Consider the following 461,373-nt stretch of genomic DNA (forward strand, 5'->3'; position numbering starts at 1 on the left):
CGTCACCCGATGCTGCCGGTCATCATCATGACCGCCCACTCCGATCTGGATGCCGCAGTAAGCGCCTATCAGCAAGGGGCGTTTGACTATTTACCGAAACCGTTCGATATCGACGAAGCGGTAGCGCTGGTGGAACGCGCCGTCAGCCACTACCTGGAACAGCAGCCGCCCCGCAGTCAGCCCGCCAGCGGCCCCACCGCCGACATCATCGGCGAGGCGCCGGCGATGCAGGATGTGTTCCGCATCATTGGCCGGCTATCGCGCTCGTCCATCAGCGTCCTTATCAACGGCGAGTCCGGCACCGGCAAAGAATTGGTGGCCCACGCCCTGCATCGCCATAGTCCACTCGCCAAGGCGCCGTTTATCGCGCTCAATATGGCGGCGATCCCGAAGGATTTGATTGAGTCGGAATTATTCGGCCATGAAAAAGGGGCGTTTACCGGCGCCAATCAAATCCGTCAGGGCCGTTTCGAGCAGGCCGACGGCGGCACGCTGTTTCTGGACGAAATCGGCGATATGCCGCTGGATGTGCAAACCCGCCTGCTGCGTGTATTGGCGGACGGTCAGTTCTACCGCGTCGGCGGCTATGCGCCGGTCAAAGTGGATGTGCGGATCATCGCCGCCACCCACCAGAACCTGGAGCTGCGCGTGCAGGAAGGCCGCTTTCGCGAGGATTTGTTCCATCGCCTGAACGTGATCCGGGTCCATCTGCCGCCGCTGCGCGAGCGACGGGAAGATATTCCCCGGCTGGCGCGGTATTTCCTGCAGGTGGCGGCCAGGGAGCTGGGCGTAGAGCCGAAAAATCTGCACCCGGAAACCGAAACCGCGCTGACCCGCCTCCCCTGGCCTGGGAACGTGCGTCAGTTGGAAAATACCTGCCGCTGGTTGACGGTAATGGCCGCCGGACAAGAAGTACTGATTCAGGATTTGCCGCCGGAGCTGTTTGAAACCACCGCGCCGAATAACGTGGTGCAATCGCTGCCGGATAGCTGGGCCACGCTGCTGGCGCAGTGGGCGGATCGCGCGTTGCGCTCCGGCCACCATAACCTGCTGTCGGAAGCGCAGCCGGAGATGGAGTGCACCTTGTTGACCACCGCGCTGCGCCATACCCAGGGCCACAAGCAGGAAGCTGCCCGTTTGCTCGGCTGGGGTCGCAACACGCTAATGCGCAAGTTAAAAGAGTTTGGGATGGAGTAATCCCCTAACGCGCCACAGAGAGTGCGCCGCGATGCAAATTTTCGTTTAAACGGTTTACATCGCGGTCCGGCTCAGTATTATTTCTGAGCACAAGGGGGAGACAAGCCATGTTGCAGACCATTATCGCTTTCGTGACGCAGGGATTGGACGCGGTTATCAATGCGGGGCACGCCCCACAGACGGCGCTGGCGGCGGTCATGTGCGCCACGCTCATCAATTCACTGAATTGATCGGTCGTCCGACACCCTCATGACGCCCCTTTTCGCCTGATGGCGGAAAGGGGTGATTTAGATCACCCGGGAAAACTGGCGCTGGCTGGCGCGTAAATAAGCATCGAAACACATGCAAATATTGCGCACCAGCAGACGGCCGCGGGCGGTTATTTCCAGCGCGCCGGCGCTCATCGTTACCAGCCCGTCCTCCACCAGCGGCGCCATTTGCGCCAGATCCCCGGCAAAGTAGTCGGTAAATTGGATACCGTAAGCCGTTTCAATCACGTTGAAATCAAGGCGAAACTGGCAAATCAGCGCTTTGATGACATCCCGACGCAGGCAATCGTCGCGGCTGAGCGCCACGCCACGCCACAAACCGTTGCCCTGCCGCTCAACGGAATCGCGATAGCTGCGCATGACTTTCTGATTTTGCGCATAATGGTCGCCGATCATACTTATCGCTGATAAACCCAATCCCAGCAGATCGCACTCGCCCTGGGTGGTATACCCCTGAAAATTGCGGTGCAGCCGCCCCGCCCGCTGCGCCAGCGCCAGTTCATCGTCCGGCCGGGCGAAATGGTCCATGCCGATAAACTGATAGCCCGCGTCGGTGAGGGTCATGATACTGTGCTGCAACAGGGCCAGTTTTTGCCCGGCGTCGGGCAAATCCGCGTCTTTAAACTTGCGCTGCGCGGCAAATAGCGACAGCATATGGGCATAATTGAACACGCTTAAACGCTGCGGCTCAAGCGCGATGACCCGCTGCAACGTGTAAGCGAAGCGATCGCGCATTTGGCGCGGCAGACCGTAAATCAAATCGATGTTGGTCGAGCGGAATCCCAGACGGGTGGCGCGCTCAATTAGACCAAAAATCAGCGCTTCGTCCTGCTCGCGATTGATTAAGACGCTGCACCTCGCCATTAAAATCCTGCACGCCGACGCTGATACGATTGAACCCTTGGCGCTGCAAATCATCAATGAGATCCAGCGGGATATCCCGCGGATCGATTTCAATGGACAGCTCGGCGTCGGCAGCAAAAGAGAAGTGCTCCCGCAGCAGCGCCATTAACTGCGCTGTCTGCGCCACCGACAAAAAGGTCGGCGTCCCGCCGCCCCAATGCATTTGGCTGACGTGCCTGCCGGCGAACAATGGCGCCCGCGCGCGAATTTCCCGCGCCAGCGTATCGAGATAATCATCGACCTTCGCGCCATGGCGCGTGACTATCTTATTGCAGCCGCAGAAGTAGCACAGCTTGTGACAGAACGGGATATGGACATACAGCGACAGCGGCCGCTCGGGATAACGACTCGCCGCCGTGGCAAACGCCGCGTCATCATACTCTTGGCTGAATTCAAGCGCGGTGGGATAGGACGTATAGCGCGGCCCGGAGTAATTGTATTTCTGAATGAGGGCCGAATCCCATTCGATTGCTGGCAGTGATTTCACGGCTTACTCCTTACCCGGGGGACGTCGTCGACGGCGCCGTCTGACGTGCGGGGCGGGCCGCTTGCAGCCGCGCCTTGCGTCGCGAGAGGCGCCATAGTTTACCTGATAACCACACAAGATAACAGGTTAACAATAGCGCAAGGAGCAGCGTTAAGGCCGGCAAGGATTAGAAGCTGTCTTTGTCGTAGCCGCGTTTTAGCAGCTGCAGTATATCTTCCTGATTCGTCTACGCGTCCTCATCGTCATCGTCAATAAGCTCAATGCACAACTCGGTCATCAGCTCATCAATTCGATCCAGCGCCTGGTCGACATAGCGTCGCTCCTCCGTGGAAAGGGTTTCATCCTGCTCAAGACGCTGCAATAACGCATCCAGACGATCGTCATTCTCCAAGCGTGCCAACTCCTGTTCGGCCGTTTCCCGCGGCTTTGGCGACTGCGGCGCGGGCGCGAGGGATTTGGGTTGGACCGTTGTCCCCTCAACCGTCAGCGGCACGGGTTTTTTGCTGCCGATACGGCCATCCTGCGGCGTACGGGTTTTTTGGCGTACGGCCTCGCCGCCGCCGCCCTGACTGCGTGAACCGGCGGCCAGCCCGCGGCGTTTTTTCTGCCGCTTACGTTCACGCCCTTCGAGATTCAACTCTTCGCGGCTTTTACGCTGCTTTTTTTTTCGCGCGTCCCCGGGCTTGCCGCGGCCGCCCCGTGCTGATGAATTCATAATATTGGCTCTTGGGTAAGGGTAATGACGTCTACCGTTGCAGCGGTATCTATCAGAAAGCCGCGCAAGAAAAAAGATGACTGCGCCCGTGGGCGAAGATAAAAAACGCATTCCGGGACATAACCGGTATAATTGCCGTTAATATGCCATCTCCAAAGAGAGGATACCGTTGACCAAATCTTATAACTATCAGATAACTCATTTCGTGACCAGCGCGCCGGATATTCGCCATTTGCCGATCGACAGCGGGATTGAAATCGCCTTCGCGGGGCGTTCCAACGCCGGCAAATCCAGCGCACTTAACACCCTGACCAACCAGAAAAACTTGGCCAGGACCAGTAAAACCCCCGGACGCACCCAGCTTATCAACCTGTTTGAGGTGGAGCCGGGCATCCGGTTGGTGGATCTTCCCGGCTATGGCTACGCCGAAGTGCCGGAAGAATTAAAACGCAAGTGGCAGCGCGCCCTGGGCGAATATCTGCAAAAGCGCGACAACCTTAAAGGGCTGGTGGTATTGATGGATATCCGCCACCCGATGAAAGATCTCGACCAGCAAATGGTGCAATGGGCGGTGGATGTCAATATTCCGGTTCTCGTCCTGCTTACCAAAGCCGATAAGCTGGCTTCCGGCGCGCGCAAAGCGCAGTTAAATCAAGTGCGCGAAGCGGCGCTGGCATTCATGGACGATGTCGAGATTGAAACATTCTCGTCGCTGAAAAAACAGGGCGTGGATAAACTGCGGCAGAAACTCGACGCGTGGTTTACCGCCATCCCGCCGGCGATAGCACCAGAAGCGCCGGCGAGTGAAAAATAACGTCCGGTTTCACGCCCTGGCCGGGGCCATGGCGGCGCTACGTACCTTGCCTGTGACGTCACGCCCTGACCGGGATGGCGGCAGCGCCGCTGTTCACGTTATCATGTTCACGCCGCCGGACAGCACACGGCGAGGTTTCCGCACCCAATAAAAAACGTCCCAGTCATAAAATGACTGAGGCGGCTAATACTTAGCCAAATCCAATTACGTGAAGTAAAAGGTCTGAAAGATAGAACATCTTACCTCTGTACCCTACGCTGATAACTTTACCCTATTTTTTGATGGGGAAAAAGAATTTTTTGTAGTTTACTTTCACCTTTTACGTATAAGGAATGCTTATTGTGGGAATACATCACACTTTAATGTAGCTTAATTACTAAAAGTGCTTAGTCATTCGCCACTTAGTGAGCTTGATCCCAGTTTTCACCGACCCCTACGTCCACCTGCAACGGCACATCCAGCGTAAAACATCCCTCCATCAGCGCCTTAATCCGCGCTTTGGCGCTCTCTACCGCATCCCTTTGCACCTCAAACACCAACTCATCATGAACCTGCATAATCATGCGAACCGGCGGCGCCTCCTGCTGCAACCAGCCATCGATCGCAATCATCGCTCGTTTGATAATATCGGCGGCGGTGCCCTGCATAGGCGCATTAATGGCCGCGCGCTCCGCGCCTTTTTTGCGCATGCCGTTGCGCGAGTGAATATCCGGCAAATAAAGCCGGCGCCCGTCCAGGGTGGCGACATAACCTTGATCGGTCGCCTGCCTGCGGGTGCGTTCCATATAGTCCAAAACGCCGGGGTACCGCTCGAAATAAAGATTCATATATTTCTGCGCCTCCGAACGCGGCACCGACAGCTGACGCGCCAGACCAAAGGCGCTCATGCCGTAAATCAAGCCAAAGTTGATAGCCTTGGCGCTGCGGCGCTGATCCTGTGTCACCTTCTCCAGCGGCATCCCGAAGACCTCGGCGGCGGTGGCGCGGTGAATATCCTTGCCGGCGGCAAAGGCGTTCAGCAATCCGGGATCGTGCGCGAGATGCGCCATGATGCGCAGCTCAATCTGCGAATAGTCCGCCGCCACGATAAGCGCATCCGGCGGCGCGATAAATGCCTGGCGTATACGCCGTCCCTCATCATTACGCACCGGAATATTTTGCAGGTTCGGATCGCTCGAAGATAGTCGTCCGGTAGCGGTAACGGCCTGATGATAGGAGGTATGCACCCGTTTCGACACCGGGTTAATCATCTGCGGTAGTTTATCGGTGTAGGTAGATTTAAGCTTGGCCAGGCCGCGGTATTCCAAAATCAGCTTCGGCAGCGGGTAATCCAGCGCCAGCTCCGCCAGCACCTCTTCATTGGTGGAAGGGGCACCGCCGGGCGTTTTTTTCAGCACCGGCAGCTTCTGTTTATCGTATAAAATCGCCTGCAGCTGTTTGGTAGAGGAAAGATTGAACGGTTCTTCAGCCAGCTGATGCGCTTCCAGTTCCAGCGCTTTCAGACGTTTGGTCAGCTCCACCGAATGCGCGGCGAGAATGTTTTCGTCAATGAGCACACCGGTGCGCTCAATGCGCGACAGGACCGGCACCAGCGGCATTTCAATTTCCTGAAAGACCTTTTTCAGCTCCGGCGCTTGCTCAATGCGCGGCCACAGCGTCTGATGCAAACGCAGCGTCACATCGGCGTCTTCGGCGGCGTAGGGGGCGGCCTGTTCCAAAGCGATCTGGTTGAACGTCAACTGGTTGCGCCCTTTACCCGCGATCTCCTCAAAGCTCACGGTGGTGTGTTGTAAAAAACGGTCCGCCAGGCTGTCCATACCGTGGCGGCCGGCGACGCTGTCCAGCACGTAGGATTCCAGCATGGTATCGAATGCGATGCCGGCCAACTCAATGTCGTATCGTTTTAATACCCCGCGGTCGAATTTGAGGTTCTGGCCGATTTTGCCGATGGCGGCATCTTCCAGCACCGGTTTCAACAATGCCAGTACCGCCGCGCGGTCAAGCTGGTCCGGCGCATCCAGATAGTCATGCCCCACCGGCAGGTAGGCAGCTTCACCCGGCTTCACGGCAAAGCACAGCCCCACCAAATTGGCGGTCAGCGTATCCAGCCCATCGGTTTCGGTATCGAAGGCGAACACGCCGGCGCTGCGAATAGCGGTAATCCACTGCTCAAGCGTCGCCATGTCGTAAATGATCTGATAGCCGTCTTTTGACAGTGCCTCAGCCGGCGCCTCCGCTGCGGCCAGGCGAGGCGCGGTAAAGGGCGAAGACGGCGCGACGGCGCTTTTGCGGCCCTGTAGCCATTTACCCGCTTCTAGGTCGCTCAACCAGCGTTTAAATTCATAACGCTGAAATAACAGCATCAGCGCTTCGGCCTCGGGCTCTTCAACCGTTAGCTGGTCATAGGGTAAATCCAGCGCCACATCGGTTTTAATCGTCGCCAACTGGTAGGAGAGGAAAGCCACCTCGCGGTGCTGCTCGAGTTTGGCGGCCATGGTTTTGGCGCCGCGGAAGCTCAAGATGCTGACGCTATCAAGCTGTTGATACAGGATTTCCAGCCCCCCTAACCCCTGCAATAGCGCCTGCGCGGTTTTCTCCCCTACTCCCGGCACGCCCGGAATATTATCCGAGCTATCGCCCATCAGCGCCAGATAGTCGATGATAAGCTCGGGCGGCACGCCGAATTTCAATTGCACCTCTTCCGGACCGAGGATGGTGTTCGACATGGTATTGATCAGGGTAATTTTGGGCGACACCAGCTGCGCCATGTCTTTATCACCGGTGCTTATCAGCACGTCGTGGCCGTCGCGCGCCGCCGCCAGCGCCAGCGTACCGATAACATCATCGGCCTCGACGCCGCTGATAGCCAGCAACGGCAGCCCCATCGCCTTGACCATCTCATGCAGCGGCGCTATCTGGCTGCGCAGATCGTCCGGCATGGGCGGCCGGTGGGATTTGTAGTGCTCAAACAATTCATCGCGAAAGGTCTTGCCCTTGGCATCAAACACCACTGCCACATGGCTTGGTCGGTATTGCACCAGCAGGCTTTTAAGCATATTCAATACGCCGTACATCGCCCCCGTGGGTTCCCCCCCGCTATTGGTCAGCGGCGGAAAGGCATGATAGGCGCGGTAAAGATAAGAAGAACCATCCACCAGGATTAACGGGTTTTCTGCGATTTGAACCATAGCGTATTTCGTTCTTTTTAGTCAGCAAACATAAGGGGTAGCATGCCACAGCCGGCAGCCGGAGACGATGGTTAGCGTAGCATAAGGGCGATAAAAATACCGGGAATGCGGCGAGATCCGCAGGATCATGCTGTGGATAACTTTGTGAGTAAAAATTATAGTTTTTATTGACAGCCGCGATATTTGCGAGGTCTCTAGACAAAAAACCTTTAATATCAAGTGATTAATATATTAACCTGTCAATAGCAAATTTCATCACAAGGGTATTGCCATTGTGGATATAAACCTGCTATGGCCCGTTGCGGGCAAAGGAATTATCCTCTGGCAGATTAAGGAGATACCGCTATTTCTATTGACGTCAGGAACGACAACGCCGGCGGTCGCCGGCGTTGTGCTTCATTCGCCCGTAGGCGATATTACTTTTGGCTAAGAAGAAATTTCACGACATCGGCGAATTGTTTGGTGTAAGCGTCCATCGATGACATATCCAATCCGTCATTCTTCACCATATATTTACCATTGACGAACATTGCCGGTACGCCGCGCAGTTGTAGATCGGCGGCCGCTTTCTCCTGCTGTACGACCAAGGATTTCACGACAAAGCTGTTCCAGGCGGAATCATATTCTTCCGCGCTGACGCCCGCTTTAACAAAGACCGCGCGGATGTCATCCGGCGTTTGAATCGTCTGCGTTTTCTGTAGGCCATCAAACAGCAGCGGACTGACTTTATCTTCTACCCCCAGCGCCATGGCTACCGCCCAGGCCTGGGTGAGCTGTTTACCCATCGACCCCAGGAAGTCCACGTGATATTTGGTCATTTTGGTTCCTGCCAGCAGCGCTTTTTTCACCGTACTGGAAATGTGATAGACCTGCTCGAATTGATAACAGTGCGGGCAATAAAACGAGAAAAACTCTAGCACCTGGGGTTCACTGGTTACCGGCTTGTCGAGCTGGACATATTGTTGACCTTCAGTAAACTGCGCGGCCGAGGCACTGAATGCCAACGCGATACCCATCAACGCAAACCATATTTTTTTCATAGATAGTCTCTCTCCGAAATGAATCATTTAGGCGTAAACATAATCAATAGACCGGCATCAGCTGCAGCGGAGGTTGTTGCAGCAGCGTTGCCTGTTCGATGAATAGCGCGGTTTGTTGCGACCAAAATTCCGCCTCAACCATCCACGGGAAACTACGTGGAAAGCCGGATCGCCCCAGCGACGGCTAACCCAGGCGAGATAATGGATCATTCGCATTGCCCGCAACGGCTCAATAAGCGCCAGTTCCCGAGGATCGAAATCAATAAATTCAGCATAAGCGTCCAACAGCAGCGACAGTTGATACAGCCTGTCGCGGCGATCCCCGTTAAGCAGCATCCAGAGATCTTGGACAGCCTGGCCATTACGGGCATCGTCGAGATCGACAAACGTCGGGCTGTCGCGCCACAAGATGTTACCGGCGTGCAAATCGCCATGCAGACGCAGCGGGCGCCAGTCGGTAGTCCACACCTCATGCACCTGCGCTATGAGCTGGTCGCACGCCTGTAAAAACATCGCTTTCTGCCGGCCAGAGATAAGGGTACTGTTTTCCAGCTCGCGTCGTGGCAACGTCAGATATTCTTCCAGTCCCATGGTCGGGCGCGCGCTAAAACAGCGGCTGCCGTTGTGTCGGTAAATACGGCCAAGAAAACGCCCTACTCACTCCAGCTGGTCTTCGTTATCCTGCTCAAAAGCCCGCCCGCCAACACTGGGAAACAGGGCGAAATAGTAGCCAAGATGGTTGTGCAGCGTCGCATTATTAATGACCAGCGGCGCTACGACCGGTATTTCGGCCTGCGCAAGCTCTTGCGCCAGCTGGTGCTCTTCTAAAATTTGCTCGGCACGCCAGCGTTCGGGGCGGTAAAATTTCACCACATAGCGCTTTTTCTCTTCGTCCAGAAACTGATAGACGCGATTTTCATAACTGTTGAGGGCGGTTAAGCCGGAATCGACGACGATCCCCGTCTGTTGCAGGGCGTCCATAATCAAATCGGGCATTAATGCCTGAAAATTGAATTCTGTGCTCATCAGCCCCCGCTTACTCTTTGATAATACCGCGGGCGCGCAAAATGGCCGTTTTAAAATCTTCTTCATAATCTTTTGCTAGCCCAGGAATTGCGGCTGTTTTATCGCTGCCGCGCATTTTCAAATGATAGATGGCTTTGTTGAATAAATCGAACTTTTAGGTGACTGGCGGCTCTGATCACTACATTCGTTTCAACATCAGGTCCCCATGGCAAAGCAAAAGTTTAAAATTACCAACTGGCCCGCATATAACAATGCGCTCAGGCAGCGGGGGGACCTGACAGTATGGCTTGATGAGTCAGCCATTGCTGCATGGACTGAGAGTACACCACCTGAACATCGTGGCCGGCCGCTTCACTACACCGATATGGCCATTACCACGGTTATGATGATAAAGCGCGTGTTTAACCTTTCGCTCCGGGCGTTACAGGGTTTCGTTGACTCGATTTTTAAACTGATGGGGCTGTCGCTGCGCTGCCCAGATTACTCTCTGGTCAGCCGGCGAGCAAAAACCGTCGACATCAGCATAAAAACGCCAACCCGCGGCGAAATCTCACACCTGGTCATCGATGGCACCGGCCTGAAAGTCTTCGGCGAAGGCGAATGGAAAGTCAGGCAGCATGGGGCTGAGAGGCGCAGAGTATGGCGCAAGCTTCATCTGGCAGTAGATAGCGTGACACATGAAATTATCTGTGCCGATTTATCGCTAAGCGGTACGACAGATGCGCAGGCGCTGCCCGGGCTGATTAACCAAACCCACCGGAAAATCAGGGAAGCGCTGACAGTGCTTACGATACGCGTTACTGTCATGATGCTCTGCTGAGGAAAAAAATAAAGCCGCTTATCCCACCGCGAAGTGGTGCGCAATATTGGCCAGCTCGATACCATGAGCGTAACCATGCGGTGGCAAATCAGCATCTGAGCGACAATAACGATACCTGGAAAAAGAAAGTAGGTTATCACCGGCGTTCACTGGCTGAAACGGCCATGTTCCGGTTTAAAACACTTCTGGGTGGTCATCTGAGTCTGCATGACTATGACGCACAGGTAGGTGAGGCAATGGCAATGGTTAAAGCACTTAACCGGATCACACTGTTAGGAATGCCAAACAGCGTCCGCATCATGTAACAATCGCCCTGATAGGAAGGAAGTCGTCACAAATTTCGGATTTATTCAACAAAGCGATGATAGATTAGAATATCATCGGTCAGGCCGCTTAAATCGCCCTGATAACCTGCTTCCTGCGCCAGCTTTAGCAGAAATTGTACCAGGTTGAGATCGGGCTCCTGTTGCCAGGCGGGATGCAACAGCGCCACTAATTCATTAACGCGATGGCATTTCATAATACATTCCTTAGTGAAGGTCTGACAGTACTGTAGCAAGATTCGCGAACGGGGATAAACAGCATTATCCTGCATTCGCTAAAACATTGTATCCTAATATGAAGGGTAATCCCCGTACCCTAGAATTTCATCCTGGAGAGGGCGATGGCAACCAACGGCATTACCGGCGTGATCCTGGCGGGCTGGCTTTCGACGCGCATGGGCGGTGAAGATAAAGGCCTGCTGCAAATCAATCATAAGCCATTATACCGTTACGTAGCCGATCGTCTGGCGCCGCAGGTCGCTGTGCTGATGATTAACGCCAATCGTAACGAAGATGCCTATCAGCACGGCGGTTTTCCGGTTGTGGCGGATACTTTTCCCGGTTTTGCTGGGCCGCTGGCCGGGATGCTGACGGGCCTACGCCTTGCCGATAGCGAATGGGTCGCGTTTGTCCCTTGTGATGTTCCGGTGTTTCCGAACGATTTGGTGGCGCGGTTGTGGGAGAATCGACAGCAGGCGTCCGCGGCCTTTGCCAGCGATGATAAAGGTCACGATCATCCCACGTTTACGCTGCTACACCGAGCTTTGGCGCCGGCGCTGGAGGCGTTTCTGCACCGCGGAGGAAGGCGGGTCAGAGCCCGTACCGGATTCTGTGTAAATGCCTTTTCTCAGAAGTGACCGTCCAGGCGGTCACCGAACTCGATAATAAAGCGGCTCATTGCCATGCGCCAGTCCCTCAAAGGCATTGTCCATTTCTGTGAGGCCGCCTGTATCGCCAGCCACACCACCTTTTTCACTACGTCGTCGGTCGGGAACACCTTGCGGATGTCCGTTGAGTAGGCAAAGAACGTGGCCAGATTGGCCCAGTTTGCCTGCCAGCTTCGACTTATTTGCGGGTAGCGGATGTCCCAAGCACTGGAGAACGCTTCCAGCGCCTGCAAGCCGGCTTCTTCCGTAGGGGCCTGATAGATAGCTTTCAAGTCGCGGGTGACGGCCTTGTAGTCCTTCCAGGAGAACGAACCGCAGGCTGTTGCGCACCATATGCACGATACACAGCTGGAGCCGCGCCTCCGGATACACCGCGTTAATAGCGTCAGGGAAACCTTTCAGCCCGTCTACGCAGGCGATAAGGATATCGTTCAGGCTGCGGTTTTTCAGCTCTGTCAGCACGTTCAGCCAGAACTTTGCGCCTTCATTTCCGGCCAGCCACATACCTAGCAACTCTTTCTGGCCTTCGATGTTGATGCCCAGCGCCAGGAACACAGATTTGTTGATGATGCGGCTGTCCTGCCGGACTTTTAGAACGATACAGTCAAGATAAACAATGGGATAGACTGCATCCAGAGGCCGGTTTTGCCATTCGACAACCTGCTCCATGACCGCATCGGTGACCTTTGAGACCAGCGCCGGCGAGACATCGGCGTCATACAGCTCTTTGAACGCGGCGGCGATCTCGCGGGTGGTCATCCCTTTGGCGTACAACGATAAAATCTGGTTATTCATCCCGGTAATCCGGGTCTGGTTCTTCTTCACCAGTTGCGGTTCAAAGGAACCGTCACGATCGCGCGGAGTACGCAGCGCCAGCGGGCCATCGCCAGTGGTAACGGTTTTTGTGGAATAGCCGTTGCGGGCGTTGGTCCCCGGTTTAGGCTGATTTTTATCGTAGCCGAGGTGATGGGTCATTTCGGCATTGAGAGCTGCTTCGACGCTGATTTTTTTCAGCAGCCGAGCGAAGTGACTGAGATCTTCAGGAGTTTTGAGATTTTTGGCCAGTTCGTTAGCCAGAGCCTGCAACTGTTTTTCGTCTATAAATTAACTTGTTTTTGATGTTGGATTGAACATATCAAAATCAGGCAAATACACAAATTTCTAAACAGGCTCTTATCAGGGGTGCGCTCTAACCACCTGAGCTACAAGCCTATAGAAGGTTTTTCTTGCTCGTGACAGTTATCAGACAATCTGTGTGGACACGTCACTTAACGTATCGTCTAGATAAGGAGGTGATACAACCGCAGGTTCCCCTACGGTTACCTTGTTACGACTTCACCCCAATCATGAATCACAAAGTGGTAAACGCCCTCCCGAAGGTTAAGCTACCTACTTCTTTTTCAACCCACTCCCATGGTGTGACGGGCGGTGTGTACAAGGCCCGGGAACGTATTCACCGTGGCATTCTGATCCACAATTACTAGCGATTCCGACTTCATGGAGTCGAGTTGCAGACTCCAATCCGGACTACGACGCACTTTATGAGGTCCGCTGACTCTCGCGAGATCGCTTCTCTTTGTATGCGCCATTGTAGCACGTGTGTAGCCCTACTCGTAAGGGTCATGATGACTTGACGTCATCCCCACCTTCCTCCAGTTTATCACCGGCAGTCTCCTTTGAGTTCCCGACCGAATCGCTGGCAACAAAGGATAAGGGTTGCGCTCGTTGCGGGACTTAACCCAACATTTCACAACACGAGCTGACGACAGCCATGCAGCACCTGCCTCAGAGCTCCCGAAGGCACCAAGGCATTTCTGCCAAGTTCTCTGGATGTCAAGAGTAGGTAAGGTTCTTCGCGTTGCATCGAATTAAACCACATGCTCCACCGCTTGTGCGGGCCCCCGTCAATTCATTTGAGTTTTAACCTTGCGGCCGTACTCCCCAGGTGGTCGATTTAACGCGTTAGCTCCGAAAGCCACGGCTCAAGGCCACAACCTTCAAATCGACATCGTTTACAGCGTGGACTACCAGGGTATCTAATCCTGTTTGCTCCCCACGCTTTCGTACCTGAGCGTCAGTCTTTGTCCAGGGGGCCGCCTTCGCCACCAGTATTCCTCCAGATCTCTACGCATTTCACCGCTACACCTGGAATTCTACCCCCCTCTACGAGACTCTAGCCTGCCAGTTTCAAATGCAGTTCCCAGGTTAAGCCCGGGGATTTCACATCTGACTTAACAGACCGCCTGCGTACGCTTTACGCCCAGTAATTCCGATTAACGCTCGCACCCTCCGTATTACCGCGGCTGCTGGCACGGAGTTAGCCAGTGCTTCTTGCGGGTAACGTCAATCGATGGCGCTATTAACGCCACCGCCTTCCTCACCGCTGAAAGTGCTTTACAACCCGAAGGCCTTCTTTACACACGCGGCATGGCTGCATCAGGGTTTCCCCCATTGTGCAATATTCCCCACTGCTGCCTCCCGTAGGAGTCTGGACCGTGTCTCAGTTCCAGTGTGGCTGGTCATCCTCATCAGACCAGCTAGGGATCGTCGCCTAGGTGAGCCATTACCCCACCTACTAGCTAATCCCATCTGGGTTCATCCGATGGTGTGAGGCCCGAAGGTCCTCCACTTTGGTCTTGCGACGTTATGCGGTAGTTAGCTACCGTTTCCAGTAGTTATCCCCCTCCATCGGGCAGATCCCCAGACATTACTCACCCGTCCGCCGCTCGCCGGCAAAGAAGACAAGCTTCTTCCCGCTGCCGCTCGACTTGCATGTGTTAGGCCTGCCGCCAGCGTTCAATCTGAGCCATGATCAAACTCTTCAATTAAAAGCTTGATGCTCAAAGAATTAAAACTGGTATTCTTATGAATATTCGCTGTTCACTCTTCAAGACTTGATATTTCGTGTATCGATATCGTCTTGTGAGTGCCCACATAGATTGTCTGATAAATTGTTAAAGAGCGCTGCGCAGCTGGAATCCGGCCAGCGTATATTACGCCTTCCTCATTCAGTGTCAAGCCGTTTCGCCTGTTTCTGAACCCTCCCGTTCACTGTGATGATATTCACATGACCGGTCGATGGAGGCGCATTGTAGGGAGCCGGTTTGAAATGGCAAGGGAATATCCTTACTTTTTTTCCAACCGGTCACAAATCATTCGTTACGCGCCGGATTGACGCCGCTTAATCGCGGCCGGCAGCGCGGCCAGGCTATCGATGACCCAATCTGCCGCCGCGCTGGACTGCTCCGTTACCACTTTGCCGCTGCGCACCAGTACCCGAGTGCCAACCCCCGCCGCCTTGCCCGCCAGCATATCGTCCAGTTTGTCCCCCACCATGTAAGAAGAAGCCATATCGATATGCAGGTGGCGCTGCGCGTCCAGCAGCATCCCGGGTTTCGGCTTGCGGCAATCACACTCTTGGCGTAGCGCCTCCACCGCCGCCTGGGGATGGTGAGGGCAAAAATAGATACCGTCCAGATCAACGTCACGATCCGCCAGTGACCAGTCCATCCATTCCGTCAGGCGCATAAACTGCTCTTCGCTGAAAAAACCTCGAGCCAGCCCGGATTGATTCGTGACCACCACCAGGGCGAAGCCCATTTTTTTCAATTCCTGCATGGCTTCGATCACACCATCGATAAATTGAAAATCGTCAATCTCATGGACGTAACCGTTATCGGCGTTAATCGTACCGTCACGGTCTAAAAAAATTGCGGAAACAGACTGTGCCACTGCAAGGCTCCTGATTACGGATAAGCCTCAAGTATCGCATGTTTTGACATGGGAAGAGAAACCCATAAAATGGAACGTAACGCAGTTAACTTAGACGTCTAGACGCCTTAACATCCACGCACTTCAATGCCGGTCGGCTTTGATTTGTTACCTTTACGTTCGCTATGCGGCCTATATATAAAAATAAGCATGATCACACTTTCTCACATCACCAAGCACTTCACGCTGGGCACGCGGACGATTACCGCGCTATCAGATGTTAGCCTTCACGTGCCCGCTGGGCAAATTTACGGCGTCATCGGGGCGTCTGGCGCGGGGAAAAGCACCTTGATACGCTGCGTCAATCTGCTGGAACGGCCTACATCCGGTTCGGTGGTGGTCAACGGTACCGATCTGACGAATCTGCCCGAGCGGAAGTTGATCGATGCCCGTCGTCAGATAGGCATGATCTTCCAGCATTTTAATTTACTTTCCTCACGCACGGTGGCCGGCAATGTCGCGCTGCCGCTGGAATTGGATAAGCGGCCTAAAAGCGCTATCACCCAGCGGGTCGCCGAGTTGCTGGCGCTGGTAGGGCTGGAGGATAAAGCGGATAACTATCCGGCGAATCTTTCGGGCGGGCAGAAACAGCGTGTCGCCATCGCCCGCGCGCTGGCCAGCAATCCTAAAGTGCTGCTGTGCGATGAAGCCACCAGCGCGCTGGATCCCGCCACGACCCAGTCAATCTTAGCGTTGTTGAAAGATATCAATCAGCGCCTAGGACTGACCATACTGTTGATTACCCATGAAATGGATGTTGTGAAACGCATTTGCGATCAGGTTGCGGTCATCAGCCAAGGGGAACTCATTGAGCAGGATTCAGTAAGCGAAATGTTTTCCCATCCGAAAACGCCGCTGGCCCAGGCTTTCATCCGTTCCACGCTGCATTTGGATATTCCGCAGGATTATCAGCAGCGCATGCATACCGAACGTGCGCCCGGCCGCATTCCCATATTACAGTTGGAATTTACCGGTCAGTCGGTGGATGCGCCGCTGTTGTCAGAAACCGCGCGCCGTTTCAACGTCAACAATAACATTATCAGCGCCCAGATGGATTACGCCGGCGGCGTTAAATTCGGCATCATGTTGACGGAAATGGACGGGGATGAAGCGGACGCTGCCGCCGCCATCGCTTATTTGCAGCAGCATCAGGTCAATGTAGAGGTACTGGGTTATGTCTGATGGAATGATCGCCCTATTGGCCCGTGGAGTTTGGGAAACCCTGACGATGACATTCGTCTCGGGATTTTTCGGTTTTGTCATCGGTCTACCCATCGGTGTATTGCTTTACGTTAGCCGTCCCGGTCAGATTGTCGACAATGCCAAACTGTACCGAATGGCATCGGCGTTAGTAAACATATTCCGTTCCGTTCCTTTTATTATTCTGCTGGTTTGGATGATTCCGTTTACCCGTATCATCGTCGGGACTTCCATCGGCCTTAAGGCCGCCATTGTGCCGCTAACGATAGGCGCCGCCCCCTTTATTGCCCGAATGGTCGAAAACGCCCTGTTGGAAATTCCCTCTGGCCTGGTAGAAGCCTCTCGCGCCATGGGCGCCACACCGCTGCAGATTATCCGCAAGGTGCTGCTGCCGGAAGCGCTGCCGGGTCTCATTAACGCCGCGACCATTACGCTCATTACCCTGGTGGGGTATTCCGCCATGGGCGGTACCGTGGGCGCCGGCGGCCTGGGACAAATCGGCATTCAATACGGCTATATCGGTTACAACGCCACCGTGATGAATACCGTATTAGTATTGTTGGTGGTTCTGGTCTATTTAATACAATTTTGCGGTGATCGGCTCGTCAGAGCGGTTACCCATAAATAACGCGACCGTCCCTGCGTCGACATTATGGCGTAAGGACACTACATCTCACTGTGAGGAAAGGGATATGTCTTTCAATATTAAAACTCTGGCAAAGGTGGCGGCACTGGTTAGCGCGGTGGCGCTGGCCGGCTGCGGACAGGATGAAAAAGATCCGAATCACATCAAAGTAGGCGTGATCAATGGCGCGGAACAGCAGGTAGCGGAAACGGCGCAAAAAGTGGCCAAAGAGAAATACGGCCTGGACGTGGAGCTGGTGACCTTTAATGATTACGTATTGCCGAACGAAGCGCTCAGCAAGGGCGATATCGATGTTAACGCGTTCCAGCACAAACCGTATCTGGATCAGCAAATAAAAGATCGCGGCTATAAGCTCGCGGCCGTAGGGAATACCTTTGTGTATCCCATCGCCGGCTATTCCAAGCAAATCAAATCGCTGGACGAGCTGAAGCCCGGCGCACAAATCGCGCTACCCAACGATCCGACCAACCTGGGCCGTTCGCTGCTGCTGTTGCAAAAAATTGGGCTGATCGGTTTGAAACCGGGCGTGGGGCTGATGCCGACCGTTCTGGATGTGACCGATAATCCGAAGAACCTGAAGCTGGCGGAACTTGAAGCCCCGCAGTTGCCACGATCGCTTGACGATCAGCAGATCGCCCTGGCGGTTATCAATACCACTTACGCCAGCCAGATTGGCCTGACGCCGACCAAAGACGGTCTGTTTGTCGAGGATAAGGACTCGCCTTATGTCAACCTGATCGTGGCGCGCGAAGACAATAAAAACACCGAAAACGTGAAGAAATTCGTTCAGGCCTATCAGTCCGATGAAGTGAACGATGCCGCCAACAAAATCTTTAACGGTGGCGCAGTCAAAGGCTGGTAATTGTTAATAACAGTTTTTCGCGGTGTTTTAATCAGACGGGTCACGGCCCGTCTTGTTATTTCTGCCGTAGATTGCTTCAATAGCAGCCGTTATAACAATAACCAGAGGAAAAATGATACGCGCATTACTTGTTTCGCTGCTCCTTCTCTCGCTAACGGGATGCTCCGGGCTATACCACGCACCTTCCGCCGTACAAAGCGGCCCCTAAAATCCGTTTAAAGACACGACCTCCGCCGTACATAAAGCCGCGCCACGCAGCGCGCCCCTGCCGGCGAAATTGTATAAAAATCCTGAAGAGCTGGTAGGCAAGCCGTTCCGCGATCTGGGCGAGGTGTATGGCTCCACCTGCAAAGTCAGCCTGCAAGATCCGCCGCCGAGCATCAGCGCCGTACGCCGCAATATGCAGATCCGCGCCGCCGCGATGAAAGGCAACGGCGTGTTACTGCATCAGTGCCAGATCGTGAGCGCCGTCGCTGGCTGCTATCAGCAGGCCATTTGCCAGGGGACCGCGCTCAGCGTTTCGCAATGACCTCGACTTTCGGCTTCAGGCAAATAGGCGTTGTCCGCTCGCCCTATAAAGAAAAGTTCGCCGTGCCGCGCCAGCCGGGGCTGGTAGCGGATGGCGTCGGCGAGTTGCATTTGCTGCCGCCCTATAATCAAGCGGAAGCGGTACGCGGCCTGACGGAGTTCAGCCATATTTGGCTGCTGTTTGTTTTTCATCAAACGCCGGAGGGCGGCTGGCGGCTGGCGGCTGGCGGCTGGCGGCTGGCGGCTGGCGGCTGGCGGCTGGCGGCTGGCGGCCCACGGTCAGACCCCCGCGGCTTGGCGGCAATAGCCGGATGGGGGTGTTCGCCACCCGCTCGCCTTTTCGCCCCAATCCCATCGGCATGTCGCTGGTGGCACTGGAGGGCATTACGCGGCACGGCGCCGACGTCATTTTACGTCTTGGCAGTCTGGATTTAGTGGATGGGACGCCGGTGGTGGATATTAAACCCTATCTTCCCTATGCCGAAAGCCTGCCCGACGCCCGCGCGGGCTTTGCGCAAGCCGCCCCCGCCGATACCCTACAGGTCATTTTCTCCCCCCCGGCGGAGCGGCAGCTGCGCGCGCAGGCTCACGTCTGGCCCCGATTGCGGGAATTTATCGGCGATGTTCTGGCGCAGGATTCCCGTCCCGTCTATCACCGTCGGGGAATGCCGGCGCGGGAGTATGCCGCGGCGCTGCTGGATTTTAATGTCCGCTGGCGCGTGAGCGAGACGACTGCCGAGGTTATCGCCATCGATACGTTACCGGGCGGCGACACTGACGCCGCCGGCCCGATCACCGAGCCCGAATCCAGCAGCGCAGGCGGGATAACGAGTTAAATTTCCCGCCGGTCCTTTTGGCCGTCGGCGGGCGCTGGTAGACTATATCACTTTCATTTTTTTGCTGCCTGCCGGCAGCCTACGGCACTCAGCCGCTTTTGTGGAACCTAACTAACATGCGTACTAGCCAATATCTGCTCTCCACCCTCAAGGAAGTCCCCGCCGATGCGGAAATGGTCAGCCATCAGCTGATGCGGCGCGCCGGGATGATTCGTAAGCTGGCGTCCGGCCTGTATAGCTGGCTGCCCACCGGTTTGCGCGTGCTGCGTAAAGTGGAAAATATCGTGCGCGAAGAGATGAACAACGCCGGCGCGATTGAAGTGGCCATGCCGGTAGTGCAGCCGGCAGATCTGTGGCAGGAAAGCGGACGTTGGGTCCAGTACGGCCCGGAACTGCTGCGGTTTACCGATCGCGGCGCGCGGCCGTTTGTCCTGGGCCCCACGCATGAAGAGGTGATAACCGACCTTATTCGCAATGAGGTCAGCTCCTATAAGCAGTTGCCGTTGAATTTTTATCAGATCCAGACCAAATTCCGCGACGAAGTGCGCCCGCGTTTCGGCGTCATGCGTTCGCGGGAGTTTGTGATGAAAGACGCCTACTCCTTCCACACCAGCCAGGCGTCGCTGCAGGCGACTTATGACACTATGTATCAGGCCTATAGCGCTATTTTCACTCGTATGGGGCTGGAATTCCGCGCGGTGCAGGCGGATACCGGCTCCATCGGCGGCAGCGCGTCCCACGAGTTTCAGGTGCTGGCCGACAGCGGTGAGGACGATATCGTCTTCTCGACCGCGTCAGACTACGCCGCCAATATCGAACTGGCAGAGGCGGTCGCCCCGGCCGCCACCCGCGTCGCGCCCAGCGAAGAGATGCGGCTGGTGGACACCCCCGACGCTCGCACCATCGCCGAATTGATGGCGCAATTTTCGCTGCCGGTGGAAAAAACCGTCAAGACGCTGCTGGTCCGCGCCCGCGAAGACGCCGGTCATCCGCTGGTGGCGCTGATGGTCCGCGGCGATCATCAGCTCAACGACGTCAAAGCCGAAAAATTGCCGCAGGTCGCCGCCCCGTTGACGTTCGCCAGCGAAGAGGAAATCCGTCTGGCGGTCGGCGCGGGTCCTGGCTCGCTTGGGCCGGTGAACCTGCCGCTGCCGCTGGTCATCGACCGTAGCGTGGCGGTGATGAGCGACTTCGCCGTCGGCGCCAACGCCGAGGGGAAACACTTCTTCGGCATCAACTGGGAACGGGATTTGCCGCTGCCTCAGGTAGCCGACCTGCGCAAGGTTGTTGACGGCGATATCAGCCCGGACGGTAACGGTACACTGCAAATCAAGCGCGGGATCGAAGTGGGCCATATTTTCCAGTTGGGCACCAAATATTCAGAAGCGATGAAAGCCACCGTGCAGGGTGAAGACGGCCGTAACCAAACGCTGATCATGGGCTGCTACGGCATCGGCATCACCCGCGTGGTGGCGGCTGCTATCGAGCAAAACCACGACGAGCGTGGCATTTTGTGGCCGGAAGCCCTGGCGCCGTTCAATGTCGCCATTTTGCCCATGAATATGCATAAATCCTTCCGGGTGAAAGAGGTGGCGGAAGATCTTTACCGGCAGTTGCAGGCGCGCGGTATCGACGTTCTGCTCGGCGATCGCAAAGAGCGTCCGGGCGTGATGTTTGCCGATATGGAGCTTATCGGTGTACCGCACCAGTTGGTCATAGGCGATCGCAATCTGGATGCGGATGAAATCGAGTATAAAAACCGCCGCAGTGGTGAGAAGCAGATGATCAAACTCAGCGCGATTGTTGATTTTCTCGTCGGTGAAATCACCGCCGCGAAATAAAACGAGACACTACTCGCCTCACTCATGCGCCGTCCACGGTCGTGGACGGCGCGTGCTGGTTCCGATCACATCCGATCACTAATTCTGATTTCATCCGATCACTGATTCCGGTCACCCGATCAGCGATTCCGATTCTGTCCGATCGCTCATCTTCTGTTCCGCCATACTCTGGAGACTTTTAGCTTCCGGGGGCATGGCATGGCACGTAAAAAGAAGAAAGCGAGAACGGAAATGTGCACCTATATTAATGTTTTACGTATGAAATTCGAGCAGCGTCGCTCGAATCGCACTATCGTAGCAGCGCTCGGCATAGGCTGTACTACCGTGCACGATATCTTCGGCCGATTCACGGTAGCTAACCTGGTCTGGCCATTGCCGGCGGAACTGTCCCCCGTCGACCTCGACCGCCTGCTCTATCCCGGCAAATCCGGAAAAGTTATCAATACCTTACCCAGCTGGCTTGATATCGAGTTAAGCCGCAAGGGCATGACCAAGCAGCTGCTCTGGATGGAATATCAGTCCGCCGTGGGCGGTGATGCCCTCGGTTACTCACAGTTTTGTGCACTGTTCCGTGACTGGAAAAAGAAGCAGCGGCGTTCCATGCGCATGGAGCACAAGGCTGGCGAAAAGCTCTTCATCGACTTCTGTGGCCCCACCGTACCTATCGTCAACCCTGCGACCGGTAGCGTACGCCAGGTCGCTATCTTCGTCGCTGCCATGGGCGTGTCAGGCTATGCGTATATCGAAGCCTGCGAAGGCCAGGACATGGCATCGTGGCTCAACGCCAATAGCCGCTGCCTGCACTTCATGGGTGGGGTTCCGGAGCTGATGATACCTGATAATCTGCGCAGCGCTGTCAGCACCCCTGACCGCTATGAGCCGGTCATAAACCAGAGCTACCAGGCGCTGGCAAATCACTATGAGACAGTGGTGCTACCGGCGCGCCCGAGAAAACCGCAAGACAAGGCGAAGGCAGAATCAACTGTGCAGCTGGTAGAACGCTGGGTTTTGGCCCGGTTGCGTAAACGTAGGTTCTACTCGCTGGCCGAACTCAACCAGGTGATACGAGAACTCAATCATGAGTTGAATCTGCGCCCGATGCGTCATTACGACGGACAAAGTCGCCTTGAACGCTTCGAGCAGCTGGACAAACCGGCTCTTGGGCCTCTACCGCCCACACAATGGGAATACAGTGAGTATCTCGTTGCCCGAGTGGGACCTGATTACCACATAGACTACGGCAAAAACTGGTATTCGGTGCCGCATCCGCTGGTTGGCGAGCGCGTTGACGTCATCGCCACCCAACGGCTGGTGCAAATCCACCATAAGGGCGTCTGCGTGGCTACGCACCCTCGCAGCGATAACGCCTATAGGCACACGACTCAGGCGGCGCACATGCCGGCTAACCATAAGGGGCAGAGTCAGTGGACGCCGGAAAGGCTGTGCAGTTGGGCGCTGTCGGTAGGTGTGTGCACACTGAAAGTGGTCGAGTCCATCCAAAAGAGCAAAGCCCATCCGGAGCAGGCTTACCGCTCCGTGCTGGGGCTACTCAATCTGCAACGGCGCTATGAGACGACGCGACTGGAGAAGGCCTGCGCGCTGGCGTTGGAGAAAGGGTGCATTAACCGCTCTTTCATAGCCAACGTATTGAAACACGGTCGTGAAAGTGAGGTCACCCAGGACGGAGCCGGCGTATCAATGCTGGTTCACGAAAACCTCCGAGGTCCGGACAGTTATCACTAAGGAGAATAAATATGGATACACTGTTAATGGCTCTGCGAGAGCTGAAGTTGTCGGCAATGGTCCAGGCGTTGGAGACGCAACGCGAACTCCCGGGGAGTTATGGGGAGCTGGGGTTCGAGGAGCGGTTGTCGCTGATGGTAGAAGCTGGAAATTTGCATATAAAAAACAACCACATATGCCATATTCGACGGCAATCGCAAATGCGCTTGCAGGCAAAACCGGAAGATATCCGCTATATCCCTAGCCGAGGAGTAACACCGGAACAAATGCGAGATCTGCTAGGGGGACAATATCTGAAATATCAGAAAAGCATACTCATCACGGGGCCGACAGGTACGGGCAAAACCTGGCTCAGTTGTGCGCTTGGTGAGCAGGCATGCCGGCAGCAATATAGCGTGCGTTACTGGCGAGTGGGTCGGTTGCTGGCCCATCTTCACCAGTGTCAGGTAGACGGGACCTATCTAAAACAGCTTAAGCAGTTAGAAAAAATAGAGTTACTGATCTTGGACGACGTGGGCCTAGAATCAATAAGTCCGATGCAGGCAACGATGCTGTTGGAGGTGATGGAAGATCGCTACGACAAAAGCAGCAGCATCCTGATCAGTCAACTGCCGGTGAAAAAATGGTATGGACTGATAGAAAACCCCACGACAGCTGACGCGTTACTCGATCGGTTAGTACACCCCAGCTATAGACTGGAACTTAAAGGCGAATCACTACGCAAAAAGCAAGGAGTAGCCAGCACAGGAAAAATAGACTAAACCCGAGTCAGAAGATGAGCGAACACGTGATCGAATATCACTGGAATGGGTGATCGGAAAATATGACCCTGTACACGATTCTGTGTAAATGCCTTTTCTCAGAAGTGACCGTCCAGGCGGTCACCGAACTCGATAATAAAGCGGCTCATTGCCATGCGCCAGTCCCTCAAAGGCATTGTCCATTTCTGTGAGGCCGCCTGTATCGCCAGCCACACCACCTTTTTCACTGCGTCGTCGGTCGGGAACACCTTGCGCTTTTTGATGGCATGCCGGATCACGCTGTTTAACGACTCGATGGCGTTGGTCGTGTAGATCACCTTGCGGATGTCCGTTGGGTAGGCAAAGAACGTGGCCAGATTGGCCCAGTTTGCCTGCCAGCTTCGACTTATTTGCGGGTAGCGGATGTCCCAGGCACTGGAGAACGCTTCCAGCGCCTGCAAGCCGGCTTCTTCCGTAGGGGCCTGATAGATAGCTTTCAGGTCGCGGGTGACGGCCTTGTAGTCCTTCCAGGAGACGAACCGCAGGCTGTTGCGCACCATATGCACGATACACAGCTGGAGCCGCGCCTCCGGATACACCGCGTTAATAGCGTCAGGGAAACCTTTCAGCTCGTCTACGCAGGCGATAAGGATATCGTTCAGGCCGCGGTTTTTCAGCTCTGTCAGCACGTTCAGCCAGAACTTTGCGCCTTCATTTTCGGCCAGCCACATACCTAGCAACTCTTTCTGGCCTTCGATGTTGATGCCCAGCGCCAGGAACACAGATTTGTTGATGATGCGGCTGTCCTGCCGGACTTTTAGAACGATACAGTCAAGATAAACAATGGGATAGACTGCATCCAGAGGCCGGTTTTGCCATTCAACAACCTGCTCCATGACCGCATCGGTGACCTTTGAGACCAGCGCCGGCGAGACATCGGCGTCATACAGCTCCTTGAACGCGGCGGCGATCTCGCGGGTGGTCATCCCTTTGGCGTACAACGATAAAATCTGGTTATCCATCCCGGTAATCCGGGTCTGGTTCTTCTTCATCAGTTGCGGTTCAAAGGAACCGTCACGATCGCGCGGAGTACGCAGCGCCAGCGGGCCATCGCCAGTGGTAACGGTTTTTGTGGAATAGCCGTTGCGGGCGTTGGTCCCCGGTTTAGGCTGATTTTTATCGTAGCCGAGGTGATGGGTCATTTCGGCATTGAGAGCTGCTTCGACGCTGATTTTTTTCAGCAGCCGATCGAAGTGACTGAGATCTTCAGGGGTTTTGAGATTTTTGGCCAGTTCGTTAGCCAGAGCCTGCAACTGTTTTTCGTCCATAAATTAACCTGTTTTTGATGTTGGATTGAACATATCAAAATCAGGCAAATACACAAATTTCTAAACAGGCTCCCTTTTCTCAGAAGTGACCGTTCAGGCGGTCACCGAACTCGATAATAAAGCGGCTCATTGCCATGCGCCAGTCCCTCAAAGGCATTGTCCATTTCTGTGAGGCCGCCTGTATCGCCAGCCACACCACCTTTTTCACTGCGTCGTCGGTCGGGAACACCTTGCGCTTTTTGATGGCATGCTGGATCACGCTGTTTAACGACTCGATGGCGTTGGTCGTGTAGATCACCTTGCGGATGTCCGTTGGGTAGGCAAAGAACGTGGCCAGATTGGCCCAGTTTGCCTGCCAGCTTCGACTTATTTGCGGGTAGCGGATGTCCCAGGCACTGGAGAACTCTTCCAGCGCCTGCAAGCCGGCTTCTTCCGTAGGGGCCTGATAGATAGAGCTTTCAGGTCGCGGGTGACGGCCTTGTAGTCCTTCCAGGAGACGAACCGCAGGCTGTTGCGCACCATATGCACGATACACAGCTGGAGCCGCGCCTCCGGATACACCGCGTTAATAGCGTCAGGGAAACCTTTCAGCCCGTCTACGCAGGCGATAGGGATATCGTTCAGGCCGCGGTTTTTCAGCTCTGTCAGCACGTTCAGCCAGAACTTTGCGCCTTCATTTTCGGCCAGCCACATACCTAGCAACTCTTTCTGGCCTTCGATGTTGATGCCCAGCGCCAGGAACACTGATTTGTTGATGATGCGGCTGTCCTGCCGGATTTTTAGAACGATACAGTCAAGATAAACAATGGGATAGACTGCATCCAGAGGCCGGTTTTGCCATTCGACAACCTGCTCCATGACCGCATCGGTGACCTTTGAGACCAGCGCCGGCGAGACATCGGCGTCATACAGCTCTTTGAACGCAGCGGCGATCTCGCGGGTGGTCATCCCTTTGGCGTACAACGATAAAATCTGGTTATCTATCCCGGTAATTCGGGTCTGGTTCTGCTTCACCAGTTGCGGTTCAAAGGAACCGTCACGATCGCGCGGAGTACGCAGCGCCAGCGGGCCATCGCCAGTGGTAACGGTTTTTGTGGAATAGCCGTTGCGGGCGTTGGTCCCCGGTTTAGGCTGATTTTTATCGTAGCCGAGGTGATGGGTCATTTCGGCATTGAGAGCTGCTTCGACGCTGATTTTTTTCAGCAGCCGATCGAAGTGACTGAGATCTTCAGGGGTTTTGAGATTTTTGGCCAGTTCGTTAGCCAGAGCCTGCAACTGTTTTTCGTCCATAAATTAACCTGTTTTTGATGTTGGATTGAACATATCAAAATTAGGCAAATACACAAATTTCTAAACAGGCTCTCGGAATCTGCAGCGCGCGCGTCTCATCATCCATCAGTACTACACTCGCCGTTAATCGGCTGCGTTGCAGGCAGTCCGGGTCAACATAGATCAGATTTTCATCAACCGAGTCGACCGGCTATATCGCGCCCCCTGCTTTTTACCGACTTTGAGGCACGCGGTATAGTCGTTTATTTCCTGGGCAATATAGCGGGCCAATTTCCCGTTACTGTGGTAGCACTCCTGCGGCAGGCTCCGCTGCATGATGATCATCCGCGTGCCATTTTCCAGTATCTGGATAATCACTCGCGGCACCGTCAAAAGGGCGCTTCCCAATTGGGGCAGTAATATGGCCGGCGCATCCCTTTGCAACCGCAAAGACCGAAAATCAAGGAACGTCTGATAGATTTTACCCCCCTGTTTGGCGACGGTGGGAAACGGGAGCCACGCGTCGAGACGAGCGGTCTGTGACGGCGCATCATCATTCATCAAGGCCCACTGCAAAGTAAAATCATAGGTCGCATTGGCATCAATATAGATAAGATTCTCTTTTTCTCCATCGCCGGGGATGATACGCGTACCGTCTCGCTTGCCGGCCTGAACGGGCACCCCAGGCAAAGCGTTAAGCGCTTGCGCTACTTTGCTCGGCCACCGCCGTTTGTCCGCATCCTGCGCGGCAATATTAACGATGCGTTTCAGTAACGGCTTCTCGTCGCCCGCGCTAAAACTGAGATAAATTTGGCTCATTAGGGGTAGGTCGCAACACGCCTCCAAAGGAGCTAGCGCAATGTCATTGCTCTCATCGAGCGTTGCATGACCTATTTCGTGTGGCACGGGCGGTTGAGGGGGCGGTGTGGGATCAGCGTGGCGCAACCGAACGTGGTCGTTCTCCACCAGAAATTGTTGCAGCGCGCACTGCATTTTCCGCTCGCCGTACAACAAAATAAGTATCGCGCCGAGCAGCCCGTCGCTCTCCGCGTCGGCGCCGAGCTGCGTTAAAGCCTCTTTAATAAGCTTGGGCGTCGTAAAACCGGGATAACGTTCAAAAAAAGATTCACTGTCGATCATGCCTTTCAGCAGCCTGAGAATATTCATCGCGATCAAAATGAACGACATATCGAGAAGATCGGAACGGGGCCGGCGGACGCTGACTAGGCGATGCCACCGCAGGTATAGGCGCTCTAATAAATTATGCAACCGCAAATGCCAAACGACGCTTTCATGTAGACGTCTGGCGCCGAACGTCTTCTGCGGCGAAAATTCCAATGCGCTACCCTGCCGCTGGAATTTGTGATCCACCACCACCCGGCGATAACTTTTTACCGGTATTTGTAATCGATTGGCCAGAACTTGGGCGCAGGAGTGCGCCCCGCCATACCCCCCGTAGCAGGAGATAAGTTCTAATTCTTTTAGCGGTCTGCCGTGATTATGTAATTCATTTATCCCCAACACCACCTCGGCGCATTCCAAAGCATCGTAATGGTTAATGCTGGTAGGTGCGCCGTGGGCTTTCAACTGCATTTGCACGCTGCCGCCCGGCACGCTGGTATTATGGGTGAAGGCAATACGGCTGTCAGGACCAAGCAGCGCGGCCACGCGCGTCTTTTCGACGTTAACCGCCCCGCTCAAAACCCGATAGGACAGATCCTGTTGCTGCAAAAAACCTTTGTTGAACAACCCTAATTGCCGGGCGCTAATGATAGTATCCTTCTCACCCAACTTATTATTAAATAGATGATTGTTCCAGCCGGCAAAATGATTGTCGCCCAAGCTTAATAACATATGGTAATGTTTTTCGGGCGTATAGCAGACCACCAATTTACCCGGTTCCAGATCCCTCAGCGCCATGCTGTGGGTCACGGGGGCTTTGTTGAATAAATCGAACTTTTAGGTGACTGGCGGCTCTGATCACTACATTCGTTTCAACATCAGGTCCCCATGGCAAAGCAAAAGTTTAAAATCACCAACTGGCCCGCATATAACAATGCGCTCAGGCAGCGGGGGGACCTGACAGTATGGCTTGATGAGTCAGCCATTGCTGCATGGACTGAGAGTACACCACCTGAACATCGTGGCCGGCCGCTTCACTACACCGATATGGCCATTACCACGGTTCTGATGATAAAGCGCGTGTTTAACCTTTCGCTCCGGGCGTTACAGGGTTTCATTGACTCGATTTTTAAACTGATGGGGCTGTCGCTGCGCTGCCCAGATTACTCTCTGGTCAGCCGGCGAGCAAAAACCGTCGACATCAGCATAAAAACGCCAACCCGCGGCGAAATCTCACACCTGGTCATCGATGGCACCGGCCTGAAAGTCTTCGGCGAAGGCGAATGGAAAGTCAGGCAGCATGGGGCTGAGAGGCGCAGAGTATGGCGCAAGCTTCATCTGGCAGTAGATAGCGTGACACATGAAATTATCTGTGCCGATTTATCGCTAAGCGGTACGACAGATGCGCAGGCGCTGCCCGGGCTGATTAACCAAACCCACCGGAAAATCAGGGAAGCGTCGGCTGACAGTGCTTACGATACGCGTTACTGTCATGATGCTCTGCTGAGGAAAAAAATAAAGCCGCTTATCCCACCGCGAAGTGGTGCGCAATATTGGCCAGCTCGATACTATGAGCGTAACCATGCGGTGGCAAATCAGCATCTGAGCGGCAATAACGATACCTGGAAAAAGAAAGTAGGTTATCACCGGCGTTCACTGGCTGAAACGGCCATGTTCCGGTTTAAAACACTTCTGGGTGGTCATCTGAGTCTGCATGACTATGACGCGCAGGTAGGTGAGGCAATGGCAATGGCAATGGCAATGGCAATGGTTAAAGCACTTAACCGGATCACACTGTTAGGAATGCCAAACAGCGTCCGCATCATGTAACAATCGCCCTGATAGGGAGGAAGTCGTCACAAATTTCGGATTTATTCAACAAAGCGGGTGAATGGCGGTGTATCCTTCCTCAGGGAACAGGCGGCATTTACCGCCCAATAAATGTAGGTGAGCGCTTATGACTATGAATAGAAGAGTATCAGCCCATTAACTGTGATGATTACGATAATTTTGAGCTCGCCTGTACGCGCTATTGGGTATTGAACCTTACGCTTCGTAATGGGGAAACAGTGACCGGCGCGGCACGCGAAATGCTGTCGAGAAAGCGCGTTGAATATCTGGTTATCGAACAGGCGGGCGTCAGCCAGGACATCCGGTTGGATCACATTGCCAGCTTCACCCATCCCGAGTTGGGCACCGTGGTGGTCAGCGCAGAGTAATTCCCTCTCACTTGCGCGGGCCGCTACGGCTGCCCGCTTACCGTTAATCGCTTTCGCTATCCTCGTTTGCCACTATGCCGTCCTGGCCACCGTCTTCTGACGCGACAGCTTTTGCGTCAGTGCTGTCCGCCCGCCAAAAAAGATGCCATTGCGCCTCCGATTCCCGCGCCGCGCCCGCCCAGGTGACAAATACCCCCAGCGCCGCGATGAGCTGATCATTATAAAACAGCAGCGGCGTGCTACCGCGTCGCCACGGAGGAATAGCCAGTTCTTGCCAGATTTTTTTCAATGTACGCCCGCGGCGGCGCCCGGTGATATACAGCAGACCGCGCACGGGGCCAAAGCGCACCGACACCCGTTCGTCGGGCCGCGGTGCGCGCACCACAGCCTCGGGCAGCGCCGCACTGGCGGCACCGTCGGTGTTGACGACGATCCCTCCCGCGGCGACGTTGTCGTGCGCGGCGATATTAGCATCACTAGCGACAGGAGTATCAGCGGCGGCACCGGCATCAGAGGCAACACCGGCGGCGTCAGAAATAACACCGGCAGCAGCAGCGGCGCTAAGATCAGAGGCGGCGGCATTAGCCTCAGCGGCGACGATCGCGGCACCGACGTCCAGGCGCCCCCCGGGGACGTTGTCGGGCATCGGCGGCGCGTTAGCTATGCCCTGCGCCACGCTGTTGAAGCCCACCGGGCGTCGATGGAGGATTCCTAGCCCTGAGGGCAACCTAAGCCTTTCGCTTTGCGGCGGCCAGGGCACTATCGCCGCGCCATCGGAAAGCGTCGGCAATTGCGGCAGCACATACAGACGGTCGCGAAAGCGTCGCACCTGCCGGTCGTCGAGCTGCATTTGTGCAACCGCATCGCGCCGGCTGAGCGCCACCTCTTGCCACAGGCGGGCCAATTGCTGGCGTGAGGGCATTCTCACGCCGCGGCTGGCCAACCAGCGCCGTAAAACGGCCGCGCGCCGGATATCGCTCATCGCCGTTAGCGCCGTCAAGCGCAGCGACCCGTTCGGCAGGGTAAGCGTCTCCAGCGTCTCCGCCAGCAGTTCATCCAAAAGCCGCTCCTGCTCGGCGCAAAGCTGCGCGCTGCGCGCCGCGGCGGCGGCAAATTGCGGCCAGCGCTGCCGCAGGGGCGGCAGGATCCGCAGGCGCAGAAAATTGCGATCGAACCGCAGGTCGCTATTGCTGTCATCCTCAATCCAGCGGAGCCCGCGTGCACGGGCGTACGCCTCCAGCTCCGCACGGCCGCACTCCAGCAGGGGCCGCACCAGGCGGCGACCGCGAAATGGCGCATCCGCCGCCATCGCCGCCAGGCCGGCCGGACCGCTACCGCGTTTAAGCGCCAGCAACAGCGTTTCCGCCTGATCGTCTTGATGTTGGGCGGTAAGCAACACCTCATCGTCCCCCAGCGTCGCCGCCAGCGCCTGGTAACGGGCGCTACGCGCCGCCGCCTCAATGCCCTCGGGCGTCCCGTCGAGCACCACATGCGCCGTGCTAAACGCAACGTCGCGCCGGCGGCATTCGTGCGCGCAATGGGCGGCCCAACGATCGGCGTGGCGGCTTAATCCATGATGGACATGAACCGCCCGCAGCGCCGGCGCGTCTGCGCCATCCAGGTCGTCATCACCGTCGCGCAGCGCGGTGAGGGCATCCAGTAATACCGTGGAATCGAGCCCGCCGCTGAATGCCAGCAGCAGCGCGCGATAAGGCGCGACACGGGCTGCGACACGACGGCGCAGCGCCTGCACCTGCCCAACGGCATCAGGCTTCATACAGCTACAGCGGTAACCGATCGGGATCGGTAAAAAAAGTGAATTTCTTGCCGGTGAGCACATCAACCCGCACCGGCTCGCAGGCCACGCCGTCGGCCTCTAGGCTGGCAATCGCCCCATCGATGTCGGCGACGCTGAAGGCTAAATGGCGCAACCCCTGGGCTTCCGGCCGGCTGAGCCGCCCCAGCGCGCCGGGAAAGGAGAACAGCTCAATCAGATACTCCCCTTGCAGCGCCAGATCCCCTTTCCAAGAGTCCCGTTCGGCGCGGTAATGTTCGCCGATAAGCGTAAAGCCCAGCACCTGGCAGTAAAAATGTTTACTGCGCGCATAATCGCTGGCGATAATGGCGATATGGTGCATTCGTTGTAGGCTAATCATGTTTCAAGATCCCCGTCTCCATTCTGTGTCCCGCCGGCGGCAACTCGGTCGCCGCCGTTCCGCCCGCGACCAGCGTCCCCGCCTTTGTACCAATTTTCCCACGGCTCGTACAGGGCGGTTGCGCCCATGCCGTCCGCCGGGTGGCGCTTTATTTCAGGACCCGTACCCAATAGCGGCCATCGTCGGTCAGTTCAGCGCCGTGAATATCGGTTTCAAAGCCCGGATAATGTTGGCCGATTGAACACAGCATCAAAAGGAAATCCAGCACCGCGCGGCTGCCTTCGGTGATCATCTCGCCGGGCATCACCACCGGTACCCCCGGCGAGTACGGCAACAGCATGTTGGCGGAAATGCGGCCAACCATTTGCGACAGCTCAACGGTTTCTACGTTACCGCGCACCTGCTGCTGGAACGCGGCGTAAGGCGTCATTTTCATCTCGGGAAGCACCGCGAAAGTATTGAGCATCAGTTGCGGCAGATGCTGCTGGCGGATTAACCCGTGGATACCCTGCGCCAAGTCCTGAATACGCATGTGGCGGTAGAAATCAGGATCTTCCGCGTACAGGTCCGGCAACATATTGCGCACGCGCAGATTAAGATCGTAGGCGCGCTTAAACTCGGTCAACCCGCGCAATAGGCTCATCGCCTTGGTTTTATCAATACCAATACTAAACAAAAACAGCAGATTATAAGGACCGGTTTTTTCCACCACCACGCCGCGCTCATTGAGGAACTTGGCCACCAGCGAAGCCGGGATCCCCTCCGACGCCATCTCGCCGGTCTCGTCCATTCCCGGCGTCAGGATGGTGACCTTGATGGGATCGAGGTACATATGGTCGGCGTCGGCATCGCGAAACCCGTGCCACGGCGCGCCCGGCTCCACCGGCCAGCAGACGGCGTCTTCAATGATCTCAGGCTGCCAGATATCGAAAAACCAGCCCTCCGACTCCTGAAGTAAACGGTAAACCTCTTTACGAAAATGCAGCGCCCGCTCAATGGAGCGTTGAATCAGGCGGCGCCCCGGTTTGCCGCGCACCATCGCCGCCGCCATCTCAATGGACGCCACGATGCCGTAATGGGGCGAGGTGGTGGTGTGCATCATGTACGCTTCGTTAAAGGTGAGTTCATCATAATCACCCTTAATATGGATAATTGACGCCTGTGAAAAGGCCGCCAGCAATTTGTGCGTCGATTGCGTCTCGAAGATGACTTTGTCGGGGGTTCGCTCTCCGCTCATGTCGCTTTTGCCGCGATAGATAGGATGGAAATTGGTGTACGGCACCCAAGCGGAGTCAAAATGGATCGACGGCACCGCCAGCGTCTGTTTAATGTACTGCGTGTTATACAGCAGACCATCATAAGTGGAGTTGGTAATTACCGCATGCACAGGCCAACTGGCCTGCGGGGTCGCTGCCACCTTCTGCGCGATGCACGCGCGGCTGAACTGCCGCTGCGGAATTCCCCCCAAAATGCCGTAGGCGTTGCGGCTCGGCGTCAGGTAAATCGGCACCACATCGCTCATCAGCAGCAGGTGAGCCAGCGACTTATGGCAGTTGCGGTCAATGAGCACCGTACTGCCGGCGGGGCTGGCGTACATACCGACGATTTTGTTGGAGGTGGAGGTCCCGTTGGTGACCATATAACTCTGCTCGGCGCCGAAAGTGCGGGCGATATACTCCTCCGCCTCCAGGTGGGAGCTGGTATGGTCCAACAGCGATCCCAGTTCGGTCACCGAAATCGACACGTCCGCCTTCAGCGTATTGCCGCCGAAGAAGTCATAAAACAGGCTGCCCACCGGGCTCTTCTGATAGGCGGTACCGGCCATATGGCCCGGCGTGCAAAAAGTATATTTACCCTCTTCCACATAATGGAACAGCGCCTTGGTCAAAGGCGGCATGATGGCATCAATATATTCGGCGGTATATTGCCGGATACGCTGGCTAATATCGGCGGCGGCGTTTAAGCCATATTCAAAAAAATAGAGCGCCATGCGCATATCATTGGCGCTGACATCAAGCACCGAATGGGTGCTGATAAACGCATACAGCGGCAGATACTCGTTGATCTCGTTAATGGCCAGGCAGAGATCCATGCCGTACTGTTCCCAGTCGAAAATAATGCCTGCAATGCGCGGATTTTGCTCAAGTAAGGTTAATAAATCCTGGCTGCCGCTGGGATAGACAATGTGATAGCCCTGATCGGTCAGCGCCTGTGCCAGCTCCCGCACCGGTTCGGCTTTGTAAAATACATGTTCCGGCAAAAGTATTGCAATGATATTCATTCAACGCATCCTTCGTAAGACCTTCGCTCAGTTATCTCGGCCGAAAGTTAAGCATAGCCGGCATTGCGACTGGCCGGGCGCGGCCAAAGCACATCGCCGGCCGAAAAAAAACACCCCGCTGGCGCGAACATGCGGGGTGTGAGACATCGCCGGTCTGGCCCGGGCACCTCGAGCGTCGGCGTCCGGCGTCGGTCACTCAGCAATAGCCATAGTTCATCAGGCGGTGATAACGGCGGTTGAGCAACTCTTCCTCGTTGAGACCGTCAAGCTCGGCCAAATCGTCCAGCAGTTGCGTTTTCAGAGCGGCGGCAATGGTCGGCACATCGCGGTGCGCGCCGCCCAGCGGCTCCGGCACGATGCTGTCGATTAGCTCCAGCTCTTTCAGGCGCGAGGCAATAATGCCCATCGCTTCGGCAGCGATGGGCGCTTTGTCCGCGCTTTTCCACAAAATAGAGGCACAGCCTTCCGGGGAGATCACCGAATAGGTGCTGTACTGCAACATGTTGACCTTATCGCCCACGCCAATCGCCAGCGCGCCGCCGGAGCCGCCCTCGCCTATTACGGTGCAGATCACCGGCACCCGCAGGCCCGACATTTCGCGCAGGTTTTTTGCGATAGCCACGGACTGGCCGCGCTCTTCGGCGCCGACACCCGGGTAGGCGCCCGGCGTATCGATGAAGGTAAGCAGCGGCAGATTGAACCGATCCGCCATCTCCATCAGCCGCAGCGCCTTGCGGTAACCTTCCGGCGCCGGCATCCCGAAGTTGCGGCGGATCTTCTCTTTCGTTTCCCGCCCTTTCTGGTGGCCGATGATCATCACCGGCCGCGAATCCAAACGCGCGATGCCGCCGACGATGGCTTTATCATCGGCATAGGCGCGATCGCCCGCCAATTCGTCAAAATCGGTGAAGATATGCCGCACATAATCCAGCGTATAGGGACGCATCGGATGTCGCGCCAGCTGGGCGATTTGCCAAGCGCCCAGATCGGAGAAAATTTTCCGCGTCAGCTCCACGCTTTTTTCACGCAGGCGCTGCACCTCTTCATCCAGATTAATATCTAATTTTTCGTCTTGACGGCTGACTGCGGTCAGCGAGTCAATTTTCGCTTCCAGCTCTGCAATCGGCTGTTCAAAATCAAGAAAATTCAGACTCATAGTATTCCTATATTAGTCAAATTCCAGTTCCACCTGTTCATTTCCCACAAGTGTTCGCAAGTCATTCAGTAAACGGTCGGTCGGCGTCACCCGCCAGGTTGCCCCAAAGCGCAGCCGCGCGCGCGCATCTTGCCGTTGATAATAAAGATGCACTGGAATCGTCCCCGATCGATGCGGTTCCAACGATAAACGGAGACGGTTTAATAGCTGGTCATCAATTTGCCTGTCGATCAGCGAGATAGCAAGCCCGCGCGCATATTTTTCACGTGCTTCGCTAATATCCATCAATTCACGGGCGGTCATCTTAAACCTACCGTTGAAATCATCAAAGCTGACCTGTCCCTGAGCGATAAGGATACGGTCTTTTACCAGTAAATACTGGTATTTTTCCAGTGCATCCGTGAACAGCATCACGTCCAGCCGGCCGGAACGATCGTCTAGCGTACAAACGCCGATCCGGTTGCCCCGCTTGGTGACCATCACCCGCGCGGAGAGCACCAGCCCCACCGCGGTCACCATTTTGCCGCGATCGATGGGGTGCATATCCTTCAGGCGCACCCCGCCGGCATAGCGTTCAATCTCGCGCAGATATTGGGTGATGGGATGCCCGGTCAGGTACAGGCCAAGCGTTTCCCGCTCGCCGTCCAGCACCACCTGCTCCGGCCATGGCGCCACGGTACTGTAGGAGGCTTCCACCGCTTCCGGCTCCTCCGCCAGCACGCCGAACATATCGCCCTGACCAATGGTCTCGGCTTTAGCATGCTGATCGGCGGCCTTGAGCGCGTCGCCGAGAGAGTTCATCAGCGCGGCGCGGTGCGGCCCCAGGCGGTCGAAAGCGCCGGACATTATCAGCTTTTCCAGCACGCGACGATTGAGCTTTTTGATATCGGTGCGCGCGCACAAATCAAACAGCTCACGGAAATGGCCGTCCTGATTGCGCGCCTCGATAATGGCTTCAATAGGGCCTTCCCCCACGCCTTTAATGGCGCCGATGCCGTAGACTATCTCGCCCTCTTCGTTGACGTGAAAATGGTACTGGCCGCTATTGATATCCGGCGGCAGGACCTTCAGGCCCATACGCAGACATTCGTCCACCAGCCCCACGACCTTTTCGGTGTTATCCATATCGGCGGTCATTACCGCCGCCATGAACTCGGCGGGATAATGGGCTTTCAACCACAGCGTCTGATACGACACCAGCGCATAGGCGGCGGAGTGGGATTTGTTAAAGCCGTAGCCGGCGAATTTTTCCACCAGATCGAAGATCTTCATCGACAGTTCGCCGTCGACGCCGATACTTTCCGCTCCGGCTTTGAATACCGAGCGCTGTTTGGCCATCTCCTCCGGCTTCTTTTTCCCCATCGCGCGGCGCAGCATATCCGCGCCGCCCAGGGTATAGCCCGCCAGCACCTGGGCTATCTGCATCACCTGTTCCTGGTAAAGGATGATGCCATAAGTCGGCTCCAGCACCGGTTGCAGTGAGGGATGTTGCCACTCGATATCGGGATAGGAGATGGCTTCGCGGCCGTGCTTGCGGTCGATAAAGTTGTCCACCATGCCCGATTGCAGCGGACCGGGCCGGAACAGCGCCACCAGCGCGATCATATCCTCGAAACAGTCGGGCTGCAGGCGCTTTATCAGATCCTTCATGCCGCGCGATTCCAGCTGGAATACCGCCGTGGTTTCAGAGCGCTGCAGCATATCGAAGCTTTTCTTATCCTCCAGCGGGATAGCCGCGATATCGATGGGCTCCAAACCCTGCCGGGCGCGGCGGGCGTTGATCATTTCCAGCGCCCAGTTGATGATGGTCAAGGTGCGCAGGCCGAGGAAGTCAAACTTCACCAGGCCGGCATATTCCACATCGTTTTTATCGAACTGGGTAACGGGATGGTTGCCTTCGGCATCGCAATAAAGCGGCGCGAAATCGGTGATTTTGGTGGGCGCGATCACCACGCCCCCGGCGTGTTTGCCGGCGTTGCGCGTGACACCTTCGAGCTTGCGCGCCATATCAATCAGCGCTTTGACCTCTTCGTCGGCGTCATAGATGGCCTGCAATTGCGGCTCCGCGACGAAGGCTTTTTCCAGCGTCATGCCGGGATCGGGGGGGACCAATTTGGAAATGCGATCCACAAAACCGTAAGGGTGGCCCAGCACCCGGCCGACGTCGCGGATGACCGCTTTGGCCGCCATGGTACCGAAGGTGATAATTTGCGAAACCGCGTCGCGACCGTAGGTCTCGGCCACGTGATCTATCACCAGATCGCGCTTCTCCATACAGAAGTCGACGTCGAAGTCCGGCATCGATACGCGTTCCGGGTTCAGGAAACGTTCAAACAGCAAATCGAACGCCAGCGGGTCAAGATCGGTGATTTTCAGCGCATAGGCCACCAGCGAGCCCGCGCCAGATCCGCGCCCCGGTCCGACCGGTACGCCGTTATCCTTCGACCACTGGATAAACTCCATCACTATCAGGAAGTATCCCGGGAACCCCATCTGGTTTATCACCTGCAGTTCGATGTCCAGACGTTCGTCGTAGGCCGGGCGATGCTCGCGCCGCCTATCGGCATCGGGAAACAGGAATGCCAACCGCTCCTCCAGGCCTTCGCGCGCGCATTTGACCAGATAATCCTCGGTGGACATTTCGCCGGTCGGAAACTGCGGCAGGAAATACTCGCCGAGGCGGATAGTGACGTTGCAGCGCCGGGCGATTTCCACGCTGTTGGCCAGCGCTTCCGGCAGATCGGCGAATAGCTCGCACATCTCCTCCTCGCTGCGCATATACTGCTGCGGGCTATAATTGCGCGGCCGCTTGGCGTCATCGAGGGTAAAGCCGTCGTGTATCGCCACCCGGATCTCGTGGGCGTCGAAATCATCCGCGCTGGTAAAGCGCACATCGTTGGTGGCCACTACCGGTAGGCCTCGACGCGCCGCCAGCTCCACCGCGGCGTGCAGGTAACTCTCTTCGTCCGCCCGGCCGGTGCGGATGAGTTCCAGATAATAGCGGTCGGGGAAATAGCGCTCGTAAAACGCCAGGCACTGTTCCACCTGGGGCATATTACCGCGCATCAAGTATTTACCGACATCCCCTTTGCGCGCCCCGGAGAGCAGAATCAATCCCTCGTTATGCTCAATCAGCCAGTCGCGATCGATGACCGGCCCGGCGGCGCCGTAGCCGCGTTTGTAGGCGTCCGATATCAGCAGGGTCAGGTGCTGATAGCCCACATTATTGGCCGCCAGAATGGTCAATTCCGCCAGTTCATCGCCCAGCATCTCGCTTTGTACGAAAAAATCCGCGCCGATAATCGGTTTGATGCCGGCGCCGTGGGCGCTGCCGTAAAATTTAACCAGGCCGCATAAATTGGTGAAATCCGTGATGGCCAGCGCCGGCATATGCAGAGCCGCGGCTTTTTTTACCAACGGTCCGACTTTGACCAACCCATCGATCATGGAATAGTCGCTGTGTACGCGCAGGTGAATAAAACGTGGTTCGGCCATAGATGCTACCCGATGTGAAGTGTTGGCGCGACGATCGCGCCGCGCGACAATGCCAGGTTCATGCCGGCTCCAGCAACCTCCGGACCGGAGCAAAGCTTCGTCGATGATGCACGGTCGCCCCATGCAGCACCAGCTTTTCCAAATGGAAAGCGGTGGGATACCCCTTATGCTGGGCGAAACCATATTCGGGGAACTGCTGGTGCAGCGCGGCCATCTCCCGATCGCGGGTCACTTTGGCAATGATGGAGGCGGCGCTGATTTCGGCCACCCTGCTATCGCCTTTCACTACCGCCTGTGAAGGCATAGGCAGCAGGGGGCAGCGGTTGCCGTCCACCAGTACAAAATCCGGCGCGACGGCCAGACCCGCGACCGCCCGCTGCATCGCCAGCAGCGTGGCCTGAAAAATATTGATCTGGTCAATTTCATAGGCTTCGGCGCGGCCCACGCTCCAGGCCAGCGCGTGGCGGGTGATGTCCTCATACAACGCCTCGCGCTGCTTTTCACTTAGCTTTTTCGAGTCCGCCAGCCCCGCCACCGGCCGGGCGGGATCCAGGATCACGGCGGCGGTCACCACCGCCCCCACCAAAGGCCCGCGCCCGACTTCGTCGACGCCGGCGATAAGCGTCGCCACAGGATAGATAAAAGGTTCCGTCATGCGTATCACTACCTGCAAGAGTATTATCGGTTAATCAGCGCCAGCACCGCGCGCGCCGCCTGTTCATCGGCGTTGCAGCGAATCTGCTGATGCAATTGGCGAAACGTGGCCAGCAGCGCCGCGCGCTCGGCATCATCGTCGAGCAGCTCGATGACGGCCGCCGCCAGCGCGTCCGGCCGGCACGCCTCCTGCAATAATTCCTTGACCAGCTCACGCCCGGCCAGCAAATTGGGCAGCGACACCCACTGGGTTTTCACCAGCCGCCACGCCAGCGCGAACGTCATCGGCTTCATGCGGTAGCCCACCACCATGGGGCACTTGGCCAGCATACACTCAAGCGACGCGGTGCCGGAGGCCAACAGGGCGGCATCAGCGGCAATCATCGCCTGACGGGCCTGATTGTCCAGAAGCCTGACCGACAACGCCGGCGCCATCTCCGCCTTGACATGCTCAAACTGCGCCCGCCGGGCCGGATTCACCAACGGCACGACAATCTCTAGCCCTGGGAAACGCTGGCTCACCTTCTCGGCGGCGCGCAGAAAATCCGCGCTCAGCATCGCCACCTCGCTGTGGCGACTGCCCGGCAGCAGCGCCAGACAGCGCGCGGTGGCGGGAATGCCCAGCTTCTGCCGCGCGGCGGCTTTATCCGGATCGAGCAGCATGACGTCCGCCAGCGTATGGCCGATAAACTGGCAGGGGACATGGTGGCGGTCGTAAAACGCCTTTTCAAACGGCAGGAAAGCCAACACATTATCCGTGGCGCGGCCGATTTTGAACACCCGCTTTTGCCGCCAGGCCCAGACGGAAGGGCTAACGTAATGAATAGTGCGGATGCCACGCCGCTTGAGGCGGCCTTCCAAGGTAATCGTAAAATCCGGCGCGTCGATACCGACAAAAACGTCGGGCCGCAGCGCAGCGAAGCGGCGAGTCAGATCGCGGCGGATGCGCAACAGCCGCGGCAGGCGCTCGAGCACCTCGACGATACCCATTACCGCCAATTCTTCCATGTCGTACCAGGCTTCCATTCCTTCCGCCTGCATGCGCGGGCCGGCGACACCGACAAAGCGGGCCTCCGGTAGATGGCCGCGCAGGGCGCGTATCAGACCGGCGCCGAGAATATCGCCGGAGGTCTCTCCGGCTACCAGACCGATGGTAATGGGACGTGCCGACATAATCAGCGGATGATACCGCGCTGCGAGCGTGACAGGAAGTCCAGGAAGGTATTTACCACCTGATGCTCCTGCGCCAGCGCTTCCAGCTCCGGTTTGGCTTCGTCGAGGGTTTTGCCGCTGCGGTAAATAATTTTATAAGCGGCGCGGATCGCGTGAAGCGCGGCGCGATCGAAACCGCGGCGCTTCAGCCCTTCAATGTTCAGGCCGAACGGTGTGGCGTGGTTGCCCTGGGCGATAACGAAAGGCGGTACATCCTGGGCAACGCCGGAACAGCCGCCGACCATGACGTGGGCGCCAATGACACAGAACTGATGCACCGCGGTCATGCCGCCGATAATGGCGTAATCGTCCACCGCCACATGGCCGCCGAGCGTGGCATTATTGGCCATGATGCAGCGGTCGCCCACCGCGCAGTCGTGGGCGACATGGGCATTCACCATCAGCAAATTGTCGCTGCCGACGCGAGTCACTTCTCCGCCTTGTATCGTGCCACGATGAATGGTCACGCTTTCCCGAATCCGGTTGCGGTGCCCGATTTCGACCCGCGTTGGCTCCCCGGCATACTTCAGATCCTGATTGACGTCGCCAAGGGAGGCGAACGGATAAATCTGGTTATCTTCACCGATGCGGGTAATACCGGTCACCACCACGTGGGACTTCAGCACCGTGCGCGCGCCGATTTCGACCTGCGGCCCGATAACGCAGAACGGGCCGACATGCGCGCCGACATGGATAATAGCGCCCTCTTCCACGATGGTGCTGGGATGTATAAAGGCGGATTGATCAATCACGTATTTAGGCCTCCCGGCGACGGGCGCACATCATTGACGCTTCGCAAGCCACTTCGCCATCAACTTTGGCAACACCTTTGAAGCGCGCGACGCCGCGACGCTCTTTAATGAATTCAACTTCGAGGATCATCTGATCGCCCGGCTGCACCGGACGCTTAAAACGCGCTTCATCGATGGCGGCGAAATAATAGAGTTCACCCGGCGCCAGCTTACCCGCGCTCTTGAACGCCAGAATGCCCGTCGCCTGAGCCATGGCCTCCAGGATTAACACCCCAGGAAAAATCGGTTTGCCCGGGAAATGACCCTGGAAAAACGGTTCATTGAAGGAAACATTCTTCACCGCCCGCAGAAACTTCCCTTTCTCGAAATCCAGCACGCGGTCCACCAGCAGAAACGGAAACCGGTGGGGCAGCAGTTTTAATATCTCTTCAATATGCAGAGTATGAGTGTCAGTAGTCAAAATACTCTTCCTGTCTTTAAAAAACGTGGCATTAACAACACGGCCTGCTTTAATTCCGGCAGGATAAAACAAGCAGGCCGCGAATATAATAATGGCTCGCCGGGCTTAGAAGCCTCGACGCGCATTATCCTTTATAAGGGGCGGGAGCGATTAGTTTTTTGCTAATTTTCGCTCGATGGCTTTCATCCGCTTGCTCATATCGCTGATATTCATGACTAACGCGGCGGTTTTACGCCACTCTTTATTCGGCTGTAACGGGATCCCGGAGGAGTATACGCCGGGTTCGGTTATCGGGCGCATAACCATGCCCATGCCGGTCACCGTGACTTTATCGCAAATGGCCATATGGCCATTAATGACGCTCGCGCCGCCAATCATGCAATAGCGACCGATGGTCAGACTGCCCGCCATAATAACGCCGCCGGCGACCGCGGTATTGTCACCAATAACCACGTTATGTGCAATCTGGCACTGATTATCGATAATCACGCCGTTGCCGATGGTGGTATCGTCCAGCGCGCCGCGATCGATGGTGGTGCAGGCGCCGATTTCAACCCGATCGCCGATAATGACGCGGCCCAGCTGCGGAATTTTGATCCAGTTGCCGCGATCGTTGGCATAGCCGAAACCATCGGCGCCAATAACGGTGCCGGATTGGATCAGACAACGCTCGCCGATGACGATGTCGTGATAAACGGTGACGTTAGCCCATAAGCGCGTGCCGGCGCCAATGCGGGTGTTCTTGCCGACAAAACAGCCAGGGCCGATTATCACGTCATCCCCTAGCACCACGCCGGATTCTACCACGGCGTTAGCGCCCACCGCCACCCGCTGTCCCAGGGTCGCGTCAGGCGCAATAACCGCGCTCGCGCCGATATCCTCGGCAGGCTTCGGCGTGGTGTCCATCAGCTGCGCCATGCGGGCGTAAGTCAGGTAAGGATTACTAACCACCAGCGCGGCGCCGGTGCAGAAAGGCAGACTGTCTTCGGTGAGCACCACCGCCGACGCCTGACAGGAAGAGAGTTTTTCACGAAAGCGGCTGTCCGAGAGAAACGTAATCTGGCCCGCTTGCGCGCTGCCCATGGAGGCAATGCCGGTGATGACGATCTCGCCATCACCGTGCAATTGTGCATCCAACTGCTGTGCTAGATCAGCCAGTCGAATTAAAGACATGACTTATTTGACCTGTTTCAGAACGTCAGCGGTAATGTCTTTGGCGTTGCTGGCATAAGCGACGGCGTTAGCATCGATAACGACATCATAGCCTTCCTTGGTGGCAACGCTCTTCACCGAGTCCTGAATACGGCTCAGAATTTTATTACGTTCTTCCGTCTGGCGGCGACGGTTGTCCTGCTCGAACGCTTGCGCTTTGGTGGAGAAGATCTCGCGCTGCGCCATCACCGATTTCTCCAGTGAGCTACGCTCGCTGGCTTTCATGGTGGAACCGTCACGCTGCAGACGCTGCATCTTGGTTTGCAGATCGCGTTCCATAGACTGAAGTTCGGTGGCGCGACCCTTGAATTCATTTTCGAGCTGTTTAGCGACCACGGCACGCTGCGGCGACTGCTGGAAAATACTGGAGACGTTAACCACAGCAATTTTATCGGCAGCTTGCGCGACGGTGGAGGTAGCGAGTGCTAAACCCAGGCCCGCGACATATAACCACTTTTTCACTATAAACTCCTTAACCTCTCATTGTGTTTTGCTTCATTGTAAAGCCAGGCGACAGTGTAAACCTGCTTTGCACGCAACATCTTGATCCTACGTCAATGCCTCTGTCGCCCTGCTCCTTACCTGCCTATCATCCCGTGTCATATTACCACGTTTTACCAATATTAAACTGGAACTGCTCTGACTTGTCGCCGTCGTATTTCTTGACCGGCTGCGCATAAGAGAACACCAACGGCCCCAGCGGCGACATCCACTGCAGGGCGATACCGCTGGAAATACGGATATTGCCCGGATCGCTGTAGTCGGGAATACCGGCGGCGCGGGTCGCGCTGGTATTTTGCCAGCCGGTGTCCCAAACGGTGCCGCCATCAACGAACAGCGAGGTGCGCACCGAGTTGGCATACTTCTCACTCAGGAACGGCGTCGGTACGATAAGTTCGGCGCTGGCGATGGCCATCGCGTTACCGCCCACGGCATCGCTGGATTTGTTCACCGGACAATCACTATAGCGGGTATTGCCGCTATTGCACTTATAATACGCCGCTTTCGGACCAATGGTATTGGAACGGAAACCGCGCACGGTGTTGGAGCCGCCGGCATAGAAGTTGTCGTAAAACGGCACATCCTTGCCGCCCAGACCGTCGGCGTAGCCGGCGCGCGCCCGGCCCATCAGCACCCAGTTGCCGCTTTCGCTAAGCGGGATGTAGTGGCTGGCGTCGAAGGTAATTTTGTAATATTCGTTATCGGAACCGGGCACCGTCACCTTACCGGTCAAGCTGGCGCGCGAACCGGCGGTGGGGAAATAGCCGCGGTCCAGATTGTTGTAGCGCCAGCCCATAGATAAGAAGAAATCATCGGCGCTGAAATCGGCGTCGCTGTCCGCCTTATTGGTGGTAACCACCTTAGGATTGATGCCGACGCTGTTCAGATAGCGCCACATTGTCACCTGCGGCTGCATATTGGTCAGATCGTCATGCACGTAATCCAGCCCGAAATTCAGCGAATGGTTTTCGCTAATGGGGAAGCCCAGCCTGGTGCCCACGCCGTAGCTGCGCAGATCATAATCAGACAGATCCGCGTCGTCGGCGCTGAAGTCGTTGTAGAAGATCTTACCGCCCAAGCTGACGCCATCCACCGAAAAATACGGATCGGTCATCGACAGCTCGGCATAGGTCTGGTAGTCGTTCTTGGTGCCGCTAAAGCCGACGGAGTTACCGGTCCCCAGCCAGTTATCCTGCTGGATACCGAACTGGAAGCTGACGCCGCCCTCGGTCCCGAAGCCGACGCCGACGTTGATGCTGCCGGTGTTGCGCTCTTTCACCTTGTAGACCACGTCTACCTGGTCCGGCGAACCGGGCACGCGCTGGGTTTCGGTATCCACGGTTTCAAAGTAGCCCAGACGATTGAGGCGCTCTTTACCCTGACCGACCAGATTGCTGCCGAGCCAGGCGCCTTCCATCTGGCGCATTTCGCGGCGCAGCACCGAGTCCTTGGTGATATCGTTGCCTTCAAAGCGTATGTGGCGCACGTAGAACCGGTTGCCCGCATCGACGCTGACGTGCAGCTTGACCGTTTTGTCCGCGTCGTTGATTTCCGGCTGCGTTGCCACGCGCGGATAGGCATAGCCGTAACGACCCAGCAATTGCTTGATGTCGTTCTCCATCTTGGTGACCTTGGCGCCGTTGTACAGTTCGCCCGGCTGCACCTTGGCCAACTGCTCGATTTCGGCGGAGTGGCCGGCCATGTTGCCGTTGACCACCGTGCCGGACAGCTTGTATTGCGCACCTTCGGTGATGTTCAGGGTGATGTAGCTGCCCTTTTTGTCCGGCGTCAGGCTAACCTGCGTAGAATCGATATTGAAGCGGGCATAACCGCGATCGAGATAAAAGCTGCGCAGAGTTTCGAGATCGCCGGCCAGCTTTTGTTTTTGGTATTTACGATCGCCCACCACGTTCCACCACGGCACTTCATCGCGCAGTTGGAAGCGTGAAATCAGCTCATCGGTGGTGAAAGCATGGTTGCCGACAATGTTGATTTGCTGAATCTTGGCCGAGACGCCTTCGGTAAACACCAGCTTCAGATCGACGCGGTTGCGCGGCAGCGGCGTGACCACCGCCTTCACCGTGGCGCTGTATTTACCGGCGCTGTAGCAGAAGTCCTCAAGGCCTTTTTCGATATTGGAAATGGTGGTGCGGTCAAGGGCCTCGCCGACCCGAACGCCCTGGGCATCCAGGTTTTGCTTGAGCATCTCCTCCTTCACCGCTTTGTTGCCGGAGAAGGTAATGCTGGCAATGGTCGGGCGCTCCTTGACCTGTACAACCAGTGAATCTCCGTCACGCAGCACCCGGACATCCTCAAAGTTTCCGGTAGCGAAGAGCGCGCGGATAGTATTGCCGATATCTTCATCGGTCGCCGTGTCGCCGACACGGATCGGCATACTGAGTAACGCCGCACCGACGGCGACCCGTTGCAGCCCTTCGAAATGAATGTCCTTCACTACGAACCCGTCTGCACCGTATACGGTGGCGCTGCTAAGAAGCAGCGACGCTATGAGCAATTTTTTCATCGCCATCGTGGTTATGCGTTCTTCCTAACATAATCTCAGGCTATCATAGCCTGGAGAAATCATTGAAAAGGGTCAGACCCATTAGCAGCACCAGCAAAATCGAGCCGATACGATAACTAAAGTCCTGCACTCGTTCGGACACCGGCCCTCCCTTGAGCTTTTCTATCGCCAGGAAGAGCAAATGGCCACCATCTAACACCGGTAACGGGAACAGATTGATAATCCCTAAATTGACGCTTATCAGCGCCAGAAACATCAGGTAATAAATCAAACCGTATTCCGCTGACATCCCTGCGCCCTGGGCGATGGAAATCGGCCCGCTCAGATTGTTCAGCTTAATATCCCCGGTTACCAATTTGCCTAACATACTGACCGTAAGCCGCATCAGCTGCCAGATTTTTTCGCCGGCCTGGGCCAGGGCCGGGAGCGGACCGTACTGCCGCACGGTTTTGTATTCCGCCGGCAGCGGGATTATCTTCGGCACGACGCCCGCGAAACCTTCCACTTCCCCTTTGCCCACCGGCTTGCTGTCGGGCCGCAGGGTGATATCCAGTGCGCTGCCCTGCCGTTCAATGCCGACTTGCAGCGGCCGGCCGGGATTATCACGTACCTGGGTCACAAACAGCTGCCATGCGGCGACCGGCTGACCATCGACTTTAACGATCCTGTCGCCGGCTTGCAAACCGGCTTTCATCGCGGCCGACCCCTGTTGGACTTCGGCAAGCACCGGCTCAATGCGCGGACCGAGGGGAATAATGCCCAGGGCAACGATGGCGTCTTGCTTGTTCGGCTCGAATTGCCAGCCGCGCAAATCCAGCGTTTTCCGCTCGCTCTGCGCGGCGCCGAACGGCGCGACGCCAAGGGTGGTTTCGCCGTCGCCAATCTTATCGATAAGCTGCAGGCGAACTGAATCCCAATCAGGCGTTTCGATACCGTCAACTGACTTAAGTTCCATACCGGGAGAAATTTCGGCCTGCGCCGCGATGGAATGGGGGGCAACATCGCCAATAACCGGCCGGTAGCTCGGCACACCTATCAGAAACACCAGCCAATAGGCGAAAATGGCGAACAGGAAGTTGAACACCGGCCCGGCGGCGATAATCGCGGCGCGCTGCCAGACGGTCTTATGGTTGAATGCTTCATGACGACGCTCGGGCGCGACGGTGTCTACCCGCTCGTCCAGCATTTTGACATAGCCGCCCAGGGGAATGGCGGCGATAACATACTCCGTGCCGCGTTTGTCACGCCGGCGCCACAGCGCACGCCCGAAGCCGATGGAAAAACGTTCCACCGTCACGCCGCAGCGGCGGGCCACCCAAAAATGGCCGAACTCATGCACCGTGATCAATACGCCCAGCGCGACGATGAACGCGGCAAGACTCCAGAAAAAGTGCAGCATAAGCGCTCCCAGTCTCGACTCAGATAGCGTTAAAGACCAGCAGCATCAGACAGGCGAACACCGGCACCGCGGCGGTCAAACTGTCTATGCGATCTAAAATGCCGCCATGGCCGGGGATTAAATGGCCGCTGTCCTTGATACCGGCCTCCCGTTTGAACATACTTTCGGTTAAATCACCCAGCACCGACGCCAGCGCCGCGACAACCGAGCAAATCAGCAGCGTAAGCGGTGCCGCGTCAAGGGGCGAATATTTGCCGAACAGCCAGGCTATCACCGCAGAAGTGACCAGACCGCCCACCAGCCCCTCCCAGGTTTTGCCGGGCGAGACCTTCGGCGCCAGCTTGTGACGACCGAGCGCGCGCCCGAACATGTAGGCGCCGGAATCTGAGCCCCAGACCAGCACCATGACATACAATAGCCACCAGGCACCGGTATGGTTAATATCATAATGGTGCTGACGCAGCGCAAGCATGCCCCAGAAAAAGGGCAAAATGGTCAGGATACCGAACGCCAGCCGCAGTAGCCGGGAGTCGCGCCAAAGCGTGGCGGAACGGGGATAGCACAATACCAGCAACAGCGCCGCTAGCCACCAGACCAGGGCGGCCCATAGGGCATATTGCGCCTGCCAGACGGTCACGAACGGCCGGTAGGCCGGTACGGTGAGCATCATCAGCGCCAGCAGCAGGCCACAGAGTATGGCAAGCCAGATGCGCTGGCGGCGGGAGGCCAGTCCCGCAAGCAGCCCCCATTCCCAGGCGCTCAGCATACACACCGCGAGGGTAACCAGGGCGAATCCAATCGGCGGCAACAAAAACAGTGCGGCGATAACAATGGGTATCAGGACAAAAGCAGTAATCAGGCGATACTTCAGCAAAAATCCCCCCTAGGATGCGTTGGCATCATTAGGTGTAGTTCCACCGAAACGCCGCTCGCGTTGAGCAAAAGCATTCAGCGCACCTTCAAAAACAGCGTCGTCAAAATCCGGCCATAACACGTCGGTAAAAAACAGCTCTGCATAGGCTATCTGCCACAGCAAGAAATTACTGATGCGATGTTCCCCTCCGGTGCGGATCACCAGATCCACCGGGGCCAGCTCGTTCATGCAGACTACCTGGCATAAGGCGTCCTCATCTATCTGATCGGGACGCAGGATGCCCTCTTGCACCCGGTCGGCAAGTTGCCGCACCCCCTGAATGATATCCCAACGTCCACCATAATTCGCGGCAATATTCAGGGTCAACCCGTCATTATTGCAGGTCAGCGCCTCGGAGCGGCGGATACGTTCCTGCAACCGCATACCGAAGCGCGAGGTGTCGCCGATAATGCACAGCCGGACGTTATGCTTGTGCAGGCTTTTCACTTCGCTGTCCAGCGCCCGCACGAACAGCTCCATTAGCGCGGAAACTTCCTGGCTGGGGCGATTCCAGTTTTCGCTGCTGAACGCATACAGCGTCAACGCGTCGAAATGATGGCTGACGGCAAAGCTTACCGCGCGGCGGACCGACTTGACGCCGGCTTGGTGACCGAAGATACGTAATTTCCCCCGGCTTTTCGCCCAGCGGCCGTTGCCATCCATAATAATAGCCACATGGCGTGGTGAGGAGGGAGGCAACGCTTTTGGCTTTTGCTGATTTTCGGACGACATCACGCTTACGTATTTCCTCACTAAGAATACCACCGTCTTACCGGAACGAAGGTCCCCGAACGCGCAAAAAAGCCGTGTGCGTACACGGCCTGTCACTGTTTTTACCCGGCTGGCCTTCATCGACGGGATGAGTGGCGCAGACTATATCATTTTACCGGTCAACGAACAAATCAGCCGTCGCGGCGCTAAGTCGCGTCACCGCCCCGTAAAACCTGACGCTTTGGCGCGCCATTTCCCGCGCCTGGCCGTCGATGAACAGCACCGCTTCCACGCTGTCCGGTTCGGGCTGGTTGGCCTGCTCCAGCACCCGCCGATTGACGGCGGCAATATCGGTAAAGCGGATATCGCCACGCAAAAACGCCGCTACCGCGATTTCATTAGCGGCATTAAGCGTAGTGGTCGCCGCTTGGCCGCACTGACTGGCGTCGACCGCCAGCTGCAGACAGGGATAACGGGCGGCGTCCGGCTGCTCGAAGCTCAGCGTGCCGAGGCGTAAAAAATCCAGCGGCGCGACCCCTGAGGGCACACGCTCGGGATAGGCCATGGCGTGCGCGATCGGCGTACGCATGTCCGGCGACCCCAATTGCGCCAGCACGCTGCCGTCGGTATAGCGTACCATGGAGTGGATGATGGACTGGGGATGCAGCAGCACTTCCATCTGCTCGGCCGCGGCATTGAACAACCAGCGCGCTTCGATATATTCCAATCCCTTGTTCATCATGGTGGCGGAATCCACCGATATTTTACGTCCCATCGACCAATTGGGGTGGGCGCAGGCCTGCTCCGGCGTCATCATGGCCAGCTCGGCTAGCGATGTCTGGCGAAAGGGGCCGCCGGAGCCGGTCAAGATAATGCGCGACACGCCATGTTCCATCAGGGAAGCGTAACCCAACCCGCGCTGAAGTGGTTCAGGTAAACTCTGAAAAATCGCGCTATGTTCGCTGTCTACCGGCAGCAACAGGGCGTGATGGCGGCGCGCCTCGTTCATGAACAGCCGGCCGCAGGTGACCAGCGACTCCTTATTGGCCAGCAATACCCGCTTGCCGGCGCGTAGCGCCGCCAGCATCGCTGACAGCCCGGCGGCGCCGACAATCGCGGCCATGACCGTATCCACCTCATCGAGCGCCGCCAGCTCACAGGCGGCCTGCGCGCCCGACAGCACCGCGGTGGCGGCACCCGCCGCGTCGAGGTTGGCCTTGAGCGCCCGCGCCGCGGCGGCATCCGCCATACAGGCGTAGTCGGGACGAAAGGCCAGACACTGCACGGTCATCAGGGCAACGTTGTTACCGGCCACCAGCGCGCGCACGGTGAATTGGTCGGGATTGTGCTTTACCACCGCCAGCGTACTGACGCCAATGGAGCCGGTACTGCCAAGAATCGTCAAATGCCGCATGAAGTTACTTTTTATACCGCGTTGGAATTATGAAGGAAACATCTAGTCTGAGACGATGGTGCCATTTTGTCTATGGCGGCTCAAACAAAAAAAACACCGCAGCGACAGCACCCCGCCAGGGAGGCGCCGCTGCGGCGTTTTACTTCGCCAGCGGATTAAATTTCCATTAATTCCGCTTCTTTTTCCGCTAAAGCGCTATCGAGCTTTTTGATCCAGGCATCGGTCAGCTTTTGGATCTCGTCTTGCGAACGGCGGTCTTCGTCTTCACCGATGGTTTTGTCTTTCAGCAGCGCCTTCACTTTATCGTTGGCATCGCGACGGACATTGCGCACCGACACCCTGCCCTGCTCCGCTTCGGCGCGCACCACTTTTATCAGATCGCGGCGGCGCTCTTCGGTCAGCGGCGGCAGCGGCACGCGAATAACCGTACCCGCGGAAGAGGGATTGAGCCCCAGATCGGAGGCCATAATGGCTTTTTCCACCGCCGGCGCCAGCGCGCGGTCAAAGACGGTGATAGCCAGAGTGCGGGAATCCTCGGCGACAATATTGGCCAGCTGGCGCAGCGGCGTCAGCGTGCCATAATATTCGATCTGAATACCGTCAAGCAGGCTCGGGGAAGCGCGGCCCGTGCGGACTTTGCTGATGTGGTTTTTGAACGCGTCGACGCATTTTTCCATGCGATTCTCGGCATCTTTACGGATTTCATTAATCACGTTGCGAACCCTTGAGACTTGGTTATCCGGGCGGACCGTGGCGGTGGGTAGCCAGGCCCCGTTATGCATTACTTGGTAATCAAGGTGCCTTCTTTATCACCCATTACCACCCGCCGCAGCGCGCCAGGCTTGTTCATATTGAACACGCAAATCGGCAGATTTTGATCCCGCGCCAGGGTAAAGGCGGCCAGATCCATGACTTTCAATTTTTGCTCTAGCACATCCTGATAGCTCAATTGATCGTAAAGTGTAGCATCCGGATGTTTTACCGGATCGGCGGAAAAGACGCCATCCACTTTCGTCGCTTTCAGCACGGCCTCGGCTTCAATTTCAATACCGCGCAGACAGGCAGCGGAATCGGTGGTAAAGAAGGGATTGCCGGTACCGGCGGCAAAAATGACCACGCGATTATTGCGCAGCAGGCTGATGGCTTCAGCCCAGCTGTAGTTGTCGCAGACGCCGTTCAGCGGAATCGCCGACATCAGACGGGCATTGACATAGGCGCGATGCAGGGCGTCGCGCATCGCCAGACCGTTCATGACGGTCGCCAGCATACCCATATGATCGCCCACCACGCGGTTCATGCCAGCCTTCGCCAGCCCCGCACCGCGGAACAAGTTGCCGCCGCCGATGACCACGCCCACCTGGATACCCAGCTCCACCAGTTCTTTTACTTCCTGGGCCATGCGATCCAGCACGCTGGCATCAATACCGAAACCTTCGGCGCCCCGCAGGGCTTCACCGCTCAATTTGAGCAGGATACGCTGGTAAATGGGTTTTGCGTTGGTTGCCATTTGATCTGTTCCTTGAGAGCGATTTCATAGGATGGAATTGACCTGGTGCCCCGCCCGGCTGATGAGTGCGGCACACGTCGTCTGACATTATTCCGGCTCATTAAAGCGGAACCGCCTGCAGGCGGTTCCGAACAACTTAATTAAAACTGCTTACCCATCGCGGCCACTTCGGCGGCGAAATCGACTTCGGCTTTCTCAATGCCTTCGCCCACTTCAAAACGGATGAAGTTGTTAACTTTGGCACCGTGTTCTCCCAACAGCTGGCCGACGGCCTTGCTCGGATCCATCACGAAGTGCTGGCCGGTCAGAGAAATCTCGCTGGTGAACTTGCGCATACGGCCTTCAACCATTTTCTCGGCGATTTCACGCGGTTTGCCGGACTGCATGGCGATGTCCAGCTGGATTTGATGCTCACGGGCCACGACGTCGGCCGGCACATCATCCGCGTTGACATATTCCGGTTTGCTGGCGGCGATATGCATCGCGACGTGCTTCACCAGTTCCTCGTCCACGCCGGCGGCGGAAACCATGACGCCGATGCGCGCGCCGTGCAGATAAGAGCTGAGCACGTCGCCTTCCAGAACGCCCAGGCGGCGGATATTGATGTTTTCACCAATTTTAGCCACCAGCGCGGTGCGCTTTTCTTCAAATTTGGCCTTCAGGGCCTCAACATCCGCGATGCGTTCGTTCAGCGCCGCGGTGATGACCTCGTCGCCAAAGGCTTTGAAGCCGCCGTCTTTGGCAACGAAATCGGTTTCACAGTTCAGCTCGATGATGACGCCGTATTTGCCGTCCTGCGCGATTTTGGTCAGGATGACGCCTTCAGCCGCGACGCGGCCCGCTTTCTTGGCGGCTTTCGCCTGGCCGGACTTACGCATGTTGTCGATAGCCAGTTCGATATCGCCTTGCGCTTCAACCAGGACTTTCTTGCATTCCATCATGCCTGCGCCGGTACGTTCACGCAGTTCTTTAACCAGGGCGGCGGTAATATCAGCCATTATCTGTTCCTCGTTATTCCGTGTTGGAGATAGGTAAAAAAGAGGGCCTGAAGACAGGCCCTCTAACCAACATATTTAAAACTTGGTTAATAAGGGCTCCTGAGAGCATGCCTTATTATTCAGCTTCCACAAAGCTTTCTTCAACCTGTTCCGCCAGATCCTGAGAACGGCCTTCGCGCACGGTAGTCGCAACGGCGATCAGGTACAGGTTGATTGCGCGGATGGCGTCGTCATTACCCGGGATAATGAAGTCTACGCCGTCCGGATCGGAGTTGGTGTCAACGATAGCGAAAACCGGAATGCCCAGATTGTTGGCTTCTTTGATAGCGATGTGCTCGTGCTCCGCATCGATAACAAACAGCGCGTCCGGCAGACCGCCCATATCTTTGATACCGCCCAGGCTGTTTTCCAGCTTGTCCAGTTCACGAGTGCGCATCAGCGCCTCTTTCTTGGTCAGCTTCTCGAAAGTGCCGTCCTGAGACTGGGTTTCCAGGTCTTTTAAACGCTTGATGGACTGACGAACCGTTTTCCAGTTGGTCAACATCCCACCTAACCAGCGATGGTTGACGAAGAATTGATCGCAGCTGTTGGCCGCTTCTTTTACCGCTTCGCTTGCGGCGCGCTTGGTGCCGACAAACAGGATTTTACCTTTGCGCGAGGCGATTTTGTTCAGCTCGGCCAAAGCCTCGTTGAACATCGGTACGGTTTGTTCCAGGTTGATGATGTGAACTTTGTTACGGGCGCCGAAGATGAAAGGCTTCATTTTCGGGTTCCAGTAACGGGTTTGGTGACCGAAATGGACACCGGCCTGGAGCATGTCACGCATGGAAACAGTTGCCATGTTAAACCTCTAAGTAAGTTTGGGGTTATGCCTCCACGTATCCCATACGGCCGACCCCGGCCTTGCGGTCAGAGCACCCCGGCGCATGTGCCGATACGTGTGTGTAATAACACAATTGAGTTTCGTTGCGACGAACGGCGCGCGGCTAAAAAACCTGGCGCCTATCGTCGGCGCGCTTTATACCATAAACCACGCCCGGACTCCACCAAATGTTTTCCTCGCGCGGCGGGAAAAATGATAATTTGGCAGTGCCGAGCCGTACTGATACCATTAATGCCACTCGCTAATTTATCATATATTATTTATTGTCGACCCTGGCGCCGACTGTGGATCTCTACATGGCCATTCCTATTAAAACATCAGACGATATCGCTAAAATGCGCGTTGCCGGCCGGCTGGCCGCCGAGGTGCTGGAAATGATTGAACCTTATATTAAACCCGGCGTAAGCACCGGCGAACTGGATCGTTTGTGCCACCAGCACATTACCGAAAAACAGCATGCCGTTTCCGCGTCGCTCGGCTACCACGGTTTTCCGAAATCGGTCTGCATTTCGGTGAATGAAGTGGTGTGCCACGGTATTCCGAGCGATGAGAAAAAGCTCAAAGATGGCGACATTCTGAATATTGACGTCACGGTCATTAAAGACGGGTTTCACGGCGATACCTCGAAGATGTTTATCGTCGGCAAACCGACCATTCTCGGCGAACGGCTGTGCCGGATAACGAAAGAGAGCCTTTATCTGGCTATCCGCATGGTCCGGCCGGGCATCCGCCTCCGCACCCTCGGCAAAGCGATTCAACAATTCGTCGAGGCAGAAAGCTTCTCGATGGTACGCGAGTATTGCGGCCACGGCATCGGCGAAGGCTTTCATGAAGAGCCGCAGGTACTACATTATGACGCCGACGACGGCGGCGTGGTGTTGCAGCCGGGCATGGCGTTCACCATTGAGCCCATGGTCAACGCCGGCGACTACCGCATCCGCACCATGAAAGACGGTTGGACGGTGAAAACTAAGGATCGCAGTCTGTCGGCGCAGTACGAGCATACGATCGTGGTGACCGATGACGGCTGCGAAATCATGACGCTGCGTACCGATGACTCGCTGCCGACAGTGATCCACCACCCGGCCTGATACCGCTTACAGCCCCCGGCCCCATGCCGGACGGCGGCAAGCGTTAATTCCGCGCCAGCCCCGGTAAGACCGCTTTCGCGCCGGGCTGCCGCACTATGCAGGGCAACCCGATGCCGGACCAGATCCTTCAATATACCAGCCCGCCGGCGCCGCGCCGGTCGCCGGTTAAACCGTCCTCTCCCCTCACCTGGCCGGATGACGCCCTCAACCGCCCTTTTTTAAAAGAGCGGCTGGACGAGTTCCACCGCTGGCTGGCCGACGCCTTCGATGCGGGCGAGACGGCGGAAACGCTGGTGGATGCCCGCACGCTGTATATCGATCAGTTATTACTGCAGTTGTGGTATTACCACGGGTTTGCCCATGCGCCTCGCACCGCGCTGGTGGCGGTGGGGGGATACGGCCGCGGCGAACTGCATCCGCTGTCCGATATCGATGTGCTGGTTTTGAGCCAGGCGCCGCTGACGCCGCCGTTGCAACAGCATATTAGCGAACTGCTGACGCTGTTGTGGGATTTGAAGCTGGAGGTTGGCCACAGCGTACGCAGTATTGCCGAGTGCCTGGAAGAGGGCCACGCCGATCTCACCGTTGCGACCAACCTGATTGAATCGCGCTTGATCTGCGGCGATTTGGCGCTGTTTCTTACCCTGCAAAAGCAGTTATTCAGCGATGACTTTTGGCCTTCTCGGGCGTTTTTCCCCGCTAAATTGGCGGAACAGCAGGAACGTCATTTGCGCTATCACGGCACCAGCTACAATCTGGAGCCGGACATTAAAAGCAGTCCCGGCGGTCTGCGGGATATCCATACGCTGCTCTGGGTCGCGCACCGCCATTTCGGCGCCACCTCGATGGATGAAATGGTGGGCTTCGGCTTCATTACCCGCGCCGAGCGGGATGAACTCAACGAGTGCCAAAGCTTCCTCTGGCGCATCCGTTTCGCCCTGCACCTGGTGCTGAACCGCTACGATAACCGCCTGCTGTTCGACCGCCAGCAGAGCGTAGCGCAACTGTTGCGCTACCAGGGAGAAGGCAACCTGCCGGTTGAGCGGATGATGAAAGATTTCTTTCGCGTCACCCGCCGCGTCAGCGAGCTGAATCAAATGCTGCTGCAGCTGTTTGATGAAGCTATCCTGGCGCTGGCGCCCGATGAAAAGCCGCAGCCGCTGGACGACGAGTTTCAGCTGTGCGGCAATCTCATTGATTTACGCGACGAGACGTTGTTCAGCCGACAGCCGCAGGCCATTTTGCGCCTGTTCTGGCAGATGGTGCGTAATCAACATATCGAAGGGATCTATTCGGCCACCCTGCGCCAGCTGCGCTATGCCCGACGTCATCTGAAGGCGCAGCTATGCACGATCCCGGAGGCGCGCGCGCCGTTCATGCAGATTTTGCATCAACCGGGTGCGGTGAAACACGCTCTGCTGCCGATGCATCGACACAGCGTGCTGTGGGCCTATATGCCGCAATGGAGCAATATCGTCGGTCAGATGCAATTTGACCTGTTCCATGCCTACACCGTCGATGAACATACCATTCGGGTATTGCTGAAGCTGGAAGGTTTCGCCGACGACAGCCAGCGGCCGTACCATCCGCTGTGCGTGGAGCTGTTTCCGCGCCTGGGCCAGCGGCACTTATTGTTGGTGGCGGCGCTATTTCACGACATCGCCAAAGGGCGCGGCGGCGATCATTCCCAGCTCGGCGCCCGCGACGTGCTGGAATTCGCGGCGCTGCACGATTTGCCCGCCGAGGATGCTCAACTGGTGGCCTGGCTGGTGGAAAGCCATCTCGTCATGTCGGTCACCGCCCAGCGGCGGGATATTCAGGACCCGGACGTGCTGGTGCAGTTCGCCGGCGAAATGCAAAGCGAGAGCCGCCTGCACTATTTGCTGTGCCTGACGGTGGCGGATATTTGCGCCACCAACGAAACGCTGTGGAACAGTTGGAAACAAAGCCTGCTGCGCGAGCTGTTTTTCGCCACCGAAAAGCAGTTGCGTCGCGGTATGCATGTCACGCCGGATGTTCGGGCGCGGGTGCGTCACAACCGTCGCCAGGCGCTGGCGCTACTGCGCATGGAAGGGATCGACGAACACCGCCTGCAAGAAATTTGGAGCCGGTGCCGCGCCGACTATTTCCTGCGCCATACCCCCAATCAGCTGGCCTGGCATGCGCGCCATATGGTGCTGCACGGCCGCGACGAACCGCTGGTGCTGATTAGCCCACAGGCCACCCGCGGCGGCACCGAGATTTTCATTCGTAATCAGGACCGTCCCTATTTGTTCGCCGCGGTGACGGGCGAGCTGGATCGCCGTAATCTGAGCGTGCACGACGCGCAGATTTTCACCAACCGGGACGGCATGGCGATGGATACCTTCGTGGTGCTCGACCAGCCGGGACTACTGGCTCGCGTCAGCGAGGTCTTTGTCGATTTGGGCATTTCGCTGCACGGCGCACGTATCTCAACCATCGGCGAGCGGGTGGAGGATTTATTCATTCTGGCGGGCGGCGACCGCCGCGCCCTCAGCCCGGCAATGCAGGCGGAATTGCGGCAGCGCTTGACAGAGGCGCTCAATCCAAACGATAAAATGTGATACAAGTAACGTTATGAATTCCCATTAAGCCGACAGACAGGACACGACAGGATGCAGTCATTACAGCAGATTATTGAAACCGCCTTTGAACAACGCGCCGCCATCACGCCGGCTAACGTCGATGGCGCCACCCGCGACGCGATTAATCAAGTTATCGCTTCCCTCGACAGCGGCGCGCTGCGCGTAGCGGAAAAAATCAATGGCGAATGGGTGACCCATCAATGGCTGAAAAAAGCGGTACTGCTCTCGTTTCGCATCGCCGACAATCAGCTGATCGAGGGCGGCGAAACGCGCTTTTTCGATAAAGTGCCGATGAAGTTCGCCGGCTGGGACAGCGAGCGCTTCCAGCGCGAAGGGTTCCGCGTGGTGCCGCCGGCCAGCGTGCGCCAGGGCGCCTATATCGCCCGCAATACGGTGCTGATGCCCTCTTATGTCAATATCGGCGCCTATGTGGATGAAGGCACCATGGTAGACACATGGGCCACCGTCGGCTCCTGCGCGCAGATCGGCAAGAACGTCCATCTGTCCGGCGGCGTCGGTATCGGCGGCGTGCTGGAGCCGCTGCAGGCCAATCCGACCATTATCGAGGACAACTGTTTTATCGGCGCTCGTTCCGAAGTCGTCGAAGGGGTGATCGTCGAGGAGGGCTCGGTCATTTCCATGGGCGTGTTTATCGGCCAGAGCACCAAAATCTTCGATCGTGAAACCGGCGAAGTGCATTACGGCCGCGTACCGGCAGGGTCGGTGGTGGTGTCCGGCAATTTACCCTCCAAAGACGGACGCTATAGCCTCTATTGCGCGGTGATTGTGAAAAAAGTCGACGCCAAAACCCGCGGCAAGGTGGGTATCAATGAGTTATTACGCACCATAGACTAATATTATCCACGGCGGCAGCGTTCGCGCCCGGTCAGTACGGCGACAAATCCGGCCGTAAGTCACAGCTTATGACGCCGCCAGGCGTCATAATTTTACCTATACCGAACATCACCAGGGGACGACCATGTACGATAATCTGAAAAGCCTTGGCGTTAATCATCCGGACGATATCGATCGCTACAGCCTGCGCCAGGAGGCCAATAACGATATTCTCAAGATTTATTTTCGCCGTGATAAAGGCGAGTTTTTCGCCAAAAGCGTTAAATTCAAATACCCCCGTCAACGTAAGACCGTGGTGTCGGATAATGCGGCGGAAGGTTATCGGGAAATCAACGAAATCAGCCCCAATCTGCGCTATGTGATCGATGAGCTGGATCAAATCTGCCTGCGCGATCAGACCGAGGTGGATTTAAAGCACAAAATTTTGGATGACTTACGCCACCTGGAAAGCGTGGTGGCCAATAAAATCGCCGAGATCGAAGCGGATCTGGAAAAATTGACCCGGCAGAAATAACCCCGCGACCGCGCAAAGACCGAAGACGGCCACGAGCACGGCGGCAATCGACCCGCCCGGCGAAGACGCGGCGACGGCTAACCCACCCGGCTAACGCCTGCGGCAGGACGGACACCCCGCCGGTTAGCGCGCGGCGGCAAGCCTAGTAGGCCGCGCGCTGCGCCTAGACTATAATAGAGCGCCCCACTGCGCCGCCCAGGGGCAGGCCAGCGTTTCCGGCTCGGGATGCTCCACGGCATCGATTTCCAGCAGATCACCGACCCGCGTAGCCCCCTGCTCCTGCAATAGCGCGTCGAAAGCGTGCCCCGCGCCGCAAAAGGTATCATAACTGCTGTCGCCCAGCGTGATAACGCCATAGCGTAGCGCCGGCTGATGCCCTAGTTTATCTTTCACCTGCTGGAACAGCGGCACGATATTATCCGGTAGCCCCCCTTGTCCGGTGGTGGAGGTGATGATGAGGATTACCCGTTCAGCATACGCCTGCCATTGCTCTAAGCCACCGTCCTCGAACAGGGTTACCTGATGCCCCTGCTCTGTTAGCACCGACTCCACCTCTTCAGCGGTTAACAGGGCATTACCGTATACCGTACCGACAAAAATACCTATTTGCGCCATGGCGCTCGACTCCCCTAGCCTACTACGCTTGATGAAAGGCCTTATCCTGACCCGAAGGCCCGGCAAACTCAACCCTTTCATATGCAGGGAGAAGGCCGTGCCAGCCGAATTGGCGCGTCAATTGTTGCCAACTGTTGTCCCAACGGGCGTCAATGACCAGCGGTACGCCGGTGACCGGATGCGACAGCGCCAATCGGCAAGCGTGCAGCATCAGACGGCGACAGTCGAAGGCGGCGGCAAAGCCGCGGTTGTGGCGCAGATCGCCATGGGTGGTATCGCCGATAATCGGATGGCGCAAATGCGCCATATGGCGGCGCAGCTGATGTTTGCGGCCGGTAAGGGGAGAGAGGGCCATCAGGCTGTAGCAGCTACTGGGATAACGGCCAACGGCAACCGGCATCTCCACCCGCGCCAATGCGTGATAATGGCTCTGCGCCGGCTGCGGCGCTTTCTCGGGATGGGCGAATTTGTCAGCGATTTTATTCAGTTCCGGCATCAACGCATAGTCGATAAGCCCTTCGCCTTCCAGATAGCCGCGCGTGACCGCCCGATTGTGCTTTTTCACTTGATGGCGCTCGAATTGCTGTGCCAGCCTGTGGGCCACGTCGCTTGACAACGCCAGCAACAGGACGCCGGAGGTCGGGCGATCCAATCGGTGCACCGTGAACACGTGTTGCCCCAGCATGTCGCGCACCGTTAGCATGACCACCACTTTTTCCTTGCGATCCAGCCAACTGCGGTGCACCAGCCAGCCTGCCGGTTTATTGACCACCACCAGGTATTGATCCTGGTAACATAGTTCAATCATGCGCTTCACCGCCAAGCAGGCTATCCAACTGGCGTAATTGCTGCAATAACGCCTGCGCTTCGGGCAGCGCCTCTTCAAAATAGGGCGTCAAGGCGAAGCGTTGCGGTAATGGCGCGTCACGATCCAGGAGCGCATGCATACGCGGCAGCAAGATCCACTGCAACCACTGCTGCGCTTCCATAGTGTCAATGCAAAACGGCTCTACGCTGTCGAAGGCCGCGCGCGCCGGCGGCTGCGGCTGCCAAATCTCGGCGTCGCGCATGGCCTGCTCGATATCGAACAGCCGCTGACGAACCTGTTGATGTAACGTCATCTGATCCTCCCGCGCCGCGCGACCCGTCAGCGCCGTCCATGCAAAACCGCAAAGAATATCATCAGAGCGGGGCCAGTGCTAATTATGGGCATAAAACGGACAATTGAGGCACTAACGGCTGCGTTGCACAAACGATTTTATTCTCAAGAGTGATAATTTCTGTGCGATAGAAAACGGGCACCCTCGTCCCGCAACGGCAAACCTCCTTCGCGCCGGGATAACGGTACGGCAACGGTTAATATCGGTCCTTTTTTCACGCCAGAGCGGGTCTGCGTCAAAGAAAAGGGGGTACTGTTTACACAGTACCCCCGGTTCGTTTTATAGCAATCCCGCTACATCTATGCTCCCTGCCTACCTCCATGACGCTTGTTATACAAGATAACATTGCAACAAACCGTGTCGGCAGTACCCGTCCTTGCGCAACGCCTACGTTATCAAACGTATGTCCTTAAGCACTCCATGCCTCGCCGGTGTTCCATTACCGGCTCACATTCTCCATCCTGGAGGTGTCCTGAGTATCATCCTAAAACTTGCGGGCTTCTTCCTGAAGCCGGTCCCACGCTCACCCTCCTCGCACTATCCTTACGGCGCAACCCTGGTCAGTGGGCGGTCCCTGCTTTACTGAGTTTGATTGTTAAGATCGCTTAATCTTTCGTTCTAAACAAGAGTAGTGATATGTATTTATAAAGCGACAGATTAAACGAAATGTTAACGAGTCGTTATATTGAGTTGATCTTGCTAGAATAATTAAATTGTTAGCTAAATTTAATCTTTTAAAACACGGTTATTTCCTGCAGTTTTTGCAAGATATCTCTTACAAGAATTTGCATAAAAAGGTGTGGAATTTACCCCGGCAGCCGCGGCGCCAGGCGGGTGAGGAAGTCGGCCAGATCGGCCGCTAGCACCTAGCGTCGTTTGCCGCCCACCTGCTCATGCAGTACTTGCTCGCTCAGGTTGCATAATGAAATTATAGTCAGTTCGGACGCGGTCGTGCCAATAAATAGCGTCGACGTCTGGCGCAGCCGCTGCTGCATCAGCAGGTGCCCTATCAGGTTTTCCTGCACGCGCACGAAATCGGACTCGCTCCAAACCTGCACCAGTTCGAGAGGTTCTCCCTCAAAGGCGGCCGGCATATCACCGGCGTACTGGCTGCAATAATAGGCCTGCGCCGCCGGCTGTAGCCGCAGGGCAAGCGCCCGCTCGACGCCCGCCAGCGTCTGATCCGGCGCCGCCGGGCGGGGCTGCCAGTAAACCGCGTCGCCATCGCCCCCGGCGACGCAGGGCGACGGTATATCGGATACCCCGTGGCTGACGGGTAAACCGCCGGTCGTTTGTCGCCAGTACTCTACATAGCGCGCGGTAAAATCCGCCAGCGCAGCGGCCGGGTCCCTATTCTCTCTCATTTTACGGCTCCGTGCGGTACACTACGCCTAGTGTATCAGTAAGGCCCCAAGGTAAACACCATGACGCATTATGACCAACATCGCGCTTTGCAATCGCTGACGCTGGGGAAACCCACCCCGTACCGCGAGCGTTACGATCCCTCACTGCTCCAGGCGGTACCGCGTGCCCTCAACCGCGATCCGCTGGAGCTGCAGGCGGCGGCGCTCCCCTTTCATGGCGCCGATATCTGGACCCTGTACGAGCTCTCCTGGCTCAACGATGCGGGCTTGCCGCAGGTGGCGATTGGCGAAGTCGCCCTTAGCGCCAACAGCGTCAATCTTATCGAATCCAAAAGTTTTAAACTGTATCTGAACAGTTTCAACCAGACCCGCTTTCCCTCACGCGAAGCGGTGCGCGACCGTCTCGCCGAGGATCTCTCCCGCGGCGCCGACGGCGAGGTGGCGGTCACGCTGCGCGCGCTCGACGAGTTTACCGGCAGCTCGGTGCTGGGTTTTGACGGCGAATGCATCGACGATCAACCTATCCGCATCGACGACTATACCTTTAGCAACCGTTGGCTTGAGGGCGCCGCCGGCGAACCCTTGGTGAGCGAAACGCTGGTTAGCCATCTGCTGAAGTCCAATTGTCTTATCACCCATCAGCCGGACTGGGGATCGGTGCAAATCCGCTACCGGGGGGCGCGAATCGACCGCGAGGCGCTGCTGCGCTATCTCGTGTCTTTCCGTCAGCATAACGAGTTCCATGAGCAGTGCGTGGAGCGCATCTTCTGCGATCTGATGCAATTTTGCCGCCCGGATACCCTATCGGTGTATGCGCGCTATACCCGCCGAGGTGGATTGGATATCAATCCCTGACGTAGTAATACGCACTTTTCGCCGGCAACCGGGCGGCTTGCACGGCAATAATGCATTGCGGCGCGCAAAATTGCCCCGCTCCCGGCGGCGAGGGTGGTAAAACTGCCCTACCGGCCTTACTTTTAGCGAGAACGGGTCTGACGGGCCTTTGGGTCATTGTGCCAGCGGTTACGCGCCGCCGTTCCCCAGCGCCAGGCCAGAATAGGATTCTCATTTTGTTGTATGTACCGGCATGACAAGGAGCTATTTTGATTACGCATATCAGCCCGCTGGGCTCCATGGATTTATTGTCACAACTCGAAGTGGACATGCTCAAACGTACCGCCAGCAGCGATCTCTACCGGCTGTTTCGCAACTGTTCGCTGGCGGTGCTCAATTCCGGGATCCAGACCGACAGCAGTAAAGAGCTGCTTGAGCGCTTTCAGGATTTTGATATTAACGTGCTGCGCCGCGAGCGCGGCGTGAAGTTGGAACTGGTGAACCCGCCGGAAGAAGCATTTGTCGATGGCCGCATCATTCGCTCGCTGCAGGCCAACCTGTTTGCCGTATTGCGGGATATCCTGTTCGTTAACGGCCAAATCGCCAGCGCCGGGCGGCATCAACATCTCAATCTGGCCAACGCCTCCCATATCACCAATCTGGTATTTTCCATCCTGCGCAACGCCCGCGCGCTGCACGTGGGCGAGGCGCCAAATATGATTGTCTGCTGGGGCGGGCATTCCATCAACGAAAACGAATATCGCTATGCCCGCGCCGTCGGCAATCAGCTTGGCCTGCGCGAGCTCAACATTTGCACCGGCTGCGGGCCGGGCGCGATGGAAGCCCCCATGAAGGGCGCCGCGGTGGGCCATGCCCAGCAGCACTATAAAGAGGGGCGGTTTATCGGGATGACCGAACCCTCCATTATCGCCGCCGAACCGCCCAACGGCCTGGTGAATGAGCTGGTGATCATGCCGGATATTGAAAAACGCCTCGAAGCTTTCGTGCGCCTTGGCCACGGTATCATCATTTTCCCCGGCGGCGTCGGCACCGCGAAAGAGTTCCTGCATCTGCTGGGCATCATGATGGATCCGGAAAACGCCGATCAGATGCTGCCGCTGGTGCTTACCGGACCGGAGGAGAGCGCCGACTATTTCCGCGTGCTGGATGAATTTATCGTTAGCACGCTCGGCCCCCAGGCCCGCCGCTATTATTCCATAATCATCGATGATACCGCTGAAGTGGCCCGCCGGATGAAAAAGGCGATGCCGGAGGTCCAAGAAAATCGCCGCCGCAGCGGCGATGCTTACGGCTTCAACTGGTCGTTGCGCATCGCCCATGATTTGCAGCATCCCTTCGAGCCCAGCCATGAAAATATGGCCAACCTCAATCTGCACCGCGAACAGCCGGCCGAACGCCTGGCGGCCGCGCTGCGCCGTGCCTTCTCCGGCATCGTCGCCGGCAACGTAAAGGAGTATGGCATTCACGCTATCGAGCAGTACGGGCCTTACCAACTGCATGGCGATGCGGAAATCATGCGGCATATGGATACGCTACTGCAGGGTTTCGTTGCCCAGCACCGGATGAAGCTGCCCGGCAGCGCCTACCTCCCCTGCTATGAAATCCGTATTTAACGCTTACCGGCGCCGTCGGGAAGCCGGCGCCAGCGCTTTCACCGCGTGCGGGGCCGCTTGTCCCGCCTAATGGATAATCAGGATGGCACTCCATGTCGGTACATTTGTTGATAGTTGACGCGCTGAATCTTATCCGCCGCATTCATGCGGTGCAGGGGGCTTCCTGCCTTGCCGCCTGCGGACACGCCCTGCGCCAGCTTATTCTGCACTGCCACCCCAGCCACGCGGTGGCGGTGTTTGACGACGACGAGCGCCACGAAAGCTGGCGCCATCAGCAATTGCCGCAATATAAAAGTGGGCGCGCGCCGATGCCGGAAGATCTGCAGGCGCTGATGCCGGCCATTCGCGCCGAATTCAGCCGCGAGTCCGTCGCCTGCTGGCACGCCAGCGGCTATGAGGCGGACGATATTGCCGCGACGCTGGCGTTCAAGGTGGCGGCGGGCGGCCATCAGGTGACACTGGTCTCCACCGATAAAGGCTATTGCCAGCTGCTTTCGCCGTCGATACAAATTCGGGACTACTTTCAAAAGCGCTGGCTGGATATGCCCTTCGTGGCGCGTCATTTCGGCGTACAGCCGCAGCAGTTGACCGATTTTTGGGGGTTAGCGGGAATCAGCAGCAGCAAAATCTCGGGCGTTACCGGTATCGGCCCCAAAAGCGCCGCGCAGCTGATCACCGAGGCAGGTACGCTGGACACCCTCTACCAGCGGCTTGAGCGATTGCCGGAAAAATGGCGGCACAAGCTGGAACGTGACCGTGATCTTGCGTTTCTCTGCCGTCGGGTGGCTACGCTGGACACCGCCGTGACGCTACAGGGAAATTTACAGCAGCTGCGGTTACGTTAGCCGCCGTCTGAAAATAGCCGGTGGGGCTTCCTTACCTGCCGTTCCAGAATAGCAGCAGCGCCCCCGCCAGCGCAAGCCAGGGACCAAACGCCAGCGGCGCCGTCAGTAGTTTGAAATCCCCAGCCCCAAGCCCGTGTCGGCGGCACACCAGCCGGTAACAACCGTTGACGCACCATAGCATCAGATAACCGATCACAGCGCCACACACCGCATCCGGTAGGGGCACAAAAGTGGCGCCGAGGTTAAACAGCAGCCCTAACCACAGCAGCGGTTGGGTGACAACGTCCGGCAACCGCAGGGTAGCGGCGTCCACCACCGCCAGCAGCAGCGCGCTAGACAACAGTATCGCCCCCGCCAGCGCGGCGCCGGGTGCGAAACGTAGGGCGGCCAGCAGAAACAGCACTCCGGCGCTCAGCACCAGCGGCCAGCGGCACAAACGGCATTTTCCCAGGCGCCCGACGCGCCGACGGGGAAGGTTGCCCAATAACTGCAATAGCGCGAAATGCCGCGCCAGCCCCGCCGTCAAACCGAGCAACAGCAATAGCAGTTGCCAAAGCGGTGGCGAACAAACGAAAGATAAGGCTCTTTCTACCGGCGTCCCCGCCGCAGGTCCGGCGACCCCTAACGTTTCCCAGCCCGGCCATGCGTCGCGCCGTTCCGCCCCTAAGGGGGACCAAAACGCCATCATGGCGACATTTAACGATGCCATCGTCAATTCCCTCTTGTACGCGCGGCGTGAGCGGCAGCGCGCCCGCGTAAATCAGCAGTTGCCGTATTAAAGCTTGCCAGCGGCGGCTCTGTGACAGGTGACGTTCGACCTGCGACCTGCGACTTGTAACTTGTGACTTGTGATTTGTGACGTGCGACCCACAACCCGCGACGGGTGACGCGCAACCTACAACCTGCGACAGGTAACGTGCGACCAGTGAGGTGCGCCTTCCAGGCTTGTAAAACGGCACCGTCCCGCTTGCTTGGCCAAACTTTGCCACAGCCATTGGGCCGGCCAGCCTGCGTCGGCGAAATTGGATACTGCGCCGCAACAAGCGACGGCCGAACGCCAATGTCCTGTGGTCAATGGGCGGCTATCCGCCTAATGCCCGCTCCGCCGCCACGTGGCAATTTACTGTTTTGTCCGCCGCTGGCATGATAGTGTCGCAGTGCTGGCGTGCGCTACGTACCGGAACGGTAAGGATATTCCTCTAACACGTTGGGATCCCGCTGCGTTGCCGGCGACGGGCAATGATGACCGCCCCCTGTTTACCCCGAGCGAGAGAGCACATGATGAACACCATCCCTCCATCACGCGTGACCGGCGTCGCCGCCGTAACGGCGCAGACGCCTCGCGCCAACGCGCTTGGCCAGGCGTTGACGCGCGCCGACAACAGCCAATCCGTTCTGGCCGGTATGACGCTTAGAGAAAAAATCGGTCAGAAAATCATGCTCAATTTCCGCTACTGGGGCCGGGATAGCGCTAGCGGCGCGGGACACCGTGGCGCTTAACGCTTGCATTGAAAACATCCTGCGCAATTACCACATCGGTGGCGTCATTCTGTTTGCCAACAACCTGAAAGATGCCGACCAGATCCGCCGCCTGAGCGGGCAACTCGCCGCCATTCCCCAGACCCACGGCATCGGTTTGCTGATCGGTACCGACAACGAGGGCGGCAATGTTTTTCGCTTGCCGCGCGGCGACTACACCGCGTTTGCGAGCAATATGGCGCTCGGGGCGCTGTACGAAGGCCACGGCGAAAGCGCGCTTCCCTACTTGCAGGGCAAAATCATGGCGCAGGAACTGTGCAGCCTGGGTCTTAACCTCAATTTTGCGCCGGTGGTGGACGTGAACAGCAATCAGGCCAACCCGGTGATTAATGTACGCGCGTTCGGCGATTGCCCAGCACAGGTCGACAGGCTGGCCCGCCAGATGGTTAAAGGCAGTGCGCAGATAGTCACCTGCTACAAACACTTTCCAGGCCATGGCGATACCCGTACCGATTCCCACCTGAATTTGCCGCGGGTGGACCGCAACCGGGAGCAGGCGTACGCCGTTGATCTGGCGCCTTATATCGCCGCTATCGCCGATAACGACGCGCCGGACATGATTATGACCGCCCACATCCAATACCCCGCCCTTGACGACAGCCTGATAACCCGACTCGACGGCGAGGACATTATTGTTCCCGCCACGCTGTCGCGCAGGATCCAGCACCACCTGTTGCGCCAGGAGATGGGCTATCGCGGCGTGACCATAACCGATGCGCTGGATATGAAGGCCATCAGCGACAATTTCGACCCGCGTGATGTGGTTAAGCGAGTATTTAACGCCGGTGTTGATATTGCCCTGATGCCGGTCAGCGTACAGGAGGCGGATGAGGAAGATAAACTGCGCGAGCTTATCGACTACATCGTCGCGCAGGTGGAGCGTGGTGAGATAGACAGCGAGGAAATCGATGTCTCGGTAGCGCGGATCCTAACGCTCAAACGGGCAAAAAACATCCTGGCGGGCCAGGCGGCTCCCGCCGCGATCGGCGAGACCGAGCGGCGCTTGGCGAAAGAGGTGGAAAGCGCTATTGCCGATCAATCGATTACGCTATTGCAAAATCATCAGTTGCTGCCGCTGCGGGACGTCAGCCGCCGGATCTCCATTTTCACGCCCTGGGGCGAGCAGGGCCATGCCGTGCGGCAGGTGTTGCAACAAAAGGGCTTTCATACGTCAGCAGCCATAAAATCGCCGAGATCGCCTGGCAGGCACAGCGTCAGGAAATCGATCGCTGCGATATCGTGATTGTCGGCAGTCAGGCGGTCGGCGTCAGCCCGGTGGAAAACAACGGCCAAGCCAGCGGAGCAAACGGCACGGGCGATACGGCGCACATTGTGCAGATTCCGACGACCCTGTACACGATTCTGTGTAAATGCCTTTTCTCAGAAGTGACCGTCCAGGCGGTCACCGAACTCGATAATAAAGCGGCTCATTGCCATGCGCCAGTCCCTCAAAGGCATTGTCCATTTCTGTGAGGCCGCCTGTATCGCCAGCCACACCACCTTTTTCACTGCGTCGTCGGTCGGGAACACCTTGCGCTTTTTGATGGCATGCCGGATCACGCTGTTTAACGACTCGATGGCGTTGGTCGTGTAGATCACCTTGCGGATGTCCCAGGCACTGGAGAACGCTTCCAGCGCCTGCAAGCCGGCTTCTTCCGTAGGGGCCTGATAGATGCTTTCAGGTCGCGGGTGACGGCCTTGTAGTCCTTCCAGGAGACGAACCGCAGGCTGTTGCGCACCATATGTACGATACACAGCTGGAGCCGCGCCTCCGGATACACCGCGTTAATAGCGTCAGGGAAACCTTTCAGCCCGTCTACGCAGGCGATAAGGATATCGTTCAGGCCGCGGTTTTTCAGCTCTGTAAGCACGTTCAGCCAGAACTTTGCGCCTTCATTTTCGGCCAGCCACATACCTAGCAACTCTTTCTGGCCTTCGATGTTGATGCCCAGCGCCAGGAACACAGATTTGTTGATGATGCAGCTGTCCTGCCGGACTTTTAGAACGATACAGTCAAGATAAACAATGGGATAGACTGCATCCAGAGGCCGGTTTTGCCATTCGACAACCTGCTCCATGACCGCATCGGTGACCTTTGAGACCAGCGCCGGCGAGACATCGGCGTCATACAGCTCTTTGAACGCGGCGGCGATCTCGCGGGTGGTCATCCCTTTGGCGTACAACGATAAAATCTGGTTATCCATCCCGGTAATCCGGGTCTGGTTCTTCTTCACCAGTTGCGGTTCAAAGGAACCGTCACGATCGCGCGGAGTACGCAGCGCCAGCGGGCCATCGCCAGTGGTAACGGTTTTTGTGGAATAGCCGTTGCGGGCGTTGGTCCCCGGTTTAGGCTGATTTTTATCGTAGCCGAGGTGATGGGTCATTTCGGCATTGAGAGCTGCTTCGACGCTAATTTTTTTCAGCAGCCGATCGAAGTGACTGAGATCTTCAGGGGTTTTGAGATTTTTGGCCAGTTCGTTAGCCAGAGCCTGCAACTGTTTTTCGTCCATAAATTAACCTGTTTTTGATGTTGGATTGAACATATCAAAATCAGGCAAATACACAAATTTCTAAACAGGCTCATTCCGACGTATCCGATCAGCTGTTCCGGCGACATCCGATCAGTTATTCCGATATTTTCCGATCACCCATTCCAGTGATATTCGATCACATGTTCGCTCATCTTCTGACTCGAGTTTAGTCTATTTTTCCTGTGCTGGCTACTCCTTGCTCTTTGCATAGTGATTCGCCTTTAAGTTCCAGTCTATAGCTGGGGTGTACTAACCGATCGAGTAACGCGTCAGCTGTCGTGGGGTTTTCTATCAGTCCATACCATTTTTTCACCGGCAGTTGACTGATCAGGATGCTGCTGCTTTTGTCGTAGCGATCTTCCATCACCTCCAACAGCATCGTTGCCTGCATCGGACTTATTGATTCTAGGCCCACGTCGTCCAAGATCAGTAACTCTATTTTTTCTAACTGCTTAAGCTGTTTTAGATAGGTCCCGTCTACCTGACACTGGTGAAGATGGGCCAGCAACCGACCCACTCGCCAGTAACGCACGTTATATTGCTGCCGGCATGCCTGCTCACCAAGCGCACAATTGAGCCAGGTTTTGCCCGTACCTGTCGGCCCCGTGATGAGTATGCTTTTCTGATATTTCAGATATTGTCCCCCTAGCAGATCTCGCATTTGTTCCGGTGTCACTCCTCGGCTAGGGATATAACGGTTATCTTCCGGTTTTGCCTGCAAGCGCATTTGCGATTGCCGTCGCATACGGCATATGTAGTTGTTTTTTCGATGCAAATTTTCCGCTTCTACCATCAGCGACAACCGCTCCTCGAACCCCAGCTCCCCATAACTCCCCGGGAGTTCGCGTTGCGTCTCCAACGCCTGGACCATTGCCGACAACTTCAGCTCTCGCAGAGCCATTAACAGTGTATCCATATTTATTCTCCTTAGTGATAACTGTCCGGACCTCGGAGGTTTTCGTGAACCAGCATTGATACGCCGGCTCCGTCCTGGGTGACCTCACTTTCACGACCGTGTTTCAATACGTTGGCTATGAAAGAGCGGTTAATGCACCCTTTCTCCAACGCCAGCGCGCAGGCCTTCTCCAGTCGCGTCGTCTCATAGCGCCGTTGCAGATTGAGTAGCCCCAGCACGGAGCTGTAAGCCTGCTCCGGATGGGCTTTGCTCTTTTGGATGGACTCGACCACTTTCAGTGTGCACACACCCACCGACAGCGCCCAACTGCACAGCCTTTCCGGCGTCCACTGACTCTGCCCCTTATGGTTAGCCGGCATGTGCGCCGCCTGAGTCGTGTGCCTATAGGCATTATCGCTGCGAGGGTGCGTAGCCACGCAGACGCCCTTATGGTGGATTTGCACCAGCCGTTGGGTGGCGATGACGTCAACGCGCTCGCCAACCAGCGGATGCGGCACCGAGTACCAGTTTTTGCCGTAGTCTATGTGGTAATCAGGTCCCACTCGGGCAACGAGATACTCACTGTATTCCCATTGTGTGGGCGGTAGAGGCCCAAGAGCCGGTTTGTCCAGCTGCTCGAAGCGTTCAAGGCGACTTTGTCCGTCGTAATGACGCATCGGGCGCAGATTCAACTCATGATTGAGTTCTCGTATCACCTGGTTGAGTTCGGCCAGCGAGTAGAACCTACGTTTACGCAACCGGGCCAAAACCCAGCGTTCTACCAGCTGCACAGTTGATTCTGCCTTCGCCTTGTCTTTCGGTTTTCTCGGGCGCGCCGGTAGCACCACTGTCTCATAGTGATTTGCCAGCGCCTGGTAGCTCTGGTTTATGACCGGCTCATAGCGGTCAGGGGTGCTGACAGCACTGCGCAGATTATCAGGTATCATCAGCTCCGGAACCCCACCCATGAAGTGCAGGCAGCGGCTATTGGCGTTGAGCCACGATGCCATGTCCTGGCCTTCGCAGGCTTCGATATACGCATAGCCTGACACGCCCATGGCAGCGACGAAGATAGCGACCTGGCGTACGCTACCGGTCGCAGGGTTGACGATAGGTACGGTGGGGCTACAGAAGTCGATGAAGAGCTTTTCGCCAGCCTTGTGCTCCATGCGCATGGAACGCCGCTGCTTCTTTTTCCAGTCACGGAACAGTGCACAAAACTGTGAGTAACCGAGGGCATCACCGCCCACGGCGGACTGATATTCCATCCAGAGCAGCTGCTTGGTCATGCCCTTGCGGCTTAACTCGGTATCGATATCAAGCCAGCTAGGTAAGGTATTGATAACTTTTCCGGATTTGCCGGGATAGAGCAGGCGGTCGAGGTCGACGGGGGACAGTTCCGCCGACAATGGCCAGACCAGGTTAGCTACCGTGAATCGGCCGAGGATATCGTGCACGGTAGTACAACCTATGCCGAGCGCTGCTGCGATAGTGCGATTCGAGCGACGCTGCTCGAATTTCATACGTAACACATTAATATAGATGCACATTTCCGTTTTCGCTTTCTTCTTTTTACGTGCCATGCCATGCCCCCGGAAGCTAAAAGTCTCCAGAGTATGGCGGAACAGAAGATGAGCGATCGGACAGAATCGGAATCGCTGATCGGGCGACCGGAATCAGCACATTGCCGCCATTATCGATTATGCCCACCGCCAGCAGAAGAAAATCGTGCTATTGCTGATGCGTTCGCCCTACGACATTATCCACTTTGATGGTAAGACCGACGCCATAGTAGCCACCTATGCCTATTACGGTCTGGACAACGGCGTACGTCGCGACGAATCGCTGTTTGCCGCCGCGCGGGCGCTGGTAGGGGAGCTAAAGCCAAGCGGTAAACTGCCGGTGAATATCTATAATGTCGGCCCGCAGGGGGCGATAACCGATATCCGCTATCCACGCGGCTTCGGTCTCAACGGCTGACACTGCGCGAGGCCCTGCCCGGCGGCGGCCGACCGCTCTCACTGCGCCGGCCCTTCCCCGTTCACAGGCAACGGCACGCGGCTTTAACGCCGCGGCGCCCCCTCAACGCTCATCGCGCCGTCCCGGCACCGCGCTCCAGAACCGGCGGGCGTGCACCGTGACTTCCTCCCGATCGTGGTACAGCTGCTTGGCGTGTACTTCCGCATGCACCCCGTTCGCCGCCAACTGGTCGCAGAGCAGGCGTAAATTCTGGTTGACCTCTTCATAGCGCTTTTTCATCGGCAGCTTCAGGTTGAAAATCGCCTCGCGACACCACCCCTTCACCAACCAATCCGCGGCTAATTGCGCCACGCGCGACGGCTTCTCCACCATATCGCACACCAGCCAGTACACATTATTGCGCGGCGGCTCGAAGCGAAAGCCGTCGGCGCGATGATGGATCACCTGTCCGGTGGCCATCAGCGCCTCGTCCATCGTGCCATTATTCACCGCATGCACCATCATGCTGCGGCTTAACCAACTGGTAGGTCCAACCGCCGGGACAAGCGCCCAAATCCACCGCGTACATGCCGCTGCCGAGGCGCTCGCCCCACTCATCCGCCGGAACAAAGACATGGAAAGCCTCTTCCAGTTTTAGCGTGGAGCGGCTGGGCGCATCCGGCGGAAATCGCAGCCGGGGAATGCCCATATACAAGGGGGAATGATTATGCCGATAGGCGTAGCCCACGTAGCAGTATCCCGGCGCGATAAACAGCACATGGATGACCTGCTGCGAGGTGCGTTCATCCCCCCGGAGGATGCGTTGCGCGCGCAGGGCGGCGCGTAACGGCACGGTGAATTTGCGGCAGAACTTCATCAGCTCTTTGCTTTCATTGGTATCGGGGACTTCGACCCGCAGCTCCCCCGTCTCGGCGACGGCGCCCGTCAGCATACCCACTATCGGCGTAATGCGATCGTCGGTAGGCAAATCGCGCAGCAGGTCGCCCGCCAGAATCATCTGACGCGCAAAAATCAGACTGCGCAGCGGTAAAGTGCGGATCAATCGATCCGCCTCTTCATGCTGGTAACAGACAAAGACCACGTAGCCGCTATTTTCCTTTACGCGCGCAAAGCCATAGAGCTCCCGTTCGGCGGCCTTCTCGGTAATTTCAGCGGCGCACTCTTTCTCAAAGCCGGGGCGGCAATACAAAATAACGTTATTCACGGCGTTCCGCCTTTTTTTTCAGGCGCAGCGCGGCTTTGTTGAATAAATCGAACTTTTAGGTGACTGGCGGCTCTGATCACTACATTCGTTTCAACATCAGGTCCCCATGGCAAAGCAAAAGTTTAAAATCACCAACTGGCCCGCATATAACAATGCGCTCAGGCAGCGGGGGGACCTGACAGTATGGCTTGATGAGTCAGCCATTGCTGCATGGACTGAGAGTACACCACCTGAACATCGTGGCCGGCCGCTTCACTACACCGATATGGCCATTATCACGGTTCTGATGATAAAGCGCGTGTTTAACCTTTCGCTCCGGGCGTTACAGGGTTTCGTTGACTCGATTTTTAAACTGATGGGGCTGTCGCTGCGCTGCCCAGATTACTCTCTGGTCAGCCGGCGAGCAAAAACCGTCGACATCAGCATAAAAACGCCAACCCGCGGCGAAATCTCACACCTGGTCATCGATGGCACCGGCCTGAAAGTCTTCGGCGAAGGCGAATGGAAAGTCAGGCAGCATGGGGCTGAGAGGCGCAGAGTATGGCGCAAGCTTCATCTGGCAGTAGATAGCGTGACACATGAAATTATCTGTGCCGATTTATCGCTAAGCGGTACGACAGATGCGCAGGCGCTGCCCGGGCTGATTAACCAAACCCACCGGAAAATCAGGGAAGCGTCGGCTGACAGTGCTTACGATACGCGTTACTGTCATGATGCTCTGCTGAGGAAAAAAATAAAGCCGCTTATCCCACCGCGAAGTGGTGCGCAATATTGGCCAGCTCGATACCATGAGCGTAACCATGCGGTGGCAAATCAGCATATGAGCAGCAATAACGATACCTGGAAAAAGAAAGTAGGTTATCACCGGCGTTCACTGGCTGAAACGGCCATGTTCCGGTTTAAAACACTTCTGGGTGGTCATCTGAGTCTGCATGACTATGACGCGCAGGTAGGTGAGGCAATGGCAATGGCAATGGCAATGGCAATGGTTAAAGCACTTAACCGGATCACACTGTTAGGAATGCCAAACAGCGTCCGCATCATGTAACAATCGCCCTGATAGGGAGGAAGTCGTCACAAATTTCGGATTTATTCAACAAAGCGGCGCAGCGCGCCAATCAGCAGCATCATCCAGCCCGCCAGGAAACAAACGCCGCCGATGGGGGTGATATACACCCACAGGCGCTGGTGCGACAGCGCAAGGCAGTATAAACTGCCGGAAAACAGCACGATACCGATAGCCAGCAGCACGCCGCTCCAGTAAAACTACAGGTTGGGATTGCGCATCATCACCGTGCTTAGAGCCATAATCGCCAGCGTATGAAAGGCCTGATACTCCAAACCGGTTTTTAACCAGGCCATTTCCAGCTCCCCAAGCGACAGACGCAGGCTATGGGCGGCGAAAGCGCCGATAGCCACGAATAAGAATCCACTCAGGGCGGCGAAAATCAGCATTCCACGACTACGCATGTTTCTCGATTCCGATAATTATTGATGGAGTGTGCCGTGCAGCGGCGCCATAGGCTGCGTCGCGCCGTAACGAAAGCGGAACGTCTCCTGTTCGCTGGCCGCGCGCGCCAGGATCCATTGACGAAAGGCGTCGATTTTACCCACTTCCGCCTGACTGTCATGGCACACCAGGTAAAATGCGTTTTTGCTTTCCAGCACCTCATTGAACGGGCACGCCAGCCGCCCGGCCTCGATTTCCGTTTGCGCCATGACGTTATTGGCCAGCGCCACCCCCTGACCATGGATCGCCGCCTGCAGCACCATGGCGCTGTGGCTGAAAATCGGTCCCTGCTGCACATTGAGCTGGTTCAAACCCAATTGCCGGCTGTAAGCCAGCCACTCCCGCCGCGAGACGTCATGCAAGAGGGTATGATAAATCAAATCCGCCGGCGTTTTCAGCGGATGGACGCCGGTCAATAGCGCGGGCGCGCAAACCGGCAACAGGTATTCGGCATATAACTTTTCCACCCGCAACCCGGGCCAATTACCGCGGCCATAGAAAATGGCCACGTCCACGTCATCGGCCAGCTTGTCCTCTTCGCGGTCCACCGCCTGGATCAGAACATCAATGCCCGGCCAGGCGGCGTTAAAGCTCGACAGCCGCGGTACCAGCCACTGAATGGCGAAACTCGGCAGCAGGCTGACCGTAAGCGCGCCCTTGGCGCTGCGCGATTGCAGTTTGCGCGTTGCTTCCGCCAGCGCGGAGAAAATCTCTTTGATGTCGAGGTAATAGCTTTGACCTTCTTCAGTCAGCAACAGCGAACGATTACGGCGGCGGAACAGTTTTAGGCCGAGAAAGTCCTCCAGCGATTTGATCTGGTGGCTGACGGCGGCCTGCGTGACGAACAACTCGTCCGCCGCTTTGGTAAAGCTCAGGTGGCGCGCCGCCGCGTCGAACACCCGCAGGGCATTAAGCGGAGGAAGTCGTTTGGACATAGGCAAGCGCTTTTTCTGGACTGAGAATTATGAGTAGGGCCAACATAGGCATTTCATCTATTAGTTTTTTTATCCGAGGCATTATAATTTGTCCGTTGATGATGCGCCAGCAAATACCTATAGTCGTAACCATTCGCAAGCCGGAACGAAAAGCACTTGGAAAGCTAATGTTTTCAAAGCGCTTTTGGCGAGTGATGTGATGTGATGTGATGTGATGTGATGTTGTGTTGTGTTTGCAGATTGGGCCGCGAATGCGGGCCGCTTAACGTTTAAATCCATTTTAGGATACATTTTTCTGTCTGTCCATAGACAAAAGTAGCACCGCGCCTGCGGTGCTTTTTTTGCCCGTCGCTTACAGACGGAGGCGCCAGAGCGCGCCGCCCAGCCCTCAGCGCGTTGCTACAGGAAGCGCGTGGCCCATTCAGGCACGCAAGTCGGGCGCGAAAGCTGACCAACCGGAAGGGGCCGTTCGCGCCCGTTACCGGCGGTGAGCGATGGCGGGCGCGACCGCTACCGGCCGTAAGTAACAGGCCCTATCACAGGCTTTATTGCTCTTCCATCATCTCTTTCACGTCGGAGCGGTTGATTTGTTGCTGGGTGTCCGACGCATCCTGATAGCTTATCATGCCGGTATCTTCATCCACTTTCGGCTTGCCAGAGGTTACAATAGTCCGGCCATCGTTGGTATACATGACGTAATTGCTTGAGCAGGCGCTCAGCGTAAAGGCTAAGGCACAGGCGGTAATGACTGCGGCTGTTTTCTTCATTGATCATTCCTCGCAGAGTAAATTACTGTATTAATCCGCTATTCGCTTTGGGTATTGGCATTACCCGATAGTAATAAGCATAACCGGCTTTCACGATTTTGTCAGAAAATGACAGGTAATTCGGCGACTTAGCCACCGCGCGCGCCGGCCGTTGTCCCCAGAGGAGTTCCGTGACACAGTTTGACAGCAAGGCTTTCCGCCAGCATTTTCCGGCCCTCTCGGCCGGGGAGACCTATTTGGATAGCGCGGCCCCCGCCCTGAAGCCGCAGCCGGTACTGGCGGCAACCGAAGATTTCTATCGCCTGGCACAGGGCAATGTTCACCGCAGCAGCTACCGGCAGGCGCAATCGTTAACCTGCCGTTACGAGCTGGCGCGTCAGCATATGACCCGCTGGCTGGGCGCACCGCGTGCGGAAGATATTGTCTGGACGCGCGGCACCACCGAGTCGCTCAATCTGGTCGCCCAAAGCTATGCGCAGCCGCGCCTGCGGCCCGGCGACGACATCGTGGTAGCGGAAAGCGAGCATCACGCCAATTTGGTTCCCTGGCTTATGGTGGCGCAGCAGACCGGGGCTCGCGTGGTGAAATGGCCCATCGGCGCCGATTTGCTGCCCGACAAACGACAGCTTTCCGCCCTGCTGAGTGAACGCACGCGGATCGTGGCGTTGAGCCAAATGTCCAACGTCACCGGCGGTTGCCCGGATTTGCAGGATATTATCGCCCAGGTGCGGCGGACGCCGGCGGTGGTGGTGGTGGACGGCGCGCAGGGGGCGGTACACGGCAGACCGGATGTTGCGGCGCTGGATATCGACTTTTACGCTTTCTCCGGCCATAAACTGTACGGCCCCACCGGTATTGGCGTGCTGTACGGTAAAACCGAGCTGCTGGCGGCGATGCCTCCTTGGCAGGGCGGCGGGAAAATGCTCAGCACAGTGTCGTTCGACGAGGTGGTCCCCGCGCCGCCGCCGCACCGTTTTGAAGCGGGTACGCCGAATATCGCCGGGGTTGTCGGTTTGGACGCCGCGCTCGGCTGGCTGGCACAGCAGGATATGACGGCGGCCGAGGCCTGGTGCGTCTCGCTGGCGGACGACGCCCACCAGCGGCTGGCGGGGTTTCGCGCTTTCCGCTGTCCGGGATCGCCCCTGCTGTCTTTCGCCTTCGACGGTATTCATCATCAGGATATCGCCCAGGTTCTGGCGCAATCCGGCGTGGCGGTCAGCATTGCGCCCAGCCGCTGATGGCCGCCCTGGGCGTCCCCGGTACCGTGCGTGCCTCTTTCGCCCCTTATAACGCCTGCACGGACGTGGATCGGCTGGTAGAAGCGACCGCCGCCGCTCTGGCCCTTTTCAGCGAATAACGGAGCCCGTTATGACAAAAGAGGCGTTACCCCTTAACGGCCCGCACCCCTTCGGCACAGACATTACCGCCGCTGAACTGGCCCGGCGCTTTGCCGACTGCCGACAGTGGGAGGATAGACTGCGGCAAGTGATTACGCTTGTCAGGGCGCTGCCGGACAGCCTGAAGACTCCCGCGACAATCCTCGCGGGCTGCGAAAGCCGGGTCTGGTTGGGGCACCAACCGCTGCCGGACGGCACGCTGCTTTTTATGCTGACAGCGACGGCCGCATCGTTAAGGGCCTGCTCGCCATCGTGCTGACGGCCGTGGAGGGCAAGAACGCGCTTGAGCTGCGCCAAACGGATCCGCTGGCGCTGTTTCGTCAGCTTGGGCTGGAAGCGGAACTGGACGCCAGCCGCGCCGACGGTCTGGCGGCAATCGGCAACCGCATCGCCCATATCGCCGCCGCCGGCTGACGACCGCCCCGGGCCTGCCGGCGCGGTCCGCGGTCGCACGATCCCAACCCTGGCCGCGCGCCACTCCTTGCCGTCACAACCGGTCCGCTCGGGGTCACGGTGCAATCTCGCCGGCCTCCGCCGCGAGCTGCCCCGCGGACCAGCACAACGCCCGCGGACACATTTTCCAGGCGGCGGGCGGCGTGACGTACTGCCGCCATGCTTTAGCAAGCATTTTTTTCAGCGCGTGCGCAACGGCGACGAAGCCAAAGGTCGCGGTCACCATGGTCGCGGCGCCAAAACCCGACGCGCAGTCCATGCGCTTAGGCCCTTCCGCCGTAGCGGGGGACGCGCAGACCGAGCCGTCGGGCTGGGGATAAACCAGTTGTTCGCTGGAAAAAACGCAATCAATGCCCAACTTGCCTTTGCTGTTCTTCACCACCTGAAACCCCTGCTTCAAGCGATCGCGGACTTTGGCCGCCAACGGATCTTGGATGGTTTTCGCCAGATCCGCCACCTGAATGCGGGTGGGATCGGTCTGGCCGCCGGCGCCGCCGGCGCAGACCACCGGTATTTTATAGCGCCGGCAGTACGCCAGCAGCGCCGCTTTGGCCCGCACGCTGTCGCGATAGCATCAATGACATAGTCAAAGTCGCCATTCAGCCTCTGCGCCACGTTATCGGCGGTGACAAAATCATCGATAGCGGTTACCCGGCATTCGGGATTAATGGCCGCGATGCGCTCGGCCATCACCGCAATTTTCGGCTGCCCCACGCGATCACGCAGGGCGTGAATTTGCCGGTTGGTATTGGTGACGCAGACGTCGTCCATATCAATCAGGGTTATCGCGCCGATACCGGTACGGGACAGCGCTTCCGCCGCCCAGGACCCGACCCCGCCAATACCGATCACGCAGACGTGGGCGGCAGCGAATACCGCCAGCGCATCCCGACCATACAGCCGAGCGGTGCCGCCAAAACGCTGCAACCAGGCGTCTGATAGGTGATCATTCATACTGTTTATGCCTCAGTTAACAAAAACGGCCCGCAGGCCGCTTGATGAACGGGTGAAACCTCCGCCGACGGTCAGTTGTCGTAAATCACCTGCAGGGTATTGGGCGCCGGCCGCGCGGCAGGCTGGGCACCCGTTAAACCGCCGGAGCTGCCGCCCATCACACCGCTGGAGCTGCTACCCACGCCACCGGCTTGGCTGCCGCCGCTATTATAGGCGGTAAACAGCGGACCGGTGTTTACCGCGTTTTTCAGCACCCAGACCCGGCCGTAATGGTTGTAATAGCCGGCGGAGTGTCCCGCCTCCGAGCCAATCCCTTGATACATATCGAAATGCTGGCCTTTAATCGCACCGCCGACATCCAGGGCCACCCATCAAACGGAGCTCATATTTTCCCGTGAATTTACCTCTATTGTCCAGCAGCGGGACTTCCGCCAAGATCGTGGTACCGGCGGGGATAAGCGAACGGTCGGAGGCCACGGCCGCTTTCGCCACCAGCGGCACGGCGTTGGCCCCCTTCACCGGCGCAAAAGGAACCGGTTTAAAGAACACAAACGATGGATTTTGCTCAAGCAGCTCGCGCACTTCAGCTTCGCTGTGGGTGTCAGCCCAGTGGCGTATCGCCTACATCGACATATCCTCCCGCGCCACTTCGCCGCGGTCGATTAACACTTTGCCGATGCTGCGATAGGCGTGGCCATTTTTACCGGCGTAGGCAAAAAACATCAGCGGCCGGCCGTCGCCGTAATCCACGTAACCGCTGCCCTGGACTTCCATCATGAAATTATCCATCAGCGAATTGGTCCAGGCGATAGCCAGACCACTGCTCAGTGCGCCGCTGTAGATAGCTGCGCGGTCCGGCAGGCGGCGATTCTTACCGCGCGGCGGCATGCAGTACAGCGGATAACGGAACTCGCCCTGAGGCGTGTAGCGCGCCTGCACTACCGGCGTGTAATAACCGGTAAACTGCACATTGCCGTAATTATCCGCACCTTCCATTTGATAGGCTTTGATGCCGAACTGGCTTAATTGACGGGTATCGCCGCCGGCCTGCGCCCAGCGCTGGATAGCGGCAAAATCGGTCTGATTGCGTTGAAATAAGGCGGCGACGTATTGGGTTTCAAGCACCTGATCGGCATAGTCCCCGGCGTTAACCGGCTTGCCGCGGGCGTTGGGCGCGTTGACCAGCGCCAGCGGCTGGGTAAGTTGACCATCTTTATACTGCTGCCCGTGATCGGTGGGTCGGGATTGGCATCCGGCAAGAATGGCGATAATAACGCCGCCGATCACATAGTTTGCCCACTGTTTACTCATAACGTTCCCGCGCCGTTTAATTCTAATGGCGAACGATAGCAGAGGCGATATCATAATTAAATTAATTATTATATACAATCAATGAGTTGTTGATAAAAGCAGCACAACGGGGTGAAATTGAACAAATATCAGGAGAATAGAGGCTAGTTAGCAAAAAGGGGTTGCATCAAAACCGCTACAGAGTATAGTGCGCATCCACGGACGCGGGGTGGAGCAGCCTGGTAGCTCGTCGGGCTCATAACCCGAAGGTCGTCGGTTCAAATCCGGCCCCCGCAACCAATTCGCCCATGGTCAATAACGCTTTATCGCTTTGTTCATTTCTCTCATGACGCAAAGCAATAAAGCGTTTTTTTTCGTCTCTCGACCGCGGGGGTGGTGAAGCGGGCGTCTCCCGGCGCCGCGCCCCGCGTTGGCAAATGTGCTGCCTCGGCCAGTTGGCAGGCTTGCCGGCGTGAGTCACTCTCCTGCCATTAACGCGCCCGCTTACGAATTTGCGCTTGTTGGCGGGCTGATGGCCATTAGCGATCCTGCTGGCGGATATGCCGCGTCATTACCGTCCGCAGTCGCTCTCCGTCGGCCTGGCGCACCGCGTCGATCATCTCATCGTGCTCGCGGGCGGATTGTTCAATCCGCGCCCGGGTGGTCCACTGATGCACCGGCGTGGCGCTGGTGCGCTGGCGTATTTCCGCCACCAGCGCCACCAGTTCCTGAGTACCGCACAGCGATAAAAGATGATGATGAAACGCCAGATTGGCCTCGTATAGCTCCAGGGTGGTGCCGTCGGCCATCAACCGGACGAATTCCGCCGCCAGCCGCTCAAGCAGCGCGATATCCGTCGCCGTGGCGGCGGTGACGATACGGCCGGCAACGCCGGTTTCCAGCAAAATACGGATCTCCGCCACCTCCCCTTCCTGCCGGCCATCGGGTCGATAGACATGGTAACCGCGGTTGGGAACATGGGCCACCAGCCGCTTTTGCGCCAGCCGGTCCAGGGCGCGACGCACTTCCGGTCGGCCGCAGCGATAACGCTGTTCCAGATCGATTTGTTTCAACCAGGCGCCGGGCGCCAGTAAGCCGATCTGGATATCGTGCAGGATCAATTCGGTGACCTTATCGATCATTATCGCCGACGACGCCGGTCGTTTCTGCTTAGGCATAAAGGATTTCTCACGGTTTATCGGCGCATTCTGCCACCGCGTCATGTCTACTTCCGTCAACGACCTGCTGGACGCGCATATCGCCGCGAAACAGGCCGCCTTCTGCGCGTTAAGCGATCTTGTTTGGGACACCCCCGAAACCAATTATCTGGAATACCAATCGGCGGCCGCCCATAAAGCCCTGTTGGAAAAAGAGGGCTTCCGGGTGCAGACCGGCCTGGCCGGCCTGCCGACGGCGGTGATGGGAGAGGCAGGTGAAGGCGGACCGGTTATCGCTATTCTCGGCGAATTCGACGCGCTGCCCGGTCTCAGTCAACAGGCCGGCGTCGCCGAACCGCGTCCGCAGGTCAACGGCGGCAACGGCCACGGCTGCGGCCATAATTTACTGGGCGCCGGCTCGCTGCTGGCGGCGACGGCGGTGAAGGATACGCTGGCCGCGCTCGGTATTAAAGGCCGAGTGCGCTATTACGGCTGCCCGGCGGAGGAAGGCGGCTCGTCAAAAGGGTTTATGGTGCGCGCCGGGGTATTCGATGATGTGGATATCGCCATATCCTGGCACCCGGCGGCGTTCACCGGCGTGAACAACCCCATTTCGTTGGCCTGCAATGAACTGAATTTTCATTTCAGCGGCCGCGCCGCCCATGCCGCCGCCTCCCCCCATCTGGGCCGCTCGGCGCTGGATGCGGTCGAACTGATGAACGTCGGCGTCAACTATCTGCGCGAGCATATGCCGTCAACGGCCCGTATCCATTACGCGGTCACCGATACCGGCGGCCATTCGCCGAACGTAGTCCAGGCGAAAGCGACGGTGCGCTATTTGATCCGCTCGCGCACGCTGCCGGACCTGCTGGCGCTGGTGGAGCGCGTGAAGAACGTGGCGCGCGGCGCCGCCCTGATGACTGAAACCACGTTAAGCCACGAAGTGCTTAGCGGTGACGCCAACCTGGTGGGCAACACCCCGCTCGAACAGCTCATGCATCAGCATATCGAGCGGCTGGGTCCGCCGCCGTTCGACGAGGCGGATCGCCGCCGAGTTTCAGCAAACCTTCAGTGCGGACGATATCGCCGCTTCCTTTGGCCGATTTGGCCTGCCGGTGCGTAACGATGTCCCCCTGTGCGATGTGGTGTTTGCGCCGGAAAGCGGCGACGGCACCCTGGTCGGCTCCACCGATGTCGGTACCGTAAGCTGGGTGGTGCCGACGGTCCAGCTGCGCGGCGCCACTTATGCCATCGGTACGCCGGGGCACTCCTGGCAGTTGGTTGCGCAGGGGAAATTGCCCGCCGCTCATAAAGGGATGACCCATGCCGCCAAGGCGATGGCCGCCACCGCGCTGGATCTCTTACAGGACCCGGCGCTTATCGCCCGCGCGCAAGAAGACTTCGCCCGGCGCCTGGCCGATCGTCCGTTTATCAATCCCATCCCTGACGATGTGGATCCGCCATTATCGGAGAACGCCCATGTCTAAGCTCACCGCTTCGCCGGATCGGCCTCGCCTGATGGCGCATTTGGCCGAATTCGCCAAACGCGTCAAGTTATCCGGTACGGCGCCCGAGCTTGAGAGCTTCCACTATTTACAGCAACAGATGCAATCCTACGGCTATCGCACCGAGCTGTTGTCGCACGATGCCTGGATTAGTCTGCCAGGCGAGGAGCGGGTGACGGTGGACGGTCAGTCCATTCCCTGCATTACCCACTCCATGTCGCTCTCCACGGCCGAGGCGGGGATCACCGCGCCGCTTACCTATATCGGCGCCGGGCATGAGGCGGATTTCGCCGCGGCCGACGTTGTCGACAAAATCGTGCTGATAGACGGCATCACCACCGAGGAAGAGGCGGCGCTGGCCAAGCGCTATGGCGCCGTGGGCCAGTTGCATATCAGCCCGACGGAGCATCTCTACGAGATGTGCGTCTCACCGGTCTGGGGTAGCCCCTCGCAGCACACCCGCCAGCAATTGCCCACTACGGTTATTTGTACCATCAGCCGCGACGACGGCGCGCCGCTGCGCGACCGCTGCCGCGACGGCGAATCACCGCTGGTCACGCTGTACGCTCAGGTCAACACCCGCTGGCGCAAAACCCCGATTTTAGTAGCCGAGCTCTCCCCCGGCGGCGATGATGCGCCCTTTGTCCTGTTCACCGGCCATCACGATACTTGGCATTACGGCGTCATGGATAACGGTAGCGCCAATGCCACGATGTTGGAAGCGGCGCGGTTGCTGGCCGAAGCGCGCGAAGGCTGGCAGCGCGACCTGCGTCTGTGTTTCTGGTCCGGCCATTCCCACGGCCGCTACTCCGGCTCCGCCTGGTATGCGGATGAATACTGGGATGAGCTTGATAGGCGCTGCGTCGCCCACGTTAACGTGGATTCCACCGGCGGTGAAAACGCCAGCGTCCTGACGAATTCGTCGGTGATTGACGAACTAAAAGGCGTCGCCGCCGAAGCGGTGGCGGCCGTCAGCGGCCAGCAGCACCTCGGCCGCCGGCACGGCCGGGCCGCCGATCAGTCTTTTTGGGGCGTGGGCATCCCGTCAATGTTCGGCAGCCTAAGCCACCAACCGCCGGGCCCGGTCAAAATGCTGACCGCCCTCGGCTGGTGATGGCATACGCCGCACGATACCCTTGAGCATATCGATCCCGCCAATCTGGAACGCGACACCGCCATCGTGCTGCGGGTGCTGTGGCACTTGCTCAGTTCGCCCGTGGTGCCGCTGGATTACACCACCTTCTGCGCCTCGCTGGACGCCGAGCTGGTCAACCTGCAAGCTGCGCTGGGGGATCGTCTGGATCTCGGCCTATTGCGCCAGCGGGTCCAGGATCTGCGGCAAGCGGCGGCGGCGGTTAATCAACTGGCATTAAGCGCCCGTGGCGAGCAGGCCCAGCGTCTGAACCATGCGCTGATGCGCGCTTCACGTCTGCTGGTTCCGCTCAATTACACCGCCGGTAATCGTTTTTGCCACGATAGCGCTTTGCCGCATCCGGCTTGGCCGTCGCTGGGCGGCTTGCGGGAACTGGCCGCGCTGCCGGCCGACAGCGAAGAACAGCCGTTTTACGCCGCTCCCGCGCGCCAGAACCGCAATCTGGCCGCGCATGCGCTGCGCGAAGCCCACGCCGCGCTGGCAGCGGCTATTGCGCACCCCTCCTGATTCAGGGCGGGTGCATTGCCACGGCCGGCGCGCCGGCCGTTATCCTCTGTAACCGGAACTCGTCTATGAAACAGCCTAGCGTTATCGCCGCCGCGTTGACAGTCGCCCTCGCCTTCACGACATTCACCGCCGATGCCCAGGACGGGCATCGGGTGCGCGTCGCTATCGAAGGTGCGTTTCCTCCCTGGAACGCCCTCGACTCCCACGGTCAGTTGCAAGGATTTGACGTGGATCTTATCCACGATCTGTGCAGGCGGGCCAAAGTGGAATGTCAATTGGAAAGTGGCGCCTGGGCCACGCTGGTACCGGGCCTTAACGTGGGTAAATATGACTTGGTGATGACGCTGGGAATCAATGAAAAACGTAAGAAAGTGGTGGATTTCACCGTGCCTTACGCCAGCGGCGTCGCCAGTTTCCTGGTGCTGAAAAACGGGCCGTTGGCGTCGATGCCGATGCGCGGCGAACGGCTGAACCTTAACGATAAAACCCGCGCGGATCCGGTGATGGCGACGCTTGGCGCTATGCTGAAAGGCAAAACTGTCGGGGTGGTGCAATCCACCAGCCACGAGCAACTGATGAAAACTTACTTCGGCGATGACGTCACGGTACGCACCTATCGCAGTTCGGCGGAGCGGGATCTGGATCTCAAGGCAGGCCGTATCGACGCCGGTTTCGATAGCGGGGTGTATGCCCGGTCGGTGATGGCGAAACCCAGCAACGATACGCTTATCAATGCCGGACCGGATCTCAAAGGCGCGATGCTCGCCACCGATGTCGCAATGGGCATGCGCAAAGGGGAAACCCGTCTGAAAGCCACCTTTGACGCGGCTATCACCGCCGCCGTGCACGATGGCGTGATCCGCCAGCTGTCGCAGAAATGGAGCAAAATGGACCTGACGCCGGATTTGCCTTGATAGGGCGCCCGCGCGGCTCCGTTATCGTCCGAGTTCGGAACACATGGGCCAAACCCAGGTCCGGCGCTCGCGCAGGCCGGCCTGAAGCGCGGAAGTGAGAAGCAGCCACATCAGGCACCCATTTCCAAGCGCGGCGTTTTAGCGCCGCGCCAGTACGCCTCCGGCGGCAAAATAGGCTTTGATACCCGCCAAAATCGCTTCCGCCATCTGCTGCTGATAACGGGCGGTACGCAGCCGCCGTTCTTCTTGAATATTGCTGATGAATACCGTCTCCACCAGAATCGGAGGAATATCCGGTGCTTTCAAAACCGCAAAACCCGCCTGATCGACGCTCTTTTTATGCAATTGGGTGATCTTGCCCACATGACTCAACACATGCTTACCGAATTTCAGGCTGTCGTTGATGGTAGCGGTCTGCATCAAATCGAAAATCGTATGATCCAGATAGCGATCGCCGCTTTTACTCACACCGCCTATCTCATCGGCGGCGTTTTGCGTTTGGGCCAGATAGCGGGCCGCCGCGCTGGTGGCCCCTTTAGTGGATAACGCGAATACCGAGGCACCGTGGGCGGTGCGGCGGGTAAATGCATCGGCATGTATTGAAACGAACAAATCCGCCCGCTGCTTACGCGCCTTGGCCACCCGCACCTTCAGCGGGATAAACACATCCTCATTACGGGTCATGTAGACCTGCATATTCGGCTCGCGTTTAATCAGCGCGCTCAGGCGGCGGGCTATCTGTAGAACAATATCCTTTTCACGGGTTTTATATTTGCCGATAGCGCCGGGATCTTCGCCGCCGTGGCCCGGATCGAGCATCACCACCACCGATCGATCGCGCCCGGCCTTCCCGGCCTGCGGCGCCTGGGATTCCGGCGGCAGGGTGCGCGCCAGATCGCCCTTGTTATAATCTTCCAGCAGCGCCAGTAGCGGGTCGTCCTGCACCGCGGAACGGCTGCCCTGGTGCGGGTAAAGATCCAGCACCAGCCTGTGGCGGAAGCCGTGGGCCGGCGCCAGCGTCAGAAAACGCGGCGCCACTTTCTGTTTCAGCTCCAGCACCAGCCGCACGGTTTGGCCATCGAACTGGCCGACCCGCATCTGGCTAATATAGGGGTCTTCCGGCCGCACCTTCCCGCTGAGCTGGCTGAGCATCGAATTGAGCCGCAGACCTTCGATATCCAGCACCAGCCTCTCCGGGCCGCTCAAGGTAAAGGTGCGGTATTTCAAGGTGACATTCGATTCCAGCGTCACGCGGGTATAGCTAGAGGCGGGCCAAATGCGCACCGCCACAATGGTTGGGGTGGCGGCGAAGCCAACCCGGCTGACGCTTAGCAACCAGGTGGCGGCCACGCCCTGCAACAAATGTCGGCGCACGCGGTTGTGTTCTGAATCAGGCATAACGCCCCGGTAATAACATGTGCATTATCTGAAAAACCAATCGTTTATCGTTAACGGCGGAAACTTTAACCAAACCGCCGGCCGCTGTCATCCCGAAAAGGCCAGACATGGGCGGTGCGGAGCGAACTTTGCGCATCTTTACAAAGTGGACTACTGTAAATCGGGACTTGCCAAACGGGGGTTAAAAGAATAAAAATACACAAAATCAGAATAATCATTCACAGAGGGTAGGCCGTGAAGGAACGCAGTACAGAATTGGTTCAGGGTTTTCGCCATACGGTTCCTTATATCAATGCACACCGTGGCAAAACCTTTGTCGTTATGCTGGGCGGCGAAGCCATCGAGCATGAAAATTTCGCCAGTATTGTTAATGACATCGGCCTGTTGCACAGCTTGGGTATCCGCCTGGTGCTGGTGTACGGCGCCCGGCCGCAAATCGACGCCAATCTGGCGGTACACCATCTTGAGCCGATTTACCACAAACATACCCGCGTCACCGACGCCCCCACCCTCGAACGAGTGAAGCAGGCCGCCGGCCAGCTACAGCTGGATATCACCGCCCGACTGTCGATGAGTTTGAATAATACGCCGCTGCAGGGCGCGCACATCAATGTGGTGAGCGGCAATTTTATTATTGCCCAGCCCTTGGGCGTGGATGATGGCGTGGACTATTGCCACAGCGGCCGCATCCGCCGTATCGATGATGAGGCGATTCATCGCCAGTTGGACGGCGGCGCCATCGTCCTTCTCGGCCCGGTGGCGGTTTCGGTCACCGGCGAAAGTTTTAATCTCACCTCCGAAGAGGTGGCGACGCAGCTGGCTATCAAGCTGAAAGCGGAAAAGATTATCGGCTTTTGCTCGTCGCAGGGCGTGATTGGCGAAGACGACGATATTATTTCCGAACTGTTCCCCAACGACGCCCAGCGGCGCATCGAACAGTTGGAAGCGCGCGGCGATTACCATTCCGGCACCGTGCGCTTTCTGCGGGGTGCGGTAAAAGCCTGCCGCAGCGGCGTGCGGCGCTGCCATCTTATTAGCTATCAAGAAGATGGCGCGCTGGTGCAAGAGCTCTTTTCCCGCGACGGCATTGGCACGCAGCTTGTGATGGAAAGCGCCGAGCAGGTGCTGCGGGCCACCATCAACGATATCGGTGGCATTCTGGCGCTCATTCGCCCTCTGGAGCAGCAGGGGATTTTGGTGCGCCGCTCCCGCGAGCAATTGGAGATGGAGATCGACAAATTTACCATTATCGAACGGGACAACATGACCATCGCCTGCGCGGCGCTTTATCCCTTTCCCGATGAGCAGATAGGGGAAATGGCCTGCGTGGCGGTGCATCCCGATTATCGCAGTTCGTCACACGGCGAGATGCTGTTGACGCGCATCGCGCAACAGGCGCGTCGAATGGGGCTGAAGAAACTGTTTGTACTCACTACCCGCAGCATTCACTGGTTTCAAGAGCGCGGCTTCACCCCGGCGGAAGTGGACATACTGCCGAACCAGAAAAAGGCGCTGTATAACTACCAGCGCCGGTCTAAAATTCTGGTGGCCGACCTTGAGACGCAGGACGGCTGTTAAACGATAAAGCGATCGAAACGGCGAAGTTACAGGACGGCCACGGTGCGGTGAGGCAATCCTAACGGCCAGCACGCGGGACGGCCGTTGAGCCTAATACCGTGGGACCGGCGGGCCAGGCGGAAAACATCGCCGCGCGCGTCAGCGGTCGTCGGCTGGCTGCGGCGGTACGGCCTGGCCCGCAGCCAGCCGCTCGATTAGGCCGCTGCGCCGCTGGGTTTTGGTCGCCATGGCGTGTTGCAATACCACGTCGGTCGCGTACAGGGACAACCGCGCGCGCGCGCGCGTGACCGCGGTATACAGCAATTCTCGCGTTAACACCGGCAAGATCTGATTGGGTAACGCCAGCGCGGTATGGTGGAATTCCGACCCCTGGGATTTATGCACCGTCATCGCGAATGCCGTCTCATGCTCCGGCAGTCGGCTTAGCGGCACCGCTTTGACACCGCCGTCCGGCAGGGAGAAATGCACGCGCAGCGTCTGTTCGCCATCCCAGAGCAAGATCCCAATATCGCCATTATACAGCCCCAACGACGGCGCATTGCGTACGATCATCACCGGCCGCCCCGCGTAGCTGCGCCCGGCATTGCCGAGGGTGAGCAGCCCCACCCGGCTCAAGGCCAGCTCAATACGGTCGTTCAGACCGGCGACTCCAAAAGGCCCTTCCCGCAGCGCGCACAGCAGGCGGAAGCGGTTAAAGGCGTCCAGAATCGCGGCCGGCGCATCATGGTTGCGCACCCGCGACAAATAGTCCCGATAGCCCTCGACGCAGTCGTCCAGCATACGCTGATAATCCGCCGTCTCACGCAGCGGCGTGTAGACGACATCCGCCGCGGTGCCGGCGTTAAGCAGCGCCAGCGCGTCCTTGGCGTCGCCGGCGTTGATAGCATTTGCCAGCCGGCCAATACCGGATCCTTCATCGAAACGGTAGCTTTTACGCAGCAGACATAAACTATCGGCAACGCCATAACCGCCGCCGCCCGTACCCGCCGGCAGCGTAAAGCCCGTTAGCCGCGTCAGTTCCGCACGGCGCGCGGGGCGGTAACCGGCCTCGGCGAACTGGCAGATATCGCCCAGCACCGCTCCCGCCTCCACCGAGGATAGCTGGCATCGATCCCCCAGGAAGATCACCCGCGCTTGCGGCGGCAGCGCCGCAATCACATTGGCCATCATCGGCAAATCAACCATTGATGCTTCATCAATGATGAGAATATCCACATGCAGCGGGTTTCCACGGTGATAGCGCATCCGCTGGCTGTTGTGCTGCGCCCCGAGCAAGCGGTGCAGCGTTATCGCCTCGCGCGGCAATCGCTGTTTCTGCTCTTCATCCAGCCCCAGACGCTGTAGGGCCAGGCCGAGGGATTCGCTCAGGCGCGCTGCCGCTTTTCCGGTGGGGGCCGCCATTAACATGCGCGCACGACCGCCGTCGCTCAACTGCAACAGGGCCGCCAGGAGCTTCGCCACCGTGGAGGTCTTGCCGGTGCCCGGCCCGCCCGATATTAGCGCCACCGGGTGCGTTATCGCGACCGCCGCGGCAATTTTTTGCCAGTCGATTCCCGCGCCGTCGCCGGGAAAGTAGCGCGCCAGCACCGCAGCGAGGGTGGTTTCGTCGCCGGCCACCGGCGGTCGAGGCCGGTTGAAGAACTGTGCCACCGCGCATTCATACCGCCACATGCGCTGTAAATACAGGCGCTGGTTATCCAGCACCAGCGGTGTTGGACGTGAACCGTCGCTCACCGCGTTGGACGCCAGCAGGTGCTGCTGCCATTCGTCAAGAGAGGGGCTACCGGCCCGCAGCCAGGCCTGCTGCGCCTGCGTCGGCATCCGGCCGTCAAACAGCCGCGCCGGCGTTAATAGCGCCAGCGGCAGGCAAACATGGCCGGCGCCGGCATCGGCGCTGAGGCAGGCGCTGGCCAACATCAGCGCGGGCTCGGCGGGCGTGGCCAGCATACGGGCGAATTGGACGTCCAGCGGCCGGAACAAACGCAACCGTTGCGCTTCGGCAAGAATCTCTTCCATCTATAAGTCTCCTGCGTTAGCCGCTTTGCGCCGCCGGCCGCATTTCGCCGGTGAATAAGCGGTCAAGTCCGTCGATTAAGGCCATGTCCGGCCGGCAATGAAACACGCCATTTCCCGGTTGCGCTGCGTCGATGCCGCGCAGAAACAGATAATATACCCCGCCGAAATCGCGCTGGTAATCATAATCCACCAGGCGGTGGCGCAAAAAGCGATGCAGCGCCAGCGTATAAAGCTGGTACTGCAACTCATAACGATGGGCGATCATCGCCTGTTCCATCGCCGGCAAGGTGTAGGCGGTACTCTCCTCTCCCAGCCAGTTGGATTTATAGTCCAGCAGGTAATAACGGCCTTGCCAGCGGAAAACCAGGTCGATAAACCCTTTCAGCATCCCTTTGACCTGCGGAAAATCCAGCGGTGGGCAGCGTGCCGAAAGCGGATCGTAGCGCTTGCAGAGCAGATCCAGATCGCGCGCCTGCACCACCGCGTCGATAGGCAGATAAAACGGCAATTCAGCAAGGCGGCTGTCGGGCGCCAGATGCGCGAGAGAAAGCGACCCGCCATCCAGCGGCATGGCGATAATGCTTTCCATCCAGTGCGTTAGCACCGGCAGCCAAACGGCGTCGATGCCCTGCTGCGCCAGCTGTTCACTCAGGCACTTCGGGTCCAACGACCGGTTGAAATCCAACGTTTCAAATAGACCGTGCAAAAACGTCCCCGGCGACGCGCCGCGCGGAAAGGTATGCGGCGTCAACTGTAGCCTTTCCTGCTGCCCGCCCTCTCCCGCGGCATCCACGTCCAACCGCGGTTGCAACTCCATCACCACCGAGCTGCCGTGCCGTTGCAGACCGGAATAGCTGGTGACCCGCCAGGGATCGCGCGGCGGCGCGGGCCAGCTGCGGGCGCTTACCGCGGGAGCGGGCTCGGGGGCGGGTCTCAGCGGTTGCGCCGGCTCGGCCTGCGCCTCGCACAGGGCAATATCTCCGTCGGCGCGCGCCACCAACGCTACCAGCCGATCGTGCAGGTCATCCGCATCGCCATCCTGCCCCTGCTGAATCAGGTAGCCGGGTGCGCTCAAATGCAGATCGCTGGCGCCGGTTTTTTTGCGGCTGCCGCGATACAACGGCGCGATGCCCAGACTGCAATGGTAGATAGAACGCGTTAGCGCCACGTAAAACAGACGCAAATCTTCCGCCAGCCGCTCCTCCTCCGCCAGCCGTAAACTCTCTTGCGCCGCGCTGAGATCCAGCCAGGCTCCGTACGCCTGGCGATCGTGAAACAGCGGCCGCCTTTGCACGCGAAAATCGGCCGCGAACGGCAGGAACACCAGCGGGAACTCTAGACCTTTGGATTTATGCACCGTAATGATTTGCACCAGATGACGATCGCTTTCCAGCCGCAATTGCTGATTCGTCGCCTGTGGATTAGGGGATTCCACTTGCAGCGCCAGCCAGCGGACCAGCGCAAATTCGTTCTCCAGTTGCGTCGAGGCTTCCTGTAGCAGTTCTCCCAAATGCAGTACGTCGGTCAGCCGGCGTTCGCCCCCCTGACTTGCCAACAGGCTTTCCGCGATGCGATGGTTTATCATCATTTGACGCAGCATCGGTAGTACGCCGGTTTTTTGCCAGCGCTGGCGATAGTCGGCAAACTCTTCAACCCGCTGCTCCCAGCGGCGTTCATCGTTATTCAGCGCATCAATAGTCGCGGCATCAAAACCCAGCAGCCCGGTGGCCAGCGCGCAGCGCAGCGCGGTATCCTTCTCCGGCGTCAACACCGCCTGAAGGATCCATTGCAGTTCGCGCGCCTCGGGCGTCTCGAAGACGCTGTCCCGGTTGGAGAGATACACCGCCGGGATCATCAGCGCCGCCAGCGCGTCGCGTATCAGCGCCGCCTCGTTGCGGTTGCGCACCAGTACCGTAATATCCGACGCCTGCAGCGGCTGACAGCCCCGACGCCCTTCAAGCCAGGCTTCGCCTTCGCGCGCGGCGTAAAGCCAGTCGCGAATGGTGGCGGCACACTGGCGCGCCATGCATTGTTGGTACTCGCTTACGCCTACACCGGCGCCCGGCTGTAGCCAGACGCGCAGCGCCGGCTGAGGCTGATGCCGCACCACCAGCCGCAGGTCGGCATTGCCCGCGGCAGACGCCACCGGCATAAAGGGAATATCATTGAAAATAAACGGCGACGGCAAGCTTTGGAACAGTTGATTGACCGCATTGATCATCCCCGGCGCGGAACGCCAGTTGGTATCAAGGGTATAGTGAGCATCCACTTCACTGCGGGCGCGCATATAGGTGAAAATATCCGCGCCGCGAAATGCATAGATAGCCTGTTTCGGGTCGCCTATCAACAGCAGGCCGCAGCCGGGCTGATCGCCGTAAATTCGGCGGAAAATACGGTACTGCTGCGGGTCGGTATCCTGAAACTCATCGATCATCGCCACCGGATAGCGTGTGCGCACCGACGCGGCCAGGGCTTCACCGCCACCGCCGGCCAGCGCCCGGTCCAGGCGACTCAGCAAATCGTCGAACCCCATCTCCGCGCGCCGCCTTTTTTCCTGCTCCAGCGCCTGACGCATTTCCGCCAGCGCCATGACGAAAATCAGCTCGCGCAGCGAGAGCCTATGCTGATAAAAGGCCTCCACCGCGGCAAACAGTTCATGCCGAGGCGGCTCCCCGGCGGTAGTTTTTTCCGCCAGCACCGAGCTTTTAAACCGCACCAGCTCATCCGGCACCTGATAATCCACGGTGGGCTCACTCGCCCAGCGGTCGACTTTCGCAAGCCAGGTCGGCAGATTTTTGCTGCTATACACCCGACGGTCGAGTTTATGACCGTCGAGCATCGTCCTAAGCGTCGCTGACGCCGCGCGCCATTGTCGCTTGAGGTCTTCAATGCCGGCAATGATGCGCCCATGACGCGCCAAGATAGACTCGCTGATATCGGGCGGATCACGCACCACCGGCGGCTCGCCCTGAAGATAAGGCAGCAGTTCCGCCAGCAGATTTTCCGGCCCCTCCCAGTGCTGCTGCACCATGCGCGCAACGTCCAGCGGCAACGGATAGCAGTGGCGGCGCCAGAAGTCAGCGCTCACCTGCTGGCGCAAAAACGATTCATCCTCCAGCAAGGTTTGCTGAAATAACATGCCGGATTCGACAGCATTGTGATTCAGCATGCGCTGGCAGAAGCCATGGATGGTATAAATTGCCGCCTCGTCCATCTGCCGCTCCGCCGCCAGCAAATGCAATGCGGCCAGCCGCAGACAGCCGAGCTGCGCCAGCAGCGCCGCCAGCAGCGGATCCTCACTCTTACCCCGCACACAGACCAGCCGCAACCGATGAATACTGTCGCGGATACGGCCGCGCAGCTCCTCGGTGACGGTCTCGGTAAAGGTCACCACCAATATTTCTTCCACGCTCAAGGGCCGCGGGTACGCCGCCTCGCCGCCCAGCCCAAGCAGCAGCCGCAGATAAAGCGCTGCCAGGGTATAGGTTTTTCCCGTTCCCGCCGACGCTTCGATGAGACGAGCGCCCTGTAGCGGTAACGTGAGAGGGTTAAGGCTCTCGGCGGTCATCAGCGCCATCGGCTTCCTTTGGTTGCACCGGCAGCGCCTGTTGCAGCGCTGACGCATCGGAAAACAGAGCCCAGCCGGTGGGGTGAGCGTAATCGGCGGTATCGTTACCCGCGCCGACGCCGGAAATTTGCGACAGCAGGGCCAGCCCCTGCTGCTTGATAACCGCCCGCTGGTAATAATCGCTCAGCTGCGGCTGGGTCAGCGTCCGCATACGGGCAATCAGACGAGCGCGCGTATCAAAGCGCATATTATCGCGATGCAGATCGCCGGTATAGAGATCCACCTCTTCGCCCAGCGTCTGGGGCTTCTGCTGCAGCTGGGCTATCACGCCTTGCTTGTATTGCTCGAAATCCGTCGGGTCCAGCGTATTCAGCCGCTGGCCGGCCTGAGTGAAAAACACCAGATAGCGCTGGTAAAGATAGGCCGGCTGATAGCGGCCGCTTTGCAGTACAAACCCGACGCCTGCCTGATCGCCGACGAAAATAGGCAGCATAAACACGGCATAGCCCAGCTGCTCCTGGGTACGCAATTGCTTGTAAAACCAGGATTCGACAATCTGCGACAGCAGATAACTGCAGGCCATCCCTTCGATACGGTCATAACCGAGGGGAACATAGACCGCCGCCAGGGCGGAATCGGTGCTGTCGAGCCGCTTCTGGATAAGCGCCCGCAGCGGCGCGTCAACGGTGGCCTTATCGGCACGCCGCCAGTCGGTGCCGGTCAGCCCCAGGCGTTCTTTCAGCCCACGCGCCAGCGTTTCCGCCCGCTCGGGGGTCAGATTCCCCACCACCAGCACGTCCAGCGCGGTGGGTTTGATAAGCGTTGTGCGATAATCCATCACCTCTTGTAGCGTAATGCCGTCGATAAGCGCCCGTCGCGCGTCGTGCTCGACATAGGGAATGTCGGAGAGGACCTTGGCCGGAATGATCGCTTGGGAGTAGGCTTTGCTCTTATCCGTACCGTCCAGTTGCTGGCGATACCAGGTCTTGGCCTGCTGTAGCTGCTGCGCCGTCGGGGCTATCGCCAGATAGCGGTCCAGCAGCGCATTCACCAGCGGCACCAAGCGCTGGGTGTAACCGCTGGCCTTGATGGTCAGACCGTTGTTGACGTAGGAGGAAAAGCTGATGCCGCCCACATAGGCCTGATTGCTCAGCTCCGCCAGTTCAAGATTGGAAAGATAGTCGTTTAACGAATACAACACCTGATTACGTGCACTGCCCATGGCCGCGGCATTGCGAAAATTCAACGTAATATCCGCGCGCGGCTCGTCGGCGAACGCCCGGCTCAGCATATAGTGCAACCGTAGCCCCGGCTCGTCGATTAGGGTTTCAGGATGTTCGGGATGATTCGCGCTGCGGATCAGGCTGAAGTCGTTGGCGATATAAGGATTAAGCGCCGGCAGCGAAAGCGTGATGGCCCGCTCCAGGTGTCGCCAGCGGGCGATTTGCACCGGCGTCACTTTACTCACTTGATAAGGTGCATCGACAAAGTAGGCGGTCTTGTCGTGCGGCGCGTCCGGGCTGATGAACCAGACGCGGGCATGCTGCGGCTTCATGGCGTCGAGGCGCGCGCCGATGGCGGCCGGATCGTAGCGGTCGGCCAGATAGGAGGCATCCAGCACATGTTGCACCGGCACCCGCAGCATGGAATCCACCAGCCATTCGATATAGTCCATATTGCGGGTCATCACCGGGAAACGGAAATCCTGGTCCAGCACATGGGCTATCTCGTCAAAATAGTGGCGTTGAATCCCCTGATGCCGCAGCAATGAAAGATAGGCAAAAATGGCCGCCACCACCCGATCGCGCTGCGCATACCCTTTGTCGGAAAGGGAGGCGGCAATGGCGAAAACCCCGCCGTTGCGATTAACCATGGGATCGGCGCCGGCGTCGATAGCGTCCGCCAGCCCCTCTTTTTGCAGCCAGTCCGCCAGGGTTCCCGGGCTGCGGTTGCCGATGAGATAGCTGATGTAAGTATCGGTTTTGCTGCGAAACGCGGCGCTGTTGTTGGCAATGGGAAACTCGATGCGCAACATCTTTCGTGGCTGGACCGGCTGGTAATGGATAACGATACCGGTTTGCGCGGCGGTCACCGCCGGTACGGTGATGGGCGGCACCGACGCCCGGTGGTTGGCGATGTGGCCAAAGGTAGCGGCCGCCAGCTTCGCCATATCGGGCAGCGGTTGATTGCTGTAAATGACCGCTACCATCAAGTTGGCCGAATAATAACGTTTGTAGAAATGCTGGAGCGCATCGTGCAATTTGCTGTCGGGCTTATCGCTCAAGGTGTCAAGATTGCCGCCTGAAAAGCGCGAACCCGGGTGAGCCGGATTCATGGTTTCAGACCGGATCTGCGCCATGCGCAAGCCGTCGCTAGCGCGCGCCATTCTGAGCTCGGCATCCACCGCATGGCGCTCCTTATCGGCGTAAACCGGATCCACCCGCGGTGCGGCGATAGCGTCCGCCAGCCGATCGATGGCCGGCTGCAGCGCATCGTTTTCCACCTCCAAATAAAAGGCCGTTCTGTAGGACGCGGTGCTGGCATTATGATCGCCGCCGTGCTTTTTCAAGAATTCCGAAAGATTTTCCGGCTCTGGATAATGGCGCGACCCCATCAGGATCATATGCTCCAGATAGTGGGCCAGGCCAAGCTGATTGTGCGGATTCTCCAGCGACCCTACCGGCACGGCCACCGCCGCAAGCGACTTGACCGCTTCTTTATCGCTCACCAACAGCACCGTCATGCCGTTATCCAGCCGGATGGCCTGATAGTGGCGGGGATCTTGACTGCTCTTGTGGATGGCTTCTTGCACCGGTTGCCATCCGCTTTGCGCCCATCCTGGCGCCGCCGTGCTCAAGAAAATCAGTGCGAAACCCAATAACCCGTTAACCAGTTTCAACATTCCACTCTCCGATAGCTGCCTTGCGGGCCGTTCCTGACCACAGTCTTTTTCTAGGTGACACATACGTGCAAGATAACCACATCACGGCACTTGCCGCCGTCGCCGAGGCGGCGCACCGGACGCTTGCCTCAGGCTTTGTTTTCGCGTTTCGCCGGCTCGCTCTGCGCCAGATTGAACATAAAGGGTGGCAGCAAATACCGTTCAGCGGCCGATATAATCGCCTCAATATGTTGTTCCTCCAGCTGACGCATCAACCGCTGCAGATAAGGATCCTCGCCTTCGCCGGGAACATGGCCATTCCCCTGCCAAGCCTGGATAAGTTTATCACGGGCCTGCCGCTGCCGGCTCTCGTCGCGGTCTATGCTCTGCGTTACCGGGTCGTAACACTGGCTTAGCCATGCGCCACCCGCGCGGGGTAACAGCAGCAGCGGCGACGCCATACCCTGACAGTAGCCGGAAACCAGCGAAAGTAAAAACGCTTTCGCCCGACAAGCGGGCAGCGGCGCGAAATGCCACTCGCCGCGCGTACCGAACATCCGGCTTTCGCCTTCGCCGCCCATGGCGCAGTAGGCCAGGTGCTCTACCCACAGCAGCAGGCCGTCCCGGGCCGACAGCGTGCCGGGACGCCAGCGCAGCAAGCCATTCGCCTGGACCCGCGGCAGCCAGCCGGAAAGCGTCACCTCGTCCAGCGTCAAAAAGACCTCAACACCGTGCGTTTCCGGCAATCGCCACGTCCGCACCTGCTCAGAGAGCGCGGTCATCTCCTGGCACTGCTTGGCCCAATACAGCTCGCCGAACGCGCCATAAGGCAACAGGCCGGCGGCGCGCACCTGGCGGAACAGCCGATCGGTGCTTTCCCCGTCGATAAGGGCATTCACCAGCCGGTCATTGAGCTGATAGCGGGTCAGGCCGTCGATGACAAAGGGTTCATCAGCCGCCAGCTCAAGGGAGGTTTGGTGAAAGGAGACCGCCAGGCGCTGCACAAACCAGGCGCGCACCGAGTGGCGATAAAAGCCCAGCAGCTCATCCAGCGCCAGCGCTTCGCAGGGCGGCGCCGTCAACGGCGCGACAAAATCCGGCTGCGGCTCGCCCTCGGCACCGGCAGCCGGCAGCCACTCGGCGGCGAAGCTTTGGGACTCGCTACCGGGCAGAAAATTCTCCGGCGCGAAAGGCATGCGGCTATGCCACTGCCAAAGATGCGCGCGCACCCGGTCAGCGCTACTCTCGGCATCGGCATGCTCGTCGCCGGGTAAATGGAAGCTTTGCGCAATATAATCGCTCAGTTCGCTTACCAGCACCGACGGATAACGCGGCGTATTATCCTGAATGGCCCGGCCGATAAAACTGATATACAACCGCTGCTGCGCGGATAACAGCGCCTCCATGAACAGATAGCGGTCATCGTCGCGCCGGCTGCGATCGCCGCGCTGTAGCTGCTGCGCCATCAGGTCGAACCCCGCCGGCGGCAGCGTGCGCGGATAAACGCCGTCGTTCATGCCCAGCAGGCAGACCACCCGAAACGGAATTGAGCGCATTGGCATCAGCGTACAAAAGTTGATGGTGCCGGCCAGAAAGCGCTGGCTGACCCGCTCCTGATCCAGCCGCGCGGCCAGCTCGTCTTGCAGCAGCGTCACCGGCACAGGCTGGTCATATCCCACCTGCAAACCGCATTGCAGCACCTGCTGCCATTGATTTTCCAGCAGCGCCAGCGCCGCTTCCGCCTCGGCGTCGGGGGCAAAGAAATCCTCGATCATTTCGCGGGCGCAGCCAAGCCAGGCGTCCAAGGCGCGGGGCTGGGCAAGTCGGTCGCGCCAATGGCGCAGCCGCATCAACAGCTCAGCCAGTTGGCCGACCAGACCGGCTATCAAGCCGCTGGATTCGTCATAGGGCAAAATGCCTTGCCAATCGCCGCTCTCGCTGTCCATCGCATAGCCCAGCAGCATGCGGGTCAAACCAAATTGCCAAGTATGCTGGCCGGTGGCGGGCAGCATCAGTTCGCGCAGCGTATCATCGTCCAGCCCCCAGCGAATGCCGGACTCCGCCACCCATAGACGCAGCAGTTGAAGCCCCTGCTCATCAATGGCGAAGCGGGCCGCCAGCGCCGGCACTTCCAGCAACGCCAGCACCTGCTCGGCGGCAAAGCGGCTGCGCGGTAATTCCAGCAGGCTGAGAAACGCCGGCAAAACAGGCTGGAGATGCCGCGCGCGTCTGTCGGAAATGGCATACGGCAGGTAGCGCTCGCCGCCGGCATTGCCGAACACCGCCTGGATTGCCGGCGTATAACGGTCGATATCGGCCACCATGACAATCACGTCACGCGGGCGCAGCGTCGGGTCTTCCGCTATCATCGCCAGCAGGCTGTCGTGCAGCACTTCCACTTCCCGCTGCAGACTATGGCAGACATGCAGGCTCAGCGAGCGGTCATCCAGCCGCAGCGGCCGCTTACCGCCGCCCTGGGTGAGCGTTTCACCGTCCATGCCAATCACCGCGTGATCCTCAAGGGCCAGGATGTCGCGCTGCACCAGGCTTAGCAGGTTATCACCCGCCGGCTCAACAAATGCATCTACCTCGGCAATGCCGTCCATCTGCGCCAGCAGATAAAGATTATCGCGCCCCTGTTTGCCCCAGGAGGCCAGCAGCGGGTTGCCTGTTTGCTGCTCCCCCAGCGCGTCGAATAGCGCGGCGGCCTGTTCGGGGCGCCGAAACAGCGCCTGCTCCGTCTGCTGCTGATAGTGTCGGCGACGGCGGTGCAGCAGCCGCGCCAGAAAAGCGCGATCGCGGATATCCCCCCAGTAATAGCGGCAGGGATTGGTGAACAGCAGATGGATGTCGATATGGCGCCCCAACGCCTGAAGCGCCTGCAGGTAAGTGGGGGGCAACGCTGAGATGCCGCAGATGAACACTCTATCGGGCAAGCCAGGCGGCCGCGTCTGGCTTTGCGTCAAGGTCTGGATAAAACGCTGATAGAGATTGGCGCAGTGCCACAGCGGCTGCCCCGCCCGTTCCGTCTCCGCCATCAGCGCCCGCCACAAGGGGGCCTGCCAGCGCTGGGCCTCGCCTAAATCGTCGATCGCTTCACCACGCTGCCAGCTTTCCAGCCAGTCGGGACGATATACCAAATATTGGTCGAAGAGATCCGCCACCCGGGCGGCAAACTGGAACACTTTACGCTTATCATCGTCATCGCGCAGATACTCGCTTATCGCCGCAAAATCCGCCTGCTGGCACAGACGCGGCAGCAGCGTCATCAGCCGCCAGGTCATCGCCGATTTGGCAAATGCGCTTTCGTCAGGAATATCGGGCAGGACGCGGGTGAACATCTGCCAGATAAAGCTGGCCGGCAGAGGAAATTCAATGTTGGCCGCAATGCCGAAGTGTGCCGCCAACTCCATCTGCATCCACTGCGCCATACCGTTGCTTTGCACCAGAATCACTTCCGGCTGGAATGGATCGCGCAGCGGCCTGCCCGCGATCAGCGCGGCGGTAAGGGTCTTAAGCAGATCCAGCTGGTTGGAATGATAAACGGTAAACATAAACTCCTCGCCATGCGCGCCTTCTGCCCAAGGCTTGTTACGATGCCTGCGCCCACTCTAACGCGATTTGCCCGAAACACAAGCAATCACGTACCTGTTATGTCGGCCGGATTCTGGCAAACCCATTCGTTAAGGCTGATGCGCTCGCCGGTCGGCAGGGTGACCATGGCGGTAACGCGCCGGCAAGCCGCGTCGCAGGATATTTCAATCACGCTAATCCGCCAGCCGGGCGGCTGAGATAGCGCGCCTGGGGCCGTCGGCTACCGCAGCAGCTCCAGGCGCTGATGGCATAAACTCAGCGCCAGCGAGACATCCTGTAACCGCCGCAGGAAGACCGCCAGCCGCTGACGATAATCCAGCAACCCCAGCGCGGTGAGGGCAAGCAGCGCCGTCGCCAGCAGCGCCTCCGCGCGCCCTTACCTACACTATTGCGCCATTACACCACGCCTGCCGCAGCCTTTAGCCCGGGTCAAAATCAAGCCAGCCGTCGTGCCGCGCCCGCAGAAAATACCTCCGCGCCCGGTCCGGCGATGCGCCCTCCGCGAGGGAAGCCGCCGGCGGGGGCTCCACACCCGCAGGATCCCTCGGTGCCGTCGGGCAAGTTGCTGCAACAGGATCCTCCGCGGCTGGCGCCACGGCCAAATGCAGCGTGACGCGCTGATAATGCCGCAGCAGCGGCGCCAGCATCGTGCCGCCTCCTTCCCCACGCAGCAGCCAGCCATATCCCCGACCGCTGACCTGTAGGCAAACCCGCAATGGCGCGGTGGGATGCTGTCGGCATTCGCCGTGCCGGGCAGGCCAATGCTGGCTTAGCCCCCAAGCGAGGGACGATTCAGCCTGGTGAAAAGCCTGCAAATATTGACGCTGCGCCCGCGCCAGCTCCAGCGAAATCTGGAGCGCTTGCTGCCAACTTAACATCGCCAGCAGGCAAAAGCCGCTGAGGAGCGCCAGCGCTAGAACACTGCCGCTACCCCGTTCCCGACTCATAAATTACGCCGCGCCACGACCTGCGTCACGGCGTAGCCTATATCCGGCCGGCGACGGGCGGTCGCGGCAAGATGAATGCGCAGCGCACCACCCGCGAGAACGGTGAATTGCAGCCGGGTCACCGTCAGCTCATCGCTGTTGAACACCTTTTCCCAGCCACCCCCCTGGCAATCACTTACATCACGCTGGGTCTCCAGCGCCCCCCGACGCAGGCGATAGCCGAAGGTGGCGGTGACGAGATGCCCGGATGCATCGCTGCGCGCGTAATAGGCATAACCGACCACGAAACAGGAGCCGGCTGGCTCCCTCAGGTACCTGCCGATCCACAGCGCTCGCCCCGCCTTGCCCTGCGGCGAAAAGCCGGCGCGACGCAGATCCTTGACCATGTTGAGCGCATAGAGATAAGCTGGCGCATCAACTGCAACTGCCGTATCGCCCCTTCGGCACCACGGTGCAGTGCGGGAAAAAGGTGCAGCGCCACCGTCAACAGCACGCTGCATAGCCGGACCCGGCCGCGGCCGGAAACCACCACCCGCAGACGCCCCGCCCGATTGCTGAGGACGAAGTGCGCCGCGCTAGCGGTGTGGCGCAGCCCGTCCAGACTCAGCTCGCCCGCCGTCGACAACGACAGGCGAACACCCGTGTAGGGAGCAGCGCAGCGCGCGGGTTCGCGCCTGGCTCCCGGTGAAGCGCGGCCTAAGCCGCATAGCGGATCGCCCCACAGCTGCCAGCATTCGCCGACGACCGCAGTGATCCGGCAGCGGCGGTTACCCCAGGCGGCATGCCACTGCTGGCGCACGATAAAATCCATCAGCTGGTGTGCGCTGCTCGCCAGTTGCCGGGCGAACTGATGCTGACGCCAACCATAACTTCCCGCCAGGATCAACAGCGCGGTCAACGCCAGCGTCAGGAGCAGCTCAGGCAAGGTATAGCCGCTATCGCGGTCGGTATTTTGTTAAGGGAATCATTCATTGCCGCAGTGTGACGCGGCGCGCGGCGGTGGACCAGCGGCGAGATTGGGTTATGCAGCGTGTGATGCAATCATTGAGCGGCGAGAAGCAAGTGATACAGCGGCGGCGTGAGCGCCATCACGAACAGACGTAGGCACATCTCCGCCCGTGCATGAACCTTTTATACGCGAACGGACCGCCGCATGCGCCATCGCATTTGTGCACGAGAAGACCGCTGCATGCATCATCGCACTTGAGCACGAGAGGATCGCGGCAGGCACATTCACATTTATGCACAAAACGGCCCGCCGCCCGCATTTCATGTTTATGCGCAGACGACCACCGCCCTCGCGCGGACGAATTATACCGCGACCGGCGCTTTGATTGCCGGATGGGGGTCATAGCCCGTCAGCTCAAAATCCTCGAAGCGGTAATCGAACAAGGTTGCCGGACGGCGCTTAATCAGCAGCTGCGGCCGCGGCCGCGGATCGCGTGTCAGCTGCAGGTCCGCCTGCTGCAAATGGTTACTGTAGAGATGGGTATCGCCGCCGGTCCAGACGAAATCTCCGACCTGCAAATCGCACTGCTGCGCCAGCATATGTACCAGCAGGGCATAGCTGGCGATATTGAACGGCAGGCCGAGGAAAATATCGCACGAACGCTGGTAGAGCTGACACGATAAGGTGCCGTTGGCGACGTAGAACTGAAATAGCGCATGGCACGGCGCCAGGGCCATTTTGTCCAGCTCGCCGACGTTCCAGGCGGAAACGATAATGCGGCGGGAATCCGGATCTTGCCTGAGCTGGCGCACCACTTCGGCCAACTGATCTATCTGACGTCCGTCGCCGGTCCCCCAGGCGCGCCACTGGCGGCCGTACACCGGCCCCAAATCGCTGTTTTCATCCGCCCACTCATCCCAGATGGAAACGTTATTCTGCTGCAAATAGGCAATATTGGTATCGCCGTTAAGGAACCACAGTAGCTCATGGATAATCGACCGCAAATGGCAGCGTTTGGTGGTCACCAGCGGGAACCCCTGGCGCAAATCAAAGCGCATTTGATGGCCGAACACCGACAGGGTGCCGGTGCCGGTACGATCCGCTTTTGGCGTACCCTGCGCGCGCACCCTACGCATCAAATCCAAATACTGTTTCATAATACCTCAGGACATAGGTTGCAGGGGACGGTGGCGGTACGCCCAGACCATCATAATCACGCCGGCCAGTATCATCGGCAGCGATAAAATCTGCCCCATGCTGATGACGCCGCTAAACAGGCCCAGTTGAGCATCCGGCTGGCGGAAAAATTCCACCAGAATCCGAAAGGCGCCGTAGCAAATCAGGAACAAACCGGAGACGCTGCCGATAGGCCGCGGCTTACGGATAAACAGATTGAGAATAATAAACAGCACCACGCCTTCAAGCAGCATCTCGTAGATCTGCGACGGATGGCGAGGCAGCACGCCGTAACGCTCAAACAGCGCTTGCCACTGCGGATTGGCCGGCAGCAGCACCAAATCTTCCTCTCGGGAACCGGGAAACAGCATTGCCCAGGGCGTATCGGTGGTGACCTGCCCCCACAGCTCGCCGTTGATAAAATTCCCCAAACGGCCGGCGCCCAGGCCGAAGGGCACCATCGGCGCGACAAAATCGGCCACTTGGAAAAAATGGCGGCGGGTGCGATGTGCGAACCACAGCATCACTACGATGACGCCTATTAAGCCGCCGTGGAACGACATGCCGCCGTCCCAGACCTTAAATAGGTAAAGGGGATTATCGAGAAACAGCGGCAGATTATAAAACAGCACATAACCGATACGGCCGCCGAGAAACACCCCGAGAAAACCGGCATAGAGAAGATTCTCGACTTCTTCTTTGCGCCAGCCGCTGCCGGGGCGATTCGCGCGCCGAACCGCCAGCCACATGGCAAAGACGAAGCCCACCAGATACATCAGACCGTACCAGTGCAGGGAAACCGGGCCCAGGGAAAAGATCACCGGGTCAAACTGAAGAAAGGCCAGATAATGAGTCGTCATTCATCACCACAACGTCGTCGTTTTTGTTATCCGGCCGCCGGATGCCGCGGCGGTCGCTGTACATGCCGCGCAGGCGCTTTCCCTGCGCGGCGTGAAGTGGCGTATCATAGCATAGCGGCGCGGCGGCGAGAGTCAGGGGATGTAAATAACCGCCGGCAGGTGTAACGATTCCTGCTCAGCGGCCGCCCCGAATCAGGCCGCCCAGGCAGCGCCGCTCCATGAACGCCGCCACCTGATGGCGGACTTCGATGCTGTTTTGCGCGCCAATGACCCGCTCCGCCAGTCCCTGCGCCTCGTTCAGCGCCACATTGCGCAGTAAATACTTGATGCGCTCCACGCTACGGCTGTTCATGCTCAGCGTACGATAGCCCATGCCCGCCAGCAGCAACGCGCCCATCGGATCGCCGGCCATTTCGCCGCACAGGCTACATGCCAGCCCCAGCCGCGCCGACTCGCTAATGATTTTTTGCAGCACCTGCAACATCGCCGGATGCAGACTATCGTACATCGCCGCCACCCGGGTATTATTGCGATCCACCGCCAACAAATACTGCGTCAGGTCGTTGGTGCCGACCGACAGAAAATCCACCCGGTTCACCAGCGCCGGCAGCATAAACACCATGGCCGGCACTTCCACCATAATACCGATGCGCGGCTTGGGCAGCGCATAGCCCAGCACGTCTTCAACTTCGCGTCCGGCGCGGTCGATGAGCCGGCGCGCTTCGTCAATCTCATCGACGCTGGTTATCATCGGCAGCAGAATACTTAAATTGCCGGTAGCGGCGTTGGCGCGCAGCATCGCGCGCACCTGGATAAGAAAAATCTCGGGCTGGTCAAGGATAATACGAATACCGCGCCAGCCCAGGCAGGGATTTTCCTCGCTTATCGGCATATAGGGCAGCTGTTTATCGGCGCCGACGTCGAGAGTCCGCAGCGTCACCGATTTACCGGGGAACAATTGCAACATCCCTTGATATTGCGCCACCTGCTCCTCCTCCGAGGGGAAGCCGTTTTGCAACATGAAGGGAATTTCCGTACGGTACAGGCCGATGCCGTCCACCCGATTATCGAGGCGCTGCTCATGTTCCGCGCTCAAACCGGCGTTGAGCATCACCTGGATGAGTTCGCCGCTTTTCAGCGCCGCCGGCTGCTCCACATCATCTTCCGCCAGCCGGGTGAGTTCACGCTCTTCGCTCACCAGCCGCTGATACTCCTGCACCAGCACCGGCTCTGGATCCACCAGCAGTTCACCGCGGTAGCCGTCGACGATCAACAAGCGCTGATTAAGCAGCAGCGGCTGAATATCGGCGCCCATCACCGTCGGGATCCCCATCGCCCGCACCAGGATCGCGGCGTGGGTATTGGCGGCACCGTCGCGCACCACCACCCCCACCAGCTTATCCTGCGGCACTTCGGCCAGAAGCGCAGCGCTCAACTCGTCGGCCACCAGCACGAAACGTGACGGCCACTGAACAACATTGCGGGCGCTGTCATCAAGATGGAACAGCAGTCGCTGGCCGAGCGCGCGCAAATCGCCGGCGCGCTCGCGCAAATAGCTGTCGCTTAGCAGCGCGAATTGCTCGGCGAAACGTTCAATCACCAGCTTTACCGCCCACTCAGCCACCGCGCCGCCGTCGATTTCCGCAAACAGATCGCGTTTCAGGCGCGCGTCATTGAGCAAATGACTGTACAGGTCGAACACCGCCGCGCTGTCTTTCTGTGCGCTGGCGGTAAACCGCTTGCTCAGACGGCGAAATTCGGCGACGGATTCGTTCAGCGCCAGCGTCAGCCGTTCGCGCTCGTGGCCGCTGTCCAGCGACGATGCCTGATAAACCTGGTCGAGGGAGGGCTGACTGCTATCCACCCAGCCCTGAGCGATGGCCACCCCCGGCGCGGCCGCCAGGGCGCGAATCCGGGTCTGCCGGTACTGGCTGAACAGCGCGTTGAGCTGCGACTGGGATAGAATGCCGGCCATCTGCGTGGCCAGCGTGACCATAAACGATTCTTCGCTCTCGTCGAACTGCCGGTGCTCGCGCTGCTGCACTACCAGTACGCCGAGCAACTGACGGCGCTGAATAATCGGCACGCCGAGAAATGAACGAAAACGCTCCTCTTTCACCGCCGGAATGTATTTAAAACTGGGATGGGTATGGGCGTCCGCCAGGTTAATCGGCTCAGCCAGCCGTCCGACCAGGCCAATAACCCCTTGGTCAAATGCCAGCGTGATCGTGCGCCCGCGCGGTTTATTCAAACCGCGCGTCGCCATCAGGTAATAGCAGCGACGATCGTTATCGGCCAAATAAACCGAACAGACTTCGGTATTCATCGCTTGACAGGTTTCATTAACCAGAATGTCAAGTGAATCCGACAGACGTGGCGCGGCTGCGACCTTTTCAACGATTTCCCGCAAACGCGTGAGCATAATCTGCGTGACTTAGCCTCTTTTCCGTCTGTGTGCCGGCGCGGAACGCTGCGCCGCAGTTTCCTGCAGCGGCATCACGACGCCGGAAAATTCCTTCATTACCCGGCGGTACACGTCCCGTTTAAAGGAAACGACCTGACGTACCGGGTACCAGAAGCTGACCCAGCGCCAGCCGTCAAATTCAGGGATCCCCCCGCGCTGCATATTGATATCCGCATCCGGACACATGAGCTGTAGCAGAAACCATTTTTGCTTCTGACCAATACACACCGGCTTGGTGTCCCAGCGGACCAGCCGCTTGGGAAGTTTATAACGCAGCCAGTTACGCGTCGAAGCCAGGATACGCACATCTTTGCGGCTCAGACCGACCTCCTCGAACAGCTCGCGGTACATCGCCTGCTCCGCGGTCTCGCCAGCGTTGATGCCGCCCTGGGGGAACTGCCAGGAATGCTGTCCGTATCGCCTGGCCCACAGCACCTGCCCGTCGAGATTACAGATTACAATACCAACATTCGGGCGGTAGCCATCATCATCGATCACCGGACTACCTCGATTACATAAAATGTAAGATGTTCCGATTGTTTCATACTCGCTCTAAACGGTAAACCACTGCTTTTCACTAATCGTCGGTGAATAACACTCTTCGGGGCGCTTAATGGCGCCGAGTTATAAACAGTTATCGGCGAGCGGGCGCCACTTTATGCACTTTTTCTGTGGATAGGTTTGTGTGCAACGCTGGATTAGATGGGTAAAACTTTTCGCCAAACGCCCGTGCTGGGGATAAAAAACAAAAAAATAGAGAAGAAGATCAACAGACTAAAACGTTTACTCTCGTCACGAAAGGCGCGCCGCCGCGGTGAAAAATCTCTTCACCGGGCATGGATAAAAAACAACCATCGATGATTTTATCCACAGAAAAACGGATCGACGTCGCAAATAAATGGACAAATAGGCGCTTTGTTGAATAAATCCGAAATTTGTGACGACTTCCTTCCTATCAGGGCGATTGTTACATGATGCGGACGCTGTTTGGCATTCCTAACAGTGTGATCCGGTTAAGTGCTTTAACCATTGCCATTGCCTCACCTACCTGCGCGTCATAGTCATGCAGACTCAGATGACCACCCAGAAGTGTTTTAAACCGGAACATGGCCGTTTCAGCCAGTGAACGCCGGTGATAACCTACTTTCTTTTTCCAGGTATCGTTATTGCCGCTCAGATGCTGATTTGCCACCGCATGGTTACGCTCATGGTATCGAGCTGGCCAATATTGCGCACCACTTCGCGGTGGGATAAGAGGCTTTATTTTTTTCCTCAGCAGAGCATCATGACAGTAACGCGTATCGTAAGCACTGTCAGCCGACGCTTCCCTGATTTTCCGGTGGGTTTGGTTAATCAGCCCGGGCAGCGCCTGCGCATCTGTCGTACCGCTTAGCGATAAATCGGCACAGATAATTTCATGTGTCACGCTATCTACTGCCAGATGAAGCTTGCGCCATACTCTGCGCCTCTCAGCCCCATGCTGCCTGACTTTCCATTCGCCTTCGCCGAAGACTTTCAGGCCGGTGCCATCGATGACCAGGTGTGAGATTTCGCCGCGGGTTGGCGTTTTTATGCTGATGTCGACGGTTTTTGCTCGCCGGCTGACCAGAGAGTAATCTGGGCAGCGCAGCGACAGCCCCATCAGTTTAAAAATCGAGTCAACGAAACCCTGTAACGCCCGGAGCGAAAGGTTAAACACGCGCTTTATCATCAGAACCGTGGTAATGGCCATATCGGTGTAGTGAAGCGGCCGGCCACGATGTTCAGGTGGTGTACTCTCAGTCCATGCAGCAATGGCTGACTCATCAAGCCATACTGTCAGGTCCCCCCGCTGCCTGAGCGCATTGTTATATGCGGGCCAGTTGGTAATTTTAAACTTTTGCTTTGCCATGGGGACCTGATGTTGAAACGAATGTAGTGATCAGAGCCGCCAGTCACCTAAAAGTTCGATTTATTCAACAAAGCCACAAATAGGCTAAAAATGGCGCCGTCAAGGCTGTAAATAGAAGGGTCTTCCCCTGTTGTGGTGGCTAAGGGCATTATGATGGCAGTCTTGATTTTTGAGGAGTCTGCCATGGACGAAAAGTCCCTCTATGCCCATATCCTTAACCTGTCCGCACCGTGGCAGGTACAATCCCTTTCTCTTGATGAAAAATCTGGATCAGTGACGGTAATTGTCGGCATTGCCGAGCACACACAACTGGTCTGCCCAACCTGCGGTAAATCCTGCTCCATACATGATCACCGGCGTCGCAAATGGCGTCACCTCGATACCTGTCAGTTCACCACGCTGGTTGAGGCTGATGTCCCCCGCGTTGACTGCCCCGAGCACGGTTGCCAGACACTGCCTGTTCCCTGGGCAGGGTCAGGCAGCCGCTACACCTTGTTGTTCGAAGCCTTTGTTCTTTCATGGCTGAAAGTCAGCACCGTGGATGCTGTCAGAAAGCAGCTCAAACTCAGTTGGAATGCCGCTGACAGCATCATGATGCGCGCAGTCAAACGAGGCTTGGCCCGGATAAAACAACCCTTATCCGCCCGTCACTTCTGCGTGGATGAAGTCGGGTTCAAAAAAGGACACCAGTACGTCACCGTTATCTCTGACAGGCAGGGACGCGCTTTGCAACTGACCGACGACCGCGGTGTAGAAAGCCTTGCCAGTTATCTGCGCAGCCTGAGAGATCACCAGCTTGATGAGATAAAAACGCTGTCTATGGACATGAACGTGGCCTATATCAGTGCAGCCCGCATCCATCTCCCCAATGCCGTCGATAAAATCGCTTTCGATCACTTCCATGTGGCAAAAATGTTGTGCGCCGTCGTTGATAGAACCCGTCAGGCTGAGATGAAACAGATCCCGTCGTCAGACAGGAAAGACGCCCACTGCTCACGCTATCTATGGTTTTACAGCAAACAAAATCGCCTCGGGTGCCGGACAGAGAGGTTAGAAGTTGCCCGGCTGGTGTTACCCCAAACGAGCCTGTGCTGGGTAATGAAAGAGCTTGCTCACGATCTGTGGCACCGCCGCTATGACAATCATAGCCGTAAGCTGTGGCAGGAATGGATGGCGATAGCTAAAGACACCGACATACCGCTCATGGCCAGCATTGCCCGCATGGTGGCAAAACGCCTTTACGGCATTCTGAATGCAATGAAAAACCGGGTATCAAATGGGAATGCGGAGTCCCTGAACAGCAAAATACGGCTGCTCAGGATCAAGTCACGGGGCTTCAGGAACAAAGAACGTTTCAAGCTGGGCGTAATGTTCCACTATGGGAAACTAAATATGAATTTTGAGCAACCATTTAAGGGAGTTATAAAATTTTTTTGCTGGTGATGTTGTATTCGCTCGTCATTCTCCTTTTCTTTTTCCTTTTGCCACATATTGCTGCATCCCGGATCGCTAGGGGTAAGACAATATTGAGTTTTATCAACTTGAGACTCACTTTTCTCCCAAGATAATTTTGGCGTTACCTCTGGTGACAGTGAATAGTCTTTCTTATCAGTGTAATATATCATATTTGGTGAGGCCGATGCTGCAACACCATGAAGCAGTAAGATAAATGGGGCATATGCATATTTTTTTAAGCATGACATGAACATTATTCCTTTAAACGTAAATACGTTTGACATCCATATAGAAGTCCAAGTTCCGGCCAAAAGAATAAGTAAAGTAAAAATGCAGAACTGTCGATTGAGCCACCACAACAGGGGAAGACCCAAATAGAAACAGTACTCGTCGATTGACCGGGTTATCCCGCAAATCTGTGGATAACCTGGTGTAAGATCCTGTTCATTGTTGCCCGTAGCGGGTGTACAACTGCAATCGGGCTTGCGTCCTGCCCGTCAAGGTCATTAAAAAAGAGCTTAAAATCATGCTATTATTATTTTTTCTCCCGCCGCCACACGCGTTAGCGGCACGGATGTGCCGCAGGTGCTTAGTTTTTATTCAGTTCAGGACCGCGAAATGAACAGCCCGATTCCGCTTTCCCTTGCGTCCCACCCCCCCGCCGATGAAAGGGAACTGCTGCGTCGCGCCGATGCGCTGGCGGGTTATACCTTGTGGGAGTTATCTGCCCAGGCCGGTCTGCCGATCCCCGCCAATCTTAAGCGCGACAAAGGGTGGATTGGCGTCCTATTGGAACGCTATCTGGGCGCCAGAGCCGGCAGTAAGCCCGAGCAGGATTTTGCCGCCATCGGCGTAGAGTTGAAAACCATTCCGGTAGACAGCGGCGGACGGCCGTTGGAGACCACCTTTGTCTGCGTGGCGCCGCTGACCGGCAATAGCGGCGTGACCTGGGAAACCAGCCACGTGCGTTATAAGCTGGCGCGGGTGCTCTGGATCCCGGTCGAGGGCCTACGGACGATCCCGCTGGCGCGACGCCGCATCGGCGCGCCGCTCCTGTGGAGTCCGAACGCGGAGGAAGAGCTACAGCTGCGACGCGACTGGGAAGAGCTGATGGATCTTATCGTGCTGGGCAAGGTGGAACGCATCACCGCCCGCCACGGCGAAGTGTTACAGCTGCGGCCAAAAGCCGCCAACGGACGGGCGCTGACCGCCGCCGTCGGTGAGTTTGGCCAGCAGATCTTAACGCTGCCGCGCGGTTTCTACTTGAAAAAAAATTTCACCGCCCAGCTGCTGGCGCGCCATTTTCTATTATAACCGCGTTTTCTCTTGCCAGCCCACCGACAACACCGCGTATAATTATCGTTTATGTTTCGTTTAGGTGAATGTGTGTAATGCTTGATCGGATTGCCGATCCGGACGCATGGCTGGCGTTGGGAACCCTGACCATTCTGGAAATCGTCCTGGGTATTGATAATATTGTTTTCCTGTCCGTGGTCGTCGCCAAACTTCCTCCCTCACAGCAAAGCAGCGCCCGCCGCCTGGGTTTGTTTGGCGCCATGGTGATGCGACTTGGCCTGCTGGCCGCTATCGCCTGGGTCAGCCATCTGGTCAAACCGCTGTTTTATCTACTGGAACACCCTATTTCCGCCCGGGATCTGATTTTGTTTTTCGGCGGCATTTTTCTTATCTGGAAATCGTGCCAGGAGATAATGGAATCGTTCCACGGCAGCGCTGGCGGCGAGGACAGCACGGTCCAATCCTATCTCGGCGCCATAACTCAGATCATGATGCTCGATATTATTCTCAGCCTGGACTCGGTCATCACCACGGTAGGCCTGTCCTCCCATCTGTTTATCATGATGGCGGTGGTCATCATCGCGGTGGCGATAATGCTCTTTGCCGCCCGCCCTATAGGCGAATTTGTCGATAGACACCCGTCGGTCAAAATGCTGGCGCTGGCGTTTTTGATTTTGGTTGGCGGCGCGCTGATTCTGGAAAGTCCGGCTATCGACGTGCCGAAAGGGTATATCTATTTCGCCATGTTTTTCTCGCTGGCGGTGGAAACGCTGAATCTCTTACGCAATAAAAAAGCCGGCCAGCGGCCTTCCTGCCCGGATGCCTGAACGCGCCTCGACACTCAATGGAAAATGGCGCGGGAATTTTCGCCCGCATCGCTAGTCCAGCCGGTGTTTTTTGCCTATGATGTTAACGATGTAGGTCTCTTAATGGATGGAAAACGATAATGAAAACACGCTTTCTGCTGATGCCCGGCGTTATTCGGCGTCGCGCTGCTTGCCGGCTGCACCAGTGATGACGTCATGGCGACCTAAAGATGGCCAGATGATATTGACCGACGGCAAGCCTGAAATCGATAAAACTACCGGTCTAATCCGTTATACCGACGAACGTGGCAACGAAAGGCAAATCAACGGCAACGATGTTTCGCAGATCATCGAAAGATGATCCCTGCGCCCGGCAGCGCGCCGCAGGTTTAATTTTCCCCTTCTCCCCCCGCCTCGGCTTGGCTATAGTCAGTCAAGGCGGTGCGATCACGCCTGTACGTTTACGTCACTGAGGAACCTGCCCTGATGTTTTATCACCGTATTCCCCATAGTTCTTTGGAAGTCAGCGTGCTCGGCCTGGGTACCATGACTTTCGGCGAACAAAACAGCGAAGCGCAAGCCCATGACCAACTCGATCTCGCTCTCGCCAACGGCGTTAACTTAATTGACACCGCGGAAATGTACCCCGTACCACCCCGTCCTGAAACCCAGGGGCTGACGGAGCGCTATATCGGTAGCTGGTTAAAGCGCCGCGGTCAGCGCGAAAAGATCGTTTTGGCCAGTAAAGTGCTCGGCCCGGCGCGCGGCAACGATTTGGAGGTCCGGCCGCAGCAAATGCTGGATCGCAAAAACATCCGTCAGGCGCTGGAAGACAGCCTGCGGCGCCTGAACACCGATTATCTGGATTTATATCAGGTGCATTGGCCGCAGCGCAGCACCAACTGCTTCGGCAAATTAAACTATCGTTACACCGATGAGAAACTGCCGGTCACGCTGCTGGAAACGCTGGAGGCCCTGAATGAGCAGGTCCGTGCCGGGAAAATTCGCTATATCGGCATTTCCAATGAAACCCCTTGGGGGGCGATGCGCTATCTGCAGTTGGCGGAAAAGCACGGGCTACCGCGCATTGTCACGGTGCAAAATCCCTATAGTTTGCTCAACCGCAGTTTTGAGGTGAGAATGGCGGAAATAAGCCAGTTTGAGGGGCTGGAGCTTTTGGCCTACTCCAGCCTGGCGTTCGGCACCCTGAGCGGCAAATATCTGCACGGCGCCCGGCCGGCCGGCGCGCAGAATACGCTCTTTAGCCGCTTTATTCGCTATAGCGCCCCGCATACCCAGGCGGCGATCGCCGAGTATGTCGCGCTGGCGAACCGCCACGGGCTGGATCCGGCGCAAATGGCGCTGGCGTTCGTTCGTCGTCAGCCGTTCGTCGCCTCGACGCTGCTTGGCGCAACCACCCTCGAACAGTTGCAAAGCAACCTTGACAGCCTGACGCTGGATCTCGACGAGACGCTGCTGGCTTCACTCGAAGAGATTCACGGCCGCTACACCTTCCCCGCGCCCTAAAATCGGCGCGCCGGGCGGGGAGCGCGGCGCCGGCGCTAACGCGAGCGAGTGAGTGAGTGAGTGAGTGAGGCAAACAAAACGCCGTGCAAACGCCAACGCTCACGCTGGCCAACATGCATAAGCACAACGCAGCGCAGATGCTAGCCGGCCCACGCCCGTATGCAGAACACAGCGCGGACGCTAACACCGGCAAGGGAGGCGCAAGGCTTGCCCTGGCGCTACCGTTGGCCGTCGCGCGCCTCCCCGCGGCTAAGCCACCAGAGCACGGCGATCGCCAGCGCGAACAGCAGACCGAAACCTACCCCTATCGCCGCCGCTACCTGTAATGACACCACCAGCGTATACAGCCCCAGCATCAGCAGCATGGCAATATTTTCGGCGAAATTTTGCACGGCGATAGCGTTGCCGGCACCGACGCTCTGCTGTCCACGGTGCTGCAACAGGGCGTTGAGCGGTACGATGAAGAAACCGCCCAGCATACCGATAACGGCCAGCAGTCCATAAGCGGGCAGCAGGTGATGTTGCACGCTGAAAATCACCACCGCGCCGCCCAACACTATTCCCGCCGGCATGCAGCGGCGTACCGTTTCCAGCCGGATAAACCGGGCGGCGGCGGCGGCACCAAAAACAATGCCCACCGCCACCATAGCGTTCAGGGTGGTCGGCGTCGTGTTATCCGTAATGCCCAGCGCCACCGGGACCCAGAGCACCTGCAGGAAACGCAGCGTCACGCCCGCACCCCAGAACAAACTGGTTCCGATAATGGCGAAGCGAGTCTGACCGTCCCGTCCCAGGAGACGGCAGTGATCGTAAAAAGCGCGCATCATCTCCAGCGGCCGGTGGTGAGGACGGGTGCGCGCCGCCGTCAGCCGAGGAATAAACAGGTTGGCCAGCATCGCTAATCCATAAGTCAGCGCGCAAATCGCCAGCGCGCCGGCGACATGCCAATCCGCCAGCACGCCGCCGGCCACCGATCCGATGAGGATGGCGGCAATGGTAGAACCTTCCATCAACCCGTTGGCCCGCACCAATTGGTCACCGGTGGTCAACTCGCCGAGAATGCCGTATTTGGCCGGGGAGTAAGCCGCGGCGCCGACGCCCACCAGACAATAGCCCACAAACGGATCGCCGCCGAAACAGACGAGTAGCGTGCCAACCAGTTTCACGCCATTGGCCACCATCATGACCCGACCTTTGGGGAAACCATCGGCGAAATGACCGACGAACAGCGCCAGGACGATATAGGCGCCGACAAACAGCATTTGCAGTATCGGCTGGCTCCAGTCGGGATAGTGCAGCGTTTTCATTAGCGCCAGAGTGGCGAACAGGAGCGCGTTGTCACCGAACGCCGAGAAAAACTGCGCCACCATCACCGCCATCATCGATCGTGACCACTGTCCGCCCGCCGGGGCCCCGTCATGGGAAGACATCATGCATCAGACTCCGGCTTAGCCGCCATTTCGCCGAGGGTGACATAATCGGGTTTACCGCTGCCCAGCAGCGGCAGCGACGCGATATGCCGGATGTCGCGCGGTACAGTAATTTCCGCCGCGCCCTGCTTACGCGCCTGCTGTAACAACTTATCCCGCGTCAGGCCGGCGTCGGTGGTAAAAAGCACCAGTCCCTCCCCGCGCGCATTATCGCTGCGGGTGGTGGCGCCGTGCCGGGCGTCCGGCGATACGCTGAGCGCCAATTGCTCGACGCTCTCCAGCGACACCATTTCTCCCGCCAGTTTTGCGAAGCGTTTTACACGCCCTTGAATCGTACAAAAACCCTGCTCGTCCAGCGTGACGATATCTCCGGTGTCATACCAGCCCGGCTCGCTCTGCCCGTCGGCGTTCTCGGCGGCGGGCGGCTCCAGCGCGCCGCCGCTACCGACGCGCAGGTAGCCTTTCATGATATTCGGCCCGCGCAGTTGCAACCTCCCCCCATGCTCGATACCCTCCACCGCAATCAGCCGGGCATCCATGGCGGGCAGGATCTGGCCGACGCTATGCGGCTTGGCCGCCATCGGGACGTTGATCGCCACCACCGGCGCGCATTCGGTGACGCCGTAGCCCTCCAAAATACGCAGCCCGAAACGTTCCTGCCACAATTGGCGGGTGGCATCGGACAATTTTTCCGCCCCCGCCACCACATAGCGCAGACGGGCAAAGTCGTACGGGTGGGCGAAACGCCCATAATGGCCAAGGAACGTAGAGGTGCCGAACAACACGGTGCAGTTCTGATCATACACCAGTTCCGGGATAATCCGGTAATGCAGCGGACTGGGATAAAGCAGTACCTGGGCGCCAGTCATCAGCGGCGTAAACAGCCCCACCGTCAGACCGAAGGCGTGGAACAGCGGGAGCGCCGATATAAATTTGTCCCGCGGGGTAAAGTCGGCCACGGTACGTATCTGCTCTATATTGGCCATGATGCTGCGGTGGGAATGCACGACCGCTTTCGGCGTGCCTTCGGATCCGGACGTAAACAGAATTAGCGCGCTATCGTCAGGACGCTGCGCCAGCGCGGCCCGCGCCGGCGCCAACAGATGACAAAGGGTCCACAGCTTGTCGTACAGCGTCAGGCTGTGGCGCAGATCCTCCAGGAATACCCAGCGCGCGCCGGTCACCTGCGTAGGCAAATCCGTCAAACGCGCTTTATCGAGAAACTGACCGGGAGCTGACAATGATTTTCAGCCCGGCGGCGTCCACCGCGTGGTTCAGGGCGCCGACGCCGACGGTATAGTTCAGCATGGCGGGCACCCTGCCGCGTATCAGCGCACCGATAACCGCGGCGGCGGTGATGGTGGCGTTCGGCAGCAACAGACCCACATGTTCACCCGGCGCGGCCAGGCGCTGCAAAATCCGGCTGACCCCCAGGCTTTTTTTCAGCAAAACATGATAGTTGTCGATTTTCAGCGTCATGTCGGTCATGCAGGGCTTGCTGTCGCCATAGCGCCGCATCGCCGGCAGTAAACCGTCATACAGCGTCAGCGCAGGACGCGAAGCCATACGCGCCGTCATACACCTTCATCAGCGCGCCGGTAACGGTCAGCCGCCCCTCTGGAAATACCACCACCGGCCGGCCTTGACCGACGGCCTTGATCAGTTGTTTGATGCTGTGCGGCCGGGTGGGGTTGAGCGAAATAATATCGGCATAGCGCCGAATCAGGGGCATAAACCAGGCGTTGTCCAAGGTGGTATAAATCGCGAACACCGGCTTTACCGGTAAAAACACCGCCAGTAGAATGCCATCGAGAAACGAGACATGATTAGGGGTCAACATGACCCGGGGTTGCGTCAACAGGCGGGTATCGCCAATGATTTCGACCCGGTACATCAGCCTGAACAGCAGACGCAAAACCTTAAAAAGCATGCCATCTCCTTATGTATCTCTTCTGGCGGGGTCCGACATGGCAACGCCGGCGCGCCGGTCATCCGCCCGCGGGGAGCGGCTCGCTCGCCGGGCCGATGAACGGACCCTACCTCATCATTATATCGATTAATCTTATCAGGTTAAATGCATACTGCACCGGCAACGCCGCGCGGACGACTCTAGACCGGCATGAATTCGCCAAGGGCGCGCCGCTGTCCGCCATTGGCGTCGACGTTGTCATTCGCCAGCCAGGCGATATAGGCGGCCCAGATGGCCGGCCAGTCCGCGTCAACGATGGCAAACCAGCTGGTGTCGCGATTGCGGCCCTTGGTGACGATCGCTTGGCGGAAAGTGCCTTCGTAGCAAAATCCCAGCCTACGCGCGGCCTGGCGCGACGGTTCGTTCAGGCTATCGCATTTCCATTCGCAGCGCCGGTAGCCGAGGGTATCGAACAGATACGCCAGCAGCAGCGCGATGGCTTCGGTGCCCATGCGCGAACGTCGCATTCCCCGCGACCAGTTCACCCAGCCGATTTCCGCCACGCCGTGCGCCGGTTCAATACGCATCAACGCCACCGTTCCCACCGCCCGATCGCCATCGAGGTCCACCACGGTGAAGAAAAGCGGATCTTCGCTGGCGGCCAGACGCGGCACGCGGGGCGCTCCACCGGCAGGTAAGTCCAGTCACGGCCGTCTTCCGCCTGTGCCCAGGCGTCGTATAACATATCAAAGTGCGCCGCCGTCAGCGGCTCCAGCCGGCAGCTGCGGCCGGTCAGCACCACGCGCTGCGGTTGGGGACGCGTTTGCCAGGCGCACAGGGCGTCACCAATCGGTTGGTCATACTCATTATAAGCAGGCATAGGCGGTTATCTCCGGCGAGGGGCCACGCAGGACGGGCCGTAAAGGTTTTCATCGGCGGCAGGAATACTAGCAGACCCGCGCGGGGAAAGCGCGCGTCCGGCGCAAAGCGGGGAAAAGAGAGGGATCGCGGGCAAAAAAAACCTACGCGTCCGAGTAGGTTGGTGCAACTGAAATGGTTTCAACATACAGAGTATGTTGATTTCTCACCAATCAATACCTCTGGGAGTACACACTCTAATGCCCCTGACGCCTCATCACTACCAAACAATCGCAAGATTACCGCTCGAAGTGAAACCAACTGTAAAAATTGTCCCAGGACAATAAACATCTCGCCCGGCAGGGTCGCTTTCGCCACCGCCGCGGAAAAGACGGCGACCGCTGGCAGGCCAGCCGGCGACGACGGGCATCGTCAAATCATAGGAATGACAGGCAAATAGCGGCGGAACCCTAGGAGACAGCTCATGGCGTTCGCCCCTTGCACGCGCGGTGAGGTGCCGCCCCCCGCCTCATGCCCTCCTGCTACGTCGCCCCGGGCGGACAGCGGCTGACCTCCACCAGACAGCTCATGGCGTTCGGTCCCTGCGTCAGCGGCGAGGTGCCGATATCCAGCGTCAGCACGTTGGGATTGCCGGACTGTTCCGTGGCGGGCAAGTCGTCCTCCCGCCAGGTTGGGGTAAACCAGGCGCCGGTCGCCATCAGCGTGACCCCTGGCGCCACGCTATCGCTCAGTCTGGCACCCGCCAGAAAACGGCCGCGATCGTTGTACACGCTGACCTGCTCGCCGTCGGCGATGCCGCGCCGGGCGGCGTCCGCGGGATGCAGGTAGAGCGTCTCGCGCCCGGCGGTTTTGTTGGCCTGCGCCAGTGGCGCCGGGTCTAATTGACTGTGCAACCGATCGTGGGGCTGGACGGTGATAAGATGCAGCGGATAGCGCGCTGCACGATCATCCCCCAGCCATTCCGCCGGCGGACGCCATTCCGGCAGCGGCCCAAAATCTTCGTAGGCAAAACCGGCAATGGTTTCGCTGAAAAGTTCGATACGGCCGCTCGGGGTATGCAACGGATGCCGCTGCGGATCCTGGCGAAATTCCGCCATAAACACATAGTCTTCCGCGGGAGCAGACACCTCCAGATAACCTTGCCGCCAAAAAGCGTCGAAAGACGGCCAGCGGTGGCCAGCGGCGGCATGGGATAGCGCGCTTTGCTGATATAACGTCTCGATCCAGCCACGTTCGTCGCGCCCGCCGGTAAAGGCTTCCCGATAACCGAGACGTTCCGCGAGTTCAGCGAAAATGATGAAGTCATTGCGCACCTGATGCAGCGGCGCCACCGCTTGTTGCATCGCCAGGACATAGCGATCGCGCGATGAGCCGCCGATATCGTTGCGCTCCAGCGAGGTCGTGACCGGCAGCACAATATCGGCTAGCTTGGCGGCCGGCGTCCACCAGATATCCTGCACGACGACTGTGGCCGGCTTGCACCAGCCCGCCAACAGCCGGTTCAGTTGCTGATGATGATGGAAGGGGTTGCCACCCGCCCAGTAAATCATGTCAATAGCGGGATAACGCCGCTGCTGCCCCTGAAAGCTGTACTCACCGCCGGGATGAAGCAGCATATCAGCAATGCGCGCGACCGGTATGGCCAGGTCGGCGGCCGGGTTGACGCCTAACGTCAAACTGGGGGCCAAGGCGTCCAGCCGTGGATTACCCACGCCGTTCATTGAGCCGTGACCGAAGGCGAAACCGCCTTCCGGCAGGCCTATCTGCCCGAGCATCGCCGCCAGCGCAATCACCATCCAATAGGGTTGCTCGCCGCGGTGGGTGCGCTGAAGCGCATAGGCACAGGTCATCATGCTGCGGGGCGCCGCCATCAGTTGCCGCGCCAACCGCCGAATACGCTCGGCGGGAATGCCGGTAATCACGCTGGCCTACTGCGGGATTTTGGCTAAACCGTCCCCTGTGCCGCGCAAATAGGCGGCCAACTGCGGCCAGCCGACGCAATAACGCTCAAGAAACGTCTCATCCTGCACGCCGTGATGCTGGATTTCCCAAGCCAGCGCCAGCATCAGTGCCGTATCGATATTCGGCCGGATAGGGATCCATTCCGCGTTAAGAAAGGCGGGACAGTCGTCCCGCGTTGGGCTGATATTGATAACCGGCGTCCCTTTGGCGGCCAGCTTTTCTAACCAGGTCTGGAGCGAATGTTCGCCGGCGCCGCCGGACGAAACCTGGGTGTTTTTTAACGCCAGCCCGCCGAAGGCGATAAACAACCCACAATGTGCAATGACGCTCGGCCAACTGGTCACCCTACCGGTTAACGGGCTATAGCTGCCGATAATATGCGGTAAAAAGAACTGGGCCGCCCCCCAACTGTAATTACCCGCCTGATCCACCGCACCGCCGCCGGCGAAATGAAAACGCCGCACCAGCGAGCGGGCGTGATGGACCCGGCCGGTGGAGGACCAGCCATAAGAGCCGGTAAAAATACCTTCGGTGCCAAAACGATCCCGCACCCGGCGATTCTCTTGTGCGATGAGATCCAGCGCGCGATCCCAGCCGACTTCGACGAAATCGTCACGGCCGCGCAAGCCGCGATCGCTGTTTTCCCGCGCCGCCAACCAGGAGCGACGTACCGCCGGTTTACGGATGCGCTGGTCGGAATAGAGCATGGGCGCGATAGACGCCAGCATCGGCGAGGGGTGCGGGTCGTGCTTAAAAGGGTCGCAGCGCAGCAACGTGCCATCCTCTACGACTGTGGTAAAGGCTCCCCAGTGCGCCAATTGCGGAAAACGTGAAATCGCCATACCCTGCTCTCTTTAAGCCGGTTAATCTGGCGGGAAAATACCATTTCTTCTTTGGCGCGCCAAAATACTTCGCCCGGCCAATGACCGGAAATAGTCGCCGCGGTGGTTAATTTTTACCGCATCATGCTAACTTCTTGCGGTTAAGGTTATTTTCCGCGAAACTAGCGAATGTAAACGATGACTTCCCGACGTCGGAAATGTGCTCATGGCCACCATAAAGGATGTCGCCAGACTGGCGGGCGTTTCAGTCGCCACCGTCTCGCGTGTGATTAACCATTCGCCGAAAACCAGCGATGGATCGCGTCAGGCGGTCATGCAGGCGATGGAGCAGTTGCAATACCACGCCAACGCCCGCGCGCTGGCGCAGCAGTCCACGGAAACCTTGAGGCTTATCGTCGCCGATGTGTCGGATCCGTTTTTCGGCACCATGGTCAAGGCGGTGGAACAGGTCGCTTACCAGACCGGCAATTTTCTGCTTATCGGCAACGGTTATCATATTCTGGATAAAGAGCGCCAGGCGATTGAGCAGTTGATCCGCCACTGCTGCGCCGCACTGGCGGGGCATGCGCAAATGATCCCGGCTGACGAGCTCAATACGCTGATGGCGCATATGCCGGGCATGGTGCTTATCAACCGTATCTTGCCCGATTACGCCGATCGCTGCGTGGCGCTGGACGATCGCTACGGCGCTTGGTTGGCCACGCGCCATCTCATCCAGATGAGGCATCAACGCATCGCCTTTATCTGCTCTAGCCATAGCATTCCCGACAGCGTCGACCGCCTGCGGGGGTACCGGGACGCGCTGGAGGAATTTCACATTGAACTGGATGAAAAGCTGATTGCCTATGGCGAGCCGGATGAGGTGGGCGGGGAACAGGCGATGACCGAGCTTCTGGGCCGCGGCCGCAATTTTACCGCCATTGCCTGCTATAACGACTCGACAGCCGCCGGCGCGATGGCGGTACTGAGCGATAATGGCATTGAGGTGCCGCAGGATATGTCGCTGGTCGGCTTCGATGATGTGCTGATATCGCGCTACCTGCGGCCCCGTTTGACCACCATTCGCTACCCGGTGGTGGCCATATGGCCACTCAGGCGCCGCCGCTCGCGCTCGCGCTGACCAACGGTGAGCCGCTGCCGGAGATAACCAATATGTTCAGTCCGACGCTGGTGCGTCGCCATTCCGTGGCGCCGCCGGCGGCGTAGCGCCTCTCCGACATTGTTGGGTATTTATTGCGGCCAACCGCGCGGCAGCGGTGAATACCAGCAACATTAACCCCGCGGCGCCATCACCTCCCTCCCCGCAATGCTGTGCCGGTCACTGGCCGCGGAATTGAAGCCACTGTACCGGAAAACGGCCGGTTTGCCCGGCAGCGGCGTTGACGGCGCAGCCGCAACGGGGCAGAGGCAGAGCGGGGACGTTAACACTTTTTTACCCTGACTCGTCTGATTTAGTGTTGGCTTCGCCGGAGTGAGAAGCTACTATGCGTGGCACCTTATCATTCTATTAACATGCGAATCACATGTCGTTTTATTCACCCAAAGAAGTCGCCGCAATTGCCATGCATACCGGCGTCGCGAAAAGTCAAGCCTCCCTACCGGTACTGCTGGTCCTGGGCGTCATGGCGGGCGCGTTTATCGCCCTGTGCAGATTCCGACGTATCCGATCAGCTGTTCCGGCGACATCCGATCAGTTATTCCGATATTTTCCGATCACCCATTCCAGTGATATTCGTTCACGTGTTCGCTCATCTTCTGACTCGGGTTTAGTCTATTTTTCCTGTGCTGGCTACTCCTTGCTCTTTGCGTAGTGATTCGCCTTTAAGTTCCAGTCTATAGCTGGGGTGTACTAACCGATCGAGTAACGCGTCAGCTATCGTGGGGTTTTCTATCAGTCCATACCATTTTTTCACCGGCAGTTGACTGATCAGGATGCTGCTGCTTTTGTCGTAGCGATCTTCCATCACCTCCAACAGCATCGTTGCCTGCATCGGACTTATTGATTCTAGGCCCACGTCGTCCAAGATCAGTAACTCTATTTTTTCTAACTGCTTAAGCTGTTTTAGATAGGTCCCGTCTACCTGACACTGGTGAAGATGGGCCAGCAACCGACCCACTCGCCAGTAACGCACGCTATATTGCTGCCGGCATGCCTGCTCACCAAGCGCACAACTGAGCCAGGTTTTGCCCGTACCTGTTGGCCCCGTGATGAGTATGCTTTTCTGATATTTCAGATATTGTCCCCCTAGCAGATCTCGCATCTGTTCCGGTGTCACTCCTCGGCTAGGGATATAGCGGATATCTTCCGGTTTTGCCTGCAAGCGCATTTGCGATTGCCGTCGCAGACGGCATATGTGGTTATTTTTTCTATGCAAATTTTCCGCTTCTACCATCAGCGACAACCGCTCCTCGAACCCCAGCTCCCCATAACTCCCCGGGAGTTCGCGTTGCGTCTCCAACGCCTGGACCATTGCCGACAACTTCAGCTCTCGCAGAGCCATTAACAGTGTATCCATATTTATTCTCCTTAGTGATAACTGTCCGGACCTCGGAGGTTTTCGTGAACCAGCATTGATACGCCGGCTCCGTCCTGGGTGACCTCACTTTCACGACCGTGTTTCAATACGTTGGCTATGAAAGAGCGGTTAATGCACCCTTTCTCCAACGCCAGCGCGCAGGCCTTCTCCAGTCGCGTCGTCTCATAGCGCCGTTGCAGATTGAGTAGCCCCAGCACGGAGCGGTAAGCCTGCTCCGGATGGGCTTTGCTCTTTTGGATGGACTCGACCACTTTCAGTGTGCACACACCCACCGACAGCGCCCAACTGCACAGCCTTTCCGGCGTCCACTGACTCTGCCCCTTATGGTTAGCCGGCATGTGCGCCGCCTGAGTCGTGTGCCTATAGGCGTTATCGCTGCGAGGGTGCGTAGCCACGCAGACGCCCTTATGGTGGATTTGCACCAGCCGTTGGGTGGCGATGACGTCAACGCGCTCGCCAACCAGCGGATGCGGCACCGAGTACCAGTTTTTGCCGTAGTCTATGTGGTAATCAGGTCCCACTCGGGCAACGAGATACTCACTGTATTCCCATTGTGTGGGCGGTAGAGGCCCAAGAGCCGGTTTGTCCAGCTGCTCGAAGCGTTCAAGGCGACTTTGTCCGCCGTAATGACGCATCGGGCGCAAATTCAACTCATGATTGAGTTCTCGTATCACCTGGTTGAGTTCGGCCAGCGAGTAGAACCTACGTTTACGCAACCGGGCCAAAACCCAGCGTTCTACCAGCTGCACAGTTGATTCTGCTTTCGCCTTGTCTTTCGGTTTTCTCGGGCGCGCCGGTAGCACCACTGTCTCATAGTGATTTGCCAGCGCCTGGTAGCTCTGGTTTATGACCGGCTCATAGCGGTCAGGGGTGCTGACAGCGCTGCGCAGATTATCAGGTATCATCAGCTCCGGAACCCCACCCATGAAGTGCAGGCAGCGGCTATTGGCGTTGAGCCACGATGCCATGTCCTGGCCTTCGCAGGCTTCGATATACGCATAGCCTGACACGCCCATGGCAGCGACGAAGATAGCGACCTAGCGTACGCTACCGGTCGCAGGGTTGACGATAGGTACGGTGGGGCCACAGAAGTCGATGAAGAGCTTTTCGCCAGCCTTGTGCTCCATGCGCATGGAACGCCGCTGCTTCTTTTTCCAGTCACGGAACAGTGCACAAAACTGTGAGTAACCGAGGGCATCACCGCCCACGGCGGACTGATATTCCATCCAGAGCAGCTGCTTGGTCATGCCCTTGCGGCTTAACTCGGTATCGATATCAAGCCAGCTGGGTAAGGTATTGATAACTTTTCCGGATTTGCCGGGATAGAGCAGGCGGTCGAGGTCGACGGGGGACAGTTCCGCCGGCAATGGCCAGACCAGGTTAGCTACCGTGAATCGGCCGAGGATATCGTGCACGGTAGTACAGCCTATGCCGAGCGCTGCTGCAATAGTGCGATTCGAGCGACGCTGCTCGAATTTCATACGTAAGACATTAATATAGATGCACATTTCCGTTCTCGCTTTCTTCTTTTTACGTGCCATGCCATGCCCCCGGAAGCTAAAAGTCTCCAGAGTATGGCGGAACAGAAGATGAGCGATCGGACAGAATCGGAATCAGTGATCGGATGAAATCAGAATTAGTGATCGGGTAAAATCGGAATCAGTGATCGGATGTGACCGGAACCAGCACCCTGGGCTTTCTGCTGGATATCCACGTCATTTCCAGCCTACCGCCGGCGTGGGGATCGTTCGGCGTGTTCCTCGGCGTGTCGGTGTTTACGGTCGGCCTGGTTCTCACGGTATTAGCGGGCGGCGAGCTGCTGACCGGCAATATGATGACGTTGCCCATGGCGCTGTTCAGCCGGCAAATCGGCGTGCTGGCGCTTATCCGTAACTGGTTTTGGGTTACGCTCGCCAACTTTATCGGCAGCCTGATGATAGCCTGGTTCTTCGGCCATATTCTCGGTATGACCGAAGGGGCGTTTTTGGCGAAGACCGTCGCCACCGCGCACGCCAAAATTTCCGCCGACTGCACCCACGCGTTTATCTCGGCTATCGGCTGTAACTGACTGGTCAGTTTGGCGGTCTGGTTGGCGTATGCCGCCAAAGACATGGCGGGCAAAATCCTGGGCATTTGGTTTCCCATCATGGCGTTTGTCGATTTGGGCTTCCAGCACGTCGTCGCGAATATGTTCGTCATCCCGGCGGCGATTTTCGCCGGCCAGGCTACCTGGCACGACTACGTGATCAATTTTCCGCCAGTCTTCCTCGGTAACGCGGTAGGGGGCGGCATCTTTGTCGCGCTGATTTACTTTATCGCCTATCGGCCGCTGGGCGGTCAGTCCCACGCCATCCTTTGCGCATGGCCGAACGCGGCCTTTGGCCTGCCGCCCTAACGTGCCGATCGCGCATGCGTCTTCGCCGCAACCGCTCGCCAATTTCGCACCGAGCGCCCGCTTAGCGCCGCCTTGCTTCCCTCCCGCCGCAGGCCGGCGCCAGCATTGCGGTAACCTGGCTGATAAAACTGTCACGCACCGGATCGGCAATCTTTTCGTTCCACACCAGGCCGATATCCCAGCGGGCGAATTCACCGTGCAGCGGCTGGCAGATTATGTCCTGGTGCGGCACCGTCACCGCGCTTTGCGGTAAAATTGCCACTCCCATGCGGGATTCCACCATGGTCATCAAGGTACGGGTGTCGCTGATACATTGCATCTTCCGGGCGTCGATGCCGTGCGCGGCGATGAAATTATTGATTTGCAGCGCCGAACCAGGACAGGTTTCCGCATTCACGGTAAAGAGCGTGCAGCGACGCCAAAGCTGATGTAGCGGTTCCTGCTGGTGCCGGCAGCTCTTATGAAAGATAAGCGTTAAGCAGTCCGAGCCGGTTTTACGGAACGCCAGCGGCGGCGACACCGGGATACGCATAAAACCCGCCTGCAGTTGACCACTCAGGATGCGCTCTTGCTGCACCGGCGAAGAGATATCCTGTAGCCCAAGATGGATGTCGGGAAAGGCATTCTGAAAGGCGGTGATAATGGCCGGCATCACCGGCATCGCCGAAGAAATAAACCCCAACGACAACGCTCCGCGCTTGCCATTGGTCAACTGCTGGCACAGCGTCTTGAAAGCGTTGAACTGACCGATTAATTTTTTCGCGTCCTGATAAAGCTGCTGACCATGACGGCTGAGCTGGGTACCGTGATTATCGCGCAAAAACAGGACCAAATTGATTTCCGCCTCCAGCATTTTGATCTGTTTGGTCAACGTGGGCTGTGTCAGCCACAATCTTTCCGCCGCTTCCCGATAGCTCAGGCACTCAGCCAGAGTGACAAACGCCCGGAGTTGCCGAATGTCCATTCCAAACTCCTATCGCCAATTAACTTTTTTCAATTATACAAATAACCCCTTTCATGTTGAACTATCATGAATAATTAATCTGCAGGGGCCTTTCATTATGTATAAATCCTCGCGTATTATCGGCAAATAAAAAAGAGCAGCGACTTGAAATAAGCAAAAATAAACATATGCGACAAAATAATATAAAAATATCTATTATTCATCGCATAAATACATGACACCAAACTGTTGCATTCCCCCTTGCGGCCCAACGTCCACACCACCGGGGCGAGAGTGTTGCCGGCGGTGTTAATAAGCGCGATTTACCCAAGAGTGCACACAATTTTCGCCTCCTATTCATATAACAACCTGTACCGATTCAGACCATACCGGTCTTCCGCCGGGAAAAAACCAGCGGAAGTCATAGTTTGGCTATCACCCTTTCCAACCAGCGATGAGATAATTAAGGAATGATAATGAAATTAATTAAATCTAAAGCTTTGCTGTTTGATATGGACGGAACATTAGTCCACTCCACGCATCAGGTTGAATTTATCTGGCGTCACTGGTGTCGTATCAATCATATTGCGCCCCAGCAGGTACTCAGCATTTGTCATGGGGTTCGTTCGCGCGACGTCATTCATCGGGTCGCCCCTCATTTACCGCTGGAAGAACAGGCCGCGGTGCTTGACGGGCTGGAGATTGAATTTAGCGGCAAAGCGCGGGAAATCCCGGGCGCCGGCCACTTCCTCAGTTCCCTCGGCGACGTCCCCTGGGCCGTGGTGACTTCCGCCACCCAGCGGGTAACTCGGCACAGGATGACCTGCTGCCGACTGCCGTTGCCCGCGCTGATGGTGGGCGCCAATGAGGTGACCCGCGGTAAACCCGATGCCGAGCCCTATCGGCTGGGCGCGAAATTACTCGGCATCGCGGCCAGCGACTGCCTGGTGTTTGAAGACGCCCCCGCCGGCATCCACAGCGCGCTGGCGGCAAATTCGCTTCGTCGGGCTTGAGGGCGATGACATTGCGCTGGAGCTAAATCTTTCACCATGAACATCCCCTGGCGACCTCTAGCGTTTGGCAGCGGCGGCGCACCGGTGAGGTATCGACTCACCTGCCCTTCCCCGCAGCGTTTAGACGGCACTGTCGGCGCCATCGCGCCGGCGATACCCGCCGCACGCCGCGGGGAGCAAGCTCAACCCAACGCCTGTTTCAAGACGACGATATCTCCAGGTCAAACAGCGCCTGCAGCGGCTGCCGGCGGCGAATTTGCCGCGCCTGACCCCGTTCAAACAAGACCTCCGGCAGAAGCGGGCGGCTATTGTAATTCGAGGACATGGACGCGCCATAAGCGCCGGTATCGTGAAAGACCAGATAATCCCCCACCTGGGCCGGCGGCAAACGGCGCGACACAACGCCGCCGCCGGCGGTTTGGGTAAAGACATCGCCGGACTCGCACAGCGGTCCCCCCACCACGGTATCGCGCAGCGATTGCGCGCCGCGATCGCGACCGTCCGCCGGCAGCAGCGAGATAGCGTGATAGCTGCCGTACATCGCCGGGCGCATTAAATCGTTAAACCCGGCATCCACCAGCACGAAGTGGCGGCTGCCCATCTCTTTGACCGCCCTGACCTGCGCCACCAGTACACCCGCTTCCGCCACCAAAAACCGGCCCGGTTCTATTTCAAGCGCCACCGGATGCCCAAGATGCGCGCTAATCCGCCGGCGGGCAGCATCCCACAGGCCAAAGTAGTGATCGGTATCAATCGCCTCCTCACCCGAACGATAAGGTACCGATAACCCGCCGCCCGCGGAAATGGCCGCGAGATCCAGTCCGCTGGCGATGACCTGCTGCACCATGGCGTCGCAGACCTGCGCGAGATGGGCGTAATCCACACCCGAACCAATGTGCATATGTATGCCGATAAGCCGCAGGCCGTAGCGACGGATAAGCGCCGCGACCTGCGGCAAATCATCATGCCAAATCCCGTGTTTGCTATTTTCGCCGCCGGTATTGGTTTTTTGGCTGTGGCCATGGCCAAAACCGGGATTGACCCGCAGCCAGACCTCGTGCCCCGGCGAGCGGGCGCCAAGCTGCGCCAACATATCCGCCGAGCCGACATTGACCGGGATGCCGAGCTCAACGACCCGCGCCAGCGTCGGTTCATCCAGTAAATCGGCGGTAAAAACGATGTCATGGCTGGCGGTCCCCGGCTGAAAACCGGCCAGTAACGCACGTTCAATCTCCCCGAGCGACACCGAGTCCACCTTGGCGCCTTGGCTGCGCATCAGGCGCAGCAGATGGATATTGGAGCAGGCTTTCTGGGCGAAACGGACGGTATCGAAACGGCGTAATTGCGCAATGCGCGCGCTGATGGTTTCCGCTTCATATACCCATACCGGGCCGCCATACTGCTGGTGCAACGGCAATAAGTTAGCGGCGTTCAGAGCGCGTTCCGTGGTGAAAAGATCGTGCGGCATGGTGGTCCTCGTAGGCGATGGGGCGATCCCGGCAGCGCCGGCATGGGCTGGGGGCTCTTCTTTGTAATGCATCGGCGCCTATTAATAAAATATCTTTTTTGTCCCTATCTATTCATTTATGATATCGCTTTTAAGACGAGGCGGCAGATGGCGGCGGTAAGTTCACGGTAGATCGATATTTTTCACGCGGTCATGACCACGGGGAATCTGACCGAGGCGGCGGGGCTGCTGCACACGTCTCAGCCTACCGTGAGCCGTGAACTGGCGCGGCTGGAACAGCTGTTGCAGCTGACGCTGTTTGAGAGAATCAAAGGCCGCCTGAAGCCGACCCATGAAGGGTTGCGGCTATTCGAGGAAGTCCAGCGCTCGTACTACGGCATGGACCGGATCCGCGGCGCGGCGCGCGCTATTCGGGAATATCGCCAGGCGCAACTGTCTGTCGCCTGCCTGCCGGTATTTTCCCAGTCGCTGCTGCCGGAAGTGTGTCGCGCTTTCTTCGCCGCGCACCCGGAAATCAGCCTGAATATTATCCCGCAGGAGTCGCCGCTGCTGGAGGAGTGGCTTTCCGCCCAGCGATTTGATTTGGGTTTGACGGAAAACCCGACGGCGCCAGCGGGCACTCGCCGCGAAACCCTGATGACCCTCAATGAAGTTTACGTGCTGCCGCCCGGCCATCCCCTCAGCGCCAAATCCCTGCTAACGCCGGAAGATTTCCGTGCCCTGCCGTACATTAGCCTTTCCGCGACCGACAGCTACCGACACTGGCTGGATAGGCATTTTCAGCAAGCGGGAGTGGAACGACAGGGGGGGGTGGAGACCCATAGCGCCGCTTCGGTTTGCGCCATGGTGCGCGCCGGGGTCGGGCTTTCGATCGTCAATCCGCTAACGGCGCTGGATTATGCGGCCAGCGGCGTCCTCATCCGACCGTTTAGTATCGTGGTCCCCTTCACCGTGAGCCTGATCCGTCCGCTGCACCGGCCGGCGTACGCTCCTACCGCCGACGAGCCGCTTAGGCACTTCCGCCCGTCGACACGTCGCGGACGTAGCCGCACCCTCTGTCGGCCTTAAGCGGTCAACGGCCGGCGCGGCGGACGGGAAAAGGTCACCAGGCAGATAAGCAACCCACCCAACGCTAACCCGCCGGTGGCCAGCGGCACCATGGTCAGCCCCAGGCCGGCATCAATGACCTGGCCACCCACCCATGCCCCGAGAGCGTTACCGATGTTGAACGCCGAAATATTTAGCGTCGACACCAGATTCGGCGCATCATTGCCGTGCGCCACGACATTGAATTGCAGCGCCGACACGGTACAGAATGTCGCCATTGCCCAGAAAAACAGCGTGATTTCCGCCGGCCACAGAGTACCGCTGGTCCAGCGGAACAGCACCGAAAACAGCGCTATCAGCGCGAAACTCAGGATAAGCGCCACCGACACCCGCCAATCGGCGAGCCGTCCCTCCAGCAAATTGCCCACCGTTAAACCGGCGCCAATCAAAAACAGCGTCCAGCTCACGCCCCGATCGCTGATATGCGTCACCTGCAACAGCAGCGGCGCGATATAACTGAATAAGGTAAACATGGCCGCGGCGAAAAATACCGTCATCAATAGCGATAGCAGCCGCCGCCCGTTACGCAAGGCGGACATTTCCCGCGCCAGAATGGCCGGCGCGGCGTTGCGCTGTGCCGGCAGACTGACCAGCAGCGCCAACAGCGCCGCCGCCCCCAGTAAGGAGACGCACCAGAACGTCGCGCGCCAGCCGAACAGCTGCCCCAACCAGGTTCCGGCGGGGACGCCGAGCACGTTGGCGAGCGTCAGACCGGTAAACATCAGCGCCACCGCCGAGGCGCCGCGGTTGGGGGGCACCAATCCGGCGACCACCACCGCCCTGGTACCGAAAAACGCGCCGAGACAAAGAGCCGTCACCACCCGCGCTATCATCAGCAGCCCATAGCTATAGGTCAGCGCGCAAAGCACATTACCGATGATAAAGATCACCATCAGCAGCGCCAGACAGGTTTTGCGCGGCAAACGCGCGGTTACTATCGCCATAATCGGCGCGCCGATAGCCACGCCCAGCGCATAGCCGCTAATGAGCCAGCCGGCGTCCGGCAAACTGACCACGAGGTCCCCTGCGACCTCCGGCAATAATCCCATAATGACAAATTCGGTGGTGCCGATAGCAAAAGCGCTCAGCGCCAACGCCAGTAATGCGATGGGCATAGCAAACTCCAATAGCGTTTCGTCCCCGCGGTGCGGGCACGGTTTATTATTAACAAGGGTGTGTGGGCAGAGTCAGAAGCAGGGCCTTAAATTATCGTTGTTATGCCGAGGGCGCCGCGCGGTCCGCAAACGCCTCAGTAAAGCGATACCCGGGTGAAATTGCCGCTTGCGCGCACGTTCATTCCGAATCCGCAATCCCTCGCTACCGTGGCCAAATCGGCGCTGTCGGGATGAAACGTCATCGTTACCCGGCAGCCGGGGTCGTTACCGTCCGGCGGCGACTGCCAGATCGCGTGTTGTTGCTCAATATCGGTGAGGGTTGAAAACTGACCCATATTCGGTCCGTAATACAATCCCATCAATGGTATATAATAGCCGGAAAAACGAATGCGCCAGCGGCCCGCTTCCGGCATCACCGACAGCGTGCTCCAGACGCCTTTGCCGGCATAGCGCCAATACCTTCCCATCGGGCTGGCGGCCAGGGCCGGCTGGAGCTGATCAAGCACCGGCTGGATCGCCAACAGCGCTTGGCGGCGCTCATCGCCGTCCGGCATCCGCTGCAACCAGGCGCGCGCCTTAAAGGGCTCACCCTCCTTCATAAGCGCCAGCGCGATATGATGATAAGCGTCGGCCAGCGCCGCCGGCGGTACATGGCAAAATTCACCCCATGCGGCCTGGGCGGTGTAGTGCTCCACCGCCTGATGCAGATCGCCCTGGGAAAACGCTGCCTCTCCTGAACGAGCAAAATCGTTTAGCTTGCCACAATCCGCCGCGATCTGTTCATCGCTGGCCGCCGTATGCAGTACCAGGGCCATAACGCCCGCATGCCATTTCCGTTTCATTCACCGCTCAACGTTCATTCAAACCGACCGCAGCAGCGATAATGAAACGGACGCCGACAGAAGTAAAGATGCCGCTTACGCATGGCTTCAGGGATAAGGCACGATGGACAGTACAGTCACCGCCGCCTGCGGCTGATTAGCGGAGTGTGCCGCCGCATTTTTGACGGCCTCCGTCACCTCGGCGCTGGCGGTGGTAAGCTCGTTATCGCTTTCGACGATGACTTCCTGCGAGCGGTGGTGGCCCCCTTCTTGCCATTCATAGGCGATTTTATATTGTCTGCTCATACTCGGGTCCTCCGTTGCCGTTCTTGAAATGTCTCGATCAAGTATAGCCAAGTCCCGCGGCGCTGCCCGCCGCTTAAGGGCCAATGCGTTAACCGGCAGTGAAGAATGCAGCGCTGCCCGCCAGTAAAGGGGAACAGCGTTAACCGGGAGTGAAGACCGCAGCGCCGCCCGCCGCTAACGGGCCGCGACGTTAACCAGCGAACGCCGGCATGACTAATACGATTTTGTCGATATGGCCGCTGCTTTCCATCAAGCGGAGCGCCTCGGCGGCGTCGCCCAACGTAAAGACCTTATCAATCAGCGGCCGCACGTTGCCATCGGCGAGCAGCGGCCAGACCTGCTGCTGCAATTCGGCGGCGATGACCGCTTTTTCTTCCACGCTGCGCGGGCGCAGGGTAGACCCGGTATGCGTCAACCGTTTGGCCAGCATAGGCATCAAATTCAGCGCTTTGGCCGCGCCCTGCTGCACGCCGAGTTGCACAATCCTGCCGTCCAGCGTCGCTGCCTCATAGTTGCGCGCCACATAATCACCGGCAATCAAATCGACGATCACATCGGCGCCCCGGCCGTCGGTCAGCCGTTTTACCTCCGCCACGAAATCCTGTTCACGGTAATTAATGGCGGCGTCGGCGCCCAGCGTCATCACCGCTTGGCATTTTGCCGCCGACCCGGCGGTGGCGAACACCCTGGCGCCAAACGCTTTACCGAGCATCACCGCGACGATACCGATACCGGAGGTGCCGCCATGAACCAGCAGCGTCTCGCCGGCGGTCAGTCTGCCGCGCTGAAACACATTGGTCCAGACGGTGAAAAACGTTTCCGGTATCGCGGCGGCTTCGTTCCAGGACAACGCGCCCGGCACCGGTAATGCATTCGTTTCATGCACCACGCAATATTCGGCGTAGCCGCCGCCGGCAATGAGGGCGCAAACCCTGTCGCCGTTGACGAAGCGGCTGACGTCTGCGCCGACGGCCACGACTTCACCGGCGATTTCCAGGCCGGGGATATCAGAAGCGCCCGGCGGCGGCGGATAATGCCCCTGTCGCTGCATCACATCGGGACGGTTGACGCCCGCGGCCGCCACCCGTACCAGCAAATATCCCGGCGCCGGGCGCGGAACCGGCCGTTGCGACAACACCAACCGCTCCGGTCCGCCCGGCTGGTTAATCTCAATAATCTGCATACGGTCAGGGAGAGAAGACGTATTCATGATCGGATCCTTAGTAACAAAAGGGAAAATGCCGCCCGTTCCGGCAGCCGATAAACGCGCCGCGGCGAGGAACAGGGTTATAGCATAGCCCAGCGGCATTTCCCTTTCTGTCCATTGTGTGGTGTGTGCGGGGATCGACGTGCTAATCACCGTGCAGGGCCGCGCCGCCGGCTCTGCACGCCGTTTTATCCGTTAAGGGCGGCCAATCGCCGCTCCAGACGGGCAATTAACGCGTCAAGCTCCTGCAAATCCTCCCGATCCAGCCGGGGGCCAGGCTGGCGCAGCGGATCGCCCCGCGGCGGCGGAGCGTCTCTTTGCGCAGCGTCAAACCGATCCCGTATTGAAATTCATGGCGCAAGAGCGGTAAATAACAATCAAACACATCCTCCGCCTCGTCGTCTCGCCCCTCATCAAACAGCCGACACATCTTAACCAGCATTTCGGGATAAGCAAAGCCGGTCATCGCTCCATCGGCGCCCCGGCGCATCTCCTGGGGCAAAAACAGACCGTCGTTGCCGGCCAGGATACTGATCCTTCGCAGGCCACGCGCTTCGCTCTGGCGGCGCACCTGGCTCAGTTTACGCAGCCCGGGCAAATCTTCATGTTTGAGCATCACCAGTTGCGGCAGCGTCTCCACCAAGCGCAAAATCGTCTCGACCGAACAATGTACGCCGATCGACTGTGGGAAATCCTGTAGGCACAGCGGGATATCGTCGCCTAGCAGCGCCGCCACCGACAGATAGTAGTTCACGACCTGCTCTTCGGTTTTTAAGTTGGCTACCGGCGCCAGCATCACTCCGGCGGCGCCGAGCGACATCGCGCTTTTTGCCAGCATTGCCACCTGACGATGGGCGGGATGGCTTATACCCACCACCACCGGCACCCGGCCATTGACTCGGGTCATCACCCGGCGCATGAATAACAGGGATTCGTCGCTGGTCAGCTTGGGCGCTTTCCCCATCATGCCCAGGATGGTAATACCGCTGACGCCTTTCTCAAGATAGAAATCGATTAGCGTGTCGGTACTGTTCAAATCCAGTTCGCCGTCCTCATCAAACGGCGTGGTGGCGATAATATAAACGCCGCGGCTTTGCTCGCTCATTTTGCGCTCATGATACCCCCTTCGTTGTGCGCATTGTTGGACTCGGGTCCGTTTCATCCCGTGCAAAAACCATGGCGTCCTGCGGCGCAAAACCCCACTCGATGGCCTGTCCCGGCGTCCGCTCACGTGCGCCGATGCCGGCGGCTAGCGACCCGGTGCTGGTTCCGGTCACATCCGATCACTGATTCCGATTTCACCCGATCACTAATTCTGATTTCATCCGATCATTGATTCCGGTCGCCCGATCAGCGATTCCGATTCTGTCCGATCGCTCATCTTCTGTTCCGCCATACTCTGGAGACTTTTAGCTTCTGGGGGCATGGCACGTAAAAAGAAGAAAGCGAGAACGGAAATGTGCATCTATATTAATGTCTTACGTATGAAATTCGAGCAGCGTCGCTCGAATCGCACTATCGCAACAGCGCTCGGCATAGGCTGTACTACCGTGCACGATATCCTCGGCCGATTCACGGTAGCTAACCTGGTCTGACCATTGCCGGCGGAACTGTCCCCCGTCGACCTCGACCGCCTGCTCTATCCCGGCAAATCCGGAAAAGTTATCAATACTTTACCCAGCTGGCTTGATATCGATACCGAGTTAAGCCGCAAGGGCATGACCAAGCAGCTGCTCTGGATGGAATATCAGTCCGCCGTGGGCGGTGATGCCCTCGGTTACTCACAGTTTTGTGCACTGTTCCGTGACTGGAAAAAGAAGCAGCGGCGTTCCATGCGCATGGAGCACAAGGCTGGCGAAAAGCTCTTCATCGACTTATGTGGCCCCACCGTACCTATCGTCAACCCTGCGACCGGTAGCGTACGCCAGGTCGCTATCTTCGTCGCTGCCATGGGCGTGTCAGGCTATGCGTATATCGAAGCCTACGAAGGCCAGGACATGGCATCGTGGCTCAACGCCAATAGCCGCTGCCTGCACTTCATGGGTGGGGTTCCGGAGCTGATGATACCTGATAATCTGCGCAGCGCTGTCAGCACCCCTGACCGCTATGAGCCGGTCATAAACCAGAGCTACCAGGCGCTGGCAAATCACTATGAGACAGTGGTGCTACCGGCGCGCCCGAGAAAACCGAAAGACAAGGCGAAGGCAGAATCAACTGTGCAGCTGGTAGAACGCTGGGTTTTGGCCCGGTTGCGTAAACGTAGGTTCTACTCGCTGGCCGAACTCAACCAGGTGATACGAGAACTCAATCATGAGTTGAATCTGCGCCCGATGCGTCATTACGGCGGACAAAGTCGCCTTGAACGCTTCGAGCAGCTGGACAAACCAGCTCTTGGGCCTCTACCGCCCACACAATGGGAATACAGTGAGTATCTCGTTGCCCGAGTGAGACCTGATTACCACATAGACTACGGCAAAAACTGGTACTCGGTGCCGCATCCGCTGGTTGGCGAGCGCGTTGACGTCATCGCCACCCAACGGCTGGTGCAAATCCACCATAAGGGCGTCTGCGTGGCTACGCACCCTCGCAGCGATAATGCCTATAGGCACACGACTCAGGCGGCGCACATGCCGGCTAACCATAAGGGGCAGAGTCAGTGGACGCCGGAAAGGCTGTGCAGTTGGGCGCTGTCGGTGGGTGTGTGCACACTGAAAGTGGTCGAGTCCATCCAAAAGAGCAAAGCCCATCCGGAGCAGGCTTACCGCTCCGTGCTGGGGCTACTCAATCTGCAACGGCGCTATGAGACGACGCGACTGGAGAAGGCCTGCGCGCTGGCGTTGGAGAAAGGGTGCATTAACCGCTCTTTCATAGCCAACGTATTGAAACACGGTCGTGAAAGTGAGGTCACCCAGGACGGAGCCGGCGTATCAATGCTGGTTCACGAAAACCTCCGAGGTCCGGACAGTTATCACTAAGGAGAATAAATATGGATACACTGTTAATGGCTCTGCGAGAGCTGAAGTTGTCGGCAATGGTCCAGGCGTTGGAGACGCAACGCGAACTCCCGGGGAGTTATGGGGAGCTGGGGTTCGAGGAGCGGTTGTCGTTGATGGTAGAAGCGGAAAATTTGCATAGAAAAAACAACCACATATGCCGTATGCGACGGCAATCGCAAATGCGCTTGCAGGCAAAACCGGAAGATATCCGTTATATCCCTAGCCGAGGAGTGACACCGGAACAGATGCGAGATCTGCTAGGGGGACAATATCTGAAATATCAGAAAAGCATACTCATCACGGGGCCGACAGGTACGGGCAAAACCTGGCTCAGTTGTGCGCTTGGTGAGCAGGCATGCCGGCAGCAATATAGCGTGCGTTACTGGCGAGTGGGTCGGTTGCTGGCCCATCTTCACCAGTGTCAGGTAGACGGGACCTATCTAAAACAGCTTAAGCAGTTAGAAAAAATAGAGTTACTGATCTTGGACGACGTGGGCCTAGAATCAATAAGTCCGATGCAGGCAACAATGCTGTTGGAGGTGATGGAAGATCGCTACGACAAAAGCAGCAGCATCCTGATCAGTCAACTGCCGGTGAAAAAATGGTATGGACTGATAGAAAACCCCACGACAGCTGACGCGTTACTCGATCGGTTAGTACACCCCAGCTATAGACTGGAACTTAAAGGCGAATCACTACGCAAAGAGCAAGGAGTAGCCAGCACAGGAAAAATAGACTAAACCCGAGTCAGAAGATGAGCAAACACGTGATCGAATATCACTGGAATGGGTGATCGGAAAATATCGGAATAACTGATCGGATGTCGCCGGAACAGCTGATCGGATACGTCGCTTTGTTGAATAAATCCGAAATTTGGACCCTGTACACGATTCTGTGTAAATGCCTTTTCTCAGAAGTGACCGTCCAGGCGGTCACCGAACTCGATAATAAAGCGGCTCATTGCCATGCGCCAGTCCCTCAAAGGCATTGTCCATTTCTGTGAGGCCGCCTGTATCGCCAGCCACACCACCTTTTTCACTGCGTCGTCGGTCGGGAACACCTTGCGCTTTTTGATGGCATGCCGGATCACGCTGTTTAACGACTCGATGGCGTTGGTCGTGTAGATCACCTTGCGGATGTCCGTTGGGTAGGCAAAGAACGTGGCCAGATTGGCCCAGTTTGCCTGCCAGCTTCGACTTATTTGCGGGTAGCGGATGTCCCAGGCACTGGAGAACGCTTCCAGCGCCTGCAAGCCGGCTTCTTCCGTAGGGGCCTGATAGATAGCTTTCAGGTCGCGGGTGACGGCCTTGTAGTCCTTCCAGGAGACGAACCGCAGGCTGTTGCGCACCATATGCACGATACACAGCTGGAGCCGCGCCTCCGGATACACCGCGTTAATAGCGTCAGGGAAACCTTTCAGCTCGTCTACGCAGGCGATAAGGATATCGTTCAGGCCGCGGTTTTTCAGCTCTGTCAGCACGTTCAGCCAGAACTTTGCGCCTTCATTTTCGGCCAGCCACATACCTAGCAACTCTTTCTGGCCTTCGATGTTGATGCCCAGCGCCAGGAACACAGATTTGTTGATAATGCGGCTATCCTGCCGGACTTTTAGAACGATACAGTCAAGATAAACAATGGGATAGACTGCATCCAGAGGCCGGTTTTGCCATTCGACAACCTGCTCCATGACCGCATCGGTGACCTTTGAGACCAGCGCCGGCGAGACATCGGCGTCATACAGCTCTTTGAACGCGGCGGCGATCTCGCGGGTGGTCATCCCTTTGGCGTACAACGATAAAATCTGGTTATCCATCCCGGTAATCCGGGTCTGGTTCTTCTTCACCAGTTGCGGTTCAAAGGAACCGTCACGATCGCGCGGAGTACGCAGCGCCAGCGGGCCATCGCCAGTGGTAACGGTTTTTGTGGAATAGCCGTTGCGGGCGTTGGTCCCCGGTTTAGGCTGATTTTTATCGTAGCCGAGGTGATGGGTCATTTCGGCATTGAGAGCTGCTTCGACGCTAATTTTTTTCAGCAGCCGATCGAAGTAACTGAGATCTTCAGGGGTTTTGAGATTTTTGGCCAGTTCGTTAGCCAGAGCCTGCAACTGTTTTTCGTCCATAAATTAACCTGTTTTTGATGTTGGATTGAACATATCAAAATCAGGCAAATACACAAATTTCTAAACAGGCTCGAAATTTGTGACGACTTCCTCCCTATCAGGGCGATTGTTACATGATGCGGACGCTGTTTGGCATTCCTAACAGTGTGATCCGGTTAAGTGCTTTAACCATTGCCATTGCCTCACCTACCTGCGCGTCATAGTCATGCAGACTCAGATGACCACCCAGAAGTGTTTTAAACCGGAACATGGCCGTTTCAGCCAGTGAACGCCGGTGATAACCTACTTTCTTTTTCCAGGTATCGTTATTGCCCCTCAGATGCTGATTTGCCACCGCATGGTTACGCTCATGGTATCGAGCTGGCCAATATTGCGCACCACTTCGCGGTGGGATAAGCGGCTTTATTTTTTTCCTCAGCAGAGCATCATGACAGTAACGCGTATCGTAAGCACTGTCAGCCGACGCTTCCCTTATTTTCCGGTGGGTTTGGTTAATCAGCCCGGGCAGCGCCTGCGCATCTGTCGTACCGCTTAGCGATAAATCGGCACAGATAATTTCATGTGTCGCGCTATCTACTGCCAGATGAAGCTTGCGCCATACTCTGCGCCTCTCAGCCCCATGCTGCCTGACTTTCCATTCGCCTTCGCCGAAGACTTTCAGGCCGGTGCCATCGATGACCAGGTGTGAGATTTCGCCGCGGGTTGGCGTTTTTATGCTGATGTCGACGGTTTTTGCTCGCCGGCTGACCAGAGAGTAATCTGGGCAGCGCAGCGACAGCCCCATCAGTTTAAAAATCGCGTCAACGAAACCCTGTAACGCCCGGAGCGAAAGGTTAAACACGCGCTTTATCATCAGAACCGTGGTAATGGCCATATCGGTGTAGTGAAGCGGCCGGCCACGATGTTCAGGTGGTGTACTCTCAGTCCATGCAGCAATGGCTGACTCATCAAGCCATACTGTCAGGTCCCCCCGCTGCCTGAGCGCATTGTTGTATGCGGGCCAGTTGGTGATTTTAAACTTTTGCTTTGCCATGGGGACCTGATGTTGAAACGAATGTAGTGATCAGAGCCGCCAGTCACCTAAAAGTTCGATTTATTCAACAAAGCCCGGATACGTCGGAATCTGCACCCCGGCTCGCCGATGCGGATATGTTCGGGACGTACGCCAATGACCGGTCCAGACGGCGGCTGAATAAAATTGCACTCGCCGAGAAAACCGGCGACAAATCGCCCCCCCGGCCGCCGATAAAAGGTGCTCCGACCGCCCCGCGTCAATAATGTTGCCCTGATCCATAATGACAATGGTGTCGGACAGGTTCATAGCCTCTTCCTGATCGTGGGTAACGAAGACCACCGTCAGACCGAGCTCCTGATGTAACTGTTTGATCTGCAATTGCAGGCTCTGGCGTAAATTCTTATCCAGCGCGCCAAGCGGCTCATCCATCAACAAAATATCGGGATTAAACACCAGCGCTCGCGCCAGCGCCGTCCGCTGCTGCTGCCCGCCCGACAGCTCCGTCGGCAGTCGCTGCCGATAGGGCGCCAGACTGACCAGTGCCAGCGCTTCGTTAACCTTGCGCTCGATATCCTCCCGCGCCAGTTTGCGCATCCGCAACGGAAAGGCGACGTTTTCATAGATCGACATATGGGGAAACAGCGCGTAGTTCTGAAACACCATACCGATGTTGCGATCGGCAATAGACACCCGGCCCATATCCTTGCCGGCGATGTGTACCGTTCCCGCATCGGGGGACTCAAAGCCGGCGATGATTTTCAACAAAGTGGTTTTACCGGATCCGGAGACGCCCAGCAGCGTACAAAATTTCCCGCGCCATACCGCTAAATCGATACCGGGTAGCGCAACGGTTGCGCCGTAGCTTTTGCGGATGCCGGCCAGCGTGACATCTTTACCTTGTAACGGTTGCATGTTTGGCTCCTTTACGGCTCAACACAAAGTGGGCAATGAGGATCGCGGCGGTGAGGGCAATGAGCAGGCAAGAGGCGGCGATCACCGTCGGATCGAAATCCATCGCCAGCCCCTCATACATCAGTTTCGGTAGTGTGCGGTTGCGCAACGTGGTCAAGAACAGCGCCATCACCACATCATCAAAGGAGGTGATGAAGGCAAATACCGCGCCGCCCACCAGGCCAGGCAACAGCGCCGGCAGCATGATGCGGACCCACAGCTGCCGCCAGCCGGCTCCGAGGCTCCGCGCGGCCAGCTCCAGGTTGGCGTCAAACCCCTGCAATGCCGCGCGCAGCGTCAGATAGCAATACGGCACCGCCAATACCGTATGGCCGATGACCAGCGCCGCCGAATTCGCCATCAGCCCCAGCGGGTTGCACAGATAATAGAGCGCCACGGCGGTAATGATCGCCGGTACCGACATGGGAATGATAAACAGGGCGTCCAGCCAACCTTGATGCGCGCTACGTAATTTATGCATACCCAGCGCCGCCGTGGCGCCAAGCACCATCGCCAACAGCGTCACCATCGACGCTACCTGGACGCTCTGCCACAGCGCCGCCATCCATTTGCGCTGCGCAAAGAAATTGAGATACCAGCGCAGGCCATATTCCGGCGGCGGGAACGTCGGAAAGCTGCCAGTGCCGAAACTCATGGGGATCACCACCAGAATCGGTAGGATTAGAAACAGAGCGCAAACGCCGCCGGCCACCACGCAGAGCCCTCCCCCGACGCCACGGCGCTGCACCGCCGACGCGCTGCCTTTACCGGCCGGCGGCGCCATCAGACGGCCGAGGCCGAACAACCGGTTAAACACCCAGAGCGCGCACAGCGTGATGAACAGCAACACCCCCGCCAGTGCCGCGGCAATGCCCCAGTTCAGCTCATCGGTAATGTTGTGGGAGATCAGTTCGGCTATCATGCGCTGGCCGGAGCCCCCCATGAGCGACGGCGTGATGTAATACCCCACCGCGTTCATAAACACCATGATGGCCCCTGCGACCATACCGGGGTGGGTCACCGGCAATACCACTTTGAACAGCACGCCGAACGCGTCCGCACCAAGGCTTTTCGCCGCCAGAATCAGCGCCCCGTCCATTGAGCGGAAGGAAGCATAGAGCGGCAGCACCACAAACGGCATCAGCACATGGGTCATCCCGATCAGCACGCCGTTGAAGTTATATAAAAATGCGATGGGATGGTCGATGAGGCTTAAGTTGACCAACAGCCTGTTCAACGGGCCATTTTGCTGCAACAGCGCTATCCAGGCCGAGGTCCGCACCAGCGCGCTGGACCAGAACGGCAGCAGGACGGCGAAAAACAGCAGTTTCGCCAACGCCGGCCGTACCGTCGCCATCAAGTAAGCCAGGGGATAACTCATCACCACGCAGCAGCCGGTTACCGCCAACGCGATGATGAAGGTATTTTGCAGCACGATACGGTAAATCGGCGTCGTCAGCAGATGCCGGTAGTTATCGGCAGATAACACCCCGTGCACATAAAATCCCTGTTTAAGCAGCCCCAGGATCGGCCAGACGAAAAACAGCCCCCAAAAGAGTACCAGCGGCAGAATCAACAGTATGAGCGGGGAATAACGCCGCCGACCTGCCGGCCGTGATAATGTCGTACTTATGATGGCGGACATAGCGTCTCCAAACTCTTGCGCCGTAGAATTCGGTTGGCGTTAACTGACGAACAGCTGGCGTGGAAACTGAGTTAGCCGTTCATAGCCGCTTTCGGTAATCAATAGGGTTTCCGACATACCGAAACCGCGCGCCAGGGCGGCATCTTGAATCGCTATCAACCGTTCCACCGTGCGTCGGTCGTCGTCGCTGGCCTCGCCCACGCGAATCGGCCGCATAAAACGCATGGTAGTGACGCACATTCGGCGTGGTCTCTATCTGTACAATGTCCCCGTGGGCCAGCACCCGATCGCTGTAGCCGCCGTGCAAATGAAACGCCCGCTCCCCCGAAGACATCACCCCCGGCCCCGGCAGGTCGCTGCCGGCCCGGATCATGGCCGCGCAGATCTGTGCCGCCATCTCCCATTCACTCACGCCGGCCTGGGCTGAGTCGATAGCGGCCATTTCCACCGCCACGCTCGGCGCCTCGCCGAGCCGGGTGCGGATGGCGTTGACGGCTACCGCGTCTTTATCGTCGCTATCACGCCACATGACGCGGTCAGGATAGCAGCAGGTACTGTCGAGGTAGTACGCCTCCACATCGCGACAGACAACCGTCGGCGCGCCGCTGGCCGGAATAATCGCGAACTGGAAAGAGGAGTAGGCGCGGGTAAAAAACCCCGTCAGCCAGGTAACGCTTTCCGGCATGAAAGCCAACAGCGCGTCGTGGCCCTACGCCACCAGTTGGGCCTGTACCCGCGCCAACCGCCGGTCGTATTCTTCTTTCTCGAACCAATAGTTTTTTTCAACCATTTCCCACACCTTCATTGAGCAACGATCGTACGGCAAGCGCCGGGCGCCGCCGCGTTTCGGACTATTCCTGCATCATCGCGTTGTAGGCTTCCCCGGCGGCCAGAGAATGATCAGCCCACCAGCCAATATCGAGAAAAAGTGCATTCGCCAACCGTTCTGGCGTGGACGGCAGTCGTTCGGTGCGGGCGGGATCGATAAGCGCAATCGAGGCGGGCGTCACCGGCCCATAGGCAACATAGTGGCTGAAGCGAGCCTGCACCTCGGGCTTAATGATGTAACTGAGAAATTTCACCGCCGCAGCCTTATTGGGCGCCCCTTTTACAATCATAAAATAGCCGACCTGCGCCACCGATTGGCCCCAGCTCATGGCGATGGGCTGACCTTCATCAATGCCGGATTGAAAGCGGCCATTCCAGCCAAGGGCCATCACCACTTCGCCGCTGGCCAACGCCTGTACCGGCTGAGCGCCGAAAGACCACCACATGGCGACATAAGGTTTGATTTGGCGGATCTTATTGAGCACACGCGCCATACCCGCTTCGGTGCTCAACGTTTTATACACATCCTTGGCCGCGACACCGTCGGCCATCAACGCCGCCTCCAATACCGTGTCTGGTTTTGCCGGTAGCGAACGCTTACCAGGGAATTTTTTCACATCAAAAAAGTCGGCAAAGGTTTTCGGACCGCCCTGAGGAAAGGCCTGCGTGGAATAGCCGATTACCGTAGAGAAAATCTCCGACGGCACACCATAATCATTGCGCGCCTGGAGCAGCACCTTGCTTTCATCCACCATGGCGGGAGTTATCTTCTCAAACAGACCGCTTTGCGCCCCCTGCATCAGGCTGGCGCCGCCGGCGGTCACGACGTCCCACTCGACGCGATGGGTATCCACCATGGCTTTGATGCGGGCGATAACGGGATTGGTGTCTTCTTGCACGTCAATGCCGGTCTGCTCGCTGAATGGTTTGATCCAGGCCGCGCGGATACCGTCTTGATAAGCGCCGCCCCAGCTGGCGAACATCATCTCATCGGCCGCACGGGCCGTAGAGGCGAGGCACACCGCCGCCAGCACCCCGGCGATTATCCACTTACTGCGTAAGGTTGTCATCCCGTTGATCTCCCATTGATAACTGCATTAAAGATTGACGCTTTCAGGGGGTACCGACGGCGAGGATTGTACCAGCGCCGCAAAACGGGTCAGCATGGTTTTCGCCGCCAGCGCCTCATCGGCGGTGGCAATCAAATGGTCGATATTTCCCCCGTCCAGCTCCATGCGCTGCCGGTTTTGTTCAAACCAGACCGACGCCTGCGCCAGCGTGATTTCCGGGTGGCCCTGGATGCCCCAGACCGGTTGATCCCGGTAACGCCATATTTGGTTCGGGCATTGATCGCTGCCGGCCAACACCGTCATCGCGGGATGGTCGGCGCGCACTTCGTCGTTGTGCCAAACGAACATATACGCCCGCGGTACAATACCGGCGGCAATAGGATCGCTGGCCGCGGCGGGAGTGGCGCTCAGCCATTTATTCCCTATTTCGCAATAGGGACGCCGAAAGACCTGATCGTGGCCGCACAGCGCGGAGGCCAATATCTGACTACTGAAACAAACGCCAAGCATTGGAATGCGCCGCCGCGACGCTTCCTGGATCAGCCGATGTTCCTGCAGGATAAACGGCACATCTTCGTAGGCGCCGTGGGGGCTGCCCGAGAGGAAAATGCCGTCATAACCCGCCAAATTCTCTGGAAATTCATTGTTGAACGCCCAAAATCGATCCACCTCCAGCCCCCAGTGTTCAAATCGGTCGTCAAGCCGGGCGACGGTGGTGGTGGAACGACCGTTATGCAGATACAGCAATCGTTTGCGTTGCATGAAAAACCCCGTTTGGGTAATGAACGAAAGGGAAAATGGCGAATGCGGTAGCTGGCCGTCAACTCGGGGGCAAGCCGGTCACCGACTGCACAATAGCCTGACGCGTGCCTTCGATATGCCGCACCATTGCCGCGGCGGCGGCCTCGTCGTCGCCGGCTTCGATCGCGGCCAGAATGGCCAAATGCTCTTCCCGCCCGGGAGCAAAACGGCCCGGCACGGTTTCTTTACTAAATAAACGGGTGCGCACACGCAGCTCATCAATGAGGCGCTGCAATAATCGATTGCCGCCGGTGTCGGCGATACTGAGATGCAGTAAATCATCGACTTCCCAGTGATAGTCAGCCGTAACCGTGGCGGGTGAAGTCATTTGCAGTAAACGTGCGCGAATGTCGGCGATCTTGCCGGGAGACATACGACCCGCCGCCTGGCGAGCCGCATCGGCTTCGAGCAATTTACGTACCGCCATAATTTCAAGGATTTCGGCCAATTCAACGCCGTTGACCAACAGGGTGCGTCCAGAACGGCGCAGGAAATGCTTACTCTCCAAACGACCCAGGGCCTCACGTATCGGCGTACGCGACAACCCCAGCAGCTCCGCCAGCCGACGCTCGCTGATGACCTCACCGTTCACCAGCGCGCCCGATTTAATCATGTTCAATACCGCTTCAAAGGCTTGCTCGGTTAAAGACCGCTCGGTCGCTTGCTGGGGTGCTATCGCGCTCAACGCCCTTCTCCTTTGTTTGTTTTTCCACGATTATGCCGCCGGTATGCCATTTATATACTACTTACACACCACCGATGTCATCACGCCAAGCCCGATAAAAGCCGACATCTGCGGCGAAAATGCCTTAATTTCTGGTAAAATAAGAAAACAGTATGACGCTGGCAGGAATCGCCCGGAAAGAAGCGTCGGTAAACGGGGGAAATGCCGATAGATGGGGCTCGAAAGAGAACGGTGAAGCGTGAACAGCGGGGTATGGGTACCCCTTTGCCCGCTGCGAACCCCATACGCCATCGCGATGGGCCGCAGGTCCCCGCGCAGGTGCAGCGTTCAGCGCTGGGCGAACCGTTACGCCTCAGCGCAGTTGAAGGCCGACCGTGGCGCTATCAAGCGCCGCCGACCGGCCCACAATATAACGCCAGCCCCGACGTCAGCTTGCGCACGCGCTTTTTATCGCCGGCGATGGCGATGCTAATTAATTGAAACGACTCGCTGTTCTGACCAGCGAGCGCGGCGCGAAATTGCGTATAGTCGGTGGTGGCTTGACCTTCGACCGGGAAGAGCACCACATCCAGCGCCTGACTCGCCCCCTCCTGCCACAGGCGTTGCAGGTGCCGCGTATCGGCGGCGAGCACCGAAATGCCGATGGGGATAAGCCCCGGCCACGCGCGTTGTCGGGCGTCGATCAACGCCTCCCTCACCAGACCGAGGTGGCGCTGGCCAAGGGTTAATGCCATCACCGCCGCCGCATTTGCCGCGCGGCCGGCGTCCAGCGCCTGACTGACTATCACCACACAGCGTTCCGGCACCACGCTTGCCTATTGCTCCATTTCGTTCATCTCTACGCTCCTGTTATTGACCAAGGCGGTTAGAGTAGAAGGGGATTCAATCGTCGTCTGGAACGTTTGTGCACCAATAACGATAGCTGGCGGGCGTCATATGATAGGCACGACGGAACCAACGCCCCCGATGGCTCTGATCGGCGAATCCGACCTGTGCGGCGGCCAGGGCGGGGGAAACGCCCTGCATCAGCAGGCGGCGGGCCTGTACCAAACGCAACTGCACCAGCCAGGCATGGGGCGGCAACCCGAACGCCGCACGAAATTCGCGATTAAGCCGGAAACGGTCCATGCCGGCAACATGGGCCAACGCATCCAGACCGATCTCCTCATGATAACGCATCCAGACCGATCTCCTCATGATAATGCGCCTGCAAATAATCGCGGGCGCGAATCAGGGCGAGGCGACTGACATTGGCCGGCGCGCTTTTCTTTCGCCAGGGATAGCCGTGGGTCAGACGGACGAGCAGATGCTGTAGGGCATGGTCTCGCACCATGCGCGGCGCCTGATGATGCAAGGCGTTAAACGCCTCCCAGGTAGCGCCGGCAAGAAGCGGATCGTTTACCAGCGTTTGCGGAAAGACCAGCTCAAACCGGTCCGGCGCCTCGGCAAAGAGGGCCGGCAAGGTTTGACGCATCAGCGGTACCGGTAGATAAAGCATGCGGTAGGTGAAGCCGGCGCCATCCACCGCATCGCCGTCATGGATTTCGCCCGGCGCCAGCATAAACACTTTGCCCGGCGTGCCTTGATGTTTGATGCGCCCCGAATGGAATTGCTGCACGCCGGCTTCGGTAACGCCGATGAGATAACTGTCGTGCCAGTGTGCATCAAAGGCATGGCCGGTGAAATGGGCGCGAAGAGTTTCAGTCTGGCTATCATCATCCCTGGTGATATCCACCCAATTGGCGTTTAGCATAGGCATAAGTCCGGGAACAGGTGCAGGATAGGGTAACAAATCTACGCCCTATTGGGATGCAGGAGGGAAACGCGGTGTAAAACAGATGGAAAACCAGGGTTAAGGTGGCCCCAAGCGCGAAGGTCAGAACGCCGTCCAGCATAACTCCTCACGCAGCGGGGGAAATAAGCGATAGCGCGGCTTAATCGTTTTCTCGGACGGTCTGGACCTTGAGTTTTTTGCCGTTCATTACACCCTTCACCTTATAAATTAGTCCGTTATCGCAGCAGGAAATCAGTAAATCCCCATCCCAGTCCATACGCAGCTGGCTGGGCGACGGACAATGATAGCCGGCACGCCGCAGGGTTTGCTGCGCGAACTGGTTCTGCTTCATTTGCCGCGGGCTGCCCGCATCTTGCCAGACGGGCAAATGCCAGCTCGCCGCATCGGCAAACAGTCGGGACAGAACGAACAGCAATAGTGTGATCGCAAATAGCGCGTTTAAAGGGCGCGTATCATTCATCATGTCATGCCCAACGAGAGAAAGCGCAACTGTAGCCGAGAAATTAATGCGGAACAATGATCTCGCGTTAGCTTTTCGGCCTTATGTCATTTCACCGCGAGCGCCGACCTCTTCGATCCTGGCCGCCTGGCCCCATTGCCTACGCTCGCCGAAACGCCGGGGCCGCCATAGCCCGCAACACCGAGCCTCTCCATCGCACGCTCATCAAAACCCCGTCAGCGTACCCGCCGCCGCGCGCAATGACAGCCCTTTTCCCGTGCCGTCATCCGGCCATGATGCCACCGTCCACCGGCAGGCTGACGCCGGTAACGAAGCTGGCCGCCGGGCTGACCAGCCAAAGCGCAGCGGCAGCGACCTCGTCGGCCTCGTCGGCCTCGTCGGCCTCGCAGAGGCGTCCTAGGGGGTGCAGGTCGCCGTGCTCGTCAAGTTTATCGCCAAACACCGCCTCGGACATGGCGGTCCTGACCAGACCGGGACAGACGGCATTGATACGGATACCGTGTCGGGCATATTCCAGCTCGGCGGATTTAGTCAACCCCAACAGGCCGTGTTTGCTGGCGGTGTAGGCACAGCCGCCGGTGTAACTTGCACGTAGCCCGGCGATAGAGGCAACATTCACAATAGCGCCGCCGGACGGCATCATCAAAGGGATTTCCCGCTTCATACAGAGATAAACGCCGGTAAGATTCAGCGCCATTACCTGATGCCAGGCCTCGTCGGGATAGTCGGTCAATGGGGTAAACGAGACGCCATCGGTACCGGCATTATTGATGGCAATATCCAACCTGCCCCACCGAGTGTCGATCTCATCAAACAGGCGCCGCAGATCGTCGGCCTGCGCCAGATCGGCGGCATCTTGCCCGCGAACCGCTGCGTCAACGCTTCCACCTCCCCCTCGCTGATTTTGCGAATCAGGTGAGGTAATAGCCAGCACAGGCTGCAGCGCCGCTTTCGCGCTTGACCAACGCGCGCCGTCGACGGGCAAAATCGCGCGGATACGCCCGGCAATACCGGGCGCGACCGGCGCCAGCACGCAGCTGTATACCCACAGCAGCCCCAGACAATTTTTCAAGACCTGCGCCGATGCCAGCGGATCGGTTTTCACCTTGCGCCATGGCTGCTGGTGGGTGATATATTCATTGCCGCGCGTCCACATGCGCCGCATCGCCACGCCCGCCTTACGGTATTCTAACTGACGCATGTGATGCTCGTATTCGCTTACGTCCTGCGACAACGCCTGGTTCAGCGCCGGATCGGGGCAGTAGCCGGCCGGCAGCGCGCCGTTAAAGTTGCTCACGATAAGCGTCACCAACCGGTTGATAAAATTGCCCAAATTGTCCACCAGATCTTTATTGATTACCTGCGCCATAGCGCTAAAGGAAAAATCGGTGTCGCTGGTTTCTGGCATCATGCAAAACAGGGTATAACGCCAATAATCGGTGGGAAAAAGCGTCAGCGCTTCGCCGGTGAACACGCCACGCTGGCGGCTGGTGGAGAATTTTGTCGACCCTGTACACGGCTTATCAACGGGAAAAATCTTTATATTTCTAATGTAATCCGCAGCAATCAAAATAGAATTTGCCTACCCACGGCGTCTGATAATTATTTTCTGCAAGCGGTAAGAGATGTAATTTATTTACTTCTTTACTTTTCTTGGGGTGACATCTTACTTTAAAAAAAACGAATCAACCTCACCTAGGAATGCATTATGAAAGTAGGTTTCATAGGCTTGGAAAAAATGGGCGCCGCCATGGCTACACGACTTAAAAATGCTGGACATGAAGTGATCGCCGTTGATGAAAATAGTCATGCACGGGACAAGGCGACGCAGCAAGGCATCAATGTCGCCGCGGATTGTCGATCGGCGGCAGCTATGCTGCCGGCGCCGCGGACTTTCTGGCTGATGACGCCACCGGGTGAGGCAACGGAAAACGCTATTGCTGAATTAGCGGCGCTGCTTACCAGCGGTGATATCGTCGTTGACGGTGGTAACTCGGATTTTCGCGATACGCTTCGTCGCTCGGCCAGGCTGCGGGAGAAAGGGATAACGCTGGTAGACGCGGGCGTTAGCGGTGGAACACAAGGCGCACGGGAAGGATGCGGGCTTCTTATCGGCGCAGCGACCCCGATCGTCGAATGTCTTGCCCCGCTGTTTGACGCCCTGGCGGCCAAAGGGGCGTGGGCGACGGCGGCGCGGGACATCTTGCCAAAGCGGTGCATAACGGCGTCGAATACGCGCTGATGCAGGCTTATGGCGAGGGATATGAGCTACTTCTGGCGTCTGACATAGATGTCGACCTGCTGGCCACGCTGAACGCCTGGCAAAACGGCTGTTCCATACGTTCGCATTTACTGGAAAAACTGATTGAAGCCCTGGCGCCCAATGTGTCGCTGGCCGGTGTAAAAGGCTACGCAGCGGATTCCGGCATGGGCCGCTGGACGGTGGAGGAAGCCATCCGCCTACGCGTGCCCACGCCGGCCATCAGCGCGGCTCTCCAGGCGCGTTTCCGCTCACAGCAGGACGATTCTCCCACCATGAAAAGCATTGCCGCCCTGCGGGGGACGATCGGCGGCCATGCGGTAAAACACCGCGAGGATAACGCATGAGCACAGTTTCACTAACGCAGCGCCTGCAACAGGTCGCCCGCGAGCTTAGTCATATGGCGCAAGCTATTAACGATGAGCAGTTATCACAGCTTGCCGAGGCCATCAACCGCACGCCGCGGGTGTTTTTAAGCGGCCAGGGCCGCTCGGGTTTGATGGTGAAAGCAATCGCCATCCGTCTCATGCATATCGGTCTTGCGGTGTATGTGTAGCGATGCAAAATATTTTGGACTAATTTGCAAGCAATTCTGGACTCCTTTAAACCACTAAAAAGTGGCCATTTTGGACAGTCCAGAATTGTTTGCAAAAAGGAAATCAGGCGAAATTGCGAATGATCAACTCGCGTCTGCTATGAGGGTTGTTGCCTAATGAGTATTTTAGGTCAACAACGTCGATATGAAGGTTTTTGAAGATGCTCCTCATTTCTGGGATATCATTAACTGAAATAACCATTCTTCCTGTTATCGAATGAGCCAGGCTATCAATGATGCTGTATTGCTCCAGGCCAAACGCCACGCCATAGCCTTGAGTCTTCCAGTAAGGTGGATCAAGGTAGAACAATGTATGTGGCCTATCATATTTTTCAATACAAGCCTGCCAACCAAGATGCTCTATGGTTGCCTGAGATAAACGCAGATGAGCCTGTTATAGCTGCTCTTCGATTCTTAGAAGGTTCAATAACTGTGATCGCACAGGGCTTTGTTGAATAAATCGAACTTTTAGGTGACTGGCGGCTCTGATCACTACATTCGTTTCAACATCAGGTCCCCATGGCAAAGCAAAAGTTTAAAATCACCAACTGGCCCGCATATAACAATGCGCTCAGGCAGCGGGGGGACCTGACAGTATGGCTTGATGAGTCAGCCATTGCTGCATGGACTGAGAGTACACCACCTGAACATCGTGGCCGGCCGCTTCACTACACCGATATGGCCATTACCACGGTTCTGATGATAAAGCGCGTGTTTAACCTTTCGCTCCGGGCGTTACAGGGTTTCGTTGACTCGATTTTTAAACTGATGGGGCTGTCGCTGCGCTGCCCAGATTACTCTCTGGTCAGCCGGCGAGCAAAAACCGTCGACATCAGCATAAAAACGCCAACCCGCGGCGAAATCTCACACCTGGTCATCGATGGCACCGGCCTGAAAATCTTCGGCGAAGGCGAATGGAAAGTCAGGCAGCATGAGGCTGAGAGGCGCAGAGTATGGCGCAAGCTTGATCTGGCAGTAGATAGCGCGACACATGAAATTATCTGTGCCGATTTATCGCTAAGCGGTACGACAGATGCGCAGGCGCTGCCCGGGCTGATTAACCAAACCCACCGGAAAATCAGGGAAGCGTCGGCTGACAGTGCTTACGATACGCGTTACTGTCATGATGCTCTGCTGAGGAAAAAAATAAAGCCGCTTATCCCACCGCGAAGTGGTGCGCAATATTGGCCAGCTCGATACCATGAGCGTAACCATGCGGTGGCAAATCAGCATCTGAGCGGCAATAACGATACCTGGAAAAAGAAAGTAGGTTATCACCGGCGTTCACTGGCTGAAACGGCCATGTTCCGGTTTAAAATACTTCTGGGTGGTCATCTGAGTCTGCATGACTATGACGCGCAGGTAGGTGAGGCTATGGCAATGGTCAAAGCGCTTAACCGGATCACGTTGTTAGGAATGCCAAACAGCGTCCGCATCATGTAACAATCGCCCTGATAGGGAGGAAGTCGTCAAAAATTTCGGATTTATTCAACAAAGCGATCGCACAGCGGAAGTACCAAAGTTCTGCCCGCTCACTTTGCCACCAAATGTGAGTTGTTGAAGATAGTAAAACTGGGCGGCTCGCTGTATATCGGTCAGCGTTTGTGGTGGTGTTTCTTTTAGCCAATCAAACAGCTGCCTACTGCTTAAAGCCCACTTAAACTGACGTATAAATTTCTCCAAATGGTACTTAACTGTCATTACCAATTGAAAAGTGATCCACCCTGCTAAGTAAAATAGGCTTTTTTGTTAAAATCAGTGGTTATTAATACGCCATTATGCCGAAGGCAGGCGAGGCGCGAAAAGTACTTATAAACGCGCTCTGAAGCTTCTGCGCACCGATACGTGAGCGAAGCGAACTTGTGACTGGCATAGCCCCGGAAACCGCGTCAGCGCCCTGCTTGGCGTTTTTTTCGATGTAGAGATCGCGCATATGGATGCGATTATGACCACTTGTCGAACTGTCTTATAGTTTTCAAATATCCAAGATTATTTTTGTTAGCTTCCTCTTAAAAGAATAGTGATTTAATTAGCAGAGTGGATCAGATTTAAACCGGTGGTGACACTTAACCACCCGATAGAGGTTTATCAAATCGCCATTGATATCGTTCAGCACTTCGACTGTGGATGGTTCCTTGCTGAAAAACAGCGCCGCTCCCCCACAGAATGGTTCAACGTAGCATTTGTGCTCAGGAAAGTACGATAGAAGACGTTTAGCCAGCCGCCGCTTTCCTCCCACCCAAGGTACGATTGGCGTACTCATTAATGCAATCCTCATGCGTTACTATAATTTTTACCGATCAATAATCAGTAATTAATCGTCAAGATAATTATTAGTTGTAACTTGTAGATACTGACTGAGGGGTAGTGGCTATAAGTAATAACACGGGAAGAGAAATATTTTAATTTAAAATCAAAATGTTAACTTGTAATGGCTAAAGAGGTAATCCAGCATTGATTAATCTGTCGGCATAAATATTAAGCTGGGAGTTCCCATAAACGAGTGTATTTAACAATGATGCAAAATACGTTAGGGTAAGGCTGCAGATGAGCTGCAATGAACTGTTTTTTATTATAATTAATTAAAAAATATAGGTTTTTATGAAATACCTCTATGATATCGATGGTCTAAGGGCAATAGCCATCATTTTTGTGCTGGCTTTTTATGGCGGATTGACGGTTTTTCCATCAGGTTTTATCGGTGTGGATATGTTTTTTGTGATTTCAGGTTTTTTGATAACCTCAATCATCATTAACTCAATGAAAAATAATTATTTTTCATTTTTTGGTTTTTACCGGCGTAGATTATGGCGATTACAACCAGCCTTAATTGCTATTGTTTTAGGCTTTGTTGAATAAATCGAACTTTTAGGTGACTGGCGGCTCTGATCACTACATTCGTTTCAACATCAGGTCCCCATGGCAAAGCAAAAGTTTAAAATCACCAACTGGCCCGCATACAACAATGCGCTCAGGCGGCGGGGGGACATGACAGTATGGCTTGATGAGTCAGCCATTGCTGCATGGACTGAGAGTACACCACCGCTTTGTTGAATAAATCCGAAATTTGTGACGACTTCCTCCCTATCAGGGCGATTGTTACATGATGCGGACGCTGTTTGGCATTCCTAACAGCGTGATCCGGTTAAGCGCTTTGACCATTGCCATAGCCTCACCTACCTGCGCGTCATAGTCATGCAGACTCAGATGACCACCCAGAAGTGTTTTAAACCGGAACATGGCCGTTTCAGCCAGTGAACGCCGGTGATAACCTACTTTCTTTTTCCAGGTATCGTTATTGCCGCTCAGATGCTGATTTGCCACCGCATGGTTACGCTCATGGTATCGAGCTGGCCAATATTGCGCACCACTTCGCGGTGGGATAAGCGGCTTTATTTTTTTCCTCAGCAGAGCATCATGACAGTAACGCGTATCGTAAGCACTGTCAGCCGACGCTTCCCTGATTTTCCGGTGGGTTTGGTTAATCAGCCCGGGCAGCGCCTGCGCATCTGTCGTACCGCTTAGCGATAAATCGGCACAGATAATTTCATGTGTCGCGCTATCTACTGCCAGATGAAGCTTGCGCCATACTCTGCGCCTCTCAGCCCCATGCTGCTTGACTTTCCATTCGCCTTCGCCGAAGATTTTCAGGCCGGTGCCATCGATGACCAGGTGTGAGATTTCGCCGCGGGACAGCCCCATCAGTTTAAAAATCGCGTCAACGAAACCCTGTAACGCCCGGAGCGAAAGGTTAAACACGCGCTTTATCATCAGAACCGTGGTAATGGCCATATCGGTGTAGTGAAGCGGCCGGCCACGATGTTCAGGTGGTGTACTCTCAGTCCATGCAGCAATGGCTGACTCATCATGCCATACTGTCATGTCCCCCCGCTGCCTGAGCGCATTGTTGTATGCGGGCCAGTTGGTGATTTTAAACTTTTGCTTTGCCATGGGGACCTGATGTTGAAACGAATGTAGTGATCAGAGCCGCCAGTCACCTAAAAGTTCGATTTATTCAACAAAGCCTCGCGTCTACTGTCTCTACCACCATTAGTCATCCTAGGAAGGCTTTCTTACTCATTATACCTTTGGCACTGGCCTATTTTTGTCGTGGGACGTTACCTGGGGTTCAAAGAAAACCTTGTTTTTACTATTACATGTTATACACTAACTTTACTGCTCTCCTGTATTTCTTATTTTTTTACGCTTTGTTGAATAAATCCGAAATTTGTGACGACTTCCTCCCTATCAGGGCGATTGGTACATGATGCGGACGCTGTTTGGCATTCCTAACAACGTGATCCGATTAAGCGCTTTGACCATTGCCATAGCCTCACCTACCTGCGCGTCATAGTCATGCAGACTCAGATGACCACCCAGAAGTGTTTTAAACCGGAACATGGCCGTTTCAGCCAGTGAACGCCGGTGATAACCTACTTTCTTTTTCCAGGTATCGTTATTGCCGCTCAGATGCTGATTTGCCACCGCATGGTTACGCTCATGGTATCGAGCTGGCCAATATTGCGCACCACTTCGCGGTGGGATAAGCGGCTTTATTTTTTTCCTCAGCAGAGCATCATGACAGTAACGCGTATCGTAAGCACTGTCAGCCGACGCTTCCCTGATTTTCCGGTGGGTTTGGTTAATCAGCCCGGGCAGCGCCTGCGCATCTGTCGTACCGCTTAGCGATAAATCGGCACAGATAATTTCATGTGTCGCGCTATCTACTGCCAGATGAAGCTTGCGCCATACTCTGCGCCTCTCAGCCCCATGCTGCCTGACTTTCCATTCGCCTTCGCCGAAGATTTTCAGGCCGGTGCCATCGATGACCAGGTGTGAGATTTCGCCGCGGGTTGGCGTTTTTATGCTGATGTCGACGGTTTTTGCTCGCCGGCTGACCAGAGAGTAATCTGGGCAGCGCAGCGACAGCCCCATCAGTTTAAAAATCGCGTCAACGAAACCCTGTAACGCCCGGAGCGAAAGGTTAAACACGCGCTTTATCATCAGAACCGTGGTAATGGCCATATCGGTGTAGTGAAGCGGCCGGCCACGATGTTCAGGGGGTGTACTCTCAGTCCATGCAGCAATGGCTGACTCATCAAGCCATACTGTCATGTCCCCCCGCTGCCTGAGCGAATTGTTGTATGCGGGCCAGTTGGTGATTTTAAACTTTTGCTTTGCCATGGGGACCTGATGTTGAAACGAATGTAGTGATCAGAGCCGCCAGTCACCTAAAAGTTCGATTTATTCAACAAAGCCATTTTTTTATTGAAAAACCATGTAGAAAAAAAAGCAACTCTTTGCCAACATCTTTTTCAATCCTCGTGTTAATACCAATAATTATTTTTGTAGCACTATACTCATTGACCGAACGATACAATGGGTTCAGTGGGCGCTTTGGTGCAGATTATTTGCGTATAACATCTACGCTGGACAAATATGAGTCGCCCTATAGAGAGTCATGTTTGAACGATAATGAGGACGGAAAAAATAACGATTGTATCATTGGTGATACAGACGCCCTCAAAAAGGCACTACTGATCGGAGACTCACATTCTAATCATTTTTGGAATTTTATAGATTTATTGGCTAAGGATGCGCATGTCTCTGTGATGGTACAGGGCACATCGACGTGTTTAGTGTTACCCGGTATTTCTCAGTTTGATTGGGGGCGCTACAAAAACAGTGTTTATAAAGATTGCCATGACAATGTGGCCCGCTATTATGACAAGATACAAAAAGAGAAATTTGATTATGTCATCATTGGTGAAGTCTGGAACCATTATACAAGTGACAATATCATAAATAAACTCGGGGATGCGCGTTCAGAGGCGTTGCCCAGACAACGCATTGAAGTCGCGATGAGAAAGGCGATGGGTATCATAATTAAATCAGGCGCAAAGCCCGTTATTATAAAAACAATCTATATTGCACCCAAAGAATACGTACCATGCTTTTATCAAAACGTCAAATTAAGAGCACACAATAAAGACGCATCTTGTGAACGTGGTGTATGGAATGGTGATGGTAGTGACTGGTTCAATCAGCTTTTTAAGCAATTAAAAACTGAATATCCTTCCCTTATTATTATTGACCCGAAGCGCGTACAATGCTCGGGGAAAAACTGTGTAACAGAAATTGATGGGATCCCTATTTACCGTGATTACTGGCATCTTACAGATCACGCTTCTTTTATTTTTGGGCTTTGTTAAATAAATCGAACTTTTAGGTGACTGGCGGCTCTGATCACTACATTCGTTTCAACATCAGGTCCCCATGGCAAAGCAAAAGTTTAAAATCACCAACTGGCCCGCATACAACAATGCGCTCAGGCAGCGGGGGGACATGACAGTATGGCTTGATGAGTCAGCCATTGCTGCATGAACTGAGAGTACACCACCTGAACATCGTGGCCGGCCGCTTCACTACACCGATATGGCCATTACCACGGTTCTGATGATAAAGCGCGTGTTTAACCTTTCGCTCCGGGCGTTACAGGGTTTCGTTGACGCGATTTTTAAACTGATGGGGCTGTCGCTGCGCTGCCCAGATTACTCTCTGGTCAGCCGGCGAGCAAAAACCGTCGACATCAGCATAAAAACGCCAACCCGCGGCGAAATCTCACACCTGGTCATCGATGGCACCGGCCTGAAAATCTTCGGCGAAGGCGAATGGAAAGTCAGGCAGCATGGGGCTGAAAGGCGCAGAGTATGGCGCAAGCTTCATCTGGCAGTAGATAGCGCGACACATGAAATTATCTGTGCCGATTTATCGCTAAGCGGTACGACAGATGCGCAGGCGCTGCCCGGGCTGATTAACCAAACCCACCGGAAAATCAGGGAAGCGTCGGCTGACAGTGCTTACGATACGCGTTACTGTCATGATGCTCTGCTGAGGAAAAAAATAAAGCCGCTTATCCCACCGCGAAGTGGTGCGCAATATTGGCCAGCTCGATACCATGAGCGTAACCATGCGGTGGCAAATCAGCATCTGAGCGGCAATAACGATACCTGGAAAAAGAAAGTAGGTTATCACCGGCGTTCACTGGCTGAAACGGCCATGTTCCAGTTTAAAACACTTCTGGGTGGTCATCTGAGTCTGCATGACTATGACGCGCAGGTAGGTGAGGCTCTATGGCAATGGTCAAAGCGCTTAACCGGATCACGCTGTTAGGAATGCCAAACAGCGTCCGCATCATGTAACAATCGCCCTGATAGGGAGGAAGTCGTCACAAATTTCGGATTTATTCAACAAAGCGCCCACCACATCGACACCGTAAAATTCGGTGCTCATAGGTTGCCCAGGATAAGGGTAATACCGGCATTCACCTGAACGTTTCTCGTTGCCATTTTGCCCACGGCCATAAAAATGCAGAATATCCGTGAGATGGCCACCACCGAATAGGGAGACGGCTTTACCAAACGTTGCCCCACCGCTCGCCGTGAGATTACCGCCGACTTCAAGGTTTTTTACCCAATGCAGGCGCTCTGTATTCCACTCGCCGGTTTTGACATTGTTGGCGTACAACGCGACGCTGCCTTTGCCATTAGCAATCAGCCCTGAATCGCTGTCGCCGACATTAACCGAATGAGTGATCTGCAGACGGCCGTTAACCGTGCCACCGGTACGTTTATCCAGCGCGTTCTGTGCCTGTTCAACGGTATTTTTTAGCCCCAGATGGGCCACGAACGCCGCTTTATCCGGGATATCCGAGCCGTTATTTTTCTTGAGCAGGCTGCGTTTTTCATTCTCCTGCCGGGCTTGCGCAATCAGCCCCTGGATGGCCTCGGCCAGCTGGTTGTTCTGCGCCGGATTGGGTTGCATCCCGGCGGCCGCCAGAATGTGCTTATGCTCGGTCTGGGTATCGATGACCGCACCCTGCATGGCGTTTAGCCACTGGGCGTAAAGCACGGTGCCCCTGACGTCGCCGGCCGGGTCGCCGTCATGAAACAGCCCGTCATCGCTGTTAATCGGCGCGATAATGTCCTTCATGGGCGCGTTTTCTCCCGGTAGTTAAACACCACCTGGGTGTGCGCGGGTTTCAGGTCCTTAAACAGCCCTTCAATCAGGTTCTGCCCGAAGGTCAGCAGCTTTTCCCCGGCCAGCGAGCTGCCGGCGCGGAACGGCTCCGGCTCGTCGATGGTGATGCGGTAGCCCAGCGATTTGGCGAGAGTGATAAAATATTTGCGGCTCAGACCGCCGGTGGCGTTGATTCGCGCCAGCACCTGCTGACGACGCTGCTGTAGCGTCATGCCGCTGTCGGGGGAAAGACTTAACATTCGCAGTCGGCCAGTAGCCCCATGGCGAGGAAGGGGGTGATACCGTAGGCCACTTCGCCTGCGCGGATTTCCAGCTGTGCCAGGCTCTTCCCCTCAGCCTGCAGTTCAGCCGTCAGGCGCTCACCGGTCAGTGCATAGCTTTTCGGTGGCAGCAGCGCACTGAGCAGCTGTGCGGAGCCTGTTTAGAAATTTGTGTATTTGCCTGATTTTGATATGTTCAATCCAACATCAAAAACAGGTTAATTTATGGACGAAAAACAGTTGCAGGCTCTGGCTAACGAACTGGCCAAAAATCTCAAAACCCCTGAAGATCTCAGTCACTTCGATCGGCTGCTGAAAAAAATTAGCGCCGAAGCAGCTCTCAATGCCGAAATGACCCATCACCTCGGCTACGATAAAAATCAGCCTAAACCGGGGACCAACGCCCGCAACGGCTATTCCACAAAAACCGTTACCACTGGCGATGGCCCGCTGGCGCTGCGTACTCCGCGCGATCGTGACGGTTCCTTTGAACCGCAACTGGTGAAGAAGAACCAGACCCGGATTACCGGGATAGATAACCAGATTTTATCGTTGTACGCCAAAGGGATGACCACCCGCGAGATCGCCGCCGCGTTCAAAGAGCTGTATGACGCCGATGTCTCGCCGGCGCTGGTCTCAAAGGTCACCGATGCGGTCATGGAGCAGGTTGTCGAATGGCAAAACCGGCCTCTGGATGCAATCTATCCCATTGTTTATCTTGACTGTATCGTTCTAAAAGTCCGGCAGGACAGCCGCATCATCAACAAATCTGTGTTCCTGGCGCTGGGCATCAACATCGAAGGCCAGAAAGAGTTGCTAGGTATGTGGCTGGCCGAAAATGAAGGCGCAAAGTTCTGGCTGAACGTGCTGACAGAGCTGAAAAACCGCGGCCTGAACGATATCCTTATCGCCTGCGTAGACGGGCTGAAAGGTTTCCCTGACGCTATTAACGCGGTGTATCCGGAGGCGCGGCTCCAGCTGTGTATCGTACATATGGTGCGCAACAGCCTGCGGTTCGTCTCCTGGAAGGACTACAAGGCCGTCATCCGCGACCTGAAAGCTATCTATCAGGCCCCTACGGAAGAAGCCGGCTTGCAGGAGCTGGAAGCGTTCTCCAGTGCCTGGGACATCCGCTACTACCCGCAAATAAGTCGAAGCTGGCAGGCAAACTGGGCCAATCTGGCCACGTTCTTTGCCTACCCAACGGACATCCGCAAGATGATCTACACGACCAACGCCATCGAGTCGTTAAACAGCGTGATCCGGCATGCCATCAAAAAGCGCAAGGTGTTCCCGACCGACGACGCAGTGAAAAAGGTGGTGTGGCTGGCGATACAGGCGGCCTCACAGAAATGGACAATGTCTTTGAGGGACTGGCGCATGGCAATGAGCCGCTTTATTATCGAGTTCGGTGACCGCCTGGACGGTCACTTCTGAGAAAAGGCATTTACACAGAATCGTGTACAGGGTCGCTGTGCGTAATCGCGGCCGTTCATGGCATTGTCTCCACGGTGATAGTGCCTGCGCGTATCCACTGCACGGTCTGTTTGTTCACCACCGGCACCACATTGGTGCTGGGGGGTGCAGATTCCGATGTATCCGATCAGCTGTTCCGGCGACATCCGATCAGTTATTCCGATATTTTCCGATCACCCATTCCAGTGATATTCGATCACGTGTTCGCTCATCTTCTGACTCGAGTTTAGTCTATTTTTCCTGTGCTGGCTACTCCTTGCTCTTTGCGTAGTGATTCGCCTTTAAGTTCCAATCTATAGCTGGGGTGTACTAACCGATCGAGTAACGCGTCAGCTGTCGTGGGGTTTTCTATCAGTCCATACCATTTTTTCACCGGCAGTTGACTGATCAGGATGCTGCTGCTTTTGTCGTAGCGATCCTCCATCATCTCCAACAGCATCGTTGCCTGCATCGGACTTATTGATTCTAGGCCCACGTCGTCCAAGATCAGTAACTCTATTTTTTCTAACTGCTTAAGCTGTTTTAGATAGGTCCCGTCTACCTGACACTGGTGAAGATGGGCCAGCAACCGACCCACTCGCCAGTAACGCACGCTATATTGCTGCCGGCATGCCTGCTCACCAAGCGCACAACTGAGCCAGGTTTTGCCCGTACCTGTCGGCCCCGTGATGAGTATGCTTTTCTGATATTTCAGATATTGTCCCCCTAGCAGATTTCGTATCTGTTACGGTGTCACTCCTCGGCTAGGGATATAACGGATATCTTCCGGTTTTGCCTGCAAGCGTATTTGCGATTGCCGTCGCATACGGCATATGTGGTTGTTTTTTCTATGCAAATTTTCCGCTTCTACCATCAGCGACAACCGCTCCTCGAACCCTAGCTCCCCATAACTCCCCGGGAGTTCGCGTTGCGTCTCCAACTCCTGGACCATTGCCAACAACTTCAGCTCTCGCAGAGCCATTAACAGTGTATCCATATTTATTCTCCTTAGTGATAACTGTCCGGACCTCGGAGGTTTTCGTGAACCAGCATTGATACGCCGGCTCCGTCCTGGGTGACCTCACTTTCACGACCGTGTTTCAATACGTTGGCTATGAAAGAGCGGTTAATGCACCCTTTCTCCAACGCCAGCGCGCAGGCCTTCTCCAGTCGCGTCGTCTCATAGCGCCGTTGCAGATTGAGTAGCCCCAGCACGGAGCGGTAAGCCTGCTCCGGATGGGCTTTGCTCTTTTGGATGGACTCGACCACTTTCAGTGTGCACCCACCCACCGACAGCGCCCAACTGCACAGCCTTTCCGGCGTCCACTGACTCTGCCCCTTATGGTTAGCCGGCATGTGCGCCGCCTGAGTCGTGTGCCTATAGGCATTATCGCTGCGAGGGTGCGTAGCCACGCAGACGCCCTTATGGTGGATTTGCACCAGCCGTTGGGTGGCGATGACGTCAACGCGCTCACCAACCAGCGGATGCGGCATCGAGTACCAGTTTTTGCCGTAGTCTATGTGGTAATCAGGTCCCACTCGGGCAACGAGATACTCACTGTATTCCCATTGTGTGGGCGGTAGAGGCCCAAGAGCCGGTTTGTCCAGCTGCTCGAAGCGTTCAAGGCGACTTTGTCCGCCGTAATGACGCATCGGGCGCAGATTCAACTCATGATTGAGTTCTCGTATCACCTGGTTGAGTTCGGCCAGCGAGTAGAACCTACGTTTACGCAACCGGGCCAAAACCCAGCGTTCTACCAGCTGCACAGTTGATTCTGCCTTCGCCTTGTCTTTCGGTTTTCTCGGGCGCGCCGGTAGCACCACTGTCTCATAGTGATTTGCCAGCGCCTGGTAGCTCTGGTTTATGACCGGCTCATAGCGGTCAGGGGTGCTGACAGCGCGGCGCAGATTATCAGGTATCATCAGCTCCGGAACCCCACCCCCACCCATGAAGTGCAGGCAGCGGCTATTGGCGTTGAGCCACGATGCCATGTCCTGGCCTTCGCAGGCTTCGATATACGCATAGCCTGACACGCCCATGGCAGCGACGAAGATAGCGACCTGGCGTACGCTACCGGTCGCAGGGTTGACGATAGGTACGGTGGGGCCACAGAAGTCGATGAAGAGCTTTTCGCCAGCCTTGTGCTCCATGCGCATGGAACGCCGCTGCTTCTTTTTCCAGTCACGGGACAGTGCACAAAACTGTGAGTAACCGAGGGCATCACCGCCCACGGCGGACTGATATTCCATCCAGAGCAGCTGCTTGGTCATGCCCTTGCGGCTTAACTCGGTATCGATATCAAGCCAGCTGGGTAAGGTATTGATAACTTTTCCGGATTTGCCGGGATAGAGCAGGCGGTCGAGGTCGACGGGGGACAGTTCCGCCGGCAATGGCCAGACCAGGTTAGATATCGTGAATCGGCCGAGGATATCGTGCACGGTAGTACAGCCTATGCCGAGCGCTGCTGCGATAGTGCGATTCGAGCGACGCTGCTCGAATTTCATACGTAAGACATTAATATAGATGCACATTTCCGTTATCGCTTTCTTCTTTTTACGTGCCATGCCATGCCCCCGGAAGCTAAAAGTCTCCAGAGTATGGCGGAACAGAAGATGAGCGATCGGACAGAATCGGAATCGCTGATCGGGCGACCGGAATCAGTGATCGGATGAAATCAGAATTAGTGATCGGGTGAAATCGGAATCAGTGATCGGATGTGACCGGAACCAGCACTTGCCGTTCTGCCGATCGTCGTCACGGCGGCGGTGATGTTTTTTTCACCGCCTTGGCCGGCAGATAGTTGCGCTGCATATAGCGATGAGTTGAAACAAACGCCGCCACCAGCGTCATAACAAAGTGTCTTTTTTCATGTTTATCCATACCTCCCCCTTGCCTTAAAAGACCCGAGAATCGTCCCTCGGGATTAATCGCCGCTGCCCGTCCTGCCGGGTGACATCACGACCCAGCTTCGCGTGCCGGGCAACGGCGGGTTATATAAAAGTTCATAAGGCAACTGACGCAGGTCGGTTTTTTTGCCCAGCAACGTGGCGAAAAAAGCCTGATGCTGCTCGACATAACTCAGCGCCTGCAAAAAAATGGATTGCGTACAGCCCGACATGGACGCCATCAACGTCAATTCACGCTCGAACATCTCACGCGCACTCACCGGTAACGTTTCCCCGGCCTGCGATACGCCATAAATCATCACCACGCCGGCGTCGCGTACCGCCGCCAGCGCCGTCAGCATCCCGTCCCGGCTACCGGAGCACTCAATCACCATGTGGTAATGCCGGTCCTGAGGGGTTTGCTGGCAGACGATGGGATAACTTTGCGCCCAGGCCATCGCGTCGTCATGGATATCGCATAGCGCCAGATGCGCTTGCGTCCAGCGGTGCAGCAACAGATGGCCGAACATTTTGGCCGCCACCCCTGACCCGACGATCAACACGAGTGGCGCGCTGGTGTGTTGTAATGCCGCAGCATGGGTTAATCGGCTGAGGCCGTGCATGACGCACGCCAGCGGTTCCACCAGCACCCCCAGACGGGGATCGCTCAGCGACAAAGTATGCAAACTGCTGTCCGGCGCGCAGATATGGGTGGCGAAGCCGCCGTGGTGGGTAATGCCCAGCTCTTGTTTATGGAGACAATGGCTTACCCAATCTTCCTGGCAGTACTCACACTCACCGCAGGGGATCTCGTTATTCAGCACCCGATACCGCCCGTCGGTTCCGCGGCAAACGACTTCATGGCCGAGCACTCGGCCCTCGCTCTGATCGGACCAGGCCAGGGCGCGATCGGTCTTACAGATGCCGCAGTAGCAAACTTCCCATTGTTGCCACTCGTGGTGTTGCGGGATCAATTTCTCCAGATAACACAACTTACCCGGGCCAAGCTTGACGACCGCGGCCATATCAAACCTCCTCCGCGTCGGCCAGGGCGGCGAAGACCTGATCGAGAATGGTCAGCATGCGCTCCATTTCTTCGTAACCCATATCCAGCCAGGGGGCCAATTTGATTTTTTCGCAATGGCAGCCGCCGCTATTAAGGATCAGACGCAGCGTTTCTCCCTGGTAGACGTAATCATTATCCTGCGCCAGCGTGACCGCCTGCTTACCCGCATTACGCCAGGGCAAACCGTCCGGCGTGGTGAAGGTAACGCTAAACAGCATCCCTAGCCCCTCGATTAGCCCAATGAAGGGATAACGCTGTTTTAAACGCCGCAGTCCGCCCATGAAATAGGCCGATTTTTGCGACAGTAGCGGCTCATAATCCTGAGCGATCATATAGCGCCAGGTTTGCAGCGCGGCGGCGGTGCCTAAGGAGTGATTGGCAAAATTACTGTGGGCGTGGCCCGGAGTAAAGATATCGCGACTCACTAATTCTTCCCGAGCCCAGACCGCACTGAGCGGGCTGAGGCCGTTAGTCAGCGATTTACCCAGCGTGATGATATCCGGCTCTTTGTTGAATAAATCCGAAATTTGTGACGACTTCCTCCCTATCAGGGCGATTGTTACATGATGCGGACGCTGTTTGGCATTCCTAACAGCGTGATCCGGTTAAGCGCTTTGACCATTGCCATAGCCTCACCTACCTGCGCGTCATAGTCATGCAGACTCAGATGACCACCCAGAAGTGTTTTAAACCGGAACATGGCCGTTTCAGCCAGTGAACGCCGGTGATAACCTACTTTCTTTTTCCAGGTATCGTTATTGCCGCTCAGATGCTGATTTGCCACCGCATGGTTACGCTCATGGTATCGAGCTGGCCAATATTGCGCACCACTTCGCGGTGGGATAAGCGGCTTTATTTTTTTCCTCAGCAGAGCATCATGACAGTAACGCGTATCGTAAGCACTGTCAGCCGACGCTTCCCTGATTTTCCGGTGGGTTTGGTTAATCAGCCCGGGCAGTGCCTGCGCATCTGTCGTACCGCTTAGCGATAAATCGGCACAGATAATTTCATGTGTCGCGCTATCTACTGCCAGATGAAGCTTGCGCCATACTCTGCGCCTCTCAGCCCCATGCTGCCTGACTTTCCATTCGCCTTCGCCGAAGATTTTCAGGCCGGAGCCATCGATGACCAAGTGTGAGATTTCGCCGCGGGTTGGCGTTTTTATGCTGATGTCGACGGTTTTTGCTCGCCGGCTGACCAGAGAGTAATCTGGGCAGCGCAGCGACAGCCCCATCAGTTTAAAAATCGCGTCAACGAAACCCTGTAACGCCCGGAGCGAAAGGTTAAACACGCGCTTTATCATCAGAACCGTGGTAATGGCCATATCGGTGTAGTGAAGCGGCCGGCCACGATGTTCAGGTGGTGTACTCTCAGTCCATGCAGCAATGGCTGACTCATCAAGCCATACTGTCATGTCCCCCCGCTGCCTGAGCGCATTGTTGTATGCGGGCCAGTTGGTGATTTTAAACTTTTGCTTTGCCATGGGGACCTGATGTTGAAACGAATGTAGTGATCAGAGCCGCCAGTCACCTAAAAGTTCGATTTATTCAACAAAGCCGATATCCGGCACAATATCGTAATGCTCAAAGGCAAATAATTTTCCTGTTCGGAACATACCCACCTGTATTTCATCATCAACGATTAATATCCCGCGTTTTTGCATTTCCGGCACAAACTGGCGAAAAAAGTCTTTTGGCGGCACCGTATAACCCCGCCCCTGGCAAAGCTCAAGAAAGAAAGCGCCTATTTCATTACTATTTTCGCTGGCAATACCATAAAAATCATTTTCCATCGCTCGCGAAATCATTTTGCCGCAATAACTGCCGCATTCGCCGGGCTGTTTGTCATAATAGCATTGCCCACAATTGGCGTAAGGAAACATTATCGCCCGATCGGCGAATTCGCCACAGTACTGACGATAACGGTGACTGCTGGACATACCGGACACCGTTAAAGAGCGGCCGTGATGGCCACCCATCAGGGTCGCCACCCGGTTGCGCCCGGTATTCTTACGTACGATTTTCGACGCATCTTCTACCACCAGCGTGCCGCCGACGTTAAACCCCACCCGGCCGCGTAGCCCGGTGCGTTGATAAATCGCTTCGCAGATTTCCTCCGCCAGCAGTATCTTTTCCTCATGCAGATAATCCCCGCTAACTTGCGGCAGCTTGTGCAGTTGGCGATCCACGGCTTGTTCAATTTCACGGTTGCGGTAGCCGAAATTGCAGCTGGAATGCCACATTTGGCTATCCAAATAAATGTTACCGTGAATATCAACCACACGATCGCCCAGACAACTGTCGGCGATAATGGGTCGCGATTGATAATGCACCGTGTCGCCCCAGGACATATATTTATCATCCAGTCGATACAATGCGCTATTTTTTAGCTCCTGCTCACTCAGTTGGGGAACGCTACAGTTCGTCATGACTCATCCTCATCATGAATTTAAATCCGAAAACTGCCATTTGTGTGATTTACGCTTAAAAAAGCAGATTGCATGGCTAATTTTGCGTGAATTAATGGATTTAGCTCCTTGACCAAGATCAACTTTATGCGGCAGGAAATTAAAGACAACAGCAATATATTATTTTCAAAAATTACTTAGCTGAATATTAGTTTTTAATATAAATAACGATGAATATTATTATGGGATAGCTGATGACAAAGGCGAAGAGAATATTGGTTTTTGTCGCGACATGAGATATTGCCTCTGTTAACGGATAGCGTTCACGACAGGATTGCCTGACTTCCCGTCCTTGGGGGCCGGCAATCGCCGGGGGCAGCAAAGGCAGCGGCGGCAGCACCGATGGGTTGGGCGCCATTGAAGGGCCCATGACAGAGCCCGCCGAGGCGGACGCCCAGACTTGCGGCGGCGGGCGTGAAACGGGCGGTTATTCGACGTCGTAGCCCAGATTCTGCCCCAGCCAGCGTTCTATTTCTTCCAGCGCCAGCCCTTTGCGTATCGCATAATCCTCTACCTGGTCGCGCTGGATCTGCGCCACGGCAAAGTATTTGCTGTCAGGATGGCTAAAATACCACCCCGCTACCGACGCCCCCGGCCACATGGCGAACGATTCCGTCAGTTGCATGCCGGTGTGGCGCGTTACCTCCAATAATGACCACAGAGTTTGCTTTTCGGTATGGTCAGGGCAGGCGGGATAGCCTGGCGCCGGCCGGATACCTTGGTAACTTTCGCGTATCAACGCCTCATTGCCCAAATTTTCATTAGCGGCATAGCCCCAGTACACCTTACGCACCCGCTCATGAAGATATTCGGCAAACGCCTCCGCCAGCCGGTCGGCCAGCGCTTTGACCATAATCTTGTTGTAATCATCATGCCGGGCATCAAACTCCGCCGCCAGGCTATCCTCTTCCAGACCGCCGGTGACGGCGAACGCGCCCAAATAGTCTGCTTTGCCGCTGGCTTTCGGCGCCACGAAATCCGCCAGACAATAGTTGGCGAAATCGCTTTTTTCGGTCTGCTGGCGTAGATGATGGGCGACGGCCAGCCGCTCGCGCCGGCTTTCATCGCGATAAATGACGATATCATCGCCCTCCCGGTTGGCGGGAAACAGCCCCACCACGCCGCGCGGCCGCAATAATCCGCCTTCATCCAGCTTGTCCAGCATGGCATTGGCGTCCGCAAACAGCCGCCGGGCCTCTTCGCCCACCACCTCATCTTGCAGGATACGCGGATATTTACTCGCCAGCGACCAGGTCATAAAAGAACGGCGTCCAGTCAATATAATTGCGCAGCGTGCCGACGGTCGCGCTGACCGCCTGCACGATGCACCACCGGCGGCGTGTAGCTCTGCCAGTCCAGCGCCAGCGCATTATCCCGCGCCGCTTCGAGGCTGACCGGCGGGGTGCGCGATTTTTTACGTCCGTGCTGAAGACGTACCGTTTCATATTCGCGGCGGGTGCGCTCCACCAACCCTTCCCGCAAGATCTCAGACAGCAGCGCCGCGACCACACCGACGCTGCGTGAGGCGTTCTGCACGTAAATCGTCGGCCCGCCGTATGGGCTTTGGAGGTGGTCGCGCCGCCGATCAACAGCGGCAGCGTAAACCCCTGACGTTCCATTTCTTTGGCAACGTTGACCATTTCATTCAGCGACGGGGTAATCAATCCCGATAACCCTATGATATCTACTTGCTTTTCGCGCGCGGTCTTGAGAATTTTATCCATCGGAACCATGACGCCGAGATCGATAATGTCATAGTTGTTGCAGGCTAACACCACGCCGACGATATTCTTGCCGATATCGTGTACATCGCCCTTCACGGTCGCCAGCAGAATTTTGCCGGCGGCTTTCAATTCGGTCTTCCCGGCTTGGATATAAGGCTCCAAATAGGCCACCGCCTGTTTCATCACCCGGGCCGATTTCACCACCTGCGGCAAAAACATTTTGCCGGCGCCAAACAGGTCTCCCACCACGTTCATGCCGGCCATTAACGGCCCTTCGATCACTTCGATAGGGCGTGCCGCCTGCTGCCGCGCCTCTTCGGTATCCTGCTCAATGAAGTCGGTAATGCCTTTAACCAGGGCATATTCCAGGCGTTTAGTCACCGCCCATCCGCGCCACTCCGCCTGCTGCGCCGGCGCCTCGCCGTCACCCTTGCTGTCGCGATACGTCTCGGCCAGCGCCAGCAACCGTTCGGTTCCGTCTACGCGCCGATTCAGCACCACCTCTTCCACCCGCTCGCGCAGCTCTTGCGGCAAATCGTCATAGATCGCTAATTGGCCGGCGTTGACAATGCCCATATCGAGGCCGTTGCGAATAGCATGATAAAGAAACACTGCATGAATCGCTTCACGTACCGGCTCGTTGCCGCGAAACGAGAATGAAACATTGGAAACACCGCCGGAAATGAGCGCATGGGGTAGTTCCACTTTAATATCCGCGCAGGCGCCAATAAAATCCTGAGCGTAGTTATTATGTTCTTCGATACCGGTGGCGACGGCGAAAATATTCGGATCAAAAATGATATCTTCCGGCGGAAAATCCAGCGTCTCGGTCAAAAGCCGGTAGGCGCGGCGGCAGATCTCGATTTTACGTGCCCGAGTATCGGCCTGGCCCTGTTCGTCAAACGCCATTACCACCAAAGCGGCGCCATAGCGCCGTACCAGGCGCGCGTGCTGGAGGAACGCCGCCTCTCCCTCCTTCATCGAAATGGAGTTAACGATGCCCTTACCCTGAATACATTTCAGCCCCTGCTCGATCACCTGCCATTTGGAGGAGTCGATCATGATCGGCACGCGGGCGATATCCGGCTCGCCGGCAATCAGATGGAAAAAGCGCACCATGGCCGCCTCGGCGTCCAGCATGCCCTCATCCATATTGATGTCGATGATCTGCGCACCACTCTCCACCTGCTGGCGCGCCACCGCCAGCGCCTCGTTGTATTTCTCTTCTTTGATCAAGCGCTTGAAACGCGCCGAGCCGGTGACATTGGTACGCTCGCCGACGTTAACGAACAGTGACGCCGCCGTAATATTCAGCGGCTCCAGCCCCGCCAGCCGGCAGGCGACTGGCAGCGGGCGCGGCGCCACCCCCTCCACGGCGTGGACCAAGGCGGGGATATGCGCCGGCGTCGTGCCGCAGCAGCCGACGACGATATTCAGTAAGCCGGCGTGGGCCCATTCACCAATATGGCGCGCCATCACCTGCGCGCCCAGGTCATATTCGCCGAACGCATTGGGCAGGCCAGCATTGGGGTGGGCGCTGACGTAGCAATCGGCGATGCGCGACAGTTCCGCCACATATTGGCGCAATTCATCAGGGCCCAACGCGCAGTTTAGACCGAACGACAGCGGCCGCGCGTGACGCAGCGAGTTGTAAAACGCTTCGGTGGTCTGCCCGGAAAGCGTACGCCCGGAGGCATCGGTAATGGTGCCCGAAATCATCACCGGCAGGGTGATCCCCAGCGCCTCAAATTCCATTTCCAGCGCAAATACGGCCGCCTTGGCGTTAAGGGTGTCGAAGATGGTTTCCACCATAATCAGATCGACGCCGCCTTCGATCAGCGCTCGGCCACTCTGACTGTAAGCATTTACTAACTGATCAAAGTCGATATTACGGTAGGCGGGATCGTTCACATCCGGCGATATCGAAGCCGTGCGGTTGGTTGGGCCTAATACGCCCGCGACATATCGCGGCTTTTCCGGGGTACGCGCGCTCCAGGCGTCTGCGCGCTCTCGCGCCAGACGGGCGGCGGCGAAGTTAATTTCGCTGGCCAGCGACGCCATCTGATAATCAGCCATCGCGATAGTGGTGGCGTTAAAGGTATTGGTTTCAAGAATATCGGCGCCGGCGGCGAGATATACATCATGGATGGCGCTGACGACATCAGGCTTACCCAGCACCATCAGATCATTGATTGCCTTTCACATCGCACGGCCAGTCCGCGAAACGTTGCCCGCGATAAGCCGCTTCTTGCAGTTGATAACTCGCTTTGTTGAATAAATCCGAAATTTGTGACGACTTCCTCCCTATCAGGGCGATTGTTACATGATGCGGACGCTGTTTGGCATTCCTAACAGTGTGATCCGGTTAAGTGCTTTAACCATTGCCATTGCCTCACCTACCTGCGCGTCATAGTCATGCAGACTCAGATGACCACCCAGAAGTGTTTTAAACCGGAACATGGCCGTTTCAGCCAGTGAACGCCGGTGATAACCTACTTTCTTTTTCCAGGTATCGTTATTGCCCCTCAGATGCTGATTTGCCACCGCATGGTTACGCTCATGGTATCGAGCTGGCCAATATTGTGCACCACTTCGCGGTGGGATAAGCGGCTTTATTTTTTTCCTCAGCAGAGCATCATGACAGTAACGCGTATCGTAAGCACTGTCAGCCGACGCTTCCCTGATTTTCCGGTGGGTTTGGTTAATCAGCCCGGGCAGCGCCTGCGCATCTGTCGTACCGCTTAGCGATAAATCGGCACAGATAATTTCATGTGTCACGCTATCTACTGCCAGATGAAGCTTGCGCCATACTCTGCGTCTCTCAGCCCCATGCTGCCTGACTTTCCATTCGCCTTCGCCGAAGACTTTCAGGCCGGTGCCATCGATGACCAGGTGTGAGATTTCGCCGCGGGTTGGCGTTTTTATGCTGATGTCGACGGTTTTTGCTCGCCGGCTGACCAGAGAGTAATCTGGGCAGCGCAGCGACAGCCCCATCAGTTTAAAAATCGAGTCAACGAAACCCTGTAACGCCCGGAGCGAAAGGTTAAACACGCGCTTTATCATCAGAACCGTGGTAATGGCCATATCGGTGTAGTGAAGCGGCCGGCCACGATGTTCAGGTGGTGTACTCTCAGTCCATGCAGCAATGGCTGACTCATCAAGCCATACTGTCAGGTCCCCCCGCTGCCTGAGCGCATTGTTATATGCGGGCCAGTTGGTGATTTTAAACTTTTGCTTTGCCATGGGGACCTGATGTTGAAACGAATGTAGTGATCAGAGCCGCCAGTCACCTAAAAGTTCGATTTATTCAACAAAGCCTTGATAACTCTGAATCATGGTGCCCATGCCGCCATCCAGCACCATTATCCGTCGCGCCCAGTTCGTTTGTCCGATTCGTCACGATGATCTCATTTGCCGCCATGTAAGCGTCATTCCGCCTGAAACAGAGCAACATCCTAGCACAGGTTGGTATTGAACCCAGTTGTCGCCTAACAAGACTTTTTTCCTTCCGCGGCGGCGTTGTTTAACGTTTTGTTAAGGGGGCGGGACATAATGTTTTAATGAGGCTTAAATATTTGATGTTGATCACAGTTAAACATTTATTACGCCATAAAGGTTGTAACCTCATGAAAAGCGCGCACAATGTTCCCGGTAACATCATTGTGTTACATATTATTGTTCACGGAGCTACGTCCATGACTACCCAAACTCAAAATCATATTTTCGTCCTGATGGGCGTGTCGGGCAGCGGCAAATCCGTTGTGGCTACCGCCCTGTCCCGTGAGCTGTCCGCTGCTTTTCTTGACGGAGATTTCCTCCATCCGCGCGCCAACATTGAAAAAATGTCCGCTGGCCATGCGCTGAATGACGATGACCGCGCCCCGTGGCTGAGCGCCATCAATGACGCTGCTTTCGCGATGCAGCGGACCAACGCTATTTCCATTATTGTCTGTTCATCGCTGAAAAAGCACTATCGTGACCGATTACGTAAGGGGAATCCCAATCTGTCGTTCATTTATATGCAGGGCAGCTTTGACGTGATTGAAGCGCGCATGAAGGCCCGGAAAGGACACTTCTTTAAACAGCAGATGCTGATAACACAATTTGAGACATTGGAAGAGCCGGGGAGCGACGAACCGGACGTGCACACTATCAATGTCGATCAGCCGCTGGAAGGCGTCGTTGCCGATACCGTGGCCTGGATCCGCACCGCTACCGCTGGTTAAGCCGCCGTCGGGGTTGTGTTAAGGCGCGTGGCCAACCGCGGCGGCGCGCATATAAGGAACGCCAGCCCTCATGTTGGTTGTTGCAAAGTCCATCACGGAGGTGGGCTCTATTCCATTCGGGTGCCAAACCGAATGCAGATTACCGTTAAAGATAAACGCGGTGATCGCCGCGCAGCAGCGTCCCGCACGCGGGTAAAGCGACCCTGCTTCAACTGAATCGTTTAAAGGAATATCACCCGCGTCCCGACATGAGGCCTTCGCCATGGGAGGCGCGGTTAATAATAACAAACGGTACTACCATATTGTCATTTGACCTTCTCAGCCAGTTTCAGGGACAAAGGGGATGACGCGGTATTAAATGAGGAATGTATGAACGGAGCCTGTTTAGAAATTTGTGTATTTGCCTGATTTTGATATGTTCAATCCAACATCAAAAACAGGTTAATTTATGGACGAAAAACAGTTGCAGGCTCTGGCTAACGAACTGGCCAAAAATCTCAAAACCCCTGAAGATCTCAGTCACTTCGATCGGCTGCTGAAAAAAATTAGCGTCGAAGCAGCTCTCAATGCCGAAATGACCCATCACCTCGGCTACGATAAAAATCAGCCTAAACCGGGGACCAACGCCCGCAACGGCTATTCCACAAAAACCGTTACCACTGGCGATGGCCCGCTGGCGCTGCGTACTCCGCGCGATCGTGACGGTTCCTTTGAACCGCAACTGGTGAAGAAGAACCAGACCCGGATTACCGGGATGGATAACCAGATTTTATCGTTGTACGCCAAAGGGATGACCACCCGCGAGATCGCCGCCGTGTTCAAAGAGCTGTATGATGCCGATGTCTCGCCGGCGCTGGTCTCAAAGGTCACCGATGCGGTCATGGAGCAGGTTGTCGAATGGCAAAACCGGCCTCTGGATGCAGTCTATTCCATTGTTTATCTTGACTGTATCGTTCTAAAAGTCCGGCAGGACAGCCGCATCATCAACAAATCTGTGTTCCTGGCGCTGGGCATCAACATCGAAGGCCAGAAAGAGTTGCTAGGTATGTGGCTGGCCGAAAATGAAGGCGCAAAGTTCTGGCTGAACGTGCTGACAGAGCTGAAAAACCGCGGCCTGAACGATATCCTTATCGCCTGCGTAGACGGGCTGAAAGGTTTCCCTGACGCTATTAACGCGGTGTATCCGGAGGCGCGGCTCCAGCTGTGTATCGTACATATGGTGCGCAACAGCCTGCGGTTCGTCTCCTGGAAGGACTACAAGGCCGTCACCCGCGACCTGAAAGCTATCTATCAGGCCCCTACGGAAGAAGCCGGCTTGCAGGCGCTGGAAGCGTTCTCCAGTGCCTGGGACATCCGCTACCCGCAAATAAGTCGAAGCTGGCAGGCAAACTGGGCCAATCTGGCCACGTTCTTTGCCTACCCAACGGACATCCGCAAGGTGATCTACACGACCAACGCCATCGAGTCGTTAAACAGCGTGATCCGGCATGCCATCAAAAAGCGCAAGGTGTTCCCGACCGACGACGCAGTGAAAAAGGTGGTGTGGCTGACGATACAGGCGGCCTCACAGAAATGGACAATGCCTTTGAGGGACTGGCGCATGGCAACGAGCCGCTTTATTATCGAGTTCGGTGACCGCCTGGACGGTCACTTCTGAGAAAAGGCATTTACACAGAATCGTGTACAGGGTCTATGAACGCCACTCTGCACGCGTAACCCAACGCATTATCGACCGCTCATGCGTCAGCCGCGATGCCTACTTGACCCGCATTGAGGCCGCGCGCAGCCAGACCGTCCATCGCGCGCAGCTGGCCTGCGGTAATCTAGCGCACGGCTTCGCCGCCTGCCAGCCTGGCGATAAGGCCGCGCTGAAAAGCCTGACCCACAGCGATATCGCCATCATCAACGCCTACAACGATATGCTTTCCGCCCATCAGCCATACGAGCATTACCCGCAGCGAATCAAACAAGCGTTGCAGAGCGTTGGCGCGGTAGGCCAGGTGGCCGCAGGCGTGCCGGCTATGTGCGATGGCGTTACTCAGGGCCAGGATGGTATGGAGCTATCGTTGATGAGCCGCGAAATCATCGCCATGTCGGCGGCCATTGGCCTGTTGCAGATTCCGACGTATCCGATCAGCTGTTCCGGCGACATCCGATCAGTTATTCCGATATTTTCCGATCATCCATTCCAGTGATATTCGATCACGTGTTCGCTCATCTTCTGACTCGAGTTTAGTCTATTTTTCCTGTGCTGGCTACTCCTTGCTCTTTGCGTAGTGATTCGCCTTTAAGTTCCAGTCTATAGCTGGGGTGTACTAACCGATCGAGTAACGCGTCAGCTGTCGTGGGGTTTTCTATCAGTCCATACCATTTTTTCACCGGCAGTTGACTGATCAGGATGCTGCTGCTTTTGTCGTAGCGATCTTCCATCACCTCCAACAGCATCGTTGCCTGCATCGGACTTATTGATTCTAGGCCCACGTCGTCCAAGATCAGTAACTCTATTTTTTCTAACTGCTTAAGCTGTTTTAGATAGGTCCTGTCTACCTGACACTGGTGAAGATGGGCCAGCAACCGACCCACTCGCCAGTAACGCACGCTATATTGCTGCCGGCATGCCTGCTCACCAAGCGCACAACTGAGCCAGGTTTTGCCCGTACCTGTCGGCCCCGTGATGAGTATGCTTTTCTGATATTTCAGATATTGTCCCCCTAGCAGATCTCGCATCTGTTCCGGTGTCACTCCTCGGCTAGGGATATAACGGATATCTTCCGGTTTTGCCTGCAAGCGCATTTGCGATTGCCGTCGCATACGGCATATATGGTTGTTTTTTCTATGTAAATTTTTCGCTTCTACCATCAGCGACAACCGCTCCTCGAACCCCAGCTCCCCATAACTCCCCGGGAGTTCACGTTGCGTCTCCAACGCCTGGACCATTGCCGACAACTTCAGCTCTCGCAGAGCCATTAACAGTGTATCCATATTTATTCTCCTTAGTGATAACTGTCCGGACCTCGGAGGTTTTCGTGAACCAGCATTGATACGCCGGCTCCGTTCTGGGTGACCTCACTTTCACGACCGTGTTTCAATACGTTGGCTATGAAAGAGCGGTTAATGCACCCTTTTTCCAACGCCAGCGCGCAGGCCTTCTCCAGTCGCGTCGTCTTATAGCGCCGTTGCAGATTGTTGCAGATTGAGTAGCCCCAGCACGGAGCGGTAAGCCTGCTCCGGATGGGCTTTGCTCTTTTGGATGGACTCGACCACTTTCAGTGTGCACACACCCACCGATAGCGCCCAACTGCACAGCCTTTCCGGCGTCCACTGACTCTGCCCCTTATGGTTAGCCGGCATGTGCGCCGCCTGAGTCGTGTGCCTATAGGCGTTATCGCTGCGAGGGTGCGTAGCCACGCAGACGCCCTTATGGTGGATTTGCACCAGCCGTTGGGTGGCGATGACGTCAACGCGCTCGCCAACCAGCGGATGCGGCACCGAGTACCAGTTTTTGCCGTAGTCTATGTGATAATCAGGTCCCACTCGGGCAACGAGATACTAACTGTATTCCCATTGTGTGGGCGGTAGAGGCCCAAGAGCCGGTTTGTCCAGCTGCTCGAAGCGTTCAAGGCGACTTTGTCCGCCGTAATGACGCATCGGGCGCAGATTCAACTTATGATTGAGTTCTCGTATCACCTGGTTGAGTTCGGCCAGCGAGTAGAACCTACGTTTACGCAACCGGGCCAAAACCCAGCGTTCTACCAGCTGCACAGTTGATTCTGCCTTCGCCTTGTCTTTCGGTTTTCTCGGGCGCGCCGGTAGCACCACTGTCTCATAGTGATTTGCCAGCGCCTGGTAGCTCTGGTTTATGACCGGCTCATAGCGGTCAGGGGTGCTGACAGCGCTGCGCAGATTATCAGGTATCATCAGCTCCGGAACCCCACCCATGAAGTGCAGGCAGCGGCTATTGGCGTTGAGCCACGATGCCATGTCCTGGCCTTCGTAGGCTTCGATATACGCATAGCCTGACACGCCCATGGCAGCGACGAAGATAGCGACCTGGCGTACGCTACCGGTCGCAGGGTTGACGATAGGTACGGTGGGGCCACAGAAGTCGATGAAGAGCTTTTCGCCAGCCTTGTGCTCCATGCGCATGGAACGCCGCTGCTTCTTTTTCCAGTCACGGAACAGTGCACAAAACTGTGAGTAACCGAGGGCATCACCGCCCACGGCGGACTGATATTCCATCCAGAGCAGCTGCTTGGTCATGCCCTTGCGGCTTAACTCGGTATCGATATCAAGCCAGCTGGGTAAAGTATTGATAACTTTTCCGGATTTGCCGGGATAGAGCAGGCGGTCGAGGTCGACGGGGGACAGTTCCGCCGGCAATGGCCAGACCAGGTTAGCTACCGTGAATCGGCCGAGGATATCGTGCACGGTAGTACAGCCTATGCCGAGCGCTGCTGCGATAGTGCGATTCGAGCGACGCTGCTCGAATTTCATACGTAACACATTAATATAGATGCACATTTCCGTTCTCGCTTTCTTCTTTTTACGTGCCATGCCCCCGGAAGCTAAAAGTCTCCAGAGTATGGCGGAACAGAAGATGAGCGATCGGACAGAATCGGAATCAGTGATCGGATGTAACCGGAACCAGCAGCCGGCGCAGAGAATGGGTGCAATAGCATGATAATCAACATTATCCGGGAGAATGCCGACATAATCGGCGTCAGCCAGGCAATATTCAGCAAAACAGCCGTTAACAGAATAACCCTAATTCTACTGTCGGGGGCAAAGGGTTTCCCACCCGTCCAGGCAGTAGTCGCAATGTCCGCACGCCGAATAAAGCCAGGGAACGCCGACGCGATCGCCTTCCTTTAGATGGGTGACACCCGCTCCAATTTTGACGATCTGTCCGACATCCTCATGGCCTGGAATGAATGGAGGAACAGGCTTGACGGGCCAATCTCCTTCTACGGCATGCAGGTCGGTGTGACAAACGCCCGTTGCGGCGATTTTCACCAGCACCTGACCGGGGCCAACGTCAGGAACTGGCACCTGTTCTATCTCCAGGGGTTTGCCAAAGGTTTTCGCGACCGCGGCTTTCATCATCATGAGTAACTCCTTTTGGCATAAACACATGTGAAAAGAAAGGGTTGCGTAGGCAATGCTGGGTTATCTCGCCCGAGCGACTGGTGTGCCGGGAAGATCATCTGCCCTCTTTGGGCTGAAAAGGTATCGCCGGGCGAACCGGCTCGGGGTGATGCCGCAGAAGCGGGAGGAACCGAAGACAGCATGCCTAGCATGATTGTCCCTCGTTAACGCCAGGAAAGAAAAAACCCATCTAATTCAATAATTAATTATTAATTTGATAACAAATTACTTATGTATTCAACAAGGCTGAAGTCCGGGCGCGTCACCGTTTCTGGTCGGCTTAGCGCATTATCGCCGCCGGGGCGAGTCAGTCCTTTACCCCATCGACCCCGACGGCGGGCGGTGGCAAGGTAAGGCTACGTAGCGAAACGCCTAAGGCGCTGCCTGTCTGGGCTATTTCGCCCGCTGCAGACGGGGGGAGGCGAGGCCGTTACGGCGGAGGGTGTTTCACCCTGTGCGGCAAAAGAGGGGCGCCCTTGGCTACCGGTGGCGTTGATAAGCCAAATTTGCAACCTAGGCGGCTTTCGCTCGGCTTCAAAGCGAACGCTTTCGTCCGTTGCTTTTTTAACAATAGTGCAGCAAACGGTCATCGGAAAAACGTCTCCCGTGGTGATTGCCGAAAAAGGGCCGCGCGCCGCTGCGGGGAAAGTATATGAAGATGCTCACTTTTTTTGAGCTAAACCTGTGACCGCCGCACGCGCGGGATGTGATCAATGACTAAAAATGCAATATTAATCGCTATTTCAGCGTATATGCGCTGGTCGTGAACAAGAAGAAAATGATATGTCATAGAGGTTAACCGAGAGTTAACGTCATGCTGCCAAATTCCTCATGAAGAGGCAGTTGTTGACGTAAGGGAGACATTAACCTTTCGCAGAAATGACGAAGGTAAAGGCTTATCTCGGGCACGATCGGCGCTTCGTCGAGAAAAACCTTTTCAAATGCTAATTTAGCGGGATGACGTATGAAAAACCTAAAAGCATCGGAAGCTTCACCCTCGCTAGGGGGCGGGCTTTCCAACCGTCAGGTCACCATGATTTCAATTGCCGGTATTATCGGCGCCGGGTTATTTATCGGCTCCGCTAACGCTATTGCCGTTACCGGCCCTGCAATCCTTATCTCCTATGCTATTGCGGGTCTATTGGTGTTATTGGTGATGCGTATGCTTGGCGAGATGGCCGTCGCTCAACCGGACTCCGGTTCATTTTCCACTTATGCGGCCCGCACGATTGGCCCCTGGGCGGGTTTTACCATCGGCTGGCTTTACTGGTGGTTTTGGGTATTGGTGATCCCCGTTGAAGCCATTGCCGGAGCGGATATATTGCATGCCTGGTTTCCCTCGGTGCCGCCTTGGGCCTACGCGGTAGGCATTATGATGTTATTGACCTTGACCAACCTTTGCCACGTTAGGCATTTTGGCGAATTCGAGTTCTGGCTTTCGCTGGTCAAAGTGCTGGCTATCATCGCGTTTATCGTCATCGGCACGCTGGCGGTGATAGGGTTTTGGCCGTTGGCCGACATCAGTGGCGCGGCGAGGCTGTTCAGTCACGGGGGTTTTCTTCCCAACGGCCCAGAGGCGGTGTTGGGCGGGGTTTTGGTGACGATATTCTCTTTCTTTGGCGCGGAGATTTTGAGTATTGCCGCGGCGGAATCACAGGAGCCGGCAAAGCAAATCCGCAGGTCTACCAACCTGATTATTTACCGGATCGCGCTGTTTTATCTTCTGTCGATTTTTCTCGTGGTCTGCCTGGTTAATTGGGACGATCCGCAGCTTCCCCGTCAGGGAACCTTTCAATATGTTCTCTCGGTGCTCAACATTCCTGGCGCCAAACGGATTATGGATTTTGTGGTGCTGATAGCGGTAAGTAGCTGTATGAACTCCGCTCTCTATACCGCTTCGCGCATGTTTTATGCGCTGGCCTGTCGGGGAGATGCACCTGCGGCGGGTAAGCGGGTTTCTCGCCATGGCACGCCGCGCATTGCGGTGCTGGCCTCTACCTTGGCCGGGTTTTTGGGTTGCCTGGCCAATTATCTGTTTCCCGGTAAAGTGTTCGGCTTTCTGCTCTCCAGCACTGGCGCGGTAGCGCTGCTGGTGTATTTGGTGATCGCAATATCGCAACTGCGGATGCGCGGCATCTTGGAGCGGCAAGGGCAGCCGCCCCAGTTCAAAATGTGGTTGTTCCCCTGGCTTAACTGGCTGTGCATCGGCATTATCGCCACCGTGCTGGGTTACATGGCTTGCGCGCCCCTCTACCGTTATGAAGCGTTGATGACGGGTGCCGTGGCGCTGATTGTCTTTTTGCTCAGCCTGATGGTTACCCGCCATCGCAACGTCGCAAGCGTTACCAGGCTGACGCCGGCGCGGGAGATGGATATTGAGGCCACCCGGCTATAAGGAAGGGCGCGCACGCTGCCGATAAAGCAACACCCCGTCGCCGCGTTAATGCGGTCGAAGAGGAGGGCGAAGCATAATGCGCGTGCAGTGGCGAGAGGGAAGATGCGACATCGCTACGCTACGGGTCATGTTGCGGCGCCGGCACATTAAAGTTATGACGATGTGGCGGTAACAACAAGATGGAATTGCTAGCGTCGGCAAGGTTCGCGGGGTTTTGCGCGGGTAAAATAGTGCCGCAGCAGTGTAAAACAAAAATGGATGTGCAATTTCCCCGCCGGTAATCGCGTAAGCGCCAATGTCCGTGTCGATTCGCCGTTACCGTCCCATCGCTTAGCTTGAAAGAGGTTGTGTTATGAGTTCCCTTTCCTATGTTTCTACAGATAACAATTCTGCGTGGTCCACTTTTCTGGCGCAGGTGGAGCGCGTGCTCCCCTATTTGGGCGACCTGGCCCTCTGGGCAGACACGTTGCGCCATCCTAAACGCGCGCTGATAGTGGATATTCCCCTGGAAATGGATGACGGCACCATCCGTCATTTTGAAGGTTTTCGAGTGCAGCACAATTTATCGCGCGGGCCGGGTAAAGGCGGCGTGCGGTTCCATCCCGATGTCACTTTGGAAGAGGTGATGGCGTTGTCGGCGTGGATGACGGTGAAAAGCGCCGCGCTGAATTTGCCTTTCGGCGGGGCGAAGGGGGGGATTCGCGTCGATCCGCGCGAGCTCTCGGAAAAGGAGCTGGAGCGTCTGACCCGACGCTACACTAGCGAAATCGGTACCATTATCGGACCGCAGCAGGATATCCCGGCGCCGGACGTCGGCACCAATGCGCAGGTCATGGCGTGGATGATGGATACCTACTCCATGAATATTGGCGCCACCACCACCGGCGTTGTCACCGGTAAACCAATCCATTTAGGCGGCTCCCTTGGGCGGGTGAACGCGACCGGCCGTGGCGTGTTTGTTACCGGCAGCAGCGCGGCGGATCGCATCGGCTTAACGGTACCGGACTGCCGCGTGGCAATCCAAGGATTCGGCAATGTCGGCAGCGTCGCGGCCGGGCTGTTTCATCGCGCAGGGGCCAAAGTGGTGGCGGTGCAGGATCATAGCGCCACATTGTTTGAGGCCCGCGGGCTGGATATTCCAGCATTGGCGGACTATCAACGGCAGCATGGCGCTATTGCCGGTTTTGCCGGGGGGACGCCATTGAAGGAGGACGAATTCTGGCACCAGGAGTACGACATTTTTGTGCCCGCCGCGCTGGAAGGCGTGATCACGCCCGAACGCGCCCGCGCGCTGCAATGCCGTCTGGTACTGGAGGGCGCCAATGGCCCTACGCTGCCGGGTGCGGATGATATTCTACGCCAGCGTGCCATAACGGTAGTGCCGGATGTGATTTGCAATGCGGGCGGCGTGACGGTGAGTTATTTTGAATGGGTACAGGATTTCTCCAGTTTCTTTTGGAGCGAGCAGGAAATCAATGACCGTCTGGATCGCATCATGCGCGAGGCGCTGGAGGCGGTGTGGCAGAAAGCGGATGCGCTGGATGTAACGCTGCGCACCGCCGCTTACGCCATCGCCTGCGAGCGGATATTGATGGCGCGCCGCGAGCGCGGGCTGTATCCCTAACCCAGTGCCGTCCGCCGCCGCCACCTAGGCCATCGCCTTCAACCACATATTTTTCCACCAGCTTATGCTCTTCCTGATAAAGCTTCTCGACGTTGGCCAGGAAGCGGGTGCCAATCGCCCGCGCCAGCGCATCCTGCCCGTAATAGCCAAGGCCTTGTACGGCAACCCATTGCAGTGGCGCCCAACCGTTTGGGGCGTCCCATTGCTGCCCATTATTAACCGTGGTGGTGACCAGTCCGCCGGGTTTAAGTAACAGATTGCGCACGGTCGCGGCAACTCGACCGGCGCGATCTTGCGGCGCTATTTTTACCCATAGGGGAAATACCGTGGCGGCGGTGACCGGGCGGGTGATCTGCCGCCGTTGCCAATCATAATCGGTGTAGTAGCCGTCCTGCTCATTCCATAAATAGTGATTGATCGCCTGCCGGCGCTGTTGCGCCAACTGCGTATAGCGGGCGGCATCCTGATGGGCGTAGAGCGCCTTGCTGCCCTCGGCCAGCGGGGTTTCCAGGTGATAAAGCAGTGCGTTTAGATCCACCGGCACCAGCGCGGTGGTACGGATAGTGGACAGGTCGTTAGGATCGCGTAGCCAGCGAAAGCTGAAATCCCATCTCGAAGCGGCGCCGGCGCGCAAATCGCGATAGACGCTGGCCGCGCTTCGGCCCTGTGCTTTGGCGGCGGTTGCGATATCTTCGCTATAGGATTCGGTACGCGGCACGTCACGGTCGTCCCAATAAGCGATTGAGCAGGCTGCCGTCATCCAAACGCACAACGCGCTCGCTTGCCTCTCCCGGCGGCAGTTGTGCGCTGCCCTGCATCCAGTAGGCATACTCTTGCTTCAACTCGGGTAGGTAACGGGCATAAACGCCGGAGCCCTGGTGCTGCGCCAGTAACGTTACCATGAACGAGAAAAACGGCGGCTGCGAACGGCTCAGATAGTAACTGCGGTTGCTGTTAGGGATATGTCCATAGGCGTCTATTTCATGGGCGAAGCTATCGGTCATATTTTTCACCAGCGTCCACTGCCCGCTTTCCTCCAGCCCCAGCATGGTGAAATAACTGTCCCAATAATAGACTTCGCGAAACCGTCCTCCGGGCACGACGTAGCTTTCCGGCAGCGGTAATAAGGAATCATAAGGACGCACCGTATCCGTTTTACGGGTCAATATCGGCCAAAGTCCGTCGATATACTGGCGTAGGCTTTGGCCGGCAGGCGGTTGCCAGCCTTTACTTGCTGCCGGCAGGTCGAAGCGTGCCTCGACGAAGCGTTTAAGATCGAATCCCGCCTGCTGGTATTGCTGGCGGTAAGCGGCAAGGATGGCGGCCGGCGCCTGACGCGGCACCGCGTCGGCGAACGTTTTTTGATCGGGGTAGAGTTTGGCTCGTTGCACTACGTCAAAGAGCGGGCCGAAAAGCGTGTCCGGCGGCTGCGGCGCAGAGCCTAGGCACAGCGCCAGGACAAATGATAACAGGGCGGGTTTGCAACCGTGGATGTAGTCGGCCAGCATGTTCAACTCCGTTGTCAACATCGGCAGCGTGAGTTGCCGGTAAGGAAACATAACGAATGCGGACAGGCAGGGAATGTCGCGCGATTCAACCTATTGTTTAGTTAATGACTAGTTAACCATAGACGGATATGTCGCCTGACTGGAAACTTAGTGGAAAGTAATGCGACAAACGTCATCATCGAAAGGGAGATTTTGCTGGCGGGTTAACGCTTACCCCGCCATGACGCAGCAAGCCCGGCGCCAAGACAAGGCGATTTAACTTGCCAAGGCGGCTAACATACGGCCGCCTGGGCCGTCGCCCCGTCGGGCGGCGCCGAAGGCTCTTGTAGGGTTAAATCAAGGAAGGGTGAATAGCGAACGGCTAATACCTGGCCCATACGCGGCCCGGGGTGGCCTGCACACGGGCCTATTGCCGTTAACAGGATTTGGGAGCCTGTTTCAGAATGTACCAGCGCGGCCTGCTCCCGGTCTGCGGGTACCGTGCAGTTGCGCCATTGCCAGACGCATAATGTCCAAAAAACGCAACAGGCGCGCCGGATAGAAACTGGCCTGCGGGTAGACCAGATAGACCGGCAGCGGCAGGCTCTGCCAAATCGGGCGCCAGGTGCAGCAGACGATCCTGGCGAATGTCCTCAAGGACAATCCAGGTAGAGACCAGCGCGGCGCCAAAGCCGGCCAATGCGCCATTACGAATCGCGTAAAGGCTGTCGGTAATCAGGCGCGGCTGAATGGCGAATCGATGCATCTTGCCGTCGGCTTGACGGCTTAACGCGACCTCATTGAGGTAAAAGGTACTTAGCGCCAGCCAGGGCAACGCGTGCAGCTCCGCGGCCGTGGCGGGAGGCGCGCGCCCTGCCAGCAGCGACGGCGCCGCCACGACGATGCGCGGCACCTCCGCCAACTGAATGGCGACGACCGAAGGATCGATGACGCTGCCCACCTGAATCGCGCAATCTATACTCTCTGCGATGAAGTCCGGGCGGCGATCGTTGAGCATCCACTGGACCGTCATGGCGGGAAAGCGGCGGAGATACGCCAGCAATGGCGTGATAAGTTGTTCCTGGCCGAAGGCGTGCGGCGCCAGGACGCGCAATACGCCGCGCGGCTCCTCGGTGGCGCCGCGCAAATCTTGTTCAATCCCTTGCCAATTATCCAGCAGCGCTTTGGCATGGGTGTAACAACGCTGGCCGTCGTCGGTCAGCGTCATCACGTGAGTCGTTCGTTGCAGTAACTTCAACCCCAGGGCGCGTTCCAGCGCCTGTAGCCGACGGCTGACGGTAGGTTGACTGGTGCCCAGCTGTGCGGTGGCAGCCGACAGGCTGCCCGCGTCGACGATGCGGACGAAGGTTTCCATCAGCGCGATGCGGTCGATGCCGGATAATGAGAACTGGTTCATACATATAACGTATAACAGTTTTACTCTGTCGGTTACTACCCGGCGTCGCTTTCCCAGGCAATAATCCCGCCTGGTTACCCGTTTAGGAAAAAAGATTATGTCCATAGTACCCAAGGGAACGCCCATTGCTTTCCATACGCCACATGTACTAACGCCGGCCATTGTCATGATAATGGCCGGCGGGGCGGGTTTGAGCGTGGCGTCGATTTACTATAGTCAGCCGATGCTGGGCATTTTAGGCGCCGATATGCAGGCTGCAGATTCCGACGTATCCGATCAGCTGTTCCGGCGACATCCGATCAGTTATTCCGATATTTTCCGATCACCCATTCCAGTGATATTCGATCACGTGTTCGCTCATCTTCTGACACGGGTTTAGTCTATTTTTCCTGTGCTGACTACTCCTTGCTCTTTGCGTAGTGATTCGCCTTTAAGTTCCAGTCTATAGCTGGGGTGTACTAACCGATCGAGTAACGCGTCAGCTGTCGTGGGGTTTTCTATCAGTCCATACCATTTTTTCACCGGCAGTTGACTGATCAGGATGCTGCTGCTTTTGTCGTAGCGATCTTCCATCACCTCCAACAGCATCGTTGCCTGCATCGGACTTATTGATTCTAGGCCCACGTCGTCCAAGATCAGTAACTCTATTTTTTCTAACTGCTTAAGCTGTTTTAGATAGGTCCCGTCTACCTGACACTGGTGAAGATGGGCCAGCAACCTACCCACTCGCCAGTAACGCACGCTATATTGCTGCCGGCATGCCTGCTCACCAAGCGCACAACTGAGCCAGGTTTTGCCCGTACCTGTCGGCCCCGTGATGAGTATGCTTTTCTGATATTTCAGATATTGTCCCCCTAGCAGATCTCGCATCTGTTCCGGTGTCACTCCTCGGCTAGGGATATAACGGATATCTTCCGGTTTTGCCTGCAAGCGCATTTGCGATTGCCGTCGCATACGGCATATATGGTTGTTTTTTCTATGCAAATTTTCCGCTTCTACCATCAGCGACAACCGCTCCTCGAACCCCAGCTCCCCATAACTCCCCGGGAGTTCGCGTTGCGTCTCCAACGCCTGGACCATTGCCGACAACTTCAGCTCTCGCAGAGCCATTAACAGTGTATCCATATTTATTCTCCTTGTAGCGATGCAAAATATTTTGGACTAATTTGCAAGCAATTCTGGACTCCTTTAAACCACTAAAAAGTGGCCATTTTGGACAGTCCAGAATTGTTTGCAAAAAGGAAATCAGGCGAAATTGCGAATGATCAACTCGCGTCTGCTATGAGGGTTGTTGCCTAATGAGTATTTTAGGTCAACAACGTCGATATGAAGGTTTTTGAAGATGCTCCTCATTTCTGGGATATCATTAACTGAAATAACCATTCTTCCTGTTATCGAATGAGCCAGGCTATCAATGATGCTGTATTGCTCTAGGCCAAACGCCACGCCATAGCCTTGAGTCTTCCAGTAAGGTGGATCAAGGTAGAACAATGTATGTGGCCTATCATATTTTTCAATACAAGCCTGCCAACCAAGATGCTCTATGGTTGCCTGAGATAAACGCAGATGAGCCTGTTATAGCTGCTCTTCGATTCTTAGAAGGTTCAATGACTGTGATCGCACAGCGGAAGTACCAAAGTTCTGCCCGCTCACTTTGCCACCAAATGTGAGTTGTTGAAGATAGTAAAACTGGGCGGCTCGCTGTATATCGGTCAGCGTTTGTGGTGGTGTTTCTTTTAGCCAATCAAACAGCTGCCTACTGCTTAAAGCCCACTTAAACTGACGTATAAATTTCTCCAAATGGTACTTAACTGTCATTACCAATTGAAAAGTGATCCACCCTGCTAAGTAAAATAGGCTTTTTTGTTAAAATCAGTGGTTATTAATACGCCATTATGCCGAAGGCATGCGAGGCGCGAAAAGTACTTATAAACGCGCTCTGAAGCTTCTGCGCACCGATACGTGAGCGAAGCGAACTTGTGACTGGCATAGCCCCGGAAACCGCGTCAGCGCCCTGCTTGGCGTTTTTTTCGATGTAGAGATCGCGCATATGGATGCGATTATGACCACTTGTCGAACTGTCTTATAGTTTTCAAATATCCAAGATTATTTTTGTTAGCTTCCTCTTAAAAGAATAGTGATTTAATTAGCAGAGTGGATCAGATTTAAACCGGTGGTGACACTTAACCACCCGATAGAGGTTTATCAAATCGCCATTGATATCGTTCAGCACTTCGACTGTGGATGGTTCCTTGCTGAAAAACAGCGCCGCTCCCCCACAGAATGGTTCAACGTAGCATTTGTGCTCAGGAAAGTACGATAGAAGACGTTTAGCCAGCCGCCGCTTTCCTTCCACCCAAGGTACGATTGGCGTACTCATTAATGCAATCCTCATGCGTTACTATAATTTTTACCGATCAATAATCAGTAATTAATCGTCAAGATAATTATTAGTTGTAACTTGTAGATACTGACTGAGGGGTAGTGGCTATAAGTAATAACACGGGAAGAGAAATATTTTAATTTAAAATCAAAATGTTAACCTGTAATGGCTAAAGAGGTAATCCAGCATTGATTAATCTGTCGGCATAAATATTAAGCTGGGAGTTCCCATAAACGAGTGTATTTAACAATGATGCAAAATACGTTAGGGTAAGGCTGCAGATGAGCTGCAATGAACTGTTTTTTATTATAATTAATTGAAAAATATAGGTTTTTATGAAATACCTCTATGATATCGATGGTCTAAGGGCAATAGCCATCATTTTTGTGCTGACTTTTTATGGCGGATTGACGGTTTTTCCATCAGGTTTTATCGGTGTGGATCGCTTTGTTGAATAAATCCGAAATTTGTGACGACTTCCTCCCTATCAGGGCGATTGTTACATGATGCGGACGCTGTTTGGCATTCCTAACAACGTGATCCGGTTAAGCGCTTTGACCATTGCCATAGCCTCACCTACCTGCGCGTCATAGTCATGCAGACTCAGATGACCACCCAGAAGTATTTTAAACCGGAACATGGCCGTTTCAGCCAGTGAACGCCGGTGATAACCTACTTTCTTTTTCCAGGTATCGTTATTGCCGCTCAGATGCTGATTTGCCACCGCATGGTTACGCTCATGGTATCGAGCTGGCCAATATTGCGCACCACTTCGCGGTGGGATAAGCGGCTTTATTTTTTTCCTCAGCAGAGCATCATGACAGTAACGCGTATCGTAAGCACTGTCAGCCGACGCTTCCCTGATTTTCCGGTGGGTTTGGTTAATCAGCCCGGGCAGCGCCTGCGCATCTGTCGTACCGCTTAGCGATAAATCGGCACAGATAATTTCATGTGTCGCGCTATCTACTGCCAGATGAAGCTTGCGCCATACTCTGCGCCTCTCAGCCCCATGCTGCCTGACTTTCCATTCGCCTTCGCCGAAGATTTTCAGGCCGGTGCCATCGATGACCAGGTGTGAGATTTCGCCGCGGGTTGGCGTTTTTATGCTGATGTCGACGGTTTTTGCTCGCCGGCTGACCAGAGAGTAATCTGGGCAGCGCAGCGACAGCCCCATCAGTTTAAAAATCGAGTCAACGAAACCCTGTAACGCCCGGAGCGAAAGGTTAAACACGCGCTTTATCATCAGAACCGTGGTAATGGCCATATCGGTGTAGTGAAGCGGCCGGCCACGATGTTCAGGTGGTGTACCTCTCAGTCCATGCAGCAATGGCTGACTCATCAAGCCATACTGTCAGGTCCCCCAGCTGCCTGAGCGCATTGTTATATGCGGGCCAGTTGGTGATTTTAAACTTTTGCTTTGCCATGGGGACCTGATGTTGAAACGAATGTAGTGATCAGAGCCGCCAGTCACCTAAAAGTTCGATTTATTCAACAAAGCCTGTCAAATTTTATTTCTTTTACCTTTGCTTTTATTTCTTCAATATTTTTTTGAAGATCACTCAGCATAACGGAGCCTGTTTAGAAATTTGTGTATTTGCCTGATTTTGATATGTTCAAGCCAACATCAAAAACAGGTTAATTTATGGACGAAAAACAGTTGCAGGCTCTGGCTAACGAACTGGCCAAAAATCTCAAAACCCCTGAAGATCTCAGTCACTTCGATCGGCTGCTGAAAAAAATCAGCGTCGAAGCAGCTCTCAATGCCGAATGACCCATCACCTCGGCTACGATAAAAATCAGCCTAAACCGGGGACCAACGCCCGCAACGGCTATTCCACAAAAACCGTTACCACTGGCGATGGCCCGCTGGCGCTGCGTACTCCGCGCGATCATGACGGTTCCTTTGAACCGCAACTGGTGAAGAAGAACCAGACCCGGATTACCGGGATGGATAACCAGATTTTATCGTTGTACGCCAAAGGGATGACCACCCGCGAGATCGCCGCCGCGTTCAAAGAGCTGTATGACGCCGATGTCTCGCCGGCGCTGGTCTCAAAGGTCACCGATGCGGTCATGGAGCAGGTTGTTGAATGGCAAAACCGGCCTCTGGATGCAGTCTATTCCATTGTTTATCTTGACTGTATCGTTTTAAAAGTCCGGCAGGACAGCCGCATCATCAACAAATCTGTGTTCCTGGCGCTGGGCATCAACATCGAAGGCCAGAAAGAGTTGCTAGGTATGTGGCTGGCCGAAAATGAAGGCGCAAAGTTCTGGCTGAACGTGCTGACAGAGCTGAAAAACCGCGGCCTGAGAACGATATCCTTATCGCCTGCGTAGACGGGCTGAAAGGTTTCCCTGACGCTATTAACGCGGTGTATCCGGAGGCGCGGCTCCAGCTGTGTATCGTGCATATGGTGCGCAACAGCCTGCGGTTCGTCTCCTGGAAGGACTACAAGGCCGTCACCCGCGACCTGAAAGCTATCTATCAGGCCCCTACGGAAGAAGCCGGCTTGCAGGCGCTGGAAGCGTTCTCCAGTGCCTGGGACATCCGCTACCCGCAAATAAGTCGAAGCTGGCAGGCAAACTGGGCCAATCTGGCCACGTTCTTTGCCTACCCAACGGACATCCGCAAGGTGATCTACACGACCAACGCCATCGAGTCGTTAAACAGCGTGATCCGGTATGCCATCAAAAAGCGCAAGGTGTTCCCGACCGACGACACAGTGAAAAAGGTGGTGTGGCTGGCGATACAGGCGGCCTCACAGAAATGGACAATGCCTTTGAGGGACTGGCGCATGGCAATGAGCCGCTTTATTATCGAGTTCGGTGACCGCCTGGACGGTCACTTCTGAGAAAAGGCATTTACACAGAATCGTGTACAGGGTCCTAACCGAGCGACAGCCTTGTCGCCATGATTCACTTGCCGTCCAGCCTCAGCTGCCCTTTCCCAGAGCGCGGCAGCTTGCCGCCATTCTCCGCGCGCTTCACGTTCCTCAGCCAGCACCGCCAATCGTGAATATTCTTTCATGCACTCCACACGTTGTAACAGTATTGACATAGATTTGCTTCTCAAAATCACTTTGTTGAATAAATCCGAAATTTGTGACGACTTCTTCCCTATCAGGGCGATTGTTACATGATGCGGACGCTGTTTGGCATTCCTAACAGCGTGATCCGGTTAAGCGCTTTGACCATTGCCATAGCCTCACCTACCTACGCGTCATAGTCATGCAGACTCAGATGACCACCCAGAAGTGTTTTAAACCGGAACATGGCCGTTTCAGCCAGTGAACGCCGGTGATAACCTACTTTCTTTTTCCAGGTATCGTTATTGCCGCTCAGATGCTGATTTGCCGCCGCATGGTTACGCTCATGGTATCGAGCTGGCCAATATTGCGCACCACTTCGCGGTGGGATAAGCGGCTTTATTTTTTTCCTCAGCAGAGCATCATGACAGTAACGCGTATCGTAAGCACTGTCAGCCGACGCTTCCCTGATTTTCCGGTGGGTTTGGTTAATCAGCCCGGGCAGCGCCTGCGCATCTGTCGTACCGCTTAGCGATAAATCGGCACAGATAATTTCATGTGTCGCGCTATCTACTGCCAGATGAAGCTTGCGCCATACTCTGCGCCTCTCAGCCCCATGCTGCCTGACTTTCCATTCGCCTTCGCCGAAGATTTTCAGGCCGGTGCCATCGATGACCAGGTGTGAGATTTCGCCGCGGGTTGGCGTTTTTATGCTGATGTCGACGGTTTTTGCTCGCCGGCTGACCAGAGAGTAATCTGGGCAGCGCAGCGACAGCCCCATCAGTTTAAAAATCGCGTCAACGAAACCCTGTAACGCCCGGAGCGAAAGGTTAAACACGCGCTTTATCATCAGAACCGTGGTAATGGCCATATCGGTGTAGTGAAGCGGCCGGCCACGATGTTCAGGTGGTGTACTCTCAGTCCATGCAGCAATGGCTGACTCATCAAGCCATACTGTCATGTCCCCCCGCTGCCTGAGCGCATTGTTGTATGCGGGCCAGTTGGTGATTTTAAACTTTTGCTTTGCCATGGGGACCTGATGTTGAAACGAATGTAGTGATCAGAGCCGCCAGTCACCTAAAAGTTCGATTTATTCAACAAAGCCACGCAGAGGGTGAGTGGATGCAGAAGAATGCAGAGATACTTTACCAGTATGAAAAGGCGCTGAAAGAGTACGATCCTGCGTTACGTCTGGATATGCCAGATTTACGACGAGCAGTCGAGTATTCGCGTTTATTCAAAACAAACTGGCATCGTGAGAAGAAACAAGAACTAGAACAAAGAGCGGCTAAATAACACTATTGGTTAGGTGGGAAATGTTGCCCCCGTTTCTCACGCGGGCAGCTTTAGCCGCCAGACTCAGCCGGGCTTCACAGACGTGCGCACGGTGCGACGTCCAGTCTAGATTTGCTTTCAGAACCGCCAGCTCATTGGCTTGGCGCCAGAGATTTGCAGCCTGAGTCAGGCTACCGGCGTTCTCATGTATGGCCGCAGAACGGGCAATATGCGAGTACAGGGAACGTGTCATGCCGCACCTCCAAATTTCAGGAGATACGCCCGCTGGCGAACGGTCAGATAGCGCGATTTACGAGCAAATAGCGCAAGAATCGATTGCGGCGCTTCAAAGGCGCGCACGCGGAAGGTAGACTTTTTCATAGCCTTACTCCTGGTTAACTCAGGTTTAGGGTTAGCTCTGCGTCGGGACCCTGTACACGATTCTGTGTAAATGCCTTTTCTCAGAAGTGACCGTCCAGGCGGTCACCGAACTCGATAATAAAGCGGCTCATTGCCATGCGCCAGTCCCTCAAAGGCATTGTCCATTTCTGTGAGGCCGCCTGTATCGCCAGCCACACCACCTTTTTCACTGTGTCGTCGGTCGGGAACACCTTGCGCTTTTTGATGGCATACCGGATCACGCTGTTTAACGACTCGATGGCGTTGGTCGTGTAGATCACCTTGCGGATGTCCGTTGGGTAGGCAAAGAACGTGGCCAGATTGGCCCAGTTTGCCTGCCAGCTTCGACTTATTTGCGGGTAGCGGATGTCCCAGGCACTGGAGAACGCTTCCAGCGCCTGCAAGCCGGCTTCTTCCGTAGGGGCCTGATAGATAGCTTTCAGGTCGCGGGTGACGGCCTTGTAGTCCTTCCAGGAGACGAACCGCAGGCTGTTGCGCACCATATGTACGATACACAGCTGGAGCCGCGCCTCCGGATACACCGCGTTAATAGCGTCAGGGAAACCTTTCAGCCCGTCTACGCAGGCGATAAGGATATCGTTCAGGCCGCGGTTTTTCAGCTCTGTCAGCACGTTCAGCCAGAACTTTGCGCCTTCATTTTCGGCCAGCCACATACCTAGCAACTCTTTCTGGCCTTCGATGTTGATGCCCAGCGCCAGGAACACAGATTTGTTGATGATGCGGCTGTCCTGCCGGACTTTTAGAACGATACAGTCAAGATAAACAATGGGATAGACTGCATCCAGAGGCCGGTTTTGCCATTCGACAACCTGCTCCATGACCGCATCGGTGACCTTTGAGACCAGCGCCGGCGAGACATCGGCGTCATACAGCTCTTTGAACGCGGCGGCGATCTCGCGGGTGGTCATCCCTTTGGCGTACAACGATAAAATCTGGTTATCCATCCCGGTAATCCGGGTCTGGTTCTTCTTCACCAGTTGCGGTTCAAAGGAACCGTCACGATCGCGCGGAGTACGCAGCGCCAGCGGGCCATCGCCAGTGGTAACGGTTTTTGTGGAATAGCCGTTGCGGGCGTTGGTCCCCGGTTTAGGCTGATTTTTATCGTAGCCGAGGTGATGGATCATTTCGGCATTGAGAGCTGCTTCGACGCTGATTTTTTTCAGCAGCCGATCGAAGTGACTGAGATCTTCAGGGGTGAGATTTTTGGCCAGTTCGTTAGCCAGAGCCTGCAACTGTTTTTCGTCCATAAATTAACCTGTTTTTGATGTTGGCTTGAACATATCAAAATCAGGCAAATACACAAATTTCTAAACAGGCTCTGTGCAGGGCATGGTAGCGCTGGTCAACCAGACGCCGCAGCCCCTGGTGACCCATCGCTTCCAGCTCATCCTTGCTGTGCAGCTTCACCAGGTCGTTCATGATGGAGTGCCGGGCCTGTGCAGGCTCCATCTCATCAATCTTGCGCGCATGACGACGCTGCTTGTTGAAGGCCCGCTTCTTAAGGCGATAATCAAACGCTTTCTTGATGTGCTTTTCTTTCGCGCGACGACGGGCTTCGCTCAGAGTGATGGGGCCTTCGCCTTTGTCACGCAGCTTCTGGTTTTCCCAGGCCAGCTGCTGATTCTGTGCCGCCAGAAATTTACCCACCTCGTAATCGATAAGCACAAAGAACAGCTCGGTGACCCAGATAATCTTGGGGATATAGGAATGCGTGCTGTCGTCCCACACCCGTTCGCATTTGATGGCGCCCAGCTCTTCCAGCGTCGTCAGCGCCCGGCTGGCGCGTGAGATGCTCTTCTTAGGCGCCGCTGCCCGTTGACAGACCACACCAGTCCGACAGTTGCTCGACGCCGGCCTCCACCTTGCCGGAGACGATATTCAGCCGGTCTGCCATCGCCACCATCAGCGCGTTAGACGGCCTCAAACAGCAGGATCCCCCGTTGGCTCGGGCTGTAACCGATATCACTGCGGTTATCCAGATCCAGTGCAACCTGGACCAGCGTTGCCAGAACCGGATCCATCAGCGGGGGAAGGGTATGCACCGCGCTACCGGCAATGATGTCATCGGTACGCTGCAGCACAGTATTGATGTCCATTTCCGCTGGCGGTAACAATCTTGCCAGTTTCGGCTGCTGGGCCAGTAACTCCGCTTCGCCCGGTGTGCCAACATCAATAAAGTGGTTTATCTTCATCGCCAGGGTGGACGACTGTTTTTCACTGTCTGGAATGTAGATCGCATTGCTGGGCACCAGGGCGCTTTTAAACGAGATAAAGCCTTCCCCCGGATTCAGGTCCTTGAGTTCATCCAGCGAAATACGGTGCTTTTCGCGGATATAGGTGGTGTTGGCATCTTCATAATGGCTGCTCACCGTGCCGGATGTCCGTTTCACTTCGCCCAGCTCGGCGTAATAATCTTTACCTGCGGTCGCTTTGGCCAGTTCAAAGGTATCCTTTTCATCCTGCAATGCCATAAACCATTTGATCAGCATATTGGCATTGACGGTCTGATACTCGCCCCTGAACTGATCAATAAAACGCTGGATATCCTGCGCAGAAATCACCAGCATCATCCCCAGGCTGCGCATCTGCGCCGCGAGGTCATCCATCCCCGGGGCAAAGTAGCTGCCCAGCTCATCATGGATATCGGGATACGGAAACGGCTGACGAAACCGCGTCGACGTCAAGACATCGAGATGCTTGCCTTCCAGCTGGTAGCCGAGGTCGCGGGCGATAACCATCCTTTTGGCCGAGATATACAGTTTCCCCAGGTTGGCCGACTCACTTTTCGACAGTCCCAGCGCCGGGATAAGCACCACCAGGGTGCGGTCATTGTGCAGAACGTCGTTAATATCGATATCGCCGGCATCGGTTGAAAAAATATGCCCGTAGATGTCATTAAACATGGTCAGCATGCGGGAAAACTGCTGGATAAGGAACCCGGGCTGGTCGTAGACGCTCTGCTCCCACTCGGATGGCCGGGTAATCAGATCCATGCGGAACCCGGGGCCAGGTTATTGAGATAACTTTCCAGCGCATTCACCGCCTCATCATGCCAGCCGTGCTGTTTGGCTTCGATGTACAACTCGGCCATTTTTTTCAGTGGTAAATGCGTCTGGATCAGGGACTGCGAAATGCGGATGTTCTCTTTTTTGCATTTCATTTGTAGTACAGCGCATAAACCAGCCCGTAGAGCATCGGCTTGGCTTTATCCTGCCAGCCCGCGTCATTAGCCCCCACTTGCGGCAGCAACGACTCCATCAACTGAATGATAAACGTCGTATTCGCCTCGCCGAACAGGTTGATGGAGTTGGATTGCGGGCGAGTGCGATCATTACCCAGCAACGCATCGAACTGGTCGCGCACCCCATTCAGGAAGTTTAAAACATAATAATTATCTTCCTGACCAAAGCGGCGCATCAGGGACCAGATAGAATACGCCAGAGTGGTTTCCTCCTTGCCGTCGGAGAACGTCATTCCCCGTCCCCAGCACAGGCTGTTGAGCTGCAACGACAGCAGCGCCTCCGTTTTGCCGGAGCCGGTCGGCCCGACAACCAGCCCCATGCCGTCAACCGGCAGATGAGCCAGCATCTGATACAGGTCGTCAGGCAAGCCGAGGTCAGTCAGCGGCGGAATCGCGTTATTAATCACCCGCAGCGTCACGGCAATGGCGGTATTGACGCCACGAGAATAGTGGCCTGGGTGAAATTGGCCCGAAAGCGCATCCGCTCCCCGCGCGCCAGCCCGTAACGTTGATGGCTGTCGCCTTCCAGCTGCAGGGACGCATCGTCGCCTTTGCCGCTCTGGACCCGGGCTTTGATCGCTGGGCTGAAAATGCCGTCAATCAACGCCAGCAGCGTCGAATGATCCAGCGTAAACGCCGAACAGGGGATAAGACGCCCGTGCTGCCCCACAATAATCCGGCCATTGCTTTGCAGATGAATATCGGACACCGCGTGGCGATAGCAATGCACGAAAAAGCACCGCAGGGTGTCGGCGGTGAATCCGACGGAAAAATCAAACTGCGCCAGTGCGCTCATTATTCCCTCCCTGTCTGAATAACCGGCTGCCAACCTTTCCTGTCCAGAGCGAACCCGGCGCGCTGCTTCAGGTCGCGTACCTTGTCGCCCAGCATCAGCTGTTGACGGTCACCGCTGACCGATTTCAGCTGTTCACTGACCACCGGCGGCGTCATCATGTTCTGTTTCAGCAGCAGCGAGTAACGCAGCATGCCGGTGTAATCCCGGGTCAGGCGGTTAAAATTGGCCGCCAGCGTGTCGTCAGCGCTCTGACGGCCGGCTTGCCAGCCTTTCCTGATGGCGGTCTACCCGGTTGCGCAGCATCACGTCCGTGCCCGGCGTCGCGTTGACCGCCAGGCCGGCGAACAGATACTGACGCCAGCTGGGCGGGTTACTGACAAAGCGTTCCGGCACCAGGATGTTGTAGACGTGATGCACCGTGCGCATCTGCCGGTCGGTGATGGTGGCCATCGAGGTCGCCTCGGCAATCACCGGCGGCAGCCAGCCTTCACGCTGAATCAGCGGCGCTAACAGATACAGACGGTCGAGCTGTGCCGCCTGCTGTAACAGCGACTGACGCAGCTCCCAGGCCCGTTGTGCCTTGCCGCCGCGAAAACCTTCCGTGCTCCCCGCCTCGCTCAGCATCTGATAGACGGTGTCGTTAACGCCATCGTGAGGGGCTGGCGCGGGCGTCAGCCAGGCGAAGAGGGACGGCGGCGGGACCTCGGCCGGCGGTGCCGCATCAACGCCCACGCTCCCCCACAGCAGCGCCAGCCCCAGATAAACGGGTTTTCTCATGACAGTCGTCCTTGCAGCGGCGGCATAAAACCGACTTCCAGCGCATCCGCATGCTGGGTCAGCGTGGCACGCCAGTGGTAACGGTTTTTGTGGAATAGCCGTTGCGGGCGTTGGTCCCCGGTTTAGGCTGATTTTTATCGTAGCCGAGGTGATGGGTCATTTCGGCATTGAGAGCTGCTTCGACGCTAATTTTTTTCAGCAGCCGATCGAAGTAACTGAGATCTTCAGGGGTTTTGAGATTTTTGGCCAGTTCGTTAGCCAGAGCCTGCAACTGTTTTTCGTCCATAAATTAACCTGTTTTTGATGTTGGATTGAACATATCAAAATCAGGCAAATACACAAATTTCTAAACAGGCTCGACTCGCGTTGTTTCCAGTGCTAACAAGGTCAATCTGAAGTTTGATGAAGCGAAGCCGGTACTGGAAGATCAGCTAGCTAAGTCAATCGCAGGTATTCTCTAAATAACATCTATTGATGTGTAATATTACATATCAATAAAGCAAGAAATCCTTGCTTGCGCATTATTTGTGTGTAATGATACACATCATTTTTTGGGGGTGTGTATGATTCTTATGTTTGGTAGTCATAAGGGCGGTGTTGGTAAATCGACAATGTTAATTATGATTCTTATCTACTTAATGAATAAGAGAGGTAAGAAATGTGCTATTCTTGAATGTGATGATCAACGAAGCATAAAGGACTGGGCCACAGAAAGAATTAACTTGGGATTATCAACAATAGATTATTTTGAATCCTATACAAGCATTGCAGACAAAGCGAGAAAATTAAATAATACCTATGATTATGTTTTCCTAGATTCACCAGGAAAGAAATCGCCAGAATTTAGAAAGGGGCTAAGTTGTGCAGATGTTTTATTATCGTTTATTGATCCTACTGCACAGATAGAAATAAATACTTTGGCGCAATTAGTTGCTGATGTAAAAGAGGCTCAGACACTTAATACCAAGCTTAGCGCATGGTTGATACTTAATCGTTGTCCAACAGATCCACGAGATACGGAAGCTAGTTCTCTAAGATCAATGCTCAATGATGATCCTGACTGGTTACCTGTACCACGCCAACGTATTTTTTATCGTAAAGCTTATAAAACAGCGTATAACACAGGCATGGGAGTTCATGAGTACAATGATAAGTCTAGGAACAAAGCTCGTGCAGAGATTGAATTGCTAGTAAAAGAACTAAAAATAATATGATGTGTAATATTATACATCATTGAGGTGAGAATGGCTAAGCTACCTGAAAAACTAGTTAATATTCCATCTGCTTCTCTACGACAATTTGTTAGTAATGCGAGTAGAAAACCAGTCTCGGCAACAATGGTTCATCGAGTTAATATTACACTTACAGATGAAGACTTGGAAAAATGCGAGATTTTTCAGGCAGAGAGTGGTGCATCAAGAGCAGATATAGTCCGTGCTGCACTTAAAGCTTTAGAAGATATGCCTTCTTCTAGTCGGTTGGAATTGGTTTCTGATGTTAGAAAGTTCAGTCCAAAGGCTGGGAGACCCCCTGTAAAAAAATAGTAAGTATTAATACACATCATTTTATGTTGTTTTATAAACTATTGAATAATAATTGTATGCGTAAGGGGGTAAATTTGGGTAGACAGCTATCTTATCATGATGCTTTTTTTAAGAAATTTCTTGGTGATTCTAAAATTGCTCAGGACTTTTTGCAGATACATTTACCAGAAAAAATAAAAAAGAATCTTAATTTTAATACATTATTAATGGAATCTGGATCCCTTATTGAAGGGGATTTACGTAGCCAGTGCTCTGATATGCTTTACTCCCTAGAGTCAACGATAGGAGATGCATATATCTATTGCTTACTAGAGCACCAAAGTCGCCCTGAAAAATTAATGACGTTTCGGCTTTTTCGACGCTTTGTTGAATAAATCCGAAATTTGTGACGACTTCCTCCCTATCAGGGCGATTGTTACATGATGCGGACGCTGTTTGGCATTCCTAACAGCGTGATCCGGTTAAGCGCTTTGACCATTGCCATAGCCTCACCTACCTGCGCGTCATAGTCATGCAGACTCAGATGACCACCCAGAAGTATTTTAAACCGGAACATGGCCGTTTCAGCCAGTGAACGCCGGTGATAACCTACTTTCTTTTTCCAGGTATCGTTATTGCCGCTCAGATGCTGATTTGCCACCGCATGGTTACGCTCATGGTATCGAGCTGGCCAATATTGCGCACCACTTCGCGGTGGGATAAGCGGCTTTATTTTTTTCCTCAGCAGAGCATCATGACAGTAACGCGTATCGTAAGCACTGTCAGCCGACGCTTCCCTGATTTTCCGGTGGGTTTGGTTAATCAGCCCGGGCAGCGCCTGCGCATCTGTCGTACCGCTTAGCGATAAATCGGCACAGATAATTTCATGTGTCGCGCTATCTACTGCCAGATGAAGCTTGCGCCATACTCTGCGCCTCTCAGCCCCATGCTGCCTGACTTTCCATTCGCCTTCGCCGAAGATTTTCAGGCCGGTGCCATCGATGACCAGGTGTGAGATTTCGCCGCGGGTTGGCGTTTTTATGCTGATGTCGACGGTTTTTGCTCGCCGGCTGACCAGAGAGTAATCTGGGCAGCGCAGCGACAGCCCCATCAGTTTAAAAATCGAGTCAACGAAACCCTGTAACGCCCGGAGCGAAAGGTTAAACACGCGCTTTATCATCAGAACCGTGGTAATGGCCATATCGGTGTAGTGAAGCGGCCGGCCACGATGTTCAGGTGGTGTACTCTCAGTCCATGCAGCAATGGCTGACTCATCAAGCCATACTGTCAGGTCCCCCCGCTGCCTGAGCGCATTGTTATATGCGGGCCAGTTGGTGATTTTAAACTTTTGCTTTGCCATGGGGACCTGATGTTGAAACGAATGTAGTGATCAGAGCCGCCAGTCACCTAAAAGTTCGATTTATTCAACAAAGCCCAAAAATAAAAGAAGCGTGATCTGTAAGATGCCAGTAATCACGGTAAATAGGGATCCCATCAATTTCTGTTACACAGTTTTTCCCCGAACATTGTACGCGCTTCGGGTCAATAATAATAAGGGAAGGATATTCAGTTTTTAATTGCTTAAAAAGCTGATTGAACCAGTCACTACCATCACCATTCCATACACCACGTTCACAAGATGCGTCTTTATTGTGTGCTCTTAATTTGACGTTTTGATAAAAGCATGGTACGTATTCTTTGGGTGCAATATAGATTGTTTTTATAATAACGGGCTTTGCGCCTGATTTAATTATGATACCCATCGCCTTTCTCATCGCGACTTCAATGCGTTGTCTGGGCAACGCCTCTGAACGCGCATCCCCGAGTTTATTTATGATATTGTCACTTGTACAATGGTTCCAGACTTCACCAATGATGACATAATCAAATTTCTCTTTTTGTATCTTGTCATAATAGCGGGCCACATTGTCATGGCAATCTTTATATACACTGTTTTTGTAGCGCCCCCAATCAAACTGAGAAATACCGGGTAACACTAAACACGTCGATGTGCCCTGTACCATCACAGAGACATGCGCATCCTTAGCCAATAAATCTATAAAATTCCAAAAATGATTAGAATGTGAGTCTCCGATCAGTAGTGCCTTTTTGAGGGCGTCTGTATCACCAATGATACAATCGTTATTTTTTCCGTCCTCATTATCGTTCAAACATGACTCTCTATAGGGCGACTCATATTTGTCCAGCGTAGATGTTATACGCAAATAATCTGCACCAAAGCGCCCACTGAACCCATTGTATCGTTCGGTCAATGAGTATAGTGCTACAAAAATAATTATTGGTATTAACACGAGGATTGAAAAAGATGTTGGCAAAGAGTTACTTTTTTTTCTACATGGTTTTTCAATAAAAAAATGGCTTTGTTGAATAAATCGAACTTTTAGGTGACTGGCGGCTCTGATCACTACATTCGTTTCAACATCAGGTCCCCATGGCAAAGCAAAAGTTTAAAATCACCAACTGGCCCGCATACAACAATGCGCTCAGGCAGCGGGGGGACATGACAGTATGGCATGATGAGTCAGCCATTGCTGCATGGACTGAGAGTACACCACCTGAACATCGTGGCCGGCCGCTTCACTACACCGATATGGCCATTACCACGGTTCTGATGATAAAGCGCGTGTTTAACCTTTCTCTCCGGGCGTTACAGGGTTTCGTTGACGCGATTTTTAAACTGATGGGGCTGTCGCTGCGCTGCCCAGATTACTCTCTGGTCAGCCGGCGAGCAAAAACCGTCGACATCAGCATAAAAACGCCAACCCGCGGCGAAATCTCACACCTGGTCATCGATGGCACCGGCCTGAAAATCTTCGGCGAAGGCGAATGGAAAGTCAGGCAGCATGGGGCTGAGAGGCGCAGAGTATGACGCAAGCTTCATCTGGCAGTAGATAGCGCGACACATGAAATTATCTGTGCCGATTTATCGCTAAGCGGTACGACAGATGCGCAGGCTCTGCCCGGGCTGATTAACCAAACCCACCGGAAAATCAGGGAAGCGTCGGCTGACAGTGCTTACGATACGCGTTACTGTCATGATGCTCTGCTGAGGAAAAAAATAAAGCCGCTTATCCCACCGCGAAGTGGTGCGCAATATTGGCCAGCTCGATACCATGAGCGTAACCATGCGGTGGCAAATCAGCATCTGAGCGGCAATAACGATACCTGGAAAAAGAAAGTAGGTTATCACCGGCGTTCACTGGCTGAAACGGCCATGTTCCAGTTTAAAACACTTCTGGGTGGTCATCTGAGTCTGCATGACTATGACGCGCAGGTAGGTGAGGCTATGGCAATGGTCAAAGCGCTTAACCGGATCACGCTGTTAGGAATGCCAAACAGCGTCCGCATCATGTAACAATCGCCCTGATAGGGAGGAAGTCGTCACAAATTTCGGATTTATTCAACAAAGCGCGTCACGTGTTGTCTTTTTCCTCCTCGGCGTGCTGTATGAACACCACTGTTAGCCAAATGGCGCGCGGGCGTGGACGATGCGTAAGAGGCCCACGCGCGAACCGCTGAAGCCAGCAGAGCAGGCGCTTAATGGCAAGCGTGGCCGTAGGCGGGCGGTACGGTCAGTGTGGCACCTATCTCTGCAAGGGACGGCGGGCGCGAAGGGATTCAAGGCTGCGGATATCGGTACAGCAAATTTTCGCGGGGGGATGAAGATACGCCGGGCGACAAGCGTGGCGGAGGCGGTGGGCCAGGAGATACAAAGCAAAAAAGGTGTGATGCCGCTAAGCAAAACACCTTTTAAATGAGCCCGTACCGGATTCTGTGTAAATGCCTTTTCTCAGAAGTGACCGTCCAGGCGGTCACCGAACTCGATAATAAAGCGGCTCATTGCCATGCGCCAGTCCCTCAAAGGCATTGTCCATTTCTGTGAGGCCGCCTGTATCGCCAGTCACACCACCTTTTTCACTGCGTCGTCGGTCGGGAACACCTTACGCTTTTTGATGGCATGCCGGATCACGCTGTTTAACGACTCGATGGCGTTGGTCGTGTAGATCACCTTGCGGATGTCCGTTGGGTAGGCAAAGAACGTGGCCAGATTGGCCCAGTTTGCCTGCCAGCTTCGACTTATTTGCGGGTAGCGGATGTCCCAGGCACTGGAGAACGCTTCCAGCGCCTGCAAGCCGGCTTCTTCCGTAGGGGCCTGATAGATAGCTTTCAGGTCGCGGGTGACGGCCTTGTAGTCCTTCCAGGAGACGAACCGCAGGCTGTTGCGCACCATATGCACGATACACAGCTGGAGCCGCGCCTCCGGATACACCGCGTTAATAGCGTCAGGGAAACCTTTCAGCCCGTCTACGCAGGCGATAAGGATATCGTTCAGGCCGCGGTTTTTCAGCTCTGTCAGCACGTTCAGCCAGAACTTTGCGCCTTCATTTTCGGCCAGCCACATACCTAGCAACTCTTTCTGGCCTTCGATGTTGATGCCCAGCGCCAGGAACACAGATTTGTTGATGATGCGGCTGTCCTGCCGAACTTTTAGAACGATACAGTCAAGATAAACAATGGGATAGACTGCATCCAGAGGCCGGTTTTGCCATTCGACAACCTGCTCCATGACCGCATCGGTGACCTTTGAGACCAGCGCCGGCGAGACATCGGCGTTATACAGCTCTTTGAACGCGGCGGCGATCTCGCGGGTGGTCATCCCTTTGGCGTACAACGATAAAATCTGGTTATCCATCCCGGTAATCCGGGTCTGGTTCTTCTTCACCAGTTGCAGTTCAAAGGAACCGTCACGATCGCGCGGAGTACGCAGCGTCAGCGGGCCATCGCCAGTGGTAACAGTTTTTGTGGAATAGCCGTTGCGGGCGTTGGTCCCCGGTTTAGGCTGATTTTTATCGTAGCCGAGGTGATGGGTCATTTCGGCATTGAGAGCTGCTTCGACGTTGATTTTTTTCAGCAGCCGATCGAAGTGACTGAAATCTTCAGAGGTTTTGAGATTTTTGGCCAGTTCGTTAGCCAGAGCCTGCAACTGTTTTTCGTCCATAAATTAACCTGTTTTTGATGTTGGATTGAACATATCAAAATCAGGCAAATACACAAATTTCTAAACAGGCTCTACTGAATGCCGCCGTGATTCCATAAAGCGTTCAAACCGCGTTTGATTTTCAGATCGCTGTCCTGACCGACGTTGCGTTCAAACGATTCGCTGTAATTGTCGACTTGTTTAATGATATTGTGCGCCCAGTCGTTGGACAGTTTCAGCTCTTCGCCGTAATGACCTTCTTTGCCGAGTAGATGGGCCATATCCGGGTTTTTCGGGTTGGCGGCCAGTTCGTCAACGTTTTTCGAGGTGATTTCCATTTCCTCAGCGTTAAGCATGGCGTACAGCGACCATTTCACAATAGTGAACCAATCGTCGTCGCCGCGGCGTACCACCGGCCCCAGCGGCTCTTTCGAGATCACTTCAGGTAATACCACCCAGTCATCAGGTTTGCTTAGCTTGATTCGCAACGCGTATAGCCCTGACTGATCGGTTGCCAACGTATCGCAGCGGCCGGACTCTAGCGCTTTGGCGCTTTCGTCGGCGCGATCGAAGGTCACCGGCGTGTACTGCATTTTATTGGCGCGGAAGAAGTCGGCCACGTTCAACTCGGTATCGGTGCCGGATTGCAAACAGACGGTAGCGCCATCCAGGTCTTTGGCGCTCTTTAAACCGGCTTTGTTACGCGTCAAGAAACCAATGCCGTCGTAATAGTTTACGCCGGCGAAAACAAAGCCCATGTTGCCGTCACGGGAAGAGGTCCAGGTGGTGTTGCGCGACAGAATATCGACTTCACCTGATTGCAGCGCGGTAAAACGCTCTTTGGCGGTCAGCGGAGTGTATTTTACTTTCGTCGCATCGCCAAATACGGCCGCGGCAACTGCCCGGCAAACATCCACATCCAGACCGGTAAATTTCCCGCTGGCATCAGCATAAGAGAAACCCGATAAGCCATCGCTGATACCGCATTGGATAAAGCCCTTTTTCTTGACCGCGTCCAAAGTGGCCCCAGCGTGAGCCTGATTCGCTACCGCAAACAGGGCAGCGGCGGCAACCAGTGTGAAAATCATCATTTTTTTCATAATTCGTCCTGTGAGGCAGAATAAAGCAGTCGATTTTTGATGTGCTCGGACACATCTTTCCTTAAGACGGCATAACGCCTGTAACCTCATAGCAAAGGTAATGCCAAAACGGCAGATAGCGGATTGCAGGGTTAAGTTACAACCCATTAACAGCACATATAATGAGAATGGAGCATGTTTTGCCCTATTTCGGGGCTCAAAGAGGACCTTAGAGCAGCATTTGCACCATAGAGATGCAGTCAGTTCCGCTATGTGGAATTGCTAAGGGGCCCGCTCGCCAGCAGAACAGAAACGAGCCTGGGCGTGGCGGGCCGCGAAACGGGCGAAACGACAGCACGCCGCACCCAAACAGGCGGCGGCGAGAAAAGCGTGCAGGGTCGAAGTATTATTCCCACTGGTTATATCATTTTTCTTCATAATAACGCTTGCGCCCCTGGCGGGAGTATGCGTTAATAGCGTCATCGGTTTGTGGTACAGACCTATTTATGTAAGCCATTTTAGTAAAGTTGTTCAGCAAAAAGCGATAGTCCACCATCACTTCTTCGACGAATTTCCTTCTTAATACGTGCCCATAAGTACATACTGGCAAGCAGACCCTCTATCGCCGCAGGCGGTTTTTATCTTAATGAAGGAAGTACAAATGTCTAATAAAGTAACTGGTTTAGTAAAATGGTTTGACGCAGGTAAAGGTTTTGGTTTCATCACTCCGGCTGACGACAGCAAAGATGTTTTTGTTCACTTTTCCGCCATCCAGAGCAACGATTTCAAAACCCTGGACGAAGGCCAGCGCGTAGAATTCACCATTGAGCAGGGTCAGAAAGGCCCGTCCGCTGCTAACGTGGTTGCCCTGTAAGATACGCGTCAAAGGGATGTCGACGGTGGCCAAGTCTACCGCCCCGGCAACGGCCGGATGATATGCCTTTGCAACGCAGAGAAAACCCCGGCCAAGGCCGGGGTTTTTTTATTGCCGGTAGCGGCGCGCCACGGACGACCGAAGGTCGCTAGGCGCTTTTTCGCCGTGCTTGGTATCTCGGCCGCCACCCGGTCCAGGGTTCAGCCGTAACGTCACCCGCTATCTTAGCCAAAAGCGTTGCTCCAGGATTCAGCGGTTACGTTACTCGCTGTTTTAGCCGAAGCAGTCCGTGTCGTTCCTTAGTCCAGCCGTTACCTTACTCGCTATCTTAGCCAAAGCCCTACGGGCAATGCTACTTTGGTGCCGATGTCTGCCCCAAGTCCGTTTCCTATGCCAACATGAGTCTAACCAGAACCTTATCTGCCGCTCCCGTCGTTTCCGTTTGTTTTAACGTGTTAGGTCAAAAGTGTTTTCCCTAACTCAACGAACACGTTAATTAGTTTAATATTTGACGTTTAAAACAATAACGGGAGAACAGCGGGATGAGGTTATTACCTTTTAGTTATGGCAGGAAAACGTTGCTGGCGCTCATGTTGGACGCGTTCAGGGCATCCCCATTAATGCTGCAGGCGGCAGTGGTGCCGGCCGGGGCGCTGTTGGCGGCGGATCAGGACATCGTCCGCAATAACAGCAGTGAGCCCGCGTCTCTTGATCCGCAAAAAGTGGAAAGCGAGGTTGAATTTAATATTATAAGCGATTTTTTTGAAGGGCTGGTCAGCGTGGATAATGACGGGAAAATCCGTCCGCGTCTGGCCGAACGCTGGGACAATGATCACAATACCCGCTGGGTATTTCATTTGCGACCGAGGCTAACCTGGTCGAATGGCGATCCCATTACCGCGGAGGATGTGGTCTTCAGCTGGCGCCGGCTGGTTAACCCGGTCACGGCCTCGCCCTATGCAAGTTATTTGAGCAACATGCAGGTGCTCAACGCGCAGGATATTGTAGACGGTAAGAAAAACCCGGATGAATTGGGCATCAAAGCCCTCAATGCCGGGACGGTGGAAGTGACGCTGGTGAAACCGATCTCCTATTTCCTGCAAATGCTGGCGCATCCCGCTCTGGTCCCCGTTGATAAGAAAGTTATCGATCAATTTGGCGATAAATGGACCCAGCCGGGCAATATTGTCAGCAGCGGCGCCTATAAACTCGACCAGTGGGTAGTGAATGAAAAAGTGGTCGGCATCAGAAACAACCGCTACTGGGATAACGCACATACGGTTATCAACAAAGTGACTTATCTGCCGGTGACCTCCGGCACCGCCGATGTTAACCGCTACCGCGCCGGCGAAATCCATATAACCTATACCATCCCCGAAACGCTGTTTAAATCATTGAAAAAGGAGATTGGCCCCGAGGTCCACATTTCCCCGAAGCTGGCGGTGTACTATTACGAATTCAATACTCAAAAAGCGCCATTCAACGACCCAAGGGTGCGGCTGGCGCTCAATTTGAGCTTGGATAAAAGTATCATCGCTGAAAAAGTACTGGGCCAAGGACAGACGCCCGTTTGGACCCTCAGCCACTATGCCGCCGGCGGTTATAATTTGAAAATGCCGGACTACGCGGGCTGGAGCCAGGATAAACGTAATGAAAAAGCGAAAGCGCTGCTCAAAGAGGCGGGTTTCGATGCGCAGCATCCGCTGACGTTTTCCTTACTGTATAACACCTCGGAATCCCATCAACGTATTGCCATTGCCGCCAGTTCAATGTGGAAGAAAAATTTGAGCGTCGTGGCAACGCTGCAAAATCAAGAATGGAAAACTATGCTCGATACCATGCATACCGGCAATTTTGACCTGGTGCGTTATGCCTGGATAGCCGACTACGATGAGCCCTCGACTTTTCTGAATAATTTCTTGAGCAATAGCAGTGAAAATATCGCCAAATTCGTTAATGCCGATTATGACCAAGCGATTCATGCGGCATCAGCGGCCACGCCGGCGAACGCCGGCCGGTTTTATCAGCAGGCGGAAGCCATTTTGGCGCACAGGTACCGGCGATCCCCGTCTATTACTATGTTTCAAGTAAGCTGGTAAAACCGTGGATGGGTGGTTTTAACGAATCGTGTAGCGATGCAAAATATTCTGGACTCCCCTAAACCCTAAAAAATAGCTATTTTAGACAGTCCAGAATTGGTTACAAAATCTATAGCTAAGGTAGGCGTCACTGTAGTTATCGTATCTGTTAAGTTATGCAGCTAGAGATTTCTGCTCCCGATTTAGCCAAACTTCGTCCTGACAGATCCGGTTCCGTGTTTGACCTGACCACAGGTTAGATTACGGATTTTGACGGCCACATAGATCTATTTTCGCTTCTCCGGCGACTCCTCATTTTCTGCGGAGATACAGCTGATTCGGGAGTCACATAATAAGAGTGCTGTGACTGTGTTTTTTCGTTGTTCCTAGAGGGTAAAGTTCCCTATCCACGCTCTCATCTTCCCCAATGTGGCAACGTCTTGCCCTCGTCTCGGAGGTAGATATTTCATCATCCTGAACAAAAATGTGCCATGTGCGTTATCGTTGATCACTCGCGACCTGTTCTGTGATGGTGGAACAAGTTTCACCTACTTACTCCAAGGCATCATCTTGTCTTAACTCAATAAGTCCTATAGGATACCCAGCAAAATAGGGCCTATTCAGAATTAATGCTTCAGCCAAGGTTGTACATGATAGTAAAAATTAAAGCCTTCTTATCAAGCTGGGAAATTGGTGGAAAAGATGAGTATGCTGATGCTTACCACATGTATGGAGGGGCTTTGTTGAATAAATCGAACTTTTAGGTGACTGGCGGCTCTGATCACTACATTCGTTTCAACATCAGGTCCCCATGGCAAAGCAAAAGTTTAAAATCACCAACTGGCCCGCATACAACAATGCGCTCAGGCAGCGGGGGGACATGACAGTATGGCTTGATGAGTCAGCCATTGCTGCATGGACTGAGAGTACACCACCTGAACATCGTGGCCGGCCGCTTCACTACACCGATATGGCCATTACCACGGTTCTGATGATAAAGCGCGTGTTTAACCTTTCGCTCCGGGCGTTACAGGGTTTCGTTGACGCGATTTTTAAACTGATGGGGCTGTCGCTGCGCTGCCCAGATTACTCTCTGGTCAGCCGGCGAGCAAAAACCGTCGACATCAGCATAAAAACGCCAACCCGCGGCGAAATCTCACACTTGGTCATCGATGGCTCCGGCCTGAAAATCTTCGGCGAAGGCGAATGGAAAGTCAGGCAGCATGGGGCTGAGAGGCGCAGAGTATGGCGCAAGCTTCATCTGGCAGTAGATAGCGCGACACATGAAATTATCTGTGCCGATTTATCGCTAAGCGGTACGACAGATGCGCAGGCACTGTCCGGGCTGATTAACCAAACCCACCGGAAAATCAGGGAAGCGTCGGCTGACAGTGCTTACGATACGCGTTACTGTCATGATGCTCTGCTGAGGAAAAAAATAAAGCCGCTTATCCCACAGTGAAGTGGTGCGCAATATTGGCCAGCTCGATACCATGAGCGTAACCATGCGGTGGCAAATCAGCATCTGAGCGGCAATAACGATACCTGGAAAAAGAAAGTAGGTTATCACCGGCGTTCACTGGCTGAAACGGCCATGTTCCGGTTTAAAACACTTCTGGGTGGTCATCTGAGTCTGCATGACTATGACGCGCAGGTAGGTGAGGCTATGGCAATGGTCAAAGCGCTTAACCGGATCACGCTGTTAGGAATGCCAAACAACGTCCGCATCATGTAACAATCGCCCTGATAGGGAGGAAGTCGTCACAAATTTCGGATTTATTCAACAAAGCGTATAAAGACCGGTGGTGTCATTTATCCCCAGCTGGGCGCGTACTTGCACTATAATAATGTGTGATATCAATTCATTATTATCAGCTCGCTAACTTTATTTTTACTATTTCCCAAAGAATAAGAAAGCTGGACGCTTTCCTGCGACAATGCCGAAAATACTTCACGCATTTCTGGTATATTATTGACGGAAATAATCATTTTTCCGTTAATGCTTTTAGCTAAACGTGCCATGTTTTCGTATTCATCGAACGAAAAGGGGACGCCATAGCCTTGCGTCTTCCAATAGGGCGGATCGAGATAAAAGAGAGTATGTGGGTGGTCATATTTCTCAACGCAAGTTCGCCAGCTCAGATGCTCAATTGTTACTCCTGATAGACGTAGATGAGCCAGAGAAAGCTGCTCTTCAAGCCTGAGAAGATTCACAGCCTGTGAACGTACGGCAGAAGCACCGAATGTCTGTCCGGAAACTTTTCCTCCAAATGCCAGATGTTGCAGATAATAAAATCGCGCAGCACGTTGAATATCAGTGAAAATTTCTGGTGGCGTCTTTTGTTGCCACTCAAATAGAGCCTGTTTAGAAATTTGTGTATTTGCCTGATTTTGATATGTTCAATCCAACATCAAAAACAGGTTAATTTATGGACGAAAAACAGTTGCAGGCTCTGGCTAACGAACTGGCCAAAAATCTCAAAACCCCTGAAGATCTCAGTCACTTCGATCGGCTGCTGAAAAAAATCAGCGTCGAAGCAGCTCTCAATGCCGAAATGACCCATCACCTCGGCTACGATAAAAATCAGCCTAAACCGGGGACCAACGCCCGCAACGGCTATTCCACAAAAACCGTTACCACTGGCGATGGCCCGCTGGCACTGCGTACTCCGCGCGATCGTGACGGTTCCTTTGAACCGCAACTGGTGAAGAAGAACCAGACCCGGATTACCGGGATGGATAACCAGATTTTATCGTTGTACGCCAAAGGGATGACCACCCGCGAGATCGCCGCCGCGTTCAAAGAGCTGTATGACGCCGATGTCTCGCCGGCGCTGGTCTCAAAGATCACCGATGCGGTCATGGAGCAGGTTGTCGAATGGCAAAACCGGCCTCTGTATGCAGTCTATCCCATTGTTTATCTTGACTGTATCGTTCTAAAAGTCCGGCAGGACAGCCGCATCATCAACAAATCTGTGTTCCTGGCGCTGGGCATCAACATCGAAGGCCAGAAATAGTTGTTAGGTATGTGGCTGGCCGAAAATGAAGGCGCAAAGTTCTGGCTGAACGTGCTGACAGAGCTGAAAAACCGCGGCCTGAACGATATCCTTATCGCCTGCGTAGACGGGCTGAAAGGTTTCCCTGACGCTATTAACGCGGTGTATCCGGAGGGCGCGGCTCCAGCTGTGTATCGTGCATATGGTGCGCAACAGCCTGCGGTTCGTCTCCTGGAAGGACTACAAGGCCGTCACCCGCGACCTGAAAGCTATCTATCAGGCCCCTACGGAAGAAGCCGGCTTGCAGGCGCTGGAAGCGTTCTCCAGTGCCTGGGACATCCGCGACCCGCAAATAAGTCGAAGCTGGCAGGCAAACTGGGCCAATCTGGCCACGTTCTTTGCCTACCCAACGGACATCCGCAAGGTGTTCCCGACCGACGACGCAGTGAAAAAGGTGGTGTGGCTGGCGATACAGGCGGCCTCACAGAAATGGACAATGCCTTTGAGGGACTGGCGCATGGCAATGAGCCGCTTTATTATCGAATTCGATGACCGCCTGGACGGTCACTTCTGAGAAAAGGCATTTACACAGAATCCGGTACGGGCTCATTCAGTACGCCCCGCCGGTACGTTAATAGCTGCCACAGTTCAGGAGCACCGGCGCCGCCGGTGCTTTTTCTTCGATTTTTCCTGCTGAGGCTTACCTATGCAACACCGCCCAACCGTAACGGGAAACTTTTCCCTGACCAACCCTGCGGTTCGCGCCTGGCTTTACCAGATTCTGGCTGTTGTGATCCTGGTGGCGTTTGTCGGCCATCTGGTGCATAACACTCTGACCAACCTGAACCACCGCGGTATCACCTCCGGATTCGACTTCCTTAATAACGCCGCCGGTTTTGGCATCGTGCAGCATCTCACCGATTTTGAACAAGGCGACACCTACGGGCGAGTCTTTGTCGTCGGTCTGTTCAATACGCTGCTGGTATCGGCGCTATGTATTGTTTTTGCCTCGATACTGGGTTTTATCATCGGCCTGTCGAGACTGTCCGAGAACTGGCTGCTGCGTAAACTCTCCACCCTGTATATCGAGATTTTCCGCAACATTCCGCCGCTGCTGCAAATCTTCTTCTGGTATTTCGCCGTGTTGCGCAACCTGCCTGGACCGCGTCAGGCGGTAAACGCTTTCGATCTTGCCTTTCTCAGTAACCGCGGACTGTATTTACCCGCTCCCGACGCCGGCTCGGGCGCTTGGGCGACCTTTCTCGCGCTGCTGATAGCCGTGGCGCTGTTTCGCCTCCAGCGCCGCCATCAGCTTAAAACCGGCCAATTGCGCCGCAGCTGGCCGTGGATAATCGTGCTGCTGGTAGCGCTGCCGGCACTGGCGCAGTTTATCGCCGGCCCCGCGATCGCCTGGGATGTGCCGCAGCTGCGCGGCTTTAATTTCCGCGGCGGTATGGCGCTTATTCCCGAGCTCGCGACGCTGGCGCTGTCGGTGTACACGTCTGCGTTTATTGCTGAGGTGATCCGCTCCGGTATTCAGTCGGTGCCGTTCGGCCAGCACGAAGCGGCGCGCTCGCTCGGATTGCCAAATCCGGTGACGCTGAACAAAGTGATCCTGCCGCAGGCGATGCGAGTGATCGTTCCTCCCCTTACCAGTCAATATCTCAATATCGTCAAGAACTCATCGTTGGCGGCCGCTATCGGCTATCCCGATATGGTGTCGTTGTTCGCCGGCTCGGTGCTCAATCAGACCGGCCAGGCCATCGAAACCATCGCCATTACCATGGGGGTTTATCTGGTCATCAGCCTGGCTATTTCGTTGCTGATGAATATTTATAACAAGCACAAAGCGCTGGTGGAACGTTGAGAGGTCCCGATGACTATGACTTTATCTCCGCAGGAACCCATCGCGTCGGTCTCACGTAATCGGCTGGTCCTGGCAACGCAATGGATCAAACGCAATTTGTTTTCCAACTTCACGAATAGCCTTCTGACCCTGTTCTGTCTCTGGCTATTGTGGATAGCCTTACCGCCGCTGGTGGAGTGGGTGTTCATCAAAGCCAATTGGTTGGGGAAAAGCCAATTGGTTGGGGACCTCGCGCCTTGATTGCACTCGCGAAGGCGCCTGCTGGGTATTTATCCACGCGCGTTTCGGCCAATTCATGTATGGACTTTATCCGCTGGATCAGCGTTGGCGCATCAATGTCACCCTTATTGTGTGCCTGCTTTCGCTGCTGCCGATGTTTTGGCGCGGTATGCCGCGCCGCGGCCGCTATATCACCTGCTGGGTGATAGCGATTCCCATCTTTACCTGGATCATGCTTTACGGCGGCTTTTTCGGCCTGAGTCGCGTGGAAACCCGCTTATGGGGCGGCCTCACTCTGACTTTGATTATCTCCGCGGTGGGCATCGCCGGCGCGATGCCGTTGGGGATTATTCTAGCGCTGGCCCGGCGTTCATCTATGCCGGTGGTAAAATGGCTGGCGATCATCTTTATCGAGTTTTGGCGCGGCGTACCGCTTATCACCGTGCTGTTTATGTCCTCGGTGATGCTGCCGCTTTTTCTCTCCGAAGGCACCCAAATCGATAAACTGCTGCGCGCGCTGGTGGGCGTTATCATGTTCCAATCCGCCTATGTGGCGGAAGTCGTACGCGGCGGGCTACAGGCGCTGCCAAAGGGCCAAACCGAGGCGGCGGAATCCCTGGCGCTCGGCTATTGGAAAACCCAGGGGCTCATTATTTTGCCGCAGGCGCTAAAGATGGTCATCCCCGGACTGGTCAATACCATCATCGCGTTATTTAAAGACACCAGCCTGGTGGTCATTATCGGGTTATTCGATCTGTTTAGCAGCGTGCAGCAGGCAACGATGGACCCCGCCTGGCTGGGCATGTCCACCGAAGGTTATGTCTTCGCCGCGCTCGTTTATTGAATTTTCTGTTTCAGCATGTCCCGCTATAGCCAGCATCTGGAAAAGCGTTTTCATACCGGACACCAGCATTGAGGTTTTTATGAGCATGAATAATAACGCCGCCCCTACGGACAACCTAATAATTACAATGGAAAACGTCAATAAATGGTATGGACAGTTCCATGTTTTGAAAGATATCAATCTGCAGGTCAAAGCCGGCGAGCGTATCGTGTTATGCGGCCCCTCCGGATCGGGTAAGTCCACGACGATCCGCTGTATCAACCATCTTGAGGAGCATCAACAGGGCAACATTGTGATTGACGGTACTCTGCTTAATGACGATCTCCGCAATATCGAGCGCGTACGCACCGAAGTCGGCATGGTATTTCAGCACTTCAATCTATTTCCGCACCTGACTGTCCTGCAAAATTGCATTCTGGCGCCTACCTGGGTACGCAAGATGCCCAAGAAAGAGGCCGAGGCGCTGGCGATGCACTATTTGGAGCGGGTGCGCATTGCCGAACATGCGCAAAAATTCCCCGGACAGTTGTCGGGCGGACAGCAGCAACGGGTCGCTATCGCCCGTTCGCTGTGCATGAAGCCGAAAATCATGTTATTTGATGAACCGACCTCGGCGCTGGATCCTGAAATGGTGAAAGAGGTGCTGGATACCATGATAGGACTGGCTGAAGATGGAATGACCATGTTGTGTGTGACCCATGAAATGGGCTTTGCCCGCACCGTGGCCGATCGGGTGATCTTCATGGATCGCGGCGAAATTGTTGAACAGGCACCGCCGGAGGCGTTTTTCGCCCAGCCGAAATCGGCGCGGACCCGCGCTTTTCTCTCACAGGTCATTCACTAATGTTCCCGGCGGGTGAGCCCGTACCGGATTCTGTGTAAATGCCTTTTCTCAGAAGTGACCGTCCAGGCGGTCACCGAACTCGATAATAAAGCGGCTCATTGCCATGCGCCAGTCCCTCAAAGACATTGTCCATTTCTGTGAGGCCGCCTGTATCGCCAGCCACACCACCTTTTTCACTGCGTCGTCGGTCGGGAACACCTTGCGCTTTTTGATGGCATGCCGGATCACGCTGTTTAACGACTCGATGGCGTTGGTCGTGTAGATCACCTTGCGGATGTCCGTTGGGTAGGCAAAGAACGTGGCCAGATTGGCCCAGTTTGCCTGCCAGCTTCGACTTATTTGCGGGTCGCGGATGTCCCAGGCACTGGAGAACGCTTCCAGCGCCTGCAAGCCGGCTTCTTCCGTAGGGGCCTGATAGATAGCTTTCAGGTCGCGGGTGACGGCCTTGTAGTCCTTCCAAGAGACGAACCGCAGGCTGTTGCGCACCATATGCACGATACACAGCTGGAGCCGCGCCTCCGAATACACCGCGTTAATAGCGTCAGGGAAACCTTTCAGCCCGTCTACGCAGGCGATAAGGATATCGTTCAGGCCGCGGTTTTTCAGCTCTGTCAGCACGTTCAGCCAGAACTTTGCGCCTTCATTTTCGGCCAGCCACATACCTAGCAACTCTTTCTGGCCTTCGATGTTGATGCCCAGCGCCAGGAACACAGATTTGTTGATGATGCGGCTGTCCTGCCGGACTTTTAGAACGATACAGTCAAGATAAACAATGGGATAAACTGCATCCAGAGGCCGGTTTTGCCATTCGACAACCTGCTCCATGACCGTATCGGTGACCTTTGAGACCAGCGCCGGCGAGACATCGGCGTCATACAGCTCTTTGAACGCGGCGGGCGATCTCGCGGGTGGTCATCCCTTTGGCGTACAACGATAAAATCTGGTTATCCATCCCGGTAATCCGGGTCTGGTTCTTCTTCACCAGTTGCGGTTCAAAGGAACCGTCACGATCGCGCGGAGTACGCAGCGCCAGCGGGCCATCGCCAGTGGTAACGGTTTTTGTGGAATAGCCGTTGCGGGCGTTGGTCCCCGGTTTAGGCTGATTTTTATCGTAGCCGAGGTGATGGGTCATTTCGGCATTGAGAGCTGCTTCGACGCTGATTTTTTTCAGCAGCCGATCGAAGTGACTGAGATCTTCAGGGGTTTTGAGATTTTTGGTCAGTTCGTTAGCCAGAGCCTGCAACTGTTTTTCGTCCATAAATTAACCTGTTTTTGATGTTGGATTGAACATATCAAAATCAGGCAAATACACAAATTTCTAAACAGGCTCGTTTCTGAGACAAGAAAAAAGCCCTCTGCGTTAGCAGAGGGCTTCTTGATTATGCCTGGCAGTTCCCTACTCTCGCATGGGGAGACCCCACACTACCATCGGCGCTACGGCGTTTCACTTCTGAGTTCGGCATGGGGTCAGGTGGGACCACCGCGCTAGTGCCGCCAGGCAAATTCGTTTTCCGCACCGCTTTCACCGTGCAGATGGCTCTTGCTGCCCAACCCTCACTCGCGTGACCGTCAGGCGTTATCCGGAACATTGCTGATATTGTCTTGTCTCTTGCGCCCGCTTCACGCCCTGCCGCCGCACTAGGGTGGATGCCCCTGGCACATCACTTTCGCGGTCATGTCCGCTTGCGTTTGGCGCTGATATCCGCCTGCGCTTTGGCGTCAACGTTCGCTTTCGCTCTCGTCTCGCGCACGCTCTCAAACAGCTCAGGTGTTGTAAGGTTAAGTCTCACGGGTCATTAGTATCGGTTAGCTCAACGCCTCGCAGCGCTTACACATCCGACCTATCAACGTCATCGTCTTTAACGTCCCTACAGGAGGCTCTAGGCCTCAGGGAAGACTCATCTCGAGGCAAGTTTCCCGCTTAGATGCTTTCAGCGGTTATCTCTTCCGCACGTAGCTACCGGGCAATGCCATTGGCATGACAACCCGAACACCAGTGGTGCGTCCACTCCGGTCCTCTCGTACTAGGAGCAGCCCCTCTCAATCTTCCAGCGCCCACGGCAGATAGGGACCGAACTGTCTCACGACGTTCTAAACCCAGCTCACGTACCACTTTAAATGGCGAACAGCCATACCCTTGGGACCTACTTCAGCCCCAGGATGTGATGAGCCGACATCGAGGTGCCAAACACCGCCGTCGATATGAACTCTTGGGCGGTATCAGCCTGTTATCCCCGGAGTACCTTTTATCCGTTGAGCGATGGCCCTTCCATTCAGAACCACCGGATCACTAAGACCTGCTTTCGCACCTGCTCGAGCCGTCACTCTCGCAGCCAAGCTAGCTTATGCCTTTGCACTAACCTCACGATGTCCGACCGTGATTAGCTAACCTTCGTGCTCCTCCGTTACTCTTTGGGAGGAGACCGCCCCAGTCAAACTACCCACCAGACACTGTCCTCGGCCCGGATAACGGGCCTGAGTGAGAACATCAAACATTAAAGGGTGGTATTTCAAGGTTGGCTCCATGCAGACTGGCGTCCACACTTCAAAGCCTCCCACCTATCCTACACATCAAGGTTCAATGTTCAGTGTCAAGCTATAGTAAAGGTTCACGGGGTCTTTCCGTCTTGCCGCGGGTACACCGCATCTTCACGGCGAGTTCAATTTCACTGAGTCTCGGGTGGAGACAGCCTGGCCATCATTACGCCATTCGTGCAGGTCGGAACTTACCCGACAAGGAATTTCGCTACCTTAGGACCGTTATAGTTACGGCCGCCGTTTACCGGGGCTTCGATCAAGGGCTTCTCGCAAGCGATAACCCCATCAATTAACCTTCCGGCACCGGGCAGGCGTCACACCGTATACGTCCACTTTCGTGTTTGCACAGTGCTGTGTTTTTAATAAACAGTTGCAGCCAGCTGGTATCTGCGACTGGCTTCAGCTCGGGGCGCAAGACCCTCCACCTACGTGCCAGCGTGCCTTCTCCCGAAGTTACGGCACCATTTTGCCTAGTTCCTTCACCCGAGTTCTCTCAAGCGCCTGGGTATTCTCTACCTGACCACCTGTGTCGGTTTGGGGTACGATTCGATGTGACCTGGAGCTTAGAGGCTTTTCCTGGAAGCGTAGCATCAATTCCTTCACCACCCTGGTGGCTCGTCATCACGCCTCAGTGTTAAGAATGAGCGGATTTGCCTGCTCGTTCCACCTTCACGCTTGAACCGGGACAACCGTCGCCCGGCGAACCTAGCTTTCTCCGTCCCCCCTTCGCAGTCACACCCAGTACAGGAATATTAACCTGTTTCCCATCGACTACGCCTTTCGGCCTCGCCTTAGGGGTCGACTCACCCTGCTCCGATTAACGTTGAACAGGAACCCTTGGTCTTCCGGCGAGCGGGCTTTTCACCCGCTTTATCGTTACTTATGCCAGCATTCGCACTTCTGATACCTCCAGCAGCCCTCACAGGCCACCTTCGCAGGCTTACAGAACGCTCCCCTACCCAACAACACTTACGTGTCGCTGCCGCAGCTTCGGTGCATGGTTTAGCCCCGTTACATCTTCCGCGCAGGCCGACTCGACCAGTGAGCTATTACGCTTTCTTTAAATGATGGCTGCTTCTAAGCCAACATCCTGGCTGTCTGGGCCTTCCCACATCGTTTCCCACTTAACCATGACTTTGGGACCTTAGCTGGCGGTCTGGGTTGTTTCCCTCTTCACGACGGACGTTAGCACCCGCCGTGTGTCTCCCGTGATAACATTCTACGGTATTCGCAGTTTGCATCGGGTTGGTAATCCGGGATGGACCCCTAGCCGAAACAGTGCTCTACCCCCGTAGATAACTTCACGAGGCGCTACCTAAATAGCTTTCGGGGAGAACCAGCTATCTCCCGGTTTGATTGGCCTTTCACCCCCAGCCACAAGTCATCCGCTAATTTTTCAACATTAGTCGGTTCGGTCCTCCAGTTAGTGTTACCCAACCTTCAACCTGCCCATGGCTAGATCACCGGGTTTCGGGTCTATACCCTGCAACTAGACGCCCAGTTAAGACTCGGTTTCCCTACGGCTCCCCTATACGGTTAACCTTGCTACAGAATATAAGTCGCTGACCCATTATACAAAAGGTACGCAGTCACACCCCGAAGGATGCTCCCACTGCTTGTACGTACACGGTTTCAGGTTCTATTTCACTCCCCTCGCCGGGGTTCTTTTCGCCTTTCCCTCTCGGTACTGGTTCACTATCGGTCAGTCAGGAGTATTTAGCCTTGGAGGATGGTCCCCCCATCTTCAGACAGGATATCACGTGTCCCGCCCTACTCATCGAGCTCACAACAAGCGCACCTTCGGATACGGGGCTATCACCCTCTGTCGCCGGACTTCCCAGACCGTTCTCCTGATGCGCAAGCTGATGATGGCTATGGGCTGTTCCCCGTTCGCTCGCCGCTACTGGGGGAATCTCGGTTGATTTCTTTTCCTCAGGGTACTGAGATGTTTCAGTTCCCCTGGTTCACTTCGTCAGGCTATGGATTCACCTGACGATGATGCAACGAGTTGCACCGGGTTTCCCCATTCGGACATCGCCGGCTGATAACGCCTCATATCAGCTCACCGGCGCTTTTCGCAGATTAGCACGTCCTTCATCGCCTCTGACTGCCTAGGCATCCACCGTGTACGCTTAGTCACTTAACCTCACAACCCTGAGCTGTTTGCACCTTGTCCGACGGGCTGCACGACCGAAATCCGGCATTGCGCGGTACTCGGCATCCTCATGGACATCACGTCCACTTCGGTGCCTGCGTGTCGTGCGCCTTGCCCTGTCACCGCTCGCTCACCCTCGCCCCGGCGTAGTCTGTAAAGACCGCGCGGAAACGACAGTGCCTGTCGCAGTACAGTGCTAACGCTTGCGCGTTATCTCAGGTTTGCTTACTTCGTTTGAGAGACTCGCATACTGAGTTTGCACTTCAGCATGTGTTTCAAATTTTCAGCTTGTTCCGGATTGTTAAAGAGCGGTATTTCGCAGCGCGCTTGATAAACGCGCTCTGAAATAAATCAACGGCAGAAAAACCTCTCATCCCACAGGATGACAAAAACATCCCATGACGGAATGGTGGAGTTAAGCGGGATCGAACCGCTGACCTCCTGCGTGCAAAGCAGGCGCTCTCCCAGCTGAGCTATAGCCCCAAGTCGTTCACCTTGCATATGCCGTCGGTCACCCGCGCTGAGCCCGCTACCTGCGTGCACAGGTAATGCCTCGTTCATCACAGTTAGTAAACAGGACGACAGCCAGTCTCTCTTTTCGCCGCATGCCGGACACCGCCTGACACGCTTGCCTGGCGGCAACACGCTGCGGTCTCATTCATCGGGATAAGCGGAACTGGTAGGCCTGAGTGGACTTGAACCACCGACCTCACCCTTATCAGGGGTGCGCTCTAACCACCTGAGCTACAAGCCTATAGAAGGTTTTTCTTGCTCGTGACAGTTATCAGACAATCTGTGTGGACACGTCACTTAACGTATCGTCTAGATAAGGAGGTGATCCAACCGCAGGTTCCCCTACGGTTACCTTGTTACGACTTCACCCCAGTCATGAATCACAAAGTGGTAAGCGCCCTCCCGAAGGTTAAGCTACCTACTTCTTTTGCAACCCACTCCCATGGTGTGACGGGCGGTGTGTACAAGGCCCGGGAACGTATTCACCGTGGCATTCTGATCCACGATTACTAGCGATTCCGACTTCATGGAATCGAGTTGCAGACTCCAATCCGGACTACGACGCACTTTATGAGGTCCGCTGACTCTCGCGAGCTCGCTTCTCTTTGTATGCGCCATTGTATCACGTGTGTAGCCCTACTCGTAAGGACCATGATGACTTGACGTCATCCCCACCACCTTCCTCCGGTTTATCACCGGCAGTCTCCTTTGAGTTCCCGACCGAATCGCTGGCAACAAAGGATAAGGGTTGCGCTCGTTGCGGGACTTAACCCAACATTTCACAACACGAGCTGACGACAGCCATGCAACACCTGCCTCAGAGCTCCCGAAGGCACCAAGGCATCTCTGCCAAGTTCTCTGGATGTCAAGAGTAGGTAAGGTTCTTCGCGTTGCATCGAATTAAACCACATGCTCCACCGCTTGTGCAGGCCCCCGTCAATTCATTTGAGTTCTAACCTTGCGGCCGTACTCCCCAGGCGGTCGATTTAACGCGTTAGCTCCGAAAGCCACGGCTCAAGGCCACAACCTTCAAATCGACATCGTTTACAGCGTGGACTACCAGGGTATCTAATACTGTTTGCTCCCCACGCTTTCGTACCTGAGCGTCAGTCTTAGTCCAGGGGGCCGCCTTCGCCATCGGTATTCCTCCAGATCTCTACGCAATTCACCGCTACACCTGGAATTTTACCCCCCTCTACGAGACTCTAGCCTGCCAGTTTCAAATGCAGTTCCCAGGTTGAGCCCGGGGATTTCACATCTGACTTAACAGACTGCCTGCGTACACTTTACGCCCAGTAATTCCGATTAACGCTCGCACCCTCCGTATTACCGCGGCTGCTAGCACGGAGTTAGCCGGTGCTTCTTCTGCGGGTAACGTCAATCGATGGCGCTATTAACACCACCGCCTTCCTCCCCGCTGAAAGTGCTTTACAACCCGAAGGCCTTCTTCACACACGCGGCATGGCTGCATCAGGGTTTCCCCCATTGTGCAATATTCCCCACTGCTGCCTCCCGTAGGAGTCTGGACCGTGTCTCAGTTCCAGTGTGGCTGGTCATCCTCTCAGACCAGCTAGGGATCGTCGCCTAGGTGAGCCATTACCCCACCTACTAGCTAATCCCATCTGGGTTCATCCGATAGTGTGAGGCCCGAAGGTCCCCCACTTTGGTCTTGCGACGTTATGCGGTATTAGCTACCATTTCCAGTAGTTATCCCCCTCCATCGGGCAGATCCCCAGACATTACTCGCCCGTCCGCCGCTCGCCGGCAAAGAAGCAAGCTTCTTCCCGCTGCCGCTCGACTTGCATGTGTTAGGCCTGCCGCCAGCGTTCAATCTGAGCCATGATCAAACTCTTCAATTTAAAAGCTTGATGCTCAAAGAATTAAAACTGGTATTCTTATGAATATTCGTTGTTCACTCTTCAAGACTTGATATTTCGTGTATCGATATAGTCTTGTGAGTGCCCACACAGATTGTCTGATAAATTGTTAAAGAGCGCTGCGCTGCCGGAATCCGGCTGGCACGAGGTGGCATATATTACGCTTTCCTCTTACAGAGTCAAGCCCGCCGGGCCAACTTCTGCGGCGTTCAGCCTGCTGCGCCGTAGCGGTAACAGGCCGGACAATGGAGGCGCATTATAGGGGGTTCCGGCCCCATGGCAACCGGTATTTTCGTCAAACGGCACCGTTTGCTGCTTTCCACAGCAAATACCGGCTTATACCTGCTTTATACACAAACTTATCCACAACGACAGGCGCGAGAACAAAATTTGGCGAGCATCGCGCAATCGTTTTCGCTACAATTCAGGCAAATTTTTCTTGTCCGGGTCGAGTGGTCACGGACATCAATGCCGCTTCGGCATTGCCTAACAACGCCAGTTAACGTCATTGCTATTCATATCAAGGGTCATTTGCCATGCAACCACCACGTCCTGTCCGCCGCGCGCTGCTCAGCGTCTCCGACAAAGCCGGTATTCTGGAGTTCGCCCAATCTCTGTCCCAGCGCAGCGTTGAGCTGCTTTCCACCGGCGGCACCGCCCGCCTGCTGGCCAAGGCGGGCCTGCCGGTCACCGAAGTGTCAGACTATACGGGCTTTCCCGAAATGATGGACGGGCGTGTCAAAACGCTGCATCCCAAAGTGCATGGCGGCATTCTGGGACGTCGTGATATTGATGACGCCGTTATGCACGAGCATGACATTGCGCCGATTGATATGGTGGTGGTCAACCTTTATCCCTTCGCCGCCACGGTGGCGCACGCGGACTGTACCCGCGAAGAGGCGGTGGAGAACATTGATATCGGCGGCCCCACCATGGTGCGCTCTGCGGCCAAAAACCATAGAGATGTGGCAATTATAGTCAACAGCGCCGACTATCCCGCGGTACTTGCGGAAATGGACAGCCACGGCGGCTCGCTCACCCTGGAAACCCGATTCAACCTAGCGATTAAAGCATTTGAACATACCGCCGCCTATGACAGTATGATTGCCAACTACTTCGGCAGCCAGGTGCCGGCCTATCATGGCGACACCAAGCAGCCTTCCGGTCGCTTTCCGCGCACCCTCAATCTCAACTTTATTAAGAAACAGGACATGCGCTACGGCGAGAACAACCACCAATTGGCGGCGTTTTATACCGATCCCGAGACGCATGAAGCGTCGGTGGCCACCGCACGGCAGCTACAGGGGAAAACCCTTTCTTACAATAACATCGCCGACACCGATGCGGCGCTTGAATGCGTGAAGACCTTCACCGAGACGGCTTGCGTCATTGTTAAGCACGCCAACCCCTGCGGCGTGGCCACCGGCGATACCCTGCTGGCAGCCTATGATCGCGCCTACCAGACTGACCCCACTTCCGCGTTTGGCGGGATTATCGCCTTCAACCGGCCGCTGGACGCCGATACCGCCAAAGCGATCGTTGAGCCGCCAATTTGTGGAGGTCATTATCGCCCCAGCCGTCGACGATGACGCCCTAACGGTGCTGGCCGGTAAGCAAAACGTGCGGGTACTGGCCTGCGGGCGCTGGCAGCAGCAGACGCCGGGATTGGATTTCAAACGGGTTAACGGCGGCCTGTTAGTACAGGAGCGCGATGTGGGTATGGTGGATCTGCAGGATCTGCAAGTGGTTACCGAACGCCAGCCGACAGAGGCGGAAATGCGCGATGCGCTGTTTTGCTGGAAGGTGGCGAAATTCGTCAAATCCAACGCAATCGTTTATGCCCGCGAGCAGCGCACCATCGGTATCGGCGCCGGGCAAATGAGCCGCGTTTACTCGGCAAGAATCGCCGGCATCAAGGCGGCGGCCGAAGGTCTGGACGTCAAGGGATCGGCGATGGCCTCTGACGCCTTCTTTCCGTTCCGCGACGGTATCGACGCCGCGGCGGCGGTAGGCGTACGCTGTGTCATTCAACCGGGCGGATCGATTCGCGATAACGAAGTCATCGCCGCCGCCAATGAGCATGGCATCGCCATGATCTTTACCCATATGCGGCATTTCCGCCATTAAGCCCAGGAGTTAGCTCGCCATGAATATTTTGATTATCGGCAACGGCGGACGTGAACACGCCCTGTCCTGGAAAGCCGCGCGATCGACGCTTGCCGACAACGTATATGTTGCGCCCGGCAACGCCGGCACCGCGCTGGAACCAACGTTGCAAAATGTAGGCATCGCCGCGACCGATATTCCTGCGCTGATCGCCTTTGCCCAAGAACGTCACATCGGGCTGACCATCGTGGGGCCGGAAGCGCCGCTGGTGAAGGGGGGGGTGGATGCTTTCCGCGCCGCGGGCCTGCGGATTTTTGGCCCAACGCAAGCCGCCGCGCAGTTGGAGGGTTCCAAGGCCTTTAGCAAAGACTTCCTTGCCCGCCACGGAATTCCCACCGCGCGCTATGAGAACTTTACCGAGGTCGCGCCGGCGCTGGACTATGTGCGTCAGCGGGGCGCGCCGATCGTTATCAAAGCGGACGGTTTGGCTGCGGGCAAAGGCGTGATTGTCGCCATGACGCTGACGGAAGCGGAATCCGCCGTGAACGATATGCTGGCCGGCAACGCTTTTGGCGATGCGGGGCACCGTATTGTCATTGAAGAGTTTCTCGACGGTGAAGAGGCCAGCTTTATTGTCATGGTAGACGGTGAGCATGTGCTGCCGATGGCCACCAGCCAGGATCATAAACGCGTGGGCGATGGGGATATCGGCCCGAATACCGGCGGTATGGGCGCTTATTCACCGGCGCCGGTCGTGACCGATGAGGTCCATCGCAGGGTGATGAAGCAGGTGATTTGGCCAACGGTGAAAGGGATGGCGGCAGAGGGGAATGCCTATACCGGTTTCCTGTATGCCGGCCTGATGATAAGCCCTGATGGCCAGCCGAAAGTTATTGAGTTTAACTGCCGCTTCGGCGATCCGGAAACCCAACCTATTATGTTGCGCATGCGATCCGACCTGGTCGCCCACTGCCTGGCGGCCACCGAAGGCCGTTTGGACGAGGAAACCTCCGAGTGGGATGAACGGCCGGCGCTGGGCGTGGTATTGGCGGCGGGAGGTTATCCCGGCGACTACCGCACCGGGGATGAAATTAGCGGTCTACCGACAGCCGAGGCGGAAGGGGAAAAAATCTTTCACGCCGGCACCCGCCTGCATCAGGGTAAGGTGTTGACCCAGGGAGGCCGCGTGCTGTGCGTCACCGCGCTGGGGGCGACCGTTGCCGACGCGCAGGCCCGGGCCTACCGCGCGGCCAAGCCTGTCCATTGGCGTGAGGGTTTTTGCCGCCGCGATATCGGCTATCGCGCTATCGCTCGCGAAACCTAAACCCTCTCACGGAGCGGGGCCAGCGCGGTCCCGCCCCGCCACGGCGGCCTAGAGATCGTTCTCATTCGGCTGCCAGCGGCAGAAATTCTCATTGGCGACCAGCAGCAGCTGCGTACCTTCCGGCGCTTCCAACCAGGCAATCCCTAAGTCTCCCGACGCGTTGCGGGTGCGGCCGGCAAGCCAACCCGCGGCGCGCGCGTCGAAATCTGGCGTCGCCGTCCCACCTTGGCAAAGCGTAATCACACCGTTATGCCAAATCCCCTGCTTTAACCGGACCTGGCCGGCGCGCAGCGCCTGGCTGACTTCCAGCACGCGGCGGGCCTCGAACGCATACAGCTCCGTCTCGTCATCGCTAAGGGATTCTCGCCGCTGCCTGCGCTCGCGCTGCATGAAACTCAGCTTACCCTGCTGGTCGAAGCGTAGCTGTACCGTTTCAGGTTGTTCTCCGCTTTGCTGTCGGCGGATCTGACGCACCTCGCCCTGCGGGTATTCATAACGGGTCACGACCGTATCAGCGCCGCGATCGGCGATATAACCGGTGGCGGTAAACGCGGGGGGGGGTGATGGAAGCTACATGCCGTCAGCATCAAAGCCATAAGCCCTATCCGACCACAAAGCCGTAAAGACAAAAGGGGCATGGTTGCCCCTCTGCTTATTGTTTTCACCTGCACACTGCGTTTATTTGACTGCGTCTTTCAGTGCTTTACCAGAAACAAAGGCAGGTACGTTGGCAGCTGCAATTTTGATTTCTTTGCCAGTCTGCGGATTGCGGCCAGTGCGTTCGCTACGATGATTAATTTTGAAAGTGCCGAAACCAACCAATTGTACTGCATCACCCTCTTTAAGAGACTCGGTAATTGCTGCCAAAGTGGATTCCAGCGCAGACTTCGCTTGTGCCTTAGAAAGATCAGCTTTATCAGCAATTACATCAATCAGTTGAGTCTTGTTCATATGTTATCCTTACAGTGTGTTTATCGCTTGCTAAGCATCGAGTGCGACGGATATGCCGATTGACAGCACTCTCCTGCATACACGCACCGATAGCCACTTTTTTCACGCCCCCCCAAATGTAGACCAGACAGGGTGCTAATGTGAAGCCTTATGGACCAGCAAAACAGGTGTTAAATCACGTTTTTCTGCCTTATTGCTGCAAATTTATCCCAATATTGCTAATTCCGACCTCGCGCAGATCGGCGCGCAGTCCTTTAATCAATTCAATGTCGCGTTCTTCGCTGGCCGCCAATAAACGGTAAATTTCCCATTGCACATCCCATTCCTGCTCAATGGCCGGCAATGCATTTAGCTCTTCTTCAGTCATTTCCCGTTCCGCTTGGGTCATTTCCACCATCGCCACGCTACGAATAGACGTCTCGCTTACGGTGACGGCATGCGCCAACGTTTCTCCGCTCAAGCGAGAGTGAAGAAGTTCACTTAAAGCGACACAGGCGTCTATTGCGGGATAAACGCCATAAAAATTATAATCATCGGCGGCCGGAATCGCTTCCTCAAGTTTTTCCAGCTGCAAATCGAAATTGACCTTAGCATCTTTTACTACCAGCGTCTCCCAGACGAGATCCAGAATGCGCCGAAAAATCGCCGCGTCGCCAAAGGCGGTTTGTAGACAAAACAGCTGATAGGTAGGATACATGCGCTCACAGAGGGAAGCCATAAACGTGATATGTTGCCAGCTTTCCAGCTTTTCCAGGCGCAAATGTATCGGATTACGTAACATTGGGTGTCCCATTACTCTTTATCTTGCGCGCAATTTACCTGAAATTCGCGCCAGACTCTATTGCGGCGGGAAAAAGTCCGCTTCATCCCGCCCCTGCTGCCAGCGCTGAAAAGTCGTGCGGTTCGATGCCACCGCATCCGCCCAGCGCGTCGGCTCCGGCAAGCGGTAGCCGCGCATGCAAAGTTGCACCCAATGCAGGGCCGACTTCAGCCCCACCCGATGGCCGGTGGAAATAAACAGCGGATTGCAGCGCGGTTTGCTGCGCCACACCCAGGCCAGTTGCTCGCCTTTGTCCATCAGCGGCGCCAGCGCCCCCTGTTCTTCCGCCAGCGGCGCGAATTGACCGCATAAGCGTCGCTTGGCCACGCCGATGATCGGGATATCCACCAACAGGCCGAAATGGCTCGCTACGCCCAAACGCCGCGGATGCGAAATGCCATGGCCGTCCACCAGCAACAAATCGGGACGGCGGCCAAGCTTGTCCCATGCCGCCAGCAGCGCCGGATATTCGCGAAACGACAAAAAGCCGGGAATATAGGGCATTGTCGTGGCGACACGCGCCACCTGATATTCCAAGAGCTTCAGCGACGGAAAGCGCAGCAGGGCAATGGCGGCGCGCGTGACCTCGCCCCCTTGCTCAAAGCCGACATCGGCGCCGGCGATAAGCGCAGGCTGGGTAAAGGCGAAATCGTCGTGGCGTATAATTTTTCCCGCCGTGGCTATCTGTTCGGCGCGCAGCGCTGCGATATCCATACGTCTATGTCCTAACGGTGATAAGGCTGCGACAGCCGGTGTACCGCCTCAACGAAATGGCCCGCGTGCGCCGGCGGCACATCCTGATGAATGCCATGCCCAAGATTGAAGATATGCCCCTCGCCTGGGCCGAAACCCTCCAGTATAGCGGCCACTTCGCGCTCGATTCGCGCCGGCGAGCCGTAGAGCACCGACGGGTCCATATTCCCCTGCAATGCCACCTTGTCGCCAACCCGGCGGCGAGCGTCCGCAATATCGGTGCTCCAGTCAAGGCCGAGCGCATCGCAACCGGTGGCGGCCATCGCTTCCAGCCATTGGCCGCCGCCCTTGGTAAATAGCGTTACCGGCATCCGGCGGCCCTCATGTTCACCCTGGAGGCCGTCAACGATTTTGTGCATATAGTGCAGGGAAAATTCGCGATAATCCCGCGCCGGTCAGCGCGCCGCCCCAGGTGTCGAACAGCATGACCGCCTGGGCGCCCGCGCGGATTTGGCCGTTCAGATACAACACCACGCTGTCCGCCAGTTTATCCAGCAGCAAATGTAGCGTTTCCGGCTCGGCGTACAGCATCTGTTTGATTTTGGTGAAGGCCTTGGAGCTGCCGCCTTCCACCATATAGGTGGCCAGCGTCCAGGGACTGCCCGAGAAACCGATTAACGGTACCGCCCCCTCCAGACGCCCGCGAATGGCGCGCACCGCGTTCATCACATAGCCAAGCTCCTGCTCGGGATCGGGGATCGGCAGGTGTTCCACGTCGCGTCGGCTTTGTATGGGACGCGTAAAGCGCGGCCCTTCGTCCTGTTCAAACCACAGGCCCAGTCCCATGGCGTCCGGGACGGTGAGAATATCGGAAAACAGAATGGCGGCGTCCAGCGGGTAGCGGCGCAGCGGTTGCAGCGTCACCTCACAGGCCAGATCGGCATTGCGGCACAGCGACATGAAATCGCCAGCCTCGGCGCGCGTGACTTTGTATTCCGGCAAATAACGGCCGGCCTGGCGCATCATCCAGACCGGCGTTACGTCGACCGGCTGGCGCAGCAGGGCGCGCAAATAGCAGTCGTTTTTCAATTCACTCATTCGGGTATCCTTGCTGTTATGGGTGAATTGTAGCATGGGCACCGAGTTTTACCGATGCGTGCGACAAAGGGCAACGGTATCTTCGATCAACCGGCGCGCCACGGTCCCGGGCGGCGGCGGCGGTAGCGCGTCGTAACGATACCAGCCGGCGTCGAGAAGCTCGCTCGGATCATGCTGGATGTCGCCCCGGTCATAATCGGCCATAAACGCCATCATCAGCGAATGGGGAAACGGCCAGGGCTGGGAGGTCACGTAACGCACATTTTTCACCTGCACCTGCGTTTCCTCCATCACTTCACGCGCGACGCATTGCTCCAGCGTTTCGCCCACTTCAACAAAGCCGGCCAGCACGGTATAGATGTCTCCGCGATGGCGGCGGTGGCGCGCCAGCAAAATCTGGTCATCGCGGCGGATGGCCACGATAATGCAAGGGGCGATTTGCGGGTAATAACGTTCGTGGCAATGGTCGCACAGGCAGGCCCATTCCGTTTTACTCAAGCGCATCCGGTGGCCGCAATAACCGCAATGACGATGCGAACGGTAGAACTCCGCAAGCTGCACGCCCCGCTCGGCCAGTTGGAACAGGCCCGGCTCGGCATCAAGCATTTGCCGCCCCGATCCCATGTCCCGCGGCATTGTTTGGCGCACCAGCCAGACCGGATCCCCCGCCCATTCGCTGATGGGCAGCGCCAGCATGCCGGTCAGTCCCGCATCCGCCGAGCTGCCGAAAGGCAGTTCCCCCTGCGGCAGCCAGAGTTTGGCCTCCTGGCTGACCATCCACCAGCCCCGTTCATACCCACTAAGTTCGTGTTCCATTTTAGTTGCATTACCTCTTATTCACTGGCAAGCTAGAAAACCTTAACGTTTTACTCGCTTTTATTTATCCGTCACGCAGCGTTATTTTTATCACTACGGAGTCAATCATGCTAAACCAGTTGGAAAATCTGGCGAAATGCGTTGCTGGCAATAATGAATTTATTGATCAGTGGTTACAGGCCCGCAAGGGACTTTTGGTGGCGTACTACCATTTGATCGGCCTAAAGCCCAACAAAGAAAAGCATACTCCCCTGGACGAAGAAGCGCTGGACGCCTTTTGCCATCAGTTGGTGGATTATCTCTCCGCCGGTCATTTCCACGTTTACGATCGTATCGTGCCGGAAGGGGAAACGACGTCCGCGCTGATTTACAGCGCTCTACAAGAAAACACGCAGCAGATCATGGCGCTTTACGACAGTCACCTTGAAAGCGCTATCGACCACGACAACTATCTGGCGTTCCAGGAAGCGTTGTCTGGCGTTCCAGGAAGCGTTGTCTGGCGTGGGTGAAGCGTTGGCGAACCGTTTCATCCTTGAGGATAAACTGATTCAGCAGGCGCTGGAGTACAGTGTGCAGGCCGCATCGGCCCTCCCTGCCGCCAATAGCGCCGATATTGCCCGCCCGGCCTGAATCACCCAGGTAACGGTCAGCGCCGACGTTGCCATTTAGTGCCAAGAAAATGTAGCCTGTAACGGTCCGCCTGGCGGACCATCATCTTGTCGGAGTGCCCAGCGCGTATGTTACGCCGGGCTGAGATCGTTCATTCGGGATCCGCGGAACCTGATCAAGTTAAAACCTGCGAAGGGAACAAGAGTAATTCATTCTGTCTGGCGTCATTGCCCCTCATCACGGCCGCGGCGCCATTCATTACTTCCCGCAACGCTCCTGACAAGCAACTCCCGGTAATCTTATTAAGGAACTTGCTATGTCATCATCTGCTCCTCCCGTTTCACGCCGCACCAGCCGCGCGCAGGCGCAGGCGTTTATTGATACCCTCACCGGCACCGATTTCCCCCGCTCCCGCCGCATCTATTTGCAAGGACAGCACCCGTCAGTTCGCGTGCCGATGCGCGAAATCCAGCTCAGCCCCACCCTCATCGGCGGCCACGGCGCTGAGGCGCAGTATGAGGATAACGAGCCGGTGCCGGTCTACGATACCGCCGGTCCCTATGGCGATCCGACGGTGCCCATTGACGTTCGCGCCGGGCTGGCCCACTTGCGCTTCGCCGCACCGCCCACGCCGCGGCGCGCCCTAACAGGCCGCTGCGTTACCCAAATGCACTACGCTCGCGCCGGCATCATTACGCCGGAAATGGAGTTTATCGCGCTGCGGGAAAATATGGGTCGGGAACGCATCCGCGGCGGTACCCTGCGTCAGCAGCACCCCGGGCAGGCATTCGGCGCGGCGCTGCCGGAAAATATCAGCCCGGAGTTCGTGCGCCATGAGGTGGCCGCCGGCCGCGCCATCATTCCCGCCAACATCAATCACCCCGAAGCGGAGCCGATGATCATCAGCCGCCACTTTTTGGTCAAGGTCAACGCCAACATCGGCAACTCGGCGGTCACCTCCTCAATTGAGGAAGAGGTGGAAAAGCTGGTGTGGGCCACCCGCTGGGGCGCGGATACGGTGATGGATCTCTCCACCGGTCGCTATATTCATGAAACCCGTGAATGGATTTTGCGCAATAGCCCGGTGCCTATCGGCACCGTCCCGCTGTATCAAGCGCTGGAGAAAGTCCACGGCATGGCGGAAAACCTCACTTGGGCTATCTTCCGCGATACGCTGCTGGAGCAAGCGGAACAGGGCGTAGATTATTTCACCCTGCACGCGGGCGTGCTGCTGTGCTACGTGCCGATGCCCGCGCGACGTCTGACCGGCATCGTCTCGCGCTGCGGCTCCATCATGGCCAAATGGTATCTGTCGCACCATCAGGAAAATTTTCTCTATGCGCATTTCCGCGAAATATGCCAAATTTGCGCCGCCTATGACGTGGCGTTGTCGCTGGGCGACGGGCTACGTCCGGGGTCGATCCAAGACGCCAACGATGAGGCGCAGTTCGCCGAGCTTTATACGCTGGGCGAGCTGACCAACATCGCGTGGGAATACGATGTGCAGGTCATGATCGAAGGGCCGGGACATGTGCCGATGCAGATGATCCGGCGCAATATGACCGAACAGCTGACGCATTGTCATGAAGCGCCTTTCTATACCTTGGGGCCGCTCACCACCGATATCGCGCCCGGCTACGACCATATCACATCCGGTATCGGCGCCGCGCTTATCGGCTGGTACGGTTGCGCGATACTCTGCTACGTCACGCCGAAAGAGCATCTTGGGCTACCCAATAAAGAAGACGTCAAACAGGGTTTGATTACCTATAAAATCGCCGCCCACGCCGCCGATCTCGCCAAAGGGCACCCCGGCGCGCAAATCCGCGATAACGCGATGTCGAAAGCGCGTTTCGAGTTTCGCTGGAAAGACCAGTTCAACCTGGCGCTGGATCCCGACATCGCCCGCGCCTATCACGACGAAACGCTGCCGCAGGCGTCGGGTAAAGTGGCACATTTCTGCTCCATGTGCGGCCCGAAATTCTGTTCGATGAAAATATCCCGCGAGGTGCGCGACTTCGCGGACGCTCAAGCGGCGCTGGCCAAAGCGGCAGGGATGGCCGGCATGGCTTCGGCGTTTCGCGAACCCGGCGGCGATATCTATCTGCCGTCTGCCGATAGCGAGGTGAGCGATGAAGACTAAAGCGCCCTTTGCGCCGGTACCGCATCGTCTCGGCCTCTATCCGGTAGTGGATTCGCTGGCCTGGCTGGTGCGCATGCTGGATGCCGGCGTGACCACGGTACAATTGCGCATCAAAGACCGCAGCGAAACGCAGGTGGCGGCGGATATCGAAGCGGCGGTCCTGCTGGGTCGCCGTTATGACGCCCGGGTGTTCATCAACGATTACTGGCGGCTGGCTATCCAATATGGCGCCTACGGTGTGCATCTGGGCCAAGAGGATATGGTTAGCGCCGACGCCGACGCCCTACGCGCCGCCGGCCTGCGGCTGGGCCTTTCCACCCACGACGAAACGGAGCTGGCGCGTGCGCTGGCCTGGCAGCCCTCCTATATCGCCCTTGGTCACATCTTTCCCACCGCCACGAAAGTGATGCCGTCCCGCCCTCAAGGGCTGGAGACGCTGCGACGCCTGGTCGCCGAGCTGCCGCCTATCCCCACCGTGGCCATTGGGGGAATCGGTCGTGAACAGGTGGAGGCGGTATTGGCGTGCGGCGTGGGCAGCGTCGCGGTGGTCAGCGCCATCACCCGCGCGCCGGATTGGCGCCAGGCAACCTCCGCCTTACAGTCGATAATAGCGGCATGGGAGCGTCACCATGATCAATGAACCACGACGCACCACGGCCGACGCCGATCGCTTGCCCGAGGCTAAGAGCGGCCGTTCGTCAGAGGCGTTAGACGATCAGGCTTTTTTGCGCTACAGCCGCCAGCTGTTGTTGCAAGATATCGGCGTAGAGGGCCAGCAACGGCTACAGGCGGCAACGGTGCTGCTGGCGGGGCTGGGCGGACTGGGTTCGCCGGCCGCGCTGTATTTGGCGGCGGCCGGTGTCGGCACGCTGCTGCTGGCGGATGACGATGCGCTGCACATCACCAATTTACAGCGGCAAATCCTCTATCGCACCGCCGATCTCGGCCGGTCGAAAGCGGAACTGGCGCAGCGCGAACTGACGGCGCTCAATCCTGGCGGTCGCTACCTGCCCCTTACAAGACGGCTGGCGGGCGACTGGCTTGACGAGCAGGTTGCGCGCGCCGTGGCGTGAAGGCTGCTATGCCTGCCTGTTTCCCGAGAAAGAGGGGGTACAGCGCAACTGCCGCACCGCCGGCGTGCTGGGTCCGGTGGACGGCATGATGGGAACGCTGCAGGCGCTAGAGGCAATTAAGCTTCTTTGCGGCATCCACGGCGATAGCCCCGGTCAATTGCGGCTGTTCGACGGCAAAACCCTGCAATGGCGCACCCTGCGCCTGAACCGCGATCCCCACTGCCCCGTTTGCGCCGCCGCGTTAGCGCGCCTTGCGCCGACCGCGGGAACCGCACGGAGAACCCTTTGATGAAAATCACGCTCAATGACCGCCCGCTGACGCTGACGCAACCGGTGACGCTGGATGCCTTACTCACGGAGCATCACCACCCGGGGCCGGGCATCGCTCTGGCCGTGAATAAAACCATCATCCCGCGCCGCCAATGCACACAATACCGGGTGCAGGACGGTGACGATATTCTCTTATTCCAGGCAATCGCCGGAGGCTGACCCATGCTTACCCTTGCAGATACCCCATTCCGGTCACGGTTATTCACCGGTACCGGCAAATTCGCCTCGGCGCAGCTGATGCTGGACGCCATCCTCGCCTCCGGCAGCGAACTAGTTACTCTGGCGATGCGTCGGGTAGACTTACGCGGCGACGGCGACGACGCGCTGCTGCCGGCATTACGGTAGGCCGGCGTCCGGCTGCTGCCCAACACGTCCGGCGCCAAAACCGCCGATGAGGCGCTGTTCGCCGCCCGTCTGGCGCGCGAGGCGTTAGGCACCCATTGGATCAAACTCGAGATCCATCCGGACATGCAATATCTGCTGCCCGATCCGATAGAAACGTTAAAAGCGGCGGAGCAACTGGTCAAAGAGGGGTTTGTAGTATTGCCCTATTGCGGCGCCGATCCGGTGCGCCTATCGGCTCTAATCAAGGGCTGCAAACGCGTGATTTCCTGCGCATTATCATCGACCAGGCGCAGGTGCCGGTCGTCGTCGATGCGGGTATCGGCGTCCCCAGTCAGGCGTTGGAAGCGCTGGAAATGGGCGCGGATGCGGTGTTGGTGAACACCGCTATCGCCGTGGCGCAAGATCCCGTCGCCATGGCCCGCGCTTTCCGGGTCGCCCTGGAGGCCGGCGAACTCGCCCGCCAGGCGGGTCTGGCGCCGCGCCGTCGTCAGGCCAGCGCCACCAGCTCGTTAACCGGCTTCTTAACACCGACCGCGGAGGCGCAATCATGACCACCTTCACGCAGCACTGGCAACAGCTCCAGTGGGACGACGTCGGCATGCGGATCCACAGCCAGACGGCCGCCGATGTCGAGCGCGCGCTGGCGGCGGACAATCCCGGACCGGAGGAGATGATGGCGCTGCTGTCGCCGGCGGCGCTGGCGTATCTCGAGCCGTTGGCCCAGCGGGCGCAGCGGTTGACCCGCCGGCGCTTTGGCAACACCATCAATTTCTACCTTCCGCTCTATTTGTCTAATCTTTGCGCCAATGACTGTACTTATTGCGGCTTCTCCATGAGCAACCGCATCCGCCGCAAGACGCTGGATGAACGGGAGATCCTGAGCGAATGCCGCGCCAGGCGTTCAGTTCGCTGATGATGGAAGTGCAGCCGCTATCCCAGGTGGAGTATGCCGAGCTGAAAGGGCTGGGCTTGGACGGCGTGCTGGTATATCAAGAAACCTATCACCCGCCCACCTATCGGCGCCATCATTTGCGCGGGCAGAAGCAGGATTTTGTCTGGCGGCTCGAAACGCTGGATCGCCTGGCCCGGGCCGGGATCGACAAGATCGGCCTCGGCACGCTTATCGGCCTTTCCGATAACTGGTGCGCCGACTGCTATATGGTGGCACAACACCTGCTTTATATGTAGCGATGCAATCAATTCTGGACTAATTTGCAAACAATTCTGGACTCCCATAACCCCTAAAAAATAGCTATTTTGGACAGTCCAGAATTGTTTGCAAACAGGAAATCAGGCGAAATTACGAATGACCAACTCGCGTTTACTATGACGGTTCTTGCCTAATGAGTATTTTAGGTCAACAACGTCGATATGAAGGTTTTTGAAGATGAGCCTCATTTCTGGGATATCATTAACTGAAATCACCATTCTTCCTGCTATTGAATGAGCAAGGCTATCAATGATGCTGTATTGCTCCAGACCAAACGCTGCGCCATAGCCTTGAGTCTTCCAGTAAGGTGGATCAAGATAGAACAATGAGTGTGGCCTATCATATTTTTCAATACAAGCCTGCCACCCAAGATGCTCTATGGTTGCATGGGATAAACGCAGGTGAGCCTGTGATAGCTGTTCTTCGATTCTTAAGAGGTTCAATGACTGTGATCGCACAGCCGAAGTACCAAAGTTCTGCCCGCTCACTTTGCCACCAAATGTGAGCTGCTGAAGACAGTAAAAGCGGGCGGCACGCTGTATATCGGTCAGCGTTTGCGGAGGTATTTCTTTCAGCCAATCAAACAGCTGCCTGCTGCTCAAGGCCCACTTGAACTGGTGGACGAATTCCTCCAAATGGTACTTGACTACCCGATAGAGGTTTATCAAATCCCCGTTGATATCGTTCAACACTTCGACTGTGGATGGATCCTTGCTGAAAAACAGCGCAGCTCCTCCACAGAATGGTTCAACGTAGAATTTGTGCGCAGGAAAGCACGGTAAAATATGTTTAGCCAGCCTCCGCTTTCCTCCCACCCATGGTATGATTGGTGTATTCATCAATATAGTTCCTACATATAAATATAAGTTTTACCGATCAATTATTGGTTATTGATCGTCAAAATAATTATCACTCATGCAGAAATATGCAGATACAAACAGAGCCGTAGAGTATAAATATCGCTATTCATTTTTCTGTGTCACTGCTACTCCAAAACTGACCCACTGTGCCAATTTAAGCGCTACCACCTCCTGCGGAAAAATCTCAAGAAAAATGCCCATAGGAGACAATGAAAACTCAAGACAACAGATGCTGGTCAGCACATGCATATTTAGCCTCTCTGCTATGCCAAAAGGCGGCTCAGCTGGACACCTGTCGCGGTTTACGGGAATGACACGCTTTGTTGAATAAATCCGAAATTTGTGACGACTTCCTCCCTATCAGGGCGATTGTTACATGATGCGGACGCTGTTTGGCATTCCTAACAACGTGATCCGGTTAAGCGCTTTGACCATTGCCATAGCCTCACCTACCTGCGCGTCATAGTCATGCAGACTCAGATGACCACCCAGAAGTATTTTAAACCGGAACATGGCCGTTTCAGCCAGTGAACGCCGGTGATAACCTACTTTCTTTTTCCAGGTATCGTTATTGCCGCTCAGATGCTGATTTGCCACCGCATGGTTACGCTCATGGTATCGAGCTGGCCAATATTGCGCACCACTTCGCGGTGGGATAAGCGGCTTTATTTTTTTCCTCAGCAGAGCATCATGACAGTAACGCGTATCGTAAGCACTGTCAGCCGACGCTTCCCTGATTTTCCGGTGGGTTTGGTTAATCAGCCCGGGCAGCGCCTGCGCATCTGTCGTACCGCTTAGCGGCTTTGTTGAATAAATCGAACTTTTAGGTGACTGGCGGCTATGATCACTACATTCGTTTCAACATCAGGTCCCCATGGCAAAGCAAAAGTTTAAAATTACCAACTGGCCCGCATATAACAATGCGCTCAGGCAGCGGGGGGACCTGACAGTATGGCTTGATGAGTCAGCCATTGCTGCATGGACTGAGAGTACACCACCTGAACATCGTGGCCGGCCGCTTCACTACACCGATATGGCCATTACCACGGTTCTGATGATAAAGCGCGTGTTTAACCTTTCGCTCCGGGCGTTACAGGGTTTCGTTGACTCGATTTTTAAACTGATGGGGCTATCGCTGCGCTGCCCAGATTACTCTCTGGTCAGCCGGCGAGCAAAAACCGTCGACATCAGCATAAAAACGCCAACCCGCGGCGAAATCTCACACCTGGTCATCGATGGCACCGGCCTGAAAGTCTTCGGCGAAGGCGAATGGAAAGTCAGGCAGCATAGGGCTGAGAGGCGCAGAGTATGGCGCAAGCTTCATCTGGCAGTAGATAGCGTGACACATGAAATTATCTGTGCCGATTTATCGCTAAGCGGTACGACAGATGCGCAGGCGCTGCCCGGGCTGATTAACCAAACCCACCGGAAAATCAGGGAAGCGTCGGCTGACAGTGCTTACGATACGCGTTACTGTCATGATGCTCTGCTGAGGAAAAACATAAAGCCGCTTATCCCACCGCGAAGTGGTGCGCAATATTGGCCAGCTCGATACCATGAGCGTAACCATGCGGTGGCAAATCAGCATCTGAGCGGCAATAACGATACCTGGAAAAAGAAAGTAGGTTATCACCGGCGTTCACTGGCTGAAACGGCCATGTTCCGGTTTAAAACACTTCTGGGTGGTCATCTGAGTCTGCATGACTATGACGCGCAGGTAGGTGAGGCAATGGCAATGGTTAAAGCACTTAACCGGATCACACTGTTAGGAATGCCAAACAGCGTCCGCATCATGTAACAATCGCCCTGATAGGAAGGAAGTCGTCACAAATTTCGGATTTATTCAACAAAGCGCCGCTTAGCGATAAATCGGCACAGATAATTTCATGTGTCGCGCTATCTACTGCCAGATGAAGCTTGCGCCATACTCTGCGCCTCTCAGCCCCATGCTGCCTGACTTTCCATTCGCCTTCGCCGAAGATTTTCAGGCCGGTGCCATCGATGACCAGGTGTGAGATTTCGCCGCGGGTTGGCGTTTTTATGCTGATGTCGACGGTTTTTGCTCGCCGGCTGACCAGAGAGTAATCTGGGCAGCGCAGCGACAGCCCCATCAGTTTAAAAATCGAGTCAACGAAACCCTGTAACGCCCGGAGCGAAAGGTTAAACACGCGCTTTATCATCAGAACCGTGGTAATGGCCATATCGGTGTAGTGAAGCGGCCGGCCACGATGTTCAGGTGGTGTACTCTCAGTCCATGCAGCAATGGCTGACTCATCAAGCCATACTGTCAGGTCCCCCCGCTGCCTGAGCGCATTGTTATATGCGGGCCAGTTGGTGATTTTAAACTTTTGCTTTGCCATGGGGACCTGATGTTGAAACGAATGTAGTGATCAGAGCCGCCAGTCACCTAAAAGTTCGATTTATTCAACAAAGCCGGAATGACAGTGAAAGTTCGCTTTGCCCTCACGTATCGGCGCGTTGAAGCTCCTGAGGGAATTTTAAGTGCTTTTCGCGCCTCTCTCGTCTGCGGCATAGGCCACATCAAACAGAAGTAGGTCGGTTGGTTTTACTTTGGTAGGATGGTGCAGATTTCAATTGACACTGACAAATTGGCACTGATATGCGTCGCCTTCTGCATTGAAGATTATGCATATAGCCGCATTAAACGATCGTTTTTAACGATCGATGTCACTGTATCGATCGCCCGTAGCAATTTGAAACGAACGTGTAACAGTCGTTAAATAGGCGGCGTCTTTGTAAAAATATAAATACACCCACAATGTTTTCATGTAGAGAAAAAACGAATAACAAACATATTGAAGAATGCTTTAATGCTGAAGTACTTATGTCTGGCAAAAAATTTTCATGGCTGAAACTGCTACGCCGTGCTATTAAATGCCCTGTAAAGAAGATTTTATTTTTGGCTCAGGGTGTGCCAATTGGCGTCTTGTCGTAAAAATTACCTCATCAATAAATTAACACGTAAAATACACCGAAATTTAAATCGAAAATACGCCACAGACATCGCTCTGGAAGCCACTATTGGCCCAGGATTGAAAATTGGACACTTTACAGGTGTGGTCATTCGAGCCGATTGCATCATCGGTAAAAATTTCACCATACTCCAAAATACCACAATTGGTGCAAAACACCAAAATGATATGACCAATGATGGAAAAATTATTATTGGCGATAACGTATTTATTGGAGCAAATAGCTGCATTATAGGAAATATTAAAATTGGTGACAATGTGACCATCGGCGCAATGTCGTTTGTCAATAAAGATATTGCACCGAATCTAACGAGCCTGTTTAGAAATTTGTGTATTTGCCTGATTTTGATATGTTCAATTCAACATCAAAAACAGGTTAATTTATGGACGAAAAACAGTTGCAGGCTCTGGCTAACGAACTGGCCAAAATCTCAAAACCCCTGAAGATCTCAGTCACTTCGATCGGCTGCTGAAAAAAATCAGCGTCGAAGCAGCTCTCAATGCCGAAATGACCCATCACCTCGGCTACGATAAAAATCAGCCTAAACCGGGGACCAACGCCCGCAACGGCTATTCCACAAAAACCGTTACCACTGGCGATGGCCCGCTGGCGCTGCGTACTCCGCGCGATCGTGACGGTTCCTTTGAACCGCAACTGGTGAAGAAGAACCAGACCCGGATTACCGGGATGGATAACCAGATTTTATCGTTGTACGCCAAAGGGATGACCACCCGCGAGATCGCCGCCTCGTTCAAAGAGCTGTATGACGCCGATGTCTCGCCGGCGCTGGTCTCAAAGGTTACCGATGCGGTCATGGAGCAGGTTGTCGAATGGCAAAACCGGCCTCTGTATGCAGTCTATCCCATTGTTTATCTTGACTGTATCGTTCTAAAAGTCCGGCAGGACAGCCGCATCATCAACAAATCTGTGTTCCTGGCGCTGGGCATCAACATCGAAGGCCAGAAAGAGTTGCTAGGTATGTGGCTGGCCGAAAATGAAGGCGCAAAGTTCTGGCTGAACGTGCTGACAGAGCTGAAAAACCGCGGCCTGAACGATATCCTTATCGCCTACGCAGACGAGCTGAAAGGTTTCCCTGACGCTATTAACGCGGTGTATCCGGAGGCGCGGCTCCAGCTGTGTATCGTGCATATGGTGCGCAACAGCCTGCGGTTCGTCTCCTGGAAGGACTACAAGGCCGTCACCCGCGACCTGAAAGCTATTTATCAGGCCCCTACGGAAGAAGCCGGCTTGCAGGCGCTGGAAGCGTTCTCCAGTGCCTGGGACATCCGCTACCCGCAAATAAGTCGAAGCTGGCAGGCAAACTGGGCCAATCTGGCCACGTTCTTTGCCTACCCAACGGACATCCGCAAGGTGATCTACACGACCAACGCCATCGAGTCGTTAAACAGCGTGATCCGGCATACCATCAAAAAGCGCAAGGTGTTCCCGACCGACGACGCAGTGAAAAAGGTGGTGTGGCTGGCGATACAGGCGGCCTCACAGAAATGGACAATGCCTTTGAGGGACTGGCGCATGGCAATGAGCCGCTTTATTATCGAGTTCGGTGACCGCCTGGACGGTCACTTCTGAGAAAAGGCATTTACACAGAATCGTGTACAGGGCATAGTCGCCGATATCTAATGCCGCGGTGATGTCGCCCACGTCCAGCAGCCAGACCAGTATCCGCATCAGTACAGCGTTCTGCGCCCCGGTGCCGCTTGCCAGCACGCCGGCGACCCACGGCTGATAGATGGGCAACATCTCGCGCTTGAGCTGCGCCTTGCGGCGGCGGGATTCGACGTGATGCAGCCAGTCCAAATCCTGCTTCAGCTTGAACAGCAGCAGCTCGTAATGGCCCAGATGGCTCATTTGCGCGCTTTCATCCTGTGAGGCCGCCAACTGGGCGGCCACAAAGGCGCGGTGATAACGGGCAGGATTACTCATCAGCCCTTATTCCCCTGGCTTTTTGGCCGGCGCGGCTTCCGGCTCGAGGATCTGGATATTTTCAATCAGCGCAGTGCACTGATAATCCTCGACCACATACGCCTCGTTGACGGACTCAAAGTTTTCGATGCGATCCCGCTTCGGGTTATCCATCAGGTGGCGGCGACGGGTGCCGTCCTGCCAGTAGAATGGACAGGTTATCCAGGCGGGTGATCAAAATGGTGTTATCGGGGAAGAACGGTACCCGTATCGCCTGCAGGCCGCCCAGGCGTTTCTGGCTGATAATCAGATCCGCTGCCAGCATTTCACTGTTGGGCTGCACCTGGTTAACCAGCGGGAAGTATTTATCCGCCAGCAGCGAGCGACCGCAAATCGCGACCAGTTCGGTATCGTCCTGGAACCAGGGCGCGATATGCTCGTCCGTGGCGTTCATTACCAGCGCATCCAGGTTTTTGTAATCCCCTTTGACACCGACGCGGATTTTCTCGGACACCACGCTACCGGAGGAGGAAACAATTTTATTCATCACCTAGGTCGCAGCACCTTTGCGAATTTTTTCCAGAAAGCCAATATTCACGTCCTGCAGCAGTTTATTGACCTGGAAGTTTGAGGTTTTGGCACGCGAGGTGCCGTTCCAGCCGATCATGATGCGGTCCAGTGCCTGGCGTTTCACAATCTGGTTGCGGATACGGGTCTGGAAATCCGGGAACTTGGCCCATGCATCCAGCTTGGCGTATTTCAGTGCGGTATCAAAGTTGGTCTGGGTGCAGACATAGCCCACCTCATCCAGGCTGCTGGGGTCGAGGGGTTCACGCTCTTTGGTATCGGTGTCAGTGGTGCTGGCAATCGGGCGATCGACCCCCAGGCCAATCTTCTGGCCGCTCTGCTCATCGACCGACACGATATTAATTTTTTTCAGGAAATCACTGCTGTCCTGGATTTTGGACTCCAGCATCTGACTGACTGACTGGTCAACGGTAAAACGGGTGACCACATCCTCGGCGTCAAGATGATTCAGGTGCGCGACCTGCTGTAAAAATGCCTTGTATTGGCTGCGGGTATTCGGATTCATTCGGGTTTTCCTGTCATCTGTCAGCAGTCGGTTAAGGCCACACCATTGCCGCCGGTGGCCGGTTCGCGCCGCGTTGGGGAGCGGTCAGTGTTGCCAAGACGGGCGGTTAAGGCGTCCAGCGCGGTTTCTGTCGCACCCTGACGGGCTTACAGTGCCGCCATGGCCTCCGGTAGCGCCGAGAATTCACCCAGCCGCGCGTCCAGTCCCTGCTGATGCTTCGCCACCAATGTCACGGCCTGATGCACGTCATCGAAGCGCTGATCATCAGAAGACTGCTTTTTGCCAAACAGGGTGGCGATGTGGCTAAACAGGCCCGGCTTGTCAGCCTCCGGCACCCCAAAGGCCAGGCAGGTTTCCTCGCAGGCGCCGAAGAAGAGGCCTCTGTCCGCCAGATGTTGCGCACTGAACATCATTATTTCACTGCCGAGCGAAGCCGGATTATCGGTAAAGGCGATGCCGGTCAGGTAAGCCTTGCCGGTGTCAGCAAATTTTTTGTAGTTCTCAATACTAGTGTAAATCTTTTGCCGGCGTTTATTCAGCACCACCAGGTCGTCGATGGCGTCAATCTGGGCCAGCAGCGCCAGCTTGCCCTTGAGCGGCCCGTAGGCAATGTCCTCGGCTTTAAGGGCCAGCACATCCCCTTGCGATTTAAACAGGCTGTCGGGGAACAGATTGGTGACATGCTCCAGATTGGCACGTGTCGGTCGGAAAGCCGGATCGAACGCGTCCGTCATTTCCTGAATATGCTGGCGCTCAATGGTGCGTCCGTCGCTGGTCGCCCCTTCAACAGCGACGCGGAAAAACTATGATTTCATGGATGACGTCCCAAGGATCTCGATAAGGTGGGCCATTCGCGGCCGGGTATTTTCCCCAAGTTGGCGTGGCGCGCGCACAGGAACAATGTGCCGGTCTTGTGTGGTGGTGGATACAGGGGGCGACGGGCGTGTTGCCCGGCCAGGCAAGATAGCCTTGCAGTCAGGTAATTCCAATTCTGGACAGACTATGACAGACGATATCAGCCACAGTGAGCAAGATCCCCGCCATCAGGCGATGCACCTCTACTGGCAGGGAATGAAGATGGCCAGCATTGCTGAACGGGTGGGGGAAAATCCCGCGACGGTGCGAAGCTGGAAATTGTGCGATAAATGGGACGACTACACCCCGCTTGAGCAAATGCAGGCGATCACCGCCACACGGTATAACCAGCTCATCATGAAGCTGGATAAAGCGGGGCGAGATTTCAAGGAAATCGACCTGCTGGCCCGGCAGGCCGAGCGTCATGCACGGATTGGCAAATATAACGCCGGCGGCAATGAAGCCGATCTCAATCCTAACGTGGAAAATCGCAACCGCGGCCCGCGCAAAAAACCGCTGCGCAATGCGCTCACCCCTGAGCAGCATACGCAGCTAAAGGCGCTTTTTCTGGACTCGCTTTACGATTACCAACGTACCTGGTATCAGGCGGGTCTGTCTACGGCATTCCGCATCCGTAATCTGCTGAAATCGGCCAGATAGGGGCGACGTTCTATTTTGCCCGCGAAGCGCTGATTGACGCACTGGATACCGGGCGCAACTAGATGTTTGTCTCGGCGTCCAAAGCGCAGGCGCACCAATTCAAGAACTATATTGTGGCGTTTGCCCAGGAAGTGGACGTCGCGCTGAAAGGCGAGGTGATTATCCTGCCCAACGGTGCCGAGCTGCACTTTTTGGGCACCAATGCCAATACCGCCCAGGGGCGTTCCGGTAACCTCTATCTGGACGAATATTTCTGGATCCCCGGCTTTCGCAAGCTGCGTAAGGTGGCGTCCGGCATGGCCTCGCAAAATCGCTACCGGTTAACCTATTTTTCTACCCCGTCGAGTGTGACCCATGAAGCCTATGCCTTCTGGAACGGCACGCTGTTTAACAAGGGGAAAACGGCCGCCCGACAGAAAGACATCGATGTCAGCCATCAGCGACTGGCCGGTGGCGTGCTGTGTGAGGATAAACAGTTTCGGCAGATTGTCACCGTAGAGAACGCGGTACACGGGGGCTGCAACCTGCTGACTATCGATGATCTGCGTGCCGAAAACAGCGATGAGGATTTTGCCAACCTCTATCTGTGCCACTTTATTGATGATGCTACCACCACCTTCTCCCTGGCGGAAATGGAGCGCTGCATGGTGGACAGCTGGGTACGCTGGACGGATGTGAAACCCTTTGCCCGGCGGCCGGCCGCCGATCGCGAAGTCTGGATAGGCTACGATCCGGCCAGCTCCGAGCACGGCGACAGCGCCGGCTGTGCGGTGGTAATGCCCCCACGCGTACCGGGCGGCCCGTTTCGGGTACTGGAGCGCCATCAGTGGAAGGGCATGGATTTTACCGCCCAGGCCGCCAACATCAAGGGGCTGACCGAGCGCTACAACGTGACCTATATCGGCATTGACAACACCGGCCTGGGCCGTGCGGTATCCCAGCTGGTTCTCCAGTTTTTTCCCGCCGTCAACACCATCAACTACAGCCTGGAAATGAAAACCGATCTGGTGCTGAAAGCTAAGGATGTCATCCGCGCCGGCCGCCTGGAGTTTGATGCCGGCTGCCTGGATATCGCCAAGGCGTTTATGGCTATCCGTCGGCAGTTGACCACCTCCGGGCGGCGGGCCACCTATGTCACCAGCCGCACCGAAGGCGTCAACCACGGTGACGTCGCTTGGGCGGTGATGCATGCCTTGTTAAATGAACCCCTCGAAGGGACAACCGGCACCAACGCTGGCTTTATGGAGATATTTTAAGATGCGTAAATCCCGCAAGGGGCCAAAAACAGGCCCACAACCGCGCACGGGCGCGCCACGTGCCGAGGTGTTTACCTTTGATGATCCGCTCCCCATGATGGATCGGCGTGAAATGCTCGATTATCTGAAGTGTGCCATCGTCGATCGCTGGTATGCGCCGCCGGTGTCCTTTAACGGACTGGCAAAGACCTTCCGCGCAACGGTGCATCACAGCTCACCTATCTATATGAAACGCAATGTGTTGGTGAGCCTGTTTCAGCCCCACAGTCTGCTGTCCAAGCAGAATTTTAGCCGCTTTACGCTCGATTTTATGGTGTTTGGCAACGCCTTTCTTGAAAGCCGCGTGAACCGGCTGGGTGAGGTGATGACTCTCACCCCCAGCCCGGCCAAGTATACCCGCGTGGGGGTTGAGCCAGGCGCCTATTGGTATGTCGCCCAGCCTCAGACACCCCACCCGTTTGCGCCAGGCGCGGTATTTCATCTGCTGGATCCGGATATTAACCAGGAGATTTACGGCGTGCCGGAGTACCTTTCCGCCCTGAATTCAGTGTGGCTAAATGAAGCGGCGACACTGTTTCGCCGCAAATACTACCTCAACGACAGCCACGCCGGCTTTATCCTGTACATGAACGATGCTGCGCATAGTCAGGACGATATCGACGACCTTCGTAAGGCGCTGAAGAGCTCGAAAGGGCCAGGAAACTTCCGCAACCTGTTTATGTATGCGCCGAACGGCAAAAAAGACGGGCTGCAGCTTATCCCACTGGCCGAGGTGGCGGCAAAGGATGAGTTTATGTACATCAAAAACACCAGCCGGGATGATCAGCTGGCCGCGCAGCGCATCCCGCCCCAGATGATGGGGATTTTACCCAACAATACCGGCGGCTTTGGTGATGTGGAAAAAGCGGCGCGGGTGTTTGCCATTAATGAGCTTGCCCCTCTTCAGCAACGTCTGAGCGAAATTAACGATTGGGTGGGCGAAGAGGTGGTGCGATTTAAGCCCTATGAGCTGCTGGATAATGAGGCCGGATAAACCACCAAAACGGCGCTCACGACAACACCGAAGAGTGCAACACAGGGGCGCAACAAAACGCAACACTTTTTTTGAGAAAAAATCGACCTGAAAGCCGCGTCGGACAAGGGTTTATGGGGTATGAATGGGTGCATAAAAAGTGAATAATTAAGTGAACAGCGCGCAGGCGGGGGGACCGCGCGCAAAAGGGGTCTGGAAGGCAAAACCAACCCTGCGCTTTGGCGCAGGAGAGCCATTCTGTGAAGCGCGCGTTTTCAGGACGAGAAAAAAAAGCCGCTTTCTCAGCACGACGCCTCGCTATGGCCCATACAGGCGCTCTGAGAGGATTCCGGGCGTGTTGAGATGACAGTGAATAGCAGGTATGTTATTTATTTTTATGAATAAACAGGCATTTCGCTTACGCTGGCGGCGGTCAGGGTAAGGCGTGATGCAGGGGTTTTAGGAAAACCAGCATATGGGATGGATAGGCGTAGACCTGGACGGCACGCTGGCCGAGTCACGCACAGGCCAGGGCGCGCGCATCGGCAAGCCGGTGGGGCCGATGATGCAACGCATCAGGCGCTGGCTGAGTGAAGGACGCGAGGTCAGGATTTTACCGCACGGGCGGCGACAGCGGACGGTGTCCGCGCGGTGCAAAGCTAGCTGCGTACACAGGGGCTGCCGGCGTTAACCGTCACGAATATGAAAGACAGCGAGATGTTACAGCTATGGGATGATCGGGCGATCCGGGTGGTGAAAAACACCGGCAAGGTCTGCGCGGGATGCGAAAAACTCCACGCCCTGACCGATGAAGGTCAGGGGATTTTGACGGATTGTTGATATACCCGTAATTGTTACAGCTAGATCCGGGAGGATACATTATCCAATAACGAACCATATAACTCAGCTCGGCCCCTTTGATTAAACAACATTTGTTCGGTACTATTTAGTTCTGAAAACGATTTCACAAATTTAGTCAAAGATTCATATGGTGTTTTGTTTGGGTTTCTTTCTATATATTTCATAGTGTTAGAAACAAACAAACCACAGGCATTAGGTGCATTTTCTTGGAACGATTCTTGTACTACTGAAACTTCATTGGCTCCAAGAAATTCGGAAAATCTTTGTATGAAATTCATTTCTTTGTTATTTAGATAATTTGTACTATCAAACAATATTGCTGATTTATCTCCCGAGTTGGTCGTAGACAACCCAAACAAAACCCAATGACCTCGAAACAGTAAGGGGATAAAATCTCCTAATGAAGGTATTTGTTTTCCCTTATTGTCAATGTTTAGCAATGTAGACAATAATTTTTGTGGTATATGTTCATTATCAATAGCAGTAGCGGGTATTTCTACCGCATCATGGAATTTTAAACCACCTTCTTTACTATTTAGTGATTTAGAAACGGAGTCCAACTCCGCTGATGTGATTAATCGGTTTGTGTGGAAAAATGATGAGCTGACTGGCTCCCCATCATCAACACAGGCACAAAAGCTTACTATTTTTATTTATTTCTTCTAAAATTTCTTCTCTCTGTTGTGATCTTTCTTGAGTTTCAAAACCCGCCATGATTAAAACTTTATCAGGTATAGACCATGCCTCTTCTGGTGTTTTGTTTTTATTTCTTCCTTGCACGATCTCGCATAACTTTAAACTGTCTTTTCCTAGTTGTTCCTTTAGGTCAGGATGCCCTGCCTCCTTTCCTGTATACAAATCAAAAAGAAAAGATTCGGCCTCTAATCCAACAGGGCTGTTCTCACACGCTAATGTAAATAAAGCGTCAATACTAAAATCATCATTATTCCGAGCAGCGCTTTTTAAAGTTTCAAGTGAAGAAAAGTTATATCCATATTCCATTTTGCTATTTTCTTTTGCATGAACGGAATGCGCATTTAATGCAGGTGAGCGAGAAATAGAAAGTGCAGTCATTTTTAATCCTTACTATTTTAATAAAAATAAAGTTACAAGTTGTCGAGTTTCGCATCGTTTAGCCCAGTGGAAAGCTTAACGACTTCTCTGTCAACACCATTAGCCAGAAGCTGGCGGGCGATCTGAATGCGGGTTTCCTGTCGGCCTTTCAGTCTTAGCTGCTCTGCAATAGTCATAACATCCTCCCGATAATCCGCTATCTGCGCGGCAATATCATGCAGAAACTGCTCTGCATCCGACGTGTTTCCTCGCTCAACAATATAATACATCAATCCCTGAAACTGCTCAAGTGGCACAGGCCACTTGAGCAGTAGCCGGGCAATATCGCTGGCTAACTCCAGCATATCACGGGTACGGATATGCTTCTGACCCAGCTCCAGCAAGGCAACGCGCCGGTGAGTCAATATCTCATCATCCGGCATCGCGGTGATATCAACCAACGGAAAGCTTGCATATAGACTGATTCTGCCAGCTCAGGATCGGCAAAGCAATCCAGCCAGCGTGTGCTATACGGATAGGGAGAAGTGTGTCCATGGTAGAAAAGCAGCGGGATCACCACGGGAAGCTTTTCATGCCCCTGGTCAATATGCCGCTGCATGGCTGCCAGGCTGTAGCGATGCAGGCGCAGGGGCATCAGTTTTTCTGGTCGGCTCTGGTGCTCGATAAGACCGTAGATGTAACTTGCGCCGGCTGTCGTCTGTACCGAATACAGCATATCAGAGAGCCGGCTGCGCAGGTCGTCTTCGACGAAAGAGCCGGACTCCATCGCCAGCGTGTTTAAATCGCAACATGTTCTGATAGAGGGTGGCAGGTGGATATCAAGAAAATCCCGGGCAACTTCAATATCGCCGAGGAATTTTTTGAATAGCGCATCGTGATGTGATGGTGTCTTTGGCATAGGGTAAAGTTTAGCGAAAAAATTTAAACAAAAATGAGACCGGATGCCTGGTCATCATCATTTTTATTACCTCACGGGCCGCTGACGCCTGGCATACTGGTGTTTTTCCCAATCTTCCCGGCATTCCGGGCAGCAAAAATTGCCGAGGGTTTCCTCTTCACAATTGTAACAGTGACCAGTGATGGCCATCGGGCGATAACGCCGTCTTGCTTCAGCGATAGCACGTTCGCGGAACAGTTCCTCGCGTTCGCTGGTAATGTCGATAATATCAGGCATCTGGCCGCCCATCCACGGCTGCTGTCTGAGCTGTCTCAAAGCGGAAGGCCAGCCCCAGCTTTTTAGCCAATGCCACTTCAGCACAGGCGCCCACGCTGTCCTGCCAGCCGTCCAGCAAGTAAATCCCTTCAGCGCATTGCAACATGGCCAGGCCGATACGCATGTAGTCGGCCTCGGAAAGGCCACCCGGCAGCATGGCGGGATTGAGTGGGATCGCGCCCTGAGCGGATAGCCGGACAGCGGCCAGGGAAAAGGTTGTCCGGCTGAAATCGGGTTTCCCGGTCATGGGGCCGGCGATGTAGATCACCTTTGCTTGCATATCGGTACTTTGAATTGTCATCACTTATCCATCTGTTTTATTTGCATATATTTTCATCAGGTCACACCTTCCCCTTATGTTGCGCGGTGGTCATGCTGGCCGATGGGGTCATGTAAAACCGAGGTCACCTTTCGCTTGCATAGCCGCCCAACGCGCTGCATCAATACGTCTGCTTTTTCTGCTGTGCTGGGCGCACGGGCAAGCAATACGCCGGTCGCCAGGGCGCAATAGTGCTGGCCGTCAATTTTCATCACTTTGCCTTCAGCCAACGACCTGGCGTCCGCAGGACTCAGAACCAGGCCTTTTTCTGCTGCATAGCGATAAATTTTCTCAATTCGGGTATTTAAGGTTGCCTCAGGGGGCGGTAATGGCGGTGTTGTGCGCCAATCTGGGGTTGGCGGTCCCGGATCCCCCGTACAGTTAGTGACAGAACTCCTAGGCAACGCGTCCGCGTTGCTCACGTCAACGGCCAGCTTCGGCACAATCTTCCACTGCTTCAACAGGGTCAGGAACGGCGAGTCCCCGCCAACGACCGTATCGAACAGGCCGCGAATACTGAGCATTTCCTCGCCGTACTGATTGAGTACTTCGGCCGGTTGGTACCAGTTGCGCACCGCCAGATCATCACGCTTGAACAGTGGCCCGCCCTGGGCATTGACATACCCGGCCCAGCCGGGGGCATTGGCCGCATCGTGGCAGGCGGCAAATTCCACGCTCAGGCCGTGCGCGGCTTCGCTGTCATTCAGGCGGCGCAGCTCCCGCCAGACGGTGACGGGAATGCAGCCAATAAACTGAAACTGACGAACGCCCCAGCGTGAAGCCCAGGCGGTGGCGCGCTGCGCGCTTTCCTTTAACGGTCTGCCGCTTTCGTCGTCGGTTTCACCGTCCAGGGCGTAGCCGTCGATGTTTTTTGAGATGTATTTGGCAACGTACCCGGTGGCGCTGCCTTTTTCCGGGTCAATGGCTTTGGCGTCAAACCGGGCGCTTGCCGCGACGACGCTGCGTAATTCCTCACAGTCTGCCGCCATGGCATAGTCGCGCAGGATTTCCAGGATGCGGGGCATGTCTTACGGGCGGGCAAATATCAGTAAATGGGTGTGCGGCGTGCCGTCATGATGCGGCTCGGCAACACGCATACCGAAAAAGCGCAGCTTCTGGCGATGGCATTTGGCGCGGGCGCAGGCCCAGACGTCATTGAGATAGCGCTGGGTGTCTGCCGGGCTGGCCCCGTTCCATTTACGGTTAACGCGTCCGTTTTCCAGCGTGGCGTGATGGCCGAGGGCGCGGTAATAGTTACAAATTCGCCAATGTAGCCCTGTTCATTGGCGATATCTTCATAACCCCTTATACGCACCATCAGTTCAGTCCGTCGGATGGCGGGATTGGCCTGGCTGGCGTCATAGCGCTCAATCAGACTGACGCGGTTACCCTCTTCGTCTTCCAGCTCCATACTTTTCAGAAAATCACGGGTGCGGCGGCGTTGCTCGCGCCAGTCACGCAAGGCGCTGGCGCTGACGTTCGGGGAGGCGTGCTTATGCACATAACCCCATGGCGATAGCCAGATGTTCACGCCAGCGGTTGGCGGTACGGCGCAGGCTGTTCAGCCGCCATCTCGCGTCACACATACGCCTGATGGCCGGTTGGGCATCAAAGGGAACAAAACATTTTTCCAGCTTGCTCCAGAGCGGCGGCTGTAGGCCCAGCAGGCGGGTGATCCGGGCCAGGTGTTTATAGTGGTCATAGACGATGCGCCATTCGCTTTTATCGCCCTGCGCCTGGGTCCAGGCGGGCCACTTCCGTGGCGGCAGCATGGGCAGCGGCGTTCGCCAGGGACTTGAGCGCCTGACTGTCCAGGTCGGGCAGGCGCTGACGCTGGGTGCGCAGGCGCAAAAAGGCCACCACGCCATTATGTTGGGGGGATTGTGTTGCACGGTCGCCAAACAGCGCCCGGAAATCGTCGTCGGCTATCTCATCCAGGCGGTAGCCGGCGTTCACACGCGCAATGCGCGGCAACATCACCTTAACCACGGACTCGGTCAACCAGCGGAGGGCGCTGTCAAAGCCCTTTTGCTTTTCGCGCTGGTCAAAGCGCCAGTAAATACTTGAACTGACCGTTTCCAGTTGGTCGTCAACCTGTTTTTTCGCCTGGAGAGTGTCCTTGAGGCGAAGTTCGGCAAGGCGCATTTCATCATGGGTCGGAATACCCCGCTCAATCGACAGCAAGGGCTTGTTGTTCCAGGGGTAGACGACGCTGGACTGCGGCATATCAGGCAACCTCCAGCCCCTCAGCCGCAACGAAGGCATGGGGTTTGGAGGCCAACGGATGAGACTGCCGCACGGGTAGCGTGGCAATCACTTCCCCGGCCTTACCCCGGCTGGCCCCCCTGGCGGCAATGCTGTAACGGGCATGAGTATAGTGAAACGTAAAACCCCGATAGGCGGCATGGGTCTTGGGGGTATTGCTGCCCGAGAGCACGACAGGGACGTCCCAGCGCAGGTGGGTCTCCGTCAGGGCATAGGCCAACGCCTGATGTTCTTCGTCCTGAAACGGCGCGATGTAATACCCCGTGAAGCAGTCGAAATAAGGCGGATCGACATAAACTGCGCAGTGTTCATCTACATGAAACGCCAGTGTTTCCTCAAAGGGCAGGCAGACAAATCGGGTATGAGTATCGCGGACCTTTTCGGCGAACAGGCGGATTTCTGCGGCAGGGAAATAGGGCTTTTTGTAACGGCCATAGGGTACATTGAGCCCGCCACGCAGATTGTAGCGGCACAGGCCGTTGTAGCCATGGCGATTCAGGTAAAGAAAAAGTGCGGCTCGTTCAATACAAGCGGACGTATGCCGGTGATTAAAATCGGCACGGTGCCGGTTATAGTCACATTGGCTGCTGCCGTGGCTGAACAAAGGTAGTGCCGCCCGGATCACGCTGTCTGGCGCATTGACCACTGCCTGGTAAAAATTAATGAGATCAGGGTTGATATCGGCTAACACATAGCGGCTGTAGTCGGTATTGAGAAAAACTGACGCGCCGCCAACAAACAGTTCAACCAGGTATTCAGCCGCCGGCAGGAAGGGGCGCAAGCGGGGCATCAGGCGAGACTTGCCGCCCGCCCATTTCAGGATAGGTTTCATCTGCGTGTCCTCAGCAATGTTCGATAAAAGCGTCGGAATGACGCTGCCAAATTTCCGCCACCACCTGCGCCTGATAGTAGGCATCCTCGCCGGTGTGATGCTTCAGGATCTGGCGCGCGGGCGAGCAATAGCCGGTTGCCTGCGCCAGACATTGCAGGGTGCGCATATCCCGCACACGCCAGTAATGCCAGGGAATGGGCAGGCCATGGCGCTCAAAGGCAGCGTCCAAAATCCCCACGTCAAAATTGCCGCCCTTACACCAGATATTCAGGTGCTTGCGGCCAGCGGGTATCTGGCTGGCGTTGATGTAATTCAGAAACGCATTCAGTGCATCTCGCGCAGAAGAGCGCGGTTCAATAATCAGTTCGGCGCGCGCTTCCGTGTCCTGACGTAACCACCACAACGCCGTATCGACTTCCGCACGGGCGCCAGCAGCCTCATCACTGCGCGGGTCAACGCGGGCATAAAACGCTTTGCCCAGCTGGCCGGTAGAGGGCTCAAAAAAGACGGCACCTATCGCTGCCAGTGGCGCACTGGCGCGAACGCCGAGGGTTTCAATATCTATCATGAGATGATTCATCATGGTGACTCCTTGGTCATATCAAGCGTTGACAAACACAGCGCTATCCAGTCATTCAGCGCGCCCAGTATTTTGTTTGCGGGTACAGCGCTAGCGCGTTGCGATTCCAGAAAGGCACCGAGCATGCCAAGCAGGTGTCCGCGTTCGCTTTTTCTGGCCGCCAGACCAATGGTCATGAAATCAGGGTCGGTTAAACCGGGTGTCAGGCGAATGCGAGTTGGCGCGCCGCCCTGATGGGAATGGGGTATTTCAGTCATGGTAAGTTCTCCTTTATTCAAGCCGTACGAAGCCCTGGCGTCATGCGCCGTTTTTATTTCACTTTAATGGCGGGTAATAAATTACTGTGGCACTAAGCCATCAGTGTGATTATCCATTAACCACTTTATGCGCCGCTTCAAATCCTTTTCTATTCCGGCAATAAATTCCTGTGCGTAAGGCTTTTGTGGGTCAACATAAAAATAGGCGTAATTACCCTGCACCCGAATAGAAAAACCGTTTTGCATGGCGGGCAATACATGATAGAGAATATGGGTCAGATCGTCGGTATTCATAATAAAAATCCTTGATGGTGACAGGTATTTTTAACAGCCGCCTGAGCAGGACGGCATAACATGACGCTGTACCTCCTTCGGCAATATCGGCTTGGGGACATTGCCTAATGTCAGGGATTTGAGTGCGGGCTTTAATGCCTCTACACTTCTCCTATCCCCGATGAAAAAGGCGAGCTGATGAAGTTCACGTATCTCATGCGCCAGAACACGAAAATAGACCGGCCTCTTTTCCGGTTTATTCGCGCAGTCAGCATAATAATGTCGTAATGCTTCATTCATATAGTCGGCACAAAAATGATTCATGACAGACTCCTTTTTATCCCCGATAAACTTTTTTTGAAATGCCTTGCGCATGTTTCCGGCGTGCTTTGGCGCGTATCTGGTCATCTTTGCGCTGCCTGCTTTCCCTGATATCGATAATGACCGCATAGAGCGAGAGCGCAATAAGTAGCAGGAGTCCCGGTACTAAATAATCCATCCACCATAAATCTTGTAGTATCATAATTCTTTGCCTCATTGGTTAATTGGTGCCAGGTTTTAACCATGCCCGGCGCATGGTTCTGTGGTACTCTCATCATGCCCGCCATGTTCTGGGCGGAACACGGGCATGATGCTCACCCACAAAAAAGGAGCAGCGATGAGCTATAAAGCGCATCACACAAAAGAGCTACTTACCCCTTCAGATCGTATTTTTCCAGGTAATGATGGCTTGTAGTGCTATAGACAAGCGTTAGAACATCAGCCAGTACAGAGAGATCCATCTCAGGAAGACGTTTCTCGACCCTGTACACGATTCTGTGTAAATGCCTTTTCTCAGAAGTGACCGTCCAGGCGGTCACCGAACTCGATAATAAAGCGGCTCATTGCCATGCGCCTGTCCCTCAAAGGCATTGTCCATTTCTGTGAGGCCGCCTGTATCGCCAGCCACACCACCTTTTTCACTGCGTCGTCGGTCGGGAACACCTTGCGCTTTTTGATGGCATGCCGGATCACGCTGTTTAACGACTCGATGGCGTTGGTCGTGTAGATCACCTTGCGGATGTCCGTTGGGTAGGCAAAGAACGTGGCCAGATTGGCCCAGTTTGCCTGCCAGCTTCGACTTATTTGCGGGTAGCGGATGTCCCAGGCACTGGAGAACGCTTCCAGCGCCTGCAAGCCGGCTTCTTCCGTAGGGGCCTGATAGATAGCTTTCAGGTCGTGGGTGACGGCCTTGTAGTCCTTCCAGGAGACGAACTGCAGGCTGTTGCGCACCATATGCACGATACACAGCTGGAGCCGCGCCTCCGGATACACCGCGTTAATAGCGTCAGGGAAACCTTTCAGCCCGTCTACGCAGGCGATAAGGATATCGTTCAGGCCGCGGTTTTTCAGCTCTGTCAGCACGTTCAGCCAGAACTTTGCGCCTTCATTTTCGGCCAGCCACATACCTAGCAACTCTTTCTGGCCTTCGATGTTGATGCCCAGCGCCAGGAACACAGATTTGTTGATGATGCGGCTGTCCTGCCGGACTTTTAGAACGATACAATCAAGATAAACAATGGGATAGACTGCATCCAGAGGCCGGTTTTGCCATTCGACAACCTGCTCCATGACCGCATCGGTGACCTTTGAGACCAGCGCCGGCGAAACATCGGCGTCATACAGCTCTTTGAACACGGCGGCGATCTCGCGGGTGGTCATCCCTTTGGCGTACAACGATAAAATCTGGTTATCCATCCCGGTAATCCGGGTCTGGTTCTTCTTCACCAGTTGCGGTTCAAAGGAACCGTCACGATCGCGCGGAGTACGCAGCGCCAGCGGGCCATCGCCAGTGGTAACGGTTTTTGTGGAATAGCCGTTGCGGGCGTTGGTCCCCGGTTTAGGCTGATTTTTATCGTAGCCGAGGTGATGGGTCATTTCGGCATTGAGAGCTGCTTCGACGCTGATTTTTTTCAGCAGCCGATCGAAGTGACTGAGATCTTCAGGGATTTTGAGATTTTTGGCCAGTTCGTTAGCCAGAGCCTGCAACTGTTTTTCGTCCATAAATTAACCTGTTTTTGATGTTGGATTGAACATATCAAAATCAGGCAAATACACAAATTTCTAAACAGGCTCGTTTTCTCCAGTATTCTCTGGCCCGCATTGAATCCCAGGTGCCGTGTGCAGATTCCGACGTATCCGATCAGCTGTTCCGGCGACATCCGATCAGTTATTCCGATATTTTCCGATCACCCATTCCAGTGATATTCGATCACGTGTTCGCTCATCTTCTGACTCGGGTTTAGTCTATTTTTCCTGTGTTGGCTACTCCTTGCTCTTTGCGTAGTGATTCGCCTTTAAGTTCCAGTCTATAGCTGGGGTGTACTAACCGATCGAGTAACGCGTCAGCTGTCGTGGGGTTTTCTATCAGTCCATACCATTTTTTCACCGGCAGTTGACTGATCAGGATGCTGCTGCTTTTGTCGTAGCGATCTTCCATCACCTCCAACAGCATCGTTGCCTGCATCGGACTTATTGATTCTAGGCCCACGTCGTCCAAGATCAGTAACTCTATTTTTTCTAACTGCTTAAGCTGTTTTAGATAGGTCCTGTCTACCTGACACTGGTGAAGATGGGCCAGCAACCGACCCACTCGCCAGTAACGCACGCTATATTGCTGCCGGCATGCCTGCTCACCAAGCGCACAACTGAGCCAGATTTTGCCCGTACCTGTCGGCCCCGTGATGAGTATGCTTTTCTGATATTTCAGATATTGTCCCCCTAGCAGATCTCGCATCTGTTCCGGTGTCACTCCTCGGCTAGGGATATAACGGATATCTTCCGGTTTTGCCTGCAAGCGCATTTGCGATTGCCGTCGCAGACGGCATATGTGGTTGTTTTTTCTATGCAAATTTTCCGCTTCTACCATCAGCGACAACCGCTCCTCGAACCCCAGCTCCCCATAACTCCCCGGGAGTTCGCGTTGCGTCTCCAACGCCTGGACCATTGCCGACAACTTCAGCTCTCGCAGAGCCATTAACAGTGTATCCATATTTATTCTCCTTAATGATAACTGTCCGGACCTCGGAGGTTTTCGTGAACCAGCATTGATACGCCGGCTCCGTCCTGGGTGACCTCACTTTCACGACCGTGTTTCAATACGTTGGCTATGAAAGAGCGGTTAATGCACCCTTTCTCCAACGCCAGCGCGCAGGCCTTCTCCAGTCGCGTCGTCTCATAGCGCCGTTGCAGATTGAGTAGCCCCAGCACGGAGCGGTAAGCCTGCTCCGGATGGGCTTTGCTCTTTTGGATGGACTCGACCACTTTCAGTGTGCACACACCCACCGACAGCGCCCAACTGCACAGCCTTTCCGGCGTCCACTGACTCTGCCCCTTATGGTTAGCCGGCATGTGCGCCGCCTGAGTCGTGTGCCTATAGGCGTTATTGCTGCGAGGGTGCGTAGCCACGCAGACGCCCTTATGGTGGATTTGCACCAGCCGTTGGGTGACGATGACGTCAACGCGCTCGCCAACCAGCGGATGCGGCACCGAGTACCAGTTTTTGCCGTAGTCTATGTGGTAATCAGGTCCCACTCGGGCAACGAGATACTCACTGTATTCCCATTGTGTGGGCGGTAGAGGCCCAAGAGCCGGTTTGTCCAGCTGCTCGAAGCGTTCAAGGCGACTTTGTCCGCCGTAATGACGCATCGGGCGCAGATTCAACTCATGATTGAGTTCTCGTATCACCTGGTTGAGTTCGGCCAGCGAGTAGAACCTACGTTTACGCAACCGGGCCAAAACCCAGCGTTCTACCAGCTGCACAGTTGATTCTGCCTTCGCCTTGTCTTTCGGTTTTCTCGGGCGCGCCGGTAGCACCACTGTCTCATAGTGATTTGCCAGCGCCTGGTAGCTCTGGTTTATGACCGGCTCATAGCGGTCAGGGGTGCTGACAGCGCTGCGCAGATTATCAGGTATCATCAGCTCCGGAACCCCACCCATGAAGTGCAGGCTGCGGCTATTGGCGTTGAGCCACGATGCCATGTCCTGGCCTTCGCAGGCTTCGATATACGCATAGCCTGACACGCCCATGGCAGCGACGAAGATAGCGACCTGGCGTACGCTACCGGTCGCAGGGTTGACGATAGGTACGGTGGGGCCACAGAAGTCGATGAAGAGCTTTTCGCCAGCCTTGTGCTCCATGCGCATGGAACGCCGCTGCTTCTTTTTCCAGTCACGGAACAGTGCACAAAACTGTGAGTAACCGAGGGCATCACCGCCCACGGCGGACTGATATTCCATCCAGAGCAGCTGCTTGGTCATGCCCTTGCGGCTTAACTCGGTATCGATATCAAGCCAGCTGGGTAAGGTATTGATAACTTTTCCGGATTTGCCGGGATAGAGCAGGCGGTCGAGGTCGACGGGGGACAGTTCCGCCGGCAATGGCCAGACCAGGTTAGCTACCGTGAATCGGCCGAGGATATCGTGCACGGTAGTACAGCCTATGCCGAGCGCTGCTGCGATAGTGCGATTCGAGCGACGCTGCTCGAATTTCATACGTAAGACATTAATATAGATGCACATTTCCGTTCTCGCTTTCTTCTTTTTACGTGCCATGCCATGCCCCCGGAAGCTAAAAGTCTCCAGAGTATGGCGGAACAGAAGATGAGCGATCGGACAGAATCGGAATCTCTGATCGGGCGACCGGAATCAGTGATCGGATGAAATCAGAATTAGTGATCGGGTGAAATCGGAATCAGTGATCGGATGTGACCGGAACCAGCACCAGTAACGCACGCTATATTGCTGCCGGCATGCCTGCTCACCAAGCGCACACCTGAGCCGGCGCGGAGCCTGTTTAGAAATTTGTGTATTTGCCTAATTTTGATATGTTCAATCCAACATCAAAAACAGGTTAATTTATGGACGAAAAACAGTTGCAGGCTCTGGCTAACGAACTGGCCAAAAATCTCAAAACCCCTGAAGATCTCAGTCACTTCGATCGGCTGCTGAAAAAAATCAGCGTCGAAGCAGCTCTCAATGCCGAAATGACCCATCACCTCGGCTACGATAAAAATCAGCCTAAACCGGGGACCAACGCCCGCAACGGCTATTCCACAAAAACCGTTACCACTGGCGATGGCCCGCTGGCGCGGCGTACTCCGCGCGATCGTGACGGTTCCTTTGAACCGCAACTGGTGAAGAAGAACCAGACCCGGATTACCGGGATGGATAACCAGATTTTATCGTTGTACGCCAAAGGGATGACCACACGCGAGATCGCCGCCGCGTTCAAAGAGCTGTATGACGCCGATGTCTCGCCGGCGCTGGTCTCAAAGGTCACCGATGCGGTCATGGAGCAGGTTGTCAAATGGCAAAACCGGCCTCTGGATGCAATCTATCCCATTGTTTATCTTGATTGTATCGTTCTAAAAGTCCGGCAGGACAACCGCATCATCAACAAATCTGTGTTCCTGGCGCTGGGCATCAACATCGAAGGCCAGAAAGAGTTGCTAGGTATGTGGCTGGCCGAAAATGAAGGCGCAAAGTTCTGGCTGAACGTGCTGACAGAGCTGAAAAACCGCGGCCTGAACGATATCCTTATTGCCTGCGTAGACGGGCTGAAAGGTTTCCCTTACGCTATTAACGCGGTGTATTCGGAGGCGCGGCTCCAGCTGTGTATCGTGCATATGGTGCGCAACAGCCTGCGGTTCGTCTTCTGGAAGGACTACAAGGCCGTCACCCGCGACCTGAAAGCTATCTATCAGGCCCCTACGGAAGAAGCCGGCTTGCAGGCGCTGGAAGCGTTCTCCAGTGCCTGGGACATCCGCTACCCGCAAATAAGTCGAAGCTGGCAGGCAAACTGGGCCAATCTGGCCACGTTCTTTGCCTACCCAACGGACATCCGCAAGGTGATCTACACGACCAACGCCATCGAGTCGTTAAACAGCGTGATCCGGCATGCCATCAAAAAGCGCAAGATGTTCCCGACCGACGACGCAGTGAAAAAGGTGGTGTGGCTGGCGATACAGGCGGCCTCACAGAAATGGACAATGCCTTTGAGGGACTGGCGCATGGCAATGAGCCACTTTATTATCGAGTTCGGTGACCGCCTGGACGGTCACTTCTGAGAAAAGGCATTTACACAGAATCGTGTACAGGGTCTTTTTGCCCGACATCAACAGGCGGCGAAGATACTCACCGTGACCGCTGCCGGCTTTGGCCTGCTGCTGACCGCCGGCGGCGCATTAACCCTGGCACTGGCCTCACTACTGTGGCCTGTCGCCCTGCTGCGTTATGGCTTTGGCCTGCTGGGCATCAAGGGCAGTGGTGCCTTTTCTCTGCTGTCCAAGGCGATACGGCGTACTGCCACGGCGGGACGTGTGCTTCTGATGGGTGCTCTCCGGCATATTGGCACTGCCATTGTCTGGCTGGGGCACCTGATGTTCGCCAACCCGATCCTGGCGATAATTGGCGTCATCACCGGCGCGGCAGTGCTGATATGGCAAAACTGGGATACTCTGGGGCCCAAATTCAAGGCGCTATGGGAGTCCGTCAGCCAGACGACGCGGGAAAAATGGCAGGCTATCCAGGATTATCTACAAGCGCTGCCCGGACGGTTTAAGGATTTTGGTACTCGTATCATCGATAGCCTGATGGACGGCATCAATGAAAAATGGCAGGCGCTGAAAAGTAAACTGACCTCGCTCACCGACTACCTGCCGGACTGGATGAAGGACAACACCGCCGTGCAGGCGACTGCCGCGCTGCATCCGCTGGCAAACTACGTCGGCGAGCATGACAGGGGTGGGCGCATCCCGGCAGGACACTTTGGTCTGGTGGGCGAAGTCGGCACGGAAATTATCAGTGGCCCGGTCAATGTCACCAGTCGCCGCGCTACCGTCAGCCTGGCCGCCGCCGCTCTGATGATGGGTGGCATGTCGTCCGCCCTTGCTCAGGCGCCGCTGCATCCCTACAGCCTCCCGGCCAGCCATTATCGCGCCCAGCAGGGTACGGCGGCCCCTGCCGGCGGCATGACCCATATCAGCCTTGAGGCGCCCATTCAGATTGTGGCGCAGCCGCACCATAGCCCGCAGGATATCGCGCGGAAGGTGGCCCGCGAGCGCCAGGCACGCGCCCGCGCCCACAGCCGTTTTGAAGACCGCAAGTAAACAACGATGATGATGGCATTAGGCATGTTCGCTTTTATGCTGCACACCGTGCCCTATCAGGAATTTCAGCACCAGATGGCCTGGCGTCACCCGTCCAACAGCCGGATAGGCCGCCGCCCGCAAAGCCAGTTCCTCGGCCCGGATGAAGAAACCGTCACCCTGAGCGGCGTGCTGTTGCCGGAAATCACCGGCGGGCGCATCTCGTTAATGGCGCTACAAAAAATGGCGGAAACCGGTAAAGCCTGGTCGCTGATTGCAGGTAACTGGGCTATCCATGGGATGTTTGTGATTGAAAGCCTGAGCCGCACCAAAAGCGTGTTTTTCTCCGACGGCGCCGCGCGGCGCATAGAATTTACCCTGACGCTCAAGCGCACCGATGAAAACCTCAAAGAGATGTTCGGTGACCTGTCGCAGCAGCTTAACGACCTGAGTGGCACACTTTCCGACACCTTGGACGGGCTGCTATCATGAGCCTGTCGGCCTTGCTTGATAGCACCACCGGCGGCCATACCCCGGACTGGCGGCTGAGCGTCGACGGCATCGATATCACCGGCAACATAGTACACCGCCTGATGTCATTAACCCTGACGGATAACCGGGGCTTTGAGGCGGACCAGCTGGATATTGAACTGGATGACAGCGACCGCCGTCTGCTCCTGCCTCGCCGGGGGGGGGCTAACGTTGCCCTGTCTCTCGGCTGGAAGGAAACCGGGCTGATAAATAAAGGCTCCTTTACCGTCGATGAAATCGAGCACAGCGGTATCCCCGACCGGCTGACGATACGCGCCCGCAGCGCTGATTTTCGCGCCTCGCTCAACGTCCAGCGCGAAGCATCCTACCATAACACCACCCTCGGCGATGTGGTGAAAACGCTAGCCGCCCGGCATAAGCTGACGCCGGTGATGAGTCAGGCGATGGCACACACCAAACTGGCCCACAGCGACCAGAGCCAAGAATCAGACGGCAGCTTCTTAACGCGACTGGCAAGGGAGCATGGCGCGGTGATGGCGGTCAAGCAAGGGAAAATGCTGTTTTTTAAACAGGGGCAGAACCAGACCCTGAGCGGTAAACCCCTTCCGGCACTGACCCTCACCCGCCAGCAGGGCGACAGTCATCAGTTTACACTCACCGACCGTGACGCCTATACCGGCGTGGTGGCGCACTGGCTCAATACCCGCCAGGCCAAACCCGAGACGATCAGAGTCAGACACAAGCGGAAAAAGGCGTCCGCCAACACAGAAAAGCAGGGCGATTATCTGATAGGTAGCGAGGAGAACGTACTGGTTCTGCGCCACACCTACGCCTCAAAGCACAATGCCGAACGGGCGGCCAGAGCGAACTGGGAACGCTTGCAACGCGGCGTCGCCACCTTCTCCATCACTCTGGCACGCGGCCGCGCGGAACTCTCTCCCGAAATGCCGGTCAAGGTCAGCGGCTTTAAACGCGAAATTGACCAGACCGCCTGGACGCTGGTTACCGTGACTCATACGCTGAATAACAGTGGATTTACCACAGCCCTGGAGCTGGAGGTGAAAATCGATGCGCTTGAAATGGAATGAGAAAAACGGAAATGTTATACTGACCGCTACCACCGACCTTAGTCGGGTGCGTGTTGGAGAGCACTCACGCCATGATGCATTGCCCCCTTTGCGGCCAGGCCGCCCATACCCGTACCAACCATTACATTACGACCACCACTAAAGAGCGCTACAATCAATGTACCAACATTAATTGTAGTCACACCTTCATCACGCATGAAACCTTTACCCGCTCCATCTATGTTCCCCGGCAGATAGAACCCGCGCCACCACACCCAGGCCAGAACGGCCAGGGAATGCTACAGTTTGGGTAGCCCACCCTAAAAATCATAAGCGTCTGCGACATTTTCAAAAAAAAGCCCCGGAAACCGGGATCTTTTGGTCAAAGATGGACGTTATCTGGACACTGCGAAATTAAATCCTTTTATTTTCAATGTATTGCCCGTTAATTTAACGCACCGGAAAGAGCGGTTTTGGTTTCGCCAGAGGCGAGGGACAATGCCGACAATCAGTCGTCGTTGCCGCCCAGACCCGCGTTCAGCAGCTCAGCCAGATTGGCAGAAGCTTCATCGGCGGTAATCTGCGGTGCGGCAGGCGCTTCACCCTGCTGACGATGGCGGGCGCGTTCCTGATGATAAGCATAACCGGTACCGGCCGGGATTAACCGTCCGACGATGACGTTTTCCTTCAGGCCGCGCAGTTCATCGCGTTTCCCGGCAACGGCGGCTTCGGTCAGCACGCGCGTGGTTTCCTGGAACGACGCCGCGGAGATAAACGACTCCGTGGCCAGCGAGGCTTTGGTGATACCCAGCAGATCGCGCATGTAGGTCATTTCCACCTTGCCGTCGTTTTCCAACTGACGGTTGGCGATCTTGATGCGCGAGTATTCCGCCTGCTCCCCTTCCAGGAACTCAGAGCTGCCGCTGCTGGCGATCGTCGCTTTACGCAACATCTGACGAACGATAACTTCGATGTGTTTATCGTTGATCTTCACGCCCTGCAGACGGTAGACGTCCTGGACTTCGTTGACGATATAGCGGGTCACCGCATGCACGCCACGCAGACGCAGAATGTCGTGCGGCGATTCCGGACCGTCGGAAATCACATCGCCGCGCTCCACGCGTTCACCTTCAAAGACGTTGAGCTGACGCCATTTCGGGATCATCTCTTCGTAAACGTCGCTGCCGTCCACCGGCGAGATAACCAGGCGGCGTTTGCCTTTGGTTTCTTTACCGAAGGAAACGATACCGCTGATCTCGGCCAGGATCGCCGGTTCTTTCGGACGACGGGCTTCAAACAGATCGGCAACGCGCGGCAGACCACCGGTAATATCCTTGGTCCCGCTGGTTTCCTGCGGCAGACGCGCCAGCGTATCACCGCCGGTGATTTTGGCGCCGTCTTCCAACTGCACGATCGTTTTGCCCGGCAGGAAGTACTGCGCCGGCATGTCGGTACCCGGCAGCAGTACATCATTACCGTTGGCACCCACAATGCTCAGCGCCGGACGCAGATCTTTACCGCCGCCGGTACGCTCGGCGGTATCCAATACCACGATAGAGGACAAACCGGTCAGTTCGTCGGTCTGGCGGGTAATGGTCTGGCCGTCGATCATATCGGTGAAGCGGACGAAACCGTCGACTTCGGTGATAACCGGCATGGTATGCGGATCCCAGTTGGCAACGGTTTCGCCGCCCATGATTTCCGCGCCGTCGCCTTTGGCCATCACGGCGCCATAAGGCACTTTGTAGCTTTCTTTGGTACGGCCGAATTCGTCAATCAGCTTCAGCTCGGTATTACGCGAAGTAATTACCAGCTTGCCGCTGCCGTTAACCACGAACTTGGCGTTGCTGAGACGGATGGTCCCTTTGTTTTTCACCTGAATGCTGGATTCCGCAGCGGCACGGGACGCGGCCCCGCCGATATGGAACGTACGCATGGTCAGCTGGGTACCGGGTTCGCCGATGGACTGTGCGGCGATAACGCCGATGGCTTCGCCCTTGTTCACCAGATGCCCACGCGCCAAATCGCGGCCGTAGCAGTTGGCGCACACGCCGAAATCGGTGTCGCAGGTCACGACCGAACGCACCTTGACGCTGTCCACGGAGTTTTCTTCCAGCACGTCACACCACTGCTCGTTCAACAGGGTATGACGCTCAACCAGAATATCCGTGGTGCCCGGCTTCAGGACATCTTCCGCCGTGACGCGGCCCAGTACGCGCTCGCGCAGGGGCTCTTTCACGTCGCCGCCTTCGATTACCGGCGTCATCACGATACCGGCGAAGGTGTCGCAGTCGTCCTCGGTCACCACCAGATCCTGCGCCACGTCGACCAAGCGACGAGTCAGGTAACCGGAGTTCGCGGTTTTCAGTGCGGTATCCGCCAAACCTTTACGCGCACCGTGGGTGGAGATGAAGTACTGGAGTACGTTCAAACCTTCACGGAAGTTCGCGGTAATCGGCGTCTCGATGATCGAGCCGTCGGGCTTGGCCATCAGACCACGCATACCGGCCAGCTGACGAATCTGCGCCGCCGAACCACGGGCGCCGGAGTCGGCCATCATAAAGATGCTGTTAAACGACACCTGACGTTCTTCCTCGCCGTCGCGGTTAATCACCGCTTCGGTGGACAGATTGTCCATCATCGCCTTGGCGACACGCTCGTTGGCCGCGGCCCAGATATCGATAACCTTGTTATAGCGTTCGCCGGCGGTCACCAGACCCGACTGGAACTGCTCTTGGATCTCGGCGACTTCGGCTTCGGCTTCATCGATGATTTCGGCTTTCTTCGCCGGGATCACCATGTCGTCGATACCGACCGACGAGCCGGAACGGGCAGCGTAGGCGAAACCGGTGTACATGATCTGGTCGGCAAAAATGACGGTCGGCTTCAGACCCAGCACGCGATAGCAGGTATTAAGCATCTTGGAGATGGCTTTTTTACCCAGCACCTGGTTCACCAGCGAGAACGGCAGCCCTTTCGGCACGATCATCCACAGGATAGCGCGGCCGACGGTGGTGTCCACCAGACGGGTGTTCTCCACCCACTCGCCGTTGTCGCGTTTCTCATGCTCGGTGATACGCACTTTAACGCGCGCATGCAGCTCGGCCACGCCGGCGCGGTAGATGCGTTCCGCTTCTTTCGGCCCGGTCAGCACCATGCCTTCGCCTTTGCCGTTGACGCGATCGCGGGTCATGTAGTACAGACCCAGCACCACGTCCTGCGACGGTACGATAATCGGCTCGCCGTTAGCGGGCGACAGGATGTTGTTGGTAGACATCATCAGCGCGCGCGCTTCCAACTGGGCTTCCAGCGTCAGCGGCACGTGTACCGCCATCTGGTCGCCGTCGAAGTCGGCGTTGTACGCCGCACACACCAGCGGGTGCAGCTGAATGGCTTTACCTTCAATCAGTACCGGCTCAAACGCCTGGATGCCCAGACGGTGCAGCGTCGGCGCACGGTTCAGCATGACCGGGTGTTCGCGGATAACCTCGTCCAGGATATCCCAGACCACGGCTTCTTCGCGCTCCACCATTTTCTTGGCGGCTTTGATCGTCGTGGCGAGGCCGCGCAGTTCCAGCTTGCCGTAAATGAACGGCTTAAACAGCTCCAGCGCCATTTTTTTCGGCAGACCGCACTGATGCAGACGCAGGTACGGGCCGACGGTAATAACCGAACGGCCGGAGTAGTCGACGCGTTTACCCAGCAGGTTCTGGCGGAAGCGACCTTGCTTGCCTTTGATCATGTCGGCCAGCGATTTCAGCGGACGCTTGTTGGAGCCGGTAATGGCGCGGCCGCGACGGCCGTTATCCAGCAGCGCATCGACCGCTTCTTGCAGCATACGCTTTTCGTTGCGCACGATGATATCCGGTGCAGCCAGATCCAGCAGGCGCTTCAAGCGGTTATTACGGTTGATCACCCGGCGATACAGATCGTTCAGATCCGACGTTGCAAAGCGGCCGCCGTCCAGCGGAACCAGCGGACGCAGATCCGGCGGCAGCACCGGCAGCACGATCAGGATCATCCATTCCGGTTTGTTGCCGGACTGCACGAAGGCTTCCAGCAGCTTGATGCGCTTGGTCAGCTTTTTGCGCTTGGTTTCAGAGTTGGTTTCTTCCAGCTCTTCGCGCAGCTGCTCGCATTCCTGCTCCAGATCCATATTTTTCAGCAGGGCCTGGATCGCTTCGGCGCCCATTTTGGCGTCAAATTCGTCACCGAACTCTTCCAGCGCGTCCAGATACTGCTCTTCGGTCAGGATCTGACGGCGCTCAAGGTTGGTCATGCCACCTTCAACCACGACATAGGATTCAAAATACAGCACGCGCTCGATATCGCGCAGCGGCATGTCCAGCAGCAGGCCGATACGGGACGGCAGCGATTTCAAAAACCAGATGTGGGCAGTAGGCGAAGCCAGCTCAATATGGCCCATGCGCTCACGACGCACCTTGGTCTGGGTCACTTCAACGCCACACTTCTCACAGATGACGCCGCGGTGTTTCAAACGCTTGTACTTACCGCACAGGCATTCATAGTCTTTTACCGGCCCGAAAATACGCGCGCAGAACAAACCGTCGCGCTCCGGTTTGAAGGTACGGTAGTTAATGGTTTCCGGCTTCTTCACTTCACCGAAAGACCAGGAACGGATCATGTCTGGCGAGGCCAGCGCAATTTTGATCGCATCAAACTCTTCGGTCTTAGTTTGCGCTTTCAGAAACTTAAGTAAATCTTTCACGGATTGGCTCCTGTCGGAGTTGGATCTGTTAGGCGCCTGAAACGCTCAGGCGCCCTTATTACCAGTGCGAATCGCACCCGGGCGGAAAAATCAGTCTTCTTCCAGCTCGATATTGATGCCCAGCGAGCAGATTTCTTTCAACAGAACGTTGAAGGATTCCGGCATACCGGGTTCCATCATGTGATTGCCATCCACGATGTTTTTGTACATCTTGGTGCGACCGTTAACATCGTCCGACTTGACGGTAAGCATTTCCTGCAGGGTGTACGCCGCGCCGTAAGCTTCCAGCGCCCACACTTCCATCTCCCCGAAGCGCTGGCCGCCGAACTGCGCCTTGCCCCCCAGCGGCTGCTGGGTAACCAGGCTGTACGAGCCGGTGGAACGCGCATGCATCTTGTCATCAACCAAATGGTTGAGTTTCATCATGTACATATAACCCACGGTAACCTGGCGCTCGAACTGCTCGCCGGTACGGCCATCGAACAAGGTAATCTGACCGGAGGTCGGCAGGCCGCCGAGCTGCAGCAGCTCCTTGATCTCTTTCTCTTTGGCGCCGTCGAATACCGGCGTGGCGATCGGCATTCCTTTCTTCAGATTCTCCGCCAGACGCAGCACTTCCTCATCCGAGAAGGTGTTGAGATCCACCCTCTGGCGCACATCATCACCCAAATTGTAGGCTTTCTGGATGAACTCGCGCAGTTTGGCCACTTCTTCGTGCTGCTTGAGCATGGCGTTGATCTTGTCGCCGATGCCTTTTGCCGCCATACCCAGATGGGTTTCCAGAATCTGGCCGATGTTCATACGCGACGGTACGCCCAGCGGGTTCAGAACGATATCCACCGGCACGCCGTTTTCATCGTAAGGCATATCTTCGATCGGGTTGATCTTGGAGATAACGCCCTTATTACCGTGACGGCCCGCCATCTTGTCGCCCGGCTGAATCTGACGTTTCACCGCCAGATAGACCTTGACGATTTTCAGCACGCCCGGCGCCAGGTCATCGCCCTGGGTAATTTTACGGCGCTTGGCTTCCAGCTTCTTCTCGAACTCGTGCTTAAGCTCGTCGTACTGCTCGGCCAGCTGCTCAAGCTGATTCTGCTTCTCTTCGTCGGCCAGGCCCAGTTCCAGCCAGCGCTCGCGGGTCAGCTTATCCAGCTTCTCCGCCTCGATGCCGCCAGAGATGAGCACGTCGCGAATACGGGCAAACAGACCGGCTTCAAAGATCTGCAATTCTTCGGTCAGGTCCTTTTTGGCCTGCTTAAGCTGCATTTCCTCGATTTCCAGCGCGCGCTTGTCTTTCTCCACGCCGTCGCGGGTAAATACCTGAACATCGATAATGGTACCGGAAACGCCGTTCGGCACGCGCAGCGACGAGTCTTTCACGTCGGAGGCTTTTTCACCGAAGATGGCGCGCAGCAGTTTCTCTTCCGGCGTCAGCTGGGTTTCGCCTTTCGGCGTCACCTTGCCTACCAGAATATCGCCGCCGGTCACTTCCGCGCCGATATAGACGATGCCGGACTCATCCAGTTTGGAGAGCGCGGCTTCACCCACGTTCGGGATGTCGGCGGTAATTTCCTCAGGCCCCAGCTTGGTGTCGCGGGACACGCACGCCAGTTCCTGGATATGGATAGTGGTGAAACGATCTTCCTGCACCACGCGTTCGGAGATCAACATGGAGTCTTCAAAGTTGTAGCCGTTCCACGGCATGAACGCGATACGCATATTCTGACCCAGCGCCAGCTCACCCAGATCGGTGGACGGACCATCGGCCAGCACGTCGCCGCGCTCAACCGGCTCACCCAGCGAAACGCAAGGCGTCTGGCTGATACAGGTGTTCTGGTTGGAACGGATGTATTTGGTCAGGTTGTAGATATCAATGCCCGCTTCGCCCGGATACATTTCATCCGGATTAACGTTAATCACGATACGGGAGGCGTCCACGTACTGCACCGTTCCGCCGCGTTTCGCCACGGCGGTTACGCCCGAGTCAACGGCAACCGCACGCTCCATACCGGTGCCGACCAGCGGCTTATCGGTACGCAATGTGGGCACCGCCTGACGCTGCATGTTCGCACCCATCAAGGCGCGGTTGGCGTCGTCGTGCTCCAGGAACGGAATCAGTGAGGCGCCGACCGAGACCACCTGCTGGGTGGAAACGTCCATATAGTCAACCTGATCGCGGCTGAACAGGCTCGATTCGCCCTTGCTGCGGCAGGTTACCAGATCATCAACGAAACGACCGTCTTCGCCGAGGTTGGTGTTGACCTGCGCGATAACGAAGTTGCCTTCCTCAATCGCCGACAGATAATGGATCTCGTCGGTAACCACCCCGTCCTGCACGCGGCGATACGGCGTTTCCAGGAAACCATACTCGTTGGTCTGCGCATACACGGACAGCGAGTTGATAAGACCGATGTTCGGCCCTTCCGGGGTTTCAATGGGGCACACGCGCCCGTAATGGGTCGGATGCACGTCGCGCACTTCAAAGCCCGCGCGCTCGCGGGTCAGACCGCCCGGGCCCAGCGCGGAGATACGGCGCTTATGGGTAATCTCCGACAGCGGGTTGTTCTGATCCATGAACTGCGACAGCTGGCTGGAGCCGAAGAACTCTTTCACCGCCGCCGAAATCGGTTTGGCGTTGATCATGTCCTGCGGCATCAGGGTATCCAAATCGCCCAAAGACAGACGCTCTTTCACCGCGCGTTCCACGCGCACCAGGCCAACGCGGAACTGATTTTCCGCCATTTCGCCCACCGAACGGATGCGGCGGTTGCCCAAGTGGTCGATATCGTCGACTTCGCCCTTACCGTTACGGATATCGATGAGCTTCTTCATCACGTCAATGATGTCGTCTTTGCTCAGGATACCGGAACCTTCAATCTCTTCCCGCAGCAGCGAACGGTTGAACTTCATCCGGCCTACCGCGGACAGATCGTAACGATCTTCCGAGAAGAACAGATTTTCAAACAGGTTCTCGGCGGCTTCGCGGGTCGGCGGCTCGCCGGGGCGCATCATGCGGTAGATTTCCACCAGCGCGCTCAGGCGATCGCTGGTCGGATCGACGCGCAGCGTCTCAGAAATATAGGCGCCGTGGTCCAAGTCGTTGGTGAACAGCGTCTCAATACGCTTGTGCCCCGCCTGGCTCAGCTTGGCCAGCAGGTCCAGCGTCAGTTCCATGTTGGCGGGAACAATGATTTCACCGGTGTTTTCATCGATGTAATCTTTTACCACCACCTTGCCGATAATGTATTCGACAGGGATTTCGATCTGCGCGACGCCGTCTTTTTCCAACTGACGAATATGGCGCGCGGTGATGCGGCGGCCTTTTTCGACATAAACGGTGCCGTTGGCCTCGATATCAAACGAGGCGGTTTCACCACGCAAGCGCTCAGGAATAAGTTCCATCTGCAGCTTTTTGTCGTGAATTTCGTAAACCACTTTGTCGAAGAACGTATCCAGGATCTGGCCGGTGCTGTAGTTCAGCGCGCGCAGAATGATGCTCGCCGGCAATTTGCGGCGGCGGTCGATACGGACGAACAAATTGTCTTTCGGGTCGAACTCGAAATCCAACCAGGAGCCGCGGTAAGGAATAATGCGTGCATTATACAGCACCTTACCGGAGGAGTGCGTCTTACCCTTGTCACTGTCGAAAAATACGCCGGGACTGCGGTGCAGCTGGGAAACGATAACACGTTCGGTGCCGTTGATGACAAAGGTACCGTTGTCGGTCATGAGCGGGATTTCGCCCATGTAGACTTCCTGCTCCTTGATGTCTTTTACCGTGCCTTCCGGCGCTTCACGCTCATAAATGATAAGGCGCAGCTTCACGCGCAGCGGTGCGGAAAACGTCACCCCACGGATCTGGCACTCTTTGACATCAAAAACAGGTTCACCCAGACGGTAACTGACATATTGCAGTTCAGAGTTGCCGCTGTAGCTTTGTATGGGGAATACGGAACGGAAAGCCGCTTCCAGACCGTACTGACCTTCCGGATCTCGCTCGATGAACTTCTGAAACGAGTCAAGCTGGATGGATAGGAGATAGGGAACGTCCAAAACCTGCGGACGTTTTCCGAAGTCCTTACGAATGCGTTTTTTTTCGGTATAGGAGTAAACCATAGGGTTCCTCAGCTCGCTGACAAGTCGACCCACCCTGTCCGCCCTACTAGGACAGTACATGCAACACCATTTTCGTGTTCGGAGATTTGCTATCCTCTCCGCAATACCGTTTCTATCACTCTTAAATCATTTCGCTGCACTTTGCTAAACCAGGGAGGCTCGGCAGGCGATGCAGTATATTAAGTCGTCGATAGAAAAAAATATTGTGGTTAATCAGCAGATAAATGATGTGAAACGCTACTGATCCCCTACAGCGCAAAAAGGCTGGTGACCCAAAAGCCACCAGCCATCAGCCTAAATCAGGCTGCAACCTGGAAGGCTAATTTATTTAACCTCAACAGAAGCACCCGCTTCTTCCAGGGCTTTCTTCAGTGCGTCAGCGTCATCTTTGCTTACGCCTTCTTTCAAGGTGGCAGGTGCGGATTCAACCAGGTCTTTGGCTTCTTTCAGGCCCAGACCGGTAGCGCCACGCACAGCTTTGATGACGGCAACTTTGTTCGCGCCGATTGCGCTCAGCACAACGTCAAACTCGGTTTTTTCTTCAACGGCTTCAGCCGGGCCACCCGCAGCAACGGCAACGGCGGCAGCGGCGGAAACGCCGAATTTTTCTTCCATCATGGAGATCAGTTCAACCACGTCCATTACGGACATTTCGGCAACCACGTCCAGAATTTGTTCTTTAGTGATAGACATAACAAGTGTTCCTAAAATTCAGAAAGTGTGTATACGTTTGCAATTGCTTCAGAATAGAGCCGGCGATTATGCCGCTTCTTTCTGATCGCGCAGTGCGGCCGCCAGCGTGCGAACCAATTTGCCTGCAGAGGCTTCTTTCATGGCCGACATCAGGCGGGCGATTGCTTCTTCGTAAGTAGGCAGAGTTGCCAGGCGGTCGATCTGCGACGCCGGGATAACTTCGCCTTCAAAGGCTGCGGCTTTGACTTCAAAATTGGCATTGTCTTTGGCAAAAGCCTTGAACAAACGAGCGGCTGCGCCCGGGTGTTCGTTAGAAAATGCAATCAGGGTCGGACCGACAAACGTGTCTTTCAGGCACTCAAAAGGAGTGCCTTCAACGACGCGGCGCATCAGCGTGTTGCGAACAACGCGCATGTAAACACCGGCTTCACGACCTGCTTTACGCAGTTCAGTCATTTTATCTACCGTCACGCCGCGAGAATCCGCGACAACGGCAGACAGCGCGCCTTTGGCTACTTCGCTGACTTCAGCAACAATCGCTTGTTTGTCTTGAAGATTTAATGCCATTAGCTTGTGCTCCTGGATTTAGCCGGGGAAAATCCCCGGAACTCACTTCACATACCGTCACAGTGACGGTAAGCGTCGACATACGGTGAGCAGAATCCAGCAAACGAATATATTATTCAGGCTCTGTCACCGTCTACGCAGGAAAATTAAGTGCTGTGACACACACCTGCGGTCTTGGACGGAGGCTTGGATAGGCCAAGCTCCAACCGAAAAAATCTTGGCGTTGCGCCCGCGGTCAAAAGGAAACCACTCCGGCGAAACTTCGGGCGTTGGATTCTAGACAAATCCAACGCCCGCGTAAAGCAATAATTAAGCGGTCGCCGTGGACAGGCCGCTTTGATCGATTGCTACACCTGCGCCCATGGTGGTAGACAGGCTGACTTTCTTGATATAAACGCCCTTGGCCTGCGTCGGTTTGGCTTTTTTCAGCGCAACCAGCAAAGCTTCCAGGTTTTCTTTCAATTTGTCAGACTCAAAGTCCACTTTACCGATGGTGGTGTGGATGATGCCGTTTTTGTCGTTGCGATAGCGCACCTGACCGGCTTTGGCGTTTTTAACCGCTTCAGCGACGTTCGGGGTAACGGTGCCGACTTTCGGGTTCGGCATCAGGCCGCGCGGACCGAGGATCTGGCCCAGCTGGCCGACAACGCGCATCGCGTCCGGAGAAGCGATAACCACGTCGAAGTTGAACTCGCCTTTTTTGATCTGGTCAGCCAGATCGTCCATGCCCACCAGATCCGCGCCGGCGGCTTTTGCCGCTTCGGCGTTGGCACCCTGGGTGAACACGGCAACGCGAACGCTGCGGCCGGTGCCGTGCGGCAGCACGGTGGCGCCGCGGACGTTCTGATCGGATTTACGTGCATCAATGCCCAGATTAACGGCAACGTCGATGCTTTCAACGAACTTGGCAGTGGCCAGCTCTTTCAGCAGCGCTACGGCTTCGCTGATGTCGTACTGTTTGGTGGAATCAATTTTGTCGCGGATGACGCGCATGCGCTTGGTCAGTTTAGCCATTTCTTAATCCTCCACTACCAGGCCCATGGAACACGCGGTACCCGCAATGGAGCGGGACATCGCTTCCACATCGGCACCGGTCATATCAGCCGCTTTGGTTTCCGCGATTTCACGGACCTGAGCGCTGGTCACTTTACCGACTTTTTCTTTATTCGGCTTACCGGAACCGGATTTGATGCCCGCGGCTTTTTTCAGCAGCACGGCGGCCGGCGGCGTCTTGGTAACGAAAGTGAAAGAACGGTCGGAATACACGGTAATAACAACCGGAATCGGCAACCCTTTTTCAATGCTTTCGGTTTTGGCATTGAAGGCTTTGCAGAATTCCATGATGTTAACGCCCTGCTGACCCAGGGCCGGACCTACCGGCGGACTCGGGTTTGCCATGCCTGCAGCAACCTGCAGTTTGACATAGGCTTGTACTTTCTTGGCCATGTTGATTTCCTCTAATGGGTGATAGCGCCGATTAAGGCTCCCCGTGAATAAGCGTTTACGCGTTCAATGACGCATAAACATAAAAAAGAAAGGCGCGAAATCTTAGATTAATTTCGCGCCCCGAGCAAGCAAAAATGTGTTAGGCGACTCAGCCTTTCTCGACCTGACCGAAGTCCAGCTCCACCGGCGTGGCGCGACCAAAGATCGACACCGACACCTTCAGGCGGCTTTTCTCGTAGTCCACCTCTTCCACCACGCCGTTGAAGTCGGCGAAGGGACCATCGTTGACGCGAACCAGCTCGCCCGGCTCGAAAAGAGTTTTCGGCCGCGGCTTGTCGCCGACCTGCTGCAGGCGGTTCATGATGGCATCGACTTCTTTGTCGCTGATAGGCGCAGGACGATCCGAGGTGCCGCCGATGAAGCCCATGACGCGCGGTACGCTGCGCACCAGATGCCAGCTGGCGTCGTTCATCACCATCTGCACCAGGACGTAGCCCGGGAAGAATTTACGTTCGCTTTTGCGACGCTGGCCGCCGCGAATTTCAACCACCTCTTCCGTTGGCACCATCACTTCGCCAAACAGCTCTTCCATATCATGAAGTTTGATATGTTCGCGGAGGGACTGCGCTACGCGTCCCTCAAAACCGGAAAACGCCTGAACGACGTACCAGCGTTTTTTTGGAGCTTCGGACATCTTAGAACCTCAGGCCAGTAATAAACGATACCACACGGACCAGAATGCCATCCAGTCCCCACAGAATCAGTGACATCACGGCGGTCACCGCGGCGACGATCAACGTGGTATGTAACGTTTCCTGGCGGGTCGGCCAAATCACTTTACGTACTTCGGTACGCGCTTCACGCGCAAACGCAACCGTGGACTTGCCTTTGGCAGTCATCATGGCCACACCGCCTGCGATAGCGATAATAAGCACGACAGCCAGCGCTCGCAGGGGTAAGTTGTAATCGCGGTAAAAATAGTTACCGACGATAGCCACAACCAACAGAATCGCGACGACTAACCACTTAACCACTTCCAGGCCGCGCCCGCTTCCTTGAGCTTCGGTATTCGCACTCATAAAAAACCTGTCACATAGGATTCAGACAAACAACTTATCAGCCCCGTAAAGATTGAGGCTACCAACCGAAGCATGCTCTGAATTAGCAACAAAACCTCGACGTTTTACGCCGCAGAACAAGAGCCCATCTCACCAATGATTATGACTTAAAATCGCTGATGAGATAGGTTCTCTGTCCCAGCGTAGAAAAAGGGCGTCAAATGATGCCCTTTAACCGCATGTCGCGTCAAATGGTTATTCGACAAATGTCGGCATTTGCCGACTTAAGCGATAACTTTGGCAACAACGCCGGCGCCAACGGTACGGCCGCCTTCGCGAATAGCGAAACGCAGACCGTCGTCCATGGCGATCGGGGCAATCAGGTTAACAACCATCTTGATGTTGTCGCCAGGCATCACCATTTCAACGCCTTCCGGCAGTTCGATAGTACCGGTCACGTCAGTGGTACGGAAATAGAACTGCGGACGGTAGCCTTTGAAGAACGGCGTGTGGCGGCCGCCTTCGTCTTTGCTCAGAATATACACTTCCGATTCAAACTGGGTGTGCGGCTTGATCGAGCCCGGTTTGGCCAGAACCTGACCACGCTCGACGTCGTCACGCTTGGTGCCGCGCAGCAGCACGCCAACGTTCTCACCGGCACGGCCTTCGTCCAGCAGTTTACGGAACATTTCAACGCCGGTGCAGATGGTTTTGGTGGTGTCTTTGATGCCGACGATTTCCACTTCTTCACCCACTTTGACGATGCCGCGCTCTACACGACCGGTTACCACGGTGCCGCGGCCGGAGATGGAGAATACGTCTTCGATCGGCAGCAGGAACGGCTTGTCGATGGCGCGTTCCGGTTCCGGAATGTAGCTGTCCAGCGCTTCCGCCAGTTCAATGATTTTCTGCGTCCAGGCTTCGTCGCCTTCCAGCGCTTTCAGCGCGGAACCGCGGATAACCGGCGTGTCATCGCCCGGGAAGTCGTACTGCGACAGCAGTTCACGCACTTCCATTTCCACCAGTTCCAGCAGCTCTTCGTCATCAACCATGTCGCATTTGTTCATGAACACGATGATGTAAGGTACGCCAACCTGGCGACCCAGCAAGATGTGCTCGCGGGTCTGCGGCATCGGACCGTCGATAGCGGCAACAACCAGGATCGCGCCGTCCATCTGGGCCGCGCCGGTGATCATGTTTTTCACATAGTCGGCGTGCCCCGGGCAGTCTACGTGCGCGTAGTGGCGGGTCGGGGTATCGTATTCAACGTGCGAAGTGTTGATGGTGATACCACGAGCCTTTTCTTCTGGCGCGTTGTCGATCTGATCGAACGCGCGCGCGCTGCCGCCGTAGGCCTTGGCCAGAACGGTGGTGATGGCGGCGGTCAGGGTCGTTTTACCATGGTCAACGTGGCCGATAGTACCGACGTTAACGTGTGGTTTTGTGCGTTGAAACTTTTCTTTAGACATCGATTGTCCCTCTAAGACACGAATATATCGGTGGTATCACCACATCAACCAGGCGAAATGCCTGCTGAATTTTTTCTTACAGAAAGTGAATCAGGAGGGAGACTAGACGTGGTGCTGATAGGCAGATTCGAACTGCCGACCTCACCCTTACCAAGGGTGCGCTCTACCAACTGAGCTATATCAGCACATTGGAGCGGGCAGTGGGAATCGAACCCACATCATCAGCTTGGAAGGCTGAGGTAATAGCCATTATACGATGCCCGCATCTTGGAACTCGGCTACCTGATATTTCTGTAGATTATAGTATGATGCATGGGTTCAGGACCGATGCTGCGCATCGTTGTCTCGCTGTGCTCGGCCCGAACCTTGGTCGAAGGTTCTCACCTTCCCCCTACTGCGCCATGTTGCTCCGCAGCCGGGTGTGTATCGTGCTCGATACGAATTTGGTGGTGGGGGAAGGATTCGAACCTTCGAAGTCTGTGACGGCAGATTTACAGTCTGCTCCCTTTGGCCGCTCGGGAACCCCACCAGATTTTTTTGGTGCCGGCAGAAGGAGTCGAACCCTCGACCTACTGATTACAAGTCAGTTGCTCTACCAACTGAGCTATGCCGGCATCAAGTGCTGCGCATTCTAGGTAGAGCGGACGACCTATGCAACAAAAAAATCGCGTAAATCGCACTTTCGCTCAGAAATTACCCAATTTCACAACACGGCGCGCAAAATTGGTTATTATTCATGCTCGAAGCAGTGAAATATCACGCTTTGGCCGGCATAGTAGCACTGTCGGCGTAACGGGTACAGCCCCGGCATAGCCCCGTTTATCCCTCCCTGACCGCACATCGGCGATGGGAAGGTGGCGGCACCGGTCGAGGATCCCCCGTCAGGTTCACAATTCCTCCCCAGCGGCAGAAAAAACACTCTACGATAGGGGCGAAGCTGTCTATACTATGCAGCTTGTTTTCTTTCCGGGTTAGCGTCCTGCGTCCTGAATAGACTGTGCAACGGGCTGGCTCACGTTATGATTAAAGCTGTGCAATATCCCCCCACGCCATATCTGCAATTCAGCCGCAAACAGTGGGCCGCGTTGCGTAATTCCGTGCCGCTGACGCTCACCGAGGCGGAAATCGTCAAGCTGAAGGGGATTAATGAAGATCTCTCCCTTGATGAAGTGGTGGAGATTTACCTGCCGCTGTCTCGTCTGCTCAACTTTTATATTAGTTCCAATCTGCGTCGCCAGGCGGTGCTGGAGCAGTTTCTCGGTACCGACGGCCAGCGGATACCCTATATCATCGGTATCGCCGGTAGCGTGGCGGTCGGCAAAAGCACCACGGCGCGCGTCCTGCAGGCACTGCTGAGCCGCTGGCCCGAACACCGTACGGTTGAGCTGGTGACGACCGACGGGTTTTTGCATCCCAACCAGGTGCTCAAGCAGCGGGATCTCATGAAAAATAAGGGATTCCCGGAGTCTTATGATATCCGCAGCCTGGTCAATTTCGTCTCGAAAGTGAAATCGGGAACGCCGCGGGTGACCGCGCCGGTCTATTCCCATTTGATCTACGACGTCGTCCCCGACGAACAAAAAGTCATTTCTCAGCCGGACATTTTGATCTTAGAGGGGCTGAATGTTTTACAAAGCGGCAACGATTATAACCACGATCCGCACCACGTGTTTGTCTCCGACTTTGTCGACTTTTCCATCTATGTCGATGCGTCTGAAGCGCTACTGCAAAGCTGGTATATCAATCGTTTCCTGAAATTCCGTCAGGGCGCGTTTTCCGATCCCGACTCCTATTTTCACCATTATTCTCAACTTTCCGAACAAGAGGCGGTGGCTATCGCCAGCCAGCTGTGGACTGAAATCAACGGGCGCAATCTGCAACAAAACATTCTTCCCACGCGCGAGCGCGCCAGTTTGATCCTGGGTAAAAGCGCCAATCATGCAGTGGAGAGGGTCCGGCTGCGCAAATAGCGTCGCGCGACCGTCGGGTCATCTCAGTTGGCGCCGAAACCGCGCTCGCTAGCGCCCCGCACCTCAGCGCCTGGCACCCTGTTCGGCGCGTTGCAGCGTCCGCGTCTCGGCTTTGGCTCCTTAAGCCGCCCTGTTTATTGGCGCAAGATGTTCCCCCAGGTAGTATCATGCTCACACGGTAATGTCTCCGGCGCGCCTCTGCCGCGTCGTCGCCCCGCTCCTATGAGCACAGCATGACGCGCAGCGGCTCGTACGAGAGCCCATTATGCGGTCCTCGCTACCCGACCAGCCGCGACGGCGCGCCCTGAAGCGTAACCGGCCGTCTTCCTGGCTAGCTCGGGCCGGCAGGCGTGATAATGACCACCGACGCAGATAACGTCTTATTTGCCCGACATTGGGCGGAGTCGATTTTTTAAGGGGGGAGTGAATGCAATTATTACTACTCAGCAACTCTACATGTCCCGGTAAAAGCTATCTGGAGCCCGCCATCGCGCCGATCGGCAAACTGCTGCGGGGCAGACGGCAGGCGCTGTTTGTGCCCTTTGCCGGCGTTATCGTCGATTGGGACGCCTATACCGATAAAGTCAGGCAAGCGCTGGCACCGCTGACGGTAGACGTCACGGGGATACATAGGACGGCGGACGCGGGTGCGGCTATCGCCACTGCCGAGATCATCATTGTCGACGGCGGCAACACCTTCCATTTAGTGAAACATTGTCGCGACCGGGGCTTGCTGCGCGCGATTCACCGGCGAGTACAGGAAGGGGCGGCCTATATCGGCTGGAGCGCTGGCGCCAATCTGGCTTGCCCCACCCTTTGCACCACTAACGATATGCCGATTGTCGATCCAGGCGGTTTTGACGCGCTGGGGCTGATAAATTTTCAAATTAATCCCCATTATACCAATCAACTGCCCGCGGGCCATCAGGGCGAAACCCGCCAACAGCGGCTGGATGAACTCTTGCGCGCACGACCGGAGATGACGGTGGTAGGGCTGCCGGAGGGGGATTGGTTAACGGTGGCCGACGGTGCGGCAATGCTTGCCGGCCCTTACAATGCGGCGCTTTACTGCGCCGAGTTGGCCGAGCCGGGCGTGCTGACGCCGGGAAGTACGATCACATTGAAGTAAATACCCCGCGCTCGGCTTGGCGCCGAAATAGGCCGCGGCACAACCGGCGGCGGCAGGGCCCAAGCATCGCACGGGTTCGCCGCCATCGTCGCCGCCAGGACGCTACGGCTAAAGACCGCGTAGCGATATCTCTCCGCCCAAATATGCGTGGCGTTCTCCGTCCTGCTCCAACAATAGGGCCCCTTGCGCGTCGATGCCGCGCGCAATGCCCCTTATCTCCCGATCGCCAATGAGTAATTTCACCGGCCGGTCAAAGAAGTTATCCAACGCCTGCCAACGGGCGACAAAGGGCGCGAACTCCTCGCCCTCGAACTGCCGCAGCGCCTGACGCAGCGTAGCGGTCAATTCGGCGACCAGCGCATTGCGATCGATGACAATGCCCGCTTCCTGCAAATTGATCCAACCCTGGTCGATCATCCCCGCCGCAGGCTCGCGCATCGCCAGGTTAATACCGGCGCCGATCACGACATGGGCGGCATCGCCGGCCTTACCGTTAATCTCAACCAAGATCCCGGCCAGTTTGCGATCGTTGAGATAAAGGTCGTTCGGCCATTTGACGCGCACCCCTTCAGCGCCCAGGCGCTGCAGCACCTCCGCCATGACGATACCGACCATCAGACTGAGGCCGCCGCCGGCCGCCGGCCCCTGCTCAAGACGCCAATAAAGGGACAGATAAAGATTATTGCCGAACGGCGATATCCACTGTCGACCGCGTCGACCACGTCCCTGCGCCTGATATTCCGCCACGCAGGCGTCACCCGGCGCTAAGGTGCCGATACGCTCGATCAAATACTGATTGGTTGAGTCAATAATCGGCAGAACCGCCAGGCGACCCGACGGTAGGCGCGCGCGGATCGCGGCTTCATCCAATAACTGCAGCGACGCATGCAAACGGTAGCCTTTATCGGGCACCGTAAAGACATCCACTCCCCAGTCGCGCACCGTTTGAACGTGCTTGTTGATGGCAGCGCGGCTCATTCCCAACGCCGCACCAAATTGCTCGCCGGAATGAAACTCGCCATCGGCCAGTAAACTTATCAGCTTAAGCGGGATGGTCACGTCTTTCATGTTAATCCTCCCACCGCATCCACCTCGCCATTGGCGCCAATGAAGTGCACTTCCGGCTCCAGCCAGACAGCAAAGCGTTCCGCAACCTGTTGACGCACATAGCGCGCCAGCGCGGCGATATCCTTACCCGTCGCATTATCGGCATTGACCAAAACCAGCGCCTGCTTGTCATGAACCGCCGCGCCGCCGAGGCGATAGCCTTTGAGTCCACAGCGATCGATAAGCCAACCTGCCGCCAGCTTCACTCCGCCTTCCGGCTGAGGGTAATGGGGCGCATCAGGGTGGCGGTTTAGCAGTCGTTCCGCTCTTACAGCATCAATAACCGGATTTTTGAAAAAACTACCGGCATTGCCCTGCGCCGCAGGGTCGGGCAATTTCCCACGACGCATCGCGCAAACCGCATCATAAATCTGCCACGGAGTGGCCTGTTGCGGATCCAGACGGGCCAAATCGCCATAGATCAATACCGGTTGCCAGGCTTTGGCGAGCCGAAGGCCAACCGCGACAATGGCGTGGCCTTCGCGCAACGCGTGTTTGAAGATGCTGTCGCGGTAACCGAATTGGCATTCAGCCGCGCTCAGACGCCGTAAGGTGCCGGTTGCCAACTGCAGCACGTCAACATAGTCACAGAACTGACGCAACTCGACGCCATAGGCGCCAATGTTCTGGATCGGTGCAGAACCCACGCAGCCGGGGATGAGCGCCAGATTCTCCAGACCCGGCATGTGTTGTTCGAGACAGGTACGCACCAGGTCATGCCACACCTCTCCGGCGCCGACGTGCAAATGCCAAGCGTCGGGACGCTCTTCGATTGCTACGCCCGCTATCCGGTTTAGCAACACGGTGCCGACATAGTTTTCCAGAAACAACACATTACTACCGCCGCCCAACATCAGCACCGGCGTAGCGTCCTCCGCCGCCTGCCGCCAAATCGTGAACAGCTCGGCCTCCGTATGCGCGACGATTACGCGCCGCGCCAACGCATCAATCGCAAAGCTGTTCAAGGACTTTAGCGCCCCACTGTCCGTCATCATCACATAACCTGTCTTCACTTTTGTTGCCGTTAGTCTACTCAATCGCACAGGAAGGCAGCGAGTGACATTTTATGACACGGGCGTGCCTGTACATCGTTAACACAGTAAAGAGAAGAGTTATTGGTCCTGCTCATTCACCGATTTCGATGTTTCCAACTTATTCTCCTTAGCCCATTTACCGTACGCATTGTCCAGTTCGCTTTTAAAACGGGTTAGCCCATGGTCGGCGGGGTCGCATAGCGTATAAATTTCTTGGCGAACCCGTTCTTTATGTTCCTCGCCTAATTTCGCTCCGGGGGCAGTGAACAACATGTCGTCTTGAAAAACACTATATAACGCGTGCATGCCGGCACCTTTGAGATTTAATCTGCCGTCCTTTCCTACACTGCCCGTTAATTCTCGGCGGATCGCAACAGCGTTTAACGCCTTTAGCCCGGTATCCGTATCGATAGAAAGCTCAGGATGTTTTCCGCGCTGCGCTAGCATGGTATCACTTGCTTTGCTCAACGCTAATGCATACCCCGTCTCGCGGCAATCCTCGACAAATCCTGGAATCTGGCTCTTTTCGGCAAAATAAGCCTTCATTTTTTCAATAGAAGCCTCCACCGCCTTGTTCAATTGCTTATCACTCTTCCCCTTGGGGGCAGCCTGAAACAGAAGATTTGAAACCTTGATATCATCGGCTGGCCGACTGACGACGGGCATCGAATTGGACACAGTCACAATACGAGTACGAATGGACTTAGACGTTTTATCGCCGCTGCTTTGTCTCTTAGTGGTAAATTTCAGGATACCGTTACGGAATATCTCTTTTATCTTGCTCCATAGCCCGGAGTTAGGATTACTGCAAGCGGAGGCGTCCTTATCTATTTTATCATCAGCTGCGGCTCTCAAATTATAACTGCCGGTTCTGAAGCCAAAATTCACGCTGCTCATTATATTCATCTCCATTCATTATACGTAATCATTCCCTCTAACGTGGCAAACAACCCACACTTTCTGTCGCTGCTTAGTCGTTACGAGGCTGAATTATCGGCCAATAAATACACTGCATTGAGTGCCTGACCTTATGGCAATTAGATAATGAAAGTGAATGGCCAACTATCAAATACCGATATTCACGGTTAATCTTTTTTGAACGACATGGGCCATCGATCTGAGTAGCGTTTTAGCAAACAATATCAATGCATTATAACATTAAGCTGGCATGCGCCTTTTATCACCACGGCGGACTGCATCGGCCGTCATTGGTCGCCGTACAGGGAGGGAGGTTTCTGACCGATGGAGCCTGTTTAGAAATTTGTGTATTTGCCTGATTTTGATATGTTCAATCCAACATCAAAAACAGGTTAATTTATGGACGAAAAATAGTTGCAGGCTCTGGCTAACGAACTGGCCAAAAATCTCAAAACCCCTGAAGATCTCAGTCACTTCGATCGGCGGCTGAAAAAAATTAGCGTCGAAGCAGCTCTCAATGCCGAAATGACCCATCACCTCGGCTACGATAAAAATCAGCCTAAACCGGGGACCAACGCCCGCAACGGCTATTCCACAAAAACCGTTACCACTGGCGATGGCCCCCGCTGGCGCTGCGTACTCCGCGCGATCGTGACGGTTCCTTTGAACCGCAACTGGTGAAGAAGAACCAGACCCGGATTACCGGGATGGATAACCAGATTTTATCGTTGTACGCTAAAGGGATGACCACCCGCGAGATCGCCGCCGCGTTCAAAGAGCTGTATGACGCCGATGTCTCGCCGGCGCTGGTCTCAAAGGTCACCGATGCGGTCATGGAGCAGGTTGTCGAATGGCAAAACCGGCCTCTGGATGCAGTCTATCCCATTGTTTATCTTGACTGTATCGTTCTAAAAGTCCGGCAGGACAGCCGCATCATCAACAAATCTGTGTTCCTGGCGCTGGGCATCAACATCGAAGGCCAGAAAGAGTTGCTAGGTATGTGGCTGGCCGAAAATGAAGGCGCAAAGTTCTGGCTGAACGTGCTGACAGAGCTGAAAAACCGCGGCCTGAACGATATCCTTATCGCCTGCGTAGACGGGCTGAAAGGTTTCCCTGACGCTATTAACGCGGTGTATCCGGAGGCGCGGCTCCAGCTGTGTATCGTACATATGGTGCGCAACAGCCTGCGGTTCGTCTCCTGGAAGGACTACAAGGCCGTCACCCGCGACCTGAAAGCTATCTATCAGGCCCCTACGGAAGAAGCCGGCTTGCAGGCGCTGGAAGCGTTCTCCAGTGCCTGGGACATCCGCTACCCGCAAATAAGTTGAAGCTGGCAGGCAAACTGGGCCAATCTGGCCACGTTCTTTGCCTACCCAACGGACATCCGCAAGGTGATCTACACGACCAACGCCATCGAGTCGTTAAACAGCGTGATCCGGCATGCCATCAAAAAGCGCAAGGTGTTCCCGACCGACGACGCAGTGAAAAAGGTGGTGTGGCTGGCGATACAGGCGGCCTCACAGAAATGGACAATGCCTTTGAGGGACTGGCGCATGGCAATGAGCCGCTTTATTATCGAGTTCGGTGACCGCCTGGACGGTCACTTCTGAGAAAAGGCATTTACACAGAATCGTGCACAGGGTCATCAACGGCAGAAAAACCTCTCATCCCACAGGATGACAAAAACATCCCATGACGGAATGGTGGAGCTAAGCGGGATCGAACCGCTGACCTCCTGCGTGCAAAGCAGGCGCTCTCCCAGCTGAGCTATAGCCCCAAGTCGTTCACCTTGCATATGCCGTCGGTCACCCGCGCTGAGTCCGCCTACCTGCGTGCACAGGTAATGCCTCGATCATCACAGTCAGTAAACAGGACGATAGCCAGTCTCCCTTTTCGCTGCATGCCGGACACCGCCTGACACGCTTGCCTGGCGGCAACACGCTGCGGTCTCATTCATCGGGATAAGCGGAACTGGTAGGCCTGAGTAGACTTGAACCACCGACCTCACCCTTATCAGGGGTGCGCTCTAATCACCTAAGCTACAAGCCTATAGAAGGTTTTTCTTGCTCGTGACAGTTATCAGGCAATCTGTGTGGACACGTCACTTAACGTATCGTCTAGATAAGGAGGTGATCCAACCGCAGGTTCCCCTACGGTTACCTTGTTACGACTTCACCCCAGTCATGAATTACAAAGTGGTAAGCGCCCTCCCGAAGGTTAAGCTACCTACTTCTTTTGCAACCCACTCCCATGGTGTGACGGGCGGTGTGTACAAGGCCCGGGAACGTATTCACCGTGGCATTCTGATCCACGATTACTAGCGATTCCGACTTCATGGAGTCGAGTTGCAGACTCCAATCCGGACTACGACGCACTTTATGAGGTCCGCTGACTCTCGCGAGATCGCTTCTCTTTGTATGCGCCATCGTAGCACGTGTGTAGCCCTACTCGTAAGGGCCATGATGACTTGACGTCATCCCCACCTTCCTCCGGTTTATCACCGGCAGTCTCCTTTGAGTTCCCGACCGAATCGCTGGCAACAAAGGATAAGGGTTGCGCTCGTTGCGGGACTTAACCCAACATTTCACAACACGAGCTGACGACAGCCATGCAGCACCTGCCTCAGAGCTCCCTAAGGCACCAAGGCATCTCTGCCAAGTTCTCTGGATGTCAAGAGTAGGTAAGGTTCTTCGCCTTGCATCGAATTAAACCACATGCTCCACCGCTTGTGCGTGCCCCCGTCAATTCATTTGAGTTTTAACCTTGCGGCCGTACTCCCCAGGCGGTCGATTTAACGCGTTAGCTCCGAAAGCCACGGCTCAAGGCCACAACCTTCAAATCGACATCGTTTACAGCGTGGACTACCAGGGTATCTAATCCTGTTTGCTCCCCACGCTTTCGTACCTGAGCGTCAGTCTTCGTCCAGGGGGCCGCCTTCGCCACCGGTATTCCTCCAGATCTCTACGCATTTCACCGCTACACCTGGAATTCTACCCCCCTCTACGAGACTCTAGCCTGCCAGTTTCAAATGCAGTTCCCAGGTTGAGCCCGGGGATTTCACATCTGACTTAACAGACCGCCTGCGTACGCTTTACGCCCAGTAATTCCGATTAACGCTCGCACCCTCCGTATTACCGCGGCTGCTGGCACGGAGTTAGCCGGTGCTTCTTCTGCGGGTAACGTCAATCGATGGCGCTATTAACACCACCGCCTTCCTCCCCGCTGAAAGTGCTTTACAACCCGAAGGTCTTCTTCACACACGCGGCATGGCTGCATCAGGGTTTCCCCCATTGTGCAATATTCCCCACTGCTGCCTCCCGTAGGAGTCTGGACCGTGTCTCAGTTCCAGTGTGGCTGGTTATCCTCTCAGACCAGCTAGGGATCGTCGCCTAGGTGAGCCATTACCCCACCTACTAGCTAATCCCATCTGGGTTCATCCGATGGTGTGAGGCCCGAAGGTCCCCCACTTTGGTCTTGCGACGTTATGCGGTATTAGCTACCGTTTCCAGTAGTTATCCCCCTCCATCGGGCAGATCCCCAGACATTACTCACCCGTCCGCCGCTCGCCGGCAAAGAAGCAAGCTTCTTCCCGCTGCCGCTCGACTTGCATGTGTTAGACCTGCCGCCAGCGTTCAATCTGAGCCATGATCAAACTCTTCAATTAAAAGCTTGATGCTCAAAGAATTAAAACTGGTATTCTCATGAATATTCGTTATTCACTCTTCAAGACTTGATATTTCGTGTATCGATATCGTCTTGTGAGTGCCCACACAGATTATCTGATAAATTGTTAAAGAGCGTGGCCAGGAGGGTAATTTCTCTACCGGCGCAGGTGGCGTATACTTACGCTTTTCCGCTGTAGAGTCAAGCTTTTATTTGCCCGTCGCGGGCCGCTTGCCTCTGGCTGAGCCGGTGGGTCGCAATGACTGTTCCCGGTCAGTGGAGGCGTATTTATTATAGGGCCTTCACGGCCGTTGACAAGGATAAATAACTAAAATAATTTTAATTGGTTTTTTAGGGGCGCTACGTCGCCTGTTTGGCGGTTAATTGCGCCAAATCACCGGCAAAGGCAGACACTTGCTGCCAATCCGTATATTCCACTTCCTTGGTGCGATCGGTTTCACCGCCGGTCACACGCATTATCAGCTGGATCATGACCCGATCAAACCAGCGGTAGCGCGGGTAGCACAATGCACCCGCGAACACGGCACAAAGATCCGGCCGCCAGGGCGTTTTCGCCAGGAATTTCCAGGTGTAGGCGTTCGTGTTCGGGGTACGTTTATCGGGCTTGCGCGCCGTCAAATTGACGGAATAAAACGCGCTGGGGATACTGTGCAGCCATTCAAGCTGCTGCGCGATAAAGTGGTCAAGATCCGCGGCAAACCGCCCGTAGCGGATTGCCGCACCAATCACCACCCGCTGATAACGCTGCAAATCAAGATCGCGGGCGAGGCGCAAATCCACCACATCACATTCGCAGCAATCGGTAAGATGAGCCGCGATAGTGCGCGCGATTTTGTGCGTTTGGCCGTCATGGCTCGAGTAGAGAATCAACGTTTTCATGGTAAACCTTGTATCACTCACGCCAAAAAGTCGGCGTAAACAGGACCAATAAAGTAAATACCTCCAGTCGGCCAAACAGCATGGTCAAAATGAGGATCCACTTGGCCACCGCGTTCATGGAGGTAAAGTTATCGGCCACGACCCCCAGGCCGGGTCCAAGGTTGTTAAGCATTGCCACCACCGCCGCGAAGGCGGAAAAATTATCGACGCCGGTGGCGACCACCGCCAGCATACTGAGGATAAACACTAGCGCATAAGCGGAAAAAAAACCCCAAACCGCTTCGAGAATCCGCTCCGGCAGCGCCCGGCTGCCCAATTTAATGGTGTAAACGGCGTTGGGATGCACCAAACGTTTCAGTTCTCGCGAACCCTGCAAGTAGAGCAGCAGGATGCGGATCACCTTCAATCCGCCGCCGGTAGAATCGGCGCAGCCGCCGATAAACGCCGAGCAGAGCAGCAATATCGGTAGAAACAGCGGCCACTGGGCGATACTGTCGGTAGTAAACCCGGCGGTGGTCGCCATGGATACCACCTGAAAGAAAGCCTGGTTAAGCGTTTGCAGGCTGGAATCGTATACATCGTAGCGCCAGAGAATCAAAATACAGACCGCCACCAGCGTCAACTGTACCGAAATAAACATGCGAAATTCGGGATCCCGCCAGTAGACTTTCAGATTGTGGCCGCTGAGGGCGGCGAAATGTAAACTGTAGTTGCACCCGGATATCAGTAAAAACACGGCGACGATCGTATTGATAAGCGGGCTATGGTAATAGCCGATACTAGCATCGTGGGTGGAAAAACCGCCGATGGCAATCGTAGAAAAGCTGTGGCCTATCGCGTCGAACGCCGGCATGCCCACGCCCCACAGCGCCAGCGCGCAGGCAATCGTCAGCGCAACATAGATGAGCCATAAGGTCTTGGCAGTTTCCGCGATACGGGGGCGCATTTTATTATCTTTCAGCGGGCCGGGCATTTCCGCGCGGTAGAGCTGCATGCCGCCGACGCCGAGAATCGGCAGAATCGCTACCGCCAGGACAATGATCCCCATACCGCCAAACCACTGCAGCATTTGCCGGTAAAATAAAATGGCGTGGGGTAAGGTATCGAGCCCCACCAACGCGGTGGCACCTGTTGTTGTGAGCCCTGAAAAGGATTCAAAAAACGCATCGGTGACCGACAAATTGGGATGTTCGGCAAACAAAAACGGCAAAGCACCCACGCTGCCCAAGACGGTCCAAAACAGTACCACAATGAGAAAGCCCTCGCGGGATTTCAATTCGCTTTTCTGGCGACGATTAGGTAGCCAGAGTAAGAGTCCAATGGCCTGCGCGCAAAAAAACGTTTGCGCGAACGCGCTGCCGGCACCATCCCGGCAGATCAAGGCCACCAGACCGGGAATAATCATGGTCACGGAGAACAAGATGACGAGCAGACCCACGATGCGGGTTATGGTGCGAAAATGCATGTCTGCACTATCCTTAACGATTACACGCTTCAGGTGGAAGGCATTATTGTGGAACAAGTGTTAATTGCAATGCGCCGCGGCTGAGATCGCGCAGTTTATCATTGGCCATCGCGATATGATGCACAGGGATCTCGAGTGTGAGTATAATCGATTCCCGATAGTCACCTTCGACAATCAGGCCTTCGGCCTGCTGCACCGCGGCCTCTACCCAGGCTAATTGTGGATAATCGCAGCGCCGCACGAAACGCCGGCGCGGAACTCGCGCCACCGGCGAAACCTGTTTCTGCGCTTGCTGAACGCTGCCGCCGTAGGCTTTAACCAGGCCGCCGGTGCCCAAGTGAATACCGCCATAATATCGCACCACTACCGCAGTGATTTCCCCAAGACCGCTTCCATCCAGCTGAGCAAGCATAGGCTTACCGGCGGTGCCCGAGGGTTCGCCATCATCGGAAAACCCCCGCTGAAGGGAGTCGGAAGGCGGACCGGCGATATACGCCCAGCAGTGATGCGCGGCCGTCGGATGTTGCTTGCGACATTGCAGGATGTAGGCTTTAGCGGCATCGGTCCCCCGCGTGGGGGACAGCAATGTGATAAAACGGCTTTTTTTTATTTCCGCCGTCAGCGTGACCACCGCCGCCGGTGCGAACCAAGACGCCGTCATGCCAATTTTAGCGCGCGCGTCATGTTTTCGATGTGGTTGTCGCGAATGACGATATTATCCTCAATGCGGATACCGCCATAAAGCTTGAAGCTTTCGATGCACGACCAGTTGAAATGCCGGCTGAAGGGGCTGGATCGCCAAGGCTCCAGCAGCGTTTCGATAAAATAAAGACCGGGTTCGATCGTCAACACCATGCGCGGTTGCAGCACGCGCGTACAGCGCAGGTGGGGATAGCGTGACGGCGGCGCCAGGGACGTACCGCGATCATCTTGCATGAAGCCGGCAACATCGTGTACCTGTAATCCCAGCGGATGCCCCAGTCCATGCGGCAGGAACGGCACGGTAACGCCCTCCGCCACCATGGCCTCCTCGCTAAGGTCGCTGATAATCTCGAACTGCCGCAGCAATTTGGCGATTCTGCCGTGCATTTGCACATGGTAGTCGATGTAGTTAATACCGGTTTCAATGGTGGCGATAAGCGCCTGCTGCTCATTATTCATCGCCGTGATTAGCGCGGCGAAATCGCTGTCTTTTTGCGCCGCATAGGTGCGGGTCAGGTCGGCGGCGTAACCGTTATATTCCGTGCCGGCATCGATCAAGGAGCTGTGAAGGTGGTCCGGCGTGCACTGATCCAGGCGGGTATAATGCAATACCGCGGCATGTTCATTCAGGGCGATAATATTATCATAAGGCACATCGGTATCGCGGTGACCGCAGGCGCTAAGGTAGGCGATATTAATATCAAATTCGCACATGCCGGACAAAAAGGCTTCTTTCGCCACTCGATGGCCGTTTACCGCTGATTTTTGCGCCTCGCGCATGCAGGCGAGTTCATAGTCGGTTTTTTATAGGCGCGGTGAAAATGCAAATAATCCAGCACCGGCTGCGGGTTGATGTATTCACTCTCAATCCCCAGGCGGGAGTCGCGCTGCGGCGCCGATCCCAGGTAGGCGACCCTCGCGCGCGGCGGCAACAGCGTAGTCATCTCGTCCGGATCGGCGAACGGCACGATATCCACATACGGCGTCCAAAAGCTATCCGGCAACGGCTCCACGAGATACCAGTAGTCTACCGGCAGGTAATACCAGAGTTTCGGCTTGTTTACCCCGTCCCAGTGCGGTACGCGAGTGACCGGCAGCCAGGCTTTGAAATGGGGATTGACTTTAAACGGGTAGTCATGGTCATCAAGAAAGCGGCCTATCGGCTCGCCAGCATGGATCAGCAATCCATCCAGCTGCTGGCGCTTCAATATCTCCCGGGTGCGCTGTTGGAGTGTGGCGAGATGATCCTGATATAACGAAGAAAGCGATTCCATGTTCAGACCCTATGCGGAACGTAATTGGCCCATATTACCATAGCGCTCCGCCTGGCACAGCGGCCGACCCGTCGAGTGCCGCCTCCCCGCAGGGCCGTAGCCGGCGAATGAAACGGCGCTGATGCGGATGAACCGGCTTAAATAAAGGCGAAAGCGTCACCAAAAATGCGATCGACCACGGCGCTGCGCTCGGCGCAAAAACGTTCACGAGCGATTTTTGCCATTTCAAAGCGCCCCGCGATATAGATATCGTAGGGTTCCAGGGAGCCATAGTCCTGCATCACCGCCATCAGGACGGTACCGGAACGGCCCTGCCATTGTTCATCCGGCTGTTCGACCACGGGTACTACGGACAATTGCGGATGCTGCAGGATAAGCGCCTCCAGCTCGCCTAAATCATAGAGATGGTCCCGTTCACGACCGCCCCAGTATATCGCCACTTTACGCTCGGGCTGGCGCGCCAGCACCGTCAATAAAATCGAGCGCGCGTAGGAGAAACCGGTACCACCGGCGATCAGCACGATGGGCCTGTCGGTATCATCACGCAACCAGGCTTCGCCCTGCGGGACTTCGACGGTAATTTCCCTCTCTTTCAGAATACGATCCATTACGGCCATCGCATACAAATTGAGTTCGGAAGCGCCGATATGCAGCTCGATAAACGACGTTTCCATGGGCGTTGACGCCAGGGAAAAGGGGCGTTTATCGCGTTCATCCATCACCACTATCAGGTACTGCCCGGCGCGGAAGTGGAAAGCCGCTTCCGGTGCCAGCCGTACGCGGTAAACGGTATCAGTGATGGTATCCACGGAAGAGACCTTACAGGTCAATGTTGTCATGCAGTCCCTCTGTCGGGTCATTAAGCAATTCGCCACGGGCGCCGCGTAAATTACGACGCGTGACCATTTTTTAGGATAGCCAGCTGGTCCCAGATAGCGTCAACGCGCGCGCGCACCGTCCGATCCATTTCAATTGGGGTACCCCATTCGCGCTGTGTTTCTCCCGGCCATTTGTTTGTCGCGTCCATGCCCATTTTCGAGCCCAGCCCGGAAACCGGCGAAGCGAAATCGAGATAATCTATCGGTGTATTTTCCATCAAGACCGTATCGCGCGCCGGATCCATACGGGTCGTCATCGCCCATATCACGTCTTTCCAATTACGTGCATTGATATCATCATCGCATACGATAACAAATTTCGTATACATGAATTGACGCAGGAATGACCAGACCCCCATCATTACCCGTTTGGCGTGGCCGGCATATTGCTTTTTGATGGTCACTACCGCCAGGCGGTAGGAGCACCCTTCCGGCGGCAGATAGAAATCCACGATTTCTGGAAACTGCTTTTGCAATATGGGAACGAAGACTTCATTAAGCGCTTCCCCCAATACCGCCGGTTCATCGGGCGGGCGGCTGGTATAGGTTGAGTGGTATAGCGCGTCGCGCCGCTGGGTAATATGGGTTATCGTGAAGACCGGGAAACTGTCTGTTTCATTATAATAGCCGGTGTGGTCGCCATACGGCCCTTCGGTCGCCGTTTCTCCCGCTTCAAGGTAACCTTCCAAAACGATCTCCGCGCTGGCCGGTACCTCCAAATCGCAGGAAACACACTTGACCACTTCGGTTTTGTAACCCCTCAGCAGGCCGGCGAATGCGTATTCGGAGAGCGCATCAGGCACCGGCGTCACCGCGGCCAAAATTGTCGCCGGATCGGCGCCGAGAGCGACCGCGACGGGAAAACGTTTACCGGGGTTTTGCTGCGTCCATTCCTGGAAGTCGAGCGCGCCGCCGCGGTGAGAGAGCCAGCGCATAATGACCTTATTCCTGCCCAGCACCTGCTGACGATAAATACCGAGGTTTTGCCGTTCTTTGTGCGGTCCGCGCGTAACCGTAAGCCCCCAGGTGATAAGCGGCGCGGCGTCGCCAGGCCAGCAGTGCATCACCGGAATACGGCCGAGATCCACATCCTCACCCTGCCAGATCTGCTCTTGGCAAGGCGCGGCGCTGAGCCGTTTGGTCGGCATGTGCAGTACTTGGCGGAATTGGGGAACTTTGTCCAGCAGGTTGCGAAAGCCCTTGGGCGGCTCTGGCTCTTTCAAAAATGCCAGAAATTTACCCACATCGCGCAGTGCGCTAACGCTCTCCTGTCCCATACCGAGCGCCACCCGTTCCGGGGTGCCGAACAGATTGCACAGTACCGGCATGGTATACCCTTTAGGGTTTTCAAACAGCAGCGCCGGACCGCCGGCACGCAGCGTACGGTCGGCGATTTCCGTCATTTCCAGATAGGGATCGATGGGCAAGCTGATTCGTTTTAATTCCCCCCGCTGCTCCAGCAGAGCGAGGAAGTCGCGCAAGTCACGGTATTTCATAGCATCATCAGGAACGGTATTTAGCCTGCATTATAAGATCTGTTTATCAGCCTTGCTGGTCTTTTGTCAAAGATCGGTAAAAATAAGCCCCCCCGTGCCCCACGGCGGCGGCGTCCGGTGCTATATATCTGTTATGGCTTTTGTTATGCTAAGTCTTCGATGAGATAGGTAAATTGTTACTATGGAAGCTTGGTATTTATTATATTGTAAGCGTGGACAATTGCTGTGTGCTAAAGAACATCTTGAACGGCAGGCGGTCGCCTGTTTGACGCCGATGGTAACGCTGGAGAAAATTATCCGGGGCAAGCGCACAGAAACCTACGAGCCGCTGTTTCCAAACTATTTGTTTATCGAATTCGATCCGAAAACCATTCATACCACCACCATCAGCGCTACTCGCGGCGTCAGCCACTTTGTCCGCTTTGGCAGTCTGCCGGTAATCATCCCCGCCGAAGTCATTAAAGAACTGCGCGACCATAGTTTTGACAACGTGACCGATCCTGAAACGCCTTCAACCGGCGGCAAAGTGTTGATCACCGCCGGGGTATTTGAAGGATTACAGGCCATTTATACCGAACCTGACGGCGAAGCGCGCTCCATGCTGCTGCTGAATTTGTTAAATAAACAGGTGTATCAAAGCCTGGATAATCGCCAGTTTCATAAGATCCAATAGCCGGTCCCGGCGAGGATGATGACCCCACATCGCTGAAGGCGTGAGCCGACAAACCTGGAAATCGCCATACCCTAACAGCAACCCTCCTTGCCCTGACGGTATTGCCCATGTCACGGCGTTATTCAGGCTTATCCTCTTCGGGATCGTCTTCTTCCTCAGCGCCTTTGCGCCCTTTACCGACGTAGAACCGGGCGAAGAACACGCCGATTTCAAACAGCAGGTACATGGGTATCGCCAATAACGTTTGGGAAAAGACATCCGGCGGCGTCAGCAGCATACCAATCACAAAGGCGCCGACGAGCACATAGGGCCGCTTCTTGCGCAGGTCCTCCGGCGTCACCACGCCACTCCAGCATAATAGTACGATAGCTACCGGCACTTCAAACGACACCCCGAACGCCATAAACAGCGCCATAACGAAGTCGAGATAGTTGTTAATATCGGTTGCGATAAGCACGCCGCGCGGGGCGGTATGGGCAAAAAAGCTGAAGGCCAGCGGGAATACGACGAAGTAGGCGAAAGCCATACCGGCATAAAATAGCAGAGTGCTGGAGAATAGCAGCGGCATCATCAGCCGGCGTTCATGTTTATACAGCGCGGGGGCCACGAAGGCCCATACCTGGTAAAGCAACAGCGGCGCGGAGACAAATACCGAGACGATGATGGTCAGTTTGATTGGCGTAAAGAACGGCGACGCGACATCGGTCGCTATCATGCTGGCGCCCGCCGGCAACTGCTTGATAAGCGGAGCGGATATCAGCTGATATATATCGTTGGCGAAATAAATCAGCGCCAGAAAGACCACCAGTACGCTGAGGATGCAATAAAGTAGCCGCTTGCGTAGTTCGATTAAGTGACTGATCAGGGGTTGGGTATCATCAACGGCCATGGATTAGCGATCATTATTCAGTGGAAAAGTGGACGATGCCGGCCGCGGGGCGGAGGCCGCGCTGCCGGGCTCCCCTTGGGCTGGCGCTTTCGCGGCGGGCGTCGCGGCCTGGGCGGCCGGATCCGCTACGGAATCGGCCGGCGTCATCGGTGGCGCGTCGGCCTGGCGATCGCCCTCTGCCGGGGTCACACCGTCATGCAACGCCTCGGGATCGGTCACCAGCGGATTGTGAATCATATGCGGCTCAGCCGGATCCAGTGCGGCACTATTGATGCCCTTAAATTCCTTCTTCATGGACTCCGCCGCTTCACGCAGCTCTTCCATCGAGGCTTTCAGCTCCGGCGACAGGTTGTTTTTACTGGCCTCTTCAACTTTTTTCAGGCTGTCCTGCAACTCTTGCAGCTTAAGCTCCTGCGTTAATTCGTTCTGCACCGTCGACGCCATGGATCGTATTGCCCTGATCCAACCTGCCACCGTCCTGACCGCAACCGGCAAACGTTCTGGACCCAGCACCACCAGTCCGATAACGAATACCAGCATCAGCTCACCAAATCCAATATCGAACACGGCTTATACCTGCTCTTTATCTTTATTTTTGGCTTCATCCGGCCGTGCCAGGTCGGCTTTCGGCGCGATGGGCGGCGGGGTAAAGTCGGCATCCTGGGAAGGCTTATCCGACGATTTCGTCGCCGCGTTGTCCTCTTCGCTCATGGATTTTTTAAATCCTTTAATCGAAGCGCCTAAATCCGATCCCAGGCCGCGCAGCTTTTTAGTACCGAATAACAGCACCACGATAGCCGCAATGATCAATAATTGTGTAATGCTGATTCCGCCCATAAATTTACCTCTGTAAAGGGGGTAAAACCCGGTTATAGTTCCACCGACGGCTACGCGGTCCGTCTCCAGCCGATAATCCAACTGACGATACCGGCGGCCATAAGCCAAGCCGGCAGAGAGCTCTCGTCAGCGCTTTGCGTCATTAAAAACGTGCCGCTGAGCAGCAACGTCGCGCCAATGCCGAACAAAAAACGGGATTGGCTTTGTCGCACATGATGAACCCGCATTTCCACCGACAGGCGATCGACACTTTTCTGCAACAGGCGATGTTGCTTGAAACCGTCATAGACGAGTTCGGGCAATTCGGGCAATTTCTCCGCCCAATAGGGCGCCTTCTCCTTCAGCGCGCGCAGAATAGCCGGCAGACCAACCTGATCCTTGATCCACTCTTCCAGAAAGGGCTTGGCCGTTTTCCACAAATCCAACTGGGGATAAAGCTGTCGCCCAACGCCTTCAATATACAGTAGCGTTTTTTGCAGCAAAACCAGCTGCGGTTGCACTTCCATATTAAAGCGACGCGCGGTGTTAAACAGATTCAGCAGCACGTAACCAAATGAAATCTCCGCCAGCGGCTTTTCAAAAATAGGCTCGCAGACGGTACGAATAGCAAACTCGAAATCTTCGACATTGGTATCCGGCGGCACCCAGCCGGAATCCACGTGCAGCTCCGCCACCTTGCGATAATCGCGGTTGAAAAAGGCGATAAAATTTTCCGCCAAATAGCGCTTATCTTCTTTGTTCAGCGACCCGACGATGCCACAGTCGATACCGATATATTGGGGATTCTCAGGGTGTTCAAAACTGACGAAAATGTTGCCCGGATGCATATCGCCATGGAAAAAACTATCACGAAAAACCTGGGTAAAAAAGACCTGTACCCCGCGCTCCGCCAGCAGCTTCATGTTGGTGCCCTGCTTCTCCAGCGCGGCCACATCGTTGACCGGCACGCCATAGATGCGCTCCATCACCATCATGGTTTCGCTGCAATAATCCGGATAGACCTCCGGAATATAGAGCATCGGGCTACCCTCGAAATTTCGTCGCAGCTGGATGGCATTGGCCGCCTCGCGCAGCAGATTGAGCTCATTGAGCAAGGTTTTTTCATACTCCAGCACGACCTCCACCGGCCGCAACCGCCGACCGTTCGGTAGCAAATGCGGCACCCAGCTGGCCAGACGGTACATCAGCCGCATATCGGCCTTAATCATCGGTAAAATATCCGGGCGGATCACCTTGATAACCACCTCTTTGCCGTTTTTCAGCCGGGCGGTATGCACTTGCGCGATGGAGGCGGAAGCCAGCGGCTCCTGCTGAAAATCGTCGAACCAGTTTTCCAGCGACTGCCCCATCGAGCGTTCGATATGCGTGCGCGCGAGGGCTCCGTCAAAAGGCTGCACCCTATCTTGCAGCATCGCCAATTGATCGGCGATGGCCGGCGGGAACAGATCGCGGCGGGTCGAGAGCATTTGGCCGAACTTAATCCATACCGGTCCCAGCTCTTGCAACGCCAGGCGCAAACGTTCGCCCAGCATGCGCTGCCCATGGTTGTTCGGCATCCAAAACAGCAAATTGCGTCCCAGCCGCAGCGGCAGCGTCAACCGCGTTCTCGGGATAAGCTCATCCAGTCCGTAGCTGAGCATAACGCGAATAATCAGATAGAGGCGGCGGATCTCCCCGAATATCATCTGCTGGCCTCCAGTTTATCCAAGCGGGCCGTCAGATTTTCACCGGCCCGGGTGACATCATCCACTTCGTCGCAAAACCACGCCAGTTCCAGAGCCGAAGGCACCAGGCGCCATTCGTCGGTCATCGCCTGCGTCACCCGCCCCTGGCCGGTGCGCAAAAGCCGCCGCGCCTCGGTCAGCCGGCGCGCGACCGCTTGGGTGACGCCTTCAGCGGCAATATCGCCGACCCAGGGCGCCAGCAGCTCCGCCGCGTCGAATTCAGCCATATCCAGCAGCGCGGCGAACTGCTGTATGCACTGCGGATCGTCTTCCACATCGAGAAAGCCCTGCTTGATGAGCTGCGTCAGCCGCTGGCGTTCCAGCAGCGCCGGCAGCGTGGCGAGACGGGTGCGCACCGTGCAATCCGCGACGTCATCCCACGCGTTCAGCACATCCACCTGGCGCTCGCCGAATACCAGAATAACCGGCGTCTCCCATTCGGCCAATTCAAACCGCAAAACTTTACCTTTCAGACGCTCACGGGCGGCGGACATGGCGCGATCTTGATAAAGCAAGCGTTTAAGCACGGCTTCCAGCGTTGCGCTTATCAGCGGCATCAGCAACATGTCATATCCCGATCAGAATTTATAACCGCGGTGCAGGGCCACGATGCCATCGGTCATATTGAAATATTCGGCGCTGTCGAACCCGGCGTCCAGCATCATCGACTTCAGCGTTTCTTGATCCGGATGCATGCGGATGGATTCCGCCAGATAGCGATAGCTGCCGGCATCGCGGGCCACCATTTCACCAATGCGCGGCAGAACGTGGAAAGAATAGAGATCATACGCTTTGTTCAGCGGCTTGAAGCGCGGGGTGGAAAACTCGAGGATCAGCAGTCGCCCGCCGGGTTTCAGCACCCGGTACATCGACTTCAGCGCCTGCTCTTTTTCGGTCACGTTGCGCAGGCCGAACGAAATGGTGATGCAGTCGAAGGTATCGTCCGGGAATGGCAGGGCTTCTGCGTTGGCCTGGACATAGCTGACGTTGCCCAGAATCCCGCGGTTGCGCAGCTTCTCACGCCCCACCTTAAGCATGGAGTCGTTGATATCCGCCAGCATCACTTCCCCTTCTTCACCCACCAGCCGCGAAAACTTGGCGGTCAGATCGCCGGTGCCGCCCGCCAGATCCAGCACCTTTTGCCCGCGGCGCACGCCGCTGCACTGGATAGCGAAACGTTTCCAAATGCGGTGAATGCCGAAGGACATCAGATCATTCATGAGATCGTATTTTGCCGCGACGGAGTGAAAGACATCCGCCACCATCAACGCTTTCTGATCCTTCGCCACGGTGCGGAAACCAAAATGGGTTGTTTCACGCTTGTCTTCATCTGCCATGTTCGTCGTCCTGCTCAATCAGTTTTCAGAGAAGTGTAACAGATGCGTGGTGAAAGCCCCACCGCGGCGCGTCACTCCCGCAGCGGACACTCCTCGCGCGCCTGCCGTGACGGGGCAGCCCCGTCTTGTGCCCCGTCCTCCGGCGGCTCGCGGTTTTCGTCCCGCGCTGGCGCGTCGGCGGCCGGCGAACCGGTTACCGATGCTGGTGCCGGTCCCGCCGCATCCTCGCCGGGGCGAACGGCAAAAGGAACATGGGCGCCTGGCGCGGAGGCGATGGGCCGCTTGATTTCCACGCCCAGGGCGCGGAACCCTTCCGCCTGGCCGATAATATTACCACGCCCGTCGGACAATTTATTCTTCGCCAGCCGATAGCTGGCTTGCGCTTTATCAAGGCTTTGGCCGATAGCGTTGATATCGTCGACAAACAGCCGCAATTTATCGTAGAGGCGCGCCGCGCGATCGGCAATATGCTGGGCGTTGCGGCTTTGATGCTCGTAGCGCCAAAGATTATTTATCGTGCGTAGCGCAACCAGCAGCGTGGTGGGGCTGACCAGCATAATATTGTGCGCCAACGCTTCGCTAATCAGCTCCGGCTGTCGGCCGACCGCCACCATAAAGGCCGGCTCGATCGGGACAAACATCAAGACGTAATCCAGCGAGCGCAACCCTTTAAGTTGCTGATAATCTTTACGGCCCAGCAATTTCATATGGGCGCGCAGTGAATTGACATGCTCGGTTAGCGCCAGTTGGCGTTCAGCCTCATTCTCGCTGTTGAAATAACGTTCATAAGCCACCAGCGACATTTTCGCGTCGATGACCACATCTTTCCCCTGCGGCAGACGCACCACCACATCAGGCTGCAGCCGCCGGCCATCTCCTTGCTGAATGCTGATCTGGGTTTCAAATTCATGGCCTTCGCGCAGACCTGATGCTTCAAGTACCCTGCTGAGCACTACTTCGCCCCAATTGCCCTGCGCCTTGTTATCGCCCTTGAGCGCGCGGGTCAGGTTGACGGCCTCTTGCGCCATCTGCACATTGAGCTGCTGCAAATTCCGGATTTCATGAGCCAGCGTGTGACGTTCGCGCGCCTCTTGGCCGAAGCTGTCTTGCACCTGGCGACGAAAGCCGTCCAGTTGCTCGCGTAGCGGCATCAGCAACCGATCAAGACTTTGGCGGTTTTGCTCATCCACCTTACGTCCGCTGTGTTCAAAGATGCGGTTGGCCAGATTTTCAAACTGCGCCGACAACCGCTGCTCGCTATTGATTAACAGACGCTGCTTTTCTTCCGCCGCCAGCCGGGTTTCCTCCAAACGAATGGCCACCTCACGCAGCTCCGCTTCCTGGCTGCTGTTGATTTCCCGCTGCGCCCGCAGCTCTTGATTAAGCTGCTCGCACTCCTGGCGGAAATGCGCGAGGGAAGTCAAACGCTCCTCGGCGGCGGCCAGCCGGCCGTACTGTTCGCGCTGCTCCCGTTCGCCGTCGCGCAGCGCGAGCTCGGCCTGGCGTCGGGCATGTTGTTCGTCGGCCAGCGCCTGGCGCGCTGCCTGCACCCCCTGTTCGAGGCTTATCCGTTCCGCTTCCTGCGCCAAATGCCGTTGATGCTTCCGGACGCCGGCGATGAGCCAGCCTAGCAATGCGCCAATCAGTGCACCGCCTATACCGTAAAACAGGCCGTAATCCATATTGCCTCCGCCTAACCCCTGCTGACAGTCACGTTAAGGGGGAACTGTATAGATGTCCAGATCCTTTTATTGACCGACGAAATGCGCCAGCCAGCGCAAGCCGAATGCGCCGGACGCCAGCAGGCCGAACGCCCATAGCGCCGCGGACAGCAGATTGGCGAGCTGAAACCCTAGCCGCGGCATACCGCACAGCCCTGCAACGAGCGGCACGACCGCCCGCAGCGGGCCGAAAAAGCGGCCGAGAAAGACGCCGGCTATTCCCCAGCGCATGAAAAATGCGTGGCCGCGCTCTAGCATGGCGGGATGGCGGGTGAACGGCCACAGGTGATAGACCCGCAGCTGGTAGTGGTCGCCTAGCCAATAAGAGAGCCATTCGCCGAAGAAACCGCCGGCGGCGGCAATAAAGACCGACCAAAAAGGGATGCCGACCTCGCCTATTAACGCGCCCAGCCCGAGCAAGATTATCGTCGCCGGCAGCAATAATGACAAAAACGCCAACGATTCGCCGAAGGCCAGCAAAAAAACTATCGGTATGGCCCACACCTGATGCTGGCGTACAAAATCGACAATATGGGAAATCCAGTCTTCCACTAATGCATAATTCCTGACGCATGCCGCGAGCGGAACACCGGAGCGTGGCGCTTCACCTGCGGTCAAGGGGACGAAAACGGTACGAAAGCGCTACCGCCTGGACGCGGTGACCGCCGCCCGCTGGCAAACAACGCCAAGCGTTACGGCTGGGCCGCCACCCTGGCGCAGCGAGCGCCACCCGCGGCTCTATTCGCGTCGTCAGGCGGTCAACAGCAGACGGGCGGCCTCCACGACGATAGTCACGGCATCGCTTTCCGTTTGTTGCAACACCGCCACATCGGGGGTTTCTTGCTGCAGCCGGTTGACGATAACCCCCGCCACCATACCCGCGCGCAGTCCCTGCGTCGCGCACATCGTTAATAAGGTAGCGGATTCCATCTCGTAATTCATCACCCCCATGCCCTGCCACTCCTGCATCGACCCTTTGAACTGCCTCACTACCCGACCAGAGTAAGTGTCGTAGCGCTCTTGCCCGGGATAAAAGGTATCAGAGGAAGCCGTCACGCCCACATGCAGCCGGGCGTCGCTCTTTTTCGCCGCCTGCACCAGCGCGGTGGTGCAGGCAAAATCCGCCACCGCTGGAAATGCCAGCGGCGCGAAGTGCTGGCTGGCGCCGTCCAGACGCACGGCGGCGGTGGTCACCAGCACATCGCCGACATTGATGGCGTTCTGAATAGCGCCGGTGGTGCCCACCCGCAAAAAGGTACGGATGCCGAGTTGGGACAGCTCCTCCACCGCGATAGAGGTAGAGGGACCGCCGATACCGGTGGAGCACACGACCACTGCCTCGCCCGCCAGCTCCGCGCGCCAGGTGGTAAATTCGCGATGGGTCGCCAGATGTACCGGGTTCGCCATCAGCCGGGCGATTTTTTCCACCCGCTGGGGGTCGCCCGGAACGATGGCAAGGGTTGCGCCTGCAAGATCAGAAAATGTCAGGCCAAGATGGAAAACGTCGGACTGCTCCACGGCATATACCTCTACAAAGAATGGATTATCTCGCCGATAATATCATTAATGGCCCGGATTTACCGTGATAAAACCCCATTTTTAACGTCTTCACAACGCCTAGGGCCAGGTCCGCGTGCCGCAAATGGCAACGGCGCGGCGAGCACGGTCCAGAATCACATCGCGGCGACATTGACGGAACCGGCTTCGGCGGCCTAAGTTGACAGGTGTAGCTGTCCCACTGGTGATAATGACAAAAGGTTAATGCCAATGAGCCCTAACGAAACCCTTACCCCTTCCGCGCCGGCTAGCGGTTTTGCCCGCGCCGCGGGCGCGCCGTCCGTCACCGCGATCGTGACCGACGGTGAAAACGTGCTTTCCGGCCCTACCACCGTTCCCAGCCAGGGTGATGCCATGCCCGCGTGGATGGCCCGGCCCGCCGGCCAGCATGACGCTTTGCCGGTGGTCATCGTGGTGCAGGAAATTTTTGGCGTCCATGAGCACATCCAGGATCTTTGCCGCCGTCTGGCCAAAGTCGGCTATCTGGCTATCGCCCCCGAGCTTTATTTCCGCCAGGGGGATCCGGCGCACTATGATGACGTGGGTACGCTGTTGACGGAATTGGTTAGCAAGGTCCCCGACAGCCAGGTGCTATCGGATTTGGACCATACCGCGTACTTTGCGGCAACCCAGGGCGGCGATCTGCGCCGTCTGGCAATAACCGGTTTTTGCTGGGGCGGCCGTATCAGCTGGCTGTATGCAGCGCATAACCCGCAGTTGAGAGCCGCCGCCTGGTATGGCAAATTGACTGGCGATAAAACGTTGACCATGCCCAAGCACCCGGTGGATGTGGCCACCCAGCTCACTGCGCCGGTGCTCGGTTTATATGGCGCACAGGACAAGAGTATTCCGCTGGAAACCATTGAAACGATGCGCCAGGCGCTGCGCGCCGCTAATGCGGACGCGGAGATTGTAGTGTATCCCGAGGCCGGCCATGCGTTTAACGCCGACTATCGTCCAAGCTATCATGCGCCATCGGCGCAGGATGGCTGGCAACGCATGCTCGCCTGGTTTGCCCGCTTCGGGGTAAAGTGAAGTCAAGCGCGGGGCGGGAAGAGTCGCGACGTCCACGACGAACAGCAGCGCAAGGCATGGTACCGCGCGCAGCGCATGCGCGCTCTGGCCAACAAAAAAGGGGCGCAAGCGCCCCGGGAGAATGCGGCGCCACCTTAACCGGATTGCTGATGGCTGCCGCGCTGGTACAAACGCCGGTACGTTCTGCCCCGACGGGGATTTCCCTGGTGTGGAGCAACCTTTCCCGACTGTGGCTTATTATTCCATTAAACTGCTGATGGAGCCGTGCAATCGCCCTCCCTGCCTGGCCATATCCTTGGCGTCGTCACACCGCGCCCCGCTTTCCTACCAACAAAAGAGCGCCGGCGAACCGGCGCTCTCGTTTACCGCTGCTCCTCGCGCAATTTTTTGGCGCCGGTCACCATATTGGCCAGCGATTGACGCGTTTCCGGCCAGGCGCGGGTTTTTAATCCACAGTCGGGGTTCACCCACAGGCGTTCCGCCGGAATACGCTGGGCCGCTTTACGCAGCAGCGCGACGATCCACTCCTCGCTCGGTACGTTCGGCGAGTGAATGTCATACACGCCAGGCCCGATTTCGTTGGGATAATCGAACTCCTTAAAGGTTTCCAGCAGCTCCATATCCGACCGGGACGTTTCGATGGTGATGACATCAGCATCCAGCACCGCAATGGAATCCATAATGTCGTTGAACTCGCAATAACACATATGGGTATGGATCTGGGTGTCGTCCTGCGCCACCGCCGCGTTCAGCCGGAAAGCTTCCACCGCCCAGGTCAAATAGTCGTGCCAGGCCGAATGTTTCAGCGGCAAACCCTCGCGCAGCGCCGGCTCGTCGATTTGAATGATGCCGATACCGGCCTGTTCCAAATCCGCCACTTCATCACGCAACGCCAGGGCAATCTGCCGGGCAATGGTTTTACGGCTCACGTCCTCACGGGGGAAAGACCAGCACAAAATGGTGACCGGACCGGTCAGCATGCCTTTCACGGGCTTGTCGGTCAGCGATTGGGCATAACGCGCCCATTCGACGGTAATCGCCTCAGGACGGCTGATATCACCGATGATAATGGGCGGCTTCACGCAGCGCGAACCGTAGCTTTGCACCCAACCGTTCTGGGTAAAGACAAACCCGTCCAGATGCTCGCCGAAATACTCCACCATGTCGTTGCGTTCGGCTTCGCCGTGTACCAACACATCCAGCCCCAGGCGCTCCTACTCGACAATGGCTTGCTTGATATGCTCGCTGATGCCGGTGCGATAGCGGCCGCCATCCAGACGCCCGCGTTTGAAATCGAGGCGCAGACCGCGGATTTCCGTGGTTTGCGGGAAAGATCCAATGGTGGTGGTTGGCCAGGCGGGCAGATTAAAGCGTGCGCGCTGCACGACGGCGCGGGCGCTGGCTGTCGGCGGCGGTAATCTTCTCCAGACGCGCTTTGACCTCTGGATTATGCACCCGGCTGGAGTGGCGGCGGGCGCGGATTGGCGCGCTGTACTCGGCCAGCTTGCCCTGATGCGTCTCATCCGGCGCATTCAGCGCGGCACGCAGCAGACCCAGCTCGGCGCATTTTTGCAGCGCAAAAGCAAACCAGCTCTTCACTTCTTCGTCCAGCCGCGTTTCGGCGCTCAAATCAATGGGGCTGTGCAACAGCGAACAAGAGGATCCCAGCCACAGCTCGCGGTTACCCACCAGAGGACGCAGTTGTTCAAACCAGCTCTGCAAATCGGTGCACCAAACGTTACGCCCGTTGATGACGCCGGCGGATAACACCCACTCCGCCGGCAGTTGCCGGTACAGATCGGTCAGGTCGTCGTCGCCCGCCACCAGATCCACATGCAGCCCCTGTACCGGCAGCGCGGTGATAATATCCATTTGATGCCGGATGCTATCGAAATAGGTGGTCAGCAGCAGTTTCGCCTGTCCCGCCAGCGCTTGATAGGCATCGCGGTAGGCTTCACGCCACGCCTGCGGCAACTCCAGCACCAGGGCCGGTTCGTCGATCTGCACCCAGTTCACGCCGCGTTTCGCCAGTTCGCCCAGCACCTGCCGGTACACCGGCAGTAGCGCCGGCAGCAAGGATAGGCGATCAAACGCCTCCCCTTTCACCTTGCCCAGCCACAGATAGCTGACAGGCCAAAGCAGCACCGGCTTGACGCGGTGGCCTAGCGCCAGCGCTTCGTCCACTTCGTCGAGCAGTTGAGTCCAGCCCAGGCTGAACTGCTGTCCTAATGTAAATTCGGGGACCATGTAGTGGTAATTGGTGTTAAACCATTTGGTCATTTCGGCGGCGGCGGGCTCACCGGTCGGGGCGCGGCCGCTGCCGATGCGAAACAGCGTGTCGATATCGCTGGCGTTCGCGCCGCTGCGGTGTCGGGCCGGGACGTTATCCAGCATCAGACTGGTGGTGAGAACATGATCGTACCAGGCAAAATTACCCACCGGCAGAAGGTCGACCCCGGCGTCTTTCTGCTGTTGCCAATGACGCGCCCGCAGTTCGCGGCCGGTTTCCAGCAGCTGCTGCTGGCTGATATTCCCGGCCCAATAACTTTCTTGCGCTTTCTTTAATTCCCGGTGCAGACCGACGCGGGGAAAACCCAGTGTGTGACTCAGAATTGCCATTACCCTCTCCCATTTAGACGTCCAGATGTTTACACATCCATAATCACCATGTAGTGTACAGTTCACAAGCGCAAATTATTCACTTCCAGGTGAAACACTCTCATGATCGAACTCAAACATCTGCGAACGCTGCAGGCGTTGCGGAATAGCGACTCGCTGGCGGCGGCCGCGTCGCAGCTACACCAGACCCAATCGGCGCTGTCCCATCAGTTCAGCGATTTGGAACAGCGGCTGGGCTTTCGCCTGTTCGTGCGCAAAAGCCAGCCGCTGCGTTTCACGCCGCAGGGGGGAGATTCTGCTGCAACTGGTGGAACAAATCCTGCCGCAGGTGGCAGGCGCTGCAAACCTGCCAGCAACCGCATCAAGCTACGCTACGTTTAGCTATCGAATGCCATAGCTGCATCCAGTGGCTGACGCGGGCGCTGGCGGAATTTCACCAACAGTGGCCGCAGGTACTGATGGATTTTCGTTCCGGCGTTACCTTCGATCCGCAACCGGCGCTGCAACAGGGCGAACTGGATCTGGTGCTCACCTCGGATATCTTGCCGCGTAGCGGGCTTTATTATGCGCCCATGTTCGACTTCGAGGTCCGGCTAGTGGTGTCGCCGGACCATCCGCTGGCGGCCAAGGAGATCATTGCGTCGCAGGATTTGGACCAGTAAACGCTGTTAATCTATCCGGTACAGCGCAACCGCATGGATATCTGGCGCCATTTCCTGCAGCCGGCGGGCATTAGCCCGATGCTTAAAACCGTTGATAACACTTTGCTGTTGATTCAAATGGTGTCGACGCGCATGGGTATTGCCGCGCTACCGCATTGGGTTGTGGAAAGCTTTGAACGTCAGGGGCTTATCGCCACCCGGACGCTTGGCGAAGGGCTGTGGAGCCGTCTCTATGCCGTAGTACGCGACGGCGAACAGCGCCAGCCGACAACCGAGGCGTTCATCCGCTCGGCGCAGCAACACGCCTGCGCCCATTTGCCCTATGTCCGCTGCACCGAAGCAAACCTGTAGTCTGCTGGCGCGACGTGGCAACCGGCGACCGAAGCCTCATTTAACGCTAGGAATCAGCGTATTAGGTGAGGCTCAGCCCGGAAAATACGCATCGCCCTGTGTTTACCCGTTGCCGATTCACGTCATCAACCTTACGGCCCGCAGCCCCTTGGCGGTCTGAGGCAGCAGATTTTTCCCTCTCGCTGAGGCGACGAGGGAGCGGTGCCGATCCGAAAGCGCGGCTCATAACTCGGTGACGGGAACCTCGGCTGCAAAAGGCCGCGATTTTGGGCCTCACTCAGATTGGCGCCGTCGAAATGCCAGCCGTCAACAAAGGCCCCATTGAGATTCGCGTGCGCCAAGCGGGTACCGCACTGCGTGGTTTACCTCAGGCTGGCCTTGCTGAGATCCACATGGCTCAAGTCGGCATCGTTAAGATCGGCGCGAGAAAGATCGGCATACGACAGATCGGCGTGTCTGAGATCGGCACCGGCCAGGCAAGCTTGCCGCAATTTGGTTTTGTAACAATCCGCGCCCGTCAGCGTCGCCTGATGCAAACGGGCTTCAGACAGCCATGCGAACCTCAGATTCGCATCCGTCAGGCAGGCCCCCTCGAGAAGGGCACGGCGCATATCCGCCTCCTCCAGGTTCGCGCCGCGCAGATCCGCCCTCGACAAGTTAGCATACGTAAAACTGGCACCCTCCAGGTCCGCCTCGTGCAAATTGATATTACGCAAAACGTAACCGTTTAAATCGGCGCAGCGCAAATTCAGTTTCCCCTCCTCGGTCAGTGAATATTGGTTGGAGGAATAGGGGGTCCGTTTTTGTAACAGTAGCAGCGTTAAGGTACGGGTAAAGAGATCTTGGTCCACGGTTTCAATGAGGGTGTGATTATCCGGCTCAGTAATTTTTACCTCTACCCTCACTTCACCGTTATACCAACTGGAAGGCGTAGGGGAGTATGAGACTTTATTAGCGTCGACAGTGAATTCCAACGTTTGCGGAATAGCGTAATCGTCAGGATCGGCAATTTTTTTCTCCACTGCATCGATGAGCGCTTGGGTGAACTTATCGTATTGCAGTGAATACGCCTTTCGCACGCTACCGGGAATGAATAAATTGATGAGATATTCCAGCCATCCTTTGGGTGATATAGCAGATTGCCTATTGCTCTCGCTGTAATCTTGTACCGCATGTTTGGCAAATAAAGCGCCGCGCGTTGCGCTAAGATCATAACCGGCCATTCTGACTCCTATTATTATAAAACGACCCTACTGTCGTAAATGCATTATTTAATGGCTCATTTAAACGCAATGAGGCCTATGGCTTATTTTGCCTTCGTTGCGCCATGAGAGCAGGCGAGCCGGAACCAAACCTTTCTCGCAATAGCAATAGCAATAGCAATAGCAATAGCAATAGCAATAGCAATAGCAATAGCAATAGCAATAGCAATAGCAATAGCAATAGCAATAGCAATAGCAATAGCAATAGCATCATGTTAGAACAACGAACCGCTGGCTATCTATTCCAGTTTATGGCGGCGCATTTTTTCATGTCGATTGGCGGCACCCCGCCACTGGGTAAAGACACCCATCGATAGAGTGATACAGACCGCCCAGCCACTGCGCCATATCCTATCATTACACCGTTCGCAGAACAAAAATTGATAGCTTCAGACTGGCTAACAGAGTGTTGCGCTATCACCTGCCATAGACGTTAAAAAATAAGTACCCTCCCCCCTCTTTTAACAAAAGGGCATAGCATAAAGCCTCGCCGCATTAAGTTATCCTGCAGATATCCCATTCACGACACCTGCGCCAGCGCCCTTAATGACATTGGCACCCCCCTATTTCATTCCATCGCGCGCAGGGTGACATCGCCACCTAGGATGGCTGGACTTAACATTACTTCATCAGCACCGTTAACGCTGCGTGTTTACTCCATCAAAGTAAAACCCAAGCTTATTTCAAATAAAGCTCGAATAACTTGCTTACCACAGGGTTAATTCATCAACGATGGTCGTCATTTTATTCAGCAGCCTGAACAAAGCATCTTCAGAATATCAAAGGGGACTCGTACTGGTTATTCAATGAGAAATGCTTACTTTTCACGAAAATAGTCAATGCAGGCGCCATTATCCCACCCTGGTAAGAATCAGTATAAGCATTTTATTTTAACGGTATATATTATCCCTTCTATCCGTTAAATACCTGACTTCTAACCTAAGGCGCAGGCCTTAGGTATGAGCCTGAGGGTGGAAGCGCATCCAGGATCGCGGTGCCGGTACCGGCGGCTGCATCGCCATCGGGCGTTAGCCAACGGGGCCGCGCGTTAACACCGCGATAGGTTCACGCACCGCGCGTTTCCCCCTGACGTGTTGCCGTTGACACCACCCAGCGCCGATGGACCCACAGCGAGGCCATAATGACCGCTCCGCCAACGATAAAACTCGGCCAGCGCGGTTGCTCCTGCCAGATAGCCAAATTGACCAGCAGGCCCGCCGGAACGTGGACATTATTCATGATACCAAGCGTACCGGCGTCCACCTGAGTGGCGCCATAGTTCCACATGAAATAGCCCAGGGCGGACGCGCCAACGCCCAGCCAAATAAGGATCCCCCATTGCAGCGTAGTGGTGGGCAATTTAGTCGCGTTACCGAACAGGCACCATGCGATAGCGGCCACCAAAAACGCGCCGAGATAAAACCAGGAGAACGCCGTATGCTGCGGCATCGGCCAAACCTCCATCAGTCGTTTATAACCCACCATGCCGACGGCGAAACAAATGTTGGCCGCCTGCACCAGCATTAATCCCCACCAGAAATGCTGGCTCAAGTGGTCGTAACGGATTATTGCCGCGCCGGCGACCGCCAGCAGTGCACTGCCCAAATAACCCCAGCGCAAACGCTGGCCGCGCAACAGATCGTAGATGATCGTGACATACAGCGGCGTCAGTACCGTAAACAGCAAGAATTCCTGCACGGTCAAATAAAGATAGGCCTGGTAGCTGAACAAATACATGATGCCGAGCTGGCAGGCGCCCGCCGCCATATACGCCAGCAGTTGCCGCGCGCGGTAACCTCGCCAACGGACAAACGGCAGAAAGACCAGCACCGCCAGCGCCAACCGCACCAATACCGAGAAGATACTGTCCACTTGGCCGGCGAGGTATTCGCCAATCAAACTAAAGGAAAAAGCCCACAGAGTGGTGGTGATGATCAACAGCAGCACGTTGCGCAATCTCGCCAATGGAAAACGCCAGTGTATCTGAAAGCGGTGGCGGAGAATATGGCCAGCGGGTTGACGTCTGTTCATAAATTGAACACCTTTGGTGCCTGCCGGTTCCGCGGCAACGCGCTGGTATTCCGTTGCGCGCGTAACCGCTTTCACCTATCGACTGCACTGTTCAGATTTAGTAGCCGGCCGTCAGATCATCCTGGGTACGCGGATCCGAGGCGCCGGCCAGCGTACCGTCCGGCAGGCGCATAATACTTTGGACACTGCCCATCACCGGTTTTATCGCTAGCGTCTGACCTTTTTCTTGCAGCAGGCGCAGCGTGTCGGGGCTAAACCCCTTTTCCAGGCGTAGCTCATCGGGCGTCCACTGTTGATGAAATCGCGGCGCCGCCGTGGCTTCGGCGATATTCATCCCAAAATCAATGGTGTTGACCACCATTTGCAGCACGGTGGTGATGATATGGCTTCCGCCCGGGCTGCCCGTCATCAGCCAAATTTTACCGTCCTTAACCACCAGCGTCGGCGACATGGAGGAAAGCGGGCGCTTGCGCGGGGCAATGGCGTTGGCATCTGCGCCTACCAGGCCAAATAGATTGGGCGAGCCGGGTTTAGCGGAAAAATCATCCATTTCATTATTCAGCAAAATACCGCTGTTGCCAGCCATAATGCCGCTACCGAAGTAAGTATTAAGCGTATAGGTGACCGCTACCGCGTAACCGTTTTTATCGACCACCGAGTAATGGGTGGTTTGATCGCTCTCATAAAGCTGCAACTGCCCAGGTCGAATGGTGGAAGAGGGCCGCGCATGGTTTAGGTCGATACGCTGCGCCTGCGTTTTAGCATAGGCCTTGCTAGTCAGGGCCTGCACGGGGACCGAGACAAAATCCGGATCACCCAGATACTGCGAACGATCGGCGTAGGCATATTTCATCGCTTCCGACATCACCTGTATCGCGTTGGCGCTGCCGGCCCCCATTTTCGCCAGGTCGAAATTCTCCAGGATGTTCAGGATCTGAATGATATGCACGCCGCCGGAGGACGGCGGCGGCATGGAATAGATTTCATAGCCACGATAGCTGCCCATCACCGGCCGGCGCTCCAGCGCTTGATAATTGGCCAGATCCTGGCGGTTAATCAGGCCGCCGCGCCGGCGCATCTCCGCGACAATCTGACGGGCGATATCCCCGTGATAAAACGCACGCGATCCCTGATGGGCAATAAGCGTTAAACTGCGGGCCAGCTGCGACTGCCGCAGCCTCTCCCCCGCGGTGTAGGGTTGCCCGTTCGCTTTAAAAAAAACGGCGCGGCTGTTGGCATAATGAACCAGATTTTCCCGGCCATAATGGGCCAAATCACCCGCCAGCGCCTGGTTGACGATGAAACCCTGTTCCGCCAGGCGAATCGCCGGCTGCATTACCCGCGCCAAATCCATTGAGCCGTAGCGGCTAAGCGCCAGGGTCAGACCCGCTACGGTCCCTGGCGTACCTGAGGCCAGCGGGCTGGTCAGGGAGAGCCGACAGTCGGCGTTACCATCCGCACCAATGAACATCGTGCGCGTGGCGCCCTGCGGCGCCATCTCACGGAAATCGATCGCCACGGTCTGCCCAGCCGGCGTACGCAACAGCATGAAGCCGCCGCCCAGATTACCGGCCTGGGGATGGGTGACCGCCAACGCGAATCCCACCGCCACCGCGGCATCTACCGCATTCCCGCCCTGACGCAGGATAGCTACCCCTACCTCGGTCGCCGTTTTATCCACGCTCGCCACCATGCCGTGAGGCGCGGTAACGGGATGAAAGATGTAGTTTTCAACGCCGTAGCTTAGCGGTGCCGCCGTCTGCGCCTGGGCAAATGGCGCAGCCGTTACCAGCAACGTCAGCGCCATGATCCAGACGTTAACGCGCGGCGGGGGAAGTAACGTCATAATGACTCCTATAGATGAATGATGTGCTAATCATTTATATGATACCAATACCCCCTCTCTTTTCCATCAATGATTGGCCGAACACCGGCATATTGCGCGTTTAAGGTGTAAAATAAGGGTTGAATTACGGCAGGAGAGCATCATGAAAAAATACCTGGTAAATCTGAGTTGGACAGCACCGCTTTTATTGCTCGCACCGCTGGCGTTGGCGGCGACAAAACCGCGGCCGCCGGTGGAGAATCCCCCCAACCGGGCGCAGCAACAATTGCAAAATCATATGGACAATAGCGCTCAACAACAGAAAACCCGCTTTCAGCAGCAACAGCAGCAGCAAACCCAACAGCAGCGTCAGCAATTGCAGCAACAGTTGGAAGCCAACCAGCAGCGCCCGCGGCAGAATCAACCCTAGCAAGCGATGAAGCGTCACCAGCGCCCGCGCGGGGCATGGACGGGCATCGTCGCTTAGCCGGCAGAGAGCGGGAGGGACGGCGTAAACGAGCGGAGGCTGAGCAGCGCTGACCGCCGGCGTCTCAGCCTCAGGAATTGGCGAAATCAGCGTCAATCAGGTCAATGCGATCGGTGCAAAGGGTATCGACGCCCCACCCCAGCAGCGCGCGAGCGCGGTAGGGACTGTTAACGGTCCAGGCCATAATATGCAACCCGCTGGCTTTAATGGCCTCGACCCTATCCTCCGTCAGCGCCTCATGCTGCAAGTGCAAAGCCCGGCAGGCGAATTGGCCTGCCAGCGCCGACGGGGAAAACGAGGACAACAGCGGCGGCGGCGTCATTCCCTGCCACAGCTGACTCGCGGCCAGCGCCACGGCGCGGCCGGTCTCCTCGTCAGTGCCGGTGGTGGGTTTGATTTCGATATTAATCGCCAACCCGTGCTGCCGGCAACGCTCCGCCACCGACGGCAGCAGCGGCAGCCGCTCGCCGCGAAACGCCTCGTCGAACCACTCCCCGGCCTCGATTTGCAACAGGGTTTGCCAATCCAGCAGACTGGCGATGCCGCTGCCTTGGCTGGTTCGTTCCAGCGTATCGTCGTGCAAAAGAAAGATTTGACCATCGGCGGACAGTTAGTTTGGCATCCACTTCTATCATCTGCTGACCATAACGGACGCCGGTATCAATGGCGGCAAGCGTATTCTCCGGCGCCAGCGATCCGCCGCCACGGTGAACCACGATGGTCGGATAAAGCCATTCTCTGGTCATATTTCCACCCGGGTTCCGTTTTGCGAGTCGAAATAGTGCCATGCGTCGGCGGGACAATGCAAATGCAGCGTCGTGCCGGGAGCGGGAAGATCGTCATGGGCCAGACCTACCACCAGCGCACAGCCTTCCCAATGCCCATGGGCCAAATTATCGGCGCCCAACCGCTCAAGAGTGGCCACTTCCAGGCGGCACATCTCCCCCGCCTGTGGCGCCGGCGCAGCGGCAGAGGGCGCCAGGCCGTTAACGACGACCGCCGTTGAGATAGACGCGCCCCTCTCTTCGGCCGCGCCAGGCCAGGGGCCGATAGGGGAGACCACGCCTGCGGCTATCGCCGATGGCGTCCGTGGGTCGCGGCTCGCGCGCTGGATCTGCTCGGGACGAATGCCGGCGGTCAGCGCGCGACCGACTAAATCAGCGCGCACGACGGGCAATGCCAATGCGGGCCCGTTATCCAGCCGCAGTCAGCACCCGTAGGCGCTGACGCGTCCCGGCAGCAGATTCATGGCCGGCGAGCCCATAAAGCCGGCGACAAAAAGCGTTGCCGGCCGGCGGTAAATCTCCGTCGGTGTGCCGATTTGCTCTACCCGGCCCTGATTGAGCACCACCACCCGCTCGGCCAGCGTCATGGCTTCGACCTGATCGTGGGTCACATACAGACTGGTTGTCTTGAGTCGTCGGTGCAATTGCTGTAGCTCCAGGCGCATTTGCGTGCGTAACTTGGCATCCAGATTGGACCGCGGTTCGTCAAACAGAAAGACGGCCGGTTCACGCACCAGGGCACGCCCCATCGCGACACGCTGTCGCTGGCCGCCGGACAATTCACGCGGCTTGCGGTATAAAAGCGGCTCCAACTCCAGTATGTTGGCCACTTGCTCCACCGCGTGGCGAATCTGCTGTTTGCCGAAACCGCGGATCTTGAGTCCGTAAGCCATATTGTCGAAAACGCTCATGTACGGATACAACGCATAATTCTGGAACACCATGGCAATGCCGCGATCCCGCGGTTCGCAATGGGTGATGCGCTTGTCGCCGATATAGATATCGCCGGCCGTCACACTCTCCAGACCCGTGACCAAACGTAATAAGGTTGACTTGCCGCAGCCGGACGGTCCGACCAGCACGATGAATTCTCCGTCCGCCACCGTCAGGTCCAGCGGTTCGATGATGGTGTTTTTGCCGTCGTAGCTTTTAACGACATGCTGTAATCGTAAACTCGCCATAGTGCGCTATTTCTCACTGTCGACCAGACCGCGTACGAACGCACGCTGCATGACTAACACAATCGCCACCGGCGCAATGAGGGTTAACAGCATCGCCGCCATCACCTGATTCCATTGCGTGGTACCGTCCCCACTGGCAATCATGCTCTGTATGCCCTCCACCGCCGTACCCAGCGAGGCGTCGTTAATAATCAGCAGCGGCCAGAGATATTGGTTCCAGCCGTAGATAAAGGTGATCACAAACAGCGCCGCCAGATTGGTTTTTGACAACGGCAGTAGGATATCCCACAAAAAGCGCAGCGGGCCGGCGCCACCGCGTAGGGCCGCAACAACAGCGTTTGGTAAAACCGCTTGGCGCGCAGCACATGATCGACCAGCGCGGCAAACAGCAGCGCCAATAGCAGCCCACAGGCAGTCACCAGCCCGCTAAACCCTAGCGTGGTGCCAAAAGGACACCAGATAGCCGAGATCGGCAAACAAGCGGCGGAAATTTTCCAGACCGGCAAACCCGCCGACCAGACCGAACGGATCGACATCCTGCAGCGAATACCACAGCGCCTTACCGGCCGGCCAAAGGAAAAACACCGCGGTTACCGCCAGCTGCGGCAGGACCAGCAGCCAGGGCAAAGCACGGTGGCGGAAGCCGCGATGGCTGGCGGTCATCATGCCCCCTCGTATGGCGTCGTCACGCCCGCGCGGCAATGGCGCGGGCGGCGGCGTTTAATGTGTGGATTGTTCAAAACGACGCAGCAATTGATCGCCACGCGCCACCGCGTTATCCAGAGCCTACTTAGGGGTGGCCTTGCCGCTCCAAACGCGCTCCAGTTCCTCATCAACCACTGTTCGGATCTGCGGCATATTGCCCAGGCGCATCCCTTTGGTGAACGGTAGCGGCGGTTTGTTCATCATTTGGCGGATGGCGATATCGGCACCGGGGTTGTGGTCGTAATAGCCCTGTTGCTTGCTCAGCGTATAACCGGCGGTGGTCACCGGCAGATAGCCGGTTTGCTGATGCCATTCGGCAACGATTTCCGGCTTGGCCAGGAATTGCAGAAATTGCGCTACTCCCTGATAGGTTTCCGGGCTCTTACCGGCCATAACCCACAGGCTGGCGCCGCCAATCATCACGTTTTGCGGCGCGCCCTTCACATCGGCATCATAGGGCATCATGCCGACGACATAATTGAATTTGGCGTACTGCCGCACGGTCGACAGCGAGCCCGAGGAACCAATGGCCATACCGCAGTCGCCGCCGTAAAATTTCGCCATATAGGCGTCATCGCGGCCGAAATAGCCGCTGCTGCCGTTCTTGAGCATATCCGCCAGCCGCTGGATGTGTTTGACCTGTAGCGGACCGTTGAACACCAGCCGGGCATCGGCGCCGGCAAAACCGTTATCCTGGGTCGCAACCGGTAAACCGTGCCAGGCGCTGAAGTTTTCAATTTGGATCCAGCCCTGATAGCCGCCGTTGGCATAACCGCAGGTCAGGCCGGCTTCGCGCAATTTGACCGCGTCCGCCGCCAATTGCTGCCAGGTTTGCGGCTGCTGCTCGGGGTCAAGCCCTGCTCGCTTAAAGGCGTCTTTGTTGTAATACAGCACCGGCGTGGAGCTGTTGAACGGCTGGGAGATAAGATGGCCGGTTTTACTGTTGCAGATTCCGACGTATCCAATCAGCTGTTCCGGCGAGCCTGTTTAGAAATTTGTGTATTTGCCTGATTTTGATATGTTCAATCCAACATCAAAAACAGGTTAATTTATGGACGAAAAACAGTTGCAGGCTCTGGCTAACGAACTGGCCAAAAATCTCAAAACCCCTGAAGATCTCAGTCACTTCGATCGGCGGCTGAAAAAAATTAGCGTCGAAGCAGCTCTCAATGCCGAAATGACCCATCACCTCGGCTACGATAAAAATCAGCCTAAACCGGGGACCAACGCCCGCAACGGCTATTCCACAAAAACCGTTACCACTGGTGATGGCCCGCTGGCGCTGCGTACTCCGCGCGATCGTGACGGTTCCTTTGAACCGCAACTGGTGAAGAAGAACCAGACCCGGATTACCGGGATGGATAACCAGATTTTATCGTTGTACGCCAAAGGGATGACCACCCGCGAGATCGCCGCCGCGTTCAAAGAGCTGTATGACGCCGATGTCTCGCCGGCGCTGGTCTCAAAGGTCACCGATGCGGTCATGGAGCAGGTTGTCGAATGGCAAAACCGGCCTCTGGATGCAGTCTATCCCATTGTTTATCTTGACTGTATCGTTCTAAAAGTCCGGCAGGACAGCCGCATCATCAACAAATCTGTGTTCCTGGCGCTGGGCATCAACATCGAAGGCCAGAAAGAGTTGCTAGGTATGTGGCTGGCCGAAAATGAAGGCGCAAAGTTCTGGCTGAACGTGCTGACAGAGCTGAAAAACCGCGGCCTGAACGATATCCTTATCGCCTGCGTAGACGGGCTGAAAGGTTTCCCTGACGCTATTAACGCGGTGTATCCGGAGGCGCGGCTCCAGCTGTGTATCGTACATATGGTGCGCAACAGCCTGCGGTTCGTCTCCTGGAAGGACTACAAGGCCGTCACCCGCGACCTGAAAGCTATCTATCAGGCCCCTACGGAAGAAGCCGGCTTGCAGGCGCTGGAAGCGTTCTCCAGTGCCTGGGACATCCGCTACCCGCAAATAAGTCGAAGCTGGCAGGCAAACTGGGCCAATCTGGCCACGTTCTTTGCCTACCCAACGGACATCCGCAAGGTGATCTACGCGACCAACGCCATCGAGTCGTTAAACAGCGTGATCCGGCATGCCATCAAAAAGCGCAAGGTGTTCCCGACCGACGACGCAGTGAAAAAGGTGGTGTGGCTGGCGATACAGGCGGCCTCACAGAAATGGACAATGCCTTTGAGGGACTGGCGCATGGCAATGAACCGCTTTATTATCGAGTTCGGTGACCGCCTGGACGGTCACTTCTGAGAAAAGGCATTTACACAGAATCGTGTACAGGGTCGTTCCGGCGACATCCGATCAGTTATTCCGATATTTTCCGATCACCCATTCCAGTGATATTCGATCACGTGTTCGCTCATCTTCTGACTCGAGTTTAGTCTATTTTTCCTGTGCTGGCTACTCCTTGCTCTTTGCGTAGTGATTCGCCTTTAAGTTCCAGTCTATAGCTGGGGTGTACTAACCGATCGAGTAACGCGTCAGCTGTCGTGGGGTTTTCTATCAGTCCATACCATTTTTCACCGGCAGTTGACTGATCAGGATGCTGCTGCTTTTGTCGTAGCGATCTTCCATCACCTCCAACAGCATCGTTGCCTGCATCGGACTTATTGATTCTAGGCCCACGTCGTCCAAGATCAGTAACTCTATTTTTTCTAACTGCTTAAGCTATTTTATATAGGTCCCGTCTACCTGACACTGGTGAAGATGGGCCAGCAACCGACCCACTCGCCAGTAACGCACGCTATATTGCTGCCGGCATGCCTGCTCACCAAGCGCACAACTGAGCCAGGTTTTGCCCGTACCTGTCGGCCCCGTGATGAGTATGCTTTTCTGATATTTCAGATATTGTCCCCCTAGCAGATCTCGCATCTGTTCCGGTGTCACTCCTCGGCTAGGGATATAACGGATATCTTCCGGTTTTGCCTGCAAGCGCATTTGCGATTGCCGTCGCATACGGTATATGTTGTTGTTTTTTCTATGCAAACTTTCCGCTTCTACCATCAACGACAACCGCTCCTCGAACCCCAGCTCCCCATAACTCCCCGGGAGTTCGCGTTGCGTCTCCAACGCCTGGACCATTGCCGACAACTTCAGCTCTCGCAGAGCCATTAACAGTGTATCCATATTTATTCTCCTTAGTGATAACTGTCCGGACCTCGGAGGTTTTCGTGAACCAGCATTGATACGCCGGCTCCGTCCTGGGTGACCTCACTTTCACGACCGTGTTTCAATACGTTGGCTACGAAAGAGCGGTTAATGCACCCTTTCTCCAACGCCAGCGCGCAGGCCTTCTCCAGTCGCGTCGTCTCATAGCGCCGTTGCAGATTGAGTAGCCCCAGCACGGAGCGGTAAGCCTGCTCCGGATGGGCTTTGCTCTTTTGGATGGACTCGACCACTTTCAGTGTGCACACACCCACCGACAGCGCCCAACTGCACAGCCTTTCCGGCGTCCACTGACTCTGCCCCTTATGGTTAGCCGGCATGTGCGCCGCCTGAGTCGTGTGCCTATAGGCATTATCGCTGCGAGGGTGCGTAGCCACGCAGACGCCCTTATGGTGGATTTGCACCAGCCGTTGGGTGGCGATGACGTCAACGCGCTCGCCAACCAGCGGATGCGGCACCGAGTACCAGTTTTTGCCGTAGTCTATGTGGTAATCAGGTCCCACTCGGGCAACGAGATACTCACTGTATTCCCATTGTGTGGGCGGTAGAGGCCCAAGAGCCGGTTTGTCCAGCTGCTCGAAGCGTTCAAGGCGACTTTGTCCGCCGTAATGACGCATCGGGCGCAGATTCAACTCATGATTGAGTTCTCGTATCACCTGGTTGAGTTCGGCCAGCGAGTAGAACCTACGTTTACGCAACCGGGCCAAAACCCAGCGTTCTACCAGCTGCACAGTTGATTCTGCCTTCGCCTTGTCTTTCGGTTTTCTCGGGCGCGCCGGTAGCACCACTGTCTCATAGTGATTTGCCAGCGCCTGGTAGCTCTGGTTTATGACCGGCTCATAGCGGTCAGGGGTGCTGACAGCGCTGCGCAGATTATCAGGTATCATCAGCTCCGGAACCCCACCCATGAAGTGCAGGCAGCGGCTATTGGCGTTGAGCCACGATGCCATGTCCTGGCCTTCGCAGGCTTCGATATACGCATAGCCTGACACGCCCATGGCAGTGACGAAGATAGCGACCTGGCGTACGCTACCGGTCGCAGGGTTGACGATAGGTACGGTGGGGCCACAGAAGTCGATGAAGAGCTTTTCGCCAGCCTTGTGCTCCATGCGCATGGAACGCCGCTGCTTCTTTTTCCAGTCACGGAACAGTGCACAAAACTGTGAGTAACCGAGGGCATCACCGCCCACGGCGGACTGATATTCCATCCAGAGCAGCTGCTTGGTCATGCCCTTGCGGCTTAACTCGGTATCGATATCAAGCCAGCTGGGTAAAGTATTGATAACTTTTCCGGATTTGCCGGGATAGAGCAGGCGGTCGAGGTCGACGGGGGACAGTTCCGCCGGCAATGGCCAGACCAGGTTAGCTACCGTGAATCGGCCGAGGATATCGTGCACGGTAGTATAGCCTATGCCGAGCGCTGCTGCGATAGTGCGATTCGAGCGACGCTGCTCGAATTTCATACGTAAGATATTAATATAGATGCACATTTCCGTTCTCGCTTTCTTCTTTTTACGTGCCATGCCATGCCCCCGGAAGCTAAAAGTCTCCAGAGTATGGCGGAACAGAAGATGAGCGATCGGACAGAATCGGAATCGCTGATCGGGCGACCGGAATCAGTGATCGGATGAAATCAGAATTAGTGATCGGGTGAAATCGGAATCAGTGATCGGATGTGACCGGAACCAGCAACTGTCGCTGTAATAGCCCGGCACCGCCGGCACAAAGGCGGATTCGTCATTATTAATGCCGGCGTCGCTGAATACCTGATAAACCGGTTTGATGGCGTGGCTAGCCATCATTGTGGCGGTACCTACCTCGTAAACTTGCAGAATAGCCGGCGCATTGCCGGTGCGCCAGGCGGCGATGCCGGCAGCCAGCTCTTGCGGGTAAGCGCCCTTATAAACCGGCACGATGCGATAATCCGGGTGTGTCTGGTTGAAACGGGTGGCCAGGCTCTCCACCTCTTTTCCCAGTTCACCTTCCATGGCATGCCAGAACGGAATTTCCGTTACCGCCCAGGCGATTTGACTGACGACCAACATAAGCACGGCGCAAAGCGACGCAGTGCGGACAAAGGGGTTTACCATGCCGTTCTTCTGAAACCTGAAGTCATTAACGGCCTGTAACATGACATGCCAAGATGACAGAAAAATAACGTCGGCGTGACAGCGCCGTGACGGCCAGAGGATGGGGGGATTGATGATGGCGAGGGCGCCGGCGGCAGGATATCGTGCGGTAAACGGCGGTAAGTGCGCTATACTGTCGCCGACGATCTTCGCCTCTACATGCGAATCGGGATAATGGTAACGGCTGTAAGGAACCCATGAAACTGACGATTGAACGGCTGACGGTATTAAGCCCCCAGGATAAGCTTGATCTGGCAAAGATTTGGCCTGCCGTGGATGTCGACGCGCTACACCACCAGCTTACCGGCTCCAACGCGCTGTTCGTCGCGCGGTTCAACGATCGGCTGTTAGGGGCGGTGCGGGTCGAGATAGATGCCGCCTGGGGTGAGGGCCGGCTAGTGGGACTGCGCGTGCGGCCGGAAACCCGTCGGCGCGGCGTTGGCCTTTATCTATTGGATGAAACCCGTCGCCAGATGCCCGGTATCATCTATTGGTGGCTTAGCAATCAACAACCGCTGGAGGATGCCGCCCTAATGGGGAAATTCATGACCTCCTGCGGCTTTCACGAAGAGCCCGACGGCTGGCATCAGCGCTAACCGCCCGCCGCGGTCGATCGCCGGACACCGAACTGGCGGTCTATACCCCCTTCCATGACCGCAAATCCCCCGCCGCCGACCGCCAGCTGAGCCCGTTTTCCTAACCACCACACATCCGCGCCCGCCAAGCCGCCTTGGCACCGCCCAGCAGCAGGGCGCAGGGGTTGATGCCACATTGCCGCTTTACGCCCCCTGGCCTGGCGCCACGCAGAAAAAAAACAGCCGATGAAAATCCATCGGCTGTGAGCGTCGCGTATGGCTGTAGGCGATGCGCTCGTTACGCTACGCGTGCAGCGGGAAATCGCCGTACTGTCGTCAGGCCTCAATCGCCAGACGCATTTTCTTCATGGCATTTTTTTCAAGCTGGCGCACGCGCTCCGCGGAAACCCCGTACCGATCGGCCAGCTCCTGCAGCGTGCTTTTGTTGTCGTCATCCAGCCAGCGCGCGCGGATGATGTCCTGGCTGCGCTCATCGAGACCCTCCAGCGCCGCGCTCAGCTTGTCGGCGGCGTGATCGTCCCAGTTGTCCTCTTCAATGCCGTCGGCGAAATCGGACGATTTGTCCTGTAGGTAAAGCATGGGCGCCATCGGCTGCCCTTCGCGGGTGTCATCTTCCGGCGTGGGATCGAAGGTCATATCCTGCGCGGCCATGCGGGACTCCATTTCACGGACATCCTTGCTGGTCACGCCCAGCTCTTTAGCCACCATTTCCACTTCGTCCTGGTTAAACCAGCCCAGGCGCTGCTTGGTTTTACGCAGGTTAAAGAACAGCTTGCGCTGCGCCTTGGTGGTCGCCACTTTCACAATACGCCAGTTGCGCAGCACGTATTCGTGGATTTCCGCCTTGATCCAGTGGACCGCAAACGACACCAGCCGCACGCCCACTTCCGGGTTGAAACGGCGGACGGCTTTCATCAGGCCGATGTTGCCTTCCTGAATCAGGTCAGCCTGAGGCAGGCCGTAACCGGAATAGTTACGCGCAATATGAACAACAAAGCGCAGGTGAGACAGGATCAGCTGCTTGGCCGCCTCCAAATCGCCCTGGTAATGCAACCGTTCAGCCAGCGCCCGCTCTTCCTCCGCCGTCAGCATCGGATAGGCATTGGCGACCCTGACATAGGCTTCCAGACTGCCCTGGGAAACATAGGCTAAAACTTGCATATCTTTGATCATTCATGACCTCTCGCTAGAAACTTGGACGCCGTTCTACAGAAAGCCCGCACCAGGACGCGACTTCCCGTTATTGAACGGCCGATAATAAGACCACGATCCCGTCGGTGAGTTCAGCAACCGCGGCCTTTATCCCGATCTTATTATACCAAAAAAATGTTAGTCAGGTGTAAACCGGCGTAAATGTTGTACCGTCGCCAGCCAGGCCGCAAGCCAACCGATCATGGACGAAATCAGCAGCAAGAGGATGGCTTCATCCCAGCTCAAGCCGTGCAGCACGAACGTGGTGCCAAACACCGCCGCCACGTTCGCCACCACCGATTCGAGCTGCCAGACCAGTGTGCCTGACAAAATCAGCGACAGCACCGCGCCGCCCAGCCCCAGCAGCGACCCGCCGTTTAAAAAGGGCCTTAGGATAAACCCATCGGTGGCGCCGATCAATTTCATGACGTTGATGGTATCGCGCCGGCTGAAAATACTCAGACGGATGCTGTTGCCGATAACCAGGAAAACCGCGATGACCATCAGGATACCTATCATGGCGGAGACCTTGCCGACCAGGCCGGTCAACGCCGCCAGACGGGCGAACCAGCTGTCGTCCATGCGCACCTCGTCCACGCCTTGGGTGGCGGCGACACGGTCGCGCAGCGTCTTAAGCGTGTCGGCGCTCTGGAAATTGACCTTTGGCGTGATAATGGCCACCGCCGGCAGCGGATTTTCCTCCAGCATGTCCATCGCGCCGCCAAAGCCCGACCAGTTGCGGAACTCGCCCATCGCCTCTTCGCGCGAAAGGTAGTTGACCTTGGCGACGCCGCCCTCCAGCTTGAGGACGCCAATCACCTTCAAGGCGGCATCGTCATCCAGCACTTTATCCAGGTACACCGTCAGCTGTGGCGTGAGGTACCACTGCTCCGCCGCCTGGCTGACGTTTTTCCATACCAGATAACATAAACTGGGCAACGTCAATGAAATGGCAATCACCATCACGGTTAACAGCGTAGCCAGCGGCTGACGCCCCATATCCGCCAGCGTATTCAGCCAGACATAGCGCCACTGCTGCTTCCAACCACCGCGCAGCACCTTGGATTTCGCCGCTTTCGCCCCCCCCGCCGTCTGCAAGCGCGGCGCTTTTGCCGGCTTGTTCGCGCGCGTGGGCCGGTTGAATTTATTCGCCATGGACGCCCCCGGACATTCTTCCCTGATTGAGCGTAAAGATACGGTAATTCCGGCGCGCAATCAGCCCGGTATCGTGAGTCGTCATCAGCACCGTCACGCCGACGCGGTTAAATTCTTCAAACAGACGCAATATGCCCTCGGACAGCGCGTCGTCCAAGTTGCCCGTCGGCTCGTCCGCCAGCAACACCGCCGGCTTGTTGACCACAGCGCGGGCAATGCCGATGCGCTGCTGTTCGCCGCCCGATAATTGCACCGGGAAATTGCGCGCTTTATCCAGCAGGCCGACTTTATCCAGCGCCGCCGAGACCCGGCGGCGGATATTCTCAAGGCTGGCGCCGGCGATCACCAGCGGCATCGCCACATTGTCATAAACGGTCCGGTCCATGAGCAGATGATGATCTTGAAAGATCATCCCGATCTGACGGCGCAGAAACGGGATTTCGCTGTTTTTCAGCCGGCTGATATCGTGACCGCCAAATAAAATATGCCCCGCGCTCGGGCGCTCTATGCCGCATATCAGTTTCAGCAGGGTACTTTTCCCCGCCCCGGAATGGCCGGTCAGAAACGCCATCTCAGCCGGACGGAGGTGAAAATCCACCCCTTGCAGCGCCTGTCGTCCGCCAAGATAGGCTTTGCTGACTTGTTCAACGCGAATCATCCTTTTTTAATCCTCTCGGGCAAAAAGTGCCTCAATAAAATCGTCGGCTTTAAACGGCCGCAAATCCTCAATACCCTCCCCTACGCCAATATAGCGAATCGGGATACCGAAGCGGTCCGCCACGGCAAAAATGACCCCGCCTTTGGCGGTGCCGTCCAATTTGGTCAGCGCGATGCCGGTCAGTCCCACCGCGTCACTGAATAAGTTGGTTTGGCTGACAGCATTCTGCCCGGTGCTGGCATCGAGGGTCAGCATAACCTCATGGGGGGCCTCAACGTCCAGCTTTTTCATTACCCGAACGATTTTCTTCAGCTCGTCCATCAGGTACGCTTTATTCTGCAACCGCCCCGCGGTATCCGCTATCAGCACATCAATACCGCGCGCTTTGGCCGCCTGGATTGCGTCGAAGATAACCGACGTGGAGTCGGCGCCGGTCTGTTGCGCCACCACCGGGATACGGTTGCGCTCGCCCCAGACCTGAAGCTGCTCCACCGCCGCGGCGCGGAAGGTATCCCCCGCCGCCAGCATGACGCTTTTGCCTTCGGCCTGATATTGCCGGGCGAGTTTGCCAATGGTGGTGGTTTTCCCCACGCCGTTAACGCCGACCATCAGGATAACGAACGGCGTCTTGCCCGTCACCTCCAGCGGCCGCTCGACATTACCGAGGATGGCCGCCATATCCACGCGCAATTGGCTGTACAGCGCTTCGGCGTCCTTAAGATGGCGGCGTTCGGCATGGGCAGTCAAACCCTCGATTATTTTGCGCGTGGTATCGACGCCCACGTCGGCGACCAGCAATTGCTCTTCCAATTCCTCGAACAAATCATCATCGATTTTCTTGCCGCGGAACAATCCGATAAATCCGGATCCCAAGTTCTGTCGCGTCTTCACCAGACTGTTTTTCAGTCGGGCAAAGAATCCGGCGCGCTCGGGCGCCGGAGGCACGCCGTCTTCCGCCGGCCGCGGTACGGTATCCTCATAGGGGATGACATCTGCGGCCAATATTAGCGCCGCGCTGGCATCCTGACGGTTTTCCGGCGCCGCGGCATCGGCAATCACGATCGACGAGGCGACGGCGTCGTCTTCGGAGGGCGCGGCGGCAGAAGCAGCGGCCATCGGCGTTTTATCGCCGGCGTCGGCGTGGCTCCGCCGCGTCGCCACCTGTTCGGTAAGAGACACAATTTCAGCGGCGATGCGCTGTGCGTCACGCTCGCGGGCGGGGACATCCGGTGCCGAGGGCCGCTCAGCGGCGGGCGTTTGCGCCTTCGCCTCCGCTAACGCCTCTTCGTCGGCATCCGCCGCCTCCCCGCGCGCCGCGGTGGTAGCAACTGGCGAGTCGGTTTCGCCCCCGGCGCCGGTGGCGTCGGTCTCCCGTCCGGCTTCCGGCTCGCTGATCGCGTCATCGTCCTGACGGTTAAAGCCTAACCAGGAAAGGAAACCGCGTTTTTTCTCTTTTGCCATTTGCGACTACACTCCTCGCCCAAGATAGAGGGCGGATAAATAACCTGTCTGATAATACTCAGAGTTTACCACTTTACCCCGGCGGGCAACATGCGTCGCGGCAGGGTTTTGTCTTACGGGACAAATCAAATGCGAATTACCATTTCCCCCGCCTCTTTGCCCCGCTAGAATAGACCATCGTTGACATTCGTTGTGGTCTTTACGCGCTTTGACTCGTAACAAGATATCTATGGCAAATAACAATACCGCCCGCTCCGCCGGACAAATTCGTATCATCGGCGGGCGCTGGCGCGGTCGTAAGCTGCCGGTGCCCAACAGCCCGGGTCTGAGGCCGACCACCGATCGCGTGCGTGAGACGCTGTTCAACTGGCTGGCGCCCGTTATTCAGGAGGCGCGCTGCCTGGATTGTTTCGCCGGCAGCGGCGCGTTGGGTCTGGAGGCGCTTTCGCACGGTGCCGCCAGCGTCACGCTGCTGGAGCAGGATCGTGCGGTCAGCGCGCAGCTCACCAAGAATCTGCAGGTATTGCAGGCGCAGCAGGGTCAGGTCATCACCGCCGACAGCCTGCGCTGGCTCGCACAGCCGGGTGATGCGTTCAATGTGGTCTTTATCGATCCCCCCTTCCGGCAAGGCATGATAACCAACACCGTGGCCACTCTGGAGCGGCACCGGCGTCTGGCCGACGACGCCTGGATTTACATTGAAACCGAAACGGAAGGCCCCTCTCCCGAAGTGCCGCCCCACTGGCAGCTACATCGGGAAAAAATCGCCGGGCAAGTAGCGTACCGGCTCTACATCCGTCACGCTACGCCGGAGAAGCACTATTATACTGATTAATTTGGGCCGTCTGTTAATGCTGATGGTATGGGGATTTTTGTTGTTCAACCTGATTCAACCGTTCCCTAAACCACTGAAATATTTCCTTGATATTGGTCTTTTTTTCATGGTGGCAATGCATGCGCTGCAACTGACGCTACTGAAAGCCACGCTGACCAAAGATGAGGCCAAACCCAGCGCCGCTTTTCAGACGCGGGTGTTTCTTTTCGGCGTGTTTGAAATGGTCGCCTGGCAGAAAAAGCAGCGGGCACAGCGCCCCGCTGGCCGCGGTCGCTAACGCCTCAAGACTACGCCGAAACACCAACGCCCCGCGGACGGGGCAACGACGGTTTAACGGTATCTTGCCGAAGGATTACGGTTTTTTACCGGGCAAATAGGGAAACATCGTCACGTTATCGCCCAGATCGAAAATGCGGGCGCTGCCCCTTTCCGTCACGACGTCGATACGAATGACCGCCTGCAGCGGAATGTAACTGCGGCTAACGCCGCTGAACTCCGTCTTCAGTTTTTCTTCGGAGGGGTCGACCACCAGGCTGCCGTGGCTGCTGAACACAAAATCGCCGATTTCGATAAAGCCGAACAGGGGGCTTTGACTCAGCTCACGTACAAATAACTGATAATTTTTTCCATTATTAATAAACTGAATACGATAAATAGGCTGCTCGCTGCTCATAAGCCTGCTGTCTCCCGCAATGTGTACGCATGAATTGCGCAGGAAAAAAGTGGCGCTAACATAGCATGATGACCGACAACGCGCATCTGCCTCGACAAGGATGTCAAAGTCAGGACACGCCAGCGCCGTTGCGCGATGCTCCAGACGGCCGCCATCACGGGCCAGATCGCCGACATTTACTCACCACGCACCAAAAGGAACGCCAATGCTTTGGTCTTTTATGGCAGTAGTCTTCTCGGGATGGCTGTACGTGGACGCCTCTTACCGTGGACCGGTCTGGCAGCGCTGGCTGTTTCAGCCCATCACGCTGCTGCTGGCGCTCGCCTGGCAGGCGCCAGGCCTCACCGCCACCGGCTATTTGATCATCCTTGGCCTGCTGGCCACGCTGTCCGGCAGCGCGCTGCTAATGCTGTCGAGCGAACGGCTACTTTACGCCGTCGGCGCGTTTTTTCTCTGCCAAGTACTGTACACCATTGGTTTCGCCAGCCATATGACGCTGGCGATATTCTGGCCGTTGCCGCTGACGCTGCTGATCCTCGGCGCGGTGCTGATTATGTTGCTCTGGTCCCGGCTTGACGAGTTACGCTGGCCCGTGTGCACCTATATTGGCGTCACGCTTTTGATGGTATGGATCGCGGGCGAACAATATTTCCAGCTCGGCAACGATTACACCCTCTCACTGCTGACGGGAACCGCTTTGCTGCTGGTGGCGGCGAGCGTGTGGTTAATCAGTCATTGCCGCTTCCCGTTCGATGCCGCCCGCGCGTTTATCGCCGCGTGCTACTTCGCCGGCCATTTTCTGATTGTGCGCTCGCTGTATCTTTGACGCGTCCTGGTGCGCGGCCGTGGGCCGTCAGGCCGCCGTCAACCCCTTACGCAACAGGTAGCGGTAAGGCAGCTGTTCCGTGGCCTGCGCCAGCAGGGTATGCTCCATGAACCGGCAAAAGCCGGGAATATCGCGGGTGGTGGCCGGATCGTCGGCGATAATAAGCAAGGTCTGCCCGTCGGCCATATGGCGCACGGCTTTACGCACCATCATCATGGGTTCGGGGCATCGCAGGCCGCGAGCGTCCAGGGTTTGATCCACGGCGGCAAAAGCATCAGACATACATGAATTCCACATTAATCTTTAAAGCATCGGGCCGCCAGTTTACGCTGGTAAACGACAGCTGCAAGCGGCGCAGCGGTTAAACGATTCTCCCGTTGCATTGACGGTGCAAAACAGTATCATGTGCGCCGCGTGCTGAAAAAATGCGCTGGGCATTCTGGGTTCCCTCACCCCATTGTTTAGAAAGGTTACATCATGTTCAGATTTTCGCCACGGCAGCGGCTGCACGCCTTGATAGGGCTGGCGCTGTTTCATTTGTTGATTATTACATCAAGTAATTACCTGGTGCAGCTGCCGGTATCGATTTTTGGCTTCACCACGACCTGGGGCGCGTTTAGCTTTCCTTTCATCTTTCTCGCCACCGACTTGACGGTACGGATTTTTGGCGCCCCGCTGGCGCCGGCGCAGGGACAAGGTCATGAGCAGCCCCGCAAACACCAGCAGGGCGGCGGCGAGATAAATGGAAGCGGCCCCGGCGCGCGCCATCAGCATCCCCGCCAGCGGGCCGACTATACCCAACGCCAAATCCATAAAGGCGGTGAACGTCGCCAGCGCGCTGCCTTGGTTCTGCGCCGGAACCTGTTTCATGGCCACAATGCCCAGCGCCGGGGACACCAACGAGAAACCGGTTCCGGTTAGCAGCGCGCCGAGTTGAGCGGTGAACGGCGACGGCGCTAGCCAGACCAGCAACAGGCCGATAATCTCGACCGTATAGCACACTAACGAGACCAGCAAACCGCCGTAGCGGTTAATGCTGTTGGGAAACAGCAGCCGGGTGCCGACAAAAGCGGCGCTAAAGGGAATTTTCTTGCCAGCAAGGGTTTTAACCGTCGACCGCGGCAACGCGAAGCCGATAGCGACCCCCGCAATCAAGATAATGACCGCGGAGAGCAGCCCTAGCCCGCCCAGGTGATGCAGCCACACCCCAAGCGGCGCGCCAACGGCCAGGGCGCCATAGCTGGCGACGCCGTTCCACGAGATGACCCGGCCGATATGGCTGGGACCCCACCGCGCCCACGCCTCAAAGCGTCGCACCGGTGCCGACAAAACTTTGGCTGAGCCCAAGAATCACCCGCCCCGCACACGAAAGCGTCAGCGCCATTACCGGCAGGGACTCAGTCCACAGCGACAAAAGATAACACACGCCGCTCAGCAGGCAGCCGCCCAGCCCGAGCACAACAATGCGCTTAGGGCCGACCCGGTCGGCATAGCGCCCGGCGTAAGGCCGGCTAAGCAGCGTCGCCAGGTATTGCAAACTGACTACCAGCCCCGCCCAAAAGGCGCTATATCCCATATGATCATGCACATAACCCGGTAAAACGGCGAGAGGCAAGCCGATGGTGAGATAGTTAACGAAGTTGAACACCACCACAGAAAGAATACGCAGGGTAAGACGCCACCCGCGGGTAACCGGTTGGGGAGAAGATCCTGGTGAGGGCATCGAAAACTCGCGGCAAAGGACAAATTAACGGCGGAGACATACCCCACCCGACACATGGTTGACATGTATAACAAAAAGTGTGGCTTGGATCATGGTACATCTGACCAAATTGTTGCCGTTTTGACGCAGCTTTATCAGGCGTCAGCGGCTTTGACGCCGCTGACGCGCTGCTTGAGCGGCGCGCGCCGGCGCGGAAAAATGCCGATTTTGGCGGGCAAACGCGGCGTTGACGAACGCGCTAAGGGCAGGCTCGGATGTTACCGGGGAAAGGCGACATCCCCCACCGCTCACGCGCGGGCCGCTCAGCGGGCTAGATAGGCCTTGAGCACGGCGGCCGCCTGCAAAAGTGCGCTTTGTACGCCGGGAACCTGTGCGAGAGGATTGAGCAACCCATAGTCATGGATAAGCCCGCCGTAGGTCACAAGGGTCGTGGCAACGCCCGCCTCATTCAGTTTGCGCGCATAGGCCACCCCTCCATCGTGCAAGACGTCATACTCCGCCACCTGCACCAGTGCCGGCGGCAAACCGGCTAGCTGTTCCGGCAGCGCACGCAGCGGCGAGGCGGTGATTTCCTGGCGCTGGGCCGGATCGGTGGTGTAGTTGTCCCAGAACCATTCCATCATGCCTTTGGTCAGGAAATACCCTTCCGGGTAGCGCTGATACGAATCGGTGGCAAAATTCGCGTCCGTTACGGGCCACAGCAGGATTTGACAGGCGAGGGAAGGTGTACCGTGCTCTTTCGCCATCAGGCTGACAACGGTCGCCGACGCTGTTTCCCGCCACGGCCAGACGCGTGCCGTCGACATCAATAGCGTTACCGTGCTCAGCCACCCAGCGCGTCGCGGCGTAGGCCTGATTAATTGCGACCGGATAACGCGCCTCCGGCGAGGGGTATAATTGACAACCCCCCCACGGCGCCGCTGGCGACCACCAGATCGCGCACCAAACGCTTGTGGGTAAAATAATCGCCGAGTACCCAGCCGCCGCCGTGGAAAAAAACGAAAGCCGGTAGCGCGCCGGCGGTGTTGGCCGGACGAACGATATTCAGGCTCAACGGCTGACCGTCGACGGTGATAATCTGCTCCGATTCCTCAACGCCGCTCATATCAATGGCGACCGACTTTTGTGCGTCAGTGAGCACTTGACGGACTTGCGCCGGCGGCAGACTTTCCACCGGGGGGGGGGGCATCGGCAGCGTTCAAGGCTCGCAGAAAGGCTTCAACGTGACGATCGGTGCGGGCCTGTTCCGGTTTTATCGGGGATTGATTCATTATCGTCTCCTGGCAGAGGGATGTGTCTTTTAAAGCGTAGTACGGCGGCCCAAGATTGCCTGCCGTTACGCGTTTGACCTGGCGTTCGGCGCTTAACGTTGGGCGTACGAGATTCGGTAGACGCGCGCCGCGCGTAGCGTAAGAGCTTCGGGGCACGGCGTTATCGTTTGGCATTGGACGTACGGCTTTAAGCTTTTAGCCTTGGGCGTTGGGCGTTGGGCGTTAGGCGTTGGGCGTTGGGCGCGGCGCGGAACCTGTGCTTACACCAAGAGGCCCGGCGAAAGCCCTTTATAATGCACTGACGGTACCTTTAGCACGGGGGAACAGGCATGATTGAGATTTGGGGCAGAAAGACGTCCTCCAATGTGCAGGCATTGATGTGGTGCATAGGCGAGATCGGGTTACCGTTTGTCCGCTACGATATCTGCCATCGCTATGGCGGCAACGATACTGCGGCGTTTTTAGCCATGAACCCCAACGGCACCGTGCCCGTCATCCGTGACGATAAGGGCGCCCCCCTATGGGAAACCGGAGCGATTCTGCGATATCTGGCCGGCCGCTACGGCGCTTTGGATTTTTGGCCAGCGGAACATCAGGCCCGGGCGCAGGTGGATAAATGGGCCGAGTGGGCCAAAATCAACGTCGCGCTCAATTTCACCGCCCCCGTATTCTGGCGGGTGGTCAGAACCGCCGCCGGCGAGCGGGATGCGCAGGCTATTGGCCAGGCGCGACCCTGTACACGATTCTGTGTAAATGCCTTTTCTCAGAAGTGACCGTCCAGGCGGTCACCGAACTCGATAATAAAGCGGCTCATTGCCATGCGCCAGTCCCTCAAAGACATTGTCCATTTCTGTGAGGCCGCCTGTATCGCCAGCCACACCACCTTTTTCACTGCGTCGTCGGTCGGGAACACCTTGCGTTTTTTGATGGCATGCCGGATCACGCTGTTTAACGACTCGATGGCGTTGGTCGTGTAGATCACCTTGCGGATGTCCGTTGGGTAGGCAAAGAACGTGGCCAGATTGGCCCAGTTTGCCTGCCAGCTTCGACTTATTTGCGGGTAGCGGATGTCCCAGGCACTGGAGAACGCTTCCAGCGCCTGCAAGCCGGCTTCTTCCGTAGGGGCCTGATAGATAGCTTTCAGGTCGCGGGTGACGGCCTTGTAGTCCTTCCAGGAGACGAACCGCAGGCTGTTGCGCACCATATGTACGATACACAGCTGGAGCCGCGCCTCCGGATACACCGCGTTAATAGCGTCAGGGAAATCTTTCAGCCCGTCTACGCAGGCGATAAGGATATCGTTCAGGCCGCGGTTTTTCAGCTCTGTCAGCACGTTCAGCCAGAACTTTGCGCCTTCATTTTCGGCCAGCCACATACCTAGCAACTCTTTCTGGCCTTCGATGTTGATGCCCAACGCCAGGAACACAGATTTGTTGATGATGCGGCTGTCCTGCCGGACTTTTAGAACGATACAGTCAAGATAAACAATGGGATAGACTGCATCCAGAGGCCGGTTTTGCCATTCGACAACCTGCTCCATGACCGCATCGGTGACCTTTGAGACCAGCGCCGGCGAGACATCGGCGTCATACAGCTCTTTGAACGCGGCGGCGATCTCGCGGGTGGTCATCCCTTTGGCGTACAACGATAAAATCTGGTTATCCATCCCGGTAATCCGGGTCTGGTTCTTCTTCACCAGTTGCGGTTCAAAGGAACCGTCACGATCGCGCGGAGTACGCAGCGCCAGCGGGCCATCGCCAGTGGTAACGGTTTTTGTGGAATAGCCGTTGCGGGCGTTGGTCCCCGGTTTAGGCTGATTTTTATCGTAGCCGAGGTGATGGGTCATTTCGGCATTGAGAGCTGCTTCGACGCTGATTTTTTTCAGCAGCCGATCGAAGTGACTGAGATCTTCAGGGGTTTTGAGATTTTTGGCCAGTTCGTTAGCCAGAGCCTGCAACTGTTTTTCGTTCATAAATTAACCTGTTTTTGATGTTGGATTGAACATATCAAAATCAGGCAAATACACAAATTTCTAAACAGGCTCTCATCTAATAGAGAGGAGAAACATCATCTTGAGCTATAGCCAACATTATACGTCATAAATAAGTGCCCCGCACTAGCAGCCAGGTGGTACATCCCTGTACCTTTGGGTAGGAACCCTTCGGTGGGAAAGCGCTTATGCTAACCCACCCTTTATTATGACCTGAAACCGCTTACCAACGATATTTATTACGGGTTTCCCAATCTTTCACTTCGGTTTCGGCCGCGTCTTTGCCGTAGCCGTAGCGTTCCTGGATTTTACCGACTAATTGAGGCTTTGTTGAATAAATCGAACTTTTAGGTGACTGGCGGCTTTGATCACTACATTCGTTTCAACATCAGGTCCCCATGGCAAAGCAAAAGTTTAAAATTACCAACTGGCCCGCATACAACAATGCGCTCAGGCAGCGGGGGGACCTGACAGTATGGCTTGATGAGTCAGCCATTGCTGCATGGACTGAGAGTACACCACCTGAACATCGTGGTCGGCCGCTTCACTACACCGATATGGCCATTACCACGGTTCTGATGATAAAGCGCGTGTTTAACCTTTCGCTCCGGGCGTTACAGGGTTTCGTTGACTCAATTTTTAAACTGATGGGGCTGTCGCTGCGCTGCCCAGATTACTCTCTGGTCAGCCGGCGAGCAAAAACCGTCGACATCAGCATAAAAACGCCAACCCGCGGCGAAATCTCACACCTGGTCATCGATGGCACCGGCCTGAAAGTCTTCGGCGAAGGCGAATGGAAAGTCAGGCAGCATGGGGCTGAGAGGCGCAAAGTATGGCGCAAGCTTCATCTGGCAGTAGATAGTGTGACACATGAAATTATCTGTGCCGATTTATCGCTAAGCGGTACGACAGATGCGCAGGCGCTGCCCGGGCTGATTAACCAAACCCACCGGAAAATCAGGGAAGCGTCGGCTGACAGTGCTTACGATACGCGTTACTGTCATGATGCTCTGCTGAGGAAAAAAATAAAGCCGCTTATCCCACCGCGAAGTGGTGCGCAATATTGGCCAGCTCGATACTATGAGCGTAACCATGCGGTGGCAAATCAGCATCTGAGCGGCAATAACGATACCTGGAAAAAGAAAGTAGGTTATCACCGGCGTTCACTGGCTGAAACGGCCATGTTCCGGTTTAAAACACTTCTGGGTGGTCATCTGAGTCTGCATGACTATGACGCGCAGGTAGGTGAGGCATGGCAATGGTTAAAGCACTTAACCGGATCACACTGTTAGGAATGCCAAACAGCGTCCGCATCATGTAACAATCGCCCTGATAGGGAGGAAGGAGCCTGTTTAGAAATTTGTGTATTTGCCTGATTTTGATATGTTCAATCCAACATCAAAAACAGGTTAATTTATGGACGAAAAACAGTTGCAGGCTCTGGCTAACGAACTGGCCAAAAATCTCAAAACCCCTGAAGATCTCAGTCACTTCGATCGGCTGCTGAAAAAAATCAGCGTCGAAGCAGCTCTCAATGCCGAAATGACCCATCACCTCGGCTACGATAAAAATCAGCCTAAACCGGGGACCAACGCCCGCAACGGCTATTCCACAAAAACCGTTACCACTGGCGATGGCCCGCTGGCGCTGCGTACTCCGCGCGATCGTGACGGTTCCTTTGAACCGCAACTGGTGAAGAAGAACCAGACCCGGATTACCGGGATGGATAACCAGATTTTATCGTTGTACGCCAAAGGGATGACCACCCGCGAGATCGCCGCCGCGTTCAAAGAGCTGTATGACGCCGATGTCTCGCCGGTGCTGGTCTCAAAGGTCACCGATGCGGTCATGGAGCAGGTTGTTGAATGGCAAAACCGGCCTCTGGATGCAGTCTATCCCATTGTTTATCTTGACTGTATCGTTCTAAAAGTCCGGCAGGACAGCCGCATCATCAACAAATCTGTGTTCCTGGCGCTGGACATCAACATCGAAGGCCTGAAAGAGTTGCTAGGTATGTGGCTGGCCGAAAATGAAGGCGCAAAGTTCTGGCTGAACGTGCTGACAGAGCTGAAAAACCGCGGCCTGAACGATATCCTTATCGCCTGCGTAGACGGGCTGAAAGGTTTCCCTGACGCTATTAACGCGGTGTATTATCCGGAGGCGCGGCTCCAGCTGTGTATCGTACATATGGTGCGCAACAGCCTGCGGTTCGTCTCCTGGAAGGACTACAAGGCCGTCACCCGCGACCTGAAAGCTATCTATCAGGCCCCTACGGAAGAAGCCGGCTTGCAGGCGCTGGAAGCGTTCTCCAGTGCCTGGGACATCCGCTACCCGCAAATAAGTCGAAGCTGGCAGACAAACTGGGCCAATCTGGCCACGTTCTTTGCCTACCCAACGGACATCCGCAAGGTGATCTACACGACCAACGCCATCGAGTCGTTAAACAGCGTGATCCGGCATGCCATCAAAAAGCGCAAGGTGTTCCCGACCGACGACGCAGTGAAAAAGGTGGTGTGGCTGGCGATACAGGCGGCCTCACAGAAATGGACAATGCCTTTGAGGGACTGGCGCATGGCAATGAGCCGCTTTATTATCGAGTTCGGTGACCGCCTGGACGGTCACTTCTGAGAAAAGGCATTTACACAGAATCGTGTACAGGGTCGGAGGAAGTCGTCACAAATTTCGGATTTATTCAACAAAGCGACTAATTGATCTCGTTTCCCTTCTACCACGGTCAAATCATCATCGGTAAGTTTTCCCCATTGTTCTTTGATTTTACCCTTGAATTGTTTCCAATTGCCGCTGGCTTCGTCTTTATTCATGTGATGACTCCTTCTGTAAGGTAGTTTATCAATAACCTTCATTTCCTCGTCTGAATTCGCAAATCCAGCCATACGTGTAAAGAAGCGATGCGCTAAGCATTAACTAAATTATAGCAACGGATTTGGCAAAGGCCGGATTTACCAGACGATCCCATCGTAAAATGGCGTTGTGGGTGGAAATATCGAAATAACACCTGTTAAAACAGCAGGAAGTAAGACGTTGGAAAAACACTTAGTCTGTAAGTAAATGTGTCGGTGACTCGGGTTAACCGCGTGACTCCGTGCGGAGAAGAGCAAAATGCGGCGTTAGGCCGGCATTTCCGTACTCATCAGCGCCGAGCGAACGGCGACGAGATCCTTGATTGTGGTTAATCACGCCCGGGAGCACGCAGGCGGAAAACGATGTGGGCAAGCAGCATCGCGCCAAGATAACGCCCTGCGGCATAATGGAGAACGGGAGAGGGTTGAGCAGCAAGGCACTTATTGAGGCACTTATCTCCTTGCCGCGAGTGGTTTCGCCAGTAGACAGCAGCACCGGGAGCCTAAGGGCATAGACCGCATGGCAACCTGGACGCCATTTGCCCGGAAAACGGACGACCGCGCAGTGGGGCCAGCGTCGTGCGACCCCGCCGCGCTGCGATCATAGCCAGTTGTCGTTGCGTATCACGCCAACCGCAAGCCCCTCGATGGTCAATTCCTGCTGACGCAGATCCACCACGATGGGAGAAAATTCGCTGTTTTCCGATAATAATTCGACGATGTTGCCCTGGCGTTTCAGCCGTTTGACGATGACGTCATCGTCGATGCGCGCCACGATGACTTGACCATTGCGGGCTTCCTGCGTTTTATGGACCGCCAGCAGGTCACCGTCCATAATACCAATGTCTTTCATTGACATACCGCTAACACGCAGCAGAAAATCCGCGTGGGGCTTAAACAAGGCGGGATCCACCTGATAATGGCTTTTAATATGCTGTGTTGCCAACAGAGGCTCTCCGGCGGCCACGCGACCAATCAGCGGCAATCCGCTTTCCTCTTCTATCATCAGACGGATGCCGCGCGATGCGCCGGAGACAATTTCGATAGCGCCTTTGCGCGCCAGCGCTTTCAAATGCTCTTCCGCCGCATTGGGAGAACGGAACCCCAGACGCGACGCAATCTCGGCGCGCGTGGGCGGCATGCCGGTCTGCGTGATATGGTCGCGGATCAGGTCAAAAACCTCTTGTTGTCTGGTGGTTAGCGCTTTCATTCCGTCCCCTGTTTGTTTATGGGTCTTCCCCTGTTGTGGTGGCTCAATCGACAGTTCTGCATTTTTACTTTACTTATTCTTTTGGCTGGAACTTGGACTTCTGTATGGATGTCAACCGTATTTACGTTTAAAGGAATAACGTTCATGTCATGCTTAAAAAAATATGCATATACCCCATTTATCTTACTGCTTCATGGTGTTGCAGCATCGACCTCACCAAATATGATGTATGACACTGATAAGAAAGACTATTCACTGTCACCAGAGGTAACGCCAAAATTATCTTGGGAGAAAAGTGAATCTCAAGTTGATAAAACTCAATATTGTCTTACCCCTAGCGATCCGGGATGCAGCAATATGTGGCAAAAGGAAAAAGAAAAGGAGAATGACTAGCGAATACAACATCACCAGCAAAAAAAATTTTATAACTCACTTAAATGATTGCTCAAAAATTCATATTTAGTTTCCCATAGTGGAACATTACGCCCAGCTTGAAACGTTCTTTGTTCCTGAAGCCCCGTGACTTGATCCTGAGCAGCCGTATTTTGCTGTTCAGGGACTCCGCATTCCCATTTGATACCCGGTTTTTCATTGCATTCAGAATGCCGTAAAGGCGTTTTGCCACTATGCGGGCAATGCTGGCCATGAGCGGTATGCCGGTGTCTTTAGCCATCGCCATCCATTCCTGCCACAGCTTACGGCTATGATTGTCATAGCGGCGGTGCCACAGATCGCGAGCAAGCTCTTTCATTACCCAGCACTGGCTCGTTTGGGGTAACACCAGCCGGGCAACTTCTAACCTCTCTGCCCAGCACCCGAGGCGATTTTGTTTGCTGTAAAACCATAGATAGCGTGAGCGGTGGGCGTCTTTCCTGTCTGACGACGGGATCTGTTTCATCTCAGCCTGACGGGTTTTATCAACGACGGCACACAACATTTTTGCCACATGGAAGTGATCGAAAGCGATTTTATCGACGGCATTGGGGAGATGGATGCGGACTGCACTGATATAGGCCATGTTCATGTCCATAGACAGCGTTTTTATCTCATCAAGCTGGTGATCTCTCAGGCTGCGCAGATAACTGGCAAGGCTTTCTACACCGCGGTCGTCGGTCAGTTGCAAAGCGCGTCCCTGCCTGTCAGAAATAACGGTGACGTACTGGTGTCCTTTTTTGAACCCGACTTCATCCACGCAGAGGTGACGGGCGGATAAGAGTTGTTTTATCCGGGCCAAGCCTCGTTTGACTGCGCGCATCATGATGCCGTCAACGGCATTCCAACTGAGTTTGAGCTGCTTTCTGACAGCATCCACGGTGCTGACTTTCAGCCATGAAAGAACAAAGGCTTCGAACAACAAGGTGTAGCGGCTGCCTGACCCTGCCCAGGGAACAGGCAGTGTCTGGCAACCGTGCTCGGGGCAGTCAACGCGGGGGACATCAGCCTCAACCAGCGTGGTGAACTGACAGGTATCGAGGTGACGCCATTTACGACGCCGGTGATCATGTATGGAGCAGGATTTACCGCAGGTTGGGCAGGCCAGTTGTGTGTGCTCGGCAATGCCGACAATTACCGTCACTGATCCAGATTTTTCATTAAGAGAAAGGGATTGTACCTGCCACGGTGCGGACAGGTTAAGGATATGGGCATAGAGGGACTTTTCGTCCATGGCAGACTCCTCAAAAATCAAGACTGCCATCATAATGCCCTTAGCCACCACAACAGGGGAAGACCCTTGTTTATACAGTCTTTCTGAGAGTATATACAGGTCATTGCCAATTGAAAACCGAAAACGCGCGAAATAGGGTGCCATTCACGATAATATAAGTCCCTCGCCGTGTAGTCGCGGCAACCGGGCGTCCAAAGACATGGCGCGGACAGCGCTCATAACATTGCTCCGCCTCCCTTGGTTAGCCGCCGCCCCCCCGGGCCGGTTACCCACGATTACCATGGAACCCGAACCCGGCGGCCATTAATTTTGCACGCGATGCCGCAGCGATTGCCGCTGTGGCCTCAGACGCTGACACGCCACAGATCCGCCGCGCGGTTTCTGGTATTCTTGCATCGCATTGCTAACAAGAGGCTTCACAAAGACATGTCAGGTTGGCGTAGAATTTATTATACATTGTTGGATTTACAGCTAAAGTTGCTGGTAAGAAGTAAAGTTATTCCGGCCGATCCGCGCGCTGAAGCTGGCCTCGATCCCCGGCAGCCCATGATGTATGTGCTGCCCTATAATTCCAAAGCGGACCTGCTCACATTACGTACGCAATGCCTGAAACAGGGGTTGCCCGATCCGCTGACGCCGCTGCATATCGATGGCGTTACCCTGCCGCGCTATGTTTTTATTCATGACGGGCCGCGCATACTGTCGTGGTACGCCGAAAAACCGCAGTCGGTTTCGCTGTTTCATAATTATCTTGATTTGCACCGCTCGAATCCTGCGCTGGATGTGCAGTTGGTGCCGGTGTCGGTTATGTTCGGCCGTTCGCCCGGCAGAGAGTCGCAATCCAGTCAGCCGGCTCCGCAATTGCGACTGCTGAACGGTATCGAGAAGTTCTTCGCGGTGCTGTGGCTTGGACGCGACAGTTTCGTGCGGTTCTCGCGGCCGTTATCGCTGCGCTATATGGCGACAGAGCACGGCACCGACAAGTCTATCGCTCAGAAACTCGCCCGTGTCGCGCGTATTCATTTTGCCCGGCAGCGGCTGGTGGCGGCGGGGCCGCGGCTGCCGGTACGCCAGGATCTGTTCAATAAGCTGCTGGCTTCCAAAGCCATTGAAAAAACGGTGGAGGATGAGGCGCGCAGCAAGAAAATTTCCGTGGAAAAGGCCCAGCAAAACGCCATCGAACTCATGGAGGAAATCGCCGCCGATTTTTCTTATGAAGCGATCCGCCTTTCGGACCGGGTGCTGAGCTGGACCTGGAACCGGCTGTATCAAGGGCTACACGTGCGCAACGCCGAGCGGGTCCGTCAACTGGCGGAAGAGGGGCACGAAATTGTTTATGTGCCCTGCCACCGCAGCCATATGGATTATTTGTTGCTTTCCTATGTGCTTTACCATCAAGGGCTAGTGCCGCCGCATATCGCCGCCGGCATTAACCTTAATTTCTGGCCGGCGGGCCCGATTTTCCGCCGGCTGGGCGCGTTTTTTATTCGTCGCACCTTCAAAGGTAATAAGCTCTACTCCACCATTTTCCGCGAATACCTCGGCGAGTTATTCACCCGCGGCTATTCGGTGGAGTATTTCGTCGAAGGGGGACGCTCCCGCACCGGGCGGCTGCTGGAGCCGAAAACCGGGACGCTGACCATGACCATTCAGGCCATGCTGCGCGGTGGTAACCGCCCCATTGCCCTGGTGCCGATTTATGTTGGCTATGAACATGTGATGGAGGTGGCGACCTACGCTAAAGAATTGCGCGGCGCGGCCAAAGAGAAAGAGGGGCTTTGGCAAATGCTGCGTGGATTGCGCAAATTGCGCAATCTCGGCCAGGGTTATGTCAATTTTGGCGACCCGCTGCCCCTGGCCACCTGGCTGTCGCAGCAGGTGCCGCAGTGGCGTGATTCCATCGATCCCATCGAGGCCCAGCGCCCGAGCTGGCTGGCGCCGGCGGTGGATGACATTGCGGTTACCCTTATGGTGCGGATCAACAACGCCGCCGCGGCCAATGCTATTAATCTATGCTCCACCGTGCTGCTGGCCTCGCGCCAGCGCTCGCTCACCCGTCCGCAGTTGCTGTCGCAGTTAGCCTGTTATCTAGAGCTGCTGCGCAATGTTCCCTATGCGCCGGATATCACGGTACCCGATTTGACGCCGGAGGCGCTTTTGGCCCATGCGCTGGCGATGAACAAGTTTACCGTCGAGCATGACACTATCGGCGATATCGTCTGTTTGTCGCGCGATCAGGCCGTACTAATGACCTATTATCGCAATAACATCCAGCATCTGTTCATCCTGCCGTCGCTGGTGGCGAGTATTATTTGCGGCCGTCCGGGTATCGCGCGCCCGCAGCTGCACCAGCGGATCATGCTGTTATATCCGCTCCTGAAAGCGGAATTATTTATGCGCTACAGCAAACAACAGTTGCCGCAGGTTATCGACAGTCTCATTGCCGAACTGGCGCGCCAGGGACTGATGGAAACGCGGGAAATGCTGCTGTACCCGGCACAAACGCGTCTCCATGTACTGCAACTACTGGCCGCCAGCGTGAGCGAAACGCTCCAGCGCTACGCCATTACCTTTTTGTTATTGCGCGCCAATCCGCAGCTTAACCGAAGCACGCTGGAAAAAGAGAGCCGGATTATGGCGCAGCGGCTTTCGGTACTGCACGGCATCAACGCGCCGGAGTTTTTCGATAAAGCGGTGTTTTCGACCCTGGTGGCGACGCTGCGCGCCGAGGAATATATCAGCGATACCGGCGACGCCATCGATGAGAAAGTCAGCGAGATGTGCGACATCCTTAGTGAATTGATCACGCCGGACGTCCTCGGCACCATCGAAAGCGCCAGTCTACTGGCGAACGGGCCGGCTATCGCGGCGCTGCCGGCGGAATAAGCGCAAAACCGCCGGCAGGCGCGATGGCGTTGGTGCCGCGGCGACACCGCATTTAGCCTACCCATCGCGCCGATAACCGCCTACGCCGCAGTCTGCATTCCCCTCGCGGCGAAACGCGTTTAGATGAGGCAGCTTAACGCGGTAATAAACTCAGCAAAATGCCGATAAAAATCAGCATGCCAACAAGGTTATTATTCAGAAACGCCCGAAAGCAGGCCTGTCGCTCGCGGTTGGCGATAAGCTTTTGCTGCCAGAGAAACAATGCCGCGGCGCCCGCCAGGGCCAAATAGTAGAGCCCGCCGAGCCCGACCCGCCAGTCGATAACGCCGAGCAACCCCAGCGTCGCCAGTTGCAGCAACCCGATGATCAGTTTATCGAAGCGACCAAATAGGATGGCAGTGGATTTGACGCCGATACGCAGATCGTCGTCCCGGTCCACCATGGCATATTGGGTATCGTAAGCCACCGTCCAGGTGATATTCGCTAGAAACAGGAGCCAGCAATTTAGAGGTAAGGACTCACTCACAGCCGTAAACGCCATCGGAATCGACCAGCCGAACGCCGCGCCCAGCACCAGCTGCGGCAAATGCGTGTATCGCTTCATGAACGGATAAACCCACGCCAGCGCCAGCGCTACCGTTGACAGCGCGATGGTCATACTGTTCAACGTCAACACCAGCGCGAACGAAATCCCCACCAGCGCGCCAAACAGGAGTTTGGCCTCTTTTTCGCCGATTGCGCCGCTGGGCAAGGGGCGGGCGCGGGTACGTTTGACATGGCCGTCTATTTTACGGTCGGCATAATCGTTAATCACGCAGCCGGCGGCGCGCATAAAGAAGACACCCAGAACAAATACTGTCAACGTTCCCAAAGCGGGCACGGCCATGCCCGCCAGCCACAGGGCCCAAAGCGTCGGCCACAGCAACAGCAGCGAACCGATGGGCTTATCAATCCGCATCAATCGGCACCATGCCTGCCATTTATCCTGTGTCAGACTGTGATCCAACGGAATTCTCCTTTTCTATTCTGGCGCACCGCCGCCGCGAGCATACAGCGGGCAATCGGGTAGAAACTCCTCTGTCAGCAGCAGCGGTTGCCCGTCGGGAAGCAGGCGAGCACGCCGCGCCCATAGGTCGCCCACCCGGCCGAATTGCATAATATCGCGCGCCGGCGGCCGATGGCGAAAAAGCCATTGCCCGAGCGGCACATCGCCAAGGCTCAGCACGTGCTGCGCCGGCCCTGCCTTTGTCGCGGCGGGAACCAGAGTGCGCGCGGTCAGCCAGGGCTTGTCATAACCATAAAGCACCACTTCCCGCAGCCAGAACCGCCCGCAGTCCGGCAGTAACGCCGCCTCGCCCGGTTCGATGCAGGCGGGGACAAACCCTTCACGAAAGCGCCGTACGCGGATTTGCCCGCAGTAGCGTTCAAGACGGCGCGTCCAGCCACTGAATACCGTCAAGTAGCGCAACAATAGCCTGATCCGGCATAGGGTCCACGCTCGCTCCCGGGGGTAAAGATTTCATTGTAGCCCAGAACCGCCTTTCATTGACATGCCACACCTACAATTCACCGCGACGGACCGCGCCTCACGCCCGACGCAGATAGCCCCCTCCGTGACACACAAACAGGCCGTGCCGAGGCGCGGGTGAAAAAAATGGCCTCCATGAGGAGGCCATCCGTATGTATGTACCGCGTCAGAGCGCTTATTCCACCGCGGGCGAGCGTTCGTCGGTCAGACCATAGAGATAGTATTTGCGTCCCACCATCTGACCACCGTCGCGGGTAAGCGGCGTCCAGTTGAACTGCGCGCGGGTCCGGTTCGGCGTGACCGTGAGGACATCCAGCGGGATCGATAGATAGAAGCCTTTGGTAAAGGATCCCTCACCGTAGAGCCTGTTTAGAAATTTGTGTATTTGCCTGATTTTGATATGTTCAATCCAACATCAAAAACAGGTTAATTTATGGACGAAAAACAGTTGCAGGCTCTGGCTAACGAACTGGCCAAAAATCTCAAAACCCCTGAAGATCTCAGTCACTTCGATCGGCTGCTGAAAAAAATCAGCGTCGAAGCAGCTCTCAATGCCGAAATGACCCAGCACCTCGGCTACGATAAAAATCAGCCTAAACCGGGGACCAACGCCCGCAACGGCTATTCCACAAAAACCGTTACCACTGGCGATGGCCCGCTGGCGCTCTGCGTACTCCGCGCGATCGTGACGGTTCCTTTGAACCGCAACTGGTGAAGAAGAACCAGACCCGGATTACCGGGATGGATAACCAAATTTTATCATTGTACGCCAAAGGGATGACCACCCGCGAGATCGCCGCCGCGTTCAAAGAGCTGTATGACGCCGATGTCTCGCCGGCGCTGGTCTCAAAGGTCACCGATGCGGTCATGGAGCAGGTTGTCGAATGGCAAAACCGGCCTCTGGATGCAGTCTATCCCATTGTTTATCTTGACTGTATCGTTCTAAAAGTCCGGTAGGACAGCCGCATCATCAACAAATCTGTGTTCCTGGCACTGGGCATCAACATCGAAGGCCAGAAAGAGTTGCTAGGTATGTGGCTGGCCGAAAATGAAGGCGCAAAGTTCTGGCTGAACGTGCTGACAGAGCTGAAAAACCGCGGCCTGAACGATATCCTTATCGCCTGCGTAGACGGGCTGAAAGGTTTCCCTGACGCTATTAACGCGGTGTATCCGGAGGCGCGGCTCCAGCTGTGTATCGTGCATATGGTGCGCAACAGCCTGCGGTTCGTCTCCTGGAAGGACTACAAGGCCGTCACCCGCGACCTGAAAGCTATCTATCAGGCCCCTACGGAAGAAGCCGGCGTGCAGGCGCTGGAAGCGTTCTCCAATGCCTGGGACATCCGCTACCCGCAAATAAGTCGAAGCTGGCAGGCAAACTGGGCCAATCTGGCCACGTTCTTTGCCTACCCAACGGACATCCGCAAGGTGATCTACACGACCAACGCCATCGAGTCGTTAAACAGCGTGATCCGGCATGCCATCAAAAAGCGCAAGGTGTTCCCGACCGACGACGCAGTGAAAAAGGTGGTGTGGCTGGCGATACAGGCGGCCTCACAGAAATGGACAATGCCTTTGAGGGACTGGCGCATAGCAATGATCCGCTTTATTATCGAGTTCGGTGACCGCCTGGACGATCACTTCTGAGAAAAGGCATTTACACAGAATCGTGTACAGGATCTCGCCGTACTCCTCTTTCGAAACGTTGGTAAAGGTGGCGTAAGCACCGGCGGTAATACCGCTGTCGAAACGTTTAGAAATGTCGAAGGTGACGCCCTTATCTTTCGCCAGATACTGCCCGACGCTGGCCTTGACCAGTACCCCCTTCAAGAAGGTTGGCTGCCAATACCCCGTCAGGTTACCGGTCGCGACCTTGTAGTCGGTGAACTTCATCATATTGTCCCAATCGCGCTGCTTGACGTAGTTACCGTCAACGCCGACCGCCCAGTTACTGTCCAGCGGACGATAAAGCAGCTCGCCGCCGACGCCGCCATACATCATCTCCAGATACCCACCGTACAGCTGGCCATACCAGCCATCCCCCAACCGATCGATATAGGTGGTCTGCAAATTGCTGATATAAACGTCGTTTTGCACGTAGGAGCGGATATGGGTACTCACGCGCGGCAGATGGGAATCCGACGGCGGATCGGTGTAGTTGAATTTATCGTAATTATTTACGATATTGCCGAACAGGCTGCCCGACAGCGCCCAGTGGTTAGTGAGCCAGTAATTGGCCGTACCCTCCACGCCGAGCTGATACAGATAGAAACTTTCCGGGCCGCCGAAGGACTGGTTCAGCACCGGCGACCAGCTCAGCTGCAGCCGGCTGCGGTCGATGTAGTAGCCCTGCTCAGCGGTTTTCGGCACGTCGGGCTCGACGCGACGCTGAATCAGCGGCTTCTCATGGCCCAGCGGGTAGCCTTGCAGAGTGTCTTGCAGGCTGCGTACATTGGTCTCGGTGGTCACCATCGGCATATTTTCGCGCATTTCGGTGACTTTCAGCGTGTCGATATTTTCCGGCAGATTATTCACCATAATGCGGTTGGCGCGATCCACGCCCTCCGCGCTATCGCGGTATTTATACTGCTGGCCGGTCATATACATGGTGTGACCTTTCACCTGAATATGCGGTGCCGTATATCCGGCATTACTCTGCATATCGGTCAACTGCTGCGCCACCACCTGATGCTGCAAAATTTCCGTCTGCGGATTCGGGGCGTAGTCCGGTTTTTTCTCGTCGATATGCTGCTGCCGCAAATCGTTAAAGTTGGTGCGCAGCGTAACGCCGAACATGAAGGTGTTGCCGCGTTCATAGCTTCCGTTGACGTCCAGTCGGCGACTCGGTAAATTGCCCCAACGTTAACGGGGGATTTCTGATCGAGGGTCCCCGCGAAATCATCCTGGTAATTGTTACCTTCGTACTCGACCTTCAAATGCAGCGGCTGCCAGGGGGTTTGATATTCAACGCCGCCAAAGACCGCCGACGGCCCGTGGAAGAAGGAGTCGGTATTGAAGTTGCCGGCCCGGCGATTGGAGTTATCGCGATAGCAGTAGCTGTCTTTGACCTTACAGAACGGGTTGGTGACGTTACCGCGGCTGCCGAGATAGCCCCATCCCAAACCAAGACTGAAGTCGAACGGCCCCCAGGCTTTGCTGGCCGCGATAAATTCGCTGTCAAACAGGCCGGTACCGCCGAAGTCGCGTACGCCCACCGATAACTCAGGCAGTCAATAACTTTCTTTCAGCAAGCGCAGTTTGAAATCGACGCCCTTATCTTTGTTGGTCTGATCGCCGCTGAAACTTTCCACGCTGCTGTATTTCCGCGTACGCACATCGGTATAGCGGATGGTGCTTTCCAGCCAGGGAAACAGTTGCAGGTTCAGGGAGTAGAAGCGATATTGATCGTTATCGCGGTAGTTCATGCTGAACTCGCCTTCCCGCGCCATACGCCCGGTAGGCGTTTGCAGCAGGCCCACGCCGCCCTGATCCATTTGCGAAGGCCCTACCGGTTCGGGATAAGAAGCGGCCTGACAGGCGCTGGCCACCGATAGCGCAATAAAACTGAGGAGATATTTTTTATTCATCAGTCAGGGATCCGGTGAGTCAGTAAGGAGATAATCTGTTCATTTACGTCCCGGTAGGCCCTGGGCGGTGACCAGGAAGAGAACCCGACATAGATGATGCTGCCCGGTGCCACTTCCACATGACGGTGATTCCAGTAAGCCACGGGCACTTCCTCCGTTTTACCATCCGGCGCAATGACCCAAGCCACGTTTTTCTCCGCACCGCTTAAACGCTGGTGGGTTTGCAGATATTCCACAACATCGCGACCGGGCTGATAGGGCTGCGGGCCGGCAGGCGTCGTGACCCCGACCACCAATACGCTGGTGGGCCGGGATAAGGTATAGACGCTATAATCGCCGCTCAGTCTGCGGTTGGCTTCGGAATGTAGTCGTATCCAGTCAGGATCCAGCGGCACAAACTGCCGTCCGGTCACCCGCATCGCGGCCAATTGCGCGCGCACCCGCTCCACGGAGTCGGCCAACTCGCCGTCACTATCCCCGCGCAGTTCGGCACTGAAGGCACTTAATCGAGACAGCAATTGTTGCTGCACCTGCTGCTGCACCCCGCTGGCGCTCCTTTCCGCTATCACGGTGCCCGGCCACCAGGTGCGTCCGTTAAGCTCCGGGCGCAGCGTAAGCTGTTCCAGATTGGCGGCGCCTTGTAACGCCACCGCTTGAGATTGCCCAGGATAATGAATCGCCACCCGGCTGTCGGCCAAGGCGGACGCGATAAAACCAGCACATAAACTCACGGCGATTAAGAGTTGTTTTTTCATGGTTTATAGGGAGTTAAAGTGGTGGTTTCAATCGGGAAGTAATCCGGGCCAATGGATTGTTCCGTTTTTATCACGGCGCCGGATCGCGCATCGACCCAGTAACGGTTACGATAGTGCGTTTTCAGCTCGACAATGGTGACATCTTCCTCAAGCACGCGGGTTGCGCGGGGGACATTGAGTATCGTCAGGGTTTCGTTATCCGCCAGGCTGAACCGGGAGACAAACGTCGCGGCCCGCAGTTGGCCTTTCTCCGTCCACGACCGGGTAGAGGTCCATTCGGTACCATTGAGGATACGATTGGGATGGATAAGGGGATCGGTGTCGAGGTTGGTCACTTCAAGCAGGTTATCCGGCAGACCCAGGGTTTTGATAAGACGGCCATTGCGCGTAACCAGCATAGCCTGATCGCGGGTAGCCCATTTAAGATTACCCTGTTCGGCATAGGCCAACACCACAAAGATTTGTGACCCGTCGTTCACTTTGGCGTACATGCTGGCGTAAGGGATCGCGCGCACCTGCGCCGGCGTTATCTCAACGTCAGGCGTCCCAAAGATGGCCAATGCGAACGTATCACCTATACCCTTTTGTGACTGACAGCAAGCGGCCAACAGAAAGCACACTACTAACAAAAAGAAATAGCGCACGTCGTTTCATCCTAAACGAAAAATGTCCAAAAAATAACCACACTTGCGTGTGGTTACTGATTATTTTTTTACTTAGAACGTTGAAGTCGTGGTGCTGGTGTTATTGCCGCCACCATTATCGTCGTTGTGGGAGGAGATCAACGCCGCGCCAGCGATAACGGCGATAGCGCCGACACCTACCGCAGTGGCCGCGCCAGCGCTCAGGCCGGAAGCCGTAGCGCCACCCGCGGTGCCGCCCTGATCAGAACCGGTCGTGGTCGCCGGTGCAGCGATCGCATAGGAACCACTCGCCATCAACGCTGCAGCTATTACTACACTTAACAGTTTTTTCATATTAAATACCTTTAACTCATGAGGATGATGGCTATATGCAAGATAAATGGTTGCCTGCCATATATAAGCATCATAAAGCAATATAATGCAATAAAATACAGATTGCATTCTTGGCTAATGAGAAGGTCGCAAAAGTGCTGAAAGGCGAGTAAGAACAGAACAATGCGATATATTTCACTGCCTTGTTATCGGCATGTAAAATTAAATATCGCCATTACTCCATTATTGTCGCGATAATTTGCTGAAAGGCTTATCAAGTGGACCGCGCAGCAGGCGAAAAGTTGCATCCCACAATAACGGCAACATAGACGACAAAGGGCGACGGCGTTTAAACTCGTAATGCTTTAATTCACTGATTTTTAATGTCTAATAGACGTTTACCACCGCTATTTTTCATCGCCCGCGACCGGCAATGACCGGGGTATTTTTAAGAATAACCCTAAAAGTGTTTCTTAATAGTCGCCGGCGTCACGCTTTGAGTTATTGGTGGCTTGCTGCGGGAAGTAAAGCGGCCCAGAATCGGCCGCTCTCCCACAAAGAAAATTTATCAGTGACGCCAGGACTTATAGCAATTGATCAGGCCGTTGGTAGAACTATCATGCGCGTCAATCTGATTATCCTGAGCCAGTTCCGGCAAAATGCGATTAGCGAGCTGCTTGCCCAACTCAACGCCCCACTGGTCGAAGGTATAGATATTCAATATCGCCCCTTGGGTAAAAATCTTGTGCTCGTACAGCGCAATCAGCACGCCCAGGCTGTAAGGGGTAATCTCGCGCAGCAAAATAGAGTTGGTGGGACGGTTGCCCTCAAACACTTTAAACGGCGCCACATGCCGCATCTGATCCGGCGATTTACCGGCCGCGCTGAATTCTTGCTCCACGACATCGCGTGATTTGCCAAAGGCCAGCGCTTCGGTCTGGGCGAAGAAATTGGACAGCAGTTTGGCGTGGTGATCGGCAAGGGGATTATGGCTGATGGCGGGAGCGATAAAATCGCAAGGCACGATTTTCGTCCCCTGATGAATCAGCTGATAAAATGCATGCTGCCCGTTGGTGCCCGGTTCACCCCAGATAATAGGCCCGGTTTGATAGCTCACGGGATGCCCTTCGCGATCGACATATTTCCCGTTGGACTCCATATTCCCCTGCTGGAAATAGGTCGCGAAGCGGTGCATATATTGATCGTAAGGCAGAATCGCCTCGGTTTCCATGCCGTAGAAATTGTTATACCAAATGCCGATGAGCGCCAACAGTACCGGTAAATTCTTCTCCAGCGGCGTTGCGATGAAATGATGGTCCATGGCGTGCGCGCCGCTGAGCAGTTTTTCAAAATTCTCAAAACCCAGCGACAGCGCAATGGATAAACCGATGGCGGACCATAGCGAATAGCGGCCGCCAACCCAGTCCCAGAACTCAAACATATTCTCGGTATCGATGCCGAATTTCGCTACCGCTTTGGCGTTGGTGGACAAGGCGGCGAAATGGCGGGCGACATGTTTCTCATCACCGGCGGTTTTCAGAAACCAATCCCGCGCGCTGTGGGCATTGGTCATGGTTTCCTGGGTGGTAAAGGTTTTGGAGGCCACCAGGAATAAGGTGGTCGCTGGATCCAGGTCTTTAATCGTTTCAGCGATATGGGTGCCGTCAACGTTGGACACATAATGCATGTGGAGATGATTTTTATAAGGCCGTAGCGCCTCGGTTACCATATACGGGCCCAAATCGGAGCCGCCGATACCGATGTTGACGATATCGGTGATGATGCGGCCGGTATACCCTTTCCATTCGCCGCCGATCACCCGCTCGCAGAATTGTTTCATTTTCGCCAGCACCGCATTGATGTCCGGCATCACATCCTTGCCGTCAACGTTAATCGGCGTATTGCTGCGGTTGCGTAGCGCCACATGCAGCACCGCCCGATCCTCGGTACGGTTGATTTTCTCGCCATTGAACATGGCGGCAATCGCTTCCTTAACGCCACATTCGTCCGCCAGCGCCAATAAGCGGGTCAAGGTCTCGGCGGTAATGCGGTTTTTGGAGTAATCCACCAGCATCTGGTCGTCGAACGTTGCCGAGAAGGCGGAAAAACGCGCCGGCTCCTGCGCGAACAGGTCGCTTATCTGCACGTCTTTCATCGAGTCGAAATGTTGTTGCAGCGCTTTCCAGGCCGCGGTATGACTGGGATTGATATTTTTCATAACAACACTCTTATTAGGTGATTAAATCGTCGCATATTTTTTTGATTGTATCGCTTAACGCCGCGCCGGGGAGGCTTTTTCTTGCGCTAATGCGTCGCCCCGTGCGAAAACCGGCATCGGCCGCGCGGCATACCTTTATTCAGCCTAACAGACTCGCGCTGTTTTTCCTGCAGCAAATTATCCGCCGCCACGAATCGGGCCGGCGATAATAAAATCACGCGCTGCCACGTTGACATCAACGTTATTACCCGTTACTTCTAATGGCCTAGTGACGCATCTGATGCGTGAACCAGAAGAGGCGCGTCGCCCAGGCAGGGTGTGGGAGGATCCGTTTTCCCGCGATCACACCCCAGGGGGAGCGACGCCGAAACGATAGCGAGCATACGGGCCGGCCGCCGTCGACCACAGGGGCTGAATCCCTTGGGTTGTCAGCAGCATTGTTCGCCACCAGGCGATCGGCACGGTGGGGCGCTTCTGGGTGTACCGTAGTCTACTTTTACGCCTGCTCCCTGTTTCCCGCGCTTGACTCGTGCCTGGTCTGATATCACCGATGCCACCAGCCATGGCATCTGACACGAGGCATTTTTAGGCATGTCAAACAACACTGCTGCTCCCCTGCGGGTAGCCAAATTCGGCGGCACCAGCGTGGCCGATTTCGACGCGATGAACCGCAGTGCGGATATCATCTTAGCTAATTTGGTGGTGCTTTCCGTCTCGGCCGGCGTCACCAATGTGTTGGTGGCGTTGTCGGAAGGCAACGAAGCGGAGCGTCGCGCCTACTATCTAGACGAAATCCGCCGCATCCAATATAGCATTATCGACCGTCTGGCCGAGCAAACGGTGATCCGCGAAGAGATCGATCGGATGATTGATAACATCGCTATGCTGGCCGAAGCGGCGGGCCTTGCGACCTCACTTGCGCTGACCGATGAGTTGGTCAGCCACGGCGAGCTGATGTCGACCCTGCTGTTTGTGGAAGTTTTACGGCAGCGCGGCGTAGCGGCGGCGTGGTTTGATGTACGTAAAGTGATGCGCACCAACGATCAGTTTGGCCGCGCCGAGCCGGACAGCCATATGCTCAAGGCGCAGACGCGCACCCTGTTGCTGCCGCGCCTGGAAAGCTAGCTGATCATCACCTAGGGCTTTATCGGCAGTGAGGCAAAAGGGCGCACTACCACCCTCGGCCGCGGCGGTAGCGACTATACCGCGGCATTGCTGGGAGAAGCACTGGAGGCGGGACGCATCGATATATGGACCGATGTGCCCGGCATCTATACCACCGATCCCCGCGTCGTGCCGCAGGCCAAGCGCATCGACGAAATCAGTTTCGAGGAAGCGGCGGAAATGGCCACCTTTGGCGCCAAAATTCTGCATCCGGCGACGCTACTGCCGGCGGTGCGCAGCGCGATTCCGGTGTTCGTCGGCTCCAGTAAAGATCCCGGCGCCGGCGCCAAACGCTGCTGACACTGCATAGCCTCAACATGCTGCACGCCCGGGGGTTTCTGGCGGAGGTGTTTAATATTCTGGCGCGGCACGCGATTTCGGTGGACCTTATCACCACCGTCCGAAGGTGAGCGTGGCGCTCACCTCGGACACCACCGGCTCCACCACCACCGGCGCAAGCCTGCTGACGCAAGCGCTGCTGACCGAACTCTCCTCTCTTTGCCGGGTAGAAGTGGAAGAGGATCTGGCGCTGGTGGCATTGATTGGCAATAAATTGTCGCAGGCTTGCGGGGTGGGAAAAGAGGTCTTTGGCGTCCTGGATCCGTTCAATATCCGGCTTATTTGCTACGGCGCCAGCAGCCATAATCTCTGCCTGCTGGTGCCGGGCGGCGACGCCGAGCAGGTAGTTAAGAACCTTGCACGGCGCACTGTTCGACTAAACTTGCCCGGCGATGGGTTAGCCCGTCACCGAGGAGAAAACGGGCGAGCATACCGCCCTCTTCACCCTGCGGGGGGACGGCCGAGCCTTGCCTATCCCTCACCAGCCGGCGCGGCGACAGGAAGCCGCTATGACGCGGGAGGGCCATGGGGCGCCCTACCAGCGGCCCCGGCCGTACCGTCAGGGCGTACCGGGGGCCGGGGGCCGGTTGTCGTCACGGTCGCGGATCTCATCCTCTTCCGACTCCTCGTCCAGCTCCAGCACGTTATAGGCCACTGAACAGAACAGCGAATTGACCCGTTTCAGATCCCCCAGCAGGCTCAAATGAAGCGAGCTGGTTTCCAAACTCTGCACATTCTGCTGGTGCAAGCAATCCACATGGGCGTGCGCATAGCGGCGGTCGGTAATACGAAAGCGGTGCTTGGCGCGACGCAGGCGGCGGGCGCTGGTCATATCGTTTGACAAGAACACCGACAGACTTAAGCGCAGATTTGACATCAGCTGCTCATGCAGCGTGTCCAGCTCCTTCATACCCTGGGCGGAGAAAGCCCGGCGCGCATTCAGCGATTTGGCGGCAATATCCCCCGTCATGCGCTCGATAATATCCCCCGCCTGCTCTAGATTGAGCGCCATTTCAATAATTTCCGCCCAGCGGCGCGCGAATCCGCTTCGTCCAGATCTTCCTTCGGGATCTGCACCAGATAAAGTTTAATGGCTGTGTACAGCACATCAACGTCGTCGTCCAGACGGCGTACCTCGCGGTTTTTTTCCACCTGACCGTGCAGCACCTCGGTGTGCAACAGCAACATGCTTTCCACCACGTCACCCATACGCAGCGTTTCACGGGCGGCGTTCACCAGCGCCAGCGCGGGCGTATCCAGCGCGCTGGTATCCAAATGGCGCGGGCGCACGCTGCGATCGTCTATCGGCGTATCGGCAATCCACTTACTGCACAGCCGCGCCATATGATCGGCGAAGGGCACCATGGCCAGACAGCGGAACAGATTATAGAACACGTAGAAATAGATGACCAATTCCGCATCCGCCAGCGGCGAGACAAACGGCAGCACCACCAGGCAGCCGATCAATTTGAACAGCAGGCTGCCGAGGGCGACGCGTTTGCCCTCGGCGTTCTGGCCTCTAGCGTTAAGCATTGCCAGGATCCCGCTGCCGAGATTCGCGCCTATCGCCAGGCACAGCGCCACTTTGAAGGAGATGACATCGGTAGCGGAGAGGGTCGCGGTCAGCAGCACCGCCGCCAGGCTGGAGTAACTGATAATGGCGAACAACGCCCCGGTCAGCGCATCCAACAGGATATCGCCGGTAAGGGAGGAGAACAGCACTTTGACGCCGCTGGCCTGCGTGATGGGCGTGGAGGCGCTGACAATCAGTTCCAGGGCCAGCAAAATCAAGCCCAGGCCGATAACGACACGGCCCCGTTGCCCGGCACGGGATTGTTTACGGCCGAGAAACAGACAAACGCCGATGAAAATAAGCAACGGCGACAGCCAGGAAAGATCGAAGGTCAGCACCCGCGCCATCAGGGCGGTACCCACATCGGCACCGAGAATAATTACCAGCGCCGGCGTCAGCGCCACCAATTTCTGGGCCACGAAGGAGGTCACCAGCATCGCCGTGGCGTTGCTGCTCTGCACCAGTGCGGTCACGCCGATACCGGCTATAAAGGCCATGGTTTTTTCTCTACGCTGCGGCTAAGCACCTGCCACAGACGGGCACCATAGACACGCATGATACCCGTGCGAACGATATGGTTGCACCATACCAGCAACGCCACGGCGGACAGAAAATGTAACAGCGTTAACACTCGGTTTGAAGCTCCCTTTTGCAGATGAATACCGGCGCTCCCTACCGGCGATGCTGATAAGAAGGTTCATGGGGCCGCGCAATCAGGCAACCTCGCATAGTGTTGATATCTCTAACTGTAGACCAATTCGCCCGCCATTTGGATAGAGATCGGCCATAGAACGACTTAAAACATCCACCGCGAGGGAAACCTGGCGACATTCTACCCGATAGCGGATGACATTGCCCAACAGGCTATGGCCGAGGATGACGGCATCAATCCCTTGTCCGGCCGGCAGCAGCGTAATGGATTCCGGCCGTATCGCCACCCGCGTGCTGTAGCGACGACCGGTCAGCGCGCTGGCCTGGTCGCCCTCCAGGATATTGTAATTGCCGATAAATCCGGCGGCGAAAGCGTCCACCGGCCGGATATAAAGCATTTCCGCGCTGTCGTTTTGAACGATGCGGCCCTGATTCATCAGCACCACTCTATCGGATAGCGTCAGCGCCTCTTCCTGATCGTGGGTAACGAAAATGGCGGCTAATTTAAGCTCTTGCTGAATAAGGCGTATTTGATCGCGCAAATAGCGGCGTATGCGCGCATCCAGCGCCGACAGCGGCTCATCGAGCAGCAATAGCCGCGGCCGGGTCACCAGCGAGCGGGCCAGCGCCACCCTCTGGCACTGACCGCCGGAAAGCTGATGGGGATAGCGGTGGGCGAAGGTTTGCAACTCCACCAGCGCCAGCGCCTCATCTGTTCGCTGGCGAATCACGTCGACCGGCAGCCTCAGCATTTTCAGACCGAACGCGACATTGGCCGCGACCGTCATGTTGGGAATCAGCACATAGCTTTGGAACACCATGCCGATACCGCGCTGCTGCGGCAGCAGCGGCAGCAGGTTCTGTCCTTGCAACATAATCTCGCCGCTGTCCACCGATGTCAAACCGGCCAGGCAGCGCAGCAGCGTGGATTTCCCGCAGCCGTTCGGGCCCAGCAATGTGACGAATTCGCCTTCGTCGGCGCTGAAGTCGATATTGGTGAACACCTGGGTCGGACCATATTGTTTATTCAGCTGCTTAACCGTCAAATACGCCATGTTTACTCCTTTTCCCTGCCGAGGGCATTGGCCAGCAATGTCAACAGCAGCACCACCACAAAATAAGAAATGACCAGCGCGCTGGTGAAATGACCGCTGCCGTTGCGCATATTGTAGAGATAGACCTGCAGGGTTTCGTAGCGATTACCCACTAACAGATTGGCGAAGACAAACTCGCCGATTAAGAAAGGAGAATGACAGTAGCATCGCTATCATACAGCCCTTGCGCAAATTGGGCAGGATGACTAGCAACGCTGCCTGAGCGGTGCTGGCGCCCAGAAAATGCGCCGCATCCATCAAGTCGCGCAGATTGATCGCCTGCAAGTTGTTATTCACGGCGCGATAAATAAACGGCAGCATTAGCGTGAAATAGCAGCAGACCAAGATCCAGGGGGTGCCGGTCAGCGCCAGCGGGCCATATCGGAATAGAGTTGCAGCAGTCCTACCGATGAGACGACCGGCGGCACGGCGAACGGCAGCAGGATCAAGATGTTCATTACTCCGTCCAGCCAGGGGAAATAATAGGCGATAACGAAAATCACCGGCAGCACCAGCAGCACCGACAGCAGCAGCGCCCCCAGGCAAATGAGCAAAGAGTGCTCCAGCGCCGCCAAAAATCGCGGGTCACGCCACAGATCCGTAAACCATTTAAGCTGAAAACCCTGCGGCAGAATCGTCGCCCCCCAGGTGGTGCTGAGAGCATAAACCAGCGTTGCCGCCAGCGGCAATAACAGTACCACCAGCAGCAAGGCCACCACGCCGCGATGCCAAAGTAATTCGGCCTGACTCATACCTTTCTCCTCGCGCCTTTAGGGGCGGGCGCGGATATAGCTGCGGCGTACCAACAGTTGATGCGCCAACGTTATTAATACCATCAACGCCACCAGCACCATTCCCAGCGCGCTGACCAAGTACGGGTCGAGATCGAGATCCCCTGCCACCAGCGCCGAAATGCGGATCGGAATGATGTTGTAATTACTGGTGGTGAGCGCAAAGAGGGTGGCATAGGCCCCGAGCGCATTGGCCAGCAGGATAACAAAGGTGCCCAGGAGCGCCGGCGTCAATACCGGCAAACCGATATGCAGCCAGAAACGCAGGCGGCTCGCGCCCAAGAGCGCCGCGGACTCGCGCCACGCGCCGAAAGCGGGATACAGCAGCAGCACGCCCAGCGGGATCTGAAAATAGGTATAGAGCACCGTCAACCCGGTTTTTGAATACAGGCTAAAATCCGTCATCCAGCCATAGCGGCGCAGCAGCAGGGTGACGCAGCCGTTGGCGCCCAGCAGAATAATAAAGGCGAAGGCCAGCGACACGCCGGTGAAGTTGCTGGTCATGTTGGTAAAGGCGATGGCGCCGTCGCGCAGGCGCGAAATCCCCAGCCGGTGCAGGTAGTAGCTGGCGCCGGTGGCGATGAGCAGGCCGCACAGGCTGGAGGAAAACGTCAATTGTAAGGAGAACTGCATGGCCTGGCGATAAAACGGCGAGCTGAAAATGGTGCGATAGTTGCCAAGACCCCAGCCGTCGAGATCGCTCATGAAACTGCCAATAACCATCCACACCAACGGCGCTATCTGAAATGCGGTAAACAGCAACGCAAACGGCACCAGCGCCGCAATCCCTTTGCCCTTCATCGCAGCAAGTCCCCGCAGACCGGTCTGTCATGGTCCACCCCGAGCAGTTGGCATACCGTGCTGTAGAGTTCCGTTTGCTGTGGTCGGGCCGGAGCAAGGCTGAAGGCGTCACCGAACACAAACAGTGGTACCTGACGCTCTTCAGGCAAAATTTCGCCGTGGCTGCGGTCGTCATTCATACCGTGATCGGCGGTCACGATGACCTGATAGCCCGCGGCCAGCCAGCCCGGCATCCAGCGCGACAGCAAACCATCGGCGTTGCGTGCGGCGTTGCGGTACTGCGGCGTCGACAAGCCGTGGCGATGGCCGGCGTCATCGATATTCATTGGATGGATCAGCAGGAAGTCCGGCTGATGGCGCAGACGCAGGCTTTCCGCATCCTCGAACAAATGGGAGTCCGGATAATGATCCGCATGATAGAAGTGCCCGTATTGAATGGGCAGCGCCGGCGCCAGCGTGTACCGGTCTTCCGCGGCGTTGAACGGCGCGCGATTGTAAAGTTCGCTTACCCAATGATAGGCCACCGCCGCGGTAGTCAGCCCCGCCGCGCGCGAAATGGAAAATACTGCGGTGGTGAGACAAACGGATGACATCATTGTGCACCACGCCGCTTTGCACCGGCGGGACGCCGGTAAGAATACATTCGTACAGCGGACGCGATAACGACGGCAATTCGCAGGTCAGCGAGTACAGCCGCCCACGTCCGACGGCGCATTCGCCGTGCAGGCAACCCATGGTGTCATAGGCCACCACATAGCTCAGTCCGTCCAATACCACCAAGATTGTTTTCACTACCCTTCCTCATACCAGTCCGCCGCGCTTATTACGCCGTCCGCCGCGGTGGAACACCGTCGCGGGGCGCAATACGCCGGCGCTCATGCCCCCTGCCACCGGCACGCAACCGGCGAGGAGGGGGATGTCCGATGGCCCGTGGCCGGGTGATCCCATTTACCGCGTCATTTACTGTTTCATCGCCATCATGACGTTTTCCTGCCACAGACGCGGCAACGCTTTGGCATTCTTTTCCCAGGCCGCGGCGTCGGCTATCGGGTGCGCATTTTTATACTGTTCGTCGGGCAAAAGTTTCGCCTTGACGTCTTCCGGCAACGTCAGTCGTTCAACGCGGATCGGGCGGGCATAGCCGCGAGCCAAATTGATCTGCCCCGCGTCCGAGAAGATGTGTTCGCGCGCGAATTTGGCGGCGTTGGGATGTTTGGCATATTTATTGATGATAGTGCTGTAACCGGAAAAGACGCTGCCATCGGAGGGGATCAGTACCTCAAACCGGGTTTTATCAATCTGGTCGCGATAATTGAGGCCGTTAAAGTCCCAGATGATCCCGACGTCCACTTCCCCCTTCTCTAGAGCGGCAATAGAGGGATCGTTTAGGCCCAGCCGACCGGCCTTGGCCAGTTTGGCGAAGAAGTCGAGGCCCGGTTGCAGATTCGTCTCGTTGCCGCCCATGGCGTAAGCGGCCGCCAACACGCCATTGACCGCCTGCGCCGCAGTGCCGACATCCCCTAAAGCAACTTTGTAATCGCCCTTCAACAGATCCGCCCAGCTATGGGGAATAGTTTTCACCGTCTGCTTATTGACGATAAACGCAATCGTGCCGGTGTAAGCCACCGCCCACTGCCCCTCTTTATCTTTCGCCCAGACGGGGATCTGATCCCAAGTGCTGGGTTTATAGGGCTGCATCACTCCTTTTTGTACCGCCAGCGGGGCGAAGGAGACGCCGATATCGGCGCTGGCGTTATTCTTTTCCGCCAAGAATTTGGCGATTTTCTGCGCGGAACTCATATCCGTATCGCTGTGCTGTATCTGATACTGGCTGGCCAAATCCTGCCAGGTCTGTTTCCAGTTTGCCCACGAATCGGGCATGCCGACGCTCATGACTTGTCCTTCCTGACGCGCCGCCTGCTCCAGCGCTGTCGTTAACACAGAAGCGTACAAATATTTCATAGCTGAAGCTCCGCATATGAGGATGAAAATGCCTGGCCCTACTGGTCTAGTCCAGCAAGAACTACGCCAATCTACCCCAGCTGGATGAATATTTAATGACAGCAACCCTTACCGGCGTTTTTTTGTTATGGTCTTCGTTCATACCGCCGCTGCTGGCGAAAATAGCTGCACTGAAAACAGGAAAACCTGTGATAAACATGCCCTCTGATAAAGCCTCCCCGGCCGAGGAAAGCGCGCGCTACAGGACGGTGGATGCTATCTGCCAGACCATCGCCGACTGGATAGATGCCGGTCGGTTGGGCCATAACGATCGTCTGCCGGCGGAGCGGATGATGAGCGCGCACTTTGCCACCACCCACATCACGCTACGTGAAGCGCTCGGGCAATTGGAGGCGAGAGGTATGATTTATCGCGAAGAGCGGCGCGGCTGGTTCGTCAGCCCGCCGCGGGTGGTGTATAACCCGCTGCAGCGCAGCCACTTTCACGCCATGGCGCGCGAGCAGGGGCGGGCGCCCTGCCACGCTGGTGCTGGACGCACGTGAGGTGGAGGTACCGGCAACACTCTGTAGCCTGCTCGCGCTGCCGCCGGCCGCCAGAGTTTACCGCATCCGCCGGGTGCGGCGGATCGATGGCCGGGCGGTACTGTATGTAGAGCATTATCTGAACCCGGCCTATTTCCCGGCGATTTTGCAGCAGGACCTCACCGCCTCGCTGACCGAGCTGTACGCCAACCATTATGATATCCGCTATGGCAGGGTGCGCTTCGATATGTGCCCGACCACCTTTCCGACGGCTGCTGGTTCCGGTCACATCCGATCACTGATTCCGGTCGCCCGATCAGCGATTCCGATTCTGTCCGATCGCTCATCTTCTGTTCCGCCATACTCTGGAGACTTTTAGCTTCCGGGGGCATGGCACGTAAAAAGAAGAAAGCGAGAACGGAAATGTGCATCTATATTAATGTGTTACGTATGAAATTCGAGCAGCGCCGCTCGAATCGCACTATCGCAGCAGCGCTCGGCATAGGCTGTACTACCGTGCACGATATCCTAGGCCGATTCACGGTAGCTAACCTGGTCTGACCATTGCCGGCGGAACTGTCCCCCGTCGACCTCGACCGCCTGCTCTATCCCGGCAAATCCGGAAAAGTTATCAATACCTTACCCAGATGGCTTGATATCGATACCGAGTTAAGCCGCAAGGGCATGACCAAGCAGCTGCTCTGGATGGAATATCAATCCGCCGTGGGCGGTGATGCCCTCGGTTACTCACAGTTTTGTGCACTGTTCCGTGACTGGAAAAAGAAGCAGCGGCGTTCCATGCGCATGGAGCACAAGGCTGGCGAAAAGCTCTTCATCGACTTCTGTGGCCCCACCGTACCTATTATCGTCAACCCTGCGACCGGCAGCGTACGCCAGGTCGCTATCTTCGTCGTTGCCATGGGCGTGTCAGGCTATGCGTATATCGAAGCCTGCGAAGGCCAGGACATGGCATCGTGGCTCAACGCCAATAGCCGCTGCCTGCACTTCATGGGTGGGGTTCCGGAGCTGATGATACCTGATAATCTGCGCAGCGCTGTCAGCACCCCTGACCGCTATGAGCCGGTCATAAACCAGAGCTACCAGGCGCTGGCAAATCACTATGAGACAGTGGTGCTACCGACGCGCCCGAGAAAACCGAAAGACAAGGCGAAGGCAGAATCAACTGTGCAGCTGGTAGAACGCTGGGTTTTGGCCCGGTTGCGTAAACGTAGGTTCTACTCGCTGGCCGAACTCAACCAGGTGATACGAGAACTCAATCATGAGTTGAATCTGCGCCCGATGCGTCATTACGGCGGACAAAGTCGCCTTGAACGCTTCGAGCAGCTGGACAAACCGGCTCTTGGGCCTCTACCGCCCACACAATGGGAATACAGTGAGTATCTCGTTGCCCGAGTGGGACCTGATTACCACATAGACTACGGCAAAAACTGGTACTCGGTGCCGCATCCGCTGGTTGGCGTACGCGTTGACGTCATCGCCACCCAACGGCTGGTGCAAATCCACCATAAGGGCGTCTGCGTGGCTACGCACCCTCGCAGCGATAACGCCTATAGGCACACGACTCAGGCGGCGCACATGCCGGCTAACCATAAGGGGTAGAGTCAGTGGACGCCGGAAAGGCTGTGCAGTTGGGCGCTGTCGGTGGGTGTGTGCACACTGAAAGTGGTCGAGTCCATCCAAAAGAGCAAAGCCCATCCGGAGCAGGCTTACCGCTCCGTGCTGGGGCTACTCAATCTGCAACGGCGCTTATGAGACGACGCGACTGGAGAAAGCCTGCGCGCTGGCGTTGGAGAAAGGGTGCATTAACCGCTCTTTCATAGCCAACGTATTGAAACACGGTCGTGAAAGTGAGGTCACCCAGGACGGAGCCGGCGTATCAATGCTGGTTCACGAAAACCTCCGAGGTCCGGACAGTTATCACTAAGGAGAATAAATATGGATACACTGTTAATGGCTCTGCGAGAGCTGAAGTTGTCGGCAATGGTACAGGCGTTGGAGACGCAACGCGAACTCCCGGGGAGTTATGGGGAGCTGGGGTTCGAGGAGCGGTTGTCGCTGATGGTAGAAGCGGAAAATTTGCATAGAAAAAATAACTACATATGCCGTATTCGACGGCAATCGCAAATGCGCTTGCAGGCAAAACCGGAAGATATTCGCTATATCCCTAGCCGAGGAGTGACACCGGAACAGATGCGAGATCTGCTAGGGGGACAATATTTGAAATATCAGAAAAGCATACTCATCACGGGGCCGACAGGTACGGGCAAAACCTGGCTCAGTTGTGCGCTTGGTGAGCAGGCATGCCGGCAGCAATATAGCGTGCGTTACTGGCGAGTGGGTCGGTTGCTGGCCCATCTTCACCAGTGTCAGGTAGACGGGACCTATCTAAAACAGCTTAAGCAGTTAGAAAAAATAGAGTTACTGATCTTGGACGACGTGGGCCTAGAATCAATAAGTCCGATGCAGGCAACGATACTGTTGGAGGTGATGGAAGATCGCTACGACAAAAGCAGCAGCATCCTGATCAGTCAACTGCCGGTGAAAAAATGGTATGGACTGATAGAAAACCCCACGATAGCTGACGCGTTACTCGATCGGTTAGTACACCCCAGCTATAGACTGGAACTTAAAGGTGAATCACTACGCAAAGTGCAAGGAGTAGCCAGCACAGGAAAAATAGACTAAACCCGGGTCAGAAGATGAGCGAACACGTGATCGAATATCACTGGAATGGGTGATCGGAAAATATCGGGAATAAGAGACCCTGTACACGATTCTGGACCCTGTACACGATTCTGTGTAAATGCCTTTTCTCAGAAGTGACCGTCCAGGCGGTCACCGAACTCGATAATAAAGCGGCTCATTGCCATGCGCCAGTCCCTCAAAGGCATTGTCCATTTCTGTGAGGCCGCCTGTATCGCCAGCCACACCACCTTTTTCACTGCGTCGTCGGTCGGGAACACCTTGCGCTTTTTGATGGCATGCCGGATCACGCTGTTTAACGACTCGATGGCGTTGGTCGTGTAGATCACCTTGCGGATGTCCGTTGGGTAGGCAAAGAACGTGGCCAGATTGGCCCAGTTTGCCTGCCAGCTTCGACTTATTTGCGGGTAGCGGATGTCCCAGGCACTGGAGAACGCTTCCAGCGCCTGCAAGCCGGCTTCTTCCGTAGGGGCCTGATAGATAGCTTTCAGGTCGCGGGTGACGGCCTTGTAGTCCTTCCAGGAGACGAACCGCAGGCTGTTGCGCACCATATGTACGATACACAGCTGGAGCCGCGCCTCCGGATACACCGCGTTAATAGCGTCAGGGAAACCTTTCAGCCCGTCTACGCAGGCGATAAGGATATCGTTCAGGCCGCGGTTTTTCAGCTCTGTCAGCACGTTCAGCCAGAACTTTGCGCCTTCATTTTCGGCCAGCCACATACCTAGCAACTCTTTCTGGCCTTCGATGTTGATGCCCAGCGCCAGGAACACAGATTTGTTGATGATGCGGCTGTCCTGCCGGACTTTTAGAACGATACAGTCAAGATAAACAATGGGATAGACTGCATCCAGAGGCCGGTTTTGCCATTCGACAACCTGCTCCATGACCGCATCGGTGACCTTTGAGACCAGCGCCGGCGAGACATCGGCGTCATACAGCTCTTTGAACGCGGCGGCGATCTCGCGGGTGGTCATCCCTTTGGCGTACAACGATAAAATCTGGTTATCCATCCCGGTAATCCGGGTCTGGTTCTTCTTCACCAGTTGCGGTTCAAAGGAAACCGTCACGATCGCGCGGAGTACGCAGCGCCAGCGGGCCATCGCCAGTGGTAACGGTTTTTGTGGAATAGCCGTTGCGGGCGTTGGTCCCCGGTTTAGGCTGATTTTTATCGTAGCCGAGGTGATGGGTCATTTCGGCATTGAGAGCTGCTTCGACGCTGATTTTTTTCAGCAGCCGATCGAAGTGACTGAGATCTTCAGGGGTTTTGAGATTTTTGGCCAGTTCGTTAGCCAGAGCCTGCAACTGTTTTTCGTCCATAAATTAACCTGTTTTTGATGTTGGATTGAACATATCAAAATCAGGCAAATACACAAATTTCTAAACAGGCTCGCGGAAAACAGCCCGGCGCTGTTTATTACCCGCATCAATCGCGACCAGCATGGCCGCATTATCGATTGCGATCTGGAATATTGGCGCTATGACGCCCTGCACGTTAGCGTTGAGGCTGAATAGCAGCGCCGTGGAGAGACGCAACATCGCTGTCTGCCGCGCAGACGCTGCGATGTCGGCGAGAAACCCTCTTAGCCTTGCCCCGGCGGCGAGGTGTTACCGCTAAAGCCAGCCGCACGCGGCGTAAAGCCTACGCCGTCGGTATCCCGCATGCGGCGTTAAGCCCAGGCTTCCGGCATCCTGCGGGAGCCGCCGCCTCGTCCAGAACACGCCAGGTACACGGTAAGGAGTCTATCGCCCCTTTCCGCCACGCCCGCGACGGCGAAACCGGGCGTTTAAAACGCGTCCGCCGGCAGGCGGAGCTGTCCGTCGGACGCGGTGACGCCGCCGTCTACCAGCAGGTTGACGCCGGTGATAAAACTGGCGTCATCGATGGCCAAAAAGGCCATCGCGGAAGCGACCTCACTGGCCTCCCCTGCACGCTCCATAGGGATACGCTGATAAAACTTCTCACAGGTTTCAGCGGCGAAACCCGCCGTCATACCGGTCATTACCAGGCTGGGGCACACGGAATTCACCCGTACGCCGTCGGCGGCATGGTCAAGCGCCATAGCGCGGGTGAGATTCACCACCGCGCTCTTGGCGGCGCAATAATGCGCGCCGCCCCAATCGCCGCCTAGCCCCGATACCGAGACATTATTGACAATGCAGCCGCGGCTGGCGATAAGATGCGGCAGCGCCAACGTCGAACAGGCGAGAACGCCGTCAATATTGACCGAGGCCACCTTATGCCAGTTGTCTAGGCCGCTTTGCAACACGGTTCCAGGTATCTGCACCCCTGCATTATTCACCAGCACATCTATGCGGGCATAGCGCCCCATCACCTGGCCTATCATGGATTCCACCGCCTGCCTGTCGGCCACATCCGCCTGCACCACCATATGCCGGTCGGGCGCCAGTCGCGCGGCCACGCGCTGTAGTTTATGCAGTTGGCGGCTGACCAGCACCACCGTCGCACCTTCCTGGGCGAAACGCTCCACCGCCGCCGCGCCGATACCGCTGGACGCACCGGTCACTACCACTACTTTCCGCTGAAAACGCATGGTTGACACTCCTTTGGGTTGTAACTCCTTTAACTAGCTGACGCAGGCTTCGCTTCCGGCAGCCTGCAGTTTGATACCACTAAAGCGGGCGACCAGCCCTGCTTTATCCGGACAGGCGGCGTAAACGCCCCACAGCAACGGCGCACGACCAACGGGAAAGGGGCAAAAATCCGCACTACCCGCAGACAACCGTCCGATCCGCCGGCCGAGAGCACCAGCGCCTCCTGGCGCAGACTGATTTTGAAAAATAGCCGCTGGGTCTGCCCCCCGGCCACTCCATCCCCGACCAGTCGGACAACCCCGCGCGCGTCGCCGCCACGCCGAGCCAAGTGGCATTATCCGGCTCGCGTTCCGCGCAAAATTTGATCCAATCGTCGGCGGACAGTCGGACCATCAGCCCGGCCTGGTCATAACAATGGCGCGGCCGGAAATGAACGCAGGCGCAAAGCTCGGCGTCGCCGCGAAATTCGCTCAGCAGCGCATGTCCATTGTCGGCGTTATGACCAAACCAAGTCTGTCGCCAGAAATCGGTGCCGGCGGCCGGGCATATCGACACCCCCGACGGCCCGATGAACATTTTGCCGGCAGGATTGAGCGCCACCATACGGCTATCGGGCGGACGAAGGGTAAAGGCCTCAGCGACCATCGGTACCGTCCTCCGCCCGGCGATCGAAAACCAGCAGCGACTCGACACCTTGCGCCAAGGCCGGTAACAGGATATCGTCGCTGACCGATTGATGATGGGGATGCGCCAAATAGGCCTCAAGCGCCGACCTATCCTCTAACCAAAGCGCTATCATATGGTGGAAGCCTTTATCGCGCTGCTCACGGCTAAGATTGTCGTACCAGCGCGCGCGTTTGATGCTCGGGATATGCGTCACCATATCCAGTAGCGCTTTGGCGACAGACTGAATCGTTTCTTGTGATGCATCCTGACGGAATTGCAAAAAGACGTTGTGCTCGAGCCTGTTTAGAAATTTGTGTATTTGCCTGATTTTGATATGTTCAATCCAACATCAAAAACAGGTTAATTTATGGACGAAAAACAGTTGCAGGCTCTGGCTAACGAACTGGCCAAAAATCTCAAAACCCCTGAAGATCTCAGTCACTTCGATCGGCGGCTGAAAAAAATTAGCGTCGAAGCAGCTCTCAATGCCGAAATGACCCATCACCTCGGCTACGATAAAAATCAGCCTAAACCGGGGACCAACGCCCGCAACGGCTATTCCACAAAAACCGTTACCACTGGCGATGGCCCGCTGGCGCTGCGTACTCCGCGCGATCGTGACGGTTTCTTTGAACCGCAACTGGTGAAGAAGAACCAGACCCGGATTACCGGGATGGATAACCAGATTTTATCGTTGTACGCCAAAGGGATGACCACCCGCGAGATCGCCGCCGCGTTCAAAGAGCTGTATGACGCCGATGTCTCGCCGGCGCTGGTCTCAAAGGTCACCGATGCGGTCATGGAGCAGGTTGTCGAATGGCAAAACCGGCCTCTGGATGCAGTCTATCCCATTGTTTATCTTGACTGTATCGTTCTAAAAGTCCGGCAGGACAGCCGCATCATCAACAAATCTGTGTTCCTGGCGCTGGGCATCAACATCGAAGGCCAGAAAGAGTTGCTAGGTATGTGGCTGGCCGAAAATGAAGGCGCAAAGTTCTGGCTGAACGTGCTGACAGAGCTGAAAAACCGCGGCCTGAACGATATCCTTATCGCCTGCGTAGACGGGCTGAAAGGTTTCCCTGACGCTATTAACGCGGTGTATCCGGAGGCGCGGCTCCAGCTGTGTATCGTACATATGGTGCGCAACAGCCTGCGGTTCGTCTCCTGGAAGGACTACAAGGCCGTCACCCGCGACCTGAAAGCTATCTATCAGGCCCCTACGGAAGAAGCCGGCTTGCAGGCGCTGGAAGCGTTCTCCAGTGCCTGGGACATCCGCTACCCGCAAATAAGTCGAAGCTGGCAGGCAAACTGGGCCAATCTGGCCACGTTCTTTGCCTACCCAACGGACATCCGCAAGGTGATCTACACGACCAACGCCATCGAGTCGTTAAACAGCGTGATCCGGCATGCCATCAAAAAGCGCAAGGTGTTCCCGACCGACGACGCAGTGAAAAAGGTGGTGTGGCTGGCGATACAGGCGGCCTCACAGAAATGGACAATGCCTTTGAGGGACTGGCGCATGGCAATGAGCCGCTTTATTATCGAGTTCGGTGAACGCCTGGACGGTCACTTCTGAGAAAAGGCATTTACACAGAATCGTGTACAGGGTCGATCAGCTGTTCCGGCGACATCCGATCAGTTATTCTGATATTTTCCGATCACCCATTCCAGTGATATTCGATCACGTGTTCGCTCATCTTCTGACTCGGGTTTAGTCTATTTTTCCTGTGCTGGCTACTCCTTGCTCTTTGCGTGGTGATTCGCCTTTAAGTTCCAGTCTATAGCTGGGGTGTACTAACCGATCGAGTAACGCGTCAGCTGTCGTGGGGTTTTCTATCAGTCCATACCATTTTTTCACCGGCAGTTGACTGATCAGGATTCTGCTGCTTTTGTCGTAGCGATCTTCCATCACCTCCAACAGCATCGTTGCCTGCATCGGACTTATTGATTCTAGGCCCACGTCGTCCAAGATCAGTAACTCTATTTTTTCTAACTGCTTAAGTTGTTTTAGATAGGTCCCGTCTACCTTACACTGGTGAAGATGGGCCAGCAACCGACCCACTCGCCAGTAACGCACGCTATATTGCTGCCGGCATGCCTGCTCACCAAGCGCACAACTGAGCCAGGTTTTGCCCGTACCTGTCGGCCCCGTGATGAGTATGCTTTTCTGATATTTCAGATATTGTCCCCCTAACAGATCTCGCATCTGTTCCGGTGTCACTCCTCGGCTAGGGATATAGCGGATATCTTCCGGTTTTGCCTGCAAGCGCATTTGCGATTACCGTCGCATACGGCATATGTGGTTATTTTTTCTATGCAAATTTTCCGCTTCTACCATCAGCGACAACCGCTCTTCGAACCCCAGCTCCCCATAACTCCCCGGGAGTTCGCGTTGCGTCTCCAACGCCTGGACCATTGCCGACAACTTCAGCTCTCGCAGAGCCATTAACAGTGTATCCATATTTATTCTCCTTAGTAATAACTGTCCGGACCTCGGAGGTTTTCGTGAACCAGCATTGATACGCCGGCTCCGTCCTGGGTGACCTCACTTTCACGACCGTGTTTCAATACGTTGGCTATGAAAGAGCGGTTAATGCACCCTTTCTCCAACGCCAGCGAGCAGGCCTTCTCCAGTCGCGTCGTCTCATAGCGCCGTTGCAGATTGAGTAGTCCCAGCACGGAGCGGTAAGCCTGCTCCGGATGGGCTTTGCTCTTTTGGATGGACTCGACCACTTTCAGTGTGCACACACCCACCGACAGCGCCCAACTGCACAGCCTTTCCGGCGTCCACTGACTCTGCCCCTTATGGTTAGCCGGCATGTGCGCCGCCTGAGTCGTGTGCCTATAGGCGTTATCGCTGCGAGGGTGCGTAGCCACGCAGACGCCCTTATGGTGGATTTGCACCAGCCGTTGGGTGGCGATGACGTCAACGCGCTCGCCAACCAGCGGATGCGGCACCGAGTACCAGTTTTTGCCGTAGTCTATGTGGTAATCAGGTCCCACTCGGGCAACGAGATACTCACTGTATTCCCATTGTGTGGGCGGTAGAGGCCCAAGAGCCGGTTTGTCCAGCTGCTCGAAGCGTTCAAGGCGACTTTGTCCGCCGTAATGACGCATCGGGCGCAAATTCAACTCATGATTGAGTTCTCGTATCACCTGGTTGAGTTCGGCCAGCGAGTAGAACCTACGTTTACGCAACCGGGCCAAAACCCAGCGTTCTACCAGCTGCACAGTTAATTCTGCCTTCGCCTTGTCTTTCGGTTTTTTCGGGCGTGCCGGTAGCACCACTGTCTCATAGTGATTTGCCAGCGCCTGGTAGCTCTGGTTTATGACCGGCTCATAGCGGTCAGGGGTGCTGACAGCGCTGCGCAGATTATCAGGTATCATCAGCTCCGGAACCCCACCCATGAAGTGCAGGCAGCGGCTATTGGCGTTGAGCCACGATGCCATGTCCTGGCCTTCGCAGGCTTCGATATACGCATAGCCTGACACGCCCATGGCAGCGACGAAGATAGCGACCTGGCGTACGCTACCGGTCGCAGGGTTGACGATAGGTACGGTGGGGCCACAGAAGTCGATGAAGAGCTTTTCGCCAGCCTTGTGCTCCATGCGCATGGAACGCCGCTGCTTCTTTTTCCAGTCACGGAACAGTGCACAAAACTGTGAGTAACCGAGGGCATCACCGCCCACGGCGGACTGATATTCCATCCAGAGCAGCTGCTTGGTCATGCCCTTGCGGCTTAACTCGGTATCGATATCAAGCCAGCTGGGTAAGGTATTGATAACTTTTCCGGATTTGCCGGGATAGAGCAGGCGGTCGAGGTCGACGGGGGGACAGTTCCGCCGGCAATGGCCAGACCAGGTTAGCTACCGTGAATCGGCCGAGGATATCGTGCACGGTAGTACAGCCTATGCCGAGCGCTGCTGCGATAGTGCGATTCGAGCGACGCTGCTCGAATTTCATACGTAACACATTAATATAGATGCATATTTCCGTTCTCGCTTTCTTCTTTTTACGTGCCATGCCCCCGGAAGCTAAAAGTCTCCAGAGTATGGCGGAACAGAAGATGAGCGATCGGACAGAATCGGAATCGCTGATCGGGCGACCGGAATCAGTGATCGGGTGAAATCGGAATCAGTGATCGGATGTGACCGGAACCAGCAGGTACCCGCTGTTGCGGAAGAAATACCGCCTGCCATCATCATCGCCCCTGTCAAAACAGTTAATTTTTTCATCTTCACATACCTTTATTTTAATGATTTCACCGCACTGCCGATGAAACCTTCTCACTGATATCGCTAAAATTTGCCAGGGTGTCATAAATGACTTTGCCGCTCTGGTGACGTTTTGATTTTTACGGGGTAACGCTTCGCTGGTAAAAGGCGCGACCATATCGATGGTTAATGCTTGTTGGCCGTCTGCCAGCGCTTTATTCACCGTGATAAAATAGGGCGTTGGGTTCTTAACCGTTAATTTCCCACTTTGATAAAACCATTCGAGCTTTTTCCAGGCATCGCCTCTATCCGCGGCAACCCCTTGCGGCCGGAAAAAGGGTTTAATGCGCGTCTGCATCGCTAGCGGCTTTGTTGAATAAATCGAACTTTTAGGTGACTGGCGGCTCTGATCACTACATTCGTTTCAACATCAGGTCCCCATGGCAAAGCAAAAGTTTAAAATTACCAACTGGCCCGCATACAACAATGCGCTCAGGCAGCGGAGGGACCTGACAGTATGGCTTGATGAGTCAGCCATTGCTGCATGGACTGAGAGTACACCACCTGAACATCGTGGCCGGCCGCTTCACTACACCGATATGGCCATTACCACGGTTCTGATGATAAAGCGCGTGTTTAACCTTTCGCTCCGGGCGTTACAGGGTTTCGTTGACGCAATTTTTAAACTGATGGGGCTGTCGCTGCGCTGCCCAGATTACTCTCTGGTCAGCCGGCGAGCAAAAACCGTCGACATCAGCATAAAAACGCCAACCCGCGGCGCACACCTGGTCATCGATGGCACCGGCCTGAAAATCTTCGGCGAAGGCGAATGGAAAGTCAGGCAGCATGGGGCTGAGAGGCGCAGAGTATGGCGCAAGCTTCATCTGGCAGTAGATAGCGCGACACATGAAATTATCTGTGCCGATTTATCGCTAAGCGGTACGACAGATGCGCAGGCGCTGCCCGGGCTGATTAACCAAACCCACCGGAAAATCAGGGAAGCGTCGGCTGACAGTGCTTACGATACGCGTTACTGTCATGATGCTCTGCTGAGGAAAAAAATAAAGCCGCTTATCCCACCGCGAAGTGGTGCGCAATATTGGCCAGCTCGATACCATGAGCGTAACCATGCGGTGGCAAATCAGCATCTGAGCGGCAATAACGATACCTGAAAAAAGAAAGTAGGTTATCACCGGCGTTCACTGGCTGAAACGGCCATGTTCCGGTTTAAAACACTTCTGGGTGGTCATCTGAGTCTGCATGACTATGACGCGCAGGTAGGTGAGGCTATGGCAATGGTCAAAGCGCTTAACCGGATCACGCTGTTAGGAATGCCAAACAGCGTCCGCATCATGTAACAATCGCCCTGATAGGGAGGAAGTCGTCACAAATTTCGGATTTATTCAACAAAGCGTCGCTAGCAGTAAGTCGGAGCTGGCATCATTAGTATCAACTTTGGGGATTTCTTTCACGTTAAGCCAAAATAATTTCTCGCTGCTGCCTTGACGCACTTTGGGATCCACAACATTTATACGCAGCGTGACTTTATGGTGCGCTTTTATTTGCGCTACCGGCGGCTCCACCATCAGATTTTCTTGTGGTTTGCCCGCGCTGTTCTCCAGCCAACTTTGCATCAAATAATCATCATCGGTAGGGTTTTCTACCACGATGGAGGCGGATTGTTCGCCGGCGGGGAAAATCAACCGCGTGCCGTCGAGGATCAATGCGGCTTTGGCTGAGAATAAAGGCGTAGCTAACAGCATGACCGGCAGAATAACGCCACCGAGTCGACGAAAAAAGATAGACATAATATCTCACCGTTTTAGATGGAGTGACTACATGTAGAGGTAAACCGGAGGGTAAGAGTAAACTTAATAGGTTGTCGTGCTAATCTGGGATTACGGCTCTCTACGTCTGATAATTGCCTATCCCTGCCCATCTATATATGGGCGGTATTATCAACCTTTCTTTCTAAACCAATTCTAAATGAAAATGATTGCCATATTCTATAATTGTTAAATATGCAGCGAAATTGTTGCCCTTGCCGCGAGTGGCCCTAAGGGGCTTTGTTGAATAAATCGAACTTTTAGGTGACTGGCGGCTCTGATCACTACATTCGTTTCAACATCAGGTCCCCATGGCAAAGCAAAAGTTTAAAATTACCAACTGGCCCGCATACAACAATGCGCTCAGGCAGCGGGGGGACATGACAGTATGGCTTGATGAGTCAGCCATTGCTGCATGGACTGAGAGTACACCACCTGAACATCGTGGCCGGCCGCTTCACTACACCGATATGGCCATTACCACGGTTCTGATGATAAAGCGCGTGTTTAACCTTTCGCTCCGGGCGTTACAGGGTTTCGTTGACGCAATTTTTAAACTGATGGGGCTGTCGCTGCGCTGCCCAGATTACTCTCTGGTCAGCCGGCGAGCAAAAACCGTCGACATCAGCATAAAAACGCCAACCCGCGGCGCACACCTGGTCATCGATGGCACCGGCCTGAAAATCTTCGGCGAAGGCGAATGGAAAGTCAGGCAGCATGGGGCTGAGAGGCGCAGAGTATGGCGCAAGCTTCATCTGGCAGTAGATAGCGCGACACATGAAATTATCTGTGCCGATTTATCGCTAAGCGGTACGACAGATGCGCAGGCGCTGCCCGGGCTGATTAACCAAACCCACCGGAAAATCAGGGAAGCGTCGGCTGACAGTGCTTACGATACGCGTTACTGTCATGATGCTCTGCTGAGGAAAAAAATAAAGCCGCTTATCCCACCGCGAAGTGGTGCGCAATATTGGCCAGCTCGATACCATGAGCGTAACCATGCGGTGGCAAATCAGCATCTGAGCGGCAATAACGATACCTGGAAAAAGAAAGTAGGTTATCACCGGCGTTCACTGGCTGAAACGGCCATGTTCCGGTTTAAAACACTTCTGGGTGGTCATCTGAGTCTGCATGACTATGACGCGCAGGTAGGTGAGGCTATGGCAATGGTCAAAGCGCTTAACCGGATCACGCTGTTAGGAATGCCAAACAGCGTCCGCATCATGTAACAATCGCCCTGATAGGGAGGAAGTCGTCACAAATTTCGGATTTATTCAACAAAGCGGCCCTAAGGTTAAAGGCGTTGGTTAATGTTAGGTAGGTGAATACGACGGCTTTGTTGAAAGAGAAAACGAAATGTTATCGCATCTTGAATAAGGCGAGCGTATTTTTTACATGCGGTCTGCGGTATAGGTTCAGCGTTATAAAGATCCCCAGCCCAGAAGCGGGGTAGGTACGGCGGTCAGTCCGCTGTGCCGCAACTGGCGTCAATACTATTACGGGCGGGTGCGGCGCTCGCTTCTGCCGCTGTCGCGTCTTTCGGCGTGCCGCCAGCCGTGCAACCAAGGCAATTGCGTTAAAGGTGATAAAGGAAAGCAAGGCTAGCCGATTCCGCGATAACGGCAGCCTGGATGCGGAGAAATGAACAGGACCTACGGTGCGCCGAAGGGGAGCGCTAGCCTGTCTGTGCCGGGTTATTTAAGAAAAAGGGGATGTGCCAAACGCGTGATCGGAATGAAAAGGCGTCGCTGGCGCAGGGGAGGGGAATGAGGATACAGCGTAGGGAGTGCGTGAAGCGATGAGGAAGGAGCGAGCTAAACATGAGGTGTACATTAGCTGCTCCGCAAAAACTATTCGCTGTTTACCGTGGTATTGCCGGATTGGCACCCTACCACCATCATACCCGTCGCAACAAAAAACGGCAGACTCGCTCCCGATGGAAACGCTATGGAGAGACTAACGCCTGCGGCGAGCAAATTTAATACGAGAGGAAACTTATTCGCCAATTTGCACAAATTATGACAAATCGGCACAGCCATTTTTAAACCGCAATTGGCAACCGAGCAAATTCGCGAAGCAAAAGCGGAAAGATCATCGTAGACCATGACCTCTGTTGCTAAAGGAACGATGTCATTTCGGGTAATAGCGGGGCCGTCTGGAAAATAAGCAGGGAGTGAATTCATAAAAATTATCCATAATTTAGTTGAATTTTCCTTAATAGTCTCTGTTTCCCAAGGCGGGTAAAGCGGTGTGGACGCTACACCAATGCGAAATCAGAGGGTTATCGTTGATGATTGTCTTCACTCTGGCGCCGTTATGCAAGCGCTGGCATGCATAACGGCGGGTCACGTCACATTCTCATTTTTTGTTAGAGGTTAAATTATGCCTAAGAAATAGATAAATTAGCAATATTACGCGCGATTAAATCTAAACCACGGGGAATATGTTCTATTCCCCAAGGGGCGCCATTGCGAAGAGGATCATCTCCGGTTATGTCTAAATTATTTTAAATTCTCACCACGACCGTGCGGTGCATCATAAATATTCCGTCAATGCGCGGTAATAACCTAAAGGGGCCGTGATGATGACGGTGCAAAAGCATTTCAATCTATGCAGGCAATAAGGCCAAAAAAATGAACATCGACGCGCCGATAAAAGAGGGGCGCCCCGACACCAACATGGGGTGAAACCTCGTGGCTAAGACAAAGCCAAATAGAAGTCGCTGAGCCTTAGCCGATGCCCGGCAGGGATTCTGCGTCACGTGTTGTCTTTTTCCTCCTCGGCGTGCTGTATGAACACCACTGTTAGCCAAATGGCGCGCGGGTGTGGACGATGCGTAAGAGGCCCACGCGCGAACCGCTGAAGCCAGCAGAGCAGGCGCTTAATGGCAAGCGTGGCCGTAGGCGGGCGGTACGGTCAGTGTGGCACCTATCTCTGCAAGGGACGGCGGGCGCGAAGGGATTCAGGGCTGCGGATATCGGTACAGCAAATTTTCGCGGGGGAATGAAGATACGCCGGGCGGCAAGCGTGGCGGAAGCGGTGGGCCAGGAGATACAAAGCAAAAAAGGTGTGATGCCGCTAAGCAAAACACCTTTTAAATGAGCCCGTACCGGATTCTGTGTAAATACCTTTTCTCAGAAGTGACCGTCCAGGCGGTCACTGAACTCGATAATAAAGCGGCTCATTGCCATGCGCCAGTCCCTCAAAGGCATTGTCCATTTCTGTGAGGCCGCCTGTATCGCCAGCCACACCACCTTTTTACACTGCGTCGTCGGTCGGGAACACCTTGCGCTTTTTGATGGCATGCCGGATCACTCTGTTTAACGACTCGATGGCGTTGGTCGTGTAGATCACCTTGCGGATGTCCGTTGGGTAGGCAAAGAACGTGGCCAGATTGGCCCAGTTTGCCTGCCAGCTTCGACTTATTTGCGGGTAGCGGATGTCCCAGGCACTGGAGAACGCTTCCAGCGCCTGCAAGCCGGCTTCTTCCGTAGGGGCCTGATAGATAGCTTTCAGGTCGCGGGTGACGGCCTTGTAGTCCTTCCTGGAGACGAACCGCAGGCTGTTGCGCACCATATGCACGATACACAGCTGGAGCCGCGCCTCCGGATACACCGCGTTAATAGCGTCAGGGAAACCTTTCAGCCCGTCTACGCAGGCGATAAGGATATCGTTCAGGCCGCGGTTTTTCAGCTCTGTCAGCACGTTCAGCCAGAACTTTGCGCTTTCATTTTCGGCCAGCCACATACCTAGCAACTCTTTCTGGCCTTCGATGTTGATGCCCAGCGCCAGGAACACAGATTTGTTGATGATGCGGCTGTCCTGCCGGACTTTTAGAACGATATAGTCAAGATAAATAATGGGATAGACTGCATCCAGAGGCCGGTTTTGCCATTCGACAACCTGCTCCATGACCGCATCGGTGACCTTTGAGACCAGCGCCGGCGAGACATCGGCGTCATACAGCTCTTTGAACGCGGCGGCGATCTCGCGGGTGGTCATCCCTTTAGCGTACAACGATAAAATCTGGTTATCCATCCCGGTAATCCGGGTCTGGTTCTTCTTCTTCTTCACCAGTTGCGGTTCAAAGGAACCGTCACGATCGCGCGGAGTACGCAGCGCCAGCGGGCCATCGCCAGTAGTAACGGTTTTTGTGGAATAGCCGTTGCGGGCGTTGGTCCCCGGTTTAGGCTGATTTTTATCGTAGCCGAGGTGATGGGTCATTTCGGCATTGAGAGCTGCTTCGACGCTGATTTTTTTCAGCAGCCGATCAAGATCTTCAGGGGTTTTGAGATTTTTGGCCAGTTCGTTAGCCAGAGCCTGCAACTGTTTTTCGTCCATAAACTAATCTGTTTTTGATGTTGGATTGAACATATCAAAATCAGGCAAATACACAAATTTCTAAACAGGCTCTTTTAAATCAGGGCGATATGAACTAATTAGTTCATGCCGTATTTTTTCAGTTTCTTACGCAGGGTGCCGCGGTTGATGCCCATCATCTGTGCCGCGCGGGTCTGATTGCCGCGGGTGTATTGCATCACCATGTCCAACAAAGGCTGTTCTACTTCAGCCAATACCAGCTCATACAGGTCGTTGACGCCCTGACCGTTCAATTGAGCAAAATAGTTCTTCAGTGCTTGCTTTACCGAGTCACGCAGGGGTTTTTGCGTTACCTGATCCTGAGAGTTAACGGTGGAAACGGTCAGTACGTCAGAATTTACGCGTTGTTCGAACATAGTTCTGTCTGCTCTTTTTTCTATTACGTAAGATTTGCAAAGTATGCCTCCAACGCCTCCAGCTGTTCGCTGGCATCCTCAATGGCGTTGAATGTGCGCCTAAACTGGTTGTCGGGGGCATGCGCCTGTAATGACCAGGACACGTGCTTACGAGCGATGCGGAATCCCTTGCCTGGACCATAAAAGTCGTGCAATTTCCTGACATGCTCCATCAACAAATACTTCACTTCGCCTAACGGCAGCGGCAGCAGCAGTTCCCCCGTATCCAGATAATGCTGGATTTCCCGGAAGATCCAGGGTCTTCCCTGAGCGGCGCGGCCTATCATCAGGGCATCCGCCCCGGTGTAATCCAGCACCGCTCTGGCTTTCTGCGGGTCAGTAATGTCCCCATTGGCGATAACCGAAATGGAAACACACTGCTTAACTACCCGAATACTGTCGTACTCCGCGTCGCCGTTAAACAGGCAGGCGCGAGTGCGGCCATGAATCGTGATGGCCTGTATACTACAATCTTCGGCCAATTGGGCAATTTGTACACAATTTCGGTGATCCGGCGCCCAGCCTGTGCGAATTTTCAGCGTCACCGGCACGTCGACGGCATGCACCACCGCCATCAGGATCTGCTTTATCAGATCCGGATATTGCAGCAATGCGGAGCCCGCCAATTTCCGGTTCACTTTCTTGGCTGGGCAACCCATATTGATATCAATCAGCTGCGCGCCGTTCGCCACGTTAATGACGGCGGCGGCGGCCATATCAGCAGGATTGCTACCGGCAATTTGCACCGCCCGGATACCGGGTTCATCACTATGTACCATGCGCAAACGCGACTTATCCGTTCGCCATACCTCGGGGTTCGAGGACGGCATTTCCGAAACCGTCATTCCCGCTCCCATCGCGTGACATAAGGCTCTGAACGGGCGGTCTGTCACACCGGCCATCGGAGCCGCAATCAGGCAATTAGCGAGCTGGAGGTGTCCAATACGCATAGACAAAGAGAGACCATACTGTGTCCGCAAGGGCGCGTATATTACGCATTTTTTTCATCAGATGAAAGGCCAAACTTTGAACAATACCGTGTCTGCGATCAATGATTTCGGTCTTTTACGCGCGGGTAATACACTTTTTTCATTAAATACATAACGTTAACAAAACTAGTCTATTTTGTGCGTTAACAAATTTTTCCTCACCCCGCCGCGCCGCGCGAGCATATCATTAAAGCGTGGCTGACCGCGGCGCGGACCTGGCGGCGTCGCGCCCCGGTTCGCCTTTAGCGCCGCTGGCCGGTAATGCGGCACCACTCGTCTTTTTCGGCCACCGGATCGAGGGCGAAAGCTGCGGCATACGCCTGCGCCACGCTCTGTGCCTGGCTGGCCAAAATGCCGGACAGCCCAAGAAAGCCCCCCGGCCGCGGTAAATCAATAATGAGCGGCGCCAGTTCGCGCAGCGGTCCGGCGAGGATATTCGCCACCACCACGTCGGCATGCAGCTCCCGCGGCTGCGCTTGCGGCAAATACAACGCCAAACGGTCCGCCACGCCGTTACGCTGAGCGTTGTCGAGGCTGGCCTGAATCGCTTGCGGGTCGATATCTATGCCGATAGCCTGCGCCGCGCCCAATTTCAGGGCGGCGATGGCCAGAATGCCCGAACCACAGCCGAAATCGATTACCGTCTTGCCGCGCAGGTCAAGACCGTCCAGCCATTGCAGGCACAACGCTGTCGTCGGATGCGTACCGGTACCGAAGGCCAGGCCCGGTCCAGCATCACATTGACCGCCTCAGGGTCCGGCACTGGGCGCCAGCTGGGGCAAATCCAGAGCCGTTCGCCGAAGCGCATGGGATGAAAATTGTCCATCCATTCCCGCTCCCAGTCTTTGTCCTCCAACTGCTCGATTTTATGGGCGAAACCGGCGCCCAGCAGCGGATGGCCCTGGAGAGCGTCCACGACGGCCGTCATATCGGTCTCGGCGTCATACAGGCCGATTCGGTATCTCCCCATAAGCGCGTCTCGCCCGGTAGGGGCTCATATACGGGGGTATCGTGGGTATCTTCAAAAGTAACCGACACCGCGCCGCTTTCCGTCAGCGCGTCGCTCATGGTATCGGCCAGTTGGCCGGTGGTGGTGATTTTCAGTTGTATCCAAGGCATAGCGGTTCTCGTCATAATGATGAAACGGGGATGGTGGCCGGCCGTCCAAAACGGTTGCCCGCCAGGAACGCCAGCAGGCTTAGCGCCAGCGCCAGTACGATCGGGTGAAAGCCGCCCGGCTGCAGGTTGAAACCGGCCAAGAGGGCATAGCTTGCGCCGCCGGTTATCATGCTGCTCAAGGCGCCGGCGACGTTGGCCCGCTCCCAGTAAAGACCTAGCACCAGCGGCCACAGAAAGACCGCTTCCATGCCGCCGAACGCCAGCAGGTTGAGCCAAATGATCATTTCCGGCGGACGCCAGGCGGCCAGCAACAGCAGCAGGCCCAGCACCAGCGTGACCAGGCTGGATATGCGCTTTAGCCGGCGTTCGTTGGTCGCCTGCTTGGGCTGTAGGCTCAAATAGAGGTCTTTGATAATGGTGGCTGAAGATTGCAACAATTGCGCGTTAATCGTCGACATGATGGCCGCCAGCGGCGCCGCTAGAAAAATGCCCGCCAGCAGCGGCAGCAGCAGTTGCACCATCAGGGTAGGAACCACCAGGTCGGGCACGTTCAGTCCGGGCAATACCGCGCGTCCCAAGGCGCCCGCCAAGTGCATGCCCAGCATTAATACCCCTATCACCACCGTGCCGAGGATCATGCCGCGGTGGACCGCTTTACTGTCGCGATAGGAGATGCAGCGCACCGCGGTATGGGGAAGGCCGATGACGCCGAAACACACCAGGATCCAAAACGAGGTCATGAATTTTGGCGAGAGGATGCCATCCACGCCCGAGGGTGAAATCAGCGCCGGATCGATGTGCCGCAATGTTGCCACCGCCGCGCCCATACCGCCTGCGGCATGGACCACCGCCACCAACAGGATGGCGGTGCCCAGCAGCATCACCAACCCCTGGAAGGCGTCATTGAGCACGCTGGCGCGAAAGCCGCCGAAAGCGGTATAGAGCGCGATACTGATGCCGAAAATCAGCAGACCGGTATCGTAAGGGATGCCGGCGGCGGTTTCCAGCAGGCGAGCACCGCCGACAAATTGCACCGTCATGGCGCCGATAAACGCCACCAACAGGCTGACGCTGGCCAACCATACCAATAGCGGGCTACCAAAGCGGGCCAGAAGCATGTCGTTAAGGGTGACCGCGTTATAACGCCGGGCCAGGATGGCGAATTTCTTGCCCAGGACACCGAGGGATAACCATACCGCCGGCAACTGAATTATCGATAACAGCACCCAGCTAAGACCATATTTATATGCCGCGCCCGGGCCGCCGATGAACGAGCTGGCGCTGATATAGGTGGCGGTGATGGTCATCGCCAGCACAAAACCGCCCATGGACCGGTTGCCGAGGAAATATTCCTGCAAAAAATTGCCCTGTGCGCGCTGGCGGAAGGCATACAACGAGAGCAGAAACACCAGCGCCAAATAGGCGACCAGCGGCACTATCACTTCACTGCGCATCGCCGTCCTCCAGCGAAATATCGCGATAGATAATCCGTACCATTAGCCAGCATAGGCCGATAAACAGCAGAGGTACCCACAGACAGGCCATTTCAAACCAATGGGGCAGTCCGGTGATACCCGGATCATTATCCGGCAGGTAAGCCGCCAGTAGCCAGGCGGCCAGATAAGCCAGGGTCAGACCGAAAGCCCACCGTGCTTCGCGGTGAGCCTGGAGGAATCGTTTGTCCATAATGACCTTCGCCAAAAGAAGTTAACGCTTGCGGCTTTGTTGAATAAATCGAACTTTTAGGTGACTGGCGGCTATGATCACTACATTCGTTTCAACATCAGGTCCCCATGGCAAAGCAAAAGTTTAAAATTACCAACTGGCCCGCATATAACAATGCGCTCAGGCAGCGGGGGGACCTGACAGTATGGCTTGATGAGTCAGCCATTGCTGCATGGACTGAGAGTACACCACCTGAACATCGTGGCCGGCCGCTTCACTACACCGATATGGCCATTACCACGGTTCTGATGATAAAGCGCGTGTTTAACCTTTCGCTCCGGGCGTTACAGGGTTTCGTTGACTCGATTTTTAAACTGATGGGGCTGTCGCTGCGCTGCCCAGATTACTCTCTGGTCAGCCGGCGAGCAAAAACCGTCGACATCAGCATAAAAACGCCAACCCGCGGCGAAATCTCACACCTGGTCATCGATGGCACCGGCCTGAAAATCTTCGGCGAAGGCGAATGGAAAGTCAGGCAGCATGGGGCTGAGAGGCGCAGAGTATGGCGCAAGCTTCATCTGGCAGTAGATAGCGCGACACATGAAATTATCTGTGCCGATTTATCGCTAAGCGGTACGACAGATGCGCAGGCGCTGCCCGGGCTGATTAACTAAACCCACCGGAAAATCAGGGAAGCGTCGGCTGACAGTGCTTACGATACGCGTTACTGTCATGATGCTCTGCTGAGGAAAAAAATAAAGCCGCTTATCCCACCGCGAAGTGGTGCGCAATATTGGCCAGCTCGATACCATGAGCGTAACCATGCGGTGGCAAATCAGCATCTGAGCGGCAATAACGATACCTGGAAAAAGAAAGTAGGTTATCACCGGCGTTCACTGGCTGAAACGGCCATGTTCCGGTTTAAAATACTTCTGGGTGGTCATCTGAGTCTGCATGACTATGACGCGCAGGTAGGTGAGGCTATGGCAATGGTCAAAGCGCTTAACCGGATCACGTTGTTAGGAATGCCAAACAGCGTCCGCATCATGTAACAATCGCCCTGATAGGGAGGAAGTCGTCAAAAATTTCGGATTTATTCAACAAAGCGAACGCTTGCCGCAAAAAACGCGTTTACGGCATGTCGACGGTTTGCCTGACGTTTATTGCCGTCATAGCAAAAGGCCGGTGTTTAACCGGCCTTGACGTATAACGCGCAAATATAAGGGGCCTTACCCTGGCGTTTAGGTTTCCTGCAAGCCGAGCTTCTTCTCCAGATAATGGATATTGGTGCCGCCCTGCTGGAAATGCTCGTCATTCATGATCTTCAACTGCAAATCTATATTGGTTTTAATGCCGTCGATAATCAGCTCCGCCAGCGCATTTTTCATGCGGGCGATGGCCACGTCGCGGGTTTCACCAAAACAGATAAGCTTGCCTATCATGGAGTCGTAGGACGGCGGTACCGAGTAACCGGCATAGATATGCGACTCCCAGCGCACGCCCAAGCCGCCCGGCGCATGAAACCGGGTGATTTTGCCCGGGCTCGGCAGGAAGCTTGTCGGATCTTCGGCGTTGATACGACATTCCACCGCGTGGCCGGACACCTTGACATCCTCCTGCTTCAAGGACAAGGGCTGCCCGGCGGCGATGCGCAGCTGTTCTTTGATCAGATCCACGCCGGTTATCATTTCGGTCACCGGGTGTTCCACCTGGATACGGGTATTCATCTCGATAAAGAAAAATTCACCGTTCTCGTAGAGGAATTCAAAGGTGCCGGCGCCGTGATAGCCGATTTCCAGACAGGCTTTGGCGCAGCGCTCGCCGATAAAGCGGCGCAATTCTTCGGTAATGCCGGGCGCAGGCGCTTCTTCCACCACCTTTTGATGACGGCGCTGCATGGAGCAGTCGCGCTCCGCCAGGTAAAGGGCGTTGCCTTGACCGTCAGCCAGCACCTGGATTTCGATATGGCGCGGATTCTCCAGGTACTTCTCCATGTAGACCATATCGTTATTGAACGCGGCCTTCGCTTCGGCGCGGGTCATACGGATGGAGGCGTCCAGCTCTTTGTCGCTGCGTACCACGCGCATCCCGCGCCCGCCGCCGCCGCCGGAAGCCTTGATGATTACCGGATAGCCGATGCGGTTGGCGATGGCGCGGTTTTTGTCCATATCCTCACCCACCGGTCCGTCGGAACCGGGGACGCAGGGGACGCAGGCCTTTTTCATCGCGTTAATGGCGGAAACTTTATCGCCCATCAGCCTAATGGTTTCCGCGCGCGGGCCGATAAAGATGAAGCCTGAGCGCTCAACCTGCTCGGCGAAATCGGCGTTCTCGGAGAGGAAGCCGTAGCCCGGGTGGATAGCCACCGAGCCGGTGATCTCCGCCGCGGAGATGATGGCGGGGATATTGAGGTAGCTTTTTACCGACGGCGGTGGGCCGATACAGATTGTCTCATCGGCCAACAGCACATGTTTTAAGTCACGGTCGGCGGTGGAGTGTACCGCCACGGTTTTGATACCCAGTTCTTTGCACGCGCGCAGAATACGCAACGCAATTTCACCGCGGTTTGCGATGATGATTTTATCTAGCATTTGGCGCCTCGTTATTCGATGACGACCAGCGGCTCGTCGAATTCAACTGGTTGGCCGTTGTCCAGCAGGATAGCTTTCACCACGCCGGCTTTATCCGATTCAATCTGGTTCATCATTTTCATCGCTTCAACGATACAAAGGGTGTCGCCAACGTTGACCTTCTGACCGACCTCGACGAAAGGTTTCGCATCCGGGCTCGGGGTGCGGTAGAAGGTTCCCACCATGGGCGAGTGCACAAGGTGACCGCTCATGGTTGCGGGCACGGCGGCGGCTTCCGCTACGACAGGCGCGGCGGCGGCCGGGACCGCGGACTGCTGCTGCACCGCAGGGATATAAGCCTGTTGCATCATCGGGTAGGCTGGTTGCGCCGTAGCACGACTGATACGAACCGATTCTTCACCTTCAGAAATTTCCAGCTCGGAAATGCCGGATTCTTCAACCAGTTCAATCAGTTTCTTGATCTTACGAATATCCATGAATGGGGTTCCATACTCTAATTAATTGGATGTGGACAGGCGTTTGACCGCCGTCTGTAAAGCAAAGTGATACCCATCGGCGCCGAGGCCGCATATCACGCCAACCGCAATATCGGACAGATAGGAGTGATGACGGAAAGGTTCCCGCGCATGCACATTGGAGAGATGAATCTCAATGAACGGGATGTTTACCGCTAACAGCGCATCGCGCAGGGCGACGCTGGTATGGGTAAACGCCGCGGGGTTGATAATGATAAAATCGGTATTCCCCCGGGCCTGATGGATACGGTCGATCAGCGCATGTTCCGCGTTGGACTGAAAATGGCTGAGTTCTGCCCCCAGGCTGCCGGCCAGCGTGCTCAGACTCGCGATGATGTCGGCAAGGGTGGTATGACCATACTTGTCCGGTTCGCGGGTGCCGAGCAAATTCAGGTTCGGCCCATTGAGAAGCAAAATGTGGAACTTATCGGCCATTATGCGGCGATCTCCCTCTCAATTTACGTTACCCCGTAGAAAATAACCAATGGTAAACGATTTGTCATCTTTTTGCTGACATTTCGATGCTGATTTGCCATCGGGGTCAGGCATTATAATGATATCGCGGATTTTCGCAGCAAATTACTGGCGGTATCCGCGAAGATATCTTTTAACGACCTGTTTCGGGCGGGAGTAAGATAACGCAACTGGTTACTATAACGGAAGTTAAAATTGATCTTTCACCGCCACCATTGGCGAAATTTCTTATAGCGTAGAGCCAGGAGCGCCAGCGCCGCCACGGCATACAACACCGGCTGCGGCGAAAGGATTTTGACTGACCACAGATAGTGAATCGGCGCTAGGATGGCCACTATATAAATCAGATTGTGCAGGATTTGCCAGCGATTTTTTAATTTGCGCTGCGCCCACAGGGTAGAGGTGCCGGCCAGCAGCAGCAGTATCACCCAACTGGTAATGCCGAGCACCAGATAGGGGCGGGTCACCAGCTCCCGGCTGAGTAAACGCAGGTTATCGATCCCGAGCTCCAGCAGCGCATAACTGGCCAAATGCAGCGTGGCCCAGGCGAAACACCACAGTCCGAGCAACCGCCGGCAACGGACAAGCAGCGGCTGGCGCGCGTAGCGGGCCAGGGGCGTCACCAGTAGCGAGGCCAGCAGCAGCTTAAGCGCCATGTGGTCGGTGAAATGCTGGATATCTTTGGCGGGATCGGCGCTGAAGTCGCTTTGGCTGACGGCATAGACCAGCCACAGCAGCGGCAGCAGGGCGGCCAGGTGCAACACTGTTTTTAGCCAGAATAGGTGCTTTAGATTCAGACGCACTTAGAAATTCTCCCGCAGGTTCAGACCGCGATACAGGCTGGCCACACGATCGGCATAGCCGTTATACAGCAGCGTCGGTTGTCGTTTAACGTCCAGAATGCCGCCGCTGCCGATAACCCTCTCCGTCGCCTGCGACCAGCGAGGATGATCCACATGCGGGTTCACGTTGGCGTAAAAACCATATTCATTCGGCGCTGCCAGATTCCAGGTGGTGGGCGGTTTATCACGGGTCAGGCGGATATGCACGATGGATTTGATTCCTTTGAAACCGTATTTCCAAGGCGTAATCAGCCTGATGGGCGCGCCGTTTTGCGGCGGTAGCGTTTTGCCATAAACGCCCACGGTCATTAACGCCAGCGGATGCATGGCTTCGTCCAGCCGCAAAGCTTCTACATAGGGATATTGCAGGCCGCCGCCGATAAAACGGTCTTTTTCTCCCGGCATCTGTTCGGGATCATCAAGGGTCTGGAAGGCAACAAAACGCGCCTGACCGGTGGGTTCCACCAGCTTCAGCAACTGATTGAGCTCAAAGCCTATCCAGGGGATCACCATCGACCAGGCCTCGACGCAGCGCAGTCGGTAAATACGTTCTTCCAGCGCGAACCGCTTGAGTATATCCGCCATGTCCAGCGTCATCGGTTTTGCGACTTCGCCGTCAATACGTATCTGCCACCCCTCGGTTTTCAGACCGCCGGCGTGCGCGGCGGGGTCCGCCTTATCCAGCCCAAATTCGTAAAAATTGTTGTACCCGGTAACTTTGTCCACCGGCGTGAGCGGCACTTGTGCGTGCCACGCCGCGGGGCGCGTAAAGTCTAACCGGTTTACCCGGCAGCGGCTTCACCGCCTTATCCCGGCTGAAAAAGAGAGCAGATCCGCACGCGCCGAGGGGGAAAGGCTGAGAGTGGCGGCGGTAATACCAAGCGCTTTCAGTACTTTACGACGCTGAAAAAAAACCTCTTCAGCGGTAACGTCGGCCTCGCGCAATCTGGGCAAAGAAATCATGGCGGACTCCATCGGGATAATTTTGGTGCCGGTTTAAGTATGATGTATAAATTGCGTTTTTATTCGCTGACGGAAACGGCTATTTTTAAAGCGGCCCGCTTAAGAATATCGGTAACCCCCTTTTGTTATGGAGTTCAGGGATGCGACTCAACGTCCGACTCTCGGCCATGACGGCCATGCTTTGTGCCCTAGTGACGCTGCTGATGCTGGCGGGCAGCGCATTGAGTTATTTCAGGCTGCACCAGCAACGGCTGGACAGGCAGTTGACGGCGATGGCCGACAGCTTCGATCGCTTGATGTTGACGGAGCCGCTGCCTGCCGTGGCGCCCTGGCTGCCGCTGGCGATGGATAGCGCCGGCATTACCCGACTGGAGCTGTTGCGTCGGGGGGAAACCGTTTACCACCTGGCGCGGCCGCCGGGCAGCGGACACGGCGACCCGCTGTCCGACACTCAGCGACAGCGGGAATTGCCGCTGCCGCGCCATCCCGACTACCAGTTGGTCATCTTCTACACCGACACGCTGGCCAGCGATGTTCACTCCCTGCGGGCTACCGCGCCGGTTAGCGTGGCGCTGGGGCTTATCCTCGTGTTTTTGTTTCTCGCTCTGCGCTGGCTACGCCGGCAAATACAGCCACAAGAATCGCTGGAAACGCGGGCCAGGCGCATTATTTACGGCGAGCGCGAGAATGTGGGCGAGCAGCCGGATGAAATGCCTAGCCTGACCGGCAGCGCCATCGATCGCCTGTTGCGTGATTTGGCGCAGGCGCGTGAGCAGCGCAGCCGGGTGGATATTCTGATACGCGCTTTCGCCGCCCATGACGCGCGCACCGGGCTGACCAACCGGCTGTCGTTCGATAGCCAGCTGGCTCTGCAACTGGAGGATAACCAGGATGTGGTCGCCCACGGCGTGGTGCTGCTGATTATGCGCCCGGACCCCGAGCGGCTGGCGGAGCGTCTGGGGCCGGCGCATTCCGCGGCGATTAACGGCGCGTTAATCAATTTGGTGTCGGTCTCGGTCAAACGTTATCCAGACGCGTTGCTGGCGCACTATTTTTCGCGACGATTTAGCGGTACTGTTGCCGCACTGTTCGCTGAAAGAAGCGGAATCCCTCACCCACCAACTGTTGGGCGCGCTGGCTACCCTGCCGGATATACCGGCCGCCTGCAGCGACGATCTGCTGCACATTGGGGTAAGCGCTTACCGTCCCGGCCAGACGGCGTTGGAAGTGATGGAGAGCGCCGAGCACGCCGCGCGTGAGGCGGGGCTACAGGGGGGTAACGGCTGGTCGGTCTATGATAACCGCGTGCCGCAGCAGGCGCGCGGCAACGTCAAATGGCGCACGCTACTTGAGAACACGCTGATCGGCGGCGGTCCTCAACTGCTGATCCGCCCCGCTTTCGGCCACGATGGCGCGCTCGACCATTACGTCGTCATCAACCGCATCCAGGATGGCGCTGATACCTTGACCGCGGCCGAATTCTTGCCGGTGATGCGCCAATTGGGGCTGGCGCAGCGCTATGAACGCCAGCAGCTGCTGCGGTTGATCCCGCTGCTGTCCCAACTGCCGGGGGTGGTCCTGTCGATAGCGGTAAGTGTGTACTCACTCTTGCAGCGCGACTTTCGTCACTGGTTGCGCGATACCCTCATGCAGTGCGGTAAATCCGTGCGAAGCCAAATTATGTTTGAACTTGTTGAGGCGGATCTCTGTCAACATTTGGAACCTCTACGTCCGGCGCTACGTCTGTTGACCGGACTCGGTTGCTTGTTAACGGTTAACCGGGCTGGGATGACCCTGGTCAGTACCGGCTACATCAGTATGGTACCGATTTCAGTTATCAAACTGCATCCCGGCCTGGTGCGCGATATCGACCGCCGACAGGAGAATCAACTGTTCGTGCAAAGTTTGCCGGAAGCCTGCATCGGCACCCGGACGCGGGTTTTTGCGACCGGCGTGCGCAGCGCACGCGAGTGACAAACCTTGTTGGATCATGCCGTAGCGGGCGGCGAAGGCGATTTTTTCGCACCGATTGCGCCGTTAGGGGAGTTGCTAAAAAAATATTCACGATTTGATCCGAGATTAGTGTAAAAGTCCGTGAAAAATTAACGTACAATACGCCTCAACAGCCTCACACGTTAGTGGGCGCTCACAATGCGCGAATAGGTCAATTTACACGATTCTGACCCTCATATTCGTCATATTGGACGTTAGCAAAAGTGATAATCTCGCACTTCGCCTGACTAAAATCCGCAGAGGAATTTTCTTCGGTTAGTGGGAATGTTAACGGGGACGTATTTTTCATAGAAGTCGCGCGTTTTTACGCCTTGTCACTGCTTCTCGTGGTTGGTAAAGTAGGCGGATTTCATTTTTCGCCCCCAGCTTGCAGGATTATCCTTCAGTTATGTTTAAAAAATTTCGTGGCATGTTTTCCAATGACTTGTCCATCGACCTGGGTACCGCCAATACCCTCATTTATGTGAAAGGACAGGGCATTGTCCTGAACGAACCTTCCGTCGTAGCCATTCGTCAGGACCGAGCCGGTTCGCCGAAAAGCGTTGCGGCCGTCGGCCATGAAGCGAAGCAGATGCTGGGGCGTACGCCCGGCAATATCGCGGCCATCCGGCCGATGAAGGATGGCGTCATTGCCGACTTCTTCGTTACCGAGAAAATGCTGCAGCACTTCATCAAACAGGTTCACAGCAACAGCTTCATGCGGCCCAGCCCGCGCGTGCTGGTGTGCGTGCCGGTGGGGGCGACCCAGGTAGAACGTCGCGCGATTCGTGAATCCGCCCAGGGCGCGGGCGCGCGTGAAGTCTTTCTGATCGAAGAACCGATGGCCGCCGCGATCGGCGCCGGCCTTCCGGTCTCCGAGGCTACCGGCTCAATGGTGGTGGATATCGGCGGCGGTACCACCGAGGTCGCGGTCATCTCGCTTAATGGCGTGGTGTACTCTTCTTCCGTGCGCATTGGCGGCGATCGCTTCGATGAAGCTATTATTAACTATGTGCGCCGCAATTACGGCTCGCTGATTGGCGAGGCCACGGCCGAGCGGATCAAACACGGCATTGGTTCCGCTTATCCGGACGATGAGGTGCGCGAGATTGAAGTGCGCGGCCGTAATCTGGCCGAGGGCGTGCCGCGCGGTTTCACCCTGAACTCGAACGAGATCCTCGAAGCGTTGCAGGAACCGTTAACCGGTATCGTGAGCGCGGTGATGGTGGCGCTGGAACAGTGCCCGCCGGAGCTGGCTTCCGATATTTCCGAGCGCGGCATGGTGCTTACCGGTGGCGGCGCGCTGCTGCGTAATCTCGATCGCCTGTTGATGGAGGAAACCGGCATTCCGGTGGTGGTGGCGGAAGATCCGCTTACCTGCGTCGCCCGCGGCGGCGGCAAGGCGCTGGAGATGATCGATATGCACGGCGGTGATTTGTTCAGCGAAGAATAACCTGCCTCGAAAAGGGGGGAACCGTCCGGGTAAATGCTGCAATGGGCTGTCCCGGGCGGCGCCTCCCTTTTTTGTTGAGGAAAATGCATAGTTTATGAAGCCGATTTTCAGCAGAGGCCCTTCTCTGCAACTGCGACTTTTTCTGGCGGTCATGGTGGCTATCGCCGCCATTATCGCCGACAGCCGGCTGGGGACGTTCGTTAAAATCCGGACCTATATGGATACGGCCGTCAGTCCCTTCTATTTTCTGGCCAATGGCCCGCGCCAGATGCTGGATAATGTGTCGCAGACGCTGGCGACCCGCGCCCAGCTGGCGTTGGAAAACCGGGCACTGCGCCAGGAGTTGCTGTTGAAGAACAGCGAGCAGCTGCTGTTGGGCCAGTACAAGCAGGAAAACGCCCGGCTGCGCGAGCTGCTGGGGTCGCCGCTGCGCCAGGATGAACAGAAAATGGTCACCCAGGTGATCTCTACCAGTACCGATCCCTATAGCGATCAGGTGGTGATCGACAAAGGGCTGGATAATGGCGTTTATGTCGGCCAGTCGGTCATCAGCGACAAAGGGGTGGTAGGCCAGGTGATCGCCACCAGCAAGCTCACCAGCCGGGTGCTGCTGATTTGCGATGCGTCCCACGCGCTGCCGATACAGGTGCTTCGCAACGATATTCGTGTGATCGTCGCCGGTAATGGTTGTACCGAGGATTTACAGCTGGAGCATTTGCCGGGCAATACCGACATTCGCGTCGGCGACGTGCTGGTGACTTCCGGTTTGGGGGGGCGCTTCCCGGAAGGGTATCCGGTGGCGGTTGTCTCCTCGGTGAAAGTCGATACGCAGCGCGCCTATACCGTCATCCAGGCACGCCCCACGGCCGGCCTACAGCGCCAGCGCTATTTGCTGCTGCTGTGGGGCGCCGATCCGCGCGGCGAGGTGCCGCTGCCGCCTGACGAGGTGCATAGGGTGGCTAATGAACGCTTGATGCAAATGATGCCGCAGGTGCTGCCGCCGCCTGACGCTATGGGACCGCCGCCGCCGACCAGCAGCACCAGCCGCGCGGCGAGCGCCGGAAGCAACGGCGCCAGCCAGGACGCCTCTGGCGATCCCCAAAACGCCAAAACGCCGCGGCGGCCCCTATTTGGCGGCGTGGGAGAGGGACAATGAACCGCTATCACCGCCACGGTGGGTGGATTATTTGGCTCTCCTTCCTCATCGCGATTGTTCTACAAATCATGCCGTGGCCGCCGCAGCTGTACCTTTTTCGTCCCTCCTGGCTTAATTTGCTGCTCATTTACTGGGTGATGGCGCTGCCGCACCGGGTCAATGTGGGCACCGGTTTTATCCTCGGGCTGATTATGGATCTGATTCTCAGCTCAACCCTGGGTGTGCGTGCCCTGGCGCTGAGTATTCTCGCGTATCTGGTGGTGTTCAAATTTCAGTTATTTCGCAACATGGCCCTTTGGCAACAGGCGCTGATTGTGATACTGCTGTCATTAACAACTCAGGTGATCGTATTCTGGGCGGAGTTTTTGGTGATCAATATTTCATTCCGCCCGGAAATATTCTGGAGCAGCGTGGTGGATGGCGTATTGTGGCCCTGGTTATTTCTGCTGATGCGCAAAATACGCCGTCAATTTGCCGTGCAGTAGCGAGAAAAGGAAACCGCGATGAAGGCGATTTATCTGGCGTCCGGCTCGCCCCGGCGCAGGGAATTACTGGCGCAGCTGGATGTTCCTTTTGCGGTGATTAGCGCCCCGGTGGAGGAGCGCCGCCGCGCGGGCGAAAGCGCGGTAGACTACGTGCAGCGGCTGGCGCGCGATAAGGCCTGCGCAGGCCTGGCCGGAACCGCGGCCGGTGCTGGGCGCTGATACGATTGTGGTCCTTAACCGGCAGGTGCTGGAGAAGCCGAGCGATGTGCAACACGCCCGGCAAATGCTGACGCAGCTCTCCGGCCAGAGTCATCAGGTGATGGCCGCGGTCGCGCTGGCCGACGCCGCGCGGGTTGCGAGCCGTCTGGTGGTGACCGAGGTGACCTTTCGCGTGCTGACCTCTGACGAGATCGCGCGTTATATCGCTTGCGGGGAACCGATGGACAAGGCCGGCGCCTATGGTATTCAGGGAAAAGGCGGCGCCTTCGTGCGCTCGATTCACGGCAGCTACCCTGCCGTGGTGGGCCTGCCGCTGGTGGAAACCTGGGAACTGCTCGGTGAATTCAACGCTCAGGCTTGAGCAAGAGGAATCTATGACAGCTGAATTACTGGTCAATATCACGCCCTCCGAAACACGGGTTGCCTATATCGACGGCGGCATCCTGCAGGAGATCCATATCGAGCGGGAAGCGCGGCGCGGCATTGTCGGTAATATCTATAAAGGACGGGTTAGCCGCGTGCTGCCGGGTATGCAGGCGGCGTTTGTCGATATCGGGCTGGATAAAGCCGCCTTCTTGCACGCCTCGGATATTATGCCTCATACCGAATGCGTGGCCGGCGAAGAACAAAAGAATTTTCAGGTGCGCGATATCGCCGAGCTGGTGCGCCAAGGGCAGGATATTATGGTGCAGGTGGTGAAAGACCCCCTCGGGACAAAAGGGGCGCGGCTGACCACCGATATTACGCTGCCGTCGCGCTATTTGGTCTTTATGCCGGGGGCCGCCCACGTCGGCGTGTCGCAGCGTATCGACAGCGAGGCGGAGCGTGAGCGATTAAAACAGATCGTGGCGCACTATTGCGACGAGCAGGGCGGTTTTATCATCCGTACCGCGGCCGAAGGCATCGGCAATGAAGAGCTGTCTCAGGACGCCGCCTTTCTCAAACGGCTGTGGACAAAAGTCATGGAGCGCAAGCGCCGCAATCAGACCCGCTATATGCTGTATGGCGAGTTGGCCCTCGCCCAGCGCATATTGCGTGACTTCGCCGGGGCGGCGCTGGACCGTATCCGGGTCGACTCACGGCTGACGCACGAATTGCTGCTGGAGTTTACCGCCGAATATATTCCGGAAATGACCGCCAAGTTGGAGTATTACAGCGGCAAGCAACCGATCTTTGATCTCTATGATGTGGAAAATGAAATTCAGTGGTCCCTTGAGCGTAAGGTCGAGCTTAAATCCGGCGGCTATCTGATCATTGATCAAACCGAAGCGATGACCACTATTGATATCAATACAGGCGCCTTTGTCGGCCACCGCAATCTCGACGAAACGATCTTCAACACCAATATTGAAGCCACGCAGGCCATTGCGCGCCAGCTGCGGCTGCGTAATCTCGGCGGCATTATCATTATTGATTTTATCGATATGGGCAATGAGGAGCACCGTCGGCGGGTGCTGCATTCCCTTGAGCAGGCGCTGAGTAAAGATCGGGTAAAGACCGGTATCAATGGGTTTTCACAATTGGGACTGGTGGAGATGACGCGCAAACGCACGCGTGAAAGTATTGAACATGTGCTGTGTAGCGAGTGTCCTACCTGTCACGGCCGCGGGACGGTGAAAACCATTGAAACGGTTTGCTATGAAATCATGCGCGAAATCGTGCGCGTGCACCATGCTTACGACTCCGATCGTTTTCTGGTCTATGCGTCGGCCGCGGTGGGTGAGGCGCTGAAAAGCGATGAATCCCACGCGCTGTCCGAGGTGGAAATTTTCGTCGGCAAGCAGGTGAAAGTCCAGATTGAGCCGCTTTACAGCCAGGAGCAGTTCGATGTGGTGATGATATAAGCCGTTGCTGCCAGGCAGATCTGTAACCAGTAAAAGCCGTCACGTCGGACGCGACGGCCGCGCAACAGCAAGCAAGGAGACAGGCGTGAAGCGACTACCGGGGATACTGATGGCGATTGGCGCCACCCTGATCGTCCTGGTGGCGTTGACGGTCAGCGGGTTGCGTCTGGCTTTGCCGCACTTGAACAGCTTTCGCCCGCAGATAGTCTCCGTATTGAATCGCGCTTTCGATGCCGACATCCAGCTGCGGCAGTTGCACGGCAGCTGGCAATCCTTCGGGCCGACGCTGGATATCGGGGGGATTGACGCCACTACCGCCGATGAGCGTCTGCACGTGCAGCGCGCCGCGCTGGCGCTGGACGTGTGGCAATCCTTGCTGCACTGGCGTTGGCAGTTCCGCGACGTGACCTTTTATCGCCTGCAACTGGATCTGAATACCACGCTGATGGGCCGGGATCACCAAGGTAGCCCCATCAGCTCCGATCGTCTTTCCAATCTTTTTTTGCGCCAGTTCGATCATTTCATCCTGCGCGGCAGCCAGATCACCTTTTTAACCCCTTCGGGCGAACGGACCCGGCTCTCCGTGCCGCAGCTCACCTGGCTTAATACCTCCAACCGTCACCGCGCGGAAGGCAAGATAAGCCTATCGAATACCGATGTGCAGCAGGGCGCGATCGATGTACGAATGGATCTGCACGATCAGCAGGGGTTGCTGGATAACGGCAAAGTGTATCTCAAGGCTCAGGATGTCGATCTCAAGCCGTGGTTTAGCCAACTGCTGCAAAGTCATACCGGCCTGCAAAGCGCCGATTTCAGTCTGGCGGCCTGGCTTACCCTCGAAAACGGCGAAATTGCTGGGGCGGACGCGCTGCTGAGCCGGGGTGCGGCGCTATGGCAGGACGGCGACCAGACGCACCGGCTTGACGTCAATCAACTGGCGCTGGACATTCCGCTCAGCGACGCCGGCGCTACGCGTTTTCAGGCGCGCTGGCGCGATCTCGGTTGGCAGCCCTGGGAGTTGCTGCCAGGGGCGAACCATGTTTCTGGTGAGGCAGAAGGCTCGCTGGCCGCGGGGCGGCTGCAGCTCGCACTGGACGACAGCACGCTGCCCTATCAGAGCATGTTCCGCGCGCCGCTGGCCCTATCCCGCGCTCGCGCAACCTTTGACTGGCGCCACAACCCGCAGGACGGGCTGGTATTATGGGGACGCAATATCGATGCCCAGGCGCGATCGCTTTGGGCCAACGGCGATTTCTATTTCCATAAACCGGTGAAAGGCGAGCCCTGGCTGGACATTCTCGCCGGTCTGCGCCTGGATAATGCCGCCGACGCCTGGCGTTATTTCCCAGAGCCGCTGATGGGGACCCGCCTGGTGGACTATCTGACGGGCGCGCTTAAAGGCGGCCAGGTAGAAAATGCCACTTTGCTGTTTGCCGGCAACCCCAGTCGATTCCCGTTTAAGCATAACGACGGCCAGTTTGAGGTGTGGGTGCCGCTCAAGCAGGCGGAATATCAGTTTGAACCCGGCTGGCCGGCGCTGACGCAGTTGGATATCGACCTGGATTTCGTCAACGACGGCCTGTTTATGCATGCGTCGCAAACCGCGCTCGGCGAGGCTCGCGGTCACAATATCGCCGCCAGTATTCCTGACTATTCCAAAGAAAAATTGTTAATTGATGCAGGCATCAGCGGCGCCGGCAGCGCCATCCGCGACTATTTTCTCCAGACGCCGCTCAAGGCGTCGCTTGACAAAACGCTCGATGAACTGGAGGTCGGCGGGCCGGTGAATGGCGACCTGCATTTGGATATCCCTCTTGACGGTCAGCCGGTGACCACCTCCGGCACTGTGGCGCTGAAAGATAACTCACTGTATATCAAACCGTTGAGTACGACCCTGCAGGGGCTAAGCGGCAATTTCCATTACAATAACGGCAATTTGGATAGCGCCCCTCTTGACGGGCAATGGTTTGGCCAGCCGATAGCGGTGAATTTCACTACCCGCGAAAACCCCACCGGCTTTGATATTAACGTGGGCCTGAAAGGGGACTGGGCGCTCAATCAATTGCCCGGGCTGCCGGCCGCGTTGATGGAGTCGGTCAACGGCCGCGCGGCCTGGCAGAGCGACATCGCCGTTGCTTTGCCGCTGAAGGGAGAAACGCGTTATGAGGTCGCGGTGAAAAGCGATCTGAAGAATGTAAGCAGTCACTTGCCCCCGCCGCTGGATAAATCGGGCGGGCAGCCTTTCTCGCTCGCGGTAAACGCCAAGGGGGACATGCACGCCTTCCTGTTAAGCGGCCATGCCGGTAGCCGCAATAGTTTCAATAGCCAATGGTTGTTCGGGCGCCAACTCGCCTTGGCGCGTGGCGCCTGGGCGGAGGGCGGCAAGATACCGCCGCTGCCGGCGGATAAAAGCCTGACGCTGGGCGGGCAGGCGTGGCATCAACTGGCGTTGACCCGCAATAATGTGGCCGGTGGGAGCAGGGTGACGGCGCAAGGAAAGGAAATTAATGGCGCGCTGCCCATGACCGCGAACGCGCCCTGGCGCGCCGATCTGGACTATCTCTACTACAACCCGGCTTTCGCCGACGCCAGCGCCGATGCCGCTTCGTCCCGCACGGCGGCGCGCCTCAACGACAGCGCTAGCTTCGCTGACTGGCCTGCGCTGGCTGTCGCCTGCCGCCAGTGCTGGATTAAAGGCCAAAATCTGGGGCGCGTCAGCGGCAATATCAAGCCGCAGCAGGATCAACTGATACTGACCGGCGGCGTGATCGATACCGGCAACGCCCGGCTGACCGCCGAGGGCAGCTGGCTCAGCAGCCGCCGCGAGAACCGGACGTCGCTGAAAGGGACGCTGGAAGGGAAAGATATCGGCGCCGCGGCGGATTATATCGGCATGGATACGCCGCGGCGCGAAGCGCCCTTTCACCTGAATTACGATTTGCACTGGCGCGCAGCGCCCTGGCAGCCCGATATCGCGAGTCTGACCGGCGTGCTGCATAGCCAATTGGGCAAGGGTAAAATCGAAAATATCAGCAGCGGCAGCGCAGGACGCATCCTGCGGCTGGTCAGCTTTGATGCGCTGTTGCGCAAATTGCAGTTTGATTTCAGCGACGCTTTCGGCAAGGGGTTTTATTTTGATTCGATCAAAGGCACTGCCTGGTTGAAAGACGGCACCTTGCATACCAACGATCTGTTGATTGATGGCCTGGAAGCGGATATCGCCATGACCGGCGATGTGGATTTCAACCGCCAGCATATTGATATGGAAGCGGTGATCGCGCCGGAAATTTCGGCCACGGTCGGGGTGGCGACGGCATTTGTGATCAACCCGGTGGTGGGCGCCGCGGTTTTTGCCGCCAGCAAGGTATTGGCGCCGCTGTGGAATAAGTTATCGCTGATTCGCTACCATATAAGCGGCAGCTTGGACGCGCCGGAAATACAGGAAGTTCTGCGCCAGCCGCGCGGTCAGGAGGCCAAGTCGAAATAACGGGCTGTTATTTGACGCCGACGGTGAATTGCCGCAGTCATATAAAGATGACGCATGCCTGTATTCGCGCCGTGGCGGGTCAAATCCATTTTTTTAAGAGCGAGCACCTATGAGTCTGACGTTAGTCAGTGAGCATTTACTTTCGGCTAATCAACTGCAGCATGACCATCTGTTCTCTTTATTGGAACAGATGAGTGCACGACGTCTGGACTATACCGATCTCTATTTCCAATCAAGCTATCATGAAGCATGGGTCATTGAAGACGGCATCATCAAGGAAGGGTCGTATAATATCGACCAGGGCGTCGGCGTGCGCGCGATAAGCGGCGAAAAAACCGGTTTCGCCTATGCCGACCAAATCACGCTGGCGGCGTTGAACCAAAGCGTGATGGCTGCGCGCAGCATCGTCAGTGAAGCGGGCAACGGCCGGATACATACCCTGGGTGCGGTGGCTTACCGTCCCCTCTATCCGCCGTTGGATCCGCTCGCCAGTCTGCCGCGCGAGGAGAAAATCGCGCTGCTGCACCGGGTGGATAAAGCGGCGCGCGCCGCCGATGCGCGCGTCCAGGAAGTTACGGCCAGCCTGTCGGGGGTGTATGAGCAGATTCTGGTCGCCGCTACCGACGGTACGCTGGCGGCGGATGTGCGCCCGCTGGTGCGTCTGTCCATCAGCGTGCAGGTCGAGCAGGACGGTAAACGCGAGCGCGGCCCCTGCCGGCGCCATGCCGGTAGTGCTCGGCGCGGGTTGGCCGGGCGTGCTGCTGCACGGAGCGGTGGGACACGGCCTGGAGGGGGATTTTAATCGCCGCGGCAGCTCGGTGTTCAGCGGGCAGATGGGCAAGCGGGTGGCGTCCGAGCTATGCACGGTGGTCGACGATGGTACGCTCGCCGGTCTGCGCGGATCGCTGGCCATTGATGATGAAGGCGTGCCGGGGCAATACAATGTGCTGATAGAAAACGGCCGGCTGAAAGGGTACATGCAGGACAAACTTAACGCCCGGCTGATGGGGGTGGCGCCCACCGGCAACGGCCGACGCGAGTCCTATGCGCATTTGCCGATGCCGCGGATGACCAATACCTACATGCTAGCGGGTCAATCGACGCCGGAAGAGATTATCGCCAGCGTGGAGCGCGGCATTTACGCGCCCAACTTTGGCGGCGGGCAGGTGGATATCACCTCCGGCAAGTTCGTTTTCTTCACCTCGGAAGTCTATTTGATTGAAAACGGTCGCGTGACCACGCCGGTGAAAGGCGCAACGCTCATCGGCTCCGGTATCGAGGCAATGCAGCAAATCTCGATGGTCGGCAATGAATTGGCGTTGGATAAAGGGGTTGGCGTTTGCGGCAAAGAAGGCCAAAGCTTACCGGTGGGCGTGGGCCAGCCGACGCTGAAGTTGGACAAAATCACCGTGGGCGGTACCGCCTAAGCCGCGGCTGACGTCGGCGCGGGATGGCGCCGCTACCTCCTGGGCGTCTTGGGCCTCACTGCCCGAACGCGGTGGGCCCACGATAGCCTCAGGCATATCGCCTTAAGCATCATTGCGCCGGCGCCGCCGTTCACACGGCGGACAATAGCCCACCCCGGCTTAACCGACGCTGTCCTGACGAAAAGTCTGATACATATCCGCCACCTTACTAAAGTAGTCGGTGAGGTGGTTAATGCAGACCTGTATCTTCAGCGGCAACTTATCACGCGCCGTATACACCGGCCGCGGATCGGAGTGATAGCGGCATAAAATTTCCACATTGCCGCGTTTGATCTCATCCAGGACCCACATAATCGGCACATAAGCGATGCCAGCGCCGGCGGTCAGCCAGCGGATCAGCGTTTGCGAATCGTTGGTGGTAAAGCGACCGGCCGGCGACAAATGCAGCGTAATGCCTTCCGGCGCAATGAGTTCAAACTCGCTGTCCGGGCGCACGTCATATTCCAGCCAAGAGAAATTGGCCATGTCGCCGGGTTTTTCCAGCGTACCCCGCTGCGCCAGATAGCTTTTAGCGGCGCACACCACCATCGGCATCGAACCCAGCCGGCGCGAAAACAGACCGGAATCCTGTAGCGCGCCCACCCGCACCACCAGATCTAGCCCGTCGGCGATAAGATCCGGCGCCGGAATACCGGTCACCAGGTTGACCGACAGGCCGGGATACTCCTTTAGCATCTCGGCGGTAATCGGCGCCAGAACATTTTGCGCCAGCGTCGAGGAGCTGCCGATGCGCAGGGTGCCGATGGGTGTATTATTAAAAGCGAATAATTGCTCATGCACCTCATTGAATTCCTGCAGCATACGCCGGCAGCCCTGGTAGTAAATTTTGCCGGCTTCGGTCAGGTCGATACTGCGGGTGCTGCGGTTAAGTAGCTTTACCTGCAAGTCATTTTCCAATTTCGCCACGGTCTGACTGACGGAAGAGACGCACATTTGCAGCCGGCGCGCGGCGCTGGTAAACGAGTTGGCCTCCACCACCCAGGCGAATATCAACATGCGTTTTAGTCTTTCCATTATTCACCCAGGCTTAAAAGTGATTTAGATCACGTTATGTTGAAACCGACGGATTATACAGGGTAATATAGCAATGTCGATTCGCCTTATCGCGTTCGCTAACCTGAAATAGTTTACCATTTTATTAGCTATTTTATAAATAGTAACAATTTGAACGGGCTGTACACAATCGGCTAACGCCCCCTTTCCCGGAAAACGTGATCATTCCCCCCGCGGGGTTCTATACTCATCCTGAGCGCGACCGGGGGGACGGCCTTTTGTCGCGACATCCCTGTCAAAGTGGCGAAAGGCGGCACAGGAATCGACATCGGTTACAGTTAAAGGAAAAAGTATGAGTTTGCTTTCGGTCATGGTGATCTTTGGCCTGTCCTTTCCACCTGTATTTTTCGAGCTGATCCTCTCGCTGGCGCTGTTTTTCGCGCTGCGCAGGCTATTGCTGCCCAGCGGAATCTATGATTTTGTCTGGCATTCGGCCTTATTCAATACCGCACTATATTGTTGCGTTTTTTACCTGATTTCTTGTTTGTTCGTTTGAGGTCGTCGTGAAAACCTTTGCCACTAAAATCGTCCGCGTCGCTATCACCCTGCTGCTGGTGCTGATAGCCGCCATCGCTATTTTCCGCGCCAGGTCGTTTTATACCGAGTCGCCCTGGACCCGCGACGCCAAGTTCACCGCCGATGTGGTGGCCATTGCGCCGGACGTCGGGGGCTTGCTCACCGATGTGCCTATTCGCGATAATCAGCAGGTAAAGAAAGGCGATCTGTTACTCATCATCGACAAACCGCGTTTTCAAGAAGCGCTGGCGGAGGCGGACGTAAGCTATTACCAGGCGCTGGCGGCGGAGAAACAGCGCGAGGCGTCGCGTCGGCGTAGTCTGGGGACCAACGCCATGTCCCAAGAACAGATCGATCAGGCCAGTAACGATTTTTCGACCGCCAGCCATCAGTTGGCCAAAGCCATCGCGGTGAGGAATTTGGCCAAATTGGACTTGGCGCGCACCGAAGTACGGGCGCCGGCGGACAGTTGGGTGACCAATTTGAACGTTCACGCCGGTGAGTTCATCACCCGCGGCTCGGTTGCGGTGGCCCTGGTGAAGAAAGATACCTTCTATCTGCTGGCGTATCTGGAAGAAACCAAGCTGGAAGGGGTGCGGCCGGGGTATCGGGTGGAGATCACTCCCCTTGGCAGTAACCGAATTCTCACCGGCACCGTCGACAGTATCGCCGCCGGTGTGAATAACAGCAGCAGCGCGGTGGACAGTAAAGGGCTTGCCAGCGTCGACTCCAATCTGGAATGGGTCCGCTTGGCGCAGCGTGTTCCGGTAAAAATCGTGCTTGATAAGCAGCAAGGGGATCTCTATCCGGCAGGGACCACGGCCACGGTGGTGATTACCGGCCGGCGCGACGGCCACCCCGGGCGGGTCTCACCCCTGATGCAACTTATCCATCGCCTGAGTGAGTTCGGTTAACCGGTGGCCCGTTGATGCTGCAACCTCTGTTTTTCCGCTGGCGCTTCGCCTTTAAGCTGACGTTTGCGATTTTGCTGGCGTTAGTCCTCGGCTTTCATTTTCAGCTGCAAACGCCGCGCTGGTCGGTATTGACCGCCGCCATCGTCGTCGTCGCCCCGGCGTTTGCCGCCGGCGGCGAGCCGTTCACGGGCGCGATCCGTCACCGCGGCATGCTGAGGATCATCGGTACCTTTATCGGCTGTTTGGGCGCGCTGGTTATCATTATCCTGACGATCCGCGCGCCGGTGGTGATGCTGATGTTGAGCTGCCTCTGGGCCGGCCTGTGCATGTGGATTTCCTCGCTGGTAAAGGTGGAAAACTCTTACGCCTTCGGTCTGGCGGGGTACACCGCGCTCATTATCATCGTCGGTATCCAGAGCTTCCCGCAAATGACCCCGCAGTATGCCGTTGAGCGGGTGAGCGAAATTGTCCTCGGCATTGTTTGCGCCATCCTGGCCGATATCCTTTTTTCGCCGCGCTCTATCAAGCGCGATATCGATCGCGCGCTGGATAAGCTTTTGATCGATCACTATCGGCTACTGCAACTGTGCGTGAATAATGCGCCGAAAGAAGGGGTGGATAGCGCCTGGAGCGAGCTGGTGAAAGCCACCAACGCGCTGTCGGGAATGCGCAGCAATCTCATGATGGAGTCGGCCCACTGGCAGCGCAGCAATCAGCGGCTGGTGGCGATAAATACCCTGTCGCTCACGCTGATTACCCAGGCGTGTGAAACCTTTTTGATCTTACAAAATCACCCTGATTACCTTAAATCCCATTTGCTACTGCTGCTGAGCGAGCCGGCCGACACGGTGAGCGCGATTCATCGCCGGATGAAGCTGATGCGCCAGGTGATCGCCACCACGCCAAGCCGAGATACGCCGCTGACCCTGTATACCTGGGTGGGCAGCGCGACGCGCTATCTGCTGCTGATGAAAGGGGTGAAAAGCAACAGCCGGATAAGCGGCGTCGAGGCGTCGGTGCTTACCACCCAGCAGGAGGTCACCGCGCCGTCCGCCGAAGGGCGCCACTCGATGATCAACGGTTTGCGCACCGGTATCGCCACCGCGCTCGGCTGTTTGTTCTGGCTGTGGACCGGCTGGAGCGTCGGCAGCGCCTGTATGGTGATGGTGGCGGTGGTGACGTCGCTGGCGATGCGGCTGCCTAATCCGCTAATGGTGGCGAAAGACTTCGTTATCGGCATGTCGGCGGCGCTGCCTATCGGTGCGCTGTATTACATGCTTATCATGCCGTCCACCCAGCAGAGCCTGCTGCTGCTGTGCCTTGCCCTGGGTATTCTGGCGTTTATCATCGGTATTGAAGTACAAAAACGGCGTTTGGGGACGCTCGGTACCCTGGCGGGCACCATCAATGTCCTGGTGCTATCCAACTCAATGTCGTTCAATGTCAGTACCTTCCTCGACAGCGCGATTGGCCAGCTTATCGGTTGTATTTTGGCGATGCTGGTAATTTTACTGATCCGCGATACCTCGAAGCAGCGCGCGGGACGTATTCTGCTCAATCGCTTCGTTTACGGCGCGGTGTCGGCGATGTCCACCAATAAGACCCGCCGGCGGGTTAACCATTTGCCGCTGTTGTATCAGCAGCTTTTTCAACTGATGGCCATCTTTCCGGGCGATGTGGCCAAATATCGCCTGGCGCTGCTGCTGATCGTGGCGCATCAGCGGCTGCGCAGCGCGGATATCCCGGTGAATGAAGATCTCTCGGCCTGGCACCGCCAGATCCGCGCCACCGAGGATCAGGTGCTCGTGTCGCGCTCTGATCCGCGCCGCAGCCGTAAGTTTGATCAATTACTCACAGAGATGGGCATTTATCGGCATAAGTTTGAGGCCTATCAAGTCGCGCCGGAGATCATCGAATCGGTAGCGCGCCTGACCGACATCCTCCAACGCTACCGCCACGCCCTGAGCGGCTAGCGCCGGCGCTTCCCGTAACGTATTTCCTTGCGCCGCGTCCGCGCGAACCCGCCGTCGGCAACTATACTGATAGCTAACAGCGTTTTTCCCCCACGGCGGGGACCTCTTTGATTGCGAGGACACCATGACAGACGACACAACGCTCAAGGCCCATACCTTGTTCAACACCGGCTATTTTATCGATGGTTAATGGCACACCTCCGATACCACGTTCGATGTGGAGAATCCGGCCACCGGCGAGGTGCTAGCCCGGGTCGCCAAAGCGGGTAAAACGGAAACCGATGCGGCTATCGCCGCGGCGGCGAAGGCTTTTCCGGCCTGGCGCGCTAAAACAGCTAAAGAACGTTCGGAAGTGCTCTACCGCTGGTATCAGCTCATTATGGAAAATCAGGCCTATCTGGCGAAACTGATGAGCGCCGAGCAGGGGAAACCGGTCAAGGAAGCTGCCGGCGAAGTAGCCTATGCCGCCAGTTTTATTCAGTGGTTCGCCGAGCAGGCCAAGCGGGTCAACGGTGAGATCATACCGCCCGCCAAGGCCCACTCGCGCATTTTCGCCACCCGAGAGCCGGTGGGGGTGGTGGCGGCCATCACGCCGTGGAACTTTCCGATGGCGATGCTCACCCGCAAATTGGGGCAGGCGCTGGCGGCGGGCTGTACGGCGCTTATCAAGCCGGCTAACGCTACCCCGCTGTCGGCGTTCGCGCTGTTGGCGCTGGCACAGCAGGCCGGGGTGCCGGACGGGCGTCGCCGGCGATACCCAGGCTATCAGCGATGCCATCATGGCCAGCGGCACGGTGCGCAAAGTGACGTTCACCGGCTCGACCGAGGTAGGCAAAACCTTGATGCGCAACGCGGCCGGTACGATGAAAAAAATCTCCATGGAGCTGGGTGGCAATGCCCCGTATGTTGTGTTTGACGACGCCGATATCCCGGCCGCAGTGGCGGGCGCCATGGCCAATAAATTCCGTAATGCGGGCCAGGTGTGCGTCAGCGTTAACCGCTTCTTTATCCAGGACGGCGTGTACGATCGGTTCGTCGCGCAACTGGCGCAGGAAGTGGAGAAATTGAAAGTAGGTAACGGCGCCGATGAAGGCGTGGTGGTCGGGCCGCTGATTAACCGCGCCGGCGTGGAAAAGGCCGAGGAGCATGTTAATGATGCGCTGAAAAAGGGCGCGCGCGTGGTCACGGGCGGTAAGCGGCACCTGCTGGGCGGCAATTTCTTCCAGCCCACGGTGCTGGCCGATGTCACTGATGATATGCAGCTGGCGCGCGAGGAAACTTTTGGTCCGGTTGCCGCCTGTTTCCGCTTTGCCGACGAGGAAGAGGCTATTCGGCGCGCCAACGATACCCCTTATGGTCTGGCCGCGTACTTTTATACCTGGGATCTGGCGCGGGTGTTTCGCGTCGCGGCGTCGCTTGAGAGTGGAATGATCGGCATCAACGAATGTGCGGTGTCCACCGAGCTGGGGCCGTTTGACGGCGTAAAAGAGTCTGGGCTGGGACGCGAGGGATCGGTGCTAGGCATGGAGGATTATCTGGAAGTAAAAACGCTGCATATCGGCGGACTTTGAGGGCGCCGGTGGCCGTCCATGCTGGCGGGCGGCGCCTAGGCGTCCTGACGGGGGGAATTTAACCGGCTTAGAGGAGAGCGCCTTATGAAAGTATCCTTAGATTTCAATCATATAGCCGACATGCCGGCTTTTTATCGCGCTTTTGATCGCCAATTTGCCATTAGCGAACCTTACGACGCCAACCTCGACGGCCTGTGGCGCATGGTCATGCTGCATTTACCGCTGCCGGTAGAAATTGAATTTTTGCATTTAACCGCGTCGAAAAGACGACGTTTTGGCGCGTTGATACTGCTGTTTGACGAAGCGGAAGAGGAACTTCAGGGCAAGCTGCATTTCAATGTGCTTACCGACGGCAGCGGCGCTTGACGGCATCGCGCGCCGATGGGGGGCACGGCGCCAGAGTGACGTTCGCGGCGCTGATGGCCCAGATGGCGGCGGCCGGGCGGGTTAGCGCTCCGATCGAGCTGTGGCGGATGTGATTGCCATCGCCCTGGCGCAGGGGCGGGCGATAAGCGCGAGGGAGACGCGACGAGCATCGGCCCGCCGGCAACCCAGGCGCCCGGCGTTATTCGGCCTCGGCCAGCGTGCGCAGGTATTGATAAAGCTGCCGCGCGGTTTTAGGGGGGTTGTTGGCCGCCTGCTCTTTCTGGGCATTGCGCACCAGCGCCCGCAGCTGCTGACGGTCGGCCTGCGGATACGTTTCCAGCACGTCCGCAATGGCGTCATCGCCCTGTGCCAGCAGTTTGTCACGCAGCACCTCCAGCTTATGAAACAAGGTGACCTGCTGATTATGGCGGTTTTTCAGTTTATCCAGCGCCTGCTGGATAGGCTTCGGATCCCGGGCGCGCAGCATTTTGCCGATAAGTTGTATTTGGCGGCGCTGGCCTTCGCGCTTGATGCGCTGCGCGATCGCGATCGCTGCGCGGAAATCGTCGTCTAGCGGGATTTTATCCAGCGCGTTTTTGCCGAGCGACACCAGCTCGACGCCTAATTGTTTCAGCGCCTCGGCGTCGCGCTTGATTTCACTCTTGCTGACCCAAATTATCTCGTCCTGCTCATCGTCTTGCGGCTGCGCGGACTGCGGGTCCTGCCACTCTTCAGGCTGTTTATTCATAGGGGTTCCTTAAAAAGAGGCTCATCCTAGCAGGTTGCTTCGGATGATCAATGGCATTATTTCACCGCGCCACGCCAAAACGCCGTTTATTCCCACACGCCTTCGGCAAGAGGGGCGGAAACACGCTACAGAGTGCGCGCCGAGGCGGCTAGCGCGGGCACCCTTCGCGCAACGAGGAAGGCGCGTTAGCGCGCTATCCCCGTGGGTCTTCGTGCATACAGTGCCAAATGCATTACAGACTGTTAGACTGAAGACATGATGCAACAGCGGTTTCAGATTGGCTGACCGTATAATCCGATTTTGCCGGGCGTGCGGCGAGATCCCTTCTAGCGGATAATGCTCTATGAATAATAGCGGAACCATGAATTTAGTCACCCAGGTCGCCCAGCAACGCACACTTTTGGAAAACGCGGTCGCACAGGCGCTGGAACTGGCGCGCGCCGGGTCGGACGCGGCGGAAGTGGCGGTGACCAAAACCACCGGTATCGGCATTAGCACCCGCTATGGCGAGGTGGAAAATGTCGAGTTCAACAGCGATGGCGCCTTGGGGATAATCGTTTATTATCAGCAGCGCAAAGGCAGCGCCTCCTCCACCGATCTAAGCCAGGACGCCATTGCCCGCACCGTCGCCGCCGCGCTGGATATTGCGCGTTACACGTCGCCCGATCCCGCCTCGGGACCCGCGGAAAAAACGCTGTTGGCGTTTGAGGCGCCGGATCTAGATTTGTTCCACCCCGCCGAGCTTGACGCCGAGCGCTGAATAGCCCTGGCCGCGGCGGCGGAACGGACGGCCCTCGACAGCGATAAGCGCATCACCCATACCGAAGGGGGCAGTTTCAACAGCCATTTCAGCACTCGCGTCTTTGGTAATAGCCACGGCATGCTGCAAAGCTACAGCAGCAGCCGTCACTCTCTCTCCTGCAGCGTCATAGCGGAAAGCGGCGGCGATATGGAACGTAATTACGCCTATACCCTCGGTCGCGCCTTCGACGATTTGAGCTCGCCGCAATGGGTGGGGGAGGAGTGCGCGCGCCGCACGTTGGCGCACCTTAATCCGCGCAAGCTGCCGACCATGGAGGCGCCGGTATTGTTTGCCGCCGAGGTGGCAACCGGTCTGTTTGGGCATTTGGTGGAGGCCATCAGTGGTGGTAATGTCTATCGCAAGTCCACTTTCCTGCTCGATTCACTGGGTAAGGCTATCCTGCCCGATTGGCTGTCTATCCACGAATGTCCCCACCTGCTAAAGGGGCTGGCATCGTCTCCGTTTGACAGCGAAGGCGCGAAGACCAGCGATCGGGCCATCGTCCAGGATGGCGTGCTCAATACCTGGCTGCTTGGCAGTTATGCGGCGCGCAAGCTGGGCCTTGAAAGCACGGGCCACGCCGGCGGGATACACAATTGGCGCATCTCCCATCAGGGGGTGGATTTCGCCGGGCTATTGAAACAAATGGGACGCGGGTTGGTGGTGACGGAACTGATGGGGCAAGGGGGCAGTGCGATCACCGGCGACTATTCCCGCGGCGCCGCCGGCTTCTGGGTGGAAAACGGCGGGATACAATATCCGGTCAGCGAGATAGCCATTGCCGGTAACCTGCGCGAGATGCTGCGCAATATCGTCAGCAATACCGAAACGCGCAGTAATATCCAGTGCGGCTCGGTGCTGCTGTCAGCGATGAAAATCGCCGGCCAGTGACGATGAATTCTCATCCCTGATGACGCGTGTCGGGGGCGGATGGACGTCAGGCGCCGATGATGATGATCGCTGGCCAATGCTCCAATCATTGACCATTGACAATTTCACCTGTTAACAATGGATGCTTACCATGAACTTTGCCGCCGGTATGAAAAGGTTGTCCTCCGCGCTATTACCGCTTCTGGCCGTTCTGTTGACCGCACCGGCGACGGCGCGCGATCTGAGCGAGGATATGGATATGATCGCCGCGAACTACAGTGCGGTGCTCCATGCCGATAATCCTGACACCTTGAAGCAGGCGCTGGCGGATATGCACGCCGCGGCAAAAGATGCCCGTGAAGCGACGCCGCCGAAATTGCGCGGGCAGGCGCCGGATAGCCCGCAAATGCAGGACTATCGTCGGGGGATCGATACGCTGTTGGGGCAAATCGAGCAGGCGCAAACGCGAGTCGACCACGGCGATGTACAGGGGGCGAAGCAGATCGCGGGCCACTTCAAGCAGACCCGCGATGAGAATCACGCCAAATTTCGCTAACGCCGGCGGGGCGCGTTACCCGCGGTTTTGCTGATATACCGACAGGTGCGTCCATACCGCGCTTATCAGCGGAACGGGCAGGTCGGCGCGGGCTTTGAGATCGCCGATGATCTGATCCGCCTCCACGGCGTTGCCGGCTATCAGATCCCGATACAGGGAGGAGGTCATGGGCGATCCCTGCTGGGTCAGCAGGGCGGTGGTCTCTGCGATAACCTCATCACGCCGCCGGTAGCCGCCGGCCTCTGCGACCGACGCCACCTCTTCTATCAGCGCACGAGCGAAAGCTTCGCCGCCGGGCGCCGCCGCGACCTGGCCGATGGTGCCGCGCATCAGGCAAGTAATGCCGCCCAGGCTCGAAAGTAATATCCATTTTTCCCACAGCGCGGTGGTGATCGACGGCACGGCGCAGGCGTCAAAACCGGCGTTGCGCAGTGCCGCATCGATACGCGCTAGCCGCGCTGAGCGGCTATCGTCCAGTTCGCCGTAAAATAGCTGGTGCGGCGGGGTAAAATGCACAATGCGGCCCTGCGCGTCCAGCGTGGCGGCAATTTTGCACACCCCGCCCATGACCGCCTCCGCGCCGAAGCGTTCACGCAGGCGCGCCAGATGCCTCATGCCGTTGAGCAGGGGCACGATAGCCGTTTCCGGGCCAACGGCGGGCGCGATATCCTCCATGGCCGCCGCCAGCGAAAAGGCTTTCACCGTCAACAGGATCACATCATAGTGACCCGCCAGGTCGCCGGCCTCAACAAGCGTGGGCCGCAGCACCACATTGCCGCAGGGACTGATAATTTGCAGACCGTGTTGGCGCAATGTCTGCGCCCGCGTCCGTCGCACCAAAAAGGTCACGTCGCGTCCGGCCTCGGCCAGACGGCCGCCGAAATACCCGCCGGTTGCGCCGGCGCCCACTACTAATATGCGCATTGCCCTCACCTTATCGAGCTGGAAAAAAGCGTCCAGACGTCGAATTCGCCGTTGCAGTGGTTCCTAACATAAAGGGATAACGTCCGTATCGCAACCGCGGGCACCTGGCTATCGCCCGCGGCGCGACGGCTGCCACAGCGGATCTTTACCGTCGAGCTTGCGGTCAAGGAAAAAGGCGGCGCTTATCAGCGCCAAATGGGTTAGTGCCTGCGGCGTATTGCCGAGCGCATAGCCGCGACGGTCAAATTCCTCCGCATACAGACCCAGCGGGTTGGCGTAGCGCAGCAGCTTTTCAAATTCAAAGTGCGCTTCGCTCAAACGCCCGGCGCGCGCCAGGCATTCCACATACCAAAACGAGCAGGCGGCAAAGGCCCCTTCTTCGCCCTCCAGGGGGGCAGCGGGCGTCTCCTCGGCGATATTAGCGTCGCACCAGGCCATCATGCACCAGATGGGCGCGAATGGCGTCCAGGGTTGCCAACCACTCGGGGTCGGTGGCGCTAACAAAGCGGAAAAGCGGCATTAGCAGCATCGAGGCGTCCAGATCTTTACCGTGGCGCGTAGCGGTGAAATGGCCGAGCTCCGGATTCCAGAAGTTTTGCCAAATATCCTCGCGGATGGCGGCGTGGGATTTGTCCCAACGGTCATAGGGCATCAACAGCGATCGTTTCATGCCAAGGCGCAGCGCGCGGTCCAGCGCCACCCAACACATTAAGCGCGAATGGAGAAAATGCTGCGGTTCGCCGCGCATTTCCCAAATACCTGCATCCGCCTGCTGCCAGCAATCGCACACATGGTTGACGGTATTCACCACGTGTTGCCAGCCCTGGTGCGGGATTGCATCGCCGTATTTATTGGCCAGATAGATGGCGTCCATCAGTTCGCCATAGATATCCAACTGCCGCTGGCGGTAAGCCTGATTACCGATGCGTACCGGCTGGGCGTCGCCATAGCCGGTCAGGTGAGGTAAATCGGCTTCCGGCAGTTCGGTGCCGCTGTCGAGACGGTAAACCACCTGCAGTTTTTCCGGATCAAAACGGCTGTTGGCCATACACTGGCCGACCCAGCGGTTGAACGCTTTCGCCTCATCGGTATAGCCCAGCCGCATGAGGGCATAGACGCTAAACGAGGCGTCGCGCAGCCATGAGGCGCGATAATCCCAGTTGCGGTCGCCTCCCGGCGTCTCCGGCAGGCCGAAGGCGGCGGCGGCGATCGAGCTGTGCCGGGCGGAGGTAAGCAATTTCAGCGCCAGCGCCGAGCGGTTTACCATTTCCCGCCAGCGGCCGCGGTAATTACTACGCGCCGACCAACGCTGCCAATAGTGCAGCGTTTCGGCGAATAAGACGTCGGTATGGTCCACTGCCACCCGGTCGTCGTCGGCACCACCGAAAACAAATATCGCCTGCTCGCCCGACCCGAGCGTAAAGGTCGCTGTCGCGGCGTGATCTTCACATTCCAGCGCAACGTTGGCGGCCAGCCGCAGCGACGGCTGACCTTGGGTGACAAAGGTTACCGCGCCATCGTTTAACGTGGCATCAGGTTGGGCGCACGCATAGTCTGGCATCGGCGCGCAGCGCATGCGCCAGCTGACGCGACCCTTTAATACCTGTAACCGGCGGATAATCAGCGGTAAACGTTCCAGATCGTCGCTAATCGGCATATAATCCGTGACTTCCGCGACCCCCTGCTGCGACAGCCTGCGGGTTTGCAGGATGTTGGTATCCGGCAGGTACAGCTGTTGTAGCCGCGCGTCGGGCCAGTCCGGTTGTAAACTGAACAGGCCGGCTTGCTCGCTATCCAATAGCGCGACGAAAACCGACGGGCTGTCGAGATCGGGCCAGCAGAAATAGTCGCTGGTGGCGTCGCGCGCCACCAGCGCAGCGGAACGCAAGTCGCCGATAATGCCGCGATCGCCAATATTGCGGGTAATGCCGGGTTTGGGTAAATCCGTCATAAGGGCGCTTTCCTTCCAGCGGATCGGTAATCAATGACTTCTTAGTGTAGCTGACACGCGTTAAGGGCCGGGCACGGGCGCTGACAAAACGCACAAGCGGCCACAAATTCATGCAACCCGGCCGGGCGTGTTATTTACCTAGTACTGCGGCGACGTTTGCCCCCATGCTCGGCGGCGGCCTGCGGGCTTGTCACCCGGTCACAAACGTCAGCAGCGTCGGCAACTGCGATAGTAGGTAAAGGACGACGCCAATCAGTCCTCCCACCAGGGTACCGTTGATACGGATAAACTGTAAATCGCGACCGATATTTAATTCAATTTGCCGCGACATATCTCGCGGATCCCAGCTTTTTACCGTATCGCTAATATGGCGGGTGAGAAACAGGGCGAATTCCGGTGCCATTTTCGCCGCCGCCAACTCCATATGATGATTTAACGACGCGCGCACGCCGGGATCGCGGGACAGGGTTTCGCCCAGCCAGCGGCCGGATTCCGCCACCCGGGCATGCAGCAACGATGCGTCGTGCTCAAGATCCGCCTTCAGCCAGGCGCGCATATCGTTCCACAGCTCGCGGATATAGCTATTCAGCGCCTCATCATTTTTCAGATACGCTTTGATCTCCTCGGCTCTGGCGGCCATCGTCGGATCCTGCTTAAGCCGGGTTATCATATGACGGGTAACCCGATCGAAACGCCGGCGCAATTCGTGGCCGCTGTCCTGACCGATATCATCCAAAATGGAATTGACCGTGTTGGAAATCAGGTCGGCGCTGTGTTCGCCCAGCCAATCCGTTGACAGCAGCCGTTCTTTGATAGGATGTTCGCGCTTGAACCAGCGCACGATCTGCTCGCTGATAAGCAAACGGGTTTCCGGTTTGTTCAGCAACACGGTCAATTGCGAAATTGCCGCATCCAGCAGAGCCTGATGGCGGCCGTCGCGGGTCAGGCTATCCAGAATTGAGCCCGTGGAACGGGATAAATCGATTTTATCGATCGCCGCATGTACCGCCTGGCGCAGGAAGCCTTGAATGCGCCGATCGTCGGTGAAATCCAGCAAATCGCTCAGCAACTGTAGGAGATAACCGCTTAGCCGGGCGGCATTATCCGGCGTGCTGAGCCAATTGGCGATGAGGCTCGCCGGATCGTGGCGGCGTATCAGGGCGACAATCGAGGCGGTATCAAGAAATTTATCTTGGACAAACAGAGCGAGATTATCGGCAATTTTTGCCTTATTGCGTGGAATAATGGCGGTGTGACGGGCGATAAAGGGCAGGGGGACGCGATGAAACAGCGCAATCACCGCAAACCAATCCGCCAGCGCGCCCACCATGGCCGCCTCGGAAACGGCTTTCAGACCGTTGACCCAGAAATTGGCCGGCAGGAAAAGCGTGAGGATAAAAACCGCCGCGGCGCTGACCAACAAGGTCAGCGCCAGACGCTTTACTTTACGTAATTCGGCCTCTTTGTCGGTCATCGGCCCGTCAATCGGCAAGGGTGCGGCTGAACGCGTCGACGGCGATTATCGCCTGCGCCACGTCTTCAGCGCTGCGATAAGCGTTCAAGTTACGCAAGGTGTCCCCTTCGCTGCAGGCCAGCGCGCCCACTTTCACCAGGTTTTCATAGGGCTCGTTTTCCAGGTGGATAGCCTTAAGCGTGGTCGGCATGGCAATTTGGCGGTAAAAACGGATGTAGCGGGCAATTTCGTCATCCGGGCGCTGCTCCAGCACCATATGGGTCAACGTGCCGTAGGCGACTTTTTCACCGTGGGTCAAATGATGAATATTCCCCTGAATGGCGGTAAAACCGTTGTGGATCGCGTGGGCGCCGGCCAGACCGCCGTTTTCAAAACCCAGGCCGGAAAGCAAGGTATTGGCTTCCACCAACGCCTCCACCGCCGGCGTGACTTTGCGCTTAGCGACCGCCTGATAGGCGCTATAGCCATAGGTGAGCAAGGTCTCCTCGCAGGCTGCGGCTATCGCCATTCCGGCGATGGTCGGTTTGCCGCCGACCATCGACAGGGCGTTCGTGCGTTTGACCGCCTGGGCCTCCACGTAGGTGGCCAGGCCGTCGGCGATGCCCGAGGTGAACAGCCGCACCGGCGCCTGGGCGCAAACGGCGGTGTCCACCAGCACCAATTCCGGGTTTTTGTTGTAAAAGCGGTAGCTATCGAAAACGCCGTCGTCGCTATAGATGACCGACAGAGCACTACATGGGGCGTCGGTGGAGGCGACCGTCGGCACGATAGCCACCGGATGTTTCAACTCATCCGCGACCGCTTTGGCGGTATCCAGCGTTTTACCGCCGCCGAGACTGACCACCACGGACGTTTGCGCATCGCGGGCCACCCCCGCTAGCCGGAGGATTTCGTTGCCCGATGCTTCGCCGTTGAAACGTTCATAATTGTAAGCAATATCGGCTTTTTTTAACGTGGTCTGCACCCGCTCGCCGGTAATACCCCATACCACATCGTCGGCGATGAGAAAGGCTTTGCTGCCCAGGGCGGACAGATAATGACCCAATTCATCCAGGACGCCGCTGCCCTGGACGTATTTTCCTGGTGACGAAAAAATAAAGTTTCTCATAGATTTACCTCGGTTAATGACAATGAACTGTGCCGGCTTGCACCGACGGGCGCCAGGGTAGACAGCTGCTACGATTGTAGTACAGACGGGCGGATAGTGAGGGGCTGAGCACGCCTAAAACCGTTTTTAACAAAAGGGTGCGATCCGCGAGGAGGCTGACTGTCGGCTGACGATGACGCTAAAAACATAATAAGCTGGTAATATTGTTGACGCCACCCTGCATTCGCCGGCGATGGACTCTTTCTGACGCGACCGGCCCTCGGCACGTGCGGCGGCTGCTTTTATGATTTGCGAGAAAATTTACGCTATGCCTACGTTTTCCAAATGTGATATGAGAGGTTTTTTCGGCTTGTTTTTCAGCATGTTGCTGGCGTTTGGCACCCTGACGATCGATGCGCGGGCGGATGATGCGCCGGCGGCCGCGAGCGACAGCGCCACGTCGGTAAAAATCAATGCCGCGGCGGAATTAAGTAAATTGCAAAAAGGTCTCGACTCGCTCAAGCAGCAGGTCTCCAATACCACGGCCGATAATCAACTGAACGCGCTCAACGATAGCGCCCAACAGTTGACCAGTGACGCCGATGCGCTAGTGACCGCGCTGCAACCGGATCGTACACAACTTCAGGCTCAGTTGGATGTATTGGGACCCGTCCCTACCGATGCTGCAACCAAAGAGACCGGCGCGGTTGCGCAAAGCCGCAAAAGTCTGAACGCGCGTAAAACCCTGCTTGATAATCAGATAGAGCGGGCCAAAACCATTAGCGCCAGCGCCACCAAATTGTCGGTGCAATTTGTTGATATCCGCCGCAATTACATGCGTTCGCAAATGGCGTTGAATTCGGGGAGCATTTTGTCGGCGAGTTTCTGGGCGCCGGTATTGCAGTCTCAGTCTGCCGATAAGCGTCGGCTGGCCGGTTTTGGCGACGACCTCGTCGATGGCTGGCACGAAGCGTGGTCGTCCGAGTGGCGACTTAGCTCGGCGATGTTGCTCGTGCTGGCGCTGCTGATGTGGAGCTTCTGTACACGTATACTGGATAAGCCGCTAGGCTGGTTCAGCATCCATGTCTTGCCCGAAGGAAGGCTACGGCGCAGCTTCCTTGCCTGCTCTACCGCGCTGATAACGGTGTTCAGTATCAGCATTGGCGTGCAATTTATCCATTTCATGTTCGTTCGACTACCGGATATCTCCGACGAGGTGGTCGACTTCGCCGATGGCGTTTTGCGTCTGACCTTTTTTTCATCACTCATTGCCGGGCTGGGACGTGGTTTTTTATCTAAATCAGCGTCCTTCTTGGCGGCTGCCGGCGATGCCAGATGAAATAGCGCGAGCCATGAAATCGATACCGCCGCTGTTGGGGGGAGTGGTATGGATCTCAGGTGTCATTGATCAGCTCAATATTAGTGTGGGTACCAGCGTAGCCACGGCAAGTTTAGGCTACGGCCTGTCATCTTTGCTGATAGCGTCAGTCGTGCTTACCGGCCTCATACGCATCAAACGGACGCGGCGCGAGCAATTAACCGATGCGGCAATGACGCAAAAGCGCTCGGCAGTGGTGGGGCTGGTGCTTATATGCGTTACAGTGACCGCAATTGCCATCTTGCTTGCGTTGTTGATTGGCTATATCTCCTTAGCACGCTTCTTAACCTTTGAACTCATCTGGGTGGGCATCGTGCTCTCCCTGCTTTATTTTCTAATTCATTTAGTGGTGGACCTATGTGACGGTTTGTTCGCCCCCAATACGCCATTGGGGCAGCGAATAAAGCAAATGTTTAATCTCGACGACCGGCATCTCTCCCAGGCAGCCATCTTACTGTCGGCCATCGGTAAGACGCTATTGTTACTGTTTGGCGCTATCGTGTTGATTAACGGCAATTTCGGTTCCACCACCCCGTTAGCGCTGTTGCATAAAGTGCTGGAAGTCTGGGGTGGAAAGGGACTGGAGAAGCTTAAAATCGTCCCTGCCCATTTGGTGAATGCACTGATTTTCCTGGCTATCGCCATCTATGTTTTACGCTCGGCCAGACGCTGGCTGGAAAAAGATTTCCTGCCGAAGACCATGATGGAACCGGGGATGCGTTCCTCGCTGGTGACGCTGTTTAGCAATGTCGGCTATGTGCTGGTGATCCTGTTAACTTTATCCACACTCGGTATCCAGTGGAATAATCTGGCCTGGATCGTCAGCGCGCTGTCGGTGGGGATCGGTTTCGGCCTACAGGAGATCGTGAAGAATTTTATTTCCGGCCTGATCCTGCTGACGGAACGCCCGGTAAAAGTCGGCGATCTAATCAGTATCAGCGGCATAGAAGGCGATATTCGCCGCATCAACGTGCGCGCCACCGAGATCCAGCTTGGCGACCGCTCGACGGTAATCGTGCCCAATTCCCAACTGATTTCCCAGAACGTGCGCAATGCCACTATGGGTAACGCGCAAGGCGTGGCTACGATCGCGCTGACGTTCCCGCTGGATATCGACTCTGAAAAGGTTCGCACGCTGCTGCTGGAAGCCTACCGCGAACATGAGGCGGTGCAAAGCGCGCCCGCGCCGTCGGTGACTTTCAGCCAACTGACGCCATCGGGTATCGTATTGAGCGTTACCGGTTTTGTCAGTAGTCCGCGCGTCGTGGCATCCACCAAAAGCGATTTGCTGTTCGAGATCTTAAAGCGCCTGCGCGCCGACGGCATAACGCTGTCGATGCCGCAGAAAATGATAGTCGAGAACGCTAACCTGTCGTCCACGACACCGCCCGAATCCTGATCTTTTATCTGCCGGCGTAGAAGCAGGCCCGAGTGCGCCTCACGCCGCAAGCCTGCAAACGTCTGCGCCACGGCCCAGGTCGGGCCCGCCTGCGCTTCGCGGCAAGTCTGTTTAGGTCGGCGCCAGCGCACTGGCGGCCTCCAAGCGTAAGCGAAGGCTGCGGGTTGACAGGCGGCGCCGAAGCGGCCTGGCGCCCTTCCCGCCGGGACGGTGGGTGATTCACCGCGTTTTTAACCGTCGCGGGGCAGTGTTTGCTGGCCTTCCCCCAAGCTACGCTGCATCAACAGGGTATCCACCCATCGGCCATGTTTGAAGCCTACCGCTTGAAGCTTGTCTATCAAGTGAAAACCGAGCTTTTGATGCAAACGAAACGAAGCGTGATTTTCCGCGTTACCGATAATCGCCAGCATCTGGCGCCAGCCCCCTTTTTCCGCCCTGGCGATGGCCTCGCGCAACAGCAGCGAACCGAGCCCGCGTCCGGCCTTTGCCGGATGGATGTACACGGAATCCTCGACGGTGAAACGATAGGCGTAACGGGGACGGTAAGGGGAAAGATAACAATAACCCAGCAATTCACCGTCCTGCCGGGCCACCAGCCAGGGGAGACCTTGCGCCATTACCGCCGTATGGCGGGCCATCATATCGTTCAAGGACGGAGGCTCGGTCTCGAAACTGGCGATACCGTGTTGCACATGCCAGGCATAGATATCACGAATGGCGAGCAAATCCGCCTCCTGGGCATCGCTGATGAGAATAGCCGAATGCGTCACTTTACCCCCTGGTACCTAGACCGATGGAGTAAACGATAACGCAAAAAGAGAATGAAACGTAGAGTCTCTACAATATTGTATAAATAATTATTATTGCTATAACAAAACCGTGCCGGAGCAATACGCGCGCGTGGCAAGCGTCATGCTGCGCTTCGGGTGAAGGCCGCCGGCCGTCTCGACAGGGTAATGATGACGCGAGTCCGTTTACCCTCGTCGAACGGGCAACGCGGCGGTGCGTCTGGGTGCGCCGGGCGTCAGGCTGGTGGCTTCAGGCAAAGCGGCCGATAGCGCAGCGCGGGCATGGCCCGACGCGAGGATCCGGCATATGGTCGGGATAAATTTAATCCCGGCACTCTATTTTATGGCATTTAATGACATGGCTTTCGTGTGAGGTAAGGTACAAGGTGAACGATAAATCAAAAACGGATCACATGTTTTGCATGTAACGAATGTAATAAGCGCTACCATATTCCCGTCATACCCCCCTTTTGTTAGACTCAATCGGCTGAAAATTAATATCGTGCTGGTCCGCGATGACCCAGGGAAGAGACGTCATCACGTGCTTAGGAGCCGCTATTGATTAGCCTCAAAATTAACCATAAGGACAGTGAGGAATCGATGAATATTGCGCATTATCTCGAATTGCAGGGCATGAAAAAAGGCAGATTGGAAGGGTTGATGGAGGGCATGCGCAAAGGGATGCTCGAGGGGCTCCTGGAAGGGATGGACAAGGGCAGGCTGGAAGGCAAGAAAGAAGGGCGCAGGCAGGCTACGCTTAGCATCGCCACTCATCTGCTGGCCGGCGGTGTAGATCGCACGCTAATTAAAAATTGCACAGGACTCACTGAAAAAGAACTGCAGCGTCTGCATACGGAGTATTTTATGAAATTAGTTTAATAAGGTGTTTACTTTATTCCATTTGCCGTAATGGGGAGGGGGGATTCATTTTGCCAAGCGTAATGAATTAGCTTTGCTGAATAATGATTTATAATGCTGAGATAGTCGATAATCAACACTCTATTATGGTGAGTCTGAATTATTATCACTCGCAAAAAAGGCCGCGCCGAAAAACCTGCGCGGCAATATTGTTTCCATAAAATCCCACGTAAGGTTTAGTCTTACAGCGTTCTCAGTATAATTGAAAGAAAATTGCGCTGTAAATACCGAAGTCGTTAACTTGGCACAATAATTTTTATCCGATCCGCCACCCTACGGGCAGGGTTTAAAAGGATATCTATTATTAGCGTTAACAACAAATTTTAACAACCCGGGTTCGTCATAACTCTTTAATGTTATCGCGGGAAAGGGTTATTGGAACATATTCTTCGCGCATTATTTGTATAGTTAGCGTACCGGTAAATCGCACTCTTTAGTGCAATGATGCGGTTGAGTAGGGGACATCTTCACGGCCAGGGGTCGCACCGGATTAACGATAGCGCCAACGCGCATAGGCAACGTGGCGAAGGCGTAGCCCGTCAGGGGCCGGTTTTACTGGGCTCCGAGCAATACGGTTCAATGCTCCTGCGCCGTCAGCCTGGGGTTCATTCAGACCCTGTCGTCGGCTAAGGCAAGCGCAAGCGCACCGTAGGCCGCTTTGCGTGCGTTGCGGCCGGCAAAACACTTTCTTGGGCAATACAACCTCGGCTTTAAGGCAGTAAAGCACGTGATTTCGAGCTTTGAGACGCCGGGCTCCGATTATCGAGGCGCAAGATCCCGGGCATTGAGGGGCTGGGCTCCCGGCATCGAGACGCCGGGTTCTGGGTAATAAAGCGCAAGAGAAAGTGTCCTGCAATCCGTTAAAACGCCCGAGGCCGCGCGGCGGCAAAAGGATGCACCGTTGCCTCAGCCGCCGCTGCCGTCCGGTTACGCCATAATCCCTGTGGCGCGATTGCGCCCGCAGATTTGGCAGAAAAGGGCATTCGTGCCATGTAAAGGTGAAACAGGCGCCTTGTGTGGCTCGCCGAGCGAATATCGCCAGGGCCGCCGCCTGGCGTTGCTAACCACAAGAGGGTGTTTGAACCGCCGACGCGGGGAAAACTAGGCGCGAATGTCGCCGTCGATGCGGAGGATGAAACCGAAAACGCGCCCTTTGCCGTAGCGATCTCATTCACCTTTAACACGTTATGTCCTGCCAGGTAAGGCAGTCAGGCTCGGCAACGGTATGCACCTATCGGCAGCGCGGGCCGCCAGCGCCTGGCCCCAATAAACCGCTGCCGCCAATGGACCGCGGAGGGAGTGAAGACGAAAATTTATCCTGTTTCGGCTGTCAGAATAAGTCAAGTAATCGTTACTTATTCAGTTGATTTTCAAAAGAGTAATTTAATGCGAAGCGTTACTGGATGCGGAAAAATAGCGAGCGGTATTATTACGTGTAATATGAAAAAAGCCGCGCCGTAAACGGTGAGCGGCTAAAAAATTTCCAAATAAACGCTAAATGCGTTTGATTTATAACATATAGAGACGGCAGTATAGTTTAATTCACGGCCCGCTGTAAACAACTGAGTGGTAAATGGTTCCATTAATGTGGAAAGGGAGTTTAATCCCGCGGTGGATTGTATTATATCTATTTTTTCGCGTGGCTCTTAAAATAATCACGTTCCATAATCTAGTTAATTTGTCACTAGAATGGTTGATTATCGAACCTTTCATGCGCGGCTTTTTCGCGTTTCAGGTATATATTACTTCTGGCGCAGGGTTCTTATCACGGGTGATGAATAAGCCGTTTTCATGGCGCCGGCTCGGTATAATCTTGGCAACAGCAGCGCGGCCATTAACCCCAGCAAGCCCGCTAGCGATAGCCAAACGCCAGACAGCGCATTGTCGCCGCTTTGATGAATAAGCACACTCGCGATGGCGGGGGTGAAGCCGCCAAAGATCGCTGTCGCTAAACTGTAGGCCATGGAAAAACCGGTGGCGCGCACCTCGGCGGGCATGATTTCCGTCAGCGTGACTACCATGGCGGCATTGTAGCCGGCGTAGAGAAAGGAGAGCCAGAGCTCCGCGGCAATGAGACGCTGCAAGGTAGGCGCGTCCGCCAGCCAGTATAGTACCGGATAGGACGTCAGCAGCATCAGGCTGGTAAAGGTCAGCAACAGCGGGTGGCGACCGATTTTATCCGATAGCGCCCCCATCAGCGGCAGCCAGAAAAGATTGGAGAGACCCACGCCTAACGTAACAATAAAACTTTCCTCGGCGCTGAAATGAAGTATCGCTTTGCCATAGGTCGGGGTAAAAGCGGTGATCATATAAAACGAGACGGTGGTGGCGGCAACCATGCAAACGCCAAGGGCTATCAGCGGCCAGCTGCGCGTCACCGAGCGGAAAATCTCGCGGGTGCGCGGCGGAGGTCAGCGTTTTTGGAATGCCTCGCTTTCCTCGAGCATGCGCCGGATCCAAAACAAGCAGGGCAGGATCAGACAGCCGACGATAAATGGAATACGCCACCCCCAACGCGACATCATGTCCGCGCCGACGTAATGATTGAGCGTCATGCCTAGCAGGGCGGCAAAAATGACCGCGAGCTGCTGACTGGCGGACTGCCAACTGATGTATAACCCTTTTCTGCCGGCGGGCGCGATTTCCGCCAGATAGACCGACACCCCCCCAGTTCAACGCCGGCGGAAAACCCCTGCAATAGCCGGGTACGCAGGCGATGGTCAGCGTGCCGAACGCCATAAGTCCCAGCGTCAATACCAGCCCGGCACGCCTGCCGCTGCGGTCGATATAGGCGCCAAGCACCAGCGCGCCCAGCGGGCGCATCAGAAAGCCGGCGCCAAAGGTCATCATGGTCAACATCAGTGAGGCAAAGGGCGTTCCGGCAGGGAAAAAGGTGGCGGCTATGGCGCTGGCATAATAGCCAAATACTATAAAATCATACATTTCAAGAAAGTTACCGCTGATTACTCTGACTACGTTGATGAAGCTGGCCTGCCGGGCCGGCGCGGTAGAAGGCGTAGGCATAATCACTGCTCCGGAAATGAATCGCGGGGGCGGCACAACGCGTGGGCCGTCAAACGGCCGTTATAGCGCCCCGGTCGTAGTGCTGGAGTATAAGCGGCCAGTCGCAGCAGCGAATGCAGAAAGATGTTGCGCATTCAGGCAATAACGGGCGTGGTCGGTTTGTCCGGCCAAGCCCGCAATTTGGCCATGCCGGCCGTGTCGTTTTACGGTAAACTTTGGTGCGTGTTAACGTCGCAATGAATTTTCCGCGCCCGACGGTGTCGAGAATTTTCGCAACCCGGTGGAGCATGATGCCCGCAGTCCGGTGTCTTTATTGCAGTTAGACGGCTCCACACGGACAATACATCGCCCAGTACAGGAACCTATTCCGGCATGGAACGAAGATCATTTATCAAAACGTCCCTGGCGCTGGCCGCTTACTGCGGCGCGCCGACCATGGCCACATTGTTTACACGTTCAACGTAGGCTCCGGAAAACATTGCCGACGGCAGCGCGAGCCACTTTGATTTCTCCACGCTGAAAACCCTGGCTGCCGATTTGTCACGCAAGCCTTTCGGCGGGCCGCCGGCGGAGTTGCCCAAAACGCTGGCGGAGCTTACGCCGCAGGCCTATAACGAAATTCAATACGACGCCAATCATTCGCTCTGGCACGACATTCCCAACCGCCAGCTGGATGTCCATTTATTCCACGTCGGTATGGGCTTCAAGCGCCGAGTGCGCGTTTACGCCGTGGACCAAAGCCAAGCCTTGAAGCGGGAAATTCATTTCCGGCCAGAATTATTTAACTATCATAACGCCGGCGTCGATAGCCAGCAGTTGGAAGGGCGTGATAACCTCGGTTTTGCCGGTTTCAAGGTCAATAAGGCTCCGGAACTCACCCGGCGCGACGTGGTTTCCTTCCTTGGCGCCAGCTATTTCCGCGCGGTGGATGACACCTACCAGTACGGCCTGTCGGCCCGCGGTTTGGCCATCGACACGTTTACCGATAAGCTGGAAGAGTTTCCCGACTTTGTCGCCTTTTGGTTTGAAACCCCAAAAGCCAGCGATACCACCTTTACCGTCTACGCCCTGCTGGACGGCCCCAGCGCGACCGGCGCCTACCGCTTCGTTATCCACTGCGAGCCCCAGCGCGTCGTGATGGATATCGAAAAATACATTCATGCCCGCAGCGATATCAAACAGCTCGGGATCTCGCCGATGACCAGTATGTTTAGCTGCGGTACCAGCGAGCGCCGCATGTGCGATACCATTCATCCGCAGATACATGACTCCGATCGGCTGGCGATGTGGCGCGGCAACGGCGAATGGGTGTGTCGACCGCTGAATAATCCGCAAAAATTGCAGTTTAACGCCTACCAGGATGACAATCCGAAAGGGTTCGGTTTGCTGCAGCTTGACCATAATTTCAACAACTATCAAGATGTTATCGGCTGGTATAATCAGCGGTCCAGTTTGTGGGTGGAGCCTGTCTGGCCCTGGGGCAAGGGCAGCGTGAATCTGCTGGAAATCCCGACCACCGGCGAGACGCTGGATAATATCGTCTGCTTTTGGCAGCCCGCCGAGCCGATTAAAGCCGGTAATGAATACAGTTTCCGCTATCGGCTTTACTGGAGCGGCGAGCCCCCTGTCAGCAGCCCGCTGGCCCGGGTCAAGGCGACCCGTACCGGCATGGGAGGATTTCCTGAAGGCTGGGCGCCCGGCGAGCATTTTCCAGATACCTGGGCGCGCCGTTTCGGCGTCGATTTCGTCGGCGGGCAGCTGAAAGCGTCGGCGGATAAAGGCATCGAGCCGGTCATCACGCTGTCCAGCGGTAAGGTGAGCAATATTGAAATTCTGTATGTGAAACCGATGGATGGCTACCGCATTCTGTTCGACTGGACGCCCACCAGCGACGCTGTCGATCCCGTCGAGCTGCGTATGTACCTGCGTACCGGGCAGGAGGCGCTGAGTGAAACCTGGCTATACCAATATTTCCCGCCGCCGCCGGATAAACGCAAGTATATTGACGATCGCACGATGAGCTGACGCCAGCAACGGTCACGCGTTGTCCTGGCGAGGGCCGGCGCGGGAATGTGACTCCGCACCGGCCGTCACGTTACAGACTCGGGTCCACTGCGTCAGGGGCAAGCGCGCGCAGCGGCGTGCTGATAAGCCAGGGCCTCAGGGTCTGTGGCGAAGGATCGGTGGCTTTGATGATGCGTTGTTGTACGATCCATTTCCCTTCCGACGCCAGCAGCGTTGGCAAATCACTTTTCAACTGAATACCAAAATCGGTATCGCGCCACATCGCTTCCAGCGCGGCCTGCTGCAATGTGGCGTGCATGGATGTGGCTACCAGCGCCATGGCACCGGCGGGATCGCGTTTGAGATCGGCGTCCGCGCGCAGTAATGCCGTCAGGAGTCCTTTGACCACCGCGGGCTTATTGTTGATAACGGCCTGCGACACCGCCAGCAGAAAGTGGGATTGATAGCTTTCGCTTTGCAGTTCGCGATAGTCGGCGCCCAGCGCTTTGCGCGCGACGCTTTCGACGCCGGCGAACGGTACTATGGCCTGGATATCGCCGCGGAGTAGGGAGGGGATCAGATCCACCGGCGCGACATTGACCCGTTCAGCGCTCACCTCCCCCTGGCTCAGCAGTTGGCTCAGATAGTAATCGGTGTTGGTGCCGAGGGGCGTGCCGATCTTCAGCCCGGCCAGATCGCTTACGCTGCTCAGCGGGCCGTATTTGGCCGAGCTGATGACCCGTGTACCCCGGTAGCGCGCGACATCGGCTACGATGCCAAAGGGCTGCTGACGCAGTGCGCCGGTGATGGCGGGAAATTCGGTTAACGTCGCCGCCTCCACTTGCCCGCCCAACAGCGCCTCGAAGGTTTCTCGGCCGCTGGGGAAATTAATGCGCCGCAGGTTAATGCCGGCATCGTTGAAGTAACTTTTAGCGAGGGCGATTTCTACCTGTGGCATCAGCGGGGTCGGCGACCAGGCAAGCGTCACCGTTTCCGTCGCGGCAGACGCCGCCATGATCATTAGGGTCGGTAACGCCGCAGCAATGCGCCAAACTTGCGTTAATCTCATCGTGTTTCCCGTGGTTGGTTTTGGTCGGTGGGGTAGCCGTTGTTCGCGGCAGGATGCCGTCTGTTGATGTCGGTATAGGGCGTCATGACGGCTGCACCAGCGGGCGCAGTGATGACAGAATCTCTTCGCGGATATCCAACAGAGTGGCATTCTCGCGATTGAGCGCCCGCGGCCGCGGCTGGTTCAGGCTATAGCTGCGGATAATTTTGCCCGGCGCGGCGGACATCACATCGATGCGGTCCGCCAGCAGCAGCGCTTCGTCCACATCGTGGGTAATAAACAGCACCGTCGCCCGGTGTTTTTGCCAAACGCGCAACAGCAGATCCTGCATAACCCCGCGCGTTTGTGCATCTAGCGCACCAAAGGGCTCATCCATCAACAATACCCGCGGCTCAAACGCCAGCGTACGGGCGATACCCACCCGCTGTTTCTGGCCGCCGGATAACTGGCCGGGATAATGATGGCATAGCGAGGCGAGACCGACCTCTTCCAGCGCCGCCAATGCGCGCCGATGCTGTTCCGCCCGGGATAATTTGAAGCGCTTTAGCGCGAATTTCACGTTGCCCAGCGCCGTCAGCCAGGGGAAAAGCGCATATTGCTGAAATATAACCCCCACCTGCGCATCCGGGCCGTTCAGCACGCGGCCGTCAATCCGGATCTGGCCGCTGGCGGGCGCAATAAAACCGGCAATCGCGTTTAATAATGTCGACTTGCCGCAGCCGGACGGTTCGATAATAGCACTAAAGGTGCCCGGCGCCCGCTCGAAGCGGGTAACGTCCAGCGCCAATTGCGCCTGGCGCCGGGCGAGATAACGGATACTGATATCGTCAATCGCAACGTGGCCTGATATGCTTTACCCTCCCGGATTAGTATTGTTGCCAATGCACCAGGCGGTGCCCGATGCGGTGGATCAGGACGTCCATGAGCGCGCCGAGGATCCCAAGCTCAATGAGCAGGGCGAACATGCGATCGGTACTGATATATTGTCGGGCCTCCTGTAACCGGTAGCCGATGCCGGACGAGGCGCCGGACAATTCGGCGGCCACCAGGCTTAAGAAGGCCAGCGCGACGCCCAGTCGGATGCCGGAGAAAATATGCGGGACGGCGGCCGGGAACACCACCACGAAAAATTCCCGCAGACGGCTGACGCCCAGCGAACGCGCGGCGCGCAAATAGATTTCCGGGACGTACTCCATGCCGTGATGGGTGTTAAACTACACCGTCAAAAAGACCGTATAGGCAATAACGAAATACTTTGACCCCTCGCCGATGCCGAACCAAACAATCGCGACAGGAATAAGCGCGATGGCCGGAATAGGCCGCATCAGATTCAAAAAGGGCGCCAGCAAGAGGCGAAATAGCGCAATCCGCCCGGTTAATAGCCCGGTGACAACGCCCAGGCTGGCACCGATAACAAAGCCCGCGGCCGCGGATCGCTGTATTGCCAGGTAATGTTGCCGCTTTGCGGATCGCACTCCAGCGCTCTGGAGTGCGGCGAGGTGACGCCGGCGCGCACGTTGCCGTTATCAAACACCAGCACCGTCCCGCTGGCGGTCTGCACCGGGGTATGCTGCTGCGCCAGGACGTCATGGCCTACATGCTAGACCACTTCGCCGCTGGCGCGGCTGACCGCCACTACCCCCGAGGTAACGCGTAGACTCATCAGCACCAGGCCCTCAGGGGTCAAGGACAGGCCATTGATCATGGGCCAGTGGCGACGATCAAAAATAGCCTGCACCGGGAAATCTTCCGGCCGCAGGTGTTGCCAGGAACGCCATTCCCAAACAATCTCCCCCGCGCGATTCACTTCCCGCACCACATCCCCCTGGATAACGCCGTCAGGGGCATCCCGGCGCTGGTCGCCGCCGGGATAGGCTCCGCGGCGGTGTAAAGCAGATGGCCGTTGGCCAGCCATTGGGCATCGTGATGATGGTGGATGTCCTCATAATGCCAAACGATATCGCCACCGGGCGTGACTTCATAAAAATCGCCGCCGTGCCAAATATCCCAGGCCGGATACAGCGCGGCAGGCGTGGCGTGACTCCCGTTATAACCCAGGTTGCCATTGGGCAAGATCACCGCATCACGTCCCGGCCGTACCGGCAATTGCCATTGATGGGCGATGTTACCGTCGCTATCTATCAGGTACACCTTTCCCTGCGCCGTTTGCGGCGCAAACAGGGTAAACCCTCCCGCGCTGCGCTGCCGGTCGTTCAGGATGAGGCCGGTGGCGCGCCGGCGTACCGTTACTTGATCACAGAGGGTTGCGGTTTGGGACATAATGGCTCCAATTATTGCCCCAATATGGGGGATTAAAACGTTTTACTAGGCAGGGGAAAAAAACGCGGCGTGCTTGATTATTCGCGATAACAAGGGGCGCTATATATTTTTAGTAAAACCTTTTACTATTGATCCTGTCAAGACGCCGTTAAACAAAATTTATGTATAATTAAATGTTATTTAATGTATAAGTAACTTCGATGACGCTAAGGAAATTATCATGTCCGCTGCTCCGCCACCGCCAGGGAGTTTAGCCCGTCGCGCCACATTGATTGATGTTGCCCGTCGCGCCGGCGTCTCGCCTGCGACCGTCTCCAATGCCATCAACGGGCGGCGGTATGTGGAAGCCGGTACCCGCCTGCGCATCGAAGCGGTGATTAGCGAACTAGGGTATATCCCCAATCTGCGCGCCCGCGGTTTGCGTACCGGCAAAGCCAATACGATTGCGCTGTTTTCCTCCATGCCTGCCGCCGTCTCATCCGGACCAGCCAAACTGGGTTTTATGATGGAAGTGGCGATGACCGCGGCCCTGGCGGCGTTGGAAAAAAAGCTGGCGCTTATTTTGGTGCCGCCGCAAAGTTTGGGCGTAGAGGATCTGAAAATGGATGGCGCTTTAGTGATCGAGCCGTGCGTGGACGACCCTTATCTCAGCGGGCTGCGGCGGCGGGGTGTGCCGGTGGTGTCTATCGGCAGGCCGCCGGACACCGAGGCCGTGATGCCCTTCGTGGATTTGCAATCGGCGCAGACCGCCGCGCTGCTGTTGGCCCACCTCAGCGCCAGCGGCGCGCGCGATATTGCCCTGTTTATCGGCGATACCGGCCGCAGCGCTTATCAGGACACCGAACAAGACTATTTGCGCTATGCGGCGCAGCACGGCATTGTGCCGCGCGTTTATCGGTTAAATGAGATCGATGGCGAACAGGCGGGGTTCCAGGCGGCGCTGGCTCTGCGGCGGGACGCGCCGCAGGTGGATGGCGTTTTGATCCTGGTCGATACGTTTGCCGCCGGCGCGGTGCGTGCTTTTACTCAATCGGGCGTGTCAATTCCCGAGGAGATGCGTATCGCGACCCGCTATGACGGTATCCGCGCCCGTGAAACCTGGCCGGGGCTGACGGCGGTGAATCTGCATCTGGATGAAGTGGCCAGGCTGGCCCATCGATCAACTTTTTTTGTTGATGTACGGTCAGACACCTCGGCAACCCTGCTTGAGCCGGGGCGCGGAATTGGTTATCAGAGGCTCTACCCGCCGGGGGCCCGCCGGTAACATCGGTCTAAAACGGACGCCCTGTTCCGATCGCCTCTCCTGAACGCGGAAGAAACGCTAGCAAACGGATACGCCTTCTGTCGCTGTCGGACGCCGGCAGCGACAGAAGGCGCACCAGATGCAGATTCCGACGTATCCGATCAGCTGTTCCGGCGACATCCGATCAGTTATTCCGATATTTTCTGATCACCCATTCCAGTGATATTCGATCACGTGTTCGCTCATCTTCTGACTCGGGTTTAGTCTATTTTTCCTGTGCTGGCTACTCCTTGCTCTTTGCGTAGTGATTCGCCTTTAAGTTCCAGTCTATAGCTGGGGTGTACTAACCGATCGAGTAACGCGTCAGCTGTCGTGGGGTTTTCTATCAGTCCATACCATTTTTTCACCGGCAGTTGACTGATCAGGATGCTGCTGCTTTTGTCGTAGCGATCTTCCATCACCTCCAACAGCATCGTTGTCTGCATCGGACTTATTGATTCTAGGCCCACGTCGTCCAAGATCAGTAACTCTATTTTTTCTAACTGCTTAAGCTGTTTTAGATAGGTCCCGTCTACCTGACACTGGTGAAGATGGGCCAGCAACCGACCCACTCGCCAGTAACGCACGCTATATTGCTGCCGGCATGCCTGCTCACCAAGCGCACAACTGAGCCAGGTTTTGCCCGTACCTGTCGGCCCCGTGATGAGTATGCTTTTCTGATATTTCAGATATTGTCCCCCTAGCAGATCTCGCATCTGTTCCGGTGTCACTCCTCGGCTAGGGATATAGCGGATATCTTCCGGTTTTGCCTGCAAGCGCATTTGCGATTGCCGTCGCAGACGGCATATATGGTTGTTTTTTCTATGCAAATTTTCCGCTTCTACCATCAGCGACAACCGCTCCTCGAACCCCAGCTCCCCATAACTCCCCGGGAGTTCGCGTTGCGTCTCCAACGCCTGGACCATTGCCGACAACTTCAGCTCTCGCAGAGCCATTAACAGTGTATCCATATTTATTCTCCTTAGTGATAACTGTCCGGACCTCGGAGGTTTTCGTGAACCAGCATTGATACGCCGGTTCCGTCCTGGGTGACCTCACTTTCACGACCGTGTTTCAATACGTTGGCTATGAAAGAGCGGTTAATGCACCCTTTCTCCAACGCCAGCGCGCAGGCCTTCTTCAGTCGCGTCGTCTTATAGCGCCGTTGCAGATTGAGTAGCCCCAGCACGGAGCGGTAAGCCTGCTCCGGATGGGCTTTGCTCTTTTGGATGGACTCGACCACTTTCAGTGTGCACACACCCACCGACAGCGCCCAACTGCACAGCCTTTCCGGCGTCCACTGACTCTGCCCCTTATGGTTAGCCGGCATGTGCGCCGCCTGAGTCGTGTGCCTATAGGCGTTATCGCTGCGAGGGTGCGTAGCCACGCAGACGCCCTTATGGTGGATTTGCACCAGCCGTTGGGTGGCGATGACGTCAACGCGCTCGCCAACCAGCGGATGCGGCACCGAGTACCAGTTTTTGCCGTAGTCTATGTGGTAATCAGGTCCCACTCGGGCAACGAGATATTCACTGTATTTCCATTGTGTGGGCGGTAGAGGCCCAAGAGCCGGTTTGTCCAGCTGCTCGAAGCGTTCAAGGCGACTTTGTCCGCCGTAATGACGCATCGGGCGCAGATTCAACTCATGATTGAGTTCTCGTATCACCTGGTTGAGTTCGGCCAGCGAGTAGAACCTACGTTTACGCAACCGGGCCAAAACCCAGCGTTCTACCAGCTGCACAGTTGATTCTGTCTTCGCCTTGTTTTTCGGTTTTCTCGGGCGCGCCGGTAGCACCACTGTCTCATAGTGATTTGCCAGCGCCTGGTAGCTCTGGTTTATGACCGGCTCATAGCGATCAGGGGTGCTGACAGCGCTGCGCAGATTATCAGATATCATCAGCTCCGGAACCCCACCCATGAAGTGCAGGCAGCGGCTATTGGCGTTGAGCCACGATGCCATGTCCTGGCCTTCGCAGGCTCCGATATACGCATAGCCTGACACGCCCATGGCAGCGACGAAGATAGCGACCTGGCGTACGCTACCGGTCGCAGGGTTGACGATAGGTACGGTGGGGCCACAGAAGTCGATGAAGAGCTTTTCGCCAGCCTTGTGCTCCATGCGCATGGAACGCCGCTGCTTCTTTTTCCAGTCACGGAACAGTGCACAAAACTGTGAGTAACCGAGGGCATCACCGCCCACGGCGGACTGATATTCCATCCAGAGCAGCTGCTTGGTCATGCCCTTGCGGCTTAACTCGGTATCGATATCAAGCCAGCTGGGTAAGGTATTGATAACTTTTCCGGATTTGCCGGGATAGAGCAGGCGGTCTAGGTCGACGGGGGACAGTTCCGCCGGCAATGGCCAGACCAGGTTAGCTACCGTGAATCGGCCGAGGATATCGTGCACGGTAGTACAACCTATGCCGAGCGCTGCTGCGATAGTGCGATTCGAGCGACGCTGCTCGAATTTCATACGTAAGACATTAATATAGATGCACATTTCCGTTCTCGCTTTCTTCTTTTTACGTGCCATGCCATGCCCCCGGAAGCTAAAAGTCTCCAGAGTATGGCGGAACAGAAGATGAGCGATCGGACAGAATCGGAATTGCTGATCGGGCGACCGGAATCAGTGATCGAATGAAATCAGAATTAGTGATCGGGTGAAATCGGAATCAGTGATCGGATGTGACCGGAACCAGCACCGCCCGGCGCGGCGTCAATGTTGTACTAATAGTGCAGGGTGAACCGGACATGCCGATAGTCCAGGTGGGCGCGCGCATACTGTATCACTACCTGGTGCCGGAAGGGGTGAAAATCTATGAATACTGCCGTCTCGGCCGCTGCATGCCAAAGTGGTGCTGAAAGATGACGCCTGGGCGACCGTGGGATCGAGCAATCTCGACCCATTGAGTCTGGCGCTCAATCTGGAAGCCAACGTCATTATTCACGATCGCGCCTTTAACCGCGAGCTGCGGGATAACCTTGACCGTCTTATCGCCAACGACTGCCAATGGGTGGATGAAAGCAAAGTGCCGCGGCAGACCTATTGGCATTTAGCGAAAAACGTGCTGGTGTTTTATTTTCTGCGCCACTTCCCGGCCTGGGTCGGCTGGCTGCCGGCCCACACGCCGAAGCTGGCGCGGCGACGACGCTAAGCGCGGTTGGCTGACCAGGGGCAAAAGAGTCGTCACCTGGCTGTTTTTGATCGCCGTAATTGTATTGATGGTGGTGTATGCCGGCAAGGTGGACTGGGACGACGTGCTGCATGCGCTGAAGAATTATAGCCCCGGCGCCATGCTGGCGGCGATTGGTTTAGTGGTGGTGAGTTACCTGATTTACGGCGCCTACGATCTGATCGGGCGCGCTTACTGCGACCACAAGCTCGCCAAGCACCAAGTGATGCTGGTGTCGTTCATTTGCTATGCCTTTACCCTCACGCTCAGTACCTGGGTGGGCGGTATCGGCATGCGCTACCGGCTGTATTCGCGGCTGGGGCTGTCCAATAGCGCCATTACTCGCGTTTTTACCCTGAGTATCGCCACCAACTGGCTGGGATATATCCTGCTGGCCGGGCTGGTGTGCGCTTTTAGCGTTATCAAGCTACCGGCCAACTGGGGTATCGGCGAAGTGGCGCTGCGGCTAATCGGCGTCGGACTGCTGGTATTTATCCTGGCGTATCTGGGCTTGTGCGCCTTCTCCAAGCGCCGCCGCTGGACGGTACGCGGGCAAAAGCTGGTGCTGCCGTCGTTACGTATGGCGGTAGCGCAACTGGGGGTGTCCGTTGCTAATTGGATCGTCATGGCGGGCATCATTTATATTTTGCTGAACTACAAAGTGGGCTTCCCGCTGGTGCTGGGCGTATTGCTGGTAAGCAGTATTGCCGGGGTGATTATCCATATTCCGGCCGGGATTGGCGTGCTGGAAGCGGTATTTGTCGCCATGCTGCACGGCCAGTCCATTTCCCATGGCACGATTATCGCCGCACTGCTCGCCTACCGCTCCCTCTATTTTATCGCACCGCTGCTGTTGGCGATTGTGCTTTACCTCGGGTTGGAAAGCCGCGCGAAGGCCTTGCGTGCCAAAAACGAGCGCGACCTGCAACAGCAAGCGCCGGACGGTGACGAAGCGCCGCCGGTGTAGCGGGTGGGGCGTGATGTCGACCAAAGCGCGATGGGGCCGCAATAGGCCTGAACTATGCGCAGGCCATACAGGCTACAGCGGGTTTGCGCGGCTTAAAGCGTGATGTTTCCCTCGATTAACGTCGCGGAATAGCCGCCAATCCAGGGCTCGGCCCGCAGGTAATCCACAAACACCCGCCCGGCGCGCTGCCTGCAGGTGCCTTGACGTACCCGATAACTTTCGGCGAACGCTGGATTGCCGGCAAAATCACGCTGCGGCAGCAGCCGCGCAAGACAAGCTTTGGCGCTGCCGGTGACGGAATCTTCCACCAGACAGCCGTGCTCGATGATAAATGCCCGCATTTCAAAATCGACATCGCCCGCCGGGGCATGCCGACCATAAAAGGCAACGCCGGTGGCGCCGCACTGCGCCAGCAGTTCTGCCAGCGCGGTAATTTGCGGTTGCAGCGCTAAGCAGACGCCGGCGCTGGACACCTCGACCATCAACCAGCGAATGCCCATATCCACCACCGTTGGCGCCCCCTTGCCTGTCGAAGGTTCTCCTCCGGCGGCCGCGGCCAACAATCCATAACTCTGTGCGGGAAGCGGCGTCATTGTCGCCTTGGGCGCCTCGAAAGCCAGCATACCGTCACGGGCGATAGCAATAGTGACGTTACCGATGCCGCACTGCTGCACCAGATGACCGGGGAGTTTCGGTTTAAAGCCGTTTTCCAGCAGCGTATGAGCGGTACCCAGGGTGGGATGGCCGGCAAAAGGCAATTCACCGGCTGGCGAATAGATTTTCACCTGATAATCGGCCTGTGGTTCTGAGGGCGGCAGTACAAAGGTGGTTTCTGACAGATTAGTCCAACGGGCGATAGCCAACATCTGGTCATCAGACAGGCCATCCGCATCCATCACGACCGCCAGCGGGTTGCCATTGAGCGGCACCGCGAAAAAAACATCGACTTGTTTGAAACGTCGTAATTCACTCATAATTTTCCTGGTAATCATCGGGCCAAAAGGATTGCCGCGCGCGGGCTTTCAAGAGGAAGACTACTCCAAGCGGCGTATAATGAGAAAATTCCTGTTACGCTATCCTGCCGGCGTTATTTTTCAGGATCGTCATCCCCATAACGTTGGGTTGTATTATGCCTCTCGGTAGAATAACGCCAGCAAGAAAGAATTTGCCGGCAAATAAATAATGTCAGGTAATGGCGGCCCGCGGGAGATTATTAAAGACCATTTTATGCAAATACAGCGAATGGCAGGGTACAAAACGAGCCCGATGCGCGATCATACTCGCCGCGCTTTGGGCGAGCACGGCAACGGCTAAGCGACAGGCGCCTATTAAGCCATAATAACACTCTGATATAAGCAGCTTTTTCTGGCCCGCTAAGGATAGGTGTAATGCTTTGCGCCGCTCGGCACACCGATCGGCAATCCTCCGCAAACCGACGGCGGTATAAATGTATTTTCATTAACCCATCGGCGGATCGGTACCGGCTAAATGCGGCTTTGTTGAATAAATCGAACTTTTAGGTGACTGGCGGCTCTGATCACTACATTCGTTTCAACATCAGGTCCCCATGGCAAAGCAAAAGTTTAAAATCACCAACTGGCCCGCATATAACAATGCGCTCAGGCAGCGGGGGGACCTGACAGTATGGCTTGATGAGTCAGCCATTGCTGCATGGACTGAGAGTACACCACCTGAACATCGTGGCCGGCCGCTTCACTACACCGATATGGCCATTACCACGGTTCTGATGATAAAGCGCGTGTTTAACCTTTCGCTCCGGGCGTTACAGGGTTTCGTTGACTCGATTTTTAAACTGATGGGGCTGTCGCTGCGCTGCCCAGATTACTCTCTGGTCAGCCGGCGAGCAAAAACCGTCGACATCAGCATAAAAACGCCAACCCGCGGCGAAATCTCACACCTGGTCATCGATGGCACCGGCCTGAAAATCTTCGGCGAAGGCGAATGGAAAGTCAGGCAGCATGGGGCTGAGAGGCGCAGAGTATGGCGCAAGCTTCATCTGGCAGTAGATAGCGCGACACATGAAATTATCTGTGCCGATTTATCGCTAAGCGGTACGACAGATGCGCAGGCGCTGCCCGGGCTGATTAACCAAACCCACCGGAAAATCAGGGAAGCGTCGGCTGACAGTGCTTACGATACGCGTTACTGTCATGATGCTCTGCTGAGGAAAAAAATAAAGCCGCTTATCCCACCGCGAAGTGGTGCGCAATATTGGCCAGCTCGATACCATGAGCGTAACCATGCGGTGGCAAATCAGCATCTGAGCGGCAATAACGATACCTGGAAAAAGAAAGTAGGTTATCACCGGCGTTCACTGGCTGAAACGGCCATGTTCCGGTTTAAAATACTTCTGGGTGGTCATCTGAGTCTGCATGACTATGACGCGCAGGTAGGTGAGGCTATGGCAATGGTCAAAGCGCTTAACCGGATCACGTTGTTAGGAATGCCAAACAGCGTCCGCATCATGTAACAATCGCCCTGATAGGGAGGAAGTCGTCACAAATTTCGGATTTATTCAACAAAGCGGCTAAATGCTGCAGCGGTGTAAGACGACTCGCCTGCGGAGGTTAGAGGATTGGATGGAGCGGCTTGCGGCGGGTTGCGTGTGCCCGCACTCGCCCACGGACGAGAGCGCCTGGAAGTCGCGGCCAGCGAAGGAGGGAGTTTGCCTGTCTGCCCCCGTGGGGGAGAAGGGACTGGGATGGCCGACGAGCGAAGGGGGAATGGGGTGTATCCGCCCGTTGGCGAGAGGGCCTGGACGGGCCGTCCCGCGAACGGGATGCAGTTGAACGGCGCCGCCGGCGGCCGGAAGACACAAGGCCGCCGGCGGGCCCGGTTAACGTGGCGGACCGCCCTGCCAATGCGGACCACCGCCGCCGGGGGGCGGCCACAGACAACCGCTCAAGGCGGCGCTCAGAAAGACAATGTCGAGAAACATAATTAAATGACGCATGCATTAACTCCATGGATTAATAATTTGATGTATTAAATCATTCACCGGGGAGGTATTTTGATCAATGCTCGACAGAGTAAAGGAATTGTAAAATCAATGACCGCTGTAACAAGTTGCGGATAATTAATACGATCAGCGAAAAAATGGAAACGGCGATGATGAACACTATAGGAAGAAGCTGAATAATTGTCATCTAGTAGAATGGAAATGACAATCAAGAGAAGTCTTAATTTAATCTCGTATAGTTTATTATCGCATTAACTTGATACTTCCTGTCCATGTCCCAGCACAGTGATTTCGGCTTGTTTTAGGCCCAAAAAAAGACCGCCCTTTGGGCGGTCAACAATGCAGACGGCGGTTCCCCGGTTTTGCCGGGTGTGGGTTTAATTATAAATGACGGCGGTGCCGTGCATGTCGCGTTGCCCCGACAGTGAAGTCGGGGGATAGCTCGGGGAGTGGTCTCCGTTCACTTTATCTCCCGGCTCACCATAAAAGGTGCCAACGCCGCTATGGCTGGAGGTCGCGACCAACGCAATGGGCAGGAGCTCATGGGCCGGAGGCTGAACTGCGGCCAGCGCGCCGGCGGAAAGTAAGCTGAGGGCGGCGGCAATGAACAATATTTGTCTGTTTTTCATCGAATTTTCTCCCGACTACACCGTCAGAAGGATGGCGGTTGGATAAATAGTTAACATTTGATAACTAAATGATAGACCGCAGCGACTGATGAATCAAGATAATATTTTAATGATTATTATAATAATACTTTCCCAAGCGTACATAATGCAAAAAGTCTCTCGACACCGGGGAGAGTATTTTTTATAATGACTATTAATTTAGTGTATTTTTTCACCATTCGGCAAGAGAGGAACTATGAGCGACCATCAAGCCGCCTGTGTCAAAAAGGGGCGCGGGCGTCCGAAACAATTCGATCGTGAAACCGCCCTGGACCAAGCGCTGCAACTGTTTTGGCGCCATGGCTATGAAGCGACTTCCCTTGTCGATCTGGTCGAGGCCACGGGGGCCAAGGCGCCCACACTGTACGCTGAGTTTGGTAATAAAGAAGGGTTATTCCGCGCCGTGGCGGAGCGTTACGTAACCAAATTCGCCGAAAAGGGTAAAGCCCTGCTGGCGCGCCCCGGTCTTTCCGTCACGCAATCCATTGAAGACTTTTACCGCGCCGCCGCGGCGATGTTTACCGATAAAAGTTTACCGTCCGGTTGCTTTATCATTTGTACTTCGGCAGCGCTGGCCGCGTCGTCGGATGAAGTGGCGCAGATCCTGCGCTCGCGCCACCATTTGCAAGAACACACGCTGCTGGATTTTCTGTTGACGCGACAGCAGCAGGGGGAACTCCCGGCCAGCACCGACTGTGCGGGTCTGGCAAAATATCTCGCCTGCACGCTGCAGGGGATGTCGGTTCAGGCGCGAGACGGCGCCAGCGAAGACGATCTTAACGGCATTGTCAGCACGCTGATGGCGGTCTGGCCGACGTTAAGCCAAACCTGCCGGCATATGAGCGGCGCGCAAGCGGCCACGGTCGAACACGCCTGATAGCCCATCTGATTACCGTTGAGGCCAGCGCCAGCGCCAGTGCCTATGCTGGCCTAACGAACGAGGGGGCACCTGGGCAGTCTCGCGCACCCGTAAAATTCACCCGCGTCCCGCGTGATTGATTCCCACCCAATTCCGCTGGCGCTTCCACCCGATCCTGCTGCGAGGCCCACGCGTTTTTGCTGGCGCTTTCACGCATCCCCACTGTGATTTTCACGCGCTGTCGCTGGGACGCCCCCAAGGAAACGGCTCTTCTTTTCCAATGTGCCATCGCGGTAGCGGGTTAACCCCCAAGCGCTGGTCACCCACTGCGTGCTTTGCAGCGATAACAGGCTCTGCTGTTGAGAAAGGCTGGTGTTTTGCGTGGTGGCGACATCGAGGTAATCAATCATCCCCGCTTTATACTGATTATACGTGACCCGTGCCGATTCCTGCGCGGCCTGCGCGGCCTGCGCCGCCCGTTGCCGGGCCGCGATTTCGCTCTCTAGGGTGCGCAATTGCACCAAATAATCCTCCACTTCCTGGAACCCCGCCAGCACCGCTTGGCGATAGCTGGCGACGCTCGCGTCATAGCTGGTCTCCGCTTGTTCCACCTGCGCTTTGGTGGCCCCGAAATCCAGCAGGGTGCCGCTTAATTCCGGCCCCAGCGACCAGGTCCGATTGGGCAGCGACAGCAGATTGTGCAGCGCGGAACTGGTGAAGCCCCCGCTGGCGCTGAGGGTCAAATCGGGATAATAGGCCGCTTTGGCGACGCCGATTGCGGCGTTGGCGGCCGCCACGTTGCGTTCGGCATAGGCGATATCGGGACGGCGCTGCAATAACTGCGACGGCAGCGATGGCGGAATCGCAGGCATGGCGGCGATAAGGGGCGCGGCGGGCAGGCTGAACGCCGACGGCGGTTTGCCCATTAACACCGCGATCGCATGCTTCAACTGGGCGCGCTGCCATTGCACATCGAGCGCCGAGGCGCGGGCGCTCTCAAGGGTCGTTTGCGTCTGCGCCAAGGTATCGCGCCCTTCGCTGCCGGCCTGATATTTATTATTAATGATGCGTACGTAGCGCTCATAAGCGGTAATACTTTGCTGATACAGCGCTAGTTGCTGATCCATCATCCGCAGTTGGAAGTAGTCCTGCGCCAGCGTTGATTGCGCGCTGAGGGTGATATTGGCCAATTCCGCCTCGCTTGCCTGGGCGCTAGCGCGGTTTTCTTCCAGCGTGCGGCGCAGCTTGCCCCACAGATCCAGTTCCCAACTGGCGCTGGTGGTGGCGCTATGGCTATTGCTGGTCGTGCTGCTGTTGCCCTACCGAGTGCTAGAGGCTGTACCGGTGACGCTGGGATAAAGATCGGCGCGCGATTCCCGCGCCAGCGCCTGGCGATACAGTGCCTGATATTGCGCGACGTTTTGATTGGAAATTTGCACTTGGCGTAGCAGATCGGACAGGACCGGATCCCGATACACCGCCCACCATTCGCCTTTGCTGAGCTGATCCTGCGGTGTTGCCCGGATCCAACCCTGGGCTTCTTTAAACTGCAACGGCACTTCCGTCGCGGGCCGGTGATAGTCCGGCCCCACGCTACAGCCCGCCAGCGTCAGGGCCAGCGCCAGGGGGAGTAACTTCAGTGCGCGGTGTAAATCATTCATTATGGTGTTTTCACTCTTCTAACGGCTTCATGCCGTGCCGGTTTTACGCAAGCGATGCCAGGCGTGCTGACTATTGCGGCTAAGACGATCGAGGTAGAGATATACCACCGGCGTTGTAAACAGCGTCAACAGCTGACTCAAGGCCAGCCCGCCGGCGATGGCCATCCCCAGCGGGCTGCACAGATCCGCGTCGTCGCCGCTGCCGAGCGCCAGGGGCAGCGCGCCAAAAAAGGCCGCCAGCGTGGTCATCATAATCGGCCGAAACCGCATCAGATAGGCCTGGGTGATGGCCTGCTGCGGCGTGAGCCTCTGATTGCGTTCGGCCGCCAGGGCAAAATCGATCATCATGATGGCGTTCTTTTTCACAATACCTATCAGCAACAAAATGCCGATCAAGGCGATCACGGTCAACTGGGTGTCCGTGACCAGCATCAGCAACAGCGCCCCCAGACCCGCCGAGGGCAGGGTGGATAATATCGTCAGCGGATGAATGTAGCTTTCATACAATACGCCGAGCACAATATAGACCGCCGCCAGCGCCGCCAGGATAAGCCAGGGCATTGACGCGGCCAGCGCGGCAAACGCCTTGGCGGTTCCCTGGAAGCCGGCCTGGATGGTGCTGGGCAGGGCGATCTTCACCATCGCGCCCTTAATCGCCGCCTGCGCCTGCTCCAGCGACACGCCATCGGCCAGGTTAAAGGCGACGGTGCTGGTGGCGGATTGCCCCTGATGCGCCACCGACAATGCCGCATTGGCGCTGCGTCCGCCGATATGAAGATCCTGCGCCGCCATGAGAAACAGCTGCATGCCTGCCTCATTGCGGAACTTATTGGTCAGCCGGTTCGCCACCACGGTTGCGCTATCGCTGCGTTTGTCATAATCCTTCAGGTGCACGAAAAATGTACCGCTATTGCGTGATCCGAAAGCGCCGCCGCCGATGGATGACATCACGCCGTCCACCGCAGGATCCTGCTGGATGAGTTTGGCTATCGCCTCGACTTTGGGCTTCATCGCCTGGAAAGAGATGTTTTGATCGGCGCGCACCATCCCCATTAGCAGGCCGGTATCCTGATTGGGGAAGAAGCCTTTTTGCACCATGCCGTATAAAAAAAGATTCAGCATGATAGTCAGCACCAGGCTAAAGAGCGTTAGCCTTTGGTGACGCATCACCCACCCCAGCGCCAGGGCATACCCCGCCAAAAGCCTGGCCAGCCCGCTCTCAATCAGCAGATACAACCGGTTGGGACGTTTGCTCACTGGCGGTTTGCGCCGCAGCAGACGCGAACACAGCATCGGCGTCAGGCTCAGTGACACCACCATCGAAATCAGCAGCGAGACGGTGAGCGTGACGGCGAATTCCTGAAACAGCCGGCCGACGATACTGCCCATCAGCAGAATGGGAATGAACACCGCCACCAGCGACAGCGTCATCGCCAGGACCGTAAAACCGACTTCCTGCGCGCCCTTAATCGAAGCGCGCACCGGCCCCAGGCCTTCTTCGATATAGCGGGTGATGTTTTCCAGAACCACAATGGCGTCATCCACCACAAAGCCGGTGCAGATAATCAGCGCCATCAACGACAGGTTGTCCAGACTGTAATCCAGCAAATACATGACCGCGCAGGTGCCGATGAGCGACACCGGTAGCGCCAGCGCCGGAATAATCACCGCCTGCAGATTGCGCAGGAAAATAAACACCACGGCGATCACCAGGAAAATCGCAATCAGCAGCGTCTCCTCGGTGTCGTACAGCGAGGCGCGGATGGTGGGGGAGCGGTCCACGACCTTATGCAGCTCGACATCGCTTAAACGGATAGCGGTGCCGTTGATATAGGTAATAATCAGCGACCGATAATCCCGCGCCTTGTCCAACTGGCCGTTATCGTCTACCACAAACGAGGTAGTTTCGCCCTGCAACATGCCTTTGGGTAAATTGGTGGTGCTATTGGCGATGGCGCTGCGCACCGTATCGAGCGAAATCCCCAGATGGTTTAGCATTTGCGGCTGCAAATCGATACGCGCTGCCGAGTAGCGACACCTGACCGACCCCCTGCACCTGGGCGATTTTCTGCTAAATGGTGCTTGAGGCCAGATCGTAGAGCTCGCCGCTGGCGCGGGTGTTGGAGGTCAGGGCCAGCATGACGATGGGCGCATCGGACGGATTGGCTTTGCGGTAAGTGGGCAACGACGGCATGCTGCTCGGCAGCAAGCTGCGCGCGGCATTGATTGCCGCCTGCACATCGCGGGAGGCGCCATTGATATCGCGGTCGAGCTCAAACTGCAAAATAATCCGGGTCGATCCCGTGCTGCTGCTGGAGGTCATCTCGGTGACGCCGGCAATCTGGCCCAGCGATCGTTCCAGCGGCGTGGCCACGGTGGCCGCCATGGTTTCCGGGCTGGCGCCCGACAGGCGGGCGCTGACCATGATGGTGGGAAAATCAACCTGCGGCAGCGGCGCCACCGGCAACAGCCGGTAGCCCAGTAGGCCAAGCAGCAAAATGGCCAGCGTGAGCAGCAGCGTCGCCACCGGCCGGAAGATGAACAGCCGTGAGATATTCATGGCGCCGCTTGCCTGCGTTTACGCCGCACGAAGCGCTGCCCGCGTTGCGCCAGGCCGTCAAACCACAGATAGATTACGGGCGTCGAGAACAGCGTCAGCACCTGACTGAAGATAAGACCGCCGACAATCACCAGCCCCAGCGGCTGGCGGAGTTCGGCGCCGGAACCGTGGGCCAGCATCAACGGCAGCGCGCCCAGCAGCGCGGCCATGGTGGTCATCAGAATCGGCCGGAAACGCAGCAGGCAAGCCTGATGAATGGCCTCGCGCGGCGTCATGTGGTGCTTGTTTTCCGCCTCTAGCGCGAAGTCGATCATCATGATGGCGTTCTTTTTCACGATGCCTATCAGCAGGATAACGCCGATTAGCGCAATCAGGCTGAATTCGGTGTCGGCGAGCAGCAAGGTTAATAGCGCGCCTACCGCGGCCGAGGGCAGGGTGGAAAGAATGGTGATCGGATGGATAAAGCTCTCATACAAAATACCCAGTACCACGTACATGGTGAGCAGCGCCGCCAGAATCAGCCACAGCGTATTATCGGTGGCGCTCTGGAAGGCCGATGTCTCACCCTGATAGCGCAGGGTAATGCTCGACGGTTGCTCGAGCGACTGGCTGACCTGCGTAATCGCTTTCTGTGCATCTTCTATTGAATAGCTGTCATTGAGATTAAATGACACGGTTACCGCCGGGAACTGGTTCAGCCTGACATGGACCAGCGACCCCGTCCGGCGGTGCACCGTAGCGATAGAGGTCAGTTTGACTATCGCCGTCGCGCTGCCCGAGCTGGAACTCGAACTCGAGCTAGAACTTGAACTGGAGCTAGAACTGGAGCTAGAGTTTGAGCTCGTGGCCAGATAAATATCATCCAGCGAGGCCGGCGATTGTTGATATTTGGGCTGAACCTCCAGCACCACCCGGTACTGATTGGATTGGGTGAAAATCGTCGATACCAACCGCTGCCCGAAGGCGTTATACAGCGCGGTATCCACATCCGCCGCGGTGATGCTGTAGCGCGCCGCGGCGTCGCGATTGAGCTCCACGTACACCGTTTGCCCCTGATCTTGCAGATTGCTCACCACATCGCTGAATTCTGGCTCCTGCTGCAGGCGCGCGACGAGTTTCGGCGTCCAGTTCACCAGATTTTCGCTATCGGCATCCTCGAGAGTGAATTGATACTGGCTGGGCGTGACCTGATCGTTGACCGTCAGATCTTGTGAGGATTACAGATACAGCGTAATGCCCGCGACCTGTTGGGTGGCCTCTTTCAGCTGTTTGATAATGACATCGGCGCGATCGTCGCGATCCGAAAAAGGTTTCAGATTGATTTGCAGGCGGCCGCTGTTCAGGCTGGTATTGTTGCCGTCGATACCGACGGTGGAGGAGACGCTTTCCACCTGTGGATTCTTGAGGATATCGTCCACCAGCGCCCGCTGTCGCCGAGCCATCTCGCCGAAGGAAACGTCCTGCGAGGCAATCGTCACCCCTTGAATCAGCCCTGTATCCTGCTGGGGAAAGAAGCCTTTCGGCACCACAACATAGAGTAACGCGGTCAGCGCCAGCGCCACCAGCAGCGTCAGGCGCTGATGGTCAAGTACGATAATCAGCAGCCGATCGTAGCCGGCGATAAGCCGGTCGAAAATCTCGCCGCCCTTACGGTAAAAACGGCTCTGTTCCTCCTCCGGAATATGGCGCAGCAGATAAGCGCATAGCATCGGGGTGAGGGTGAGCGACACCAGCATCGATACCAGAATCGATACCGCCAGGGTGATGGCGAACTCCCGGAACAGACGGCCGACCACATCGCCCATAAACAACAGCGGAATTAATACCGCTATTAACGAGAAGGTCAGCGAAATGATGGTGAAACCTATCTGTCGGGAGCCGTTAAGCGCCGCCTGCATGGGCGTTTCCCCCTCTTCCAGCCGGCGGGAAATATTTTCCACCATCACGATAGCGTCATCAATAACGAACCCGGTGGCGATAGTGAGCGCCATCAACGACAGATTGTTCAGACTGAAGCCGGCCAGATACATCACGCCGAAGGTCCCCACCAGCGACAGCGGTACCGCCACACTAGGGATAAGGGTCGCGGCGATGTTGCGCAGGAAGAGGAAAGTCACCATCACCACCAGCGCAATGGACAGTATCAGCTCAAACTGTACGTCGCTGATGGAGGCGCGAATGGTCTGGGTGCGATCGGACAGGATCTGGATCTTGACCCCCTCCGGCAGCGCCGCCTGCAGAGTGGGAAGCTGCGCTTTAATATTATCCACCACCTGGATAACGTTGGCGCCCGGCTGACGCTGTACGCTGATGACAATCGCCGGATTACGGTTGGCCCAGGCGGATTGAAAGGTGTTTTCTTCCGCTTCCTCGATGTGGGCGATATCTTTCAGCCGCAGGGCGGCGCAGTTCTGATAGGTGAGAATGAGATTACCGTGTTCGGCGGCGGTGCGTAGTTGATCGTTGGCGTCGATGGTGATCGAATGATAACGCCCGTCGAAGCCGCCTTTAGCGGTATTGACGTTGCTATTGCCGATAAGCGTATTCACGTCTTCCAACGTCAGATGATGCGCCGCGAGCGCGCGGGGATCCATCCGTACCCGGATCGCCGCCTGATGACCGCTCGCCAGGGTGACCATACCGACGCCTGAGATCTGCGATAATTTCAGCGCCAGACGGGTATTGACCAGATCTTGTACTTGTATCAGCGGCAGCATATCCGAACTCGCCGCCAGGGTGATGACGGCGGTATCCGCCGGGTTCACCTTTTTATAGGTAGGCGGGTTGGGCAAATCGTTTGGCAGCAGGCTGTTGGCGGCATTGATCGCCGCCTGCACTTCCTGCTCCGCCACATCCAGCGACAGGTCGAGGGAAAATTTCAGCGTGATGACCGACGCCCCGCCTGAGTTGGTGGAATACATCTGGTTGAGGCCGGCCATCTGGCCGAGCGGCCGCTCCAGCGGCGCGGTTACCGAGGACGCCATCACATCGGGACTGGCGCCCGGGTAAAGCGTAGTCACCTGGATCGTGGGATAATCCACCTGGGGCAGCGCCGAAGTGGAAAGCATTTTGTAGGCGAAAAGCCCGGAAATCAGCACCGCAATCATCAATAAAATTGTGGCGACCGGGCGCTCGATAAAAAGTCTAGAAGGGTTCATTGCGCGGCGCCGTCGTTACCGCCGGTCGTCGAGGCGCGCTGCGTCGCCGCGCTGCCGGCTGGTGACGCCTTCCGCCTTGCCGTTACCGCCCGTGGCGCCGCTGTCCATTGTGCCGGCGCTGCCCTTGACGCGAGTCGCACTGCCGGGCGCGCCGCTTTCCACGGCACTGCCGCCGCCGGTATCGTTGTCGCTGACGATCGTCACTTTCGCGCCGTTGCTCAACCGGTCAATGCCTTCGGTGACCACACGTTCGCCCGGCGATACGCCTCTCAGAACGGCCTGTAGCGAGGTGCCGAAGCTCGGTCCCGCTTTGACCTGACGGCGTTCGACGCTGTTATCCTGCTTGATTACATACACGAAATCCCCGTCGCTGCTCAGCTGTAAGGCCTGGGCGGGGATAACCGTCGCGCCCGCCAGTACATTCGTTTGCAAACGCACATTCACAAATTGATTGGGATAGAGTTTTTCATCGTGATTGGCAAACATGGCTTTAAGCTTGATGCTGCCGGTCTCGCTGTCGATTTCGTTGCTGATAAAGTTCAGCTCTCCCTGCGCCAGCTCGGTCGTGCCATCCTGATCCAGCGCGGTGGCGGGCAAGGTTTGGCCGTGATGCAAAGCTTGTAGTAGCGTAGATAAATTGGCCTGCGGCACGCTGAAAGTGACGGCGATAGGTTGGGTCTGGGTAATGGTCACTATGCCGGTGGTGTCGCTGCTATGCACCATATTGCCGGGATCCACCAGCCGCAGCCCGACCCGGCCGCTGACCGGCGCGGTGATCCGCGCATATTCCAGATCCAATTTCGCGGCGTCAATCTGCGCCTGATAAGATTTAATTGCCCCGGCGTACTGGCCTACGGTGGCGGTCTGGGTTTCTAACATCCTGACGCGACAGGGAATCCTGCGCATAGAGTTTTTGATAACGCGCCAGCGTCAGCTGCGCGCTCTTCAGCAGCGCTTGGTTTTGCGCCAAATCGCCCTGATATTGCTCCAGGCTGGCCTGATAGCTGCGCGGGTCGATCTGCGCCAGTAACTGCCCCTGCTCGACCTTCTGTCCTTCGGTAAAATAGACTTTGAGCAGTTGGCCATCCACCCGACTGGTTACGGTCACGCTGGCGTTCGCCACCACCGTACCCAAGGCCGATAAGGTGACGGGAACATCCGCCTGCTTGGCGACACCGCCGTGTACCGCTGTCGGGCCGCCCATGCCCATTCTCATACCGCCCGGCCGGCCGGGGCAGCGCCACTGCCGCTGCGGTGAGCGAAAAGGTAATAACCGAGGCCGGCAATCAACAACAGTATCAAAACCACCACTAAAACATTACGCCACTTAATCGTCTGCTTTGAATATCTTCTCATGGGATGGGGCTGGCCAGTTCTGGTTAAAATCGTGTTATCTTAACAGATTAAAGTAATTTTGATGCTTATTCTGTAAGCGTTTCGTCAAAAAGCGTTTCATTTGCCGTATCGCCCCCGCCGCCGCGTAACGTGGTGCCAAGACGGGTCGGACGTAGGGATTTCGGCCTTTCCATATCGTCAAAAAGAGAGAAACAGGATGCTGCGCCCGTTTAGGTGCGCTAACGTCGGTTAGCCCACGGTTAACCGCTGGCGCCTGTCAAGTATAGCGGCTTGGGGCATAATGGTCAGACGCGGCGGCATTCGTCCGCGCGGTACACGGCGCGCAGTAATACGCATCGGCGGCACGCGTCCGCGCGATACGCTGACGATCTCGAGATAGGGGAGCAGTGTTTCTTGCCCACCGTGGGTTAAGACCCTGAGGACGATCCAAATCGCCGCAGGGCAGGTCGAAGGCGAACCGCCTAGCGCGCAGGTCGTCGTAGTAAGGATTAAATTAATTATTTAAAATATGATTATATTAGTTTTATAAACTATATCGGTTATAATTCTGCTCAGCTTTAATTGCACTATTTCTTCACAAGCATGCCGGGTTAATCACTTCTTTAGCGCTCAATTTTCCGTCGATTTATAGCTTCGTATGTTTATCTTTGGTTTAAGTCAATACTATAACCTTTAATAATTAGATGAGGGTTAATTCGTTAAACCCCAAGATAAATAATCATTATTTTTAGCGGCGAATTAAAGATTGCATTGAAGAATGATGCATTTGCCATGTGCTACGCTGGACACTATTCCGTGATGAAATAATGTAATGGAAGTTTATCGGGTAACAGGAGATATTAAAGGATGGATATAGCTCTGAAAAAAAATCAGGCGTCTTGCGCATGTACGCTTTTAGCGCCCATCGGCCCGGCTGGCGGAGGAAAAAATACTCTGCCGCCCGTACAATACGCTTTTGGCGATTTTCTGCTGAACTCCTCCCGCGTGTTGTTTCATAAAGACAAACGGCTCAGCATCTCCCCCAAGGAACTGGGGGTGCTGAGTTTATTACTGGAATCCGCCGGCGAACTGGTGACCAAGGCGCAGATTATTCATGAAGTCTGGTACGGCGGCAATGTCGGCGAAGAATCGCTGACGCGCTGTATCTACGTGCTGCGGCGTATCTTACAAGAGGAGAAAGATCACCGCTATATCGATACGGTTTACGGTAAAGGCTACCGGTTTACGCTGCCGGTCACGCGCATCTTGCCCGCCCAGCCCGGAATGCCGGCGCGCTGCGTGCTGGCGGTATTTCCCTTCCGGCTGGCCGGTGATATCGACACCGTCGGTTTGCAGGATGCCATCGTACAGCAACTGGCTCCCTGCTCGCCGCTGGGATTGCATGTGTTGCCGACCTCGCTGACCATGAACTGTCGCACCACTGACGCCACGCTGCAATTGCTGGACAAAATCCGGCCGGACTATTACCTCACCGGTTACGAGCTGAACCTCGGCGGCGCGCCCTCGCTGCGGATTGAGTTGATGCGCGCCGAGGATCATCTGCTGCTGCTGCGTGAGCGGGTGGCCAAAGCCCATTTGGGGGGCGAGGGGCGCTTTCTGCGCACGCTGAAGCCTCTGATTTTGGGCGCGCTGCCCGGTATGAAGGCGATGGGACTGGCGGCGGGGAAAACAGCGGAGGGGGAGACCGGTCGGTCAGCTATGCCGGGTCAGGAGAAAAGAAAAAAATGAGCCGGTCGCAACGGCCGATGCATTGTGAAGCGCGCCGACGGCGGCGGGCCCAGTAAGCGCCTGCGCGTCGGGCGCATTATTTCGCGGCGTAACCTAAGTCCCGATAAATCGGGTGGTCTCCTCGCCATTGCCTGGAATGAGAGAAAGCGTTTACCACGCGTCAGGCATGCTGTGAGCGTTTAAGCCATGAGAGGCTTCTGCAATTATTTCTCACCCTGAGTCATATTTTCATCATGATTTCTTCGAAAGAGATAGGCAATGTATTGCTATGAATATTAAGCAAAAGCGAACTGGGATAATGATGAGCAAAGGAATTATTGTCTCACCCACTTCGTTGCTGAATGAATATCATCAGCAGGATATCTCGGAGCCAAAATGCTGGTTGCTGGAAATTCCTGATGGTAATTGCGATATTCATGTTCGCTGGGCGAATGAGTCGTCGCGTCTGACATTATCCGCCGGATGGCGCGGCATGTTGTTAATGCAGCGCTTGAATCTGGCTCTGCGCGCCGGTACGGCGCGGCATCAGGAATTACCGCTCTTTGCCCTGGCAAAATTACAGGTATTTATCGACGAGTCCCGCGGCGTGCAGGTGGATTATGCCCAGCAGCAATGGGCGCAGATCGAGTTGAATGATTTTCCGCATATTGGCACCTGCGCCGATATAGAGCAGTGGATGCTGGGGAATTATCAGAGCGCGCCGTCCCAAATGAATGCGCTGGCGGTATTTTTGCGCCAGACGGAGTGTTATTGGTTAATACGATTTCTATTAAATGAGTCTGTCAATAATGGCAAGTTGAACGTTCTCGGCGCGCGTTACGGCTTGTCTTATTCACATTTCCGCCGCCTGTGCCGCAACGCGCTGGGAAACTCGGCTAAAAATGAGCTGCGGGGCTGGCGTATCGCCAGGGCGCTGCTGGATATGGTCGAAGAGCGGCAAAGCCTCACCGAGGTCGCCATGCGCTATGGCTATGCCTCATCCTCGCACCTCTCCAACGATGTCAGAGACGCCTTTGGGGTCTCCCCCCGCGGGATATGGAATATGATCAACAAGAAAGCGGAACAATGAATAACATCGCTCAGATAAGCCGCGGCCTGCTCTGCGTTATGTTGCTCGCCTGCGCCGGCCCGCTCGTCGACGTTCGGGCGGCGGAATTATCCCGGCAAGGCGAAGGTTATGTGGCCAATAAAGACGGCGTGAAAGTCTTTTTCGATGCGCTGTCGGCACGCCTTAATCAACCGGTGATTGTCAGCAAACTGGCGGCGCGCAAGCAGATAAGCGGCGAGTTCGACCTGGCGGATGCGCGGGCGCTTTTGACGCGCATTACCCAACAAATGGGGTTGATGTGGTACAGCGACGGCCAGGCAATCTATATTTATGACGCCAGCGAAATGCGCCATGCGGTGGTGGCGCTGCGCAGCATTTCACCGGCGGCGCTGCGCCATTTTCTCCAGCAGGCCCAATTGCACGATTCGCGCTACCCGCTGCGGGGAGATCCCGGTGGTCACGTCCTTTATCTCTCGGGGCCGCCGGTTTATATCGAGCTGGTGGAGAACGCGGCCCGCCTGCTGGATAAGGAGCCGGACGGCATACACGAGCGCGAGCAGGCCGAGGTGATCCCGCTAAGTTACACCTTTGTCGGCGATCGCCATTACGCATTGCGCGGCGAGAAAGTGACTATTCCCGGTATCGCCACGGTAATCGAGCGGCTGATGAGGCGGGAGGGGCGCCTGCCTGTGGTCGAGCCCCCCAGCTCGCTCATGTCCGCAGAGGCGCTGCTTCCCGCGGTGGACACGCGGGGGGAGCAGGACGCGGAATCGCCGCTGTGGCCGGTGCAGGTTATCGCCAATCCCAGCAACAACAGCCTGCTGGTCAAGGGGAGCGGCCGCCAGGTGCAATTTGTGCGCAATCTAGTGCATTCACTGGATATCCCTAAGCGCCACGCGGAGCTATCGTTATGGATAATCGATCTGGAGAAAAGCGACCTCGATCAGTTCGGCATCAATTGGCAGGGCGGCACCCGCATCGGCCAGCGGGGGGACGTCACCCTTAATCAAGGATCCTATAGCGCCTTGGACGGTGCGCGATTTGTCGCGTCAATATTGGCGTTGGCCAAAAAACACCGCGCCAACATTGGTTCGCGGCCGATTATCCTGACCCAGGAGAACGTGCCGGCGATTTTCGACAATAACCGGACATTTTATACGCGGCTTCTGGGCGAGCGCAGCGTGGTGCTGCGCGAAGTGACCTACGGCACCATGATAAGCGTGCTGTCGCGGTTTTCCGGCGGCGATGAGGTGGAGATGGCGCTGACGATCGAAGACGGCGGCGAAGTCGCCCGGCAGCACAGAAATCCGGGTCCGGATGATCTGCCGGAAGTGGGACGCACCCATATTAGCACGGTGGCGCGCGTGCCGCGGGGAAAGAGCCTGCTGATTGGCGGCTATACCCGGGATGAGATCCGGGATAACCGCGGGCGATTATCCGGTCTGGGGTCCGATACCGCTGATTGGCGGTTTGTTTCGCCATCGCGTCGATAAGCAGGCCAATATGGTCAGAATTTTTCTCATCCAACCGCGGGAAATTTCCGCGCCGCTGCAGCAGGACGCTGCCGCGTTTGCCCGTTCCATCGCCGCACGCAGCCATGAGGGTATATTGAAGGACTGGGCCGATAATTACCTCGCCAGCCAGCAGTAACCGTCCAAATAACACGGCGGCGGGAGATAACAAGGCGGTGAAAATTCTTATTAGCCGAGAAAATGTGCGCCGGTTTACCCGGCGGTGAGCAAATGTGGTTAATATGAGCAAGGTTATCCCGTCCGCTGACACGATATTGTCGCGCGACCTTGTCTAAATCTAAGGCCGCGGCGCGGCCGTGATTCCGACCGCCGTCTTTCATTTATCTCCGCGGCTGCGATAATTATTAATCATGCATATAATTTTTCATCATAAAAATAAAAATGCTGTTGGGATCGCGCGGGCGGCTCGGCGCTAGTGCGGTTAACGCGTCGCCGCTCGACGGGAATAACGGGCGGCGGACGTCGCGTCCTTGCTTGATATCTATCTGGCTGAACGAAATGGATCATTCACGTGCTTAATCGATTTTTAAACCACATTCATTCCCGTCCTGAATTATTGATTCTGGTATTGGTGATTACAATCATTGCCATGCTCATAATTTCACTGCCGACCTATTTGGTGGATTTTCTTATCGGCCTGAACATTGTCATCGCCATGCTGGTATTCATGGGGGCGTTTTATATCGATCGCATTTTAAGCTTTTCGACGTTTCCCGCGGTGCTGTTAATAACGACTCTGTTCAGACTGGCGCTGACGATAAGCACCAGTCGGCTTATCCTGACCGACGCCGACGCTGGTGAAATTATTGCCACCTTCGGCCAGTTTGTCATCTGCGATAACCTGGTGGTGGGGTTTGTCATTTTTGCCATCGTGACCGTGGTTCAGTTCATCGTCATCACGAAAGGCTCTGAAGGTGTCGCCGAGGTGGCCGCGCGCTTTTGTCTGGACGGGATGCCCGGCAAGCAGATGAGTATTGACGCCGACCTGCGCGGCGGCGTGATCGACGCCGAAGGCGCACGCGAGCGGCGCAGCGTGCTGGAACGTGAAAGTCAGCTCTACGGCGCGTTCGGCGGCGCGATGAAGTTTATTAAGGGCGATGCGATCGCCAGCATTATCGTCGCCTTCGTCAACTTTATCGGCGGCATCGCGGTGGGCATGAACCAGCATCACATGGATCTGTCTCAGGCGTTGTCCACGTTTACTCTCTTGACCATCGGCGACGGGCTGGTCGGCCAGATTCCGACGCTACTGATCTCGATTAATGCAGGCCTCATCGTCACCCGGGTCAACGGCGATGGCGATAATCTGGGCCGCAATATCATGCAGCAATTGCTGGGAAACCCCTTCGTGCTGCTTGTCACCGCCGTGCTGGCGCTATCCATCGGTATGCTGCCCGGCTTTCCGCTGCCGGTGTTCGTTATGCTGGCGATGGCGCTCGGGACATTGCTGCTGATGCGCCAGCGGCAAACCCGCACCGTCCCGCTGCCCGCGCCCGCGGACTATGCCGGCGGCATGACGCTGCACGCCGGAAGAGGGGACGGCCAGCCGGCCGGCGGCTATCCGGATCGGATGATGCCCGAGGCGCTGGTGGTGATCCTACAGGTGTCGCGCGCCAATTACGCCCGGCTGGAAAAAGAGCAATTATGCGAACGACTGCGCGGCCAGTTCCTTATCGACTTTGGCGTCACGTTGCCGCCTTTGATGCTACGCCCCTGCGAACATACGGATGATCGGACGGTGGGGGTACTGCTTAATGAAATTCGCGCCGACACCTTCACCATCCACTTCGACATGTTGAGGCGCAGCATACCCGGCGACCGGCCCTGTCCGTCCGACGTGACATTGCATCAGGATCAGGAGGCGGTGTGGGCGTCGCCGAATGATCGGGAGAAGCTGCTTGCCGCGGGTTGCGTGCTGCGCCCGGCGGTGGATGAACTCTATCACTGCTTCGCGGTGATGCTGACTCACCACGTCAACGAATTTTTTGGCGTGCAGGAAACCAAGCACTTGCTGGATCAAATGGAAGGCCATGCGCCCGATCTGCTCAAGGAAGTGTTGCGCCACGCTACGGTGCAGCGCATCGCCGAGTTGCTGCAGCGGCTGCTGATGGAGCGCATTTCCATTCGTCATTTGAAGCTGATTATGGAGGCGATGGCCCTGTGGGCGCCGCGGGAAAAAGATGTGTCCGCGCTGGTGGAGCACGTACGCTGCGCGCTGGCGCGCTATATCTGCCACCAATTCGCCACCGATAACCTGCTGCGGGTGGTCATGCTGTCGCCGGAAGTGGAGGAAACCCTTCGCGCCAGCATCCATAGCACGTCGGCGGGCACTTTCCTGAATCTCAGTCCGCAGGTGTCGGAAGAATTAATGGCGTTATTTACCGCCGCCCTGGAAAACTTGCCCATCGTCCAGCGCGATATTGTGCTGCTGGCGGCGGCGGATATTCGACGTTTTATCAAATCACTTATTCAACATCGTTTTCGCGATTTGGAAGTGCTGTCATTCGATGAATTAACAGACAGCGTAACCGTAAATGTCATCAAAACAATTTAAACCAAAAGGAATACGACATGTACGTTGATATTGCGGCATTGGTACGCGAGGCGCTGCTGGACAACGGCTGCGATCCCAGTTTACTGGGTAATTTCGACAGTCATTCCACGATTGCGCTGGATTTTAATGACATTCCAAGTGTTTATATCAGCAGCAGCGATGACGATATCTGGCTGTGGTCGCGCATTGCGGAATATCAGGACACTATCCTTGAGCAATGTTCGTATAACTTATTAAAAGAGTTGCTTGAAGGCGCGGAGTATATTCGCGGGGGGCATTTTTCGCTGGCTGAAAATGAAAGCTACCTTGAGCTTAAGGCGCTGCTGTTGCCTTGGTGTCTGGAGAACAAACAAAATTTCGCCAGTGCATTAAGCGGCTTCTTCGAGCGTTTGGAACGTTTCACTAAGGCGTTACGCTAAATGGAGTGGCCGCTGAGAATGCTGCGACGACAGGCGCTTCCCCTGCGTCTGTCGGGGCCAATTATTGAGGCGGCGCTGCCGGAGGTGGTGGTAGGCGAGATTTGCGAGATCCGCCGTCATTGGCGCTCGCGCGAAGTGATCGCTCATGCGCAGGTGCTGGGGTTTCACCGCGAGCGGACGGTGCTCAGCCTTATCGGCGCCGCCCACGGCCTGTCGCGGGAGATGCTGATCCATCCCACCGGCGGCCCGCTGCGGGTGGCGGTAGGCGACACGCTGCTCGGCACCATCATCCTGCCCTCGGGCCGGCTGAGTGAGCGCCTGGTGCCGCCGCCGCCGCAGGCCGGCGCCGTTGAACTGCGCGCCATTGATGCGCCCGCGCCGGACTATCGTCAACGCGTGGGGGTGCGGCAACCCCTTATCACCGGCATCCGCGCGCTTGATGGGCTGCTGACCTGCGGCATCGGCCAACGCGTGGGAATTTTTTCCTCCGCCGGGTGCGGCAAAACCCTGCTAATGCATCAGCTGATTGCCCACGCCGACGCCGAGGTGTTCGTTATCGGCCTGGTGGGAGAGCGGGGTCGCGAGGTGACCGAATTCGCCGAGGCATTACGCCTCTCCCCCCGCCGACATCAATGCGTACTGGTGTATGCCACCTCCAATTACGCCTTCCTGGAGCGATGCAATGCCGCGCTGGTGGCGACGACGGTGGCGGAATACTTTCGCGATCAAGGCAAACGGGTGGTGCTGTTCCTGGATTCCTTGACTCGCTTTGCCCGCGCGCTGCGGGATGTGGCTCTGGCCACGGGCGAAGCGCCGGCCAGACGGGGCTACCCCGCTTCGGTGTTTGACGCGCTGCCGCGTCTTCTGGAGCGGCCGGGGAATACGCATACCGGCAGTATTACGGCATTTTACACGGTGCTGTTGGAAGGCGATGACGAGCCGGATCCCATCGCCGACGAAATCCGCTCGATTCTCGACGGCCATATTTACCTCAGCCGTAAACTGGCGGCGGCGAATCACTATCCGGCTATCGATATCCTACGCAGCGCCAGCCGCGTGGCGGGGCAGGTGACCGAATCCCGGCAACAGTCGCTGGCCGGCGTCATTCGTGGCCTGATGACCCGGCTGGAGGAGATGCAGACCTTGATCGATTTAGGGGAGTATCGCCCGGGGGATAACGCGGAAAATGACCGAGCGCAGGCCAAAAAACAGGCGCTATGGGACTTCCTTCGCCAAGACGCCGATCGGGCGGAGGATGTCGGCCAGACGCTGAGGCTAATGCATGCCCTTGATACGTGATATCGAACGACTCAGCGCGCGCTGCGAGCTGTGTTACCGCACGCTGACGGCGACGCTCGCGGCGCTGGTGCGGCAACGGGAAACGCTGGCCTCCCGGCTCAAGACGCTGGGGGAGCAGCAGTGGACCGTCGCGCGGCAAACGGCGCTTGTCCGGCCACAGGGGGTCGTCGATCGCAGCGCAATGATGTTGCATCAGCAGCGGTTGATGGCCCTGCGCGAAGAAAGCCGGCGGCTGGCGGATCGGCAGCGGCAGATGGAACAGGCGGTGCTAGCGCTGGATAAGCAGCAGCGTGAGGCGCTTGGCCAACGGCGCGCGTGGCAGAGGAAGCGGGAAAAGTACGATGGCTGGCTTGAACGGCAGCGGCACGCCAATCGGTTAATGCAATTGTACCGGCAGGAGACAGAAACAGAGGAGATGATGACATGGAACCGCTCGCAAGGATAAGGGACTGGCCGTCAGCCACGGCGGCATCCCCGGCCATTACGCCGCTGGCGGAGAGAGTTTCCGCCTCATCGCCAGAGAATGTGCATGCAGACTGGCGCGCCGCGCCTTCATCGTGCGGCGGCGGGGAGCGTCAGCAGGTCGCCGTCACGGAAGACCGCCTGCTGGAGGAGTGGTCATCTGCATGGGGGGAGCAGGCGTTTTCGTCGTGCTCTTCGTTGCAGGGGCAGTGGCGCAGGGCGGCCGTCACTCGGAGCCGGCAAAGGGCGGCGGCCCGGCGGTGAATGGCGCGCGGCGCTTCACGGGCCCGGTGCGGGCAAGTTGCGCGCACCGATCGCGCAGCCGGAGCCGCGAGCGTTGGCGGAAGCGCTTCATACGGCCCTGGTCAAAGAGATTGAGCAAAGCCAGTGGCTGGCGCTGCAGCGCGCCGCCGATCCGCTGCTGATGTCCACAGTACTGGCCGAGCGCCATGATGCACCCGGCGCCCGCTACCGGCAGAAACGGCGGGCGCCGCGCCAGCCGGAACCGCAGCCGTTGCCGTCCCCCGCGCCGCAGGAGATGACGGCGGCGACCGCGCAGTGGATCTATCGGTTCCGCGGCGATGAAGGGGATTTTGTGCGGATCCTGGCGGCGATGGATGAGGGGGGATATCGGCTGATCCCGTCCAGCCATCAGGTAAGGGATCGCCTGGCGGCGCATCTTCCGGGCGCGCCTGCGGGCGTTCGCCTGATGAATGTCCCGGCAGCGGCGTCGGCGCCGGGCCTGCCGGAGACGCCGACGTGAAGGCATTTCGGTTACGCAGGCTGACGCCAGCCGACGTCCGCTGGCGGCGGCTGCAGGCGGCATGGAACGCCCAGGGCATGCCCGCCCGTTTGCGCTCTCCTCCGGAGGGTGTCTATCTGTCCATCGGCGACGATCGCTGGCGGGGGATGATCGATCCGCGTCAGTGGCTGGCTTGGCACAGTCCGGAACTGGCGGCGCTGGCGCGCGAAGCCATCAGCGATCGCCAAATCCAGGCGTTGATAAAGGCCATGCCGCAGCCTTTGTCTTTCGCGCCGGCGGTATTGTCCGGCCAGGCTCTGGAGATCGGCCCGCTGATGCACTATCGCGCCGGCGCCGGCCCCTGTCTGTATCTGCCCGCGCAGGAGTGTCCGGTTTGGCTGACGCAATTCAACGCGCCGCTACCCCCTATCCACGCCGCCGGTTTGCCCTGTCTGTCCGGCGTTCCCCTGGTAGTGGAATGGGTGATTGGCAGCAGTCTTCTTCCGGCGGCGATGCGCAGCCAACTGGCGTCCGGCGATGTCCTGCTTATCTCGCGGCTGACTCGCCAAGTGAAATGCCAAGGACGTCCGATCGGTTTTTATTTACAACAGGAAGGAAAAATCAGCATGAAGGCCAATGATAACGATGAAGGCACGCTGGCCCCCGGCCATGTTTCTCTAACGCCCGATTTAGCTTTCGCCGCGGCCGATGCTGCCGCGAAGCCCGGTAATGCGCACGCCGCCGGTCAATCCCACAGCGCCTTCCGTATCGTAACGGCTGGCCACCCGTGGGAGTGCGGCAGTTATCCCGCGGCCTCATCCGGTCTACCGCAGACGCCGGCCGACTCTGGCGCCGCCGGCGTCCCGCATCCCGACGCCGGCGGCGAGGGGCCAGCCCCGGCGGGGCGAACACCGCTTAGCGATGAGGGGGAGGATCCGCTGGCCAATCTGCCGCTGACGCTGGAATTTATTTTGCAGCGCCGTTATCTGTCGTTGGGGGAAATACAGCAGTTTCGTCAGGGAAAGGTACTGGAGCTGGATCCGGAGGGGGAAAAACATATCGAGATACGCGCCAATGGGCATCTGCTGGCGCTCGGCGAATTGGTACAGCTCGAAGGTCGCCTGGGCGTGGCGTTAATGGAGTTGTCGCTGAATAACCGCTATGACCGCTAATTTCGGCTTGCCCAACGAGATGAGCCTTATCGGGATCCTGGCGCTGGCGACGCTGTTGCCCTTTATCATCGCCTCCGGCACTTGTTATATCAAGTTTTCCATCGTCTTCGTTATGGTGCGCAACGCGCTGGGTTTGCAGCAGGTCCCCTCCAACCTCACCCTGAACGGCATCGCGCTGATGCTGGCGATGTTTATTATGGGGCCTATCGCCGGCGATGCTTACCATGCCTACCAGGCGCAGCCGGTAACACTGAGCAGCGCCGCCTCGGTACTGGAATTTTTGGAAAACAGCATGGAGTCGTACCGGCATTATCTACAGAAATACGCCGATCCGCATCTGACGGCGTTCTTCGACCGGGCGCACGGCGGCGCGCACAACGCCGAGGCGCCAGACCATACCCCCTCGATGCTGGCGCTATTGCCCGCTTATGCGCTGAGTGAAATCAAGGACTCTTTCCGAATCGGCTTTTATCTGTACTCGCCGTTTGTGGTACTTGACGGCTGGACGTTGCTGTCGCAGGGGCTGGTGCTGCAATATCTCGATATGGGCGCCGGCACGGATATTGCAGGAGGCCCAGGATGAATAATTTGTTGTTTGCCGGTAACAAAGCCTTGTATCTGGTGCTTATTATGGCGGCGGGGCCGATCATTGTGGCAACGCTTGTGGGATTGCTGGTGGGGCTGTGCCAAACCGTGTTGCAATTGCAAGAACAAACGCTGCAGTTCGGCATCAAACTGTTGAGCGTCACCCTGTGCCTTTTTTTGCTATCCGGCTGGTATGGCGAAACGCTGTTGCAGTTTGGCCATGAAGTGATAAGGGTGGCGTTAAGCCGCGCCTGACTGATGATCTCGCCTCTGTGGTCTTCCCTGTATGAATGGCTCGTTGCCCTGGCGGTGGTGTCGGCACGCATTACGCCGGCGTTTTTCCTGTTGCCGTTTTTCAGCGGCAACATTGTTAGCATTACCGTCCGCACGCCGGTCATTTTTTTCGTCGGCGCTGCCCTGTGGCCTTACTCCTTCGACGCCATGGCCTCCCTTGAGGGCGCGCACATGCTGGAAATCGTGTTGCGCGAGGCGGCGATCGGCCTTCTGCTGGCAATATTATTGGCGCTGCCGTTTTGGGTTATGCATGGTCTGGGGGCGCTAATTGACTATCAGCGCGGCGCATTGCTCAGCAGCGCCTATGATCCCATCAGCGGCGTCGATACTTCGGAACTGGCCAATTTATTTAATCTCTTTTTTGCCGCGGTGTTTTTGCAGGGGGGCGGTTTGACGCTGCTGCTCGAGGTATTTGTCGGCAGTTATCAACTGTGCGATCCACTACAGCCCTGCCTGCCGCCGCTTGGCAAAATGACCACCCTGCTAGAGACGATGACGCCGCGTATCCTGGTGCTTTCAAGCCCCGTATTGGCGGCGCTGTTGCTTATTGAGATTTTGCTGGGCCTGCTTTCCCGCTTTGCGCCGCAGATGAATGCCTTCGCCATCGCATTAACGCTCAAGAGCGGCGTGACCTTCCTCATTATTTTGATTTACTTCGCGCCGCTGCTGCCGGACATGTTTCGTCAATATTGGCTGACGCCCCCCCAGCTGGAAGCCTGGCTGAGCGACGACCCATCGAGGGAGAGGGGCAATGAGCAATAAAACCGAAAAGCCGACGCCTAAGCGCCTGCGCGACGCCGCGAAAAAAGGGCAAACGTTTAAATCCCGCGATGCCATCATCGCCTGCACGATGCTTTGCGGCGTCGCTTGGCTAACCTCCTTTACCTCGCTGGAGAGCCTAATGGATTTTTATCGCCAACTGGTGGCCGGCAATTTTTCGTTATCTCTGAGCGCCTACCGCAACGCGCTAGTGCTTCTCGCCCTGCTGCTGCCGCTGCCGGTCATTGCGATAGGGATTGCGGCGTCGGCGCTGCCGTTGCTGCTGCAAACCGGCTTTCTGCTGGCGACCCGGGCGTTCAAGCTCAATTTCCAGGTCCTCAATCCCGCCCGCGGGATTAAGAAAATATTTAGTCTGCGTACCGCGAAAGACGGCGTAAAAGCGATGCTCTATCTGGGGGGGTTCGCCATGGCGCTGGTGATCATCTGGCGCAGTCAGCGGAAATTACTCTTTGCGCAGCTGTTTGCCAATCCGCCGGACATCGTGACCATCTGGCGACAATTGCTTATGTCGCTGGTACTTACCTGCTTATTGTGTATCGTCTGCGTAATGATCCTTGACGCTATTGCCGACTACTTTTTGCACCTGCGCGATCTGAAAATGGATAAGCAGGAGATTAAGAGGGAAATGAAAGAGCAGGAAGGAGACCCGGAGATAAAACATCGCCGCCGCGAAGCCCACATGGAGATCTTATCTGAACAGACCCAATCCGATATAAAAGGATCGCAATTGATTATTGCCAATCCCACTCATCTTGCTGTGGGTATTTATCATAATCCAGAACTGACCCCTGTGCCATTTATCTCGGTGCTGGAGCGTAATCAACGGGCGCTGGCCGTGCGCGCATATGCGAAAAAGGTCGGCGTGCCGGTGATTGAAGATGTGAAATTGGCCCGACGGATTTACCATACCCATCACCTCTATTCTTTTGTCAAGATTAACGAGCTTGACGAGGTGCTCAGGTTATTAAGCTGGTTACAAGATGTAGAAAATGCCGGGCATTATGATTATGCAAGGCTTTGTTGAATAAATCGAACTTTTAGGTGACTGGCGGCTCTGATCACTACATTCGTTTCAACATCAGGTCCCCATGGCAAAGCAAAAGTTTAAAATTACCAACTGGCCCGCATATAACAATGCGCTCAGGCAGCGGGGGGACCTGACAGTATGGCTTGATGAGTCAGCCATTGCTGCATGGACTGAGAGTACACCACCTGAACATCGTGGCCGGCCGCTTCACTACACCGATATGGCCATTACCACGGTTCTGATGATAAAGCGCGTGTTTAACCTTTCGCTCCGGGCGTTACAGGGTTTCGTTGACTCGATTTTTAAACTGATGGGGCTGTCGCTGCGCTGCCCAGATTACTCTCTGGTCAGCCGGCGAGCAAAAACCGTCGACATCAGCATAAAAACGCCAACCCGCGGCGAAATCTCACACCTGGTCATCGATGGCACCGGCCTGAAAGTCTTCGGCGAAGGCGAATGGAAAGTCAGGCAGCATGGGGCTGAGAGGCGCAGAGTATGGCGCAAGCTTCATCTGGCAGTAGATAGCGTGACACATGAAATTATCTGTGCCGATTTATCGCTAAGCGGTACGACAGATGCGCAGGCGCTGCCCGGGCTGATTAACCAAACCCACCGGAAAATCAGGGAAGCGTCGGCTGACAGTGCTTACGATACGCGTTACTGTCATGATGCTCTGCTGAGGAAAAAAATAAAGCCTCTTATCCCACCGCGAAGTGGTGCGCAATATTGGCCAGCTCGATACCATGAGCGTAACCATGCGGTGGCAAATCAGCATCTGAGCGGCAATAACGATACCTGGAAAAAGAAAGTAGGTTATCACCGGCGTTCACTGGCTGAAACGGCCATGTTCCGGTTTAAAACACTTCTGGGTGGTCATCTGAGTCTGCATGACTATGACGCGCAGGTAGGTGAGGCTATGGCAATGGTCAAAGCGCTTAACCGGATCACGCTGTTAGGAATGCCAAACAGCGTCCGCATCATGTAACAATCGCTCTGATAGGGAGGAAGTCGTCACAAATTTCGGATTTATTCAACACAGCGATTATGCAAAAGAGAATTGATGAATAGATTTTCTTTTGCATAATAACTAAGTGTGTCATTTAACCCCTATTTTACTCTGATAATTTATCTTATTTGATATGGCTATTTTCAGGAGATAAACATGATCGCTGATAATTATATTCGGAAAAAAAATATTGCTGAAGCATTATGGAAGGTGGTAAACAGCGGCGCCGGAGAAAGGGCCATGCGCGATCTACCTGAAGGTTGGCTGACGGATCTTGCAGGCGGTGACGATAATGACGATCTTCATCAGCAGCTGGAAAATGCCGCGGCTTTTTTCCGTTTTCTGTGCATTTATGACTGCCATAACCCGGATTATTATATTGGCCTCGGGGCAGTCTATCAGTTACAAAAGCAGTATCAAAAGGCGGCGGATATTTATGCGGTAGCGTTTTCTATGGCGAAACAGGATTACCGACCGGTTTTCTACAGCGGCCAGTGTCAGGCGCTGATGCATAAAAAAGCCAAAGCGAAGCGCTATTTTCAATTGGTCATTGATCATTGCCAGCAAAACGAGTTGACCCGCTGGGCGCGCCAGAGCCTCGACGAACTGAGTCAATCAGCGGGTCAGGAACAGCATAATGCCGGTCTGGACGACTGTCCCTGATGGATGGACCTGTGCCGTTCCCGCGTGAAGAACGCGGGGCGCATCTTGCGCGTGCCTCGTTTGGGCAATAACTTACGATGTTGCGCTGGGGAATAGACGATGCCTCGGGTGGGTGACAATAAGTCCGCTATAGCGCGATGTTATTGTCAGGTCAAAACCCGATATTGGAACTTGGCGCGCAAGACTTTCAACCACCGCGAGGCTTTGTTGAATAAATCGAACTTTTAGGTGACTGGCGGCTCTGATCACTACATTCGTTTCAACATCAGGTCCCCATGGCAAAGCAAAAGTTTAAAATTACCAACTGGCCCGCATATAACAATGCGCTCAGGCAGCGGGGGGACCTGACAGTATGGCTTGATGAGTCAGCCATTGCTGCATGGACTGAGAGTACACCACCTGAACATCGTGGCCGGCCGCTTCACTACACCGATATGGCCATTACCACGGTTCTGATGATAAAGCGCGTGTTTAACCTTTCGCTCCGGGCGTTACAGGGTTTCGTTGACTCGATTTTTAAACTGATGGGGCTGTCGCTGCGCTGCCCAGATTACTCTCTGGTCAGCCGGCGAGCAAAAACCGTCGACATCAGCATAAAAACGCCAACCCGCGGCGAAATCTCACACCTGGTCATCGATGGCACCGGCCTGAAAGTCTTCGGCGAAGGCGAATGGAAAGTCAGGCAGCATGGGGCTGAGAGGCGCAGAGTATGGCGCAAGCTTCATCTGGCAGTAGATAGCGTGACACATGAAATTATCTGTGCCGATTTATCGCTAAGCGGTACGACAGATGCGCAGGCGCTGCCCGGGCTGATTAACCAAACCCACCGGAAAATCAGGGAAGCGTCGGCTGACAGTGCTTACGATACGCGTTACTGTCATGATGCTCTGCTGAGGAAAAAAATAAAGCCTCTTATCCCACCGCGAAGTGGTGCGCAATATTGGCCAGCTCGATACCATGAGCGTAACCATGCGGTGGCAAATCAGCATCTGAGCGGCAATAACGATACCTGGAAAAAGAAAGTAGGTTATCACCGGCGTTCACTGGCTGAAACGGCCATGTTCCGGTTTAAAACACTTCTGGGTGGTCATCTGAGTCTGCATGACTATGACGCGCAGGTAGGTGAGGCTATGGCAATGGTCAAAGCGCTTAACCGGATCACGCTGTTAGGAATGCCAAACAGCGTCCGCATCATGTAACAATCGCTCTGATAGGGAGGAAGTCGTCACAAATTTCGGATTTATTCAACACAGCGCCACCGCGATGCTTCATTGTGGCAATAGCAAGAGCCTTGAGGGGAAATAATAAATTGCCCCGGTGAAAGCTCGTCACTTTAAGCGTATTACGACGGCGATGATGAGAATTTATTTCCCCAGGCGGCAATAATTCCTCGCGCACAATAATAATTCATCATATTTCCATCATGAAGTTTCGCCAATGAACAGGTTATACATATTATTAAGTACCTCGCAGGTTACGGTGTTGATAGATATTATGGATGATGAATAAAGAAAACGAACTTGGGTTGCTGTGCCGGGACGGTCTCGTATTACGCTTGCTGAACGGTTCGCTTAAAGGATGCGAATATTTCCTTAGCGAACCCATAACGTTATTTGTTGCCGGTGGCGAGGGGCAGACCGACTCACGTCATGCGCCGCCTTCCCTGCCGCCGGAGACCATTTTCATTCCGCGTCATCAGGGCGGCGTCAACTTTGAAATTGTCATTGATACTGCCGCGCCGCACAAAAGCGTGCTGCGCGTTTTAAACGATGACGGTACCCGCGAAACACCCCTGGTCGCTAATCGGGTGTTGACCGCCGGCCCGCAGGCGCTGGCGGTCAAAGCGGCGGCGGCGTGGGATGCGGCGATTCTGGACTATTGCGAGACGCCAACGCCGGTCGCGATGGCGCCGCAGGGGCGTACTGGCTCTGATGTCGCTGATAGCCCTGCTTGGCGCGGGTTATCTGCTGCGGTACTACCATCGTTACGGGTCATGAGGATGCCGCGACCTTGGACAGGCATTTTGCCGGTGACAACGGTAAGTTCCATCTTTTGCCCGGCAAGGACGGGAGCCTGTATATGCTGGCCGACAGTGAGCGGGATGCCTCCTGGGGCCGCCAGTCGTTGGTGCGCCACACCCCTGCCGCCGCGGTGAAGGTGGTGAAGGTGTTGAGCCGTAACGACGAGCGCAGGCGGGTGCATGCCTGGCTGGAACGGTACTATCCCTGGCTGGGTTTCCATCGCATCCACATCGACGATCCGTCCGCGCCGGAGCTGATTCTCAGCCGACAGCGGGCCGTGCTCTCCCCGGCGGAGCAGGATCGATTGAGC

Annotated in this window: 313 protein-coding genes, 9 tRNA genes, 5 rRNA genes, 121 pseudogenes and 2 riboswitches (2 of these 450 cut by a window edge); of the genes and pseudogenes, 168 read left to right on the forward strand and 280 right to left on the reverse strand. The window is 56.2% G+C overall.

Annotated elements, in window-relative coordinates:
• On the forward strand, nt 1-1,197 hold the 3' portion of the coding sequence (gene glnG, locus SOPEG_RS18100; protein ID WP_025246401.1) for a nitrogen regulation protein NR(I). Its footprint begins 213 nt before the window's first position; the window shows 1,197 of its 1,410 coding nt (coding positions 214-1,410); its start codon lies beyond the left edge, outside the window; its stop codon occupies nt 1,195-1,197.
• 107 nt (nt 1,198-1,304) lie between these two features.
• Nucleotides 1,305-1,427, forward strand: a complete 123-nt coding sequence (locus SOPEG_RS27910) for a YshB family small membrane protein (protein ID WP_148297133.1) — start codon at nt 1,305-1,307, stop codon at nt 1,425-1,427.
• Nucleotides 1,428-1,484: 57 nt separating this feature from the next.
• Here SOPEG_RS27910 and hemN read toward each other — a convergent pair.
• Both hemN and yihI read right to left on the reverse strand, forming a co-directional pair.
• Nucleotides 1,485-2,856 (reverse strand): annotated as a pseudogene (gene hemN, locus SOPEG_RS18105) (oxygen-independent coproporphyrinogen III oxidase).
• 226 nt (nt 2,857-3,082) lie between these two features.
• Nucleotides 3,083-3,571 carry a Der GTPase-activating protein YihI gene (yihI, locus tag SOPEG_RS18110; protein ID WP_051419911.1) on the reverse strand — a complete coding sequence of 163 codons (489 nt, stop codon included), beginning with the start codon at nt 3,569-3,571 and terminating at the stop codon, nt 3,083-3,085.
• Between the two features lie 169 nt (nt 3,572-3,740).
• Here yihI and yihA point away from each other — a divergent pair, with 169 nt between their 5' ends.
• Nucleotides 3,741-4,385, forward strand: a complete 645-nt coding sequence (yihA, locus tag SOPEG_RS18115) for a ribosome biogenesis GTP-binding protein YihA/YsxC (RefSeq protein WP_025246402.1) — start codon at nt 3,741-3,743, stop codon at nt 4,383-4,385.
• A 190-nt stretch (nt 4,386-4,575) separates the two neighbouring features.
• Here the strand turns inward: yihA and spfP are convergent, their stop codons facing one another.
• The 5 genes and pseudogenes from spfP to SOPEG_RS25350 all read right to left on the reverse strand — a co-directional run.
• A complete protein-coding gene (gene spfP / locus SOPEG_RS31230; protein WP_071892919.1) occupies nt 4,576-4,623 on the reverse strand; it encodes a small protein SpfP in 48 nt (15 codons plus the stop codon).
• Between the two features lie 163 nt (nt 4,624-4,786).
• Nucleotides 4,787-7,573 carry a DNA polymerase I gene (gene polA, locus SOPEG_RS18120; protein WP_025246403.1) on the reverse strand — a complete coding sequence of 929 codons (2,787 nt, stop codon included), beginning with the start codon at nt 7,571-7,573 and terminating at the stop codon, nt 4,787-4,789.
• Nucleotides 7,574-7,989: 416 nt separating this feature from the next.
• Nucleotides 7,990-8,613: a thiol:disulfide interchange protein DsbA gene (gene dsbA, locus SOPEG_RS18125; protein ID WP_025246404.1), complete on the reverse strand. Its 624-nt coding sequence runs from the start codon at nt 8,611-8,613 to the stop codon at nt 7,990-7,992.
• Between the two features lie 43 nt (nt 8,614-8,656).
• Nucleotides 8,657-9,642, reverse strand: a pseudogene (locus SOPEG_RS18130) (serine/threonine protein kinase).
• Between the two features lie 7 nt (nt 9,643-9,649).
• Nucleotides 9,650-9,769: pseudogene (locus SOPEG_RS25350) on the reverse strand (DUF1040 family protein); the annotation flags it as partial.
• Between the two features lie 75 nt (nt 9,770-9,844).
• On the opposite strand from SOPEG_RS25350, the pseudogene SOPEG_RS18135 reads away from it, so the two are divergent.
• Nucleotides 9,845-10,764 (forward strand): annotated as a pseudogene (locus SOPEG_RS18135) (IS5 family transposase).
• A 56-nt stretch (nt 10,765-10,820) separates the two neighbouring features.
• On the opposite strand, the pseudogene SOPEG_RS25355 reads toward SOPEG_RS18135, so the two are convergent.
• Nucleotides 10,821-10,979, reverse strand: a pseudogene (locus SOPEG_RS25355) (DUF1040 family protein); the annotation flags it as partial.
• Nucleotides 10,980-11,123: 144 nt separating this feature from the next.
• Here SOPEG_RS25355 and mobA point away from each other — a divergent pair.
• On the forward strand, nt 11,124-11,639 hold the full coding sequence (gene mobA, locus SOPEG_RS18145; RefSeq protein ID WP_025246407.1) for a molybdenum cofactor guanylyltransferase MobA: 516 nt from the start codon (nt 11,124-11,126) through the stop codon (nt 11,637-11,639).
• Here the strand turns inward: mobA and SOPEG_RS18150 are convergent.
• The 3 genes and pseudogenes from SOPEG_RS18150 to gmhB all read right to left on the reverse strand — a co-directional run bounded on the left by SOPEG_RS18150 (nt 11,630) and on the right by gmhB (nt 15,401).
• Nucleotides 11,630-12,770: pseudogene (locus SOPEG_RS18150) on the reverse strand (IS256 family transposase). The gene mobA and the pseudogene SOPEG_RS18150 sit on opposite strands and share 10 nt — an antisense overlap.
• 184 nt (nt 12,771-12,954) lie before the next feature.
• A 16S ribosomal RNA gene (locus tag SOPEG_RS18155) occupies nt 12,955-14,497 on the reverse strand.
• 331 nt (nt 14,498-14,828) lie between these two features.
• Nucleotides 14,829-15,401, reverse strand: a complete 573-nt coding sequence (gene gmhB / locus SOPEG_RS18160) for a D-glycero-beta-D-manno-heptose 1,7-bisphosphate 7-phosphatase (protein WP_025246409.1) — start codon at nt 15,399-15,401, stop codon at nt 14,829-14,831.
• Between the two features lie 189 nt (nt 15,402-15,590).
• On the opposite strand from gmhB, the gene metN reads away from it, so the two are divergent.
• From metN to rcsF, 4 genes and pseudogenes are all read left to right on the forward strand, one after another.
• On the forward strand, nt 15,591-16,622 hold the full coding sequence (metN, locus tag SOPEG_RS18165; RefSeq protein ID WP_025246410.1) for a methionine ABC transporter ATP-binding protein MetN: 1,032 nt from the start codon (nt 15,591-15,593) through the stop codon (nt 16,620-16,622).
• Nucleotides 16,615-17,268: a methionine ABC transporter permease MetI gene (locus SOPEG_RS18170; protein WP_025246411.1), complete on the forward strand. Its 654-nt coding sequence runs from the start codon at nt 16,615-16,617 to the stop codon at nt 17,266-17,268. The genes metN and SOPEG_RS18170 overlap by 8 nt, the downstream gene beginning before the upstream one ends.
• Nucleotides 17,269-17,332: 64 nt before the next feature.
• Nucleotides 17,333-18,148: a MetQ/NlpA family lipoprotein gene (locus tag SOPEG_RS18175; protein WP_025246412.1), complete on the forward strand. Its 816-nt coding sequence runs from the start codon at nt 17,333-17,335 to the stop codon at nt 18,146-18,148.
• Nucleotides 18,149-18,263: 115 nt separating this feature from the next.
• A pseudogene (gene rcsF / locus SOPEG_RS18180) lies at nt 18,264-18,677 on the forward strand (Rcs stress response system protein RcsF).
• Here rcsF and SOPEG_RS29975 read toward each other — a convergent pair.
• Nucleotides 18,632-18,868: a hypothetical protein gene (locus SOPEG_RS29975; RefSeq protein ID WP_236851865.1), complete on the reverse strand. Its 237-nt coding sequence runs from the start codon at nt 18,866-18,868 to the stop codon at nt 18,632-18,634. The pseudogene rcsF and the gene SOPEG_RS29975 overlap by 46 nt on opposite strands.
• On the opposite strand from SOPEG_RS29975, the pseudogene tsaA reads away from it, so the two are divergent.
• The 4 genes and pseudogenes from tsaA to istB (SOPEG_RS18200) all read left to right on the forward strand — a co-directional run.
• Nucleotides 18,758-19,431 (forward strand): annotated as a pseudogene (tsaA, locus tag SOPEG_RS18185) (tRNA (N6-threonylcarbamoyladenosine(37)-N6)-methyltransferase TrmO); the annotation flags it as partial. The gene SOPEG_RS29975 and the pseudogene tsaA sit on opposite strands and share 111 nt — an antisense overlap.
• Before the next feature lie 197 nt (nt 19,432-19,628).
• A complete protein-coding gene (gene proS / locus SOPEG_RS18190; RefSeq protein WP_025246413.1) occupies nt 19,629-21,353 on the forward strand; it encodes a proline--tRNA ligase in 1,725 nt (574 codons plus the stop codon).
• A 198-nt stretch (nt 21,354-21,551) separates the two neighbouring features.
• The gene (istA, locus tag SOPEG_RS18195) at nt 21,552-23,096 is read left to right on the forward strand and encodes an IS21 family transposase (RefSeq protein ID WP_081743061.1); all 1,545 of its coding nucleotides are present in this window, start codon (nt 21,552-21,554) and stop codon (nt 23,094-23,096) included.
• An 11-nt stretch (nt 23,097-23,107) separates the two neighbouring features.
• A complete protein-coding gene (gene istB, locus SOPEG_RS18200; protein WP_025246415.1) occupies nt 23,108-23,857 on the forward strand; it encodes an IS21-like element ISSoEn3 family helper ATPase IstB in 750 nt (249 codons plus the stop codon).
• A gap of 98 nt (nt 23,858-23,955) precedes the next feature.
• Here the strand turns inward: istB (SOPEG_RS18200) and SOPEG_RS18205 are convergent, their stop codons facing one another.
• From SOPEG_RS18205 to SOPEG_RS18220, 3 genes and pseudogenes are all read right to left on the reverse strand, one after another.
• Nucleotides 23,956-25,164, reverse strand: coding sequence for an IS256-like element ISSoEn2 family transposase (locus SOPEG_RS18205; RefSeq protein WP_025246416.1), 1,209 nt, complete (start codon nt 25,162-25,164; stop codon nt 23,956-23,958).
• Nucleotides 25,165-25,243: 79 nt separating this feature from the next.
• A pseudogene (locus SOPEG_RS18215) lies at nt 25,244-26,454 on the reverse strand (IS256 family transposase).
• A gap of 162 nt (nt 26,455-26,616) precedes the next feature.
• Nucleotides 26,617-28,365 (reverse strand): hypothetical protein, encoded by a 1,749-nt coding sequence (locus tag SOPEG_RS18220; protein ID WP_148297134.1) that lies wholly within the window; start codon nt 28,363-28,365, stop codon nt 26,617-26,619.
• A 78-nt stretch (nt 28,366-28,443) separates the two neighbouring features.
• On the opposite strand from SOPEG_RS18220, the gene SOPEG_RS18225 reads away from it, so the two are divergent.
• Nucleotides 28,444-29,385, forward strand: a complete 942-nt coding sequence (locus SOPEG_RS18225) for an IS5 family transposase (protein WP_025246420.1) — start codon at nt 28,444-28,446, stop codon at nt 29,383-29,385.
• Between the two features lie 137 nt (nt 29,386-29,522).
• On the forward strand, nt 29,523-29,774 hold the full coding sequence (gene rof / locus SOPEG_RS18230) for a Rho-binding antiterminator (RefSeq protein WP_038469034.1): 252 nt from the start codon (nt 29,523-29,525) through the stop codon (nt 29,772-29,774).
• 43 nt (nt 29,775-29,817) lie between these two features.
• Here rof and tilS read toward each other — a convergent pair whose 3' ends face one another.
• From tilS to rpsB, 20 genes are all read right to left on the reverse strand, one after another.
• Nucleotides 29,818-31,551 (reverse strand): tRNA lysidine(34) synthetase TilS, encoded by a 1,734-nt coding sequence (tilS, locus tag SOPEG_RS18235; protein WP_025246422.1) that lies wholly within the window; start codon nt 31,549-31,551, stop codon nt 29,818-29,820.
• A gap of 4 nt (nt 31,552-31,555) precedes the next feature.
• A complete protein-coding gene (locus SOPEG_RS18240) occupies nt 31,556-31,930 on the reverse strand; it encodes a VOC family protein (protein ID WP_038469039.1) in 375 nt (124 codons plus the stop codon).
• Between the two features lie 148 nt (nt 31,931-32,078).
• The gene (locus tag SOPEG_RS18245; protein WP_025246423.1) at nt 32,079-34,211 is read right to left on the reverse strand and encodes a lysine decarboxylase LdcC; all 2,133 of its coding nucleotides are present in this window, start codon (nt 34,209-34,211) and stop codon (nt 32,079-32,081) included.
• A gap of 196 nt (nt 34,212-34,407) precedes the next feature.
• Nucleotides 34,408-35,367 carry an acetyl-CoA carboxylase carboxyl transferase subunit alpha gene (accA, locus tag SOPEG_RS18250; protein WP_025246424.1) on the reverse strand — a complete coding sequence of 320 codons (960 nt, stop codon included), beginning with the start codon at nt 35,365-35,367 and terminating at the stop codon, nt 34,408-34,410.
• A 12-nt stretch (nt 35,368-35,379) separates the two neighbouring features.
• Nucleotides 35,380-38,862 carry a DNA polymerase III subunit alpha gene (dnaE, locus tag SOPEG_RS18255; RefSeq protein WP_025246425.1) on the reverse strand — a complete coding sequence of 1,161 codons (3,483 nt, stop codon included), beginning with the start codon at nt 38,860-38,862 and terminating at the stop codon, nt 35,380-35,382.
• 58 nt (nt 38,863-38,920) lie between these two features.
• A complete protein-coding gene (gene rnhB, locus SOPEG_RS18260) occupies nt 38,921-39,517 on the reverse strand; it encodes a ribonuclease HII (protein WP_025246426.1) in 597 nt (198 codons plus the stop codon).
• Nucleotides 39,518-39,540: 23 nt separating this feature from the next.
• Nucleotides 39,541-40,689, reverse strand: a complete 1,149-nt coding sequence (gene lpxB / locus SOPEG_RS18265; RefSeq protein ID WP_025246427.1) for a lipid-A-disaccharide synthase — start codon at nt 40,687-40,689, stop codon at nt 39,541-39,543.
• A 2-nt stretch (nt 40,690-40,691) separates the two neighbouring features.
• On the reverse strand, nt 40,692-41,480 hold the full coding sequence (gene lpxA, locus SOPEG_RS18270; protein WP_025246428.1) for an acyl-ACP--UDP-N-acetylglucosamine O-acyltransferase: 789 nt from the start codon (nt 41,478-41,480) through the stop codon (nt 40,692-40,694).
• A gap of 4 nt (nt 41,481-41,484) precedes the next feature.
• Complete coding sequence (gene fabZ, locus SOPEG_RS18275; protein WP_025246429.1) at nt 41,485-41,940, reverse strand: 3-hydroxyacyl-ACP dehydratase FabZ; 456 nt, start codon at nt 41,938-41,940, stop codon at nt 41,485-41,487.
• Between the two features lie 150 nt (nt 41,941-42,090).
• Nucleotides 42,091-43,113 (reverse strand): UDP-3-O-(3-hydroxymyristoyl)glucosamine N-acyltransferase, encoded by a 1,023-nt coding sequence (gene lpxD / locus SOPEG_RS18280; protein ID WP_025246430.1) that lies wholly within the window; start codon nt 43,111-43,113, stop codon nt 42,091-42,093.
• A gap of 3 nt (nt 43,114-43,116) precedes the next feature.
• Nucleotides 43,117-43,614 (reverse strand): molecular chaperone Skp, encoded by a 498-nt coding sequence (skp, locus tag SOPEG_RS18285; RefSeq protein WP_025246431.1) that lies wholly within the window; start codon nt 43,612-43,614, stop codon nt 43,117-43,119.
• A 142-nt stretch (nt 43,615-43,756) separates the two neighbouring features.
• Nucleotides 43,757-46,183, reverse strand: coding sequence for an outer membrane protein assembly factor BamA (bamA, locus tag SOPEG_RS18290; RefSeq protein WP_025246432.1), 2,427 nt, complete (start codon nt 46,181-46,183; stop codon nt 43,757-43,759).
• Between the two features lie 37 nt (nt 46,184-46,220).
• Entirely contained in the window at nt 46,221-47,576 is a 1,356-nt protein-coding gene (gene rseP / locus SOPEG_RS18295) for a sigma E protease regulator RseP (RefSeq protein WP_025246433.1), read from the reverse strand.
• Between the two features lie 19 nt (nt 47,577-47,595).
• Nucleotides 47,596-48,450: a phosphatidate cytidylyltransferase gene (cdsA, locus tag SOPEG_RS18300; protein ID WP_025246434.1), complete on the reverse strand. Its 855-nt coding sequence runs from the start codon at nt 48,448-48,450 to the stop codon at nt 47,596-47,598.
• A gap of 9 nt (nt 48,451-48,459) precedes the next feature.
• The gene (gene ispU, locus SOPEG_RS18305) at nt 48,460-49,221 is read right to left on the reverse strand and encodes a (2E,6E)-farnesyl-diphosphate-specific ditrans,polycis-undecaprenyl-diphosphate synthase (RefSeq protein ID WP_025246435.1); all 762 of its coding nucleotides are present in this window, start codon (nt 49,219-49,221) and stop codon (nt 48,460-48,462) included.
• Between the two features lie 151 nt (nt 49,222-49,372).
• Nucleotides 49,373-50,614, reverse strand: coding sequence for a 1-deoxy-D-xylulose-5-phosphate reductoisomerase (ispC, locus tag SOPEG_RS18310; protein ID WP_025246436.1), 1,242 nt, complete (start codon nt 50,612-50,614; stop codon nt 49,373-49,375).
• A 155-nt stretch (nt 50,615-50,769) separates the two neighbouring features.
• On the reverse strand, nt 50,770-51,327 hold the full coding sequence (gene frr, locus SOPEG_RS18315; protein ID WP_025246437.1) for a ribosome recycling factor: 558 nt from the start codon (nt 51,325-51,327) through the stop codon (nt 50,770-50,772).
• Nucleotides 51,328-51,395: 68 nt separating this feature from the next.
• Nucleotides 51,396-52,121 carry a UMP kinase gene (gene pyrH, locus SOPEG_RS18320; RefSeq protein WP_025246438.1) on the reverse strand — a complete coding sequence of 242 codons (726 nt, stop codon included), beginning with the start codon at nt 52,119-52,121 and terminating at the stop codon, nt 51,396-51,398.
• A gap of 140 nt (nt 52,122-52,261) precedes the next feature.
• Entirely contained in the window at nt 52,262-53,119 is an 858-nt protein-coding gene (gene tsf, locus SOPEG_RS18325) for a translation elongation factor Ts (RefSeq protein WP_025246439.1), read from the reverse strand.
• Nucleotides 53,120-53,234: 115 nt separating this feature from the next.
• The gene (gene rpsB, locus SOPEG_RS18330) at nt 53,235-53,960 is read right to left on the reverse strand and encodes a 30S ribosomal protein S2 (RefSeq protein ID WP_038469044.1); all 726 of its coding nucleotides are present in this window, start codon (nt 53,958-53,960) and stop codon (nt 53,235-53,237) included.
• Nucleotides 53,961-54,298: 338 nt separating this feature from the next.
• Here rpsB and map point away from each other — a divergent pair, with 338 nt between their 5' ends.
• From map to SOPEG_RS18350, 4 genes are all read left to right on the forward strand, one after another.
• Entirely contained in the window at nt 54,299-55,093 is a 795-nt protein-coding gene (gene map, locus SOPEG_RS18335) for a type I methionyl aminopeptidase (protein ID WP_025246441.1), read from the forward strand.
• Nucleotides 55,094-55,203: 110 nt separating this feature from the next.
• A complete protein-coding gene (gene glnD / locus SOPEG_RS18340; protein ID WP_025246442.1) occupies nt 55,204-57,678 on the forward strand; it encodes a bifunctional uridylyltransferase/uridylyl-removing protein GlnD in 2,475 nt (824 codons plus the stop codon).
• Nucleotides 57,679-57,729: 51 nt separating this feature from the next.
• Nucleotides 57,730-58,554 carry a 2,3,4,5-tetrahydropyridine-2,6-dicarboxylate N-succinyltransferase gene (gene dapD / locus SOPEG_RS18345; RefSeq protein ID WP_025246443.1) on the forward strand — a complete coding sequence of 275 codons (825 nt, stop codon included), beginning with the start codon at nt 57,730-57,732 and terminating at the stop codon, nt 58,552-58,554.
• 124 nt (nt 58,555-58,678) lie between these two features.
• The gene (locus SOPEG_RS18350; protein WP_025246444.1) at nt 58,679-59,068 is read left to right on the forward strand and encodes a DUF3461 family protein; all 390 of its coding nucleotides are present in this window, start codon (nt 58,679-58,681) and stop codon (nt 59,066-59,068) included.
• A gap of 168 nt (nt 59,069-59,236) precedes the next feature.
• On the opposite strand, the gene SOPEG_RS18355 is transcribed toward SOPEG_RS18350, so the two are convergent.
• From SOPEG_RS18355 to syd, 4 genes are all read right to left on the reverse strand, one after another.
• Entirely contained in the window at nt 59,237-59,683 is a 447-nt protein-coding gene (locus SOPEG_RS18355) for a flavodoxin (RefSeq protein ID WP_025246445.1), read from the reverse strand.
• A gap of 22 nt (nt 59,684-59,705) precedes the next feature.
• Nucleotides 59,706-60,491, reverse strand: coding sequence for a tRNA pseudouridine(65) synthase TruC (truC, locus tag SOPEG_RS18360; RefSeq protein WP_025246446.1), 786 nt, complete (start codon nt 60,489-60,491; stop codon nt 59,706-59,708).
• Nucleotides 60,484-60,804 (reverse strand): YqcC family protein, encoded by a 321-nt coding sequence (locus SOPEG_RS18365; protein ID WP_025246447.1) that lies wholly within the window; start codon nt 60,802-60,804, stop codon nt 60,484-60,486. Before SOPEG_RS18365 ends, truC begins: the two co-directional genes overlap by 8 nt.
• Before the next feature lie 905 nt (nt 60,805-61,709).
• Nucleotides 61,710-62,207, reverse strand: a complete 498-nt coding sequence (syd, locus tag SOPEG_RS18370; RefSeq protein ID WP_051419912.1) for a SecY-interacting protein — start codon at nt 62,205-62,207, stop codon at nt 61,710-61,712.
• Nucleotides 62,208-62,267: 60 nt separating this feature from the next.
• On the opposite strand from syd, the gene queF reads away from it, so the two are divergent.
• The 3 genes from queF to xni all read left to right on the forward strand — a co-directional run bounded on the left by queF (nt 62,268) and on the right by xni (nt 65,520).
• Nucleotides 62,268-63,062: an NADPH-dependent 7-cyano-7-deazaguanine reductase QueF gene (gene queF, locus SOPEG_RS18375; RefSeq protein WP_051419913.1), complete on the forward strand. Its 795-nt coding sequence runs from the start codon at nt 62,268-62,270 to the stop codon at nt 63,060-63,062.
• A gap of 248 nt (nt 63,063-63,310) precedes the next feature.
• Nucleotides 63,311-64,675: a nucleotide 5'-monophosphate nucleosidase PpnN gene (gene ppnN, locus SOPEG_RS18380; RefSeq protein WP_025246448.1), complete on the forward strand. Its 1,365-nt coding sequence runs from the start codon at nt 63,311-63,313 to the stop codon at nt 64,673-64,675.
• A 92-nt stretch (nt 64,676-64,767) separates the two neighbouring features.
• A complete protein-coding gene (xni, locus tag SOPEG_RS18385) occupies nt 64,768-65,520 on the forward strand; it encodes a flap endonuclease Xni (protein ID WP_025246449.1) in 753 nt (250 codons plus the stop codon).
• Nucleotides 65,521-65,551: 31 nt separating this feature from the next.
• Here xni and SOPEG_RS23380 read toward each other — a convergent pair whose 3' ends face one another.
• Entirely contained in the window at nt 65,552-66,229 is a 678-nt protein-coding gene (locus tag SOPEG_RS23380; RefSeq protein ID WP_025246450.1) for a prepilin peptidase, read from the reverse strand.
• A 569-nt stretch (nt 66,230-66,798) separates the two neighbouring features.
• On the opposite strand from SOPEG_RS23380, the gene SOPEG_RS23385 reads away from it, so the two are divergent.
• Together SOPEG_RS23385 and SOPEG_RS18395 are read left to right on the forward strand one after the other, a co-directional pair.
• Nucleotides 66,799-67,020, forward strand: a complete 222-nt coding sequence (locus SOPEG_RS23385; protein WP_148297135.1) for a hypothetical protein — start codon at nt 66,799-66,801, stop codon at nt 67,018-67,020.
• Nucleotides 67,010-68,302: a glycoside hydrolase family 3 protein gene (locus SOPEG_RS18395; RefSeq protein WP_051419915.1), complete on the forward strand. Its 1,293-nt coding sequence runs from the start codon at nt 67,010-67,012 to the stop codon at nt 68,300-68,302. The genes SOPEG_RS23385 and SOPEG_RS18395 overlap by 11 nt, the downstream gene beginning before the upstream one ends.
• Nucleotides 68,303-68,439: 137 nt before the next feature.
• Here SOPEG_RS18395 and SOPEG_RS18405 read toward each other — a convergent pair.
• From SOPEG_RS18405 to istA (SOPEG_RS18415), 3 genes and pseudogenes are all read right to left on the reverse strand, one after another.
• A pseudogene (locus tag SOPEG_RS18405) lies at nt 68,440-69,569 on the reverse strand (IS256 family transposase).
• Between the two features lie 187 nt (nt 69,570-69,756).
• Nucleotides 69,757-70,506, reverse strand: a complete 750-nt coding sequence (gene istB, locus SOPEG_RS18410) for an IS21-like element ISSoEn3 family helper ATPase IstB (RefSeq protein WP_025246452.1) — start codon at nt 70,504-70,506, stop codon at nt 69,757-69,759.
• A gap of 11 nt (nt 70,507-70,517) precedes the next feature.
• On the reverse strand, nt 70,518-72,068 hold the full coding sequence (istA, locus tag SOPEG_RS18415; protein WP_025246453.1) for an IS21 family transposase: 1,551 nt from the start codon (nt 72,066-72,068) through the stop codon (nt 70,518-70,520).
• A gap of 112 nt (nt 72,069-72,180) precedes the next feature.
• On the opposite strand from istA (SOPEG_RS18415), the gene SOPEG_RS18420 reads away from it, so the two are divergent.
• The gene (locus tag SOPEG_RS18420) at nt 72,181-72,465 is read left to right on the forward strand and encodes a glycoside hydrolase family 3 protein (RefSeq protein WP_417903455.1); all 285 of its coding nucleotides are present in this window, start codon (nt 72,181-72,183) and stop codon (nt 72,463-72,465) included.
• 102 nt (nt 72,466-72,567) lie between these two features.
• On the opposite strand, the pseudogene rlmM reads toward SOPEG_RS18420, so the two are convergent.
• Nucleotides 72,568-73,669 (reverse strand): annotated as a pseudogene (gene rlmM, locus SOPEG_RS18425) (23S rRNA (cytidine(2498)-2'-O)-methyltransferase RlmM).
• Nucleotides 73,670-73,775: 106 nt separating this feature from the next.
• Here rlmM and SOPEG_RS18430 point away from each other — a divergent pair.
• Nucleotides 73,776-74,717, forward strand: coding sequence for an IS5 family transposase (locus tag SOPEG_RS18430; protein ID WP_025246455.1), 942 nt, complete (start codon nt 73,776-73,778; stop codon nt 74,715-74,717).
• Between the two features lie 41 nt (nt 74,718-74,758).
• On the opposite strand, the pseudogene SOPEG_RS18435 reads toward SOPEG_RS18430, so the two are convergent.
• The 3 genes and pseudogenes from SOPEG_RS18435 to SOPEG_RS18445 all read right to left on the reverse strand — a co-directional run bounded on the left by SOPEG_RS18435 (nt 74,759) and on the right by SOPEG_RS18445 (nt 76,881).
• Nucleotides 74,759-75,139 (reverse strand): annotated as a pseudogene (locus SOPEG_RS18435) (DUF423 domain-containing protein).
• Between the two features lie 18 nt (nt 75,140-75,157).
• Complete coding sequence (locus SOPEG_RS18440; protein ID WP_025246456.1) at nt 75,158-76,114, reverse strand: transcriptional regulator GcvA; 957 nt, start codon at nt 76,112-76,114, stop codon at nt 75,158-75,160.
• 545 nt (nt 76,115-76,659) lie between these two features.
• Nucleotides 76,660-76,881, reverse strand: coding sequence for a YgdI/YgdR family lipoprotein (locus tag SOPEG_RS18445; protein ID WP_025246457.1), 222 nt, complete (start codon nt 76,879-76,881; stop codon nt 76,660-76,662).
• 170 nt (nt 76,882-77,051) lie between these two features.
• Between SOPEG_RS18445 and csdA the strand changes: the two are divergent.
• Nucleotides 77,052-78,238 (forward strand): annotated as a pseudogene (csdA, locus tag SOPEG_RS18450) (cysteine desulfurase CsdA).
• Nucleotides 78,239-78,249: 11 nt separating this feature from the next.
• Nucleotides 78,250-78,692: pseudogene (csdE, locus tag SOPEG_RS18455) on the forward strand (cysteine desulfurase sulfur acceptor subunit CsdE).
• A 190-nt stretch (nt 78,693-78,882) separates the two neighbouring features.
• On the opposite strand, the pseudogene tcdA reads toward csdE, so the two are convergent.
• Both tcdA and mltA read right to left on the reverse strand, forming a co-directional pair.
• Nucleotides 78,883-79,685: pseudogene (gene tcdA, locus SOPEG_RS18460) on the reverse strand (tRNA cyclic N6-threonylcarbamoyladenosine(37) synthase TcdA); the annotation flags it as partial.
• Between the two features lie 215 nt (nt 79,686-79,900).
• Nucleotides 79,901-80,996, reverse strand: a pseudogene (gene mltA, locus SOPEG_RS18465) (murein transglycosylase A); the annotation flags it as partial.
• 202 nt (nt 80,997-81,198) lie between these two features.
• On the opposite strand from mltA, the gene SOPEG_RS18470 reads away from it, so the two are divergent.
• Nucleotides 81,199-81,275: transfer RNA gene (locus SOPEG_RS18470), tRNA-Met, on the forward strand.
• Between the two features lie 239 nt (nt 81,276-81,514).
• Here SOPEG_RS18470 and SOPEG_RS18475 read toward each other — a convergent pair.
• Nucleotides 81,515-82,117, reverse strand: coding sequence for a GntR family transcriptional regulator (locus tag SOPEG_RS18475; RefSeq protein ID WP_236851836.1), 603 nt, complete (start codon nt 82,115-82,117; stop codon nt 81,515-81,517).
• 79 nt (nt 82,118-82,196) lie between these two features.
• On the opposite strand from SOPEG_RS18475, the pseudogene SOPEG_RS18480 reads away from it, so the two are divergent.
• The 4 genes and pseudogenes from SOPEG_RS18480 (at nt 82,197) to SOPEG_RS18490 (ending at nt 86,211) form a co-directional block, all read left to right on the forward strand.
• Nucleotides 82,197-83,619, forward strand: a pseudogene (locus tag SOPEG_RS18480) (M20 family metallopeptidase).
• The gene (locus tag SOPEG_RS18485; protein ID WP_200867831.1) at nt 83,612-84,751 is read left to right on the forward strand and encodes a M28 family peptidase; all 1,140 of its coding nucleotides are present in this window, start codon (nt 83,612-83,614) and stop codon (nt 84,749-84,751) included. The pseudogene SOPEG_RS18480 and the gene SOPEG_RS18485 overlap by 8 nt, the downstream one beginning before the upstream one ends.
• 66 nt (nt 84,752-84,817) lie before the next feature.
• Nucleotides 84,818-85,297: a hypothetical protein gene (locus tag SOPEG_RS28915; RefSeq protein ID WP_200867832.1), complete on the forward strand. Its 480-nt coding sequence runs from the start codon at nt 84,818-84,820 to the stop codon at nt 85,295-85,297.
• A 65-nt stretch (nt 85,298-85,362) separates the two neighbouring features.
• Nucleotides 85,363-86,211, forward strand: coding sequence for a transporter substrate-binding domain-containing protein (locus SOPEG_RS18490; protein ID WP_025246459.1), 849 nt, complete (start codon nt 85,363-85,365; stop codon nt 86,209-86,211).
• Between the two features lie 138 nt (nt 86,212-86,349).
• On the opposite strand, the gene amiC is transcribed toward SOPEG_RS18490, so the two are convergent.
• Nucleotides 86,350-87,609 carry an N-acetylmuramoyl-L-alanine amidase AmiC gene (gene amiC, locus SOPEG_RS18495; RefSeq protein WP_025246460.1) on the reverse strand — a complete coding sequence of 420 codons (1,260 nt, stop codon included), beginning with the start codon at nt 87,607-87,609 and terminating at the stop codon, nt 86,350-86,352.
• A 234-nt stretch (nt 87,610-87,843) separates the two neighbouring features.
• Between amiC and argA the strand changes: the two genes are divergently transcribed.
• Nucleotides 87,844-89,187, forward strand: a complete 1,344-nt coding sequence (argA, locus tag SOPEG_RS18500) for an amino-acid N-acetyltransferase (RefSeq protein WP_025246461.1) — start codon at nt 87,844-87,846, stop codon at nt 89,185-89,187.
• 138 nt (nt 89,188-89,325) lie between these two features.
• Here argA and recD read toward each other — a convergent pair whose 3' ends face one another.
• The 8 genes and pseudogenes from recD to SOPEG_RS18530 form a co-directional block, all read right to left on the reverse strand.
• Nucleotides 89,326-91,203, reverse strand: a complete 1,878-nt coding sequence (gene recD, locus SOPEG_RS18505) for an exodeoxyribonuclease V subunit alpha (protein WP_025246462.1) — start codon at nt 91,201-91,203, stop codon at nt 89,326-89,328.
• Between the two features lie 16 nt (nt 91,204-91,219).
• Nucleotides 91,220-94,780 carry an exodeoxyribonuclease V subunit beta gene (recB, locus tag SOPEG_RS18510; protein WP_025246463.1) on the reverse strand — a complete coding sequence of 1,187 codons (3,561 nt, stop codon included), beginning with the start codon at nt 94,778-94,780 and terminating at the stop codon, nt 91,220-91,222.
• Nucleotides 94,752-97,673, reverse strand: a complete 2,922-nt coding sequence (ptrA, locus tag SOPEG_RS18515; RefSeq protein ID WP_025246464.1) for a pitrilysin — start codon at nt 97,671-97,673, stop codon at nt 94,752-94,754. Before ptrA ends, recB begins: the two co-directional genes overlap by 29 nt.
• Nucleotides 97,674-97,801: 128 nt before the next feature.
• Nucleotides 97,802-101,206, reverse strand: coding sequence for an exodeoxyribonuclease V subunit gamma (recC, locus tag SOPEG_RS18520; protein ID WP_025246465.1), 3,405 nt, complete (start codon nt 101,204-101,206; stop codon nt 97,802-97,804).
• An 86-nt stretch (nt 101,207-101,292) separates the two neighbouring features.
• Nucleotides 101,293-101,451 (reverse strand): annotated as a pseudogene (locus SOPEG_RS31010) (prepilin-type N-terminal cleavage/methylation domain-containing protein); the annotation flags it as partial.
• A gap of 15 nt (nt 101,452-101,466) precedes the next feature.
• Entirely contained in the window at nt 101,467-101,568 is a 102-nt protein-coding gene (locus tag SOPEG_RS31015; RefSeq protein WP_417903424.1) for a prepilin-type N-terminal cleavage/methylation domain-containing protein, read from the reverse strand.
• A 97-nt stretch (nt 101,569-101,665) separates the two neighbouring features.
• Nucleotides 101,666-102,193 carry a DUF2509 family protein gene (locus SOPEG_RS23390; RefSeq protein WP_025246466.1) on the reverse strand — a complete coding sequence of 176 codons (528 nt, stop codon included), beginning with the start codon at nt 102,191-102,193 and terminating at the stop codon, nt 101,666-101,668.
• Entirely contained in the window at nt 102,190-102,693 is a 504-nt protein-coding gene (locus SOPEG_RS18530) for a hypothetical protein (RefSeq protein WP_158382470.1), read from the reverse strand. Before SOPEG_RS18530 ends, SOPEG_RS23390 begins: the two co-directional genes overlap by 4 nt.
• Before the next feature lie 281 nt (nt 102,694-102,974).
• On the opposite strand from SOPEG_RS18530, the gene SOPEG_RS28415 reads away from it, so the two are divergent.
• Nucleotides 102,975-103,178 carry a hypothetical protein gene (locus SOPEG_RS28415; protein WP_158382472.1) on the forward strand — a complete coding sequence of 68 codons (204 nt, stop codon included), beginning with the start codon at nt 102,975-102,977 and terminating at the stop codon, nt 103,176-103,178.
• Between the two features lie 326 nt (nt 103,179-103,504).
• Here SOPEG_RS28415 and thyA read toward each other — a convergent pair whose 3' ends face one another.
• The 5 genes from thyA to SOPEG_RS18560 form a co-directional block, all read right to left on the reverse strand.
• Nucleotides 103,505-104,299 carry a thymidylate synthase gene (gene thyA / locus SOPEG_RS18540; protein ID WP_025246469.1) on the reverse strand — a complete coding sequence of 265 codons (795 nt, stop codon included), beginning with the start codon at nt 104,297-104,299 and terminating at the stop codon, nt 103,505-103,507.
• Between the two features lie 6 nt (nt 104,300-104,305).
• Nucleotides 104,306-105,178 carry a prolipoprotein diacylglyceryl transferase gene (lgt, locus tag SOPEG_RS18545; protein ID WP_025246470.1) on the reverse strand — a complete coding sequence of 291 codons (873 nt, stop codon included), beginning with the start codon at nt 105,176-105,178 and terminating at the stop codon, nt 104,306-104,308.
• A gap of 175 nt (nt 105,179-105,353) precedes the next feature.
• On the reverse strand, nt 105,354-107,600 hold the full coding sequence (gene ptsP, locus SOPEG_RS18550; protein WP_025246471.1) for a phosphoenolpyruvate--protein phosphotransferase: 2,247 nt from the start codon (nt 107,598-107,600) through the stop codon (nt 105,354-105,356).
• A gap of 12 nt (nt 107,601-107,612) precedes the next feature.
• On the reverse strand, nt 107,613-108,140 hold the full coding sequence (gene rppH / locus SOPEG_RS18555; RefSeq protein WP_025246472.1) for an RNA pyrophosphohydrolase: 528 nt from the start codon (nt 108,138-108,140) through the stop codon (nt 107,613-107,615).
• 469 nt (nt 108,141-108,609) lie between these two features.
• A complete protein-coding gene (locus SOPEG_RS18560) occupies nt 108,610-109,533 on the reverse strand; it encodes an IS5-like element ISSoEn1 family transposase (protein WP_025243865.1) in 924 nt (307 codons plus the stop codon).
• A 183-nt stretch (nt 109,534-109,716) separates the two neighbouring features.
• On the opposite strand from SOPEG_RS18560, the gene SOPEG_RS18565 reads away from it, so the two are divergent.
• From SOPEG_RS18565 to SOPEG_RS18585, 5 genes and pseudogenes are all read left to right on the forward strand, one after another.
• Nucleotides 109,717-110,976, forward strand: a complete 1,260-nt coding sequence (locus SOPEG_RS18565; protein ID WP_025246473.1) for an ISL3 family transposase — start codon at nt 109,717-109,719, stop codon at nt 110,974-110,976.
• 630 nt (nt 110,977-111,606) lie between these two features.
• On the forward strand, nt 111,607-112,302 hold the full coding sequence (gene mutH, locus SOPEG_RS18570; protein WP_025246474.1) for a DNA mismatch repair endonuclease MutH: 696 nt from the start codon (nt 111,607-111,609) through the stop codon (nt 112,300-112,302).
• Nucleotides 112,303-112,379: 77 nt separating this feature from the next.
• Nucleotides 112,380-113,111 (forward strand): TerC family protein, encoded by a 732-nt coding sequence (locus SOPEG_RS18575; protein ID WP_025246475.1) that lies wholly within the window; start codon nt 112,380-112,382, stop codon nt 113,109-113,111.
• A gap of 165 nt (nt 113,112-113,276) precedes the next feature.
• Nucleotides 113,277-113,451, forward strand: a pseudogene (locus SOPEG_RS25375) (YgdI/YgdR family lipoprotein).
• Between the two features lie 125 nt (nt 113,452-113,576).
• Nucleotides 113,577-114,617, forward strand: coding sequence for an NADP(H)-dependent aldo-keto reductase (locus SOPEG_RS18585; RefSeq protein WP_025246476.1), 1,041 nt, complete (start codon nt 113,577-113,579; stop codon nt 114,615-114,617).
• Nucleotides 114,618-114,835: 218 nt separating this feature from the next.
• On the opposite strand, the gene lplT is transcribed toward SOPEG_RS18585, so the two are convergent.
• The 4 genes and pseudogenes from lplT to SOPEG_RS18605 form a co-directional block, all read right to left on the reverse strand.
• Nucleotides 114,836-115,999 carry a lysophospholipid transporter LplT gene (gene lplT, locus SOPEG_RS18590; protein WP_038469048.1) on the reverse strand — a complete coding sequence of 388 codons (1,164 nt, stop codon included), beginning with the start codon at nt 115,997-115,999 and terminating at the stop codon, nt 114,836-114,838.
• A gap of 47 nt (nt 116,000-116,046) precedes the next feature.
• Nucleotides 116,047-117,977: pseudogene (gene aas / locus SOPEG_RS18595) on the reverse strand (bifunctional acyl-ACP--phospholipid O-acyltransferase/long-chain-fatty-acid--ACP ligase).
• A gap of 179 nt (nt 117,978-118,156) precedes the next feature.
• Nucleotides 118,157-118,836 (reverse strand): annotated as a pseudogene (locus tag SOPEG_RS18600) (GNAT family N-acetyltransferase).
• A gap of 520 nt (nt 118,837-119,356) precedes the next feature.
• A pseudogene (locus SOPEG_RS18605) lies at nt 119,357-121,639 on the reverse strand (molybdopterin guanine dinucleotide-containing S/N-oxide reductase).
• A gap of 205 nt (nt 121,640-121,844) precedes the next feature.
• Between SOPEG_RS18605 and galR the strand changes: the two are divergent.
• Nucleotides 121,845-122,845: pseudogene (gene galR / locus SOPEG_RS18610) on the forward strand (HTH-type transcriptional regulator GalR).
• Nucleotides 122,846-123,405: 560 nt separating this feature from the next.
• Here galR and istB (SOPEG_RS18615) read toward each other — a convergent pair.
• Both istB (SOPEG_RS18615) and istA (SOPEG_RS18620) read right to left on the reverse strand, forming a co-directional pair.
• Nucleotides 123,406-124,155 (reverse strand): IS21-like element ISSoEn3 family helper ATPase IstB, encoded by a 750-nt coding sequence (gene istB, locus SOPEG_RS18615; RefSeq protein WP_025246478.1) that lies wholly within the window; start codon nt 124,153-124,155, stop codon nt 123,406-123,408.
• 11 nt (nt 124,156-124,166) lie between these two features.
• Nucleotides 124,167-125,717 (reverse strand): annotated as a pseudogene (gene istA, locus SOPEG_RS18620) (IS21-like element ISSoEn3 family transposase).
• A 152-nt stretch (nt 125,718-125,869) separates the two neighbouring features.
• On the opposite strand from istA (SOPEG_RS18620), the pseudogene SOPEG_RS18625 reads away from it, so the two are divergent.
• A pseudogene (locus SOPEG_RS18625) lies at nt 125,870-126,571 on the forward strand (formate/nitrite transporter family protein); the annotation flags it as partial.
• A 61-nt stretch (nt 126,572-126,632) separates the two neighbouring features.
• Here SOPEG_RS18625 and SOPEG_RS18630 read toward each other — a convergent pair.
• Nucleotides 126,633-127,535, reverse strand: a complete 903-nt coding sequence (locus SOPEG_RS18630) for a LysR family transcriptional regulator (protein WP_025246479.1) — start codon at nt 127,533-127,535, stop codon at nt 126,633-126,635.
• Nucleotides 127,536-127,990: 455 nt separating this feature from the next.
• On the opposite strand from SOPEG_RS18630, the gene SOPEG_RS18635 reads away from it, so the two are divergent.
• The gene (locus tag SOPEG_RS18635) at nt 127,991-128,527 is read left to right on the forward strand and encodes an HAD-IA family hydrolase (protein WP_158382474.1); all 537 of its coding nucleotides are present in this window, start codon (nt 127,991-127,993) and stop codon (nt 128,525-128,527) included.
• Nucleotides 128,528-128,726: 199 nt separating this feature from the next.
• Here SOPEG_RS18635 and lysA read toward each other — a convergent pair whose 3' ends face one another.
• Nucleotides 128,727-129,995 carry a diaminopimelate decarboxylase gene (gene lysA / locus SOPEG_RS18640; RefSeq protein ID WP_025246480.1) on the reverse strand — a complete coding sequence of 423 codons (1,269 nt, stop codon included), beginning with the start codon at nt 129,993-129,995 and terminating at the stop codon, nt 128,727-128,729.
• A gap of 171 nt (nt 129,996-130,166) precedes the next feature.
• Between lysA and SOPEG_RS18645 the strand changes: the two genes are divergently transcribed.
• Nucleotides 130,167-131,063 carry a LysR family transcriptional regulator gene (locus SOPEG_RS18645; protein ID WP_417903456.1) on the forward strand — a complete coding sequence of 299 codons (897 nt, stop codon included), beginning with the start codon at nt 130,167-130,169 and terminating at the stop codon, nt 131,061-131,063.
• On the opposite strand, the gene SOPEG_RS18650 is transcribed toward SOPEG_RS18645, so the two are convergent.
• The 5 genes from SOPEG_RS18650 to SOPEG_RS18670 all read right to left on the reverse strand — a co-directional run bounded on the left by SOPEG_RS18650 (nt 131,060) and on the right by SOPEG_RS18670 (nt 135,746).
• A complete protein-coding gene (locus SOPEG_RS18650) occupies nt 131,060-132,217 on the reverse strand; it encodes an MFS transporter (protein WP_025246481.1) in 1,158 nt (385 codons plus the stop codon). The two genes, SOPEG_RS18645 and SOPEG_RS18650, sit on opposite strands and share 4 nt — an antisense overlap.
• A 134-nt stretch (nt 132,218-132,351) precedes the next feature.
• A complete protein-coding gene (locus SOPEG_RS18655) occupies nt 132,352-133,032 on the reverse strand; it encodes a tetratricopeptide repeat protein (protein ID WP_148297136.1) in 681 nt (226 codons plus the stop codon).
• Between the two features lie 114 nt (nt 133,033-133,146).
• Nucleotides 133,147-133,344 carry a hypothetical protein gene (locus tag SOPEG_RS18660; RefSeq protein ID WP_025246483.1) on the reverse strand — a complete coding sequence of 66 codons (198 nt, stop codon included), beginning with the start codon at nt 133,342-133,344 and terminating at the stop codon, nt 133,147-133,149.
• Between the two features lie 190 nt (nt 133,345-133,534).
• Entirely contained in the window at nt 133,535-134,554 is a 1,020-nt protein-coding gene (locus SOPEG_RS18665) for an NAD(P)H-quinone oxidoreductase (RefSeq protein WP_038470481.1), read from the reverse strand.
• Nucleotides 134,555-134,780: 226 nt separating this feature from the next.
• Nucleotides 134,781-135,746: a dihydrodipicolinate synthase family protein gene (locus tag SOPEG_RS18670; protein ID WP_236851548.1), complete on the reverse strand. Its 966-nt coding sequence runs from the start codon at nt 135,744-135,746 to the stop codon at nt 134,781-134,783.
• Between the two features lie 229 nt (nt 135,747-135,975).
• Here SOPEG_RS18670 and istA (SOPEG_RS18675) point away from each other — a divergent pair.
• Together istA (SOPEG_RS18675) and istB (SOPEG_RS18680) are read left to right on the forward strand one after the other, a co-directional pair.
• Nucleotides 135,976-137,526, forward strand: a pseudogene (gene istA / locus SOPEG_RS18675) (IS21 family transposase).
• Between the two features lie 11 nt (nt 137,527-137,537).
• Complete coding sequence (istB, locus tag SOPEG_RS18680) at nt 137,538-138,287, forward strand: IS21-like element ISSoEn3 family helper ATPase IstB (RefSeq protein ID WP_025245285.1); 750 nt, start codon at nt 137,538-137,540, stop codon at nt 138,285-138,287.
• A 170-nt stretch (nt 138,288-138,457) separates the two neighbouring features.
• Here istB (SOPEG_RS18680) and SOPEG_RS18685 read toward each other — a convergent pair whose 3' ends face one another.
• The 8 genes from SOPEG_RS18685 to SOPEG_RS18720 all read right to left on the reverse strand — a co-directional run bounded on the left by SOPEG_RS18685 (nt 138,458) and on the right by SOPEG_RS18720 (nt 146,568).
• On the reverse strand, nt 138,458-139,666 hold the full coding sequence (locus SOPEG_RS18685) for an IS256-like element ISSoEn2 family transposase (protein WP_025244301.1): 1,209 nt from the start codon (nt 139,664-139,666) through the stop codon (nt 138,458-138,460).
• 109 nt (nt 139,667-139,775) lie between these two features.
• Nucleotides 139,776-140,699, reverse strand: coding sequence for an IS5-like element ISSoEn1 family transposase (locus SOPEG_RS18690; RefSeq protein ID WP_025244865.1), 924 nt, complete (start codon nt 140,697-140,699; stop codon nt 139,776-139,778).
• Nucleotides 140,700-140,759: 60 nt separating this feature from the next.
• Nucleotides 140,760-141,593: an ABC transporter ATP-binding protein gene (locus SOPEG_RS18695; RefSeq protein ID WP_236851550.1), complete on the reverse strand. Its 834-nt coding sequence runs from the start codon at nt 141,591-141,593 to the stop codon at nt 140,760-140,762.
• Nucleotides 141,574-143,277 (reverse strand): ABC transporter permease, encoded by a 1,704-nt coding sequence (locus tag SOPEG_RS18700; RefSeq protein ID WP_025246485.1) that lies wholly within the window; start codon nt 143,275-143,277, stop codon nt 141,574-141,576. Before SOPEG_RS18700 ends, SOPEG_RS18695 begins: the two co-directional genes overlap by 20 nt.
• 79 nt (nt 143,278-143,356) lie before the next feature.
• Nucleotides 143,357-143,962, reverse strand: a complete 606-nt coding sequence (locus tag SOPEG_RS18705) for a M24 family metallopeptidase (RefSeq protein ID WP_236851838.1) — start codon at nt 143,960-143,962, stop codon at nt 143,357-143,359.
• A gap of 166 nt (nt 143,963-144,128) precedes the next feature.
• Nucleotides 144,129-145,175: an ABC transporter substrate-binding protein gene (locus tag SOPEG_RS18710; RefSeq protein ID WP_025246486.1), complete on the reverse strand. Its 1,047-nt coding sequence runs from the start codon at nt 145,173-145,175 to the stop codon at nt 144,129-144,131.
• Between the two features lie 27 nt (nt 145,176-145,202).
• Entirely contained in the window at nt 145,203-145,937 is a 735-nt protein-coding gene (locus SOPEG_RS18715) for a type 1 glutamine amidotransferase (RefSeq protein WP_025246487.1), read from the reverse strand.
• Between the two features lie 58 nt (nt 145,938-145,995).
• Nucleotides 145,996-146,568 carry a GntR family transcriptional regulator gene (locus SOPEG_RS18720; RefSeq protein WP_236851554.1) on the reverse strand — a complete coding sequence of 191 codons (573 nt, stop codon included), beginning with the start codon at nt 146,566-146,568 and terminating at the stop codon, nt 145,996-145,998.
• On the opposite strand from SOPEG_RS18720, the gene SOPEG_RS28560 reads away from it, so the two are divergent.
• A complete protein-coding gene (locus SOPEG_RS28560; RefSeq protein ID WP_162149705.1) occupies nt 146,552-146,872 on the forward strand; it encodes a hypothetical protein in 321 nt (106 codons plus the stop codon). The genes SOPEG_RS18720 and SOPEG_RS28560 overlap by 17 nt on opposite strands.
• Nucleotides 146,873-147,044: 172 nt before the next feature.
• Here the strand turns inward: SOPEG_RS28560 and SOPEG_RS18725 are convergent, their stop codons facing one another.
• The 4 genes and pseudogenes from SOPEG_RS18725 to SOPEG_RS23395 form a co-directional block, all read right to left on the reverse strand.
• Nucleotides 147,045-147,470, reverse strand: coding sequence for a DUF2000 domain-containing protein (locus SOPEG_RS18725; protein ID WP_038469052.1), 426 nt, complete (start codon nt 147,468-147,470; stop codon nt 147,045-147,047).
• A gap of 73 nt (nt 147,471-147,543) precedes the next feature.
• Nucleotides 147,544-148,414 (reverse strand): annotated as a pseudogene (locus SOPEG_RS18730) (AraC family transcriptional regulator).
• Nucleotides 148,415-148,595: 181 nt separating this feature from the next.
• Nucleotides 148,596-148,973 (reverse strand): hypothetical protein, encoded by a 378-nt coding sequence (locus SOPEG_RS18735; RefSeq protein ID WP_025246490.1) that lies wholly within the window; start codon nt 148,971-148,973, stop codon nt 148,596-148,598.
• 205 nt (nt 148,974-149,178) lie between these two features.
• Nucleotides 149,179-150,486: an SDR family oxidoreductase gene (locus SOPEG_RS23395; RefSeq protein WP_071882248.1), complete on the reverse strand. Its 1,308-nt coding sequence runs from the start codon at nt 150,484-150,486 to the stop codon at nt 149,179-149,181.
• A gap of 138 nt (nt 150,487-150,624) precedes the next feature.
• On the opposite strand from SOPEG_RS23395, the gene SOPEG_RS28920 reads away from it, so the two are divergent.
• Genes SOPEG_RS28920 through SOPEG_RS18750 form a run of 3 tightly spaced genes read left to right on the forward strand, consistent with a single transcriptional unit; the run spans nt 150,625 to nt 151,732 of the window.
• Nucleotides 150,625-151,158, forward strand: a complete 534-nt coding sequence (locus SOPEG_RS28920) for an NAD(P)-binding domain-containing protein (RefSeq protein WP_200867833.1) — start codon at nt 150,625-150,627, stop codon at nt 151,156-151,158.
• Nucleotides 151,095-151,523, forward strand: a complete 429-nt coding sequence (locus SOPEG_RS28925; RefSeq protein ID WP_200867834.1) for a hypothetical protein — start codon at nt 151,095-151,097, stop codon at nt 151,521-151,523. The genes SOPEG_RS28920 and SOPEG_RS28925 overlap by 64 nt, the downstream gene beginning before the upstream one ends.
• On the forward strand, nt 151,520-151,732 hold the full coding sequence (locus SOPEG_RS18750) for a phosphoheptose isomerase family protein (RefSeq protein WP_025246492.1): 213 nt from the start codon (nt 151,520-151,522) through the stop codon (nt 151,730-151,732). The genes SOPEG_RS28925 and SOPEG_RS18750 overlap by 4 nt, the downstream gene beginning before the upstream one ends.
• 103 nt (nt 151,733-151,835) lie before the next feature.
• On the opposite strand, the pseudogene SOPEG_RS18755 reads toward SOPEG_RS18750, so the two are convergent.
• A pseudogene (locus SOPEG_RS18755) lies at nt 151,836-152,195 on the reverse strand (DNA adenine methylase); the annotation flags it as partial.
• A 95-nt stretch (nt 152,196-152,290) separates the two neighbouring features.
• Here SOPEG_RS18755 and SOPEG_RS18760 point away from each other — a divergent pair.
• Nucleotides 152,291-153,214 (forward strand): IS5-like element ISSoEn1 family transposase, encoded by a 924-nt coding sequence (locus tag SOPEG_RS18760; protein WP_025246493.1) that lies wholly within the window; start codon nt 152,291-152,293, stop codon nt 153,212-153,214.
• 616 nt (nt 153,215-153,830) lie between these two features.
• Here the strand turns inward: SOPEG_RS18760 and SOPEG_RS25385 are convergent.
• Nucleotides 153,831-154,034 (reverse strand): annotated as a pseudogene (locus SOPEG_RS25385) (DNA adenine methylase); the annotation flags it as partial.
• A gap of 338 nt (nt 154,035-154,372) precedes the next feature.
• On the opposite strand from SOPEG_RS25385, the gene SOPEG_RS18765 reads away from it, so the two are divergent.
• A complete protein-coding gene (locus SOPEG_RS18765) occupies nt 154,373-154,630 on the forward strand; it encodes an acyltransferase family protein (RefSeq protein ID WP_025246495.1) in 258 nt (85 codons plus the stop codon).
• 60 nt (nt 154,631-154,690) lie between these two features.
• Nucleotides 154,691-154,816 (forward strand): annotated as a pseudogene (locus SOPEG_RS27920) (IS5/IS1182 family transposase); the annotation flags it as partial.
• A gap of 54 nt (nt 154,817-154,870) precedes the next feature.
• On the opposite strand, the gene SOPEG_RS18770 reads toward SOPEG_RS27920, so the two are convergent.
• Together SOPEG_RS18770 and SOPEG_RS18775 are read right to left on the reverse strand one after the other, a co-directional pair.
• Nucleotides 154,871-155,722, reverse strand: coding sequence for an IS5 family transposase (locus tag SOPEG_RS18770; protein ID WP_025246496.1), 852 nt, complete (start codon nt 155,720-155,722; stop codon nt 154,871-154,873).
• A gap of 297 nt (nt 155,723-156,019) precedes the next feature.
• The gene (locus SOPEG_RS18775) at nt 156,020-156,955 is read right to left on the reverse strand and encodes an IS5-like element ISSoEn1 family transposase (RefSeq protein ID WP_025246497.1); all 936 of its coding nucleotides are present in this window, start codon (nt 156,953-156,955) and stop codon (nt 156,020-156,022) included.
• Nucleotides 156,956-156,981: 26 nt separating this feature from the next.
• On the opposite strand from SOPEG_RS18775, the gene SOPEG_RS18780 reads away from it, so the two are divergent.
• Together SOPEG_RS18780 and SOPEG_RS18785 are read left to right on the forward strand one after the other, a co-directional pair.
• Nucleotides 156,982-157,983 (forward strand): SGNH hydrolase domain-containing protein, encoded by a 1,002-nt coding sequence (locus tag SOPEG_RS18780; protein ID WP_158382476.1) that lies wholly within the window; start codon nt 156,982-156,984, stop codon nt 157,981-157,983.
• Between the two features lie 64 nt (nt 157,984-158,047).
• Nucleotides 158,048-158,973: pseudogene (locus SOPEG_RS18785) on the forward strand (IS5-like element ISSoEn1 family transposase).
• Here SOPEG_RS18785 and SOPEG_RS18790 read toward each other — a convergent pair.
• A complete protein-coding gene (locus SOPEG_RS18790; RefSeq protein ID WP_025246499.1) occupies nt 158,966-159,763 on the reverse strand; it encodes a hypothetical protein in 798 nt (265 codons plus the stop codon). The pseudogene SOPEG_RS18785 and the gene SOPEG_RS18790 overlap by 8 nt on opposite strands.
• A complete protein-coding gene (locus SOPEG_RS29990) occupies nt 159,760-160,023 on the reverse strand; it encodes a putative phage tail protein (protein ID WP_236851555.1) in 264 nt (87 codons plus the stop codon). The genes SOPEG_RS18790 and SOPEG_RS29990 overlap by 4 nt, the downstream gene beginning before the upstream one ends.
• Nucleotides 160,024-160,296: 273 nt before the next feature.
• Between SOPEG_RS29990 and SOPEG_RS18800 the strand changes: the two genes are divergently transcribed.
• Complete coding sequence (locus SOPEG_RS18800) at nt 160,297-161,508, forward strand: IS256 family transposase (protein ID WP_025246500.1); 1,212 nt, start codon at nt 160,297-160,299, stop codon at nt 161,506-161,508.
• A 265-nt stretch (nt 161,509-161,773) separates the two neighbouring features.
• Here SOPEG_RS18800 and istB (SOPEG_RS18805) read toward each other — a convergent pair.
• The 11 genes and pseudogenes from istB (SOPEG_RS18805) to SOPEG_RS18845 all read right to left on the reverse strand — a co-directional run bounded on the left by istB (SOPEG_RS18805) (nt 161,774) and on the right by SOPEG_RS18845 (nt 172,912).
• Nucleotides 161,774-162,523 (reverse strand): annotated as a pseudogene (istB, locus tag SOPEG_RS18805) (IS21-like element ISSoEn3 family helper ATPase IstB).
• An 11-nt stretch (nt 162,524-162,534) separates the two neighbouring features.
• On the reverse strand, nt 162,535-164,091 hold the full coding sequence (gene istA, locus SOPEG_RS18810) for an IS21 family transposase (protein ID WP_038469058.1): 1,557 nt from the start codon (nt 164,089-164,091) through the stop codon (nt 162,535-162,537).
• Nucleotides 164,092-164,281: 190 nt separating this feature from the next.
• The gene (locus tag SOPEG_RS30400) at nt 164,282-164,407 is read right to left on the reverse strand and encodes a hypothetical protein (protein ID WP_257720073.1); all 126 of its coding nucleotides are present in this window, start codon (nt 164,405-164,407) and stop codon (nt 164,282-164,284) included.
• A 43-nt stretch (nt 164,408-164,450) separates the two neighbouring features.
• Entirely contained in the window at nt 164,451-165,437 is a 987-nt protein-coding gene (locus tag SOPEG_RS18815; RefSeq protein WP_025246502.1) for an alcohol dehydrogenase catalytic domain-containing protein, read from the reverse strand.
• A 1-nt stretch (nt 165,438) separates the two neighbouring features.
• Nucleotides 165,439-166,035 carry an aminotransferase class III-fold pyridoxal phosphate-dependent enzyme gene (locus SOPEG_RS18820; RefSeq protein WP_081743064.1) on the reverse strand — a complete coding sequence of 199 codons (597 nt, stop codon included), beginning with the start codon at nt 166,033-166,035 and terminating at the stop codon, nt 165,439-165,441.
• Between the two features lie 2 nt (nt 166,036-166,037).
• Nucleotides 166,038-166,961 carry an IS5-like element ISSoEn1 family transposase gene (locus tag SOPEG_RS18825; protein WP_025246504.1) on the reverse strand — a complete coding sequence of 308 codons (924 nt, stop codon included), beginning with the start codon at nt 166,959-166,961 and terminating at the stop codon, nt 166,038-166,040.
• Nucleotides 166,962-167,021: 60 nt separating this feature from the next.
• On the reverse strand, nt 167,022-167,906 hold the full coding sequence (locus tag SOPEG_RS18830) for an aminotransferase class III-fold pyridoxal phosphate-dependent enzyme (RefSeq protein WP_025246505.1): 885 nt from the start codon (nt 167,904-167,906) through the stop codon (nt 167,022-167,024).
• 187 nt (nt 167,907-168,093) lie between these two features.
• Entirely contained in the window at nt 168,094-168,303 is a 210-nt protein-coding gene (locus tag SOPEG_RS18835; RefSeq protein ID WP_025246506.1) for a hypothetical protein, read from the reverse strand.
• A 69-nt stretch (nt 168,304-168,372) separates the two neighbouring features.
• Nucleotides 168,373-169,203: a vitamin B12 dependent-methionine synthase activation domain-containing protein gene (locus tag SOPEG_RS29995; RefSeq protein WP_236851556.1), complete on the reverse strand. Its 831-nt coding sequence runs from the start codon at nt 169,201-169,203 to the stop codon at nt 168,373-168,375.
• Complete coding sequence (gene metH / locus SOPEG_RS18840; protein WP_236851557.1) at nt 169,181-171,850, reverse strand: methionine synthase; 2,670 nt, start codon at nt 171,848-171,850, stop codon at nt 169,181-169,183. Before metH ends, SOPEG_RS29995 begins: the two co-directional genes overlap by 23 nt.
• Before the next feature lie 138 nt (nt 171,851-171,988).
• Entirely contained in the window at nt 171,989-172,912 is a 924-nt protein-coding gene (locus SOPEG_RS18845; RefSeq protein ID WP_025246358.1) for an IS5-like element ISSoEn1 family transposase, read from the reverse strand.
• A gap of 452 nt (nt 172,913-173,364) precedes the next feature.
• Here SOPEG_RS18845 and gntK point away from each other — a divergent pair, with 452 nt between their 5' ends.
• The 3 genes and pseudogenes from gntK to SOPEG_RS18860 form a co-directional block, all read left to right on the forward strand.
• Nucleotides 173,365-173,895 (forward strand): gluconokinase, encoded by a 531-nt coding sequence (gene gntK, locus SOPEG_RS18850; protein WP_025246507.1) that lies wholly within the window; start codon nt 173,365-173,367, stop codon nt 173,893-173,895.
• A gap of 448 nt (nt 173,896-174,343) precedes the next feature.
• Entirely contained in the window at nt 174,344-175,552 is a 1,209-nt protein-coding gene (locus SOPEG_RS18855; RefSeq protein WP_025246508.1) for an IS256-like element ISSoEn2 family transposase, read from the forward strand.
• A gap of 22 nt (nt 175,553-175,574) precedes the next feature.
• Nucleotides 175,575-176,006, forward strand: a pseudogene (locus SOPEG_RS18860) (dihydroxy-acid dehydratase domain-containing protein); the annotation flags it as partial.
• A 121-nt stretch (nt 176,007-176,127) separates the two neighbouring features.
• Here SOPEG_RS18860 and istB (SOPEG_RS18865) read toward each other — a convergent pair.
• The 3 genes and pseudogenes from istB (SOPEG_RS18865) to SOPEG_RS25395 form a co-directional block, all read right to left on the reverse strand.
• The gene (istB, locus tag SOPEG_RS18865) at nt 176,128-176,877 is read right to left on the reverse strand and encodes an IS21-like element ISSoEn3 family helper ATPase IstB (protein WP_025246510.1); all 750 of its coding nucleotides are present in this window, start codon (nt 176,875-176,877) and stop codon (nt 176,128-176,130) included.
• A gap of 11 nt (nt 176,878-176,888) precedes the next feature.
• Nucleotides 176,889-178,449: pseudogene (istA, locus tag SOPEG_RS25390) on the reverse strand (IS21 family transposase).
• A 96-nt stretch (nt 178,450-178,545) separates the two neighbouring features.
• Nucleotides 178,546-178,995 (reverse strand): annotated as a pseudogene (locus SOPEG_RS25395) (alcohol dehydrogenase catalytic domain-containing protein); the annotation flags it as partial.
• Nucleotides 178,996-180,004: 1,009 nt separating this feature from the next.
• Here SOPEG_RS25395 and SOPEG_RS18885 point away from each other — a divergent pair.
• Nucleotides 180,005-181,435: an amino acid permease gene (locus tag SOPEG_RS18885; protein ID WP_025246513.1), complete on the forward strand. Its 1,431-nt coding sequence runs from the start codon at nt 180,005-180,007 to the stop codon at nt 181,433-181,435.
• Between the two features lie 352 nt (nt 181,436-181,787).
• Entirely contained in the window at nt 181,788-183,059 is a 1,272-nt protein-coding gene (locus SOPEG_RS25400) for a Glu/Leu/Phe/Val family dehydrogenase (RefSeq protein ID WP_025246514.1), read from the forward strand.
• A gap of 10 nt (nt 183,060-183,069) precedes the next feature.
• On the opposite strand, the pseudogene treA reads toward SOPEG_RS25400, so the two are convergent.
• From treA to SOPEG_RS25405, 5 genes and pseudogenes are all read right to left on the reverse strand, one after another.
• Nucleotides 183,070-184,567: pseudogene (treA, locus tag SOPEG_RS18890) on the reverse strand (alpha,alpha-trehalase TreA); the annotation flags it as partial.
• Nucleotides 184,568-185,005: 438 nt separating this feature from the next.
• Nucleotides 185,006-185,963 (reverse strand): annotated as a pseudogene (locus SOPEG_RS18895) (LysR family transcriptional regulator).
• A 375-nt stretch (nt 185,964-186,338) separates the two neighbouring features.
• On the reverse strand, nt 186,339-187,088 hold the full coding sequence (gene istB, locus SOPEG_RS18905) for an IS21-like element ISSoEn3 family helper ATPase IstB (RefSeq protein ID WP_025246516.1): 750 nt from the start codon (nt 187,086-187,088) through the stop codon (nt 186,339-186,341).
• A 120-nt stretch (nt 187,089-187,208) separates the two neighbouring features.
• Nucleotides 187,209-187,787, reverse strand: a pseudogene (locus SOPEG_RS30000) (DNA adenine methylase); the annotation flags it as partial.
• A 352-nt stretch (nt 187,788-188,139) separates the two neighbouring features.
• A pseudogene (locus SOPEG_RS25405) lies at nt 188,140-188,343 on the reverse strand (DNA adenine methylase); the annotation flags it as partial.
• Nucleotides 188,344-188,681: 338 nt separating this feature from the next.
• On the opposite strand from SOPEG_RS25405, the gene SOPEG_RS30405 reads away from it, so the two are divergent.
• The gene (locus SOPEG_RS30405) at nt 188,682-188,804 is read left to right on the forward strand and encodes a hypothetical protein (RefSeq protein WP_257720363.1); all 123 of its coding nucleotides are present in this window, start codon (nt 188,682-188,684) and stop codon (nt 188,802-188,804) included.
• A gap of 41 nt (nt 188,805-188,845) precedes the next feature.
• On the opposite strand, the pseudogene SOPEG_RS18915 reads toward SOPEG_RS30405, so the two are convergent.
• A pseudogene (locus SOPEG_RS18915) lies at nt 188,846-189,770 on the reverse strand (IS5-like element ISSoEn1 family transposase).
• A gap of 218 nt (nt 189,771-189,988) precedes the next feature.
• Here SOPEG_RS18915 and SOPEG_RS25415 point away from each other — a divergent pair.
• Nucleotides 189,989-191,198 (forward strand): annotated as a pseudogene (locus tag SOPEG_RS25415) (IS256-like element ISSoEn2 family transposase).
• Nucleotides 191,199-191,478: 280 nt separating this feature from the next.
• Here SOPEG_RS25415 and SOPEG_RS18930 read toward each other — a convergent pair.
• Nucleotides 191,479-192,402, reverse strand: a pseudogene (locus SOPEG_RS18930) (IS5-like element ISSoEn1 family transposase).
• A 26-nt stretch (nt 192,403-192,428) separates the two neighbouring features.
• On the opposite strand from SOPEG_RS18930, the gene SOPEG_RS25420 reads away from it, so the two are divergent.
• Entirely contained in the window at nt 192,429-192,668 is a 240-nt protein-coding gene (locus SOPEG_RS25420; RefSeq protein WP_025246519.1) for a hypothetical protein, read from the forward strand.
• Here SOPEG_RS25420 and SOPEG_RS31020 read toward each other — a convergent pair.
• The 11 genes and pseudogenes from SOPEG_RS31020 to SOPEG_RS27935 form a co-directional block, all read right to left on the reverse strand.
• Nucleotides 192,661-192,900 carry an ANR family transcriptional regulator gene (locus SOPEG_RS31020; protein ID WP_025246520.1) on the reverse strand — a complete coding sequence of 80 codons (240 nt, stop codon included), beginning with the start codon at nt 192,898-192,900 and terminating at the stop codon, nt 192,661-192,663. The two genes, SOPEG_RS25420 and SOPEG_RS31020, sit on opposite strands and share 8 nt — an antisense overlap.
• The gene (locus SOPEG_RS30410; RefSeq protein WP_257720364.1) at nt 192,897-193,028 is read right to left on the reverse strand and encodes a hypothetical protein; all 132 of its coding nucleotides are present in this window, start codon (nt 193,026-193,028) and stop codon (nt 192,897-192,899) included. The genes SOPEG_RS31020 and SOPEG_RS30410 overlap by 4 nt, the downstream gene beginning before the upstream one ends.
• Before the next feature lie 80 nt (nt 193,029-193,108).
• On the reverse strand, nt 193,109-194,314 hold the full coding sequence (locus tag SOPEG_RS18940) for an IS256-like element ISSoEn2 family transposase (RefSeq protein WP_025246521.1): 1,206 nt from the start codon (nt 194,312-194,314) through the stop codon (nt 193,109-193,111).
• A 40-nt stretch (nt 194,315-194,354) separates the two neighbouring features.
• A pseudogene (repA, locus tag SOPEG_RS18945) lies at nt 194,355-194,970 on the reverse strand (plasmid replication initiator RepA).
• 7 nt (nt 194,971-194,977) lie between these two features.
• The gene (locus tag SOPEG_RS18950; protein ID WP_236851560.1) at nt 194,978-196,060 is read right to left on the reverse strand and encodes a TraM recognition domain-containing protein; all 1,083 of its coding nucleotides are present in this window, start codon (nt 196,058-196,060) and stop codon (nt 194,978-194,980) included.
• Nucleotides 196,051-196,227 carry a hypothetical protein gene (locus tag SOPEG_RS30010; protein ID WP_236851561.1) on the reverse strand — a complete coding sequence of 59 codons (177 nt, stop codon included), beginning with the start codon at nt 196,225-196,227 and terminating at the stop codon, nt 196,051-196,053. Before SOPEG_RS30010 ends, SOPEG_RS18950 begins: the two co-directional genes overlap by 10 nt.
• On the reverse strand, nt 196,224-196,727 hold the full coding sequence (locus SOPEG_RS30015; RefSeq protein ID WP_236851562.1) for a hypothetical protein: 504 nt from the start codon (nt 196,725-196,727) through the stop codon (nt 196,224-196,226). The genes SOPEG_RS30010 and SOPEG_RS30015 overlap by 4 nt, the downstream gene beginning before the upstream one ends.
• Complete coding sequence (locus SOPEG_RS18955) at nt 196,724-197,104, reverse strand: hypothetical protein (protein ID WP_051419924.1); 381 nt, start codon at nt 197,102-197,104, stop codon at nt 196,724-196,726. Before SOPEG_RS18955 ends, SOPEG_RS30015 begins: the two co-directional genes overlap by 4 nt.
• Complete coding sequence (locus tag SOPEG_RS31235; RefSeq protein ID WP_335334102.1) at nt 197,104-197,382, reverse strand: type IV secretory system conjugative DNA transfer family protein; 279 nt, start codon at nt 197,380-197,382, stop codon at nt 197,104-197,106. The genes SOPEG_RS18955 and SOPEG_RS31235 overlap by 1 nt, the downstream gene beginning before the upstream one ends.
• Nucleotides 197,345-197,881, reverse strand: coding sequence for a type IV secretory system conjugative DNA transfer family protein (locus SOPEG_RS18960; protein WP_335334062.1), 537 nt, complete (start codon nt 197,879-197,881; stop codon nt 197,345-197,347). The genes SOPEG_RS31235 and SOPEG_RS18960 overlap by 38 nt, the downstream gene beginning before the upstream one ends.
• 70 nt (nt 197,882-197,951) lie before the next feature.
• A pseudogene (locus SOPEG_RS27935) lies at nt 197,952-198,167 on the reverse strand (transposase); the annotation flags it as partial.
• 73 nt (nt 198,168-198,240) lie between these two features.
• Between SOPEG_RS27935 and traT the strand changes: the two are divergent.
• The 4 genes and pseudogenes from traT to SOPEG_RS18975 all read left to right on the forward strand — a co-directional run.
• A pseudogene (traT, locus tag SOPEG_RS25430) lies at nt 198,241-198,342 on the forward strand (complement resistance protein TraT); the annotation flags it as partial.
• A gap of 96 nt (nt 198,343-198,438) precedes the next feature.
• Nucleotides 198,439-199,095, forward strand: a complete 657-nt coding sequence (locus SOPEG_RS18970) for a nucleotide-binding protein (protein WP_417903457.1) — start codon at nt 198,439-198,441, stop codon at nt 199,093-199,095.
• A 30-nt stretch (nt 199,096-199,125) separates the two neighbouring features.
• The gene (locus SOPEG_RS25435) at nt 199,126-199,425 is read left to right on the forward strand and encodes a ribbon-helix-helix domain-containing protein (RefSeq protein WP_071882253.1); all 300 of its coding nucleotides are present in this window, start codon (nt 199,126-199,128) and stop codon (nt 199,423-199,425) included.
• A gap of 74 nt (nt 199,426-199,499) precedes the next feature.
• Nucleotides 199,500-199,799 (forward strand): Rpn family recombination-promoting nuclease/putative transposase, encoded by a 300-nt coding sequence (locus SOPEG_RS18975; protein WP_158382478.1) that lies wholly within the window; start codon nt 199,500-199,502, stop codon nt 199,797-199,799.
• Nucleotides 199,800-199,840: 41 nt separating this feature from the next.
• Here the strand turns inward: SOPEG_RS18975 and SOPEG_RS18980 are convergent, their stop codons facing one another.
• On the reverse strand, nt 199,841-200,764 hold the full coding sequence (locus SOPEG_RS18980) for an IS5-like element ISSoEn1 family transposase (RefSeq protein ID WP_025243834.1): 924 nt from the start codon (nt 200,762-200,764) through the stop codon (nt 199,841-199,843).
• 64 nt (nt 200,765-200,828) lie between these two features.
• Nucleotides 200,829-201,830 (reverse strand): SGNH hydrolase domain-containing protein, encoded by a 1,002-nt coding sequence (locus SOPEG_RS18985; protein WP_158382480.1) that lies wholly within the window; start codon nt 201,828-201,830, stop codon nt 200,829-200,831.
• Nucleotides 201,831-201,856: 26 nt separating this feature from the next.
• Between SOPEG_RS18985 and SOPEG_RS26715 the strand changes: the two are divergent.
• Nucleotides 201,857-202,780: pseudogene (locus tag SOPEG_RS26715) on the forward strand (IS5-like element ISSoEn1 family transposase).
• A 435-nt stretch (nt 202,781-203,215) separates the two neighbouring features.
• Here SOPEG_RS26715 and SOPEG_RS19005 read toward each other — a convergent pair.
• Both SOPEG_RS19005 and SOPEG_RS19010 read right to left on the reverse strand, forming a co-directional pair.
• A pseudogene (locus SOPEG_RS19005) lies at nt 203,216-204,424 on the reverse strand (IS256 family transposase).
• 71 nt (nt 204,425-204,495) lie between these two features.
• Nucleotides 204,496-205,503 (reverse strand): amino acid ABC transporter substrate-binding protein, encoded by a 1,008-nt coding sequence (locus SOPEG_RS19010; protein ID WP_038469078.1) that lies wholly within the window; start codon nt 205,501-205,503, stop codon nt 204,496-204,498.
• A gap of 640 nt (nt 205,504-206,143) precedes the next feature.
• Here SOPEG_RS19010 and cspE point away from each other — a divergent pair.
• From cspE to SOPEG_RS19025, 3 genes and pseudogenes are all read left to right on the forward strand, one after another.
• Nucleotides 206,144-206,356 (forward strand): transcription antiterminator/RNA stability regulator CspE, encoded by a 213-nt coding sequence (cspE, locus tag SOPEG_RS25440; protein WP_071882318.1) that lies wholly within the window; start codon nt 206,144-206,146, stop codon nt 206,354-206,356.
• 590 nt (nt 206,357-206,946) lie between these two features.
• Nucleotides 206,947-208,517: pseudogene (locus SOPEG_RS19020) on the forward strand (ABC transporter substrate-binding protein).
• 728 nt (nt 208,518-209,245) lie between these two features.
• Nucleotides 209,246-210,169 (forward strand): annotated as a pseudogene (locus SOPEG_RS19025) (IS5-like element ISSoEn1 family transposase).
• Nucleotides 210,170-210,291: 122 nt separating this feature from the next.
• On the opposite strand, the gene SOPEG_RS27945 reads toward SOPEG_RS19025, so the two are convergent.
• Nucleotides 210,292-210,807, reverse strand: a complete 516-nt coding sequence (locus tag SOPEG_RS27945) for a DNA adenine methylase (RefSeq protein ID WP_148297140.1) — start codon at nt 210,805-210,807, stop codon at nt 210,292-210,294.
• Between the two features lie 56 nt (nt 210,808-210,863).
• On the opposite strand from SOPEG_RS27945, the pseudogene SOPEG_RS30310 reads away from it, so the two are divergent.
• The 4 genes and pseudogenes from SOPEG_RS30310 (at nt 210,864) to SOPEG_RS19055 (ending at nt 215,204) form a co-directional block, all read left to right on the forward strand.
• Nucleotides 210,864-212,004, forward strand: a pseudogene (locus SOPEG_RS30310) (IS256 family transposase).
• A 132-nt stretch (nt 212,005-212,136) separates the two neighbouring features.
• Nucleotides 212,137-213,297 (forward strand): amino acid ABC transporter permease, encoded by a 1,161-nt coding sequence (locus SOPEG_RS19045; protein ID WP_025246528.1) that lies wholly within the window; start codon nt 212,137-212,139, stop codon nt 213,295-213,297.
• Between the two features lie 15 nt (nt 213,298-213,312).
• Nucleotides 213,313-214,432: pseudogene (locus SOPEG_RS19050) on the forward strand (amino acid ABC transporter permease).
• Nucleotides 214,433-214,445: 13 nt separating this feature from the next.
• Nucleotides 214,446-215,204 carry an amino acid ABC transporter ATP-binding protein gene (locus tag SOPEG_RS19055; protein WP_025246529.1) on the forward strand — a complete coding sequence of 253 codons (759 nt, stop codon included), beginning with the start codon at nt 214,446-214,448 and terminating at the stop codon, nt 215,202-215,204.
• A gap of 48 nt (nt 215,205-215,252) precedes the next feature.
• Here the strand turns inward: SOPEG_RS19055 and SOPEG_RS25450 are convergent.
• The 6 genes and pseudogenes from SOPEG_RS25450 to SOPEG_RS19085 form a co-directional block, all read right to left on the reverse strand.
• Nucleotides 215,253-216,462: pseudogene (locus SOPEG_RS25450) on the reverse strand (IS256-like element ISSoEn2 family transposase).
• Nucleotides 216,463-216,587: 125 nt separating this feature from the next.
• Nucleotides 216,588-216,703: ribosomal RNA gene (rrf, locus tag SOPEG_RS19065) — 5S ribosomal RNA — on the reverse strand.
• 276 nt (nt 216,704-216,979) lie between these two features.
• A 23S ribosomal RNA gene (locus SOPEG_RS19070) occupies nt 216,980-219,888 on the reverse strand.
• 416 nt (nt 219,889-220,304) lie between these two features.
• Nucleotides 220,305-220,380 (reverse strand) — tRNA-Ala (locus tag SOPEG_RS19075).
• 194 nt (nt 220,381-220,574) lie between these two features.
• A tRNA-Ile gene (locus tag SOPEG_RS19080) sits at nt 220,575-220,651 on the reverse strand.
• Between the two features lie 73 nt (nt 220,652-220,724).
• Nucleotides 220,725-222,269: ribosomal RNA gene (locus SOPEG_RS19085) — 16S ribosomal RNA — on the reverse strand.
• Together the 16S, 23S and 5S rRNA genes with 2 tRNA genes alongside form the textbook arrangement of a ribosomal RNA operon.
• A gap of 263 nt (nt 222,270-222,532) precedes the next feature.
• On the opposite strand from SOPEG_RS19085, the gene SOPEG_RS28420 reads away from it, so the two are divergent.
• From SOPEG_RS28420 to purD, 3 genes and pseudogenes are all read left to right on the forward strand, one after another.
• Complete coding sequence (locus SOPEG_RS28420; protein WP_158382482.1) at nt 222,533-222,790, forward strand: hypothetical protein; 258 nt, start codon at nt 222,533-222,535, stop codon at nt 222,788-222,790.
• A gap of 33 nt (nt 222,791-222,823) precedes the next feature.
• Nucleotides 222,824-224,414, forward strand: a pseudogene (gene purH, locus SOPEG_RS19090) (bifunctional phosphoribosylaminoimidazolecarboxamide formyltransferase/IMP cyclohydrolase).
• Nucleotides 224,415-224,433: 19 nt separating this feature from the next.
• Nucleotides 224,434-225,717 (forward strand): phosphoribosylamine--glycine ligase, encoded by a 1,284-nt coding sequence (gene purD, locus SOPEG_RS19095; protein WP_025246530.1) that lies wholly within the window; start codon nt 224,434-224,436, stop codon nt 225,715-225,717.
• A gap of 48 nt (nt 225,718-225,765) precedes the next feature.
• Here the strand turns inward: purD and SOPEG_RS19100 are convergent.
• The 6 genes and pseudogenes from SOPEG_RS19100 to nudC form a co-directional block, all read right to left on the reverse strand.
• Nucleotides 225,766-226,313: pseudogene (locus SOPEG_RS19100) on the reverse strand (DUF1481 domain-containing protein).
• An 82-nt stretch (nt 226,314-226,395) separates the two neighbouring features.
• Nucleotides 226,396-226,668: a nucleoid-associated protein HU-alpha gene (hupA, locus tag SOPEG_RS19105; protein WP_025246531.1), complete on the reverse strand. Its 273-nt coding sequence runs from the start codon at nt 226,666-226,668 to the stop codon at nt 226,396-226,398.
• 190 nt (nt 226,669-226,858) lie between these two features.
• Nucleotides 226,859-227,449: a YjaG family protein gene (locus SOPEG_RS19110; protein ID WP_025246532.1), complete on the reverse strand. Its 591-nt coding sequence runs from the start codon at nt 227,447-227,449 to the stop codon at nt 226,859-226,861.
• Nucleotides 227,450-227,506: 57 nt separating this feature from the next.
• Complete coding sequence (gene nfi, locus SOPEG_RS19115; protein ID WP_025246533.1) at nt 227,507-228,202, reverse strand: deoxyribonuclease V; 696 nt, start codon at nt 228,200-228,202, stop codon at nt 227,507-227,509.
• A gap of 11 nt (nt 228,203-228,213) precedes the next feature.
• Nucleotides 228,214-229,279: pseudogene (gene hemE, locus SOPEG_RS19120) on the reverse strand (uroporphyrinogen decarboxylase).
• 48 nt (nt 229,280-229,327) lie between these two features.
• Nucleotides 229,328-230,095: an NAD(+) diphosphatase gene (gene nudC, locus SOPEG_RS19125; RefSeq protein WP_025246534.1), complete on the reverse strand. Its 768-nt coding sequence runs from the start codon at nt 230,093-230,095 to the stop codon at nt 229,328-229,330.
• 107 nt (nt 230,096-230,202) lie between these two features.
• On the opposite strand from nudC, the pseudogene rsd reads away from it, so the two are divergent.
• The 7 genes and pseudogenes from rsd to thiH form a co-directional block, all read left to right on the forward strand.
• Nucleotides 230,203-230,725 (forward strand): annotated as a pseudogene (gene rsd, locus SOPEG_RS19130) (sigma D regulator).
• A gap of 80 nt (nt 230,726-230,805) precedes the next feature.
• A riboswitch (TPP riboswitch) is annotated at nt 230,806-230,919 on the forward strand.
• 101 nt (nt 230,920-231,020) lie between these two features.
• Complete coding sequence (thiC, locus tag SOPEG_RS19135; RefSeq protein ID WP_025246535.1) at nt 231,021-232,847, forward strand: phosphomethylpyrimidine synthase ThiC; 1,827 nt, start codon at nt 231,021-231,023, stop codon at nt 232,845-232,847.
• Nucleotides 232,837-233,487 (forward strand): thiamine phosphate synthase, encoded by a 651-nt coding sequence (gene thiE / locus SOPEG_RS19140; RefSeq protein ID WP_025246536.1) that lies wholly within the window; start codon nt 232,837-232,839, stop codon nt 233,485-233,487. The genes thiC and thiE overlap by 11 nt, the downstream gene beginning before the upstream one ends.
• Nucleotides 233,477-234,209, forward strand: a pseudogene (locus tag SOPEG_RS19145) (HesA/MoeB/ThiF family protein). The gene thiE and the pseudogene SOPEG_RS19145 overlap by 11 nt, the downstream one beginning before the upstream one ends.
• Complete coding sequence (gene thiS / locus SOPEG_RS19150; RefSeq protein ID WP_025246537.1) at nt 234,209-234,409, forward strand: sulfur carrier protein ThiS; 201 nt, start codon at nt 234,209-234,211, stop codon at nt 234,407-234,409. Before SOPEG_RS19145 ends, thiS begins: the two are co-directional and overlap by 1 nt.
• A gap of 3 nt (nt 234,410-234,412) precedes the next feature.
• Nucleotides 234,413-235,146: pseudogene (locus SOPEG_RS19155) on the forward strand (thiazole synthase).
• Nucleotides 235,143-235,780: pseudogene (gene thiH, locus SOPEG_RS26725) on the forward strand (2-iminoacetate synthase ThiH); the annotation flags it as partial. The pseudogenes SOPEG_RS19155 and thiH, both read left to right, overlap by 4 nt.
• A gap of 105 nt (nt 235,781-235,885) precedes the next feature.
• Here thiH and SOPEG_RS19165 read toward each other — a convergent pair.
• A complete protein-coding gene (locus SOPEG_RS19165; RefSeq protein WP_038469085.1) occupies nt 235,886-236,644 on the reverse strand; it encodes a DNA adenine methylase in 759 nt (252 codons plus the stop codon).
• 393 nt (nt 236,645-237,037) lie between these two features.
• Nucleotides 237,038-237,463, reverse strand: a pseudogene (locus tag SOPEG_RS19170) (IS5-like element ISSoEn1 family transposase); the annotation flags it as partial.
• Nucleotides 237,464-237,539: 76 nt separating this feature from the next.
• Between SOPEG_RS19170 and SOPEG_RS19175 the strand changes: the two are divergent.
• Nucleotides 237,540-238,463: an IS5 family transposase gene (locus SOPEG_RS19175; RefSeq protein ID WP_025246541.1), complete on the forward strand. Its 924-nt coding sequence runs from the start codon at nt 237,540-237,542 to the stop codon at nt 238,461-238,463.
• A gap of 55 nt (nt 238,464-238,518) precedes the next feature.
• On the opposite strand, the pseudogene SOPEG_RS19180 reads toward SOPEG_RS19175, so the two are convergent.
• Nucleotides 238,519-239,025, reverse strand: a pseudogene (locus SOPEG_RS19180) (IS5-like element ISSoEn1 family transposase); the annotation flags it as partial.
• 801 nt (nt 239,026-239,826) lie between these two features.
• Here SOPEG_RS19180 and SOPEG_RS30675 point away from each other — a divergent pair.
• Together SOPEG_RS30675 and SOPEG_RS19190 are read left to right on the forward strand one after the other, a co-directional pair.
• Nucleotides 239,827-239,898, forward strand: a pseudogene (locus tag SOPEG_RS30675) (hypothetical protein); the annotation flags it as partial.
• A gap of 143 nt (nt 239,899-240,041) precedes the next feature.
• A pseudogene (locus SOPEG_RS19190) lies at nt 240,042-241,249 on the forward strand (IS256 family transposase).
• On the opposite strand, the gene gpM reads toward SOPEG_RS19190, so the two are convergent.
• The 3 genes and pseudogenes from gpM to SOPEG_RS19205 all read right to left on the reverse strand — a co-directional run.
• Nucleotides 241,157-241,603, reverse strand: a complete 447-nt coding sequence (gene gpM / locus SOPEG_RS25465; RefSeq protein WP_236851563.1) for a phage terminase small subunit — start codon at nt 241,601-241,603, stop codon at nt 241,157-241,159. The pseudogene SOPEG_RS19190 and the gene gpM sit on opposite strands and share 93 nt — an antisense overlap.
• A gap of 6 nt (nt 241,604-241,609) precedes the next feature.
• Nucleotides 241,610-242,675 (reverse strand): annotated as a pseudogene (locus SOPEG_RS19200) (phage major capsid protein, P2 family).
• 146 nt (nt 242,676-242,821) lie between these two features.
• Nucleotides 242,822-243,466, reverse strand: a pseudogene (locus SOPEG_RS19205) (GPO family capsid scaffolding protein); the annotation flags it as partial.
• 211 nt (nt 243,467-243,677) lie between these two features.
• Between SOPEG_RS19205 and SOPEG_RS19210 the strand changes: the two are divergent.
• From SOPEG_RS19210 to SOPEG_RS30035, 3 genes and pseudogenes are all read left to right on the forward strand, one after another.
• Nucleotides 243,678-245,446, forward strand: a pseudogene (locus SOPEG_RS19210) (terminase large subunit domain-containing protein).
• Between the two features lies 1 nt (nt 245,447).
• Nucleotides 245,448-246,479, forward strand: coding sequence for a phage portal protein (locus tag SOPEG_RS19215; protein ID WP_025246544.1), 1,032 nt, complete (start codon nt 245,448-245,450; stop codon nt 246,477-246,479).
• Between the two features lie 681 nt (nt 246,480-247,160).
• Nucleotides 247,161-247,298, forward strand: a complete 138-nt coding sequence (locus SOPEG_RS30035; RefSeq protein WP_236851564.1) for a hypothetical protein — start codon at nt 247,161-247,163, stop codon at nt 247,296-247,298.
• Nucleotides 247,299-247,318: 20 nt separating this feature from the next.
• Here the strand turns inward: SOPEG_RS30035 and SOPEG_RS27960 are convergent, their stop codons facing one another.
• From SOPEG_RS27960 to istA (SOPEG_RS19280), 16 genes and pseudogenes are all read right to left on the reverse strand, one after another.
• Nucleotides 247,319-247,972, reverse strand: coding sequence for a C48 family peptidase (locus tag SOPEG_RS27960; RefSeq protein WP_417903458.1), 654 nt, complete (start codon nt 247,970-247,972; stop codon nt 247,319-247,321).
• Complete coding sequence (locus SOPEG_RS19225) at nt 247,941-248,393, reverse strand: C48 family peptidase (protein ID WP_148297142.1); 453 nt, start codon at nt 248,391-248,393, stop codon at nt 247,941-247,943. Before SOPEG_RS19225 ends, SOPEG_RS27960 begins: the two co-directional genes overlap by 32 nt.
• Before the next feature lie 32 nt (nt 248,394-248,425).
• Nucleotides 248,426-249,291 (reverse strand): annotated as a pseudogene (locus tag SOPEG_RS19230) (Rpn family recombination-promoting nuclease/putative transposase).
• Nucleotides 249,292-249,357: 66 nt separating this feature from the next.
• The gene (locus SOPEG_RS19235; protein WP_236851565.1) at nt 249,358-249,579 is read right to left on the reverse strand and encodes a hypothetical protein; all 222 of its coding nucleotides are present in this window, start codon (nt 249,577-249,579) and stop codon (nt 249,358-249,360) included.
• A complete protein-coding gene (locus SOPEG_RS19240; RefSeq protein ID WP_236851566.1) occupies nt 249,560-249,907 on the reverse strand; it encodes a DUF4406 domain-containing protein in 348 nt (115 codons plus the stop codon). The genes SOPEG_RS19235 and SOPEG_RS19240 overlap by 20 nt, the downstream gene beginning before the upstream one ends.
• Nucleotides 249,908-249,960: 53 nt before the next feature.
• Nucleotides 249,961-251,646: pseudogene (locus tag SOPEG_RS26735) on the reverse strand (replication endonuclease); the annotation flags it as partial.
• Nucleotide 251,647: 1 nt separating this feature from the next.
• Nucleotides 251,648-252,151 carry a hypothetical protein gene (locus tag SOPEG_RS30040; protein ID WP_051419934.1) on the reverse strand — a complete coding sequence of 168 codons (504 nt, stop codon included), beginning with the start codon at nt 252,149-252,151 and terminating at the stop codon, nt 251,648-251,650.
• 1 nt (nt 252,152) lies between these two features.
• Complete coding sequence (locus SOPEG_RS19250; protein WP_025246547.1) at nt 252,153-253,022, reverse strand: DNA adenine methylase; 870 nt, start codon at nt 253,020-253,022, stop codon at nt 252,153-252,155.
• A 10-nt stretch (nt 253,023-253,032) separates the two neighbouring features.
• Entirely contained in the window at nt 253,033-253,605 is a 573-nt protein-coding gene (locus SOPEG_RS19255) for a 3'-5' exonuclease (RefSeq protein ID WP_081743067.1), read from the reverse strand.
• Nucleotides 253,602-253,859 carry a hypothetical protein gene (locus tag SOPEG_RS19260; protein ID WP_025246549.1) on the reverse strand — a complete coding sequence of 86 codons (258 nt, stop codon included), beginning with the start codon at nt 253,857-253,859 and terminating at the stop codon, nt 253,602-253,604. The genes SOPEG_RS19255 and SOPEG_RS19260 overlap by 4 nt, the downstream gene beginning before the upstream one ends.
• 81 nt (nt 253,860-253,940) lie before the next feature.
• Entirely contained in the window at nt 253,941-254,153 is a 213-nt protein-coding gene (locus tag SOPEG_RS19265) for a hypothetical protein (RefSeq protein ID WP_025246550.1), read from the reverse strand.
• A 30-nt stretch (nt 254,154-254,183) separates the two neighbouring features.
• The gene (locus SOPEG_RS27965) at nt 254,184-254,507 is read right to left on the reverse strand and encodes a hypothetical protein (protein WP_148297143.1); all 324 of its coding nucleotides are present in this window, start codon (nt 254,505-254,507) and stop codon (nt 254,184-254,186) included.
• Complete coding sequence (locus tag SOPEG_RS28425) at nt 254,470-254,655, reverse strand: hypothetical protein (protein WP_025246551.1); 186 nt, start codon at nt 254,653-254,655, stop codon at nt 254,470-254,472. Before SOPEG_RS28425 ends, SOPEG_RS27965 begins: the two co-directional genes overlap by 38 nt.
• A 311-nt stretch (nt 254,656-254,966) precedes the next feature.
• Complete coding sequence (locus SOPEG_RS19270) at nt 254,967-256,175, reverse strand: IS256-like element ISSoEn2 family transposase (protein ID WP_025246552.1); 1,209 nt, start codon at nt 256,173-256,175, stop codon at nt 254,967-254,969.
• Nucleotides 256,176-256,413: 238 nt separating this feature from the next.
• Nucleotides 256,414-257,163, reverse strand: coding sequence for an IS21-like element ISSoEn3 family helper ATPase IstB (istB, locus tag SOPEG_RS19275; protein WP_025246553.1), 750 nt, complete (start codon nt 257,161-257,163; stop codon nt 256,414-256,416).
• Nucleotides 257,164-257,174: 11 nt separating this feature from the next.
• Nucleotides 257,175-258,725: an IS21-like element ISSoEn3 family transposase gene (gene istA / locus SOPEG_RS19280; RefSeq protein ID WP_081743068.1), complete on the reverse strand. Its 1,551-nt coding sequence runs from the start codon at nt 258,723-258,725 to the stop codon at nt 257,175-257,177.
• A gap of 305 nt (nt 258,726-259,030) precedes the next feature.
• On the opposite strand from istA (SOPEG_RS19280), the gene SOPEG_RS19285 reads away from it, so the two are divergent.
• The 5 genes from SOPEG_RS19285 to SOPEG_RS25470 all read left to right on the forward strand — a co-directional run bounded on the left by SOPEG_RS19285 (nt 259,031) and on the right by SOPEG_RS25470 (nt 263,132).
• A complete protein-coding gene (locus tag SOPEG_RS19285; protein WP_025246555.1) occupies nt 259,031-260,239 on the forward strand; it encodes an IS256 family transposase in 1,209 nt (402 codons plus the stop codon).
• A gap of 72 nt (nt 260,240-260,311) precedes the next feature.
• Nucleotides 260,312-261,280 carry a phage tail tape measure protein gene (locus SOPEG_RS19290; protein ID WP_025246556.1) on the forward strand — a complete coding sequence of 323 codons (969 nt, stop codon included), beginning with the start codon at nt 260,312-260,314 and terminating at the stop codon, nt 261,278-261,280.
• Nucleotides 261,281-261,286: 6 nt separating this feature from the next.
• Nucleotides 261,287-261,751, forward strand: coding sequence for a phage tail protein (locus SOPEG_RS19295; protein ID WP_025246557.1), 465 nt, complete (start codon nt 261,287-261,289; stop codon nt 261,749-261,751).
• Nucleotides 261,748-262,839 (forward strand): phage late control D family protein, encoded by a 1,092-nt coding sequence (locus tag SOPEG_RS19300; protein ID WP_025246558.1) that lies wholly within the window; start codon nt 261,748-261,750, stop codon nt 262,837-262,839. Before SOPEG_RS19295 ends, SOPEG_RS19300 begins: the two co-directional genes overlap by 4 nt.
• 71 nt (nt 262,840-262,910) lie before the next feature.
• Complete coding sequence (locus SOPEG_RS25470) at nt 262,911-263,132, forward strand: ogr/Delta-like zinc finger family protein (RefSeq protein WP_071882255.1); 222 nt, start codon at nt 262,911-262,913, stop codon at nt 263,130-263,132.
• Between the two features lie 194 nt (nt 263,133-263,326).
• Here SOPEG_RS25470 and rpoC read toward each other — a convergent pair whose 3' ends face one another.
• The 13 genes from rpoC to SOPEG_RS19365 all read right to left on the reverse strand — a co-directional run bounded on the left by rpoC (nt 263,327) and on the right by SOPEG_RS19365 (nt 277,513).
• Nucleotides 263,327-267,547 carry a DNA-directed RNA polymerase subunit beta' gene (gene rpoC, locus SOPEG_RS19305; protein WP_025246559.1) on the reverse strand — a complete coding sequence of 1,407 codons (4,221 nt, stop codon included), beginning with the start codon at nt 267,545-267,547 and terminating at the stop codon, nt 263,327-263,329.
• A gap of 90 nt (nt 267,548-267,637) precedes the next feature.
• The gene (rpoB, locus tag SOPEG_RS19310; protein WP_025246560.1) at nt 267,638-271,666 is read right to left on the reverse strand and encodes a DNA-directed RNA polymerase subunit beta; all 4,029 of its coding nucleotides are present in this window, start codon (nt 271,664-271,666) and stop codon (nt 267,638-267,640) included.
• A 324-nt stretch (nt 271,667-271,990) separates the two neighbouring features.
• On the reverse strand, nt 271,991-272,359 hold the full coding sequence (gene rplL / locus SOPEG_RS19315; protein WP_025246561.1) for a 50S ribosomal protein L7/L12: 369 nt from the start codon (nt 272,357-272,359) through the stop codon (nt 271,991-271,993).
• Between the two features lie 66 nt (nt 272,360-272,425).
• Nucleotides 272,426-272,926: a 50S ribosomal protein L10 gene (gene rplJ / locus SOPEG_RS19320; protein WP_025246562.1), complete on the reverse strand. Its 501-nt coding sequence runs from the start codon at nt 272,924-272,926 to the stop codon at nt 272,426-272,428.
• A gap of 309 nt (nt 272,927-273,235) precedes the next feature.
• Nucleotides 273,236-273,940 carry a 50S ribosomal protein L1 gene (gene rplA, locus SOPEG_RS19325; RefSeq protein ID WP_025246563.1) on the reverse strand — a complete coding sequence of 235 codons (705 nt, stop codon included), beginning with the start codon at nt 273,938-273,940 and terminating at the stop codon, nt 273,236-273,238.
• A 3-nt stretch (nt 273,941-273,943) separates the two neighbouring features.
• Nucleotides 273,944-274,372 (reverse strand): 50S ribosomal protein L11, encoded by a 429-nt coding sequence (rplK, locus tag SOPEG_RS19330; protein WP_025246564.1) that lies wholly within the window; start codon nt 274,370-274,372, stop codon nt 273,944-273,946.
• Nucleotides 274,373-274,520: 148 nt separating this feature from the next.
• A complete protein-coding gene (gene nusG, locus SOPEG_RS19335; RefSeq protein WP_009639145.1) occupies nt 274,521-275,066 on the reverse strand; it encodes a transcription termination/antitermination protein NusG in 546 nt (181 codons plus the stop codon).
• A gap of 1 nt (nt 275,067) precedes the next feature.
• On the reverse strand, nt 275,068-275,451 hold the full coding sequence (gene secE, locus SOPEG_RS19340; RefSeq protein WP_025246565.1) for a preprotein translocase subunit SecE: 384 nt from the start codon (nt 275,449-275,451) through the stop codon (nt 275,068-275,070).
• A gap of 263 nt (nt 275,452-275,714) precedes the next feature.
• Entirely contained in the window at nt 275,715-276,899 is a 1,185-nt protein-coding gene (gene tuf, locus SOPEG_RS19345) for an elongation factor Tu (protein ID WP_025246566.1), read from the reverse strand.
• A gap of 109 nt (nt 276,900-277,008) precedes the next feature.
• Nucleotides 277,009-277,084: transfer RNA gene (locus SOPEG_RS19350), tRNA-Thr, on the reverse strand.
• Nucleotides 277,085-277,088: 4 nt separating this feature from the next.
• Nucleotides 277,089-277,163, reverse strand: a tRNA-Gly gene (locus SOPEG_RS19355).
• A 180-nt stretch (nt 277,164-277,343) separates the two neighbouring features.
• Nucleotides 277,344-277,428: transfer RNA gene (locus tag SOPEG_RS19360), tRNA-Tyr, on the reverse strand.
• A gap of 9 nt (nt 277,429-277,437) precedes the next feature.
• Nucleotides 277,438-277,513, reverse strand: a tRNA-Thr gene (locus SOPEG_RS19365).
• 405 nt (nt 277,514-277,918) lie between these two features.
• On the opposite strand from SOPEG_RS19365, the gene coaA reads away from it, so the two are divergent.
• Both coaA and pepE read left to right on the forward strand, forming a co-directional pair.
• On the forward strand, nt 277,919-278,869 hold the full coding sequence (gene coaA / locus SOPEG_RS19370; protein ID WP_025246567.1) for a type I pantothenate kinase: 951 nt from the start codon (nt 277,919-277,921) through the stop codon (nt 278,867-278,869).
• A gap of 427 nt (nt 278,870-279,296) precedes the next feature.
• The gene (gene pepE, locus SOPEG_RS19375) at nt 279,297-279,998 is read left to right on the forward strand and encodes a dipeptidase PepE (RefSeq protein WP_025246568.1); all 702 of its coding nucleotides are present in this window, start codon (nt 279,297-279,299) and stop codon (nt 279,996-279,998) included.
• Between the two features lie 108 nt (nt 279,999-280,106).
• On the opposite strand, the gene birA is transcribed toward pepE, so the two are convergent.
• The 3 genes from birA to SOPEG_RS19390 all read right to left on the reverse strand — a co-directional run bounded on the left by birA (nt 280,107) and on the right by SOPEG_RS19390 (nt 283,036).
• Nucleotides 280,107-281,066 carry a bifunctional biotin--[acetyl-CoA-carboxylase] ligase/biotin operon repressor BirA gene (gene birA, locus SOPEG_RS19380; RefSeq protein WP_025246569.1) on the reverse strand — a complete coding sequence of 320 codons (960 nt, stop codon included), beginning with the start codon at nt 281,064-281,066 and terminating at the stop codon, nt 280,107-280,109.
• The gene (gene murB / locus SOPEG_RS19385) at nt 281,063-282,100 is read right to left on the reverse strand and encodes a UDP-N-acetylmuramate dehydrogenase (protein WP_148297144.1); all 1,038 of its coding nucleotides are present in this window, start codon (nt 282,098-282,100) and stop codon (nt 281,063-281,065) included. Before murB ends, birA begins: the two co-directional genes overlap by 4 nt.
• A 117-nt stretch (nt 282,101-282,217) precedes the next feature.
• On the reverse strand, nt 282,218-283,036 hold the full coding sequence (locus tag SOPEG_RS19390; RefSeq protein WP_148297145.1) for a hypothetical protein: 819 nt from the start codon (nt 283,034-283,036) through the stop codon (nt 282,218-282,220).
• Between the two features lie 435 nt (nt 283,037-283,471).
• Between SOPEG_RS19390 and SOPEG_RS25480 the strand changes: the two are divergent.
• Nucleotides 283,472-284,667 (forward strand): annotated as a pseudogene (locus tag SOPEG_RS25480) (IS256-like element ISSoEn2 family transposase).
• A 91-nt stretch (nt 284,668-284,758) separates the two neighbouring features.
• On the opposite strand, the gene SOPEG_RS19405 reads toward SOPEG_RS25480, so the two are convergent.
• The 9 genes and pseudogenes from SOPEG_RS19405 to ubiD form a co-directional block, all read right to left on the reverse strand.
• Nucleotides 284,759-284,834: transfer RNA gene (locus tag SOPEG_RS19405), tRNA-Ala, on the reverse strand.
• A gap of 195 nt (nt 284,835-285,029) precedes the next feature.
• Nucleotides 285,030-285,106 (reverse strand) — tRNA-Ile (locus tag SOPEG_RS19410).
• Nucleotides 285,107-285,179: 73 nt separating this feature from the next.
• Nucleotides 285,180-286,721: ribosomal RNA gene (locus SOPEG_RS19415) — 16S ribosomal RNA — on the reverse strand.
• 359 nt (nt 286,722-287,080) lie between these two features.
• Nucleotides 287,081-287,620: a menaquinone-dependent protoporphyrinogen IX dehydrogenase gene (gene hemG / locus SOPEG_RS19420; RefSeq protein WP_025246572.1), complete on the reverse strand. Its 540-nt coding sequence runs from the start codon at nt 287,618-287,620 to the stop codon at nt 287,081-287,083.
• A 13-nt stretch (nt 287,621-287,633) separates the two neighbouring features.
• Nucleotides 287,634-289,085, reverse strand: coding sequence for a Trk system potassium transporter TrkH (gene trkH, locus SOPEG_RS19425; protein WP_025246573.1), 1,452 nt, complete (start codon nt 289,083-289,085; stop codon nt 287,634-287,636).
• Between the two features lie 43 nt (nt 289,086-289,128).
• Entirely contained in the window at nt 289,129-289,746 is a 618-nt protein-coding gene (locus SOPEG_RS19430; RefSeq protein WP_025246574.1) for a YigZ family protein, read from the reverse strand.
• Nucleotides 289,743-291,061, reverse strand: a pseudogene (gene pepQ / locus SOPEG_RS19435) (Xaa-Pro dipeptidase). The gene SOPEG_RS19430 and the pseudogene pepQ overlap by 4 nt, the downstream one beginning before the upstream one ends.
• Before the next feature lie 137 nt (nt 291,062-291,198).
• The gene (gene fre, locus SOPEG_RS19440) at nt 291,199-291,900 is read right to left on the reverse strand and encodes an NAD(P)H-flavin reductase (protein WP_025246575.1); all 702 of its coding nucleotides are present in this window, start codon (nt 291,898-291,900) and stop codon (nt 291,199-291,201) included.
• A 50-nt stretch (nt 291,901-291,950) separates the two neighbouring features.
• Nucleotides 291,951-293,435 (reverse strand): 4-hydroxy-3-polyprenylbenzoate decarboxylase, encoded by a 1,485-nt coding sequence (ubiD, locus tag SOPEG_RS19445; protein ID WP_025246576.1) that lies wholly within the window; start codon nt 293,433-293,435, stop codon nt 291,951-291,953.
• 181 nt (nt 293,436-293,616) lie between these two features.
• On the opposite strand from ubiD, the gene rfaH reads away from it, so the two are divergent.
• Nucleotides 293,617-294,108, forward strand: a complete 492-nt coding sequence (gene rfaH, locus SOPEG_RS19450) for a transcription/translation regulatory transformer protein RfaH (protein WP_025246577.1) — start codon at nt 293,617-293,619, stop codon at nt 294,106-294,108.
• Nucleotides 294,109-294,226: 118 nt separating this feature from the next.
• On the opposite strand, the gene tatC is transcribed toward rfaH, so the two are convergent.
• The 9 genes from tatC to udp all read right to left on the reverse strand — a co-directional run bounded on the left by tatC (nt 294,227) and on the right by udp (nt 302,134).
• Nucleotides 294,227-294,997 (reverse strand): Sec-independent protein translocase subunit TatC, encoded by a 771-nt coding sequence (gene tatC, locus SOPEG_RS19455; protein ID WP_025246578.1) that lies wholly within the window; start codon nt 294,995-294,997, stop codon nt 294,227-294,229.
• Between the two features lie 3 nt (nt 294,998-295,000).
• On the reverse strand, nt 295,001-295,564 hold the full coding sequence (gene tatB, locus SOPEG_RS19460; RefSeq protein WP_025246579.1) for a Sec-independent protein translocase protein TatB: 564 nt from the start codon (nt 295,562-295,564) through the stop codon (nt 295,001-295,003).
• A gap of 3 nt (nt 295,565-295,567) precedes the next feature.
• On the reverse strand, nt 295,568-295,834 hold the full coding sequence (tatE, locus tag SOPEG_RS19465; RefSeq protein ID WP_025246580.1) for a twin-arginine translocase subunit TatE: 267 nt from the start codon (nt 295,832-295,834) through the stop codon (nt 295,568-295,570).
• A gap of 50 nt (nt 295,835-295,884) precedes the next feature.
• On the reverse strand, nt 295,885-297,519 hold the full coding sequence (gene ubiB, locus SOPEG_RS19470) for a ubiquinone biosynthesis regulatory protein kinase UbiB (RefSeq protein WP_025246581.1): 1,635 nt from the start codon (nt 297,517-297,519) through the stop codon (nt 295,885-295,887).
• On the reverse strand, nt 297,516-298,124 hold the full coding sequence (gene ubiJ, locus SOPEG_RS19475; protein WP_025246582.1) for a ubiquinone biosynthesis protein UbiJ: 609 nt from the start codon (nt 298,122-298,124) through the stop codon (nt 297,516-297,518). The genes ubiB and ubiJ overlap by 4 nt, the downstream gene beginning before the upstream one ends.
• Nucleotides 298,125-298,136: 12 nt before the next feature.
• Nucleotides 298,137-298,895 carry a bifunctional demethylmenaquinone methyltransferase/2-methoxy-6-polyprenyl-1,4-benzoquinol methylase UbiE gene (ubiE, locus tag SOPEG_RS19480; RefSeq protein ID WP_025246583.1) on the reverse strand — a complete coding sequence of 253 codons (759 nt, stop codon included), beginning with the start codon at nt 298,893-298,895 and terminating at the stop codon, nt 298,137-298,139.
• 71 nt (nt 298,896-298,966) lie between these two features.
• Complete coding sequence (gene rmuC / locus SOPEG_RS19485; protein WP_025246584.1) at nt 298,967-300,577, reverse strand: DNA recombination protein RmuC; 1,611 nt, start codon at nt 300,575-300,577, stop codon at nt 298,967-298,969.
• A gap of 66 nt (nt 300,578-300,643) precedes the next feature.
• Entirely contained in the window at nt 300,644-301,168 is a 525-nt protein-coding gene (locus SOPEG_RS19490) for a DedA family protein (RefSeq protein WP_025246585.1), read from the reverse strand.
• A gap of 198 nt (nt 301,169-301,366) precedes the next feature.
• On the reverse strand, nt 301,367-302,134 hold the full coding sequence (gene udp / locus SOPEG_RS19495) for a uridine phosphorylase (RefSeq protein ID WP_025246586.1): 768 nt from the start codon (nt 302,132-302,134) through the stop codon (nt 301,367-301,369).
• Nucleotides 302,135-302,383: 249 nt separating this feature from the next.
• Between udp and SOPEG_RS19500 the strand changes: the two genes are divergently transcribed.
• Nucleotides 302,384-303,208 (forward strand): dienelactone hydrolase family protein, encoded by an 825-nt coding sequence (locus SOPEG_RS19500; protein ID WP_025246587.1) that lies wholly within the window; start codon nt 302,384-302,386, stop codon nt 303,206-303,208.
• Nucleotides 303,209-303,570: 362 nt separating this feature from the next.
• Here the strand turns inward: SOPEG_RS19500 and metE are convergent.
• A pseudogene (gene metE, locus SOPEG_RS19510) lies at nt 303,571-305,827 on the reverse strand (5-methyltetrahydropteroyltriglutamate--homocysteine S-methyltransferase).
• Nucleotides 305,828-305,929: 102 nt separating this feature from the next.
• On the opposite strand from metE, the pseudogene metR reads away from it, so the two are divergent.
• A pseudogene (gene metR, locus SOPEG_RS19515) lies at nt 305,930-306,840 on the forward strand (HTH-type transcriptional regulator MetR).
• Nucleotides 306,841-307,202: 362 nt separating this feature from the next.
• Here the strand turns inward: metR and SOPEG_RS23455 are convergent.
• The 4 genes from SOPEG_RS23455 to ggt form a co-directional block, all read right to left on the reverse strand.
• Nucleotides 307,203-308,063, reverse strand: a complete 861-nt coding sequence (locus tag SOPEG_RS23455) for a pentapeptide repeat-containing protein (protein ID WP_025246592.1) — start codon at nt 308,061-308,063, stop codon at nt 307,203-307,205.
• Nucleotides 308,064-308,139: 76 nt separating this feature from the next.
• Entirely contained in the window at nt 308,140-308,316 is a 177-nt protein-coding gene (locus SOPEG_RS28430; RefSeq protein ID WP_158382484.1) for a hypothetical protein, read from the reverse strand.
• Between the two features lie 851 nt (nt 308,317-309,167).
• On the reverse strand, nt 309,168-310,049 hold the full coding sequence (locus tag SOPEG_RS19525; RefSeq protein ID WP_025246593.1) for a carboxylate/amino acid/amine transporter: 882 nt from the start codon (nt 310,047-310,049) through the stop codon (nt 309,168-309,170).
• Between the two features lie 181 nt (nt 310,050-310,230).
• Nucleotides 310,231-311,940 carry a gamma-glutamyltransferase gene (gene ggt, locus SOPEG_RS19530; protein ID WP_038470540.1) on the reverse strand — a complete coding sequence of 570 codons (1,710 nt, stop codon included), beginning with the start codon at nt 311,938-311,940 and terminating at the stop codon, nt 310,231-310,233.
• Nucleotides 311,941-312,121: 181 nt separating this feature from the next.
• On the opposite strand from ggt, the gene SOPEG_RS19535 reads away from it, so the two are divergent.
• Nucleotides 312,122-312,388 carry a DUF2756 domain-containing protein gene (locus SOPEG_RS19535; RefSeq protein WP_038469101.1) on the forward strand — a complete coding sequence of 89 codons (267 nt, stop codon included), beginning with the start codon at nt 312,122-312,124 and terminating at the stop codon, nt 312,386-312,388.
• 127 nt (nt 312,389-312,515) lie between these two features.
• Here SOPEG_RS19535 and SOPEG_RS19540 read toward each other — a convergent pair.
• The 5 pseudogenes from SOPEG_RS19540 to ugpB all read right to left on the reverse strand — a co-directional run.
• Nucleotides 312,516-313,191, reverse strand: a pseudogene (locus SOPEG_RS19540) (glycerophosphodiester phosphodiesterase family protein).
• Nucleotides 313,188-314,411: pseudogene (locus SOPEG_RS28440) on the reverse strand (sn-glycerol-3-phosphate import ATP-binding protein UgpC). Before SOPEG_RS28440 ends, SOPEG_RS19540 begins: the two co-directional pseudogenes overlap by 4 nt.
• 6 nt (nt 314,412-314,417) lie before the next feature.
• Nucleotides 314,418-314,729, reverse strand: a pseudogene (locus SOPEG_RS27975) (ABC transporter permease subunit); the annotation flags it as partial.
• Nucleotides 314,705-315,074 (reverse strand): annotated as a pseudogene (locus tag SOPEG_RS27980) (ABC transporter permease); the annotation flags it as partial. The pseudogenes SOPEG_RS27975 and SOPEG_RS27980, both read right to left, overlap by 25 nt.
• Nucleotides 315,075-315,131: 57 nt before the next feature.
• A pseudogene (ugpB, locus tag SOPEG_RS19560) lies at nt 315,132-316,061 on the reverse strand (sn-glycerol-3-phosphate ABC transporter substrate-binding protein UgpB); the annotation flags it as partial.
• A gap of 106 nt (nt 316,062-316,167) precedes the next feature.
• On the opposite strand from ugpB, the gene SOPEG_RS19565 reads away from it, so the two are divergent.
• Nucleotides 316,168-317,376, forward strand: coding sequence for an IS256-like element ISSoEn2 family transposase (locus SOPEG_RS19565; protein WP_038469104.1), 1,209 nt, complete (start codon nt 316,168-316,170; stop codon nt 317,374-317,376).
• Nucleotides 317,377-317,503: 127 nt separating this feature from the next.
• On the opposite strand, the pseudogene istB (SOPEG_RS19570) reads toward SOPEG_RS19565, so the two are convergent.
• From istB (SOPEG_RS19570) to SOPEG_RS19580, 3 genes and pseudogenes are all read right to left on the reverse strand, one after another.
• Nucleotides 317,504-318,252, reverse strand: a pseudogene (istB, locus tag SOPEG_RS19570) (IS21-like element ISSoEn3 family helper ATPase IstB).
• Between the two features lie 11 nt (nt 318,253-318,263).
• Entirely contained in the window at nt 318,264-319,814 is a 1,551-nt protein-coding gene (istA, locus tag SOPEG_RS19575) for an IS21-like element ISSoEn3 family transposase (protein WP_081743071.1), read from the reverse strand.
• A gap of 168 nt (nt 319,815-319,982) precedes the next feature.
• Nucleotides 319,983-320,336, reverse strand: a pseudogene (locus tag SOPEG_RS19580) (sn-glycerol-3-phosphate ABC transporter substrate-binding protein UgpB); the annotation flags it as partial.
• Nucleotides 320,337-320,617: 281 nt separating this feature from the next.
• Between SOPEG_RS19580 and panM the strand changes: the two are divergent.
• Nucleotides 320,618-321,016: an aspartate 1-decarboxylase autocleavage activator PanM gene (gene panM / locus SOPEG_RS19585; protein WP_025246601.1), complete on the forward strand. Its 399-nt coding sequence runs from the start codon at nt 320,618-320,620 to the stop codon at nt 321,014-321,016.
• Nucleotides 321,017-321,331: 315 nt separating this feature from the next.
• On the opposite strand, the gene rpoH is transcribed toward panM, so the two are convergent.
• From rpoH to ftsY, 4 genes are all read right to left on the reverse strand, one after another.
• Nucleotides 321,332-322,189: an RNA polymerase sigma factor RpoH gene (rpoH, locus tag SOPEG_RS19590; RefSeq protein ID WP_025246602.1), complete on the reverse strand. Its 858-nt coding sequence runs from the start codon at nt 322,187-322,189 to the stop codon at nt 321,332-321,334.
• A 156-nt stretch (nt 322,190-322,345) separates the two neighbouring features.
• On the reverse strand, nt 322,346-323,362 hold the full coding sequence (ftsX, locus tag SOPEG_RS19595) for a permease-like cell division protein FtsX (protein ID WP_025246603.1): 1,017 nt from the start codon (nt 323,360-323,362) through the stop codon (nt 322,346-322,348).
• Complete coding sequence (gene ftsE / locus SOPEG_RS19600) at nt 323,352-324,020, reverse strand: cell division ATP-binding protein FtsE (RefSeq protein WP_025246604.1); 669 nt, start codon at nt 324,018-324,020, stop codon at nt 323,352-323,354. Before ftsE ends, ftsX begins: the two co-directional genes overlap by 11 nt.
• Before the next feature lie 6 nt (nt 324,021-324,026).
• Nucleotides 324,027-325,481, reverse strand: coding sequence for a signal recognition particle-docking protein FtsY (gene ftsY / locus SOPEG_RS19605; RefSeq protein ID WP_025246605.1), 1,455 nt, complete (start codon nt 325,479-325,481; stop codon nt 324,027-324,029).
• Nucleotides 325,482-325,710: 229 nt separating this feature from the next.
• Here ftsY and rsmD point away from each other — a divergent pair, with 229 nt between their 5' ends.
• Together rsmD and SOPEG_RS19615 are read left to right on the forward strand one after the other, a co-directional pair.
• A complete protein-coding gene (gene rsmD / locus SOPEG_RS19610; protein ID WP_025246606.1) occupies nt 325,711-326,316 on the forward strand; it encodes a 16S rRNA (guanine(966)-N(2))-methyltransferase in 606 nt (201 codons plus the stop codon).
• Nucleotides 326,306-326,593 (forward strand): DUF1145 family protein, encoded by a 288-nt coding sequence (locus tag SOPEG_RS19615; protein ID WP_025246607.1) that lies wholly within the window; start codon nt 326,306-326,308, stop codon nt 326,591-326,593. Before rsmD ends, SOPEG_RS19615 begins: the two co-directional genes overlap by 11 nt.
• Before the next feature lie 75 nt (nt 326,594-326,668).
• Here the strand turns inward: SOPEG_RS19615 and SOPEG_RS19620 are convergent, their stop codons facing one another.
• Nucleotides 326,669-326,989, reverse strand: coding sequence for a DUF1820 family protein (locus tag SOPEG_RS19620; RefSeq protein ID WP_025246608.1), 321 nt, complete (start codon nt 326,987-326,989; stop codon nt 326,669-326,671).
• Between the two features lie 205 nt (nt 326,990-327,194).
• Here SOPEG_RS19620 and SOPEG_RS19625 point away from each other — a divergent pair, with 205 nt between their 5' ends.
• Entirely contained in the window at nt 327,195-327,815 is a 621-nt protein-coding gene (locus tag SOPEG_RS19625; RefSeq protein WP_025246609.1) for a lysoplasmalogenase, read from the forward strand.
• A gap of 27 nt (nt 327,816-327,842) precedes the next feature.
• Here the strand turns inward: SOPEG_RS19625 and tusA are convergent, their stop codons facing one another.
• Complete coding sequence (gene tusA, locus SOPEG_RS19630; protein WP_025246610.1) at nt 327,843-328,097, reverse strand: sulfurtransferase TusA; 255 nt, start codon at nt 328,095-328,097, stop codon at nt 327,843-327,845.
• A 195-nt stretch (nt 328,098-328,292) separates the two neighbouring features.
• Between tusA and SOPEG_RS25490 the strand changes: the two are divergent.
• Nucleotides 328,293-328,496: pseudogene (locus tag SOPEG_RS25490) on the forward strand (queuosine precursor transporter); the annotation flags it as partial.
• Here SOPEG_RS25490 and SOPEG_RS26750 read toward each other — a convergent pair.
• Nucleotides 328,494-329,538: pseudogene (locus SOPEG_RS26750) on the reverse strand (MFS transporter); the annotation flags it as partial. The pseudogenes SOPEG_RS25490 and SOPEG_RS26750 sit on opposite strands and share 3 nt — an antisense overlap.
• 302 nt (nt 329,539-329,840) lie before the next feature.
• Nucleotides 329,841-330,809: pseudogene (locus tag SOPEG_RS31030) on the reverse strand (alpha/beta hydrolase).
• A 329-nt stretch (nt 330,810-331,138) separates the two neighbouring features.
• On the opposite strand from SOPEG_RS31030, the pseudogene SOPEG_RS19645 reads away from it, so the two are divergent.
• Nucleotides 331,139-331,537 (forward strand): annotated as a pseudogene (locus SOPEG_RS19645) (glutathione S-transferase); the annotation flags it as partial.
• 35 nt (nt 331,538-331,572) lie between these two features.
• Here the strand turns inward: SOPEG_RS19645 and SOPEG_RS19650 are convergent.
• A complete protein-coding gene (locus tag SOPEG_RS19650) occupies nt 331,573-332,781 on the reverse strand; it encodes an IS256-like element ISSoEn2 family transposase (RefSeq protein WP_025246612.1) in 1,209 nt (402 codons plus the stop codon).
• A gap of 241 nt (nt 332,782-333,022) precedes the next feature.
• Nucleotides 333,023-333,124: pseudogene (locus SOPEG_RS30045) on the reverse strand (CsbD family protein); the annotation flags it as partial.
• 73 nt (nt 333,125-333,197) lie between these two features.
• Here SOPEG_RS30045 and SOPEG_RS19655 point away from each other — a divergent pair.
• Both SOPEG_RS19655 and SOPEG_RS19660 read left to right on the forward strand, forming a co-directional pair.
• A pseudogene (locus tag SOPEG_RS19655) lies at nt 333,198-334,120 on the forward strand (IS5 family transposase).
• Between the two features lie 95 nt (nt 334,121-334,215).
• Nucleotides 334,216-335,427, forward strand: a complete 1,212-nt coding sequence (locus tag SOPEG_RS19660; protein WP_025246614.1) for an IS256-like element ISSoEn2 family transposase — start codon at nt 334,216-334,218, stop codon at nt 335,425-335,427.
• 59 nt (nt 335,428-335,486) lie between these two features.
• Here SOPEG_RS19660 and SOPEG_RS19665 read toward each other — a convergent pair.
• Nucleotides 335,487-335,621 (reverse strand): annotated as a pseudogene (locus SOPEG_RS19665) (CsbD family protein); the annotation flags it as partial.
• Nucleotides 335,622-336,261: 640 nt separating this feature from the next.
• Nucleotides 336,262-336,870, reverse strand: a complete 609-nt coding sequence (gene lexA, locus SOPEG_RS19670) for a transcriptional repressor LexA (RefSeq protein ID WP_025246616.1) — start codon at nt 336,868-336,870, stop codon at nt 336,262-336,264.
• A gap of 18 nt (nt 336,871-336,888) precedes the next feature.
• On the opposite strand from lexA, the gene SOPEG_RS27985 reads away from it, so the two are divergent.
• Entirely contained in the window at nt 336,889-337,263 is a 375-nt protein-coding gene (locus tag SOPEG_RS27985; protein ID WP_148297146.1) for a hypothetical protein, read from the forward strand.
• A 52-nt stretch (nt 337,264-337,315) separates the two neighbouring features.
• On the opposite strand, the gene SOPEG_RS19675 is transcribed toward SOPEG_RS27985, so the two are convergent.
• Nucleotides 337,316-338,536, reverse strand: a complete 1,221-nt coding sequence (locus SOPEG_RS19675) for an ISL3 family transposase (RefSeq protein ID WP_025246617.1) — start codon at nt 338,534-338,536, stop codon at nt 337,316-337,318.
• A gap of 426 nt (nt 338,537-338,962) precedes the next feature.
• Here SOPEG_RS19675 and plsB point away from each other — a divergent pair, with 426 nt between their 5' ends.
• Nucleotides 338,963-341,422 carry a glycerol-3-phosphate 1-O-acyltransferase PlsB gene (gene plsB, locus SOPEG_RS19680; RefSeq protein ID WP_025246618.1) on the forward strand — a complete coding sequence of 820 codons (2,460 nt, stop codon included), beginning with the start codon at nt 338,963-338,965 and terminating at the stop codon, nt 341,420-341,422.
• 133 nt (nt 341,423-341,555) lie between these two features.
• On the opposite strand, the gene ubiA is transcribed toward plsB, so the two are convergent.
• The 3 genes and pseudogenes from ubiA to SOPEG_RS30050 form a co-directional block, all read right to left on the reverse strand.
• Nucleotides 341,556-342,428: a 4-hydroxybenzoate octaprenyltransferase gene (gene ubiA / locus SOPEG_RS19685; RefSeq protein ID WP_025246619.1), complete on the reverse strand. Its 873-nt coding sequence runs from the start codon at nt 342,426-342,428 to the stop codon at nt 341,556-341,558.
• Nucleotides 342,429-342,443: 15 nt separating this feature from the next.
• On the reverse strand, nt 342,444-342,890 hold the full coding sequence (locus SOPEG_RS19690; RefSeq protein WP_025246620.1) for a chorismate lyase: 447 nt from the start codon (nt 342,888-342,890) through the stop codon (nt 342,444-342,446).
• 235 nt (nt 342,891-343,125) lie between these two features.
• A pseudogene (locus tag SOPEG_RS30050) lies at nt 343,126-343,311 on the reverse strand (YjbH domain-containing protein); the annotation flags it as partial.
• Nucleotides 343,312-343,383: 72 nt separating this feature from the next.
• Here SOPEG_RS30050 and SOPEG_RS26760 point away from each other — a divergent pair.
• Nucleotides 343,384-344,594: pseudogene (locus tag SOPEG_RS26760) on the forward strand (IS256 family transposase).
• Between the two features lie 33 nt (nt 344,595-344,627).
• Here SOPEG_RS26760 and SOPEG_RS26765 read toward each other — a convergent pair.
• The 5 genes and pseudogenes from SOPEG_RS26765 to pgi form a co-directional block, all read right to left on the reverse strand.
• Nucleotides 344,628-346,534: pseudogene (locus SOPEG_RS26765) on the reverse strand (YjbH domain-containing protein); the annotation flags it as partial.
• On the reverse strand, nt 346,534-347,289 hold the full coding sequence (locus tag SOPEG_RS19715) for a capsule biosynthesis GfcC family protein (RefSeq protein WP_025246624.1): 756 nt from the start codon (nt 347,287-347,289) through the stop codon (nt 346,534-346,536). The pseudogene SOPEG_RS26765 and the gene SOPEG_RS19715, both read right to left, overlap by 1 nt.
• Entirely contained in the window at nt 347,286-347,933 is a 648-nt protein-coding gene (locus SOPEG_RS19720; RefSeq protein ID WP_025246625.1) for a YjbF family lipoprotein, read from the reverse strand. Before SOPEG_RS19720 ends, SOPEG_RS19715 begins: the two co-directional genes overlap by 4 nt.
• 72 nt (nt 347,934-348,005) lie before the next feature.
• Nucleotides 348,006-348,374: a hypothetical protein gene (locus SOPEG_RS30055; protein ID WP_236851570.1), complete on the reverse strand. Its 369-nt coding sequence runs from the start codon at nt 348,372-348,374 to the stop codon at nt 348,006-348,008.
• A 439-nt stretch (nt 348,375-348,813) separates the two neighbouring features.
• Nucleotides 348,814-350,463, reverse strand: coding sequence for a glucose-6-phosphate isomerase (gene pgi, locus SOPEG_RS19730; RefSeq protein ID WP_025246627.1), 1,650 nt, complete (start codon nt 350,461-350,463; stop codon nt 348,814-348,816).
• A 285-nt stretch (nt 350,464-350,748) separates the two neighbouring features.
• Nucleotides 350,749-350,945: riboswitch (Lysine riboswitch) on the forward strand.
• Nucleotides 350,946-351,054: 109 nt separating this feature from the next.
• On the opposite strand from pgi, the pseudogene SOPEG_RS19740 reads away from it, so the two are divergent.
• Nucleotides 351,055-352,324, forward strand: a pseudogene (locus SOPEG_RS19740) (lysine-sensitive aspartokinase 3); the annotation flags it as partial.
• Nucleotides 352,325-352,525: 201 nt separating this feature from the next.
• On the opposite strand, the pseudogene SOPEG_RS23475 reads toward SOPEG_RS19740, so the two are convergent.
• The 6 genes and pseudogenes from SOPEG_RS23475 to SOPEG_RS19775 all read right to left on the reverse strand — a co-directional run bounded on the left by SOPEG_RS23475 (nt 352,526) and on the right by SOPEG_RS19775 (nt 358,838).
• Nucleotides 352,526-354,170, reverse strand: a pseudogene (locus SOPEG_RS23475) (Na/Pi cotransporter family protein).
• A gap of 82 nt (nt 354,171-354,252) precedes the next feature.
• Nucleotides 354,253-355,245: an ABC transporter ATP-binding protein gene (locus SOPEG_RS19755; protein ID WP_025246629.1), complete on the reverse strand. Its 993-nt coding sequence runs from the start codon at nt 355,243-355,245 to the stop codon at nt 354,253-354,255.
• A gap of 2 nt (nt 355,246-355,247) precedes the next feature.
• Nucleotides 355,248-356,036: pseudogene (locus tag SOPEG_RS19760) on the reverse strand (ABC transporter permease).
• A gap of 18 nt (nt 356,037-356,054) precedes the next feature.
• Nucleotides 356,055-356,876: an ABC transporter permease gene (locus SOPEG_RS19765; RefSeq protein WP_025246630.1), complete on the reverse strand. Its 822-nt coding sequence runs from the start codon at nt 356,874-356,876 to the stop codon at nt 356,055-356,057.
• A pseudogene (locus tag SOPEG_RS19770) lies at nt 356,873-357,668 on the reverse strand (alkaline phosphatase family protein). The gene SOPEG_RS19765 and the pseudogene SOPEG_RS19770 overlap by 4 nt, the downstream one beginning before the upstream one ends.
• A 168-nt stretch (nt 357,669-357,836) precedes the next feature.
• Nucleotides 357,837-358,838, reverse strand: coding sequence for an ABC transporter substrate-binding protein (locus SOPEG_RS19775; protein WP_025246631.1), 1,002 nt, complete (start codon nt 358,836-358,838; stop codon nt 357,837-357,839).
• A gap of 197 nt (nt 358,839-359,035) precedes the next feature.
• Between SOPEG_RS19775 and SOPEG_RS26770 the strand changes: the two are divergent.
• The 3 genes and pseudogenes from SOPEG_RS26770 to istB (SOPEG_RS19790) form a co-directional block, all read left to right on the forward strand.
• Nucleotides 359,036-359,642, forward strand: a pseudogene (locus SOPEG_RS26770) (UTRA domain-containing protein); the annotation flags it as partial.
• Nucleotides 359,643-359,749: 107 nt separating this feature from the next.
• Nucleotides 359,750-361,304: pseudogene (gene istA, locus SOPEG_RS19785) on the forward strand (IS21 family transposase).
• 11 nt (nt 361,305-361,315) lie between these two features.
• Entirely contained in the window at nt 361,316-362,065 is a 750-nt protein-coding gene (istB, locus tag SOPEG_RS19790) for an IS21-like element ISSoEn3 family helper ATPase IstB (protein WP_025246632.1), read from the forward strand.
• A 128-nt stretch (nt 362,066-362,193) separates the two neighbouring features.
• On the opposite strand, the pseudogene SOPEG_RS19795 reads toward istB (SOPEG_RS19790), so the two are convergent.
• Nucleotides 362,194-363,403 (reverse strand): annotated as a pseudogene (locus SOPEG_RS19795) (IS256-like element ISSoEn2 family transposase).
• Between the two features lie 78 nt (nt 363,404-363,481).
• Here SOPEG_RS19795 and SOPEG_RS25525 point away from each other — a divergent pair.
• Nucleotides 363,482-363,598: pseudogene (locus SOPEG_RS25525) on the forward strand (MFS transporter); the annotation flags it as partial.
• A gap of 272 nt (nt 363,599-363,870) precedes the next feature.
• On the opposite strand, the gene budC reads toward SOPEG_RS25525, so the two are convergent.
• The 3 genes from budC to SOPEG_RS19815 all read right to left on the reverse strand — a co-directional run bounded on the left by budC (nt 363,871) and on the right by SOPEG_RS19815 (nt 365,648).
• Nucleotides 363,871-364,638, reverse strand: a complete 768-nt coding sequence (gene budC, locus SOPEG_RS19805; RefSeq protein ID WP_025246633.1) for a meso-2,3-butanediol dehydrogenase — start codon at nt 364,636-364,638, stop codon at nt 363,871-363,873.
• 175 nt (nt 364,639-364,813) lie between these two features.
• The gene (locus tag SOPEG_RS23490) at nt 364,814-365,284 is read right to left on the reverse strand and encodes a DUF1349 domain-containing protein (RefSeq protein WP_025246634.1); all 471 of its coding nucleotides are present in this window, start codon (nt 365,282-365,284) and stop codon (nt 364,814-364,816) included.
• A complete protein-coding gene (locus tag SOPEG_RS19815) occupies nt 365,274-365,648 on the reverse strand; it encodes a Dabb family protein (RefSeq protein WP_081743074.1) in 375 nt (124 codons plus the stop codon). Before SOPEG_RS19815 ends, SOPEG_RS23490 begins: the two co-directional genes overlap by 11 nt.
• A 24-nt stretch (nt 365,649-365,672) precedes the next feature.
• On the opposite strand from SOPEG_RS19815, the gene SOPEG_RS19820 reads away from it, so the two are divergent.
• Nucleotides 365,673-366,881 carry an IS256-like element ISSoEn2 family transposase gene (locus tag SOPEG_RS19820; protein ID WP_025246636.1) on the forward strand — a complete coding sequence of 403 codons (1,209 nt, stop codon included), beginning with the start codon at nt 365,673-365,675 and terminating at the stop codon, nt 366,879-366,881.
• A gap of 135 nt (nt 366,882-367,016) precedes the next feature.
• On the opposite strand, the pseudogene istB (SOPEG_RS19825) reads toward SOPEG_RS19820, so the two are convergent.
• The 3 genes and pseudogenes from istB (SOPEG_RS19825) to SOPEG_RS23495 all read right to left on the reverse strand — a co-directional run bounded on the left by istB (SOPEG_RS19825) (nt 367,017) and on the right by SOPEG_RS23495 (nt 369,878).
• Nucleotides 367,017-367,766 (reverse strand): annotated as a pseudogene (gene istB / locus SOPEG_RS19825) (IS21-like element ISSoEn3 family helper ATPase IstB).
• A gap of 11 nt (nt 367,767-367,777) precedes the next feature.
• Nucleotides 367,778-369,329 (reverse strand): annotated as a pseudogene (istA, locus tag SOPEG_RS19830) (IS21-like element ISSoEn3 family transposase).
• A gap of 111 nt (nt 369,330-369,440) precedes the next feature.
• On the reverse strand, nt 369,441-369,878 hold the full coding sequence (locus SOPEG_RS23495; RefSeq protein ID WP_025246638.1) for a fimbrial biogenesis chaperone: 438 nt from the start codon (nt 369,876-369,878) through the stop codon (nt 369,441-369,443).
• An 82-nt stretch (nt 369,879-369,960) separates the two neighbouring features.
• Between SOPEG_RS23495 and SOPEG_RS19840 the strand changes: the two are divergent.
• Nucleotides 369,961-370,878 (forward strand): annotated as a pseudogene (locus tag SOPEG_RS19840) (IS5 family transposase).
• Between the two features lie 45 nt (nt 370,879-370,923).
• Here the strand turns inward: SOPEG_RS19840 and SOPEG_RS19850 are convergent.
• Nucleotides 370,924-371,328 (reverse strand): fimbrial biogenesis chaperone, encoded by a 405-nt coding sequence (locus SOPEG_RS19850; protein WP_025246640.1) that lies wholly within the window; start codon nt 371,326-371,328, stop codon nt 370,924-370,926.
• A gap of 329 nt (nt 371,329-371,657) precedes the next feature.
• Between SOPEG_RS19850 and SOPEG_RS19855 the strand changes: the two genes are divergently transcribed.
• Nucleotides 371,658-372,575, forward strand: a complete 918-nt coding sequence (locus tag SOPEG_RS19855) for an IS5-like element ISSoEn1 family transposase (RefSeq protein WP_025246641.1) — start codon at nt 371,658-371,660, stop codon at nt 372,573-372,575.
• Between the two features lie 621 nt (nt 372,576-373,196).
• Here SOPEG_RS19855 and SOPEG_RS27990 read toward each other — a convergent pair.
• The 7 genes and pseudogenes from SOPEG_RS27990 to SOPEG_RS19890 all read right to left on the reverse strand — a co-directional run bounded on the left by SOPEG_RS27990 (nt 373,197) and on the right by SOPEG_RS19890 (nt 379,915).
• Entirely contained in the window at nt 373,197-373,529 is a 333-nt protein-coding gene (locus tag SOPEG_RS27990) for a hypothetical protein (protein WP_148297147.1), read from the reverse strand.
• A 951-nt stretch (nt 373,530-374,480) separates the two neighbouring features.
• Nucleotides 374,481-375,687: pseudogene (locus SOPEG_RS19865) on the reverse strand (IS256 family transposase).
• 98 nt (nt 375,688-375,785) lie between these two features.
• Nucleotides 375,786-376,082, reverse strand: a complete 297-nt coding sequence (gene fis / locus SOPEG_RS19870; RefSeq protein WP_025246643.1) for a DNA-binding transcriptional regulator Fis — start codon at nt 376,080-376,082, stop codon at nt 375,786-375,788.
• 23 nt (nt 376,083-376,105) lie between these two features.
• A complete protein-coding gene (dusB, locus tag SOPEG_RS19875) occupies nt 376,106-377,071 on the reverse strand; it encodes a tRNA dihydrouridine synthase DusB (protein WP_038469127.1) in 966 nt (321 codons plus the stop codon).
• Nucleotides 377,072-377,352: 281 nt separating this feature from the next.
• Nucleotides 377,353-378,229 (reverse strand): annotated as a pseudogene (prmA, locus tag SOPEG_RS19880) (50S ribosomal protein L11 methyltransferase).
• An 11-nt stretch (nt 378,230-378,240) separates the two neighbouring features.
• Nucleotides 378,241-379,683, reverse strand: coding sequence for a sodium/pantothenate symporter (panF, locus tag SOPEG_RS19885; RefSeq protein WP_025246644.1), 1,443 nt, complete (start codon nt 379,681-379,683; stop codon nt 378,241-378,243).
• Nucleotides 379,673-379,915, reverse strand: a complete 243-nt coding sequence (locus tag SOPEG_RS19890; protein WP_025246645.1) for a YhdT family protein — start codon at nt 379,913-379,915, stop codon at nt 379,673-379,675. Before SOPEG_RS19890 ends, panF begins: the two co-directional genes overlap by 11 nt.
• Before the next feature lie 107 nt (nt 379,916-380,022).
• On the opposite strand from SOPEG_RS19890, the pseudogene SOPEG_RS25530 reads away from it, so the two are divergent.
• Nucleotides 380,023-380,946 (forward strand): annotated as a pseudogene (locus tag SOPEG_RS25530) (IS5-like element ISSoEn1 family transposase).
• A 189-nt stretch (nt 380,947-381,135) separates the two neighbouring features.
• Here the strand turns inward: SOPEG_RS25530 and accC are convergent.
• The 5 genes and pseudogenes from accC to msrP form a co-directional block, all read right to left on the reverse strand.
• Nucleotides 381,136-382,485 carry an acetyl-CoA carboxylase biotin carboxylase subunit gene (gene accC, locus SOPEG_RS19900; protein WP_025246646.1) on the reverse strand — a complete coding sequence of 450 codons (1,350 nt, stop codon included), beginning with the start codon at nt 382,483-382,485 and terminating at the stop codon, nt 381,136-381,138.
• Between the two features lie 11 nt (nt 382,486-382,496).
• Nucleotides 382,497-382,961 (reverse strand): acetyl-CoA carboxylase biotin carboxyl carrier protein, encoded by a 465-nt coding sequence (gene accB, locus SOPEG_RS27995; protein WP_025246647.1) that lies wholly within the window; start codon nt 382,959-382,961, stop codon nt 382,497-382,499.
• Between the two features lie 21 nt (nt 382,962-382,982).
• A complete protein-coding gene (gene aroQ / locus SOPEG_RS28000; protein ID WP_025246648.1) occupies nt 382,983-383,435 on the reverse strand; it encodes a type II 3-dehydroquinate dehydratase in 453 nt (150 codons plus the stop codon).
• Between the two features lie 242 nt (nt 383,436-383,677).
• Complete coding sequence (gene msrQ, locus SOPEG_RS19915; RefSeq protein ID WP_025246649.1) at nt 383,678-384,277, reverse strand: protein-methionine-sulfoxide reductase heme-binding subunit MsrQ; 600 nt, start codon at nt 384,275-384,277, stop codon at nt 383,678-383,680.
• Nucleotides 384,278-385,279: pseudogene (msrP, locus tag SOPEG_RS19920) on the reverse strand (protein-methionine-sulfoxide reductase catalytic subunit MsrP).
• A gap of 191 nt (nt 385,280-385,470) precedes the next feature.
• Here msrP and SOPEG_RS30060 point away from each other — a divergent pair.
• From SOPEG_RS30060 to tldD, 9 genes and pseudogenes are all read left to right on the forward strand, one after another.
• Nucleotides 385,471-386,538, forward strand: coding sequence for a hypothetical protein (locus SOPEG_RS30060; protein WP_236851572.1), 1,068 nt, complete (start codon nt 385,471-385,473; stop codon nt 386,536-386,538).
• Nucleotides 386,510-387,253 (forward strand): EAL domain-containing protein, encoded by a 744-nt coding sequence (locus tag SOPEG_RS30065; protein WP_081743076.1) that lies wholly within the window; start codon nt 386,510-386,512, stop codon nt 387,251-387,253. The genes SOPEG_RS30060 and SOPEG_RS30065 overlap by 29 nt, the downstream gene beginning before the upstream one ends.
• Before the next feature lie 427 nt (nt 387,254-387,680).
• Complete coding sequence (gene mreB / locus SOPEG_RS19930) at nt 387,681-388,724, forward strand: rod shape-determining protein MreB (RefSeq protein ID WP_011410020.1); 1,044 nt, start codon at nt 387,681-387,683, stop codon at nt 388,722-388,724.
• A 94-nt stretch (nt 388,725-388,818) separates the two neighbouring features.
• Nucleotides 388,819-389,880 carry a rod shape-determining protein MreC gene (gene mreC / locus SOPEG_RS19935; RefSeq protein ID WP_025246650.1) on the forward strand — a complete coding sequence of 354 codons (1,062 nt, stop codon included), beginning with the start codon at nt 388,819-388,821 and terminating at the stop codon, nt 389,878-389,880.
• On the forward strand, nt 389,877-390,365 hold the full coding sequence (mreD, locus tag SOPEG_RS19940; RefSeq protein WP_025246651.1) for a rod shape-determining protein MreD: 489 nt from the start codon (nt 389,877-389,879) through the stop codon (nt 390,363-390,365). The genes mreC and mreD overlap by 4 nt, the downstream gene beginning before the upstream one ends.
• Nucleotides 390,366-390,383: 18 nt before the next feature.
• Nucleotides 390,384-390,945, forward strand: a pseudogene (locus SOPEG_RS19945) (Maf family protein).
• A gap of 13 nt (nt 390,946-390,958) precedes the next feature.
• On the forward strand, nt 390,959-392,428 hold the full coding sequence (gene rng / locus SOPEG_RS19950; RefSeq protein ID WP_025246652.1) for a ribonuclease G: 1,470 nt from the start codon (nt 390,959-390,961) through the stop codon (nt 392,426-392,428).
• A gap of 85 nt (nt 392,429-392,513) precedes the next feature.
• Nucleotides 392,514-395,915, forward strand: coding sequence for a YhdP family protein (locus SOPEG_RS19955; protein WP_025246653.1), 3,402 nt, complete (start codon nt 392,514-392,516; stop codon nt 395,913-395,915).
• Nucleotides 395,916-396,024: 109 nt separating this feature from the next.
• Nucleotides 396,025-397,342, forward strand: a pseudogene (gene tldD / locus SOPEG_RS19960) (metalloprotease TldD).
• Nucleotides 397,343-397,501: 159 nt separating this feature from the next.
• Here the strand turns inward: tldD and aaeR are convergent.
• Entirely contained in the window at nt 397,502-398,416 is a 915-nt protein-coding gene (gene aaeR, locus SOPEG_RS19965; protein WP_025246654.1) for an HTH-type transcriptional activator AaeR, read from the reverse strand.
• A gap of 331 nt (nt 398,417-398,747) precedes the next feature.
• Here aaeR and aaeX point away from each other — a divergent pair, with 331 nt between their 5' ends.
• The 5 genes and pseudogenes from aaeX to SOPEG_RS19990 all read left to right on the forward strand — a co-directional run bounded on the left by aaeX (nt 398,748) and on the right by SOPEG_RS19990 (nt 403,795).
• Nucleotides 398,748-398,951: a p-hydroxybenzoic acid efflux pump operon protein AaeX gene (aaeX, locus tag SOPEG_RS19970; protein WP_025246655.1), complete on the forward strand. Its 204-nt coding sequence runs from the start codon at nt 398,748-398,750 to the stop codon at nt 398,949-398,951.
• Nucleotides 398,952-398,958: 7 nt separating this feature from the next.
• Nucleotides 398,959-399,885: a p-hydroxybenzoic acid efflux pump subunit AaeA gene (aaeA, locus tag SOPEG_RS19975; protein WP_025246656.1), complete on the forward strand. Its 927-nt coding sequence runs from the start codon at nt 398,959-398,961 to the stop codon at nt 399,883-399,885.
• A 14-nt stretch (nt 399,886-399,899) separates the two neighbouring features.
• The gene (gene aaeB / locus SOPEG_RS19980; RefSeq protein WP_025246657.1) at nt 399,900-401,858 is read left to right on the forward strand and encodes a p-hydroxybenzoic acid efflux pump subunit AaeB; all 1,959 of its coding nucleotides are present in this window, start codon (nt 399,900-399,902) and stop codon (nt 401,856-401,858) included.
• Between the two features lie 124 nt (nt 401,859-401,982).
• Nucleotides 401,983-403,429: pseudogene (locus SOPEG_RS19985) on the forward strand (NAD-dependent succinate-semialdehyde dehydrogenase).
• Nucleotides 403,430-403,513: 84 nt separating this feature from the next.
• Nucleotides 403,514-403,795, forward strand: coding sequence for a barstar family protein (locus SOPEG_RS19990; RefSeq protein WP_025246658.1), 282 nt, complete (start codon nt 403,514-403,516; stop codon nt 403,793-403,795).
• Nucleotides 403,796-403,994: 199 nt separating this feature from the next.
• Here SOPEG_RS19990 and yjgA read toward each other — a convergent pair whose 3' ends face one another.
• Nucleotides 403,995-404,543 carry a ribosome biogenesis factor YjgA gene (gene yjgA, locus SOPEG_RS19995; RefSeq protein WP_025246659.1) on the reverse strand — a complete coding sequence of 183 codons (549 nt, stop codon included), beginning with the start codon at nt 404,541-404,543 and terminating at the stop codon, nt 403,995-403,997.
• Nucleotides 404,544-404,904: 361 nt separating this feature from the next.
• Here yjgA and pmbA point away from each other — a divergent pair.
• Both pmbA and cybC read left to right on the forward strand, forming a co-directional pair.
• A pseudogene (gene pmbA / locus SOPEG_RS20000) lies at nt 404,905-406,236 on the forward strand (metalloprotease PmbA).
• A gap of 148 nt (nt 406,237-406,384) precedes the next feature.
• Nucleotides 406,385-406,771 carry a cytochrome b562 gene (gene cybC, locus SOPEG_RS20005; RefSeq protein ID WP_025246660.1) on the forward strand — a complete coding sequence of 129 codons (387 nt, stop codon included), beginning with the start codon at nt 406,385-406,387 and terminating at the stop codon, nt 406,769-406,771.
• Nucleotides 406,772-406,786: 15 nt separating this feature from the next.
• On the opposite strand, the gene SOPEG_RS20010 is transcribed toward cybC, so the two are convergent.
• The 4 genes and pseudogenes from SOPEG_RS20010 to SOPEG_RS20025 all read right to left on the reverse strand — a co-directional run bounded on the left by SOPEG_RS20010 (nt 406,787) and on the right by SOPEG_RS20025 (nt 412,228).
• On the reverse strand, nt 406,787-407,695 hold the full coding sequence (locus SOPEG_RS20010; RefSeq protein ID WP_025246661.1) for a ketopantoate reductase family protein: 909 nt from the start codon (nt 407,693-407,695) through the stop codon (nt 406,787-406,789).
• A 108-nt stretch (nt 407,696-407,803) separates the two neighbouring features.
• A pseudogene (locus SOPEG_RS20015) lies at nt 407,804-409,646 on the reverse strand (glycoside hydrolase family 15 protein).
• Between the two features lie 190 nt (nt 409,647-409,836).
• The gene (locus tag SOPEG_RS20020) at nt 409,837-411,120 is read right to left on the reverse strand and encodes a DUF445 domain-containing protein (RefSeq protein WP_025246662.1); all 1,284 of its coding nucleotides are present in this window, start codon (nt 411,118-411,120) and stop codon (nt 409,837-409,839) included.
• Nucleotides 411,121-411,127: 7 nt separating this feature from the next.
• Nucleotides 411,128-412,228 (reverse strand): glycerol dehydrogenase, encoded by a 1,101-nt coding sequence (locus tag SOPEG_RS20025; RefSeq protein ID WP_025246663.1) that lies wholly within the window; start codon nt 412,226-412,228, stop codon nt 411,128-411,130.
• A 331-nt stretch (nt 412,229-412,559) separates the two neighbouring features.
• Between SOPEG_RS20025 and SOPEG_RS31035 the strand changes: the two are divergent.
• Nucleotides 412,560-414,984 (forward strand): annotated as a pseudogene (locus SOPEG_RS31035) (DUF3772 domain-containing protein).
• 230 nt (nt 414,985-415,214) lie between these two features.
• On the opposite strand, the gene SOPEG_RS20035 reads toward SOPEG_RS31035, so the two are convergent.
• Nucleotides 415,215-415,739 carry a GNAT family N-acetyltransferase gene (locus SOPEG_RS20035; protein ID WP_081743130.1) on the reverse strand — a complete coding sequence of 175 codons (525 nt, stop codon included), beginning with the start codon at nt 415,737-415,739 and terminating at the stop codon, nt 415,215-415,217.
• Nucleotides 415,740-416,372: 633 nt separating this feature from the next.
• Between SOPEG_RS20035 and SOPEG_RS20040 the strand changes: the two genes are divergently transcribed.
• Nucleotides 416,373-416,651 (forward strand): hypothetical protein, encoded by a 279-nt coding sequence (locus SOPEG_RS20040; RefSeq protein WP_025246665.1) that lies wholly within the window; start codon nt 416,373-416,375, stop codon nt 416,649-416,651.
• Between the two features lie 1,781 nt (nt 416,652-418,432).
• Here SOPEG_RS20040 and tcuC read toward each other — a convergent pair.
• Nucleotides 418,433-419,714, reverse strand: a pseudogene (gene tcuC / locus SOPEG_RS20045) (tricarballylate/proton symporter TcuC).
• Between the two features lie 372 nt (nt 419,715-420,086).
• Here tcuC and SOPEG_RS20050 point away from each other — a divergent pair.
• Nucleotides 420,087-421,739 (forward strand): annotated as a pseudogene (locus SOPEG_RS20050) (glucan biosynthesis protein D).
• A gap of 70 nt (nt 421,740-421,809) precedes the next feature.
• On the opposite strand, the gene SOPEG_RS20055 reads toward SOPEG_RS20050, so the two are convergent.
• The 4 genes and pseudogenes from SOPEG_RS20055 to SOPEG_RS20070 form a co-directional block, all read right to left on the reverse strand.
• Entirely contained in the window at nt 421,810-422,739 is a 930-nt protein-coding gene (locus SOPEG_RS20055) for an ABC transporter substrate-binding protein (protein ID WP_025246667.1), read from the reverse strand.
• Nucleotides 422,740-422,869: 130 nt separating this feature from the next.
• Entirely contained in the window at nt 422,870-423,574 is a 705-nt protein-coding gene (locus tag SOPEG_RS20060) for an ABC transporter ATP-binding protein (protein WP_200867836.1), read from the reverse strand.
• A gap of 79 nt (nt 423,575-423,653) precedes the next feature.
• Nucleotides 423,654-423,986, reverse strand: a pseudogene (locus SOPEG_RS28935) (ABC transporter permease); the annotation flags it as partial.
• 209 nt (nt 423,987-424,195) lie between these two features.
• Nucleotides 424,196-425,067 (reverse strand): annotated as a pseudogene (locus tag SOPEG_RS20070) (aryl-sulfate sulfotransferase); the annotation flags it as partial.
• A gap of 220 nt (nt 425,068-425,287) precedes the next feature.
• Here SOPEG_RS20070 and SOPEG_RS20075 point away from each other — a divergent pair.
• A pseudogene (locus SOPEG_RS20075) lies at nt 425,288-426,374 on the forward strand (LacI family DNA-binding transcriptional regulator).
• Nucleotides 426,375-426,570: 196 nt separating this feature from the next.
• Here the strand turns inward: SOPEG_RS20075 and istB (SOPEG_RS20080) are convergent.
• Complete coding sequence (gene istB / locus SOPEG_RS20080) at nt 426,571-427,320, reverse strand: IS21-like element ISSoEn3 family helper ATPase IstB (RefSeq protein ID WP_025246669.1); 750 nt, start codon at nt 427,318-427,320, stop codon at nt 426,571-426,573.
• An 11-nt stretch (nt 427,321-427,331) separates the two neighbouring features.
• On the reverse strand, nt 427,332-428,882 hold the full coding sequence (gene istA / locus SOPEG_RS20085; protein ID WP_025246670.1) for an IS21 family transposase: 1,551 nt from the start codon (nt 428,880-428,882) through the stop codon (nt 427,332-427,334).
• 164 nt (nt 428,883-429,046) lie between these two features.
• Between istA (SOPEG_RS20085) and SOPEG_RS20090 the strand changes: the two are divergent.
• A pseudogene (locus SOPEG_RS20090) lies at nt 429,047-429,504 on the forward strand (phospholipase D-like domain-containing protein); the annotation flags it as partial.
• Between the two features lie 10 nt (nt 429,505-429,514).
• Nucleotides 429,515-430,489 (forward strand): lysylphosphatidylglycerol synthase domain-containing protein, encoded by a 975-nt coding sequence (locus SOPEG_RS20095; protein WP_038469138.1) that lies wholly within the window; start codon nt 429,515-429,517, stop codon nt 430,487-430,489.
• Nucleotides 430,490-430,581: 92 nt separating this feature from the next.
• On the opposite strand, the gene SOPEG_RS20100 is transcribed toward SOPEG_RS20095, so the two are convergent.
• Nucleotides 430,582-431,463: a PhzF family phenazine biosynthesis protein gene (locus tag SOPEG_RS20100; protein ID WP_025246673.1), complete on the reverse strand. Its 882-nt coding sequence runs from the start codon at nt 431,461-431,463 to the stop codon at nt 430,582-430,584.
• 593 nt (nt 431,464-432,056) lie between these two features.
• On the opposite strand from SOPEG_RS20100, the gene SOPEG_RS20105 reads away from it, so the two are divergent.
• Nucleotides 432,057-432,980 carry an IS5-like element ISSoEn1 family transposase gene (locus SOPEG_RS20105; protein WP_025243834.1) on the forward strand — a complete coding sequence of 308 codons (924 nt, stop codon included), beginning with the start codon at nt 432,057-432,059 and terminating at the stop codon, nt 432,978-432,980.
• Nucleotides 432,981-433,846: 866 nt separating this feature from the next.
• Here SOPEG_RS20105 and SOPEG_RS20115 read toward each other — a convergent pair.
• A complete protein-coding gene (locus SOPEG_RS20115) occupies nt 433,847-434,098 on the reverse strand; it encodes a YdgH/BhsA/McbA family protein (RefSeq protein WP_025246675.1) in 252 nt (83 codons plus the stop codon).
• Nucleotides 434,099-434,333: 235 nt separating this feature from the next.
• Between SOPEG_RS20115 and SOPEG_RS20120 the strand changes: the two genes are divergently transcribed.
• Complete coding sequence (locus tag SOPEG_RS20120; RefSeq protein ID WP_025246676.1) at nt 434,334-435,014, forward strand: TetR/AcrR family transcriptional regulator; 681 nt, start codon at nt 434,334-434,336, stop codon at nt 435,012-435,014.
• 191 nt (nt 435,015-435,205) lie between these two features.
• On the opposite strand, the pseudogene SOPEG_RS20125 reads toward SOPEG_RS20120, so the two are convergent.
• The 4 pseudogenes from SOPEG_RS20125 to SOPEG_RS26790 all read right to left on the reverse strand — a co-directional run bounded on the left by SOPEG_RS20125 (nt 435,206) and on the right by SOPEG_RS26790 (nt 443,731).
• Nucleotides 435,206-436,657, reverse strand: a pseudogene (locus tag SOPEG_RS20125) (efflux transporter outer membrane subunit).
• A gap of 27 nt (nt 436,658-436,684) precedes the next feature.
• Nucleotides 436,685-439,217, reverse strand: a pseudogene (locus tag SOPEG_RS20130) (efflux RND transporter permease subunit).
• A pseudogene (locus SOPEG_RS20135) lies at nt 439,214-442,375 on the reverse strand (efflux RND transporter permease subunit). Before SOPEG_RS20135 ends, SOPEG_RS20130 begins: the two co-directional pseudogenes overlap by 4 nt.
• A 15-nt stretch (nt 442,376-442,390) precedes the next feature.
• A pseudogene (locus SOPEG_RS26790) lies at nt 442,391-443,731 on the reverse strand (MdtA/MuxA family multidrug efflux RND transporter periplasmic adaptor subunit).
• An 846-nt stretch (nt 443,732-444,577) separates the two neighbouring features.
• On the opposite strand from SOPEG_RS26790, the gene SOPEG_RS20145 reads away from it, so the two are divergent.
• The 19 genes and pseudogenes from SOPEG_RS20145 to SOPEG_RS30085 all read left to right on the forward strand — a co-directional run.
• Complete coding sequence (locus tag SOPEG_RS20145) at nt 444,578-445,459, forward strand: winged helix-turn-helix domain-containing protein (RefSeq protein WP_025246677.1); 882 nt, start codon at nt 444,578-444,580, stop codon at nt 445,457-445,459.
• Nucleotides 445,460-445,727: 268 nt separating this feature from the next.
• Nucleotides 445,728-446,528 carry a helix-turn-helix domain-containing protein gene (locus SOPEG_RS20150; protein WP_236851576.1) on the forward strand — a complete coding sequence of 267 codons (801 nt, stop codon included), beginning with the start codon at nt 445,728-445,730 and terminating at the stop codon, nt 446,526-446,528.
• Nucleotides 446,525-448,000: a type III secretion system outer membrane ring subunit SctC gene (gene sctC / locus SOPEG_RS20155; RefSeq protein WP_051419944.1), complete on the forward strand. Its 1,476-nt coding sequence runs from the start codon at nt 446,525-446,527 to the stop codon at nt 447,998-448,000. Before SOPEG_RS20150 ends, sctC begins: the two co-directional genes overlap by 4 nt.
• A gap of 10 nt (nt 448,001-448,010) precedes the next feature.
• Nucleotides 448,011-448,157 carry a hypothetical protein gene (locus SOPEG_RS28445; RefSeq protein ID WP_158382490.1) on the forward strand — a complete coding sequence of 49 codons (147 nt, stop codon included), beginning with the start codon at nt 448,011-448,013 and terminating at the stop codon, nt 448,155-448,157.
• 393 nt (nt 448,158-448,550) lie between these two features.
• Nucleotides 448,551-450,593, forward strand: coding sequence for an EscV/YscV/HrcV family type III secretion system export apparatus protein (locus SOPEG_RS20160; protein WP_025246679.1), 2,043 nt, complete (start codon nt 448,551-448,553; stop codon nt 450,591-450,593).
• 17 nt (nt 450,594-450,610) lie between these two features.
• Nucleotides 450,611-451,012, forward strand: coding sequence for an SPI-1 type III secretion system chaperone SpaK (gene spaK / locus SOPEG_RS20165; RefSeq protein ID WP_025246680.1), 402 nt, complete (start codon nt 450,611-450,613; stop codon nt 451,010-451,012).
• A complete protein-coding gene (gene sctN / locus SOPEG_RS20170; RefSeq protein ID WP_025246681.1) occupies nt 451,013-452,311 on the forward strand; it encodes a type III secretion system ATPase SctN in 1,299 nt (432 codons plus the stop codon). It begins immediately after the preceding gene.
• Entirely contained in the window at nt 452,301-452,756 is a 456-nt protein-coding gene (locus SOPEG_RS20175; RefSeq protein WP_158382492.1) for a hypothetical protein, read from the forward strand. Before sctN ends, SOPEG_RS20175 begins: the two co-directional genes overlap by 11 nt.
• Nucleotides 452,757-453,110: 354 nt before the next feature.
• Nucleotides 453,111-453,536, forward strand: coding sequence for a hypothetical protein (locus SOPEG_RS20180; RefSeq protein ID WP_148297150.1), 426 nt, complete (start codon nt 453,111-453,113; stop codon nt 453,534-453,536).
• On the forward strand, nt 453,533-454,687 hold the full coding sequence (locus tag SOPEG_RS28940; protein WP_051419945.1) for a FliM/FliN family flagellar motor switch protein: 1,155 nt from the start codon (nt 453,533-453,535) through the stop codon (nt 454,685-454,687). Before SOPEG_RS20180 ends, SOPEG_RS28940 begins: the two co-directional genes overlap by 4 nt.
• 7 nt (nt 454,688-454,694) lie before the next feature.
• Nucleotides 454,695-455,270, forward strand: a complete 576-nt coding sequence (locus tag SOPEG_RS20190) for an EscR/YscR/HrcR family type III secretion system export apparatus protein (protein WP_025246685.1) — start codon at nt 454,695-454,697, stop codon at nt 455,268-455,270.
• Nucleotides 455,267-455,527: an EscS/YscS/HrcS family type III secretion system export apparatus protein gene (locus SOPEG_RS20195; RefSeq protein ID WP_025246686.1), complete on the forward strand. Its 261-nt coding sequence runs from the start codon at nt 455,267-455,269 to the stop codon at nt 455,525-455,527. Before SOPEG_RS20190 ends, SOPEG_RS20195 begins: the two co-directional genes overlap by 4 nt.
• A gap of 3 nt (nt 455,528-455,530) precedes the next feature.
• Nucleotides 455,531-456,328 (forward strand): type III secretion system export apparatus subunit SctT, encoded by a 798-nt coding sequence (gene sctT, locus SOPEG_RS20200; protein WP_025246687.1) that lies wholly within the window; start codon nt 455,531-455,533, stop codon nt 456,326-456,328.
• Nucleotides 456,318-457,370 carry an EscU/YscU/HrcU family type III secretion system export apparatus switch protein gene (locus SOPEG_RS20205; RefSeq protein WP_025246688.1) on the forward strand — a complete coding sequence of 351 codons (1,053 nt, stop codon included), beginning with the start codon at nt 456,318-456,320 and terminating at the stop codon, nt 457,368-457,370. The genes sctT and SOPEG_RS20205 overlap by 11 nt, the downstream gene beginning before the upstream one ends.
• Nucleotides 457,371-457,434: 64 nt before the next feature.
• Nucleotides 457,435-458,358, forward strand: coding sequence for an IS5-like element ISSoEn1 family transposase (locus SOPEG_RS20210; protein WP_025243865.1), 924 nt, complete (start codon nt 457,435-457,437; stop codon nt 458,356-458,358).
• A 177-nt stretch (nt 458,359-458,535) separates the two neighbouring features.
• A complete protein-coding gene (locus SOPEG_RS20215; protein WP_025246689.1) occupies nt 458,536-459,042 on the forward strand; it encodes a tetratricopeptide repeat protein in 507 nt (168 codons plus the stop codon).
• A gap of 275 nt (nt 459,043-459,317) precedes the next feature.
• Complete coding sequence (locus SOPEG_RS20220) at nt 459,318-460,241, forward strand: IS5-like element ISSoEn1 family transposase (protein WP_025243865.1); 924 nt, start codon at nt 459,318-459,320, stop codon at nt 460,239-460,241.
• A 302-nt stretch (nt 460,242-460,543) separates the two neighbouring features.
• Nucleotides 460,544-460,948: pseudogene (locus SOPEG_RS31040) on the forward strand (PrgH/EprH family type III secretion apparatus protein); the annotation flags it as partial.
• A gap of 44 nt (nt 460,949-460,992) precedes the next feature.
• Nucleotides 460,993-461,373 carry the 5' portion of a PrgH/EprH family type III secretion apparatus protein gene (locus SOPEG_RS30085; protein ID WP_081743078.1) on the forward strand. The gene runs 258 nt beyond the window's last position, so only the first 381 of its 639 coding nucleotides appear in the window; it begins with the start codon at nt 460,993-460,995; its stop codon lies beyond the right edge, outside the window.

This window comes from Candidatus Sodalis pierantonius str. SOPE, assembly GCF_000517405.1.
GTDB classification, from domain to species: Bacteria; Pseudomonadota; Gammaproteobacteria; order Enterobacterales; family Enterobacteriaceae; genus Sodalis_C; species Sodalis_C pierantonii.

Bases quoted from the DNA above. Each gene is read 5' to 3' on its own strand.
- SOPEG_RS27910 (WP_148297133.1), top strand. From the start codon at position 1,305: ATGTTGCAGACCATTATCGCTTTCGTGACGCAGGGATTGGACGCGGTT.
- yihI (WP_051419911.1), bottom strand. From the start codon at position 3,571: ATGAATTCATCAGCACGGGGCGGCCGCGGCAAGCCCGGGGACGCGCGA.
- polA (WP_025246403.1), bottom strand. From the start codon at position 7,573: ATGGTTCAAATCGCAGAAAACCCGTTAATCCTGGTGGATGGTTCTTCT.
- dsbA (WP_025246404.1), bottom strand. From the start codon at position 8,613: ATGAAAAAAATATGGTTTGCGTTGATGGGTATCGCGTTGGCATTCAGT.
- mobA (WP_025246407.1), top strand. From the start codon at position 11,124: ATGGCAACCAACGGCATTACCGGCGTGATCCTGGCGGGCTGGCTTTCG.
- metN (WP_025246410.1), top strand. From the start codon at position 15,591: ATGATCACACTTTCTCACATCACCAAGCACTTCACGCTGGGCACGCGG.
- SOPEG_RS18170 (WP_025246411.1), top strand. From the start codon at position 16,615: ATGTCTGATGGAATGATCGCCCTATTGGCCCGTGGAGTTTGGGAAACC.
- SOPEG_RS18175 (WP_025246412.1), top strand. From the start codon at position 17,333: ATGTCTTTCAATATTAAAACTCTGGCAAAGGTGGCGGCACTGGTTAGC.
- SOPEG_RS29975 (WP_236851865.1), bottom strand. From the start codon at position 18,868: ATGAAAAACAAACAGCAGCCAAATATGGCTGAACTCCGTCAGGCCGCG.
- proS (WP_025246413.1), top strand. From the start codon at position 19,629: ATGCGTACTAGCCAATATCTGCTCTCCACCCTCAAGGAAGTCCCCGCC.
- istA (WP_081743061.1), top strand. From the start codon at position 21,552: ATGGCACGTAAAAAGAAGAAAGCGAGAACGGAAATGTGCACCTATATT.
- istB (WP_025246415.1), top strand. From the start codon at position 23,108: ATGGATACACTGTTAATGGCTCTGCGAGAGCTGAAGTTGTCGGCAATG.
- SOPEG_RS18205 (WP_025246416.1), bottom strand. From the start codon at position 25,164: ATGGACGAAAAACAGTTGCAGGCTCTGGCTAACGAACTGGCCAAAAAT.
- SOPEG_RS18225 (WP_025246420.1), top strand. From the start codon at position 28,444: ATGGCAAAGCAAAAGTTTAAAATCACCAACTGGCCCGCATATAACAAT.
- tilS (WP_025246422.1), bottom strand. From the start codon at position 31,551: ATGAAGCCTGATGCCGTTGGGCAGGTGCAGGCGCTGCGCCGTCGTGTC.
- SOPEG_RS18240 (WP_038469039.1), bottom strand. From the start codon at position 31,930: ATGATTAGCCTACAACGAATGCACCATATCGCCATTATCGCCAGCGAT.
- SOPEG_RS18245 (WP_025246423.1), bottom strand. From the start codon at position 34,211: ATGAATATCATTGCAATACTTTTGCCGGAACATGTATTTTACAAAGCC.
- accA (WP_025246424.1), bottom strand. From the start codon at position 35,367: ATGAGTCTGAATTTTCTTGATTTTGAACAGCCGATTGCAGAGCTGGAA.
- dnaE (WP_025246425.1), bottom strand. From the start codon at position 38,862: ATGGCCGAACCACGTTTTATTCACCTGCGCGTACACAGCGACTATTCC.
- rnhB (WP_025246426.1), bottom strand. From the start codon at position 39,517: ATGACGGAACCTTTTATCTATCCTGTGGCGACGCTTATCGCCGGCGTC.
- lpxB (WP_025246427.1), bottom strand. From the start codon at position 40,689: ATGTCGGCACGTCCCATTACCATCGGTCTGGTAGCCGGAGAGACCTCC.
- lpxD (WP_025246430.1), bottom strand. From the start codon at position 43,113: ATGTCTTTAATTCGACTGGCTGATCTAGCACAGCAGTTGGATGCACAA.
- bamA (WP_025246432.1), bottom strand. From the start codon at position 46,183: ATGGCGATGAAAAAATTGCTCATAGCGTCGCTGCTTCTTAGCAGCGCC.
- rseP (WP_025246433.1), bottom strand. From the start codon at position 47,576: ATGCTGCACTTTTTCTGGAGTCTTGCCGCGTTCATCGTCGCGCTGGGC.
- ispU (WP_025246435.1), bottom strand. From the start codon at position 49,221: ATGTCGTCCGAAAATCAGCAAAAGCCAAAAGCGTTGCCTCCCTCCTCA.
- ispC (WP_025246436.1), bottom strand. From the start codon at position 50,614: ATGCGGCATTTGACGATTCTTGGCAGTACCGGCTCCATTGGCGTCAGT.
- pyrH (WP_025246438.1), bottom strand. From the start codon at position 52,121: ATGGCAACCAACGCAAAACCCATTTACCAGCGTATCCTGCTCAAATTG.
- tsf (WP_025246439.1), bottom strand. From the start codon at position 53,119: ATGGCTGATATTACCGCCGCCCTGGTTAAAGAACTGCGTGAACGTACC.
- rpsB (WP_038469044.1), bottom strand. From the start codon at position 53,960: ATGGCAACTGTTTCCATGCGTGACATGCTCCAGGCCGGTGTCCATTTC.
- map (WP_025246441.1), top strand. From the start codon at position 54,299: ATGGCCATTCCTATTAAAACATCAGACGATATCGCTAAAATGCGCGTT.
- glnD (WP_025246442.1), top strand. From the start codon at position 55,204: ATGCCGGACCAGATCCTTCAATATACCAGCCCGCCGGCGCCGCGCCGG.
- dapD (WP_025246443.1), top strand. From the start codon at position 57,730: ATGCAGTCATTACAGCAGATTATTGAAACCGCCTTTGAACAACGCGCC.
- SOPEG_RS18350 (WP_025246444.1), top strand. From the start codon at position 58,679: ATGTACGATAATCTGAAAAGCCTTGGCGTTAATCATCCGGACGATATC.
- SOPEG_RS18355 (WP_025246445.1), bottom strand. From the start codon at position 59,683: ATGGCGCAAATAGGTATTTTTGTCGGTACGGTATACGGTAATGCCCTG.
- truC (WP_025246446.1), bottom strand. From the start codon at position 60,491: ATGATTGAACTATGTTACCAGGATCAATACCTGGTGGTGGTCAATAAA.
- SOPEG_RS18365 (WP_025246447.1), bottom strand. From the start codon at position 60,804: ATGACGTTACATCAACAGGTTCGTCAGCGGCTGTTCGATATCGAGCAG.
- syd (WP_051419912.1), bottom strand. From the start codon at position 62,207: ATGAGAGAGAATAGGGACCCGGCCGCTGCGCTGGCGGATTTTACCGCG.
- queF (WP_051419913.1), top strand. From the start codon at position 62,268: ATGACGCATTATGACCAACATCGCGCTTTGCAATCGCTGACGCTGGGG.
- xni (WP_025246449.1), top strand. From the start codon at position 64,768: ATGTCGGTACATTTGTTGATAGTTGACGCGCTGAATCTTATCCGCCGC.
- SOPEG_RS23380 (WP_025246450.1), bottom strand. From the start codon at position 66,229: ATGGCATCGTTAAATGTCGCCATGATGGCGTTTTGGTCCCCCTTAGGG.
- SOPEG_RS23385 (WP_148297135.1), top strand. From the start codon at position 66,799: ATGATGAACACCATCCCTCCATCACGCGTGACCGGCGTCGCCGCCGTA.
- istB (WP_025246452.1), bottom strand. From the start codon at position 70,506: ATGGATACACTGTTAATGGCTCTGCGAGAGCTGAAGTTGTCGGCAATG.
- istA (WP_025246453.1), bottom strand. From the start codon at position 72,068: ATGGCACGTAAAAAGAAGAAAGCGAAAACGGAAATGTGCATCTATATT.
- SOPEG_RS18430 (WP_025246455.1), top strand. From the start codon at position 73,776: ATGGCAAAGCAAAAGTTTAAAATCACCAACTGGCCCGCATATAACAAT.
- SOPEG_RS18440 (WP_025246456.1), bottom strand. From the start codon at position 76,114: ATGTCCAAACGACTTCCTCCGCTTAATGCCCTGCGGGTGTTCGACGCG.
- SOPEG_RS18445 (WP_025246457.1), bottom strand. From the start codon at position 76,881: ATGAAGAAAACAGCCGCAGTCATTACCGCCTGTGCCTTAGCCTTTACG.
- SOPEG_RS18475 (WP_236851836.1), bottom strand. From the start codon at position 82,117: ATGATCGATAAGGTCACCGAATTGATCCTGCACGATATCCAGATCGGC.
- SOPEG_RS18485 (WP_200867831.1), top strand. From the start codon at position 83,612: ATGTCTAAGCTCACCGCTTCGCCGGATCGGCCTCGCCTGATGGCGCAT.
- SOPEG_RS18490 (WP_025246459.1), top strand. From the start codon at position 85,363: ATGAAACAGCCTAGCGTTATCGCCGCCGCGTTGACAGTCGCCCTCGCC.
- amiC (WP_025246460.1), bottom strand. From the start codon at position 87,609: ATGCCTGATTCAGAACACAACCGCGTGCGCCGACATTTGTTGCAGGGC.
- recD (WP_025246462.1), bottom strand. From the start codon at position 91,203: ATGGAAGAGATTCTTGCCGAAGCGCAACGGTTGCGTTTGTTCCGGCCG.
- recB (WP_025246463.1), bottom strand. From the start codon at position 94,780: ATGGCGCTGATGACCGCCGAGAGCCTTAACCCTCTCACGTTACCGCTA.
- ptrA (WP_025246464.1), bottom strand. From the start codon at position 97,673: ATGTTGAAACTGGTTAACGGGTTATTGGGTTTCGCACTGATTTTCTTG.
- recC (WP_025246465.1), bottom strand. From the start codon at position 101,206: ATGTTTACCGTTTATCATTCCAACCAGCTGGATCTGCTTAAGACCCTT.
- SOPEG_RS23390 (WP_025246466.1), bottom strand. From the start codon at position 102,193: ATGAGTCGGGAACGGGGTAGCGGCAGTGTTCTAGCGCTGGCGCTCCTC.
- SOPEG_RS18530 (WP_158382470.1), bottom strand. From the start codon at position 102,693: ATGCAGCGTGCTGTTGACGGTGGCGCTGCACCTTTTTCCCGCACTGCA.
- SOPEG_RS28415 (WP_158382472.1), top strand. From the start codon at position 102,975: ATGCCACTGCTGGCGCACGATAAAATCCATCAGCTGGTGTGCGCTGCT.
- thyA (WP_025246469.1), bottom strand. From the start codon at position 104,299: ATGAAACAGTATTTGGATTTGATGCGTAGGGTGCGCGCGCAGGGTACG.
- lgt (WP_025246470.1), bottom strand. From the start codon at position 105,178: ATGACGACTCATTATCTGGCCTTTCTTCAGTTTGACCCGGTGATCTTT.
- ptsP (WP_025246471.1), bottom strand. From the start codon at position 107,600: ATGCTCACGCGTTTGCGGGAAATCGTTGAAAAGGTCGCAGCCGCGCCA.
- SOPEG_RS18560 (WP_025243865.1), bottom strand. From the start codon at position 109,533: ATGGCAAAGCAAAAGTTTAAAATTACCAACTGGCCCGCATATAACAAT.
- SOPEG_RS18565 (WP_025246473.1), top strand. From the start codon at position 109,717: ATGGACGAAAAGTCCCTCTATGCCCATATCCTTAACCTGTCCGCACCG.
- mutH (WP_025246474.1), top strand. From the start codon at position 111,607: ATGAACAGCCCGATTCCGCTTTCCCTTGCGTCCCACCCCCCCGCCGAT.
- SOPEG_RS18575 (WP_025246475.1), top strand. From the start codon at position 112,380: ATGCTTGATCGGATTGCCGATCCGGACGCATGGCTGGCGTTGGGAACC.
- SOPEG_RS18585 (WP_025246476.1), top strand. From the start codon at position 113,577: ATGTTTTATCACCGTATTCCCCATAGTTCTTTGGAAGTCAGCGTGCTC.
- lplT (WP_038469048.1), bottom strand. From the start codon at position 115,999: ATGATGGCGGTGATGGTGGCGCAGTTTTTCTCGGCGTTCGGTGACAAC.
- istB (WP_025246478.1), bottom strand. From the start codon at position 124,155: ATGGATACACTGTTAATGGCTCTGCGAGAGCTGAAGTTGTCGGCAATG.
- SOPEG_RS18630 (WP_025246479.1), bottom strand. From the start codon at position 127,535: ATGGACATTCGGCAACTCCGGGCGTTTGTCACTCTGGCTGAGTGCCTG.
- SOPEG_RS18635 (WP_158382474.1), top strand. From the start codon at position 127,991: ATGAAATTAATTAAATCTAAAGCTTTGCTGTTTGATATGGACGGAACA.
- lysA (WP_025246480.1), bottom strand. From the start codon at position 129,995: ATGCCGCACGATCTTTTCACCACGGAACGCGCTCTGAACGCCGCTAAC.
- SOPEG_RS18650 (WP_025246481.1), bottom strand. From the start codon at position 132,217: ATGCCCATCGCATTACTGGCGTTGGCGCTGAGCGCTTTTGCTATCGGC.
- SOPEG_RS18655 (WP_148297136.1), bottom strand. From the start codon at position 133,032: ATGGCCCTGGTACTGCATACGGCGGCCAGCGATGAACAGATCGCGGCG.
- SOPEG_RS18660 (WP_025246483.1), bottom strand. From the start codon at position 133,344: ATGAGCAGACAATATAAAATCGCCTATGAATGGCAAGAAGGGGGCCAC.
- SOPEG_RS18665 (WP_038470481.1), bottom strand. From the start codon at position 134,554: ATGAATACGTCTTCTCTCCCTGACCGTATGCAGATTATTGAGATTAAC.
- istB (WP_025245285.1), top strand. From the start codon at position 137,538: ATGGATACACTGTTAATGGCTCTGCGAGAGCTGAAGTTGTCGGCAATG.
- SOPEG_RS18685 (WP_025244301.1), bottom strand. From the start codon at position 139,666: ATGGACGAAAAACAGTTGCAGGCTCTGGCTAACGAACTGGCCAAAAAT.
- SOPEG_RS18690 (WP_025244865.1), bottom strand. From the start codon at position 140,699: ATGGCAAAGCAAAAGTTTAAAATCACCAACTGGCCCGCATACAACAAT.
- SOPEG_RS18695 (WP_236851550.1), bottom strand. From the start codon at position 141,593: ATGCAACCGTTACAAGGTAAAGATGTCACGCTGGCCGGCATCCGCAAA.
- SOPEG_RS18700 (WP_025246485.1), bottom strand. From the start codon at position 143,277: ATGTCCGCCATCATAAGTACGACATTATCACGGCCGGCAGGTCGGCGG.
- SOPEG_RS18705 (WP_236851838.1), bottom strand. From the start codon at position 143,962: ATGCCGGAAAGCGTTACCTGGCTGACGGGGTTTTTTACCCGCGCCTAC.
- SOPEG_RS18710 (WP_025246486.1), bottom strand. From the start codon at position 145,175: ATGACAACCTTACGCAGTAAGTGGATAATCGCCGGGGTGCTGGCGGCG.
- SOPEG_RS18715 (WP_025246487.1), bottom strand. From the start codon at position 145,937: ATGCAACGCAAACGATTGCTGTATCTGCATAACGGTCGTTCCACCACC.
- SOPEG_RS28560 (WP_162149705.1), top strand. From the start codon at position 146,552: ATGACCTCACCGTTCACCAGCGCGCCCGATTTAATCATGTTCAATACC.
- SOPEG_RS28920 (WP_200867833.1), top strand. From the start codon at position 150,625: ATGAAAGTAGGTTTCATAGGCTTGGAAAAAATGGGCGCCGCCATGGCT.
- SOPEG_RS18750 (WP_025246492.1), top strand. From the start codon at position 151,520: ATGAGCACAGTTTCACTAACGCAGCGCCTGCAACAGGTCGCCCGCGAG.
- SOPEG_RS18760 (WP_025246493.1), top strand. From the start codon at position 152,291: ATGGCAAAGCAAAAGTTTAAAATCACCAACTGGCCCGCATATAACAAT.
- SOPEG_RS18765 (WP_025246495.1), top strand. From the start codon at position 154,373: ATGAAATACCTCTATGATATCGATGGTCTAAGGGCAATAGCCATCATT.
- SOPEG_RS18770 (WP_025246496.1), bottom strand. From the start codon at position 155,722: ATGGCAAAGCAAAAGTTTAAAATCACCAACTGGCCCGCATACAACAAT.
- SOPEG_RS18775 (WP_025246497.1), bottom strand. From the start codon at position 156,955: ATGGCAAAGCAAAAGTTTAAAATCACCAACTGGCCCGCATACAACAAT.
- SOPEG_RS18790 (WP_025246499.1), bottom strand. From the start codon at position 159,763: ATGAAGGACATTATCGCGCCGATTAACAGCGATGACGGGCTGTTTCAT.
- SOPEG_RS29990 (WP_236851555.1), bottom strand. From the start codon at position 160,023: ATGACGCTACAGCAGCGTCGTCAGCAGGTGCTGGCGCGAATCAACGCC.
- SOPEG_RS18800 (WP_025246500.1), top strand. From the start codon at position 160,297: ATGGACGAAAAACAGTTGCAGGCTCTGGCTAACGAACTGGCCAAAAAT.
- istA (WP_038469058.1), bottom strand. From the start codon at position 164,091: ATGGCACGTAAAAAGAAGAAAGCGATAACGGAAATGTGCATCTATATT.
- SOPEG_RS30400 (WP_257720073.1), bottom strand. From the start codon at position 164,407: ATGGATAAACATGAAAAAAGACACTTTGTTATGACGCTGGTGGCGGCG.
- SOPEG_RS18815 (WP_025246502.1), bottom strand. From the start codon at position 165,437: ATGGCCGCGGTCGTCAAGCTTGGCCCGGGTAAGTTGTGTTATCTGGAG.
- SOPEG_RS18825 (WP_025246504.1), bottom strand. From the start codon at position 166,961: ATGGCAAAGCAAAAGTTTAAAATCACCAACTGGCCCGCATACAACAAT.
- SOPEG_RS18830 (WP_025246505.1), bottom strand. From the start codon at position 167,906: ATGACGAACTGTAGCGTTCCCCAACTGAGTGAGCAGGAGCTAAAAAAT.
- SOPEG_RS18835 (WP_025246506.1), bottom strand. From the start codon at position 168,303: ATGGCGCCCAACCCATCGGTGCTGCCGCCGCTGCCTTTGCTGCCCCCG.
- SOPEG_RS29995 (WP_236851556.1), bottom strand. From the start codon at position 169,203: ATGACCTGGTCGCTGGCGAGTAAATATCCGCGTATCCTGCAAGATGAG.
- metH (WP_236851557.1), bottom strand. From the start codon at position 171,850: ATGGTGCTGGGTAAGCCTGATGTCGTCAGCGCCATCCATGATGTATAT.
- SOPEG_RS18845 (WP_025246358.1), bottom strand. From the start codon at position 172,912: ATGGCAAAGCAAAAGTTTAAAATCACCAACTGGCCCGCATATAACAAT.
- gntK (WP_025246507.1), top strand. From the start codon at position 173,365: ATGACTACCCAAACTCAAAATCATATTTTCGTCCTGATGGGCGTGTCG.
- SOPEG_RS18855 (WP_025246508.1), top strand. From the start codon at position 174,344: ATGGACGAAAAACAGTTGCAGGCTCTGGCTAACGAACTGGCCAAAAAT.
- istB (WP_025246510.1), bottom strand. From the start codon at position 176,877: ATGGATACACTGTTAATGGCTCTGCGAGAGCTGAAGTTGTCGGCAATG.
- SOPEG_RS18885 (WP_025246513.1), top strand. From the start codon at position 180,005: ATGAAAAACCTAAAAGCATCGGAAGCTTCACCCTCGCTAGGGGGCGGG.
- SOPEG_RS25400 (WP_025246514.1), top strand. From the start codon at position 181,788: ATGAGTTCCCTTTCCTATGTTTCTACAGATAACAATTCTGCGTGGTCC.
- istB (WP_025246516.1), bottom strand. From the start codon at position 187,088: ATGGATACACTGTTAATGGCTCTGCGAGAGCTGAAGTTGTCGGCAATG.
- SOPEG_RS30405 (WP_257720363.1), top strand. From the start codon at position 188,682: ATGAAATACCTCTATGATATCGATGGTCTAAGGGCAATAGCCATCATT.
- SOPEG_RS31020 (WP_025246520.1), bottom strand. From the start codon at position 192,900: ATGACACGTTCCCTGTACTCGCATATTGCCCGTTCTGCGGCCATACAT.
- SOPEG_RS30410 (WP_257720364.1), bottom strand. From the start codon at position 193,028: ATGAAAAAGTCTACCTTCCGCGTGCGCGCCTTTGAAGCGCCGCAATCG.
- SOPEG_RS18940 (WP_025246521.1), bottom strand. From the start codon at position 194,314: ATGGACGAAAAACAGTTGCAGGCTCTGGCTAACGAACTGGCCAAAAAT.
- SOPEG_RS18950 (WP_236851560.1), bottom strand. From the start codon at position 196,060: ATGGATCTGATTACCCGGCCATCCGAGTGGGAGCAGAGCGTCTACGAC.
- SOPEG_RS30010 (WP_236851561.1), bottom strand. From the start codon at position 196,227: ATGAAATGCAAAAAAGAGAACATCCGCATTTCGCAGTCCCTGATCCAG.
- SOPEG_RS18955 (WP_051419924.1), bottom strand. From the start codon at position 197,104: ATGAGCGCACTGGCGCAGTTTGATTTTTCCGTCGGATTCACCGCCGAC.
- SOPEG_RS18960 (WP_335334062.1), bottom strand. From the start codon at position 197,881: ATGAGAAAACCCGTTTATCTGGGGCTGGCGCTGCTGTGGGGGAGCGTG.
- SOPEG_RS25435 (WP_071882253.1), top strand. From the start codon at position 199,126: ATGGCTAAGCTACCTGAAAAACTAGTTAATATTCCATCTGCTTCTCTA.
- SOPEG_RS18980 (WP_025243834.1), bottom strand. From the start codon at position 200,764: ATGGCAAAGCAAAAGTTTAAAATCACCAACTGGCCCGCATATAACAAT.
- SOPEG_RS19010 (WP_038469078.1), bottom strand. From the start codon at position 205,503: ATGAAAAAAATGATGATTTTCACACTGGTTGCCGCCGCTGCCCTGTTT.
- cspE (WP_071882318.1), top strand. From the start codon at position 206,144: ATGTCTAATAAAGTAACTGGTTTAGTAAAATGGTTTGACGCAGGTAAA.
- SOPEG_RS19045 (WP_025246528.1), top strand. From the start codon at position 212,137: ATGCAACACCGCCCAACCGTAACGGGAAACTTTTCCCTGACCAACCCT.
- SOPEG_RS19055 (WP_025246529.1), top strand. From the start codon at position 214,446: ATGAATAATAACGCCGCCCCTACGGACAACCTAATAATTACAATGGAA.
- SOPEG_RS28420 (WP_158382482.1), top strand. From the start codon at position 222,533: ATGGAGGCGCATTATAGGGGGTTCCGGCCCCATGGCAACCGGTATTTT.
- purD (WP_025246530.1), top strand. From the start codon at position 224,434: ATGAATATTTTGATTATCGGCAACGGCGGACGTGAACACGCCCTGTCC.
- hupA (WP_025246531.1), bottom strand. From the start codon at position 226,668: ATGAACAAGACTCAACTGATTGATGTAATTGCTGATAAAGCTGATCTT.
- SOPEG_RS19110 (WP_025246532.1), bottom strand. From the start codon at position 227,449: ATGTTACGTAATCCGATACATTTGCGCCTGGAAAAGCTGGAAAGCTGG.
- nfi (WP_025246533.1), bottom strand. From the start codon at position 228,202: ATGGATATCGCAGCGCTGCGCGCCGAACAGATAGCCACGGCGGGAAAA.
- nudC (WP_025246534.1), bottom strand. From the start codon at position 230,095: ATGGAACACGAACTTAGTGGGTATGAACGGGGCTGGTGGATGGTCAGC.
- thiC (WP_025246535.1), top strand. From the start codon at position 231,021: ATGTCATCATCTGCTCCTCCCGTTTCACGCCGCACCAGCCGCGCGCAG.
- thiE (WP_025246536.1), top strand. From the start codon at position 232,837: ATGAAGACTAAAGCGCCCTTTGCGCCGGTACCGCATCGTCTCGGCCTC.
- thiS (WP_025246537.1), top strand. From the start codon at position 234,209: ATGAAAATCACGCTCAATGACCGCCCGCTGACGCTGACGCAACCGGTG.
- SOPEG_RS19165 (WP_038469085.1), bottom strand. From the start codon at position 236,644: ATGAATACACCAATCATACCATGGGTGGGAGGAAAGCGGAGGCTGGCT.
- SOPEG_RS19175 (WP_025246541.1), top strand. From the start codon at position 237,540: ATGGCAAAGCAAAAGTTTAAAATTACCAACTGGCCCGCATATAACAAT.
- gpM (WP_236851563.1), bottom strand. From the start codon at position 241,603: ATGAGTAATCCTGCCCGTTATCACCGCGCCTTTGTGGCCGCCCAGTTG.
- SOPEG_RS19215 (WP_025246544.1), top strand. From the start codon at position 245,448: ATGCGTAAATCCCGCAAGGGGCCAAAAACAGGCCCACAACCGCGCACG.
- SOPEG_RS30035 (WP_236851564.1), top strand. From the start codon at position 247,161: ATGAAAGACAGCGAGATGTTACAGCTATGGGATGATCGGGCGATCCGG.
- SOPEG_RS19225 (WP_148297142.1), bottom strand. From the start codon at position 248,393: ATGACTGCACTTTCTATTTCTCGCTCACCTGCATTAAATGCGCATTCC.
- SOPEG_RS19235 (WP_236851565.1), bottom strand. From the start codon at position 249,579: ATGGGCGGCCAGATGCCTGATATTATCGACATTACCAGCGAACGCGAG.
- SOPEG_RS19240 (WP_236851566.1), bottom strand. From the start codon at position 249,907: ATGACAATTCAAAGTACCGATATGCAAGCAAAGGTGATCTACATCGCC.
- SOPEG_RS30040 (WP_051419934.1), bottom strand. From the start codon at position 252,151: ATGCCGCAGTCCAGCGTCGTCTACCCCTGGAACAACAAGCCCTTGCTG.
- SOPEG_RS19250 (WP_025246547.1), bottom strand. From the start codon at position 253,022: ATGAAACCTATCCTGAAATGGGCGGGCGGCAAGTCTCGCCTGATGCCC.
- SOPEG_RS19255 (WP_081743067.1), bottom strand. From the start codon at position 253,605: ATGATGAATCATCTCATGATAGATATTGAAACCCTCGGCGTTCGCGCC.
- SOPEG_RS19260 (WP_025246549.1), bottom strand. From the start codon at position 253,859: ATGACTGAAATACCCCATTCCCATCAGGGCGGCGCGCCAACTCGCATT.
- SOPEG_RS19265 (WP_025246550.1), bottom strand. From the start codon at position 254,153: ATGAATACCGACGATCTGACCCATATTCTCTATCATGTATTGCCCGCC.
- SOPEG_RS27965 (WP_148297143.1), bottom strand. From the start codon at position 254,507: ATGCGCAAGGCATTTCAAAAAAAGTTTATCGGGGATAAAAAGGAGTCT.
- SOPEG_RS28425 (WP_025246551.1), bottom strand. From the start codon at position 254,655: ATGATACTACAAGATTTATGGTGGATGGATTATTTAGTACCGGGACTC.
- SOPEG_RS19270 (WP_025246552.1), bottom strand. From the start codon at position 256,175: ATGGACGAAAAACAGTTGCAGGCTCTGGCTAACGAACTGGCCAAAAAT.
- istB (WP_025246553.1), bottom strand. From the start codon at position 257,163: ATGGATACACTGTTAATGGCTCTGCGAGAGCTGAAGTTGTCGGCAATG.
- istA (WP_081743068.1), bottom strand. From the start codon at position 258,725: ATGGCACGTAAAAAGAAGAAAGCGAGAACGGAAATGTGCATCTATATT.
- SOPEG_RS19285 (WP_025246555.1), top strand. From the start codon at position 259,031: ATGGACGAAAAACAGTTGCAGGCTCTGGCTAACGAACTGGCCAAAAAT.
- SOPEG_RS19295 (WP_025246557.1), top strand. From the start codon at position 261,287: ATGATGATGGCATTAGGCATGTTCGCTTTTATGCTGCACACCGTGCCC.
- SOPEG_RS19300 (WP_025246558.1), top strand. From the start codon at position 261,748: ATGAGCCTGTCGGCCTTGCTTGATAGCACCACCGGCGGCCATACCCCG.
- SOPEG_RS25470 (WP_071882255.1), top strand. From the start codon at position 262,911: ATGATGCATTGCCCCCTTTGCGGCCAGGCCGCCCATACCCGTACCAAC.
- rpoB (WP_025246560.1), bottom strand. From the start codon at position 271,666: ATGGTTTACTCCTATACCGAAAAAAAACGCATTCGTAAGGACTTCGGA.
- rplL (WP_025246561.1), bottom strand. From the start codon at position 272,359: ATGTCTATCACTAAAGAACAAATTCTGGACGTGGTTGCCGAAATGTCC.
- rplJ (WP_025246562.1), bottom strand. From the start codon at position 272,926: ATGGCATTAAATCTTCAAGACAAACAAGCGATTGTTGCTGAAGTCAGC.
- rplA (WP_025246563.1), bottom strand. From the start codon at position 273,940: ATGGCTAAACTGACCAAGCGCATGCGCGTCATCCGCGACAAAATTGAT.
- rplK (WP_025246564.1), bottom strand. From the start codon at position 274,372: ATGGCCAAGAAAGTACAAGCCTATGTCAAACTGCAGGTTGCTGCAGGC.
- nusG (WP_009639145.1), bottom strand. From the start codon at position 275,066: ATGTCCGAAGCTCCAAAAAAACGCTGGTACGTCGTTCAGGCGTTTTCC.
- secE (WP_025246565.1), bottom strand. From the start codon at position 275,451: ATGAGTGCGAATACCGAAGCTCAAGGAAGCGGGCGCGGCCTGGAAGTG.
- tuf (WP_025246566.1), bottom strand. From the start codon at position 276,899: ATGTCTAAAGAAAAGTTTCAACGCACAAAACCACACGTTAACGTCGGT.
- coaA (WP_025246567.1), top strand. From the start codon at position 277,919: ATGATTAAAGCTGTGCAATATCCCCCCACGCCATATCTGCAATTCAGC.
- pepE (WP_025246568.1), top strand. From the start codon at position 279,297: ATGCAATTATTACTACTCAGCAACTCTACATGTCCCGGTAAAAGCTAT.
- birA (WP_025246569.1), bottom strand. From the start codon at position 281,066: ATGAAAGACGTGACCATCCCGCTTAAGCTGATAAGTTTACTGGCCGAT.
- murB (WP_148297144.1), bottom strand. From the start codon at position 282,100: ATGATGACGGACAGTGGGGCGCTAAAGTCCTTGAACAGCTTTGCGATT.
- SOPEG_RS19390 (WP_148297145.1), bottom strand. From the start codon at position 283,036: ATGAGCAGCGTGAATTTTGGCTTCAGAACCGGCAGTTATAATTTGAGA.
- hemG (WP_025246572.1), bottom strand. From the start codon at position 287,620: ATGAAAACGTTGATTCTCTACTCGAGCCATGACGGCCAAACGCACAAA.
- trkH (WP_025246573.1), bottom strand. From the start codon at position 289,085: ATGCATTTTCGCACCATAACCCGCATCGTGGGTCTGCTCGTCATCTTG.
- SOPEG_RS19430 (WP_025246574.1), bottom strand. From the start codon at position 289,746: ATGACGGCGTCTTGGTTCGCACCGGCGGCGGTGGTCACGCTGACGGCG.
- fre (WP_025246575.1), bottom strand. From the start codon at position 291,900: ATGACAACATTGACCTGTAAGGTCTCTTCCGTGGATACCATCACTGAT.
- ubiD (WP_025246576.1), bottom strand. From the start codon at position 293,435: ATGAAATACCGTGACTTGCGCGACTTCCTCGCTCTGCTGGAGCAGCGG.
- rfaH (WP_025246577.1), top strand. From the start codon at position 293,617: ATGGAAGCTTGGTATTTATTATATTGTAAGCGTGGACAATTGCTGTGT.
- tatC (WP_025246578.1), bottom strand. From the start codon at position 294,997: ATGGCCGTTGATGATACCCAACCCCTGATCAGTCACTTAATCGAACTA.
- tatE (WP_025246580.1), bottom strand. From the start codon at position 295,834: ATGGGCGGAATCAGCATTACACAATTATTGATCATTGCGGCTATCGTG.
- ubiB (WP_025246581.1), bottom strand. From the start codon at position 297,519: ATGATATTCGGGGAGATCCGCCGCCTCTATCTGATTATTCGCGTTATG.
- ubiJ (WP_025246582.1), bottom strand. From the start codon at position 298,124: ATGTTGCTGATGCCGCTGATAAGCGCAACGCTGGAAGCCGTGCTTAAA.
- ubiE (WP_025246583.1), bottom strand. From the start codon at position 298,895: ATGGCAGATGAAGACAAGCGTGAAACAACCCATTTTGGTTTCCGCACC.
- rmuC (WP_025246584.1), bottom strand. From the start codon at position 300,577: ATGGATTACGGCCTGTTTTACGGTATAGGCGGTGCACTGATTGGCGCA.
- SOPEG_RS19500 (WP_025246587.1), top strand. From the start codon at position 302,384: ATGAGCCCTAACGAAACCCTTACCCCTTCCGCGCCGGCTAGCGGTTTT.
- SOPEG_RS23455 (WP_025246592.1), bottom strand. From the start codon at position 308,063: ATGGCCGGTTATGATCTTAGCGCAACGCGCGGCGCTTTATTTGCCAAA.
- SOPEG_RS28430 (WP_158382484.1), bottom strand. From the start codon at position 308,316: ATGATGCTATTGCTATTGCTATTGCTATTGCTATTGCTATTGCTATTG.
- ggt (WP_038470540.1), bottom strand. From the start codon at position 311,940: ATGGCGCTGACGTTGCTGGTAACGGCTGCGCCATTTGCCCAGGCGCAG.
- SOPEG_RS19535 (WP_038469101.1), top strand. From the start codon at position 312,122: ATGAAAAAATACCTGGTAAATCTGAGTTGGACAGCACCGCTTTTATTG.
- SOPEG_RS19565 (WP_038469104.1), top strand. From the start codon at position 316,168: ATGGACGAAAAACAGTTGCAGGCTCTGGCTAACGAACTGGCCAAAAAT.
- istA (WP_081743071.1), bottom strand. From the start codon at position 319,814: ATGGCACGTAAAAAGAAGAAAGCGAGAACGGAAATGTGCATCTATATT.
- panM (WP_025246601.1), top strand. From the start codon at position 320,618: ATGAAACTGACGATTGAACGGCTGACGGTATTAAGCCCCCAGGATAAG.
- rpoH (WP_025246602.1), bottom strand. From the start codon at position 322,189: ATGATCAAAGATATGCAAGTTTTAGCCTATGTTTCCCAGGGCAGTCTG.
- ftsX (WP_025246603.1), bottom strand. From the start codon at position 323,362: ATGGCGAATAAATTCAACCGGCCCACGCGCGCGAACAAGCCGGCAAAA.
- ftsE (WP_025246604.1), bottom strand. From the start codon at position 324,020: ATGATTCGCGTTGAACAAGTCAGCAAAGCCTATCTTGGCGGACGACAG.
- ftsY (WP_025246605.1), bottom strand. From the start codon at position 325,481: ATGGCAAAAGAGAAAAAACGCGGTTTCCTTTCCTGGTTAGGCTTTAAC.
- rsmD (WP_025246606.1), top strand. From the start codon at position 325,711: ATGGCAAATAACAATACCGCCCGCTCCGCCGGACAAATTCGTATCATC.
- SOPEG_RS19620 (WP_025246608.1), bottom strand. From the start codon at position 326,989: ATGAGCAGCGAGCAGCCTATTTATCGTATTCAGTTTATTAATAATGGA.
- SOPEG_RS19625 (WP_025246609.1), top strand. From the start codon at position 327,195: ATGCTTTGGTCTTTTATGGCAGTAGTCTTCTCGGGATGGCTGTACGTG.
- tusA (WP_025246610.1), bottom strand. From the start codon at position 328,097: ATGTCTGATGCTTTTGCCGCCGTGGATCAAACCCTGGACGCTCGCGGC.
- SOPEG_RS19650 (WP_025246612.1), bottom strand. From the start codon at position 332,781: ATGAACGAAAAACAGTTGCAGGCTCTGGCTAACGAACTGGCCAAAAAT.
- SOPEG_RS19660 (WP_025246614.1), top strand. From the start codon at position 334,216: ATGGACGAAAAACAGTTGCAGGCTCTGGCTAACGAACTGGCCAAAAAT.
- lexA (WP_025246616.1), bottom strand. From the start codon at position 336,870: ATGAAAGCGCTAACCACCAGACAACAAGAGGTTTTTGACCTGATCCGC.
- SOPEG_RS27985 (WP_148297146.1), top strand. From the start codon at position 336,889: ATGGGTCTTCCCCTGTTGTGGTGGCTCAATCGACAGTTCTGCATTTTT.
- SOPEG_RS19675 (WP_025246617.1), bottom strand. From the start codon at position 338,536: ATGGACGAAAAGTCCCTCTATGCCCATATCCTTAACCTGTCCGCACCG.
- plsB (WP_025246618.1), top strand. From the start codon at position 338,963: ATGTCAGGTTGGCGTAGAATTTATTATACATTGTTGGATTTACAGCTA.
- SOPEG_RS19715 (WP_025246624.1), bottom strand. From the start codon at position 347,289: ATGAAAAAACAACTCTTAATCGCCGTGAGTTTATGTGCTGGTTTTATC.
- SOPEG_RS30055 (WP_236851570.1), bottom strand. From the start codon at position 348,374: ATGCAATCTGTATTTTATTGCATTATATTGCTTTATGATGCTTATATA.
- pgi (WP_025246627.1), bottom strand. From the start codon at position 350,463: ATGAAAAATATCAATCCCAGTCATACCGCGGCCTGGAAAGCGCTGCAA.
- SOPEG_RS19755 (WP_025246629.1), bottom strand. From the start codon at position 355,245: ATGGCGTATTTGACGGTTAAGCAGCTGAATAAACAATATGGTCCGACC.
- SOPEG_RS19765 (WP_025246630.1), bottom strand. From the start codon at position 356,876: ATGAAGGGCAAAGGGATTGCGGCGCTGGTGCCGTTTGCGTTGCTGTTT.
- SOPEG_RS19775 (WP_025246631.1), bottom strand. From the start codon at position 358,838: ATGAAATATTTGTACGCTTCTGTGTTAACGACAGCGCTGGAGCAGGCG.
- istB (WP_025246632.1), top strand. From the start codon at position 361,316: ATGGATACACTGTTAATGGCTCTGCGAGAGCTGAAGTTGTCGGCAATG.
- budC (WP_025246633.1), bottom strand. From the start codon at position 364,638: ATGCGTTTTCAGCGGAAAGTAGTGGTAGTGACCGGTGCGTCCAGCGGT.
- SOPEG_RS23490 (WP_025246634.1), bottom strand. From the start codon at position 365,284: ATGGTCGCTGAGGCCTTTACCCTTCGTCCGCCCGATAGCCGTATGGTG.
- SOPEG_RS19820 (WP_025246636.1), top strand. From the start codon at position 365,673: ATGGACGAAAAACAGTTGCAGGCTCTGGCTAACGAACTGGCCAAAAAT.
- SOPEG_RS23495 (WP_025246638.1), bottom strand. From the start codon at position 369,878: ATGCAGACGCGCATTAAACCCTTTTTCCGGCCGCAAGGGGTTGCCGCG.
- SOPEG_RS19850 (WP_025246640.1), bottom strand. From the start codon at position 371,328: ATGTCTATCTTTTTTCGTCGACTCGGTGGCGTTATTCTGCCGGTCATG.
- SOPEG_RS19855 (WP_025246641.1), top strand. From the start codon at position 371,658: ATGGCAAAGCAAAAGTTTAAAATTACCAACTGGCCCGCATACAACAAT.
- SOPEG_RS27990 (WP_148297147.1), bottom strand. From the start codon at position 373,529: ATGAATTCACTCCCTGCTTATTTTCCAGACGGCCCCGCTATTACCCGA.
- fis (WP_025246643.1), bottom strand. From the start codon at position 376,082: ATGTTCGAACAACGCGTAAATTCTGACGTACTGACCGTTTCCACCGTT.
- dusB (WP_038469127.1), bottom strand. From the start codon at position 377,071: ATGCGTATTGGACACCTCCAGCTCGCTAATTGCCTGATTGCGGCTCCG.
- panF (WP_025246644.1), bottom strand. From the start codon at position 379,683: ATGCGCAGTGAAGTGATAGTGCCGCTGGTCGCCTATTTGGCGCTGGTG.
- SOPEG_RS19890 (WP_025246645.1), bottom strand. From the start codon at position 379,915: ATGGACAAACGATTCCTCCAGGCTCACCGCGAAGCACGGTGGGCTTTC.
- accC (WP_025246646.1), bottom strand. From the start codon at position 382,485: ATGCTAGATAAAATCATCATCGCAAACCGCGGTGAAATTGCGTTGCGT.
- accB (WP_025246647.1), bottom strand. From the start codon at position 382,961: ATGGATATTCGTAAGATCAAGAAACTGATTGAACTGGTTGAAGAATCC.
- aroQ (WP_025246648.1), bottom strand. From the start codon at position 383,435: ATGGCCGATAAGTTCCACATTTTGCTTCTCAATGGGCCGAACCTGAAT.
- SOPEG_RS30065 (WP_081743076.1), top strand. From the start codon at position 386,510: ATGGAGAGCGCCGAGCACGCCGCGCGTGAGGCGGGGCTACAGGGGGGT.
- mreB (WP_011410020.1), top strand. From the start codon at position 387,681: ATGTTTAAAAAATTTCGTGGCATGTTTTCCAATGACTTGTCCATCGAC.
- mreC (WP_025246650.1), top strand. From the start codon at position 388,819: ATGAAGCCGATTTTCAGCAGAGGCCCTTCTCTGCAACTGCGACTTTTT.
- mreD (WP_025246651.1), top strand. From the start codon at position 389,877: ATGAACCGCTATCACCGCCACGGTGGGTGGATTATTTGGCTCTCCTTC.
- rng (WP_025246652.1), top strand. From the start codon at position 390,959: ATGACAGCTGAATTACTGGTCAATATCACGCCCTCCGAAACACGGGTT.
- aaeR (WP_025246654.1), bottom strand. From the start codon at position 398,416: ATGGAAAGACTAAAACGCATGTTGATATTCGCCTGGGTGGTGGAGGCC.
- aaeX (WP_025246655.1), top strand. From the start codon at position 398,748: ATGAGTTTGCTTTCGGTCATGGTGATCTTTGGCCTGTCCTTTCCACCT.
- aaeB (WP_025246657.1), top strand. From the start codon at position 399,900: ATGCTGCAACCTCTGTTTTTCCGCTGGCGCTTCGCCTTTAAGCTGACG.
- SOPEG_RS19990 (WP_025246658.1), top strand. From the start codon at position 403,514: ATGAAAGTATCCTTAGATTTCAATCATATAGCCGACATGCCGGCTTTT.
- yjgA (WP_025246659.1), bottom strand. From the start codon at position 404,543: ATGAATAAACAGCCTGAAGAGTGGCAGGACCCGCAGTCCGCGCAGCCG.
- cybC (WP_025246660.1), top strand. From the start codon at position 406,385: ATGAAAAGGTTGTCCTCCGCGCTATTACCGCTTCTGGCCGTTCTGTTG.
- SOPEG_RS20010 (WP_025246661.1), bottom strand. From the start codon at position 407,695: ATGCGCATATTAGTAGTGGGCGCCGGCGCAACCGGCGGGTATTTCGGC.
- SOPEG_RS20020 (WP_025246662.1), bottom strand. From the start codon at position 411,120: ATGACCGACAAAGAGGCCGAATTACGTAAAGTAAAGCGTCTGGCGCTG.
- SOPEG_RS20025 (WP_025246663.1), bottom strand. From the start codon at position 412,228: ATGAGAAACTTTATTTTTTCGTCACCAGGAAAATACGTCCAGGGCAGC.
- SOPEG_RS20040 (WP_025246665.1), top strand. From the start codon at position 416,373: ATGAATATTGCGCATTATCTCGAATTGCAGGGCATGAAAAAAGGCAGA.
- SOPEG_RS20055 (WP_025246667.1), bottom strand. From the start codon at position 422,739: ATGATCATGGCGGCGTCTGCCGCGACGGAAACGGTGACGCTTGCCTGG.
- istB (WP_025246669.1), bottom strand. From the start codon at position 427,320: ATGGATACACTGTTAATGGCTCTGCGAGAGCTGAAGTTGTCGGCAATG.
- istA (WP_025246670.1), bottom strand. From the start codon at position 428,882: ATGGCACGTAAAAAGAAGAAAGCGAGAACGGAAATGTGCATCTATATT.
- SOPEG_RS20100 (WP_025246673.1), bottom strand. From the start codon at position 431,463: ATGAGTGAATTACGACGTTTCAAACAAGTCGATGTTTTTTTCGCGGTG.
- SOPEG_RS20105 (WP_025243834.1), top strand. From the start codon at position 432,057: ATGGCAAAGCAAAAGTTTAAAATCACCAACTGGCCCGCATATAACAAT.
- SOPEG_RS20115 (WP_025246675.1), bottom strand. From the start codon at position 434,098: ATGAAAAACAGACAAATATTGTTCATTGCCGCCGCCCTCAGCTTACTT.
- SOPEG_RS20120 (WP_025246676.1), top strand. From the start codon at position 434,334: ATGAGCGACCATCAAGCCGCCTGTGTCAAAAAGGGGCGCGGGCGTCCG.
- SOPEG_RS20145 (WP_025246677.1), top strand. From the start codon at position 444,578: ATGGATATAGCTCTGAAAAAAAATCAGGCGTCTTGCGCATGTACGCTT.
- SOPEG_RS20150 (WP_236851576.1), top strand. From the start codon at position 445,728: ATGAATATTAAGCAAAAGCGAACTGGGATAATGATGAGCAAAGGAATT.
- sctC (WP_051419944.1), top strand. From the start codon at position 446,525: ATGAATAACATCGCTCAGATAAGCCGCGGCCTGCTCTGCGTTATGTTG.
- SOPEG_RS28445 (WP_158382490.1), top strand. From the start codon at position 448,011: ATGGTCAGAATTTTTCTCATCCAACCGCGGGAAATTTCCGCGCCGCTG.
- spaK (WP_025246680.1), top strand. From the start codon at position 450,611: ATGTACGTTGATATTGCGGCATTGGTACGCGAGGCGCTGCTGGACAAC.
- sctN (WP_025246681.1), top strand. From the start codon at position 451,013: ATGGAGTGGCCGCTGAGAATGCTGCGACGACAGGCGCTTCCCCTGCGT.
- SOPEG_RS20195 (WP_025246686.1), top strand. From the start codon at position 455,267: ATGAATAATTTGTTGTTTGCCGGTAACAAAGCCTTGTATCTGGTGCTT.
- sctT (WP_025246687.1), top strand. From the start codon at position 455,531: ATGATCTCGCCTCTGTGGTCTTCCCTGTATGAATGGCTCGTTGCCCTG.
- SOPEG_RS20205 (WP_025246688.1), top strand. From the start codon at position 456,318: ATGAGCAATAAAACCGAAAAGCCGACGCCTAAGCGCCTGCGCGACGCC.
- SOPEG_RS20210 (WP_025243865.1), top strand. From the start codon at position 457,435: ATGGCAAAGCAAAAGTTTAAAATTACCAACTGGCCCGCATATAACAAT.
- SOPEG_RS20215 (WP_025246689.1), top strand. From the start codon at position 458,536: ATGATCGCTGATAATTATATTCGGAAAAAAAATATTGCTGAAGCATTA.
- SOPEG_RS20220 (WP_025243865.1), top strand. From the start codon at position 459,318: ATGGCAAAGCAAAAGTTTAAAATTACCAACTGGCCCGCATATAACAAT.